Here is a 456,543-nt window from a genome sequence, read left to right as displayed (position 1 = left end):
CCGTGCGCAGGCTGCCGGGCATGCGCTGGCCTGCCTGCAGTCCAATGCCGAGCACGTGCTGGTGGAGCGCATCCACGCCGCGCGCGAGGACGGCACCGCCTACATCCTGATCAACCCGGCCGCCTTCACCCATACCTCGGTGGCGCTGCGCGACGCGCTGCTGGGCGTGGGCTTGCCGTTCGTGGAAATCCATCTGTCCAACCCGCATGCGCGCGAGCCGTTCCGTCACCACAGCTATCTCAGCGACAAGGCCGACGGCGTGATCTGCGGCTTTGGCGCCGACAGCTACCGGCTGGCGCTGGAAGCGGTGATCGCGCGGCTGGAACGCGACGCGACATCCCGCTCACCCACGCCGGCGCCCGCGCCGACGGCCTGACCCCCTTCCGCCGGCAGCCGCCGGCAACCTCCACCGATTCACCTCATGAGGCCCGTATGGATCTCCGCAAAATCAAGAAACTGATCGACCTACTCGAAGAATCCAATCTCGCCGAAATCGAGATCAAGGAAGGCGAAGAAAGCGTGCGCCTGGCGCGCGTGCCCAAGGGCACCACCGTGATGAGCGCGCCGGTGCAGCAGTACGCACCTGCCCCGCCCGCGCAGGCCCCGGCCGCCCCCAGCATGCCGATGCAGTCGCCCACCGAGGCCTCCACCGGCGGCGCCAAGCAGGCTGCCGCCCTGCCGGAAGGCCACGTGCTGCGCGCGCCGATGGTCGGCACCTTCTACACCTCGCCCTCGCCGGACAAGCCGGCCTTCGTCACCGTCGGCCAGCAGGTCAAGGCCGGCGAAACGCTGGCGATCATCGAGGCGATGAAGATGTTCAACCCGATCGAAGCCGACGTTTCCGGCACCATCGTGGCCATCCTCGGCGAGACCGGCCAGCCAGTGGAATTCGATCAGCCGTTGTTTGTGATTGGCTGAGAGCCGGGAATCGGGAGTGGAGAATCGGGAATCGGCAAAGCGGCCTCATGAACGCCTGGAGGCCTGGCGCGATTCCATGGAGCTTGTGGAAATGATCTATCGATTCACCGAGATCTTTCCCGAGCAGGAACGCTACGGTCTGACGGCGCAACTGCGCCGTGCGGCCATCAGCGTCTCGTCGAATATCGCCGAAGGTGCGGCGCGACGTTCAACTCCCGATTACGCGCGGTTTCTCTCGATTGCGCGCGGCTCGCTCTCCGAACTGGATACACAGGTCCAGATCGCTGGACGACTGGGCTATAGCAATACCGAAGACGAAGACATCGTCAGCCAGCAGGTCGACCAGGTCTTCGCCAAGCTCACCGCATTGATGAATGCCTTACGCAGACGTGGAGCCGAACCATGATGCCCGCTTCTACCCATTCCCCATTCTCGACTCCCTATTCCCATGCTCGATAAAGTCGTCATCGCCAACCGAGGTGAAATCGCGCTGCGCATCCTGCGCGCGTGCCACACGCTCGGCATCCGCACGGTCGCGGTGCATTCCACGGTCGACCGCAACCTCAAGCACGTGGCCATGGCCGACGAGTCGGTGTGTATCGGCCCGGCCGCCTCCAGCGACAGTTACCTCAACATCCCGGCGTTGATCGCCGCGGCCGAGGTGACCGATGCGCAGGCCATCCATCCCGGCTACGGCTTCCTGTCGGAAAACGCCGACTTTGCCGAGCGCGTGGAAGAATCCGGCTTCATCTTCATCGGCCCCAAGGCCGACACCATCCGCCTGATGGGCGACAAGGTGGAGGCGATCCGCGCGATGAAGGCCGCCGGCGTGCCGTGCGTGCCCGGTTCGGGCGGCCCGCTGGGCGACGACATCGTCGCCAACACCAAGGTGGCGCGCGAGATCGGCTACCCGGTGATCATCAAGGCCGCCGGTGGCGGCGGTGGGCGCGGCATGCGCGTGGTGCATTCGGAGGCCGCGTTGAAGGCCGCCATCGAAACCACCAAGTCCGAAGCCAAGGCCGCCTTCAGCAACGATCAGGTCTACATGGAGAAGTTCCTGGAAAATCCGCGCCACGTGGAAATCCAGGTGCTGGCCGACGGCCAGGGCGGTGCGATCCATCTGGGCGAACGCGATTGCTCGATGCAGCGCCGCCACCAGAAGGTGGTGGAAGAAGCGCCGGCCCCGGGCATCACCGAAGAACTGCGCAACGAGATCGGCAAGGTCTGCGTGGATGCCTGCATCCGCATCGGCTATCGCGGCGCGGGTACCTTCGAGTTCCTGTTCGAAGACGGGCGTTTCTACTTCATCGAAATGAACACGCGCATCCAGGTGGAGCATCCGGTCACCGAGCGCATCACCGGCATCGACCTGGTCTGCGAGCAGTTGCGTATCGCCGCCGGCCGCAAGCTGACCATCAAGCAGAGCGACATCGTGCTGCGCGGGCATGCGATCGAGTGCCGCATCAATGCCGAGGACCCCGAAACCTTCATGCCCAATCCGGGCCTGATCACCGCGTTCCATCCGCCCGGTGGCCCCGGCGTGCGTGTGGATACGCACATCTACGCCGGCTACAAGGTGCCGCCGAACTACGACTCGATGATCGGCAAGCTGATCGTGCATGGCCCCGATCGCGAGACCGCGATTGCGCGCATGCGCGTGGCGCTGAGCGAGATGGTGGTGGACGGCATCAAGACCAACATCCCGCTGCAGCAGCGCATCATGCGCGACAAGGGCTTTCAGGCCGGTGGGCAGAACATCCACTATCTGGAAAAGCGCCTGGCCGAGCGCAAGAACAAGTCGATCGCGCTGGTCTGATCGCACTGGCCAGTGCACCGCGTAACAAGCCCGGGAAACCGGGCTTGTTGCGTTGTTGCCCGGTGCATCGCGCCGGCAATACCTCACGCAGGCCAGCCGACCTATGCGTAGGAGCGCACCCGGGCGCGACCGCGCTTTATCGGTGAAACCTCGTCGCGCCCAGGTGCGCTCCTACGGGATCCTGGGTGCTACCGGATCCGCGGCGCCGGCTGCTGGCTGCCCGGCACCGGCACGATGCCGCTGGAGGAGGCCGGGTCGACCACGGTCATGGTTTCGGTGGAGCCATCCGGCCACACCACCTGGAAGGTGGAGCCGGCCGGCAATGTCGAAAACGGCATCGCGCTGCTGGCGCGGTACACCGCGGCCACCTGGCTGGCGCCATGCCGTCGCTGCTGTTCGTCGGCGGCGACCGTGGTCGACTTGACCGACAGCGGCTGGTAGCGGTGATCGGCAGTGTCGATCATCACGATGCCCACGGCCGCAGCCGAATACGCCACGAACAGTGCAACCCAGAACCAGAACTTGGCGCCATGCGCCAGGCGACGGTAATTCATGACTGCGCTCCCGGCTCGGAGACCAAGCTATCGACCATCTCATCCACTCTGTCTGCTCCCTGCCGCGGCACCGCGGCATCGAATACGAACGACACGAAATCCTGTGCGCTGTTGCGCGAGCAGATGCCCGCGTTGGCGCAATAACTGGTGACCAGGGTGCTGTCTGCGCTGCAATCCAGCCCCAGCCGGCATGCAGCCACCTGCCAGGCCAGCTCGGCGAACTGATCGCCGGCCACGTAGCCGTCGAGGCTGTCATCGCCGCTGGCGCGCGCCCCCATTGCCGGCGCCAGCGCCAGGTAGGCCTCCGGGTCGCGCGAGGCCAGCACGCGCTGCACCAGCGCGCGCTTGTAGCTGGGCGAGCGCTGCAGCGGCTCGCCCAGCGCCAGCAACGCCGCCTCGGCAGCCAGGTTGCCCGCACGCGCGGCTGCCTGCCGTTGCTGCGCCACCAGCCGCGGGCCCAGGCCATCGCCGGGCGCAAAGCCGGCGCAGCGTTGCGCCACGCGCGTGCGCGCTGCGTGCATCGCCACCACGCCGGGCGTGTGTTGCGCGGCGATCCAGGCGCTGTCGGCGGCGTAACCGGCCGGGCTGGACGCATACGGCGCGCAGTAATCGTAGACGCGGCTCAGGCGCCACCCCGCCTGCGCATTGCCGGCGCGCACCTGCTGCTGCAATTGCTGCGCATAGCGGTACAGGTCCGGCTGCGCGTCCACCGCATCGCGGTAGGGTAGCTGCAGGGCAGTGCCGCGTTCGGCGGGCGCGTGCGCCACCGCTGCCGGCGCGCCGGCACGGGCACTGCTTGCAACCGCCGGCAGCGCGGCGGTGAGCGCATCGCCTGGTTGCGCGCGCACATGCCACCAGGCCGCCGCCGCGAGCGCGACGGGAGCCAGCAACAGCCAGAGATGGCGGGCACGAGCAAGCGGCATGGACAGCGGCAACCCTGCTGCGGAAAGCCCCGCAGCGACGGCGCGGAGTCTAGCACCCGCATCCGCGCACGCTGGCACGCAAGCGGACGCTGCCGATGCAAACGGCGGACGGTGCATTGCATGAGGACGGTGATCTGCGCGGGTGTGGCGTGGGTAGCGCGCAGCGGGCGTTTGGTTGCCGGCGCGCCCGCGTGCTGCGCCGGCAGCGGCCGCCGCCACTGCGCTGCATGCGCTGAGTGCACCGATCAGGCGACGGCATCCGCAGTATCGCGCACGCGATGGGTCTGCCTATCCGGCCCCCGCCGCGCAGGAGTCCGCCGGCATGAATGGTCTACGATGCACGCTTTCGAATTGCCCGACCGCCACGATGCCGTTTCTTGAACTGACCCTGCCCTGCTCCGACGCCACCCAGCCCCGTTACCAGAATGCGCTGGACGACATCGGCGCGCTGGCGGTGACGCTGCTCGACGCCAATGCCGACACCAGCAACGAGCGCGCCATTCTCGAGCCCGGCGTCGGCGAAACGCCGCTGTGGAACACCATGGTGCTGAACGCCCTGTTCGACGGCGACAGCGATGCGCTGGTGCTGCTCGCCGCGTTGGAAGCGTTCGACCCCGGGCTGGACTGGAGCCAGGTGGCGTTCCGCACGGTCGACGACAGCGACTGGGAACGCGCCTGGATGGATCAGTTCAAGCCGATGCAGTTCGGCGCGCGCACCTTCATCGTGCCGTGGAATCACGCGCTGCCCGACGCCGCGCAAGCGCCCGACGCCGCAGTGATCCGTCTGGATCCGGGCCTGGCGTTCGGCTCGGGCACGCACCAGACCACCGCGCTATGCCTGCGCTGGCTGGACAGCCTGGCCGGCAGCGGCGAGCTGCAGGGCCGCAGCGTGCTGGATTTCGGCTGCGGTTCGGGCATTCTCGCCGTCGCCGCGCTGAAGCTGGGCGCGGCCAGCGCGGTGGGCGTGGACAACGACCCGCAGGCGCTGCTGGCCACTGCCGACAATGCCGAGCGCAATGCCTTGCAGGCGCAGCTGGCGGTGTACCTGCCGCAGGATGAGCCGGTGCAGACCTATCCGGTGGTGGTCGCCAACATCCTGGCCTCGGCGCTGGATGCGCTGGCCGACACCTTGTCCGCACGTGTGGCTCCGGGCGGGCGGATTGCGCTGTCGGGCATCCTGCATGGTCAGGAAGAGGAGCTGCTGCAGCGCTACGCGCCCTGGTTCGAGCAACTGCGCTGCGAACGCGACGAAGACTGGATGCGCATCGACGGCGTGCGCCGCCACTGACGCCGCGTCAGGTCAGCGGTGTGGCCGGCCGGCGCGGATCTGCGCGGTGGTCACCGCATCGGCCACGCTGATGGCGCGCAGGCGGGTCACCGCCTGCCAGCCGGCACGCCGCAGCGCCGCGTTGCGCCACGGCCCGGCCTGCCGGGCCAGCTGCACGCGCAGGCCCAGCTCGGCCAGCAGCAACGCCGCCCAGGCCGGCAGCGACCACATCCGCGGGCCCAGGCTGGCCAGGCCGCCGGCCAGCGCCAGCAAACCCACACTGAGCGCCAGTAGTCGCCAGTGCCGCTGGCGCAGCGCCCACCACCGCGGCGCCAGCCCGGCCGACCACTGCGGGCCGTCGGCCACCGCGGTCCACGCGTCCTGGCGCTGCCAGACCTGGTAACACGGCGCGCCCCGAAAGCGGGTGATCGCCGGATCCAGCGGCGAATGTGCCGGCCATGCGGCTGGTGGTGGCGCGGCGGGCGGCGTTGCCGGCGTGGTGGAACTGGCAGATTTGGGAGCGGCTGGCTCGACCATGGATGTCCTCCTTGAGTTCGCTGTGATCCCGTCATCATTGACGCCCGGACAGTATCGCAAACATATCGGCATATGAAAGGCATACGAACTATCCCTGATTGCTGCTAGGGCTATATCTCCCGGCCCGTTCCCCACTCACGGTGCCGTGTGAGCAAGTTGTACGAACGCGTCCGCGAAGCCCGCGCCCTGACCAAGCTGACCCAGGAAGGCCTGGCCGGCGAGCTGGGCGTGACCCGTAGCGCGGTGGCGCAATGGGAGATGGCCGAAGGCACCGCGCCCTCGGTGGACAACCTGATCGGCCTGGCCAGGCGCAGCGGCATGGCGTTCGAATACCTGGCCACCGGCCGCGGCGAGCGCACCTTCGGCCCACCCGTGCCGACGATCGCCGAAGAACCCGCGCAGTACCGCCATCTGGACGAGCAGCAACGCGTGCTGCTGAACCGTTTCGACACGCTGGCGCCGCGCCAGCGCAGCGGCCTGCTCGATCTGTTGCTGGCCGAGAGCAAGACGCGGCGTCGGCGTTGAGTTGGGGAATCGGGAATCGGGAATCGGGAATCGGGAATCGGGGGCAGGCTGCTTGGGGCTTCGTTTGTAAGGCAAGCTCGGAGTGGTAGCTGGCTCAGTCGGAGTTGGATGACGTGGCGCCGGTCGTCGCGTTTGCTTATTGGTTGGAATGCTGCCTTTGCTGGAATGTGGCTTAGGGCTGCGGCCGGTTCGAGCTGCGGCAGGGTGGTCACAGCGGCGCGACGGTTGGCCAGTCAACGGGATGCGTACCCCGCAGTCGATGGAAGCGGCATCTGCGCTTGCGGCTGCGTGCCGCACGCATGACGCGCCCGGGTTCGCCCATTGGCGTGCGCGTGGTTGAATAGGGTTCTTCCCGCTGCACGCCTGCCGATGTCCGAGACTCCGCCACCGCGCCGCCCCCTGGCCACGTTCCTGCGTGCGACGCCGGCTGCCCCGTCGCTGATCCCGACCCCGGTGGTGCCTGCGGCCGAAGCGCCGCTGCACGCGCCGCCGGTGCCGGCCGGCGCACTGGTGCCGGCACCATTGGCCGAGCCGGTGGCCGCCCCGGCGGCGCCGATGGTCCCGCCGCCGTCTGCGCCACCGGCGACTGCGCCGCATGGCGATTCGGTGCCGGTGGACATCCTGCTGCCGACCGCCGATGCCGGCCAGACCGCGGCAGACACCGCCGAGCCAGACCGGCTGGCATGGACCACCGCGACCACGCCCCAGCTGCCCGGCGATCCTGCCGAAGACACAGCGGCCGGTCCCGGCGACATCCCCAGCGCGCTCGCCGGCACTGCCGCTGCACAGCCGACCACTGCACAGCCGCGCGACGTAGCGGCCGCCGGCGTGGCAGGCACAGCCCGGCAGCGTGAGCACGGCACCGCGTCCGCCCCCGCTTCCGACCTGGCCGCCCCGCCAGCACCCGGCAGCGCTCCGGACACGGACGCCGAGCCAGGCGGCAACGACGCGGGCGCTGCCGACGCAGCGGCGCCCGCCCAGTTCCAGCCGCTGCCAGCCCAGGCCGCGCCTGCGTTCGCACGGCGCGGGCTGAGCCGGCCACGGCTGCGCGCCAGCGGCCGCCAGTGGGCGCTGCTGCTCGGGCTGGTCGGCCTGCTGGCCTTGCAGATCGTCATTGCCGACCGTGCGCAGCTGGCCGCCGATGCGCGCTGGCGCCCGCTGGTCAGCGCCGCCTGCACGGTGGCGCGCTGCACCCTGCCGGCCTGGCGCGAGCCGGGCGCACTGACCTTGCTCAATCGCGAGGTGCGCCCGCTGCCCGGGGTGCCGGGCGTGCTGCAGATCCAGGCCAGCTTCCGCAACGAGGCGCGCTGGGCGCAGGCCTGGCCGTGGCTGCAGCTGTCGCTGTCCGACGCCGACGGGCGGGTGATCGGCACGCGCGTGCTGGCGCCGCAGGAGTATCTGGGCCAGCCGCCGGCCGCGCAGGACACGCTCGCGCCGGGCCAGGCGGTGCAGGTGGCGTTTCGCGTGCGCGAACCGGCCGCGAGCACGGCCGCCTTCAGTTTCGACTTCCGCTGAGCGGACCCGACCTGCGCCCACCGCCACACGGGCGTGGCGAGCGGGGAGGTCACGCGCTAGACTCACTCCCCCTCGCCGGCCACGCGTCCCGGCTTCGTGACACTGGGAAACCTCCTTTGAACGCAGCCCCCTCTCGTCCTGACACCAGTCGTGGCGCCCCGAAGTCGCCGCTGCGCGAACATGTGGCCCAGTCCGTCCGCCGTTACCTGCGCGACCTGGACGGCAGCGACGCCGACGACGTGTACGAAATCGTGCTGCGCGAGATGGAGATTCCGTTGTTCGTGGAAGTGCTCAACCACTGCGAAGGCAACCAGAGCCGCGCGGCGGCGATGCTGGGCATTCACCGCGCCACGCTGCGCAAGAAGCTGAAAGAGTACGGGCTGACGTAGGACGGGAATCGGGATTGGGGAATCGTTAGAGCGTTGGGGTGTGCTGCGGGCTGGTAATGCGCTGCGCTGGCACGCTTGGTGATGACGCGGCCGATGCCGATCCTTATTGCGTGTTATGGAATGTTCTGCGTGTTGATGCCCGGTAGGGCTGCCCAAAGTGTTCGCTCGTGATCCCACGCCTTGGCGCAGGACTTCCGTCGCGCCCAGCGTGCCCTGCTCGCGCGCTCTTCATCTGATCGGGCCAACCGCCGGGGATCCGGCGGTTGGCTGCAGTGCTGGATCGGCGATGCCGATTGCCTGGGCGAGTTGCCTGCTCAGTTCGGCAATTGCGTCACCGCTGCTTGATCCGCTGCCGGGGCCGGGCCGCTGCCATGGTCCGGCACGATGGTGGCGAGTGTGTCGAACGGATCGTCGAACTTCTCCACCACGTTCTTGTCGTCATCGATCTGATAGGCGGTGTCGGCCTCGACGCCCTCTTCCCCAGTCTTGGCGATGATGTTGGTGTAGCGCTTGCCGTCCCAGCAGCGGAAGATCAGCACCGAGTCCTCGCCACCGGTCAGGGTGGAGCCCAGGCTGCCGATCAATCTGCTGTTGGCGCCCGCCGTCAGGATGCTGTTCTTTCCGGCGGTCAACTTGCTGCGGTCGCCCGCCATCAGCGTGCAGTCATCGCCGGCGGTGAGCCTGCTGCGGTCCCCGGCGGTGAGGAAGCTATTGCTGCCGGCCAGCAACTTGCTGCGATCACCAGCAATCTGGGTGCTGTCGGCGCCGGCGATCAGCTTGCTGCGGTCACCCGCGGTCTGCACGCTGCCCATGCCGGCGATCAGCGTGCTGCGCGAACCGGCCGTCTGCGAACTCAGCCTACCGGCAATCAACATGCTGCGGTGACCGGCGATCTGGGTACTTTCGTGTCCTGCGATCAGCGAGCTGCCATAGCTGGCGATCTGGTTGCTGCCGTAGCCGGCGGTCAGATAGCTGCGCACGCCGCTGGTCAAGCTGCTGCCATAGCCGGCAATCAGCGAGCTGTCCTGCCCGGCGATTTCGGTGCTGCCGTAGCCTGCGGTCAACGAGCTGTTGTCCTGCGCGGTCAGGGTGCTGCCATAGCCGGCAGTCAGCGTGCTGTCGCCACCGGCGGTCTGGCTGCTGCCGTAACCGGCGATCAGGGTGCTGGAAAACCCGGCGATTTCGGTACTGCCATAGCCGGCGGTGAGCGAGCTGTTTTCCAGCGCGGTCAGCGTGCTGCCGTAACCGGCGGTCAGGGTGCTTTCGTAACCGGCGGTCTGCGTGCTGCCATAGCCGGAAATCAGGGTACTTTCGTAGCCGGCGGTGGAATTGCTGCCGTAACCGGCGGTCAGGATGCTGCCATGGCCGGCGGTTTGCGTACTGCCGTAACCGGTGGTGAGCCAGCTGATTTCCTGCGCGGTCTGGGTGCTGCCGTAGCCGGCGGTCAGGGTGCTTTCGTAACCGGCCGTCTGCGTGCTGCCATAGCCGGCAATCAACGAGCTCTGAAAGCTGGCAGTGGAGGTACTGCCGTAACCGGTGATCAACCAGCTGCTGCTCTGCGCGGTCTGGGTGCTGCCGTAACCGGCGGTCAATGAGCTGTCGTAACCGGCGGTCTGGGTACTGCCATACCCTGCGATCAGCGAGCTGTCCGGGCCGGCCATGGAGGAACTGCCGTAGCCGGCGATCAGCGAACTGCCTTCCTGCGCGGTCTGGGTACTGCCATAGCCAGTGGTGAGAATGCTCTTGTAGCCGGCGGTCTGCGTACTGCCGTAGCCGGCAATCAGCGTACTGTCATGCCCTGCCGTCGAGGTGCTGCCGTAACCGGTGGTGAGCGTGCTGCGTTCCTGCGCGGTTTGCGTGCTGCCGTAGCCGGCGGTGAGGATGCTCTTGAAGCCGGCGGTCTGGGTGCTGCCGTAGCCGGCGATCAACGAGCTGTCCGAGCCCGCGGTGGAAGAACTGCCATAGCCGGCAGTGAGCATGCTGCCCTCTTGCGCGGTCTGGGTGCTGCCATAGCCGGTGGTCAGGATGCTCTTGAAGCCGGCCGTCTGCGTGCTGCCGTAGCCGGCGATCAATGAACTGTCAGAACCGGCGGTGGAGGTGCTGCCGTAGCCGGCAGTGAGGTCACTGCCTTTCCGGGCAGTCTGCGTGCTGCCGTATCCCGCCGTCAGGGAACTGTCGCCACCGGAGGTCTGCGTACTGCCATAACCGGCAATCAGCGTGCTGTCGGCACCGGCTGTCGAGGTACTTCCATAGCCGGTGGTGAGGTCGCTGCCCTTGCGCGCGGTCTGCGTGCTGCCGTAGCCGGCGGTGAGCGAACTGTCACCGCCAGAGGTTTGCGTGCTGCCGTACCCTGCAATCAAGGTGCTGTCGGCGCCGGCCGTGGACGTACTGCCGTAGCCGGTGGTCAGGTCGCTACCGCTGCGCGCGGTCTGCGTACTGCCGTAGCCGGCGGTGAGCGAACTGTCACCGCCAGAGGTTTGCGTGCTGCCGTACCCTGCAATCAAGGTGCTGTCGCCACCGGCCGTGGAGGTACTGCCGTAGCCGGTGGTCAGGTCGCTGCCGCTGCGTGCGGTCTGCGTGCTGCCGTAGCCGGCGGTGAGCGAACTATCGCCGCCCGAGGTCTGCGTACTGCCATAGCCGGCGATCAGCGTGCTGTCGGCGCCGGCGGTGGAGGTGCTGCCGTAGCCAGTGGTCAGGTCGCTGCCGCTGCGTGCGGTCTGCGTGCTGCCGTAGCCAGCGGTGAGTGAGCTGTCACCGCCAGAGGTTTGCGTGCTGCCGTAGCCAGCGATCAGGGTGCTGTCGGCGCCGGCGGTGGAGGTGCTGCCATAGCCGGTGGTCAGGTCGCTGCCGCTGCGCGCCGTTTGCGTGCTGCCGTAGCCGGCAGTGAGCGAACTGTCGCCGCCGGACGTCTGCGTGCTGCCGTAGCCAGCGATCAAGGTGCTGTCGGCGCCGGCGGTGGAGGTGCTGCCATAGCCGGTGGTCAGGTCGCTGCCGCTGCGCGCGGTCTGCGTACTGCCGTAGCCGGCGGTCAGTGAACTGTCACCGCCAGAGGTTTGCGTGCTGCCGTACCCTGCAATCAAGGTGCTGTCGCCACCGGCCGTCGAGGTGCTGCCATAGCCGGCGGTCAGGTCGCTGCCCTTGCGTGCAGTCTGCGTGCTGCCGTAGCCGGCAGTGAGCGAGCTCTCGCCACCGGAGGTCTGGGTGCTGCCATAACCGGCGATCAGCGTGCTGTCCGCGCCGGCAGTTGCGGTGCTGCCGTAGCCGGCGGTCAGATCACTGCCTTTGCGCGCGGTCTGCGTACTGCCGTAGCCGGCCGTGAGCGAGCTGTCGCCGCCGGAGGTCTGGGTACTGCCATAACCGGCGATCAGCGTGCTGTCCGCACCGGCGGTGGAGGTACTGCCGTAACCCGCGGTGAGGTCGCTGCCGGTGCGGGCGGTTTGCGTGCTGCCGTAGCCCGCCGTCAGCGAGCTGTCGTTGCCCGAAGTCTGCGTGCTGCCATAACCGGCAATCAGGGAGCTGTCGGCACCTGCGGTACCGGTGCTGCCGTAGCCGGCGGTGAGGTCACTGCCGTCCTGCGCGGTCTGCGTGCTGCCATAGCCGGCGGTCAGCGAGCTTTCCCCGCCCGAAGTCTGGGTGCTGCCATAACCGGCAATCAACGAGCTGTCGGTGCCCGCAGTGCTGGTGCTGCCGTAGCCGGCGGTGAGGTCACTGCCGTTCTGTGCGGTCTGGGTGCTGCCGTAACCGGCAGTCAGCGAGCTGTCGCCGCCGGAGGTTTGCGTGCTGCCATAGCCGGCGATCAGCGAGCTGTCTGCACCCGCGGTTTCCGTGCTGCCGTAACCTGCAGTCAGATCGCTGCCATGGCGCGCGGTCTGGGTGCTGCCATAGCCGGCCGTCAGTGTGCTGCCCCCGCCTGCGGTCTGGGAACTGCCGTAGCCTGCGACGATGGTGCTGTCGGATCCGGCCACGCCGGTGCTGCCATAGCCGGCGATCAACTCGCTGCCGTTACCCGCGGTTTCGGTACTTCCATAGCCTGCGATCAGCTGGCTCTGATCGGCGCCGGTGAGCGTGCTGCCGTAGGTGGCGATTTCGCGTGTGCGCAGGATAGCAGCTGAAGCTTGTGCGGTTTGTGGATCGATGCCGTGGGTTGCAACCGGCATTGGCGCGGTGGAATGTGCAGCGCTTTCGACGAGCGGTGCGGTGAATTGCGCCTGTGCTGCCTTGGGACTGAAATCCGCGGCAATGACCGGCGTTGCCGGCGGCTCCGGCTGGGGCGGCGCGTGCTGCGCAATGCCCGCGGCAATGCACTGCATGGCACCGGCACGGCTGCCGGCGTAGACCACCTCGGCCCGGGGAAACTTGATCATGCCCTCCTCGCCCAGCCAGATGATGTCGGCGGTATCGACCATGCAGACCACCCAATGCGCATCGGCATGCATGTTCAGATGCGCATTGGTTCCCTGTCCCCACAACAGGCCGGTCAGGCCGTTTTCCTGCTTGATGGTGGGCTGCCAATGCCGGCATTCGACAGTGCCCGACTGCGGCCAGATCAGCCCGCAGTGATCGGACATGTTGTTGGTGCAGGTGCGTAATGCCAGGACTTTTTCGCGATTCATAAGGGTGATCTCATAGGAATGTTCCGAGCAGCTGCGCAAACCGGCATGCATGCCCTGGCCGACGAACGGGTGCGGAGCGTGCCGCCGTGAGGGCGAGACGGATCGGCCCATTGGCAAGGGCAGTACCGGCACTGCGACGGTTGGTCATCGACGAACGCCACAAGGCGCACGCGCGCTGCGGTGTCTTGCTTGAATCGCAGGGTCATGGACGGCCGTGACGGCAAGACGCAGCGGGGAGTGATGGCAAGGCTGGCTCCTGCGCGACAGCCGTTGCAGCAAGTAGCGACGGGGCGCCTCGCCGAAAGCGTCGTTGCTGGTGAACCGGTTGAGTGAATCGATCAGCGAGCACAGATCGTCGGTCAGCCCGGCGCTGGCAACTGTCGCCGCAGCAGAAGACAGGTGCGCATGACCGAAGAACAGGCATGCATTCCACACCCGAAGACAGGTCTTTTTGATCAATCTGCGACCGGCTCCGGATTGTGTTCGTCAGTGCACGACCGGAACCAAAAAGAGTATTGCGCAGCCATCAAATCCCGTCGCGAAAGATTTCCGGACTGACAATGGAACGCCATCGCCGCGCGCAGGCATGCAGCCACGCACCGTGGCAATGCCGTGCGGGGCTTTAAATGAGAACTGCGTTATTACTTGCAAGTGATCCATCGTCGCGTTCAGACGCTGCACCGTTGGCAGTTTCCATCCTGCTGGGAATTGCCCGAAGCGATAACTGCAGTCAGGCAACGTGCGCAGCAACGCGCAGGCATCAGCAACTTTTGCGACTGGCGGCCTGCAGATGCAATCGCCGCCGCAGCATCGAACGCATCGAGCGTTGCGACGCATCACATCACGTTCGAAGCCCTGGCACCCTCTGCCCGCGCCGCGGCGTCCTCGCCATCCCGGGGCTCGGCGCCGCTGCAAGTCTTGCGCCGAGGTGGGTCACATGTACATGCCCGGCCACAGCGGGTGCCGCGGCGGCCACCAGCAACGCCACCGCTGCCGTGAGCGAGCCGGTGGCGCTGATGCCGCCGCGCGACAGCGCGCCCGCCATCAGCCGCAGCAGCGCCTGGCAGCGCCTTTTCGGCGCATGGATCGACGCCATTGCGGGCGCTCGGGTCCATTCAAGCGCCGGCGCGGCCTACAATATGGGCTGCCCCGCTTTGATATCCCCCACCGATGGCCTCTGATCTCCTGCCCGTGCGCCGGGCCCTGCTCTCCGTTTCCGACAAGACCGGCCTGATCGATCTGGCCCGCGCGCTGGCAGCGCGCAACGTCGCGCTGCTGTCCACCGGCGGCACCGCCAAGGCGATCCGCGAGGCGGGCCTGCCGGTCACCGACGTCGCCGAGCTGACCGGTTTCCCGGAGATGATGGACGGCCGCGTCAAGACCCTGCACCCGCTGGTGCACGGCGGCCTGCTCGGCCGCGCCGGCATCGATGAAGCGGTGATGGCCGAACACGGCATCGTGCCGATCGACCTGCTGGTGCTGAACCTGTATCCGTTCGAATCGGTGACCGCCAAGGCCGACTGCACGCTGGCCGATGCGGTGGAAAACATCGATATCGGCGGCCCGGCGATGCTGCGTAGCGCGGCGAAGAACTTCGCCCGCGTGGCGGTGGCCACCGACCCGGCGCAGTACGCCGAGCTGCTGGCCGAACTCGATGCCAACGACGGCCAGCTGTCGGCGGCCAGGCGCTTTGCGCTGTCGGTGGCCGCGTTCAACCGCGTGGCGCAGTACGACGCTGCGATCAGCAATTATCTGTCGGCGGTGGCCGATAGCACTGAAAACGTACCCACGCGCAGCCCGTTCCCGGCGCAGATCAATTCCAACTTCGTCAAGGTGATGGACCTGCGCTACGGCGAGAACCCGCACCAGGCCGGCGCGTTCTACCGCGACCTCTACCCGGTGCCGGGCACGCTGGCCACCTTCCAGCAATTGCAGGGCAAGGAACTGAGCTACAACAACCTGGCCGATGCCGACGCGGCGTGGGAATGCGTGCGCCAGTTCGATGCGCCGGCCTGCGTGATCGTCAAGCACGCCAACCCCTGCGGTGTGGCGGTGGGCGCAGCCTGCGGCGATGCCTACGAGCTGGCCTATGCGACTGACCCGACCAGCGCCTTCGGCGGCATCCTGGCCTTCAACAAGACCCTCGACGCGGCGACCGCCAAGGCCATCCTGGATCGCCAGTTCGTCGAGGTGCTGATCGCGCCGGACTACGAGCCCGGCGCGCTCGATTACGCGACCAAGAAAGCCAACGTGCGCGTGCTCAAGATCCCGCACGGCAACGGCCTCAACAACTACGACACCAAGCGGATCGGCTCGGGCCTGCTGATGCAGTCGTCCGACAACCGCGGCATGTCGCTGGGCGAACTGAGCGTGGTCACCCAGCGCGCGCCCAGCGAGGCCGAACTGGGCGATCTGCTGTTCGCCTGGCGCGTGGCCAAGTACGTCAAGTCCAACGCGATTGTCTACGCCAAGGACCACCGCACCATCGGTGTGGGCGCCGGGCAGATGAGCCGCGTGGTCAGCGCCAAGATCGCCGCGCTCAAGGCCGAGGAAGCCAAGCTCACGGTGGCCGGCTCGGTGATGGCATCGGATGCGTTCTTCCCGTTCCGCGACGGCATCGATGCCGCCGCTGCGGCCGGCATCAAGGCGGTGATCCAGCCCGGTGGCTCGATGCGCGATGGCGAAGTGATCGCCGCCGCCGACGAACACGGTATAGCCATGGTGTTCACCGGCGTGCGGCATTTCAGGCACTGACGTGCCGGGAATGGGGAGTTGGGAATCGGGAATCGGCAAAGCGGTTCCCTGGATGCCACTCCACATCGTACGGCCTGCAGAACCAAAGACTTTGCTACTCCCCATTCCCTATTCCCCATTCCCGGCACTCAAATGAAAATCCTCGTCATCGGCTCCGGCGGCCGTGAACATGCCCTGGCCTGGAAGATCGCGCAGTCCGCGCGCGTGAGCGAGGTGCTGGTGGCACCCGGCAATGCCGGCACTGCGACCGAAGCCAAGTGCCGCAATGTCGCGATCAAGGTCGACGACCTGGATGGCCTGCTGGCGCTGGCGCAGCGCGAAGCTGTGGCGCTCACGGTGGTCGGCCCGGAAGTGCCGCTGGTGCTGGGCGTGGTCGACCGTTTCCACGCCGCCGGCCTACGTATCTTTGGGCCCACCGCCAAGGCCGCGCAGTTGGAGGGCAGCAAGGCCTTCGCCAAGGATTTTCTGGCGCGCCATGGCATCCCCACCGCGTACTACGCGGTGCACACCGAGGTGGATGCCGCGCTGGCCTATGTGCGTGAGAAAGGCGCGCCGATCGTGGTCAAGGCCGACGGCCTGGCCGCCGGCAAGGGCGTGATCGTGGCGATGACGCTGAGCGAGGCCGAAGACGCGGTGCGCGACATGCTCTCGGGCAATGCGTTCGGCGATGCCGGCGCGCGCGTGGTGATCGAGGAATTCCTCGATGGCGAGGAAGCCAGCTTCATCTCGATGGTCGACGGCAGCCACGCCTTGCCGATGGCCACCAGCCAGGACCACAAGCGTGTCGGCGATGGCGACACCGGCCCCAATACCGGCGGCATGGGCGCGTACTCGCCGGCTCCAGTGGTCACGCCGGAAGTGCATGCACGCGTCATGCGCGAGGTGGTCGAGCCGACCGTGCAAGGCATGATCGCCGACGGCGTGCCGTTCACCGGCTTCCTGTACGCCGGGCTGATGATCGATGCGCATGGCGCGCCCAAGGTGATCGAATTCAACGTGCGCTTCGGCGACCCGGAAACCCAGCCGGTGATGCTGCGCCTGCAGTCGGACCTGGTGGATCTGCTGGACGCCGCCATCGACGGCAAGCTCGACAAGACGCAAGCGCAGTGGGACCCGCGTCCATCGCTGGGCGTGGTCATCGCCGCCAAGCCGTATCCCGAAACCCCGATCACCGGCGAGGTCATCAGCGGGCTGGACGCGGTGCCGGCCACCGCCAAGGTCTTCCATGCCGGCACTGCATTGAATGCAAATGGCGAGGTCGTCAGTGCCGGTGGCCGCGTGCTGTGCGTTGCCGCGCTGGGCGACAGCGTGCTGGAAGCGCAGCGCAATGCCTATGCCGGTCTGCAGCCGATCCACTGGGCCAGCGCCTTCCAGCGCAGCGACATCGGCTGGCGTGCGATCGCCCGCGAGCAGGGCGCACAGGCCTGAGCGGCCTGCCTACGGCACTTGCGACAACGCGGCTACTGACAAAGAACTAGCCGCCCTCCACCCCGATGGCGCGTGCCTGCGGCAATAATGCCCGGGCACCTTGCCTTGCAGAGACTGTGGCCACTTCTTCCTTCGAAACCCGCCTGAGCCGCCTGTGGGCCCATGAAAAGGCCAGCTATGGCCTGCGTGTGTTCATCGCGCTGGCAGTAGCAATGGGCGTGTGTTGGCACTGGCAGCAACTCACCGCGGTGCCGGCGCTGTTCCTGGGCGCGATCGCCAGCGCCATCGCCGAGACCGACGACAACTGGCTGGGCCGCATCAAGTCGGTGCTGCTGTCGCTGCTGTGTTTCGCCGCCGCCGCCGCGTCGGTGGTGCTGCTGTTCCCGTATCCGCTGGCGTTCGTGACCGGCATGGCGGTGGCGACCTTCTCGTTGACCCTGCTCGGCGCGCTGGGCGAGCGCTACGCCTCGATCGCGCAGGCCACCGTGGCCTTGTCGATCTACGCCATGATCGGCATGGACCAGCACGGCAGCCACGATCCGTCGATCGCCTGGCACGGCGCGATGCTGCTGCTGATCGGCGCCACCTGGTACGGCGTGCTGTCGATCCTGTGGACCCTGCTGTTCGCCAATCGCCCGGTGCGCGAGCGGCTGTCGCGGCTGTTCTTCGAACTGGGCCGGTATCTCAAGCTCAAGGCCGACCTGTTCGAACCGGTGCGGCAGAGCGACCTGCACGCACGCCGGCTGGCGCTGGCCGAGCAGAACGCCAAGGTGGTCGGCGCGCTCAACGCCGCCAAGACCGCGATCATGAGCCGCTTCGGCCGCTCGGGGCGGCCAGGCGTGCAATCGGGCCTGTATTTCCGCTTGTACTACATGGCGCAGGAATTCCACGAGCGCGCCAGCTCCTCGCACTATCCCTACGAAGCGCTGACCGACGCGTTTTTCCACAGCGACGTGCTGTACCGCTGCCAGCGCCTGCTCGCGCTGCAGGGCAAGGCCTGCGCCGCGTTGGGCGAGGCGATCCGCCTGCGCCACCCGTTCGACTACGGCGACAACAGCCGCCTGGCCACCGAGGACCTGCGGCAATCGCTGGACTATCTGCACGCGCGTGCCGACCCCGCCCTGGCGCGTCTGCTCGGCGCGCTGGAATTGCTGGTGACCAACCTGCAGAGCATCGAACGCAAGCTGTCGGAAGCGGCGCAATCCGATTCCACCAGCGACAACCTCGACACCCGCCTGCGCGACTCCTCGCCGCACACCCTGCGCGAAATGGCTGCGCGTCTGATGCAGCAACTCACACCCGGCTCGGTGCTGTTCCGCCACGGCCTGCGCATGGCCATCGCGCTGGTGGTCGGCTACGCCATCATGCAATCCATCCACGCCGACAACGGCTACTGGATCCTGCTCACGACCGCCTTCGTGTGCCGGCCCAATTACGGCGCCACCCGCCTGCGGCTGGTGCAGCGCATCGCCGGCACCCTGATCGGCCTGGTCGCCACCTGGGCACTGATGCAGCTGTTCCCCGGCACCGAAGTGCAGCTGCTGCTGGCGCTGGCCGCCGCGCTGGTCTTCTTCATCACCCGCACCGATCGCTACATGCTGGCCACCGCCGGCATCACCGTGATGGCGCTGTTCTGCTTCAACCTGCTCGGCGATGGCTTCGTGCTGATCTGGCCACGCCTGATCGACACGCTGATCGGTTGCGCAATCGCCGCGGCCGCCTCGTTCCTGATCCTGCCGGACTGGCAGGGCCGCCGCCTCAACCAGGTGATGGCCACGGTGCTGGCCAGCTGCGCGCGCTACCTGGCCCAGGTGCTGGAGCAATACGCCAGCGGCATGCGCGACGACCTGCCCTACCGCATCGCGCGCCGCGACATGCACAACGCCGATGCCGCGTTGTCGGTGGCGCTGTCCAACATGCTGCGCGAACCTGGCCGCTATCGGCGCAACCTGGATGCAGGCTTCCGCTTCCTGGCGCTGTCCAACACCTTGCTCGGCTATCTGTCTGCGCTCGGCGCGCACCGCGCCGCGCTCGATGGCGAACACGATCCCGCCATTGCGCAGGCCGGCGACTACCTGCAGCGCGCGCTGGGCGAAATCGCCACCGCCTTGCGCGAACGCCAGCCGCTGCCGGCGCACGACGAAAGCCAGGAAATCGCCACCGCCGAAGCGCTGGAGCAGCATGCCGTGCAACTGCCGCCCAAGCAGCGCCTGGTGCGCGACCAGTTGGCACTGACCCTGCGGCTGCTGCCCAAACTGCGTGCCGCTGCCGTGGCGGTCACCACCGCGCCGGCAGAGGGCGCACCGCGCCTGGCGACCAGCAAGGCCTAATGCGTCGTCGGCGGTGCGCATACGCGCCGCACAGCCACTGCCGCATCGATGTGAGCGGCGATGCCGACGCACCGCGATGCGCGCGCGGGCTACTTGATCCGGTGGCCGCGGTGCCGTTCCGGCAACCGCGCCTACTTCCAGTGCTTGCGCGCCACGCTCAGTCCCACCCAGCCCAGTGCCGCCACCGCCAGCACCGCCCCACCGATCACCACACCGTTCCAGCCGGCCTGCGCATACGCCGCCGTGCCCAGCGTGGAACCCACCGCACCGCCGATGAAGTAGCAGGTGATGTAGGCCGAGGTGATGCGATTGCGCGCGTTCGGATTGCGCTGGTAGATCACGCTCTGGTTGGCGATGTGCACCCCTTGCACCGCGATATCCAGCAGCAGCACGCCGACGATCAGCAGCGCGATCGACTGCGGCGCAAACGCCAACAACCCCCACGACAGCAGCAGCATCACCAGCCCGCCCCAACTGACGCGGTCGCCATGGCCGTGGTCGGACCAGTGACCGGAACGGTTGGCCGCCAGCGCGCCGGCCGCACCGATCAGGCCGAACAGCCCGATCACCGCCGTGCCATAGCCATACGCAGGCCCGGACAACAGGAACGCCAGCGTGGTCCAGAACATGCTGAAGCCGGCAAAGATCAGCCCGCCCAGCACCGCACGCGAGCGCAACACCGCATCGTCGCGTAGCAGCGTCAGCACCGAACCCACCAGCTGCGGATACGACAGCTGCGCATTGCCCGGATGCCGCGGCAGCCCGCGCCACAGCAGCCAGGCGGTGACCAGCAACAGGCCCGAGGCGATCCAGTACACCGTATGCCAGCCGCCAACGCCGGCCAGCACCCCGGCCGCGGTGCGCGCCAGCAGGATGCCCAGCAACAGGCCGCTCATCACCGTGCCGATCACCCGCCCGCGCTCGTGCGGGGCGGCCAGGGTCGCGGCAAACGGCACCAGGATCTGCGCCGCCACCGAGCTGGCACCGGTGACGATCGTGCCGGCCAGCAACATGCCGAAACTGTGCGAGGCGGCGCTCACCAGCAGGCCCAGCGCACTGAGCACGAACAGGCCGACGATCAGCCCGCGCCGCTCCAGCCGGTCGCCCAGCGGCACCAGCAACAGCAGCCCCGCCGCGTAGGCCAGCTGCGCAGCGGTCACCACCGCCCCGGCACTGCGCACCTGGATCCCGAACGCCTGCGCCAGCGTCTCCAGCAAGGGCTGGGCGTAGTAGTTGCTTGCCACCGCCAGCCCGGTGGCGGCGGCCATCAGCAGCACCAGTCGGCGCGGCAATGGCGGGTGGGCAATCGGTTCGACGGTCATGGCAGGTGCCTGCTGTAGGAATGGGCGCAGTGTGGGCAGCGACGCGGCATCTTTCCAATGTATTGTTTTCACCGTGTCCATCGCGTTTGGAGATCGCATGCTGACCCTGCGCCAACTGGAGTTCGCCGTGGCCGTGGCCGAGGAAGGCGGCTTTACCGCCGCCGCACGCCGGTGCAACACCGTGCAATCGGCGCTCAGCCACCAGGTCGCCAAGATCGAGGAATCCCTCGGTGCGCGCCTGTTCGAGCGCGGCACCCGCCAGGTGCGGCCCACCGCAGCCGGCGAGGTGTTTCTGCACAACGCCCGCGCCACCTTGCGCGCGGCCGAGCGCCTGCACGAGGAAATGGCCCAGGCCCTGGGCACGGTGCGCGGCCGGCTCACGCTGGGGCAGATCTCCTCGCTCACCACCGTGCAGCTGCCGACGCTGCTGCGCGCCTTTCGCAGCGCGCATGCGCGGGTGGACGTGCACCTGCGCACCGCCATGAGCGAGGCCCTGCTGCACGACCTGGGCGAAGGCCGGCTGGATGTGGCCCTGGTCGGCGTCGGCCCGCAGGTCGCGGTGCCGGAACAGCGGCTGCTGCTGCACGAGGAAGCCCTGGCCTTGATCGTGGCGCCCACCCATCGCTTCGCCACGCGCAAGCGGGTGGCGCTGGCCGAGCTGGACGACGAACCGATGGCCGGGCTGATCGCCGGCGCCGGCGTGCGCGGCATCGTCGATGCGGCCTTCGCGCAGGCCGGCTTGCGGCAGCGCCAGCAGTACGAGGTCACCCATGCCGACCTGATGCGCGAACTGGTCGCCGCCGACCTGGGCGTGGGCATCGTGCCGCAGACCATGGCCACGGCCATGCGCGGGGTGGTGACGGTTGCGCTGAAGGAGCGCTTCGGCTTTCTGACCTATGCGGTGTGGCGGCCCGATCCCACCCCGGCCGCACGGGCCTTCATGGCGCTGCTGCGCGCCCAGGTCGCGCGACGTGCGCCATCGGCACGCGCGCCACGCTGAGCGCGTCTGCATGCACCAGCGCGCCGTGGAAGCCTGCTAGGCTGCGCGCGTTCGCAAAGGAAACTGCATGTCCGGTCACAGTCAGTTCGCCCTGCTCAGGCAGCGCCGCTTCTTGCCGTTCTTCGCCGTGCAGGCGTTGGGCGCGTTCAACGACAACGTCTATCGGCAGGCCATCATCGGCCTGTTGTTCTACCTGGGCATCGATGCGGCGCAGCGCACGCTGTACACCAATCTGGCGCCGGCACTGTTCATCCTGCCGTACTTCCTGTTCTCCGCGCTGGCCGGGCAGATCGCCGAGAAGCTGGAGAAGCAGAAACTCATCGTGATCACCACCACGATGGAGATTGCGATCATGTCGCTGGCAGCGGTGGGGTTTGTCACCGAGAACATGGTGATCCTGCTGGTTGCGCTGTTCTGCACCGGCCTGCAGTCCACGCTGTTCGGGCCGGTGAAATATTCGATCCTGCCCTCGGTGCTGAAACCGGAGGAACTCACCGGCGGCAACGGCCTGGTCGAGATGGGCACCTCGATCTCGATCCTGTGCGGCATGATCTTCGGCGGGCTGATCTTCCAGATCGCCGGCAGCCACGGGCCGATCGCCGCGGCCACCGCGGTGATTGCGATTGCCGTCACCGGCAACCTGGTCGCGCGGCTGGTGCCCAAGGTCGATGCCGGCGCGCCCGAGCTGAAGATCAACTGGAACCCCATCCCCGAATCGCGCGCCATCATGCGCCTGACCCGGCGTACGCCGGCGGTGCGCAACGCCGTGCTCGGGGTGTCGTGGTTCTGGTTCGTCGGCACCGTGCTGACCGCGCAGTTGCCCACCTACGCGCAGGTCAATCTTGGCGGCCAGCAGGATCTGTACGTGTTCGCGCTGGCGCTGTTTTCGATCGGCACCGGTGTCGGCTCGCTGCTGTGCGAGCGGCTGTCAGGACGCACCGTGGAAATCGGCCTGGTGCCGCTGGGCGCGTTCGGCATCAGCGCATTTTTGCTGGACCTGTACTTCGCGCGTCCCGGTGCTGCACCGGCCACCGATCTGTCGATCGGCCAGTTCGTGCAGCAGGCCGGCAGCGTGCGCCTGATCGTGGATCTGGTCGGCATCGGCCTGTTCACCGGTCTGTTCGTGGTGCCGTTGTTTGCGCTGATCCAGAGCCGCACGCCCAAGGCCGAGCTCTCGCGCGTGATCGCCGGGCTCAATATCCAGAATTCGTTGTTCATCGTCACCGCCGCCATCATCGGCATCGCGCTGCAGCTGCCGCAGCTGGTGCTGTTCGGCGTGCGCATCCCGCTGCCGGGCCTGAGCATTCCGCAGGTGTTCCTGGCCCTGGCGCTGGCCAATACGCTGGTGGCGCTGTGGATCTTCACCCTGGTGCCCGAGTTCCTGATGCGCTTTCTCAGCTGGGTGCTGGTGAGCGTGCTGTACCGGCTGCGCACGCGCGACATCGACCGCCACGTGCCCGACGAAGGCGCTGCGTTGCTGGTCTGCAACCACGTCAGCTACATGGACGCGCTGATCCTGTCGGCAGTGATTCCGCGCCCGGTACGCTTTGTCATGTACTACAAGATCTTCCGCATCCCGGTGATGCGCTGGATCTTCCGCACCGCCAAGGCGATCCCGATCGCCGGCGCGCGCGAAGACCCCGCGCTGATGCAGCAGGCCTTCGACCGTATCGATGCCGCGCTGGCCGACGGCGAGCTGGTGTGCATCTTCCCCGAAGGCGCATTGACCCGGGATGGCGAGATCGCACCGTTCAAGTCGGGCGTGGAAAAGATCCTGCAACGCCGCCAGGTGCCGGTGATTCCGATGGCACTGCGTGGCATGTGGTCGAGCATGTGGAGCCGCCGCGACACCCGCCTGGGCCGCATGCGCGTGCCGCGCCGGGTGCGCGCGCATATCGAAGTGGCCGCCGGCCCAGCGGTTCCCGGCGACGCGGCGACCGCCGCGCTGCTCGAACAGCAGGTCCGTGCACTGCGCCAGGATCAGCCGTGACTGCGGCCGCGCGGGCTTTGCGTCCGCCGCGTGCCGCGAGTAGCCTGTGCGCCATTGCACGCATTGCCGCTGCGCTCGCCTAGCGGGCGCGACAAGAAGGACCGGGGGAAGTCGTCGTACGCCACATCACCGTGTCAGACGCGTTCGCCGTGATCGGTGGACGCTGCCTGCGCGGCCCATCGCTGCCTTCCCCACGCGCTGCAACATCTCGCTGTTGTTTACCACCCAAGGAGCTTCACCATGAGTGCCATCCCACCGCCGATCCATCCCTCGCCCAGCGCCGCACCGGGCCCGATTCCCAATCACCTGATCTGGGCGATCGTCTCCACCGTGCTCGGCTTCTGCCTGTGCTGCCCGGCCCTGATCACCGGCATCGTGGCGATCGTGTTCTCCAGCAAGGTCAACGGCCTGCTCAACCAGGGCGACATTGACGGCGCACGTCGCGCCTCCAACACCGCCAAGACCTGGTGCATCGTGACCAGCGTGCTGGCCGTCATCGGCCTGCTGATCAACATCGGCATGGTCGCCACCGGCGGCATGCAGGGCTACATGGACTACATGCAGCAGTTGCAGCACATGCAGTAATGGAACTGCGTCCACGCCACTGGCTTGGACTCGGGGCGGCCACCAGCGTGGCCGCCTTCGGTGTGTCGCTGCTGTATCGCTTCGATCCGAACGCGAGCAACAGCCCGTTCCCGCCCTGCGTCTTCCGTGCCGTGACCGGCTGCTACTGCCCCGGTTGCGGCATGACCCGCGCGTTGTATGCGCTGGTGCACTTCGATCTGCCCGGCGCCTTCGCCATGAACCCGGCCGCCGTGCTCGGCCTGATCACCCTGCCCGGCCTGATCGCCTGGAAAGCCGGCTGGCGCGCGCGCTGGTTCGCACCCGTCGTGGCCGTCATGTCCGAGCCGAAGTTCTGGTTATGGGCGTTGCCGACGTACTGGGTTGCCAGGAATTTGCCTTGGTACCCGTTTACCTTGCTGGCACCGGGTTAGCAGGTCGCGAACAGCCGCGCGATCGAAATCAGGCTGCGCGCCTACCGCACCCAGCCGGCAATCACCAGCAACGCCAGCACCACCATCCACAGCAGCAGCACGCGCCACACCAGGCTCATCGCATCGCGCACTTCCGGCAGGCGGCGCCAGACCGGCACCAGCCCCGAATCGGTGTAGTCGTGCGCTTCTTCGCGCAGTTCGGCGCTGACGCTGGCACGCGCCACCGCACCGAGAAAATGCGGCTCCAGCGACCAGCGGTTGCCATGCGCCTGCCGCCAGGCACGGAACACCGTGTCGAAATTGCCCACCAGCGCCATCGACACCGTGATCAACTGCGCCACCGGCCATTCCAGCGCGGCCAGCAGCCAGCGCGCGCCGGCCAGGTTGCGCGGCGGCAGCAGCGCCGAGAGCGGGCTTTCCACCGCCAGCGCCGTCAGCCGATACAGCACCGCGCCGAACGGCCCCAGCAGCAAAAACCACCACAGCACCGCGAACCAGCGCCGCAGCCCGTTGACCACCACCGCTTCCACCAGCGACGGCGCATCCTCGTGCACGCTGCCGCCGGCGGCCTGCAGCTGCGCGATCGCATCGCGGCGCGCGCCTGGTTCGTCGGCGTCGATCACCGCTTCCACATCGCGGTCCAGATCGCGCGGCCCCCAGGTCCAGGCCAGCACCGCCACGCCGAACAGCAAGGCCCAGAGCCCGCGCCAGACATCGTCCAGCAGCCATTGCAGCAGCACGACCACCAGCAAGGCCGGCAACAGCGCCAGCACCACGCCATAGCGCCCCTGCCACGCACCGCGCCCGGCGGCATGGCTGTCCAGCCGGCGCAGCCACTGGCCGAACCATTCGAAACGCCGCAGCCGCGCCACCTGGGCAGGCGCCAGGTGGCCCAACGCAAGTGCGACGACGACAGCAACCAGGGTGGTGAACATGGGTGGGCCTCCTCAGCCGAGTCTAGCCGAGCCGATGCAGGCGCACCCAATCTGGCTGCGCTGCAGCGCCCGCCACGGCTCAACCATGCGCGCGATGCCAATGCTCGATCAGCGCCCGCGCAATGGAAATGCGCGGCGGCAGCCCGATCTGGCCTTCGCCGGCCAACGCCGCAGTGATCTCGGCATGGCTGACCCAGCGTGCGTCTTCCAGCTCACCGGTGACCTGTGGCACCTCGCTTGCCGCAGCGCGCGCGGTGAAGCCCAGCATCAACGCGCCCGGGAACGGCCACGGTTGCGCGCCCAGATAGCGGCAGTCCTGCACCTGCACGCGGGTTTCCTCGAACACCTCGCGCGCCACGGTCTGCTCCAGCGACTCGCCGGGTTCGACAAAGCCGGCAATCACCGAATAACGCCCCGGCGCCCAGCTTGCCTGCCGCCCCAGCAGCAAGCGCGCGCCATCGCTGACCGCCACGATGATCGCCGGGTCCACGCGTGGGTAATGCTCGGTCTGACATTGCGTGCAATGGGCGATGAAGCCGGCACGGCGGAACGCGATCGCCCCGCCGCAGACGCCGCAGAAGCGCGTGCGCGACTGCCAGTGCAACATCGCACGCGCATAGGCAAAAGCAGTGGATATGTCTGCCGGCCAATCGGCGGCACCCTGGCGCAGGTCGATGCGCTGCGGCGCTTCCACACCGAGCACATCGGATGGCAGGCAGAACCAGCCGACGTCATCGCGCAGCCCAAGAAAGATCGCCCCGTCCGGCCCGTCGCCAAGCGCGGCACCGTCCATCAGCAGCGGCTGGCCATCCGCATCGGCCAGTGCAGTGCCCTTGGCATCGAGCAGCAGCACGCGGCCATGCGGCCACAGACGCGCCAGCGCCGCGGGATCGTCACGCAACAGATCGCCACGATCCAGCGGCGCATGGGTGAAGGCAAAACCGGAGGTTGAAAAAGAAGACTCTGACATCGGCGCAAGCCTGCCGATAATCGGCATCGCCCGCAAGCAGCGCACCATCAATGCAGGCCCGGCCGGCGGCGCGCGTTCAGACGTCGACACCACCTGGCGCCCGCCGGGCAGTCATGAGTGCGTCACATTGCGCGCTACATTGCAGAGCAGGCCACGTGCGATCGACATGGTGTCGCAGCCATCCGGGTCCGAGTCCCGGCATCTTCAGCCCTGTCGCCAGTGACAGCGACAAGGCTCCATCGCAGGGCGAGGCGTCCAGCGCCGATCCTGGACGCGCTGATCATCCAGCGCTGTCAGCGAGACGCCCTCCCGGCCTCAGCGCTGCTTGTCCAGCAGCTGATGCCGAACGGCGACGATGCACGGTTCGTTGGTGGTCAGATGCACGAACGCCGAGTTGTCGTTGGGGTCGCCACTGCCGATGTCGACCAACGCTGCCTGGGTGCTGCCGCGACGTTTGAAAGCGGCAATCGCGGTCACCGCATTCTTCAGCGGGATGGTGGCGTCGTTGGACGAACCGCATAGCAGCGTCGGCGTCTGTGGCGCCCAGTCCAGCAGGTCGTTGCGCGCCAGATCCTTGCGGAACGGATTGCCGGGGTTGCTGGCAAAGTCGCGATAGAACCCGGGCTGGAAGTACGCCTTGAGCTGGTCGATCCCGGGCAGCGTATCGCCCAGGACCAGATCGGTCAGGCCCAGTTTGCCGGGGAACAGCGCCTCGACCCGGGCCGCCCACGGATCCTGAAACACCTGCCCGGCCGCCAGATAGATATTGCGATACGTGTGCTGCATCGCGACGATCGCGTAGCTGCCCAGGATGATGCCGAAGCTGCTTTCGCCAACCGCGTTGCTCCCGCTCCAGCTGTCCACGAAGGTCTGCTCCAGCGCGTAGGGCCCGGAGATCGGCGCGCTGGCAACCAGATGGAACTCCCTGGACAGATGCGCTTCGATCTCCCGCTGGGTTGCCAGTGCGGCATGGCCGCCTTGCGAATAACCCGACAGCATGACCTTGCCGGACAACGGCGTTTTCAAGCGCTGCAGCACGCTGCGTGCCGCGCGCAGGGCATCGATCGTCGCACTGGCCTCGGTCGCACTATGCAGGTAGGGATGGAAGCCGTAGCTGGATTGACCGAGCCCCAGATAATCGCTGCTGACCACCACATAGCCCTGGCTGGCCAGCCTTGTGACCAGCGGGTCGTCGCCCTTGGCGTCACGAATGTCCTTGGCCTGTTCCTCATTGCGGATCGTCGCTGTCGACCGCCCCCAGCCCAGCAACGGATACGGCCCGGTGCAACGCTCGCCACCTGGAATCAGCACCACGCCCGACGCAGTGGCCGGCTCGCCATCGACACCGGCGGTGGCATAGCTGAACTCGGCCACGCGCACGTTGCATCTGGGCTGTTCGGCCTGCGGCTCGGAGGTGAGCAACGCGGCAATCGCATCCCGGGTGTAGCTGGTCAGGAAGTTGCTGCTGAGCAAGCTGCCGCGTGCGGGCGACGCCTGCGCGCTGGGTGCAAGCACTGCGCTGGCGATACCAAGCATGGCCAGCAGGCCCAGCGTCGAACGGGATCTGATCTGCAACATGGTGAGGCTTCTCTCGTGGATGACTGCAATGGGCAGGGGACTGGCGTGTCGAAGGATCGAGATCCGTTGCGCGATCAACGTCCGCGGGCTGGGCAGCGCGGTGACTGCGCCGTGGGGTGGGATCGGCGCGGTGCGTGGCACGCTCGGTCAGCGCAGTGGCGACCGCCCGCGCGCGTCACGCAAGACAAGACGCGATGCATGAATCCAAACCGGCATGTGCTGGCACCAGCGCTGGGCATGCGTGCATGTGTCGCCATCGCCGCACGCGGCCCAGCTCGCGCGCACGAAGCTTGCGCGCGCATGGCGAACCCCGCAGCAGGCGAATGTTCACAGCGCGTTGGACATGTACATCGATAGCGCGTGGCGCTTCGCCGGTGCATCGGCGAGCATCTGCGCAGTGCGTGGATCACATAGATCGGCGTTTTGAAAATCCGCCCGGCTGCGGTGTCGTTGACCCGCAACACGCGTCGCATCAAGAGTCATACAGCGCGCGCAAGCTGCGCACAGCGTGAGGCCGTATCGACACACTCACGCGACTGCCGCTATCACCGCACCATGTCAGACCTGAGAACGTCGCAGGCAGCAGATTGCCCGCGACCCGACCGCAACATCACACACAAACAACCAGGCGGCAGCAACCGCGTCGATTCAGACGCTGAAGCTGCTACCGCACCCACAGGTGGTCTTGGCGTTCGGATTGCGGATCACGAACTGCGCCCCGGTCAGGCTTTCGGTGTAGTCCACTTCGGCGCCCATCAGGTACTGCAGGCTCAGCGGGTCCACCAGCAGCGTCACCCCGTCGGTGGCCACGGCCAGGTCGTCCTCGGCGCGGTTCTCGTCGAATTCAAAGCCGTACTGGAAGCCGGAACAGCCGCCACCCTGGATGTACACACGCAACGCCAGCTCGGCGTTGCCTTCTTCCTGGATCAGCTCGCGCACCTTGCTGGCGGCGGCCACGGAAAAGTTCAGCGGCCGGTCGATGGACTGATAGTCCGGGGCCGGGGCGGCGGTGGGAAGCGAAACGAGCCTGCTCATGGCGCCAGCATGGGGGCCAGGCGGCCCCACTTCAAGCGCTGCTTGCCAAATCTGGCGCCCGCTTCAGCTGCAGGCCACACCCTCAGGCGTCGGCAGTCTCGGCCTGCAAGGCCTTGACCGGCTCGGCGCGGCCGGCCTCCGGCGCCGGCAACGCGGCGGTCGCGCCGGCGGTGGCAGCATGGATCAGGCGGCCGGTGAGCTGCGCGCCGGCGCTCATCTCCACCACCTGGTAATGCACATTGCCCTGCACCCGCGCGTTTGCGGCCAGTTCGACCCGCTCGGCGGCATGCACGTCGCCGGTCAGCTGGCCATTGATGATCACCACCGGCGCGCGCACCTCGCCCTCGATGCTGCCCTGCTCGGCCACCGTCAAGGTGGCGCTGGCGCCGTCTTCGGCAATCACCTTGCCCAGGATGCGGCCTTCCACATACAGCCCGCCGCTGAACATCAGGTCGCCGCGGATGACCACCTGCGGCCCGATCAAGGTGTCGACCACGGTCTGCGCACCACGGTTGGATTTGTTTCCGAACATGAGCTACTCCCCCGCGCCATTCCCGGCGACTTTCCAGTCGAATGTCTGATTGACCGGCGCCCCATCGCCGCTCAGGGAGATTTTGACACGTTGCGGAGTGAAATCCTTCGGCAGGATCACGCTGCCGTCCAATTGCTGGAAATAGCGGAACGAGTACGGCTGCCCGGCCGCATCCGGCTTCTGGTGCAGCTCGTTCCAGCTCACCGTGACCAGCTTGCCGGCACGCACGCCTTCCACCGCAAAGCGCAGCTGGCCCTGGCTGATCGCGCCGCGGTTGAGGTTCTGGGTCAGCACCACGCTGTAGTTCCAGGTGCCGCCGGCCTCGGCGGTGAATTGCACCGAGTGCGCGTTCAGCCCCTTGCGCTGTGCGGTGGAGCCCACCAGGCGCTCGTAGAACGCCACATCCGCGCGCAGCGCGGCGATCTGCTCGTCGCGCTCGGCCAGCGAGGCCTGCACCTCGGTATTGGCGGCGCGGCTGATCTTGTCGGACATCGCCAGGTTGACCTGGCGCTGCTGCAGCTGCGCGATCTGCCGACGCTGCTGGGCCTGGTTGCGCTGCGCCTGCTGCAGCGCCGCCTCGGCCTGGACCAGACGCGGCGCGGCAGTGCGGCTGGCCATCCACCACGCCGCGCCCAGCGACGCCAGCCACACCAGTGCGATCACCAGCCACAACCAGCGGCCGCGGGAACGGCCACCGCCGGAATCACGTTGGACGATCTGAACGCGTGCGGCTGGTCGCATGGGCATCGGGTCCGGACGGGCCGGCGCAGTCATGGGCGGCGTAGTGTGCCAGAGCGCCACTGACCGTCGTGCTGGCGCTGGACCGGCGGTTATCCCAAAGTTCTGCGATAGTTCTGCAATTGTTTGCAGGGATCGACAACGCCATGAGCGAAGCCCATCTGTTCGTGATCGGCATCCTGCTGGCCTGGCTGGCCGGCATCCGTGTCTATCTCACCGTGTTCGGTGTCGGCCTTGCCGGCCTGCTCGGCTGGATCGAGCTGCCGCCCGCCCTGCACCCGGCACAGTCGTGGTGGGTGCTGGGCACCTCCGGTGCACTGGCGGTGGCCGAATTCTTCGCCGACAAGATCCCCGGCGTGGATTCGGGCTGGGACCTGCTGCAGACCTTGGCACGCGTGCCGGCCGGCGCTTTCCTGGCCGCGGCCACGCTGTCGCCGGACGGTGATTTGAGCACCGGCGTGCTGGCCGCCGGCGCCGGCGTGGCGCTGACCAGCCATACCCTCAAGGCCGGCACCCGCGCCTTGCTCAACACCTCGCCGGAACCGGCCAGCAACTGGGTCGCCTCGCTGGCCGAAGACACCATCACCACCACCGCGCTAGCGCTGGCATTGGCGCACCCGTGGCTGGCACTCAGTGTTGCGGTGGGCTCCAGCGTGCTGGCCACGCTGGTGGTGTGGTGGGTCTGGCGACTGCTGTGGCGGGGCATGCGCCGGCTGGTCGCGCCGATGCGTTCCACCACCACGCCGGCTGCACGTCGCTCCCCGCTATCGTGAAGTTCATCGCATAATCATCGCGACTGCAGGGAGTATCGATGGCCGCCCGAGATCCGGTTCCTTTCACCCGTGACGACACCGCCACGCGCAATCGTCCACTGCGCGCCGAAACGCCGCCAGCCGACTATTGGCGCCGCTGGGCCGACAAGGCCGCGGCGGCGTCCACCGTTGCCGAGCCGGTGAGCGCGGCCATCATTCCGGCGCCTGCGCTCGCTGCCGCACCCGCAATGATCGTACCGATGGCGCCAGCGCAGTCCGCTGCTCAAGGCAGCAGCGCGCACGCGACGGCCGCAGCGCCGACATCAACGACTGCCTCAACTTCGCGCGAGGGCGATGACAACGTCGCCGCCGACGCGCCGTATCGCGTGCTGATCGTCGAGGACGACCGCTCGCAGGCGCTGTTTGCGCAGAGCGTGCTGCACGGCGCCGGCATGCATGCACAGGTGGAAATGACCGCCGCCAGCGTGCCGCAGGCGATTCAGGACTACCACCCGGATCTGATCCTGATGGATCTGCACATGCCCGAGCTGGACGGCATCCGCCTGACCACCCTGATCCGCCAGCAGCCGGGCCAGCAATTGCTGCCGATCGTGTTCCTGACCGGCGACCCGGATCCGGAACGTCAGTTCGAAGTGCTCGACAGCGGCGCCGACGATTTCCTGACCAAGCCGATCCGCCCACGCCACCTGATCGCGGCGGTGTCCAACCGCATCCGCCGTGCACGCCAACAGGCGCTGCAGCAGGCCGGCGAACCGGTCAGCGTGCGCAGCAATCCGGAAACCGGCCTGCCGACGCGCGGCCATGTGATGGAACTGCTGGCCGATGCGCTGGCGCGCAAGCAGGCCGGCGGCCTGTTCTTCATCGAAATCGCCAGCGCGCTCGGCCTGCGTGAGCGCTACGGCTATGCCGCCTACGAGCGCCTGATGACCCAGGCCGGGCATCGCCTGGCCAGCGCCGCGCACCCGTATCCACTGGCGCGCTTGAACGACAACAGCTTCCTGCTGCTGGGCGTGGGCATGCCCGAATCCAGCCTGGAACAGTACGCGCTGGAGATCCGCCAGCGGCTGTCGGCGCATGCCTTCCCGGTGCGCGAGGAAGAATCGGTGCACGTGCGCTGCGCCATCGGCGTGGCACCGCTGGGCCTGGGCTTCGACGACACCGGCAGCGCGCTGGAAGCGGTCGAGCGCACCGCGCTGCAGGCACGCCTGCGCAGCGACGGCGTGCAGGCCTATCTGGCCCCCAGCCAGGCCGAACAACAGGAGCAACTGCGCCTGGTTGAAGGCCAGCTCGAACTGGCCTATCAACCGATCGTGGCGGTGGCCGGCGGCGACACCGCGCAGTACCAGGTGCTGCTGCGGCTGCGCCAGGCCGACGGCACGCTGCTGTCGGCCGGCCAGGTGATTCCCGCCGCCGAAGCGGCCGGACGCATCGCCGATCTCGACCAGCAGGTCATGGATCACGCGCTCGGCCTGCTGCATCTGTACCAGCACGCGCACCCGCCGCTGCGGCTGTTCGTGTCGCAGTCGCCGCGCACGCTGGCGCGCGATGCCTTTGCCGACTGGCTGCTCAAGGCGCTGCTCGAGCGCGGCGTGGCCGGGCAATCGTTGATTGTCGACCTGCGCCTGGACGATGCCCTGATCCACGCAGTCACCGTGCAGCAGTTCTGCGCCAAATTGATGCCGGCCGGCGTGCAGTTCTGCCTGAGCCAGTTCGAGCCCGGCGACGAGGCCAACGCGCTGCTAGACCAGTTGCCGCTGAGCTTCGTGCGCATGGCCAACCGCTTCGCCGATGCTCACGGCAACGCGGCAGTCCGCGACGAACTGCGCAGCGTGATCAATATCGCCCATCAGCGCGGCCTGCTGATCATCGGCCAACGCATCGAAGATCCGCAGGCGGCCGCGGCGATGTGGATGAGCGGCGTGGACTTCATCCAGGGCAACCTGGTGCAGACGGTCGGCAAGGAACTGGACTTCGACTTCACGAACGCGGTGCTCTGAGTGACAGCGCGGGCAGGAGGCCTCCGCGCCTGGAGCAGCCTGGCCACGCTGACCGCGCTGGTCGCTGCGCTGGGTGCGGGCCTGCAGTGGTCGGCCATCGACGGGCCGTGGCGCGCAGTGACGGCGCTCTCTGCAGCCCTGGCGGTGGTATTCGGTCTATGCGCTGCCGTTGCCGGCTACCGCAGCGCGCGCGCGCAACACGCCCTGTCGCAACGCCTGGAAGAAGCCGACATTGCCCGTGAACGCCTGCAGCAGGAGCTGCAGCGTCACGGCGAGCTCGAACAGGAACTGTTGCGCGCCAAGCAGGCCGCCGAGGCCGCCACGCTGGCCAAGGGCGAATTCCTGGCCACCATGAGCCACGAGATCCGCACCCCGCTCAACGGCATCATTCCGATGCTGGAACTGATCTCCAGCGGCCAGCTCAGCCTGGACCAGCGCGACATGCTGCAGACCGCCACCGGCAGCTCGCTGCAGCTGCTGCGCATCGTCGACGACATCCTCGACTACTCCAAACTCGAAGCCAACAAGCTCGAACTGGAGATCACCACCTTCAACCTGCGCGAGCTGCTCGACGGCGTCGTGCAGCTATTGCAGCGCACCGCCGAAGGCAAGCAGCTGCGCCTGGGGCTGGATATCGAACCGTCGGTGCGCCTGCTGGTGCGCGGCGACCCGATCCGCCTGCGCCAGGTGCTGGGCAACCTGATCGGCAATGCGATCAAGTTCACCGAGCGCGGCAGCGTCGACATCCAGCTGCGTCGCCTGGGCGAAACCCGCGCCCAGCATCTGCTGCGCTTCCAGGTGCGCGACACCGGCATCGGCATCGCCCCGGATCAGCAGGCACGCCTGTTCCGCTCCTTCGCCCAGGCCGACGCCTCCACCACGCGCCTGTACGGCGGCACCGGCCTGGGACTGGCGATCTGCAAGCGCATCATCGACCTGATGGGCGGCCGCATCGGCGTGGAGTCCGAACCCGGGCGCGGCGCCACGTTCTGGTTCGAAATCCCGCTGCTCAAGGTCATCGGCGACCTGCAGCACAACACCGGCGCCGATGCCGCGCGGGTGATGGTGATCAGTTCCGACACCCGCCTGTCGCAACGCCTCAAGCGCCTGCTCGACAGCTGGGGGGTGTCGCACGTGCTGATGGAAACCACCCAGGAAGCGCTGGAGCGGGTGCGTCGCCACAGCGACAGCGAAGGCTTCCGCTGCGTCATCGCCGACCACGACACGCTGCGCTACAGCGCACGCGCCGTGCATCGCGCACTTGCGCGCCCGGACGACCTCAGCGGCGCGCGCCTGATCTGGCTGTACGGCGACGAGCCGGTGCCGTCCGAGCTGCAGGACAATGCCACCCTGGTGCCGCGCCAGAGCCCGGACGAGACCCTGCGCTCGCTGGTGCTGCCGCCCGAGCCAAGGCCGGCCCACGCGGCCACGCTGGCCGCGGCGATGATTCCCGATCCGATGGCGCCGGCGCTGGCCAACGCGCGCGACGTGCGCATCCTGCTGGTGGAGGACAACCCGGTGAACCTGCTGGTCGCGCAGAAGCTGCTGGCCGTGCTCGGCTTCGACGCCGATACCGCCACCGATGGCGAAGCCGCGCTGAGCAGCATGGAGTCCACCCGCTACGACATGGTCTTCATGGATTGCCAGATGCCGGTGCTGGACGGCTATGCCGCCACCCGCCGCTGGCGCGCGATGGAAACCGAGAGCGGTGGCCGCCCGATCCCGATCGTGGCGATGACCGCCAACGCCATGGCCGGCGATCGCGAACGCTGCCTGGCCGCCGGCATGGACGACTATCTGTCCAAACCGGTTGCCCGCGAGCAGCTCTACGCCTGCCTGCAACGCTGGCTGCCGCGCCAACCGCTGCTGCCTGGCCCGGCCACCGGCAGCCAGGCCACAGGCGACCCCGAAAGCACCAGCAGCGTCGCACAGGCACGTGCCCTGCCGATCCTGGACAACAGCGTGATCGAGGAGCTGTACGAGGTGGCGGGCGCGGACACCATCACCATCCTGCAGCTGTTCCTGGAAGACGCGCCGGGCATCATCGAGCGCCTGGAAACCGCAGCCACCAACCGCGACAGCATGCAGCTGCGCGATCTGGCGCATACGCTCAAATCCTCCAGCGCCAACGTCGGCGCCCAGGCGCTGGCCAATGCCGCGCGCCGGATCGAACTGGCCGCGCGCACCGGCACCATCGAACGCCCCTCGGTGATGGTGGCGCTGGTCATCGCCGAATACGCACGCGCCCGCCTGGCGCTGCTCGGCCAGGTCGCCCGCCTGCAGGCCAAGACCCGCGCCGCCGGCTGACCGCGCAAGCCTGCAGCCGACGACAGAACCGCCAGGCAACACAGTCGAAGACATCCCGAAAAGAAAAATCTCGCCTCACTCGCGCCGGGGCGAGAAGGCAGGGTTTGCGCGCCACTGGCGCGCGTGCCCTAGAGCGCCCGCGTCGCAAACGCGGGCTGGGGCGCGGCTTAGGTCGCGCGCGAAGCCACATGCGGCCAATCACAGCGACAGCGCGACACCCATGCAGCGCCCGCAGCGCCTGCATGCTCCCCAGCAGTGCAGACGCTTACTGACTCAGCCCCTCTTGCGCTGATCCCGGCACACCGCCGACCAGCACCGCACCGAGCGCCTCAGTCGTCCAGCTTGGTCAGCAGGTAATTCGGCTCGCCGATGCGCGCCACCAGATCCAGCTGCGTTTCCAGCCAGTCGACGTGCTCTTCTTCCGACTCCAGGATGTCCACCAGCAGCTGGCGGCTCACGTAATCGTTGACGGTTTCCGCATAGGCCACGGCCTCGCGCAGCACCGCAACCGCCTCGCGCTCCAGCGCAAGATCGCAGCGGAACATCTCGGTGGGGTTCTCGCCGATGCGCAGCTTGCCCAGCGCCTGGAAATTCGGAAGTCCTTCGAGAAACAGGATGCGGTCGGACAGCTTGTCCGCATGCTTCATCTCGTCGATGGATTCCTTGTACTCATGCTCGGCCAGTTCTTTCAGGCCCCAGTTCTTCAGCATCTTGGCGTGCAGAAAGTACTGGTTGATCGCAGTGAGTTCGTTGTAGAGCACCTTGTTGAGGTACTCGATGACCTTGGTATCGCCCTTCATGCGATGTCTCCGAGACAGTGAGCCGGCCGCACTGTAGCGCGTTGCCGCGGCGCATGAAGGAACGCGAATCGTGATCAGTTGCGCGACGCCTGCCCGATCCCGGGTGGGCCGTCATCCGGCCTGTCGCAGGAGCGGAGCTCCCATCGATCATTCGCCGAATGATCGTTGCAGATTGCCGATCGACCATGACTGCAGTCGATCCCGGACCGACCGCGTGACCGGCAGCCAGGAAGGCGACCCATCGATTGCGCCTTAGTGGCGCGAGGGTAAAACGGAAGTGGGACCCAGCAACCCCGGCGACCTGCTTCCAGCAGCTGCTGTCGGCACCGCGCCGAAACGCTCAGGCAGCGCTGGCAAGTCCCAGTATGGGCAGCGGCAGGGCGCGGCTCGCATGGGCCTGGCTCAGCACGTCGCCCGCCATTTCCAGGCATGACCCACAATTCGAACCACAGCCGGTGCGCATGGTCAGCTCGGCCAGGCTGGCGCAGCCATTCTCGGCCGCTTCGCGGATCTGGTGGTCGGTGACCCCATTACAGATGCAGACGTACACGGTATCGGTCGGGTGCTGGCGATCCGGAGAGGACCGGTACCGATTGCACCGCAAACGAGAATAGGTGTCAATTCCAAACGTTAATCATTATTAATCCGCACCGCGCGAGGCCCGCCCCGCTTGCGTGGGCGCTTGCGCGGACTGTCGTGCCCGGCCGCGCTGCTGCCCGGCAACCAGGCCTCCAGCGCGCGCTCGGGCATCACCCCGACCGCCGCCGAGCCCGCGATGGTCTGCGCCAGTGGTGCCAGATGACGCAGCGCGCGCGCATAGACCCCGCGCTTGAACATCACCACATGCTCGACCGGATACCAGAAATCCACCCAGCGCCAGTGATCGAACTCCGGCGTGTCGGTGTGGTCGAGCTTGAGATGGGATTCGTGGCCGATGAACTGCAGCAGGAACCACACCTGCTTCTGGCCAATGCAGACCTGACGCTCGTTGCGCCGTACTGCCCGGCTCGGCAGGCGATAGCGCAGCCACCCAGGGGTGGCACCGAGCAATTCGACATGCTCGGGCAACAACCCGGTTTCTTCGCGCAACTCGCGGTACATGGCTTCTACGGGTGTCTCATCGGTATTCATGCCACCTTGCGGGAACTGCCAGCCGTCCCTGCGCACACGTCGTGCCCAGAACACCTGACCATCCTCTCGCATCAGCACGATGCCGACGTTTGGCCGGAAACCGTCCGGATCGATCACGATGCGGACTCCTGAAAATCTACTGTCACCGACTCTGCCACGGCGACGGCCGGCTCACAAGCTGAAAACGAAATGCTTGACAACACGCGAGCGCTTGGTAAGAATTACCGGCTCCCTAGGCTATGTAGCTCAGCCGGTTAGAGCACAGCACTCATAATGCTGGGGTCGGTGGTTCGAGTCCACCCATAGCCACCAAGGTGTTCATGCGCACACAGGCATGCAATAATCTTGGCCCAACACGTTTTATTGCCCCGTCGCCAAGCGGTAAGGCACCTGACTCTGACTCAGGCATCGGTGGTTCGAATCCATCCGGGGCAGCCAAACACGAAAGGTCCGATCTGACGATCGGGCCTTTTTTGTTGCCCAACTGCTTCTGCCCAGCACAGCGGGAATGGGGCGCGCGCGCAACCCGCCCCGAGGTCGAATAGCGATCGCCGCAGGCGACGCCCCACCCCGCCCTCGTCCGGAAGGGATGCTGCGCCAGCCAGGCGAGGCACCACCCGCAGAACTGGCCACTCGCAAGCAGCACCCCGGCCGCCGCGCGCAGGCGCCGCCACCGCTGCCACTTGCTACGAGATGACCACCCAGCGTTTGCGGAAGCCGCCAGGCCCGGCCAAAGAAACCTGCCTCGCAACCCAGCACATCGCAGGCACCGACTGCAGGCGCCCACTGCGCAGACCCCAAAACGACAAAAGCCCGGCATGGCCGGGCTTTTGAAGCAGGCGCCCCGGCGAACCGGGACGCAACAAACGCGATGGATCAGCGCTTGGAGAACTGGGTCGCGCGACGGGCCTTGTGCAGACCGACCTTCTTACGCTCGACTTCGCGAGCGTCACGGGTCATGAAGCCGGCCTTGCGCAGCTCGGACTTCAGGGTTTCGTCGTACTCGACCAGTGCACGGGCGATGCCCAGACGGATCGCACCGGCCTGACCGGTGGTGCCGCCGCCGGAGGCGGTGACCAGGATGTCGAAGCTTTCGGTGTTCTTGGTGAGTTCCAGCGGCTGACGCACGATCATGCGTGCAGTCTCACGGCCAAAGAACTCGTCCAGCGGACGGTCGTTGACGGTGATGTTGCCGGTACCCTTGCGCAGGAACACGCGAGCGGTGGAGGACTTGCGGCGGCCAGTGCCGTAGTTTTGCGTGATAGCCATGATTAGATATCCAGAACTTGCGGCTGCTGGGCGGCGTGCGGATGCTCGGCACCCGAATAGACCTTGAGCTTGCGGTACATGGTGCGGCCCAGGGGGCCCTTCGGCAGCATGCCCTTGACGGCGATTTCGATCACGCGCTCCGGGTGGCGCTCCAGCGCCTGCTCCAGGCTCTCGGTCTTGAGGTTACCGATGTAGCCGGTGAAGCGGTGATACTTCTTGTCTTTCAGCTTGTTGCCCGTGACCACGATCTTTTCGGCATTGATCACCACGAGGTAATCGCCGGTATCGACGTGCGGGGTATAAACCGGCTTGTGCTTGCCGCGCAGACGGCGGGCCAGTTCGGTGGACAGACGGCCGAGCGTCTTGCCGGCGGCGTCAACGAGATACCAGTCGCGCTGGACGGTCTCGGACTTGGCGGTGAACGTAGTCATGAGAAAACTCTTGAGTGGTCGGGCGGATTGCAGCGGCAATGACCGCTGGAACTTTGCCACGCGTTGTGAAGGCGAAACAGAAGAGGCGGGATTGTACGGGACGATACAAGGCCACGCAAGTCGCCGGCTGGCCGGAGCGCTGGCGGTTGGCAGCGGCTCGGTCCGGGGCCAGAATCGACGCATGACCCAGATCTCCTCTTTCCGACTGCATAGCCCGCTCGACCGGCTGCTGGTCGAAGCCCAGCGCGCGCTGGACACGGTATTCGGCAATCCGCCCGCCGAGCGGCCCAACCCGGCCGCTGACACCCCCGACGTCGCACTGGAACCGGACCAGCGTCGCCACGCCGCCGGCTTGATGCGGATCAACCACGTCGGCGAAGTCTGCGCGCAAGGCCTGTATTTTGGCCAGGCCGCGGTCGCCCGCGATGCCCACACCCAGCACCATCTGCTGGAGGCGGCGCAGGAAGAAACCGACCATCTGGCCTGGTGTGCCGACCGCCTGCACGAGCTGGACAGCCGCCCCAGCCTGTTCAACCCGCTCTGGTACGCCGGCAGCTACGCGCTCGGCGCCCTGGCCGGATTGCGCGGCGACGACTGGAGCCTGGGCTTCGTGGTCGAAACCGAGCGCCAGGTCGAAGCCCATCTGGACGAACACCTGGAAACCCTCCCCGAGGTCGACCAGCGCAGCCGCGCGATCCTGCGCGTGATGAAGATCGACGAAGCCCGCCACGCCGACCAGGCCGAACAGGCCGGCGCGCGCCTCCTCCCGCCCCCGATCCCCAGCGCCATGGCCCTGGCCTCCAAGCTGATGAAAGCGGTGGCGTACCGGCTGTAGCCGGCGGGATTGGGGATTGGGGATTGGGGATTGGGGATTGGCGGCCGGCGGCCGGCGGCCGGCGGCCGGCGGCGCCCAGCAAACCATGCCCACACCTCGCAACACCCCACTGGAGCAGAGCCCCCTTTGTTAAGGGGGCGCGCCGAAGGCGGGGGGATAGGCTGCTACGAAGTGGGGCCCAAGGTTTGCTACGCAAACCTTGGGGGGTCAGGCCCACGCAGTGGGGCTGACCACGCAGGACTGACCACGACTAGCCCACCAGCTTCAGCCCGATCACCCCGGCCACGATCAGGCCGATGCAGGCCAGACGCGACCATGACGCGCTGTCGCCGAACAACGCGATGCCGGCGATGGTCACGCCCAGCGCGCCGATCCCGGTCCAGATCGCGTAACCGGTGCCGACCGGAATGGTCTTCAGTGCCTGGGTCAGGAACCACAGGCTGATGCCCGCCAGACCGATCGTCAGCACGGTCGGCCACAGGCGGGCGAAGCCGTCGCTGTACTTCAGGCCCATGGCAAAACCGATTTCGAACAGGCCGGCCAGCAGCAGATAGATCCAGGGCATCGCATCACTCCTCACTTGAAAAACGCAAAAAAAAAAGCGACCCAGTGTTTGCACACTGGGCCGCCGTCGGCTGTGGAACGCGAGATCATCGCGTGGCGGGCCGTCCCGCCTTGGTTCTTTCGCGCGCCTGCAGGCAGGTCGCGCAACAGCTCGCTCGCTGCGCTTACTCGCTCAGATTGCGTCCGTGGAACAGTTCTTCGATCTCGCGCTTGAGCAGCGTTTCGATCTTCATGCGCTCCTTGAACGAGAGGTTCTTGGCGCGCTCCTCGAACAGGTACTGGTCCAGGTCGAAGTCCTTCAGGTGCATCTTGGTGTGGAAGATGTTTTCCTGATAGACGTTCACGTCGAACATCTCGTAGCGCGACTTCACGTTCTTGGCGAGGAAGTGCTGGATCGAGTTGATCTTGTGGTCGATGTAGTGCTTCTTGCCCTTCACATCGCGGGTGAAGCCACGGACGCGGTAATCCATGATCACGATGTCCGATTCCAGGCTCTCGATCAGGTAGTTCAGCGCCTTCAACGGCGAGATCACGCCGCAGGTGGCGACGTCGATATCGGCGCGGAACGTGGCGATGCCTTCCTGCGGATGCGTCTCGGGGTATGTATGGACAGTGATATGACTTTTGTCCATGTGAGCAACCACGGCATCGGAGATCAGCTCCTTACCAGCCTGCTTCTTGTCGATGACGGGCTCTTCCGAGATCAGGATCGTGACCGATGCGCCCTGCGGATCGTAGTCCTGACGTGCGATATTGAGGATGTTGGCGCCAATGATCTCGGCAACATCGGTCAGGATCTGCGTCAGACGATCGGCGTCGTACTGCTCATCGATATATTCGATGTAGCGCTGACGCTCCTCTTCGGTACGCGCGTAACAGACGTCGTAGATGTTGAAGCTCAACGCCTTGGTGAGGTTGTTGAACCCCTGTAGCCTCAGGCGAGGCAACGGCTTGACCACGTCGGTCTGTCCTTATGGAAGGCGGGAAAGGGAACAATTATGAGCCAAAGATCCCAGCAACGAAATGCCGATGTTAAGAATGGTTTACCTTGCATGACTCATGCCGTTAAGCTTCAGGAATTACACGCGGAACTACCATGAGCCCAGGAAACACGACGGTTGTGACTACGACGGTACGTAACGCTACCCCTTCTCTGGCGCTGGACGCGGGCACGATCGAGCGTTTCCTGGCGCACAGCCATCGCAGGCGCTATCCGACCCGGACCGATGTGTTCCGGCCAGGAGACCCGGCTGGCACCCTCTACTACGTGATCAGTGGCTCGGTGAGCATCATTGCCGAGGAAGATGACGATCGTGAGTTGGTGCTGGGCTACTTCGGTAGCGGCGAGTTCGTCGGCGAGATGGGGTTGTTCATCGAATCCGATACCCGCGAGGTGATCTTGCGCACCCGCACCCAGTGCGAGCTGGCCGAGATCAGCTACGAGCGGCTGCAGCAGCTGTTCCAGACCAGTCTGTCGCCGGATGCGCCCCGCATCCTGTACGCGATTGGCGTTCAGCTGTCCAAGCGGTTGCTCGATACCACAAGGAAAGCCAGCCGCCTGGCGTTCCTGGACGTGACCGACCGCATCGTGCGCACCCTGCACGATCTGTCCAAGGAGCCTGAAGCGATGAGTCACCCGCAGGGCACCCAGCTGCGCGTATCGCGGCAGGAACTGGCACGGCTGGTGGGTTGTTCGCGCGAAATGGCCGGGCGCGTGCTCAAGAAGCTGCAGGCCGACGGCCTGCTGCATGCACGCGGCAAGACCGTCGTGCTCTACGGCACCCGCTAAGCGGCTGTGGTCGCGGCTGGTGCAGCACTGCACCAGCCGCAGCTTGAACCGCATGCCGCACGGTATGCGGACTGATGCAGTCGGGCGCGCTGCGCCGCCGCGTGCTGCGTGCGTGCTGTGCATTACTAGCTGCTTACCCTTCCCTGCTGCTCCGGCGGGCTTGGCCTGACCAGTAAATCTCGGTGAACAGCCGTCGGGTGCGCGCGAATCAAGCCGTGTGTCTGCGCAGTAGCTGCCGAGCCCGAATACCTGCTGTGTCCGCCGGGCTGCGCGCCGCTACCGGCGCCAGGCGCTACAGCGCCTTGCCACCGCGATCGCGACATCCCCAGTTGAGGATCGGCGTGCCGGCCGGCAGCACCTGCCGAAACAGCGCTTCGCGATTGGCCTTCGGATTGACCACCACCGGCGCACGCGCGGCCTTCAACAGCGGCAGATCCGCGGTGCTGTCCGAATAGGCAATGGCGATGTCGGCATAGCCGCGCTCGCGCAGCATGCGCATCTTCTCTTCGTTGTGGCAGTGACGTCGCGCGGTGACCGCACCCAGGCGTGGGCCGACCAGGCTGCCGATCACCGGCACGTCCTGATGGGCGACAAAGCCGAGAATGGCGCGCGCCAGTTCCGGCGGCGCGCCGGTGGCCACCACCACACGGTCGCCGGCAGCGCGGTGGTCGGTGAACACCTTCAGGGCGTGCGGCAACAGACGCTGCCGGATCTGCGCCTCATGCTTGAGCACGTACGCATCGATGAAACGGTTGAACTCGCGCGTGCGGTGCAGGCCGAAGGTGGCGATCCACACATACCCGGACACGCCGCGGCGGCGGGTCGGCAGCATCGCCACCATCGGGCCGAGGATCGGCGAGGCCAACAGCGCCACCAGCAGACGCAAGGGGTTGCGCTTGATCAGCCAGGCGAACAGATGGCTGCCGGAGTCGCCGTCATACAGCGTGTGGTCGAAATCGAAGACCACAAGCGGTGCGTCGTCGCGCGGTACGGGATACGCCTCAGTCATGCGCGAAGAATAGCTGACGCAGCGACTCGCCGGGTTCGGGCGCGCGCATGAAGGTCTCGCCGACCAGAAACGCGTTCACGCCGTGGCTGCGCATCAACTGCACATCGGCCGGAGTGACGATGCCGCTTTCGGTGACCAGGATGCGGTCGCGCGGCACGGCGGCGCGCATGTCCAGCGTGGTCTGCAGCGTCACTTCGAAGGTGCGCAGATTGCGGTTGTTGATGCCCACCAGCGGTACCGGCACCTGCACCGCGCGCTCGAGCTCGTCGATGTCGTGCACTTCCACCAGCACGTCCAGGCCCAGCTGCATGGCCAGGCCGGACAGCTCGGCCAGTTGCCCATCGTCCAGGGCCGAGACGATCAGCAGGATGCAATCGGCGCCGAGCACGCGCGCCTCGTAGACCTGATAGGGGTCGACGGTGAAATCCTTGCGCAGCACCGGCAGCGTGCAGGCCTCGCGCGCCTGGCGCAGATAGGCATCGGCACCCTGGAAGAAGTCCACATCGGTCAGCACCGACAGGCAGCTGGCGCCGCCGAATTCATAACTGACCGCGATGTCGGCCGGATGGAAGTCGGGCCGGATCACGCCCTTGGACGGGCTGGCCTTCTTCACTTCGGCGATCACCGCCGGTTCGCCGGCGGCGATGCTGGCCTGCATGGCAGCAGCGAAACCGCGCGTGAGCGGCAGGTCGGCGCTGCGCGCGATCAGCTCGGCCAGCGGCACGCGCGCACTGCGCTCGGCGATTTCTTCGGCCTTGCGGGCGAGGATGGTGTTGAGGATGTCGCTCATCGTATCGGGTCCTGGCGGGCGGGCATTATCGGTCAAGACGGCCGCAACTGACCGCCACGCGCCAGCGCGCAGCATGCCAGCGGGATTGTGAGGATGCCGATGCCATGCTTGCCGGTGCGGTGGGAAGGGTCAGGCCTGCGGGGCAATCTGCCGGGTGAAGGCGACATAGGCGTCCAGCTTTGCACGCGCCGAGCCATCGGCCAGGACCGCACGCGCACGCACGACGCCGTCGGCGATGCTGTCGGACACGCCTGCCACGTACAGCGCCGCCCCGGCATTGAGCGCAACGATGTCCAGCGCCGGGCCGGGCACATTGTCCAGCACCTGCAGCAGCATCGTGCGCGACTGCGCGGCATCGGCCACCTTGAGGTTGCGGCTGGCCGACATGGCAATGCCGAAATCCTCCGGATGCACTTCGTATTCGCGCACCTGGCCATCGCGCAGCTCGCCGACCAGGGTGCCGGCACCGAGCGAGAGTTCGTCCATGCCATCGCGCCCCCACACCACCAGCGCGCGCTCGGCACCGAGTTCCTGCAGCACGCGCGCCTGGATGCCGACCAGGTCCGGATGGAACACGCCCATCAGGATGTTCGGCGAGCCGGCCGGGTTGGTCAGCGGGCCGAGGATGTTGAAGATGGTGCGCACGCCCATTTCGCGGCGCACCGGCGCCACCACCTTCATGGCCGGATGATGCACCGGCGCATACATGAAGCCGATACCGGTCTGCGCCAGCGAGGCGGCAACCTGCTCGGGCTGCAGCTCGATCGCCGCGCCCAGCGCCTCCAGCGCGTCGGCACTGCCGGACTTGGACGAGACGCTGCGGTTGCCGTGCTTGGCGACCTTGGCACCGCCGGCGGCGGCCACGAACATCGCGCAGGTGGAGATGTTGAAGGTATGCGAGCCATCGCCGCCGGTGCCGACGATGTCGACCATGTGCTGGCGATCACTCACGTCCACGCGACGCGAGAACTCGCGCATCACCGTGGCTGCGCCGGCGATCTCGCCGATGGTTTCCTTCTTGACCCGCAACCCGGTGAGGATGGCGGCGACCATCATGTCCGAGACCTCGCCACGCATGATCTGGCGCATCAACTCGACCATTTCGTCGTGGAAGATTTCGCGGTGTTCGATGGTGCGTTGCAGGGCTTCTTGCGGGGTGATGGGCATGGACGAGGACCGTGGCAAAACGTAAGAAAGATAGGCGACAGCGAGGTGGATCGATCAATCCTGGCGCTGCAGTCGCGCATGGCGGCAATGCCCTGCAGCGACGCGGCGCGCAGCGCTCACTGGCCCGGGCGCCGCATGCGGAAGCGCGCCTGCGCCTGCACTTCGAAATAGTCGGCGGCACCGCCGGCGCGCAGAATCGTCTGCACGGCTGCGGGATCGTAGATGCCGTCCTGCAACGCCGCGTGCGCCAGATGCACGCCGACCACTTCGCCCAGGACCAGCCAGGTTTCGATGGCCTGCCCGGCTGCGCTCTGCAGCGGCAACAGCTGGCTGAGCCGGCATTCGAAACTGACCGGGCTGGCCGCCACGCGCGGGGCACCGATCAGCCGCGACGGCGCCATCTGCAGCTCGGCCAATACGAACTCGTCGACCTCCGCCGGCACCATCGCCGCACTGGCGTTCATCGCCTCGGCCAACGGGCGCGTGGCCAGGTTCCAGCTGAACTCGCCGGTGGCTTCGATATTGCGCAGGCTGTCCTTGCGGCCGATGCTGGCGAAGCCGACGATCGGCGGCACGTAATTGAACGCATTGAAGAAGCTGTAAGGCGCCAGATTGGCGATGCCCTCGGCGCTGCGCGAGCCGATCCAGCCGATCGGCCGCGGACCGACGATGGCGTTGAACGGATCGTGCGGCAGCCCGTGGCCCTGGCCTGGTTCGTAGAAGTGGAAGCTGTCGCTGGCGGTGCTCATCGTGATCCGGATGCAGGTGTGAACGAAGCGAGGCGGGAAACCCGCCGCATGCTATCGCGTAGGTCATTGCAGGCATTACGCGCATGGGTCGCCGGTGCATCGATGGCGCCGAAGACTGCATCGAGACTGACGAAGATTGCGGCGGCCCTTGCGACGTGCGCGCTGCGCATTTCGATCAACGCTGCAGGAAGTTCTTCAGCAAGGCCTGACCGTGCTGGGTCAGGATCGACTCGGGATGGAACTGCACGCCTTCGACCGGAAACTGGCGATGACGCAGGCCCATGATCTCTTCGATCGAGCCATCCGGATTCTCGGTCCAGGCGGTGACTTCCAGCGCGTCGGGCAAGGTGGTCTTGTCCACCACCAGCGAGTGGTAGCGGGTGGCCTCGTAGCTGTCCGGCAGGCCGGCGAACACGCCCTTGCCCTGATGGCGGATCGGCGAGGTCTTGCCATGCATGATGTTGTCGGCGCGGATCACATCGCCGCCATAGACCTGCCCGATGCTTTGATGCCCCAAGCACACGCCCAGGATCGGCGTGGTCTGGCCCAGTTGCTCGATCAGCTGCAGCGAGATACCGGCCTCGTTCGGGGTGCACGGGCCGGGCGAGATCACGATGCGCTCGGGCCTGAGCGCGGCGATCTGATCCACGCTCATCGCGTCGTTGCGCACCACCGTGACCTCGGCGCCCAGCGCCTGCAGGTACTGCACGAGGTTGTAGGTGAAGCTGTCGTAGTTATCGAGCATCAGTAACATTTCAAGCCTATCTCTTTGTTTTTAAAGGGCAAAAGCCCGAAACAATCCGCCGATACCCGCCCTGATCCCTTTCAGCCCGTCTGGATACCCAAGCTGCCGGGGAGCGAGCAACACCGAAGCATATCTTCGCACGGGCTCGCTCAGCGCTCCTGTATCGAATCACCGCGATCAGCGTGCAGATGCGCGATCCATTCTGTCCCTCTCCCCGAACCACCTGCCCGGCCTGCCGGTCGTCGACCGGGCTGTCACCTATATCCCCACCGAGCACATCGACGGCAGCGTCATCCGCAAGCTGCGCACCGGGGATTTCATCGGCATCTATACCCATCTGGCCGGGCAGGATGTCACGCACGTCGGATTCTTCGTCATGACCGACACAGGCCCGGTGTTACGCAACGCCTCCTCCCGCAAGGGAAAACGAAAAGGTCGTCGACTCGCCCTTCATGGAATACGTGGCGAGAACGCCGGGAATCATCGTTTATAGAGCCAAGGAGTAAACGTCACCTCTGCCTCCCTGTCGGCCGCCCACCTGGCCGCGTCGGCTATAGAGGATGCGACGTCCGCACGAAAGCAACAGCCAGCGCGCTGGCATGACGCGACTCAGGCGGCCTGCAGCTGAGCGATCTTCGCTGGACCGCGCGGGGCCGATGCCTGGAAGGGCGCGCGTGTCCGCCATCCACAATGCCGCGTGCTTCTTCATCCCGCATCTCCCGAAGAAACAAGCCTGCCCGCGTGACCGGGTTTGCTCCTGTGCATCGATTGGTACTCAGGCGGCCAGCATCATGGCCGCATCCCGAGCTCGCTGCTTGCGCTGGCTCCTCAATCGAACCACGCTGCATCTCGACAGGGCTCGTCGCTGCGAGCACGACGGGGTGGCCGGGTAGGCGAAGACCCGCGCGACAGCAGACACATTTCATCTGCATGAGAAATGCACTTTTCCGTTATGGAATGATCATTTCGCAGGTGAAGCGCCCCGGGTCTGCAGCTCGATGTCATTTTCGAGTCACTGACGACGATGACGCATGCCACACAAGGTGGCCGTGAATGCCAGGCACGCCTGAGCACTTCGATTGCACGCTGGGAAGTCCGCACTGCAATTCTCCGAACCGTTGATGGCGGCAGCTGCGCCAGACCGTGTCTACATGGCGCACGTCGACCGTGCTGTCGCGCGCGTGGCCCTGCCAACAGCGAGCTGTGCGCTGCAATCGAGGCCGGCACCTCCATGCGCCCATCGAATGAGGTGCCAGCCATCGATGCCTCACGTCAGCAGCCGCGCAAGCCCGGGCGGCAGCACGCCGCCCTTCCCCCACAGCGAGGACATGCCGTGATGAAGACCCCTTCAGCCAGTGCTTCCCAGCCACCACGACCGACCGATACAGACGTCGTGATCGACATAGCGCCGCCACAACAGCACAACGCGGCGCCGACGCCTGCGGCGAACCCCGCATTGTCGCGCCTGGCTCCCAGACCGTCCGGACGGCGCAGCAACCCGGAACGCGGCACAGGATCCGGCAACGCTATCGATAGAAACCAGCACGGCGGTGAGAGCCCGCTGCTGCATGCCGAGAACAGCACCAGCGAGCGCTTCTTCGACACCGTAGACTTCTTGCCAGCAGTGGACCCGTCGTCCATTGACCACGAACACGCTGCACCACCGGATCCGCCGGTGCCCACACCTGCAGCCACCACCACGCCGACACGCAGCGAGCGCTTGGGTGCACTGGCTGCATCGATCAGGACCGGTGCAGTGCGTGGCGCAAGCGCCGTGTTCGGGCCGACTGCCAGCGCGGTGGCGGCGGCAGCGCACGGCATAGTCCCGACCAGTTTCGACGGACAATACCTGGGTGCTGCGCTGGGCCATCTGGTGCACCAGGCCAGTTCGGTGGGACCGACCACGTTCGCACGTGAGTTGCTGGGCGAAGGATTGTTTGCCGCACTCCGCCAGCTTCCGCCCGAAGCGGTGGTCGCCATGCAGGCCGTCTCCGGCACGCTGCAGATGGCGCTGCATACGCTGCGACGCAACCGCGAGAACCGAAATCCGGATGCGGCTGCGCGGGGCTTCCACAATCTCAGTCTCGAACAGTGGGATGCACTGTCCGTCCAAGAACAGGGAAGCAGGAGAGAAGAACAGCAGCATTATTCGAATCTGGTCACCCGGCTCGCGTTGGGCGGCATTCTGAGCAACATCGCCGTGGGTGCGGCAGGCAACGCATCCGGCCAACCGGAGCTGGCTGCCAGGCTGCTGGCCAGCGACCTGAAGATCGCCGCCTATGCCGCAGCCCGCGACACCATCCAGGCCACCTTCAAAATGGTGGGAATGCAAGACCCGGCCCGCTCCAATGGTGGCATCAGCGATCCGCACATCACCAGCGCCGGCAGGTTCTACGGCATGGCCAACTTGCTGGCCAACCTGGCGTCGAACGAGCTGGCATCGCCGGACTTTGCAGCGGCCCGGCAGCGCTGGGCCGGCCTGAACTCGCCTTTCACCAAGGGCGAGGCAACCAGCGTCATCTTGCGTCAATCGGCGATGACGGCGGCCTTGAATGTCGGCCTGGAAACGGCGGACTGGATCAACTTCACCCAGCACGAAGCCGACCAGGCCGGGACCAAGCAGATCTGGGAACCGGAGTGGAAGGGCAAGCGCGAGGATTACGAGAGGGTCATGGATCATTCGGTCGCCCGCACGGCCGCCATCAATTCCAATATCGCGCTTGGTACCGCCATCAACATGATTGGCGCCTGGGTCGGGCTGTCGCCCGCACGCAGCGGCCTGCTCTCCAACACGGTGTCCGGCGTGGCCGCCGGCATGCAGTATAAGACCATCGGCGGCACCTGGCAGGCCGATGGGGCCGTTCGCGCAGCCGAGGCGGCTTGCTCGCAGGCCGGGTAAGCACGGCGATCAAACCACCGCGCTCGCCATCCGGCGGGCGCGGTGTGTATTCACCGCACAGCCTCTGGGCACGCAATGCGGGCAGGCAAGCAACGCAGTGCGCCATCGCTGCGTGCAGCAGCGTTACTCGACGACCACGCCGCGCTTGCTCAGAATCGCGTGGATTGCATGCGCATACTTGTCGCGCTCGGCCGGCGTTTCGGAATGATAGGCACCGACGGCGGCCCAGGTATTTCCGTATTTATTGGTCATCTCGCGCAGCCGCCAGGCGGCGACATACACGCTGACGCACGGCTGCATCAACGCGTCCCTGGAGATGCCGTAGCTGGAAAGACGGCGCAGGTGGATCGAGTTGATCTGCATCTTTCCGTAGTCGACCGTGCCGTTGTTGTTGCGATGGATCGCGTCGGCACGGCCGCGTGATTCCTGCCATGCGATGGCGCGCAACACCCATGGATTGACGTGTTGATAACCGGCTGCTTCTTCGAAGCAGTCTGCGCGTGCGAGTGGCGCGGCGCACAGCAACGCCGCCGCAATCAACAACCGGCGCCGGGAAGCGGCTGCCTGCCTGGGCCGGAGCGCGTAGCAGTGCTCGCCCACGGGCAGGCTTCTGGAGAGTGTGGCCCACTGCTGTGGACGGCGAACACCCGTGCCGTGCACAGCCGGACACGTGGTCGGCGTATCGGTCTCTGTCATGTCTGTCACCTGATCGTCGTTGATTCCAGCAACGCCGCGGAGTGGACAGGCATCCCCGGCTGATCCAAACCCCGCTCGATCGCAACACCATAACGGCACCATGCACGCGCATGCACTTGCTGCACGAAACGTCTATGACCAAAACGAAATCACCCCACGCATCGTTGCAATGCAGCTTTTTTTTGGCGTATTCCGGGTATTTTTCCGCCGCGACGTTCGCAAGCGAAAGCGCGCTTTCGCGTCCTGGCCGATGCATCACCGGCACCTCTTCTACCGTGCGGACGGGGCAATGCAGCGTCCCCGTTGCGACCCTGCCGTGGCAGCTTTCCGGCAACCGCGATGTACCCAGTCAACCACATGAGACGGGAATCACCATGGACTCATCTATCGGAAACTTTTCCAACTTCAGCAGCAACGTGCAGACGATGGGCATCGGCCCCGAGCAAACCCAGGACTCCGGTCAGCGCTCGTCTTCGGCTGGCTCCGAGCAACAGCTGGATCAGTTGCTCGCCATGTTCATCATGATGATGCTTCAGCAGAGCCAGGGCAGCGATGCCAATCAGGAGTGCGGCAACGACCAGCCGCAGAACGGTCAGCAGGACGGCCTGAGTCCGTTGACGCAGATGTTGATGCAGATCGTGATGCAGCTGATGCAGAACCAGGGCGGCGCTGGCGGTGGCAGTTCGGTCAACAGCAGCCTGGGCGGCAACAGCCTGGGTGGCGGTTTCAACGCCAACCTGTCGAGCATCACCGGCCAGGCCTGATCGGCACTGCGTGCAGGCTGCCGGGCCATGCGGCAGCCTGCACGTTGCAACACCATCGACTGCCCCACTGCCTTGCTCAGGGCGAGACGATATGCGGGGTCAGCAGGAACAAGCGCTGCAGCCGTGACCCGCCCTGCTGGCGATGCTTGAACAGGTTACCCACCAGTGGAATCCTGGACAGCCCGGGCACCTTGTTCAGATCGGTCTGATCGGTATCCTGGGCATAGCCGGCGATCAGCAGGCTCTGGCCTTCGTTGACGAATGCCTGCGTGGTGATCTCGCTGGAAGTGATGACGGGAATGCCATCGACGGTATTGGCGCCCAACTGCCCGTCTTCGATACGCACATCCAGGCGCATCTGTCCGTCGGGCGAGCCCGGCACCACACTCGGCAAAACGCGTAGCGACACACCGGCGGACAGGTTGTAGAGGTCCGCGGATGCGTAACCGCTGACACGCACGAAGGCCTGCTGCTTGTGGTCCATCACCGCCTCCACATTGTCCAGCGTCGCCACCTGCGGGGTGGACACGATCTTGGCCTTGTTGGTCTGCTCGAGCGCCGACACACGCGTCATCAGGTAACGCCCGGCGTCTCCCAGAACTGCTGTCAAGGTGCCGCCCAACGGAGCGCTTGCACCTGCCACCGCCGCACCGCTCAAGCTGCCGTCGTAGCCAAGCTGGCCGCCACGGCCGTCGCCGGTCTGCACATCCACACGCCGGCTGTGGAAGCGCCAGTCCACGCCCAGATCCTGCATGGCGCCGTCGCGGATCTCGATGATGGTGGCATCGATCTGCAGCAGCTTGGGGCGGTTGTCGAGCTGCTGGATCAAGCTGCCATAGGCTGCCATGCGCTCCGGGCGGTCGCGGATGAGGATGGCATTGGTGCGCGGGTCGGCTTCGATCACCGGCGCGTCCGATGCCAACTCGCCGCCGCTGCCTGCATCCACCGCCAGTGGCGCGTCGCGTCTGGCCTGGCTCATCTCCGGCCACACACTGGCTGGCGCATTGGCGCCCGTACCCGGCAACGGCGGGCTGACCGGCACCCGATCCGACGGCGAGCCACCGCCGAACCACGACGCAGGCAAGCCGAGAATGCCATTGCCGCCGTTGCTGCCGCCGCCGTTCTGGGCCTGACCGTTGTTGCCGAAGGTATTGGACGAACCGCCGCCGATCGGTTGCACCCGCCCGAAATTGGCACCCGGCCCGGGCAGCACCGCAGTGGGCGCGCCATGCACGCCGTACATGCTGCGCAACAGGCTGGCCATGCCCGGCACCTGGACGTCCTGCCCACCGATGCGGGTGCTGTGATCGGCGGCCTGCGCGTAATGCAGCTGAAACACCTGCACCTCGGTGGCATCGCGTTGGCGCGCGCCCTGCGCGACCTGCCGGGCGATCGCAGCGACGGTATCCACATAACCCGGCGGGCCGGACACCACCGCCACGTGCGCCGCCTCGTCGTAACGGACCGGAAAGCGCGGATCGTCAAGCCGCATGCGTGCAAGCGCATCGCGCAGCGCACTGGTCGATGCAGCACCCAGATTCAAGGTTGCATTCTTGGTTTCGTTGGCGCCCCAGATCCTGAGCACGGCACCGTCGTAATACCAGACGAAGCCGAACGTCGCAGACAGATCGTCGAGGAATTTCTGCGGGCTGGCCTCGAACTTGCCACTGAGCGTGCCGGTCACTTCCGGCGAAATCCAGGTGGTGATGGATTGGCTGGCGGACAGGTCGCGCAGTACCTCCTTGAGATCCTTTTGGTCGGCGACGTATTTGAAGCTGCGCGAATGCCATGGCACCTGCGCCGCAGTGGCGTGCGACGGCAGCAGCGGCAGCAGGCTCAATAGCAACGCGGCGGCCAATGGTGCACGTCGATGGCGGTGAACTGGAGGACAGGCGTATGCCATGGCGTTCCCTCTGCGAGGCAAGTGAAAGAAGTCGATGGGGCGGCACCTGGCAGGCAGGCGTCGTCCGGGATTGCGTGCCGGATGCAGGCGACTGTAGACACGGCGTCAAATAGCAAATCCGGGGTTGGTGCGGTCAGTGTAGGCAGCGCACCGCAGGCGATGTCTCAACAATGATCAATTCGCTGCGCCCCCTTTGCCGCCGATGTTGGCGGCATCGTGCAACTGCTGCTGGAAGTGGATGAAGCTAAGTGCGTCACCGGATTGCGCAATGAACACGCTGGTCAGCAACGCGAGCAGCAGCAGCGCCAGGACCCCACGGATCGGCTGGCTCAGATTGGAAGGCTCCAGCTTGTCGGCAGCGCGGGCCACAAAGCCGATGGCCAGATCCACCAGCACCAGCACCAACATCAGCGGTGCGGACAGTTTGACGATTGCGGCCATCATGCCGTCGGTCTGCTGGATGACGAAGGATTCGGCGACCGCCCCCATGTCCGGCGTGAGCTGACTCAGCGGCCACCAACGAAACGATTCGAACAGCGTACCGAGCAGCATCAGCATGCCGCCCAGCGCGTAGAAGGACACGATCGCCAGCTGCATCAACACCGTGGAGACCGGCGTGCTCTGCTCACCGCTCAGCGGGTTGGTCATCTGCACGTTGTTGTAGCCGGACACATCGTCGATCAGCAGGCCAACGCTCTCGGCAACCCAGAACACCGTTGATGCGGCAAACCCGATCAGCAGGCCGATGAAGGCTTCCTTGAACACCAGCCCGACCAGGCCGGCTGCTTCGATCCTGGCCAGCGCATCGGCCGGCTGTCCGTAGGCGATGAAGGAGCTGAGCACATAGATCACGCCGTTGCGCGCCATCCCTGGAAGACTGTCCTGCGCCGTGGCCGGCAGCACGAAGAACATCACGAACACGCGCACCCCGCACAACGCCAGCAGGGTCAGCAGCGACACGCCCTGGGACGACAGCGCCAGCAGCGCGGTGGCGGTGTCGCTCATCGCCGTACTCCGCGCGCGGCACGATGCAGGCGCAGCCCGACCAGGGCCTCGATCGCGTCTTCCTCTTCGGCCGCGTCGCGTTGTGCCTGCCAGGCACGCTGCGCGCGGGCGGCTTTCTGCGCATACACATCCGCCTGGGCCTGCAGTTTGCTCAGTGCCTGTTGCACTGCTGCGGCCTCGTCGCGTGCGCTCTGCACCGCCTGCGTCGCTGCGACCAATGCCTGCTCTGCAGCGCGGCAGCGCTCTTCCAGCACGGCGCGGAAGCGCTGGTGCTGCAGGATCGCCTCGATGCCGATCGGCTCACCCGCGCCGGCCTTGTCGGCCAGCGTGGCATCGAAGGCGGCCAGACGCGCGGTGCAGGCGCTGGCCTCCTGACTGCAACTGACGCGTTCGCGCTCGCACTGCTCGAGCGCCCGCCTGCAGTCGCTCAGGCGCTCCTGCATCCGCTGGTAACGGCGCGTCTTCAACTGCTGCAACGTCGCCCAGGTGCTGGCACGCTCACGCATCGTCGATCACGCCGGCAAGCTGCTCCAGGGTAGTGTCGTAGTCGCTGAGCTGATCGGTGGGCTGGCTGAGGAAGTCGCGAATCGCGTCGATCCTGGCGATTGCTTCGTCGGCGACCGCATCGCTGCCCTGGCGGTATTCGCCGACCTGCAGCAAGGTCTCCACCTCGTTGTACTTGGCCAGCAGACGCCGCAGCTGGCCGGCGTACCGGCGTTGCTCGGCAGACACGATCTGGCTCATCACCCGGCTCAGGCTTCCCAGCACATCGATGGCCGGGTACTGGTTTCTGGCGGCGATCTCGCGCGACAGAATCAGATGCCCATCCAGGATGCCGCGCACTTCCTCGGCGATCGGATCGCTGCCGGTGTCGTCCTCGGCCAGCACGGTGTAGAAGGCGGTGATCGAGCCGGTCTCGCCCATGCCGGCACGTTCGAGCAGGCGCGGCAACTCGGCGAACACCGACGGCGGGAAGCCGCGCCGGGTGGGCGGCTCGCCGGCGGCCAGGCCGATCTCGCGTTGCGCGCGGGCAAAGCGCGTCAGCGAATCCATCATCAGCAGCACGCGCAGGCCCTGATCGCGAAAATATTCGGCGATGGCGGTGCCGACATAGGCCGCCTTGGCGCGCTCGATGGAAGAGCGGTCGGAGGTGGCGCACACCACCACGCTGCGCGCCAGGCCATCCTGGCCAAGAATCATCTCGATGAACTCACGCACTTCGCGTCCGCGCTCGCCGATCAGCACGATCACGTTGACGTCGCACTGCGTACCGCGCGCGAACATCCCCATCAAGGTGCTCTTGCCGACGCCGGCTGCGGCGAAAATGCCCATGCGCTGGCCTTCGCCCAGCGTCATCAGGCCATCGACGATGCGCACACCGGTCGGTAGCGGCTGTTCGATCAGGCGCCGGCGCATCGGATCCGGCGCCTGTGCCTGGATCTGGACCCAGCCGTCGCCGGCGACCGGCCCCTGGCCGTCCGCCGGCTCACCCAGGCCATCGAGTACGCGCCCCAGCAGCGCCTCCCCGACCGGCACCGCCAAGGGGCGCCCCGATCCGATCACGCGCGTCTCGCGCGACAAGCCCACCAGCTCGCCAAACGGCGCCAGCAAGGCGAGATGGCGGCTGAAGCCCACCACCTCGGCACGTTGCAACAGCGTGCCGTCGCGCTGGCGCAACTCGCATACCTCGCCCAGGCTGACCTGCACCCCGGCGACCTTGAGCATGGTGCCGATCACCTCGACCACCTTGCCGTAGCGACGGCCGAAGGCCAGCGCGGCCAGTTCGCGCTCGAGCGTTGCCTCCAGCACCGGCATCTCAGCAGACATCCGGCACCGCCTGTGGCGCGGCCAGCACGCGGCGGATGACCCGCTGGAGGCTGCGCAGCTGATCGCGCAGATCGGTCTCGAACACGCCGGTATCCCATTCGCACACGCAGGCACCCAAGGCCAGCGTCGCATCGCCGCACAGTTCCACCGGCATGGCCCAGCCTGCGGCCGCGGCGGCCGCATCGAAGGCGCGCCGTGCGTCGTCCAGCGCATCGGGATGCACGCTCACCCGCAGGGCTTTCGCCTCGTCCAGGGCGCCATCCAGCGCCTGTGCGGCGCGCGCGTACAGCGCAGCGGGATCGTGCCCGTGGAGGACCTGTTCGCAAGCGTGTGCGACGATCTCGGCCAGACGCGCGCGGGCGCGCTGCGCGGCGTCCTCGGCCGCGAAGGCATGCCGCACGCCGCGCTCGTTCCACGCGTCGAGCTGACGGCGCAGCCCCGCTGCATAGCCCAGGCGTGCACTGCGCTCGGCCTTGTCCTGGGCATCCTGGAGGATCGTCTCGGCCTGTTGTTGGGCGTCGTCGATCAGCGCCTGCGCATGCGCCTGGGCGTCCGCCAGCGTCTGCGCGCACCGCGCGTGCACCTGTGCAGTCGCTGCGTCCAGTTCCAGCACACAGGCCAATGCCTCGCGGGGGACGACGTCGCCGTCCAGTCCCACCGCCTCCTGCGTGGACCTCAGCCACAGACGCATGGCAGCTCCGGCAGCAAGGTGGGAAGCGCCTGCAGGAAGGCATCGCTGGCGCCATCTGCAGCGACAGGCGCCACGCGGGCAGCGCCCAACGGCAAGGACAGCGCGATCACCTTGGCGATGCAGGGGTCGGGCCAGGCGCCATCGGCCGCCAGGCGACGCCAGCCATCGCCGACCCATGCTGCCGGGTCGGCATCGCGCGGCAACAGCGGCACTGTCATGCCGGTGACTGCGCGATGGCGCACATGCTCAAGCACCGCCGGCCCCACCCACTGCTCGAACCAGGTCAGGCGCTCGCGTTCGATACAGCGGCGCAGCGCCAGTGCGCGCGAAAACACTGCGCGGCTCATCAACACCTTGGCGAGCAGATCCGGCGCGAGCACGACCAACCGATTGGCCAGCGGATCCAGCGCCGAAACCTGCATGCGCGAGCATCCCGACCAGGTCTGGATCACGCGCACACGGCGCTGCTCCGGTGCCCGTTCCCAGCCCAACGCAGCGACCGGACCCAGCCAGTGCGCCACCCGCTCTGCCTCCAGCGATTGCGCCAGCATGGACACGGCCGCCGTCCATCGCTGAAGCCACAGTGCCGCGTTGTCGATGCGTGCCTTGTCCATCCGCCGGCCTCACCCAGCATGTTTTCTGGACAACGCGCGCAGGCGCTGCCAGCCGCCCCAGCGGCGTGCATCGGCGCTCGGCCACCAGTACAGCGCTGCCGCAGCAATCGCCACGCACAGCGCCAGCGCGCATCCGGCCAGCCACGGCCACGGCCATGCGCGCGCAGGCGCCGCCACAGAGAGCTGCGCATCGCTCTCCGCCCCGCCCGGCACCAGCGTGACGCTGACGTTTTCGTAGGTCAGTCCTTCCACGCTGTGCATCACCAGCGTCTTGATGCTGGGTACCAGGCTGGTCAGATCGCTACCGACGCGAAACTTGATGAACACCGCAGCGCTGGAGGGTTTGACCGAGGTGGACAGCGGGTCGTTGTTGGGAAGCACGATCTGCACATCGGCCGCGATCACGCCGTCGATATTCGACAAGGTCTGCGACAGCTGCTGCGACACGCCGTAGATGAAGCGCACGCGTTCTTCGGTGGGTGTGGAGATCAGGCCGTCCTTCTTGAACATCTCGCCGAGATTGGCGTGTCGCTCATGCGGCATGCCATGCGTGCGCAGCACGTTCAATGCGTACGCGACCTGATCGTGCGGCGCGTTGACCGCCCAGGTCTTGCCGTCGTCGGGCGTGAGCTTTTCTGCATCCACACCAGCCGTCAGCAGCACGGCCAGCATGTCGTTGGCGTCGTTCTCGGTCAGCCCGGAATAGAGCTGCTGGTCGCAGCCAGACAGCAGCAGTGCCAGCAGCAACACCAGCAGGTATCTGAGCTTTCGCATGCTATTGGTTCTTGAACAGCGTCTGCACGGCGTTCTTGCCCGACTGTGCCACGCCGACGCTGACATTGAGGTTGAAGCCAACCATCGTCAGCTCGTGCATCAACTTCATTTGTTGCGAAGCCATTTCCTGCAGACCCATGGTCGGCGCCTGCATGCTGAAGGCATCGATATGCTCGGTCATGGTCCGCACGCCATCGTTCTGCACGTCGACCATGCGGCTCATCATGCTCGGCTCGCCCACACGCTGCATGGCTGGCGGCAACGGGCTGGAGGACTGCATCAGCGCCTGGAAGCGGTTGACCAGCGCCTGGTTCGGCGCCGCTGTCGGCGACACCGCCGGCGTGGACAGGCCGGTACTGGCTGTGATTGCTGGGACAGGAGGAATGAGCGTCATGACGTGTTCCGCAGGCTGGGGGGAGTCTGGCTCAGGCGCGCAGATACTGGGCGTTGGGAACTTCCATCGGCGCGGCAGATTCGGCCCCCGCTTCCAGCGGCGCGGGTGCCGGGGTATAGCGTCCTGACAGCGCCTTGACCAGGCCAACGGCGTCGGCATCGGCGTCCTCTTCAATCAGACCGTCTGCAATGCCATGCCAGGACGCGTCGCCCACCGCAAACAAGCAACACGCGTACAGCGCCTTGCACAACGGCTTGGAGCCTGCATCGGCCTCCAGCTCACGCAGCAGGCGCGCGCCCTCCAGATAACTGCCGCGCTTGATCGCAATCCAGGCATCGAAGGTATCCAGCGCCTTCAGCTCTGGCCGCAGTACCCTCACGGCGGCCAGCACCACTGCGGCCTCTTCGAGTTTTTCGTGGGTCAGCCCGACCGTGATCAGTTCGATCAGCCCACTCACGACCGAACCGGGACATTCGATGTTTTCCATACCGCACCTCGTCATTCAATGGCTGTGGACAGCATGCGTGCGTAACGTACGCGTCGGCGCCAACCAAGGCTTTTCAGAAGCGAACATCGGAACACCATCGCGAACAAACACCGCGTGCTTCGTCCAGCCATGCACACGTTCGCCCTGGAAGCGGATCGCCTGGCGATGGCTCGACCAGAATCGGCGCGCAGCAACAGCGGCTGGAGATCGCCATGTCGGATGAGAAGACCGAGAAGCCGACCGAAAAGAAACTGCAGGATGCGCGCAGGGATGGGGAAGTCCCGATCAGCCCGGATGTCACTGCCGCCGCGGTGCTGCTGGCTGCGCTGTTGGTGATGAAGCTGGCAGGCAGCTATTTTGTCGAACACCTGCGTGCATTGATGTCGATCGGTCTCGATTTCAGCGCCAATACGCGCGATGCCACCGCCTTGCAGCGTGCGCTCGGTCGCATCGGCATCCAGGCAGTGCTGCTGACGCTGCCCTTCGTGGCGGCCTGCCTGGCCGCCGGATTGATCGGCACCTTTCTGCAGACCGGGCTCAATGCCTCGCTCAAACCGGTCACGCCCAAGTTCGATTCGCTCAACCCCGTGAACGGCTTCAAGAAAATTTTTTCGTTGAAGAATTTCATCGACCTGATGAAGCTGGGCATCAAGGCCGCGGTGATCGGCGTGGTGCTGTGGTACGGCCTTCGCGCACTGATGCCGACGATCATCGGGCTCGTCTACGAGCCGACGCCCTACATCGCCCAGATCTGCTGGCGTGCGCTGGGCATTCTGTGCGCCCTGGCGGTCCTGGTGTTCGTGCTGGTCGGCGCGGCAGATTGGAGCGTGCAGCATTGGCTGTTCATTCGTGACAAGCGCATGAGCAAGGACGAGCAGAAGCGCGAACACAAGGAGAGCGAAGGCGACCCGGAACTGAAGGGAAAGCGCAAGGAATTCGCCAAGGAACTGGTCTTCGGCGACCCACGCGAGCGCGTTGCCAAGGCCAAGGTGATGGTGGTCAACCCGACCCATTACGCCGTCGCGCTCGCCTACGAACCGGACGGCTTCGGTCTGCCGCAAGTGGTTGCCAAGGGCGTGGACGACGGTGCGCTGGAACTGCGTGCCTATGCGCACAACCAGGGCATTCCGATCGTGGCAAACCCGCCATTGGCGCGTGCGCTGCATCAGGTCGAACTGGGCGAGGCGGTGCCTGAAGCGCTGTTCGAAACGGTGGCGGTGGTGCTGCGCTGGGTCGATGCGCTGGGCCGCGACAACGATGACGGCAGCGGTCCGCTGCCCTGCTAGGAGATGGCATGCGCCTGACACGCTATTTCTCATACACCGGTGAAGTGGCGATCGCCGCCCTGGTGGTGGCGGTCATCGGCCTGATGATCCTGCCGTTGCCCACCCCGCTGATCGACACGCTGCTGGGCATCAATATCACCCTCAGCGTGGTGCTGCTGATGGTCACGATGTATGTCCCCGACTCGATCTCGCTGTCCTCGTTTCCCTCGTTGCTGCTGTTCACCACGCTGCTGCGGCTGTCGTTGAACATCGCATCGACAAAATCGATCCTGCTACATGCCGAGGCCGGCCACATCATCGAGAGCTTCGGCGAGCTGGTGGTCGGCGGCAACCTGGTGGTGGGCCTGGTGGTGTTCCTGATCATCACCACGGTGCAGTTCATCGTGATCGCCAAGGGCTCCGAGCGCGTTGCCGAAGTGGGTGCGCGCTTCACCCTGGACGCGATGCCCGGCAAGCAGATGAGCATCGATGCCGACCTGCGCGGCGGCAACCTCAGCGCGGACGAAGCACGCAGCAAACGCGCGCGGCTGGCCATCGAGAGTCAGCTGCACGGCGGCATGGATGGCGCGATGAAATTCGTCAAGGGCGACGCCATCGCCGGCCTGGTGATCACCATGGTGAACATCCTGGCCGGCATCGTGGTGGGCGTGACCTACCACGCCATGAGCGCAGGCGAGGCGGCCAACCGCTTTGCGATCCTGTCGGTGGGCGATGCGATGGTGTCGCAGATCGCCTCGCTGCTGATCTCGGTGGCGGCCGGCGTGATGATCACCCGCGTCGCCAACGAGAACGAGGCCAGGATCAGCTCGCTCGGGCTCGAGATCGGCCGCCAGCTCACCGGCAATGCGCGCGCCTTGCTGGCGGCGAGCGTGCTGCTCGCCTGCTTTGCGTTCGTTCCGGGATTTCCTGCGCTGCTGTTCCTGCTGCTGGCGGCGGCCGTGGGCGCAGGCGGCTATACGATCTGGCGCAAGCAACGCGATCTCAGCGGCAGCGATCAGCACACGCTGCCATCGACCAGCCGCAAGGGGGCCAAGGGCGATGCGCCGCACATCCGCAAGAGCGCGCCGGATTTTGCCTCACCCCTGTCGATGCGGCTGTCGCCGCAATTGGCTGCGCAGCTCGACCCGGCGCTGCTGGACCAGGCGATCGAGAGCGAGCGCCGGCAACTGGTGGAACTGCTGGGCCTGCCGTTTCCGGGGATCGCGATCTGGCAGAGCGACTCCCTGCAGGACCTGCAGTACGAAGTGCTGATTCACGACGTCCCGGAAACCCGCAACACGTTGAGCGATACCGCGGACCTGCAGAAAGCGCTGGCCCAACAGGCCATCGCACCGCTGCGTGCACGCGCGCATCTGTTCGTCGGCATCCAGGAAACGCAGTGGATGCTGGAACAGGTGAGCGCGGACTATCCCGGGCTGGTGGCAGAGGTCAACAAGGCCATGCCCGCGCAGCGCATCGCCGATGTCTTGCGCCGGCTGCTGGAAGAACGCATCCCGGTGCGCAACATCAAAAGCATCCTGGAGAGCCTGGTGGTGTGGGGACCGAAGGAAAAGGATCTGCTGATGCTGACCGAGTATGTGCGCTGCGATCTCGGCCGCTATCTGGCGCATACGGCCACCGCAGGCACCGGGCAGCTGCCTGCGGTGATGCTCGACCACGCGGTGGAACAGTTGATCCGGCAGTCGATTCGCGCCACGCCGGCAGGCAATTTCCTGGCGCTGCCACCGGAGCAGGCCAATCAGCTGGTCGAGCAGGTGGAACGCATCGTCGAAGATCAGGCGCGGCATCCACTGGCAGTGGTTGCATCGATGGACGTGCGGCGTTATGTCCGCCGCATGATCGAGGCGCGGCTGAACTGGCTGGAGGTGTATTCGTTCCAGGAACTGGGCGCAGAGGTGCAGCTGCAGCCGATTGGCAGAGTGGTGGCCTGATGCGCAAGCCACCGGTTCGCCACGTGCGCATCCTGCCTGTCACCGGTAAACCGCTGCAGCCGCCCGCAGCGCCCACACCGGGGCGTGCGACGCAGCGTGTCAGCTTCATGCAACTGCGCCGACGCCTGGGCAGCTTGCTGCCCGGATTGCCGGACATGGTGTCGCCTGAGGATGGAGACGACGCTGCGCCGCTGCCCGAAGCGGCGGATGCAGCCCGCGACGATCACGACGCCGCGCGGCTGCCAGGCGCTCCAGCCTGTCTGGATGACGGTCATCGTGGACAGATCGCTCGAGGCGAGAACAGCGACGCGCTGGGTCGGCAGATCGCCGCCGAGTGGATCCGCACCCAACGCGCGCAGATGGCTATCCACCACATCGCACTGCGGGTGGCCGAGTTCTGCAATGCCACGCCGGTGCGCGGCGCAGGAATCTGGGAGGCGTGGCTGGAGATCAACCACGACATCCTGCCGCAGACCACGCTGTTGTTGCGGCTTTCGCCAGACCAGCTATCGCTTCGCTTCGACAGCGGCTCGCCCGAGACGCGCGAGGTACTTTGCAATGGAAGAAAGCGTCTGGATACCGCATTGAAGGCCGCGCTCAGCGGCGCGCTTCAGATCAGCATCGAGGTCGTCTAGCGCACACGCAGCAGCACAGCCATAACCAGGGACCCCGCTTTGTCAACCGAGCCGAGCCCGACGTCACCGACACGCGACTTGTCGCAAGCGCTGACCCACGTACCCGCCGCACGCGCGCAGCTTGGCAGGGTGCTGTGCGATGCGCGTGCCGTGCAGCGGTGTGGCTTCACCGCGCAACGTCGTGGCATCCGGGCGGCGGAAGCGGCGCGCCTGCAGCTGCAGTTCGATAGCGGCAGCCTGGAGTTGCGGATCGCCGCACGCGGCGGCCTGGCGCCGCTGTTGAACGAAGCCGACGACGCCCTGCGTGCGGCGATCGCCGGCGTGCTGTTGAACGATTTCCTGCACGCCTTCGCAGCGCTCGGGCTGGGCACTGCCGAGGTCGTCGCGCTCGAGCGTTGTGCGGACGCAGCCGATCGCCTGGAGGTCGGCATCACCCTGGGCGGCATCGACGCGATCGCAGAGACCGCCAGCCCAATGCTGCTTGCCGCGCTGCAAACGGCTGTCGCTGCGCTGGCAACGCCATCGCCGCTGCCGGCCTGGCTGGGCGCACTGCGGCTGAGCACGCGCCTGCGCATCGGCCAGCGCACGGCGACGGCGACGCTGCTGCAAGCGCTGCGCCCGGGCGATGTGCTGCTGCACGCGCTCGCCCCGGCTCCCGTGCGCAACGGCGAGCTGCTCTGGGGCATCCCTGGAGGCGCGGTGTTGCGCGCTCCGGTGGCCCTGAACCTGCAACAGATAATTCTGGAGACCGCTCCCGCCATGCAGCACGATATGCCCGAGCTCGATGCCACATCGTCCACCACCGATGTGGCGGCACTGGAACTGCCTGTCCACCTGGAAGTGGACCAACTTGCACTGTCTGTGTCGGTGCTGTCGGGCCTGCAGCCCGGCCAGATCCTCGAACTGTCGGTGCCGGTGGATCAGGCCGACGTCCGTCTGGTCGTCTACGGCCAGACCATCGGCATCGGCCGGCTGCTGGCGGTGGGCGAACATCTCGGCGTGCAGATCCTCAGCATGTCGGAGACCGCGCATGCAGATGCCTGATGTCGGCTCGCTGCTGCTGGTGGTCATCATGCTGGGCTTGCTGCCCTTCGCAGCGATGGTGGTCACCTCCTACACCAAGATCGTGGTGGTGCTCGGCTTGCTGCGCAATGCCATCGGTGTGCAGCAGGTGCCGCCGAACATGGTCCTCAACGGCGTCGCGTTGCTGGTGTCGTGCTTCGTGATGGCGCCGGTGGGCATGGAGGCGTTCAAGGCCGCGCAGAACTACAGCCCCGGTGCCGACAACAGCCGCGTGGTGGTGCTGCTCGACGCCTGCCGCGAACCGTTCCGGCAGTTCCTGCTCAAGCACACGCGCGAGCGCGAGAAAGCCTTCTTCATTCGTTCGGCGCAGCAGATCTGGCCCAAGGACAAGGCCGACACGCTCAAGCCGGACGATCTTCTCGTCTTGGCACCGGCATTCACGCTCAGCGAGCTGACCGAGGCGTTCCGCATCGGCTTCCTGCTGTATCTGGTCTTCATCGTGATCGATCTGGTAGTGGCCAATGCGTTGATGGCAATGGGTCTGTCGCAGGTGACGCCGACCAACGTGGCCATTCCGTTCAAGCTGCTGTTGTTCGTGGCGCTGGATGGCTGGTCCATGCTGATCCACGGCCTGGTCTTGAGTTATCGGTGACGCCATGGACCATGATGATCTGGTGCGATTCACCTCCGAAGCCTTGTTGCTATGCCTCAAGGTGTCCTTGCCGGTGGTCGGCGTCGCCGCGCTGGCTGGCTTGCTGATCGCCTTCATCCAGGCAGTGATGTCGTTGCAGGATGCCTCGATTTCGTTCGCGCTCAAGCTGGTGGTGGTGGTGGCGGCCATTGCAATCACCGCGCCGTGGGGCGCCTCGGCGATCATGCAGTTCGGCCAGGCGTTAATGCAGGCGGCCTTTCCATGATCCGGCGCATTTCGCCAGGTGCTGTGCCGCCGTCGCTGCCGAGCGCGCCCGGCGCATCGCACCACCATGCCGATGCGCCGGCCGCTGGCGCACAGCCGCTGGCGGACACGCCACATCATGCACCGCGTCTGCGCCCCGCTCCACCGCGCAGGCGGCGACGCGGCATGCGGTCGCTGGATGGCATGGACGACGAGCTCGACGCCACCGAACTGGAAGACGCCGAGGCAGCACGTGTCTCGGCGCTACGCGGCCGGGTCAGCATCGCAATCGCTCAGCCGCAGGAACAGGGGCAAGGCCAGGACGATCAGCATGGCGCCGGCGCTCGCGCACACGCCGGCGATCCGCAGGCAGAGACGTGGCCAAGCGCCTCGCCGGTCCACCGGGACGAGGATGTGCGTGTGGGTGTCCAGGCAGTCATCGATCGCTATGCGGCAACGCGCGCCGCCGACCAGACGCTCAGACGGCAGGCCCTCACCGCTGCGTTCGTGGAGTTGCGTGACATCGGCATTGCCCATCCGGTTGCCGCATCGCTGACCACCATGGTCTGGATGTTGATGCGCGAGCACCTGCAATCCGGCCAGGCGGGCAGCTTTGCCGAAAGCATGGACACCTTGCGCAAACGCTTGGTGGAGATGGTGCACGCGCAACCGGAGCCCACACCAGCACTGCGTAGCTACAACCTGCTGCTGCCGCTGATGCTGATCAGCGCGGGAAGACCGCGCAGACCCGCTGATTGTGCGCGTGGCGTCACGCGTTTGAACACGCTACTGATGGAACACCAAGACTGGGCCGCTCAGGGGATTCGTGCATGACCATGCAACTTCGCATACTGACGGGAATACACGCCGGCGCGCGATTAGATTTGCAGCCAGGCAGCTATACGTTGGGCGCCGATCCCCAGGCCGAGATCCGGATCGAAGACTGGCCTGATTGCCCGCTCATCATCGAGGTGGATGCAGATGGTCAAGTTCGTTATCGCAGCGACACGTTGCCAACGACACCGTTTGTTGCGCTGCATCCAATGCGGTTTGGTCCGTTGGTGCTGTGCATCGGCGAGGCCGCGGCCGCTTGGCCAGATGATGTGGCACTACTGGAGCGGTTGCTGTCTCCAGCCGCAACGCCGGCAACACCTCCGCCACCCAGGTCCAGGCGCACTGCGATGCGCGCAGTGGTGGGCGCCATGCTAGCGCTGGCCGCCGCTGCGCTGCTGCCCTCCCTGCTGCCGGCGTTTCTCTCCGATGCCGCTCCGGCGCGCAGCCAGGACAACCAGCTCAACCAGATCCGGTCCGTGCTGAAACGGCTCGGCTTGCGCGAAGCGCGCGTGGAGCAGGTCGGCCCGCGCGTGCGGGTCGAGGGCCTGGTGGCGAGCAGCGCGGATGCGGCGCGCCTGCGTGCACAACTGCATCGGTATCAACATGCCGTCACGGTCGATGTGGTGGTGGTGGATGAGGTGCTGGCCATCCTGCGCGACACCCTGGCGGACCGCGACCTGAACGTTCGCTACGACGGTCAAGGCGTGTTTTCCATTGCCGGCGACAGCGACAACGCAGAGCGTGCAATCCGGCGGATCGCCGACCTGCGCAGCGATCTGGGCCCGGAGATCCGCAAGCTGCATGTGGACATCACCCAGCAGGACCCGTCGGTAAAACCGCCTTCGAACTACGATGCCGCCCTGTTGGTGGAAGGACTGAATTACGTGGAGACACCGGACGGCACCAAGCACCTGACTTCCCTGCCGCAGCAAGCGGCGCCATGAGAACCGCACCATGTTCGATGCCATGACAGACACGGTCACCCAGGATATGAGCAAGATCTTGCAGACCAAGGCGCTGGATGTCTCCGGCGAGCGACTGCGCAACGTCGAGGCAGCGCTGCATACGACAGCGCAACAGATCCGTGTGCACTGGTCTGCAGCGAGCGATCAGGCCGCGCGCAACGATTTCACTGTCTTGCACGACGGCATCAACGCCGCGCGCGACATCGTCGCGCATGTTGCCGGCATGCCTTGACCATCGATTTCCCTGGTCGCCTCGACCAGGTAAAACGCGCCGGCAGGCGCCCCCGCTTTAATCAACTGCTAAGGAGTCTTCGTATGGCTTTACTTCCCGAAATGAGTTCATTGCACTCGCGCTTCAGCCAGGGCGTTGACGGCTTTACCGGAGGCGTTTCAAATGGAATGTCCGGTGCCGCGGCAACGCATGGGGCGAGCGGGCAGATTGACTCGCTGCTCGGCGACCTCACCGCCTCGGACGAGGATCAAAAGCGCATGAACAACAAGATCACCATGCTCAAGAACGATCTCGACTTCAACGTGGCGCTCAACAAGTTCATCGGCAAGGCCGGCGACAATGCAAAAAGCCTGGTCGGTCAGTAACGGCTTTTGACATGACGCGGGGCCGGTATGCGGCCCTGCGTCAGGTTGCATGACGGATGAGCAGCGCCCGATTCGAAGCGATCGTTCAGCAGATGTGCGAAGCACTGGAGCTGCCGGATGTGCAGGCGGTGCTCAACAGTCGTGTGCTCTGGGTAGACGGGTTTGAAGTCTATCTGCACATGCCTGCAGCCCAGACCGACGATGAAGCACAGCAAGCGCCGGAAGAAGAAGCGCTGTATCTACGCATCTCCTACGGCCTTGCTCCGGCGGGGCGCACCCTGACGGTGTTCCGGCTGTTGCTGGAAGCCAACCTGTCGGTGTACGCACAGGACCAGGCGCAACTGGGATTGAACGATGCCGGCGTGATCGTCCTGATCGTACGCGTGCCGCTGGACGACGACGTCGACGGCGCATGGATCTGCGATCTGCTCGCCCACTACGCCGAGCATGGCCGTTACTGGAACAACAACATCTTCATTGCACACGACGACATGTTCGAAGGAATCGCAACGGGAAACTATCTGTGGCTACGCGCGTAAGGTGCTCGACCTTGCCTGCAGGCTGATGCTTGCCGCGAGACAGGCACGACCCGGCAGCACACTGTCGGAGCCTTGCGTATCCGCTGCGCCGTGTCACCGCCACGCTATCGCGCCGTTATCCCTCTCGCAGGATTTCTTCCGCCCTTCATCTCTCGCAAGGACACTCGCCAATGAACCTCGCCATCCCCTCACACACCACTGCGAGCTTACAGCCGTCCTCGTTCTCGCTATCGCAGCAGCAGGCCCTCACCGCGGTGATCATGAGCATGCTGGCGTACTGCATGCAACGCATGCTCAGCGACATGCTGCATCCACAGGATCAGCCATCCAGCGACGGCCAGCCACCGACCAATCCCACTCCGACACCCTCGCTGCCGCCCTCGGGCCCGCCCGCTTCCACCAACGCCGGCGGGCAGCACGGCAGCGGCAGCAATGGCGGCAATGGCGGCAATGGCGGCAATGGCGGCAACAACAAAGGTAACGGAAGCACCAGCGGGACAGCAGCCGGCAACGGCGCATCGCCCACCAGCCCAGGTCAACCGGTATCGCCACCCAACAGCGGTCAGCCGGTCACGCCCGGCCCCAACGGCACGCAGGCGCCCCTTCCTCCCGGCAAGGTCGTCACCGCGCCGCCCGGCGTCCAGAACAAGCCCATCGTGGTGCACAAGGGCGAGGTGTTCGACGGCAAGAACCAGCTGTACGTCGGCGGCCCTTCCCTGGGCAAAGGCAACCAGGACGAGCATCAGCAACCGCTGTTCGTGGTCGAGGACGGCGGCAGCCTCTGCAACGTCAACATGACCGGCGGCGGCGACGGCGTGCATTTCATGGGCAGCGGCAAGATGGTCAATTGCGTCAACGAAGACGTCAGCGAGGATGCGGTCACCATCGATGGCCAGGGCAACCGCGAGCATGATGCAGGGATTGCCGGCTGCAGCCCGGAGGTCAGCGGCCGGCCGAAGGTCGAGATCATCAATTGCACGTTCAAGAACGCCGCAGACAAGGTCGTGCAGGACAACGGCGCTGCCGACGTGGTGATGTCGGGCGACACCGTCGAGGGTGCCAGCAAGGTCTTCCGCACCAACGGTGGGCATACCGATATCGACACCAATCTTCAGGTCGAGAATTGCGAGTTCAATCAGGTCAAGGAAGCGGTGTTCCGTACCGACGCGCCCGGCGCAACGGTGAAGCTGGCGAACCTGAAGACCGATGCGCCCAATGAGGTGATTGCCCCCAACGCGTCCCAGGCCAACGGCGCGACACGTATCGGCTACAAGGCCTACAGCGGCTGATCGCAGCCTGCAGCGGCGCTACGCGTCGATCCTGCCCGGCAGATGCATGGCGTTGCCGCATCTGCCGGGCATCGGCATTGGGTGGTGTCGAAATGGCCGCATACCGATACACCGACTGTTGACTCCCTGCGCCTGGCGCGTCGATTCACGCACGCGAGCAGGATATGGGGGATCCCGATGCGCACCCTGTCTGGTCAATGGCAACGGGGTACAACTGCAGGCCCATATGGCCGACCGTGCCAGCCGAACCCGCAAACGCCAACCGGTGCTGGCCACCTGGAATGCACGGCGATGCAACGACATCGCCAGTTCCCGCGAGCGCATGGCGCGCAGCAGGACCGACAACAAACGACAGGCGTGACCGTGGTGACGCCTGTCGTTGCTGCATGCCGCGCGATTGGATCAACAGCAGCATCGACCACTCACGGCCGGCCATTTTCCCACTAGCGAAGCGCCTCGCTCTCGTGCAATGCATGCCTGAGCGTCGTCAACCCGGTGTCCAGGGTCTCGGTCAGGTTGTTGCGCGGTACGCCGCTGAACATCGCCGCCTGCCCGGCGTGCAGCTCATCGCGCACGGTGTCGATGGTCGCAATCGAGACGGACTGCGTGTCGATCTCCGTGCGGAGTTTCTCCAGGGCATCATGCAATCTGACCGCCTGCGGCCCCGGTGCAGGCGCAAGCGGCTGCCCCTCCTCCAGGGCGCGCGCAATCTGCGCCTGTGTCGGCGCAAACATCGCGATCGCCTCGCTGATCGGCTCGGCCAATGACTGAAGCGTACGGGCGATGGTGCGTTGATGGCTGGCCGCTCTGACGGCACGCTGCTGATCAAGCCGCGTCGCCTGGGTGGTGTTGGCGCCGTTCTTGGCCTTGAGCGCATTCCAGACCGTATCGTTGAACAAGGTCTGCACCGCCTGTTGTACGACCGTAGCGGTGGAGTTGGCGGCTTCGCCTGCAACGCTGCCGTTTGCATTGCCACCACGCAAGGGCGCGGCGATCAGGCGGCCTGCCCCGAGCGAGGCGAAGTTGGCCAGCAAGTTGCTGAGCATGTGACGGCCCAGCACATCGCGTAGCGCAGTGGTAACCGCGTTGGTGGTGCTCAAGGCTTGCCTGGCCAACGCCAGGCCTTCTTTCCCGGTCTCCAGCAGATAGTTGGGGGGAAAACGCACAGCGTCGGACCATTGCGCCGGCCGACGCGTCTTGTCCGGCAATGCCAGCGAAAACAGATTCAGCCGCTGCTGTCCGCCAAGCAGGTCGGGCACGCGCATCTGGCCGGTACGCGCCACCGCCTTGCCGGTTTCGAGCATCGCCTTCTGCACCACCCCTGCCCCGCCAATGGCGAGTGCGCTCAACCCCAGTTGGCCGGCCGGCGTGCGCGTGCCCGGGTCGTCGGAGATTCGCCGCGCCGCGTTGAATCCCGCGTTGATCGTCGGCTTGAGCAGCAAGGTGTCCAGGGACTTGTCGTCCAGGGTCGATTGCCGCTGGGTGATGCCCTGGCGGAGGTCGTAGGTCTGCGCCTTGAGCTCCGCAAGCGTGGGTGCGTCGCCCTCGCCCGGGCGTGTGAAACGCTTGCCCTCGGCAGTGATCTCCAACAGGGCCGGTGGCGGATCGGGCACCAGGATCTTGGGGTCGATGGCCTGGAACCGCGGCAGGTTGGCAACGCGCGCGCGCCTGTCCATTGCCGGGATCAGCAACGTATCGCTGGTATAGGACATCAGCCCCGCCACCGCGCCGGACAGCGTCGTCGTACTCAGCGTCTCGGATCCGGGCGCACGCGCGCCGTCGTAGGCTGCGCCTGCCGCGAGACCGAACGGGGTGCGCATCGAGCCGATGATGAGGGCCCTGAGACATTCGTAGGCGATCGGCCAGGCCGCCTTTGCACCTGCTGTCTTCATGTCGCCGGCGATCTGGTATCCGGCATCCGGCCCGAACGCCGCGATGCGTTCCTGCACGCGCGCGTCCGCCCACTCCAGATACGCAGCCTGCAGTGCCTCCTGCTCCTTCGAGGGAGCCGCAAATGGCAGGTCAACCAGGCGTGCACGTAGCTGCGCCTTCAACTCCGCCGCTGCCGATGCACTGCGCTGCGCATGGGTCGTTCCAGCGGCAGGTGACTGCGGCTCATCGACAACCGAGGGCGTGGGGCCGGCCTGCGCACTGTGAAACGATGCATCCGTCAGCTCGGAAGAATGCGACGACTGCGAGGACTCCGAACGATGGGATGCGCCATGCGAGGATTCGGCCTGCGTCGTGCCGGCGGTCACGCGAGGCGATAACGGTGCGCGACGACCGCGCAGCACCGGCCCCGAAGACAGGCCTGCGAGCGGCCCGGGCGGCGAGCGCGTCTGTGGCGGGGTCACGGTGTCCACGGCCTGCGTTGGGTATGCGGGCGCAGAAGATGTTGCGCGGCTGCTGGAAGCGGTCCCGATATTGCTGGTGAGTTTCATGAGGCCACCTCGGCCGCGCTACCGGCCTGCGTCACCAGCGCGTCCAGCACCACACGGGCAACCACTTGCCCGCGCTCCAGCGCGGTGGCCACGGCATCGGGCGTGCGCTCGAGCAACAGCGGGCAAACGCACAGCAGGCCAAGGTCCGAGAGCGTGAGCCGCCAGCCGTATTCGGTCAGCAATTGTTCCTGCAGCGCCAGCAGCGTCACCACCTCATCGCCGCCGAGCTCGCGTGCGGCCAACGGCAGGATCACTTCCGGAAACGCCGCCACTTCGCCCTGCTGCATCTGCGTGTGGACACGGCACAGCATGCCCGCAGGCCCAAGGATGGTTTCGCCTCCGCCGAGTCGTTGCGCGAGCTCGCCAGGCAACCCGAGGCAGGCGCCAACGCTGAAGAAAAACGCGGTGTTCGCTGCGTGGCGATTTCCTGATTCCAGCGTCATCTGAAACTCTCCGGGAAAATGCGATGAGTAGCCAATCCACCATTTCGGTGGAGCGCAGTGTCTGGCTGGCCATGCAAAGCCGGGCAAGACGCTGCGAAATCACTCGCGCCGCACACGAAGTTGGTCTGGTGGAAGCCGCGCAATCGAGACCTATGTCATACGCTGCCTATGTATGCGGGAGCGGCAGATGAATCGCTTGAAAGACCGCGGGGAACGCGACGACGCGGATGCTCCGCGCAGCCGTGGGCAAGCGTTTTTTGAGCAAGCGCGAAATTTTGACTGTTTCGCCAGACGCGCAACTACCGCACACGCGGGAGATATTCATTCCGGGCACTTGCTCAAGCCCGGACATTGATGAGTAGGCAATGCATTCCTTCTCCGGCATCCAGGGCGTCGTGCGATCGCCTTGACTACTTTCAGGTTCAATTTTCGCACCAAGCACCATAAGTAGCCTTAATTAATATATTTCACTCACTATTTGATCCTTCTTAAATATTCCAAGCTAGATTTATGATTAACCAATAAGCTCAGAGAACGCGTTCACTGCAGCTTTCTCGGACGCCTCCCAGATCCCCCCCCGCTCGCGCACAAGATGAATTCTTCGCAATCCCCCACCGAGCTGTGCCAGCACCCTTCATACTAAACACCCCCCGTTAATCAAATAGGTTATGATCCGTCGGTATCTGCTGCTCTAAACAAGACTATGTTTCGAATAACTACGCCCAGTCCGACGCACAGGGCGCATCTCCCCGCTCGCCGGTTAACGCAACGGCAATAGCCTCTTCAAATCAGTTGGGCGGGCACTTAGGCGAGCTGGCGGCCTTGAACCGCAGTGCGTCTAGGGTTTCGTCGCTCCGGGGGCCGCGAATTTCTCTTTCACGCGAGCAGATGGCAGTAACCAAAGTCCTGCATCGAGTGAGGGATGAATTCTACCTTCGAAGTTCAAACTTCAAATCATCGAATAAGACCAGGAGTGGACGTGGCGACGTGGAGACACATCGCATAGAAAATGCGCAGAGAGAGATTTTAAGAATGAGGGGGGCAAGCGCTATACGACAGCGATACCGACTTCATCAGTGTCGCAATGGAAGGAAGAGCACATAACTGCGGGGAGCTCTCGTCATTGGCAAAACTTTATCTGGAAGATGAAGGATTTGTGGCACGCACGATTGACTTCAAGGCTGACCATTCTGCTGCAGTCATCGGTGCAGATTTTGGCGGCCTGCCAGCAGACATGACACAATGGGAACCAAGTATTTATATTTGTGATCCCCGGGCCAATATCGCGTGTCGGGGCAGCGATTATCCCGATCAATTTCTTGCCAAGACGGCGAAATGGCAATGACAGGGAAAGTCGATAAAAATCGACAATCGAGGGTTTACCCCCCTAGACCAGCAATGGGTGAATGACATGCTGCAAGGAGGGAAGGCAGCGTGTTGAATTCACGAAGCCGGCCGAGCAATCTCCGCCGCATCTCTAAACCCATAGTTTGAGAAGCCAGTGATGGCCTCCAAAGCTGAAACCCCGACTTTTTAATCAATTTATTTGCGCCGAAGATAGATAAATATCATCTTTCATACACCGCCCGTACGGGCGGTGTATTTATTATTTTAACTATAATACAGCTCAAGCGCGCCACAAGCCCGGCCTGATGCTTCCTGATATTTCGCTGCGTTCTAAAATTTATTTTCTCGACCACGGCCGGCTGCACCAGCTCCTGCAACGGACAAACATCTGATATCCCTTGCGACCGTCTAGACGACGGCCGACAAAGCAACATCGCCACATACGCTCTTGCTTAGAGTACGGCATGAATTGCAGCCGATTCAGAGGCTGACACAGCTGCGACTTCGCGACGGAAAGCAAGCGCTACTAAAGCACGTCGGCGCGAGCTCAGACAGATGCCAACCATCGCCAGTTTAATTTTGCGTTAGCGAATATGCGTGCGGCCGTGCTGATCTTTACGTTCGGCGCTGGGCATACCAGGCCGCCAAACGCATCTATCGGCAAGACCCAGATATTGCTAATGCAGTGGCTTGCCGTGTCCAGGTCTGCTCTTACAAAACGACGTATCTACTTGACTGGAGCTGGTACAGCTTTGGTTCCCAACACACATGCACCTGCGAATTGAGTTGAACGGCCTACTGACGAATTGGGCGATCATGCTGATCGCCCTTCCGCTCACGCAATAAGATGCTGATCAGGAGCGATCATCACCTACGCCGACCGCCCCGTAGATTCCTGAGGTTTTCCTTCATGTCTGCCTCGAAGTTGCCCGCAACTTCCTTCGGGATAATCTGTTTCCCCAGCGGTATTCCGCCCGTGTCCTCCAGCTTCTGGTGGATTTCGCCTTCTTTCTTCTCTTTATCCAATCGCACCTCTTCATAATGCAGGCCCGCCAACACAGGCGCCTTGAGCATGTCGGTCGATCGATTAATGTCGTTGCCTACCAAATATCCTTTAAACCCGTTAATGCGCTCTTGCCCCTTGGTTGCGCCCTTGCCTTCTCCTTTGACTACGCCCTCGCCTGCGCCCTTGGCCGCGCCCTCGGTTGCACCCTTGGCCGCCCCCTCGCCTGCGCCCTTGGTCACCCCTTTGGCTGCGCCCTCGGCGACCCCCTTAGCGACTCCCTTGGCTGCGAGTCTGGCCGAGGGTCCACCGGCGGCACCCACCACCGCCCCGGCCATGTTGATGCCTGCGAGTTCCCACGCCAGTTTCATGTTGCCACCTTGCAGCGCGGTGTCGATCACCTGGGCGGCCTGTGCTTCGCTCTCCAATGCCAGCGCTCCAACATCGGCAATCTCGCCAATGATCGGGATGCCGTTCAACGCACTCAGGCCGACCGAAGCCCAGTCCATGATCTTGCTGTCCCACTTGAGGAACTCATGTAAGCCCTTGCCGATAGTGCCGATGTCTTTTTTCTTCTGCTTGATCTCGGGTTGATCGGCCTTGCCCATCAACATGTCCGCGACAGCCTTCTTCTGTTCGGGCGACGTGGCCGTGTGCGTGGGTGATTTATCGACGGTCTTGTTGGCCGCCGTCATGTGATCGTAGAACTGCTGGAAATCCTTGTTGCTGATCTTGCCCGAGTCGACGACATGGCCACCGCCGAAGAAGCTGTGGGGCTTCTTGTAGCCGGTGATCGAATTATTCAACAAGCCGAACAGCAGCGGGTCGCCCAATAGCTGTTTGGCGGCATCGCGGACGGCAGGGTCGGCTTTGTCGTCCTTGGCGATCGTGTCGAGCTTGTCGCAGGTCACCTCCTTGCCATCGCCGAAGAACGCATCCTGGTGGCTGTGGATGGTGTCCAGCGTTTTCAATTCCGGTGCGGTCAGGTGCATCTGCGATGCGGATTTCTGCAGAAAATCCGGCGTACTCATCGAACCCGCGTCTCCCGCCAGCGCCTTCCACTGGTCGGGATTCTCACGAAAATACTGCGCTGCGGCGATGACCTGCGGCGGGCACTTCTGGGTCTTGCTGTCGCCTTCGACCAGGTGCTTGAAGGCATCTTGGTTCAGATCCTTCGGCAGATAGTCCGAATAGCGATAGAACTCGCGCATCGCGTCGCTTTCGGTCATGACCGTTGGCTGGGTCTTGTCCGGGCTGTCCGAGGCCACATAGTTCTGCGTGTAGCCCTTGGCTTGCTTGTTGGCGTATTCCGCAACCTGCGCGTGGCCGGCCGAGAATTTGCTCAGATCACCGGCCTTGATCTTGCCACCGCACTTGCCATCGCCCTGCGAGCCGATGGCGAAGAACAGCCGCGGATCCTTCTGCAGTTCCGTCAATGCCTGCTTCAAATCCGGCGGCGTCGCCGGATCGTTGATCTTCGCATCCAGGTCAGCCCACGCGACCGGCAGCTTGTCCTTGTGGCGATCGAGCGTGGTGACGATCTCCAGCTCGTTCTGGGTGAGTGTCCCGCCATCCCACGTGACCGAAGAGCCATCCACCGGCGGCGGCAGGTCGCGCCCTTTCATCTTTTCAGGATTGTAGGTCGCGTTCTTGCCACCCAACGCGGTCACCTGCGGGTGACGGTCGGCAAAGTCGTAGAGGTTGGCGGCAATGAGCGTGCCGTTGCACTTGCCCTGGTCATCATGGTGGTGCTTGCCGTGCCCCTGGGATGCCAATGCGAAGAACAGGCCAGGATCCTGCTGCAGGCCTTGCAGCGCTTGTTTCATGTCCGGCGGCGTGGCTGGGTCGTTGATCTTTTCGTCGAGCTTGGCGAACTCGATGGGCATCATGTCGCGATGCTGATTGAGCGTGGAGACGATGTCGAGCTGCGGCTGCGTGAGCGTGCCGCCGTCCCAGGTCACCGTTGAACCTTCTGCGGCAGGCGGCGGTGTCGCTCCCTTGATGTTTTTGGGATTGAACTCGGCATTCTTGCCGCCCAGGTCAGTGACCTGTTGATGGTGGTCGGCGAAATCCCACAAGTCCTCGGCCTTGATCTTGCCGCCGCATTTGCCGTCGCCCTGCGAGCCGAGGGCAAAGAACAGGCGCGGATCTTTCTGCAAGCCTTGCAGCGCGCTCTTCAGATCGGCGGGCGTGGACGGGTCATTGATCGTGTCGTCGAGTTTTGCGAACTCAAGCGGCATCTTGTCCTTGTGCTGATTGAGTGTGGAAACAATCTGGAGCTCCGATGCGGTGAGCGTGCCGCCGTCCCATGTCACCGATGAGCCATCCACCGCAGGCGGTAGTCTGGATCCCTTGATGTCCTTGGCATCGAACGGGGTCGATGGGCTCGGCCAGGACGTGCGTTTCTCGATCGGCTGGCCGGCTTGCACATCGTCCGCTGAAGGCGTGCCCAACCCCGGAACGTCGCTGCCTGATTCACTGATTGGCGTGTTGCCGTAGGTGGCGGCAATCAGATTATAAATCTGCTGCAAAAACAGGTTGTCCATCGCCAGCAATAGATCGGAGTCGTTCATGGCCGAATCGGATCCGGGTGCCTCCGACGACGACGCGTCATCCGTCAGAGGTAGAAACAGACCGGCGGCACTCCCGGTCGAAAGCGTGTTGAGCGACATGTGCGGCCTCGCAGTGACATAGCAGTGACAGAGCAGCTGCATATGAGTACATGCTCATACGGTCACACGGGCATGTCTCATGCGGCGAGCACAAATGGTGCCACTCCTGCTACGCGACGCACGCACCGATGAACTATTTTGGCGAAAAAAGCGCAGGAAACGCACATGGGCGACATCCTCACCCGACATCAGCTCGGGGGGGCCGATCAACGCGACCGGAGCGCGCATGGCGTGATCAGTTCGAGCGAATGCGGATCATCCTGCCCGGAGCGAATGCCAGGCCATGAAGCCAGGTATACATGTCGACCGCGTTCTTCACCAGGGCAGTGGCACCTGCCCGTTGAAGCCGGCTGATGCCCGGCCGCAACCCCGCTCATTCCGATGGAAGCGGGAGCTGCGCCAGCAGTTTGTCCAGCGTGATCGGGTACTCGCGCACACGGATGCCGGTGGCGTTGTAGATGGCATTGGCGATGGCCGGTGCCACACCAGTCAACCCCAATTCGCCGACGCCCTTGGCCTTGAGCGGCGACATGGTGGGGTCGACCTCGTCGATGAAATGCGCTTCCAGATGCGGAATGTCGGCATGCACTGGGACTTCATAGCCGGCCAGATCGTGATTGACGAAAAAGCCCAGCCGGCGATCCACTGCCATCTCTTCCATCAGCGCGGCGCCGACGCCCATCACCATGCCGCCGATGATCTGGCTTCTGGCAGTCTTCGGGTTGAGAATGCGGCCGGCCGCACACACCGCCAGCAGGCGCCGCACGCGGATCTCGCCGGTGTAGCCGTTGACGGCCACTTGCGCAAAATGCGCGCCGAAGGTCTGCTGGGCGTAGCGCTCCTTCAGGCCAGCGAACTCCATCGCATCCTCGACCACGATGTCGTGCTGCGCTGCCGCCTGGCGCAAGGGCACGCGGCGCGTGCCGGCGGTCACCATGCCATCGGCAAACTGCGCCGCGTCCACCGGCATGCCAAGCCGCTGGGCGATCGCCTGGCGCAAGGCGACGCACGCTGCATACACGCCAGCGGTGACCGAGGCCGCGCCCTGCTGACCGCCCGACCCCGGCGTCTCCGGAAAGCTGGAATCGCCCAGGTGGACGACGACCTGATGCAGTGGCACGCCCAGCATCTCCGCAGCGGTCTGCGCCACGATGGTGTAGCTGCCCGTGCCGATGTCGGTCATGTCGGTCTCGATGGTCACCTTGCCGGTGCGATCCAGCCGCGCACGCGCACCCGCCTTGGAAATCGGCGCACCACGCACCGCAGCGGCCATGCCCATGCCGATCAGCCACTGCCCCTCGCGCACGCTTGCCGGCCGCGCCAGCCGTTGGCTCCAACCGAAGCGTTCGGCACCTTCCTGCAGGCAGTCGACGAACGCGCGCGTGGAAAACGGCTTGCCCGGGTTCTCCGGATCCACCTGGGTGTCGTTGAGGATGCGCAGCGCAACCGGATCCAGGGCGAGCCGTTCTGCCAGCTCGTCCATGGCGATTTCCAGCGCCATCAAGCCGGGCGCCTCGCCGGGCGCGCGCATCGCATTGCCTTCGGCAAGGTCGAGTACGGCAAGACGCACCTGGGTCATCCTGTTCGCACCTGCGTACAGCACGCGGGTCGAGAGCGTGGTGGGCTCGGTACGCCCGCCGGGCAGATTGCCGGACCAGCTTTCGTGGCCAATGGCGGTGAGCCGCCCATCGCGTGTGGCGCCCAGCCGGATCCGCTGGATCGTCGCCGGCCGATGGATGGTGCTGTTGAACATCAGCGGGCGTTGCAGCGCCACCTTGACCGGCCTGCCGATCGCCTTGGCAGCGAGTGCGGCCATGACCAGATCCGACTGGACCGTGCCCTTGCCCCCGAAGCCGCCGCCGATATACGGCGAGAGCAAACGAATGTGGTGTTTGGGAATGCCGAGGATCTTGCCCAGATCGCGCCGGCCCCAGTTCATCTGCTGGATCGAGGTGCGGCAGGTGAGCTGATCGCCCTGCCAGCTGGCGATGCTGGCATGTGGCTCCATCATCGCGTGCGCCTGGTCCGGCGTGGTGTAGCGGGCATCGACCTTGACCGGCGCGGCCGCAAAGGCCGCGTCGAAGTCGCCTACCGCGGTTTGCGGTGGACCGCCAAACGGTGCCTGCTGTGCGATCGGCGCGCTGTCCAGCTGTTGCGCCAGATCGTAGCGGCCGGTTTCACGCACATAGTCCACGCGCACCAGCGCAGCGGCCGCACGCGCTTGCTCGAAGGTGTCGGCCACCACCACCGCAACGGGCTGGTGATAATGCTCGACCTCGGGCGCGGCCAGGAAACGTTGTACGTAGAACTCGCCGGTGCCCAGAGCCTGGGTGTTCTTGTAGGTGAGCACATGCAGCACGCCGGCAGCTTTCGCAGCGGCGGTGGTGTCGATGTGCGCAATGCGCCCCTTGGCGATTGCAGCGCCGACGATGTAGCCATACGCCAGCTCCTGCAGGTTGTCGTGCCACTCGTAGGCGTAAGGCGCGCTGCCCGTCACCTTGAGCGGGCCTTCGATACGGTCCACGGGCTTGCCGACGACGGTGAGTTGGTCGATGGGAGTGAGGTCTGCCGGCGTGTCGAACTTCATTGAGCGTATCTCCAGCGCAGCCGTCGAGAGCTGCGTATCGGGCAGTGCAATCGCGTGCTGTCGTTTCCTGCCCAACAGACGGCTCAGTTGCCAATACGGTTGAGGATGCGCACACGAGCACATGGCCAGTTGTTGTACCAAACCCCAGGAGCGCCGACGCTGGCCAGGCCGGGATGCGCTTATGAGAATTTCTCAGCAATCACTTATCGCGTCTGGGCATCAGGGGCAGGACCGCAGACAACCATCGTAGAACGCTGCCACATTACCCGGGCCCTGAGGGAGCATTTCTCAGCGTCTGCCAAACATGTGTTGGCGCTCCTCGTCACTGAGCGGCTTTCCGGCATTCGGGTTGACCTGCTCCTTGAGCGCATAAGCACGTTGCACTGCCGGGCGTGCGGCAATGGCGCCCTGCCAGCGCCGCAGATGCGGAAACGCGTCGTAATCGGGCTTCAGGTCGCCGTAGACCTCGAACCAGGGATAGCTCGCCATGTCGGCAATGCCGTACTCGGCGCCAGCGACGAAGCTGTGCTCTGCCAGGCGCTGGTCGAGCACACGATGCAGTCGACGCACCTCGGCCTTGTAGCGATCGATGGCATAGGGAATGGTCTCCTGCGCATAGACACTGAAGTGCGCCATCTGCCCGCTCATCGGACCAAGGCCGCCCACCTGCCAGAACAACCACTCCAGCGCGACAAGGCGGCCGCGTGTGTCCGCAGGCAGGAACCAGCCGGTCTTCTCGGCAAGATACAGCAGGATCGCACCAGACTCGAAAACGCTCAGTGGCGCACCGCCATCGGCCGGAGCGTGATCGACAATCACCGGCATCTTGTTGTTGGGCGAAATCCGCAGGAACTCAGGCGTGAACTGGTCGCCCTTGCCGATGTTGACCGGCTTGAGCGTGTAGTCCAGACCGGCCTCTTCCAGGAACACGGTGACCTTGTGGCCGTTTGGAGTGGGCCAATAGTAGAGATCTATCATCGTCTGCTCCTAGTGGCGTGGCCATTCAAATGCTGACAAAGCCACGGCGAAATGCGGAGCGCGCCTGTACTTCCGGCGGCAGCTGGCCAGGCCTGCATCGCTACGGGATCAAGGCCTGGCCGGCACACGGGCGAAAAATGCAGCGCGTTGCTGCGCTGCTGCAAGGCTCAAGCTCAGCCGAAGGTCACAACGAGCCGTCCGGTGACATGACCCTGGGCACTCAGGTCATGCGCCGCTGCAAGATCCTGCAGTTGAAATGTCTGCGCGACCGGCAATGTAAAAGCTCCCGCGACACACAGCGCTGCGACCTGCTCCAGCACCTTGGTCGCACTCTCCTTGTCCATCGGCTCAAAGGAGGTCTTCGCCCCGTACTGCGGTGCAGTGAGATCGGAGATCGACACCACCTTCGACGGGCTACCGGTGATCACCACCAACTCCGGAATCATTCCAGAATCGACCACATCGAGCGCGGCATGTACCCCTGCTGGTGCGAGTTCGGCAACACGTTGCGAAAGACCCGGGCCGTAGGTGGTCGGGATCGCTCCCAACGAACGTAGATAGTCATGCTTTGGCTCGCTCGCCGTGCCGATGGTGCGGATACCGGCACCACGCGCGAGCTGGAGTGCGGCAGAACCCACGCCGCCGGCGGCACCGCTGACCAATAACGTCTCCCCGGGCTTGACGCCCACCTGATCGATGATGCGTGCAGCCGTTTCGGCGGCGACCGAGAGGCCAGCTGCTTCCTCGAATGTCAGTGCGTCAGGCTTGGCAGCCCACTCATCCAGGATGGCGTATTCCGCCATCGTAGCGTTGCCTTTGCCAAACACGCTCCTGCCCAGCAGTTCGGCCGGGACGCCGTCGCCAACCGCATCGATCACGCCCGAGGCCTCGCACCCGCTTCCTGCGGGAAACGCAAGCGGCATCATTGCATGCATGTATCCGGCACGCAGTTTCCAGTCGATCGGATTGACTGCGGCCGCCCTGACCCGGATGCGAACCTGACCCGGACCCGGCACCGGCTTATCGATCTCTTCGATCTTGAGGACCTCGGAGCCACCATAGGCGTGGAAACGTACTGCTTTCATGCGAGCATTCCTTGAAGACGTGAGTGAATGAAGTGACACCCCGAAGGGCACCGTGAGCTGAGTGCACCGGTGAACCCCGGGAGCCTGTCGACGCCGCCATTGTTTGCCCGCCCAAACCCAGCGCATAGTCCCGAATACCTGGACATGATGTCTTGCAAATGGAACACCCCTTGGATATCGCAGCCCTCGCAGACTTCAATCTTGTCGTAATCCACGGAGGCTTCGGAAGCGCAAGCCGTGCCAGTGGGCAACCCAAGGCCACCTTGTCTCGTCGAGTACGTTCGCTTGAAGAGAGCCTTGGCGTACGCCTGGTTGAGCGGGGCGGCCACAAGCTACGGCTCACGCCGGAAGGCGAAGTTCTACATGCGAGAACATTCGACCCCTTCGGCGAAATCGCCCAGGTGGTTGAGGAGTTGAAATCAGGCATCGGCCGGCCACGCGGTGTGCTACGCATCAGTGCGCCGCTGCTGTTTTCGCATATCGCCATGGGGCGCATCGGCGCAGCCTTCCTGCGCGCGCATCCGGATGTGCAGCTGGAGGTGACTGCGGAAGACCGCCTGGTCGACCTGGTGGAAGACGGTTACGACATCGTGATTCGCTTCAACCCACCGACGGACGACAAGCTGGTTGGCCGGCGTTTTCTCGATGACCAATTGGTGCTTGTCGCTCCGCCGGACTTGAGCCGCCCTCAAGCCGGCGAAGCGGCTGCTTCCGGTATAGAACTCCAGGTCATCACACGCATTGGCCGCAAGGTCATTCCTGCGTGGAAGGTCGTCGATAAAGACGGGCACCTGTGCACCTATCTCCCCAAGCCGGTGCTCTGGTACTCGACGCCACTCCTGATCAGAAACGCGGTGCTGGCTGGTGCCGGTGCAGCCGTGGTGCCGCGCTCCGCCGTGGCTGAAGACATCGCCAGCGGCAGGGTCGCCGAATGGGGCGTCGTGCAGGCACCGCCGCTCGAAGGCTGGGTGCTGCATGCCTCACGTCGCCTTGTAAGCCCCAAGGTGACCGCGTTCGTCGAGTTTCTGTGCGGACATTTTTCCAAAGACATGCTTTAGCGGCTTCCGGTGTCGACGCATCCTCGCTTAGCGGTCGAACAGACGCTCTGGAATGCCTGCTCGTTGATACGCAAACTGCAGCTGCGACTCAAGTGGAACGAAGCAGTCGCCCTCATGCAACGCATTCCTTCACCCCTCGGTTGTTGAATGCCGCAAGAGGACAGCAGTTGTAGCGAAAGAAGCGCCATGGTAGAAAGCGGCTGTCGAAAGAGTGCTGACCGGATGGTAGCCCGGTCGCCGTTCAAGTGAATGGCAACTCCTCCCGCTTCAGGGTATCCGCGACACCTCAGCCCCGGCATGCCGGTAGCGAAGGTGTGGCCGCTGATGCCTGGTTCATCGTCGACATACCTTCTACATTTCTTTGCGAAGGATCCAAGACGATGAAGCTCACACACAACACTATCCTCATCACTGGCGGCGCGACGGGAATCGGTCTTGCCCTGGCAAGGCACTTTGCCGCCGACGGCGACCAGGTCATCATCTGCGGTCGCACTGCATCCTCTCTTGCGCAGGCAAAGGCTGAAGTCCCCGGCGTGATCACGCGCGTCTGCGATGTGGCAGATCCAACCAGCCGCGACGCACTGACACAGTGGCTGCAGGATGAGCATCCCACCCTCAACGCCATCGTCAACAATGCGGGCATCCAGGTCCATCGCGACTTTACGGCCGACCCCGGGATGGACACCCTCGAGCAAGAGGTGGCTATCAACTTCACTGCGCCAATCCATCTGATAAGCCGTCTGCTGCCTTTGCTGCAACGGCAGCCCAACGCCTACATCTTCAATGTCAGCTCCGGCCTGGCGTTTTCGCCGATGGCCGATGTCCCGGTTTACTGCGCCACCAAGGCCGCAATCCATTCGTTTACGCTCAGTCTGCGGCATCAATTGCGGGACACCAGGGTCCGTGTGATCGAGATCGCGCCCCCTATCGTCGATACGGGTTTGGGTGGCAACAAGCGCAGTGGAGGTGTCTCCAACAACATGATGGTCAGCGCAGAAGAGTTCGTCGATGAAGCATTCGTGCAGCTTGAAGCGGGCAAGGACGAGGTTCTGGTCGGCATCTCCGCTAAGACGCGCGAGTTGGGAGAAGCAATGTTCGACCGCATGAACAGCCGCGCATAGTTCGACCTTGCAACTGACTCCGTGATCGCCGTTGAAGGTTGACGCTTGTGCTGAAAGATTGGCGGTGATCTGGAAACGTTCGACCGTCTGCGTTGAGCAAGCGCGTGGCCTCGCACATGCAAGGCCACGCGCCATGCGCTTGATGCTCCATGCACCATCAACCGGAAAAGCACTCAATCGTTTGCCTTGAGTTGCTTGACCACCACCTCGCCGACCGCGCGTGCCGAGAACGGATTCTGGCCAGTGATAAGGCGACCATCAATGACGATCTTTTCGGGCCAATTGGCCGCTGGCTGGTGCAGCGCGCCGCGTTTCACCAGCGTACTTGCCAACAGATCAAGTGCGAAGCCTGTTGGCTCGCCACTATCGCCACGGATCGAATGGCTGGTGACAAACGCAGCGTATCGACTTGACCGCGTGAGACGTTCTTTCGCCGTCCTTGATTCTTGACTGAGTCCCTGTCAATGACAGCGCAGCAACTGTCAGTGACCGCCCGCCGCAAAGAGAACTTCCCAGTTGACGAAAGGCCCGAACGGGATCACGTCCCAATCAATCAGGCCGACTTTGGCCAGAGGGAACTCGGCAAGCGCGGATTTCGCAGCTGCCACCGAATCCGCCTCAGCGATGATCACGACACCGGGGCGATCCTGTCGGAAGTAGATGTCACGGATGACGCCGTCCTTGTAGTGCTGCCAACTATGCCGGACCTCTTCCATCATATGCGGCTGGTACTTTTCCAGGGTTGCGCCCGGCTGCGGAATATCAAGGCAAAGCAATCTCATGGTCAATGTCCTTGGTTGGGGTAAGACGGTTCAAGTGCTGCAAAAGCGGCGGGTCGTTTCAGCAACACGGCGACCCAGATACTCTGCGGTTCTGAGATCACTGGCAGGCGGAGCCAGCTCTGGAGCTTGGTCGTTGTTGGACTGCGTCATCACACCCAGCCAACTCCCGAGACGATTGAGGTCGTCGACTCCTCCGCTGCTGCTACTGTTCCCCGGCATCAGATCCAGGCCCACCCAGATCATCCCGTGCTGCGCGGCAAACAACGCCATCGAGACAAGCGAATTGAGCTTGTCGCCGTGCTGCGCACCAGAGTTGGTGAAGCCTGCCGCGACCTTGTCGCGCCACTTCATGCCCGTCCATGCCGCCTTGGTCGAGTCTTCAAAGAACTTCTTCAACCTCGCGCTGATCATTCCGTTGTAAGTAGGCGATCCAAAAACGATCGCATCACTTGCTTCAAGCGCTATCCAGTCGATCATCTCATCAGCCACTGCAATCAACCGGACATCGACATCGTCGACCTGCCCGGCGCCGCTTGCCACGGCCTCGGCAACCCGGGTGGTATGGCCAAAACCGCTGTCGTACACGATGGAAATCAGCATCTTCCTGCCTGTCAATTATGTGGATGCGGCAATGCTTCTTCGAACGCAAATGAACGAGTCAAGTACGCGTTACGCATCTGCCGCCGCTGCATTCGAGACGTACCTGCAGGACTATAAAGTAGAAGCCAAGCTGGCATTGGTGGCCATTTTTCCAGGGCATGCATCCGCATTTTCTACAATGGCAACGGCTGAGACCTCGCGTAAGATCCATCGAAGTTTCTGCGGAGCAGCGACGACGTGGGCCGGAGAACAATGCACTCCTGAAGTGAGCCAATCGCCAAGTCACCAAGCGACCCAATGAAGAACGATGCAGTAAGACACGCTTTTTTTCCCATCGCCCGTACGGAGTGGCCAGGGCCTGCCATGGTCATCATTCCTACCTCACCCAGCTTGCTTCGAAAGCTGCGAACACAAGGACCATCACGTGCGAAACAGGTTTGATGGTGTGCAGTTGTTCGTCGAGGTCGTTGAGGCCGGAGGCTTCGCCAAGGCAGGCCAGCGGCTCTCACTCACGCGCTCAGCAGTGGGAAAGGCGATAGCGCGTTTGGAGGACCGGCTCGGCGTTCAGCTCTTTCAGCGAACCACCAGATCACAATGCCTGACCGAAGACGGCCAGCAGTATTACGAACGCTGCCTTCGCGCAATAGAAGAGTTGCGGGTTGGAGAAGTCATGCTGGAGAACGGCCAACGGGAAGTGGCCGGCAAGCTCCGCGTCACCCTGCCCGTCCTGTTCGGCCGGCATTGCGTGGCGCCTATATTACGCTCGTATGCACGGCAGCATCCCAAGCTCGAGCTCGAACTGCACCTGAGTGATCGCAGTGTGGATCTCATTGCAGAGGGCTTCGATCTGGCGGTGCGTAATGGAGTGGTAGCAAACGGCTCGTCGTTGCGCTCTCGCCGCCTGCTAAGTCAACGCAAGGTTCTATGTGTCTCCCAGGACTACCTGGCGGCACATGGGGAGCCGCGCACGCTTGAGGATCTGGCAGACCATGCATTGCTTCCATACTGGCGCAATGGTCATGGCCTTGTCTGGCGTCTTCCAAATGCCCAGGGGCAGCTCGTCGACGTTGCAGTCAGCTCACGCATGCGCCTCAACGATCTGGAGGTGATTGCAGCCGCAGCAACAGAAGGCATGGGGCTGGCGTGGCTCCCCTACTGGCTCGTTCGGGAACGGATGCAACGTGGGGAGCTTGTAGAAATCTGGGGAGATCGGCCAAGCACGGTCATGGAATGCAGCGCGGTGTGGCCAGCCATGCAGTATTTGCCGCTGCGATCGCGCCTGGCAATCGACCTGCTCGCCGCGGAGCTTGAGAAGTGGAAAGAGGAATGAACCGTAGCGCGACCGCAGAGATGCGCGCATCCATGAAAGTCGAACCTGGCGTCTGGGCCATGTACGCGGTTGCAACCAAAGAACAGCCGCGAGCTGGGCTCTTGTTTGACGAGACTCAGTCACACAAGTAGTCGTGAATCTGGCGCCCGAATCATCTTCAGCACTACACAGCACACTTCCGATGAAGACAGATGAATCTTAATCGCGCAGACCTGGCCGACTTTGTCTATTTCCTGACCATTGCGCGGCATCTGAGCTTTAGCCGTGCTGCCACAGAGCTTGGGGTGAGTTCTTCAGCACTGAGCCATGCCATCAAGGGCCTGGAAACGCGTCTGGCAGTGAGGCTGCTTCATCGCACCAGCCGCAGCGTCACGCTGACAGCGGCCGGCGAACAGCTGCTACAGGCGATATCTGGGCCGTTTGGAGCCATCGGCGAGGCCATTGAGCTGCTGAACCAGCACAGGAACTCGCCCGCCGGCCGTATCCGGCTCAATGTCATCAACGATGCAGTGCCGCTCCTGCTCGGTCCGGTGCTGCCGATCTTTGCGGAACGCTATCCCAAGGTGGAAGTGGATATTGTTTCGACCAATCGAATGATCGACATCGTCGAGGGAGGCTTTGATGCCGGGATTCGCTACGGTGGAACCGTCCCGGAAGAAATGATTGCCCAGCGGCTATCGCCGGACATCCGATGGGTGGTCGCCGGGGCGCCCACCTACCTCGCACGCCATGGCATACCGCAGCATCCGCTCGACCTTCACCATCATCGGTGCGTGCGCATCCGGCTGGGCAATGACCGCATCTATCGCTGGGAGCTCGAGAAAGGCAGCGAACTCCTGACTGTCGACGTGCCCGGAACCATGACGATTGACGACACCAGGCTGGCCCTGGCCCTCCTCACCGGCGGAGCAGGATTGGTCTATGCGCCCGAGCCAGTGCTGGCTCCGTTACTTGCCGCGGGCACCGCCCGGCTCGTGCTGGAAGACTGGGCCAGCCCTGGCCCCGGCTTTCATCTTTACTACTCGAGCCGACGGCAACTGCCTACTGGCTTGCGCCTGTTGCTTGATCTGGTCCGCGAGCTCGGTCCGCTCGGCAGCTGAAAACCCGTGCTGTCACCAGCCCGAACGTGACTGCGCCCGGCGTGCGCGACCTACAGTTCGCGTGCCCTGGTGGGCAGGCGCTCCCCCATGCCATGGATGCCCTCCTCGCTGACAACCCGCACGGCAGTGACTCATTGCGCGATCAGGAAGACCGCATAGATGTTTTCGGTGTAGGTGATCGTGCCGGTCAGCAGGCTTTCGCCGAGGCCTTGCACCTTGCCATCTGAACCAGGTGGCGGCGGCGGCGGCGGTGGGGGTGCCGGTGGCGAGGGCGGCGAAACCACGGAGCTGGGCGTTGGCGCTGCAGGCGCCGACCAGGTGCCGGCTTCGACGCCGTAGGCAAAACTGGGCGCCACATCGGAGATGCTGTAGATCCCGGTCAGCCGCACGCCGTAGGCGCTGGCCAGCCCTTGGGCGGATTCCCGCGATTGCGTTGCGGCTTCGCGTTTGAGTTCGGCGCGCAGCTTGGCCGCATCGGCGTATGCACTCTGCATCGACAACACCTGGACATTCTCGTTGGCCTCCAGGCCGCCCAGAAAGGCGCGCACGTCCTTCAGGGACGAGAAGGTGCCGCGGATCTTGCGCTCCACGCGGGTCCCCTGGAACACCGACTTGCCATTTTCGTAGCGCGACTGCGGGGAGATCGACAGCGACGAGGCATAGAGCGAATCCATCAGCACGTGGTTGCGTCGCAGGCCGTCCAACACCGATCGGGCGCGCTCCTCGACGAATTTGCGCGCCAGGTCAGGCTGCAGATCGGTGTTGCTGACCTTGAGATCAACGATGAAACGGTCCAGGTCAACCGTGCGATAAGCCTGGCCTTTCACCAACAAATGCGGCTGTGACGGCAGGCTGTTGACCTGCGCTGTCGCGGCGAGCGGCAGCATCAACAGGCTTGCGAAAATCCAGAGGGCAACTCGCTTCATCGAGTTCTTCCTTGATGAGAGAAGTGGTTATGGATGCATGGCCGAATGACTGAGCGCTGCGAAGTCCGCGCAGAGCCGGTCGACCGACGCGGACTTGGTCGCCCACGAGGTCACGAAGCGGATCACCTGACTGCCATCGGCGCGCACTTCCCAGCGCTCGAAGTCGTAGCCTTGCGCCAGCTGCGCGGCCTGCTGCGCGCTGACGGCGATGAACTGCTGGTTGGTTGGCGAGTCGCTGGTGAACTGCGCGCCAGCGGCCAGCAATCCCGCGCGCAGGCGCTGCGCCATTGCATTGGCGTGCGCGGCCAGCTCGAAGAACAGGCCATCTTCGAACAGAGTGGCAAACTGCGACCCCAGCAGCATGCCCTTGGCCAGCAACGCGCCGCGTTGCTTGCTCAGGTAGCGGAAGTCGGCCTGCAAGGCAGGAGTGACGATGACCAGCGCTTCGCCGAGCAATGCGCCGTTCTTGGTGCCGCCGATGTAGAACGCATCGGTCAACGCAGCAATGGTGGGCAGATCCAGATCGTTGCCGTCGGCGGTCAGCGCGGCGCCCAGGCGTGCGCCATCCAGATACAGCAGCAGATCGTGCGCGCGGCAGAAACGCGACAGCGCCTCGAGCTCGGCACGGCTGTAGATGGTGCCGCTCTCGGTGCTGTTGGAGATGTAGACCAGGCGCGGTTGCACCATGTGCTCGTTGCCGTGCACATCCAGCAATGGCTGGATCAGCGCCGGGGTCAGCTTGTCGTGCAACGCGGGCACGGTCAGCACTTTGTGGCCGGTTGCTTCGATGGCGCCGGTTTCGTGCGTGGCGATGTGCCCCGCTTCCACCGCGATCACCGCCTGATGCGGACGTAGGAACGCCGCGATCGCGGTCAGGTTGGTCTGGGTGCCGCCGACCAGCAGATGCACCTCAGCCTGCGCCTGCGCGACTGCGCGGCGGATCAGCGCAGCCGCACGCGCGGTATGGCGATCGGTGCCGTAGCCGGCGTTCTGCTCGGCACTGGCCTGCGCCAAGGCTTGCAGCAAGCGTGGATGCGCGCCCTCGCTGTAATCGTTGCGGAAGCTGATGCACGCAGCGTTGCCCTGCCCGTCCATCACAGCCCCTTGGCCGCCTGCGCGACCGCACGGAACAGCGCGCGGCCCTTGTTCATGGTCTCCTGCCATTCCAGATCCGGGTCGGAGTCGTAGACCACGCCGCCGCCGGCCTGCACGTACAGATACCCGTCCTGGATCACCGCCGTGCGGATCGCGATGGCGGTGTCGGCATCGCCGTGCCAGCCGATGTAACCGACCGCGCCGGAATAGACGTTGCGCTTGACCGGCTCCAGCTCACGGATGATCTCCAGCGCGCGGATCTTCGGCGCGCCGCTGACGGTGCCGGCCGGGAAGGTCGCACGCAGCACATCGCTGTAGTTCAGGCCGGCCTTGAGTGTGCCGGTGACCTCGCTGACGATGTGCATGACGTGGCTATAGCGCTCAATCACGAACTGCTCGCCCACCTTGACCGTGCCCGGTTCGGCCACGCGGCCGACATCGTTACGACCGAGATCGATCAGCATCACGTGCTCGGCGCGCTCTTTCGGGTCGGCCAGCAGTTCGACTTCCAGCGCCTTGTCCAGCTCGGGCGTGGCACCGCGCGGCCGGGTGCCGGCGATCGGGCGCACGGTGACCACGCCATCGCGCAGGCGCGCCAGGATTTCCGGCGAGGAGCCGACCACCTGCGTGCCGCCCACATCGAGAAAATACATGTACGGCGAGGGATTGAGCGCGCGCAGCGCGCGATACACATCCACCGGACGCGCACGGAACGGCACGCGCAGGCGCTGCGACGGCACCACCTGGAAGATGTCGCCGGCGCGCACGTATTCCTGCGCCTTGCGCACCACTGCGTGATACTCCTCGCGGGTAAACGAGGAGTGGAAGTCCGACTCGTCGATCGCGTCGGAAATCTGCGCCTGCGGATACCCGGCGCCGCCCTGACGCAGCCGGTGCGCCAGTTCGTCCAGGCGCCGGTTGGCGCGCACATAGGCCTGCGGCTGGCGCGGGTCGGCGTGCACGATCAGGTATAGCCGATCCTTGAGGTTGTCGAACACCGCCAGCTCTTCGGACAGCATCAGCAGGATGTCCGGCGTGCCCAGCTCATCGGGTTTGTCGCCGCTGCCCAGGCGCGGTTCGATGTACTGGATGCACTCGAAGCCGAACCAGCCGACCAGGCCGCCGGTGAAGCCGGGCAGGCCGTCGAGCTGCGGTACCGAATGCTCGGCGCGCAAGGCGTCCACTTCGGCCAGCGGGTCGGCGACCTCGCGGGTTTCCAGCACTTCGCCGTGCTCGCCGACTTCCAGCGTATGCCCGCGGAAGCTGTACACGCGCCGCGCCGGCAGGCCGATGATGGAATAGCGCCCGAAGCGTTCGCCACCTTCGACCGATTCGAACAGATAGGTGTAGGGGCCGTCGGCGAGCTTCAGATAGACCGACAGCGGCGTGTCCAGGTCGGACAGCACTTCGCGGACGACGGGGATACGGGTGTGACCTTCAGCGGCCTGGCGCTGGAACTGCTCTGCAGTGATCAAGACGACTTTCCTTCCGGGACTCTGTGGCGGGGCGGACGACGGCAACGGGCCACCATCGCCACCAGCGGCGAGCGGAAGAGAAGGAGCGTGGAGTCGTCAAGCGGGACACGTCACTACTGTAGCGCAACTGCCGCGCCAGGGCAGCAGGCGCGAGGCGAAAGCCGCACAAATTGCGAAGCCGATCCGGCCAGCCTAGCCGCCGTACAACCAGCCCCCGCTCTACCGATTCCCCAATCCCGATTCCCGATTCCCCGCCCTCAAACGCTCCGCAACGGGCACTCCACCGGCAAATGCATCCGCAACCGCGCCGGCACGCATTCGATGCGGAAATGCAGCGAGGTCTCCGGCTCGCCATCCAGGTTCAAGGTCAGCGGCTGATGGGCGACGATCTCCAGCCACGGCAGCCGCGCGCGCACGGCGACACGTTCCAGCGCGGCCTGTTTGCCGCCGGTGACCAGGATGCCGAGAGTGGCGGCCACTTCGCCGTTGAGCGCGGGCACGATGGTGACGTCGAGTAGGCCATCGTCGATCAGGGCCTCCGGGCACAGCGCCTGGCCGCCGCCGGCCTGTCGCCCGTTGCCCAGGCCAAGCGCGATGAACTCGCCTTCCCAGTTGAAATCCGGGCCGCTGAAGCGGGCGCTGATCGGGTCGATGCGGCCCAGCCGCGACATGCCGGTGATCAGATACGCCAGGCCACCGAGCATCTTCTTCAGGCCTTCGTCGGTTTCGACGGTGACCTGGGTGCCGAACCCGCCGCTGGCGACGTTGGCGCACCAGTGCGGGCCGTGTTCGGCGTCGATGCGCAGCAGGTCGATCGGCTCGGCGGGGCGCTCGGCGATCAGCGTCAACGCAGCGAGCGGTTCGATCGGCAGGTTGGCGGCGGTGGCGAAGTCGTTGGCGGTGCCCAGCGGCACCAGGCCCAGCGATGGCAGCGTGGCGGCGTCGGCGGTGTGATGCGCCAGCGCGGCGGCCACTTCGCTCAAGGTGCCGTCGCCCCCGGCCGCGATCACGGTGTGGGCGCCGTCGGCAACCGCTTCGCCGACATAGCGCTCGGCATCGCCGTCTTCCCAGGTGACACGCACCTCGAGCTGGATGCCGCGCTTGCGCAGCGTTCCCACCGCCTCACGCAGGTCCAGATTGTCGGTGGACTTGCCGTTGAGGATCAGACGCCAGTGGGACGCGGCCATGCACGCTGCCAATGCTGTGGGGGTGGTGGACGCAGGCTAGCAGCGGCCCGCTGCGCGCATCGTGAATACGCAATGTCGCCGGGCTGTCATCGGCATGTCACCGAGAACCCGGAGAGTGGAAGGCCATAGCAGGGACGACGGGCGGAGGCAGGATCAGCCTCCAATTTTCTCGAAGGCCGCTCCCATGGGGGCGGCCTTCTCTTTGCGTGCCGCGGCGGCGCGCAGGCCGCGCTCAGGCGCCGGCGGCGAACGCGGCCAGGCGCTCGCCGTCGAGCCGGTAGACGGTCCAGCCGTCCATCGGACGCGCACCGGCCGCCTGATAGAAGTCGATGGCCGGCTGGTTCCAGTTCAGCACCGACCATTCGAAACGCCCGCAGCCACGCTGCACGGCCAACCGGGCCAGGTGCCGCAGCAGTGCCAGGCCGGCGCCCTGCCCGCGCGCCTGCGGGCGCACGAACAGGTCTTCCAGATACAGCCCGTTGCGGCCGAGCCAGGTCGAGTAATTGAAGAAATACACCGCAAATCCCAGCGCCTGGCCGTCCTGCTCGCAGATCAGCGCATGCGCGGTGGCGCCCTCGCCGAACAGGCTGGCGCGCAGGTCCTGCGGGCTGGCCTTGACCGCATCGGGCTCGCGTTCGTACACCGCCAGTGCGGTGATCAGCTCATGCAGCAGCACCACATCGTCGGGCGTGGCGGCGCGGATCTGCAGCACAGGCGCGCTCATCGCACCGCGTCCACCGCCGCGCGCATCTGCGCGATCACCTGCGCATAGTCGGGCGCGTTGAAGATCGCCGAGCCGGCGACGAAGGTGTCGGCACCGGCGGCAGCGATCGCGCCGATGTTATCGGCCTTGACCCCGCCATCGATCTCCAGCCGGATCGGCTTGCCCAGCGCGTCGATCCTGCTGCGGATGGCGCGCAGCTTGTCCAGCGCCGAGGGAATGAACGCCTGCCCGCCGAAGCCGGGATTGACCGACATCACCAGCACCAGGTCCAGCTCGGGCAGCACCCAGTCCAGAATGTCCACCGGGGTGGCCGGGTTGAGCACCAGGCCGGCCTGGCAGCCGTGCGACTTGATCAGCTGGATCGTGCGGTGCACATGGCGGCTGGCTTCGGGATGGAAGCTGATGGTGGTGGCGCCGGCCTCGGCGAAGTCCGGCACGATGCGGTCCACCGGCTCGACCATCAGGTGCACGTCGATCGGCGCGGTGATGCCGTGCTTGCGCAGCGCCTGGCACACCATCGGGCCGATGGTGAGGTTGGGCACGTAATGGTTGTCCATCACGTCGAAGTGCACCCAGTCGGCGCCGGCCTTCAGGACGTTGTTCACTTCCTCGCCCAGACGGGCGAAATCGGCGGACAGGATGGACGGGGCAATCGCCGTCGGTTGCATGGGCAGCTCGTCAAGGAACGGGACACACATTGTCGCAGGCGCGCAAAGCCAGTGCATCCGCAGCGGTCCAGGCTGCGTATGCACCTGAACCGGCGCACCGCGCCTCTTCGCCAAGGACACCGCATGAAGACCACCCCGCTCGCCTCCGCTGCGCTCGTTTTGATGGCCCTCGCCCCGTCCGCCTGGGCCCAGACCGGCCCGGCCGACTGGTCAGGTTTCTCGATCGGCGCCAATGTCGGCGGTGCCGACGTCAGTGGCGTTTCCGGCGGCCGCTTCGGCTTCGACACCAACCTGGACGGCCGCGACGGCGACCAGGTCAGCACCCCGACCGGTGCCGATGCCTTCTCGCCCGGGTTCTGCGGCGGCGCGGCGGCCGGGCGCACTCCGGCCAGCGGCTGCAGCAAGGACAAGGGTGGCGCCGAATACGGTGCGCGGCTGGGCTACGACTGGCAGGCCGGCAACTGGGTCTACGGCGTGGTCGCCGAGTACACCCGCAACGACCTGCGCGACAGCGTCAGCGCCTTCAGCACCACCCCGGCGTTCTACACCTTCACCCGCCAGCTCAACCGCACCGCCGCACTGCGCGGCCGTATCGGTTATGCCTTTGGCGCGCAGGGCGACTTTCTGGCCTATTTCACCGCCGGCGTGGCACGCGGCGAGTTCGACCACAGATTCTCCAGCAGCAACACCGCCAACAGCTTCACCAGCAGCGGCGGCGACAGCGCCGACGGCTACCAGGCCGGCCTGGGCCTGCAGCGCCGCCTGAGCGACAACGTCTCGGTCGGGGTGGAATACCTGTTCACCCGCCTGCAGGACGAAGACACCCGCGTGCGGGTCGGGCCGGGCACTGCGCCGGCGACCAACCCGTTCCTGCGCGTCAACCCGGCCGGCACCGATCTGCGCCGCAGCGATACCGACTTTTCGTCGAATGCGGTGCGCCTGACGGCGACCTATCGCTTCTGAGTGCTTGACGTCCGAGTGACCGCGCCTGACCTGTCATGGGTCGGGCGTTTTTACTGGTGGCGCCAATGCCGGTTCGGGTGCGGACCGCTGTTCCGTCTGGCACTGATACCGAAGCGTCAGGCTGGATCAGCGTTTGCGCAGGCGCTGGATCCGATCGTAGGCCGCATTGATCTGGCTGGCCTTCTTCTCCGCCTGGCGGCGTGCTTCCGGCTCGGCGTTGGCCACCTTGTCGGGGTGGTAGCGCGACATCAGCCGGCGGTAGGCCAGGTCGATCTCGGCGGTGGTGGCGTCCGGCTCCAGTCCCAGCGCTTCGTACGGGTTGTCGGCGCGGCGCTTGAACCAGCCGGCGTCCACCGCATGCCCGATCGCCAGGCCGATCATCAGCCCGAGTACCGGCGCGCCGCGGAACAGCAGGGCGCCGGCCAGTGCGCCGAGCAGTTTTCCGTACCAGGACATGGGCGATCGGGGGCGGGAAGGCGGGCTGGCGATCTTACCCGAACGCCCGCCCGGCCTGGCTGACGCGGCATGCACGCCGGCCGCCGGGGCGGCTCCAATAAATCCAGCGGCGCGCGCCGAAGCGCCGTACACTACGCGGCCCGCTGCCCACCCGCGGGCCCGCCGGGTCCCGGGGACAGCGTCATTGCGACGTCCTTAGGAGTGCCTGTGTCGACCACGCTGTTGCAATCCGATCTGCCCGGCCTGCCGTTGCGTCACCGTGGCAAGGTCCGCGATGTCTTCGACATTCCCCGCGAGCGCCTGCCCGCCGATGCGCCCCCGGGCGACTATCTGCTGATGGTGGCCACCGACCGTCTGTCCGCGTTCGACGTGGTGCTGCCCGACCCGATCCCCGGCAAGGGCGAGATGCTGTGCCAGGTCTCCAACTTCTGGTTCCACAAGACCGACCATCTGATGCCCAACCATCTGGTCGATATCCGCGTGGAGCAGGTGCTGCCCGACGGTGTGGACCCGGCGCTGTACGCCAAGCGCGCAGTGGTCACCCGCAAGCTCAAGCCGGTGCCGGTGGAAGCGATCGCACGCGGCTACCTGATCGGCAGCGGCTGGAAGGATTACCAGCGCACCGGCAAGATCAGCGGCATCGAACTGCCCGACGGCCTGCGCCAGGCCGAGAAACTGCCCGAACCAATCTTTACCCCATCCACCAAGGCCGCCGTGGGCGACCATGACGAAAATATCGACTTCGATGCGATGGTCAAGACGGTGGGCGCAGAGCTTGCCGAGCGCGTGCGCGATGCCACCTTGCGCATTTACCGCTTCGCGGCGGATTTTGCCGCCGAACGCGGCATTCTGCTGGCCGACACCAAGTTCGAATTCGGCACCGATGCCGATGGCCGCCTGTACATCATGGACGAGATGCTGACCCCGGACTCCTCGCGCTACTGGCCGGCCGACCAATACGAACTCGGCACCAGCCCGCCCAGCTACGACAAGCAGTTCGTGCGCGATTATCTGGAAACCCTGGACTGGGGCAAGACCGCACCCGGCCCAAGCCTGCCGGCAGAGGTGATCGAGCGCACGCGTGCGAAATATGCCGAAGCATTGCAGCGGTTGGCGGGCATTTCGGTCGATTGATCTCCAAGGCCCCGCTCCCGGGGCTTTGAGGCTGTATTAAAACAACAATGGCGGGCAGCGCTCTTTATTGAGCGCTGAAGGACGCACCTGACGCGGTCTGTTGCCCAAGGAAGTCGCAATGGCACTCTCTTATTGTTCGTTCCGCAGATTGCCGGCGTTACGCAACGCACTGCTGCCCGGGCTGCTTGCAGTAAGCGCGTGCAGCGCCGGCGAATCGGCACCCCCTGTCGCACCGCCAGTCACATCGACGGCATCGGCGTCTGCATCAGCACATGCGCCGGCTTCTGCTGGCGCTTCCGTCAATGACCGGCCCGCGACGTTGTTACAGGCAAGCGGCGTGCAGTGTGCCGATGCGAATATGGCAAAAGGCTGCACGGCCGGAAATGTCGACGCCGGCGATTTCTACGACGTCGAGCTCTCGCCTGCATGTGGCGATGCGGGCCTGTTTGCTGGCGTGGCGCAGGCAAACGGGGTGGATGCGCTTGATGCGGTGCCGACCACTGGCAGTCGTGCGGTCGCCAGAGCCAGGCTGGCGCAGGGCCAGCTCGTCTGCATTCAAGCGATCGGCCGCGCCGGACAGAATCCGCTTTATTACTACGTCATTGCGATTCCTGCAGACAGCGTCGCCGGATGCAAGAACAACCCGGCATGCGGAACATATGGCGACAGGCCGATCCAACGCTTAAAGAGCGCCACTGGCGAGAGCTGCCATGCCGCCGCGCCGGGCCAGTATGTCGGCGACTGCGCGCAGGGATGGGTGGGTGCGGATGCGCTCGATGTATTTTCAAACGGAATATAGTCAGCCGCGCCACACCGGATAAATCCCCGGCCAAACCATAATCAAATCATCATGATCTTTGCGCAGGCTCGATCGAGATAACCTGCGCTTTGCTGACAACAATCAACGGCGATGGACTCACCCGAACCAGGGACACCGTCAGGCTGCTTGTTCTGCGAGGGTATTGGCCTGCCGCATGCCGGCCAGTTTGCGCAACCCACGACTCCGCGAGCCTTCACATATTGGCAAGCAGCGCGCGTATACCATCCCGCCCGCGTTCCAGTTGCCCCGCAATGATCAGGAGGATCCCTTGGCCCTTTTCCGAACGTCCCTGCACGCTTTCGCACTGAGCCTGGCGCTGGTCGCCTGCAAGCCGCAAGCAGAGCCCGCCGGCGCAGCGACGCCTGCCGCGAATGCAGCACCTGCAGCCTCGGCACCCGCCACTGTTCCGGCAACGCCTGCGCAGGCAACAACCTGCCCCAGCGCCGACTTCTCTGCGTTTCTGAAAAGCTTCAGTGCAGACATTGCAGTACAGGAAAAGGCCACCGCCGATCCGCTGACGATGATCCAGCTCGACCCGGACGCACAGCCCGAGCCCGCCCCGGTCACCCGCACGGTTCCGCTGGCCAAAGTCGAATGGCCCGTCATCCCGAACCTGGAGGCAGCCCGCAACGGCGGCCGCGAGGTCACGATTTCCGAAGAGGCCGATGGCCGCCAGGTACTGGTCCGCACACCGGACACCGGCGATCAGCAGGTCTACCACTTCGCCCAGCGCCCTTGCTGGATGCTGGTCAAGGTGGACGACCAGTCTTTGTAAACGTCGGTGGGCGCTGGAAGCAGGTTCTGCCTGCTTGGCTATCCTCACCTACAACTCAAACCGTCAAAGAGGCGACCTGATGCGACGCTTCATCTCCGTCCTACCTGCGCTCGGCCTGAGCCTGGTGCTTGCCGCATGCGGTGACAAGCCAGGGCCCGCAGCTGCCACCACCAGCGCGCCCAGTACGCAACCTGCCACTACCCAATCCCCGGCTTCGACAGAAGCAGATACACAAGGACGGAACGACATGATCAAGGAATGCTCCGGCGTGCGCCTGCACTTGAGCGCGTTGCCATCCGAGAGCGGCGGTTCCACCAAAACCCACCTGGAAATGGAGCGTGATGGCCAGCGCCAGGAAGTGGCAGCGCCTCCAGAGATGGCGGACTACACCGCAGTGGGCCTGGGTTGCGCGGAAGACGCAAAAGGAAGCACGTATTTTGTCGTCCAGTACGGCGAGCTTCCTTACGGCTGCGAATTTTGCGAATGGTTCTTTTTGTATGACATCAAGGGTCAGTTACTGAATCACGCGACACCACCGCTGCATACACAGGACGGCCAGCAGAGCCCGAATAACGATGAGTACGAACACAAGCTCGAAGAGCTGGGACTGAAGCACCCGGAACTGGTGCCTTTCCAGCCCTGAGCAAAGGATGCCCGTGCACCGATAGCGGTGCACGGCCAACGCAGTACGCAGTACATGGAGCAGCACCCGTTACAAGGAAGAATCTGTCTCATAGAAAGGAACGCACGATATGACCGACACCACGATTTATACCGAAATGCTTCAACCACGCGGCGCTGCATACAGCAGTGACCGGATCAAAGCCTGGAGCCATTACCGCGAGCCCATCGACAGCGGAGATGGCCGATTGCATGGCGAATCGCGTCGCTGGGGCGATGCCAGTCCACAAACCCAATCACGGGTAATCGATAGTCTTATCGATGCCTCGCGGGATGCCGGGCTTTCATCGCGCGAGACCGCTTACGTCCTTGCCATCGCCCGAGTTGAATCAGGCTTCAATCCTGATGCTGCTGCGGGCACAACGTCTGCCTCGGGCCTGGGTCAGTTCATCGACCGCACCGGCGCGCATTACGGCGTCAACGCGTCCAACCGCTTCGACGTGCAAACGCAGTCGCAGGCCTTGGTGCAACATTTCATCGATAACCGCGATCTTGCGCGCAGCCGCGGTGAGGGCGAGGACTACATCTACAAATATCACCACGATGGTCCCAGCAAGGATTATGGCGGCCTTGCTCTGTCGCGGCGCGAGATTGCCCCTCATCTGGACAACTACACCCAGTTTGTCGAACAGCGTCTCGCCCAGACGCAGGGCAATGCCGTGGACCGGCCGGCACCAGCAATGCACCCGGCCGAGCCCAGCCATGGCGCTCGCAGCAATTTCCAGCAAACGATGGAACGCATGCTGCCCGGTCAAGGCAGTACCGACCCGCATATCACCGGTCATTATGGCGAGCACCGCGGCAGCCACGGGCCGCACGGCGGTACCGACTTCAACTACCAGGGTGGCCAGACAGGCCGCAACATGCAGCACCCGACGGTGCATTCGCCGGTCGCCGGAACCGTCACTTTCGCGGGCGGCAACTACGGCACCGTCAAGATTCGCGATGCACAGGGTAACTCGCACGAGATCCTGCACCTGGACGCACTCAAGGTGAAGGAAGGTCAGACGCTGTCCGCCGGCGATGCCATCGGCACAATGGGTGGACGCGGCCCGAACGGTAACAACCAGTACGCGCAGCATGTGCATTACCAGCTGCGCGATGCCAACGGCAAGCTGACCAGTCCGGAGACATTCTGGAATCAGGGCCATCAGCAGGAGTCCGGCGCGCGCCACTCCCAGCCGGCGGCAGCGGGTGGCAATGGCACGCTGCGGCATGGCGAGCAAGGTGGCGATGTCGGCAAGCTGCAGCAGGACCTCAACCGTCTCGGCGTGCGCGATGCGCAGGGCAACCGGCTTGCCGAGGATGGCCGCTTTGGCGATAACACGCGTGAGGCGGTGATTGCGTTCCAGAAGCAGCACGGGCTGCAGCCCGATGGCGTGGTGGGGCGCAACACGCAGGCCGCGTTGTCCGCAAAACCGGCCCAGGCACAGGCAGTGCAGACGCCGGTTGCTGCACCCAAGGGGCCGTCGCTCGACGATGCCTCGCATCCGGACCATGCCTTGCACAACGCGATCCGCAGCAAGCTGCCCAGCATGATCTCCAACGAGACCGCGGCCCACGTCACCCTGCAGGCCAAGCAGAACGGTATCGATTCCGCAGACAAGCTGCAGAACGTCACCGTGCAGGATGGCAAGGCATTTGTCATGGGCACCACGCCGGGCTTCCGTGCGGCGGTGGATCTGAACCAGCCAGCTCCCACGCTGGAGCAGACCAGTGCGCAACTGCTGGCTGGCCAGGCTTCGCAGCAGCGCGCGCAGGATGAGCAGCAGCGGGTTGCGATCGGCGGCCGCTGACGGTTCAACGCCGCAGCAAGAAAAACCGGCCAGATGTCTGGCCGGTTTTTTGTGCCTGTCTGGTTTCGACAGTAGCGCCGAGAGCGTCGCCGCGGCCACGTCTGACTGCACACACCTGCGCGGATTGCCTGTCGTTGCCAGCGGGTTGTGCGCCACTGGAGGTTGGCGCACCCTCCAGATTGTGACAAGACGGCATGCCTACCGCGCTGGCGATGTCGCACACGCAGCGACACTCCTGCTGCTCTGCGATGCCCTCCACACCGCAAAGCGGCGCGGCGCACAGAACGCAACACATCTGTAACTTTTACTACTGTGCTGTCAGGGACTGTGCAAGTTTATCTGCTGGCACCTGTTGCCAGTCGCGATCGGCCGTGATGTGTATCGCCGCCGATCTTTGCATTGCACGTTTTCGGGGAGAGAGTCGTCATGCGAGTTCATGTCCTGGGCGCAGCGATCTGCTGCGCGCTATCGTTGTCTGCTGTCGCCACTGCTGCGGATCTTTCCGCCGATGCCGCGGTAGCGCGCGCGCAATCCTTGTTGGGCAATCACGCTGCGGCGCTGGCCAATCGTGCAACGGCCGATGCGTTTGTCGCGCGCGACAGCATTGTCGATGCCGACGGCAGCGAGCATGTGCGCTTTGATCGCACGTATCAGGGCCTGCCGGTGATCGGCGGCGATGTGGTGGTGCATTCGCGGCGCGGAGTGATGCGTCAGTTGAGCCAGAGCATGGACACCAGCGTGCGCCCGAGCATCGTGCCGGGCATCGATGCGGACACGGCAATACGCGCGGCCGGTACGCAGTTCGATCTGGCACCCGATGCCGCGCCGCGCGCAAGTCTGGCCTTGTATGCGCGCCAGGGCGCACCGCGGCTGGTCTATGAAGTGATCTACAGCGGCATCAAGCCCGATCAGACGCCGACCGAAATGCACTACATCGTCGATGCAGTCAATCAACGCATTCTCGAATCCTGGGACACGGTGCACACCGCCTGCGCGGGTGGCACCAGTGCGGCCGGCACCGGGCGTTCGCTGTATGCAGGCAGCGTGGCGTTGGCGACGACGCGTTGCAGCAGCGGTTACGAGTTGACCGATCTGAGCCGCGGCAGCGGCGCCACCTACAACATGCGCAACAGCACCTCCGGCAACGGCACGCTGGTCACCGATGCCGACAACGCCTGGGGCAGCGGCGCCAACAGCGATACGGTGACCGCGGCGGTGGATGCGCATTACGGCGTGGCGTTGACCTGGGACTATTTCCGCACCACCCATGCGCGCAGCGGCATCGCCAACGACGGTGTCGGTGCGCGCAGCCGCGTGCATTACGGTAGCCGCTACAACAACGCGTTCTGGCAGGACAGCTGCTTCTGCATGACCTTCGGCGATGGCGACGGCAGCACGTTCACGCCGCTGGTGTCGGTGGATGTGGCCGGCCACGAGATGACCCATGGCGTGACCAGCCGCACCGCGCGCCTGGTGTATTCGGGCGAGTCGGGCGGCCTGAACGAAGCCACGTCCGACATCATGGGCGCGATGGTGGAGTACTCCGCCAACAACAGCGCGCAGCCGGGCAATTACCTGATCGGCGAGAAGATCATCCCGGGCAACAGCAGCGGGACGCTGGCCTTGCGCTACATGTTCAAGCCCAGCCTGGATGGCGATTCGCCCGATTGCTACAGCAGCAGCCTGGGCTCGCTCAACGTGCACTACAGCTCGGGCGTGGCCAACCATTTCTACTATCTGCTGGCCGAAGGCGCGGTGGTGCCGAGCGGCTTCGGGTCGGGCACCAGCTGGAACGTGACGCCGGCCGGGCTGGTCTGCAACGGCAATACGGCATTGACGGCGATCGGCCGGGCGGCGGCCAGCCGCATCTGGTACCGCGCGTTGACGGTCTACATGACCTCCTCGACCAACTACGCGGCCGCACGCAGGGCCACGTTGAGCGCGGCCACCGATCTGTACGGCAGCACATCCACACAGTACCGCGCGGTTGCCGCAGCGTGGAGCGCCGTGTCGGTCAACTGATGCACGCCGGCCCCTGCCACGCGCACTGCGCGTGGCAGGGAGCACGACTGCCACAGTGCCATCCGCGCGCGTATGCTTGGGTCATTCCTGGGAGGGAACATGACCGAACGCACCAAGACCGCGCGACCGATCGACCGCTATTTCGCCAACTACGCCGACGATCACCGCAACACCGCCAATCAGCAGATCCACGTGCTGGCGGTGCCGGCGATCCTGTGGTCGGTGGTGGCCCTGCTGTGGTGCATCCCGGTTGGCGGCACCTGGTTCAGCAGCGGCGTGTGGGCGGCGTTGTCGATGTTCGCGGCCTGGTCGTACTACAACCGCCTATCGCGTCCGCTCGGGCTGGGCATGCTGGGGATCTTCTTTTTCTTCGGCTGCCTGTGCCGGTTGCTCGAAGGCAGACTCGGGCTCACCGGGCTGTTCGCCACGGCGCTGACGGTGTTCGTGCTGGCCTGCGTCGCGCAGTTCGTCGGCCACCGGATCGAAGGCCGCAAGCCGAGCTTCCTGACCGACCTGACCTATCTGCTGATCGGGCCGATCTGGGTACTGGCCAAGCTCTATCGTCAATTGGGTTGGCGGTACTGAGCGCGAGTGACTGCAAGAACGCAGCCGGTCGCCGACGTGGTCATGACCTGAAAGCAGCGGATTACGCCCAAGCGCTGCAGCGGCCAACGGTCATGCCGCATCCCCCTGCACAGCAGAGCTAGCGGACCGCACGCCGTGCAGGTCTTCGAAGCACATCCGCCCGGACGAGCCTCACTCGCCGATGCCGAGTTCTTCGGGCAGGGGACGAAAGGCGCGCGGCGCATAACCGAAGTCGCGACGCGCCGGTTCCAGATCGAACACCAAGTCATCGCGCATGCGCTGCAATGCGGCCGCATTGATGCCACGCAGGCGCCCCAGCCGCTGCGCAGCGGTCAGGGCAAGGCCGAACAGTCCGGGCGGGACCTGATACAGCCGCGCCGGTCGCGGCAGCGCCGCCAGCACGCGCTCCACCATCTGCGTATAGGCCAGCACTTCGCCGCCGCCGACGGCATAACTGCGTTGCTGCGTCGCCGGCTGGGTGACCACCGCCAGCGCGGCGCTGGCCAGATCGTCCACATGCACCGGCTGGCGCAACCCGGTCGCGTTGGCCGGCAGCACGAAGGCGCCGGTGCGCTGCGCCAGCCCGGCGATCTGGGTGAGCGTGCGGTCGCGCCCGGCACCGTAGACCAGCGTCGGGCGCAGCACCGTCGCCGCGGCGCCACGCGCCTGGGCTGCGGAAAACAGCGCCTGTTCGGCATTTGCCAGGCGCTGCGCGACATCGCGCTCGGCCGCGTCGATCGAGTGTTCCTTGACCTCCAGACTGGTGGAACCGAACGCCACGATGCGCGGAGCCCGCACCGGATTTTCGGCATACCAGCGGGCGAAATGGTCCAGCGGACCGCAGCTGAAGATCACCTCGAATGCCTCGCCCGCGGCAGCCGGCATGGCCAGATCGCCCTGCCGCCAGATCAGCCCGGTGCGGGCGGCACGTGGCTGGCGCGACCAGGCCGTCACCTGCCAGCCGCGGCCGAGCAGCCGTGTCAGCAGGCGTTCGCCGATCTGACCGCTGCCGCCGAACACCAGGGCGCGCGGCGCAGAAACGGCAGTGGACGGAGCGGGATCGGCAGCTGTCACAGGGCTCGGATGCAGTCTGGGTGATCCCAGCATAGCGAGTGACAGGCAGCGGCGCGACGCCGATCCGGCGGCGATTTGCGCAGGTGCGCGGCCACGGCGTTGACGCTGGCGTCAGTCAACGGTTTGTTAAGCTCTCTGGCCTGCTCGCGAATCTTGTGTTCCCTGCATGCCTTTCTCGCTGGAAATCCTGCTCGCGCTGCCATTTGTGATGGCGGCCGCTACTGCGCTGCTCTGGCGCACCTCCCGTTCGATCACTGCGTGGTCGGCTGCGGCCGCGCCGTTGGGCGGGCTGGTCATCCTGGCGACGCTCACACCGGCCGTGTTGCGCGGTGAGGTGATCGGCAGCCAGTACGCATGGTTGCCACAGATCGGCCTGATGTTCTCGTTGCGGCTCGATGGCCTGGCGTGGATGTTCGCGTTACTGGTGCTGGGCATCGGTGCGCTGGTGGTGATGTATGCGCATTACTACCTGAGTGCACGCGACAGCGCATCGCGCTTTTTCGCCTATCTCATGCTGTTCATGGGCGCGATGCTCGGCATGGTGCTGTCGGGCAACCTGCTGTTGCTGATGGTGTTCTGGGAGCTCACCAGCATCAGCTCGTTCCTGTTGATCGGCTTCTGGTCGCACCGCAAGGACGCGCGCGAAGGCGCGCGCATGGCCTTCGTGCTGACGGCCGGTGGCGGCCTGGCCCTGCTCGGCGGCATCCTGATGATCGGCCGCATCGTCGGCAGTTTTCAGCTGGATGCGGTGCTGGCGGCCGGCGATCTGATTCGCGCCAGTCCGCTGTATCCCTATGCATTGGGGCTGGTGCTGCTGGGCATCTTCACCAAGAGCGCGCAGTTCCCGTTCCACTTCTGGCTGCCGCACGCGATGGCGGCGCCGACGCCGGTATCGGCGTACCTGCACTCGGCCACGATGGTGAAGGCCGGCGTGTTCCTGCTGGCGCGCCTGCATCCTGCCCTGGCCGGCACCGACCTGTTCTTCTACACGGTCACCAGCATCGCTGCGATCACGCTGTTGCTCGGCGCATGGCACGCGATCTTCCAGCACGATCTCAAGGGCGTGCTGGCCTACTCGACCATCTCGCATCTGGGCCTGATCACCATGCTGTTCGGCCTGTCCACGCCGATGGCGGTGGTGGCAGGCGTGTTCCACATCCTCAACCACGCGGTGTTCAAGGCCTCGCTATTCATGGCCGCCGGCATCATCGACCACGAGACCGGCACGCGCGACATGCGCAAGCTGGGAAACCTGCGCCGCCTGATGCCGGTCACCAGCGTGCTGGCGATCACCGCCTCGCTGGCGATGGCCGGCGTTCCGCTGCTCAACGGCTTTTTGTCCAAGGAAATGTTTTTTGCCGTGGCGCTGGAAACCGATGCGCCGCAGACGATGCGGGTATTGGCCAGCATCGCCGCGCTGCTGGCCGGCCTGCTCGGGGTGGCCTACAGCCTGCGCTTCGTGCACGACACCTTCTTCGGCCAGGGCCCACGCGACCTGGACACGACCCCGCACGAGCCGCCGCGCTGGATGCGGATTCCGGTGGATGTGCTGGTGCTGATCTGCGTGGCCGTGGGCATCGTGCCGGCCTGGACCATCGCGCCGGTGCTGCGCGCCGGTGCCAGCGCCATCCTGGGCGAGCGCCTGCCCGACTACAGCCTGGCGCTGTGGCATGGCTGGAACTGGCCGCTGGCGATGAGCATCGCCGGCATGGTGGGCGGCACCCTGTTGTACATGGCGCTGCGCCGCACGCTGGACATGTACGCGATCCAGAACCGCTCGCCCGGCAAGGCGCTGTTCAACTGGAACCTGCGCGCGCTGTTCGCCGGTACCGTGCGCATGACCGATGCGGTCACCAACGGCAACCTGCAACGCATGCTGATGCTGCTGGTGCTGAGCGCTGTCGTGGTGGCGCTGGTGCCGTTCCTGCAGGGCGGCGGATTGCCGGCCTGGCCGGCGCCCACCCCGCTGCCGCTGCTGGGCTGGACGATCTGGCTGCTGATGATCGCCTGCGCCCTGGGCAGCCTGTTCCTGTACAAGCAGCGCCTGCTCGCGGTGCTGGTGCTGGGTGGCACCGGCCTGGCGGTCAGCATGACCTTCGTGTTCCTGTCGGCACCGGATCTTGCGTTGACCCAGTTGCTGGTGGAGATGGTCACGCTGGTGCTGATGCTGCTGGCGATGAATTACCTGCCCGAGCGCTCGCTGCCCGAGCCCGCGCGCCTGCGCAAGCTCCGCGATGCCGGCATCGCCGTCGTCGGTGGTGCCGGGCTTGCCGCATTGGCCTATACCTTGATGACCCAGCCCAGCCACACGGTCGCCGGCGAGCTGCTGCAGCGTGCGCTGCCGGAAGCCTACGGGCGCAACGTGGTCAACGTGATCCTGGTGGATTTCCGCGGCTTCGATACCTTCGGCGAGATCACCGTGTTCGCGATCGCCGGGCTGGTGGTGCACGCGCTGCTGCGGCGCTCCCGGATGGCGCCGGAGCGCAGCATGCCCGGCCCGCCGATCAAGTTGCCGGTGCCGGCCGATCTGGCGCAGATCATGTTCCCGCTGACGCTGACGGTGTCCTTGTTCCTGTTCCTGCGCGGCCATAACGCGCCTGGTGGCGGCTTCATCGCCGGGCTGGTGCTGGCGGTGCCGTTGCTGATGCAGTACGTGATCCAGGGCACCGTGTCGGTGGAATCGCGCTTCGGCTTCGACTACATCCGCCTGATCGGCATCGGCCTGCTGTGCGCGCTGGTTAGCGGTGCCGGTGCACTGGTGTTCGGCATGCCGTTCCTGAGCAGCGGGCATCTGGAGATTCCGTTGCCGCTGCTGGGCGATCTGGAACTGGCCAGCGCGCTGGGCTTCGATGTCGGCGTGTATCTGGTGGTGTTCGGTGCGGCGATGTTGATGCTGTCGATGATGGGCACGATCAAACCCTCGCGCACGCGCAGCTCGCAGCGCGGCGAGATCGACCCTACCCAACGTTCGACACGCACCGCGGAGCAGCATTGATGGAATTGGCAGTGGCAAGCGCGATCGGCGTCCTCACCGCATTGGCGATCTACCTGTTGCTGCGCGCACGCAGCTTCGACGTGATCCTGGGGATGACCTTCCTGTCGTACGCGACCAACCTGCTGATCTTCGCCGGTGGGCGGCTGCGCAGCGGCCAGGCGCCGGTGCTGCGCGAGGGCGTGCCCGCCGACCTGATGCACTACACCGACCCGTTGCCGCAGGCGCTGGTGCTGACCGCGATCGTGATCGCCTTCGCGATGACCGCGGTGAGCCTGGTGCTGGCGATCCGCAGCCGCAGCGACAACGGCAGCGATCATGTGGATGCGCATGAAGACGCCACCACCGGCGTGGACACGCGCGAGGCCCGGCGATGAACCATCTGCTGATCCTGCCGATCCTGATCCCGATGCTGGGCGCGTCGGCGTCGCTGTTCGTCGAACATCGGCGCTATGGGCCGCGCGTGCAGCGCACGGTGGCATGGGCAAGCATGGCCTTGCTGGCCGCATCGGTCATCGCCTTGTTCACTCGCGCCGCCGAAGGCCAGGTGCTGGTGTACCTGCTCGGCGACTGGCCGGCGCGCATCGGCATCGTGCTGATGGGCGACCGCCTGTCGGCGTGGATGCTGTTGACCACCCTGATCCTGGGCGCGGCCTGCCTGCTGCATGCCTGCGCCGGCTGGGACCGGCGCGCGCCGCATTTCCATGCGCTGTTCCAGTTCCAGTTGATGGGCTTGAACGGTGCGTTCCTGACCGGCGACATCTTCAACCTGTTCGTGTTCTTCGAAGTGATGCTGATCGCCTCCTACGGCCTGCTGCTCAGCGGCGGGCGCGGGCTGCAGATGCGTGTGGGCCTGCATTACGTGGTGTTCAACGTGTGCGCGTCGACCCTGTTCCTGATCGCGCTGGGCCTGCTGTTCGGCGTGTTCGGCACCTTGAACATGGCCGAGCTGTCGCAACGCATCGCCGCGTTGCCGGCGCAGGACCTGCCGCTGGCCAAGGCCAGCCTGGGCCTGTTGCTGCTGGTGTTCTGCAGCAAGGCCGCGTTGCTGCCGCTGTACCTGTGGCTGCCGGAGACCTATTCGCGCGCGCCGGCGGCGGTGGCGGCGTTGTTTGCAATCATGACCAAGGTCGGGCTGTACGCGACCCTGCGGGTGTCGGCGCTGTGGTTCGGCGCCGGTGCCGGCGCGCTGCAGGGCTTCGGCCGCCACGCATTGCTGTGGCTGGGCATCGCCACGCTGCTGATGGCCGCGTTCGGGGTGATGGCCGCATCGCGGCTACGGGTGATGGTGTCGTATCTGGTGGTGTTCTCGGCGGCGACGTTGTTCATCGCCTTCTCGCTGGACGATGCCGGCGCGTTGGGTGCGGGCCTGTACTACCTGCCGCATAGCAGCTTCGTGGCCGCGGCGTTGTTCATGGTGTCGGACCTGATCCGGCGTCGCCGTGGCAGCGCCAGCGACCGCAAGGAAGTGGTCGCGCCGCTGCCGCGACGCGGGATCCCCGGCGCGATGTTCATGGTCGCCGCGGTCGCGGTCGCCGGGCTGCCCCCGTTGTCCGGCTTCCTGGCCAAGGCCGCGTTGCTGCAGCACGTGCCCGAAGGCCTGGTCGGGCCAGTGTGGTTCGCCATCCTGGGCAGCAGCCTGCTGGTGGTGATCGGCCTGACGCGTGCCGGCGTGCGCCTGTTCTGGCGCGTGCCCGAAGCGGTGCAGGACGTCCCCGAGCTGCAGCCGCAACGGCGTGCGCGCATGCGCCCGGTGGAGACCGCCGCCACGCTGCTGTTGCTGAGCGGGCTGGTGGCGATGACGGCCGGTGCCGGCCCGTTGATGCGCTACACCGACGCGGCCGGCGTGCAGCTGCGCGACCCCGGCGCCTACGTCGAGCAGGTCCGCGCCACCACGCCGCAACGGAGGCAGCCATGAGTACGCGCATGCCGCTGCGCAGCCGGCTGCTGCCCTCGCCGTCGCTGAGCGTGACGGTCTTCATTTTCTGGCTGTTGCTCAGCGACAGCTTCGGGCCGCAGCAATGGGTGCTGGGCTTGTTGCTGGGCTGGGTGGTGCCGATCTTTGCGGCGCGCCTGGACCGCGAGTTCGCCCGCATCGGCTCGCTGCGTTCGGTGCCGCGCATGTTGCTGGTGGCCGCCGGTGACATCGTGCGCTCCAACATCAAGGTGGCCGGCCAGGTGCTCGGCCCGGAGTCGCGCATCCACCCCGGTTTCATCTGGGTGCCGCTGGATATCGCCAACATCCACGGCATTGCTGCGCTGACCAGCATGATCACGCTCACTCCCGGCACGGTGTCGGCGGCGCTCTCGGACGACCGCAAGTATTTGCTAGTGCACGTGCTGCACCTGGACGACCCGGACGCCTTGATCGCCGAGATCAAGACCCGCTACGAGAAGCCCCTGATGGAGATCTTTCCATGACCGGCCACATGTTCATCGAATCGACCATCGTCATCTGCATGCACGCGGTGGGCCTGGCCATGCTGATGGCGCTGTGGCGCCTGCTGCGCGGCCCGAGCGTGCCCGATCGCATCCTGGCGCTGGATACCCTGTCCATCACCGCCATCGCCGAGCTGATGCTGCTGGGTATGTACCTGGATTCACCGATCTACTTCGAGGCTGCGCTGGTGATCGCGATGCTGGGCTTCGGCAGCACCGTGGTGCTGAGCAAGTTCGTGTTGCGTCGGGACATCGTCGAATGATCGCACTGACCGAATATCTGCTCAGCGCGCTGTTGCTGGTCGGCACCTTCTTCATCCTGATCGGCGCGTTCGGCCTGGTGAAGCTGTCGGACTTTTTCAAGCGCCTGCATGCGCCGACGAAGGCCAGCACACTGGGGGTGGGCTGCGTGCTGCTGGCATCGGTCGGCTATCACCTGTTCCTGGGTGTGGACCCGCAACCGCGCGAGCTGTTGATCACCGTGTTCCTGTTCATCACCGCACCGATCAGCGCCCATCTGATGGCCAAGGCCGCACTGTCGCTGATGATGGAAAACCGCCCGGAAGTGCCCAACCACGGCGAGATGAAGAAGGAAGGCCTGCCCACGCCGCAGACGCAAGGCGATGTGGGCGAAAATGCGGAAACCGCCGAGCAGCACGCCGAGCAGGACAAGGATTCGCACTGAGTTTTGCAGCTGCTTCGAGACGCGCTGCCCGGATGGGCTCGACACGTTGTTCTACGCGCATGCTACCAATCGAATATGCGCGCGCACGCTGCGCTGCCGGAAGCCGCTTGCACCGCCGATGCGGCGCAGCGGCGGCGATGACGGATCAGCCGCAGCCTTCCACGTAATCCACTTGCGGCGGCTGCCCGACCCGCCAACTGGTGACCTTGCCGTCGGCATCGGTCTCGAACACCAATGCGGACCGGGTGGCCGCATCTGCCATGCGCAGGGTGAACGCGCCGGGGACGTATTTGTGCGGCTGTTCGGTCAGACCTGCCGGATACAGCGCGCGCAGCTGCGCCAGCGTCATGCCGACCTTGCCGCCGCCCGGGGCGAGTTCCTTGAGCTCGTTGGTCTGATAACGCACAAGGCGATCGCCTTCGAACATGAAACCGAAGCGGCGTGCATCCTCGGCCCACTGCGGCCGTAGCAGATAGCAGCCGCCGTCTGTCGCCGGTTCGCCGCGCAGGTCGCCGCCCCAGGCAGCGCGCGCCTGCGCTGCGTCCATGCCCAGGCGCAGATCGCCGTACCCATCCAGGCGCGCGAGCGCAGCCGGCTGCTGGCGCAATTGCGGCGGAAACGTGCCGGCCGGCGCAGTAGCTGGCGGAACCTCGCCGGCTGGCTGATCGTTGGCGGCTACCACCGGTGCAGGTGCCGCGTCGGGCGCGGCCGTGGTGGCATCCTCGGCACGGTTGCAGCCGGTCAGCAACAGCAATGCGCCCATCAAGCCGAGCAATCTGGTGGTCATGCATGCATTCCTTACGGGTCCGCCACAGCCTACACAGCCCACATCGCGACCATGTGCAGAACGCGCTGGCGTTGCCTCGTGCCGATGTCATCGGCGCTTCATTGGCGGCGGGCAAGCTGGGCGCCTCGCAGGACCGCCGCCATGACCCCACGCAAGACCGAGCTCGCCCTCACCGCGCTGCAATCGCACCGCAGTCCACTCACCTTGCTGCAGCGACGCGCGCTGATCCTGGCCGACGGCCAGCGCGATCTGGCAACGCTGGCCGTGCTGCTGGGCGGCGACGGCGACGGCGCCGCGCTGGTGCATGCGCTCTGCGCGATGGGCTATCTGGAGTTCGGCACGCAGGCAGGGAGTGCGACACGCACTGCCCAGGCGTCTGATTCCTCACCGGCAGGCGTGCCCGGTACCCACGTGTCGCCGCCAGCGGCACCACCGAGCGAAGAAGACCTGCAGCGCCAGCGCCGTCGCGCGGCCACCAACGCGCGGCTGTACCTGCTCGACATCCTGCAGCTGCAACGTGACCCGGTGGCCGCCGCGCTGCATCGGCAACTGCAGGCCGCACGCGCCGAAGACGCCATCGGCGCTGCCATTGCCGAAACGCTGCGCGCGTTGCCGCAGATCACCTCGGCAAGCTACGCCGAGCGCGTACGTGCCCGGATCGGCGAATTGCTGCCGGATGCGCTGCAGGCGGCTTGAGCGGACAACTGGAACCCTCGATCCGGCACCTGCGCCCCCTGGCTGCCGTAGTGCCTGATCAGCACATTCGCCCAGCTGCCTGAGTTACTGCGCTTCCTCTGAGCCGGGCGACTGGAACGCCGCGCGCAAGCCGGACCAGCACTGCTGGTAGTCGCCCTGCCGATGCGCGGCCTGCAATGCCTGCTGCGTGGGGCGCAGCACCGCGCGCGTTTCGAACATGAAGGCCATGGTGTCGGCGATCACATCCGGACGCGTCAGGTCCGCATGCGAGGCCTTGTCGAAGGTCGCCGCATCCGGGCCGTGCCCGCTCATGCAGTTGTGCAGCGAGGCACCACCGGGCGCGAAGCCGTCGGCCTTGGCATCGTAGACGCCGTGCACCAGCCCCATGAACTCGCTGGCCACATTGCGATGGAACCACGGCGGCCGGAAGGTGTGCTGCGCCACCAGCCAGCGGGGCGGGAAGATCGCAAAATCCATGTTCGCCGTGCCATGCGTGTCGCTGGGCGAGGTCAGCACGGTGAAGATGCTTGGGTCCGGATGGTCGAAGCTGATCGAACCGATGGTGTTGAAGCGGCGCAGATCGTAGCGATACGGCGCGTAGTTGCCATGCCAGGCCACCACGTCCAGCGGCGAGTGGCCGATGTCCGCACGCCATAGATGGCCCTGGAATTTGGCCACCAGCTCAAACGCACCTTCGCGCTGTTCGTAGGCCGCATGCGGCGTTTCGAAGTCGCGCGCATTGGCCAGCCCGTTGGAGCCGATCGGCCCCAGGTCGGGCAGCCGCAGCAATGCGCCGAAGTTTTCGCAGACATAGCCGCGCGCTTCGCCATCGGGCAGCTCGACACGGAAGCGCACACCGCGCGGTATCACCCCGATCTGCTGCGGCTCCAGCTCCAGCACACCGAGCTCGCTGTGGATGCGCAGGCGGCCCAGTTGCGGCACCAGCAACAGCTCGCCGTCGGCATCGTAGAAGAAGCGATCGTGCATCGACGCGTTGGCCGCATACAGATGCACGGCGACACCGGACATCGCCTCCGGCCCGCCATTGCCGGCCATGGTGTAAAGACCGTCGACGAAATCGGTTGGCGTGGACGGCAGCGGCAACGGGCTCCAGCGCAGTTGATCCGGCGGCACCGGGCCGCGACCGAAATCGTTGTGGAATTGCGTCTGCGCGATCAACGAGAACGCGCCATGCACGGCCGCCGGGCGGATGCGGTACAGCCAGCTGCGCCGGTTCTCGCTGCGTGGCGCGGTGAACGCGGTGCCCGACAACTGTTCGGCATACAACCCGTGCGCCACACGCTGCGGCGAGTTCTGCCCCACCGGCAAGGTACCGGCCACCGCCTCGGTCGCAAACGCGTTGCCGAAACCGGTCATGTAGTGCTGGTTGTTATGCATGGCATACGTCCGGATCTTGGCCCTCCCTCCCCGGATGCAGAAGGTTGGGATTGAGTTGAATCAGGCCGCTTTCCTAACGTAGAAGAGCTAAGCCTGGCGGATTAAGCCCCTCTCCCCGCGGGAGAGGGGTTGGGGTGAGGGTACGGCGTAGCGACCATCGTGCAGATCGCTTCGACCACCGCATCCAGCGAAAGCAGCACATCGTTGTTCCAGAACCGCAGCACTTTCCAGCCCTTCGATTGCAGCCAATGCGTCCTTGCCTGATCGCTGGATGTCTGATGCTGCGAACCATCCAGTTCAACAATCAAACTTACTTCCACGCAACAAAAATCTGCGATGTACGGCGGAACTGGATGCTGACGTCTGAACTTGAGGCCGTGTAGCTGATTGCCGCGTAGACATCGCCAAAGCTTGCGTTCTGCGTCTGTCATTTCTGTGCGTAATACGCGTGCATGGGTGCGTGTGACAGTGGGCAATGGCGGTTTGAGTCTCATCGCTCCACCGTACCCTCACCCCAACCCCTCTCCCATCGGGAGAGGGGCTTTGCGCGCTTGCGTTTTCATTGGTCCGTGCTGTCAGGCAACCAGTACGGGGCACCCGACAGTGCAAACGCTCTTGAGCCTTCATCGTAGCGACTGAGGCCGCCTCAACAAATCCCAATCCCCCAATCCCCGCCCTCAAAGCACCCCACGCTTCATCTGGTCGCGCTCGATGCTCTCGAACAGCGCCTGGAAATTGCCCTCGCCGAAGCCCTCGTTGCCCTTGCGCTGGATGATTTCGAAGAAGATCGGGCCGATGCAGTTCTGGGTAAAGATCTGCAGCAGCTTGCGCTGCTTGGTGTCCACGTCGGCATCGATCAGGATCTTGTTGCGGCGCAGGCGTTCGACATCCTCGCCGTGGTCGGGGATGCGCAGGTCCACCACGTCGAAATAGGTGTCGGGCGTGTCCAGGAATGTCACGCCGGCCTCGCGCATCTTTTCCACCGAGCTGTAGATGTCGTCGGTGAAGCAGGCGATGTGCTGGATGCCTTCGCCGTGATAGGCGTCCAGATACTCGTTGATCTGGCTCTTGGGGTCGGAGGATTCGTTGAGCGGGATGCGCACGATGCCGTCCGGGGCGGTCATCGCCTTGGACACCAGGCCGGTCTTGGCGCCCTTGATGTCGAAGTAGCGGATCTCGCGGAAGTTGAACAGGCGCTCGTAATAATCCGACCAGCGCTGCATGTTGCCGAAGTACAGGTTGTGGGTCAGGTGGTCGATGAAGGTCAGCCCGAAGCCGGCCGGGTGCTGGTCGGCGCCTTCGATCGGCTCGTAGTCGGCGTCGTAGATGCTGCCCGCATCGCCGTAGCGGTCGACCAGATACAGCATGCAGTCGCCAATGCCCTTGACCACCGGGGCCGGCACGGCGCGGGTGTCGGCCTTGTCCTGCACCGCTTCGCCGCCGTTGCCCAGCACGGTCTGCAGCACCGTCTCGGCCGGGGTACGGAAGCGGATCGCAAAGCCGCAGGCGCTCGGGCCGTGCGCGGCGGCGAAATCGGCGGCAAACGAATCGGGCTCTTCGTTGAGCAGGAAGTTGACCCCGCCCTGGCGATAGACGGTAATGGCACGGCTGCGGTGGCGCAGCACCGCGCTGAAGCCCATCTTGCGGAAATAGTCGTGCAGCTGCGCCGCCTGCTCGGCGGGCGCGGCGAATTCGACGAATTCGAACCCGTCGATCCCTATCGGATTGTCGAAGGTGGTGACCTGCATGCCCAGGTTCGGGCGGGTTGCGGTACTGCTCGGTTGTGCGCTCATCGTCGTTTCTCCACGCTAGGCCGTCCGCAGGGCTATGCGGGGTGGCAGAAGACCCGCGAGAATGCGCAGGCCACCCAAGGTTTGTAGTTGCAAATGAAACCAAAATCAAGACACAGTGCAACATGAGCGATCTCGACGCCCCCACCCCGCCGCCACATCCTGTGCTGCTCAACCTCGAGCAGTTCCTGCCGTATCGCCTGAGCGTGCTGTCCAACCGCATCAGCAGCAATATCGCCAAGGTCTACGGCGATCGTTACGGCATGGCCATTCCCGAGTGGCGGGTGATCACCATCCTGGCGCTGTATCCGGGTTCCTCGGCCAGCGAGGTCTCCGACCGCACCGCGATGGATAAAGTTGCAGTCAGCCGCGCCGTGGCGCGCCTGCTGGAGCGCGGCTTCATCCGCCGCGAAACCCATGGCGACGACCGCCGCCGCTCGATGCTGGCACTGTCGCCGGCCGGCCGCCAGGTCTACGAGACCGTTGCCCCACTGGTCAACGAGATGGAACAGCGGCTGATGTCGGTGTTCAGTGCCGAGGAGCAGCAGGTCCTGGAAAAGCTGATCGACCGGCTTGCCAAGGACGGGCTGCCGCGCATGGCCGGCAAGGACTGAAAAAAACCCCCGCAGTGCGGTAATGCTGTTCACTTAAGCAATTGAGTTACCGAAAATCTGGTATCAGACCTCTGGTATCGGATTTTTTGTGTCCCTTCAACAGCAGCTGTTCGACCTTGGCGATCTGTTCAACTTCTCCGACCTGAGCACGTTTACGCAGAATATTCCGGTGGAGTGGGTGGCCAGCGCGCTGGAACTGTCTTCCAAGGCCAGCATCCGGCGTCGGCGTCTTCCCAGTGATCAGGTGTTGTGGCTTGTCCTGGGCATGGCGTTGTTCCGTGACGAACCGGTGCACGAGGTCGCACGTCGTTTGAACATCTGCGCACAAGGGCTGGCCTCAGAAGATCTGTTGGCTCGCAGCGGTGTCAGTCAGGCGCGCGCGCGACTGGGCGCCGACCCGGTCCACCACCTGTTTGCAACGACTGGGGCGCAGTGGGGATGCGAACGCTACAAAGGCGATGAATGGCAGGGATTGCAGGTCTTTGCCGTGGATGGCGCGCTGCTGCGGACGCCAGACACTGAAGAACTGCGCGAACATTTTGGTTCCGGTAATACCAGCACGGACCGTCAGACACCATTTCCCATGCTGCGATTGGTTGCACTGATGAACGTACGCTCGCATGTCTTGCTCAATGCCCAGCTCAGTCCGTACCGGCGCAGCGAAATTCGCTTGAGCGAGCCGTTTCTACACTCCATTCCCGACCATTCGGTCACCTTGTTCGACAAAGGATTCTGGAGCGCTGATCTGTTGCTTTCGCTAGCCAACACTGGCACTGCACGCCACTGGCTGACACCAGCACGCAAAGGCCTGGTGGCTGAGGAAATCACGCGTTATGGCACTGATGATCGGTTACTGCGCATGCGTGTCTCGCCGCAGGCCAGAAAACGCAATCCAGCGCTTCCCACGCACTGGGACGTACGTGAAGTGAGCTATCTGCATCAGGGGAAGAGAAAGTCGGTGCTGACCTCGTTGCCTGTCACCACTTACAGCACCAAGTCTGTCGCACTGCTTTACCAGGAGCGATGGGAAATCGAACTGAGTTTGCGCGACATCAAAAGCTCGATGCAGCACAACGCGACGACCTTACGTAGCAAGAAGATCGACTTGGTGTACCAGGAGGTCTGGGGGTTGCTGCTGGCTTACAACATCATTCGACGTGAAGCCGGTCAGGCAGCGGAGGCGTTTGGCAAAACGCCTTCGGACATCCGATTCAAACCGGTTTGCCAGTACATCGCAGTGCAACTCATCGTGATGGCCGCAGCCAATCCAGCTTCCGCCACAGGAAGACGCTTATCCCAGCTTCGCTCAGGCATCGCGAGCCTGTTCCTCGATCACCGTCCAAGGCCTACCCGGCCAAGGACGGTGAAGATCTCGAAGACCCGCTATCCGGTAGATCGGAAGGCTGCTCCGCCTAAGTGAACAGCATTACCGCAGTGCGGGGGTTTTTGCATGCCACGGCAACGACGGATCAGGCCTGCGGCGGCGCCCACTGCTTGAGGAAGTCGAACAGCTTCCGGCGATCGAAGCCCTCGCCCTTGCGCAGGTCCGGGCCGGTCTGGGTGGTCAGCAGCTTGCCGTCGTTGTCCAGCACCAGCAGCGACGGATAGTCATTGAGCTGGGCGAACTGCGACAGGAACGCGGCATTCTCGTTGGCCGCATCGCGATTGACCTTGACCACCACAAAGTGCGCATCGCGGAAGCTGCGCAGCTCCGCATCGCCGCCCATCAGTTCGTCCAGCGCCTTGCACGGCTCGCAGGCCGCATTGCCGACATTGAGCACGATGCGCTTGCCGCCGCGCTTGGCCTCGACCTTGGCGGTCTCCAGATCGGCGGCCGGATCGCGCGAGGGGTCGTACTGCGCATTGAGCGCCGCCGCCGCGGCGATGTCCGCCGCGGTGGGAGTATTGCCCGAGGACACCGGCTGGCTGGGATCGGCGCTGGGCGGCTTCTGCATCGAGGTATCCAGCGGCCGTGGCGCCTCCTGTTGCTCGGTGGGCTGCCCGCAGGCGCTCAACAGACCTGCCAGCAGCAGGCCACAGACAGTGGGTTTGATCGGCATTGCTGTTCTCCTCACTTCACACCATGCATCAGTTTGTTGACCAATGGGGCAATCAGCAACAGCAATACGCCCGCAGCGATCAACGACCAGAACCCAAAAGTGTAGCCCTTCAGTGCAGAGGCCACGGTCATACCGGTCTCGCCGCTGACCGCAGAAGCGAAGATGCCTGACAGGTTGTTGCCAATCGCGGTCGACAGGAACCAGCCACCCATGGCCAAGCCAACGACTTTGGCGGGCGCCAGCTTTGTGGTCATCGACAAACCGATCGGAGACAAGCAAAGCTCACCGACAGTCTGGATGACGTAGACCATGAACAAGGTCCAGAAGGGAATTTTCCCGGCATCGTCCACAAGTGCGGACAACGCGTACATCAGCAGTGCGAAAGCCAATCCGTTGAAAATCAAACCCAGGCCGAACTTGCGCGGGATCGACGGATTGGCCGATTTCAGTGCTACCCAAAGCCAGACAAAGACCGGGCCAAGCACCAGGATGGCCAGCGTGTTGACCGATTGGAACCAACCCACCGGGAACATCCAGCCGCCCAGGTCGCGCTCCACGATGTTCTGGGCGAGGAAGTTGAACGAACTGCCCGCCTGCTCGAAGAACATGAAGAACATTACGTTAAACACAAACACGATCAGCATGGCGATGGCGCGGTCGCGGTGCACTTTGCCTTCGCGAATGCCTTCGAACAGGATCAATCCGCACAGGGCAAGGAACAAGACGGTCAGGATCCAACCAAGGATGCTGGCATCGATCAGCAGCAGGCCATAGGCGAGCGGAATTGCAACAAGTGTCCCTACCAGTACCGCTAGGGTTCGGCCCATGCCTTCTCCACCGACAGGCGGCAAGCCGACCGGCCCGAGTTGACGACGTCCCAACCAGAACCAGACAAGACTGATCAGCATGCCCACGCCTGAGGCGATGAAGACGTACTTGTAGGCAGGCATCGCCTCGGTGCCAAAAATTTTGTCTGCAAGCAAACCGGTCAGAATCGGCGCCAGAAACCCGCCTGCATTGATACCCATGTAGAAGATCGTGAATCCTGAATCCCGACGCGGATCGTTCAGCGGATACAGTTTGCCGACCATGGTCGAGACGTTCGGCTTGAACAGGCCGTTGCCGGCGATGATCGTCGCCAGGCCAATTTTGAATATTTGTTCGTTTGGCACTGCGATCAGGAATAGGCCGACCGACATGACAATTGCACCGATCAACAGCGAGCGCTGATAGCCAATGAGTCGGTCTGCGACGAATCCACCAAACAGCGCCGAGGCATATACCAGTGCCAGATAAGCGCCGTAGAGTCGATTCGCCGGGGCTTCGCCGGCGCCTGAGCCCTCGTAAAACTGGGCCACGATATAGAGCGTCAGCGCCCAACGAATGCCGTAGAACGCGAAGCGTTCCCAGAATTCGGTCATGAACAGCATCCACAGCGGCCGGGGATGACCGAGCAGCGTCGGGAACTCGGGCGGTGCCGGCGGCGGCGGGGTGGCGGCGGAAGTCGGCGCGGTAGCGTCAACGCTCATGGAATGTCCCTTGCGTATTCAGTAATGGCTGGGTGCCCGGAGCGTACCCCGGGAGACGCGCGAGGATCACTTAGACGTCATGTACGCGTCAAATTCGCAGGACTCGCCGGCCTGATGGCGGCCGGTCTGCAGGGATGACGCCCGTGGCGACCCGCTCAGCCCTTTTCAGGCTCACCGCGCGCCACCCACCGGCTCACGACCTTCCACGCCCACCGAGGTGCGCACGTCGAACAGCTCCGGGAAGAACGTCAGCGCCAGCGCCTGCTGCAGAAAGCCCACGCCGCTGGACCCACCGGTGCCGCGCTTGAAGCCGATCACCCGCATCACCGTGCGCATATGGCGGAAGCGCCAGAGCTGGAACTGGGTTTCCACATCGACCAGGTCCTCGCACAGCGAGTACTCGCGCCAGTAGCGGTCGGTGTTTTCGTAGATGCGCTCGAATACCGGGCGCAGGCTGTCGTCGGCCACATGCGCGCAGGTCCAGTCGCGCGCCTGGTATTGCGGCGGAATCGCATGCCCGAAGCGCGCCAGGTAGCGCAGGAACTCCTCGTACAGGCTGGGCGCTTCCAGCACCTCGCGCAGCCGCGCCTGCCCCTGCGGGTCGTACGCGAACACCTGCAGCATCTGCGGGTTCTTGTTGCCGAGCAGGAACTCGATATAGCGGTATTGCAGCGACTGGAAGCCGGACGAGGGGCCCAGCACATCGCGGAATCCCATGTATTCGCTCGGCGTCAGCGTTTCCAGTACCGACCACTGTTCGGTGAGCTGGCGCAGTACCTGCTTGCTGCGCGCCAGCACCTTGCGGCACTGCCAGACCTGGTCGTTCTGCAGGTGCACCATCGCCGCGCGCAGCTCGTGCGCCAGCAGCTTCAGCCACAGCTCGGAGGTCTGGTGCTGGATGATGAACAGCATCTCGTCGTGGTGCGCCGGTTCGGACAGGGGCTGCTGCGCCGACAGCAACTGGTCCAGCCGCAGATAGCCGCCGTAGGTCAGCCGCCCCTCCAGATCGGTGTGGATGCCGGGTTCCAGGTCACGCAGATTCTTGTCGACGGGCATGGCAGTGCAGGTGGATCGGGCCGGTCAGGGTAGCTCAGTGGCGGGGATTGGGGATTGGGGAATCGGGAGTTGCAGCGCGCGACCTTGATGCATGTCGCTGCGTTGCGCTGCGTCGCGTTGCCGTAGCAGCGTCCGGTTTGCCTGGGTGGCCTCCTTACTTGGGACAGCATGGCAATGCCGTGACGTACGCGACCGGTACTTCACACCTGAAAAATCCTGCCGCTTTCGGCCGCGCGGTCGCAGCCGCTGCGCCGGTGTCACCGTATCGTCAACCAAGGTCTGCAAATTCATGCAGAATCGAACGGCGCTGCCGGCCAGGGACGTGGCCGGACCAGGGGAGCGCTTCACGTCTCATGGATCAGGGGACTCTCATCTCATGCATGTGTTGCAGCGTCGTGCAGCCTTACTTCTCTGTGCGCTGGCGGTTGCCGGCCACGCCAATGCCCAGGTCGTCATCAGCCAGGTCTACGGCGGTGGCGGCAACAGCGGTGCCACCTTCCGCAGCGATTTCGTCGAGCTGCACAACATCGGCAGCACCACGGTCAGCCTTGACGGCTGGTCGGTGCAATACGCCTCGGCCGCCGGCAGCAGCTGGCAGGTCACGCCGTTGGCAGGCAGCGTTCCGGCCGGCGGCTACTACCTGGTCAAGCAGGCCGATGGCAGCGGCGGCAGCGTTGCGCTGCCCACGCCCGATGCCACCGGCACCATCGCCATGGGCGGCGGCGCCGGCAAGGTGGCGCTGAGCAACAGCGCTTCCGCGTTGAGCGGCGCCTGCCCCACCGGCAATGCCGATCTGGTCGGCTATGGCAGCACCGCCAGCTGCGCCGAAGGCAATGCGCCCACGCCGGCGCCGAGCAATACGCTGGCATTGCTGCGCGGCGGCGATGGCTGCACCAACACCGACAACAACGCGGCCGATTTCGCCACCGGCGCGCCGGCCCCGCGCAACGCCGCCAGCCCCGCACGGCTGTGCAGCGGCGGCGGCCAGCCGATCGCCACGCTGGCCGATGTCAGCCAGGCCGAAGGCAACAGCGGCAGCCGCAGTTTCGTGTTCACGCTGAGTCTGAGCCAGCCGGCCGGCGCAGGCGGGGTGAGCTTCACCGCGGCCACCGCCGATGGCACGGCCACGGCCGGCAGCGACTATGTCGCCCTGCCCGCCTCCAGCGTCCGCATCGCCGCCGGCGAGCGTAGCGCCAGCATCACCGTGGAGGTGCTGGGCGACACCACGCCCGAGCCCGACGAGACCTTCGCGCTGCAGATCAGCGGCCTCACCGGCGCGTTGCCGGCCACGCTGAGCGCCACCGGCACCATCCTCAACGACGACTTCAGCCTGCTGCCGATCCACGCCATCCAGGGCAAGGGCGCACGCTCGCCGCTGGAAGGCCAGGTGGTCGCCACCTCGGGCATCGTCACTGCCCGTCGCAGCGCCGGCTTCTTCCTGCAGGCACCGGATGCCGAAACCGATGGCGACCCGGCCACCTCCGAAGGCGTCTACGTCTACACCGGCAGCGCACCGCCGGATGCCGCCGCCATCGGCAACCGGGTGCGCGTGCAGGGCACGGTGCTCGAGTACGTGCCCACTGCCGACCCGACCCAGCCGCCGCTGACCGAGATCGGCGGCAGCCTGACCGTGCTGCTGGATTCCACCGGCAACCCGTTGCCGATGCCGGTGGCGTTGAGCGCGAACTTCCCCAACCCGAACGGCGCCTTTGATCAGCTCGAAGCGCTGGAAGGCATGCGCGTCACCGCCGCCAGCCTCACCGTCAATGCGCCCACCGGCGGCAGCGTCAACGAGACCAACGCCACGGCAACCAGCAATGGCGTGTTCCATGCGGTGGTCACCGGCCTGCCGCGCGCCTTTCGCGAGCCTGGCGTGCAGTTGCCCGACCCGCTGCCGGCCGGCTCGCCTGCCGGTGTGCCGCGCTGGAACACCAACCCGGAAGTGATCGCCGTCGGCAGTGCCGGCGTGGGCGCCGAACGGCTGGATTTGGCCTCCGGCTGCGTCGTGCTGGATGTCACCGGCCCGCTGGATTACAGCTTCCGCCGCTACACGCTGTATCCGGAACGCACCCCGCAGGTGAACTGCAACGGTGCCGACCAACCACGCCCGGCACCGGTACCGCAGGCCGACGACGTGGCCGTGGCGACCTACAACATGGAGCGCTTCTTCGACGACCAGAACGACCCGGCGATCGGCGAACCGGTGCTCACTCCGGCCGCGTTCCAGGCCCGCCTCAACAAGGCCTCGCTGGCGATCCGCAACTACCTGCACACGCCCGACATCCTGGGTACAGTGGAGGTGGAAAACATCAGCGTGCTGCAGACCCTGGCTGCGCGCATCAACGCCGATGCCATCGCCTCCGGCCAGCCCAACCCGCAGTACGTGGCCTACCTGCAGGAAGGCAATGACGTCGGCGGCATCGACGTCGGTTTCCTGGTCAAGACCGGTACGGTGTCGGCCGGCATGCCGCGCGTGGAAGTGGTGTCCATCGCCCAGGAAGGCAAGACCACCACCTGGACCGAACCGGGCGGTGGCGTAAGCCTGCTCAACGATCGCCCGCCGCTGGTGCTTACCGCCAGGGTGCATCAGGCCGATGGCCGCGTGCTGCCGCTGACCGCCATCGTGGTGCATCAGCGCTCGCTCAACGGCGCCGAGACCGACGATGCGGCCGGCACCCGCATCCGCGCCAAACGCCAGGCCCAGGCCGAGTACCTGGCGCGTCTGCTGCAGACGCGCCAGCAGCTCGACCCGGCCGAACAGGTGCTGGTGATGGGCGACTTCAACGCCTTCGAGTTCAACGACGGCTATGTGGATGCGATGGGCACCGTCACCGGCAGGCCGGCACCGGATGCGCAGACCGTGGTGAGCGGCGATGGCGCGGACCTGGTCAACCCGGACTACACCGACCTGACCTGGTTCAACACGCCCGACCAGAGCTACTCGTACGCCTTCGACGGCAACGTGCAGTCGCTCGATCACATCCTGGCCAACGAGGCGCTGATGCGCGCACCCGGCATCGCCTCGCTGTCGGTGGGCCACGCACGCATCAATGCCGACTTCCCCGGCACTGCGCGCAACGATGCCAATACGCCCACGCGCTTGTCCGACCACGACCCCACCGTGGTGCTGTTGCGCATGGCGCCCGCGTTGCGTGCCGACCTGGGCGCAACGGTCACTGCGGCACGCGCACAGGTCACCGAAGGCGAGCGCATCGACTTCAGTGTGGATGTGGACAACCGTGGGCCCGACAGCGCGGCGTTTGCCGCAGTGGCACTGGCCTTCGATGCCGCGGTCAGCCCGCGGGTCACCGCGGCACCGGGCTGGAGCTGCCAGGCGCCGGAAACCGCGACGCAGACCGTGGTCACCTGCACCATCGCCTCGCTGGCATCCGGTAACGCACAGCGCTTTGCCGTGCAGGTCGACGCTGGCGCGGAACTGGCAGGGCGCACGCTGACCCTGGCCGCTTCGGTCGCCTCGCAAACGCCCGACCCGCAGCCGGACAACAACACCGACACCGCCGCAGTCAGCGTGCAGCCAGCGCTGCGCAGCGATCTGGCAGTGCGCCTGGAAGGCCCTGCCACGCTGCCGACCACCGCCTTCAACGCCACCTACCGGGTGTTGCTGGACAACCGCGGCAACGCAGCGGCCACCGGGGCAAGCGTGCGGATCGAAGGCAACACGGTGTCGGCGCTGTCACTGCTGGTGCCGCCCAGCGGCTGGCGTTGCACCAAGCAACTGCAGTCATTGCGCAACGCAGTGTTTGTCTGCAGCACCGCCGCCGCAGTGCAGCCGGGCGCGCGGGCCGCGTTCCAGCTGACCGTCGCGGCAAAGCCGATCCCGGCCGAACGCGCGGTGCGGGTGCAGGCCAGCGCCAGCTCGACCTCGCCCGATGCCAACCCGGCCGACAACACGGCGCTGATCGTCACCCCGATCGGTGGAGGCGCCGGCCGCCGCTGATTGCAGTGCAACACGTCGCAGTTCTGTACTGCGACAAAGGGCGCGGCCTGGTCCGCGCCCTTTTTTTTGTGCAAGCCAGCATCATTGTGTGCTGCGGTGCAGGACAGCTTTTTGCTGCGTGGTCCTTAACATCGCAACTCATATCATTTGAAACTTCTTGGTGAAGGTGTCGCCGCAATGAGCGTAGCCGCGCAGTTCGAGATCGAATATCTGCAATACATGGATGCGGACGGCCAGATCGTCCGCGACGACCTGCCGGCCGACGCCGCCAACCCGCAACAGTTGCTCGCGCTGTTCAAGCGCATGCTGTTCGTGCGCACCTTCGACAGCAAGTCGGTCGCGCTGCAGCGCACCGGCAAGTTGGGCACCTATGCGGCCTGCCTCGGCCACGAAGCCACCCATGTGGGCATCGGCGCATCGATGCGCAGCGGCGATGTGTTCGCGCCCAGCTATCGCGAGTACGGCACCATGTTCGAACGCGGCGTGCGCCCGCGCGACGTGCTGCTGTACTGGGGCGGCGACGAACGCGGCAGCGACTATCCGCGCGATGCCGATGCGGCGATCGACTTCCCGATCTGCGTGCCGATCTCCACCCAGTGCCTGCACGCGGCCGGTTCGGCGCTGTCGTTCAAGCTGCAGGGCAAGCCGCAGGTCGCTGTGGCCTGCTGCGGCGATGGCGGCAGCTCCAAGACCGACTTCTACGCCGCGCTCAATTCGGCCGGTGCCTACAAGCTGCCGCTGATCCTGTGCGTGATCAACAACGGCTGGGCGATCTCGGTGCCGCGCTCGGCGCAGACCGGCGCACAGACGCTGGCGCAGAAGGGTCTGGCCGGCGGCCTGCATTGCCTGCAGGTGGACGGCAACGACCTGATCGCAGTGCTCGAGGCGATGCGCCAGGCGCGTGCGCGTGCACTGGCCGGCGACGGCGGCACAGTGATCGAGTTCCTGACCTACCGCCTGTCCGATCACACCACCGCCGACGATGCGCGGCGCTACCGCGGCGAAGAAGAGGTCAAGCAGGGCTGGGCGCGCGAGCCGCTGCTGCGGCTGCGCCGTTATCTCACCGCGCAGGGCCTGTGGGACGAGGCGCAGGAAACCGCCTGGAAGGCCGAATGCGGCGCGCGCGTGGACGAAGAGGTCAACGCCTACCTCAACACGCCGGTACAGCCGGTCGAAGCGATGTTCGATTACCTCTATGGCGACCCGCCGGCCGAGTTGCTGGCCCAGCGCGCCGAGGTGATGGCGCAGGAGGCCCGTCATGGATGAGCTCAACCAGTCACACCTGACTGCGACACAGCAGCAGGCGAGTGCCCCTTACAACGCCGCAGCCACGCGCGGAGAGATCGCCATGAGTTCGCCCATCACCCTGATCGAAGCCATCACCCAGGCGCTGGCCTGGGAGCTGGAACACGACCCCGCGGTGCTGGTGCTGGGCGAGGATGTCGGCGTCAACGGTGGCGTGTTCCGCGCCACCGCCGGCCTGCAGCAGCGCTTCGGCAGCGAGCGGGTGCTGGACACGCCGCTGGATGAAACCACCATCGCCGGCCTGAGCGTCGGCCTGGCCGCGCAGGGCATGAAGCCGGTGGCCGAAGCGCAGTTCGACGGCTTCGTGTATCCCATGGTCGATCACCTGATCTGCCACGCCGCACGCCTGCGCAACCGCACCCGCGGCCGCCTGCACTGCCCGATGGTGCTGCGCGTGCCGTGGGGCGGCGGCATCCGCGCGCCGGAACATCACAGCGAAGCCAACGAGGCCATCTTCACCAACGTGCCCGGCTTGCGTGTGGTGCTGCCGTCCTCGCCGCAGCGCGCCTATGGCCTGTTGCTGGCCGCGATCCGCGACCCGGACCCGGTGATCTACATGGAGCCCAAGCGCATCTACCGCCAGTACAAGGAAGTGGTCGCCAACGACGGCGAGGCGCTGCCGCTGGACGTGTGCTTCGTGCTGCGCGACGGCACCGACGTCACCCTGGTGACCTGGGGCGCGCAGGTCAAGGAAGCGCTGGAAGCGGCCGACAAGCTCGCCGGCGAAGGCATCAGCGCCGAGGTCATCGACGTGGCCACGCTGCGCCCGCTGGACTTCGACACCATTGCCGAATCGGTGGCCAAGACCGGCCGCTGCGTGATCGTGCAGGAAGCCCCGCGTACTGCCGGCTTCGGCGCGGAGATCGCCGCGCAGCTGGCGGAAAAATCGATGTACGACCTGCTTGCGCCGGTCGAACGCGTCACCGGTTACGACACGCATATCCCGCTGTTCCGGCTGGAAATGAAGTACCTGCCGAGCGTGGAGCGCATCGTCACCGCCGCCCGTCGCGCGGTGGCCGCCGGCTGACATGCGCGCCCGTCTGCTCTGCGATTATCGCGCCGCGTACGCCAACCCGATCCGCTTCCACGCCGGCCAGCAAGTGACCGTCGGCGTGCGCGATGAGGAATGGCCGGCCTTTGCCTGGGTCAACACCGGCGACGGCCATGCCGGCTGGGCCCCGGTGGCCTGGCTGCGCCCCCTGGGCGACGGCCAGGCCGAAGCCCTGCGCGACTACGACGCACGCGAACTCGATGCCCACCAGGGCGAGGACGTGTTGCTGCATTACGAACATGGCGGTTGGTGGTGGTCCGAGCGTGCCGATGGCATGCAGGGCTGGCTGCCGGCCGCCGACCTCGAACTCCTCGACGACACCACGCCGCCGCTGCCTGCGGCGCAAGAGAACCTGCCATGAGCGAAGCCAAGAATTTCCACCTGCCCGACCTGGGCGAAGGCCTGCCCGACGCCACCATCGTCGAATGGTTCGTCAAGGAGGGCGACAGCGTGCGCCTGGACGACCCGCTGGTCTCGATGGAGACCGCCAAGGCGGTGGTCGAGGTGCCCTCGCCGTTTTCCGGCACCGTGACCAAACTTGCCGGTGCCGCCGGCGACATCATCGTCACCGGTGCGATGCTGGCGCAGTTCGCGCTGGACGCCTCGCAGCCGCAGCGCGCCGATGGCCAGGACACCGGGCACTCGCACGGCTCTGCACCCACGCACACGCCCAGCACCGGCGACAGCGCGGCCGGCCCGACCGCGCGCGTGGTCGCCTCCGACAACGGCGGCGAGATTGCCGACGCCGATTCCAGTGGCGGGAGCGAGCGTGACGACGCCGGTACCGTGGTCGGTGCGATGCAGAGCTCCAACGCGGTGCAGAGCGAACAGGCGATTGCCGTGGGCGGCGTGCGCGCGATGCCAGCCGTGCGCGCGCTGGCGCGCAAGCTGCGCGTGGACCTGGCCCAGATCCGCGCAAGCGGCCCCGATGGCACGGTGACCATGGCCGATGTGAAGCAGGCCGCCGCGGCCGGCAGCGCGCCGCTGTCTGCGCCGCGTGCGAGTGCCTCGGTGACGCCGATCAATGGCAACAACGCGAATGCAGCCGCGCAACATGCCGCTGCGAACACGCAGGCCGCAAGCACTGCAGCGAGCGATGCGCAACAACGTGCAGCGCTGTCTGCCAGCGGCAAACCCATGCGCACGCAATCACCCAGCGTGATCGCCAAAGGCCAGCCGGAGCAGCTCAAGGGCGTGCGTCGCAACATGGCGCGGGTCATGGCCGATGCGCACAGCAAGGTGGTGCCGACCACGCTCAACGACGATGCCGACATCCACGCTTGGCAGCCCGGCAACGATGTCACCGTGCGGCTGGTGCGCGGCATCGTGCGGGCGTGCCAGGCGGTGCCAGCGCTCAATGCCTGGTTCGACGGCGAGGCACTCAGCCGCACTCTGCACACGCAGGTGGATATCGGCATTGCGGTGGATACCGAAGAAGGCCTGTTCGTGCCCGCGCTGCGCAATGCCGACATGCTGGATGCGCATGGCATCCGCGAAAGCGTCAACCGGCTGCGCCAGCAGGTGGAAAACCGCAGCATCGCCGCCTCCGAACTCAGCGGCTACACCATCTCGCTGTCCAACTTCGGCATGTTCGCCGGCCGCTACGCCACCCCGGTGGTGGTGCCGCCATGCGTGGCCATCGTCGCCGCCGGCCGTGCGCGCTACCAGCTCACCCCGGTGATGGGCGGGGTGGAAACCCACAAGGTGATGCCGCTGTCGCTGACCTTCGACCACCGCGCCGCCACCGGCGGCGAAGCCGCGCGCTTCCTACGCGCACTGCTGGACGATCTGGCGCTGGCCAACTGAGGCACGGATTGCAGGTAGAGCGGCTGATCCTGGCTGCGGGGCCCTTGCCCGCCCACCATCGCGGGACACGCCGCAAGTACGTCCCTGTAGGCTCTTACGCGGCATCCATGCCGCGTAAGGTCCCGCGACGGTGAGCGGGCAAGGACCAGTCTAGATGGTCGGTGTGCATGGTTAAGAGCAGTGCGTGATGCGGCGTGTGGATTACTGCGCATCCGATCAGTTGCCAATGCCAGGTTTGGCTGCGGGGCCCTTGCCCGCCCACCATCGCAGGACACGCCGCAAGTACGTCCGTGTAGGCTCTTACGCGGCATCCATGCCGCGTAAGGTCCCGCGACGGTGAGCGGGCAAGGACCAGTCGAGATGGTCGGTGTGCGCGGTTACAAGCAGGCATGACGCGGCGTCTGGATTGCGGCGCATCCGATCAGTTGCAAACCCCGGGTTTGGCTGCAGGACCCTTGCCCGCGCACCATCGCAGGACACGCCGCAAGTACGTCCCTGTAGGCTCTTACGCGGCATCCATGCCGCGTAAGGTCCCGCGACGGTGGGTGGGCAAGGACCAGTCGCGATGGTCTGTGTGCACGGTCAAGAGCGGTGCGCGATGTGCATCGTTGGAGAACGATGGGTGGGTTCAATGGCTCAGTGGTCGATGCATGTCGAGCAAGCAGCTTTCATTCGACCACCGACCAACTTTCTGGTGCGGTGCCCTCGCCGGTTGCGGGACCCTCGGCGGCATGGATGCCGCCGAGGAGCCTCCACGGACGGATTCACGGCGTGTCCTGCAAGCGGTGAGGGCACCGCGCACTCGACGGACCAGTCTGTTGATTCAAACATCTGATCGCGCCTAAGAATCCATGGGTCGAAGTCTTGACTGCGTTACGCATTGTGCCGCGATGGATTTGGACGATATGGAGAGACGCGCTGCCGAGCGGCGGCGCTGCGCTCTGGTTGCGGCGCCCTGCCCGCCCATCGATGCATTGCCCAGCGGCAACCCCGCATGACGTCCCACCGACCATTGCAGCGCAAATGCCTGGATAATCGACCCATGTCATTTGCCCATCTCTCGCTGTCGCCACAGCTGCAGCCATTCTTCGACACTGCGCTGACTCGCGCCGGTCACCACACGCCCACGCCGATCCAGCAGCAGGCCATCCCGCCGATGTTGCAGGGCCGCGATCTGATCGCGATGGCGCAAACCGGCTCGGGCAAGACGCTGGCCTATGCGCTGCCGCTGCTGCAGCAACGCTGCCTGGCGCCCGACACCGCGCCGCGCGTGCTCGGCGCGCTGGTGCTGGTGCCCACGCGCGAACTGGCCGCGCAGGTCGAAGACACCTTGCGCCAACTGGCCGCGCATCTGCCACGGCGGCTCAAGATCGTGGCGGCCACCGGCGGCAGTTCGATCAATCCGCAGTTGCTCGCCTTGCGCGGTGGTGCCGAGATCGTGGTGGCCACGCCCGGCCGGCTGCTGGATCTGGTCGATCACAACGCGTTGCGCTTGAGCGAGGTCGCCACGCTGGTGCTGGACGAAGCCGATCGCCTGTTGGAGCTGGGCTTCGGCGCCGAGCTCGATCGCATCCTCGCCCTGCTGCCCGCGCAACGCCAAAGCGTGCTGTTTTCGGCCACCTTTCCGCCCGCTATCGTGTCGCTGGCCAAGCGCCGCCTGCGCGACCCGCTGCGCATCACCATTGCCGCCACGCCAGACGCTGCGCCTGCGATTGAACAACGCGCCATCGCGGTCGATGCCGGCCAACGTACGCAGCTGCTGCGCCATCTGCTGCAAGAGCATGGCTGGTCGCATGTACTGGCGTTCGTCGCCAGCCGGCACACCGCTGAAAAAGTCGCCGAAAAACTGACCAAGACCGGCATCAATGCGCAGCCGCTGCACGGCGAGTTGAGTCAGGGCCGCCGCGAGCGCACCTTGAATGCCTTCAAGCAGCGCGAGGTGCAGGTGCTGGTGGCCACCGATCTGGCCGGGCGTGGCATCGATATCGACGCGCTGCCGGCCGTGGTCAATTACGACCTGCCGCGTTCGACCGTGGATTACACCCACCGCATCGGCCGCACCGCACGCGCCGGCGCCAGCGGCGTGGCGATCAGCTTCGTCACGGCAGAGAGCCAGCCGCAATGGCGTTTGATCGAAAAACGCCAGGGCCTGCGCGTACCGACCAGCACGCTTGCCGGGTTCGAGCCGAGCCCCGTGACAGCGGCGCCTGCAACACAGATGCCGAAGACCGGCACGCGCGCTGCGGACGACAACGGCGGCATCAAGGGCAGGCGGCCGAGCAAGAAGGACAAGCAACGCGCCGCAGCGGCGACGCAGGCAGGCAACCCGACTGAAGGCGGTGGGTGACACCTGGCGCGCTGTCGTCACGCCGAGGCGGACGCCATGCGAAGACTCAGTCCTGCTCGAAATCCAGCTCGCCGCCCGGGGCGCTGTCGCCATCGGCACGCGCAGTCCGCTTGCCGGGCTTGCGCAGGATTTCCACGAAGAACTGCTCGCCACCTTCGCTGGTGAGCGCATTGATCGAGCGGATCAGCTCGGCCGGCGGCAACGGCGCAGCACTGGCCTCGTCCACCCCGAAGCGCATGTCGAAGTCCCAATAATCCGCCCCTTCCGGCAAGTCCTTGCGACGCTCGCGGCGGATGTACTTGCGGATATCGTGCTTGCTGGATTCCAGCAGACGGTCGCGGTTCTTGCCTTCGAGGTTGAGCTGGTAGGTCTTGCGCATGGCGACATCGGTTGGGAGCTGGCCGCCTATTGTGAGGCCACACGGCCGTTCTGGGTGAATCGCCGGGCATCCGGTGGCCGGCGGCATGGGCGCAAGCGTTCGCCTGCATCGGCGTGGAGATCGCCACGCGCGCCCTGCGCCAGCATGGATGCACGCCGCCGATGCAGCGCGACGGGCGGCCCATCGATGCAGGCTGGCACAGGCGGGCAGGCCGCCACCGCCTCATGCACGACGACGGCGTGTCGCACACCTCTGCCTGCCACCTGGCTGTCGATGTCAACGTCAAAGGCGTGCTCAACGTGGCCGCAGCGGTGCTGCCGCAGATGATCAAGCAACATTCCGGCCACGTCTTCAATACTTCCTCGATCGCCGGGCGCAAGGTGTTTGGCCAGGGATTTGCGGTGTACTCGGCAAGCAAGTTTGCAGTGACCGCGTTCACCGAAGGCCTGCGGATGGAAGTCGGCAAGAAGCACAACATCCGCGTCACCAGCATTTAACCGGGCATCGTCGCAACCGAGCTTCCGGCACAGACCACCAGCGCGGAATATCAGGCCATGATGGCCGGTTATGCCGGCACGGTTCGCATGCTGGACCCGATGGATATTGCCGACACCATCCTGTTCGCGGCGCAGGCACCGTCCAACGTCAACATCGCCGAAGTCTTCGTGCTTCCGACCGACCAGGTCTGAGTCACCGCCACCGCGTAAACCGCAGGGCACGGACGTACTGTCGTCTGTGCCCTGCACGGCGCCACGGTTCCCGCACGCCGGCCTGCCGGCCGGCTGTCAGTTCCTCGCAGGCCGCGGCAGCGGCACACGCTGGTGAACGAACGCGCGCCAACCCGCGCGACAACGGCGGCTTGGCCGCCACGGCCGAGTGGCATCACGCGTGCTGCGTCGATGCCCGGGTGGTGCCGGAATCGGGCCGGATCTTGAACCAGATCGAATACATCGCCGGCAGGAACACCAGCGTCAGGATCGTGCCGGCCAGGGTGCCGCCGATCAGCGTGTAGGCCAGCGTGCCCCAGAACACCGAATGCGTGAGCGGGATGAACGCCAGGATCGCCGCCAGCGCGGTCAGGATCACCGGGCGCGCACGCTGCACGGTGGCTTCCACCAGCGCATGGAACGGGTCCAGCCCTTCGGCCTCGTTGTGATAGATCTGCCCGATCAGGATCAGCGTGTTGCGCATCAGAATGCCCGACAACGCGATCAGGCCCACCAGCGCATTGATGCCGAACGGTTGCTGGAACAGGATCAGGGTCGGCACCACGCCGATCAGGCCGAGCGGGCTGGTCAGAAACACCATCACCATCGCCGAGATCGAACGCACCTGCAGGATGATGATCAGCAAGGTGGCCGCCAGCATGATCGGGAACAGCGGCAGCATCGCGGTGGTTGCCTTGCCGGATTCCTCGATCGAACCGGCCTCCTTGATCTGGTAACCGCTGGGCAATGTGTCGATGATCGGCTGCAGCTGCCTGGTGATCGCCGCCGAGACATCCGGCGGCTGCAGCTGCTCGTCGACATCGCCGCCCACGGTGATCGTCGGTACCCGATCGCGGCGGCGCATGATCGGCTCTTCCATCCGCACATCCACCTTGCCCACCTGCGACAACGGCACGCGCTGGCCATTGGCACCGGCCAGGGTGAAGTCGGCAATGCGTGCCGGATCGAAGCGCGTGTCGCCGGCCGAGCGCGCCATCACCTGCACGCTGCGGATATCCTCGCGCACCAGCGTGACCGGCACGCCGCTGAGCAGGAATTGCAGTTGCTGCGCCACCGCGGTCGAGGTCAGCCCCACCGCCTGCAGGCGGTCCTGGTCCAGGGTGAAATGCAGCGTGGGCGTGCGCGTGCCCCAGTCGGTGTTGACGGTGCGCAGCATCGGGCTGTCCTGCATGACCTGCTTGACCTGCGCGGCGATGCCACGCACCACCTGCGGGTCCGCCCCGCTGACCCGGTAGGCCACCGGGAACTGCGAGTACGGGCCGAAGGTGAGTTGGGTCACGCGTACGCGCGCTTCGGAGGCCAAGCCTTCGGCAACCGCCTTGCGCATGCGCAGCTTCAGTGCGTCGCGCTCGTGCTGGTTGTCGGTGCGCACCACGATCTTGGCGAACGACGGATCCGGCAACTCCGGGCCCATCGCCAGGAAGAAGCGCGGCGCGCCCTGGCCGATATACGCGGTGACAATCTTCGCTTCGTCTTGTTTGGCCAGCCAGGCTTCCAGCTTGGCCGTGGCCGCGCTGGTCTGGGTGATCGAGCTGCCGTACGGCAGTTGCACTTCGACCAGCACTTCAGGGCGATCGGAGATCGGGAAGAACTGCTTCTTGACGATGCCCATGCCCAGGATCGCAAGCACGAACAGGCCCACCACCGAGCCGGCCACCAGCCACTTGCGCGCGATGACGCGTGCCAGCGCATTGCGGAAGCGGTTGTAGCGCGGCGTGTCGTACATCGCGGCGTGGCCGCCTTCGATCTTCTTCAGATCCGGCAGCATCTTGACGCCCAGATAAGGCGTGAACACCACTGCCACCACCCACGACACAATCAGCGCGATCCCCACGATCCAGAACATGTTGCTGGTGTATTCGCCGGCGGTGGAGGCGGCAAAGCCGTTCGGCATGAAGCCGACCGCGGTCACCAGCGTGCCGGACAGCATCGGCGCGGCGGTATGGCTCCACGCATAGGCCGATGCGGCGACGCCGGCTGTAGCCTTCCTCCATCTTCACCACCATCATCTCGATCGCGATGATGGCGTCGTCCACCAGCAATCCCAGCGCCAGGATCAACGACCCCAGCGTGATGCGGTCGAAGTTCTTGCCGGTGGCCAGCATCACCACGAACACCGCCGCCAGCGTCAGCGGCACCGCGGCCGCCACCACGATACCCACGCGCCAGCCCATGCTGACGAAGCACACCAGCATCACCACCAGCAGTGCGACGAAGAACTTGGTCATGAACTCGCCCACCGACGCGTCGATGTTGACCGCCTGGTCGGTGACCTTGCTCAGGGTCATGCCCAGCGGCAGCTCGGCATTGATTGCGCTCACTTCGCTGTCCAGCGACTTGCCCAGATCCAGCCCGTTCCAGCCATCGCGCATGATGATGCCCAGCAACAACGCCGGCTCGCCGCCGCTGCGGATCATGAAGGTGGACGGATCTTCGTAGCCACGTTTGACCGTGGCGATGTCCGACAGTTTCAGGGTGCGGCCCTGCACCACCAGCGGGGTGTCGCGGATCTTCTGCAGGCTGTCGAGCGCGCCGTCCAGGCGAATGAACACCTGCGGCCCGCGCGTTTCCACCGAACCCGCCGCATTCAAGGCGTTCTGCGCATTGAGCGCGGCAAACACCTCCTGCGGACCGACGCCCAGCGTGGCCAGGCGCTCGTGCGAGAACTCGACAAAGAGGCGCTCGGGCTGTTCTCCGATGATGTTGACCTTCTTGACGCCCGGCACGTGCAACAGGCGCTGGCGCAGGCTTTCCGCATCGCGCGCAAGCAAACGTTGCGGCTCGCCCTTGGCCTTGAGCGCGAACAGCGCGAAGGTGACGTCGGCATATTCGTCGTTGACCATCGGCCCGATCACACCGGCCGGCAGGTTGCCGACTTCGTCGCCCACCTTCTTGCGCGCCTGATAGAACTGCTCCTGCACCTGGCTGGGTGGTGTGCTGTCCAGCAAGGTCAAGGTCGTGAACGCAAGCCCGGGGCGCGTATAGGTTTCGCTGCGGTCGTACCAGCGCAGTTCCTGCAGGCGCTTTTCGAGTTTCTCGGCGACCTGGTCCTGCATTTCATGCGGCGTGGCGCCCGGCCAGGCGGTCACGATGGTCATCACATTGACGGTGAAGGCCGGGTCTTCGGCACGGCCAAGCTTGAGGAAGGCGACCAGGCCAGCCAGCGAAATCAGGACGATCAGGAACAGCGTGATCGAGCGCTCGCGCACCGCCAGCGCGGAAAGATTGAACCCACCTTCGCTCACGGCTGCGCTCCTGCCGCGGCTGCGGCCTTGGCGCCGGTCGTGGAGCCGGCGGCAGGCGCAATCGTGTTGACCACCCGCACCTGCTCGCCGTCGCGCAACAGGTGCGCACCCAGTGCCACGATGCGCTCACCGCGCGCCAGCTTGCCGGCGACCGTGGCGTGGTCGTCGTCCAGGCCCAGCACCGTCACCGGCCGCCAGCGCACCTTGGCCGGATTGCCGGCAATCACCCACACGCCCGGCCCCTTGCCGGCATCGAACAATGCGGCCAGCGGCACCTGCAGCCCGGCCTGCGTGCCGGCGGCCGTGCCATCGGCGATGCGCAGGCTGACGGTGGTGCCCAGCGGCGCATCGCCCAGTGCGCCATCGAGCACGTAACGTGCCTCGAAGGTGCGGGTCAGCCGGTCGGCGCTTTCGGACAGCTGGCGCAAGGTCGCCGGCACGGTGACAGCGGCATTGCCGAACAAGGTGGCCTGCGCCACCGAGCCGACCTGCGGGCGCAGGGTTTCCGGCAACTGGATCACCGCCTCGCGGCGGCCGGCATGCGCCAGCCGCACCACCGGCTGCCCGGCTGCGACGACCTGGCCCGGTTCGACCAGCGTCTCCATCACCACGCCATCGGCATCGGCCAGCAGGTCGGTGTAGCGGTTGGCGTTGCGCGCCACTTCGGCCTGCGCCTGGGCGGCGCCCAGCTGCGCCCTGGCGGTGTCGGCGGCGGCCTTGATCTGGTCGTAGGCCGAAGCCGAGATGGCGCCGGTGCCGCGCAGATCGCGGTAGCGCGCTTCATCCTCACCCGCCTGCTGGGCGCGCGCCTGCGCGGCCGCCACCGCTTCCTGCTGCGCCCGCGCGGCGAGCTTGAGGTCGACCGGGTCGATCCGCAGCAGCGGCTGGCCTCGTTTCACGCGCTGGCCGGCATCGACCAGACGCTCCTGCACCTTACCGGCGACCCGGAACCCCAGGTCGCTCTGCACCCGGGCCGCGACCGTGCCGGAGAAGCTGCGCGCCGCTGCACCGGCGTCTTCGACGATGGCCACACGCACCAGCGGGGCCTCGGTACGCGGGTCGGAAGGGGGCGCCTTGCCGCAGGCGATCAATGCCAGCGGCAGCACACAGAAAGCGGCAGAGTTAACGAGGCGCCGAAGCATGGCAAATCCAGGAGCGAGCTGATGAAGGCTCGCATCCTGAGACTTGTGACTAAATCAGTCAATAGTCACAAACGAATTTAGGGCGATAGACTGCGGAGCACCAGGCTCGACAACAGCACCGGCACCTCGTCGGCCTGCTCCAGGCTGTGCTGCAGCAGCAGCGGGTTCATGTAAGGGCGCAGCACCATGTAAATCGCCTGCGTGGCCTCGTCCAGTGGCGTCTTGCGCTCGAAATCGCCACTTTGCCGGCCCTGCTGCAGCACATCCTGCAGCAGTGTCTGGATGCGCACTTCATAGGCGCGGACCGATTGCCAGCGCTCGGTGGCCGCCGAGGTGGCGATCTCGTACAGCTTGCGATCCTGGAAGAACAGCCGGAGGCTCGCCTCGATCATCACCTTGAAAAGCCTGCGTAATTTCTCCGGCGGCTGCTCCGCCTCGTCGACTGCGGCACGCACCTCGGTCTCGATCTCGCGCAGGCAGTTGCTGCAGATCATCTCGCCGATGGCCTGCTTGGATTCGAAGAACTTGTAGATATAGGCCTTGGAGAACCCGATCGCCTTGGCCAGGTCCGAGACGGCGGTCTTCTCGTAGCCGTAGCGGCTGAAATGCTCGGTGGCCGCAATCACGATCTGATCGCGCACGTCATGGTCGGCCGGGCCGCGGCCCGAAACCGGATAGCTGGGTGTCTTGCTCATGCCACCAGCTTAGCGCCCTGACGCCCGACATACAAAAGTGACCATTTCGTATTATAGTCACAGCTCATTCCTGCCCGCCTGGTCTGCCATGTCCCCGTTCCGTCCTGTTGCCGTGCTTGTCGTTGCCAGCCTTGCCACGGGCTGCGCAGTCGGTCCGACCTACACCCGCCCCGCAGCGCCCCTGCCAGACCGTTATGCGGGCCAGGCGGCGGTCGAAGTGCGCCCGGCAGCGCGACCGGCCGAGCTTTCGACCTGGTGGACCGGCTTCGACGACGCGGACCTGAGCCGCTACGTCACCCAGGCGCTGGCGCAGAACCTGGACCTGGCCCAGGCCACCGCGCGTGTCACCCAGGCCCGCGCCGGCCTGACCGCCGCCACTGCCGCGCTGCTGCCTTCAGGCAACATCAGCGGCAACGCGACCCGCGCCTACCAGTCGCTGGAAACGCCGCTCGGCCAGGTGCTCAACAGCACGCCCAACTTCGACCGCTATGCCAGCACTTACGAAGCCAACCTGGGCGCGAGCTGGGAGCTGGATCTGTTCGGCGGCCTGCGTCGCGGGCGCCAGGCCGCACTGGCCGACTACCAGGCCAGCGAAGCCGGCGCCGCCGCCACCCGCCTGGCGGTGGCGGCGCAGACCGCCGATATCTACATCAGCATCCGCGGCCTGCAGGCACGGCTGGAGGTGGCGCAGCGCCAGGTCGCCACCCAGCAGGGCCTGCTGTCGATGGTGACGCTGTTGCATGGCAAGGGGCTCGCGCCGGAGTTGCAACTGCACCAGGCGCAAGGCGCGCTGGCACAGGCGCAGGCCTCGGTGCCCGGCATCGAAAGCGGCCTGGTCGCGGCGATGAACGCCCTGGACGTGATGCTGGGTGTGCCGCCGGGCACGCACCGCGCGGAACTGGCCGCCACCAAACCGATTCCGCTTGCGCCGCGGATCGCCGAGACGGGCACGCCCGGCGACCTGCTGCGCCGCCGCCCCGATCTGATCGCGGCCGAACGCAGGCTGGCAGCGTCGAACGCACGCATCGGCGTGGCGACGGCCGAGTACTACCCCAAATTCTCGCTCAGCGGACTGCTCGGCAGCGCCACCGCGATCTCCGGCGCCAACCTGTTCACCGGCGATGCCAGCCAGTCCGCCGGCGTGCTGGGCCTGCGCTGGCGGCTGTTCGACTTCGGCCGCATCAATGCGCAGATCGCCCAGGCCAAGGGCCAGGAAGCCGAGCAGCTGGCGGCGTATCGCCTGGCGGTCCTGCGCGCCACCGAGGACGTCGAAAATGCATTCACCGCACTGGTCAAACGCGAACAACAAGCCAGCGTGCTCGCGCAAGGCGTGGACGCACTGGGCAAGGCGCGCACCGCGTCCGCACTGGCCTACGAAAAGGGCGTGGTCAGCCTGATCGAAGTGTTGAATGCCGACGAGCAGTTGCTGCGCGCGTCCGATGCGCAGGTGCGCAGGCGCGCACGGATGCCGCGCGCAGTGCGGTGGCCACTTTCAGGGCACTGGGTGGCGGCTGGCAATCCAGCGCCGCCGACGCGGTTGCGCTGCAGCAGTCGTCACCGCGCTGACGCAAGCACTGACAGAATCGCGACCGGGCAATCACCCGCTGCGGCGATTGCATCGCATCGGTGGGCGCTCATTGCCCACCGAGGTCTAGACCGACCCTATGCATCTGCCCGGTGACAACTCCATGTGCCTTGCACGATGTTGATGCGGATGACGACTGCACATCGCCTTGCATGCCGCGAACGTACGCACCCGGCCAGACCACATCGATGTTGCTGCTGTCGCGTCATCGACGCGATGCCAGCCGCGGGTGAGCGACGCAGCGAAACAGTCTGCACGCGCTGCGCGGTGGCATCGCGCAACGCAGCGGCGCGTCAATGCGCGTGGAAGCGGATGCCTTGGTCGATCGCGCACTGATACGCCAGCAACGGCCCGCGTTGTTGCAGGCTTGGCAGGTCGTACATGTAGGTGGTGAGTCGCACGCGATTGTCCGCGCCCACCTGATAGCGCTGGAACTGCTGGAATGGCTTGCCGTCGCTGCTGGCAGCAATGAACTGGGTATCGGAAAACGCCAACGTGCCATCGGCGGTCAACCGGTACGCATCGATGCGCACACCGCCGCGGCTCTGGCTGGATGCGGTGCCCGCCTCCGCCGTGCAGCGCGACAGATCCACCGACACCGCCACAGCGCGCCCCGCTTCCAGCGCAGCGATCAAGCTGGCCTGGCTACGCAACGATTCAGTGGCAAACGCGGGCACCGCCGCGATGCACAGCGCGGCGGCAACGAGTGACAGACCTGGATGTGGCGGCATGCGGGTTTCCTCGAGAGTGAGTGGCGGTCAAGTGCATTGCAGGACGCGCGGGTGCTGGAGCGGTTACGACAGCTGCAGGCTGCAGTGCGCGCGATGGCGCCGCTGCAGACCGCAGTCGTCACGGGGCAACGCGCTCAATCGGCGTGGAAGCGGATGCCTTGATTGATCGTGCATTGATACGCCAGCACCGGCCCGCGTTGCTGCAGACCCGGCAGGTCGTACATGTAGGTGGTGAAACGCACGCTGCCATCCGGACGCAGCTGGTAGCGCATGAACTGCTGGATCGGCTTGCCGTCGTTGGCCACGGTGAAGTGCGAACCGGAAAACGCGGCCGTGCCGTCCTCGGTGATGCGGTACGCATCGATATGGCGGCCGCCACGGGTCTGCGTGACCGGCGTGCCTTCTTCGGGTGTGCAGCGGCCCAGATCGGTGGTCAGGCTGACGTCGTAACCGGATTCCAGGGCTGCGAGCACTTCCGCACGGGTATTGAGCGATTCACTGGCCCAGGCGGGCAGTGCGCAGGCGCACAGCGTGGCGAGCAAGGCAGCGGGAGCAAGACGGGGCATGGCGAACTCCAGGATGGGGAAAGGAAGTGACCTGGACTGTAATCAGCCCAGGGCCGTCAACATGACCCAGTCCTGTCTGCAGCGGCGCACTGCGCTACGCATCACGCGGCATGATTGCGCTGTTTGGCGCAATCCGCGCGAGATTGCGCCGTGCGGGCTATGCCTGCGCGCGCAGAGGCTGTTTGTTGCGTGATCGGGCGCTTCTATCGCCAGAAAAAGACGAAGGAATGTCGGTAGACGACAGACGACAGACGACAGACGACAGACGACAGACGACACGAGCATTACGCAAACGTCTGATGCACACACAAAAAAATGCTGCTACTGGCGAGCGTCGACCGGAAGTAACTTTTTCAAAAAGGCATCACCCAACCCCGCGGGGCTGCGCACCTACCCTCATCCGGCGCTGGCGCGCCACCTTTTCCCGATGGGAGAAGGGTTCAAGATGCGGGGTGATGAGGCACTCTCTCGATGAGAGAAGGCTCAAACTCGCACTCGTCACAGCTTCAACTTGATACAACCATCAAGAAGCTGCAATGCAAATCCACCCCGCTACAAGCGCGCATTGACCTCGCGCGGCACCTGTTCCGGCTCCGGCTGTAACGCCGGCATCGCACCCAGCAATAGACGTTCTGCCAGGGCACGCGTGGCCACGCGCAACTCCGGCACGGCGGTGATTTCCCAATAGCGCCCGCGCAGCAACGGGCCCACGCAATACAGCCCCGGCACGATCTGCCCGGCACCATCGCGCACGCGCAGTTGTGCATCGGTATCCACGCCCAGGCCCAGCGGATCGGCACGTAATAGCCCAGCCTCGCGCATGCCGGCGATCAGCGGGTCGCTGGTGCGGTCGATATCGGTATCCAGCCCGGTGGCGCGGATCACCGCATCGTAATGATCGGTCTGCGCGTCGGCCGATCCCCGCGGGCGAATCACCGCTTCCACGCCATCGGGCACCCAACGCGCACGCAGCAGGCGCGCTGCGACGATCTGCAGTTGCCCCGATTGCTGCAATTGCGCCAGCTGTTCCGCTGCGCCCGGCGCAACGCGGTGCCGCGCCACCTCCCAATAAGGGCGCAGATGGCGCAGGAAACGCGCACGCTGCGGCAACTCCAGCCGCTGCCACAGCGGTTGCAGATGCGGGCGCAAGGCATCCACCACGCGTCGCCAGTCGTCGACCACTGCACTCAGTTGCCGTACGCCGCGCAGCAGGCCACGCAGGTCGGCATCCTTGAGTGCGCGCTGCAGATGCGGCGGCAACTCCAGCGCCGCGCCCGGCTGGCGCAGATGCGCCTGCGGCGCCAGGCCGCGTCGCGAGATCGCCAGCAGGCGGCCGCGATGCCCACGCGTATGCAGGGTCAATGCCACGTCCACCATGGTCAGCCCGGTGCCGACGATCAGCACGTCGTCGTCCGGCGACAGGCGCGCCAGGGCATCGCCCTGCCACGGCCAGCCGATATAGCGCGGATGCACGCTCAGGCGCGGGCCGATCCCGGCCAACGCCTGCGGCTGCAGTGCGCCCACCGCAAGCACTACCCGATCGCTGTGGAAGGCATCGCCATTGGCCAGGAACACCCGAAAGCCCTTGCGCGCACGCTCCACCGCCACCGCTTCCTGCGACAGCCGCACGATCGACGCCTGCGCGCCACTGACCGCGGTATCCAGCTCGCTGCGCAGATAATCGCCATAGGCAAGGCGCGGCAGGAATTCCAGTCGCCCGCTGTCGCCCAGATGCAGGGTGTCGGCGAAGGCGCCTGGCGCCTGCGCGTCGATGCCCAGGTCCTTGGCGCGCACGTTGAGCAGGTGCTCTGGCCGGGCGGCGCCATAGGCGATGCCGCTGCCGAAGGTATCGGTCACGCCGACCAGGGTGATGCGCACCTGCGCATCGGCCGTCTGCGCCAGTGCACGGACCAGCGCGGTGCCGCAGAAGCCGGCACCGATGACGGTGATATGGGTTTCCATGTGCAACTCCCACTGAATGACCCGCACGTTGTGCCCGCAGCGCGGCGCAAACGTGTAAACAAATGGTTAGCGACGAGCAACCGAAAACGCATGAGCTGATCATGCTTCGTGATGAGGCTTACGTTGCAAGCGGCGTGCGGACCGCATTGCACAAAGATGACAGCGCACGCGACCGCAGCCAGGTGCCGGTGCATGGCTCCCAACCTGGCTCGCAGCGCAGCGCTGCGCAACACGATTTAGGGTGGCTGACAAAACATAGCGAGCAATCGCTCGGGGCGTGTGGACGGCGCGCTCAAAACCTGAGGGTACGTGTAGCACATGGCAATTCCGAGCACCGGCCGCGCGCGCCTGGGGATGAGCGCAATAGATCACCAGCCCGCTACGCGCGGTGGCCGGCGCGTCGTTGGCAGAGGCGGTGGAAGTAGTGGAACGGAGAGCAGACATTGCGATGATGTGTTCAACACTGCAACGGTACCGAGCACCGCGTCATAACCGGGCTGCTCGATAATGTCGGTTTCCGATCGAGTGTCCGCCATGTCCATTTCCGCAGCACCCACGCAAATCTCGCCGCGCAATCAACGCGTGCTGATCGCAGGCGGCAGCCGTGGCATCGGCCTGGCCATTGCCGAAACGTTCGTGCGCAACGGCGCGCAGGTCTCGCTGTGCGCACGCAATGCCGATGGCCTGGCACAGGCCGCCCACGCGTTGGCGCCTCATGGAGCCCCGGTACACACCTTCGCCTGCGACCTGTCGGATGCTGCGCAGATCGAGGCCTACGTGCAAGCCGCAACACAGGCGTTGGGTGGCCTGGATGTGGTGATCAACAACGCCTCCGGTTATGGACACGGCAACGACGATGCGAGCTGGCAAGCCGGCCTGGATGTCGATCTGATGGCGGCCGTGCGTTGTAATCGCGCCGCGCTGCCGCATCTGCGCAATAGCAACGCGGCAGTGATCCTGAATATCAGCTCGATCAATGCGCAACGTCCCACGCCGCGTGCGATCGCCTATTCCACCGCCAAGGCGGCGCTCAATTACTACACCACCACGCTGGCCGCCGAACTCGCACGCGAGCGCATCCGCGTCAACGCGATCGCACCGGGCTCGATCGAGTTTCCCGACGGACTATGGGCCCGCCGCCGCGATGAAGAACCGGAGTTATATGCCCGCATCCGCGACAGCATCCCGTTCGGGGGATTCGGTCACGTGCAGCACATCGCCGATGCGGCGTTGTTTCTTGCATCGCCACAGGCACGCTGGATCACCGGGCAGGTACTGGCGGTAGATGGCGGGCAGTTGTTGGGGGTGTGAACGGGGATTTGTGCTGCCGGGGAGATGCCGATCCGCTGCACGCAAACCTGTAGGAGCGTGCCTGCGCGCGATGAAGCTTTATCGGTAACGCCTCGTCGCGCGCAGGCACGCTCCTACGAACAGCAGGCTACCGGTTCCTTTATCCGCGACACCCCGCGACGACGGGCAGGTGCTGATGGATGGTGGGCAGTCGTTGGGGGTGTGAGCGGGGATTTGTGCTGCCGGGGAGATGCCGATCCGCTGCACGCAAACCTGTAGGAGCGTGCCTGCGCGCGATGAAGCTTTACTGGTAATGCCCCGTCGCGCGCAGGCACGCTCCTACGAACAGCAGGCTACCGGTTCCTTTATCCGCGACCCCCCGCGACGACGGGCAGGTGCTGATGGATGGTGGGCAGTCGTTGGGGGTGTGAGCGGGGATTTGTGCTGCCGGGGAGATGCCGATCCGCTGCACGCAAACCTGTAGGAGCGTGCCTGCGCGCGATGAATCTTTATCGGTAACGCCCCGTCGCGCGCAGGCACGCTCCTACGAACAACAGACAAGCCGTTTCTCCCTCTGCAATGCCCTCGCGACGACGGGCAGGTGCTGATGGATGGTGGGCAGTCGTTGGGGGTGTGAGCGGGGATTTGTGCTGCCGGGGAGATGCCGATCCGCTGCACGCAAACCTGTAGGAGCGTGCCTGCGCGCGATGAATCTTTATCGGTAACGCCCCGTCGCGCGCAGGCACGCTCCTACGAACAACAGACAAGCCGTTTCTCCCTCTGCAATGCCCTCGCGACGACGGGCAGGTGCTGATGGATGGTGGGCAGTCGTTGGGGGTGTGAGCGGGGATTTGTGCTGCCGGGGAGATGCCGATCCGCTGCACGCAAACCTGTAGGAGCGTGCCTGCGCGCGATGAATCTTTATCGGTAACGCCCCGTCGCGCGCAGGCACGCTCCTACGAACAACAGACAAGCCGTTTCTCCCTCTGCAATGCCCTCGCGACGACGGGCAGGTGCTGATGGATGGTGGGCAGTCGTTGGGGGTGTGAGCGGGGATTTGTGCTGCCGGGGAGATGCCGATCCGCTGCACGCAAACCTGTAGGAGCGTGCCTGCGCGCGATGAAGCTACTGGTAATGCCCCGTCGCGCGCAGGCACGCTCCTACGATACGGCGGCGTCTCACCTCTGTTCGACTGCCTCGCGGCGAGGCGACGAGGCAGCGTTAGCCAGCCAACTCCGCAGCCTCGACGCTGTGCTCGCCACGCGCCGGTGCCAGCGCGGCGCTTACCATGGCGGCGGCGATGCGTTCGGCCGGGTTGATGCGGAACCGGCTTGGCAGCAGCGGGCCGAGTGCGCCCAGCACGAGGCTGCCGATATGTTCGCCGGTACGCCGCTGCTCGCGTTCGCCGCCGATCAGGCCCGGGCGCACGAAGGTAAGCGAGGGGAAGCCGACCGCGCGCAGGTCGCGTTCCAGTTCGCCCTTGACGCGGTTATAGAAGATGCGCGACTGCGCATCGGCACCGGCCGCCGAATTCAGCACGAACACCGAGGTGCCCTGCGCGCAGGCCGCGCGTGCCAGCGCCATCGGATAGTCGTGATCGATGCGATAGAACGCCTCGCGCGAGCCGGCCTGTTTCATCGTGCTGCCCAGGGCGCAGATGGCCGCTTCCATGCGCGGCGCGGTCCAGTGCTCCAGGCGCTCGAAATCGATCACCTGGTTGCGCAGTTTGGGATGGATCTGCGGCAACGGCCGGCGCGTGATCGCCACCACGCCGGTACAGCGCGCGTCGGCCAGCAGTTGTTGCAGCACATGTCTGCCGACCAGCCCGGTGGCCCCTGCCAGCAGCACATCCATCAGACCGCCCCTGCCATCAGCGTGCGCCCTCGGAGACGATACGTGCGCTGCTGGCGATGCGATCGCGCTCCACTGCCAGCAAGGTCAACGAGTGCGCCGGCGCCTTCCATTCGCTGCCGCCGGCCACCACGCGGCCGCCATGGCGTGCGGTGTCGACCAGTACGCGCCAATGTTCGTCGTGCATCGCCGGCAGCGTGAACGACACGCTGGTGGAGGCGGCATTGATCAGCATCAGCAAGGTCACGTTGGCGGCGATCTCGCGCAAGCCGGTGGTCGGCGAGCGGCCATCCAGGCGCAGCATCAGCGCGCGTGCTTCCGGATCGTGCCAGCCGGCTTCGTCCATCTCGTGACCGTCCGGCGCCAGCCAGGTGAGATCCTTCAGGCCCAGCGCTTCGTCGAACTTGCCGTCGAAGAAGCGGGCGCGATGCAGCAGCGGATAACGCTGGCGGATGCGGATCAGGCGACGCACGAACGCAGCCTGATCGGCGGCGGCGGCCTTGGTGGCGGCGGTCCAGTCGATCCAGGTCAGTTCGTTGTCCTGGCAATACGCGTTGTTGTTGCCGTTCTGGCTGTGGCCGAACTCGTCGCCGGCCAGCAGCATCGGCGTGCCCTGCGACAGCAGCAACGTGGCCAGCAGGTTGCGCATCTGCTGGCGGCGCAGCTGCTTGATGGCCGGGTCGTTGGTGTCGCCTTCGACCCCGTAATTGGCCGAGATATTGTGGTCGCTGCCGTCCCTGCCCTCTTCGCCGTTGGCGAAGTTGTGCTTGCCTTCGTAGCTGACCAGATCGCGCAGGGTGAAGCCGTCGTGCGCGGTGACGAAGTTGACCGACGCAGTGGGGCGGCGGCCGCTATGGTTGAACAGGTCCGCAGAGCCGGTCAGGCGCGTGGCCAGTTCGGCCAGCTGACCACCGTCGCCACGCCAGAACGCGCGCACGTTGTCGCGGAACTTGTCGTTCCATTCCACCCAGCCCGGCGGGAAGTTGCCGACCTGGTAACCGCCTGGGCCGATATCCCACGGCTCGGCGATCAACTTGGTCTGGCTCAGTACCGGATCCTGGCGCACCGCATCGAGAAAGCTGCCCGATGGATCGAAGCCATAGCGCTCGCGGCCGAGGATGCTGGCCAGGTCGAAGCGGAAGCCGTCGACGTGCATTTCCTGCACCCAGTAGCGCAGCGAGTCCATCACCATGCGCAAGGCGCCGACGTTGGTCAGGTCGAAGGTATTGCCGGTGCCGGTGTCGTTGATGTAGAAGCGGCGATCGTCGGCCAGGCGGTAGTAGCTGGCATTGTCGATGCCCTTGAACGACAGCGTCGGCCCCAGCTCGTTGCCTTCGGCGGTGTGGTTGTAGACCACGTCCAGCAGCACTTCCAGCCCGGCGTGATGCAGGCGCGCCACCATCTGCTTGAACTCGGCCACGGTGCGCGTGGACATGTAGCGCGCCTGCGGCGCGAAGAACCCCAGCGTGTTGTAGCCCCAGTAATTGCGCAGGCCTTTTTCCAGCAGGTATTGGTCGTCGACGAAGGCGTGAACCGGGAGCAGTTCCACCGCGGTGACGCCGAGCGAGCTGATGTGGTCGATCAGCTCGTCGGTCTTGAGGGCCGAGAAGGTGCCGCGGTTTTCCGGCGGCACTGCTGGGTGCAGCATGCTCAGCCCGCGCACGTGCGCTTCGTAGATCACCGTGCGGTTCCACGGCGTCTGCGGCGGGCGATCCTGGCCCCAGGTAAAGGCCGGGTCGATCACCGCCGATTTGGGCATGAACGCGGCGCTGTCGCGACGGTCGAAGCTCAGATCCTTGTCGCGGTGGCCGATGGTATAGCCGAACAGATGCGGCGCCCATTTGAGCTCGCCGACGATCTGCTTGGCATACGGGTCCAGCAACAGCTTGTTGTGGTTGAAGCGGTGCCCGGCCTCGGGCGCATAGGGTCCATGCACGCGGTAGCCGTACAGCTGGCCGGGGCGTGCATCGGGCAGATAGCCGTGCCAGACCTCGTCGGTGTATTCGGGCAGCGCCAGGCGCTCCTGCTCGCGGCCACGCTCGTCGAACAGGCACAGTTCCACCCGTGTGGCGTTGCGCGAGTACAGCGCGAAATTGACCCCCAGGCCATCCCAGGTGGCTCCGAGCGGGTTGGGACGGCCTTCGCGAATGCGCGAGCGCTGAGTGAACTTGCGGGTGGCCATCGGTAACTCCTGAGAACGGTGAACTCAAAACGCTGAGCGAATGCGGGTGCCTGCGTGCCTGAGCACGCTCACCCTGGCACGGCACAGCCTGCAGGGTGAACCACGCAAGGTGACAGAGGCACCGTTACTGGCGTGCAGTCACCGGCGGGCCGGCCTGTTCGGCGGCGCGCTCTTCGGCATCCACCAGCCGCTCGGCCATGGCCCAATGCCGATCTGCGTGGCCGTCCGGGCGGCCTTCGGCCTCCCAGATCTCCTGTGCCAACTGGCGAAGCCGCGCTTGCCGTTCCGTGTCGTTCATTGCTTACGTTCTCTTAGGGGGTCAACAACACTGCCACTGGCGCACGTGCAAACAGCGTGGATATCGCCACGCGGCCGCCTTGCGGCTGCAGCGTGCTGCCATCGAGCACATTACGATACGTGGCGGGCGGCAATGCCAACGACGCCTGACCCCAGGCTGCAGGCGGCACCAGCAGCGGCAGGTCGCCATCGCCCTGGTTGCCGGCACCCAGCCGCGTCACTGCCACCACCAGCGACTGGCCGCGGTACTGGCGGCGGAACGCCAGCACCTGCGCATCGCCGCTGACCGCCACGGTCAAGGGCTGATAATCGCCCTTCGCAAACAGCGACGGATGTTCGGCACGCAGCTGCAACAGCAATGCGGTGAGACGTGCCTTGACCGCGCCATCGCGCCAGCTGCGCAGCAGCGTGTTCCAGTCGCGCGCCCGCTCCAGCCATTGCTGGCGCTGCGCATAGTCGACCGGGCGGCGGTTGTCCGGGTCCACCAGCGACAGATCCCAGCCTTCGGTGCCCTGGTACAGGTCGGGCACGCCCGGCACGGTCAGGCGCAACGTGGTCTGCACCAGCGCGTTGCGCGCACCGGCCGCGGCGATGTGGTTGCTGGCGCGCAGCAGCGCCCGCCGCAGCGGCAACCCGGCGCGGCTGCACAGCACCTGCTCCACGGTGGCCTGCACGGCCTGCTCGTAGGCCGGCGAGCCATCGGTCCAGCTGGTGTGCAGCTTGGCTTCGCGCACCGCCTTGAGCAGCCACTGCGCAATGCGCTCGGCGTACTCGGCCAGCGGCTCGGTCTGGTCGGCGCCCAGGCCGATCGGCCAGGCGGCCACCAGGGTCTGCCAGAGCATCTGCTGGTCGCCACCGGCCAAGGCCGGCGAGTCCAGCGCCTCGGTCAGGGCATCGAACTGGCTGCTCTGCTCGATCCACCAGCGCGGTTGCTCGGAGAGCACCGCCAGCCGCATGCGCAGGTCTTCGCCGCGCTTGTGGTCGTGCGTGGCGGTGGCCAGCAACGCGCGCGGGAAGTGTTTGGCGCGTTCGAGATTCTGCGCGTGGAACTCGGCCGCCTCGTTGGCGAAGTGGGTCGGATGGCTGCCGACCTCGTTGCGCGACAGCAGCACGCCATGCCGGTAGAACGCGGTGTCTTCCACCGACTTGGCATTGAGCGGTGCGGACAACTGCTCCACGCGACGACGCAGGATGCGCCGCAAGGCGACCTGCGCGCGGTCGGCGCCGGCATCGTCGAGCAGCCAGCGCTCGATCGCGTCGACGGCCGCAACGATCGACTCCGGCATGCCCTCGCGCGCACGCGCGGCGGTGGCGCGCAGGCGCTCGGCTTCGCTGCCGGTCACGCCCTTGGCACCGGCGTAGGTGCGGTACACCGGGAACCAGCGCAGCAACACGCACAGGCCGCGCGCCAGCATCTGCGGGCTGAACTCGCGCGTGGGCGGGTCCAGTCGCGCCAGTGCCGACAACGCACCGACGGCGCGATTGAATTCGGTCTGCAGCGGGCCGCGCAGGATCTCGTCGCGTGCGCTGCGCTCTTCCTGTGCGAAGTCGCCACTGCGCCCGCTCACCTTTTGCCAGGCACGCGCCAGCGGCTTGAAGCCGGCCGGGTCATGCAGCACGCCGCCGACCTGGTCCATGAAGTCGTAGCCGGTGGTGCCATCGCAGGGCCAGTCGGCCGGCAAGGCTTCGCCGGGCGCCAGGATCTTTTCCAGATACAACCCCAGCGTGCCGGGCTTGAGGCCACGCGTGCGGCCGGCCGCATCCAGCCGGCTGCGCAGCTTGCGCACATAGCCGGTGGGGTCGGTGAGCCCGTCCACATGGTCGATGCGCAAGCCGTCCAGATGGCCTTCGGCCACCAGCCGCAGCGGCAGCGCATGTACCGCGTCGAACACCGCCGGCAGCTCCACGCGCAACGCCACTAACGAAGTGATATCGAAGAAACGACGGTAGTTGAGCATGTCGTTGCCCACGCGCCACCAGTTCAGGCGGTACGGCTGGCGCTCGATCAGCTTGTGCAGACGGCCATCGCCGCGCTTGGCGCCGTCGTTGTAGTCGCGCAGCCATTGCGCGCGGGCGGCCTTTTCGGGCACTTCCAGCGTCTGCGGGCGGATCGGGTAACGCTGGTCGTAATGCGCCAGTGCCGCGCTGCCGTCGTCCTCCACCACCAGCGTGATCAGGCCTTCGGCCAGTGCGGTGGCATACGGGCGATCCAGCACCGCCAGCCACAACTTGCCGTCGCGCCCGGGCGCGCGCCAATCGATGTCGAACCAGTCGGCATGCTTGGCGCTGCGGCCATTGCGCAGCACATCCCACCACCATGCGTTGTCCGCATGCGTGGCCATGTGGTTGGGCACGATGTCGGCGATCAGGCCCATGCCGTGCTCGCGCGCGGCCTGCGACAGGGCGATCAGCGCGTCTTCGCCGCCGAGCTCGGGATTGACCACGGTCGGGTCGATATTGTCGTAGCCGTGGGTCGAGCCCGGCACCGCAGTGCCGATCGGCGACAGGTACAGATGGCTGATGCCGAGGCCGGCGTAATACGGCACCTGCGCGAGCGCATCGTGCAAGGTGAAGCCGACATGCAGCTGCAGGCGGGCGGTGGCGCGAAGCTCGATCATGGATGCGGTTCCGAAACAGCCGCGACGCGACGCGCCTCGGCAAAGCCCTGCAGCGCCGTACTCTGGCGCGCATGCGGCAAGGGATCGGGCAGGCGTCGACGCCAGTTGGGATGGACCTCGACGGTGCCCGGCAGATTGGGTTGTTCTTCCAGCGCCAGCGCGTCTTCCACCGGCAGCAAGGCCAGGGGCGACACGCTGGTGGCGGTGAAGCGCAGCGCGCCCAGCAGCGGATCGTCCGCAGCGCTGAGGCCGGCGTGTTCGACCGCCGCATCCAGGCGTGCCAGATCCTTGCTGCGCGCGGTGGCGTCATCGCTGGCCTGCGCGGGCTGGATCAGCTCCAGCTTGCGTCGCCAGTCGATATCGCGGCCTTCGCGCCAGCCGGTCAGGGTGGGCAGATCGTGCGTGGTGGTGGTGGCCACCGCATCCGGCCGCCACAGCGCCGGCGAGACGAAGGCGCCGTCGTCGTCGCGGGTGAACATCAGCACATCGATGCCCATCACCCCGCGCCGCGACAGTTCCTCGCGGATGCCCGGCGGCACCACGCCGAGGTCTTCGCCGATCACGATCGCCCGGTGCCGCCACGATTCCAGCGCGAGCAGGTTGAGCAGATCGTGCAGCGGATAGGCCAGATACGCGCCTTCGTTGGAGCTGGCGCCTTCCGGCACTACCCACAACCGCAACAACCCCAGGATATGGTCGATGCGGATGCCGCCGCGGTCGCGCAGCACTGCGCGCAGCAACGCTATATACGGTGCATAGCCGCTACGCCGCAATGCGGTGGGCGAATACGCACCGATGCCCCAGTGCTGGCCGTCGGCATTGAAGGCGTCCGGCGGCGCGCCCAGCACCAGGCCGCGCAGCACGGTGTCGGCGGCCGCCGCGGCTTCGGCGCCATTGGGATCGAAGCCGACGGCCAGGTCGGCGATCAACCCGATCTTCATGCCGCGCTCGTGCGCCTCGCGTTGCGCATCGGACCAGCTGCGCGCCGCCAGCCATTGCGTGAACACGTGCAGCTGCGGATCGCCATCGCCGAAATCCTGCGCGGCAAACCGTGCAAAGCCCTCCAGCGCCTCACCGCCCTCGCTGCGGAAGGCAGCCAGATCGGGGTGATCGGCGGGCACGCGGGTGTAGAGATGGCGCAACAGCTGCCACTTGGCCTGCGCCGAGGCCGGCCAGTCGATCAGGGCGCTATGGTGCAGCGTATCGAAGCGCTCGCGCAGGCCGGGCACCTCGTTGATCGCCTCCAGTGCGAGCTCGCCCAATACGCGCACCGGTGCGGCATGCAGGGGATCGAGAAAACGCCGGTCGCTGGGCGAATACGGGCTGTAACCGCCGGTGACCGGGCGCGCGGCATGCACCGGGCTCAGGGCCAGGGCATCGGCGCCGGCCAGTGCGGCATGCCGCACCCATTCCACCGTGCCCGATGCGTCGCCGATGCCGGCGTCGTCGATGCTGCGTGCCGAATACACCTGCAGCGCCATGCCCCAGGCACGCGGTGCCGGCAGGCCACAGGCATCGGCCACGCTGAAGCAGCGTTGCGGGGCGACCGCAACCTGCTGGGTCAGGCTGCCGATCTGCAGCGTCCAGTAGCCGAAACGCTGCGGCGCACGCACCTGCCCCTGCGCATCGGCATGCGCCGGCTCGCTGGCGCCGCTGTCGTCCAGCCAACGGCCGCTGGCATTGGCGGCAACCGACACCGGCAGCAACCCGGCCACCTGCACGGTCAGCAGCGGCGCCGGCTCGGTGGCGTGCGCCTTGCAACGACGCAGGCTGTCTTCGCGCTGCGCAGCGGTGCCGGCAGGCAGTTCCAGCGCGGTGAGCACCGCATGCAGCGATTGGTCGGACACCTGCCGCGGCTGGTCGCTGGCATCCACCCAGTCCACCATCACCCCGGCCGCGCCGGCCAGCGCATGCAGATCGCTCCTGCTCAGATCACGGGTACTCATGCGCGCGCCTCGTGCCAGGCGATGAAGCCATCGACCGGCAACTGCTGCGCGTCGGCAGCGACGTTTTCGACATGCGCCACGCGGCCACGCAGCGGCGGCATCGGCACCGCCGAGGCACCGACGTTAAAGGCGATATGCCACAGCCCGTCGGGCAGTTCCCAACTGGCGGTCACTGCGCCATCGGCCAGCACGCTGGCGCCCACCGCGCGCGCCTGTGCAAGCCCCGGTACCAGCCACTGGCGGCGCACGCCCAGCAGCGCCTTGAACCAGGCTGTCCACTGCACGCCTTCGCCCTGCGCGGCGTCTTCGATCGGCGAGCGCGAGGCGGCGAACGTGTCGTGGCTGTTAGGATCGGGAATGGTGGCCCGCTGCGCTTCGTCGGCGAATGCGGCGAAATGCGCGAATTCGCGACGGCGCCCTTCGCGCACCGCATCGTCCAGCGGCGGGCCGAAGTCGGTGAAGAACAGGAACGGCTGCGTGGCGCCCCACGGCTCGCCCATGAAGAACAACGGAATCATCGGCGTCAGCGTGGTCAGCGCCAGCGCAGCACGCAGGCGTTGCGGCGATACCAGCACGCTCAGCCGCTCGCCGCGCGCACGGTTGCCGATCTGGTCGTGATTCTGCGCAAAGACCACGAACTTGTGCGGCGGCAGCGCCCCGCTGGGCTCGCCGCGCACATGCCCGCGCGGGTCCGGCTCGCCCTGGTAGGCGAAGCCTTCGCCGAGCACGCGCGCGAGGTGTTCGGTGGGCTTGTCGGCGAAGGCGGCGTAATAGCCTTCCTCTTCGCCGGTCAGCAGCACATGCAGGGCGTTGTGGAAATCGTCGTCCCATTGCGCCGTGTAGCCGCGTTGCAGCTGCGACGCCTGGTTGGCCTCGTTTTCCAGCACCAGATGCACGTGGCGGCCGGCCGGCAGGCTGGCCTGCACGGTCTGCCGCAAGGTATCCAGGAAGGCGTTCGGGGTGATCGCATGCACCGCATCCAGGCGCAGGCCGTCGAAGCCATATTCGTGCAGCCACATCAGCGCATTGTCGAGAAAGTAACGCTGCACCTGCGGCTTGCGGAAATCGATCGCCGCGCCCCACGGCGTGGGCTTGTCCTCGTTGAAGAACGGGGCGGCATAGCTGTGCAGATAATTGCCGTCCGGGCCGAAGTGGTTATAGACCACGTCCAGCAACACCATCAGGCCGTGTCCGTGCGCGGCATCGATCAGCGCCTTCAATTGGTCCGGCGTGCCATAGGCTTCTACCGGTGCATACGGCAGCACGCCGTCGTAGCCCCAGTTGTGCGCGCCCGGAAATGCGCTCAGCGGCATCAGCTCGATCGCGGTGATGCCCATCGCCGCCAGCTGCGGCAGTTGCGCCTGCACACCGGCATAGCCGCCGCAGGTGCCGACGTGCAGTTCGTAGATCACCGCCTCGCCCCACGGCCGTCCCTGCCACTGGGTGTTCTGCCAGGCGTAGCCATCGCTGCGCTGCACGGCGCTGGGGCCGTGCACGCCCTCGGGCTGCCAGCGCGAGGCCGGATCCGGCACCGGTTCGCCGCCATCGACGCTGTACCGATAGCGCGCATCCGCCGCGCATTCGATCACCGCGCTGAAGAAGCCATCCTGCGCGGCCTGCAACGCGACGCGCGCGCCGTCGTCGAAGACCACTTCCACGCTTTTGGCGTCCGGTGCCCAGAGCGCGAAGCGCACCTGTCCCTCACCCGCTGGCCATGCACCCCATGCCGGCGTGGTGTCGTTGCGCTCGTTCATTCTTATTTCTCCGCTTGCAGATAGATCGTGGCCAGCGGCGGTAGGGTCAGGCGCAGGCGTTGTGCGTGCCCGTGCATGCCCATCGGCTCGGTCGCCAGGCGACCGCTGTTGCCGAGGTTGCTGCCACCGTAATGGGCACTGTCGGTATTGAGGATTTCGCGCCAGCCGCCGGCACGCGGCACGCCAGCGCGATAGTCGTGGTGCGGTTGCGGGGTGAGGTTGCTCACCGCCAGCAAGGGTGCGCCGCCATCGGGATCGTGGCGGATGAACGCCAGTACGCTGTTGCGCGCATCGTCGGCCACGCTCCAGTCGAAACCGTCGGCACGATGCGTGCCGCGATACAGCGCCGGTACCCGTCGCAACACGGCGTTGAGATCGCCGACCAGTTGCTGCACGCCGCGATGCGGCGCGCCGTCGAGCAGATGCCAGTCCAGCGATTGATCGTGATTCCAGTCGTTCCACTGGCCAAATTCGGCGCCCATGAACAGCAGCTTGTCGCCCGGGTGCGCCCACATCAGCGCCAGATAGGCGCGCAGGTTGGCAAAGCGCCGCCAGTCGTCGCCGGGCATCTGCCCGAGCAGGCCACCGCTGCCGTGCACCACTTCGTCGTGCGAGAGCGGCAGCACGAAACGCTCGGAGAACGCGTACACCAGGCCGAAGGTGAGCTGGCTATGGTGCTGTGCGCGCTCGGCCGGATCGCGCTGCATGTAGCTCAGCGTGTCGTGCATCCAGCCCATGTTCCATTTGTGGGTGAAGCCCAGTCCGCCCTCGCTGATCGGCGCGGTCACGCCCGGCCAGGCGGTGGACTCTTCGGCGATGCTCAGCACACCGGGAAAGCGCGTGGCGATCTCGCTGTTGAGCTGGCGCAGGAAGGCGACCGCTTCCAGATTCTCGCGGCCGCCATGCGCGTTGGGCACCCACTCGCCTTCGGCACGGCCATAGTCGCGATACAGCATCGAAGCCACTGCATCCACGCGCAGGCCGTCGAGGTGGTAGTGATCGATCCACTCCAGCGCGCTGCCCAGCAGGTAGGCGGTCACTTCGGGCCGGCCGTAGTTGTAGATCAGCGTGTTCCAGTCGCGATGCATGCCTTCGCGCGGGTCGGCATGCTCGTACACCGCGGCGCCGTCGAACTGCGCCAGGCCGTGTGCATCATCGGGAAAGTGTGCGCTGACCCAGTCCAGGATCACGCCGATGCCGGCGCGATGACAGGCGTCGACGAACTGGGCAAAGCCATCCGGGCTGCCGTGGCGCGCAGTCGGTGCGTACAGCCCCAAAGGTTGATAGCCCCAGGAGCCGCCGAACGGATGTTCGGTGATCGGCAGCAACTCGATATGGGTGAAGCCGAGCTGCTGCACATAGGGGATCAGTTGTGCGGCCAGCCCTGGCCAGTCCAGCGGCTGGTTGTGCCCATCGCGCCGCCAGGACGCGGCATGCACTTCATAAATCGACAGCGGCGCCGGCGCGGCACTGGCATCGCGCGCGGCCATCCAGGCGGCATCGGTCCAGGCAAACGCAGCCGCGCCCGGCACCACCGAGGCGGTGGCCGGCGGCAATTCGCTCTGGCGCGCCACCGGGTCGGCCTTGAGCAATACGCGGCCATCGGCAGCGGTGATGGCGTACTTGTAGCGCGTGCCGGCTTCCACACGCGGCAGGAACAGCTCCCAGAACCCGCCGATGCGCGGGCGCATCGGGTGCCGGCGCATGTCCCAGCCATTGAAATCGCCCACCACCGCCACGCGTTGCGCATGCGGCGCCCACACTGCAAAGCGCACCCCGGGCACGTCGTCGCAGTGCAGGTGCTGGGCACCCAGGGCACGGCGCAACGCCTGGCCATCGCCGGCAGCGATCTGCAGCAGGGTGGATTCGTCCAGCGTGGCGGCAAAGGCGTACGGGTCTTCGATCTCCTGCACCACATCCGGCCACACGATGCGCAGCCGATACGGGCCTTCGACCGCCAGCGTGCCCTCGACCACGCCATCGACCGGGCCAGCCTGCATGCGCGCCAGCAACTTGCCGCGTGGATCGATCAGGCCCATCGCCTCGGCACCGGGCGCCAGCACGCGCACCAGCCGGCGGCCGTCTGCCTGGGAATGCGGGCCCAATACCGCGAATGCATCGGCAGGCAGGCCATCGGCCAGCGCCTGCACGCTCTGCACCAGATCCGACATCCCATCCATGGTCACCGCCGTCGCTTCCGTTTCCTGCCCCTGCACGCCCAGCCGTTCGCTCATGACACCGTCGCAAGCGCGGGAGCGGTTGCGGCGGTGCGTTCGTACAGCGAGAGGTATTTCTTGCCCGCCACATCCCAACCACTGGGACGCAGCATCGCCGCGCGGCGCATCGCCGACAGCAGGCTGGGCAAGCGGAAGGTGCGGAATGCGCGCTCCAGGCAGCGGCGCAAGGCCTCGACACTGGCGTGCTGGAACAAAAAGCCGGTGACGCCGTCATCCACGGTGTCGATCAGGCCACCGGTAGCGTGCGCGATCGGCAGGCAGCCGAAGCGCTGTGCATACATCTGGCTCAAGCCGCACGGCTCGAAGCGCGACGGCATCAGCAAGAAGTCGGCGCCGGCGAACATGCGCCGCGCCAGGCCTTCCTCGAAACCGATGAAGGCGCCCACCTGGCCCGGATAGCGCCGGGTCAGCTCGGCGACCTGCTGCTCGATCTCCGGCTCGCCGCCGCCGATCACCGCGATCTGGCCGCCGGCCGCCACGATCTGCGGGGCGACCTCGCAGATCAGGTCCAGGCCCTTCTGGTGCACCAGCCGCGACACCACAGCGAACAGCGGGCCGGTGCTCTCGCGCAGCCCGAAGGCCTTGCGCACCTGCGCGGCGTTGGCCTGACGGCCCTGCCACTGATTGACGCTGAAGTGCGTGTCCAGATATTCGTCGGTACGCGGGTCCCAGCTGGCGTCGATGCCGTTGACGATGCCGGTCAGCGCGCCCTTGGCGGCGCGGCCGGCCAGCAGGCGGTCCAGGCCACAGCCCTGCGCCGGGCCGGTGATCTGCTGGGCATAGCTGACGCTGACCGTGTTGACGTGGTCGGCATGCACGATGCCGCCGCGCAGGAACGACATCTGCCCGTAGAACTCCAGCTCGGCCACACGCTCGGCCGGGATGCCCAGCGCAGCGGCCATCGAATACGGCACCAGGCCCTGGTAGGCCAGGTTATGGATGGTCAACAGGCACGGCGTGGTGCCGCCGGACCAGCGCACATAGGCGGCCGCCAGCGCACACGGCCAGTCGTTGAGGTGCAGCAGGCGCGGCTTCCAGCCCAGTCCGGCATGGCCGGCGGCGATCTGCGCAGCGGCATGCGACAAGGTGGCAAAGCGGATCGCGTTGTCTTCGAATTCCGAGCCGCTGGTGCTCACATAGGGCGAGCCGTCGCGTTCGAACAATTCCTTGGACAGCAGGATGTAGATCGGCAGGCCGTCCGATTGCACGATGCGGCCGATGTCGCAGGCCGGCAGTGCGGCATGCGCCAGCACCCGGCCGACGATCTCCACCTTGCCCGCGCGCGCCAGCACCGCGCGGTAGCCGGGGATCAGCACACGAACGTCGTAGCGATGGCGCAGCGCGCGTGGCAGCGCCGCAGCCACATCGCCCAGACCGCCCGCCTTGATGAAGTCCGCCATCTCCGAAACCACGAACAAGGCGCCGCGGGTATCGGCCGGCGACACCGGCAGACGCTCGTGATGGCGAATGAAGCGGCCACGTGCATCACGCGGTCGCCCGCTCTTCTTCAGAGTGGGGAGCATCGTGCTGCGCTCGAAGCGTGCGGTAGTAGCGTGAAGCGGCATCATGGCAACCATCTAAACGTCCGTCGTAAAGTGGGTGGAGACGGAAAACAGCGAAGCGACAACCATCATCTGCCGATTCAGCCAGACGACCTGCTACGAATGAGGAGCGGGGCCAACGCGCGTACTCCACGTCGTCCTTGAGATGAATCTACACCCCGTGCAAATAAAATATGCGTGAATACGTGCTGACTTTTCTGCGACAGCTACATTCCCTTGCGCATGGTTGCGCATGCCTACTGGCATAAGCGCCGCATTGCAGTGCGATGACATCCCTGCCGTGGTGCGCGGTTGTTGAAACGCACCGAAAGCGGGCGATGACGGCGGCGCCCGCCATCATCCGCCTGACTTGTTCAGGCATGCGCGCAGGTCGCGCATCGCCCACCGCCTGGCATCGGGTGGGCATGCCGGAACTGCGCAGAACTGCCCAGACCGCTTAAGCGCGCCGCCTGCGCGCCGATAACCAGCGATGGCACCACGACTTTCCGAGATCCCGGCGCATGGCAGACCAGCCTGAACTTCCAAGCCGCCCACGTGGCGGGCTGCGCCGCCTGTTGCCCTGGGGCGGCGCGGACAGCGCGCGTCCGGCCGCCGCCCTGCCCAGCGTGATCGGCAGCGAGCGCGGCGGGCACGGCCTGGCCGCGCATCAGCTGGTGCCGGCCAAGAACAAGTCCGGCGCGCACGACCCGGCGGCCGCCACCGCCCTGTTGATGCGGCTGTTCTCGCACGCCGCGCATCCGGAGGCCTTGCTGCTGGCCTTTGCCGAAGGCATCACCAGCCTGCATGGCGAACTCGGCGACATGGGCGTGCGCCTGAGCGCGGCTTATGCGGCCGGCGACTGGCCCGGCTACGGCCGCGCCTTGCGGCAACTGATCGACAAGTACATCCGCACCATCGATACCGGCGACTCGCTGGCCGAAGGACGCACCGAAGCCGAGCAACTGCGCGACCTGCTGCGGCACGCGCTGGGCAATGCCCTGTCCACGCTGCTGCAACGCAGCCCGGAACTGGCCGAGGAAGCGCAGACCCTGGCATCGGCACTGCGCCATTGGCGCCCCGGCCATGAGCTGATCACCCTGGAACAGCGCCTGCGCGAACTGAGTCATCAGATCGGCCTGCGTGCCGAAGATGCCAGCGAGCAGCAGAACCTGCTGCTCGGCCTGTTCGATCTGTTGTTGGAGAACGTCGGCGAACTGCTCGACGATCGCAGCTGGCTGCAGGGGCAGATCTCGGTGGTGCGGCAGTTGATCTCCGGGCCGCTGGATGTCGGCTCGATCGAACAGGCACGCGGCACCTTGCGCGAGGTCATCTACAAGCAGGGCCTGCTCAAGCAAGGCATTGCCGACTCCAAGACCGCGATGCGCGAGATGATGGTGTCCTTCGTCGACCGGCTCGACGGCATGGCCACCAGCACCGGCGAGTACCACGATCGCGTTGCCGGCTATTCGCAGGCGATCGGCGACGCTCGCAGCATTCCCGACCTCAACCGGCTGTTGCAGGACGTGCTGCAGGACACCGCCGGCGTGCAGGCGCAGGCATTGGCCGCGCGCGACGAACTGCTGGCCGCACGCCGCCAGGTCGAGGACGCCGAGCAGCGCATCGCCTCGCTCGAACAGGAACTCAGGGACGTGGCCGGGCTGGTGCGCGAAGATCAGCTGACCGGCGCGCTGAACCGCCGCGGTTTCGAGGAACTGTTCCAGCGCGAGGCCGCACGCACCCAGCGCGGCGGGCAACCGTTGTGCGTGGCGATGCTGGATCTGGACGACTTCCGCCGCCTCAACGAGACCCACGGCCACGCCGGTGGCGACGCCGCGCTGCGCCACACCGTGGACGTGGCCAAGTCGGTGTTGCGCACCACCGATGCCATCGCCCGCTTCGGCGGCGAGGAGTTCGTGCTGCTATTGCCGGACTCCACCATCTTCGAAGCCAGCGCGGCGGTGATCCGCCTGCAGCGCGCACTGGCCCAGCGCTCGTTGCTGCACGAGGACGTGCGCGTGTTCGTCAGCTTCAGCGGCGGCGTGGCACTGCGCCATCTCGACGAGGCCCAGGACGATGTGATCCGCCGTGCCGACCGCGCCATGTACGACGCCAAGGCGGCCGGCAAGAATCGCGTGATCAGCGCGGATTAGCCGCGAACCCGGTCTGCCGCATCGACCGGTTGGACCGGGTTACCGGCGCACGACGCAGAGGCGCCGCAGGTCCTTCGGTTGCCGCCTGGCCCCCACCACGACCAACCGCTTCCTTGCGGCGGCCAGGGGCTCCCAAGCCCGCCGCGGCACGGCGTCAGTGCGCCGCCGGCTTCCCGCGCAGCTTCTGGAACAGCATCACCGCGCCCAGCACGATCGCACCGGCAACCACGCCGACCAGCATGTTGCCCAGTGCATCGACCAGCCAGCCCATGCCGCCAGCCGACTTGGCCAGGTCCTGCACCAGGTGATGCAGCGCCGGAATGTTGTGCACCAGGATGCCGCCGCCGACCAGGAACATCGCCAGCGTGCCGGCCACCGACAGGAACTTCATCAGCCACGGCGCAGCCACCAGGATGCCGCGGCCCAGCGCCGCCAACGCCGCGCCCTTCTTGCTCAGGTACAGGCCCAGGTCGTCCAGCTTGACGATGGCCGCGACCAGGCCGTACACGCCGATGGTCATCGCCAGGGCGATCGCCACCAGCACCGCGACCTGCTGGCCGAACGACACCCCGGCCACCACGCCCAGCGACAGCACGATGATCTCCGCCGACAGGATGAAGTCGGTGCGGATCGCGCCCTTGACCTTGTCCTTTTCCAGCGCCACCACGTCCACGTTCTGATCGGCCAGCGCGCGGGTGCGCTCGGCATGCCGCTGCGCTTCCTCGTCCTGGTTGTGCAGGAACTTGTGCGCCAGCTTCTCCACGCCCTCGAAGCACAGGTAGGCACCGCCGATCATCATCAGCGGCATCACCAGCGGCACGTTGTAGCCGCGCCCGCGCAGCCAGGCTTCCAGCGCGCTGATCGCCAGCGCCGCCGGCACCAGGATCACCTTGTTCATCAGCGAGCCCTTGGCCACTGCCCACACCACTGGCAGCTCGCGGTCGGCGGTGACGCCGGTGACCTGCTGCGCATTGAGCGCCAGGTCGTCGCCGAGGACGCCAGCGGTCTTCTTGGCCGCGACCTTGGTCAGGATGGAAACGTCGTCCAGCAGCGTGGCGATGTCGTCGAGCAGGGTGAACAGGCTGGCACCGGCCATGCGGAGGTCCTTCGTGAGTGGCGGTGGATTCTCGCCGATCCTGCGCCCGTTTGGGGTGATGGCAGGCCGTTGCACGCCGTTGCCGACCGTTGGCGCGCGATGCCGACGCCCGCCGGCCGCACGATCCGGCCATTTCCATCGGCCTCGCCGCACACGACCGCGCAGTAGCCGCTTGCCTGGATTCACCGCCCGACGACCCGCCGCTGGCCACACTCGCGCTCTTGCACGACCGCCGGAGATGGCCTTGAGTCCGAACGACCCGTACCGCACACCGGCCCAGGCCGCGATCCCCGCCGACACCGGCGTGGTGGGCGGCATGAGCCGTCGCACGCAGATCCTGCGCCTGTTGCTGCGGTATCGCGGGTCGGGTGTGTTTGCCGGCATGAACCTGGATCCGGCCGCAATCAACGAGTACGAAGTGCCCGCCGAAGGCACGCCCGACCAGTTCGTCTCCGACCTGGAGGCGCTCGGCCCCACCTTCGTCAAGCTCGGCCAGATGCTGTCCACGCGGCCGGACATCGTGCCGCCGGAGTTCGCCACGGCGCTGGAACGCATGCAGGAGAACACCAGTTCGGTGCCGGTGGAGCGTATCCGCCAGATCATCGAGGAAGAACTCGGTGTGTCGGTCAACAAGGCGTTCTCGTTTTTCGATCCGGTGCCGCTGGGCTGCGCCTCGCTGGCGCAGGTGCACCGCGCCGCCCTGCGCGACGGCACCCCGGTGGCGATCAAGGTGCAAAAGCCCGAAGTCGCCGCCCAGGTACGCTCGGATCTGGACGTGCTCAAGAGCTTTGCCACCGCCGCCGACCGCCTGACCGGTATCGGCCGGCGCGTGCGCTTTGCCGACTGGCTGGGCGAATTCGGCAAGACCCTGCGTGCCGAGCTCAATTACCAGGACGAGGCCGAGACGCTGGTGCGCTTCGGCAAGCATCTCAAGCCGTTTCCACTGTTGTGGATTCCGCAACCGGTGTGGGACCTGAGCAGCCGCAAGGTGCTGACCATGCAGCTGGCCGAAGGCGTGCGCGTGGACAAGATCTCCGGCCTGCGCCGCACCGAGCAGCCGATGGACAAGCTGGCCGCAGAGCTGGTCAAGGGCTACCTGGACCAGATGTTCGTGCATGGCGAAATCCACGCCGACCCGCATCCGGGCAACCTGCGTGTGCTGCAGGACGGGCGCCTGGCGATCTTCGACCTGGGCATGGTCGCGCATGTGCCGCCGCGCCTGCGCGAGCGCTTGCTCAAGCTACTGTTCGCCGCGGTCGACGGCCGCGGCGAAGAGGTCGCCGAAGAGACCATCGCGCTGAGCACGCGCCTGGAGGATTACGACGAAGACCGCTACCAGCGCGAAACCGGGCAGATGATCGCCCGCTACGCCGCGCACGACACCACCTCCGAGGGCCGCGTGGTGCTGGATCTGGTGCGCATCGCCACCGCCAACGGCTTGCGCACGCCGCCGGAGCTGAGCCTGCTCGGCAAGACCTTGTTGAACCTGGAAGGCGTGTGCCGCACGCTGTCGCCGCACCTGGACACGCGCCGCGTCGTCGAGCGCCACCTGCAGCATGTGATGCGCGCGCGCCTGAAAAAATCCCTGTCGGCGGCCAATCTGGCCAGCGAGGCGATGGAACTGCAGCATCTGGTGCGCGAAGGACCGCGCCGCATGTCCGAGATCCTGTCGCTGGCGGCGGAAAACCGCCTGCAGATGCGCGTCACCGGGCTGGAAGAATCGCATCTGATGGAAAGCCTGCAGAAGATCGCCAACCGCGTGGCGGCCGGCATCGTGACTGCGGCGCTGATCATGGCCTCGGCGCAGATGATGCGTATCGAAACCGGCTTGAAGCTGTGGGGCTATCCGGCGATCGCGATGGTGCTGTTCCTGCTCGGCGTCGTGCTGGGCCTGGGCATCGTGCTCAGCGCGCTGCTGTTCGACCGCCGCGTGCGTGCACGCGAAGAACGCGGGCATCGATAGCGCCACACCCCCGCGTAGGAGCGCACCCGGGCGCGACGCGGCTTAACCGGCGTCGCATGCAAAGACCGCCGCGTCAAGCTGTCAACGTGGGTCGGGCGATGTAGCGTTATAGAGACATCGCCTATACGCGAGAACCGCGCCAGATGCGGAGTACAGAAACCGTGGATCCCTCAGCGAGCGCCACCGCGACCAGCTGATCGTCAGCGCGCGCTATCCGCCGCGCTGCGACAAGGGCTCAACTCCAACAAACATTTCAGTCAGCTTCAGCGCGGCATAGTCCGTCATCCGGGTGTCACATTGGGTGTGGCGCACAGGACATGGCGAGCAAGGCGTCCGGTACGCGCTCGCATCATTCCCCCACGGACGCTGCCGCATGCATTGGATGTTGTTGTTTTCGCTGTTGCTCCTGCTTTGGCTATTGGTCGCCTCGCCGCGTCTGGCGTGGCTGAAGGCCGGATTGTTGTCGTTGCTGCTGCTGTTGCTCAGCGCCTGGGGCCTGGTGGATCGCCTCAGCGGCGACGGCATCAACGCCGCCACGCTGTATCACCTGCGCGCGGACATGGACGGTGCCGGCGTCAGCGATTTCTCCGGCTATATCGCCGTGTTTATCGGCATGGTGCTGCTGTCGCTCAGCCCGCTGGTGTTGCTCAGGGTGCGACGTTTCCGTCGCCCGCGTGGCGGCAATGCGGTATTCGGTGGCTTCGTGGTGATGTTGCTGGTGAGCATCGCGGTCAGCCCCTTGTACCGCGACGGCAAACGCCTGTACTACCAGCTGCGCCCGGTGGATTACGCCACCGTGGTACCGGAATATCTGGTGCCGCAGCAGCCCCTGCAGAAGCGCAAGAACATCGTGTGGATCTACGGCGAGAGCCTGGAACGCACCTACTTCGACGAAGACGTGTTTCCCGGCCTGATGCCCAACCTGCGCGCGCTGGCCAGCGAGGCGGTGGACGTGCGCAACCTCACCTCCACCGAGGGCAGCGGCTGGACCATCGCCGGCATGGTCGCCTCGATGTGCGGCGTGCCGCTGACCACCGCGCCCGGCGATGAAAACAGCATGGGCCGCATGGGCCTGTTCCTGCCGGAAGCGCGCTGCCTGGGCGACTATCTCAAGGATCAGGGCTACCGCAATCACTATGTCGGCGGCGCCGATGCCAGCTTTGCCGGCAAGGGCAGTTTTCTGTCCAGCCATGGCTTCGACGTGGTGCACGACGTCAGCTACTTCCGCGACAAGGGCGTGGCGCCGAAACACTTTTCCGCCTGGGGCGTGCATGACGACGTGCTGCTGGACGATGCCTGGGACAGCTTCCAGACGCTGTCGCGCGCTGGCCAGCCATTCATGCTCACCACGCTGACCATGGACACCCACCACCCTGCCGGCCATCTGCCGCTGGCGTGCAAGGGCCAGCACTACGACAGCGCGTTGGGCGACATCGGGCTGCTGCATGCGCTCAAGTGCAGCGACCGGCTGATCGGCGAGCTGGTCGCGCGCATTCGCAATAGCCGCTACGGCAAGAACACCATCATCGTGATCGCCTCCGATCACCTGGCGATGCCCAACGATCTCAGCGACGTCCTGGCCAAGCAGAAGCGCGAAAATCTGCTGCTGTTCCTGGGCAAGGACATCGCCCCGCAGCAAGTGGTCACACGCGCCGGCAGCACGCTGGATTCGGGTGCGACGCTGCTGCAGTTGCTGGAGCCGGGCATGCGCACGCTGGGCTTCGGCCGCTCGCTGCTGGCCAACGATGCGCCCCCCAGCGCCAGCGTTGCGGCCAGCCGCGACAGCGGCAAGGACTACCCGCGCTATCTCGCTTACGCACGCACGCTGTGGACCGGGCGCAGCACCCGCATGCTGCGCATCAACGGCAATGGCGATGTGGTGGTGGGCGTGCAGCAGGTGCGCCCGCCGGTGCTGCTGGAATACGACGACGACACCAACCTCAAAACCGTCTATCTGGAAAACACCTCGCGCCAGTTCGACCGCACCCACACCGAGGGCACGCTGGCCTATGTGGATCGCTGCACGGCGTTCGAGGACGGCTCGGCCGATGGCGATTGGTGCGCGCTGGTGGTCGACCGCCACCAGAGCATGAAGCTGTACCGCGACCCGGACCTGACCCGCGGCATCGCCGTGGATGCGCCGCTGGAGGCCAGCCAGCAAGGTCCGCGCCCACGCGTGCGCCAGCCGATCATGCTCACCCAGGCCGCGCGCAAGACCGAAGCCGGTCGTTACATGCTGGAGCTGTACGCCAAGCGCCGGCCAACGCGTGCATTCTGGGTAGAGGCAGTCTCGTCGGAGCGCAAGGTGGTGCTGGCCCAGCAATGGGTGGTGCCCGATGCGGCCGGTCGCATCCGCATGCCGGTAGGCCTGGAACATGCGGTGGACGATCTGGAAATCCGCGCCTGGCTGGACTACACCGAAGACGTCAGCGTGGACGACCTGGCCCTGGTGAAGCAGACCCAGGTCGCGGATCGCTCCTGAGTCTGGCTTTCATTTTGGTCCTAGGCCGGGCGATTTGGATGAGGCAAAGGCAAAGGCGAAGCTCAAGAGCAAACTCGAAGCGTGCGATCTGTGGCCTGGCTGCGGGCCCTTGCCCGCCCACCATCGCAGGACACGCCGCAAGTACGTCCCTGTAGGCTCTTACGCAGCATCCATGCCGCGTAAGGTCCCGCGACGGTGAGCAGGCAAGGACCTGTCGGGATGGTCGGTGTGCATGGCGCAGGCAGAGCGAGAACTGCGTTGTTCGATCACTGTGCGTGCGAGCAGCCTTGCATCGCAAGTTGAGCATTGGGCAGGTTTTCAAAACGCGACCTGCAACCTTTTTATTCGCCTATCGCAGTGCAAACCGGGCGATACGCTTTCAAAAAAGCAGCCGAGCAACTTTCTGGTGCGGTGTCCTTGCCGGTTGCGGGACCCTTGGCGGCATGAATGCCGCCAAGGAGCCTTATCTGTTCGGATTCTGCCAGTCTGGGTGTCGAGAGCCGACGTGGGCCACCGTTAGAGCCTAGATCATTGCCGATCGTCGTGGAGACAGGTGCCCACGTCGGTTTCTCCCCCGTATCGCCCGAACAGTTGCCAGTGTTGCCACGCGTAGACGTAAGGCTGGGCAGGCGGGGGAGCTCTCGACCCTTTAAGCCTAACGGAGTTCACTCATGAACGGCATCGGGATTGATGTGTGCAAGGCCATGTTGGATGTGGCCGTCCATCGCGGCCCTTTCGAGCGGTTTCACAACACACCCGCGGGCCATCGCAAGCTTCTGTCCTGGCTGGCGACGCAGCAGGCTGGCCAGGTTGTCCTGGAGGCGTCTGGCGGTTACGAACAGCAGATACTGGATGCCCTGTTCGACGCCGGTCACCAAGTCGTGCGGGCCGATGCGTACCGCTGCCAGGCCTTCGCTGCTGCCACCGGTTTGCCGGCAAAAACAGATCGCCTGGATGCGACCAATCTGGCCTGCATGGCGGCCACCCTTGAGCTGCGTGCCTATCAGCCGATGGAGCCTTGGCGGCGAAAGCTGCGCGAGTTCGTGCGTGCGCGACAGCAGCTTGTGGACCTGGCAACAAGCGCGCAAAACCAGTTGGAACAGGGGACGGACACCAGCTTACGCCGCCTGCTGCAGGCCAATATCACGCAGATGAAAAAGCACTGCGTGCGACTGGAAAAACACATCGCCGAACAGGTCCGCCAGCAACCGCAGTTGGAAGCGATGCGTTCGTTTAAAGGCGTCGGAGCGATCCTGCAAGCGGTGATCGCCAGTTATCTGCCGGAGCTGGGCACCCTTGATGGCAAGGCCATTGCCAAGCTGGTCGGCGTCGCTCCCATCGCCCACGATAGCGGCACCACGCGCGGCATCCGCAGGATCGGCGGCGGGCGGATCGAGGTGCGCAACGTGCTGTACATGGCCTGCCTGTCGGCCATCCAGCACGAGCCCCAGATCCGGGAGTTTTATCGGTCGCTGCGGGCACGCGGAAAGCCCGGCAAGGTCGCCGTCGTGGCGGCGATGCGCAAGATGCTGGTCATCCTCAACGCCCGCGCCAGAGATGCGCTAGCCGGACAGGCCCAAGCCATCCCGACCTGAGTGTCAATGCGCTCGATGGGGCCATGGCTGCCGACAGGCGGCCAGCACCACCGTGCCCGGCTTGCGGAGCGGCAGAGCCACTCCAACAACACAGTTGCTCCATGGACGGATTCACGGCGTGTCCCGCAAGCGGTGAGGGCACCGCACGCTCGACCAACCAGCTTTTGACCTAGGCGTTTGACCGTATCTAAACAACGCCAACACCCGAAATCCCGGTTGTTTGGAACAGTTGGACGGTTCGGATAACTCAGTTGTAGCGCGGCAGATCCGAAGCCCCACTGCAGCGCCCCCTCCCGCGCGCTGCATCCACGCGCCGACTCAATCTTCCGATGCAGGCGTGCCATCGGCCGGATCGCGCGCCACCGCGGCACCTGCACGGCTGAAGCGAATTTCCTGCGGCGATTGCAGTGCAATCCCCGCCGTTTCCATCCGCTGCAATAACGCGAAGAACAGCTCGCTGCGCACCCCGTACGAATCGCGCGGGCTGCGCACATAGGCGAACGAATTGAAGTTGACGTGCCCGCCGGCCAGCGAATCGATGAACACCGAGGGGGCCGGATCGGCCAGCACCTTGGTGTGCTCGGCGAACAGGTCCAGCAGCATGTTGCGCACCTTTGCCACGTCGGTTTCCAGCGGCACCGAGAACTGCAGCTGCACCCGCCCCATCGGGTTGGACAGGGTCATGTTGCGCACACTCTTGGTGATCAATTCCGAGTTGGGCACGATCAAGGTGGAGCGGTCGCCGACCTGGATCTCGGTCGCACGCACGCTGATCTTGCGCACGTCGCCCTCCTGATCGCCGATACGCACCCAATCGCCGATCTTCACCGGCCGCTCGGCCAGCAGGATCAGGCCCGACACGAAGTTCTGCGTGATCGCCTGCAGACCGAAACCGATACCCACCGACAGCGCGCTCAACACCAGCGCAAGCCGCTTCAGATCCAGGCCCAATGCAGTCAGGCCCCACACCACCACGATCAGCCAGCCCAGGTAGCGCGCCACCGTGCTGATGGAATTGCGCGCACCGTCATCGAGCTCGGTCTTGGGCAGATAGGTGTTGAGCAGCCACTGCTGCACCACGTGCACCAGCCCCATCCCGAGCAGGAACACGCACAGCGCCCTGAACACATCGCCCGGGGTGATCACCAGTTCCTTGCCGATGGTGATGCCGTGCGCGATGTTCTCCGCCCAGTCGGTGACCACGCTGATGTTGGCGCCATACGGCGTCAGCAGCACCGCGATACCCAGCAGCACCAGCAGCACGCGAGTCGCCGCCGATATCAGCAGCCCGAGCTGCACCAAGCGTCCGCTGCCGATGCTGAGCGCATGCGACAAGGCCCGGCTGAAGCGGCCGTCGGGCTTGAACAGCCAGGTCATCAGATCGTCGGCAAAGACCACCAGCAGGCCGAGCAGGCTGCATACCAGGGTGATCCAGATGATCTGCCGCTCCACGAACAAGGCCAGATTGAGATAGCCGAACAAGGCCGCAATCAGCGCAAAGATCACTGCCAGATGGCCCAGCAGGCGGATCAGCACGATAAAGCCGCCACCACGCGAGACCACCGGCGGCGGCGCATCGCTGTCCGGATCGGCCACCCCGGCATTTGCCGCATGCGCGCGCAAGGACAGGCTCAGCCCGGCCAACGCCGACAGGATCAACCCCGCGTACAGCAACGCGGCCAGCGCATCGGTGGCGGTGGTCAGTGCGGGGCTGCTGCCGGCCACCTCGTTGATCTTCATCGCCATGCCGCTGAACCAGATCACCGCCGCAGTGGCCAGGCAATGCACGCGCAGGCGGTCGACGGTGGCATCGTCCAGCGGGAACAGACGCCAGCTGGGCTGGTGTTTCATCAACAGGCTGGCACTGAGCGAACCGACGAAGGCGGCCACCACGCTGATGGCGACGAATCCGGTCAGCAACTGGTCCAGATCGTCGGGCAGCTCGCCGAGCGCGCGGATGCCCTCGACCAGCACGAATGCCGCAATCCCCAGAGTCAGCGTGCCGACCAGCAGAAACCACAGTGCCAGCCCCGAGCGTCGCAGGCGTCCGCCGGGCGCACGTGAAGCCGCGTAGCGACGCCCCAGGTGGCGCAGGAAGATGCGCAGCGGAAGCGCCAGCAGCAACGCGATGACGGCAGCGGTCATCAGCCCGCCCACGCCGTTGGCGGCGATGCCTGCCTGCACCATCTGCACCGTCTTGTCGGACAAGGCCTGCAGGCGGGCACGATCGTCGGGCCATTGCTGCGCGATCTGTTTCCACAAGGTCGGCGACAACGGCGAGGCGACCCGCGTGGAGAGCTTCACGCTGAAGCGTTGCACGCGCTCGCGTTCGAGCCGGTCGGCCAATTCCTTGGCATTGGAGACCAGCAGCGTGGCCCGGATGAACTCGGCATTGAGCTGATCGCGCTCCTTAGTCAGCGCCTTGCGCTGTTTTGCCAGATCGGCCGGTTCGTTCGGCGCGGCGACACCGAGCCCCTCCAGTCGCCCGTTGAGCTCCTTGAGCGGTTGCTCCAGCGTGCGCACCAGATCCTGCGCCTGCCGCTGCGCGCCGGCGACATCGTCGGTGAGCTTGCCGAGCTGCTCGGTGTCGGCCTTCTCCATGCCCGCGTCGGCCTGGGTCAGCACCTTCTGCATGTTGTCGAGCTGAGTCTGTGCGGTCTCCAGCAGCGTGTCGTCGTCCTGCGCCACGGCGGCGCCCATGCACACCATCCACAACGCGACCAGCAACAGCACACGCTGCAACATGCCGCGACGGGCACCCAGGGCAACTCGGAATTCGGACACAGGCAGAGATCGGACAGGCGCACACCAGCGCGGTGCCGGCATCTTAATCCACTGCTTCCAGCCAGGCGGATCGAAGCTGCCGTGCGGGTTCAGCCCGGCAGAGCTCGCCAGCAGCGGCTGTTACTGCGCGATCGCAGGTTCTTTCGCGATGCGGTGACAGCGCTGCCCGTCGCAGTGGATGCACCGTCCGGCCATCCCGACCTGAGCATGAACGCGGTGCAGCTTGTCACCTCGCGGCAACGGTGCGCTGTCGCAGAATCGAGTCACCGCTACGGCAGACGCAGCGGATGACCGCGAAGGAGAACACTCTATGCAGATTCAGATCCAGACCGACAAGCACGTGCCGCATGACCCCTCAGTCGTGCAGCATGTCGAGAAGACCTGCTCCGCCCAGCTGGCGCATTTCGCCAACGACATCACCCGCGTCGAAGTGCATTTGCGCGATGAAAACGGCCAGCGCGGCGGCGCAGCGGATCGAACCTGCAGCATCGAGGCGCACGTCGCCGGCCTGCCGCCGATCGCGGCCACCAATAGCGCCGAAACCACCGCCTCGGCCGTCACCGGCGCCGCACGCAAGCTGCGCACCGCCATCGAACACGCACGTGGCAAGCAGCACGCCAAGGCCACCGCACCGCCGCCGGAAATGCTCTGATCCGCGCCTGGGCAGGGTGGCGCCAGGCGCCCCCTGCCAACCGCTGCATCGTTGGCACCGCAGCGCAACCACGCATTGATACATCAGCCGGCACCAACCCCTGATCCAGAAACGCCATCGGCCCGCTGCAGTGTCACTGCAGCGGGCCGATGGGTTTTGATCTGGTGCGCCCGGAGGGATTCGAACCCCCGACCAATGGCTTCGGAAGCCACTACTCTATCCGGCTGAGCTACGAGCGCCTGGTCGGGCATTATGCCAGAACCGCCGCCGCGCGCGTGACACCCGCAACGCGGAGCCTGCCGAACGGCCGGACACCGCTGCATTGCCGATGGAACCCCGGTCCGGAGCCCGCGCCAGTGCGGGGCCGCTTGGCGCGACCTCGCGCAGCTGCCCGGAAATTTGGACGATGCCTGGCTTGATCGTCACCCAGCGCATGACCGCAGCCGAGCCGCGCTGCTACCCTTTGCAGCATGAGCAAGCATGGTGTTGAACAGCTGCCGACAGCGCCCGCGCTGACCTGGCCGCAGCGACTGGGGCAGTACTGGACGTTGGTCCGCGGCGATCGTCCGATCGGCAGCCTGTTATTGCTGTGGCCCACCTGGTGGGCGTTGTGGCTGGCCGCCGGTGGCCTGCCGCCGCTGTGGACACTGTTCGTGTTCACCGCCGGGGTCTGGCTGACCCGCTCGGCCGGCTGCGTGATCAACGACTATGCCGACCGCTGGCTGGACCCGCACGTGGAGCGCACCAAGTCGCGCCCGCTGGCCACCGGCGCTGTGTCCGGGCGCGAGGCGCTGTGGGTATTCGTGGTGCTGATGCTGGTGGCATTCGCGCTGGTGCTCACGCTCAACTGGCTGACCGTGGCCCTGAGCGTGCCGGGCGTGTTCCTGGCCGCCAGCTATCCCTATCTCAAGCGCCACACCCACCTGCCCCAGGTCTATCTGGGCATGGCCTTCGGCTGGGGCATCCCGATGGCCTTCGCTGCGGTGCAGGGCAGCGTGCCTTTGCTGGGCTGGCTGCTGTATGCGGCCAACATCCTCTGGGCCACGGCCTACGACACCTGGTATGCGATGGTCGACCGCGAGGACGACATCCGCATGGGCAGCAAGTCCACCGCCATCCTGTTCGGCAGGTTCGACCTGATCGCGCAGGGCCTGCTGTATGCATCGATGTTTGCGGCATTGGCGCTGGTCGGCCTGCGCGCTGGTCTCAGTATCGCGTACTGGGCGGGACTGGGCGTGGCCGCGCTGCTGGTGGCCTACGAGTTCCGCCTCGCCCGCCACCGCGAACGCGGCCCGTGCTTCCGCGCCTTCCTGCACAACAACTGGGTGGGCCTGGCGATCTTCGTCGGCATCGCCGCGGCGCTGGCAGTGCGCTGCTGACGCGCGCACAGGTCAATCGCCTCGGCTTCAGCCCCTCTCCCCGCGGTAGAGGGGGTTAGGGGTGAGGGTACGGGCGAAGCCCAACGCTGCAGCTCGCAACCCGCAGCCCACCAGGCCTCACGGCACCCGCGCGCATACCCACGCATCCACCCGCTGCACACCGGCCCGCTGCAAGGCCTGCGCCGCCGCATGCAGCGTCGCACCGGTGGTCATCACGTCATCCACCAGGGCCACATGCGCGGGCAAGGCGCCACGCGCGACAAAGGCCTGGCGCAGATTGCGCTGACGCTCGGCCGCGTCCAGCTCCGATTGCGGCGCGGTCGCGCGGATCCGGCGCAGCAACGGCAGGCAGGGCAGCCGCAGCGCGCGGCCGAGCGGTCTGGCCAGCTCCAGCGCCTGATCGTAACCACGCTGGCGCAAGCGCTGCCGGTGCAGACTCACCGGCACCAGCGCCTGCGGACGCGGCAGGCCTGCGCAACGCCTGACCATCAACTCGCTGAGCAAACGCCCGGCAGCCAGATCCTGGTGGAACTTGAAACGCCGCAGCAAGCCATCCACCGGCCAGCGATAGGTGAAACACGTATGCACGCGCTGCAACGGTGGCGGATGCTGCAGGCATTGCCCGCATAGCAGCGCGCGATCGCAGGCGTACAGCTGCGTTGCGCAACACAGGCAGGCGTGCCCGTGATCGGGCAATGCGGCGCGACACGACGGGCACAGATCGCAATCGGCGCTGCCGGGTTCCGCGCACACCAGGCACCGGCTTGGCAGCAGCAACCGCAACACCCGGCGCGGCCACCTGTAAACCGAGTTGACCTCTTCGAAGTTGACAGCCTCTTCCATGCTCACCAGACTGCATGGCTTCCAAGCCGCTGACTGTCAGGAAACCCCGATGTCTGTTGTCGTACGCCATGACTGGGATCGCAAAGAGCTGCAGGCGCTGTTCGATCTGCCGTTTCCGGAGCTGCTGCACCGCGCCGCCAGCGTGCATCGCGCCCATTTCGATCCGGCGCAGGTGCAGGTGTCCACATTGCTGTCGGTCAAGACCGGCGGCTGCCCGGAAGACTGCGCGTACTGCCCGCAGGCGCAGCGCTACGACACCGGCGTGACCGCGCAGAAGCTGATGGAGACCGAAGAGGTCGTCGCCAAGGCCCGCCAGGCCAAGGCCGCCGGCGCCTCGCGCTTCTGCATGGGCGCGGCCTGGCGCTCGCCCAAGGAGCGCGACATCCCCAAGGTCGCGGCGATGATCCGCGAGGTCAAGGCGATGGGCCTGGAAACCTGCGCCACGCTCGGCATGCTCGACGCCGGCCAGGCGCGTGCGCTCAAGGACGCCGGGCTGGACTACTACAACCACAATCTGGACACCGCGCCGGATTACTACGACTCGATCATCCACACCCGCCAGTATCAGGATCGCCTGAACACGCTGGAGCACGTGCGCGATGTCGGCCTGAAAACCTGCTGCGGCGGCATCGTCGGCATGGGCGAAACCCGCGAGCACCGCATCGGTCTGCTGCTGGCGTTGGCCACGCTGCCGGCGCATCCGGATTCGGTCCCGATCAACCAGCTGGTCCAGGTCGCCGGCACCCCGCTGCACGGCACCCAGCAACTGGACCCGTTCGAGTTCGTGCGCATGATCGCGGTCGCCCGCATCACGATGCCGCGTTCGATGGTGCGCCTGTCCGCCGGCCGCGAGGCGATGAGCGACGAACTGCAGGCGTTGTGCTTCCTGGCCGGTGCCAACTCGATCTTTTACGGCGAAAAACTGCTCACCACCGGCAACCCGGACACCGAACGCGACCAGGCCCTGTTCCAGCGCCTGGGCCTGCGCCCGATGCAGATCACCGTCGACGCCGCCGAGCACGACCACCCCGGCACCGTGCATGCGGAAATCACCCGCAGCACGGCCTGCGAGCACGCCGCCTAACCGCGAATCGAACGTCCAGCACCGGTCGTCGGTGCCGGCTGGGCGTGCCGGGCGCGGCAGGCTACGCTAACGCCCCCTTCTGCCGTTGAACGCCCCCATGGCCCGCCCCGATCTGCACGAACGGATTTCGTCGCTGCGCACCTTGCGTGTGGCCCAGGAACGGGTGCGGGTGCGGCGGCTGGTGGGCCGTCGCGATGGCGTGCGGCTGGAAGTCGATGGCCGCTGGCTGACCGGTTTCTGCTCCAACGACTATCTGGGCCTGTCGCAGCAGTTCGAAGTGGTCGCCGCGTTGCAGGACGCCGCCGCGCGCGATGGTGCCGGCGCCACCGCCTCGCATCTGATCTGCGGCCACCACACCGCGCACGAAACGCTGGAGCGCGAGATCGCCGACTGGCTCGGCTATCCGTCGGCGCTGCTGTTCGGCAGCGGCTTCATCGCCAACCTGGCGGTGCAGCAGGCCCTGCTCAGCGAGGACGACGATGTCTGCGTGCAGGACCGCCTCAACCACGCCAGCCTGCTTGATGCCACGCGCCTGGCCGGCTGCCGGCTGCGCCGTTATCCGCACCTGGATGTGGAAGGCGCGATGCGTCAGCTCAAGGGCTCGCCCGAGGGCGCTGCGATGCTGGCCAGCGATGGCGTCTTCAGCATGGATGGCGATGTCGCGCCGCTGCGTGCGTTGAGCCTGGTGGCACGCATGCAGCAGGCGCTGTTCTACGTCGACGACGCACATGGCGTGGGCGTGCTCGGCCCGCAGGGGCGCGGCTGCGTTGCCGATGCCGGACTGGGCGTGGCCGAAGTGCCGCTGCAGCTGGTGACCCTGGGCAAGGCGCTCGGCGGCTATGGCGCGGTGGTGGTCGGCGATGCAGCGCTGGTGCGTCATCTGGCCGAAACCGCGCGCCCCTACATCTACACCACCGCGTTGCCACCGGCGCAGGTCGCTGCGACGTTGGCAGCCGTGCGGCTGGCGCGTCGCGACGATTGGCGGCGTGCCAAGCTGGTCGAGTCGATCGGCAGTTTCCGCGATGGCGCACGCCGGCACGGCTTCGAACTGATGGCCTCGGATACGCCGATCCAGCCCTTGCTGTGCGGCGAAGAAGCCACGGTGATGGCGATGTCCGCCGCGCTGGAACAGGCCGGCTTTCTGGTTGGCGCGATTCGCCCGCCCACCGTGCCCGAAGGCAAGGCGCGTCTGCGTGTGACCCTGTCCGCGCTGCATACGCCGCAGCAGGTGCAGGCCTTGATCGAGGCCATCGTGCAGGCGCGCGATGTGGTCGGTCGGCAGCCACTGCGTGCGTTGGCCTGAAGGCGACGATCAAGCCGCTTGCCCAGCAGCCGGGCAGCGCCGCCGGTGCCCGGGATGGCACGGATCGCTCGACTGAAACCGCAGCGCTGCGCGCACAATCCACACCCAGCTGACACCTGATGGATCATTGGCGTTGCCACTGCCGCGATCAGGGTCATGTGCGCACGCAACGGAGCTGCTTCGGATCCCGGGGTCAACGCGCCACGTACAAGCGCCATGCGCCGACTCGGCACGGATCTGCGCGCACCGATTGTCCAATCGGCGACAATCCCCGCATGCATATCGATGTCATCGGCCACGGGCCTGCGCTGGTTCTTCTGCATGGTTGGGCATTGCACGGCGGCGTGTTCGCGCCGCTGGTGGAACGCCTGGCCGCGCACCATCAACTGCATCTGGTGGACCTGCCCGGGCACGGTTTCAGCCGCGAGGACAGCACGCCGCTGGCGCTGCCGGACGTGGTCGCCGGCATCGCCGCGGCCACCCCGCCGGCGGTGTGGGTCGGCTGGTCGCTGGGCGGGCTGTTCGCACTGCATGCCGCAGCCACCCAGCCGAAGGTGCGCGGGCTGGCGATGATCGCGGCCACGCCGCGTTTTGTGCGTGGCCCCGAGTGGCCCGACGCGGTCGAGCGCGAGGTATTCGTGCAATTCGGCCAGGACCTGGCGCGCGATTATCGCGGCACGCTGGAGCGCTTTCTGGCGCTGGACACGCTGGGCTCGGCGCATGCCCGCGCCGAGTTGCGCAGCCTGCGCGAGACGCTGGTGGCGCGCGGCGAACCAGCTGCCGCAACGTTGCAGCAAGGTCTTGGCCTGCTGGAGCGCACCGACCTGCGCCGCGCGCTGCCGCAGCTGACACGCCCCAGCCTGTGGATTGCCGGCCAGCGCGACCGGCTGGTGCCGGCGGCCGGCATGCAGGCGGCCGCGGCGCTGGCTCCGCACGCCCAGGCATTGACCATTGCCGGTGGCGGCCACGCACCGTTTCTTGGCCACGCCGACCAGATCGCCGAGGCGCTGCAACGCTTCGTTGCGTCCGTGCCGTGAACCGATCGTCGATCATGCGCCATCGCTGATCGAGGAAACACGCATGGATCTGGGAATCGCCGGACGCTGGGCATTGGTGTGCGCCGCCAGCAAGGGCCTGGGATTGGGCTGCGCGCGCGCGCTGGCCAGCGAAGGCGTCAACGTGGTGATCGTCGCGCGCGGCCGCGATGCCCTGGAGCAGTCCGCCGATGCGCTGCGCGCACTGCCGGGCGCCGGCGAAGTGCGCAGCGTGGCGGCCGATATCGCCACCCCGCAGGGACGCAGCGATGCCCTCGCCGCCTGCCCGCAGGTGGATATCCTCATCAACAACGCCGGTGGCCCGCCGCCCGGCGATTTTCGCCAGTGGGAACGCGACGACTGGCTGCGCGCACTGGATGCCAACATGCTGGCGCCGATCGAGCTGATCCGCGCCAGCGTCGATGCGATGCGCGCACGGCGCTTCGGCCGCATCGTCAACATCACCTCCAGTGCGGTGAAGGCGCCGATCGACATCCTGGGCCTGTCCAATGGCGCGCGCGCCGGCCTTACCGGCTTCGTCGCCGGGCTGGCGCGCAGCACGGTTGCCGACAACGTCACCATCAACAATCTGCTGCCCGGCCAGTTCGCCACCGACCGCCTGCGCGGCAACTTCGCGGCGATCGCGCAACAGCAAGGCAGCAGCGCCGAAGACGTCGCCGAGCGCAAGCGTGCGGGCATTCCGGCCAAGCGCTTCGGCGAGCCGGACGAATTCGGCGCGGCCTGCGCCTTCCTGTGCAGCGCGCAGGCCGGCTACATCACCGGGCAGAACCTGCTGATCGACGGCGGCAGCTATCCCGGCACGTTCTAGGACGCGTCGGCCACGCCGATGGGTGTGACCAATGCGGTGGCCGACGCGCCCTAGGCGGACGTTGCGGGCCGATGGTTGTGGCAACTGCGGCGGACGTTCCGGTTGCCTCCGGCCACGACGCGCGCGTCGAGACACCTTGCCGGTCCCTTGCGGTCGCCATGCTGTCGCTGGCGGACCGACCGCTTGCACTGCTCCGGGCCGATTGCCGGTCCGCACCCGCGCCACACATCGATTCCCTCCGCCCCGGCCACAGGCGACAATAGCGCCGCTCATGAACAGTACTTTCGACCCCCGCCACGTCCGGCGCGCCTTTGCGCGTGCCGCCAGCAGCTATGCCGCCGCCGCCGCGCTACAGCGCGAAGCCGAAGCGCGCCTGCTCGAATCGCTCGACTACCTGGGCGACCAGGTGCCCAAGGTGGTGCTGGATGTCGGCGCCGGCCCCGGCCATGCCAGCGCCGCGATCAAGAAGCGCTGGCCCAAGGCGCAGGTGATCGCGCTGGACCAGGCCATGCCGATGCTGCGCCAGGCGCGCAAGGCGGCGGGCTGGTGGAAGCCGTTCGCGCAGGTCTGCGCCGATGCGCGCGCCTTGCCGGTGGCCGACGGCAGCGTGGATGTGATCTTCAGCAACCTGTGCCTGCAGTGGGTGGAAGACCTGCCGGCAGTATTCGCCGGTTTCCGCCGCGCGCTGCGGCCGGGCGGCCTGTTGCTGTGCTCCACCTTCGGCCCGGAGACGCTGATCGAATTGCGCGAGGCCTTCGCCCAGGCCGACCCGGCCCCGCATGTCAGCCGCTTCCCGCCGATCGCCCAGTTCGGCGATGCCTTGCTGATGTCCGGCTTCCGCGACCCGGTGCTGGACCGCGACCTGTTCACGCTGACCTACAGCGACCTGCCCGCGCTGATGCGCGAGCTGCGCGCGATGGGCGCCACCAACGCGCTCAGCAATCGCCGCGCCACCCTGACCGGGCGCGGCCGCTTCGCCGCCGCCAGCGCCGCCTACGAGCCCCTGCGGCGGCCGGACGGCACCTTGCCCAGCTCCTGGGAAGTGATCTATGCCCATGCCTGGGCGCCGGCACCGGGCGCGCCCATCCGCGAACAGGGGCATGACGTCGCCAGCGTGCCGGTGGCCTCGATTCCGATCCGCCGCCGCATCGACTAGCGGCGGTGCAGATCGCCGGCAGCACCGCAGCCGCTGCCGGCGAGACACACAGTTTTGCGACCACACCAATGCCGACCTGTCAGGCTCGGTCCCGACACCCGGTAGAATTCAGCAGTCAACGGCCGCAGGTTCCTGTTGCGGCTCACCTTGTTCAATGCCTCAACCAGCGTGGCTCGCACTACGTCGCAAGCGATCGCCAGGTGGCTGCAGACGGCGCGCAGGAACCGCCGTGTACGCGTGATACATGCAGGTTCCGAGCACCGCCAGCGCCCGCCCGGCCGTTTGTCGTTTTGATCGCCGCGCTGATGGTTGCGGCCCCCGCCCCCCAATTGGTCTTCCCAATGTTGAAGTGGCTCATCATCGCGCTGTTCATCGCATCGGCGCTGTACATCCATTACCGCGGTCGCGTGCGGCACCGGCTCAGCCGGCAGCTGCTGGACCATTCCACCTTCATGGCGCCGATCAACACGCTGATGTATCTGTGTTCGCGGGTGCCGACCACACCGTTCATCGATCCCGGCAAGGAATTCCCGGAACTGGCGCCGCTGCGCGCCAACTGGCCGCTGATCCGCGATGAAGCGGTGGCGCTGCAGCAGATGCAGAAGATCCGTGCCGCCGACGGCTATACCGACATCGGCTTCAACTCGTTCTTCCGCCGCGGCTGGAAGCGCTTCTATCTGAAGTGGTACGGCACCGCGCACCCGTCGGCGTCCGAGCTGTGCCCGCAGACCACCGCGCTGCTGAAGTCCATCCCCACGGTCAAGGCCGCGATGTTCGCCGAGTTGCCGCCGGGCAGCGAACTGCGCCCGCACCGCGACCCGTTCGCCGGGTCCATGCGCCTGCACCTGGGCCTGGCCACGCCCAACGACGACCGCTGCTTCATCGACGTCGACGGGCAGCGCCACAGCTGGCGCGATGGCGAATGGACGATGTTCGACGAGACCTACATCCACTACGCGCGCAACGACACCGACCAGGACCGCATCATCCTGTTCTGCGACATCGAGCGCCCGATGCGCTGGCGCTGGGCCGCGGCGGTGAACCGCTTCGTCGGCCGCAGCCTGCTCTCGGCCGGTGCCTCGCCCAACCAGGAAGGCGACAAGACCGGCGGCATCAACCGCGTGTTCCGCTATTTCTATGCCGCGCGCCTGAAGGCCAAGGCGTTGAAGGAACGCAACAACCCGCTGTACCAGACGCTCAAGTGGGGCATCTTCATCCTGGTGGTGGTCGGGATCGTGTTGCTGTAATCCCCGCCCACCCACGTAGGAGCGCACCCGGGCGCGACCAGGCATCGCCGCGCGCTCCTACATAGGCATACGTCCGGCCGCAATACCGCACCAATCACGTAGGAGCGCACCTGGGCGCGACCAGGCATTGCCGATAACGCCTTATCGCGCCCGGGTGCGCTCCTACGCCGTGACAGTCGATGCGCTCAGCGCGACACCTGCGCGATCCATTCCTGCAGGTTGTAGTAGTTGGTGACGCGGGTGATCTTGCCGTCGCGCACATCGAAGAACGCACCGCCCGGGAGCACATAGGTCTGCCCATTGGCTTCCGGCAGGCCTTCGTCGGTGGTGTGGTAGACCCCGTGCACCACGTACTCGGCACCGATCCGGGTGCCATCCTCGTTGGCGGTGATCACGATGTCGCGCAGCTGCTCGCGGTAGCTGTCGTTCATGCGCTGCAGGAAGGCGGCAAATTCCGCCCGGCCGATCTCGCGCGGCCCCTGATTGAGGTCGTGCGCGACATCGTCGGCCAGGAACGCCAGCATGGCGTCCCAATCACCGCGGTTGAATGCATCGTAATAAGCCTGGACCAGGCCGATGGCGTGTTGCCGATTGCGCTCGCTCATGCTCGCACCTGCCGCTGGGAAAGCCGCATCATAGAGCGCCTCTTGCGCTTCAACACGCCTGCCACGCGGTACACCCGGCGTCAGGCACCCTGCACCACCAGATCGCGATGGAAGTAATAGACCTCCTGCAGCAGGAAGCGCCAGCTGGTGTGGAAACTGCGAAAGCGCGTGCTGGGCGTGGAAGAGGCCAGCGCGTCCACCCCCAGCTCCTCGCTCAGCCGCAGCGCACGCGCCATGTGCAACGGGTCGCTGACGATGATCGCCCGATGCATGCCGTGACGATCCATCAGCGCGCGTGCCTGTTGCAGATTCTGCCGGGTGGTGCGCGAAACCGTCTCGATCACGATCGCCTCCGGCGGTACGCCGTGGCGTAGCGCATAGCGCCGCGCCACCTGCGACTCGGCAAAGCGCGCGCCGTTGCCGAACCCGCCGGTGAACAGCAGCCGCGGCGCGTAGCCCCTGGTGTAGAGGTCCAGCGCATGCCGGATGCGCTCTTCGAACACTGGCGAAGGGCGTGCATCGTAGGCAGCCGCGCCCAGCACGATGATCACGTCGGCTGGCGCGGCCTGGTCGCGATCCCCGACCCAGACGATCCAGCCGGCCACGCCCACCAGCCAGATCAGCGTCAGCATGCACAGGCGCCAGCACCAGCCCCATAGACCGATCCCGCGTGACCGCCTGCTCACGCCGCGCCCCACGGCAGCGCGTCCAGATCGACATTGCCGCCGGACAGGATCAGCCCGACCCGCCGCCCCGCAAAGCGCGCCGGGTCGGCCAGCACCGCTGCCAGGGTAATCGCCGAGGACGGCTCCACGACCTGCTTGAGGGCCTGCCAGATCAGCCGCATCGCCTGCACCACCGCCGCATCGTCGACGGTGATCACCTGCGCACCGGCCGCCTGCAACAGCGCGAAATTCGGTGCGCCCAGGGTGCCGCGCAGGCCGTCGCAGAGCGTGTCAGGCACGAAGTCGACCAGGCGCTCGCCGGCCGCCAACGAGCGCGCGGTATCGGCGGCCCCGCTCGGCTCGGCCAGCACCAGCGCGCAGCCCGGCGCCGCTTGCAGCGCCAGCGCGGTGCCTGCCGCCAGCCCGCCGCCTCCGACCGGTGCCACCAGCACGTCCAGCCCGCCGCTCTGCCGCAGCAGCTCCAGCGCGGCGGTGCCCTGCCCGGCGATCACGGCCGGGTCGGTATACGGATGCACCAGCGTCGCGCCGCTGCCGGCCTGGACCTCGGCACACATCTGCTCACGCGCCGCGATGGTGGGCGCGCAACGCCACAGCGTGGCGCCGTGACGGGAAATATTGGCCAGCTTGGCGGCCACCGCGCCTTCGGGCACCACCACATGGCAGCCGATCCCGCGCGTGCGCGCGGCAAGCGCCAGTGCGGCGCCGTGATTGCCGGACGAATGGGTGACCACACCGCGTGCGGCAAGCCCGGCCGGCAATGACCACACCGCGTTGCAGGCACCACGGAACTTGAATGCGCCGCTGCGCTGCAGGTGTTCGGCCTTGAAGAACAGCTGCGCGCCGCAGAGGGCGTCCAGGCTGTGCGCGGTCAGCAGCGGTGTCGGCGCGCACTGCGGCGCGATGCGCGCAGCGGCTTGCAGGACGTCGGAATGGGCAAGAGGGACCGTCTCGATCATGCCTGCAAGATTAACGTATCGTCCCCGCCTTCACGGCTGCAGGCGCACTGCCCGCGCATGCTGGATCGATGAAGAAGCGCCACATTGCGGCACAGTTAAGGACCGATTCAATGCATCGGTTCGAAAGTGGCACCATGGTTGCAGGAGGGCACCATCAATGAAATTCCGTCTGATCTTCGCCGCCGGGCTGTTGGCCCTGGGCGGCTGCGCAACGTACGACTACACCGGCGCTGGGTCGGGCGGTTACTACCGCGGTGCGCCCGCGGTGCAGTATCGCTACCCGCCGGGGTACTCACCCTATTCCTACGGCAGCCCGTACGGCTACCCCTATGGTGCCGGGTCGATCGGGCTGTACGACTACCCGGTGTATCCGGTCTACCGTGGCGGTGGCGGCTATTACTACCGCCAGAATGATCGACGCCCGCAGTACCGGCCGCCGCGTCCGAATGGCTCGTTCTACGGCCCGCGTCCAAACGGCCCCCGCCCCAACGGGCCGCGCCCGCAGCAACCCAATCGCCCACCGGCGACCGGTGCGCCGCCGTCGCGGCCGCCGCCACGCATCGGTGCACCGCCGCGGGTGATCCGTGAGATTCAACGGCAGACCGCACCCCGCAACACACGCCAGCAGATTCCCTGAGTGGCTGACTGCGACGTGGCCCACAAATGGTGATGTTGGGGGCTTGCGTTCAGCCGGCACTTGGTCGCAAGCTAGGTGCTCTGTGTGACCCGCCACGTCATTTTTTGACCTGACTCGCTTCACTGACCGACTTATGTCGATGTCCGACAGGGAAATCTGGATCCCCCCTGTTCCGGCCCTGTCGGATATCGGCGCCTCCAATGCATAAAGCCCCGGCATGCCGGGGCTTTATGTTTTTGTCGTCCGCTCTGCCGTACCTGTGGGTATCCCAACCCGGCAGGCGGGCCTGCGGCCGGCATGGATTCCGGAAAAAAATAAGGGTCGGCAGTCCCCCGACTACCGACCCTTACGCGACCCCGTCGCACGCGTGGCTGGCCCCTGTTCCAATTCCAGCCTTGCGCCCATGTCGCAATGCCACGACGGGTGCAGTAGGGATATCCGCACGGAACATGCCAACTTGAGCACCACTGTTCGATAATGTGCTTGAAATCACACTTTTAGTGATTTCGTGACCTTCCCCGTCCTTCAGCCGATACTTTCGCGGCCGCCAACCTTCTTCTGCTCCTGGTCCACGCCCATGTCCGACTCCTTCTATCGCTACGACGTCATCGTGATCGGCGGCGGCCATGCCGGCACCGAGGCGGCGCTGGCGTCCGCGCGCGCCGGTGCCCGCACCTTGCTGCTGACCCACAACATCGAGACGGTGGGCGCGATGAGCTGCAACCCGGCCATCGGCGGGATCGGCAAGGGCCATCTGGTCAAGGAGATCGACGCGCTGGGCGGGGCGATGGCACGCGCGGCGGATCAGGCCGGCATCCAGTGGCGCACCCTCAATGCCTCCAAGGGGCCGGCGGTGCGCGCCACCCGCTGCCAGGCCGACCGCAACCTCTACCGCAATGCGATCCGCCGCATCGTCGAGACGCAGCCCAACCTGACCGTGTTCCAGGCGGCGGTGGACGATCTGATCATCCACCACGGCGCCGCCGAAGCCGACAGCGTGCGCGGCGTGGTCACCCAGACCGGGCTGCGTTTCGAAGCGCCGGCGGTGGTGCTGACCGCCGGCACCTTCCTGGCCGGCAAGATCCATGTCGGCGAAACCCAGTACGCGGCCGGGCGCATGGGCGACCCGCCGGCCACCACGCTGGCCGCGCGTCTGCGCGAGCGGCCGTTTGCGATCGACCGGCTCAAGACCGGCACCCCGCCGCGCATCGACGGGCGCACGCTCGACTACGGCGTGATGGCCGAACAACCCGGCGACGATCCGCTACCGGTGATGTCGTTCATGGGCCAGCTCGGCGATCACCCGCGCCAGGTCAGCTGCTGGATCACCCAGACCACCGAGCAGACCCACGACATCATCCGCAGCGCGCTGCATCGCTCGCCGCTGTATTCGGGGCAGATCGAAGGCATCGGCCCGCGTTACTGCCCGTCGATCGAAGACAAGGTGGTGCGCTTTGCCGAGAAGACCAGCCACCAGATCTTCGTCGAGCCCGAAGGCCTGGACGTGGCCGAGATCTATCCCAACGGCATCTCCACCTCGCTGCCGTTCGACGTGCAGCTGGCGCTGGTGCGCTCGATTCACGGGTTTGCGCAGGCGCACATCACCCGCCCCGGCTATGCGATCGAATACGACTTCTTCGACCCGCGCGGGCTCAAGGCCTCGCTGGAAACCAAGGCAGTGGGCGGGCTGTTCTTCGCCGGCCAGATCAACGGCACCACCGGCTACGAGGAGGCCGCCGCCCAGGGCCTGCTCGCCGGCCTCAATGCCGCGCGTCATGTGCAGGGATTACCGGCGTGGTCGCCGCGCCGCGACCAGGCCTACCTGGGTGTGCTGGTGGACGATCTGATCACCCACGGCACTACCGAGCCGTATCGCATGTTCACCAGCCGCGCCGAATACCGGCTGCAGCTGCGCGAGGACAATGCCGATGCGCGCCTGACCGGCGTCGGCCGTGCGATGGGCCTGGTCGACGATGCGCGCTGGGCGCGGTTTGCGGCCAAGCAGGAGGCGGTGCAGCGCGAAAGCGCGCGCCTGTCGCTGCTGTGGGCGACCCCGGGCAATGCGCTGGGCCGCGAAGTGGCCCAGACCCTGGGTGTGGCGGTGAGCCGCGAAACCAACGTGCTGGACCTGATCAAGCGCCCCGAACTCAACTACGCCACGCTGATGCGCGTGCCGACCCTGGGGCCGGGCGTGGACGATGCGCAGGTGGCCGAGCAGGTGGAGATCAGCGTCAAGTACGCCGGTTACCTGGATCGCCAACGCGACGACATCGCGCGCCAGCAGCGCCACGAAACCACGCCGATTCCGGAAGGATTCGATTACGCTGGCGTGCGTGGGTTGTCGATCGAAGTGCAGCAGAAACTCGAACGCGTGCGCCCGCAGAACATCGGCCAGGCGCAACGCATTCCCGGCATGACACCAGCGGCGATCTCGCTGCTGCTGGTGCATCTGGAGCGCGCCAGGCGTCAGGTGGCGTAGTTCCCCGGCGTCCCTGGCGCGGTCGGCGTCCACATCAGCAGCGTCTGAGGACGGCTGACAAAAGTGCACGTGCGGCCCCGGCCGGGACATGCGCAGACCGCAGCGACATGGTCGCCGGCGGAATCCATCGACGCATCGACGGTGGCGTAAGGCCCTGATCCTGCAGGCGCCCCGCTGCGCGCATTCCGCCTGCGTTCCCGCTGCGGGATCATGCCGCGCCGCATAATCACACCGCGTTGCCGGCAAAATACGTCACTTTGCTAGTGCTGCCACGCGCTACGCTGCGGCGTCTGATGACATGCTTGGAGGGCAGGCATGTCATCACCGCCCGGTATGGCATGGCAGGCGCCGTCAACCAGGAACCGCGACTCGGCACCGCATGGGCAGCTGGGCAGACGCTCGGGATCGACAGTGCCGCGCCAACCTTCACAACGTTTGAATGGATCGATATCTTGCACGGATCGAAAGCATCGGAAGCTGCGACAGCCTCCCTGGAGTGCGGGTTCGGAATCGCCCGACAATCGCCCTGCCCGCACCCGGTTATCCGGACGGCGATGTGCGGGCGCATCGAATGATCCGCGTCGGTCGGCCTGACGGTCCGGCGCGCCGACCGCCGCCGATGACCAGTGCGCTCCCTGCCCTGCGAAGCGGCGGCGGCTGGCGCGGCCCGCAGGCTCAGGCCGGTGATCACCACCTCGATCACCACCATCATCGGGCTTGTTCCGCTGGCGATCAGCAGCGACATGTATCGTCCACTCACGCTGGTCATCATCTTCGGCCTGATTTCGGCGACTGCGCTCTCGCTGGTGGTGGTGCCGGCGCTGTATCTGCTGCTCACCCGCGACGACGCCGCCGAGGAACCGGTGCTGGACTGACCGCCGAGACTGGCCGCCGTACGCGCGGTGGTCCTGGCAGGACGTGACCCGGAACGGCGCTACTGGTCGTCCTCGGCAGCGGCCTCGCGGCCCTGCTGACGGATGAGGTTTTCCTGGCGTGCGTCCTCGATCGAAGCGCGGACGGCACGCACGTCGGCGCGGCGGGTGTCGAAGGTGAAGCGGCCGCTCAGCACGCTGTCCGGGCGCAGCTCGCCCTTTTCGAACAGCGCCCACATCTCTTCGCCGTAATGGGTGTCCAGCAGCTCCGGGGCGAAGCGGCCAAGGCAGTCGCGCAGGTTGTGCACGTCGCGCAGCAGCATGTCGCGTGCGGCGTTGTTGCCGGCAGCACTGACCACCTGCGGGAAATCGATCAGCACCGGGCCCTCGGGCGAAACCAGCACGTTGTATTCGGACAGGTCGCCATGCACCAGGCCCAGCGACAGCATCTTGACCACATCGCCGATCAGGCGGCTGTGGAAGCTGCGCGCCTGCTCCGGATCCAGCTCCACTTCGCCCAGCCGCGGCGCACTGTGGCCGGCCTCGTCGGTGACCAGGTCCATCAGCAGCACACCGTGGAAATAGCCGCGCGGCCTGGGCACGTGCACGCTGGCGTCCATCAGTTGATAGAGCACTTCGGCTTCGGTGTTCTTCCACGCGGTCTCGGCTTCGCGCCGGCCGAACTTGGTGGCCTTGCCCATCGCGCGCGCCTGGCGGCTGCCACGCACCTTGCGGCCTTCCTGATATTGCACGCGCGCCTGGAAACTGCGTTGCGCCATGTCCTTGTAGACCTTGGCGCACAGGATGTCGGCGCCTGTGCTGACCACGTAGACGGATGCTTCCTTGCCGCTCTTCAGTGGTCGCAACACTTCGTCGATGATGCCGTCGTCGATCAGCGGTTGCAGGCCCTTGGGGGTTTTCATGGACTAAGGAGACCGATCCGAAACAAACCAGCGGCGATTATGCGGCAACCAGGGTGAAGCGCTTACATGTCCAGGCGCAAGCTGCGACCGGGGGCATGTATCGGCGTGAGCGCTTACCATGCACGGACCCGTCCACGCTGCGATCCGATGCCCGAGCCCGCCTCCAGCCGCCGCAAACCCACCACCACCGTGGCCACCGCCGGGAGCGAACGCGGCCTGCCGCATGAGTTGATGCAGCAGATCGCCGCCGCCCAGGGCGACCCGGACTTCATGACCTCGCTGGGCCGCGGGCTGGTGGTGCTGAGCGTGTTCGCCCAGCACGCGCGCGAGGTGACGATATCGCAGATCAGCCTGGAAACCGGCATCTCGCGTGCGGCGGTGCGGCGGGTGCTGCATACCCTGGCCAGGCTGGGCTATGTCGGCGAGCAGGGCCGCGGCTACGTGCTGCTGCCGCGCGTGCTGGGGATCGGCGGTGCGTATGCAGCGTCTTCGTCGATGACCGCGGCGGCGCAGCCGGTGCTGGACGGGCTGCGCGACCAGTTGCACGAATCCTGCTCACTGGGCGTGCTGGACGGCGACGACCTGCTGTACGTGGCGCGCGCCGAGACGGTGCGCATCATGTCGATCGGGCTGCGCCCGGGCACACGCCTGCCGGCCTACTGCACCTCGATGGGCCGCGTCCTGTTGGCCGCCCTGCCCGGCGACACCTTGCAGGCGTACCTGGAGCGCACCACGCTGCGCCCGCGTACCGACCGCACCGTGACCCAGGCTTCTGCACTGCTGGAAGTGCTGGCGCGCACGCGCCGCGAAGGCATGTGCCTGACCGACCAGGAACTGGAAATCGGCCTGCGCTCGATCGCGGTGCCGGTGCGCAACCTGCGCGGCGAGGTGATCGCCGCGCTCAACATCGGCGCCCAGGCCGGGCGCGTGAGCTTGCAGACGATGCAGACGCTGCTGGAGCCGTTGAAGCAGGCGGCGCAGCGGCTGGGTGCGTTGTTGAGTTAGTCGCCAGCGGCGCGCTCAGCGCGGCCGGCGCAGGAAGCTCACCACCGCATCCACCCAGGCGGCATGGGTGTCCTCGACATGCGCCACGTGATCGGCGTGCGGCAGCGTGACCCAGCTGCGGTCTTCGCTGCGCAGACGTGCGTACAGGTGCGCGTTGTCCGCTTGGGTCGCGATGGGATCGTCGACGCCACGCAGCAGCAACACCGGCAGCGTGGTCACCTGCTCGGGCTGGAAGGCGAACTGCTCCATCGCGCGCCAGTCGGTGCGCACCGGGTCGGCCGATACCGCCTGTGCCACATAGGCCGCACGCACGCTAGGCGGTGCGGCGTTGGCGGTGATGAAGTCCTCGCCGGCCGCCGCGGCCGTGGTGCGCGCACGCAATGGCTGCGCCGGCGCCGGAGTGGTGTCGGGCGCTGCGTCGACATCGTCCGGGAAGCCGTACAGCACCAGCGCCGACACCGCCTGCGGATGTTGCTGGGCGATCAGCAACGCCACCCGCGCGCCATTGGAATAACCGAGCAGCGCCGGCGGCGGCAGCTGCGGGTGCTGGTGGGCAACCCAGCTCAGCACCGCATCGACATCGGCCACGGCGCGCGCGGGCGTGTTCCAGCCGCTGCGATCGCGCGCACTGCCGCCATAGCCGCGCAGATCGACCGCGTAGGCGGCATAGCCGGCCTGCGCCAATGCCGCCAGCACCGAGCGCGCATCGCGCGGCTCGTCGGCAACCTGCAGATCGAAATTGGGCAACGCACTCCAGGTGCGCCCATGCACCAGCAGGATCGTGCCGCGCGGCTGCGCGGGGACGCGCGACCACACCGCCAGCTTCTGGCCATCGTCGGTGCGCACCTGCGCCAGCTCGGTCCCGGGCCCGGGATGCGGTTGTGCCTGCAGCCCGGATGCGGTGAGCAACAGCAAAAGCAAACAAACGGTACGCAGCAGCATCGGCAACCTCATGGGAAATGTCCTGTGCGAACGGAAGCGGTGGTCCGTTGCGGTACATGCATCATCCCGTCGTCGATGGGTGATGTCATCAGCGGTGATGTGCCTAAGGGATGGCCAGGGTGCAACGCAGTGCGCGCGCTGGATCGCCACCCTGCCCGGCGTGCCCTGAGTGCAGGCCAGGGACACAGCCAACCTAACCGGTCGCATTGCCCGCCGCATGCCGCGCAAATGCAGCATGCCTGCTGCATTCACGCGTCGCCGTGGCCGTCAGCCTTCGCGCACCGGCTCTTCTTCGCCGGCCTGCTCCTCAAGGATGGGCTTGGCCAGCGCGAAGGCATGGTTGGCGGCAGGCACGCCGCAATAGACTGCGGCCTGCAGCAGGACTTCCTTGATCTGCTCGGGCGTGACGCCGTTGTTGCGCGCGGCGCGCACGTGCAGCTTGAACTCCTCGTCGTGGCCCAACGCCACCATCATCGCCAGGGTCAGCAGCGAGCGGGTGTGCGCGGGCAGGCCGTCGCGGGTCCAGATGGTGCCCCAGGCGTAGCGGGTGATCAGCGTCTGGAACTCGTCGGTGAACTCGGTGCGTGCAGCCAGCGAACGCTCGACATGCGCATCGCCCAGGACGCGTCGGCGCTCGCGCAAGCCTGCCTGGTAACGCTCGTCTTCGTGCATCGGAAATCTCTCCTGCGTGGGAATGGGGAATGGGGAATCGAGAACCGGGAATCGGGTGCTGACGGCTGCTGCAGGTCAGCTTTGGCCGTAGGGCAAGCGCTGACGTATCAGGTGCATTGGTTGCGATTGATGTCGCCGGCGACAGGCAGCTGGCCGTGGTCAGCTGGGCGCAGATGCAACGCATGAGCGGGAATGCCGAGCGTCGTGCATGCCGGATCGGAGGGACGGCTCCACGCGTCCGGCAGCTGCCTGGCCGGGCGGAGGGTCACACCTGGTCGGCCTGCAGAAAGTCCAGCACGCTGTGGTTGAACGCGGCCGGCGACTCCAGGTTGCAGATATGCCGGCCGGGCACCTGTGCGTAGTGGCCGTGCGGGGCGGCGTAGGCGATCTCGCGCAGGTCGGCCGGCGGACAGACCGGGTCGTCGTCGCCGGCCAGTGCGAGCAGTGGCAGTTCCAGCGTGTCCAGCGCGCCGCGGAAGTCGGCGTCGGCCACCGCCTGGCAGCAGGCGATGTAGCCCTGCGGCGATGTCGACACGAAGGCGGCCACGATCATGTCCAGGCGCTGCGCATGGCTGATGGCAAACGGCGGGGTGAACCAGCGCTGCAAGGTCGCATCGACCAGCCCGGGCAGGCCTTCGCTGCGCACCTGCTCGATGCGCGCGTTCCAGCTCTCGCTGCTGCCGATCTTCTGCGCGGTGGCGCACACCACCAGCCGGCGTAGACGCTGCGGCGCATGCAGGCCCAGCCATTGCCCGGTGAGTCCGCCGATCGACAGGCCGCAGAAGTCGCTCTGCGCGATCTGCAACGCATCCCACAGCGCCAGCACGTCCTGGCCCAGGTCGGCAACCCGATACGGGCCGGGCGGCGTGTCCGAATCGCCATGGCCGCGGCGGTCGTAGCGCAGGATGCGGTAATGCGGCGCAAACGCGGCGATCTGCACGTCCCACATGTGCAGGTCGGTGCCCAGCGAGTTGCAGAAGGTCAGCCAGGGGCGACCTCCGGTGCCGTCGAGGCGGTAGTGCAGGCGATGCGTGGGCAACTGGAGATAAGCCATCGGAGCACCGTCAGCGGGATGAAGAAGCGGCCAGCACGCGATCGATCCAGACCGAGGACATGCCGCGCCAGCTGTCCACATCGAACACCGCCTGCAGTTGCGCCTGCGTGAGTACCGCGCTCACCTGCGTGTCGTCGCCGAGCACCTCGCGCAGATGGCGCTGCTGCGCCTGGGCGCGTGCCACCGCCTGTTCGACCAGCGCATGCGCGTGCGGCTTGCCGAGCCGTGGTGCCAGCGCGAACACCGCCGCCTCGGCGTACAACGCGCCGCCATGGCTGTGCAGGTGCGCGCCCATGGCCTCGCGGTCCAGTTGCAGGTCGGCCAGGCAGCCTTGCATCTGCGCCAGGCTGCCGGCGGTCAGGCACACGATCTGCGGCAAGGTCTCCCATTCGGCATGCCATTGGCCGGCGGCGCGCTCATGCGGCTGCGCCATCGCGCTGAACAAGGTCGCCACCAGGCCGGGCACGCGGGTGGCAGCAGCAACCGCAGCGACGCTGGAGACCGGATTGCGCTTGTGCGGCATTGCCGAGGAACCGCCCTTGCCGGCCGCGGCCGGCTCGAACACTTCGCCGACTTCCGACTGCATCAGCAGCACCACGTCGCCGCCGATCTTGCCCAACGTGCCGGCCAGCAGGCCGAACGCACAGCCGACCTCGACGAGGCGATCGCGTGCGGTATGCCACGGCATCGCGGGCAACGGCAGCGCCAGCGTGGTTGCCAGCGCCTGGGCGACATCCAGACCACGCTCCTGCAACGACGCCAGCGTGCCGGCCGCGCCCCCGAACTGCAGCACCAGGCCATCGTGCTGCAGGGCCTGCAGGCGCTGGTGCGCGCGCTGCAGCGCATCCAGCCAGGCGGCGACCTTGAGCCCGAACGTGACCGGCACCGCCTGCTGCAACAAGGTACGTCCGGGCAGGCCGGTGTTGCGTTCGCGCGCGGCCAGCGCAGCCAGCTCGGCGCACAGGCCCTGCAGGCGCGGCAGCAGCAGGTCGAGCGCGGCGCGCAGCTGCAGTACCGTGCCGGTGTCGATGACGTCCTGGCTGGTGGCGCCCCAGTGCACCCAGCGCGCGGCCTGCGCATCGTGGGCGGCCACGCGCGCGGTCAGCGCCTTGACCAGGGGAATGGCGGGGTTGCCGGCAAGTGCGGTGGCCTGGGCCAGCGCGGCCAGATCGTAATGCTGCACGTCGCATGCGGCCGCAATGGCCTGCGCGGCCTCGGCCGGAATCACGCCGCATTGCGCCTGCGCGCGGGCGAGCGCGGATTCGAAGTGCAGCATTGCCTGCACCCACGCCGTGTCATCGAACAACGCGTCGCAGGCAGGCTCGCCAAACAGGGATCCCAACAGGGAAGACGTCGCAGTCATGCATGGCCTCTGGTGGCGTGCCGGCAGCATGGCACCGATGCGCAAGAGTGCCAACTGGCGTGCGCGGTGCCGGGTGGGGTGCACGCGCGGTGGTTAGGGCGGGTCATGTGCGCGTACTGCATGTTCGACCAAGGCGCGCCTCACTGCGGATCACGGCATTGCACGCGGGCACCGCGATCACGATGAATCACCGAGGGCAGCGCGCGCTGGCACCTGCCTGCCCGGCACGCGGCGACAGCTGCGCCGCACCTGCACGCAGGTGCAGGGGTGCTGCTCGCACGGAGACAACCATGCATGGCACCCCGCGCACCGGCGGCGCGATCAATAGTTGAAGAACACCGTTTCCGCATCGCCCTGCATATGGATGTCCCACGCGTAATCGCTGCCACCGCGCGAGTGCGCCAGCAGCGTGCTGCGCCGCTCGACCGGCACCAGGGCCAGGATGGGGTCGCTGCCCAGCTGCGGATCGTCGGCGAAGTACAGCCGCGTCGACACGCCGCGCAACAGCCCGCGCATGAAGACCAGCACGCTCAGATGCGCTGCCTGCAGCTTGCCGTCCGGGCCGGCGACCTGGCCCGGCTTGACGGTGCTGAAGGAAAAACGCCCCTGCGCATCGGTCGGCACGCGGCCCCAGCCATCGAAGCCGGGATCGTGCGCCTGGCAGCGCGTATCGGCGGCATGCGCATAGATGCCGGCCGCATCGGCCTGCCACAGCTCCAGCACTGCGTCGGCCACCGGATTGCCGGCGCCATCGAATACGCAACCGCTGACCTGCACGTGCGTGCCCGCGGCCTGCGCAGGCGCGAGTTGCGCGCGATACAGCGGCTCCAGCCCGAGCCGGTAATACGGGCCAACGGTTTGCGACGGGGTGGTGTGCAGGCTCATCGATTCACTCCCAGACCGTTTGCTTGCGGCCGCGCAACACGATGTCGAAGCGGTAGGCCAGCGCGTATTCGCTCACCGCGTTTTCCCAGTCGAAGCTGGACACCATGCGTTCGCGCGCCTGCGCATCGGCCACGCAGTTGTAGATCGGGTCGTGCGCCAGCAGCGGGTCGCCGGGGAAGTACATCTGGGTGATCAGCCGCTGCCCGATGCCATCGCCATGCAGCGAAAAATGGATATGCGCCGGCCGCCAGGCGTTGTAGTGATTGCGCCACGGATACGCGCCCGGCTTGATGGTCTTGAAGGCGTAGCGGCCGTGGTCGTCGGTGAGCACCTGGCCGGTGCCGCGAAAGTTGGGATCCAGCGGTGCGTCGTGCCGGTCGCCGGCATGTTGATAGCGGCCGGCGGCATTGCATTGCCACACCTCGACCACGCTGTTGCGCACCGGCTTGCCGTTTTCGTCGAGCACGCGGCCGGACACGATGATGCGCTCGCCCAATGGCTCGCCCGCAAAGCCGGCGGTCAGGTCGGCGGCATGCGCGCCCAGGGTGAGCCGATTCAATTGCGGCCCGGTGACTTCCGACAGCGTGGCCGGGATATCGATCGGCGCACGCGTGGGGCCGCGCAATGCGGTGGATGCGTAGGGCAGATGCAGGTAGGCCGGCTGCGTGCCGATCCGCGGCCGGCGATAGCCGAGCAGCGGATCGATCGACGTGTCAGAGCTGGGGTCGCGCATGCGGGATCTCCATCGGTTGCGCTGCGGCAGGATCAAAACGTGGGTGTGCGGTCACGGCAGCGGCGGTTGCAATCGGCGCACTACACGCGCTCGATCGCCAGCGCCACGCCCTGCCCGACCCCGATGCACATGCTGGCCAGCCCAAGCCGCCCGTTGCCCGCCTCCAGTTGCCGCAACAAGGTCAATGCCAGCCGCGCACCGCTCATGCCCAGGGGATGGCCCAGCGCGATGGCGCCGCCATTGGCGTTGACGTGCGCGGCATCGTCGGCCAGGCCGAACGCGCGCGTGCAGGCCAGCACCTGCGCGGCGAAGGCTTCGTTGAGCTCGATCGCATCGAACTGCTCGATGCGCAGGCCCAGGCGTGCCAGCAGACGCTGCGTGGCCGGTACCGGGCCGATGCCCATGTAGGCCGGCTCCACGCCCGCCGAGGCGAAGCCGAGCACGCGTGCCCGCGGGGTCAGCCCATGCGCATGCACGGCCTGCGCAGACGCCAGCAACAGGGCGGCAGCGCCATCGTTCAGACCGGCCGCATTGCCGGCCGTCACCGTGCCGGGCTGGCGGAACACCGGCTTGAGCTTGGCCAGCATCTCGGCGGTGGTGTTCGGGCGCGGATGCTCGTCACGATCGACCGCGCTTGCCTCGCCCCCTTTGCGTGCGGCCACCGGCACCGGAGTGATCTCTGCATCGAAGAAACCGGCTGCCTGTGCGGCGGCGGCGCGTTGCTGGCTGCGCAACGCGAACGCGTCCTGGTCTTCGCGCGCGATGGCATGGCGCTGTGCCACGTTCTCCGCGGTCTCGCCCATCAGCTCCACGCCATAGGCACCCTGCAGGCGCGGATTGATGAACCGCCAGCCCATGGTGGTGTCTTCCAGCTGTTGCGTGCGCGCGAACGCGCTCTCGGCCTTGCCCATGACCCACGGCGCGCGGGTCATCGATTCGACCCCGCCAGCGATCGCCAGGCCCAGCTCGTCGGCGCGAATGCCGCGCGCCACCGTGCCGACCGCATCCAGCCCGGAACCGCACAGGCGATTGAGCGTGCTGCCCGGCACCGAACTGGGCAGCCCCGCCAGCAACAGACTCATGCGCGCGACATTGCGATTGTCCTCGCCGGCCTGATTTGCGCAGCCCAGGTACACGTCGTCGATCAGCGCCGGCTCCAGTTGCGGATTGCGTGCCATCAACGCGGCGATCGGTATCGCGCCCAGGTCGTCGGCGCGCACGCCGGCCAGGGCGCCGCCGTAGCGGCCGATCGGCGTGCGGATGCCATCGATCAGATAGACCTCGCTCATGCCTCGGCTCCGGCTGCCTGCTTGCCATGCGCTGCGTCGGTGCGTGCCTGCAGCGCGCGCAGCGCCTGCAGTTCCGCAGCACTGGGTGGGGTGGTCTGCGCCAGATCGGCGGCGAAGCGGATCGGCCAGCCGGTGGCCGCGCTCACCTGCTCGCGGGTGCTGCCGGGATGCAGCGCGGTGACGGTGAGTTCGCGGGTCACGGGATCGGGCTCCATCACGCACAGGTCGGTGACCACCACGGTGGGGCCGGCGCCGGGCAGGCCGGCGCGCTGCCGCGCATCGCCACCGTCCAGATGCCCGACCGTGGTGATGAAGTCCAGCGCGGGCACGAAGCTGCGTCTGGATTGGCGAATGATGATGAACACCTGTCTGGCGCTGGCCGCGATCTCCGGCGCACCGCCCGCGCCGGGCAGCCGCGTCTTCGGCGCGTCGTACGGGCCGATCACCGTGGTGTTGAGATTGGCATGGCGATCGATCTGCGCCGCGCCCAGAAAGCCCACGTCCACGCGCCCGCCCTGCAGCCAGTAGCGGAAGATTTCCGGGGTGGAGACCACGGTGTCGGCGGTTTCGGCCAGCTCGCCGTCGCCGATCGACAACGGCAGCACCTCCGGGCGCGCGCCGATCGGGCCGGATTCGTAGATCAGGGTGACATCCGGCGCATGCGTCAGCCGCGCCAGGTTGGCGGCGGTGGATGGCAGGCCGATACCGACAAAGCACACCGCGCCATCGGGCAGGCGCCGCGCCGCCGCCACGGTCATCATCTCGTTGGTGCTGTAGTCGCTCATGCGGCCACCTGCAGCAGCGATTGCGCGTACACGCGCTGGAACGCGGCAAAGTCCTCGGTGTCGTGAATGTGCGTCTGGATCCACGTCTGGAAGCGTGCACGGTCGCGCGCGATCGCATCCCAGGCCAGGTAGAAGCGGTTGTCGCGGGCGTAATAACCGTGCGCGTACGATGGCGCCGCACCGCCGGGCACATGACAGACCGCATCGACCACCCAGCGCGGCAGGATGCAGGCGTTGGGCGGCGCATCCAGCGTGTCGACGATCTCTTCCACCGTGACGATCACCTTGCGCGCCGCCAGCGCGGCCTCCTTCTGCACGCCCAGGATGCCCCACAGCAGCACGTTACCGCGGCGGTCGGCCTGCTGCGCATGGATGACGGTGACATCGGGCCTGACCGCTGGCGTGGTGGCCAGCGTCTCGCCGGTGTACGGGCATTGCAGGAACTTGATGCTGTCGTTGACGCGCGGCAGGTCCGAGCCGACATAACCGCGCAGCACCGCAAACGGCAGGCCCGAGGCACCGGCTACGTACGCGTTGGCCATGTCGGCATGGCTGTGTTCGCGGATCTGCAGCGGCTGCGGCCACGCATGTTCGACCGCATCGCGCAGCCGGTGCAGCGAACCGACGCCGGGATTGCCGCCCCACGAGAACCGCAATGCCGATGCACACCCGGCGCCGATCAGCTGATCGTAGATCAGGTCCGGGGTCATGCGCACCAGGTGCAGGTCGCGCTTGCGCTGGCGGATCACCTCGTGGCCGGCCGCATGCGGAATCAGATGGGTGAAGCCTTCCATCGCCACGCAGTCGCCATCGGCGATCAGCTGGGACACCGCTTCTGAAAGGGGGACGATCTGGGCCATTGCTTCGGTCCTGCGCAGCGAGCGTGTGGTCACGTTAGGCGCAGCTGCACGGCCCGGTCAATGCGATTATCGGTGCATCAATTCGATAATCGCACAATTTCGGCGAGCGACCGACGCTCCAACATTGTCTCCGGTGTATACATAACTTCGCTTGCAAGCAGACGCCAGCGCCGGCATGCGCGTCAACTGGTCGCCAGCCGGCGCACCGCTGCCGATCCGCACCCCAGGTTGTATACAAACCCCAGGAGCCACGGTCATGTCCCAGTCCAAGCAGCTGTTTCCCCTCAACGCGTGGTACGCCGTCGCCTGGGACCACGAGATCAAGCACGCGCTGACCCCGCGCAAGGTCTGCAACCTGGATGTGGTGGTCTATCGCACCACTGCCGGGGCGGTGATCGCGCTCGAAGATGCGTGTTGGCATCGCCTGGTGCCGCTGTCGATGGGCAAGCTGCGCGGCGACGATGTGGTGTGCGGTTACCACGGGCTGGTCTACAACAGCCAGGGCCGCTGCGTGCACATGCCCTCGCAGGAGACCATCAATCCCTCCGCGTGCGTGCGCAGTTTTCCGGTGGCCGAGAAGCATCGCTATGTGTGGATCTGGCCGGGCGACCCGGCGCAGGCCGACACCCGCCTGATTCCCGACCTGCACTGGGCGCACGATCCGGCCTGGGCCGGCGATGGCCGCACCATCTATGCCAAGTGCGACTACCGGCTGGTGCTGGACAACCTGATGGACCTGACCCACGAGACCTTCGTGCACGGCTCCAGCATCGGCCAGGACGAGATCGCCGAAGCGCCGTTCGAGGTGATGCATGGCGACCGCTCGGTAGTGGTGTCGCGCTGGATGCGCAACATCGACGCGCCGCCATTCTGGGCCAGCCAGATCGCGCGCCATCTGGATTACCGCGGCAAGGTCGACCGCTGGCAGATCATCCGCTTCGAAGCGCCCGGCACCATTGCCATCGACGTCGGCGTGGCCATCGCCGGCACCGGTGCGCCGGAGGGCGACCGCAGCCAGGGCGTCAACGGATACGTGCTCAATACCATCACGCCGGAAACCGACACCACCTGCCACTACTTCTGGGCGTTCATGCGCAACTACGCGCTGCACGACCAATCGCTGACCACGCTGACCCGTGCAGGCGTCACCGGCGTGTTCGGCGAGGACGAGGCGGTGCTGGAAGCGCAGCAACGCGCCATCGACGCGCATCCGGATCACACCTTCTACAACCTCAACGTCGATGCCGGCGGGATGTGGGCGCGCCGCGTGATCGATCGGCTGATCGCCCAGGAGCAGCGCGCGCAGGAACTGTCGCTGCGCATGGTGGGCTGAGCACCGCATCGGAGGTTTCCATGTCACCCGCCACCCCGTTTCGCAGCAGTGCCGCGCAGACCACGCGCGCACTGCTGTCGCTACGCGAACTGATCCTCGACGGCACCCTGCCGGCCGGAACGCGCCTGTCCGAGCTGGCGGTGGTGCAGCGGCTGGGCATGTCGCGCACGCCCGTACGCGCCGCGCTGCAGCGGCTGTGCGAAGAAGGCCTGGCCAGCGCACTGCCCGGTGGCGGCTATGCGGTGCAGGCCTTCAGCGAACGCGATGTGCACGATGCGATCGAACTGCGCGGCACGCTCGAAGGCCTGGCCGCGCGCATGGCGGCCGAGCGCGGGGCATCGGCCGCGGCGCTGGCCCAGGCACGCCAGTTGCTGGATACGCTCGACCGCATCGTCGGCTCGCCGCTGCACGCCATCGACTTCAGCGCGTACGTGCAGGCCAATGCGCAGTTCCACGCGTTGCTGGTGGCCATGGCCGGCAGCGATGTGCTGGGCCGCGAGCTCACCCGCGTGCTGCAGCTGCCGTTCGCCTCGCCCAATAGCCTGGTCATGGCGCAGACCACCAGCGCCGAGGCGCGGCTGATCCTGACCCTGGCGCAGGACCAGCACCGCGAAGTCCTGGCCGCCATCGAAGACCGCCAGGGCGCGCGCGCCGAAGCGCTGATGCGCGAACACGCACGGCTGGCCCATCGCAATCTGCGCCACGTGCTGCAGACCCCGGCGGCGATCACCCAGGTGCGCGGCGGCGCATTGATCGGCCGCGCCCATCCCGCCACTGCCGGCAGCAGCCGGCCCACCCCTCTGCCTGGAGTTCCCCATGCGTAAAGACACCCAGTGGCACAGCGCCCATGTGGTCAGCATTGCCGACGCCTGCGAGGGCGTGCGCGAAATCGTGCTCGATCCGGGCACCGCGGCGCGCGGCTTCGAAGTCGGCAGCCATCTGGATTTTCGCGTGCAGCTGCATGGCCGCGCCGACGTGCGCTCGTACTCGCTGGTGGGCGAGCCACGTGCCGATGGCCACTACCAGATCGCAGTACGGCAGATGCCCGACAGCCGCGGCGGCTCGCGGCACATGTGGACGCTGCAGCCCGGCGATGTGGTGGAGATCTCCCCGCCCAGCAACAACTTTGCGCTGGACGAGGGCGGCGAGGAGATCCTGCTGATCGCCGGCGGGATCGGCATCACCCCGATCATCGGCATGGCGCAGCGGCTGGCGCGCCGCCATCGCGCGTTCCGCCTGCTGTATGCCGGGCGCACGCGCCGTGCGATGGCCTATGTCGACGAACTGGAAGCGCTGCTGGGCGAGCGCCTGCAGCTGCAATGCGACGACGGCGCCGGCCCGGCGGATCTTGCTGCCGAGCTGGCGCGGCTGTCGCCCAATGCCGAGGTGTACGTGTGCGGCCCGCTCGGCATGCTCGAGGCGGTGCGCCAGCACTGGCACGCCGCCGGGCGTCCGCGCGCGCGGCTGCATTTCGAAACCTTCGGCAACAGCGGGCGGGTGCCGGCGCAGGCGTTCGTGGTCAAGCTGCCCAGGCTTGGCCTGGAAGTGCCGGTGGCCGAGAACGAGTCGATGCTGGATGCGCTGGCCGACGCCGGAGTCGAGCTGATCGCCGAATGCCGGCGCGGCGAATGCGGGCTGTGCGCGGTCGAGGTGCTGGACAGCGCGGCCGATATCGATCACCGCGATGTGTTCTTCAGCGACGAACAGCGCCGCGAGAACCGCAAGCTGTGCGCCTGCGTCTCGCGCGCGGTGGGTGGCAGCATCAGCATCGATACCGGCTACCGCTGCGAGCTGGGCTGAGCGCAGCCATCGACACGCCGGCGCTCGCGCAGCGCGTGTTTGCATCCTCACGCGCATGCGCGATCATCTGCGCATGGAGTCGACTCACTACAGGACGGTCCCGGCGCCGGCACTCAACCCGCGCCAGGAGCAATTGGTGGCATTGGTGCGGCAGCAGGGCTTTGCCGAGGTGGAAGGGCTGGCGACGCGCTTCGAGGTGACGCCGCAGACCATCCGTCGCGATCTGACCCTGCTGTGCGATGCCGGCGTGCTGCGCCGTTATCACGGTGGCGTCAGCATGCCCTCGAGCGTGGAAAACCTGGCCTACACCGCACGCAAGGCGCTGCAGGCGCGCGAGAAACAGCACATCGCCGCGCAGGTCGCCCGCTTCATTCCCGACGATGCCTCGTTGTTCATCAACCTGGGCACTACCAACGAAGAGGTGGCGCGCGCCTTGCTGCAGCACCGCGGCCTGCGCGTAATCACCAACAACCTCAACGTGGCGGTGATGCTCAGCGCCAACCCCAGCTTCGAGGTGATCGTGGCCGGTGGCGTGGTGCGCGGGCGCGACCAGGGCGTGACCGGCGAGGCGACGGTGGAGCTGATCCGGCAGTTCAAGGTGGACTTCGGGGTGATCGGCATTTCCGGCATCGATCTGGACGGCACCCTGCTGGACTTCGACTACCAGGAAGTGCGCGTGGCCCAGGCCATCATCGAGCACTCGCGGCAGGTGCTGCTGGCCGCCGACCACAGCAAGTTCGGCCGCAACGCCATGGTGCGACTGGGCGCGATTGCCCAGGTGCACGACTGGTTCACCGACAGGCCGCCGCCGCAGGAACTGGCCGCCGTGCTGGCCGAGGCCGGCACCCGCGTGCACTTGGCCGAGCCTGGCGACGCCGGCTGAGCGATTGTTCGTTTTTGTGCGTTTGCGGTGCGGCGTACCGATCTGGCCTCCCTAATGATCCGTCCCGGCTATCAAAGTTCCGGCTTTTATAGGCCTAATCACTCTTTCTTCGCCTAGTTCTCAAGCCCGACAGCTCTTCACGTCCCGAAAAGGTTTGATGTTCGAATATGTTCGAACATGACAACTTGGGTTCGCTACTGGCGTACCCGGACGGAGACACCGATGGGCGAGACATACGATCTTCTGGTGATAGGCGGCGGCATCAACGGGGTCGGCATCGCCCGCGATGCGGCCGGGCGTGGCCTGTCGGTGTGCCTGTGCGAACAGGACGATCTGGCCGCGCATACCAGCAGCGCCAGCACCAAGCTCATTCATGGCGGCCTGCGCTATCTGGAGCAGTACGAGTTCGCGCTGGTCGGCAAGGCGCTGGCCGAGCGCGAAGTGTTGCTGCGGCTGGCTCCGCACATCATCTGGCCGCTGCGCTTCCTGCTGCCGCATCAACCGCATCTGCGCCCGGCCTGGATGATCCGAGCCGGGCTGTTCCTGTATGACCATCTCGGCGGCAGCAAGCGCAGTCTGCCGCGCTCGCGTCGGCTGTCGCTGCGCACGCACCCGGTGGGCCAGCCGCTGCAGGAATCGCTGCGCACCGGCTTCGTGTACTCCGATGCCTGGGTGCAGGATGCGCGGCTGGTGGTGCTCAATGCGATGGACGCCGCCAGGCGTGGCGCACAGATCCGCACCCGCACACGCTGCGTCGGTGCCTGGCGCGATGCAGGCTTCTGGTACGCCGAGCTGGAAGACCGCGACGGCCGCCGCCGCACCGTGCACGCGCGTGCGCTGGCCAATGCGGCCGGGCCGTGGGCGGTGTCGTTCCTGGACAAGGTCGCCGCAGTGCCGCACAAGCACGCACTGCGCCTGGTCAAGGGCAGCCACATCGTGGTGCCCAGGTTGTTCGACCACGACCACGCGTACATCTTCCAGCAACCGGATCGGCGCATCGTGTTCGCCATCCCCTACGAGCACGACTTCACCCTGATCGGCACCACCGACGTGGATTACCAGGCCGACCCCGCCGCGCCCAGCATCGATGCGGCCGAAGTGCAGTACCTGTGCGATGCGGTGAACCTGTATTTCCAGCAGCAGATCGCCCCCAGCGATGTGGTGTGGAGCTATAGCGGCGTGCGTCCGCTGCTGGACGACGCCGAGGACAACGCTGCCGAAGTCACCCGCGATTACCAGCTGGAAGTGCTTACCGACGGCGCACCGTTGCTCAACGTGTTCGGCGGCAAGCTCACCACCTATCGCAAGCTGGCCGAAGAAGCGGTCGACCGCCTCACCCAGGCGCTGGGTGCCCGCAAGCCCGCATGGACCGCGCGCGGCGACGTATTGCCCGGCGGCGAACAACGCGATATCGCCAGCCTGCTCGAGCGCGTGCGCAACGCATATCCGTGGCTGCCGGCACCGACTGCGCAGCGGCTGGTGCGCAACTACGGCACCTGTGCGGAGCAGCTGCTGGGCCAGGCGCAGGACATCGCCGCCCTGGGCACGCACTTCGGCGCCGATCTGTACCAGGCCGAGGTGGATTACCTGCGTGCCCACGAATGGGCCGTCACTGCCGACGACATCCTGTGGCGTCGCAGCAAACTCGGCCTGCGCATCGACGCGGCCGGGCGCGCACGCCTGGAGGCGTATTTGCAGACACACTCGGTCCGGCAGGCGGACGGCGTGCCGGCCTGATCGAACCACGTTGCTGGCGAGGACGGGTCGCGCGGCAACGTATCCTGGCGCATTCGCCAGCATCATCCTGAGTCACGTGGAGGGCACCCTGATGAGCATCACCGAAGACCCCTGCGCGCCAATGCGCGCATCGCACCACCCTGCCTGCGTCATCGCCATCGGCACGAGGACGTGCGCATGAGCCGCCAACTCGTGGGTGAGTTGATTTCCGAAGCGGTGGCGATGTTCATCATCATCGCGCTCGGCGATTCGGTCGCGGCAATGTACGTTCTCTACGACCCCAGCCCGTACCAGAACGCCTACTGGGGCGTGTGCATCGCCTGGGGCCTGGCGGTGACGCTGGCGATCTATGTCACCGGCTCGGTGTCCGGCACACATGCCAACCCGGCGGTGACGCTGGCGCTGGCGCTGTTCCGCGGTTTCTCCTGGAAGAAGGTGCTGCCGTACTGGGGCGCGCAGGTGATCGGCGCATTCCTGGGCGCGGCCATCGTCTACCAGTTGTACGGCCCGGTCATCGACCACTACAACCAGGTGCAGCAACTCACCCGCGAAGCCGGTGGCGCCGCCGGGGTGTTCTTCACCGCACCCGGCCTTGCGGTCACGCCGATGCACGCGCTGGTCGACCAGATCATCATCACCGCGTTCCTGATCTTTGGCATCTTCGCCATCACCGAACAATTCAACGAAGCCGCGCCGACCGCCAACTCCGGCGCGCTGATGATCGGCCTGCTGGTGGCGACGCTGGGCGCGTCGATGGGCTATCTGGAAGCCTGGGCGATGAATCCGGCGCGCGATTTCGGCCCGCGTCTGTTCGCCTACCTTGCCGGCTGGGGCGAGGCCGCGTTGCCTGCCAAGGACAACTACTGGTGGATTCCCATTGTCGGCCCATTGATCGGCGGCCCGATCGGCGCGCTCGCCTACCAGTGGCTGATCCTGCCGTTCCTGCCGGCACGCGTGCGCCATCTGCAGGGCGGCAAACCGCTCGATCCGCGCTGATCGCCCTGCTGCACGACTGACAGCACTGCGCCGCCGCCAGACAGGCTGGGTTTTATCGGCCTTTCGCGCAGCAGCGTGCACTGCCCCCTTTCTCGCCGTGCGCCAGCGCCGGCATTGTTCGAGGAATCTCCGATGGAAAAGCAATACGTCCTTGCGATCGATCAGGGCACCACCAGTTCACGGGCGATGTTGTTCGATCGCAACGGCAAGGTGGCCGGCGTGGCGCAGCGCGAGTTCGGCCAGATCTTTCCGCAGCCGGGCTGGGTGGAACACAACCCGCGCGAGATCATGACCAGCGTCTACACCACGATCACCGAGCTGCTCAACAACGCGCAGATCGATGCGCGCTCGATCGCCGGTATCGGCATCACCAACCAGCGCGAGACCGCGGTGGTGTGGGACAAGGCCACCGGCCAGCCGATCTACAACGCCATCGTCTGGCAATCGCGGCAGACCAAGGACATCTGCACGCAGCTCAAGGAGGCCGGGCACGAACAGATGGTGCGCGACAAGACCGGCCTGCTGATCGATGCGTATTTTTCCGGCACCAAGGTCAAATGGATTCTCGACCACGTCGACGGCGCCCGCGAGCGTGCGCGTAACGGCGAGCTGGCCTTCGGCACCATCGATAGCTGGCTGATCTGGAATCTCACCGGCGGCAAGGTGCATGTCACCGACTACACCAATGCCTCGCGCACGCTGATGTACAACATCCACACGCTGGAGTGGGACGCCGAGCTGCTGGCCATGCTCGACGTGCCGAAGGAAATGCTGCCGGAGGTGCGCTCGTCCAGCGAAATCTACGGCATGACCCAGACCCAGTATTTCTACGGCGAGCAGGTGCCGATCGCCGGGATCGCCGGCGACCAGCAGGCCGCATTGTTCGGCCAGGCCTGCTTCGAACCGGGCATGGCCAAGAACACCTATGGCACCGGCTGCTTTGCGCTGATGAATACCGGCGACAAGGCGGTTGCGTCCAAGGCCGGTCTGTTGACCACGATCGCTTGGGGCATCGACGGCAAGGTCGAATACGCGCTGGAAGGCTCGATCTTCGTCGCCGGCTCGGTCGTGCAATGGCTGCGCGACGGCTTGCGCATGCTCGGCAAGGCCAGCGACTCGCAGGCCTATGCCGAACGTGCCGGCGACAACGACGGGGTCTATCTGGTGCCGGCCTTCGTTGGCCTGGGCGCACCGTATTGGCGCAGCGATATCCGCGGCGCGGTGTTCGGGTTGACCCGCGGCACCACCAAGGAACATTTCGTGCGTGCGGCGGTGGAATCGATGGCCTACCAGACCCGCGACGTGTTGACTGCAATGCAGGCCGATTCGGGCATCGAGCTGAAGGAACTGCGCGCCGACGGTGGCGCAATCGCCAACGACTTCATGGCGCAGTTCCAGAGCGACATGCTCAACGTGCCGGTGCTGCGCCCGGAAGTGGCCGAAACCACCGCGCTTGGCGCGGCCTATCTGGCCGGTCTGGCGACCGGGTTCTGGAGCAGCCGCGAAGAGATCGCCAAACAGTGGGCGGTGGATCGCCGCTTCGAGCCGACCATGGCCGACGACAAGCGCGAACAACTCTATGCCGGCTGGCAGCAGGCGGTGGAAGCGACGATGGGCTTCCGCATCAGCTGACCGCTGCGCTCAAAAGACAACGCCCGCGGTCAGGCGGGCGTTGTCGTTTCCGTCAACCACTTGCATGGTTGCTGACGAGCTGCATGGATCACGCATTGCAGGGCTGCACGCTGCAGCCCTGCAATGCAGCAGCGATTACTGGCCGCCGCTATTGGCGCGGCCGGCAATGGTGTCCGGATCCCAATGCTCCTTGATCAGGCCTTTTTCGATGCGGAACATGTCGAACCAGGTGGTGGTGTAGGTGGTGCCCGGTTTGTTCGGATTGGGCAAGGTGCGTACCGACACCAGCGTGACCAGATCGCCGTCGGCAGTGATGGCCACCAACGGCAGCTGCACGCGCGGCTGCACCGGCGTCGGCTTCACGAAGGCGGTCAGGAAGGCAATGAACGCATCGCGGCCATTGGCCACATTCGGGTTGTGCTGAATGTAGTTCTTGTCCATGTACATCGGCGCATACTGCACCTGGCCGGCTTCGAACACGATGCGCCAAAAATCGTAGACCAGCCGCTTGTTGGCGGTTTCATACCAGGTGGAGCCGAGCAGCATCTTCTGGTGGTTGGGATTTTCAGTCACTGCGGTCTGCGCGAACGCAGCCACCGGCGCCACCAGCATGACCAGCAGCAAGGCGCGGGAGAACAGCTTATTCATGGAAGACTCCTTATGTGGAGACGGGCACTGCGCCGGCTGGGATACCAACACGGTGCACCGTTGATTGGGGGACGACGCGCCTTGGCATACAGGGTTTTTCACGCGTCGCCGCCAGCCTAACGGCCGCGTCCGCTCGCCCGCTAGCCGCCCTGGAGTGCACCAGGGCACCTGCGGTATGGGTGGTAATCAGAAGATAACCACGGCAGTGGGTTTCTCGCGCGTGTACGAGGCATCTCGGCGGCGGCCATCGCTACGCTCAATCCGGCAGCTCCACCAACGGCAACCCCGCATAGTTTTCGGCCAGGGTGGCGCGCCCGGCCTCGCTGCCCAGCAGATAATCCAGCTCTGCGGCATGAATGCGTGCGGTGAATGCGTCCTGGTCGTCGAAGGTATGCAGCAAGGTGGTCATCCACCATGAAAACCGTTCGGCCTTCCATACCCGCTGCAGCGCCAGCGCCGAATATTGTTGCAGCACCGTGGTATCGCCACGCGCGTTCCAGCGCTCGAACAATTGCGCCAGCAAGCCGACATCGGCCAGCGCCAGATTCAGGCCCTTGGCGCCGGTGGGCGGCACGATATGCGCCGCATCGCCGGCCAGGAACAGGCGCCCGTACTGCATGGGTTCGGCGACGAAGCTACGCAACGGCGCAATGCTCTTTTCGATCGATGGCCCGGTGAGCAGTTGCGCAGACAAGGCGTCTGGCAGACGCGCACGCAACTCATCCCAGAACGCCTGATCGCTCCATGCCTCTACCCGCGCATCGGCCGGCACCTGCACGTAATAGCGCGAGCGCGTCGGCGAGCGCATCGAACACAAGGCAAAGCCGCGTGGGTGCTGCGCGTAGATCAACTCGTCGTGGACCGGTGGGGTGTCGGCAAGCACACCAAGCCACCCGAACGGGTACACCCGCTCGAACAGGCGCAGTCGCTCCGGCGGGATGCTGGCGCGGCTGATGCCATGGAAGCCGTCGCAGCCGACGATATAGTCGCAGTCGATACGCAGGCGCTGGCCATCGTGGGTGAATTCCACCGCAGGCGCGTCGCTGTCCACTCCGCACAGCGTCACGTCCTGCGCGCTGTAATACGTTGGCGCAGCGCTGCGCGCGCGGGCCTGCATCAGGTCGGCAGTGACCTCGGTCTGGCCGTAGACGGTGACACTGCGTCCGCAACCGCGCAGCAGATCGATGCGCTCCCGCCGGCCATCCAGCGACAGTTCGAAGCCGTGATGTGGCAAGCCTTCGCGTTGCACGCGTGCGCCAACGCCTGCCCGTTGCAGCAGCGCCACACTGCCCTGTTCCAGCACGCCGGCACGGATACGCCCCAGCACATGTTCCGGGGTCTGCCGCTCGATCACCACGGTATCGATACCGGCCCGCAGCAACAGCTCGCCCAGCAACAGGCCGGAGGGGCCAGCGCCGATGATCGCGATCTGGGTTCGCATGCAATGCTCCTGCCTCAGCCGACGGATGCAGGCCAGTGTGGGTAGCCAAGCACATGCTTTGAAGGGATGATTGCGTGCAGTGCTTGGACTTTTCGACGATGCCCACACGCGCACACGCCACTGCCGCAGCTGCTGCGGTTCCCGCCTTCGGCCTGTATGGCGAGCAGCATGCCGACACGCCCGAGCTATTGCATTGGGAGTCGATTGCCGCACGCAGCCGGCTGCATGACTGGCGCATCGCCCCGCACCGGCACGAAGACCTGGCGCAACTGCTGTACGTGCAACGCGGGCCGGCGACGCTGCAGCTGGATGGCCGCAGCCAGCGCTTGCGTGGCGCAAGCGTGATCTGGCTGCCACCGCTATGCGTGCATGGCTTCAAATTCGATCCACAGGTGCGCGGCCACATCATCACCGTGTGCATGCCATTGGTACGCAATGCCTTGAGTGCCGCGCCGCTGTTGCAGCGTGCACTGACCGTCCCGCAGGTCCTGCATGCACACCATGCACGCGGATTGCTCGATGTGCTGTTCGCCAGCATTGCCGACGATCACGCATACCGACGCATCGGCCACGAGGCCGCATTGCACGCCGCCGCAGCGCAGCTGTTGATCTGGACCGCCCGCACGGCGCTGGAGCACGCACAGGATGCGGCTGCGGTGAGCCCGTACGCCGACCCGGCACTGCGCCATCTGCGTGGTTATCAGGCCTTGATAGACCAGCACTACCGCGCGCACTGGCCGATCTCCCGTTATGCCGAGCAGCTGGGTCTGACTCCGGGCCATCTCAACGCGTTATGCCAGCGACTGGCTGGCGCCTCGGCACTGCAGTTACTGCAGCGCCGGATCATGCTCGAAGCACGCCGCAGCCTGCGCTACACCAGTCTGAGCGTGCAGCAGATCGCCGCCAGCCTTGGATTTTTCGACGCTGCATACTTCAGCCGCTACTTCGCACGCCATGCCGGCTGCTCGCCGACGCAATTCCGCGCTGGCGAATAGGAGTGGCTGACAAAAATTCCTGAAGTGCGAGATCTCGATCGTCTTGAAGGGTGATTGAAAGGTGTGGATGCGTTGGTTGCAGAGCGGCCGGTCTGGAGATTGGCTGCAGGGCCCTTGCCCGCCCACCCTCGCAGGACACGCCGCAAGTACATCCTTGTAGGCTCTTACGCGGCATCCATGCCGCGTAAGGTCCCGCGACGATGGGCGGGCAAGGACCAATTGGGATGGTCGGTCTTTTGCAGCAGTTGCCTACGCATTAGCTCAATCGTAGCGCGGTGGATCTGCGGCTTTGTTGCAGGGCCCTTGCCCGACACGCCGCAAGTACATCCCTGTAGGCTCTTACGCGCCATCCATGCCGCGTAAGGTCCTGCGACGGTGAGCGGGCAAGGACCAGTTGAGATGGTCGGTGGGCAAGGTTAAGAGCGGTGCGCTTGGACACCGCAGATAGATCAGCCCCAAAGCGGCTGATCCACGGCTCGCCTGCAGCCCCGCTGCCCGGTCGGTTGCGCCGCGCCGGTCAGAACGGGTACTGCGGCACTTCGTTCTTGATCGTCAGCCATTGCCAGTGGGTGTACTGCTCCCAATCGGCCGGTCCGCCGAAACTGGTGCCGTTGCCCGACGCGCCGGTCCCGCCGAAGGGATTGATGACTTCATCGGCCACGGTCTGATCGTTGATGTGCAACAGGCCGGTGTGCAGCTTGTCGCCCAGGCGCATCGCGCGCGACACCGACGCCGACAGGATGCCCGCAGCCAGACCGTACTCGCCATGGTTGGCAAGTTCCGCGGCTTCGTCGTCGGTGTCGAACACGGTGATGTTGATCACCGGGCCAAAGACTTCTTCGTCGAATGCACGCATGCCCGGACGCACGTTGGACAGCACCGTCGGTGCATAGAACAGGCCTTGGTTGCTGGCGCCGGCCTCCACCACCGCGCCGGCGGCGACGCTGTCGTCCACGATATCGATCACGCGCTGCAGCTGGCGCTGGTCGATGATCGGGCCCAGTGCCACGGTGCCGCTGACCGGATCGCCGACCGGCAGATGCCTGGCTTTTTCGGCCAGCCGCTGGGTGAATGCATCGGCGATCCCGCGCTGGACCAGCACGCGGCCGGTGGCCATGCAGATCTGTCCCTGATGCATGTAGGCGCCGAATGCCACTGCAGAGGCGGCCTTGTCCAGATCGGCGTCGTCGAGCACGATCACCGCGTTGTTGCCGCCCAACTCCAGCGACACCTTCTTCAAATGCCGGCCAGCAATCTCGCCGATGCGCCGCCCGGCCGCGGTGGAACCTGTGAAGGCAATCATCGGGACATCCGGCGATTCGACCAGCGCCTGCCCGATGGCGGCATCGCCATGCAGTACATGCAGCAGTCCCTTCGGCAGGCCCGCTTCTTCCAGCACCTGGGCGATGACCACGCCACCGGTGTATGGCGTGCGCGGGTCGGGTTTGAGCACCACCGCATTGCCCATCGCCAGTGCCGGGGCGACCGAGCGCAGCGACAGGATCAGCGGAAAATTGAACGGGGAAATCACTGCGATCACGCCCAGCGGCAGATGCCGCGCCAGACTGAGCTGGCCGGCGCCCGTCGGCAGCACCTGGCCGACCGCCTGCAGCGGCAGTGCCGCAGACTGCTGGTAGATCACCACCGACTCATTCACTTCGCGCTGGGCCTTGGGCAGGATGCCGCCGGTTTCGCGCGCGATCAGCAGCGCCGCTTCGGCACTGCGCGCTTCCATCAGCTGCGCGGCACGGTGAAACACCGCAGCGCGCTCGCGCGGCGCAGTGGCTGCCCAGGCACGTTGCGCTTTCTTGGCCAGCGCCACGGCAGCGGCGACATCGGCCAGGTCGGCCTTGCCGACCTCGTGCAGCAGCGTGCCGGTGGCCGGTTCGATGATCTGCACGGTGCCGCCGTTGCCGGGCACCCAGTCGCCATTGAAGATGCAGCCATGCCACGCCGGAGCGGCGCTTGCGGCAATGGCGGTATTGGGGAGAGCGTTCATGGTCTAGCCTCCTGCTGAGGGGGTGGTGTTACAGAGTGGTGGACGCCAGCCCGCCATCGACCGGCAGGGTGATGCCGTTGATCCAGCGCGCCGCATCGGAGGCGAGAAACACGATGGCCTCCGCCACCTCGTCGGCATACGCCGGCCGCGTCATGCGCTTGGCATCTTCCTTGACGCGCTCCTCGCCGAGCATGGTGACGAAATCGCCAAGAATCGGCGTAAACACCGGCCCCGGCGAGACGTTGTTGACGCGCACGCCGTGCTCGGCGAACCAGGGCCGCGACTGCAGCAGGGTCCACACGATCAGCGCTTCCTTGAAGTACTGGTAGCAGGTGTCGTGCGCCACCGGATGCGCCTGCAGCCATGCATGACCAGACGCAAAGCTGTCGGTGGCGGCCAGTTGCTTGTGCAGTTCCAGGCGCTGCGGCCACTCGGCACCCAGGATGGAGGCCACATTGATGATGGAACCGCCGGGCGTCATGCGCGGCAGCAGCGCCTGGCTCAAATGGCGCAGGCCCAGATAGTTGACGCGCGCCACCACCTCCAACGGCGCGGTACCGGGAACCCCAGCCACATTGGCCAGCGCATCGACACGCGCCGGCAAGGCCTGCACCAGCGCATCGATGGATGCCGGATCGCCAAGATCGGCCTGGTGGAACCCGTGCAGCGACATCTGCACCGGCGTGCGATCGACGCCGATCACCGTGGCGCCATGGAAACGGGCCAGACGCGCGACTTCGGCACCGATGCCCGATGCCACGCCGGTGACCACGATCGTCTTGTTCTGCAAATTCATTGCCACTCTCCGAAGAGGCCGGCCGTGCCGGCGCTAGAACACATGGACGTACTGCAGGTTGACGTTGTTGCCGGAGGCAGCGTTCTTGACCTCCACCGGCAGATACAGGTTGGCAAACAGCATGTTGTTGGCATCCATCCGCCACACGCCGCCGGGGCCGGCATAGAACACGCTCTGGCGGGTGTCGGCCACGCGCTGCCCATTGGTTCGGTTGTCGCGGAACTGGGTGAGGTAATAGGCATTCACGCCAAGTCGGATGTCGGGTACCACTTCCCAGGAGGTGGCGAAGTTGATCCAGCCCGCGTCGCCGGCCTGGCCGTTGCGGAACTCGAAGCCCGGCGGCAGGTTCGGGCGCCGCTCGCTGCGAAAGTTGTAGATGTAGTTGATGCGTGCACTGACTTCCCAGTTGGGCGTCGGGAACACCGTGAACGCATATTGCGGCACCAGCGACCAGTAGCCGGCGCCCTGATTGAGGTCGCGGTCGCGGTCGAACTTGCCGATTGGCGCGATCGCATCGATTTCGAAGCGCTGCGAAAACACCGGCCTGCCATTGCGGATCACCGGCAGCATCTGCAGATACGGGCCGAAGGTCAGGTCGCCCACGCCGGCGCCGTTGTCGCGCAAGCTGGCAATGCTGTTGCGCCCGAACGAGGCATCCAGGTTGATCAGCGGCAGCAGCGTGTTGATGCCCACTGCGCCGCCGAAGAGCTTGTACGGGGTGACATAGGCGACCTGGGTCAGCAGCAGCGTGGAATCGATGCGTGGGCGGTCGAACACCGGCACGTCGTCGCCGCGGGAATCCTTGATCGCGTCCAGTGAACTCTGGCGCAGATAGGTGATCACCGCCCAGCCGGGCGTGGTGCGGGTGAAGCCGTCCAGATAGCTGGTGCCGCCGGTATTGATGCCGTTGGTCAGCGTCGTACTCTGCGGCAGGTTCTGTGCGCCGGCCGTGCCGGCAGCAAGCAGCGACAGCATGCCAAACGCTGCGCGGCGCAGTGCCGACGCGCGGGAAGACAACCCAGACAAGACCGATCGATAGCTCACTGCGAACATCTCCAGCATTGGGAGGGACAGCGGGAACTGCGGCGGGACAACGGTCAGGCAGGCGCGATCGACACGCCGGCAACGGCGCGTGCGCAGGTCAACAGGAAAGCTGGCCGTGCGCCTGCACGGCAGCGGCGGATTACGCGGTGTCCAGACGATCCAGCCGGTCGAGTGCGCGCAGCAACGGCGCCTCGCTGCTGCCAAGCACCACGCTGAGCTGCTGTTCCATGCGCAGCACTTCGGCCTCTGCAGCGCTCAGCAGGGTCACGCCGGCGCTGGTCAGCGACAGATGCTGCATGCGTCGGTCCTGGCGTCCCCGCACCTGCCGCAGCAGGCGGCGCTTGACCAGGCGTGCCACCACGATCGCCAGGTTGGGCGCCGACACGTGCAGCACGTCGCCGATCTGGCGCTGGTTGATGCCCGGGTTGCCACCCACCAGCATCAGCAGCGAGAAGTCGACCGGCTTGAGGTCGAACGCAGCCACGCAGTCCTGAAACATCCGCCGCACCAGCAACTCGGTGCGGGTGATGCGGTAGCCCAGCAGCCGCAGCAGGCGTGCCTGATCCACCGTGGTGACGGCATCCGGCAGCGGTACGGCAGTGGCAGTGACGGACATGACGGTTCTCGCAGCGAAGACGACAGGCGGACCGGTGCGCGCAACGCTCACCGCCCGCAACGCCGATCCGCGGCGTGAGCTGCATTGTAGACGCGCGCAGGCATGCCGATGTAGGCGTGGCCGCCAACCGCGTGGCACCGCCATGCAGGCAGGTCGCCACAGGCTGGTGCCAGTCCAGCGCCAGCACTTGGCGGCCGCATGCGGCGGCACACAGGTGTGGGAAGCGACGGTCATCCAGGCACGGCTGCGACATGGGATCCGGGGTCGGCAAGTGATTGCGTTCCGGAATAGTTATGGATCATAACTACATTGCCAAGCTGCAGCGCAGCATGGTCGCGCTCGCCAGGTTGACCAGGCGGGCCGATGGACTTGGCAGGCATGGTGGCAACCGCCTGTGACCGGCACGCCGGGCACAGGTGCGCGCGGCATGCCGGGCCTGGCAGCGTTGGTGGCAATCACGACGGCAAGGCTGCGGCCTTCGCCAGACGACGCCTGCGGACCCAGCCCACTCGCCCGGCGCATCTCCGCGCCAGGTAGGCCGCGTGCACGCGCGCGGCCTGTGGCCAGCGGATTACGGGTTACGGCAACCAGAGCTTCTCGAGATCGCGGAAGCCCCAGTCCGAGGGGCTTTCCATCTGCGCGATGCGGTCCTGGCAGTCCGGGCGCGACAGGTCGATGTCCTGCACCAGCACATGGCTGCGCAGCTTGGCCGAATAGAACACGCGCACCTTGGGCTTGAGCAGCGCATCGGGGGTCTGCTCGATGACCACCGCCAGTTTCTGCGACTCCAGCCGCACCAACGAGCCGACCGGATAAATCCCCAGCCGGCGCACGAAGGCCTGAAACACCACCGGGTCGAAGTGCCCCTGCCACGACGCCATGCGCTTGAGCGATTCGGCCGGATCCCAGCCGCGCTTGTAGGGGCGGTCCGAGCTGATGGCGTCGTACACATCGCACACCGCGCCCATCCGCGACATCAGCGCGATGTTCTCGCCCGCCAAGCGGTTCGGGTAGCCGCTGCCGTCCATCTTCTCGTGGTGGTGCAACGCGATCTCCAGCACCACCGCGTTCTGCACCCCGCCGGCCAGCAGCAGGCGATGACCGTCCAGCGGGTGCTGGCGCATGATCGCCATCTCTTCGTCGGTGAGCTTGCCGGGCTTGTTGAGGATGTCCAGCGGCGTCACCGCCTTGCCCATGTCGTGCAGCAGGCCGCCCATGGCCGCCTCGACCACCTGCCCTTCGGGCAGACCGAGCTGGCGCGCCAGCCCGCTCATCAGGCCGGCCACCGCCATCGAATGCAGATAGGTGTAGTCGTCGGCGGTCTTGAGCCTTGCCACGCTGATCAAGGCCTGCGGATGCCGCAGGACCGAATCGTTGATGGCTTCCACCAGCGGCATCGCCGCCTCGGTGTCGACGGTGCGGCCAAGCCGCACATCGCGGAACATCGCCTCGACCGTATCGCGGCCGTCTTCGAAGATCTTGCGTGCGCGCACCACTTCGGACTCGATGCCGACCTGCGCGGTGACGCTATTGGTCCGCGCGGTACGCGTGGTGGCGGCCGGTTCGGACGGCTCAGGCGCCGGTGGCGCCGGTGGCGCCGGTGGCGGCGGTACCGACGGCTCGGGCTCCTGATCGGGTGCACCCGTTTCCAGATCCAGGCCACGCGCGGTGTCGATCACCAGTTGCTCGATCCGGCTGCTGTGGATCTTGTCCACATCCTCCGAATCGACCAGGAACGAGGTCTTCCAGAACGGATGGTGCACCCACGCGCCCAGCAGCTTGTAGACGTACATGCCGGGGCGGAGTTGATCTGAGTCGATGGTTCTGAGCATGCCGGCGCTGATCTGCAAATGGTCCGCGGAAGAGCCCGCCACGACGATGGAGGGGTCTGTCGGGTTATCGGCAATACGCAGGATTTCTTTGGACCGGTCGGCCTCGCCAGCGCGGCGTGGCGACCGTTGCCTGAGCCGTTCAACGCGCCGGCGGGCATATGCCCGGCCCCGCGCCGCCCCAGGCAGCGGCGGCATGCTGCAGGCCATCCACGGCACGCTGGCGGTCAGCCGCCACAGGCGCGTACACGCGGCCAGCGCTGAAGATCGCGCCGTGACCTGGCGCGCGATCGGACCGGGCAGCCATCAGGTTCAGCGGCTCCGGATGGCGAAGCTCCATGCCACACCCGTGGTGCGGGCATGGCACGCGAATTTCGTGGCAGCGGGTTCGAACGGCGCAGGATGCGCACGACTGCAAACTTCGCTGAGCAGTGCCGCAGCTGGATCCATTCGGGGCTGCAGCGAAAGTGCAGGCGCATCCCATGCGTTCGCCGGCGGCTGTTTCAACATGCCGGGCCGCTGCGTCATGTCCGGCTATAGCCGGACAGTTTCGCTGCGCGCCAGCGCTTCCCGCATGCCGACGTCGCCCCGCTATCATGCCGGCAGTGCCCGCACCGGGCGGCGCCGACATGCCGGAGATCATCGTGACCCCGATTCGCTCGTTCCTGGACCACACCCCGCAACTGGGCGCACGCGTCTATGTCGATCCTGCCTGCACCATCATCGGCAAGGTGAGCCTGGGCGATGACGTATCGGTGTGGCCGGGCACGGTGATTCGCGGCGACGTCAATCATGTGCAGATCGGCGCACGCACCAACGTGCAGGACGGCACCATCATCCACGTCAGTCACCATAGCCCGTTCAACAAGGCCGGCTATCCGACGCTGATCGGTGCCGACGTCACGGTCGGCCACGGCACCATCCTGCATGCCTGCACCATCGAAGACCTGTGCCTGATCGGCATGGGCGCCTGCGTGCTCGACGGCGCCACCGTCAAGCGCTACGGTTTTGTCGGTGCCGGCGCGGTGGTCGGCCCAGGCAAGATCGTCGGCGAAGGCGAACTGTGGCTGGGCAATCCCGCGCGCCTGGCCCGCACCCTCAGCGACAAGGAAATCGAGAGCCTGCATTACTCCGCGCAGCATTATGTGCGGCTCAAGGATCAGTATCTGGGCGGCGCCAGCGCCGGTTGAATCCTGGTCCCCGCCCTGCGGCTGCAGGCCCGCATCCCCCGCGACGCGGGCGCTGCACCGCCTTCGAGCTGGATGTGCCTGCTGCAGACGCCCGTTGCCTGACGCAGCCGACGAGCCGACGCGCAGAGAGGTGACGGCAGCGACACGCAGCAGGCCGCACCGCCCTGGCTGTCCGGGATGCAGCGCAGCCGCAGCCAGCCGCGGTTTGCATGGCGGCGGGGCTGCATGGCGGCAAGGACGCCGGGACCTGGCGCGGCTCACGGCCGCGTGGCGTGCTCCAGTGCCGTCAACGTGGCCAGCGCCTGGGCGCGCGAAGCGCCGCACATGTCCTCGGACGGACGCAGGCTGGCGCACACTGCCGGCCGCGTCGGCAAGCCGAACAGGCGACACCGGCCCTGGCCATCGAGCTGCACGCAGGGCACGCCCGCCGGCTTGCCCTGCGGCATGCCGGGGATCGCCGAACTGATCGACGGGGCAATACAACAGGCCGCGCAGCCGGCGCGGCACGGGACGTCCATGCGCATGCCATCAGTGTAAACCGCCGCGTCCTCCGGGCCGCGGTGGCGCCGGAGTTAGCGCGGTGGCGGCACGTAGCCGGACAGGCGCACGTCGAAGAAGGCCTGCACCGCAGCGAGATTGCTCTTGGCCTGGATGTCCGCGCCCACGTCGTAGCTCATGCCCAGCACGTCGTCATCCGGCCAGCCGGGGCCGAAGCACCACTGCGTGCTGGGGATATTGTTGGCCTGCAGATGGGCCAGCATGCGCGTGGTGGCGACCTCCGCGCTGCGGTTGCCGGCCGGGTAGCCGTGCTCGCCGAGATAACCGCGCTTGCCGGCATCCCGCAGGGCGTCGATGAAGGGCGTCACCATCGTGATGCCGGTATCGGGCTGGATCGCTTCGTTGCGCCCGCCCGGTCCGACCCAGTTGCCGCCGCCAGCCCCGTTGTTGTCCAGATAGTTGTGCGCTTCGTAGACGATGCGGTTATAGGGATCGGGGATGTCGAACAGGCCCATCGAATCCTCCTGCCAGAGCCGGGCACTGGCATAGCCGTTGCCGCACACGAACACGAAGTGGTCGCGGTCGCGATCGATGATGGTCTTGCAGCACGCGGTGGCGGTGTTCTGCCAGTGCGCCGCCATCGACAGCACGCTGCCGTCGGCGGCGCGTTCGTCGCCCTGATAGGGCTCGTTCATCACGCCCCAGCCGAACACCGCCGGGTGCTGTCGGAACCGGCTGACGATGCGTGCCCACAGGTCGGGCAGGCCGGACGCGTTGTAGAGCGTGCACCCCGGCGTGCCGATCACGCGGTATTCGTACAACTTGAGCAGCCCGTCGCGGCGATCGAAATAGCCCTGGTAGCCGAAGTTGCGCAGCGGATAGGTGTCGGCCCAGACCGCGGCGGCCGCCGGGTCGTCGATGCGGTTGCCGCGCGCATCCACAAGCGTTCCGCTGGCGTCGCGCCGATAGCCCGACTTGACGGCCACCCGCTGCGGCAGGCGCATGTAGTCATGCAGCTCAACGATGGCGCGCTTGCCGCGGGCGGCGATGTGGTCCAGCGCATCCTGGACCTGGCTGCAGTAGGTCTCGTTCAAGGCCAGCCCCTGCCCCCGCGTGAAGCGCGCGGCGGTGGTCGGCAGCCGGAACAGCGGGCAGGCCCCGGCGGCGGCCACGTGCTGTGCGGCAATGGCGCGATAGTGGGTGCCGATCTCGGCATTCTCCACATAGCTGTTGGAGGCCAGGCCCGACAGGTTCAGGCCCGCGAACGGCAGGGTGGCGCTCTGCGCAGCCGCGCGGCCGCCCCACCCGAGGCCGGCCAGTGCCACCGCGCCGGCTGCGCCCTGCAGCACGCGACGGCGGGTGATGCCGGCTGTTGCTGCCGGCGTCTGGTCGATGAGATGTGGGGCTGCCGCTGCCGTGCGGCGTGGGTGTGGATGGTCGGACATGGGCGCCTCCTGCGGTGCCGTTGGTGGAGATCCTTGGCGCTGGTGCTCCCCTCTGCCGCACCGGTCTGACGGCGATGGTGCCGGTGTGGCAGCGGCGCAATCTGCGCTCCGGTTTGCACTCCGGGCACTGCATGCAACACCGCATACGTTTACATCGCATTACAGGCCAAGCCGACCAGCGGGCGCCGCGTGCGGGAGGCGCGTGTTCGCGCGCCGTGCCGGCGAACGCTCCGGCGCCGCCTGTGCGATGCGCGCGGCCCGCGCCCTCCCCCACCGCCACGGCGTGCCCTGGCCCGCGTGCTACCGTGCCAGATCACCGGAGCGCGCCGCGACCGTTGCAGCAGCAACAGTCACGACGCGGTCTAATTGCCAGCCACCGCTCGCCAATCAGCCGTCGAATTCGCCATGCCCGAGTACCGCTCCAAGACCTCCACCCACGGCCGCAACATGGCCGGTGCCCGCGCACTGTGGCGCGCCACCGGCATGAAGGATGGGGACTTCCACAAGCCCATCATCGCCATCGCCAACTCGTTCACGCAGTTCGTGCCCGGGCACGTGCATCTGAAGGATCTCGGCCAGCTGGTCGCGCGCGAGATCGAACGCGTCGGCGGCGTGGCCAAGGAGTTCGACACCATCGCCGTGGACGACGGCATCGCCATGGGTCACGACGGCATGCTGTATTCGCTGCCCAGCCGCGAGATCATCGCCGACTCGGTCGAATACATGGTCAACGCGCATTGCGCCGACGCGCTGGTGTGCATTTCCAATTGCGACAAGATTACCCCCGGCATGTTGATGGCCGCGCTGCGGCTCAACATCCCCACCGTGTTCGTCTCCGGCGGCCCGATGGAAGCCGGCAAGACCAAGCTGGCCGAACACAAGCTCGATCTGATCGACGCGATGGTGATCGCCGCCGACGACAGCGCCTCCGACGAAAAGGTGGCCGAGTTCGAACGCAGCGCCTGCCCCACCTGCGGCTCGTGCTCGGGCATGTTCACCGCCAACTCGATGAACTGCCTGACCGAAGCGCTGGGCCTGTCGCTGCCGGGCAACGGCACCGTGGTGGCCACGCATGCCGACCGCGAGCAATTGTTTTTGCGCGCCGGGCGCGTGGCGGTGGAGCTGTGCCACCGCTGGTATGGCGGCGAAGATGCCACCGCCTTGCCGCGCGGCATCGCCACCTTCGAAGCCTTCGAAAACGCGATGACGCTGGATATCGCCATGGGCGGCTCGACCAACACCATCCTGCATCTGCTCGCCGCCGCGCAGGAAGGCGACGTGCCATTCGGCATGCGCGATATCGACCGCCTGTCCAAGCGCGTGCCGCAGCTGTGCAAGGTCGCCCCAAACACGCCCAAGTACCACATCGAAGACGTGCACCGCGCCGGCGGCATCATGGCCATCCTCGGCGAGCTGGCGCGTGGCGGCCTGCTGCATACCAACGCGGCCACGGTGCACGCACGCACGCTGGCCGATGCCATCGCGCAATGGGATGTCACCCAGACCGACGCAGAGACCGTGCACACGTTCTACAAGGCCGGCCCGGCCGGCATCCCCACGCAGATTGCCTTCAGCCAGGCAACACGCTGGGACACGTTGGACACCGATCGCAGCGAAGGCTGCATCCGCGATGTCGCGCATGCGTTCTCGCAGGAGGGCGGCCTGGCCGTGCTGTACGGCAATATCGCCCGCGACGGCTGCGTGGTGAAGACCGCAGGCGTGGACGAATCCATCCACGTGTTCGAAGGCAATGTGCGCGTCTTTGAGAGCCAGGATTCGGCAGTGAAGGGCATCCTGGCCGACGAAGTGAAAGCCGGCGATATCGTGGTGATCCGCTACGAAGGCCCCAAGGGCGGCCCCGGCATGCAGGAAATGCTCTACCCCACCAGCTATCTCAAATCCAAGGGCCTGGGCAAGCAATGCGCCCTGCTCACCGACGGCCGCTTCTCCGGCGGCACCTCGGGCCTGTCGATCGGCCACGCCTCGCCGGAAGCCGCCGCAGGCGGCGCGATCGGCCTGGTGCGCGACGGCGACAAGATCCTGATCGACATCCCCAACCGCTCGATCAATCTGCTGATCTCGGACGAGGAACTTGCTCTTCGTCGCGCAGAGCAAGATGCCAGGGGCTGGAAGCCGGTGGAGGTGCGCCCGCGCAAGGTCACCACCGCGTTGAAGGCGTATGCGTTGCTGGCGACCAGTGCGGACAAGGGTGCGGTGCGGGACAAGGCGATGCTGGACGGCTGAGGCGTTGCCATGAAGACCGCGGATTCTTAGCGGTCTTCATCGACTCCCGGCATAGGACTGTGGAAGGCACTTCAGCCCCAACTCCTGACCGCAACCGCCACAGCGGGTTGGCTTTTCCTGGCGGCAACATCATCCACCGCCGATGCCCAGCCCATCCAGCGAGCTGCGCACCGCCGAAGCCCCGCGCCCGAGCACATGCGTGTAGATCTACGTGGTTGCCACGCCGTTGTGACCCAACAGCTCCTGCACGGTGCGCGCGACCTCCTCGGCCGAGAGCACCACCGGAATGGGCCGCGCCCGCTTGGCGCGCCGCAATTTCTCCATCCAGGGCAACTCAACGCACAAACCTCGCGATACAGGAACAGCAGCGCCGTCAGTGCCTGATTCTGCGTTCCGGCCGACGCCTGGCCCCGCGTCGTCAGTTCAGTGAGGAACGCCTCGACCTCTGCCCGCCCCATCTGTACTGGATGCCGTTTGCCGTTGGCCGTTGGCCAGAATGAAGCGTCGGATCCAGCCCACAGATGCCTGCTCGCAGCTGTACTGACGAAGCCGCAGCCCAGCACGGACCTGATCCAACAGCTTCGGAGTCAGAGGCGTCATTACGCCTGCATCGCCACGGGTGTAACTCATACGCCTACTCAAACGTCGGCTAACGCAACCAGCATCGACGCAAAGACTGCCTGTTGCCGTCCGGCAAGTCATTGTTACGGAATAAGAATTCCCCCTTTCCAGACCCCCCGCCTTAGTCGATACTTGGCGCAACACCGCGCTTAGGCGGTCCAATAGTAGTTAGACCCTATGGCAAGAACCTCATGGCGCACACTAAAGGTGGGCGATCTCATATCCATTCCAGTGGATGAAAGCCGTATTGCCATTGGTCACGTAATTGACGAAGGACAGGAGCTTTATCTCTGCGTGTATCAGCCGCTGTTCGGCGCCCACGAGGGAGCTCCTGACCTATTTGGAGTCGAGATCGCTCTCATTGCAAGGACGGGGGACGAACTCCTGTGGCACGGCCGATGGAAAGTAATTGGTCGCCAAGAACTACCAACCAATATCCCGCGACCGTACCATGTAGTTGGCACTCCAGACGGGTTGAGGTTGCGGACTTTCGACGGCAAAGATGTTAGAGCAGCCAATGAACAGGATCTGATCGCCTACGGCTACCATTTCTCCGTCTCTAACATCAAATTTTCCAAGGTAATGCGCCACATTCATGGCATAGAGCCATACCCTGACGACTACTCCAAGGTGACCTACGGAGTTTCGATTAAGAGATCCTCGCTCACATGACTGCTGGCAAAGGGTCTAACAATTCATTCAAGCCGAACCCGCGTCAGGTTCGCTAACTTCGGGTCGTTCTGGGTACTATCGGCTTCGGTGCCATCCAGTACGGGTCGGCTTAATTCAGGCGTTAGGCTGCACAACACATGCGCACATCTCGTCTTTACCGTTCCGTCAACACTCGGACTCATGGCGTGAAACACGGCATAGGTGGAGAGTTTCGGCACAGTCGGAACTCGCAGAAGTCGACTAGCAGCGAAGTGGCGCGCGAATCGATGAACGGTCGGCTAAAGCACGGACGTGACTACACGCCACTCTTTCGCTTTCTACTGTCAAAGGTTGGTGAGCCTTGGGGTCAAATATACGCAGAAGCCAAGTCACGGCTAGACACAACTGATCCGATATTTTGGCTTGTCGCACGATATGAAGAACAGCGGGAGGAGTTCGTACGCGTTGGCGAGAGTAGCTATTTCAGCGGACTATACATTGATGAAGACGGCGTTCTACAACTGGTAAACTCAAACCTGAGATCCAAAGACATGACACCATTCTGCGTGTGTTGCACGCACACACTGAACGGCCTTCGGTTCGATACACCAGATTAGAGAAGCACTTGGGCGCAGCCGTTCCAGGAGCAGCCTAACAATTCATTCAAGCCGACGCCGCTTCGCGACGCGGCAAGAACTCAGCAAGCAGACACTCTTGAAGCTTTCGGTGGTGTCGATTGATAACGCCACGGCGCTAGTTGAAGAGGCAGAAACGTTGCTAAGTGCCGAGCATTTCGCACGCGCCTACTTCCTTGCTGTTGCGGCCATCGAGGAAGTCGGCAAGTCCGCATTAGCGTTCGGAGCTGCAGGTCGAAACCTGGCGGATCGGCAAGTGCTCAAGAAGACTTGGAACAACCTTCTAGATCACAAGTCAAAGATCATCGCCGCCTTTGGGCCATCGCTGACCCTGACGCAGCGAGAAAATATGAAGGAGGCGCTTGATACGTCCCTTGAACTTATGGGCAGCCTGCGCCGCGGCCGAGAGCCCTCGATGTATACGGACGTTCTCGCGGATGGCTCGATCCAAAATCCAAAAGACTTGGTGCGCCCTGTCGCCGCACGTGACGCGGTACGCCTCGCCCAACATTGTCTGGCGCGAGCTAAACAGTATCAGGCTAACAATGAGCCAGCGTCCATTACGGCGGCCAGCGACTTCTTCTATACCCTATCCAGCAGCAAGATTCAGGAAATCATGGGTCAAGAAGATTTTTCGCCGTTCTATCTTGAGCGCATCAACGACGGCAACATCAGCCTAGAGGAAGCAATCTATGCCTTCGTCTCCCGGCCTGTCGCCTAACAATTCGTCCAAGCCGACGCTGCTTCGCGGCGCGGCTTAATTCAGGTGTTAGGCCGTGGTGGAGCAAATGCGTTGGTGGTTGCCGCTTCGGTGAGTTCGCGGGCGTGCATGCGGTTGGCTCCGCGACGTCCACCCAATTTTGAGTAGCACCTCAGTTTGGAGTCCAATTCCCTACCCCAAGGAGATTGGACGTGAAGAAGCGTTTTACCGAAGAGCAGATCATCGGCTTCCTGCGCGAAGCCGAAGGCGGCGTGGCGATCAAGGATCTGTGCCGGCGCCATGGCTTCAGCGAGGCCTCGTACTATCTGTGGCGTAGCAAGTTCGGCGGCATGAGCGTGCCCGATGCCAAGCGGCTCAAGGACCTTGAGGCCGAGAACGCGCGGCTGAAGAAGTTGCTGGCCGAGCAGTTGTTCGAGAACGACCTGATCAAGGATGCGTTGCGAAAAAAGTGGTGAGCGCACCGGCGCGTCGTATGCTGGTGCGCGAGTGGATCGGGCGTGGTGCCAGCGAGCGTCGTGCGCTGGCAGTGATCGGCATGAGCGCCAGCGCGCTGCGCTATTGCCCACGCCAAGACCGCAACGGCGAACTGCGCGAGCGCATTCTTGCGCTGGCGCATCGCCATCGTCGCTATGGCGTGGGGATGATCTATCTCAAACTGCGACAGGAAGGGCGCATCGTGAACTACAAACGCGTGGAGCGGTTGTACCGCGAACAGCAGCTACAGGTCCGACGGCGCAAGCGCAAAAAAGTGCCAATAGGCGAGCGTCAGCCGCTGCTGCGGCCAGCGCAGGCCAACCAGGTGTGGTCGATGGACTTCGTGTTCGACCGCTCCGCCGAAGGCCGAGTGATCAAGTGTCTGGTGATCGTGGACGACGCAACGCACGAAGCGGTCGCCATCGAGGTGGAGCGCGCGATCTCTGGGCACGGGGTTGCGCGCGTCCTGGATCGGTTGGCACACAGTCGCGGCCTGCCGCAGGTGATCCGCACCGACAACGGCAAGGAGTTTTGCGGTAAGGCAATGGTCGCCTGGGCGCATGCCCGTGGCGTGCAGTTGCGGCTGATCCAACCAGGCAAACCGAACCAGAACGCCTACGTCGAATCCTTCAACGGCCGGCTACGCGATGAATGCCTCAACGAGCACTGGTTCCCGACGTTGCTGCACGCGCGCACTGAGATCGAACGCTGGCGACGCGAATACAACGAGGACCGACCCAAAAAAGCAATCGGCGGCATGACCCCGGCTGCTTATGCCCAACATCTGGCCAACACCGATATCATTACCCCCGGACTCTAAACCAAGCCGCTACTCAGGGCGGGGGGATGTCGATCCCGCCGGGTTTCTATCGACGCTCAGCCAGTAGATACGTCGCAATCGATCTTGAGTCTTTCTCTCCAAAGCTTGTGGCAAAGACCTGGTTCAATCAAGAGGACGTGGCTTACTACCTCACCAACTTATCTCCAGGAAAGCGCTTTCGCATCCTAGATTTTAAGGATTGTCGCGAGTTGCTCTACGCTGGTGGCCGATTTTCCCGTGGCGATGAGTTCTAATAATTCATTCAACCAAAGCCGCTTCGCGAACCTACTTAGTCCAGACGTTAGGCCGCTCTGCCCATGCGCGCACATTCGAAATCAACAACGACGTCAGTTGGCTATCGCGCGCTTCGGCTATTCGCTGCGCTACTCGTGTTCTTCGGTATTTCCGTCACGCTCACCTGGTGGCATCACACCAGGACTCTCTCGCGCTGTGCCACTTCGGCCTCCATCGCGAGAGACCCGGTCGCATGTCATGCTGGCTTTTGGCTATTCGGCATATCCTGGGCCGGGCTTGCCACCTTTTTGTTTACGCTCTTTGGCGTCTGCTTGTTCCTTTCATGGGGATGGTCCCTGACTCGCCGCGAGCGGAGCTAAAGCCTTAAAATTTGTCCAATCGCCCAGCGATCCGATCTACTACTCAAGCACACCGCCAAGGAAAGCATGTTCTCCATCTTCAAGAAGAAAGCCGCTCCGTTATTGATCGTTCGCGCCGATGGGCGAGAGTTGTGCCGCGTTACCGAGAGCGATGTCCCGTGTGAGCTCAAGCCTTCCGCATGGTTGAAGGCCAATAGCGTCCTGGAGTTTGCCGACTCGGCGGGAGAGGTGCATCGGCATGAACTTGGTGCTGCGACGGGGTGGTTCCACTTTTCCGTTCGCGTGCATCCCAACCTCGGGTGCCAGGCAGACTGTGTCATTTCGCAGACCAAGCAGCTCGATCCAGATGCGTTTGCGAATGGCCAAGCATCCGGGATCAGGTTTCAGCCGTTCTTTCTGCCGGGCGCCAGCGTCAGCAGTTCCGCGCTTGCAGGCAAGGGGTTGTTTGCCAGGGGGCTGCACTTCAATGGAATTGTCACCAGTGGCAATGTGGTGCTTTCCTGTGAGTGCGACCACTGCAAGCGTTCGTTCCTGATCCGCTCCTATCACGCGGGTTTTAGCAACGCGGGATACTTCTACTCGGGGTCCGGCAAGTACACCATCACCGTCGATAGCCATCTGCCTGGCAGCCCTGCAGCGCTGTCCGAGCCGGATGCCGAAGCGCTTGCTGCGCTGGAAGACGCATTACCGTTGGCGCCGGATGGGTCCAGCTACGCCTACCTCAATCCCTTCCGCTGCCCGCATTGTTCCGAGCCTTACATCGATTTTGAGGCGAACCCGGGGTTGAGGGCGAGCGAGTACTACGGGAATTACTCCGAGGGTTCGATGCTGTTGCGATACGCGCCGCCCGATGTTGAGCATTCTTCCTGATGACTCCATTGTTGCGTTGCCGCTGGTCTGTCCGAGCTCGCAAAGCAACGCTTTTATAACGAGCCCGAATGCGCTTGAACAGGCATGCATTGCCGTCTCATGGGCTGAAAATCAGCCTTGTTTGTTGGCGTGATGTCACGCTTCCGCTACGCAGCGCGGAGTTCCCGTGTTGCAACGCGAGCCCAAGACATTAGAATCAGTACGCGTGGTGCGCGTTAGTTCCCGCCTGCGCAATGTAATCGTCAGGTGGATCGGTTCAACTATCAACGAAGGAATGCTCATGTTGAAACCAGCAGATACCAAGCTCTATTCCAAATTGGTCGGCATCAGCATTGGCATCGGCGCAGCCGTGGGGGCTGCCCTCGGAGCAGCAATGGGCAACCTGCCGCAAGGCCTCGGCCTGGGGCTGTCGCTTGGCTCCGTGTTCGGCATTGCCTGGGCGCGTCGGCGTGGTGCCATCTGACGCCGGCTTGAGGTGACGCGCGCATGTCGCTCGCCGACTGCGCTGTGCTGCCGGAGCCGACGTTGATACCGCCTGGTAACCGCTGTGAAATGCAGCCATGGCAGCGGATCCGCAGCTGTGTGGTACCGCTCCTCGATGGCGGTCGTCAAGCCACTGCCATGCGCTACCATTGGGTCGATGAACGTTAGATCGTGTCTTGCAGTGTTCTTGCTCGGTGCCTGTGCATCGGTCTCAGCCCAAGGGGTCTCGCCCGCTACCACGCGCGAGGTCGATCAGCTTTTCAAGGTTCTTGCGCAATCCAACTGCGAGTTTTCGCGCAATGGGTCGTGGTACGCGGCGCCCAAAGCCAGTGAACACTTGCAGCGCAAGTACGACTACTTGCAGAAGAAGGGGCTGGTGAGGTCTACCGAATCCTTCATCGAGCTTGCTGCCACCAAGAGCAGCATGTCGGGCACGCCGTATCAGGTGCGTTGCGGCAACACTGCGCCGGTATCCAGCCAATCCTGGTTCACTGGCAAACTGCGGGAGCTGCGCAAGTAATCGGCAGGCATCGGCACCACAGCATCTGCCTTGCAGCGTTGCCTGATGCAGGCGCTGGCAACTGCCGCTGAACAGCTTTTGTGGACCGGCCGGCCGAAAGCGGTGGTTGCACTATCGGCCCTGGAAAACCCGGCCTCAGCTCCGGCGATCAGGCAAGATCACGCGTGGTGCTATCGCGCGCCAAAGATAGGCTGATGTAAATCAGGCAACGCGCAGCCTCTGCACTGCCTCAGCGCTGCCATCGCGCGCCTCCGCCACAAACGCACTCACTGCATCTTCCAGCTGCGCGGCATGGTCGCCCATGGCGCGTGCGGCGGCGCTGGCGTCCTGCATGCGGGTGACGCCGTCGCGCATGTCGGCGTCTACGCCGGCGAGGGTGTGATGCACCTGCGCGATGCTGCCGGCTTCCTGTTGCGAGGCGACGGCGATCCTGCTGAGCGTGCTGCTGACTTGGCCGATGGTGGCGACGATGTGCTGCATGCCTTCGCCGGCGTGGCGTACCTGCTGCACGCCGGCCTGCATATGCGTGACCGACTCGCCGATCAGCGTCTTGATCTGGCTGGCGGCGGCGGACGAGCGCAATGCCAGCGCGCGCACTTCACCGGCGACCACGGCGAAGCCGCGGCCTTCTTCGCCGGCGCGTGCGGCTTCGACGGCGGCATTCAGGGCCAGGATATTGGTCTGGAAGGCGATGCCGTCGATGACCGACGCCCACGCACTGGCGACGTCGTTGGCTTGCGCGTGGGGCGTGGTCCAGGCCACGGCGATCCAGCCGCACCACAGCGCGAGCAGGGCAGCGCCCAGGGTGCGTCGCGTTGAGGCGGACAGGGTGCCGAAGACGGGCATGGCGCAGCGGATTCGCGAGATAAGGTGAGCCCCTTATCGGGTGCCGGTGCGTACGCTTGAGCCGGCTTGCGATTGAAATTAGCGATGGCAGCAATAGCGCGCGGCAGGCCCTTTAAGCCGCAAGGGTTTGCGGGCGACACGCGTCATGCTTGCGCTGGCAGACGTTTATCCGGCGCGGGATTTTGTGAGTACGCGTTCACAGATCAACGGCGGGCCCGCCACGTGCGTGGCAGGCCGTGGTGGCTGTGATGTCGTCACTCTGGAGTCGGGTCCAGGTGCCAGGGCGTGCCCTCGACAGCAGCGATGCATGGCGGGCCCGCCACTGAACCGCCTACGCTTCCGGGCCCGAGTATCGATGCCTCAACAAAGCACACTTGGCGGACGCGGAATCCATCCACCGCTGCGTTTAGTGCGCGCGCCTAGGCGATCCACCAACGCGCCGAGGCGCCCACCCGGAAGTCAGCGCCGTCAGCTCGCTTGCCGATGCTGCAGGGCGGCGCTTACGCCATCGCTTCGTCGGCATCCAGCGCGACCGCTGGCTGCTGGGCATGATCGAAGCGTTCGCGTGCGGAGCGGATGGCCGCATGGTTCTCGCCTGCCCAGTTGAGCAGCTGCGAGATCGGCCCGAGCAGCGCGACGCCGAGCTTGGACAAGGCATATTCCACGCTGGGCGGCTTGGTCGCGTAGACCTTGCGGGTGATCATGCCGTTGCGCTCGAGGTTGCGCAGGGTCTGGGTCAGCATGCGCTTGGAGATGTCCGGCACGGCGCGCTGGACGGCGCTGAAGCGGGAGGGGCCGGGGATCAGCGTCAGCAGGATCAGCATGGTCCATTTGTCGCCGATCTGATCGAGCACGTCGCGCACCGGGCACTTGGTGGCGTCGAACGGCATGCCTTGCAGGGACGGCGGCGGCGGAAACAGAGCAATCGCGTTCACTGGGATATCTCACGGTAACCAGGGGGTGGAAAACTGCCTCCTTGCGGAGGTTCGAACGGCCCTGACAATAGGTGCGCGGACCAAGAGTCTAGATAGTAGACCACACCTCTTATCAATACCTGCTGGAGTTCACCATGGCACACACCTCTCCCCTGATCCTCGTCACCGGCGCCAGCGGGCAGCTGGGCGCATTGGTGGTCGACGCACTGCTGGCGCGTGTCCCGGCCGCTCGGATCGTAGCAACGGCCCGCGATACTGCGTCACTCACGCAGTTCGCAAAACGCGACATCACCGTGCGTCGCGCCGACTACGCGGACCCGCAGAGCCTGGATCAGGCCTTCGCGGGCGTGGACCGGGTGCTGCTGGTGTCGTCCAATGCGGTGGGCGAACGCGTGCCGCAGCACCGCAACGTGATCGAAGCCGCCAAGCGGGCCGGCGTGGAGTTGCTGGCCTATACGAGCGTGCTGCATGCCGATACCAGCACGCTGTCGCTGGCACCCGAGCATGTGGCCACCGAGGCGCTGCTGCGCGAGAGCGGCGTGCCGCACGTGCTGCTGCGCAATGGCTGGTACACCGAGAACTACACCGGCTCGCTCGCGGCCGAGGTGGCGCATGGCGCGGTGATCGGCAGCGCCGGCGAGGGCAGGATCAGTGCGGCCACGCGCGCCGACTATGCCGAGGCCGCCGCAGCGGTGCTGGCCGCCGACACGGCGCAGGCCGGCAAGGTCTACGAGCTGGCCGGCGATACCGCCTTCACGATGGCCGAGTATGCCGCCGAGGTGGCGCAGCAGTCGGGCAAGCCGGTGGTCTATCACGACCTGCCCGAAGCCGACTACGCGGCGGCCTTGGTGCAGATCGGCCTGCCGGCCGCATTCGCACAGGTGCTGGCACAGTGCTCGGCCTCCTCGCGCGGCGGCAGCCTGTTCGACGACAGCCACACGCTGAGCCAGCTGATCGGCCGCCCGACCACCCCGCTGCGCGATGCGGTGGCGGCGGCCTTGCACGCGACGCCGGCTGGCTGAGCCGAGCCCTGGCACGGTGCTGCTCGACAGCCCACAGCAGCATCGGCGCGGCGCTACGCCACGCGGTGCGTGATCCGGCAAAGGCGGGCGATGACCCGCCTTTGCCATGTTTCTGAGTCATCGTCCCTTGCCCACGCGTTGGCGACGACGACAGCACGCCATGGCCGTGCCAAGCACGCGCTTCGGCCTTTGCGTCGGCAGCTGCTCCTGGCGGCACCATCTGCCCAAGGCAGCGCAGGCCCGATGGCCGGCGGCAGCAACCAAAGCGTCACATCGGCGCCTGGTGCCCACGCGTGCACCGCTGGGCCCGCCTTCTGCACGTCGCACAACTGACACGCGCCAGACACGCAGCTGACACAGCGTTGCGCTGTGCGGGGCCGCCGATGTCGCCAAACTGACATCAAATCTAAATATAACTGCACGCATTGCCGCACCGTCAGGACGACCGGGCGCCTGGTGGGCGTGCCGGCGCCTTGTTCGCCGCCCGCCGGGCAGCGCCGGCCTGACGCTGCCGCCGACCCGTTTCCCTTGCACGAGCCGGACCAATGAAAAAACGCAATCTCGCCACCGTCCTGTGCGCCCTCAGCGCGACCGCCAGCGGCAGCACGCTGGCCGCCGAGCTGGAGCTGTACGTCGACCGCAAGACCAAGCAGATCTTCGCCGAGCCGGCCCCGGGCCGCGACAAGCTGGGCAAGTTCGTGCAGGTGGACGAGAACGGCAAGCTGCCGGCGTCGGCGATGCCGGCCGCACCGGCCTTGCCGCCCGCCCCTGCGGCACCGGCGCCTGCCGACACCGCCATCGCCCAGGCCGCACCTGCACCCGTACCGACTGCGGCACCGGCCAAGGCTGGCGAGGCCGGCAAGAAGTGGTACGACAAGCTGAGCCTGCGCGGCTACACGCAGATCCGCTACAACCAGGGCATCGGCGGCGACGCGCAGGATCTGCGCGCACCCGGCGACCGCTTTATCGGCAACGACCAGAGCCTGGGCATCCGGCGTGCGCGCCTGGTGCTGAGCGGCGATCTCAACGAGCACGTGTCGCTGTACTTCCAGCCGGATTTTGCGAGCACGCCGACCGGTTCGACCACCTCCAACTTCGCGCAGCTGCGCGATGCATATGCCGACATCTACTTCGACAAGAAGCGCGAGTACCGCGTGCGCGTGGGCCAGTCGAAGATGCCGTACGGCTGGGAGAACCTGCAATCCAGTCAGAACCGTCTCACCCTGGACCGCGCCGACGCGCTCAACTCCGGCCTGCGCGACGAACGCGATATCGGTGCGGTGTTCTACTACAGCCCCACCGTGGCCAAGGGCCGCTTCCAGGACCTGGTCAAGTCGGGCTTGAAGGGCTCGGGCGACTACGGCGTGATCGGTGCCGGCGTGTACAACGGCCAGGGCGCCAACCGCGCCGAGCGCAACGACAGCATGCATGCGGTGGTGCACGCCACCTACCCGTTCAAGTTCGCCAACGGCCAGTACCTGGAAGTGGGTGCCGACGCCTACAGCGGCCGCTTCGTGCCGACCGCGGCGGCAGTCAACATCGGTGGCCGCAGCTTCACCCCGGCCATCACCGACCCGAACGGCTACACCGACCAACGCGTGGCCGCGCACATCATCTACTACCCGCAGCCGTTCGGCCTGCAGGCCGAGTGGACGGTTGGCCGCGGCCCGGAGCTGGATGTCGCACAGCGGCGCATCCGCACCCGTTCGCTGAGCGGCGGTTACGTGCAGGCGATGTACAAGCACGATGGCAGCTACGGTACCTTGCTGCCGTACCTGAAGTGGCAGACCTACCGCGGCGGCTCCAAGTTCGACACCAATGCGCCGCGCATGCGCCTGGACGAAGTGGAAGCCGGCGTCGAGTGGCAGCCGATGGATGCGCTGGAACTGGTGTTCGCCTATTCGAAGATGAAGCGCACCGACGTCACCACCGCGCCGTATCCGGTGGTGGAAGGCGACTTGCTGCGGCTGCAGTTGCAGGTCAATTACTGATCCCTGCACCGTGATGGAAGACCAACAAGCCCCCGCATGCGGGTAATGCTGTTCACTTAGGCGGAGCAGCCTTCCGATCTACCGGATAGCGGGTCTTCGAGATCTTCACCGTCCTTGGCCGGGTAGGCCTTGGACGGTGATCGAGGAACAGGCTCGCGATGCCTGAGCGAAGCTGGGATAAGCGTCTTCCTGTGGCGGAAGCTGGATTGGCTGCGGCCATCACGATGAGTTGCACTGCGATGTACTGGCAAACCGGTTTGAATCGGATGTCCGAAGGCGTTTTGCCAAACGCCTCCGCTGCCTGACCGGCTTCACGTCGAATGATGTTGTAAGCCAGCAGCAACCCCCAGACCTCCTGGTACACCAAGTCGATCTTCTTGCTACGTAAGGTCGTCGCGTTGTGCTGCATCGAGCTTTTGATGTCGCGCAAACTCAGTTCGATTTCCCATCGCTCCTGGTAAAGCAGTGCGACAGACTTGGTGCTGTAAGTGGTGACAGGCAACGAGGTCAGCACCGACTTTCTCTTCCCCTGATGCAGATAGCTCACTTCACGTACGTCCCAGTGCGTGGGAAGCGCTGGATTGCGTTTTCTGGCCTGCGGCGAGACACGCATGCGCAGTAACCGATCATCAGTGCCATAACGCGTGATTTCCTCAGCCACCAGGCCTTTGCGTGCTGGTGTCAGCCAGTGGCGTGCAGTGCCAGTGTTGGCTAGCGAAAGCAACAGATCAGCGCTCCAGAATCCTTTGTCGAACAAGGTGACCGAATGGTCGGGAATGGAGTGTAGAAACGGCTCGCTCAAGCGAATTTCGCTGCGCCGGTACGGACTGAGCTGGGCATTGAGCAAGACATGCGAGCGTACGTTCATCAGTGCAACCAATCGCAGCATGGGAAATGGTGTCTGACGGTCCGTGCTGGTATTACCGGAACCAAAATGTTCGCGCAGTTCTTCAGTGTCTGGCGTCCGCAGCAGCGCGCCATCCACGGCAAAGACCTGCAATCCCTGCCATTCATCGCCTTTGTAGCGTTCGCATCCCCACTGCGCCCCAGTCGTTGCAAACAGGTGGTGGACCGGGTCGGCGCCCAGTCGCGCGCGCGCCTGACTGACACCGCTGCGAGCCAACAGATCTTCTGAGGCCAGCCCTTGTGCGCAGATGTTCAAACGACGTGCGACCTCGTGCACCGGTTCGTCACGGAACAACGCCATGCCCAGGACAAGCCACAACACCTGATCACTGGGAAGACGCCGACGCCGGATGCTGGCCTTGGAAGACAGTTCCAGCGCGCTGGCCACCCACTCCACCGGAATATTCTGCGTAAACGTGCTCAGGTCGGAGAAGTTGAACAGATCGCCAAGGTCGAACAGCTGCTGTTGAAGGGACACAAAAAATCCGATACCAGAGGTCTGATACCAGATTTTCGGTAACTCAATTGCTTAAGTGAACAGCATTACCCGCATGCGGGGGCTTGTTAGTGATTGCGTCGCTAGCCTTGGTGGCCGCTTGCGTCGGCAGGATGGCGCTAGCCGCGGCCCTGTTGCTTCGGCCGCCGACCCAGCACCGGCACCGGCGCGCTAGCGGGCTGCCAGTTCTGCGCGAATGATGTCTGCGCCTGCACTCAGGGCCTTGAGCTTGCCTCTTGCAACATCCCGGGCCAGAGGCGCCATCCCGCAGTTGGTGGACGGGTAGAGCTTGTCGGCATCGACAAAGCGCAGCGCTTTGCGCAGCGTAGCGGCCACTTCTTCCGGCGTTTCGATCGTATTGCTCGCCACGTCGATGGCCCCGACCATCACCTTCTTGCCGCGCACCAGTTCGATCAGGTCAATCGGCACATGCGAGTTGTGGCACTCCAGCGAGATGATGTCGAGCGTGGATGTCTGCAGCTTGGGAAACGACTCTTCGTACTGACGCCACTCCGACCCCAGGGTCTGCTTCCAGTCGGTATTGGCCTTGATGCCGTAGCCGTAGCAGATGTGGACGGCGGTCTCGCACTTGAGCCCTTCGACCGCACGCTCGAGGGTGGCAACACCCCAGTCGTTGACCTCGTCGAAGAAGACATTGAAGGCCGGCTCGTCGAACTGGATGATGTCCACGCCGGCCGCTTCAAGCTCCCTGGCTTCCTGGTTGAGGATGACGGCAAATTCCCACGCCAGCTTTTCGCGGCTTTTGTAGTGCGCGTCAAAGAGGGTGTCGATCATCGTCATCGGGCCAGGCAGCGCCCATTTGATCGGCTGGCGGGTCTGCTGGCGCAGGAACCTGGCATCGTCGACGAACACCGGCCTGAGGCGGCTCACCGCGCCAACGACGGTGGGGACGCTGGCGTCGTAGCGATTGCGGATCCTGACGGTTTCGCGCTTTTCGAAATCCACGCCGCTGAGGTGTTCGATGAAGGTGGTGACGAAATGCTGGCGGGTCTGCTCGCCGTCGCTGACGATGTCGATGCCGGCGTGCTGCTGTTCCTGCAGCGACAGGCGCAATGCATCCTGCTTGCCTTCGATCAGTTCCTCGTCCTGCAGCTTCCAGGGAGACCAGAGTTTCTCCGGCTGCGCGAGCCAGGACGGCTTGGGCAGGCTGCCGGCGGTGGAGGTAGGGAGCAGCTTTTTCATGATGAGTGGTGTCTTGCGTTCTTGTTGATCAGACAGCGTGGTGGGAAACCCACTGCGCGAGAATCTTGCCGTAGGGCCTGATGAAGTGCTCTTCGGTGAATTTGCCCTGCGTCACCGCGAGCTGGCTGCGCTCTTCCCGGTCGTAGACGATCTGGGTAGAGGAGTAATCCTGGTGCTTCAGGCTCGGCTGGTAGATGGCCCCCGCAGCGGAATTGGCGTTGTAGATCTCCGGGCGGTAAATCTTCTGGAACGTCTCCATGGTGCTGATGGTGCCGATCAGCTCGAGATTGGTGTAGTCGTTGAGCAGGTCGCCGAAGAAGTAAAAAGCCAACGGGGCGACACTGTTGGGAGGCATGAAATAGCGCACCTGCAGGCCCATCTTCTCGAAGTAGCGATCGGTCAGGGAAAACTCGTCCTGCCTGTATTCGATGCCGAGCACGGGGTGCCGGTTGCCGGTTCGGTGATAGACCCTGCTGCTGGAGACGCTGATGCAGATGACCGGCGGCTTGGCAAAACGCGCTGTGTAGGCGTCCGAGTCCACGAAGTGCTTGAACAGCTTTCCGTGCAGGCTGCCGAAATCGTTCGGGATGCTGAAGCCGGACGCGTCCTGATTGTGCGCCGGCAGCAGCACGCTGAAATCGTAGTCGCGCACGTAGGAGGAAAAATTGTTCCCTGCGATGCCATCGATGCGCGCGCCGCTCGTCTTGTCGAGGATGCTGGGCTTCAATATCTCGATCAGCGGGAATGCATCGCCGCTTTCGTTCTCGCCGATGTTCATCTCGACAGAGATGATGTCCAGCTCCACCGCGTAGCGATCGCGGGTGGGGTTATCCCAATGCGCCAGGTCGTTGCAGCGGTTGTTGATCATCGCAAGCGTGTTGCGCAGGTTTTCCTGCCGACGCTGCCCCCTGGCCAGGTTGGCAAAGTTCGTCGTGTTGCGCGTATTGGCCGCGGGACGGTAGTCCTCGTCAAACCGCTGACGTTTGATGCTGAAGGTGAATTCTTGAGTCATTGCAAGCTGACGCCTTGTTTCCGAAATTGATTACGAGCGCAGGTCTCGGCGCAGGGGTGGATCCCTGCTGGATGGATGCCGGGACTTTGGATCTGCGGACAGTTGCCAACCGAACCTGTAGCCGGCGCGCAGTGTTGACCCGCCGAGCAACCGTGACCGGGTGGCCTCAGGCCGCGGCCACGTTTTCTGCGGCGATGGCACCTGCCTGCCGCGTCAATGCGATCAGCGGCAGTGCCCGCTGCACCGCCAGCCTGGCCCGCTCGGCCAGGGCTTCGTTGTGCACGCGGTAGTCCAGGAAGTCGCGGTCGGTGGCGTAGACGCCCAGCGGCAAGGTGCGTGCCTGGAAGAAGCTGAAAAGTGGCCGCAACTGGTGGTCGATCACCAGCGCATGGCGCTCGCTGCCGCCGGTGGCCGCCAACAAGACCGGGGTGTCGATCAAGGCATCCTGATGGATGAAGTCGAAGAAGTGCTTGAACAACCCGGTGTAGGAGCCGCGATAGACCGGCGTGGTCACCACCACCACGTCTGCCTGCTCCACGGCGGCAAGCTCCTGCTCCACCGTTGCCGGCAGCTGCGAGCGCCAGACCGCGCCGGCGAACTGCGGCGCCAACGCTCCGAGTTCGACTAGATGTTGCTCGCACGGCACGGCAGCGGCGATCAGCGCCAGCAGGTGTTCGGCCAGGGCGACGGCCTTGGAGGGGCGCTGCAGCCCGCCGGAGACCGCGACGACGCGGAGGGGGTGTGGCACGTTGACAGTCATGCGGGTTGACCTGAAACGACGAACCCCGATGCTAGGGCTCGCATTCAATGAAGTAAAATGGTGTTATTTCAACAATCCATGAATTCGGATCATCTGAATGCTTGAGCGCATCCATCTCACCATCGTCCAGCAGGTCGAGCAGCAGGGCTCGCTGACCGCCGCTGCCGGCGTGCTGAACCTGACCCAGTCGGCGCTGAGCCACAGCATGAAGAAGCTGGAGCAACAGCTAGGCACCGACGTGTGGCTACGCGAGGGACGCAACCTGCGCCTGACCCAGGCTGGCCAGTACCTGCTGGCGGTGGCGAACCGGGTACTGCCGCAGCTGGACCTGGCCGAGGAGCGCCTGGGCCAGTTCGCGCAGGGCGAACGCGGCGCGCTGCGCATCGGCATGGAATGCCATCCCTGCTACCAGTGGCTGCTCAAGCTGGTGGCGCCCTATCTGGCCACCTGGCCGGATGTAGATGTGGACGTCAAGCAGAAGTTCCAGTTCGGCGGTATCGGCGCGCTGTTCGGCTACGAGATCGATCTGCTGGTCACGCCCGACCCGCTGTACAAGCCCGGGCTGCGGTTCGAGCCGGTGTTCGACTACGAGCAGGTGCTGGTCGTGGCCAAGGGCCATGCGCTGGCGTCGGCCGCCTACGTCAAGCCCCAGCAGCTCACACGCGAGGTGCTCATCAGCTATCCGGTGGACCTCGAGCGCCTGGACATCTACAGCCAGTTCCTGCTGCCGGCCGGTGTCACGCCCAGGCGCCACAAGGCCATCGAAACCACCGATATCATGATGCAGATGGTGGCCAGTGGCCGCGGCGTGGCCGCCATGCCACGCTGGCTGGTGGAGGAATACGCCGCCAGGATGGACGTGGTGCCGGTGCGGCTGGGTGCGCGCGGCATCCCCAAGCAGATCTTCCTGGGCGCACGTGAGGCCGATATCGCCGTCGACTACCTGCGCGCCTTCATCGAACTGGCCCGCCAACCTGCCAATGGCACCGCCACGACATCCGGAGCCCACTGATGGATACCACCGCAACCCGCGCGCCACTCCCACTGCCTGCCGGCCACGACAAGGTGTTGCTGCATTCCTGCTGCGCGCCGTGTTCCGGCGAGGTGATGGAGGCCATGCTGGCGTCCGGCGTCGACTACACCATCTTCTTCTACAACCCCAACATTCATCCGCGCAAGGAGTACGAGCTGCGCAAGGACGAGAACATCCGCTTTGCCGAGCAGTGCGGCGTGCCCTTCGTCGATGCCGACTACGATCGGGACAACTGGTTCGCGCGGGCCCGCGGGATGGAGAACGAACCCGAACGCGGCGTGCGTTGCACCATGTGCTTCGACATGCGCTTTGAACGCACCGCGCTGTATGCGCACGAGCACGGCTTTCCGGTGATCACCAGCTCCCTGGGCATCTCGCGCTGGAAGAACATGCAGCAGATCAACGACTGCGGCGTACGCGCAGCGGCCAGGTATCCCGGCCTGATGTACTGGGAATACAACTGGCGCAAGGGCGGCGGTTCCTCGCGCATGGTCGAGATCAGCAAGCGCGAGAACTTCTACCAGCAGGAATACTGCGGCTGCGTCTACTCGCTGCGCGACACCAATCGGCACCGCGTGGAAAGCGGGCGCGGTCGCATACAACTGGGCGTGAAATTCTACGGCGATGCGGAACAGGACGATTGAGTGCCGGCCGGGCCATGACGCCGCCGGGACTTCAACGTTCTCCCTGGCCCCTGCCCGCTCGATCGGGGCTGACGCAGCGGCGCAGCCACTCACCACCACAGGACGGCAACACCCTTGATCGATCCGGACACGCCCAGCCTCGCCAGCACCATCACCGAGGCCTATTCGCTGGAGGTCAGCGCAAAGCACATTGCCGGGCTGGCTGCAGCGGCGCCCCGGATCATGCGTGGCGCAACCATTGCCATCCCCTACCTGCCCAACCAGGACGACGATGCGCGGCTGGCCGCGGCACGGATGGTGCGCACACTGGGCTTTCAGCCGATGCCGCACCTGTCCGCGCGCCGTATCGCCTCGCGCGAGCAGCTGCATGCCTTTGTCAGCCGCGCCGTCGATGACGCCGGCGTCGAGCGCTGTTTGGTGATTGCGGGCGATCCGCCTGCTCCACTCGGACCGTTTCCGGACAGCTTGTCGCTGCTCGATACCGGGGTCTTTGAGCGCTCCGGCATCCGGACCATCGCCGTGGCGGGGCATCCGGAAGGGCATCCGAGCATGCCTGCAGCCGATCGATGGGAGGTGCTGCAACGCAAGTGTCGCAGCATCGCCGAGCGCGGCATGGCGCCGCTGATCGTCACCCAGTTCGCGTTCGATGCCGACATCGTGCTGAGGTGGTTGCAGGCGCTGCGCGCGCACGGCATTGCATATCCCGTGCGTGTGGGCGTACCCGGTCCTGCCGGCGTGGCGGTGCTCGCACGCTATGCCGCCAGCTGCGGTGTCAGCGCATGCGCATCGATGCTGTCAAAGTACGGCATCTCGCTCGGCAAGCTGTTGGGCACCGCAGGGCCGGATCGTTTTGTGGAACGGCTGGCCACTGGCCTGACTGATGCGCACGGCGAGGTCCGCATGCACTTCTATCCGTTTGGCGGCATCGCACAGACTGTCGCGTGGGTGGAGCAGTACCGCTCCCGCTCCGCGCGCGTTTAGGCGGACTGAGGCGCGCCGAATTCGGCGCTGCAGATCGACCGCAGACCTGTGCGTTGTAGCAAGCAATGCGTTGCAGGCCTCGCCATGTTCAAGACCCAGATCACAGTCTGTACTTTTTAGTTCTGGCGGTTTGTTTACTGTGCGTGAGGTGCTGCAGCGCACAGCAGACCTGTCACAAGCGCGCGGTATAACCATCGGCGAATCGCGGCGAGGGGGCGCTGCATCCGATGCCGTTGCCATGCGCGGCGGCATCGCTTCTGCAACGTTCAAGGAGAGATGTCGCCATGCCGAAGCCGTCGCTGTTGTCCTTGCTGTGCACCTTGTCGCTGGTCTCCACGCCGCTTGCCGCGGCCGAGCTGCAGCCCAAACAACTGGCTGGCCCACCGGAGGAGTTCGCGCAGATGCGCGCACCCGATCCGGCCGAGTCGGCGATCCTGTCCAAGAGCGCCTTGCTGCCGGTGGAGTTGACGCCGGCCGGCAAGTCCGCACGCTGGCAAGGCACATTGCCGATGGAAAACGGCCATCTGCGTTTCATGGTGCTGGCCGGCGATCAGCCGTGGGAGGCGGCGGTGACTGCACCACGTGTTGCCGGCGCACGTGCCGCTGCTGTTACACCGCAAATGCAGGCACAACGCACACTGCTGGGCAGCGCCGAGAGCGGCACCAGCGGCATGCGTTACGCGGTGGAATCCGCGCAGAACGGCAACTGGGCGCTGACGCTGCAATCGTCGACGCCGGTGGCGCAACGCGGGTATGTGCTGATGGAGGGCGATGCGCGTACGCAGCTGGCCTCGTACCCGCGCCATCGTCGGCAGCAGGTCGGCCAGTCGCTGACGCTCAACTCGTTGCTCAGCGGCAACGATGCAGCCGGCGCGAGCTTGCTGACCGCGCAGGCGGGGCAGATCGAGACAGCGAGCCTGCGTGTGATCGACCCGCAAGGCGGCATCCGCACGCTGCCGATGGCCGATGACGGACAGCATGACGATGGCGCTGCCGGCGATGGCGTGTATGGCGGCACGTTCCAACCGACAGCCGAAGGTACCTGGATCGCACAGGTGATCGTGCGCGGTCGCGACCAGGCCGGGCAGCCGTTCGTGCGCACCAGCGAGCATGTGTTGCCGGTGCTGGATACCTCCCTGCGTCTGCTCGGCAACGCGCTCAGCGCACGCGCTGCCGACGGCACCCGGCTCAACATTGCCTTGCCGGTCGCCGCGCGCGGCAAGGCACCATCGCATTACCGCGTGTTTGGCCAGGTCTGGGGCACCGATGCCAAGGGCAAGGACGTGCCGGTGGCGTGGATCGGCGGCATGCTGACGCCGCAGCAAGGCCAGCTGCCGCTGAGCCTGGACGAACGCTGGGTCGCGCGTGCCGGTGCGCGTGCGCCGTTTACGCTGCGCGGGCTGCGCATCGAAGACCCGGACCATTACATCCCGCTGGTACAGGCCGACACGCTGCCGTTGCAGCTGCCCACGTTGCGCCGCGCCAGCATTGCGCGCTCTGCCGCCGCGATCGACGAGAGCATGCGCATGGGGCCGCGTCCGACGACGCTGGCCCGCGCCAGTGCGATGGCGCAGCCGCAGGCCGCGGGGTCGCAACTGGTGCTGGTGCACGGCTATTGCTCCAACGGCGTGTGGCCGCAGGCGCAGTTCACCAATGCGTCCTCGTTCCTTGATGCCAAACAGAACCGCAGCAACGACCAGTTCGCACAGCGGTTGGCGCAGTTCGCCAGTCAGTGGTCCTCGTTCGCGACGGTGGCGCACAGCCAGGGCGGCATGGCCGCGCTGCATCTGTATACCTACTACTGGAGCGGGCTGGATAACGCTACAGGTGGGCGGGTGATGCAGTCGGTCGGCACGCCGTACCAGGGCACCAATCTGTCCGGCATTCTAGCGGCGGTGGGCTCGTGGTTCGGCGTGGGTTGCGGCACCAATACCGACATGACCTACGACGGCGCCAAAGCCTGGTTGGCCGGTATTCCGGCCGATGCGCGCGCCAAGGTCAACTACTACACGACCTCGTTCGCCAAGACCAACTGGTACACCAACGACTACTGCAACGCGGCCTCGGACCTGGTACTGAACGACCCGGAAGACGGCACCGTAGAGCAGGTCAACGCGCAGCTGCCGGGCGGTGTGAATCGCGGCCACACCTCCGGGCAATGCCACACCACCGGCATGCGCGACCCCGCGCAGTATCTGGATGCCAGCCGCAATGCAGTGATGAACGCCAACGCGGCGAAGTGATGCGGTTCTAGCAATGTGCAATGCGATGGCCGGCGTCTGCGTCGGCCATCGCAGCATGCGTAGGAACACGTAGCGTGTTGGCGGCCAACACAACTCCTACGTTCACCGAATCTTGATTGCCTTGAGAGGTGATTCAACGGTGTGGGTACGTTGGTTCTTAGAGCGAATGATCTTCGGGTTTGTCGACGTAGACGTTCTGGTTCGGCTTGCGCGGTTGGATCAGTCGTAACTGCACGCCACGCCCAGGCGACCATAGCCCTGCCGCAAAATTCCTTGCCGTTGTCAGTGCAGATCACCTTCGGCAAACCGCGACTGTGTGCCAACCGATCCAGCACGCGAGTTACCCGTGCCTGGGGATCCCGCGCTCCACGTCGATGGCGAGCGCTTCATGTGTCGCGTCGCCCACGATCACCAGACACTTGATCACCCGCCCGTTCGGCAGTGCGGTCGAACACGAAGTCCATTGACCACACCTGGTTGGCTGCGCTGGCCGCAATAGCGGCTGATGCTCGCCCACCGGCACTTTCTCGCGCTTGCGGCGGCGGATTTGCAGCTACTGCTCGCGGTACAGCTGCTCTACACGCTCGTAGTTCACGATGCGCACTTCCTGTCGCAGCTCGAGATAGATCATCCCTACGCCACAGCGGCGATGACGATGCGCCAGCGCAACAATGCGATCGCGCAGTTCGCCATTGCGGTCTTCGCGCGGGCAATAGCGCAATGCACTGGCGCTCATACCGATTGCTGCCATGGCAAAGTTGGCCATGGCCGCATAGCTCCACTTTTGGCCACTGCTATAAATGGGGGATTACCGAACGGTTCGCGCCAAAAGCTAGCCAGCTCGCAAAAAGGTAGTCAGCTTGAATTATGCGACTCTGACCAAGCTTCATGCCCTAGCATGCACTCGACAGAAGCTCCCTGGACACGCAACTTGCGTCCAAGTGACTTTTTGTCATATAGATAAGGCAACGAACCGCACAAGGAGGTGGCCACGTGACCAATCTGATCGCAGCACGCATCCGGAAAGCGCGAAATGATCGAGGGCTATCCCAAACAGAGCTTTCGAAGTTGCTAGGTGTTAATCGAGCAACGATTGGTCATTGGGAGAGGGATGATGGCTTTACCCCCAATCTCCAACATCTGCACTCACTCAGTCTGGCTTTGGACGTCACCATCGACTGGTTGACAGGTGGAGAGCAAAATGCCTTGTCAGCTCTTGCGACCAGTAGCTCGAGGGCGACACTGGAGAGCCAAATGCTAGCTCTTTCCAAGCACCTTCCCGTTTCTTTTCTGGCAAGCGTCGTGGCGCTTTTGGAAAAGGCCGAGTTTTACCTCTGAGATGAAGTGCGCCATGCTGTTCAGGGCGCTGCTGTGCGCTGCGCAGCAAAAGGTTTGATTGACCCTTTCAACTGGCTTTACATCAGGTGGCGGGTGATACGCCCAGGGTTTCCTAGACATCTCATGGCCATGGAAAATGGTCGATTCGGAGGTGTCTATGAGCAGCAAGCGGTATACGGATGAGTTCAAGATCGAGGCGGTCCGGCAAGTGACTGATCGTGGGTTCAAGGTGGCAGAAGTCGCCGAGCGGCTGGGTGTCACCACGCACAGCCTGTACGCCTGGCTGCGCACGTTCGGCAAGCCTGGCGTAGTGCAGCGCGCCGAGGTGGACCAGAGCGCCGAGGTTCGGCGGCTAAAGGCAGAGTTGCGTCGAGTGACCGAGGAGCGCGACATCCTAAAAAAGGCCGCCGCGTACTTTGCCAAGGGGTAAAGGCAAAGTACGCCTTCATGCAAGCCCACTGCGGGGAATTCAGGGTGTGTGTGATGTGCCGGGTGTTGCGGGTCAACCGGGCGGGTTATTACGCCTGGTTACGCTCGCCCGACAGTGAGCGCGCCAAGGAAGATGATCGCTTGCTTGGACTAATCAAGCACCACTGGCTGGCCAGCGGCAGTGTTTATGGGCATCGCAAGATCACCACGGATCTGCGCGATCTAGGTGAGCGTTGTAGTCGCCATCGGGTGCATCGGCTGATGCGCACCGAGGGACTGCGTGCCCAGGTGGGCTATGGTCGCAAACCGCGCTTCCATGGAGGGATGCAGTGCAAGGCGGCTGCCAACCTGCTTGACCGACAGTTCGACGTGACGGAGCCGGACACGGCCTGGGCGAGTGATTTCACCTTCATCCGCACGCATGAAGGCTGGATGTATTTGGCTGTTGTGATCGATCTGTTTTCCAGGCAGGTCGTCGGCTGGGCGATGCGCGATCGGGCCGACACCGAGTTGGTCGTGCAGGCCTTGTTGTCTGCGGTGTGGCGGCGCAAACCCAACGCTGGTTGCTTGGTTCATTCGGACCAAGGGTCTGTCTACACCAGCGATGACTGGCGCAGTTTCCTGGCGTCCCATGGCTTGGTGTGCAGCATGAGTCGGCGTGGCAACTGCCACGACAACGCACCCGTGGAGAGCTTCTTCGGCCTGCTCAAACGCGAGCGGATCAGGCGGCGGACCTATCCCACCAAGGACGCCGCTCGCGCCGAGGTATTCGACTACATCGAGATGTTCTACAACCCCAACCGCCGCCACGGTTCAACTGGCGACTTGTCCCCTGTAGAGTTTGAACGGCGCTACGCGCAACGAGGGTCTTGAGTGTCTACGGAACCCTGGGCGTATCAGAAGCCTTCGCCATCTTGGACGAACTGCTTCTAAGAGAAAAACTCGCCAAGGAGGCTGAGACACCGGAAGCGCGGGAGTTCTATCTTCGGTCGTTGATCGACGACATGGCCCTTCAACTCTTTACCTCAGCAGAAGAAGCACAGCTTGAGCGTGACATCTATGACGGGTTCGCTACGAACACCCTGAAAAGCGCTGCCGATCTCTCGAAGGTGACTATGCGCGTGCTAAGCAGATATGAGCAGCGAACTCAGCTCCATCCTGAATTGGCTAATACTTGGGCGACAAAGCGCCTGTTCTATCAAGATCCGATGTATCTGACGAACTACCTGTACGCAGGGTTGGTCGCCGTCAAGCTCTTCGAGCTAAGCCAGCTGAACGACCCAACGTTTCAGGTGCGTTATCGATCACTCGAAGAGCAGGGTTTTGGTCAAGATCCCCTTGCGTCGTTAGAAGCGACACTCGGTGGCAAGATCAGTTGGAGGCGCTTGGTGGACGAGGACGTAGCCTTCTTTGATGCGCAAGTGACTCATCTCACGCGATTGCGCTGAGGATGGATTGGCGGACCGGAACACCAAGGCCGTGCCGGCGCCGAGTATCCCAGGGAGGATCGTTCATTCCGTCTGTATCGCGCAAATCGTGCAGCGGCAGGGCACGGAAAACGCGGCATTTTGTTAGGGCTTGGGGATAAGATCGTCGTGGCGTCATGCCGGGATGTTCCGTTACGACAGCTCCAGCTTCTTGGCCAAAGCCCAGACCTTCTGCGGCTTGACGTGATCTCGGCGCGCGGCTACCTCCGAGGCCATCCGGTGACCAGGCGATGTGGTGTAAGTACCGCGCCTGCAGCTACACGCTGGAAGTGTCACGCGAGCGGAACTAAGCGCTACACCTAAGACTTCCTTAGCCTTGGCTAGCAGTCGCATGACCCTACCTGACGAGCGCACTCGCAACCTGCTGCAAGCCGGAGCGTTTCTCAAGGAACTCGCCGGCAACCAAGCCGCGCCCAAGTCCGTGCGCCAGGAGGCTATCGGCTGTTGCATCATTACCCGACACTCTGTGATGTCGAAGCCATCGCCCAACATGAAGAACAGTTGCGGGACCTCACCCGGTCGGCGTTTGTGCGACCTTATCTGATGTCGCAGTTCGAGCAGGACTTGTTCCGCAGTTACCCCAGAGGTCCTGATCGGATTTGAGCGACGGCACACGTTCTGGTGGGCAAGACGCCTCCCCGCCCTGAGTAGCGACCGAGTTTAGAGCCTGGGGGTGATGATATCGGTGTTGGCTAGGTATTGGGCATAAGCAGCCGATGTCATGCCGCAGAGTGCGTTCTTGGGTCGGTCGCCGCGTAAGATCCCGCGACGGTGAGCGGCAAGGACCAGTCGGGATGGTCGGTGCATGAGTGCGAGCAGCAAGCTACGCGCTGCCCGATGAGGTGCGGTTTGATCAACTTCTTTTGATCGGGCACTGTCACTGCCATTGAGGATCTGGCGGATGCGCTTGCGCTCGCGCATCGATGCAGGGCTACTGTTGCGCCAGCGGTTGCGGTTGCGCATCGGCGCCGCCGCCGAGCACCTTGTACAAGGTCACCCGGTTGCTTGCTTCGGTCAGCCGCAGGCTGATCAAGGTCTGTTGTGCGCTGTAGAGCGAACGCTGCGCGTCCAGTGCCACCAGATAACTGTCCACGCCATTGCGGTAGCGCGCATCCGACAGGGTAAAACCGCGTTGTGCCGCATCCACCAGGGCGCGCTGCGCGTCCATGCGTTCGTCCAGCTGGGTGCGCTCGGCCAGCGCGTCGGCCACTTCGCTGAAGGCGGTCTGGATCGCCAGTTCGTATTGGGCGATGGTGATGTCCTTCTGCAGCTTGGCCACATCCAGTTCGGCCTTCAAGGCGCCGGCGCGGAAGATCGGCAGGCTCACGCTGGGCGTGAACGACCAGGTGTGGTCGCCATCGAACAGGCTGGACAAGGCATCGCTGCCGCGCCCGACATTGCCGGTCAGCGAGATGGTGGGGAAAAACGCCGCACGCGCTGCGCCGATGTCGGCGTTGGCGGCCTTGAGCGTGTGCTCGGCCGACACTACGTCCGGGCGCTGCAACAGCACGCGCGATTCCAGCTGCGCCGGCAACGGTGCCAATGCCACGCCACTCTCGATCGCATCGGCAGCCGGCAACAACGCCGCCGGTACCGACGTGCCAACGACCAGGTTCAGCGCATTGCGCGACTGCGCCAACTGGGTGGTGAAGCTGGCCACATCGGCGCGCGCGCTTTCCACGCTGGTCTGGATCTGCGCCAGATCCAGCCCGGAGACGATGCCGTTGTCGTGCTGCAATTCGGTCAGGCGCAGCGTCTTGCGCTGGCTCTCCAGGGTCTGCTGGGCAAGTGCCAGCCGCTGCTGATCGGCGGCCACGGTGAGCCAGTCGCTGGCCACTTCGGCCACCAGGCTCAGGCGGGTGCTGCGCTGGGTCTGCTCGCTGGCCAGATAGGTCTCCAGCGCTTCGTTCTTGAGGCTGCGGATGCGCCCGAACAGGTCCAGCTCCCAGCTGCTGATGCCCACCTGCCCGGTGGCGCTGCGGATGATCTGCGGCGCGCCGGTGAAACTGGTCGCGGCCGCGGCACGTTGCGCCGTGTGCGAGACGGTGGCGTCCACCGCGGGAAACAGGTCCGCACGCTGGATGCGGTACTGTGCACGTGCCTGCTCGATATTGAGCACGGCCACACGCAGGTCACGGTTGTTGTCCAGCGCCAGTACGACCACCTTTTGCAGGCGCGCATCGACCAGCACCTGCCGCCAGTCCAGCCCAGCCGCAGCGGTAGTGCGGCCATCGGCACTGTCGCCATGGAGCGGGCTGCCGGTGTCGCCGACCACACCGGGCACCGGTGCATCCGGGCGCGCATATTGCGGCGCCATGCTGACGCAGCCGCTCAATGCGATGGCACAGGCCACCGCCAGGCTGAGGGATGTCGTGCGCATCATGGCGTTACCTCGGAGGTGGAAACGACGGGGGAGTGCGCGACAGCCTTGCCGGGAAACAGGCTGCGCACCATCACGTAGAACAACGGCACGAAGAAGATGCCCAGTACGGTGGAGGCCAGCGTGCCGCCGAGCACGCCGGTGCCCAGCGAATGGCGTCCGCCGGAGCCTGCGCCGCTGCTGATCACCATCGGCAGCACGCCGAGCATGAAGGCCAGCGAGGTCATCAGGATCGGGCGCAGGCGCATGCGTGCGGCGTGCAGGGTGGCCTCGATCAAGGGCTGGCCTTTCTCTTCCAGCTCCTTGGCGAACTCCACGATCAGGATGCCGTTCTTGGCGGCCAGGCCCATCGTTGCCAGCAGGCCGACCTGGAAGTAGATGTCGTTGGACAGCCCGCGCATCCAGGTCGCCAGCAGCGCGCCGACGATGCCCACCGGCACCGCCAGCATCACCGAGATCGGGATCGACCAGCTCTCGTACAACGCGGCCAGGCACAGGAACACGAACACCAGCGATACCGCATACAACATCCAGGTCTGGGTGCCGGCGGCCTGTTCCTGATACGACATGCCCGACCAGGCGTAGCCCACGCCCTTGCCCATGCCGTCCACTTCACCGGCGACCGCGGTCATCGCATCGCCCGAACTGATGCCGGATGCAGCGCTGCCGGTGATCTCCATCGATTCGCTGCCGTTGAAGCGGGTCAACACCTGCGGCGCATACGCCCAGGCGCTGCTGGCGAACGCCGAGAACGGCACCATGGCGGCGTCGCTGTTGCGCACGTACCAGCGGTCGATATCGCCGGGCAGCATGCGTGCGGACGCTTCGCCCTGCACGTACACGCGCTTGACCCGGTTGTTGTTGAGGAAGTCGTTGACGTAACGCCCGCCCATCACGGTGGAGAGCGTGGTGTTGATGTCGGCTGCGGCCACGCCCAGCGCGCCGGCCTTGGCATCGTCGATCTGCACGCGGTAGGTCGGCGCATCGTCCAGGCCGTTGAAGCGCACCGCCGTCAGGTTCTGATTGCCGTTGGCCAGCTGCAGCAATTGCTTGCGTGCTTCCACCAGCGCCTCGTGGCCGTTGCCGGCGGCATCCTGCAACTGCAGGGTGAAACCGGAACTGGTGCCCAGCCCGTTGATGGCCGGCGGCGTCAACGCAAACACCTGCGCGTCGGGCAGCGTCATCATCATCGCGCCGGTGATGCGCTGGGCCACCTCCTGCGCCGAGCCCTCGCGGTCGGCCCAGTCCTTGAGGCGGATAAAGCCCATGCCCGAGTTCTGGCTGCTGCCGGCCAGGCTGAAGCCGGAGATGGTCATGATGCCCTGCACTTCCGGTTGCTTGAGGATGAACGCGGTGGCCTGGTCGATCGACTGCTGGGTGCGTTGCTGGGTGGCGCCGGCCGGCGCGCTGAACATCACCATCAGCATGCCCTGGTCTTCCTCGGGCAGGAACGCGCTGGGCAACCGCCAGAACAGCAGACCAAGCACCACCAGCAACAGCGCGTAGACCAGCGAGCCGAGCTTGCGATGGCTGACGATGCGCTCCACACCGCGCCCGTAGCGTTCGGTGCCGCGATCGAAGCGGGTGTTGAACCAGGTGAAGAATTTGCCCAGCACGCCCTTGCGCGAGACATGGCCGCCCTTGTCGATGGGCTTGAGCAAGGTGGCGCACAGCGCCGGACTCAGGGTCAGCGCGACCACCAGCGACAGGATCATCGCCGCGGCAATGGTCACCGAGAACTGCCGATAGATCTCGCCGGTGGCGCCGCCGAAGAAGGCCATCGGCAGAAACACCGCGGTGAGCACCAGCGCGATGCCGACCAGGGCGCCGGTGATCTGGCCCATCGAGGTGTGCGTGGCCTCGCGCGGCGACATGCCCTGCTCGGCCATCAGCCGCTCGACGTTTTCCACCACCACGATGGCATCGTCCACCAGCAGGCCGATCGCCAGCACCATCGCAAACATGGTCAGCGTGTTGATCGAAAAGCCCAGCAGCGACAACACCCCGAAGGTGCCCATCAGCACCACCGGCACCGCGATCACCGGTACCAGCGTGGCACGCCAGTTCTGCAGGAACAGGTACATCACCACGACCACCAGCACGATCGCTTCGATCAGGGTCTTGACCACTTCCTCGATGGAGATACGCACGAACGGCGTGGTGTCGTAGGCGACCTCGTACTTCAGGCCAGCCGGAAAATACGGCTTGAGCGCATCCAGCTTGGCTTCCACCAGCTTGGCCGCGTCCAGCGCATTGGCGCCGGTCGCCAGCTGCAGGCCCATGCCCGAGGCGGCCTTGCCGTTGAACTTGGAACTGGAGCCGTAGGATTCCGAGCCCAGCTCCACCCGCGCGACATCGCGCAGGTACACGGTGGCGCCGCCGGCGTCGGACTTGAGCACGATGTTCTCGAACTGCGCCGGTGTGCGCAGCTTGCTGCGCGAGGTCACCGTGGCATTCAACTGCTGGCCCTGCAGCGCCGGCAATGCACCCAGCGCGCCCGACGAGACATCGGCGTTCTGCGCGGCGATCGCGCTGCTGACATCCGAGGGCATCAATGCGTAGGTGTGCAGTTTCTCCGGATCCAGCCACACCCGCATCGCGTACTCGGCACCGAACACGTTGACGCTGCCGATGCCGTTGAGGCGGCTGATCGGGTCCTGCAACGAGGACACCATGTAGTCGCCGATGTCGGTGCTGTCCATGCTGCCGTCTTCGGAAGTGAAGGCCAGCACCATGAACATGCTGCCGCTGGCCGACTTGGTGACGGTCACGCCGTTGGTCTTGACCTCGTCGGGCAGCAGCGCCTCGCCTTGCGACACCTTGTTCTGCACCTGCACCTGCGCGGTATCCGGGTCGGTGCCGGACTCGAAGGTCAGCGTGAGTTGCGCAGTGCCCGCCGAGCTGCTGCTGGAGGACATGTAGAGCAGATTGTCCAGGCCTGTCATCTGCTGTTCGAGGATCTGGGTGACCGAGTTCTGCACGGTCTCTGCGGAGGCGCCGGTATAGGTCGCACTGACCGTCACCGAGGGCGGTGCGATGTCCGGGTATTGCTCCAGCGGCAGCGAGAAGATCGAGATCGCGCCGGCCAGCGTGATGACGATGGCGATGACCCACGCAAAGATGGGGCGGTCGATGAAGAAACGAGCCATGGGAGTTCCTCAGTCGGCCTTGGGCGTGGCGCTGGCCGGCGCTGCAGGCGTCGACGTGGCCGCACGCGCAGCGGCAGCGGGTGCGCCCGGTGCGACTGCAGCAGCTGCATTCGGCGCTGCCGCTGGGGTAGCTGTGGTGGCGCTCACCTCGTGCGCCTTCACCGGCATGCCGACCTGGATCTTCTGCAGGCCCTGCACGATCACGCTCTCGCCCGCAGACAGGCCTTCGCTGACCACCCAGCGATCGCCTACCGCATCGCCGGTCTTGAGCACGCGCTGCGCCACCTTGCCATCGGCGCCGACCACCATCGCCACCGCCTCGCCCTTGCTGTTGCGGGTGACGGCCTGTTGCGGCACCAGGATCGCCTGCTCGTTGACCGCCATCGACAGCACCGCCTTGACGTACATGCCGGGCAGCAGCAGATGGTCAGGGTTCGGAATCACCGCACGCAGTTTCACCGTGCCGGTGGTGGCATCCACCGCGGTATCCACCACTTCCAGCGTGCCGGTGCGCGCGTAGGCAGTGCCGTCTTCCAGCAACAGTTTGACCTCGGCCTTGCCATCGACGGCCTTGAGCTGGCCGGCATCGAGCTTGCGCCGCAGCTGCAGCAGCTGCGCGCTGGACTGGCTGACATCCACATAGATCGGATCGAGCTGATTGATGGTGGTGAGCACATCGGTCTGGTCGGCGGTGACCAGCGCACCCGGGGTGAAGCTCGAAGTGCCGATACGGCCGCTGATCGGCGCGGTGATGCGGGTGAAATCCAGATTGAGCTTTGCGGTCTGCAACGCCGCCCTGGCCGCGGTGACTGCGGCTTCGTTCTGGCGCAAGGTGGCGGTGGCGTCGTCGCCGTCCTGCTGGCTGACCGCATCCAGCTTGACCAGCGTCTGATACCGCTGCGCCTTGGGCCTGGCCGACAGCACCGCCGCTTCGGCCTGCGCCAGCTCGCCTTGCGCGGACGCGTACGCGGCCTGGAACGGCGCCGGCTCGATCTGGTACAGCACCTGCCCGGCCTGCACCTGCTCGCCTTCGGTAAACAGCCGCTTGCGCAGGATGCCGCCCACTTGCGGGCGCACCTGCGCGCTTTGATAGGCCACGGTGCGCCCGGGCAGCGTCTGGTCCAGCGCCAGGCGCTGCACGTCCACGCGTTGCACGCCCACTTCCACTTGCCGCTGCTGCGGCGCTTGCGCAGGCGAACACGCCGCCAGCGCGACGGAGATCATGGCGGCCAGCAGCCACTGACGCGGCACCACGGCAGAACGGAAGGAAGCAACGCAACGCATACGGCGCACTCGGGAGTGATCGGAGGATGCGCACGCTACGCTGCGAATATGGAGCAAATTTGAAGATTTGCATCGGCAGACAGCAGGCGCTTGCTTTCGGGGTTTAATGAAGTCCCAATACGGTTGTGCACGACACGCACTGCATCGGCAGCTGCAGTCGCCGCTGCTGCAACCTGCCATGCCTGCAGCAAGCGCACCTGCGTGCCTGACCTCATTCGCAACAAGGTTGTCCCAGCCTCGATGAAACTCGGAATCACCGCCAAACTCTTCCTCGCCATCCTCACCGCCTGCATTGCAGTGCTGCTGATCAATGGCCTGGCCGGGCAGCTGTTGCTCAGGAAGCAGTTTCTCGACTATCTCAGCGAGCAGGGCATCGAGCGGATGCTGGAAGTATTGCCGCGCGTGCAGGCCGACTACGCCAAGCACGGCGACTGGAACTTCATCCGCGACAATCCCGATGCCTGGTTCGTGCTGATGCGCCCGGAGCTGCCGCAGAACCTGCCGCCACGCGCACCACCGATCTCCGATCAGACCGGCGCGGTGTTTCGTTTCGCGCTGCTGGATCGCGACTACCGGGTGATCATCGGCAACCCCGACGTCAGCCGCACCGACACGCTGCGCCCAGTGGTGGTGAACGGGCAGACGGTGGGCTGGATGGGCATGCTGCCCTTCGAGAAGGTGCTGACCGCCAACGACGCGCGCTTCTACCAGGCCCAGCAACGTCTGTGGTGGACTGTCGGCGCGGCGTCCATCGTGGTGGCCGCGCTGTTCGGCTGGCTGCTGTCGCGCACCTTGCTGCGGCGCGTGCGCAGCCTGACCGCGGCAATCCATCGCCTGGCGGCCGGCGACTACGGCACGCGACTGGAGGCGCGTATGCGCGATGAGCTCGACCAGCTCGCGCGCGACTTCAACCAGTTGGCGCAGGCACTGGACAACAACGAACGCGCGCGTCGCGATTTCATGGCCGATGTCTCGCACGAGTTGCGCACGCCGCTGGCGGTGCTGCGCGCCGAGCTGGAAGCGCTGCAGGACGGCATCCGGCCGATGACGCGCGAATCGCTGACCTCGTTGCACCAGGAAGTCGGCCAGCTCGGCAAGCTGATCGAGGATCTCTACGACCTGTCGCTCACCGATGTCGGCGCGCTGGCCTACCGGCGCGCGCCGATCGATCTGAGCGTGGTGCTGCAGTCCACGTTGGCCGGCATGCACACGCGCATTGCCGCAGCCGGGCTTACGCTGCAGGCCCACGGCATCACTGCGCCGCTGCATGTCGACGGCGACGAGCGTCGGCTGCAGCAGCTGCTGTCCAACCTGCTGGAAAATGCCTTGCGCTACACCGATGCCGGCGGCCAGTTGCGGGTGCAGTGCGCACGGCGCGCGCACCTGGTGGAGATCGTGATCGAAGACAGCGCGCCCGGCGTGCCGGCAGACAAGCTCGATCGCCTGTTCGAGCGCTTCTATCGCGTGGAAGGCTCGCGCAATCGCGCCAGCGGCGGCAGCGGGCTGGGCCTGGCGATCTGCCGCAATATCGTCGGCGCGCACGACGGCGAGATCCACGCCACCGCTTCGCCCCTGGGCGGCCTGCGCGTGACGCTGCGGCTGCCGACCCTGGAGGCCTGATGGACGACACCGCCACCACCGCAGCACCGCACGCGCACGTGCTGATCGTCGAAGACGAACCGCGCCTGGCCGCGGTGCTGGGCGAGTATCTGCATGCGGCCGGCTATTCGCATCATTGGGTGGCCGATGGTGCGCAGGCGATTGCCGCGTTTCGCGCGCAGTCGCCGGATCTGGTCCTGCTGGACCTGATGCTGCCCAATCGCGATGGCATGGAGATCTGCCGCGAGCTGCGCAGCCTCGGCGCGGTGCCGGTGATCATGGTGACGGCGCGCGCCGAAGAGATCGACCGCCTGCTCGGGCTGGAGATCGGTGCCGACGACTACATCTGCAAGCCGTTCAGCCCGCGCGAGGTGATTGCACGGGTGCGTGCGGTGCTGCGCCGCCACCGGCACGATCCCAACGCGGTGCCCACGCATGGATTGCTGATCGATGAGGCCGCCTGCCGCGCCAGCGTGGCCGGGCGCGACCTGGACCTGACCCAGGTCGAATTCCGCCTGCTGCGCACGCTGTGCGCAGCGCCGGGGCGCGTCTATTCGCGCGAACAGTTGATGGACCACGTGTATGTGGACCACCGCATCGTCACCGATCGCACTGTGGACAGCCACATCAAGAACCTGCGCCGCAAGCTGGCCGAGGTGGGCGGCGAAGAATGGGTGCGCTCGGTGTACGGCGTGGGCTATCGCTTCGAGTATCTAGCCACCGAAGCGTAATCAATATCCTCCCCTCGTAGGAGCGTGCCTGCGCGCAACGCACTCCCGACACTCCAGCAACCACAGGCGCGATCCCCAACACTCACACCTTCAACCAACGCGTCGACATCGCCACGCCCACCATCAGCACCGCAACAGCGAGCAAGGCGCCGACCAGGCCGATGCCATGCGCGGCGAAACCGATCAGCGCCGGCCCGGCCAGGATGCCGGCATAGCCCAGTGTGGTGACCGCAGTGATGGCAATGCTTTCCGGCATGCGCGTCTGGTTGCCGGCCAACGAGAACAGGGCCGGCACGATATTGGCGCAGCCCAGGCCGACCAATACGTAACCGGCCAACGAGGCCTGCCATGGGCTCACCAGCGTGAGCACGCAGAAGCCCGCGCTGGCCAGCAGCGCGCCCACCACGATCGAGCGGATGCGCCCCAGGCGCTCCACCACCGCATCGCCCAGCAGGCGCGTCACCGTCATGGTCAATGCAAACACCACATAGCCCACGCCGGCGGTGCTCGGGGCGACCTGGTGCACATCGGCCAGGAACACCGAGCTCCAGTCCAGAATGGTGCCTTCGGCCAGGAAGACCACAAACGCCAGGATGCCGATGAACAACACGATGCCCCTGGGCAGCGCGAGCAACGGCCCCTGTTGCGCCACGCGCTCGGTCCGCCAGTGGCGTACCGCCAGCGCGGCGACAAGCAGCATGGCGATCACTCCGGCAACTGCCGCGCTCGACGGGGAGAGCTGCGCCGACAGCAGCAAGGTCATCGCGCCGGCACCGACGAAACCGCCGATGCTGAAAAACGCATGGAATCCCGACATCATCGCGCGCCCGGCATCGCGCTCGACCACCACCGCCTGCATGTTCATCGCGCAATCCATGGCGCCCACGCCGGCGCCGAACACGAACAGCACCGCGCCCAGCAACCACGGATCGGCGACCACCGCCAGCAACGGCAGGCTGAGGCAGATCAGCGCCGACGTCACCGCCATGACCGCACGGAAACCGAAGCGCGCCGAGACGGCGCCGGCCAGCGGCATCGCCAGGAACGAGCCTGCTCCCAGGCACAGCAGGATCAGGCCAAGCGCGCCATCGTCCACGCCGGTCCTGGCCTTGGCGAATGGCACCAGCACCGCCCAGACCGCGGCAGCAAAGCCGGGAATGAAGAACGCCGCGCGGGTGGCGTGCTGTTGCGCGCGAGCGCTGGAGCCGGGGATTAGCGACATGCAAACAATTCCAGAAGGAAGCGGCAAGGAGAGTGCAACGGTGGCACCAGTCCCGCGCGCTCGCTGGCCGGACCTGGCCCGACCACGACTCCATTGCGCGTGCTGCAACCGTCCGTGGGGATATGCAACGGTGCTAGCGAAACACCACCGTGCGATGGCCATTGAGCACGATGCGGTGCTCGACATGGCGACGCACCGCACGCGCAAGCACCAGCGATTCGGTATCGCTGCCCAGCCGCACCAGATCGCGCGGCGTCATCGCGTGATCCACGCGCGCCACGTCCTGTTCGATGATCGGGCCTTCGTCCAGATCTTCGGTGACGTAATGCGCAGTGGCACCGATGATCTTGACCCCGCGTGCGTGCGCCTGGTGATACGGCTGCGCGCCCTTGAAGCTGGGCAGGAAGCTGTGATGGATATTGATCGCCCGCCCCGCCAATGCGCGGCACAACGCGGGCGAAAGAATCTGCATGTAGCGCGCCAGCACCACCAGATCGATCTGCAGCGCCTCGACCAGCGCAAGCAACTGCGCTTCCTGCGCGGCGCGCGTGTCGGCGCTCACCGGCAGATGGTGGAAGGCGATGCCATAGGAGGCGGCCAGCGGCGCGAAGTCGGCGTGGTTGGACACCACCGCCGCGATATCCACCGGCAATTGCCGGCTATGCATGCGGAACAGCAGATCGTTGAGGCAATGCCCCTGCTTGCTCACCAGCACCAGCAGCCGCGCGCGGCGGCGCGCATCGTGCAGCTGCCAGTCCATCTGGAATTCATCGGCCAGCTGCGCAAAGCGGCGTTCCAGCCCGGCAATGTCGGTGCCCGGCGGTTTGTCGAAGTGCACGCGCAGGAAGAAGCGGCCACTTTCGTCGTCGCCGAACTGCTGTGCGTCGAGGATGTTGCAGGCCAGATCGAACAGCAGCCCGGTCACGCGATAGACGATGCCGGTGCGGTCGGGGCAGGACAGGGTGAGGATGTAGTCGGAGCGCATCGGCACAATGATAGCCAATGCGCCCGGCTGCGGGCGCAGTGCTTGCGCCCGTAACTTTCCGCTGCGACTCAGCGCGGCGGCAGGCGCAGCATCAGCCGCCGATTGATCTCGTCCAGTTGCGCCATCGATGCCTCCACCGAGGTCTCCATCGCTTCCTGGGTGGTGATGTGCGCACGCAGATGCGCCGGGTCGGCCAGCTCGCCACGCACCAGAAACACGTTCTCGCCCACCTCGCCGACATGCCGGCTGAGCACCACGTAATCCACCTGGTCGAAGCCATGTTGCTTGGCCAGCGGCAGCAGGCGCGCGGCCATGCGGACACTGGCCTCGTCGGTGGGTTTGTTCAACTCGGCATCGAGCGCGGCCACCGCTTCGCGGATCTGCGCGAACAGATAGTGGTCCGGATGCTCGGGGTGGTCCGGGCCCACCGGGCCCTGGTCGACGACCGGTACGGCGGTCATCGTGTACCACCGGCGCAGGTCAGTGCGCGCGGTGTGCGCTCGATCGAACCGAGCGTGATATGCAGGTGTCGCATCGCATCCTCCCTGGAGCGGCGGCTGTCACGAGCCGGCATTTTAGAAGGTCTGCTGCATGTTGAGGTGAGCAAGAGGTGGACCGTGTTGCTATGAAGCGAAGCGGCCTGAGAGTGGGGAGCAGATGGAGCCGACGGCGTGCGAAATCTGCTGCACGTGGCGTCGCCTCGCCCCCTCACCCCAACCCCTGCTCCGCGCCCCGGCCCGCGCCAGCCGCGCGGGCACTCCGAGGCACGCGCGCCAGTGACGCGCAAGCCGTGCCGCCCCGCCGGGACGGGAGAGCGGCTAGCTCCGCTTTGCGGAGGCGGCGATCAGGCCTGCCCGGCCCGCCGCGCCGATACCTCTGCCAGCACCGCCCAGTCGGCGTTGCCGTCGCCATGCGCGATGGCCTCGTCCAGCCCGGCGCGCAACAACTCGCCCAGCGGCATCGGTACCTGCTTGTCGGCGCCGGCCTGGATCGCCAGATCCACATCCTTGCGGCCCAGGGTGGCGGTGAAGCCGGCGGGCAGGTATTCGCGCTGCATGATCAGGCGGCCGTAGCCCTGGTACGCGGGCGCGGCGAACAAGGTGCTGGTGAGCATGCCCAGGAACTGGGTGGCGTCCACGCCGTGGCCGCGTGCCAGCGTGCTGGCTTCGGCCATGGCGCCGATCGCGCTGGCCAGGCAGAAGTTGACCGCCAGCTTGACCGCATTGGCCTGCTCGGGGGTGTGGCCGATCTCCCAGGTGCGTTGACCGAGCACATCGAACATTGGCTGCACGCGCGCCAGCGCCGCCTCGTCGCCGGCGGCCAGAATGTTGAGCTTGCCGGCTTCGGCCACATCGACCCGGCCGAGTACCGGTGCGGCCACGTAGGCCACGCCGCGCTCGGCATGCAGGGCGGTCAGCTCGTGCGCCAGTGCCACCGAGATGGTGGCCATGTTGACGTGCACGCTGCCGGCCGGCAGCGCGTCCAGCACGCCTTGCTCCAGCACGGTGGCACGCACCGCGTTGTCGTCGGCCAGCATCGAAAACAGCAACGGGCCGTGCGCGGCGTCGCGCGGTGCATCCACCACCGTGGCACCTGTATCGCGCAGCGACTGCGCGCGCTCCGGCGAGCGATTCCACACACGCAGTTCGAAACCGCCGCGCAGCAGGTTGTGCGCCATCGGCAGGCCCATCGTCCCCAAGCCCAGAAATCCTATCGGCATGCGTTGTCCTTGTTCGTTATGACGTCTATCGGATGGATCAGCTGGCGAATACGCCACGCGCATCGCGTGGCTCGCAGCGCAGGTATTGCGGCGAGGGCGTGACCGATGCGCCCAGTGCGGCAGCGGCATGCCACGGCCAGCGCGGGTCGTACAGGATGCCGCGCGCCAGCGCGATCGCGTCGGCCTGGCCGTCCTGCAGGATCGCCTCGGCCTGCGCCGGCTCGGTGATCAGGCCCACACCGATCACCGGCGTGCTGACCTGCGCCTTGATCTGCTGCGCAAACGGGATCTGATAGCCCGCCTGCACCGGAATCTGCTGGCGCGGATCCAGCCCGCCGCTGGAGACATGGATGTAGTGCGCACCGCGCGCATCCAGCGCCTTGGACAAGGCGATGCTCTGCTCGAGATCCCAGCCGCCCTCCACCCAATCGGTGGCAGAGATGCGCACGCCGATGGCGAGCTTGTCCGACACCGCCGCGCGCACTGCGTCGAAGATGCGCAGCGTCAGCCGCATGCGGTTTTCCAGCGAACCGCCATACGCATCGCTGCGCTGATTGCTCAGCGGCGACAGGAACTGATGCATCAGATAGCCATGCGCGGCATGCAGCTCGATCAGCGCCAGGCCCAGGCGTTCGGCGCGCCGTGCTGCATCGACAAAGGCCTGCACCACCGCATCGATGCCGGCCTGGTCCAGTGCCTGCGGCAACGGCTGACCGTCACGGAACGCCAGCGCCGATGCGGACACGGTCTGCCAGCCATGCGCGTGATCCGGCGCGATGGCCTCGCCGCCGTTCCACGGCAGATCGGTGGAGGCCTTGCGCCCGGCGTGCGCCAGTTGGATGCCGATCGGCATCGGCGACCACCGCCGCACCGAGTCCAGCACCTCGCCCAGCGCCTGCTCGGTGGCATCGTCGTACAAGCCGAGGTCGGCGTAGGAGATGCGCCCCTGCGGCTGCACCGCGGCCGCTTCCAGGATCAGCAGGCCGGCACCGGATTGCGACAAGGTGCCCAGATGGATGCGGTGCCAATCGCTGGCGCGGCCGTCCTGTGCGGAGTACTGGCACATCGGGGCGATGACGATCCGGTTGGCGAGCGCAAGCGGACCGAAGCGGATGGGGGAGAACAGCTGGCTCAAGGGGGCATCCACAGATGACACGGGGATGCCCATTGCACTGCGCCACGCGCGTGGGCACAACCGCTGCGATGGATCACTGCGTCATGCCGAACGCGCACTGGCGTCGTTGACGCTGCGTGCACGCAGTGGATCGAACGGGGTGTGCAGGAACGCCAGCGCCTGCGCGCACGACTGTTCGACCTTCAGGCTGAGCAGCTCGTCCGCGCGGGTGCGCCCGAAGTTGAGCGCGGCGATCGGCAGGCCGTTGCGTGCAGCGGTCTGCACGAAACGAAAACCCGAATACACCATCAGCGACGAGCCCACCACCAGCACCGCATCGGCCGCCTGCAGATGCGCAAATGCGCGCTCCACGCGCTCGCGCGGCACGTTCTCGCCAAAGAACACCACATCCGGCTTCAGCACACCGCCGCACACCGGGCACGGCGGCACCACAAAACTGTCGAAGGCCACATCGTCCAGGTCCGCATCGCCATCGGGCGCCTGTGCCGCGTCCAGGTCGGCCCAGCCGGGGTTGGCGTGCTCGAGCAGCAGCTGGAATTCGGTACGGGGCATGCGCCGCTCGCAACCCATGCAGCGCACCACATCGAGCCGGCCATGCAGATCGATCACCGCCTCACTGCCGGCGGCCTGATGCAGGCGGTCCACGTTTTGCGTCAGCAGCAGTTCCAGCTGGCCGCGCGCTTCCAGTGTGGCCAATGCGTGATGGGTGGCATTGGGTTGCGCCAGCCCGAAGCGCGGCCAGCCGACCAGGCTGCGCGCCCAATACCGCTGCCGCGTGGACAGCTCGCCCATGAAGGCCTGGAACGTCACCGGTTGCGGACGCTTCCAGCCGCCTTGCAGATCGCGGTAATCGGGAATGCCCGAATCGGTGCTGCAACCGGCGCCGGTGAGCACGAACAGGCGGCGATGGCGTTGCACGAAATCGCTGAGCATCGAATCGGACATGCATGTACCACCTTGACCTTGGCAACGCGGCGGATCATCGCATGCATGCCGGCATCGCACTGCGTGCTGCGGACTGGACCGCATTGAAAGCGCCCGGGAAACTGGCTACTGTCGGGCTGCCGCGCAAACGAAACCGTGTCGCGCGCGGCGCAGCATGCGCACCACCTGCGCGACGCACCGCACCGGGACTCCGACATTCATCTGTTCTTCGCATTGTGAGCAACGCCCGCCGCCCGGACGCTCCGCCGCCTGTCGCGTATGCGCCCTTGCGCGTGGCGTTGCTGGAAGACGACGACGTGCTGCGCGAGCGGGTGTTGTTGCCAGGATTGCAACGCCACGGTTTCGAAGTGATTGCGTTACGCACCATCCGGGCATTGCTTGCGCTATTGCGCAGCGCAAGCGTGGAGTTAATCGTGCTCGACATTGGCCTGCCCGATGGCGACGGTTTTGGCTTGACCCGGCAGTTGCAGGCGATGCGCCCGGCATTGGGCATCGTGATCCTGAGCGGGCGCGGCGATCAACCCGACCGGCTACGCGGGCTGAGCCAGGGCGCCGATGCGTACCTGGTCAAGCCGGTGGAGATCGAGATGCTGGCTGCCACGCTGTTCAGCGTGGCGCGGCGTCTGCCGCGAGGGGCGGCAGACGCACCGAGCGTACCCGCGACTGCCGCGCCCGATGCCTGGCAGCTGCAGGACGACGGCTGGTGCCTGTTCGCGCCAGATGGCAGCGCCGTGCCGTTGACCGGCTCGGAACGATTGGTGCTGCAGTGCCTGTGGCAGTCGTCCGGGCGGCTGGTGAGCCGCAGCGCGCTGCTGACCGCGCTGGGCGGCAGCCTGGGCATCGAGATCGATCCGCACCGGCTGGATGCATTGCTGCATCGGCTGCGCCACAAGGTGCTGGAGCGCAGCGGCACCGCATTGCCGCTGACCTCCGTGCGCGGCGCCGGCTACCTGCTCATGCCGCAGGTGCGGGCACCAACGGCAGGCTCATGACGAACTGCGTGCCTGCGCCCGGCACACTGTCCACACTCAGCAAGCCGCCGGCCTGCAGCACAAGTTCGTGCGCCACTGCCAGGCCCAGACCGGTGCCCTTGCCGACCGGCTTGGTGGTGAAGAACGGCTCGAATACCTGCGCCAATACCTCGGCCGGCATGCCGTGGCCGGTATCGACCAAGGCAATGCGGACCATCGTGTGCTGCCGCGACACCCGTACGCTGAAATTGCCGCCATCGGGCATCGCATCACGTGCATTGGCGGCGAAGTTGAGCATGACCAGGTCGAACTGGCTGCGGTCCAGACAGACCGGCACCGGCGCTGCGCAGGTGTCCACCTGCAGTCGCACGTGCGCGCCGAGCAGGTGCGCCAGCATGGGGGCGATCGCCTGCACCGCCTGCGCCGCATCGAAGTGCGTTGGCACTGCCAGATCGCGTCGGCTGAAGCTGAGCAGCTTGCCGCTGATGGTGCTGCCGCGCTGCGCGGCCAGGGCAATGCCTTCCAGCGCCTCGGCCATCGCCACGGCATCGCGCGGCGGGTCGAAGTCCAGTTCGTGCAGGCGATGGCGCTGCTCGGCGTATCCCAGGATCGCGCCGAGGATGTTGTTGAAGTCGTGCGACACGCCACTGGCCAGCTGGCCCACCGATTCGATTTTCTGCAGATGCAGCACGCGCTGCTGCGCCTGCTCGCGCTCGCGGATTTCCACCTGTAGGCGCGCCGCGGTACGCCGCGCACGGTGCAGGCTTTCGCGCAGCGCCGCCACGCTGCGATCCAGCACCAGGGTGACCATCAGATAGCTCATCGCCAGCGACGGCAGATTCTGGAACGGGCTGCGCCCGTCCTGCGGATTGCGTCCCCACGGGCTGGCCATGCCCAGCAGAAACACCAGGGCGATGCACGCATAGACGCTCCACAGCGCGCGCCGCCCGATCACCAATGCCGCCAGGGTCAGCAGCAGCAGCGGGAACGGGTCGAAGGCCTGCAATTGATAACCGAATGCCACATTGGCGATTACCGCCGAGCACAGCACCACCGTGATGAACATGCCGATCGCCGGTTTCACTGCGCCCTGGCGGATGCGCCAGATGCCGTACCAGGCCGCGAGGGCGATCGCCGCGTCGGTGCCCAGGTCCACCGCCAACTGCACGGTCGTCATCTGCAGTCTGGCGTTGAGCAGGATGTACAGCTTGTTGAGCGGGATCTCCAGGCCCAGATACAACAGCAACAGTTGCAGCGCAGGTGCATTGCGGCGATCCACCGGGTCGCGTACCGGCACCCGGCGCAACCAAACCGCTGCGCTACGCCAGCAGCGTTGCAGCCAACTCAGTGACCGCATTTGTGAAAGGCATCGCACCGGCACTGGCATGGCGGTGAGTCTAGCGTGAAACGGGCGTGAGTCTTCGCGCATTGATCGGCGAAAACCCGGCTGACTTAATCGCGGGTAAATTCCCCACCGCCGTCACCGACGGCACCAGCCCAGGTGTTTCGCATGTCTACGCTCCGTCCGTTACCGGCACCATGTCTGTCCGGCGCCGCCCCCATCGTTGCGCAATTGTCTTACAGCCTGTTGACCGCCGGCCTGTTGCTGGCGCTGGCCAGTTCGGCGGCGTTTGCGCAGACGACGCCGACCGCCGCAACAGCGGCAGTGTCCGCAGCGCCGACCGATGCCAGCACCGTGAGCGAACCGGTCGAATCGAATGACGCCACTGACCCCAACGACAATGTGACGCCGCTGTCCGCGCAGGCGGCCGAGTATTACTTCCAGGCCGAAGGGCTCAACGATGGCAGCGACAGCGCCGTGGCCGCCGGAACGCGCGCAGTGGCGGTCGGTCCGCGTGCGGACGCCAGCGGCGGTTGGGCGGTGGCCGTCGGCCATCACAGCACCGCCTCGGCGGACGCGGCCATCGCCATGGGCGACGGTGCGCTGGCAAGCGGTACCTCGTCGATCGCGATCGGCGGCAGTTTCTTCGGCAGCGGCTTCGGCGATGCGCAGGGCGCCACCAGCACCGGCTTCGGCTCGCTGGCGGTGGGCACCTTTGCCCAATCCAGCGGAGCTTCCGCCGCCGCGCTTGGCTGGGCCTCCAGTGCCGGCGGCGACAGTGCCGTGGCGGTCGGGGCTTCGGCCGATGCCAATGCCCAATACGCCACCGCGCTGGGCAGCTCCTCGCGCGCCGAGGCCGAGCAATCGCTGGCCGCCGGTTACGCCGCCACCGCCAGCGGCGTCGGTGCAATCAGCCAGGGCGGTTTCAGCACCGCGTCCGGCTTCTTCGGCATCGCCATCGGTTACGGCGCCGGCGCTACCGGCGATGGCGGGATCGCCATCGGCGATGCTGCGTCGGCGGCCGGCCAGCAGAGCGTGGCCATCGGCGCCAGCAATGCCAACATCCCCGCGCAGGCCAATGGCATCGGCAGCACCACCGTTGGCGCGGGCGCCTGGTCGCTGGCCGACTACGGCACCGCGTTGGGCTTCGACAGCCATGCCGATGCCGAACTGAGTATCGCCATCGGTGCCCACGCCATCGCCACCAGCCTGAGTAGCGTGTCGATCGGCGACAGCGCGTTTGCCGACGGCGACTACGCGCTGGCGCTGGGCTCGATCGCCAGCGCCAACGGCAGCGGTGCGGTCGCACTGGGCAGCGGCGCCACCGCGTTGGGTGAAAACACACTGGCTGTGGGCTTCAACGCCTCGGCGCCGGCATCCAACAGTGTTGCGCTGGGTGCGGGTTCCTCGGCCGAGCGCGCCGACAGCGTGGCGTTCGGCAGTGAAGGCGCCGAGCGTCAGTTGACCCATGTGGCGGCCGGCACCGCTGCCACCGATGCGGTCAACGTTTCGCAACTGCAGAGCATCGCCACTGCGCTTGGCGCCGGCTCGGTACTCGACAACGGCGTCCTGGTCGGCGGCACGTATCTGATTCAGGGCACCAGCTACGCCAGCGTCGGTGCGGCGATGACCGCCCTGGATCAGGCACTGAACGGCCTGGACAGCGGCGGCGCCAACAGCGGCACGGTCGCGGTGGGCGGCAGCGGCAGCGATGCGCAGATCGGCGCCGGTACCAACGCGGTGGCGATCGGCTCCAATGCGGTTGCCAATGGGGAAAACGGCATGGCCGTGGGCACCAGCGCACTGGCCTACGGCCCCAACGACACCGCGCTGGGCGCCAATGCCCGCGTCAATGCCGACGGCAGCACCGCCGTTGGCGCCAATACCAGCATCGCCGCCACCGCCACCAATGCGGTGGCGGTGGGCGAAAGTGCCAGCGTCGGCGCCGCCTCCGGCACCGCGATCGGCCAGGGTGCGGCGGTGAGCGCCGACAACGCCGTGGCGCTGGGCCGCAATGCGGTGGCCAACCGCGCCAACACGGTATCGGTGGGCAGTGCCGGTGCAGAGCGCCAGGTGGTCAATGTCGCCGCCGGCACGGCCGCCACCGACGCGGTCAACCTGCAACAGCTGCAGGCCGGCGACGCAGCGTCGGTGGCCACGGCCAACGCCTATACCGACAACCGCATCGACAGCTGGGACACCAACCTCGCCTCGTTGCGCAGCGACACCGACCGCCGCTTCCACAGCCTGGACCAGCGCATCGATCGCATGGGCGCGATCAGCGGTGCCTACGCGGGGATGGCAATGAACACCGCTGGCCTGTCCGGTGCCAACCGGGTGGGCGTCGGCGTCGGCTCGCAGGGCGGCGAAAGCGCGCTGGCGGTCGGTTATCAGCGTGCGCTGGGCAATCGCGCCAGCGTGTCCATCGGCGGAGCCTTCGCCGGCAACGAGAAGAGCGTGTCGGCCGGCGCCGGCTTCAGCTGGTAAGCCGCCTGCCCCCCTCGCCCGCCTGCTCCCCCCGCGTTTCTTCCAGAGACTTCTTCATGTCGAACCGTATCCCGCTCCTCGCACCGGCGCTGCTGTCCCTGTCGCTGGGCCTTGCGCTTCCCGCCGCCCACGCGCAATCGGCCTCCACGCCATTGTCGGTACTCTCCAGCGGCAGCCAATCGCGCTTTTACGATGGCCTGATCGTCACCTACCGCAACGGCAGCACCGAACGCCGCGATCCCCATGCTGCAGCCGCCAGACTGAGTATGGTCATGGCCGCGCCGGCCACCCGTACGCAGTGGTCCAGCCATTACCGCCAGAGCGCGCCCAGTTTGCAGCGGGTACGTCGGCTTGCCATCGGCGCCGATCTGGTGCGCCCCAACCGCCGCCTCAGCGATGCCCAGCTCGACAGCGTGATGCAGGCGCTGAAAGCCGATCCGTCGGTGGCGCACGTGGAACCGAACCTGCTGCTGCAGCCGATCCGCAGCACCGCCATGGCCACCGTTGCCGCAATCGCCACGCCGCCGAACGATCCGGGCTTCGAGGTGCAATGGCACCTGCGCGCGCCGGATGGTCATCTGGAAACGCTCGCACCGGACACCGCCAGCTACGCCAACCGCGGCGGCATCGATCTGCTGCCGGCCTGGCAGTACGGCGATGGCAGCGGCGTGGTGGTGGCGGTGATCGACACCGGCATCACCCAGCACCCGGATCTGGACCTGTCGCTGGCCGATGCCGGTTACGACTTCATCAGCAACGCCTTCATTTCCGGCCGTGCCAGCGATGGCCGCGTCGCCGGCGGCTGGGATACCGGCGACTGGACCAGCGACGACAAGTATCTGGAGAGCAACGGCGGTTGCGCACCGCCGGGGCAGCAGAGCGACAGCTCCTGGCACGGCACCCACGTGGCCGGCACCATCGCAATGCTGACCAACAACGCCCTGGGCATGGTGGGCATCGCGCCCCAGGCCAGGATCCTGCCGGTGCGCGCACTGGGTCATTGCGGCGGAACCACCGCCGATATCGCCGACGCCATCGTCTGGGCTTCCGGCGGCAGTGTGGCAGGCGTGCCGGACAATCCCAATCCGGCCGAAGTGATCAACATGAGCCTGGGCGGCCCTGGCATCTGCAGCAACGACACCATCACCGCGCAGGCGATCGCGGCCGCCATCGCGCGTGGCACCACCGTGGTGGTGGCCGCCGGCAACGACGGCATCGATGCCGGCGGCTCCACGCCGGCCAGTTGCCCCGGCGTGATCAACGTGGCGGCCACCGGCATCACCGGCAAGCGGGCGTTCTACTCCAGCTACGGCAACAGCGTGACCCTGGCCGGCCCGGGCGGCGGCGTGTACCCGGACGACGGCTCCAGCGGCACCGCCGTGCGCGCCGGGCTGATCTGGTCCAGCCTCAATCGCGGCACCCACGCGCCGGGCGAGCCTTCCTATGCCGGCTACTCCGGCACGTCGATGGCGGCACCGCACGTGGCCGGTGTCGCGGCATTGGCCATCAGCGCAGCGGTCGCCAACAACCAGCCGGTCCCGACACCGGCCAGGCTGCGCGAGATCCTGACCCAGACCTCGATCCCGTTCCCGGTCAAGCCAACGCTGCGCATCGGCGCCGGCATTCTCAATGCCAATGCCGCGGTCGCCCGCGCGGCCGGCGTCACCAGCGGTGGTGGCGAGCAACAGGCGGTGTTGCTCAGCCGCGGCGCGACCATCAGCGCCGTGAGCGCCACCGCTGGCGAAGGCCCGCTGTATCGCCTGGATGTGCCGGTCAATGCGCGCAATCTGCAGATCCGCACGCTCTCCGGCCGTGGTCAGGTCAAATTGTATGTGCGCACCACACGCGCACCCGGTGCCGACGGCAGCAATGCCGACTACAGCTCCACGCGACCTGGCACTACCCAGAGCGTCCAGCTGGCATTGCCGGCTACCGACAGCTACTTCATCCGCGTGGTCGGCGGCACCGGCGGTTACAGCAACCTGAGCATCATGGCGAACTACGCACTGTAGGCAGCGATGCTTGGTGTCGTTGTGTCGTTAGTCGCTTTGTCGTGTCGTACCAGATGCGACATGCGGCATGCTTTGCACAGCGGCGCGCCTGGATGCGGCGGTTTGCGGCACCCAGGCGCGCCGGCCCGATCGAGCGCCAACTGGCCGAGTTGGAGCGACGTGCGCGCTGCTGGCAACGTGGCGCGAGGGGCGGCGGAGACGACGCCTGCGCCCTCCCCTGCAATGCGGCGCAAGCACCGCAATCACGCTGCTCAGCCCGCATCGCCGCGCTCGCTCGGCGTGGTTTTGGCAGGCGGCGCGGCCACTCATCCCAGGCGACTCACACCTCTCACGCCTTTCTACCGCTCGCACCGCAGGCGCTGCCGTCGGCAACCTGCGCGAACCGGACTTTACGAATCCCGAATCCCGAATTCGCCAACCTGCCTGCCGAGCAGACGCGCATGCAACGCGCGGGGGTGTCCACGTCGGCCACGGTCACTACCCGATGATCGCGTCGGCCGCTCTGCATCACTCGCCGCGTGCAGGATGCGGCGCAAAGCGCCCGTACGGCCGCGTGTCGTCGGCGCGCTGGCGCAGCACGTAGGCCGCGGCGAAGGCGAGCGCCAGCAAGGTCAGGCACATGCCGACCAGCGCGCCCCAGCCACCGTGTTGCCAGAACCAGCCGCCAAGCGCGCCGATCACGCTGGAGCCGGCGTAATACGCCAGCAGATACAGCGATGCGGCGTGACTGCGGTGCGCACCGCCGAGCCGGCTCACCCACGCGCTGGCCGCCGAATGCGCAATGAAGAAGCCGATCGTCAGCAACACGATGCCGGCCACCACCAGCGCCAGCACATGCGCCAGGGTCAGCGCCACGCCGAGGATGCACAGCACGATGCCGGTGGTGACCACCGGGCCGCGCCCGAAGCGATCCGACGCCGCACCGGCCACCGACGAACTGACGATGCCGAACACATAGGCGCTGAAGATCATGCCGATCTGGCTCTGGCTCAGGCCGAATTCCGGCCCGCCCAGCCGGAAGCCGGCGTAGTTGTAGAGGCAGACGAACACGCCCATCAACAGGAACGGCAGCGCGAACAGGAACGGCAGGTTGCGGTCGCGCAGATGCCCGGCCCAGGCGCGCAGATGGAAGCGCAGGTTGATGCCGTGCCGGCGCACGAAGTTGCGCGACGGCGGCAGCAACCAGAAGAACGCCAGCGCGCACAGCAAGTCGAACACGCTCAACGCCGCCAGTGCGGTGCGCCAGTCGTAGTGGTCGGTCAGCACGCTCATCACGATGCGCCCGCTCATGCCGCCGAAGGCATTGCCGGCCACATACAGGCCGGTGGCCGCGCCCATCTTGTTGGCCGGCAGTTCCTCGCCCAGATACACCATCGCCACCGCCGGCACCCCGCCCAGCGCGATACCGGACAAGGTGCGCACCAGCACCAGCGCGCCCCAGTGCGGCAGGAAGGCGGCGACCAGGTTGAGCACCGCGGCCAGCGCGATCGACACAAACATCAGCCCGCGCCGGCCCAGGTTCTCCGACACTGCGCCGGCACAGAAGATCGCCAGGGCCAGCGCGCCGGTGGCCAGCGACAACGGCAGCGAGGCGGTGGCCGCGTCCACGCCAAAAGCGCGTGCAAACTCCGGCAGCACTGGCTGCACGCTGTACAGCAGCGAGAAGGTGGCAAAGCCGGCCAGGAACAGGGCCAGGCGGATGCGGCCGCTGGCGGGCGCACCGGCGGCGGCGTTGTCGGCAAGGCCAGCGGTAGCGCCCGGCAGGCTGCCGGTGCGGCGATCAGGAGAGGACACAGGCGCAGCATCGAGACGTGGGACGGCGAGTATTCGCCTGCGCTGACCCCCTGTCCAATATATGATCGTGGCAGTTGCCATATGCAGAACAGATAGCATGGAACTTCGCCACCTGCGCTACTTCCTGGCTGTCGCCGAGGAGGGCAACTTCACCCGCGCCGCAGCGCGGGTCGGCATCGGCCAGCCGCCGTTGAGCCAGCAGATCCAGGCGCTGGAGCGCGATCTGGGCACGCCGCTGTTCCGGCGCACCCACAGCGGCGCCGAGCTGACCCCGGCCGGCGAGGCCTTCCTGGTCGAGGTGCGCCGCGTGCTCGCCGATGTGGAGCGCGCCGCGGAAACCGCACGGCGGGTGGCGCGCGGCGAATCCGGCCGGCTGCGGCTGGGCTTCACCGCCTCGGCCGCGTTCAACCCGGTGGTGCCGCACCTGATCCGCGACTTTCGCCGGCAATGGCCGCAGGTCGAGCTGTTGCTGGAAGAGACCAACACCGCCGGGCTGCTGCTGGCCCTGGCCGATGGCCGCCTGGACGCGGCCTTCGTGCGCTACGGCCTGAGCACGCCGCCCGACCTGCAACTGCTGCGCTTTGCCGACGAACCGATGAAGATCGCCGTGCCCACCGCGCATCGGCTGGCCGCCCGCAACAGCGCGCCACTGGCGGCGCTGGCGGGCGAACCGTTCATCCTGTTCCCGCGCAGCTTCGGGTCCAGCCTGTACGACGAGATCCTCGCCGCCTGCCGGCAATCCGGCGTGACCTTGCGCATCACCCAGGAGGCGCCGCAGATGTCGTCCATCGTCAACCTGGTCGCCGCCGAGCTGGGCGTGTCGGTGGTGCCCGCCTCCACCGCGCAGCTGCAGCTGCCCGGCGTGCGCTATCTGGATATCGAAGGCCAGATGCCGCTGGCCCGGCTGGCCCTGGCAGTCGCGCCCGGCGCCCTGGACACCGCGCCGCTGGTCCAGCATCTGTGGGCACTGGCGGAAGTGCTGTGAGCCCGGCTGATCTCGAGCCGACAACACCACGGTTGTTGTAGGAGCGCACCCGTGCGCGATGTGGCTCTACCGGTAACGCCCTCGCGCACAGGTGCGCTCCTACCTGCCAACAGAAGGCCAGATGCCACTGGCCAGGCTGGCCCTGGCGGAAGTGCTGTGAGCCAGGGTGATCTTGAGCCGACAGCACCACGGTTGTTGTAGGAGCGCACTTGTGCGCGATGTGGCTCTCCCGGTAACGCCCTCGCGCACAAGTGCGCTCCTACACCTGCCCAGGCGGAAAGATGTTGGATTGGGTTGCCTGCCACCAGCGATGGCGCTGGTTCTCTTGGGCCGAGATCTGATCCACACACCCTCAGCCACACCCGAAGCCATTGATCCTGTGGAAGCACGCATGCCCGCAATGCTGCTTGCCTGGCGACATCATCGCGGCCAGGGCCTTCGCTGCAGACAGCATGCACGTTGCCGACGCGCGCACTTGCCCTGCCGAATCCGGGCACACCATCCAGGCACACCGCTTGACCTCAACCGCGATTGAGGTCGTTCAATGCCTGCACCTTCCATCACCTGCGCCCGCCATGCATCTTCGCCATCTGTTGCTGCCCTGCCTGGACCCCGACCTCAGCCTGCGCTTCTATCGCGAGGTACTGCAGCTGCCGCAGCACGGCAACAGCATTCGCATCGGCTGGAGCAGCCTGGAGTGCGTGCAGGCGCAGCAGCCGGTGGGTAGCGTGCATCTGGCGTTCAACGTGGCGCCGTCGCGCTTCGACGCCGCTGCGCAGTGGATCAGCGAGCGCAGCAAGCTGCTTGCCGATCCACATGGCCGCCGGCAGTTTCAACTGGATGGCGTATGGCAGTCGCGATCGGTGTATTTCGCCGGCCCCGACGGCGCGGTACTCGAGTTGATCGCGCGTCGGGCGGTGCAGGACGTAGCCACCGGCGACGGTGCGTTCCACGGCGACGAGTTGCTGTGCGTGAGCGAGATCGGCTTACCCAGCAACGATGTCGCGGTGGTGACCAGCAGCGTCGCCCATCACTTCGGCGTGCGGCCGTTTGCGCCGGCGCTCGAAGGTTTTGCCGCGCTGGGCGACGATGATGGCCTGTTGATCGTGGTCGATCAGGCGCGGCGCTGGTTTCCGCAGCAGCGGCAGTTGCCGTGGGCAAGCGGCGTGCGGGTCAGCGTGGATGCACCGCAACCGGGGCTGCGCTTGCGCGATGCGCAGGGCTGGGAGTTGCTGGCGGCGTGATCGCCCACGCCGCGCAGGTCATGCCGCCGCTGCAGGCGCGGGCAGACGGAAGAACGCCCGCGCCGCCGCGGTGCTGTTGGCCGCGGTCAGCGCCACCTCCTCGCCACGATCGCGTGCGAGTTCTTCGACGATATGCGACAGGAACATCGGCTCGTTGCGGCGGTCCTTGGGCATCGGCTTGAGCGTGCGCGGCAGCAGGTACGGCGCGTCGGTTTCGATCATCAAGCGGTTGGCCGGGATGTTGCGTACCAGCTCGCGCAGATGCAGGCCGCGGCGCTCGTCGCACAGCCAGCCGGTGATGCCGATGTAGTAATCGCGGTCCAGGTAGTCGAACAGTTCTTCGCGGGTGCCGGTGAAGCAATGCACCACCGCCGGGCCGAGCCGGCCATCGAAGCTGCGCATGATCGACAGGAAATCGTCGTGCGCCTCGCGCTGATGCAGGAACAGCGGTTTGCCGTTGTCGGCAGCCAGTTGCAGCTGGCGCTCGAAGGCCTTGTGCTGGGCCGGACGCGGGGCGAAATCGCGGAAATAATCCAGCCCGCATTCGCCCACCGCCACCACCTGCGGGTGCGCCTGCAGCGTGCGCATTTCGGCCTCGCATTCGGCGGTGAACTCCACTGCGTGGTGCGGGTGCACGCCGGCGGTGGCGTAGAGGAATCCGGGATGCTGCTGGGCCAGCTGCAAGGCCAGCGGCGAATGCTCGCGGCTGGCACCGGTGATCACCAATTGCGCAACGCCTGCGTCGCGTGCGCGTTGCAGCACGGCGTCGCGGTCGCGGTCAAAGGAGTCGTGGGTAAGGTTGGCGCCGATATCGATCAACTGCATATTGCGGTGTCGTGTGGGGAGAGCCGGGCAAGTGTAACGAGTGGGGGTTGTGTGCGCTTCGCGTCCCTTCCCCCGCCGGGAGAAGCTGGCGCGCAGCGCCGGATGCGGGTGCGAGCGGAGCCTCGCATGACCCACCACCCAATGTGGCGTCGCCCCGTCCCCCAACCCAACCCCTCTCCCGCAGGGAGGGGCTGTGCTCCCTTCTTCCAGGAGAGAAAGGGGTTCAACCCACCACCGGCACCACCATCGCATCGATCTTCGCCGCCAGCGCCTGGATCGTCAGCAGCGCCGAGCGCGACAGCTGCCGCTGCGGGGCCACGCACAGTGCCAGCGTCATCGGCTTGGTCAGGTGGCGGCGGAACGGCACGAACGCCAGACGTCCATCGGCCACATCCGGCGCGGCATCCAGCCACGACATCAGGCCCACGCCGGCACCGGCGCGCACCAACCCGCGCAGGGTGCGCACATCGTTGCAGTGGGTCAGCCGCTTCACGTCGATATGCTGGCGCTGGTACAGCACCTTGGCATGCTCGCCGACGATCAGCGGAGCGGCCGGCAGCAGCAGGCGGTGTTCCAGCGTTTCGCTCAGCTGCAGCTCGGTGCGGGTGCTGAGCGGGTGGCCGACCGGCATCGCAATCCCCAGCGGGATGTCGGCAAAGGCGCGCACCTCCAGGTCCACGCTGCTCACCGGGTCCAGCAGCAGGCCGATGTCCACATCGGCCGAGGTCACCATTTCCATCACCCGCTGGTTGCGCGCGGTGGACAGGTTGAAGGTGATGCCGGGGTACTCCTGCACCAGCGCCGCCACCGCTTCCGGCACCACGCCCTCGCTGAGCGCATCGATCATGGCGATCTCCACATGCCCGCGGCGCAGCCCCTTGAGCTCGTCGAAGCGCTCCAGCGTGCGGGCGTAGGCCTTCTCCCAGCCGCGCACGTCCACCAGCAGCAGCTCGCCGGCGGCGGTCAGCCGCAGCCGGCCCGGCAGGCGTTCGAACAGCTGCGCACCCAGCTCTTCCTCGGCCTTGAGGATCTGCCGGTCAATCGCCGAGGCCGACACGTGCAGCACGTCGGAGGCCTTGCGGATGCTGCCGCAGCGGGCCACTTCGATGAAGTAACGGGTGAAGCGGGAAAAGGTCAGCATGCGGCGGGGCTCGGTTGGCGTTGCATTTTTTGCAATGGCTTGGCTGAAAATCGATGTTTGATAACACACCCCCGGCTTCCTAGAGTCAATCCGGCACCGCTCCCGCCCTACGCCAGAGACTGGACCCATGGATGTCGCCGTCCCCGCCCTGCCGCTGCACTGCACCTTCGAGGCCGCCGACTGGCAGCGCCTGGCCCAGCACTGGCACGCGGTGGCGCTGAGCAGCGAGGTCGGGCAGGCGCCGTTCAAGGCCACCCTGCTGGACGAGCCGCTGTTGCTGTACCGGCTGGGCGAGGAACTGGTGGCCGCGCGCGATGTCTGCCCGCACCGCGGCGTGCCGCTGAGCATGGGCACCGCCGATGGCGGCGGCGTGGTCTGCGCCTACCACGGGCTGCGCTTCGGCTCGGGCGGGCGCTGCAACCACATCCCCGCCAGCCCCAGCCAGAACATCCCGGCCAAGATGCGCCTGCACACCTACGCGGTGGCCGAGCGCTACGGGTTGATCTGGGTGTGCCTGGCCAAACCGGCCGGCGTCAGCGCGGCCGAGGTGCAGATTCCACCGATGCCTGGCTGGGACGAGGACGGCTTCCAGCAGATCGTCTGCCCGGCCTTCGACATCGGCGGCAGTGCCGCGCGCCAGCTGGAGGGCTTCATTGACGTGGCGCATTTCGCCTTCGTGCACACCGCCACCTTTGCCCAGCCGGACAAGCGCGAGGTGCCGGCCTACACCACCACCGAGACGCCGACCGGCTTCAATGCCGACTACCTGAGCTCGGTGGCCAACTATTCGGTGGACATGCCGCTGCCGGACGTGGACCCGGATTTCCAGTGGCTGCGCCATTTCGAGGTGCATCTGCCGTTCACCGCCACCCTCACCATCCACTTCCCGGTGCCGGGCAAGCGGCTGGTAATCATGAACGCGGCCAGCCCGGTGTCCAAGCACAGGACGCGCCTGCTGGTGCCGATCGCGCGCAACTTCGACACCCATCTGCCGGTGGAGGACGTGCACGCCTTCAACCTGCGCGTGTTCGAGGAAGACCGCGCCATGGTCGAAGCGCAGCGCCCCGAATACCTGCCGCTGGACCCGCTGTTGGAAGTGCATATCCCGGCCGACCGCAGCTCGATCGCCTATCGCCGTGGCCTGCGCAGCAAGGGCTATAGCGACTTCTTCCTGCGCTGACCGCCAAGGAGCACGCCATGCAGTTGCACGAGGTCCGCGTTGCCGAGGTCTTCGACCAGGGCCATCGCCAGCGCGCGATCCGGCTGGAGCCGGTCGGCGCGGAATTGCCGGCCTTCGAGGCCGGCGCGCATGTGGACCTGCATCTGCCCGACGGCATGATCCGCCAGTACTCGATCGCCAGCGCGCCGCATGTGCGCGACCACTACCTGCTGTGCGTGAAGCTGGCCGACGCCTCGCGCGGCGGCTCGCGGCATCTGTGCGAGCAGCTGAGCACCGGCGACCGCCTGCGCATCTCCACACCACGCAACCTGTTTCCGCTGCATCCGGGCGAGCGCCACGTGCTGCTGGCCGCCGGCATCGGCATCACCCCGCTGCTGTCGATGGCCGAAGCGCTGGAAGCGCGCGGCGAACCCTTCGTGCTGCACTATTACGCCCGCCGGCACGCCGACGTGGCGTTCGGGCAGCGGCTGCAGCAGGGCTTCGCGCATGGCCAGGTGCAGGTGCATCTGAGCGATGGCGGCGAAAGCCCGCGCGTGCATGTGCCCGAAGAATTGGGCCAGGCGCGTGCGCGCGACCAGCTGTACCTGTGCGGGCCGGCCGCCTTCATGGACCACTTCACGCTGCTTGCCAGGGCGCACGGCTGGACGGCGGAGCAGCTGCACCGCGAACACTTCGCCGCCGCCGAGCCCGGCATCGCCCACGATGCCGACAGCGCCTTCGAAGTGGAGCTGGCCGCCAGCGGCCGCGTGGTGCAGGTGCCGGCCGACTGCAGCATCGCCAGCGCCCTGCTGGACGCCGGCATCGAGGTACCGCTGTCCTGCGAGCAGGGCATGTGCGGCGCCTGCCTGACCGGCGTCCTGGCCGGCACCCCCGATCACCGCGACAGTGTGCTCAGCGACAGCGAACGCGCGCAGAACCGGCAGATCACGCTGTGCTGTTCGCGTAGCCGCTCGTCGCGGCTGGTGCTGGATCTTTGAGGCGGCCTGTGCGCGGCAGATGCCTGTGCAGCGCTGCTGCGAGTGCGGCTATTCAACCATGCCGATGGTCCTGCCGATGCGATCGCTAGGCACTGCAGATGACGATGCGTTGTGCTGCCGATCGTCATGACCTGCACGCAGCCGCAGCACATCACCCGTACATCGCGTGCCCGCTGCCGGAAACGGCCTGGTCGCTGCAGCGCGCCTGTCTGCGCTGCGCTGGTGTGCAGCAGTAGGCCCGGCATGCCGATGTGCAGGACGCTGCGGGAGATTCGCAAGCGACGAAGCAGCGCTTGTCGATCCGCAGGCATTGATGGTGGCGCGGTGCCTCATGTAGCACCAAGGAGCCTTGCAACCTCACCCAGGCGTCCGCCCACCAATACGAGCTTCAGCACCAGCAAAAAACCACTCCAGTGCTGGCCGTGCACCACGCATGCAGGGCATGCTTCGCATCTACCGGCGTGATTGCGCCATTGCCGTTCTTTTCGAGCTTTCCATCGCATGTCCATCGTTCATCGCAGTCTGATTGTGGCGTTATGCCTGCTGTTGCCCACCGCCGCACCGGCACGCAGCCAAGCCACCCCTGCACAGCAACGCGAGCAGCAGGTGGCGCAGCTGCTGCGCACCGCCGCCGATCAGCCTGCGCAGCTGCGTGCCTGGCTGCAGGCGATGCCCAAGGGCGGCGACCTGCATAACCATCTGTCCGGTTCGGTGTATGCCGAGGACTACCTGCAGTGGGCCAGCGAGGATGGCGCCTGCGTGCAGCTGGACGACCTGAGCCTGCGCGCGCCGCCGTGTGGCAACGGCCAGGAGCCGGCACGCGGCCTGGCAACACGCAATGCCGCGCTGTATGGACGGGTGGTGGATGCCTTGTCGATGCGCAAGTTCCTGCCCAGCCCGTCGCAACCCACCGGACACAATCAGTTCTTCGGCACCTTCGGCAAGTTCGACGCGGTGGTGCGCGCGCGCGTTGCCGACACCGTGGCCGCAGTGTTGGAACAGGCCGCACGCGACCGCGTGCCCTATGTGGAAATCATCGCCAACCCACCGCAGATGGATGAGGCGGCCAGACAGATGCAGTCCTTGCCCTGGAAGGGCGACGACGACGCAGCCAACCTGCGCGCCTTGCAGGATTCCTTGCCGCCGCTGGTACAGGACGCACAACGCGCGCTTGCCGACACCGATGCCCAGGTGCGCCGCGTGCTGCACTGCGACCAGTCCGATGCACGTCCCGGCTGCCAGGTCACCTACCGCTACGTGCCTTACGTGCTGCGCGTGTTGCCGCAGCCGATGGTGTTCGGGCAGATGGCGCTGGCGCATGCGCTGATCGCCGCCGGCGGCAGCCGCGCGGTGGCGTTGAACATCGTCGCGCCCGAAGACAACCCGGTGGCGCTGGCCGATTACGCGCGGCACATGGCGATGTTCCGCTTCTTTGCCGCGCGCTACCCCGACGTGCCGCTGTCCCTGCACGCCGGCGAGCTGGCTCTGGGCCTGGTGCCGCCGGCGCAACTGCGCTCGCATATCCGCCAGGCGGTGGACGCCGGTGCGCGCCGCATCGGTCATGGCGTGGACCTGCCTTATGAAGACGACGCCGACGGCCTGCTGCAGCGCATGCGCCGCCAGCAGGTTGCGGTGGAGATCAACCTCACCAGCAACGATGTGATCCTCGGCGTCAAAGGCGCGGCACATCCGCTGGCGATGTATCTGCGCGCCGGCGTGCCGGTGGTGCTGTCCACCGACGATGCCGGCGTCTCCCGCGCGGACATGACTCACGAATATCAACGCGCGATGCAGGAACAGGGCATCGATTACCCGACGCTCAAACAGCTCGCCCGCAACGGTCTCACCTATAGCTTCCTGCCGGGCACCAGCCTGTGGGATGCCGACGGTAACGCTGCGCAGGCCTGCGCCACTGCGTTGCAGCGCGAAACCGATGATGCTGCCTGTCGCGCATTCCGCCAGGGCAGCGAGAAGGCCCGGCTGCAATGGCAGCTGGAAACCGACCTGGCCCAGTACGAGCGCACGTTGTTGAATGTAGGAGCGCGCCAGAGCGCGAACGGGCTTTACCGGTAACGCCCCGTCGCGCGCAGGCACGCTCCTACAAACGCCCTCGATCCATCGCCGCTGCAATGCCTTCAACCTTCCACGACAAAAACGCAATGACCGACCCGCACGCCACCACATCCAGACGCCGCGTCATTCTCGAAGACGACATCGACGGCTTCACACCCGCGCAGCTGCTGCTGTTGCAGTCGCCCGAGGTCGAGGTGCTGGGCATCAGCGCCGTCAGCGGCAACATCTGGCGCGACGAAGTGCTGGCGCATAGCTGCCGTCTGCTGGAATTGGCCGGTCACCCCGACATCCCCGTGCTGCCCGGCCCGGTGCATCCGCTGCTCAACAGCGAACTGGCCACCGAGCGTTGGGAAGCGCTCTACGGCAAGCTGGTCTGGAAAGGTGCCTGGACCAGGCATTGGGTGGATGGCGACACCGTGCAAAGCGCGCCGCGTTATCACGCGCACGACGTGGTGCCCGACCTGCCGTTGGGCAATCCCAGCGTGGTGCGCGCGTCCGACGAGCCGGCCGCGTTGTTCATGCTGCGCATGGTGCGCCAGTATCCGGGCGAGGTGAGCATCATTGCCACCGGCCCGTTGACCAATCTGGCGCTTGCGCAATCGCTGGATCCGGCCTTCGCCACGCTGGCGCGCGAGCTGGTCTACATGGGCGGCAGCCTCAACCCGCGCCAGCAACGCAACAGCATCAGCGCGCAGCAGTTCGCACGCGAGTTCGTCAACTCGCCACGCCGCGAATTCAATATCCGCTGGGATCCGGAAGCGGCCAGCATCGTCATGCGCGCCCCCTGGCGCAAGATCACCATGGTGCCGGTGGATCCATCGACCGCGACCGAACTCACGCCCGACCTGCTCGCGCGCATGAGCGCGGCCGATACCCGCATCGGCCATGCCTTGCGCCGCCGCGAACCGGGCTTTCCGATGTGGGACGAGCTGGCCACCGCGGTATGGCTGCGGCCCGAACTGGCGACACGGACCGAGAGGCTCTACGTCGATACCAACACCGCCTTCGATGCCGGCTACGGCGACATCCTGTCGTGGGCACCCGGTTATCAACCGGGCCTGGGCGAGCAGGCGCAGACCGTGGTGCACGCGGTGGATATCGAAGCGTTCGAACAGCTGCTGGTAGACCATCTCACCGCGCAGCAACCACCAGCAGTCGGCCTGCCGCTCCCCCTTGTCCCCTCGGGAGAAGCTGCCCGAGGCGCGGATGAGGCCGCGGCATCCCAATCCCGACTCCCAACGAGCGAATCCCCGCTTCCAACCAGGTGACCCCATGCAACTCCCAGCGCAGTGGCAGGCCGGCATCGATCGCAATACCGAGGTCCTGCGTGGCCACGCGCAGCTGCTCGCCAGCTTCAACGCGCCGCGCCCCGCCGCACCGGACACCACCACGCCGCGCGGGCTGATCGCCTCCATCGTCAGCACCACGCGCAGCCAGCCCAGCCTGGCTGCACGCCTTGCCACGCAGACGCTCACGCGCATCAACCAGGCCAACGACAGCCTGCGCGCGATCACCCGCCTGCTGCCCGCACGCGCCGCCGCCGATGCCGCGCGCGTGCAGGCCGCGCTGGCCGGCGGCAGCGACGGCGGTGCGTTGGCCGGCGTGCCGTTCGTGGTCAAGGATCTGTTCGACGTCGCTGGCCAGGTCACCACCGCTGGCGCCGTCATGCGCGCGCAGTGCGCGCCCGCCAGCCGCGATGCGGCCGTGGTGCAACGGCTGAGCGACGCCGGCGCGGTGCTGGTCGGCACCGCCAACATGGACGAATTCGCCTACGGCTTCGCCACCGTCAACGCGCACTACGGCACCACCGCCAACCCGCACGATCACCGTCATCTGGCCGGTGGCTCGTCGGGCGGCTCGGCCGCCGCGGTGGCCGCCGGGCTGGTGCCGTTCGCGCTGGGCTCGGACACCAACGGCTCCATCCGCGTCCCGGCCGCGCTATGCGGCGTGTATGGCCTGCGCCCCACGCACGGCGCGTTGCCGCTGGATGGCGTGTTCGGCTTCGTCGATGCGCTGGATGTGGTCGGCCCGTTCGCCAGCTCCATCGCCGACCTGCGCCGCGTCCATGAAGTCATGCTCGGTCAGCCGCTGGCTTCGTGCAATGCCGGCAGTTTGCGCATCGCCCGGCTGGGCGGCTGGTTCCAGCGCAATCTCGATCCCGAACTGGATGCCGGCCTTAGCGCATTGCTCACCGCCTGCAACAGCAGCACCCTCATCGAATTACCCGAAGCAGAACGCGCCCGCGCCGCCGCCTTCGTGCTCACCGCCGCCGAGGGCGGCCACCGCCATCGCGCCGGCCTGAGCACGCAGGCCGAGCGGTTCGACCCGGCCACCCGCGACCGCCTGCTCGCCGGCCTGCAGCTGCCCGCCAGCGCGGTGGCCGATGCGCACCGCTTCGCGCAGTGGTTCGGCGCCGCCATGCAACGGCTCTGGGACGAGGTGGATGTGTTGATCGCGCCGGCCACACCCTGCGTGGCACCGCGCATCGACCAGGACACCATCCAGATCGACGGCCTACCGGTGTCCGCACGCGCCAACCTGGGGATCTTCACCCAGCCGCTCGGCCTGGCCGCCTGCCCGGTGCTGGCCGCGCCGTTGCCGCGCCCCGGTCGCCTGCCGTTGGGCGTGCAGCTGATTGCCGCACCCGGCCGCGAAGACCGCCTGTTCGCGCTAGCCGCGCAACTCGAACGCGACGGACTGCTGGCCTTCAGCCCACCGGCGGAGACGCGCTGATGCTGCACACCTTGCGCGCACGCCGCGGCATGGTCGTGGCCCCGCATCATCTGGCCGCACAGGCCGGGCGCGATGTGCTGCGCGACGGCGGCAATGCCATTGAAGCCGCCGTCGCCACCGCCGCCTGCCTGGCCGTGGTCTACCCGCACATGACCGGTATCGGTGGCGACGGCTTCTGGCTGATCCACGACCCCGACGGCCGCGTGCACGCCATCGACGCCTGCGGCCGTGCCGCACAGGCTGCAACACTGGAGTTCTATCGCGGCCACAGCAGCATTCCGTGGCGCGGCCCGGGCGCGGCCAATACCGTCGCCGGCACCGTCTCCGGCTGGGCGCTCGCGCTGCAGCACGCAGGCGGCAGCCTGTCGCTGCAGCGCTTGTTGCAGGACGCCATCCACCACGCCAGCGCCGGCGTGCCGGTGACGTTGGGCGGCGCGCACATCGCCACCAGCAAGGGTGCCGAACTGCGCGTGCAACCCGGTGCCTACGCGGACATCTTCGAACCACGCGGCACGCCGCTGCACGAAGGCGCACTGCTGCATCAAACGCAGCTCGCACACACCCTGCAACGGCTGGCCGACCAGGGCCTGGACAGTTTCTATCGCGGCGCACTGGCCGACGATATCGCCGCCGACCTGCAGGCGCTCGGCAGCCCGCTACGCGCGCACGATCTTGCTAGCCACCGTGCCGACGCCAGCGTACCGCTCTCGGTCGCCATTCGTGGTGCGCGCCTCTACAACCACGCACCGCCCACGCAAGGCCTGGCCTCGCTGCTGATCCTTGCCCTGTTCGATCGCCTGCAGGTCGAACAGCCCGACAGCTATGCGCACCTCCACGGCCTGATCGAAGCCAGCAAACAGGCCTTCCTGATCCGCGACGCACACCTCGGCGACCCCGACTGGATGACGCTGGACGCACAGGCGCTGCTCGATGACAGTGCCGCACTGGATGCGCTCGCCGCACGCATCGACATGCACAGCGCACTGCGCTGGCCGCAGCCCTCGCAGGCCGGCGACACCGTCTGGCTCGGCGCCATCGACGCGCACGGCCGCGCGGTCAGCTGCATCCAGTCCACCTATTTCGAATTCGGCTCCGGCCTGGTGCTGCCGCGCACCGGCATCACCTGGCAAAACCGCGGCTGCAGTTTCCGCCTCGCCCCCGACGGCTGGAACGCACTCGCCCCGGGCCGTAAACCCTTCCACACCCTCAACCCGGCGCTGGCCACCTTCGACGACGGCCGCGTCATGGCCTACGGCACCATGGGTGGCGAAGGCCAACCACAGACCCAGGCGGCGATCTTCTCCCGCTACGCGCGTTTCGGCGTGCCGCTGCAACAGGCCATCACCGCACCACGCTGGTTATTGGGACGCACCTGGGGCGAAGAGAGCACGTCACTCAAGCTGGAAGACCGCTTCGATCCGGCGCTGGTGCAGGCACTGCGCGATGCCGGGCATGCGGTGGACTTGTTGCCCGCCTACAGCTCGGTGATGGGACACGCAGGCGCGCTGGTGCGCGAGGTGGATGGCGTGATCAGCGGGGCAAGCGATCCGCGATCCGATGGTGCGGTGGCTGGGTGGTGATGGTTGGGGCGTGGTGATGCTTGCTGCGCCTGCGTGGTGACGGACGGACATCGCTGGCAACCAATCAAGCGATCAGCTCATAGCGTCCGCTTGCACTCCAGCACCGGCTAGCACTTAGGACCGAGACTCCAGCCAGTCGCAAGCCGACAAGGTGAACATGTCATAGACTCTGGGCATGCTCTCCAAGGCGACGATGGCGGACTCAACCACGCCGATCACTGGACAGGACGTACCTGCTTTCTTGGGCATGCATGGCGATGGGTAGCTACTTCGCCGCGCTTATTTCGACAGACGCATCAACCCTTCCACCAAGGAGAGCCACATGACAGAGCAAGAAGACAACCAACCCAGCCTGGAAGACGTCAAGCTGGCGTTCGACGGCCAGAGCCTGGACTGGTATCTGCAGAAGCTGGTCGCAACCGTCAACAGCTCAAACGTGCAGTTCGGCATCACGCTGTTTGTCGAGGGCATCATCGTGTCCGGCCAGCTGGTCAGCGGCAAGCAGTACTTCGAGGCGTTTGCGCAGGAATTCTCTGCCGCCTACCCCGGCGATGCCGAGGAAAAAGAGGACATCCGTCGTGCGTTTGCCAGCCACGCCAGCATCTACGACACCGAGGAAGATGCGCAAAGCAGCCGGCCGCCGCAGTTCATTCACCTGATCGACTCGCGTTGCTTCTCGCCCGGCGGCCAGCCCCTGCCCAGCAACCGTGGCGTGCTCTGGCGCGGCAAGGTCAATGCCGTGTCCGGCTTCACCCTTGGCTTGCTTTCATCGGAGTAACAAGCCGGTACCGGCCGATGCGCTGTGAGGTGCTCTCATCTCACAGCATGCATCAGGTGCCAATCCCCCCATCGAGTGCGAGACGTGTCAAAACCGGCAGACCCGGTTGCGTCCCTCGTGCTTGGCGCGATAGAGCGCCTGGTCCGCACGCAGGATGACCGACTCGAAGCTCGGGTCGGCCGGCACCATTTCGGCCGCACCCAGGCTCAGGGTGACGGTGAGTTGCTGCTGATCGACATCGAATGGAACGCTCTCGATCAGCACGCGCAGGCGCTCGGCGAATAGTTCAGCTTCATCGATGCCGGTGTCGGGTAGAACGATCAAAAACTCTTCCCCGCCCCAGCGCACCGCCCTGTCGCGGTTGCGCAGGCTGCTCTTGAGCCGCTCTGCCAGTGCAATCAGCACGGTGTCGCCGGCATCGTGCCCCAGCGTGTCGTTGATGTCCTTGAAATGGTCGATATCACCGATCACCACGCTGCATGACGCACCCTGGGACAACCGCAGGTGCAGTTGTTCCAACAGCTGACGGCCGCCGCGCCGGTTGGACAGATCGGTCAGCGGATCGCTCTCGGCCAGGCGCTGGAAACCGAGGTTGGCGCGCTCACCCGCCATGGCGATGTAACCAAAATAGACCAGGATGCTGCTGACTTGATCAAAGATCATCGGCACCTGCCCGCTGTGGCTGACGTCGGCCGGAATCAGGCCGAAGGGGATCAGCAACGCCGGCAAGAGCAGCACGAGGAAGTAGCAGGCGAACCCAAACCCGACCACGTACTGAGAGATCAATCGGCGGTCAGGCGCGTTGACGATCTCAACCAGCACCATGCCCGCCGAGAAGGCAGCACTGAGGAAGATGATAGGCAGCGCAAACCGGTTGGGGACACCCACGGCAAGGGCCACGACGTAGGCTATCGCCGGCACCGAGGTCAGTAGGATAAGCAGGAGCACAGGCAGTGCTCGCCCGTAAAACAGGCGCACGCCGCTCCAGGACCCGACCAGACTCAAAAGGAACAGTGTGTAGATGATCAACGCCGGCAAGGGCGGGAGCACCACGCTGGCGTGATAGTTGATAATGATCAGCGAGGCCAGGGTGGAAGCCAGCAACGCCGCAGTCCAATGGTGCAAATAACGTGCTCTGGGCTGGCCCAGCAAGGTGACAAGGAAGATCACCAGAAAGGCGGCACGGCCCAGCGCGCTGCTGAAATAGAGGGTTTTGATGTCGAGCATGAACGATCGCCTTACTCTTCGAAACGCGGGTGACACGCCAGGCGCAATACTCGCTTCAGTGTCCGAACCCAGTTCATGCGTCAAAACCGGTATCCGATTCCGGCCCCGACCACCAAGGTGTCGAGTTTGACGGTGGCGTTGAAACCGTGCCCGCGGAATTGATAAGTGGGGCTGAGCAGGTAGCGCACACTGCCACTGAGAAACCAGCGATCAGTCACGCGGTAATCCACCCCCAGACTGGCGATGCCGCTGGTGATGTCTGAAACCTTGAAATCCGGGATGCCTGCTGCGGGTTCGACATCGCCTGACCAAGCGTAGTTGAGGCCCAACCCCAGATAGGGCTTGAGCTTGGCAGACGGGCGCAAGTGATACTGGAGCACCAGCGAGACGGCTCTCGTATGGATGCGGCCTACGTCGAAATCGCCGATAAGCGACTGCCTCACCCGGTAGACGCGGACGAACGGCCCGCCTTGTCCTTCCACTGCCCAGTGGTCGGTTATGAAATAGCTCAGGTCTGCACCTGGAACGAGCTTGTCGGGCGTATTGACCTTGCCGCCGATGGAGGGGATCGTCGAGTCGATGTGCGCCACCGTGACATCGAGCGCCATCACCCGAACCAGCACATCGCCGCGCGCAGGCGCTGCCGCAGCTTGCTCCCCGGCGGCAAGACTTGGCGACATCGACAGCACCACCGCGCCAAGTAAGAAGCCGAGCCGAGAGATTCGCACCCATGGTCGCATCATGACCATCGACTGACTTCATTCTGCAAGGGTCGGGATGCCCCATTGATACAGCGGCAAGCGTCGCTAAAACTTTTCATGACCATCGACTGACTTCATTCTGCAAGGGTCGGGATGCCCCATTGATACAGCGGCAAGCGTCGCTAAAACTTTAGTAATGAACGATGAAACAACGCTGCACCCTATGCGCAGGCCCGATCGGTGCGGGAGACCTACAGCTGCAGCAGGCTTGCCCATGCGCACACACAACCGACCGATCACCCTGCTTGCGCCGGCCACGCGCGCCTGTCATTCACCCCGGATATCGAGCGGCGGTGGGGTCGAGTGAGAGGCGCGAAAGCAACCTCGACTGGCATCAAGCCACTTCAGCTGTGACGTCGGTGATCACTCCGGGTGACAGGACACATGCCGAGCGCGCGACAAAGCAACTGCCGAGTCGGCCAGCTGCACCATCGGTGAGGACAGGTCTGAGCGTTGGCGGCGTCACACGCTGCAGCTCCCGGCGCGTGCCATGCGATTACGAAGACATGCCAAGCGCGCGTCCCAGAAAATCGCGGATGTACTGTGCAATCTCGACCGCATGCGTCTCCAGCGCGAAGTGTCCGGCATCCAGCAGATGCACTTCGGCGTTCGGCAGATCCTTGCGATAGGCCTGCGCACCCGGCGGGATGAAGGCGGGATCGTGCCTGCCCCATACCGCCAGCAGTGGCGGCTGATGGGTGCGGAAATACGCGTGGAAGCTGGGATAGGCCGCCACATTGCTGCGGTAGTCGAGAATCATATCCAGCTGGATCTCTTCGGCGCCCGGGCGGGCCATGTACGCGATATCCAGGGTGTAGCCATCGGGCGACAGCCTGCTCGGGTCGGCACCGGTCGCGTACTGCCAGTCGCGAATGGTCTGCGGCGACAGCGAGTCACGGCAGGCGTCGCGGTTGGCTGCAGTCGGCTCACGCCAGTACGCCTGCCACGGGCCCCACTGGTCGCTGAAACCCTCCAGATAGGCGTTGCCGTTCTGGCTGATGATGGCGCTCACCTTGTGCGGGTTTGCCGCAGCCAGGCGAAAGCCCACCGGCGCGCCGTAATCGAACACGTACACGCTGTAGCTGGCCAGTCCCAATGCCTCGGTGAAGCCTTCGATGACTTTGTACAGATTGTCGAACGTGTAGTCGAACTGCCCGCGCGGTGGCGCCTTGGTGTTGCCGAAGCCGGGCAGATCAGGCGCGATCAGGCGGTACTGGCTTGCCAGCAGCGGCATCAGATCGCGGAACATATGGCTGGCACTGGGGAAGCCGTGCAGCAGCAACAGCACCGGCGCATCCTTGCGCCCGGCCTGGCGATAGAACACCTCGATATCGCCGACCTGTTGCGTGTGGAAGCTGACGCGGAATGCTTCATCGTTCGGCATGGTGTCCTCTTTGAGTGCAATCGTGGTGCTGGAAAGGTCGGCGGCGTCGAGCGCACCGGCGCTCAGTGCGAATGCGGTGCCTATGCACGACGCCCGCAGCAGGTTGCGACGACCGATATCTGTGCTGGCGTGAGCGATGTTGTCCGCGCTGGGCGCATCGGAATGCTTCATGGAAATCCCGGATCGACGAAGTGGCGGCCATGCTAGGTGCGCAGGCAGATGCCGGGAACCACCAGGGAGGTCAATTCACCATTGCCGTTGCTGCAATGCTGCGCGCAGGTGCGCAACCGCGTGCGATCGCCAAGTCGTGGTGTGTCGCGCGAGGTGCATCGGCAGGCTGTTAGGCTGCTGGCACATCCATCTCTGAGACGCACGTGGACCGCATTCAGGAAATGACGCTGTTTGCCGCATTGGCAGGGCAGGCAAACTTTGCCGGCGTTGCGCGGCGTCTTGGCATTTCCACCGCAACGGTCACCCGCACCGTCGCGCAGCTGGAAAGCCGCCTGGGCGTGCTGCTGGTCATGCGCAGCACGCGCAAGATGCGGCTTACCGTGGCCGGGCAGCAGTACGCCATCGACTGCCGGCGCCTGCTTGCCGATTTGGAGGATGTCGAAAACAGGGCGGCCGGCTTGCACGCACTTCCCAGCGGCTTGCTGACGGTGACGGCGCCGCAGATGTTCGGCGCATTGCATGTCACCCCGGTGGTGACGCGCTTTCTCAGCGAATATCCGTCGATGACTGCGCGCGCCATCCTGGTCGACCGCGTGCTGCCGCTACTGGACGAAGGCATCGATGTCGCCGTGCGCATTGGCGCCCTGCCGGACTCATCGCTGACCGCGATCCCGGTCGGCAGCGTGCGTCGCATGGTCTGCGCCTCGCCCGGCTATCTGGCAGCACACGGTACTCCGCAGCAGCCGGACGATCTGCCGCAGCACGCCACCATCTCCACCGCACCGTCCGAGCACCCACCCAAGTGGCCGTTCCGCATCGATGGGTGCGAGCATCTGGTCGATGTCGCCTCGCGGCTGAGCGTGACCTCGTTCAATGCCGCCATCACCGCCGCAGTACAGGGTTGGGGACTAACGCAGGTGCCGGCTTACCAGATACGCGAACACCTTCAGAGCGGCAAGCTCACCTGCATCCTCGACACGTTCGAAATCGCACCGGAGCCGGTGCACGTGGTCTACGTGGAAGGCCGTCGCAGCTCATCCAAGGTACGCACGTTTGTCGACTACTGTGTGGATGCCCTGCGCCAGGATCTGGATTTTCATCACCATCCCTCACGGCTGTAAACGATCGCCACGCCCTGCAACCAGTGACGCGGCCAGCAGCAACACGCTGGCACCGACAAAGGTGGCACCGATCGACACATGATCCAGCAGCACGCCGCCTGCGGCCCCGCCCAGCATGATGGAGAGCTGGATTGCGGCAACCATCAGGCCGCCGCCGCTTTCCGGTGCGTCCTTGACGCAGCGGCTCAACCAGGTGGACCAGGCCACCGGCATCGCCGAGTTGAGCGTGCCCCAGGCAATCATCGCCACGGCCACGGCCCACACCAAGTGACCGGCCAGCAGCATGCTGATGGTCGCCACACCCAGCGCGACCGGCAGCACGCTGAGCAGGGTGAACAAGCGCTTCGGCACCAACGCGGTGGCGGCATAGGTACCGACGAATCCGGCCAGGCCCAGGCCGAGCAGCAGCAACGACAGTTGCGACACATCGACCTGCGCAACGGTTTCCAGAAACGGGCGGAAGTAGGTGAACGCAGAAAACGCACCGGCAAATCCGAGCATCACCGCGAGCATGGCGCGTGCCACATAGCGACGCTTCAACAAGGTGACGATGCCACCCAGCGAAGTTGTGCCTTGCGCAGGCATCGATGGCAGGCTGCGCCATTGCCAGAGGATGGTCAGCGCCACCAACGGCAACATGCCCCAGAACACCCCGCGCCAGCCGATGGTGGCGCCCAGATAGCTGCCCAATGGCGCGGCGAATGCAGCAGCGACTGCGTTACCGATAAATATGATGCCCAAGGCCTTGGGCACCGCATGCTCGGGCATGATGCGCATCACCGTGGCAGTGGACAATGCCCAGAAGCCGCCGATGGTGATGCCGAGCAACGCGCGCGCCACCATCAACATGCCGAAGCTGTGCGCATTGGCGATCAACAGCAGCGACAACAGCATCACCCCGGTCAGGGCGATCAACACATGGCGCCGGTTGAAGCGCGACGACAGCGGTGCGATCAGCAGGCTGGCGACCACCGCGAACAGGCCGGAGATCGAGATCGCCTGGCCGGCCATGCCGGCACTGGCGTGCAGATCGGCGGCGATCGGCGTGAGCAGGCTGACCGGCATGAACTCGGAGGCGATCAGCAGCGCAACGCAGAGCGACATCGAGCCGACCGCGCTCCAGGTCTGGCGGGTTGCGACGGCTGCGGCGCGCGAGGATGGATCGGTAGCGAGCGAACTGGCTTGCATGTGGGGCCTTTGTGCGAAGTGGGATGCGAGACGAACGCCACGACGCAAGCGCGCTGACGCCGCGCTCGATAGCGAACCTGGTGTTCGGAAGGGATGCGCCGCAGGCAGCGATGCACTGCATCGACCTGCCACCGCAGCGACGCACGACGGGCGCAATGCAGCAACGGATGCTGCGGCTCGGGCGTGCGCGTGTCTGGATGTGCTGCAGCTTACGCAGGCAGTGGGCAGCGATAAAGATGGTGGATGCGCACGGGCTTATGAAGCCCGCTCATCAACCACTTGCCTGCGTCGAGCGCCTCTCCCTGGCGCGGACCCTCAACCCTTGTAACGCAGCGCATCCACGACGAGGTTGAAGGCGGACGAGGAATGGCGACGGCTGGGATAGAACGCGTGCAAGCCCGGCCAGGTCGGCGACCAGTCCTTCATCACCCAGCGCAGCCGTCCGGCCTTGATATGCGGGCGCGCCAGGTCCTCCTGCACGAACGCGATGCCGAAGCCATCCACCGCCGCGTCCAGCGCTTCGTAGGTGCCGTTGAAGGTCAGCTGGCCATCCACGCGCACGATGACTTCGCGGCCGTCCTTTTCCAGCTCCCAGGCGTAGATGCCACCGGCGGTCTTCATGCGCAGGTTGATGCAGCTGTGCGCGGTGAGATCCTGCGGCGTCTTGGGGATGGGCCGACGCGCGAAATAGGACGGCGCGGCGACGATGGCCATGCGCATGTCCGGCGCGATACGCGCGGCGATCATGTCCTTTTCGACTTGGTCGCCCAGCCGTACGCCCAGGTCGTAACGGTCGGCGACGATGTCGGTCAGGCCGTTGTCGACCACGATCTCGACCTTGATCTCTGGGTAGTCGCGCAGCAGCCTGGACAGCTTGGGCCACAGGATCGCGCGCGCAGCGTAGTCGGTGGCGGTGATGCGCACGGTGCCTGCGGGTGTGTCGCGCATTTCGCCGAGCGCAGACAGCGCCTCTTCGATTTCGGCAAAGCGCGGCGCCACCGTCTGGATCAGCCGCTCGCCGGCTTCGGTGGGCGCCACGCTGCGTGTGGTGCGGGTCAGCAGGCGCAGACCCAGCGTCGCTTCCAGCCCGCGAATGGTATGACTCAGCGCCGACTGCGAAACGCCCAGCTTGGCGGCGGCGCGGGTAAAGCTGCCCTCGCGAACGATGGCGATCAGCGCCAGCAGGTCCTTGAAGTTGTCGCGCGCCATTGGTGAATCTCTTTCATGGAATCCGCATGACTGTAGCAGCCGGTGGAAAAGGAATTCCAAAGCCCCTCTCCTGCGGGAGAGGGGCTGGGGTGAGGGTACGGCTGCTCAGCTACCTTGATGCTGCCGCACCCGCATCCGCCCTGCTGGAACCTGCTCCCGGCGGGAGAAGGAACAAAACGGGCCACAAGCCGCCCGTCGCATTTTTTGCAACGCCCAGCCCTAAAAAAACTGCTTTGGGGTGACGGGGGCGGTTCGTATAGTCGATTCGACGGCCGCCGCTTGCCGCGCAAGCACCTGATGCCATTGCTGCGAGGCGATCAACGTCGGCGATATCCGCCCCCCTTTCCACACCGCCTGCGGAGGCTCCATGCATCAGTCCCTGTCGCATCGCGGTCCTGGCAGCTGCGTTAAAACAACACCCCTGCACGGCACCCCATGCTGAGCGCGCAACGCAGCTCACCCGTCCAAAGCTCGGGCGCGCGCGCGGTCGACCGCTGCGACGCCCTGGGTGTTCCGCCCTACAGCGACACACCCGGCGGGCTGTTCCGCGCCTGGCTCAGCCCAGCGCATCGCGCCGCCGTCGCACAGGTGGGCGAATGGATGCGCCAGGCCGGCATGCAGGTGCGTCTGGACGCAGCGGCCAACCTGATCGGGCGTTACGAAGGCGCGCATGCCGACGCACCGGCGCTGCTGATCGGCAGCCACCTGGACAGCGTGCGCGATGCCGGGCGTTATGACGGCCCGCTCGGCATCCTGCTCGGCATCGAATGCGTCGCCGCGCTGCATGCCCAGGGCCGGCGCCTGCCGTTCGCGATCGAGGTGATCGCCTTCGGCGACGAGGAAGGGTCGCGCTTTCCTGCCTCGATGTTCTGCAGCCGCGCAGTCGCCGGCACGCTCGACCCCGCCACGCTGGCGGTCACCGACGCGGCCGGCACCGACGTGGCCAGCGCGTTGGCCGAGTGGGGCCTGGACATCGCGCACATACAACACGCCGCACGTGCGCCCGGCAGCCTGCTGGCCTATCTGGAAACCCACATCGAACAAGGCCCGGTGCTGGAAGCCGAAGGCCTGCCGCTCGGCATCGTCACCGCGATCGCCGCGCAGCGGCGCTTTGCCCTGCGCTTCGACGGCCGCGCCGGCCACGCCGGCACCACCACCATGGCCTTGCGTCGCGATGCATTGAGCGCCGCTGCCGAGGCCTTGCTGGCCATCGAAGGGATTGCACGCGCCGGCAGCGACGACCTGGTCGCCACGGTCGGCAAGCTGCAGGTCGCACCCGGTGCCACCAACGTGGTGCCCGGCCGGGTGGACTGCACGCTGGACGTGCGCGCCGGCGACGATGCAACGCGCGATGCGGCAGTGTTGGAGATCGAACGCGCCCTGGCCCGTATCAGCAAAACCCGCAACATCGCCATCGCCATCGACCCGTTGCAGACGCTGGCCGCCAGCCCCTGCGCACCGGCATTGATGACCCGTCTGCAACACGCAGTCGCCGCACAAGGCGTCGCGCCGCGCCAGTTGGTGTCCGGCGCCGGCCACGATGCGATGGTGATGGCCGCGCTCTGCCCCACCGCGATGCTGTTCGTGCGCTGCGCCGGCGGCATCAGCCATCATCCGGACGAACACGTGGCCCCGGCCGATGCCGAACTCGCACTGGCGGTCATGCGCCACTTCATCGAACACCTGGGAGATCCTCTTGTCACCTGATCTGCGTCACCTGCACACCTTCGGCGAGCTCGATCCCCCGCAACGGCTGTTGATGGGCCCGGGCCCGGTCAATGCGCATCCGCGCGTGCTGCGTGCGATGGCCGCCGATCTGCTCGGCCAGTTCGATCCGGAAATGACCACCTACATGAACGAGGTGATGGCGCTGTACCGGCCGCTGTTCGGTACCGAGAATCGCTGGACGTTTCTGGTCGACGGCACCGCGCGCGCCGGCATCGAAGCGGCGCTGGTGTCGCTGGTCAGCCCGGGCGACCGCGTGCTGGTGATCAACTTCGGCCGCTTCGGCCTGCTGCTTACCGAGATCCTGGGCCGGCTCGGTGCCGATGTGCACACCGTGGATGCGCCCTGGGGCGAAGTGGTGCCGCTTGCTGCAATCGCCGAGGCGATCGAACGCGTGGCACCCAAATTGGTCGCTACCGTGCACGGCGACACCTCCACCACCATGGCCCAGCCGCTGGATGGCCTCGGCGCGCTGTGCCGCGCGGCCGGCGCGCTGAGTTACGTGGATGCCACCGCCACCATCGGCGGCATGCCCATCGCCAGCGATCGCTGGGACGTGGACGTGGTCACCGGCGGCCTGCAGAAATGCCTGGGCGGGCCGTCCGGCTCGGCGCCGATCACCGTCTCCGACGCGGCGGCCGAGGCGATCTTCGCGCGTCGCCATGTCGAGCGCGGCATCGTACGCGAGGACATCGTCAACGGCAGCGGGCCGCGCATCGCCTCGAATTATTTCGATCTGGCGATGATCATGGATTACTGGTCGGACAAACGCCTCAACCACCACACCGAAGCCACCACCATGTTGTACGGCGCGCGCGAATGCGCACGCGTGGCGCTGCAGGAAGGCCTGGACGCCCGCTTCGCCCGCCACGCTGCCGCCGGGCGTGCGGTGAGTGCCGGCATCCGCGCGCTGGGGCTGGAGGTGTTCGGCGATGATGCGCACCGCATGACCAATGTCACCGGCGTGGTGATTCCGCACGGCATCGACAGCGATGCGGTGCGCCGGCGCATGCGCGAGGATTTCGAGATCGAGATCGGCACCGCGTTCGGGCCGCTGCAGGGCAGGATCTGGCGCATCGGCGCGATGGGCTACAACGCGATGAAACACAAGGTGCTGATCACCCTGGCCGCACTGGAAGCGGTGCTGCGCGCCGAAGGCTACGCCTGCACACCAGGGCTGGCGGTGGAAGCCGCACTGGCGGCCTGGCACGCGGAGCCGCAGGCATGAACACGGCGCGCGACCTGGTCGGCTATGGCGCCACCCCGCCTGCAGCGCAGTGGCCCGGTGGCGCGCGCATCGCGGTGCAGTTCGTCATCAATTACGAAGAGGGCGCGGAAAACTGCGTGCTCAACGGCGATGCCGGCTCGGAAGCCTTCCTGTCGGAGATGGTCGGCACGCAAGCGCAGCCCGGTGCGCGTGCCATGGCGATGGAGAGCCTGTACGAATACGGCAGCCGTGCCGGCTTCTGGCGGCTGCATCGGTTGTTCACTGCGCGCAATGTGCCGGTGACCGTATTCGGCGTGGCGCACGCGCTGGCCTCCAATCCCGAAGCGGTCGCCGCGATGCAGGCCGCCGACTGGGAGATCGCCAGCCACGGCCTGCGCTGGATCGATTACCAGCATGTGGATGAAGCCACCGAGCGTGCGCATATCGCCGAAGCCATCGCCGTGCACACCCGCGCCGCCGGCAGCCGCCCACTGGGCTGGTACCAGGGCCGCACCAGCCCCAACACCGCGCGGCTGGTCGCCGAGGAAGGCGGCTTTGTCTACGACGCCGACAGCTACGCCGACGATGTGCCGTACTACGACCACCGGCACGGCCGTGCGCAGTTGATCGTGCCGTACACACTGGACGCCAACGACATGAAATTCGTCGCCTACAACGGCTTTGCCGATGGTGAGCCGTTCTTCCGCTATCTGCGCGATGGCTTCGAGCAACTGCGCAGCGAAGGCGGGCGCATGCTGTCGGTCGGCCTGCATGGGCGCATCGTCGGCAAGCCGGCGCGCGCGGCGGCCCTGGCACGTTTCGTCGATCATGTGCTGGCCAGCGGCGATGCCTGGATTGCGCGCCGCATCGATATTGCGCGGCATTGGCTGCAGGTCCATCCCGCATGAGCATCGACACCGCCGACATCGACCTGCCCGAGGTGATCGCGCAAGTGACCGCCGCCTTCCATGCCTACGAACAGGCCCTGATGGACGACGACATCGCCGCAATGGATGCGCTGTTCCACCCGGCACCCGGCACGGTGCGCTACGGCGTGGGCGAGGTGCTGTACGGCATCGAGGCGATCCGCGCCTTCCGCATCGGCCGCGGCGGCTCGCCGCAACGCCGGCTTGTGCATGTGCAGGTGCATGGCTTCGGCCACGACTTCGCCACCACGCACGCAGAATTCATCCGCGACGGCAGCAGCGCGCGCGGGCGCCAGAGCCAGAGCTGGGTGCGTTTTGCCGACGGCTGGAAAGTGGTGGCCGCGCATGTCTCGCTGCAGGGGACGCATGCATGAGCGTGATCGACGACAGTGTGCTGGACGATGCCGCCTTCGTGGCGCGCTATCGCGAGCTGTTCGAGCATTCGCCGTGGGTGGTCGAACGCGCTGCGCGGCGGCGCCCGTTCGCCGATGTGTACCGCGGGCTGATGCAGGTGGTGTTCGACGCGTCGCAGGAAGACCAGGTTGCGTTGATCCGCGCGCATCCGGAGCTGGCGGGCAAGGCGGCGATCGACCGCACGCTCACCGCCGCGTCGGCCGCCGAGCAGGCCTCGGCCGGATTGGACCGGCTCAGCGAAGCCGAATTCAAGCGCTTCCACGCGCTCAATCAGGCCTATCGCCATCGCTTCGGATTTCCGTTCGTGATCTGCGTACGGCTGCACGACAAGGCCGGCATCCTCGCCGCGCTGGAACGCCGGCTGGATGCCTCGCGCAGCGAAGAACTGTCCACCGCCCTCGCCGAGATCGGCAAGATCGTGCAACTGCGCCTGGAGGCACTGCCATGAGCCTGGCCCAACTCGAACGCGAGCTCCACCACGACCTGCAACGCCTGGCCCACGGCGGCGATGCCTGGGTACAGCCGCGCGTGCATCCGGCCGGGCACGTGTACGACGTGGTCATCGTCGGCGCCGGCCAGAGCGGCCTGGGCGCGGCTTTCGCACTGCAGCGCGAGCGCGTGCACAACCTGCTGGTCATCGATGAGAACCCAGCCGGGCAGGAAGGCCCGTGGGTGACCTACGCGCGCATGCAGACCTTGCGCACGCCCAAGCAGATCACCTCGATCGACCTGGGCGTGCCGTCGCTGACCTTCCGCGCCTGGTGGGAAGCACAACACGGCGGCGCCGGCTGGGACGCGCTGGACAAGATCCCGCGCGGCAGCTGGATGGACTACCTGCGCTGGTACCGCGCGGTGCTGCGCCTGCCGGTGCGCAATGCCACGCGGCTGGCGCGGGTGGAGCCGGACGTGGCGCCAGGCATCCACCGCCTGCATCTGGCGATGGGCGCGCCGCTGCTGACGCGCAAGCTGATCCTGGCCACCGGTATCCAGGGCGGCGGCCAGTGGATGGTGCCGGACTGGATCAGCCGCGCCCTGCCCGCACAGCGCTACGCGCATACCTCCGGCCACATCGACTTCACCGCGCTGGCCGGCAAGCGCGTGGGCATCCTGGGCGGTGGCGCCTCCGCGTTCGACAACGCCTGTTTCGCGCTGGATCAAGGCGTCGCCAGTGCCGAGGTGTTCGTGCGCCGCAGCGCATTGCCGCGCATCAATCCATTCCGCCACATGGAACAGGCCGGCATCATTCCGCGCTTTCTGACGCTGCCGGATGCGGACAAGTACCGGATGATGGCCAGCTTCTTCGCACACAACCAGCCGCCGACCAACGACACCTTCCAGCGCGCCTGCGCGCATGCCGGCTTCGCGCTGCACCTGGGCGCGCCATGGCTGGAGGTGGCCGAGCGCGATGGCGAGGTGGTGGTGCGCACGCCGCAGGGCGAGCACCGCTTCGATTTTCTGGCCGTTGCCACCGGCCTGGTCACCGACCCGCAACTGCGCCCGGAACTGGCCGCGCTGTCCGGGCGCATCGCCTGCTGGGGCGACCGCTACCAGCCGCCTCCGGGCCAAGCCAATCCGGTGCTGGATGCGCACCCCTACCTGGGCCCGGGCTTCGAACTGCTGCCGCGCACGCCCGACGATGCCGCGCTGCTGCACGGCTTGTTCGCATTCAACTATTCGGCGCTGATCAACCACGGCCCGTCGGCGGCGGCGCTGTCCGGGCTCAAGGTCGCGCTGCCGCGGCTGGCCCGCGCGGTGGCCGACCAGCTGTTCCTGGACGACCGCCAGGCCATCGTCGACAGCTATCTGGCTTACGACCAGCCCGAGTTCGTCGGCCAATGGCCGCAACCGACCCAGGCGGTGGCATGAGCACGCTCTCCACCCACGTGCTGGATACGGCCACCGGCCGCCCCGCCGCCGGCATCGCCTTGCGCCTGTTCGCCGGCGCCACGCTGCACTTCGACGGGGTCACCAACCAGGACGGGCGCTGCCCCGAACTGGCCGCACTCACGTTGCAACCCGGCCGCTACCGGCTGGAATTCGAGGTGGCCGGCTATTGGCGTGCGGCCGGCACCGCACTGCCCGACCCGCCCTTCCTGGAACAGGTGCCGATCGCGTTCGGCATCGCCGACGACGGCCATTACCACGTGCCGCTGCTGCTCTCGCCGTACGGATATTCCACCTATCGCGGCAGCTGAGCGGCCGCCGGTTCGGCAACGGATCGGCGGGGCACACGCCGCGTTCCGCGTCGGCCCCGTAGAATGGCGTCTTTCCGGCGACAGGCCGGGGCCCCGGAATTGTCATGATCCACAACGATGTACTGCGCAGCATCCGCTACATGCTCGACCTCAGCGACGACAAGGTGGTGGAGATCACCCACCTGGCCGACCCGGAGTTCGCGCTCGACAAGCCGCAGGTACAGGCCTGGCTGAAAAAGGAAGACGAGCCCGGTTTCGAGCCCTGCACCGACGCAATGCTGGCGCGCTTCCTCGATGGCCTGGTGCTGCGTTTCCGCGGCCGCGACGAGAGCCAGCCGGTGCGCCCGCTGGAAACCCGCGTCGGCAACAACCTGGTGCTGAAAAAACTGCGCGTGGCCTTCGAGCTGAAAGACGTGGACATGCACGCCATCTTCGCCAGCGCCGGCTTCCCGCTGTCCAAGCCGGAACTGTCCGCGCTGTTCCGCCAGCCCGGCCACAAGAATTTTCGCCCCTGCGGCGACCAGTTGCTGCGCGCCTTCCTCAAGGGCCTGACCGCGCGGATGCGCGAAGCGGGTTGATGACCAGATACTGAGGTCGGACTGGTTTGGCCTGGCTTGGTCGTCCGACGACGCTGCGACTTGAATTCGCAGGTTTTTAGCGCAGTTTTCGTGTGTCTCGAAGTGACTGGATGGTGTCGGTGGATCGATCGTGGAGCGGTCGATCTGCGGCTTGGTTGCAGGGCCCTTGCCCGCCCACCGTCGCAGGACACGCCGCAAGTACGTCCATGTAGGCTCTTACGCGGCATCCATGCCGCGTAAGGTCCCGCGACGGTGGACGGGCAAGGACCAAGCGAGATGGTCGGTGTGCTTGGTGCAAGCAATGCACGATGTGCGTTGTTCGGATTGTGGGAGTCCAGTTAGCCCCTCAATCGAATTCGAGCAACAGGCAAGCCTTGAACGAAGCGATCTCAAACTTCTCGGCACCCCAAAGCAAACACAGGTTTTGACCGGGCCACCGACCACCACTCTGGTGCGGCGTCCCCGCCGCTTGCGGGACCCTTGGCGGCATGAATGCCGCCAAGGAGCCTACACGGACGGATGCATGACGTGTCCCGCAAGTGGTGAGGGCACCGCGCCCTCGACGCACCGGGTTTTTGATTCAAGCATCTGCACCTAGGCCGCTACAACGCCTCACGCAATCAAGCCGCAGCCGCCAGGCTTGGCCGGCGTGCGTCCAGGCGGAACACCGATACCGCTTCGCTCAGTTCCACCGCCTGCTCTTCCATTGCACGTGCCGCCGCGGAGGCTTCTTCCACCAGTGCGGCATTGCGCTGGGTGGTTTCGTCCATGTCGTTGACGGTGCGAGCGACCTGCTCGATGCCGGAGGATTGTTCGCGCGATGCGGCGGAAATCTCCGCAATCAACGTGGTCACCTGCTGCACCGACTGCACGATCTGCTGCATCGTCTGCCCGGCCTGATCCACGCGCGCGCTGCCGCGCTCCACGCTGTCCACCGAGGCGTCGATCAGGTGCTTGACCTCCTTGGCCGCGCCGGCCGAACGCTGCGCCAGCGCGCGCACTTCCGAGGCGACCACGGCAAAGCCGCGGCCCTGTTCGCCGGCACGCGCCGCTTCCACTGCCGCGTTCAGCGCCAGGATGTTGGTCTGGAAGGCGATGCCGTCGATGACGCTGATGATCTCGGCGATCTTCTTGGACGACACCTCGATCTCGCCCATGGTGTCGACCACGCTGGCCACCATCTCGCCGCCACGGCCGGCGATCTCCGCGGCCGCCTGCGCGCCGCGGCTGGCCTGCTGCGCGGTGTCGGCGTTCTGGCGCACGGTGGAGGTGAGTTCTTCCATCGAGGTGGCGGTTTCTTCCAGGTTGGCAGCCTGCTGTTCGGTGCGCTGGGCCAGGTCGTTGTTGCCGGCGGCAATCTCTGCCGAGGCGGTGCGAATGGTCTGCGCGGCCACGGTGATGTCGCCCACGATGTCGGTCAGGCGCTGCACGGTGGCATTGGCATCGTCGCGCATGCGTGCGAACACGCCTTGCTGGTTGCCGTGCATGCGCGCGGTCAGGTCGCCATCGGCGATCGCCTTGAGCAGCTGCGACAGCTCGGCCAGATTCTGGTCCACGTTCTGCATCAGGCCGTTGACGCCGTTGACCATGGCGCGGAATTCGAACTGGTAGGCCTCGGCATTGCCGCGCGTGGCGAAGTCGCCGGCCGCAGCCGCGTCGACCAGGCCACGGATTTCGCCATTGATCGCCGCCAGGTTGCGCTTGGTGGTGTCCATCGCCTCGGTGATCTGCGCTTTCTCGCCAGGCAGGCGCGGCATGTCCACCGACATGTCGCCGACCGCGTAATGCTGCATCACCTGCAGCATGTCGCCGATCAGACCGACCTGCGCGCCGATCAAGCCATTGGTGTCGTCGACCATGCGGCCGTATGCGCCCGGGAAGGCCTGCGCGTCCATGCGGTAACTCATCTGCCCGGCTTCGTGGCGCTGTGCCATGTCGGCCTGCGCGGTGGAGACGTCGGTGAGCGTGTTGACCACCTGGCCCATGGCCTGGCCGAGCAGACCGATTTCATCGCGCGTGCTGACCGCTGCACGCGCCGACAGATCGCCGGCCGCCACCTGGCGTGCCGCACGTGCGACGTTTTCGATCGGGCGCACGATCGAGCGACGGATCCACCAGCCCAGCACTGCCACCAGGCACAGCGCCGCGGCGATCGTGGCCACCGCCGACAACACCAGCTTGTGCTGCGCCGATTGCGAACTGGCCAGCACCGCCGCATCGGCCAGGGTCTTGCTGCGCTTCACCAGTTCTTCGAGGGTGTGGCTGGGCGCGCGGTCCTGGCCCTTGACCAGCTGGTCGCCCACCTGGGTGTCGTAGCCGGCCTCGGCAAACTTGCCCAGCGCCGCTTCGTAATTGCGCTGCAGACCCAGATGCGCCTTGGCAAAGTCCTGCGCCAGCGTGCGCGCCTGCGGGTCCTGGGTTGCCTTGGCCAGCGCCTCGGTGCTGGCCTGCACCTTCCTGCCCTGCTCGCGGAAGGCGCTCAGATGCTTGTCCAGCAGCGCCGGATCGCGCCCGCGGATCAGCACGTTCTTCCATTCCTGCACCTGCAGGCGGAAATCGCGGGTGATCTCTTCGCTGCTGGAAGCCTGCGCCACCTCCGGCGGCACCTTGCCGGACAGACTCAGCCACGCCGTACCCAGACCGCCCAGGGCACACAGCAGGATGACCGACAGACCCAGCGCGAGCGCGCCGAGCAGCTTGCTTTGCAGGCTGACGAATTTCGGGGTGACAGCAGACATGGTGCATCCAGATCGTGGATTACATCGGTTGTCGACATGTGTCTTACCGATCTGAAGCAGCGCCGGCCGCCGGAATCATCGCTTGAATGCCCGAAGAGGTGAGCACTTCCGGATTCCCCGACAGGCTTCACCCGACGGCCCGACCGTCGCGCCATCTGTGACGTGCCCGTATCCTTCCCGCGCATGACCGAGCCTGCCTTTCCGATCTCCCCCCTGCTGCCGCAGCTGTGCGACAGCCTGGCCGCCCATCCGCGGCTGGTGCTGGAAGCCCCGCCCGGCGCCGGCAAGACCACCCAGGTACCGCTGGCCTTGCTGGACGCGCCGTGGCTGGCCGGTCGCAAGATCGTGATGCTCGAACCGCGGCGCGTGGCCGCCCGCAGCGCCGCCATGTTCATGGCGCGCCAGTTGGGCGAGCCGGTCGGCGAGACGGTGGGCTACCGCATCCGCTTCGAGAACAAGACCTCCGCGCGTACCCGCATCGAGGTCGTCACCGAGGGCATCCTGACCCGGCTGATCCAGGACGACCCGATGCTGGAGCACATCGGTGCGCTGCTGTTCGACGAGTTCCACGAGCGCCACCTGGCCGGCGACCTCGGCCTGGCGCTGGCGCTGGACGTGCAGGCGCAGGTGCGCGAGGACCTGCGCATCGTGGCGATGTCGGCCACGCTGGATGGCGAGCGCCTGGCCGGCTTTCTCGACGCACCGCGCCTGAGCAGCGCCGGGCGCAGTTTCCCGGTGGAGATCGCGCATTTTCCCGCGCGCCGCGACGAAGCGCTGGAGCCGCAGACCCGGCGCGCGGTGGAACACGCCTTGGCCACACATCCGGGCGATGTGCTGGTGTTCCTGCCCGGCCAACGCGAGATCGCACGCGTGCACGGCGCGCTGCAGGACGTGCTGGACCCGGCCGTGCAGGTGCTGCCGCTGCATGGCGAGCTGTCGGTGGAAGCGCAAAGCCGGGTGCTGCAGCCCGACCCGTCAGGGCACCGCCGCGTGGTGCTGGCGACCAACGTCGCCGAGTCTTCGGTGACCCTGCCCGGCGTGCGCGTGGTCATCGACAGCGGGCTGGCGCGCGAGCCGCATTACGATCCCAACAGCGGTTTCTCGCGGCTGGACATCGCCACCATTGCGCAGGCCTCGGCCGACCAGCGTGCCGGCCGCGCCGGGCGTGTGGCCAGTGGCTGGGCATACCGGCTATGGCCGCAATCGCAACGGCTGGAACCCCAGCGGCGCGCCGAGATCACCCACGTGGAGCTGGCCGGTCTGGCGCTGGAACTGGCGGCCTGGGGCAGCGCCGCACTGCGTTTCGTCGATGCCCCGCCGGCCGGCGCGCTGGCTGCCGCGCACGAGTTGCTGCAGCGACTGGGCGCGCTCACCGACGGCGGCGGCATCACCGCGCTGGGTCGGCGCATGCTCGCGCTGGGTACGCATCCGCGCCTGGCCGCGATGCTGGCGCAGGCCGGCGATGCGGCCCGCGTGGCGCTGGCCTGCGACCTGGCCGCCTTGCTGGAAGCGCGCGACCCGCTGCGTCAGGGCGGCGATGGACTGGCCGCGCGCTGGCGCGCACTGGCCGCCTTCCGGCAAGGCCGCAGCGCGCACGATGCCAACCGCGGCGGCCTGGCCGCGATCGACAGCGCCGCCAAGCAATGGCGACGCCGGCTGCGCTGCGACAGCGCCCCGCCCGCCAGCGTGGAAGCGCATGCACTCGGCGACCTGCTCTCGCACGCCTTCCCCGACCGCATTGCCGCGCGCCATACCAACGACCCGCTGCGCTACCTGCTTGCCAACGGCCGCAGCGCGCGCCTGTTCGACCACAGCGACCTGCGCGGCGAACCCTGGCTGGTCGCCAGCGAACTGCGTTACGAAGCCAAGGACGCGTTATTGCTACGCGCCGCGCCGGTGGACGAAGGCTATCTGCGCCACAGCGTGCCGGAGCGCTTCGTGCAGCAGGATCTGGTGCAGTGGGATGCGGACAAGCGCGCCCTGGTGGCGCGCCGGCAATCCAGCTTCGACCGCATCGTGCTCGACAGCCGCCCGGCCGGCCGCGTCGATCCGGCGCAGGCCGCCGACGCATTGACCGAGGCAGTGCGTCAATTGGGCCTGGATGCCTTGCCCTGGACCGACGGCCTGCGCCAATGGCGCGCACGCCTGCAGTCGTTACGCGCCTGGATGCCCGAGCTTGCGCTGCCCGACCTGTCAGACACCGCGTTGCTGGAGACACTGGACACTTGGCTGCGCCCGGCCTTCGCCGGCAAGACCCGCCTGGATGCGCTGGACGAGGCCACACTGGGCGAAGCGCTCAAGGCCGCCCTGCCGTGGGACCGCCGCCAGCTGATCGATCGCCACGCGCCCACCCGCATCGGCGTGCCCTCGGGCATGGAACGGCAGATCGTCTACGCCCTCGACCACGCCGAGCAGCCGTTGCCGCCGGTGCTGGCGGTCAAGTTGCAGGAACTGTTCGGCCTGGCCGACACCCCGCGCGTCGCCGACGGTCGCATCCCGCTGACCCTGCATCTGCTCTCGCCAGGTGGGCGCCCGTTGCAGGTCACGCAGGATTTGAAAAGCTTCTGGGTCACCACATACCCGGATGTCAGGAAGGAGATGAAGGGACGGTATCCCAGACATCCGTGGCCGGAAGATCCATGGTCCGCAACTGCAACCCATCGGGCAAAACCGCGCGGCACCTGATATGAGCCCCTCTCCCCTCGGGAGAGGGGTTGGGGTTAGGGTACGGGGAGAAGCCCATGCGCTGCTCAAGCGCACGTGGCTTCGGCCGTACCCTCATCCGCCCCTGTGGGGTACCTTCTCCCGGCCTGAGAAGGGAGTCGACGTCGACACCGGCCAGGGCAGGCTTCTGTCGCACCCAGGTAACTACCGAAGCCAGGTAAGCACCGATCGCAGCGTCGCCTAACCTCATTACTTAACCGCAACCCAAACAAGCCCTGCCACCGCTAACACCGTCTATACGCAGCAGCCCACACACTGCGGCCCACGTACTCAGAAAGGAAACGCCTCCAATGAGCAAGCTGACTGTGATCACCGAACGCGCCCTGGAGCGTGCCCTGGAACTGGCTGGCAATGCTGGCGACCACCTGCGTCACGCCGCATCCAATGCTGGCGATCAGGCCCGTCATGCAGGCAGCAGTCTGCGTCATTTCGGTCCGGGCGCCAGCGAATGGCTGAAGACCGGTGCTGCCCTGGGTGCCGTGCGCACCGGCGGCAAGGTCGTCAGCAAAGTGGTCAAGCGCAACCCGGCCGTCACCGTGGCCGCTGCGGTCGCCGGCCTGGGTCTGATCGGTTATGCCGTGTATCGCAAGCGCCAGCGTGACCAGCAGGTGCTTGGCGGCAACGTCCACCGTCTGGACCGCGAACACGCCAGCAATGCCAGCGCACGTCGCGCCGCCTACCAGCGTCGCGGTGCAGTGACCCCGAGCGACGGCATCGAATAAGCCGTCGTTCCAGGCACAAACATGACGCCACGGCCCTGCGCCGTGGCGTTTTTGTTTTTGGACCACGATCGATGCCACCGTTAAATCGCCAAGTCATCGACACCCACTCGGGTGGTCGAAGAATGCGGCACTACACGTGCAGGTCCGCGGCGATTAACGATCGCGTGTGATCGCGCTGCTTGCCCCTAGTCGCGCCCTTGTCATTACCGCGCTTGCCCTGACCCGCGCTGCATTGCCGCATTGCAAGGTGGATCGGCCCCGCAGACACGCAACCGCTGCGTCTGAGCTCGCGTTACCAATCCCGCTGCTCATGCCGCATGAGCGGTTCTGGAAGCAGCGCCGTCCAAGATGCATCGAGCTCAGCGCCGCATGCGGTGCAGCGACCGCTGTACCGGATGCATCAGGCGCCGCGTCGCGTCCTGCCCGGGCGCGCGCCATGCATTTGTTCGATGCGCCACTGGCCCGGCGCCAGCGCATCCAGGGTCCAGTCGCCGATCGCCACGCGGATCAGACGCAAGGTCGGAAGACCCACCGAGGCAGTCATGCGCCGCACCTGCCGATTACGGCCTTCGGTGATCTGCAGCTCCAGCCAGGCATCGGGCACGGTCTTGCGCACGCGCACCGGCGGATCGCGCGGCCACAGCTGCGGTGCCGGATCGAGCCTGCGCACTTCGGCCGGGCGGGTCGGGCCGTCGTTGAGCAGCACGCCATCGCGCAAGGCCTGCAGTTGCGCAGGTTCCGGGTCGCCTTCCACCTGCACCCAGTAAGTCTTGGGTTGCTTGTGGCGCGGGTCGGTCAAGCGATGCGCCAGTGCACCATCGTCGGTCAGCAGCAACAGGCCTTCGCTGTCGTGATCCAGGCGACCGGCTGCATAGACGTCGGCTGGCAGGCCGAATTCGGCCAGCGTGCGCTTGGGCGGCTGCGAGCGGTCGCTGAATTGCGACAGCACGCCATAGGGTTTGTTCAACAACACCAACATGCCAATCCTGTTGCGCAAGGCCGTTGCAGGCCACGCGCGTGGCGCGTGGGTCGTGCACCGGGTTGAAGAGGTCGCGCTACCGGCGGCAGGTGGTGCGCTGCTGCCCGCAACCGCGTTGCACGCTGACGCCGCCGGCATCGCTACGCGGGGCGGTTCTGCATCAATGGCCTGCCGCATGCAAACCAGCGCAGCGTTGGTCCAACTGGCCATCGTTGCGCTGTCCGCGCCGTCCTTATGGTCGTGCAGCCAATTGCGCAGTCATCGCATGCCGCGCGCCATGACAGCATCGACGCACTGCGGCAGGCAGCCAAAGACCCGCATGCCGACGCGCGGTGCGTCGGCATGCAGGCCGCGTCTCACTGCTTGACGAACTTCAAGGTCATGCGGTCGCTCTCGCCGATCGCCTTGTACTTGGCATCGTCGGCCTTGTCGTGGTTGTTGCTCGGCGGCAGGGTCCACACGCCACCGGCATAGTCCTTGGTGTCGCGCGGATTGGCGTTGACCTCGCTCTTGCCGGCGAGCTTGAACCCGGCCGCTTCGGCCATCGCGATCAACTGCGCCTGGCCGACATAGCCGCTCTTGTCGTCGGCCGGCACGTCGGCCTTGGCACGGTGCTCGACCACGCCGAGCACGCCGCCGGGCTTGAGCACCTTGTAGAAGCCGGCAAACATCGCCTCGGCATTGCCGGCCATGCGCCAGTTGTGCACGTTGCGGAAGGTCAGCACCAAGATCGGCCGAGTTGTCCACGCCGAACGAAGGCGCCTTGGGAACATAAGAGACGAACGACGGTTTGCCGTACACCTCCGGCTTGGCAGCAAACTTCTTCTCCAGTTCGTCGCGCCCACGTTGTGCCGAATCGCGGCCGCGCCCCTCCGGCACCGCCGCCGGGTCGACCACCGCGGCAACATACTTGCCCTTGTCGCGCAGGTACGGCGCCAGGATTTCCGAGTACCAGCCGCCGCCTGGCGTGATTTCGATGACGGTCTGGGTCGGCTTGATGCCGAAGAACGCCAGCGTCTGGCCGGGATGACGATAGACATCGCGCTGCACGTAGACGCGATCGCGCCAGTTGCCGTCGATGGCTTTTTGCAGCGCCGCATCGGGCGCCGGCAAGCTGGCGCTATCGGCCGGTTTAATTGCCATTGCCAGTGGCGCGCTCATCGCCACTGCCATCCCCACCACACATGCACACACCAGCTTGTTGCGGATCATCGCAGCGCCCTTTGCGGGAAAAAGTAGCGCGAGCCTAGCATGCGGCCCGAAGCCTGCCATGTGCACGGATCCGTGCGCCGCATGACGCGCCGCACCAGGCGCTGCAGGCCACATGTTCAGACGACGTGAGTCGATGAGGGCGATCTGCGGAACGCTGAATCCACGCAGGTGTCACACGCAACATCGGCACGCATGACTATCCTGTCGGCAGTTCGAATCAGGAGCAACCGTGATGACCCACTCCCGCGCGCTAGGCCGCTCCGGCCTGCAGGTTCAACCGATCGTGTTCGGTGGCAATGTGTTTGGTTGGAGCGCCGACGAGGCGACCTCGTTCGCGTTGCTCGATGCCTTCGTCGATGCCGGCTTCAACCTGATCGACACCGCCGATGCCTACTCCGGCTGGGTGCCGGGCAATCGCGGTGGCGAGTCGGAAACCATCATCGGGCGCTGGCTTGCACGCAGCGGCAAGCGCGACAAGGTGCTTATCGCCACCAAGGTGGCCAAATGGAGCGAGCAGCCAGGCCTGTCGCCGGAGAACATCGCCGCCGCGGTGGAAGATTCGCTCACCCGCCTGCAGACCGATGTGATCGATCTGTACCAGGCGCACGAAGACGACGAGTCGATTCCGCTGGAAGCCACGCTGGCCGCGTTCGGCCGCTTGATCGAACAGGGCAAGGTGCGCGCGATCGGCGCGTCCAACTACAGCGCCGCACGCCTGCGCGATGCCCTGGATATTTCCGAGCAGTACAAGCTGCCGCGTTACGAAAGCCTGCAACCGGAATACAACCTCTACGATCGCGCCGGCTATGAGGCCGAGCTGGAGCCGCTGGTGCGCGAACGCGAGCTCGGCGTGATCAGCTACTACTCGCTGGCCAGCGGCTTTTTGACCGGCAAGTACCGCAGCGCCAACGACGCCAGCAAGAGCAGCGCACGCGGCGCCTCGGTGGTCAAGCAATACGTCAATCCGCGCGGTCTGCGCATCCTGCAGGCACTGGACGATCTGGCGGTCACCCACAGCGCGACGCCGGCCCAGATCGCATTGGCCTGGTTGATCGCACGCCCGGGCCTGACTGCACCGATCGTCAGTGCCACCAGCGTGGCCCAGTTGCACGATGTGCTGGCCGCCGCGCAGCTGTCGCTGAGCGCCGATCAGATTGCACAGCTCGATGCCGCAAGCGCCCCCGAGCCGGCCGACGCGGCCTGACGCATCGGCTTGCAGCACGCACGCAGTCAACCACGCGCGTCTTTCCGCGCGCAGCCGCCATCGCGGCTGCGCTCCCCCGGTCGCGTACGCGCGGCCCTTTCCGCAAGGAATCCCCCATGACATCGATCACCAATCGCCGCATCGTGCTGGCCTCGCGCCCGCACGGAGAGCCGAGCGCCGACAATTTCCGTATTGAAGAAGTCGCCTTGCCGCCCACCGGGCACGAGCAGATCCTGGTGCGCAACCGCTTCCTGTCGCTGGACCCGTACATGCGCGGGCGCATGGACGAAGGCCCGTCCTATGCCGCACCGGTGGAGATCGACGCGGTGATGGAAGGCGGCACCGTCGGCGAAGTGCTCGAATCGCACCATACCGGCTATCAGCCTGGCGACCTGCTGGTGCTGCCCGGCGGCTGGCAGAGCCATAGCCTGCTCACGCCCACCACGCCGCTGCGCAAGCTGCCCAAGGACGATGCCCTGCCGCTCAGCACCGCGCTCGGCGTGTACGGCATGCCCGGCTTCACCGCCTATGCCGGCCTGCACGAAATCGGCAAGCCGCAGGCCGGCGAGACCCTGGTCGTGGCGGCAGCCAGCGGGCCGGTCGGCGCCACCGTGGCCCAGCTGGCGCGTCTGCAGGGCTTGCGCGTGGTGGCCATCGCCGGTGGCGAGGAAAAGGTGCGGTACCTGCGCGAGGTATTGCGCGTTGATGTGGCACTGGACCACCGCGCCGACGACTTTGCCGAGCAACTGCGCGCTGCCACGCCGGACGGGATCGACATCTATTTCGAGAACGTCGGCGGCAAGGTCTTCGACGCGGTACTGCCGCAATTGAACGACTTCGCGCGCATCCCGGTATGTGGCGTGATCGCCACCTACAACAGTCGCGGCCAGGCCTCGCCGGGGCCGGATCGGCTGCCGGAGTTCATGGGCCAGGTGCTGCGCAAGCGGCTGACCGTGCGCGGTTTCATCCAGCACGACTTCATCCGCCTGATGCCCGCCTTCCTGCGTGAGATGGGCCAGTGGCTGCGCGAGGGCCAGATCCAGTACCGCGAGCACGTCCTGCACGGCCTGGACAGCGCCCCACAGGGCCTGATCAGCCTGCTGCGCGGCGAAAACTTCGGCAAGGCGGTCGTCGCCCTCGACTAGCTCGACTCGCAGCGCCGAATACGCTCCCCGCTTTTACGATTCCCCATTCCCCATTCCCAATTACCAAAGGAACACAATGACAGTCCCCGCATTCGGCCTCGGTACCTTCCGTCTCAAGGACCAGGTCGTCATCGACTCGGTGCGCAACGCGCTGGAGTTGGGTTACCGCGCCATCGATACCGCACAGATCTACGACAACGAACAGCAGGTCGGCCAGGCCATTGCCGCATCCGGGCTGCCGCGCGACCAGCTGTATCTGACCACCAAGATCTGGGTCGACAAGTTCGAGCGCAGCGCCTTGCTGCCCAGCCTGCAGGAAAGCCTGCGCAAACTGGGCACCGACGATGTCGATCTGACCCTGATCCACTGGCCCTCGCCAAAGGATCAGGTGCCGATGCGCGAGTATCTGGAAGCCTTGAACGAGGCCCGTCAGCAGGGCCTGACGCGTGCGATCGGTGTATCCAACTTCACCATCGCGCTGACCAGGCAGGCCATCGAGATCCTGGGCGCCGATGCCATCGCCACCAATCAGATCGAGGTGCATCCGTACCTGCAGAACCGCAGCCTGATCGCGTTCCTGCGTGAGCAAGGCATCCATGTCACCTCGTACATGACGCTGGCGGTGGGCGAGGTGCTGAAGGACCCGGTGATCCAGGCGATCGCCGCACGCCACGACGCCACCCCGGCGCAGGTCACCCTGGCCTGGGCACTGCAGCAGGGGTATTCGGTGATTCCGTCCTCGACCAAGCGGGACAATCTGGAGAGCAATCTCAAGGCGCAGACGCTGCGGCTGAGCGAGCAGGACATGGCCGAAATCGCCGCACTGGACCGCGGGCAGCGGCTGGCCAACCCGAAGGCCATCGCACCCGACTGGGATTGAGGTCCCGGCTGCCACGGGTCGGCACTGTCCGGCCCGTGGCGCAATCACCGCGACGACCGCTCGTCGTCGCGTGCTGGTTGCACGCGGCAGGCGCTGCTACGGTGCCGGACACAGGGGGTAGTCTCGGCAACGGAGTCCTACCCATGCACAGCGCATCCGTCTTGACCCGCCGCAGCGTCGATCTCGACACGGAGATCGCCTACTGGCGCGATGTCCACGCCGAAGGCCATCTGGGTGGTTACGCCTTCGCCGATTACGCCCGGCTACTCACGCTTGGCTACGACATCTATCTGTCCTATCCGCGCGCGACCGAGGCGCAGCTGTATCGCGTGCTGCAGGACGGCTATTACCACTATCAACCGCTGCTGTCGGTGCCCTGGGACCAGGCGCGCTGGATCGTGCGGCATGCGTGGCGGCATTTGGAAGAGGCTGCCGTCCGGCATTGAAGCAAGCATGCTGACGTGAAGCGACCGTTCGGAAGCCGGCGCAACGCTTGCGGCCGCGCAGCGCTGTCAGCTCACTGTCCCAGCGCCATCGCCTGGCGGTCGATGCGGTGCTTGTCGGCCAGTGCCTGCATGCCCTGCAGGGTGGCGGCGATCAGGCTGGCATAGCGCAGCCGCCACAGCGTGGCGCGGTCGTTGTCGTCGTGCGTATTGCCCAGGCCGTCGAGCACCTGCGGCAGACGACGATCGGCCAACGCGGAGGGGGCCAGATAAGGCTTCTCGGGTGCGATCACATCCACCGGCGCGCGCCAGTCGTTGGCAACCTGCTGGGAAATACCCGCCAGGTGCGAGAGCTGGTGCATGCCGATCAGCGTCTCGTGCAGCATCTCGCGGCACGCCCACTGCCACAGCGCCACCTTCTCCGATGGGTCCTTGGCAATCTCGGTGAGTGCCAGATCAACCTTTTCGATGCGTGAGTCGAGCATTGCTGAGCTCCGATGCTGCTGTGCAACATAATTCACACCATACACCGTGAGAATCAAGTGAGCCAAACGTTTGCAGGATGTCGGCGCACCGATGCTCGACCCGGTTCACGCTTTGCATGTCGAGGCCAAGACGCCGCTACGGCACCCTGACTTCCTGCCCATGGCCAGGCGTGCAGCCGCGCGCCATGCTGCCGCATCACCACTCCCGGGCATTCGCCATGCGCATCCGCACCGTCCTGGCCCCGCTCCTGCTGCTGGCGGCCTGTAGCGCACAGGCCGCAACCGCCAGGCCGCAGGTGTCCGCACAGCAATGCGACGTCAGCACCTCCTACGACGTGTTGGCGGACAGCGGCGGCATCTGGCTGCGTCGCAAGCAAGGCGTGCCGCGCGAGATTTTCTTCCACGGTGGCGAACTCAACATCGATCGCCAACCGCAAGCGGTCAGCGCTGCCGACGCGCAACGCCTGCGCGAACTTGAGCAGGGTGCCCGCGCACTGATGCCGGCCGTGACCGCCATTGCCCGCTCGGTGGTCGACATCAGCTTCGACGCACTGGCCGGCGTGGTGCAGATGCTGACCGACAGCACGCGCCAGGAGCGCAAGGTGGAGCGACTGCGCGACACCGCACTCGCGCAGGTCGATGCCACGCTGGGGCGTGGGCGCTGGGAGCAGGCACTGTTCGACGAACGTTTCGAAGCCAGTGTCGAACGCGCTGCCGACGACCTGGCCGGCAGCCTGACCCGCAGCGTGATGTGGACGGTAATGACCGGACGCGCTGCGCAGCTGGAGCGACGCGGCGAGCAACTGGATGCGCGCATGGAGCAGCAGATGCAGGTACGCAGCCAGGCGCTGGAAGCACAGGCACAGACGCTGTGCACGCAGGCGCAGGCCCTGTATGGGGTGCAGCAGGCGCTGGAATATCGCTTCCAGGGCCAGCCGCTGCAGATGCTGGAACTCCACACGCATCAGCAGAAAGACGACGCCGATGTGCCGGTATCCAACAGCGTTGTGGCGACGGCCGCGCGGTGACGGCGCCGATGCAGCGCAGGCGAACTTGCACGCTTTACGGCAGTCCAACGAGTCGCTTCGGCCGGATGGCTGCCGCGACTGCGTACGACACCCATGCATGCATGAATGCAGGCATTGCGTAGCAGCCGATGGCGCACTGATCACCTTTCCAAGACCGCTGGTTCAGAGCCCCTCATCGCGCACTGGTTGATGCCATCTCGCCGCATGGGATCGCACGGCGGCAGGCCTGGCTGTGTCGGCTCGGTCGTCGCCGTATCAGGCGAGCAGCCATTGCCGCAGTGCATCCGACACCGCCTGCGGCTGTTCCAGCGGCGACAGATGGCCACACGCAGGCACTTGCACCAAGCGCGCCTGCACTGCGAGTGCGGCCATTTCCTCGTGCAATGCCGGCGGGGTGATCGCATCGTCCTTGCCGCACAGCACCAGCAGCGGGCCGGCATAGGCGCGCAGCAGCGCGCGGCCGTCTTCCCGCTCCAGCCGGTTCTGCCGCAGGAACACCTCCACGCCCAGTCGCTGGGTCATGCCACGCACCCGCTCCAGCAAGGCCTCGTCCTGCCAGCGCGAGGGATGCACATAGTGCCGCAGCAGCCGTTCGCCAAATCCGTGGAAGGCACTGGCGCCACGCACGCTCGCTTCCTGCGCGCGCCGTTGCGCCGCACGCTCGGGCGAATCGGCACGTGCGGAGGTATCCAGCAAGGCCAGCCGCTCCACGCGCTCCGGCGCGATACGCAGGATTTCCTGCGCGACGTAGCCACCCAAGGAAAATCCCGCCAGTGCAAAACGCGGCGGCATCTGCGCCAGCAGCTGTGTCGCCAGCGCGCGCATGCTCTCGCCCTGGGTGATGTCGCCAACCACGCAGTCGGCAAGCTCGGCCAGGGCCACGCGCTGTGCCTGCCACAACTGCGCATCGTTGAGCAGACCGGGGAGCAGCAACAAGGTGGGACGCGTTGCGCTCATGCGCAGCAAAGTCCGATCGGGGTCGCAGAAGCAGGCACTGTCATCGCAACAGTGTGCCGCGCGGTGACGCGCATCGCCAGCGCGTGCATGTGCGCCTCGACGCGGGTGCATCGACTCGTTGGCGTGTCTTGCGTCCACACCAGGTCGCGCTGACACAGCGACGCCGGCTGCCTGTGTTCTTCAGGGCAGCGCTCCTGCTGCTGCAACAAAAAAAACGGCCCGACGCAGGCGCCGGGCCGTTGTTGACTCCACCACGTGTGACGCGTGGTGGTGCTGGCGTGGATCAGGCCAGGGTCAGGGTGACGTCGATGTTGCCGCGGGTCGCGTTGGAGTACGGGCAGACCTGGTGGGCCTTGTCGACCAGCGCCTGCAGTTCGGCCTGGTCCATGCCCGGCACTGCGATGCGCAGTTCCACGGCAATGCCGAAGCCGCCCGGAATCTGGCCGATGCCGACGCTGCTGTCGATGCTCACTTCGCCCGGCAGCTTGAGCTTGTCCTGCGCCGCGACAGCCTTCATCGCGCCGATGAAGCAGGCTGCGTAGCCGGCAGCGAACAGCTGCTCCGGGTTGGTACCGTCGCCGCCGGCGCCGCCCAGCTCGCGCGGGGTGGACAGCTTGGCATCCAGCGCCTTGTCGGAAGACACGGCGCGGCCTTCGCGACCACCGGTGGCAGTGGCGTGGGCGGTGTAGAGGACTTTTTCAGGTGAGGCCATGGTGGTTCTCCAGAATGAGCGCTGTCAGCGCGTGATGTAGCTGAGTAGTTGACGATTAAATCGTGTACGACATGTTAGAAAGTGTGGGTGATGCAAAACCCGCTCACCCCGTGCCGAGGTTTGAGCGCAGCGTTTCAAGCTGCTGCTTGAATCGACGCAATTCGTCCAACGAACACGCCGAGGCGCACAACACCTGCTCCGGCACCGCCCCGGCCTTGGCGCGCAGTGCGCGGCCGGTATCGGTCAGCGCAATGATCACCTGACGCTCGTCGCTGGCGGCGCGCGTGCGGGTGACCAGCCTGGCAGCCTGCAGCCGCTTGAGCAGCGGGGTCAGCGTGGCCGAGTCCAGGTACAGGCGCTCGCCGATTTCCGACACGCTGCGGCCATCGGTTTCCCACAGCACCAGCAGCACCAGATATTGCGGATAGGTCAGGTCCAGCGTCTTCAGCAGCCCGCGGTAGAGCTTGTGCATCGCCAGGTTGGCCGAATACAGCGCAAAGCACAGCTGGTTGTCGAGCTGCAGCAGCGCGTTGGTCCGGGCGTCAGTGGCTGTGGCGGTGTCCATGGCCGCAAATTACATAGCGCACGATTTAATTGCAAGCGATTTATTGATCTGTTGTGCAACCAGGCACCACCGCCAAACTGGCCCAGGCCGCCGTCCTGATCGGTCACAACGATCTTGTGCAATCCGGGGCCGGGCCGCGTCTGCATGTCTAGGCCCGATGTGCGGTCGCCAGATACTCGGCGCTCTGCATCTCGATCAGGCGCGAGGCGGTGCGCTCGAAGGCGCCGGCCAGGCGCTGGCCGCTATACAACGCGGGCGGGGCGTCCTGTGCGGTGCAGACCAGGTTGACGTGGCGGTCGTACAGCTCGTCGATCAGATTGACGAAGCGACGTGCGGCGTCCTCGTTCATGCGATCGAAGTGCGGGATGCCGCCCAGCAACACGGTGGTGAATTCGCGCGCGATCTCGATGTAATCGCCCGGGCCACGCGGGCCCTCGCACAGCGCGGCGAAATCGAACCAGGCGATGCTCTTGCCGCGCGCGCGCACGGCAATCTTGCGCGCCTCGATTTCGATGTTGCCACTGCGCGGCTCGGAATTTCCGCTCAGCTCGCCCCAGCGCTGCGTCAGCCACGCATCGGCCTGCGCATCCAGGGGCGCGCGATACACCGGTGAGCGCGTCAGCGCGCGCATGCGGTAATCCTCGGTGCCTTCGGCATAGAGTTCCACGCAGAATTTCTGCAGCAGACCGATCGCCGGCATGAAGCTGTCGCGCTGCAGGCCATTGGCGTAGAGGTTTTCCGGTGCGGTGTTGGAGGTGGTCACCAGGGTCACGCCTTCGGCGAACAGGCGTTCCAGCAGACGCGCCAGCAACATCGCATCGCCGATGTCGGTGACGAAGAATTCGTCCAGCACCAGCACGCGCAAATTTTCGCGCCACTGCTGCGCGATCTTGGCCAACGGATCGCTTTGCCCGGCATGCTCGCGCAGTTGCTCGTGCACCCCGCGCATGAAGCGATGGAAGTGCGTGCGGTACTTCTGCTTGATCGGCAACCCGTCGTAGAACAGGTCGACCAGGAAGGTCTTGCCGCGCCCCACTCCACCCCAGAAATACAGGCCGCGCACCGGCTCGGGCTTTTTCCAGAACGCCGACAGCCGATCCAGCCAGCCGTCCTGCGCGCTGTCCACCAATGCCTCGTGGATACGATCCAGCTCGGCCAGGGCCGCTTGCTGCGCGGGGTCGGCGCGCCAGTCGCCGCGTTGTACGCCGGCGGCGTAGCGCTGCGACGGGGTCATCTCACTCATCGTGTTCTCCGCGGGCCGGCTGCTGCCTTGCCCGCTCAACGGCGCATCGCCGGCCGATACGCATGGGCCCTGCCGCGGTCAGACGGCCGCCGGCAACCAGCGCCGGACACCATGCTGGATCGCACCGCGCAGGTCGATCAATTTGCGGTGGAAGAAGTGGCTGGTGTCGGGCATGCGTACCAGCTCGGGCTGCTGCTCCAGGGTCTCCAGCCAGTCATACACCGCCTGCGGGTCGACGATTTCGTCGGCATCGCCCTGCACCACCAGCCACTGTGCCGGCGGCTGCATGTCGCTGAAATCCCAGCGCCCGGCCGGCGGCGCGATCGAGATCAGCACCTGCGGTTCGAGCGAGCCGGCGGCGCGCAGCGATACATACGCCCCGAAGCTGAAACCGGCCAGCCACAGCGTGTCGCCCGGGCGCTGGCTGCGCACCCATGCGGCGACCGCACGCAGATCGTCCTGCTCGCCTTCGCCATGATCGAACGCACCGGCCGAGTTGCCGACACTGCGGAAATTGAAGCGCACCACGGTGATCCCCAACTCGCGCAGCGCGCGCGCAGCCATGGTGACGACCTTGTTGTGCATGCTGCCGCCCTCGGTGGAGAGCGGGTGGCAGACGATGGCGGTGACCGGTTGCACGGCAACGTCCGGCTCGGGAAGATCGACCGCGACATCGAGCGGGCCGACCCGCCCATCCAACGTCAGTGCAGCCGATTCGGTGGGGAATAAGGGATTGGACATACCGTCATAATAGCCGCCCCGCCGGCCGCGTTCATCGCCCTGCCTGCACACTTCGTTGCGTTGCCCATGCATTTTCTGCTGTTTGCCGTCGTTTGCAGTGTCCTGGTGTCGGTGGTTCTCAAGTTGCTGCCGCGCTATCGCCTGGACGCTGCGCAGGCGATCACCTGGAACTACGCCACCGCCGCGCTGCTGGCGTGGCTGACCCTGCATCCGTCACTGGACACGCTGCGCGCGCCGACCACGCCCTGGCTGGCACTGTTTGCATTGGCGGTGGCGCTGCCGTCGATCTTCATGCTGCTGGCACGCGCGGTCGCCACCGCAGGCATCGTCCGTACCGATATTGCCCAACGCCTGTCGCTCCTGCTCTCGCTGGCGGCGGCGTTCACGCTCTTTGGTGAACCGGTCAATGGCTGGAAGCTGGCGGGACTGGGTCTGGGTCTGCTGGCCATCGTCTGCATCCTGCAACGGCCACGTCAGGCCGCCGGTGCGGATTCAGCGCCGGCCTCGATCGGCTGGCCATGGCTGGCAGGCGTGTGGCTGGGCTTTGCCCTGATCGATCTGTTGCTCAAGCACATCGCACAGGCCGGTACGCCGTCGCTGACGTCGTTGACGCTGTGCTTTGCGCTGGCAGGTGTGCTGATGCTTGGCCTGCAAGTCGTTCGCCGGGGCGGTGTCGCGCGCCTGAGCTTTCGCAACCTGCTCGCCGGCGTGCTCCTGGGCGCGCTCAATTTCGGCAACATCCTGTGTTACGTGCGCGCCCATCAGCTGCTGCCGCATAGCCCGGCCACCGTCTTTGCCAGCATGAACCTGGGCGTGGTCATCCTGGGAGCACTCGTCGGCAAGCTGGCATTTGGCGAGCGCATCGGCCGACGCGGCTGGGTGGGGCTGTTGCTGGCGGCGCCGGCAATCGCAGCGATCGCCTGGGGCATGCGCTCGGGCTGATGGCGGCATTCGGCCGGCGCGACGCCGGTTCGCAACTCGCCTTGAGGGGGATGCAGCGCTGGCTATCATGCGTGCAGACGACCCACGGGAGTGTGTGATGCGCCTGAGTCAGTTGTTTAACAGCCGTCATCGCGTCGCCCCGGAACCGCACGGCGCCAATCCGACCAAGACGACGCCGTTGATTCCAGGTGCGTCACCGCAGCACCCGCTCTCTCAGGCTCCCAAGTCAACAACAGCAAAGGGCGCGTCGAAATCCCATCGCGGCATGCTCGCCTCGGCGCGTAAATCGCTGGCATCGTTACGCAAGCAGTTGCCGTTGACGTGCATGGGCTCTTCTCCAACGCTTGAAACAGTGGAAAGCCCAACTGCGCACACGGCAGCCGTGACGCCCGGTCGCACGCAACAACAGCACGGGACGCAGGCCCGCGTCGATCAGCGTTGGCAGCCACCGGTGCCCAACGCAACGGATCGTGAGCGGGTGCAGCGACCGCAACCGCAACCGCAACAGACCCCGCCCACAAGACAGTCGATGTCGGTTCCGCCCAAGCCAGCGCGTGCGCAGCAACTGCACGGGCAGCAACGTCCCGTCGATCCGAGAATGCAACCGCCCGTTCCCGAAAGAATGCGCCGTGACGAGGGCCAGCCGCCGCAGCACGCCAAGCCGGCATCGCCCCCGGTGCCGATCACGCCCGCGCAATCGTCACCGCCCTCCCCGCGTCCCCAGCCCGGACGGCAGCCCTCGTTACGCCGCCTGGATCTGCAACTGGAAGAGATCACCAGGCAGTGCAGCGCTATTCAGAAGCAGCTGTTCATGGAGGACCGCGAGGCAACTCCGCAGGAGCAACACCTGCTCAAGACACGGGCGGCCTTGATCGCGTGGCGTAACGAGGTCCGCGATAGTCAGCTCGAGGCACTGCTGGTCGCACTGGCACCGATGGAAGACATCTGCGCACCGCGCACCACGAGCAGCGGCCTGGCCATGGTGCAGATGGACGCCATGCAGCACAACCGGCGCGAAGTGCTCAAGGCACGGCGTAAATCCGTCGACAGAGCCGCCCTGGCCAGAAACTACGCACGCGCGCAGCGGCGCCTGGAGTCATTGAAGCAAGGCGACGCACCCAAGGACCAGATACGGCGCCTGCAACGCATGATGCAGGGCTACCAGAACATGCTTGCGTTGGAACAGATCGTCAGAAGCACGGACGACCAGCTGGAAAGGTTGGGAGCACCGCGCCTGATGTCCGGCATCCCCACCACCGCCGAACAGCGTCGACAGTCTTTCGAAAAAGAAAGAGATTCCCATCAAGAGGCAATCGACAACGGCTACTACTGAAGATCCTGGCCGCGCAGCTTGCGCGTGCACGCCGCGCGCAGCCACAGGTAGGGCATGCGACGCCGCCCAGTGCGGCGCATCCGCACGCCGCACTGAAGGATACAAGCCTGCTTCCGATTGCATCCGGTACCAGGCGAACGGATGTCGACAGCGTGATGCAATCCACCATCAACGCTGCCAGTGCGGAAACGGATCGTCCAGCAGTTGCCATTGCGCCGGGCCCTGGCGCAGTTCGTGATCGCTGAGCAGGCAGGCATCCAGCGCAGCGCGCGTGCGCGGCGCATCCATGTCCACGCCGATCACCGCCAGCTCCTGGCGACGGTCGCCCCATAGCGGGTGCCACAGCCGCTGCATCGCGGCGTATTCGCTGGCATCGCCAACCTCGTGCAGTTGCGGCAGCGGCGCGGTCCAGCATTGCGTCTGCTGACGCTGCCAGCCGATATCGGTATACGGCAATGGCGTGATGCTGGTCTGCAGCGGCTCGCCGATGGCGTGCGCATCCACGCGATGGCGTGCGGCAAACCAGAAGCCCGCTGCGTTGGTCTGGGTCGCGCCACCCACGCTGGACAATTCGCCGACCCAATCCATGCGGCTGGCCAGCCAGAAAAATCCCTTGCTGCGTATCACCTGCGGCAGCCCGCCTTGCACCATGCGCGCAAAACGCTGCGGGTGAAACGGCCGGCGGGCGCGATAGACGAAGCTGCTGATGCCGTATTCCTCGGTCTCCGGCGTGTGCTGGCCGCGCAGTTCCTGCATCCAGCCCGGCGCCAGCTGCGCACGGGTGAAGTCGAAGCGGCCGGTGTCGAGCACCTGGCGCAGCGGCACCTCGCCATGCACCGCGTCCACGATCGCCGCCTCGCGGTTGAGCGCACGCAGCACCGCGCGCAGGCGTTGCAGCTGCTGTGCATCGATCTGATCGCACTTGCTGATCACCAGCACGTCGGCGAATTCCACCTGTTCGCCCAGCAACTGCACCAGCCCGCGGCTATCGTCCGGGCCGGCCTGCTGGCCGAGTTCGGCCAGCGTGGCGGCCGAGCCGAAGTCCTGCAGGAAGCGGCTGCCGTCCACCACCGTCACCATGGTGTCGAGACGGGCGATATCGGCCAGGCTGAAGCCGTCGGTATCGCGCACCGCGAAGGTGGCCGCCACCGGCATCGGCTCGGCGATGCCGGTCGATTCGATCAGCAAATAGTCGTAGCGCTTCTGTTCGGCCAGCTTGCGTACCTCCTGCAGCAGATCGTCGCGCAGCGTGCAGCAGATGCAGCCGTTGCTGAATTCCACCAGCGTCTCTTCGGTGCGCCGCAAAGCCGCGCCGCCCTCGCGCAGCAGCTGCGCGTCGATGTTGACCTCGCTCATGTCGTTGACGATCACCGCCACGCGCAGGCCATCGCGGTTATGCAGGATGCGGTTGAGCAGGGTGGTCTTGCCGGCGCCGAGAAAGCCGGACAACACGGTGACGGGCAGGCGTGAATCGCGCTTGGGGGACAGGGACATCCTGAGGGCCTGGCTGGAATGGAAGTGTTACTATATAACACCAGCTCGACAGAACACCCCCGATGCGCGTTACCGCTTCCGTGCTGGACAACTCGGCCATCGCCTTATCCAGCCTGTGCCTGCTGCACTGTCTGGCGCTGCCATTGCTGGCCGCTGCACTGCCGCTGCTGGGTGCCTGGAGCCGGGCCGAATGGGTGCATGTGGTGTTCGCCACGGCTGCCGTGCCGCTGAGCGGCTACGCGCTGTGGAGCAGCCATCGCCGGCATGCGCTGCCCGCGCCGGTGTGGGGGCTGGCGGTCTTCGGCCTGGCCGGCCTGGTGCTGGGCGCCAGCGGGGTTGCCGGCGGCAGTTGGGAAACCCCGATCACGGTGACCGGCAGCCTGCTGCTGGCCAGCACGCACCTGCTCAACCTGCGGCTGCGCCGCCGCGCCGGGACGTGCGCCAGCTAGCGCGTTATAGCGAAAAACCCAGCAGCACCGGGTCGTGATCGGAACTGCGCCACGGGCCGGGCAGGTTGCGCTTGGCATAGCCAGCATCGTCCATGACATCGGCATTGATATGCCATTCCACCGCGCCGCGCAGTTGCCTGGCCATCGCCGGGCTGAGCAGGGCGTGGTCCAGCCGCCCGCTCATGCCATCGTAGACGTAGCTGTAGGGCTGCTTCACGCCGGCCACCGCAAAGGCATCCTGCCAGCCGCTGGCGCGAAGGCTGCGCATCGGCGTTTCCATCGCGTAGGCGTTGAAATCGCCCAGCAATACGGCCAGCTTGGTCTGCGCGCCGGTGGGGTCGGTCTGCAGCCACTGGTGCAGGCGCTTGGCCGATTCGGTGCGGGTGGCGTTCCAGCAGGCCTGGCCGTCGCGCTGGTCGGCATCGGCGCCGCTGGCGCTGCCGCAGCCCTTGGACTTGAAGTGATTGGCGACCACCACGAAGGTTGCCCCGCGGGTGCTGCGAAACGCCTGCGCCAGCGGCACCCGGCTGTGGCTGTCGAATGGCCCGCCGGTCAGCGTGGCCGGCTTGCCGACCGGCGTGACCTGCGAACTGCGGTAAACAATGCCGACCCGGATCGCGTCATCGCCCGGGCCGCTGCCGGTGTCGACGAACTGCCAGTCCTTGTCCTTGTCGGCCGCGTTGAGCGCGGCGACCAGTTGCGCCACCGCTGCATCGGCGCCATTGCCGTCGTTTTCCAGCTCCATCAACGCGGCCACATCGGCGTGCAACGGCACAATGGTGGACACCAGCTTGGTGAGCTGCGCCTGGAACTGCTCCTGCGTGCGCGCACCGCGCTTGGTCGGAAAGCCGCCGCCGCGGCCATTGCCGTTGAAGAAGTTCTCCAGATTGAACGAGGCGATACGCAGGTCACCGCCAACCTGCGGCGCCACCGCGGTCGGCATGGCCGGCAGCGTCAACGGACTCAGCACCTGGATGCGGTAGTTGCCGTCGTAGCGCTGGTCGACGATGCCGTCGACCGACTTGAGCAGGCTGCCACTGCGCAGCACCGGATCGACCGGCAGATAGGCCACCGTCTTGGGGCTGCGGCCATTGCGCGCGTCGTCCAGCAATACCTGGCGACGGGCGTTGTCGGCCTGCACCTGCGCGAAGGCTGGGGTGCCGGCGGCGGCCACTTCGCTGGGCTGCCACAAGCGCCCGCCGAACGCGGCGATCAACTCGCCATAGGTGTCCAGACGATCGCTGCCGTTGAGCGTCAGCGCAGCGATGCGTACGTGCTCGCCTTCCAGCGCCTCCCAGTTGGCCGGCGGCCCGCTGAGCATGCGCACCGGCACCGGCTGGCCGCTGGCGAGGCGCTCGATGCTGCTGGCATCCACCGTGGTCAGGCTCGCCTCGCCGCCGGCCGACACCTCGCGCACGGTGCCAACGATGCGCACGCGGTCGCCCACCGCCACCTCGGCATTGCCGGCACCGGTGACGAACAGGCCATGCGAGCGCCGCGGCTCGAAGCCGGGCTGCTGCACGAACAGCCCGGCCAGGCCGGTACGCGTATCGGCGGTGACGATGCCCTCCACGTCGACCACACGGCCGTCGTAGGGGCTACGGGTGTCTTCGCCCTGCACGTCGGCGATCGACAGACGTTGCGGCGCGCCCTCGGCGGCACTGCCCAGCAGTGCCGCCAACAGACCGATCACACCGAGCACAACCAGCGAGCAACGCGACATCGACACACTCCAGAAAGACGTAGACCACATGCAAGCGCCGCCCCGAAGGCGGCGCGCGCGAGAACCGCGACAGGCTAGCAAAACGTTGCGAGTGGCGACCAGCTGCTGCGTGGGTTGAGTGGTCGATCTGCAGGTGCCGGCAGTTGCGGGCATCCCCCGAAGCACTTGCGCTGGCGTGGGTGACCAAGGCTGACGTTGTCGTGCAAGCACGTCGTGCAGCGAGCTCAAACGCTCGCGCAGTGGCTGCCGCGCTACAAAAGCAAAGCGTGCTCCAGCGCGCAGGCCTTGCGATTGACCAGTCGACGCACCCGTGCACGGCAGGCGCTGCAACTTGGCCGCACCCCGACCGCTTGTGTCAGTCGCTTGTTGCGAACGCTTGCTACTGCTTCAGGCGCTTACTTCAGATTGCTCAGCATCCAGTCGACCGTGGCCCGCACCTGTTCTTCGGTCAACGCCGGGTTGCCGCCCTTGGGCGGCATGATGCCGCCATCCGGGCCGGTGTAGCCCTCGATCGCGTGCTTGTACAAGGTGTCCTTGCCCTGGGCGATGCGCGCGTCCCAATGCGCATGGTCCAGCGTCGGCGCCTTGCCCACGCCGGTGGTGTGGCAGGCGGTGCACAGGTTGTCGAAGATGGTCTTGCCATCGGTGCTGCCGCCGTAGGCAGACTGCGAGGCGGCCTTGGCCAGCGCTGCCGCCTGGGCTGCGGCCTGTGCGGACGCGCCGGTGGTGCCGGCATAGACCGCGCCGGCCGGGGCGATGCGTTGCTGCACGCGTTTGGTCGCAGTGGGCGAGACTTCGTCGGGAATGGCGCGTTGCAAATAGGCTGCCAGGGCAATCAGGCCCAGGGTGATCACTACCAGTAGTCCGATCACCATCGAGAATTTCTTCAGGAACTCGAGGTCGTAATTCCGCACGCGCTCACCCCTGGCTGTTGGTCGAAGACCTCTGCTAGCGCCGGAGTATAGAGCACAGTTCGCGCCCGTCTGGCCACTGTGCATGACAGTGATTGCAGCGGTGTGCGCTGCGCCCTGGCGCGCTATGGGTCTTGCAGGCACGCCGGTCTGCGCAGCCCGATGAATTGCCGCAATGCCGCATGGGACGTTGGTCTCGCTTGAGGGAATTGCGTATCATTCCCATCAATCCACGGTGACGCGGTTCTCGCCTCGCCCGGTCCCGCTTACGAGGAGTCGCCGCGATGAAGTCCTTCCTGCTGTCCTGCCTGGCCTTGGCCAGCATCAGTCTGTCAGCCCAGGCCCACGAGATCTGGATCGAGCGCGACGGCAGCGGCCCGGTGCGCATCTACTTCGGTGAGCCGGCGCAGGAGGCCCTGGATCACGGCGAAGACGAGATCAAGCGTGTGGTCAAGCCGACCGTGTTCGGCAGCGCCGGCAAGGCCGGTGCCCTGCAGCGCGGCAGCGAGTTCCTCACCGCGCCGTTGTCCGGCACCGGCGATGCCTGGCTGAGCGACGACAGCGTGTTCGAGCCGTGGAAGGGCGAGGCCGGCGGCTTCGAGACCGTGAGCTACTACGCACGTGCCGGGCGCGCCACGCCCTCGGCCAAGCTCGATTTCGAACTGGTGCCCACCGCCGCCGACAGCAACACGCTGACCGTGCTCTATCGCAACAAGCCGCTGCCCAAGGTCGAGGTGACGGTGATCGACCCGCAGAAGTGGCAGAAGACGCTGACCTCCGACGCCAAGGGCCAGGTGACCCTGCCCAAGCTGCGCGCCGGCCGGCACATCCTGGTCGCCACCAACAAGGAGCCGGTGCAGCGTGAGATCGCCGGCAAGCAGGTGTCGATGATCCATCACATCAGCACGTTGACCTTCCTGGCCGAGTAAGTCGGCCACACGCCTGGCTGATCCGATGTCCACCGCACCGTCCCTGCCGCTTCCCTGGTTCAGGCGCCCCTGGCTGGGCGTGCTTGGGCGCACGCTGGCGGCGATGTTTGGCGGCTATGCACTCGCCAGCGCCACCAATCTGCTGCTGGCGCTGGTCCTGCCGATGCCACGCAGCGAGGCGGTGTTGACCAGCATGCTGGTCGGCATCGTGGTGTGCGCCTGCGCGCCGCTATGGGCTTTCGCCACCGCCAGTGTGTGGCGCGCCTGGGCCGGCATCGCGGTGCCGGCGGCGCTGATGTTCGCACTGGCCGCATGGCTGCAACGGGGCGTGGCATGAAGCAGGGATTCCGCCAGTCGATGGCATGGCTGCATACCTGGACCGGTCTACTGGTCGGCTGGGTGCTGCTGTTGATCTTCATGGGCGGCACGGCGAGTTATTACCGCGACGAAATCAGCCGCTGGATGCGCCCGGAATTGCCCACCACCACGGTGAGCAACGCAACCGCGCTGCGCAGTGCCGAGCAGTATCTGCAGACGCATGCAGCCGATGCGCAGAGCTGGAACATCACCTTGCCGGACACGCGCAATCCGGTGGTCAGCATGTACTGGCAAAACCCTGCGCCAGCCGATGGCAAACCGGCCAGCCGCCGGGAGATGTACGGCAACGCCATCATCGACCCAGCCACCGGCAAGGAGATTGCCGCACGCGACACCCTGGGCGGCGAATTCTTCTACCGGCTGCATTTCGATCTGCATTATCTGCCGGTGATGTGGTCGCGCTATATCGTCGGTTTCTGCGCGATGTTCATGCTGGTGGCGATCATCAGCGGCGTGATTACGCACAAGAAGATCTTCAAGGATTTCTTCACCTTTCGCCCGGGCAAGGGCCTGCGCTCGTGGCTGGATTTCCACAATGTCAGCGCGGTGACCGCGTTGCCGTACCACGCGATGATCACCTACACCGGCATCGTGACCTTGATGTTCATGTACCTGCCGTGGGGCATCAAGGCGCAGTACCCCGACAACGAAATGCGTTTCTACGAAGAGTCCGCTAACCGGGTCGCCGATACGCGAGGCGCCTCCGGCACGCCGGCGCGCATGCTGCCGCTGGAACACTTCGTGGCGCGTGCGCGCAGCGACTGGCGCGGCGGTGAGGTGGGCAATGTGGCGGTGTCGCTTCCCAACGACGCGCATGCGGCGGTCGGCGTCACCCAGCGCGCTGGCAATCTCTCCACCGATGCGCCATCCATCCTGTTCGATGCAATCAATGGGCAGCGCCTGCAGCGCAGCGGGCCGCCGGGCGGTGCCAGCCAGACGCGTGGGGTGATGGTGGGCCTGCATATCGCCCACTTCGCCGGGCCATGGATGCGCGCGCTGTTCTTCGGTTCCGGCTTGCTCGGTTGCCTGATGGTGGCCAGCGGCGTGGTGATGTGGGCAGTGAAGGAACGCCCCAAACATCTGAAGGCCGGGCGCATCGGCTTCGGGCTGCGGTTGGTGGATGCGCTCAACATCGGCACGGTCGCCGGCCTGCCGATCGCCTTTGCCAGTTTCTTCTGGGCCAACCGCTTGTTGCCGGTGAGCCTGGAGGCGCGCGCGGCAATGGAGGCCAATCTGTTCTTCGCCGCATGGGCCACTGCATTGCTGGCCGCATTCGTGTGGCCACGGCGCGCGATGTGGAGCTGGCAGCTGTATCTGGGTGCGGGCTTGTTCGCGTTGGTGCCGGTGGTCAATGCGATCACCACCGATGTGCATCTGGGCGTGACCTTGCCGGCCGGGCAATGGACGCTGGCCGGGGTCGATCTGGTCTGCCTGTTCCTTGGCGTGTCTCTGGGAATGGCGGGGTGGCGCTTGCAACACTGGAAGGCACCGCAACCGGCGTCGGCACGACGCGCGCGCGCCACTGCCGCCGCGCCTGCGCAAGGCAGTGTGCCGATGCAGGAAAGCGCATGAGCGTGTGGCTGTTGCTGGCGCTGAATTTTTCCGGATTCGCCGCGCTGTGCCTGGCGATGGACAAGCATCAGCAGGACGTACGTGGCCGCACGCTGGGTGCCGCGCGTTCGCGGCAACTGCGCGTGCTGGGTTGGCTGCTGTTGCTGCTCACCTTCGGCCTGGCGGTACGCGCGCAAGGCTGGGGCATCGGTCCGGTGTTGTGGCTGGGCACATTGACCGGCGCTGCCGCGTTGCTGTCGCTGGGGCTGCTGCCGTATCGGCGTGGATTGATTCTGCCGACGGCTGTGGCCGCGCCGGTGCTGGCGGGTGCGCTGCAGCTGTTGGTGGGTTGAAGGACGTCGTTACGCCTCAATCGGCGGATCGCCCCAGCTGCGCCCGTCGCGCGGCAGGCGGCCATCGTCGAACACATGCAGCACGTGTTCGGGCTGCAGCATGTCCACAAACAGCACCACGTTGATGCCCTGCGGCAAGGCCATGCTGGGAAAGATCACGCCGGGGATCTCCGCCTCGCGCAGCATGTCGCCGAGCACCCAGCTCACCGGTTCGATCTTGTTGACCAGGGCCTTGCGCCAGTCCTCGGTCCAATCGGCCCAGAGCGGATCCCAGCTGGCATCGAGCAGGCGCAGATCGGCCAACGCCGGCAGGTCGGCGGCGTAACTGACCAGGGTCAATGGCGGCAGGAACAGCGCGGCCTGCGCGTATTCGGCAGCAGCGGTTTCCAGCTGCAGCGACAGATACAGCGCCGGCTGCCCGAAACGATTGAAGCGCCCGCCCGAGCGCGCCGCACCGGCGCCGCTCAGCGGTTCGGCGGCCCAGCGCGGAGTGAAGGCGCGATACAGCGTGCAGCGCGCCGGGGCGCTCAGCTTCAACCGGCGGCCCCCGAGGCCACGGTGCGCAGATAGGTCAGCGCATCGTCGGTACGGCCCTGTTTGACCACTTCCAGCAAGGTGGCGAATTCGAACGCGGGGATCGGGGTGTTCTTGAGGTGGAACACCACCTGGCGTTCGTCCGGCTGGACCTGCGTCATCGCCACCAGCAGGCGCGACAGGTTGCGTAGCAAGTCCTGCACGCGCGGGCTTTCCGGATGCACCCGCAGGCTGTTGCGATGCACGCCGGCCAGCTCGGCCAGCTCCTGCTGCGACAGATCCAGCAGGCCGGCCATGGCCGTGGGCGACAGGATGGTGCGATCGGGCACGCGCAGGCGTTCGGTCAGGGCCAGGGGATTGAGAACGGCGACCATCGCACGACTCCAGCAGGACGAGTGCACATTATATGCACAGTAAGAAGAATTCATACAGCCCAGTTAGGCGCTCAGTCAGTGCACTGTCAGCCCGTCGGCTGGTGCGCTCCCACCGCGCGCAGGCAGAACCCGCAGATCGCCTCGACCAGTTGCTCGCCCTGCTGCGGGTCGCCACGCCTGGGGGCGATCGGCCCCACCAGCGCCTCGGTGAAGGCGCCGACGATGCAGGCCGCCGCCGCGTCCAGCGACTGCTGCGGGAACTCGCCGGCCGCCACGCCTTCAGCAAGCAGCTGGCGGAACACTTCGCCGAACAAGCGTCGGCCACGGATGCGCTCGGCATCCACTTCGCTTTCCACCGGCTCGGCGATGAAGGCATATGCCAACGCGGGGCCGGCCAGCGCGCGCCGCACGAAGGTCGCGATCGCATTGCGCAGGCGCTCAGCAGCGCTGGCCTGGGTAGTGGCGATGGCGCGCAGGATGGTCATCTCGCGCTGTATTGCCGCGTTGAGAACTTCCACGAAGAGCTCTGCCTTGGACGGGAAGTGGCGGTAAATCTGCCCGGTCGACACGCCGGCGGCAGCGGCGACGGCGGTCACCGGGGCATTGCGATAGCCGCCTTCGGCAATCAGGGCGCGGGCCGCATGCAGGATGCGTTCGCGATTGCCGGCCAGGCGTTCTTCCATCAGGGCGGAGCGTCGATAAGCCATGGTGTGATTCTGGGTTCAATAGTTGAATTTTAGTTCACTTTTTCATTGCGGACCGCTAGGCTGCTTACAAACGCCGTGCGGCCTGCCCGCTCCCACCCGGCACATCCCGATCCCTGCGGAGTCGCTCCATGCACGTGCCGTCCCTGAATTTTGCGCTTGGCGAAGACATCGATCTGCTGCGCGAAAGCGTGGCGGCCTTCGCCAGCCACCATATTGCCCCGCTCGCCGCTACGGCCGACCAGGACAATGTCTTCCCTGCCCAGCTGTGGCGCCTGTTCGGTGAGCAAGGCCTGCTCGGGCTGACCGTGGAAGAAGAGTACGGCGGCAGCGGCATGGGCTACCTGGCGCATGTGGTGGCGATGGAAGAGATCTCGCGGGCCGGCGGGGCCATCGGCCTGTCGTACGGCGCGCATTCCAACCTGTGCCTCAACCAGCTGCGCAAGAACGCAACACCGGAACAGAAGCAGCGTTACCTGCCCAGACTGTGCACCGGCGAGCATGTCGGCGCGCTGGCGATGAGCGAGGCCGGCTCCGGCTCGGATGTGGTGTCGATGAAGCTGCGTGCCGATGCGCGCGGCGATCGCTATGTGCTCAACGGCAGCAAGATGTGGATCACCAACGGCCCGGACGCCGATGTGCTGGTGGTGTACGCCAAGACCGACCCGGATGCCGGCGCACGCGGCATCACCGCCTTCATCGTCGAGAAGGGCATGCCGGGATTCTCCACTGCGCAGAAACTCGACAAGCTGGGCATGCGCGGCTCCAACACCTGCGAGCTGGTGTTCACCGATTGCGAAGTGCCGGCCGAGAACGTGCTGGGCACGCTCAACGGCGGCGTGCGCGTGCTGATGTCCGGGCTGGATTTCGAACGTGTGGTGCTGGCCGGCGGCCCGTTGGGCTTGATGGCCGCGGCGATGGACGTGGTGCTGCCGTACGTGCACGAGCGCAAGCAGTTCGGCGCGCCGATCGGCACCTTCCAGTTGATGCAGGCCAAGCTGGCCGACATGTACGTGGGGCTCAACGCCTGCCGCGCGTACGTCTATGCGGTGGCGCGCGCCTGCGATGCCGGGCTGACCACGCGCCAGGATGCGGCCGGCGCGATTCTCTACGCGGCCGAAAAAGCCACCTGGCTCACCGGCCAGGCGATCCAGGTGCTGGGCGGCAACGGCTACATCAACGACTACCCCACCGGGCGCCTGTGGCGCGATGCCAAGCTGTACGAAATCGGCGCGGGTACCTCGGAGATCCGACGCATGTTGATCGGCCGCGAGCTGTTCGAACGCACCGCCTGACGGAGCCACCATGAGCGCGATCACCAGCCAGCTGCAGGTCAGCGGCGAGAGCTTCCAACAAAACGCTGCAGCGATGCGCACCGTGGTCGAGGATCTGCGCCGCACGCTGGCGCAGACCGCGCTGGGCGGCAGTGAGGCTGCGCGTGCCAAGCACAGCGCACGCGGCAAGCTGCTGGTACGCGAGCGCATCGATGCCTTGCTGGATCCGGGCAGCGCCTTGCTGGAAATCGCGCCGTTGGCCGCGCACGGCATGTACGACAATCAGGTGCCATGCGCCGGTGTGGTGGCCGGCATCGGACGCGTGTCCGGGGTGGAATGCGTGATCGTGGCCAACGATGCCACCGTCAAGGGCGGCACCTATTACCCGATGACGGTGAAGAAGCATCTGCGCGCGCAGGAAATCGCGCAGCAGAACCGCTTGCCGTGCATCTACCTGGTCGATTCCGGCGGCGCGTTCCTGCCGCTGCAGGATGAAGTGTTTCCCGACCGCGATCACTTCGGGCGCATCTTCTACAACCAGGCCAACCTCTCGGCCAACGGCATCCCGCAGATCGCCTGCGTCATGGGCTCGTGCACCGCCGGCGGTGCCTACGTGCCGGCGATGAGCGATGAAACGGTGATCGTGCGCGAGCAGGGCACGATCTTTCTCGGTGGCCCACCCCTGGTCAAGGCGGCCACCGGCGAAGAGGTCAGTGCCGAAGAACTCGGCGGTGCGGATGTGCATACGCGCATCTCCGGCGTGGCCGACCACTTTGCCGACAACGACCTGCAGGCCCTGGCACGCGTGCGCGCCATCATCGCGCAGCTCAACTGGCGCAAGCCGGCTGCATCGCTGGCGCTGCAGGCACCGCTGCCGCCGCGTTACGCCGCCGACGAACTATATGGCGTGATTCCCGCCGATACGCGCAAGCCCTTCGATGTGCGCGAGGTGATCGCCCGCATCGTCGACGACTCGCAGCTGGACGAATTCAAGCCGCGCTACGGCAGCACCCTGGTCACCGGCTTTGCGCATGTGCATGGCTATCCGGTGGGCATCATCGCCAACAACGGCATCCTGTTTTCCGAGTCCGCGCTCAAGGGCGCGCACTTCATCGAGCTGTGCACGCAACGTGGCATTCCGCTGGTGTTCCTGCAGAACATCACCGGCTTCATGGTCGGGCGCAAGTACGAACATGGCGGCATCGCCAAGGACGGTGCCAAGCTGGTGATGGCGGTGGCCTGCGCCAAGGTGCCCAAGTTCACCGTGGTGGTCGGCGGCTCGTTCGGTGCCGGTAACTACGGCATGTGCGGCCGCGCCTACTCGCCGAACTTCCTGTGGATGTGGCCGAATGCGCGCATCGGCGTGATGGGCGGCGAGCAGGCTGCCAGCGTCTTGGCCACGGTGCGCCGCGACGGTATCGAAGCCAAGGGTGGCGCCTGGTCGGACGAAGAGGAAGCTGCGTTCAAGGCGCCGATCCGTGCGCAGTTCGAGCAGCAGGGGCATCCGTATTACGCCAGCGCACGCCTGTGGGACGACGGCATCATCGACCCGGCCGATACCCGTCGCGTGCTGGGGCTGGGACTGTCGGCCGCATTGAATGCACCAATCGAGACGACACGCTTTGGCGTGTTCCGGATGTGAGGTGGTGATGTCAGCTTGCAGGTGCTGCTCTTGGCTGTCTGGCGGTGCATCCGCACCTGCGAGCAAAGTGTTGCGTGTCGTCTGGAGCATTGCATGAGGGCGCACGCGTTTCCTGCGTCGAGCAGCGCATCGCGCTGGGGCGCAGCGGCGTCAGCAGCCATCGCACGGCGTGTCGCGCAATCCATGCAACCGTCTTTCCATCGCAGTGCCCGCCAGCATGGCGGCGTGCAGAGAACTTCGTCATGACCCAGCGCGAACTCACCACCGCAGCAAGACCGCCCTATTTCGACAAGATCCTGATCGCCAATCGCGGCGAGATCGCGTGCCGGGTCATCGCCACCTGCCGCAAGCTCGGCATCGCGACCGTGGCGGTGTATTCGGATGCCGACCGCGATGCGCGGCATGTGCGGCTGGCCGATGAAGCGATCCATCTCGGCGCCGCACCAGCGCAGCAGAGCTATCTGCGTGGCGATGCGATCCTGGAGGCGGCACGCGCAAGCGGTGCGCAGGCGATCCATCCCGGCTATGGCTTCCTGTCGGAAAACGCGGCGTTTGCCGATGCCTGCGCGCAGGCCGGCATCGTGTTCATCGGCCCACCGGCGGCCGCCATCCGCGCGATGGGTGACAAGAGTGCGGCCAAGGCGCTGATGCAACGCGCCGGCGTGCCGCTGACGCCGGGCTACCACGGCGATGAACAGGCGCCGGCCTTCCTGCGTGCGCAGGCCGATGCGATCGGCTATCCGGTGCTGATCAAGGCCAGCGCCGGCGGTGGCGGCAAGGGCATGCGCCGGGTGGATGCCAGCGCGGCCTTCGAAGAGGCCTTGGCCAGCTGCCAGCGCGAGGCGCAATCGGCCTTCGGCAATGCGCGGGTGCTGGTGGAAAAGTACGTCGAGCGCCCGCGCCATATCGAGATTCAGGTATTTGGCGATACCCGGGGCGAGGTCGTCCATCTGTTCGAGCGCGATTGTTCGGTGCAACGCCGGCATCAGAAAGTGCTGGAGGAAGCACCTGCTCCCGGCATGAGCGAACAACGCCGCGCCGCAATGGGCAAGGCCGCCGTGGATGCCGCGCGCGCCGTGGGTTATGTCGGCGCCGGCACGGTGGAATTCATCGCCGGCCCGGATGGTGATTTCTATTTCATGGAAATGAACACCCGCCTGCAGGTCGAGCACCCGGTGACCGAGTTGATCACCGGCACCGATCTGGTCGAGTGGCAATTGCATGTCGCCGCGGGCGAGCCGTTGCCGCTGCGTCAGCAGGACCTGCGCATCCATGGCCACGCGCTGGAAGCGCGCCTGTACGCCGAAGATGCCGAACGCGGCTTTCTGCCGTCGACCGGCACGTTGCGGCAGCTGCAGTTTCCCGCACCCGGCGCGCATGTGCGGATCGATGCCGGCGTGGAGCAGGGCGACTGCATCAGCCCCTACTACGACCCCATGATCGCCAAGCTGATCGTATGGGATGTGGATCGCCCTGCCGTACTGGCACGCATGCGCGAGGCGCTGGCGCAATTCCATGCGGTGGGCGTCACCACCAACAGCGCGTTCCTTGCGCGCCTGATCGGCACGGTGTCGTTTGCGTCTGCCGATCTGGATACCGCGCTGATCGAACGCGAGCAGGCCGTGTTGTTTGCCGAGGCAGTCAGTCCGGCCAACGCCTGGTGGTGCCTGGCGGCGGCGTTGATCGCCGCAACATTGCCGAAGGCGGCCGCCGATCCAGCCGATCCGTTTTCACCATGGCAGCACACCGATGGGTGGCGCATCGGCGCGCATGCGGCGCACACCCTGACGCTGGAGGCCGCAGGCGAACGCCGCCAGTTTGGCGTGCGTCCGCTTGCCGATGGCTGGCAGGTCACGGCTGCGGGCGACACACGCACACTGCGCTACCACCTGCAGGACGATGCACTGCGCGTGGAAATGGATGGCCGGCAATGGCGCATGCAGGTCCTGCGCGATGGCGATACCCTGACATTGCGCGATGCCACGCAGCGCGCGACATTCCGCCACCATGATGCGCTGCTCGAAGCCGATCAGCCGGCGCACGACACTGGTGGCCTGACCGCACCGATGCCGGGCCGCATCGTGTCGCTGGTCGTCCCGGTGGGGCAGTCCGTCACTCGCGGGCAGGCCCTGGTGGTGCTCGAAGCGATGAAGATGGAGCACACCTTGCATGCACCCAGCGACGGCACCGTAGCGGCGTACCTGGTGGCCGAAGGCGAGCTGGTCGCCGAGGGTGCCGCGCTGGTGGAATTTGTGTCCGCGTCTGCGTAGCGGCACCTGCCGGCGTGACCAACGGCACGTCCGCAACGGCCGGCCTTGGCCCTAGCGTGGGGAAAGCGGCTGGAGTGGCCGCGCCCCAGACCGGAGACGTCCATGCAACGCCTGCGTCTTGTTTCCAGCATGCTGCTCGCGCTGTCTGCCTGCAGCGACAACGCCGCGCCCACCACCGACAAGGCTGCCACGCCGGCCCCGGCCGCTGCGCAAGCGCCTGCGGCGCCACCCGAACTGATCACCCGCGATGCGCTGTTCGGCAACCCGGAACGGGCGAACGTGAGCATCAGCCCGGACGGCAAATACCTCAGCTGGGTCGCGCCGCTGGAGGGCGTGCTCAATGTCTGGGTCGCCCCGGTGGATGCACCGGATCAGGCGCGCGCGATCACCAAGGACACCGCACGCGGCATCCGCACTTATTTCTGGACCTATCAACCCAACACGCTGCTGTACCTGCGCGACAACGGCGGCGACGAAGACTTCCATCTGTTCTCGGTGAATCTGAGCGATGGCAGCAGCAAGGACCTCACCCCGTTCAAGAAGACCAGCGCCGAGGTGTATCGCGTCAGCGCGCAGCACCCCGAGTCGATCATGGTCGGCATGAACGACCGCGATCCCAAATGGCATGACCTGTATCGGGTGGACCTGGCCTCGGGCAAGCGCAGCCTGGTGCAGCAGAACACCGACAGCCTGGATTCCTACCTGCTCGACGGCAACTACCAGCTGCGCTACGCCACGCGCGCCACCGACGATGCCGGCAGAGAGCTGCTGGTGCCGGACGGCAAGCGCTGGAAGAGCGTGGACCGCATCCCGTTCGAGGATGTCAGCAACACCTCGCCCGACGGGCTGACCGACGACGGCAAGACGCTATACATGCAGGACTCGCGCAATCGCGACACCGCGGCGCTGTATGCCATCGACACCGCCAGCAATGCGCGCACGCTGCTGTTCGAAAACCCGCGCACCGATGTCGGCGCCACCTTGAACGACCCCAGGACCGGCGTGGTGCAGGCCGTGTCCACCGACTATCTGCGCGAGGAATGGAAGGCGCTGGACACCGGCATTGCCGCCGACCTGCAAAAGCTCAAGTCACTCGGCAGCGGTGATGCCAGCGTTGCCGCACGCACGCTCGACGATCGCATCTGGATCGTGGGGTATTCGGCGGCAGAGACACCGCTGAGCTACTACCGTTACGACCGTGCAGACGGCGGCAAGCTGACCAAATTGTTCTCCGCCCGCCCCGCGCTCGACGGCAAACCGCTGGTCCCGATGTGGCCGCAGGAACTGACCGCGCGCGACGGCCTCAAGCTGGTCAGCTATCTCACCCTGCCCGCCGAGGCCGACGCCAATCACGATGGCAAGGCCGACAAGCCGGTACCGCTGGTGCTGTTCGTGCATGGTGGCCCGTGGGCGCGCGACAGCTACGGCTACGGGCCGTATGAGCAGTGGCTGGCCAATCGCGGCTATGCGGTGCTGGCGGTGAATTTCCGTGGCTCCACCGGCTTCGGCAAGGCCTTCACCAATGCCGGCAACGGCGAGTGGGCCGGCAAGATGCACGACGACCTGCTCGACGCCGTGCAGTGGGCGGTCAAGCAAGGCGTGACCAGGCCCGAGGACGTGGCGATCATGGGCGGCAGCTACGGCGGCTACGCCATGCTGGTCGGCCTGACCTTCACCCCGGACGCGTTCAAATGCGGCGTGGACATCGTCGGCCCGGCCAATCTCAACACTTTGCTCGGCACCGTGCCGCCGTACTGGGCCAGCTTCTACAAGCAGCTGACCAAACGCATGGGCGACTCGCCCACCGAGGCCGGCAAGCAGTGGCTGCCCGAGCGCTCCCCGCTCAGCCCTGTCGACAAGATCAGCAAGCCGCGACTGATCGGCCAGGGCGCCAACGACCCGCGCGTCAAACAGGCCGAGAGCGGCCAGATCGTCAACGCGATGAAGGCCAAGAACATTCCGGTCACCTACGTGCTGTTCCCGGACGAAGGCCACGGCTTCCGCCGCCCGGAAAACAGCACGGCCTTCAACGCGGTGACCGAGGGTTTCCTGGACCAATGCCTGGGCGGCCGCGTGCAACCGATCGGCAACGACCTGACCGGCTCCAGCATCACGTGCCGGAAGGCGCCGACAAGGTGAACGGTCTACGCGATGCGTTGAAGACCCATGCGCAGGCGATTCGGCGGTAACGCTATTTGCGAAGTGCTTGCTTTGGATCTACGTCAGCGCTCGCCTACAACGAAGAGCGCTGACGGTTGGACCGAGGTGCTTCAACGAACCGGTACGCTTGATTCCCCTCGCCAAGCGATCCAGATCGAGAGATGTGTGATGGTCTCTCGCTAATGGGGTCCGATGTCCTTGCCCGCCGCTGGGTCACGACCAGACGACCACACTGCGCCACCGGGATCCAGCTCGGTATTGTTCATCTCCTCGCCACGCCAACCGAATCCGCAGATGGCCAGTGGGCCGTCCTGGAGGCCGTCCAGGCCAAGCGCCTGTTCGATATCCACCTCGTTGATTGCCGAGGTGACGAACGCTCCCAGCCCAAGGTCGGTTGCGCTCAGATAAAGCGTCTGCGCGATATGGCCGACATCCAGAATCATCGCGCGGTAGGCCTTGGCATGGTTCCGATACTTCCAGAAACTGCGTAGAAACCGCGGTACCAGGATCACCAGCACCGGCGCATCGGCAAACCAGTGCTGCCCGGACACAGTACGACGCGCAAAGTCCACCAGCGGCTGCGGTGGCGACTGCAATGGCTGCAATGCATGATCGACAGGGCGATAGTGATAGAGACCGCTCGTCATTCCCTCGACACGTTGGACCAGCAGATAGGTTTCGGTGGGATGGAGACTGCCCCCCGACGGTACAGGCTTCTTCAAGAATGCGGTGTCGTGCCCCACTTCGATGCGCGCGCTTGCCATGACGCTGCGCTCAAGCATCTGGCCGAGCAAGATGGGTGACAGCAGACGCTGCGTATCGAAATTGCGACAGGTGACGCGACGCGACAGCAGCTCATCGAATGTGCCCGGGGTTGATCGCGGCAAGGCAATGCGCGCCTCCACGCCGCCCTTGCCTCGGTCTACGATCTCTGCCGGGGGTGCGCCCAGCCGGCCTACCATGCCTTCTACAGTTGTCAGGCCATGCGCTTCCATGGTGGCCACGCTGTCTTCGCCGCTCCAGCGCGCCGATCGGTGCCATAACGCGGCCAATGGCCACCAGCGCTGCTGCTGCACGCACTCGTCGTTGCGGCGGTGCTGAACATGTTGTGGTTGGTCGCTGATCACAAGACCTTGCTCGATTAGACGCTCCGCCCAGATTGGCCACGGATGCACCTGATCGATGGAATGCCAGCGCGAGGAACTCAACTCGCCCAGCCATTCGCGCTCGTCCTTTGAAACCTCCACGTCTGCATCAAGATGAGGCGCGAGCGCCAACCAGCGTGTGCGGCGACGCAGGCCATCGCCACCGGCAAGCAATCGTGCAAGATCAAACACCGAATCGTCGCGCAGTTCAAAAAACAACGTGGTACAGCGACGAATTTGCATAGGAACATCTCAAGGACGCATGAGTACGGTCGATATTGTGTCAGGTCCCACGTCATACGACAGCACACTCCCTTACTCTCCAGGTAAGCCACACCATGACCGACGCAGCCAATAACACCCATCTTCCGTTTGATGCATCCACAGCCGACAAGCTGCTGGAGCTACTGGCAACCGACGACGACTTCCGCGACTGCTTTCAATGCAATCCGGCGCAGGCGCTTGCCCAGATCGGTGCACCTGGCGTGAGTGCGGACAACGCCGTCCCCAGCGTGGGAGAGGCTTATTACTGCATGAACACCAGTCAGCTCGCATCCAAGCAGGACATTGCAGCGGCTCGTGCCGAGCTGCAAAGCTACCTGACCGAAAAGGCCAATCACACCGTGATCTTCGCCTTCGAGTCGGACAGCATGCGTTCCACCCTGCTGCGTAAATAAGCGGGCAGATTCGGTAGAGGCCAGGCGCGCGCAAACGCCTGCGCCTGTTCGCGCGCCTCCTGGCTACGGCCGAGTGCGTGCAGCGATTCGGCCATCCAGAGCTGGGCCAGACGCGCATCGGCAACATTGAGCGGCTGCAGCGTTTGCGACGCATTTGCTTCGATGTAAGCACGCCCGCGATGGAGAAGCAGCCAACGTGCCTGCTGCAACGCCTCAGCATGCCGACCGCTCTCGTGCAGTAGCGTGTAGAGCGTTACGCGTGTCTGAAAAAGATCACCATCGCTGACCGGCAGGCGTGCGATGGCTGCCGCACGGTCGCCCGACAGCGCCAGCTGCTGGGCTTCGACAATGGCGCGCAGGTCGGCAAGCACCGGCGTTTCATGCACAAGCGCCGGCTTGATCGCCGCAAGCGCGCGGGCGGTGAGGCTGTCATCGCCGCTCCGCTGCGCCTGGCTTGCGAGGATCAATACCATCGCGGCATTGTCCTGCAGGTTTACCGTTGCCGACCCGTCGTCAATGACAGCCGACACCAGCCGATCGAACGTCGGCTTGAGCGCTGCCGCCGTCGCCAGGGACGGATCGACCAACGCATCGCTCGTCACCGCAATGACCGAGAATTGGCGATGGTTGAAATCGTCGCCTTGCTTGCTGCGCGTCAGACCCTGCGCGATCGCTGCGCGCGCAGCGCTCCAGTCGGCCTGATCGATTGCGATGCTGGTGCGATCGATCAATGGCACCACATCGTCGTTGGCGTAGCCTTTCTCGACGATCCTGTCGAGCGTTTGCTTCGCTTCGACATGGCGGTTCAGCACCGCCAGCGCGTTCGCCTGGCGCCGCAGCGGGCCGGCACGATCGGCATCACCGGGAATGGAAAAACGCTGCAGCGCCGCTTCGGCCTTTCCCTGTGCCAGCAAAATGCGGCCAACCCGATCGGTCGCGATCGCGCGCAGCGGGTCCTGCGGAACATCGGCCGCCTGCGCGTACGGCAACGCGTCGGCAAAACGATTGGCAACGAACAAGTGCCACGATGCGTTCGCGGTGCCGGCAAAATTGTCCGGGTAGAGCGAGGCCAGCGTTCTCCACAGCGTCAATGCCTTGTCGGGTGCTAGCAGCTCTGCCGCCCATGCATCCATGTACAACTGATCACGCTCAGGCAAACGTTGGCGGAAACGAATTGCCTTCTCCAGATATGGAAGCGCACCACGGCGATCGGAGACCGCCACCTTGATGCGTGCCGCCCCCAGATACGCGAGCGCAAATTCCGGATCGATGGCCACCGCGCGCTCGAACAGTTCCAACCCTTCTTTCCATTGGCCTTTCGCCGTCGCGTCGACCCCCAGGGCATAAGCCCGCAGCGCATCCAGGCTGGACGTGGTCACGGCGGGTAACGGCACGGAATTCTTGTCGATCGAGGCCACCACCTCACCCAGGCCCTGCCTGAGCTTGCGGGTCACCTGATCCACCGAGGACAGTGCCGATGGCAAGCCATCGCCTTGTACAAACTCCGAGTAGACCGTGGTCTGGGTCCGCGGATCCACCAACTCAACGCTGAAACGAAGCTTGCCGCCAATCTCCGCGACAGTCGGCAGCAGCACAGCGCTTGCACCATCGCGCAGCGCCACTTCCGAGGCGATCGCGCGATCGACGATTACGCGATCAGGATCGCGCTTCATCCGCGCCATGGTGTCGCGCACTTTCATCTCACTCAGGACATTGACGTAGCGCGACTGCTCCAGGCTGATGCGCAGCGCCTGGTCGAGCGAACTGTCGAGCAACGTATTGCCGGTGAGATTACGTAAATCTCCGACCACCACCCACCCACGTTCGGAGAACGCAATGGCTGGCTCGGAACGGGTGAAAAACCACGCCGACACGCACACGGCGACGACCAAGGCAGTTTCTGCCAACAGTGCCGCCGGCCGCCGCCACAGCGGAATATCCCGCCATGCCTTCGGCGAATGTTTCGGCGCGCGCAATGGCGTGACATCGATCTCGCCAACCTCATAGATCTCCATCGGCGTGGGCACGCCCTTGAAGCGCCAGCGGCCGTGGGATTTCCACAGGATGCGTTCGCCGCGGTCGCCCAGTTCGCGTGCGGCGCGGTGGGTCAACGACTCGGCCACCGCCGACAACAGGATCTGCCCGGGCCGCGCCATCGACATCAGGCGTGCGGCGGTGGGCTTGGCCAGGCCTTCGACTTCCAGCGGCTTGGCACCGATGCTGACCGCTTCGTCGCTGTTGCGCCAGGTCAGCACCTCGCCGACGTGCAGGCCCTGGCGTGCGCATAGCGTCAGCGCGCGCGCATCGCCCATCGCTTTCAAGCCGCGGGCGTAATCCAGTGCAAAACCCAGGCCGTCGATGGGACGATCGAACAACAGCAGCAATCCGTCCGAGCGGTCGATCAGCCGGCCACGCCATTGCTGCTGCAGTTTGACCACCAGCCGGTCGTGCTCGCGAAACAGCGCGGCGGCGGCGTTGTCACCGATGCGCTCGACCAGCGCGGTCGAGTCGCACAGGTCGGTCAGCAGCAAGGTGCGCAAGCGCGGCGCCTGGATCGCTTCCGACGACGCATCCTTGCGTGCGTGGGTGCGGGCGCTCATTGCTCAGCGATTGTCCGACGTGGCTGCGTTGCCGGGTGGCTGCGTGCTGCCCGACCCCAGCGCTTCATGCATGCACAGCACATTGCCGCCTTGCCGCTTTGCTTCGTACAGCGCGCTGTCGGCCAGCGTGTACCAATCGTTCCATGCCGCGTCGGCATCGATCATGCACAGGCCCAGGCTCACCGAGCAGCCCTGCTCGCTCTGGCCGTTCCACAGCCGCGCTTCCACTGCGCGCACGATGCATTCGCCGATGTGGTGCAGCAGCTCCCGGGTGCCCTGCGCGACCAGCACGCAGAATTCGTCGCCGCCGAGCCGGCAAGCGAGGTCACCGTCGGCGATCACCGAACGCAGCGCGTGGGCGACGTTCTGCAGCACGCGGTCGCCAGCGAGATGGCCGAATTCGTCGTTGATGCGCTTGAAGCGGTCGCAATCGATCAGGATCAGACCCACCCCGGGCACGCGACCGGCACGCCGGCATTCCTGCAGATGCAGGGCGAGCCCGCGGCGGTTGTGCAGGCCGGTGAGTTCGTCGGTGCGGCTGAGTTCTTCGGTGTGGTTGAGCTGGTGCGAGGTAACGTAGAGGTTGTCCAGCGCCGCTTCCAGGTCGTGGTTGCGCCGGCGCAGCTGGCGGATCAGCAGCTGCTCGTTGTTGACCACCCGCACGATGGAGCGGCGCAAAAAATGCGCCACCATCGACGGGTCGTGATCGACCAGGCGCTGGAAGTCCTCGTGCGCCAGTTCGATCAAACGGGTGTCGGTGGATGCACTGGCGCCGGCACTGCGCGCATGGTCGCCGATCAACAGGCCAAGTTCGCCGAAGAATTCGCCCGGGCCCAGGTGCTTGAGCATCAGGTCTTCGCCGAAATCCAGATCGATCTGGCCACTGACCACAATGAACATCTGCGTGCCCACTGCACCGCGCTCGAACAGCGCCTGGCCGGCGGCCAATTCGCGGGCACGGCCAAAGCGGGCGAAAAACGCCAGCTCTTCGGCAGTCATGAGCGCATGCAGCCCGTCCGACAGCGTCTTTGCAACGCTCCCCGTCGGCTCTACTGCGCCGGCAGTGTTATGGCACGTCATCCAAATCCCTTAGACCGACCTGCAGCGCCGGCCTGCCTCAGCATCGTACAGGAGCGTCTTGTTCAGCACCAGGTCACACTCCCTCTCATGAGCTTGAGACGAAATGACGGGTATGGGCAAAAAAATCGGGCTCGGTTTCCCGAGCCCTTCTCCCCTGCACCCGGCAGAGCCCGCCATCGTCTTCGACAGGCCATCACGACGCCGGCGTCGTTCTGCGGTGCTGGCGGGGCTTGGCGGTGGGCGAAGCCCGCTGCTCCGTTTCACCCGTCGGCCAGCCGGCACGCGGTCGCGGCGCCTGCGCGCTGGGTTACGCGGCCTTTTCGCCGTGAAACTGCTCTTCCTCGGTCGAGCCACGCAGCGCGGTGGTGGACGACTGGCCCTGCTGGATCGCCTGCGTCACCGCGTCGAAATAGCCGGTGCCCACCTCGCGCTGATGCTTGACTGCGGTAAAGCCCATCTCGGCCGCCGCGAACTCGGCCTGCTGCAACTCGACGAAGGCGCTCATCTGGCGGCGTGCGTAGCCGTGCGCCAGGTTGAACATGCCGTAGTTCAAGGCATGGAAGCCGGCCAGGGTGATGAACTGGAATTTATAGCCGTAGCTCGCCAACTCGGTCTGGAATCTGGCGATGGTGGCGTCGTCCAGGTTCTTCTTCCAGTTGAAGCTCGGCGAGCAGTTGTAGGCCAGCAATTTGCCGGGGAATCTGGCATGGATGGCTTGCGCAAAGGCGCGCGCAAATTCCAGATCCGGCTTGCCGGTCTCGCACCAGATCAGATCGGCGTACGGCGCATAGGCCAGCCCGCGGCTGATGGCCTGATCCAGCCCGTTGCGGGTCTTGAAGAAGCCTTCGACGGTGCGCTGCCCGGTGGTGAACGGCTGGTCGTTGGCATCCACATCGCTGGTGATCAGATCGGCCGCCTCGGCATCGGTGCGCGCGATCAGCAGCGTGGGCACACCCAGCACATCGGCCGCCAGTCGCGCGGCATTCAACTTTTCGATTGCCTCGCGGGTAGGCACCAGCACCTTGCCGCCCATGTGGCCGCATTTCTTCACCGATGCCAGTTGATCCTCGAAGTGCACCCCGGCCGCGCCGGCTTCGATCATCGCCTTCATCAGCTCGAAGGCGTTGAGCACGCCGCCGAAGCCGGCTTCGGCATCGGCCACGATCGGCTGCAGGAAGTCGATGTCATCATTGCCCTCGGCGTGATGCAGTTGATCGGCCCGCAACAAGGTGTTGTTGATGCGCTTGACCACCGCCGGCACCGAGTCGGCCGGATACAGCGACTGGTCCGGGTACATCTGCCCGGCCAGGTTCGCATCGGCGGCGACCTGCCAGCCGGACAGGTAGATTGCCTTCAAACCGGCCTTGACCTGCTGCATCGCCTGGTTGCCGGTCAATGCACCCAATGCATTGACGAAGGGCGTGGCGTGCAACGCGTTCCACAACTTGTCCGCGCCCAGCCGTGCCAGCGAATGCTCGACATGCACGGTGCCGCGCAAGCGCACCACATCGGCGGCGGTGTAGTTGCGGGTGATGCCGGCCCAGCGCGGGTTGCTGGCCCAATCGTGCTGGATCTGTTCGGCGGTCTGCAGTGTGCTGCTCATGGTGCGTTCTCCTGGCAGGAATACGACGGATGCAACGAGAAAGGACGGTGCGTCACGGCGCGCGTGAGGCATGGCAAGGCCGTCGGTGCGCGCATCGGCGCAACGGGCGGTGTGGTGCATTACGTGGACGGATTGCAGCGACAGCGCGCTTACGCCGGCGTGTCGCTGCCGCGTTGGCTCACTCGATCAGGCGGTATGCCGGCACGGTGAGGAAGTCGGCCAGCGCATCGGCACGGCTGAGTGTGTCCAGCAGTGCAATGGCGTCGTCGATGCGCGCGGCGCCCGGCAGTGCATCGGTCGCGCCCAGGCGTGCCGGCAGCGCACGCAACGTGGCCTGCAACAGGGGCTGATCGATCGCGGTGCCGTCGTCCAGGTGCTGGCCGTGATGCAACCACTGCCACAGCTGCGCACGGCTGATCTCGGCAGTGGCGGCGTCTTCCATCAGGTTGTGGATGGGCACGCATCCATTGCCGTCCAGCCAGGCGGCCAGATAACGCACGCAGACTTCGACATTGCCCTCGAACCCGGCGCGGGTGACGGTGCCCGGCGAAGGCGCGATCAGCATGTCGCGCGTCACCTGCACGTCGTTGCGCAAGACATGCTGCTGATGTGCGGTGGGCATGTGTTCGTCGAAAATCTTCATCGCCACCGGGATCAGGGCCGGATGCGCCACCCAGGTGCCATCGTGGCCGGCGCTGACTTCGCGCAGCTTGTCGGCACGCACGCGCGCCATCGCCTGCTCGTTGGCGGCCTCGTCGTGATTGATCGGAATCTGCGCGGCCATGCCGCCCATCGCATGCGCGCCGCGGCGATGGCAGGTCTTGATCAGCAGTTCCGAATACGCCTTGAGGAAGGGCTGGCTCATGGTGACCTGGCCACGTTCGGGCAACACGCGGTCGCGATGCGCGCGGAAGGTTTTCAGATACGAAAAGATGTAGTCCCAACGCCCGCAATTGAGCCCGACGATGCGCTCGCGCAGCGCATGCAGGATCTCGTCCATCTCGAACACCGCCGGCAGCGTTTCGATCAGCACGGTCACCTTGATCTGCCCATGCGGCAGGCCGAGCATCGCTTCGATATGCGCCAGCGCGGTTTCCCACAGCGCGGCTTCTTCCATGCTCTGCAACTTTGGCAGATACAGATACGGGCCACGGTCCTTGGCCAGCAGGGCGCGGCCGTTATGGAAGGCGAACACCGCCGCGTCGAACAGTCCGCCGGCCAGCGGCTGGCCATCGATGAGCACGTGCTTCTCATCCAGATGCCAGCCGCGCGGGCGCACGATCAACACCGCCCGTTCGGCCTCCGGGCGCAACGCGTAGTGCTTGCCGTTGGGCGCATCGAAGCTGAGATCGCCGCGCACCGCAGCGGCCAACGTGCGCTGCCCGGCCAGCAGATTGCGCCAGGTCGGCGCGGTGGAATCCTCGAAGTCGGCCATGAACACCTTGGCGCCGGAGTTCAGCGCGTTGATGACCATCTTCGGATCGGTGGGGCCGGTGATCTCCACCCGGCGGTCCTGCAGCGCCGACGGCAGCGCGGCGACGCGCCACTCGCCATCGCGGATGGCGCGGGTGTCTGGGCGGAAGTCCGGCAACTGACCGGCATCGTAGTCGGCCTGGCGCGTGCGCCGCTGTGCCAGACGCTGCTGGCGACCGGGCTCGATCGCGCGATGCAGCGACACCAGCAAGGCCAGCGCGGCGGCAGGAAGGAGTTCCACCTGACCTGCGACCTGCGTGGTCAGCGACAGACCGGGAGTGGCGCGTTCGGTAGGACGTGGGGCAAAAGCGGTAGAAGACATGTCGGGAGTCCTTCTGCATCCGGACTTGCACCGTGCGCCGAACGCGAATATTTGACAAAGCAGTTTTATCAATGCTGTAAATAAGCCAGGCTTATAATGCATGCCGGAACGCACTGAAATGGCGCCAACTCCTCGATTTTCATACAAATCCGATCGACTCAAACCGCTGCGCGCGTTCTGTCAGACGGTGCGTTTGGGTTCTGTCTCACGAGCGGCTGAGGCGCTGTATGTAAGCCAGCCGGCAGTGACCCTGCAGCTGCAGGCGCTGGAACGCGACCTGGGCGTGGTCCTGTTCGAGCGGTCGGGGCGACGCATGGCGCCCAGCCGCGAGGGCCAGCTGCTCTACGACATGGCGCTGCCGCTGGTGGAGAGCCTGGACGGGCTGGAGACGAGCTTCCGCGAGAAGGTGCGCGGGCTGGATGCGGGCGAGCTCAATATCGCCGCCAACAGTTCCACCATCCTGTACCTGCTGCCGCGCATCGTGGCGAACTTCCGCGCGCGTCACCCGGATGTGCGCCTGACCCTGCACAACGCCATCAGCGCCGACGGCACCGACCTGCTGCGCGAAGACGCAGTGGACCTGGCGATCGGCTCGATGCTGGACGTGCCGGCCGACCTCAACTACGCGCCGGTGTATCGCTTCGAACAGCTGCTGATCACCCCGCCCGATCATCCGTTGGCCAGCAAGTCCACCGTCACGTTGCAGGATCTGTCGCCGTATCCGCTGATCCTGCCGCCGCGCCGGCAGGTCACCTATCGGCTGGTCGATCTGATCTTCCAGCAGGCACGCGTGCCCTACACCGTGGCGTTGGAAGTGGGCGGCTGGGAAGTGATCAAGCAATACGTGGCGATGGACATGGGCATCTCCATCGTCACCGCGATCTGCGTTACCGAGGCCGATCGCGACAAACTTGCCACCCGCTCGCTGAAGGATTACTTCCCCACCCGCAGTTATGGCGTGGTGGTGCGCAAGGGCAAATATCTCTCGCCGCAGGCACGCGCATTTATCGAGCTGATCCAGCCGGATCTGTTTACCCCGCGCGGGTATGACGAAAGTGGCGATTCGGAGCGGTGAGCTTCCTGCCTGCTCGTGCGCGTGAGTCCCAGTAGCCCCCGAGCGTGCTCGCCGGGCACTGCGCATGAGATCGCCATGCGTTCTCCATCGGCGATGCCGTGCGCGGCGTGCGGGTCGCCATCCAAAGGCGTCGCTCGATCAAGCCGTGCAAGCGACACGGGGTCGCCCCGACGATCGGCGCCGCATCATCTCGGCTCGATGCGACTGCACGGCGGTTGGTGTCATAGACTAATAACGGCCAACAAAACGCGGCGAGCGGTCGTCAGGTGGGGGCCGACGACGCGCTCAGAGCCGGAGTGTACGAGTGGGACATGCGATTCCGAACACCGGCCGCGCCCGCCTGACGGCGGCGCCGTCGTTTTGATAGCCGCTCTCAGCCGATGCTGTGGGTACTGCATGTCATCAACAGCTGGTCAGTCCGGGGAACCATTGGCCAGATGCGCAGCCGTCCCGTACTGCGGGGCGAGCCGACTCAACCAACGCGAAGGGCTGACGCAATGAATCCGACAATGGTGTTGCTGGTGCAGTTGGCGGTGATCCTGGGCGCGGCGCGTGCGTGCGGCGCGCTGTTGCAACGCTTCGGGCAGCCGCCGGTGATCGGCGAGATGGCCGCCGGCCTGCTGCTGGGGCCGATCGCATTCGGCGCGTGGCTGCCGGAGTTGCATGGCGTGTTGTTCGCCTCCAGCAGCTTGCCGCCGCTGTCGGGACTGGCCAACATCGGCGTGGTGCTTTTCATGTTCATCGTCGGCGTGGAGTTGCGCGCGCCGGAGGGCACCGCCGCGCAGGTGCGCTCGTCGGTGCTGGTGGGGCTGTCCGGTATCGTGCTGCCGTTGCTGCTGGGGCTGGTTGCCGCGCCCTGGTTGTTTACGCGCTTTGCACCGCAGGGCATCGGCTTCTGGCCATTCGCCTTGTTCATTGCCGCGGCGATGTCGGTGACCGCGTTTCCGGTACTGGCGCGCATCCTCAAGGACCGCAACATGACCCGCACCCCCGCCGGCCGCCTGGCCCTGGGCGCGGCGGTGATCGACGATGCCACGGTGTGGATGTTCCTGGCGATCGTGCTCACCCTGACCGGCGGCAACACCCATGGCGGTGTTGCGTTCACTGCGACCGGTGCAGTGGTGTTGATTGCGGTGGTGTTCGGCGTGTTGAAGCCGGTGTATGCACGTGTGCACACGCCGCGCGCAAGCGATGGAGACTATCCGTCGACTGCGCTGGTGTGGGTGCTGATCGGTGTGCTGGCCTGCGCCGCGGTGGCCGAATGGATCGGCCTGCATGCGATCTTCGGCGCATTCCTGTTCGGTATCTGCGTGCCGCGCGATGACCGCCTGCTGGTACACCTGGCCGGGCGCATCGAACCCCTGGCGATCACCTTGCTGATGCCGGTGCTGTTTGCGGTCGCCGGCCAGGCCACCAGCCCGGGCGTGTTCGTCGGCGCAGGCGCCGCCGGCTTTGCGCTGGTGGTCGGCGTGGCGGTGACCGGCAAGCTGGTCGGCTGCACCTTGGGCGCGCGCCTGAGCGGGCACGATTGGCGCGATAGCCTGAGCGTGGGTTCGCTGATGAACGCACGTGGCCTGATGGAACTGGTGGTGATCAAGATCGGCCTGGACAGCGGTGTGATCGGGCCGGATCTGTTCACCCTGTTGTTCGGCATGACGCTGGTGACCACGGTGATGGCCTCGCCGATGGTGGCCTGGTTCCAACGCGGCCGGCCGGCCCTCACTGCCAGCGGGCTGGGTGCGGGTCGGTCGCCGCATTGACGAGGCAGCACAGGTCATCTGCGTGCGGCCTCGATGGACGCGTCTGCATCGGCCTGCGATGTCCAAGGTATCAGTCGGCGCCACGCACCCTCACCGCTGCGGTCGCCGAGCAGCACCGCATCCACTTCTTGGCACAACGCACTGATGTCCGACCTTTCCGAGTCCTGTTATGCCGAAAGCCCGGCACCGCCGGCATTACGCACGCAGCTGCAGTGCAGTTGGCGCTTTCGCCAGGGCACGGCCACGATGGACCCCGTGCTGGTATTGCCCGATGGCAGCGTGGATCTGATCTGGGATGGCACGCTGCTCCTGGTTGCCGGGCCCGATCGCACGGCCGCCATGGCAGCGCTGGCACCGGGCAGCGCGCTGGCCGGGGTGCGCCTGGCGGCGGGTGCGGCGGCCGGCCTGTTGAAGCTCCCGCTGCACGCCATCGCCGGCCAACGGGTCGCACTGGAATCGCTGTGGGGCGTGCGAGGCCGCACCTGGCAATACCGCCTGGAAGACGGCGCCGACCCGCTGCACACCTTGCAGGCGCTCTGCCGACAGCACGGCACATCGCAAGACCGGCAGATGGCGTGGCTGTTCGATCGATTGACCGCCGGCAACCCTGCGCGGCTGAGCGACTTGACCCAGGTGATGGGTCTGAGCGAACGCTCGCTGCGCCGCCGCTGCCAGGATGCCTTCGGCTATGGCAGCAAGACACTGGAGCGGGTGCTGCGTCTGCAGCGCTTCTTGCGTATCGCCGGCCAGCACCGCAGCCTGACCGACGCCGCGCTGCATGCCGGTTACGGCGATGCGCCGCATCTGGTACGCGATGCGCGCCAGCTCACCGGCCTGAGCCCGCGCGTGCTGGTACAGCGCCACGCACGCTGAGTTGGCCGTTTTCGCCAAGCCAGGCGCGCGCGCCGATTGCATGCTGTGCCTCCACTTCCGCAGGACGCCACGCCATGATCGACAACGCGCCGCAGCACCGCATCGATTACCTCGAATTCGCCGTTGACTCGATCGCCATCGCCAAGGCGTTTTACGGGCAAGCCTTCGACTGGACGTTTCAGGATTACGGCCCGGATTACTGCGAATTCCGCGACGGCCGCCTGACCGGCGGCTTCTTCCACGGCCCCGCCCAGCCCGGTGGTGCGCTGGTGGTGCTGGCCTCCGACGACCTCGCCCATAGCCAGGCACGCATCGAAGCGGCGGGCGGGCAGATCACGCAACCGGTCTTCGCGTTTCCCGGCGGGCGACGTTTTCATTTCACCGATCCGCATGGCTATGCGCTGGCGGTGTGGTCGAAGGACTGAGCACCCAGCACGCGCAGGCTGCAACGGCATGGGTTGCGCAGGCAGCGCGGTGCAGAACGTCTCGGTTGCAGCTGCAGTGCTGCGGCAGACATGCACCTGGCACGCGCATGGCGTGCCATCACTCGCGCCCGTACCGACCCAGGAACATCGCCACCGCCGATTCGGCCACCTGGGTGCGTTGCTGCGGCGACAACGGCGGCTGGCCCATGGCGATCTGCGGCCAGAACGCGAAACCCTTGATCAGTGCCTGCAGTTGCTGCGCACCGACGTCCGGCTCCACGCCCGCCAGCCGGCCGTCGGCCAGTGCGGCGCGCACCCAGGTGGTGGTGCCTTCTTCCTTGCTGCCCAACTGCGCGATCAGCGCGCGCGCGCGCTCGGGCGAATGGATGCCTTCGGCGATGGCGACACGCGACAGGTCGATAAATGCCGGATCGTCGAACAGGTGCAGCTTCTGCTGCAGCAGCTGGATCAGCTGCGCGCGCAGCGGCTGGTCGGGCCGGTAGACCAGATTCACCGCATCGGCGCTGCGTTGCCACAGCCCGCGCAGGATCTCGCCGAACAGCGCGTCCTTGCTGGGGAAATGGTTGTAGACGGTACGCTTGGACACGCCCGCGGTGGCGGCCACGCGGTCCATGCTGGTGGCCTCGAAGCCATGCTGGCGGAACTGGGCAATGGCCGCCTCGACGATGGCGTGGCGCTTGCGGTCGGTCAGCCGCAGCGGCGCAGCCAGGGGAATTGATGCAGTCAACATCGGGCCATTTTACACCGGACAGTTTACTTTTCGCGGAATAAAACTACACTGCCCAGTGTAATTTACTCCTGCTGTCATTCCCTGCCTCGGTCGGACTTTCCATGGCTACCTCTCGCCTTTCCCCTTATGCCGATTCGCCGCAGTTTCGCGGTGGCCGGTTCCGCAATGCATTGCCGCTGCCGACCACCGTGCTCAGCCTGAGCAAGCAGATCGGTCTGATGTGGACGTTCCTCTTCGACAAGCCCAGCACCACGGTGCCGTCCGCACCGCTGCCGGTCCAGCCGCTGACACGCGAGCAGCTGCTTGCCGCGCCCGATCGCAGCCTGTATCGCCTGGGCCATTCCACCGTGCTGATGAAGCTGGCCGGTGGCCTGTGGCTGACCGACCCGGTGTTCTCCAGGCGCGCCTCGCCGGTGCCGTTCGCCGGGCCCAAGCGCTTTCATGCGCCGCCGATCGCGCTGGACGAGCTGCCGCCGCTGGCCGGGGTGATCCTCTCTCACAACCATTACGACCATCTCGACCGCGCCAGCATCCGTGCCCTGGCCGACCGCGTCGGCGTGTTCGTCGCGCCCCTGGGCGTGGGCGATTTGCTGGTGCGCTGGGGCGTGGACCCGACCAAGGTGCGTCAGCTGGACTGGTGGGACACGATCACCGTCGATGGCCTGCGACTCACCGCCACCCCGTCGCAGCATTTTTCCGGACGCGGCTTGTTCGATAGCGGGCGGTCGCTGTGGTGTTCCTGGGCGATCCAGGACCGCGAGTTGCGCGTGTTCTTCAGCGGCGACGGCGGTTACGGCCCGCACTTCAAGACCATCGGCCAACAGCTCGGGCCGTTCGACGTGGCGCTGATCGAAAACGGCGCCTACGACCAGCAATGGCCGCATGTGCACATGCAGCCGGAGCAGAGCCTGCAGGCCTACCTGGACATTGGCGGGCAGACCCTGCTGCCGATCCACAACGGCACCTTCGACCTGGCCATGCATGCGTGGCAGGAACCGCTGGACCGGATCGTGGCATTGGCCGACAGCGCCGGCGTTGCACTGGCGACGCCGCGCATGGGCGAGCGGGTGGATCTGAATGCGCCCGGCAATCGCCTGCGCTGGTGGCGGCAGGATGCTGCCACGCAGGCGTCCGATGGCTTGGTGGCGACGCGCTAGCCCGATACATGGCGGCGCCGGCGCATGCGCGGCGGCGTTCGCGTTGCCCAGCGTCATTGCCATCGCAGCAAAGTGCGCGATAACCGCCGGGAAAACCCTGCTTTGCTTCGCTAGCGTAGGGCGCTAACGCCGTCGCTCCTGCTGGCGTGTAAGCGCAGACCACGCATCACAGGCGTTGCCACTCCAGCCCTTGGCCGCGCCGGTAATACACCGCCACCGCCTTGCCGTAGACGGCCGGCGCATCGACCAATCCGAAGTAACGTCCATCCAGGCTGTTGCCGCGGTGATCGCCCAGCATCAGCAGCTTGCCGGGCGGCACAGTCAGCCCGACGATGTTCGGGCCGCCGCCATTGCCGAGATTCAACTGCGCCAGGTGCGCCCCAAAGCGTTCGGCATCGCCGTCCTCCGCTCCCAGCGGCTTGTCGTTGATCTGCAGATGGCCGTCGATCAACTCGACCCGGTCGCCTGCCACCGCCACCACACGCTTGATCAGGCGTGTGCCATCGCGCGGCGAATCGAACACCACCACCTCGCCACGCTGCGGTCGATCGCCATCGACGAGGATGCGGTTGCTCAACGGCAGTCGCCAGCCGTAGGCATGCATGTCCACCACCACGCGATCGCCCGGCTCCAGGGTGGGCTGCATCGAGCCGCTCGGCACCTGGTAGTGATTGGCGAACGAGGAACGCGCCGCGGTCATCAGCACCAGCAGCACCAACAACGGCAGCAGTTCCCTGCGCGACCAGTGCGCGGCGCGTTGCAGACGTGAGGCCGTCGGAGGGACTTGGCTCATGAGGCACCTGTTGGTTTGAAGGGCGACGGGCGATACCCGATGAAGATGCGCCTACGCGCCGGGCGGGCGGAAGTGACGAAAGGCATGGCACCAGCTGGGTCGTTACTTCGGATGCTGCCTGGATGGCTGCCCTGCTGTCGCCAGTGCCGCTGCCGGGTGGCGGTTCAAAGGCAACAGTAAAGCACCACCGCCAAGGGCAGTCGCAACACCATCACCTGACCCACCATCAAAAAAAAAACGGGATGACGCGAGGCCATCCCGTTTCGATTGCTGAGTGCGGCGATTACACGTGCATGCGCCAGCGACGCAGGCGCGTCACCCAGTCACTCACTCCGTCAGGCCGCGATTTTCCAGCAGCGCCTTGACGCTGGGATCCTTGCCGCGGAAATCGCGATACAACGTGGCCAGATCGACGGTGTTGCCGCGCGACAGGATCTTGGCGCGGAAGATGTCACCGTTCTTGCGGTTCAAACCGCCGTTTTCCTTGAACCATTCGAACGCGTCGTCGTCGAGCACTTCCGACCAGAAATACGCGTAGTACCCGGCCGAATAACCGCCGCCCCAGATGTGGTCGAAATAGCTGCTGCGATAACGCGGCGGCACTTCGGCCAGGTCCACCTTGAAGCGCTTCAGGGCGTCGGCTTCGAACTTGCTCACGTCCTGCAGCGGCGCGTCGGCCGGCTGGGTGTGCCAGGCCAGATCGAGCAACGCGGCCGACAGGTACTCGGTGGTGGCGTAGCCGCTGTTGAAGGTCTTGGCCTTCTTGATCTTCTCCACCAGCTCGGCCGGCATCGCCGCGCCGGTCTGGTAGTGCTTGGCGTAATTGGCGAAGACCTTGGGATCGGAGGCCCAGTGCTCGTTGAACTGCGAGGGGAACTCGACAAAGTCGCGCGAGGTGCTGGTGCCGGCGATCGAGGGGTACTTCACCTTGGAGAACATGCCGTGCAGCGCGTGGCCGAACTCATGGAACAGCGTGGTGACGTCGTCGAAGCTCAGCAGCGCCGGCTGGCCGGCGGCCGGCTTGGTGAAGTTGCAGACGTTGTAGACCACCGGCTTGGCGCCGGTGAGACCGTCCTGCTCGACGAACACGTCCATCCAGGCGCCGCCGGACTTGCTGTCGCGCTTGAAGTAGTCGGTGTAGAACAGCGCCATCGAGGTGCCGTCCGCGTCGAACACTTCATACACCTTCATGTCCGCGTGATAGGTCGGGATGTCGGTGCGCTGCTTGAAGGTGATGCCGTACAACTGCGTGGCCGCGTAGAAGACGCCGTTCTGCAGCACGTTGTCCAGCTCGAAATACGGCTTGATCTGCGCTTCGTCTAGGTCGTACTTGGCCTTGCGCACCTGCTCGGCGTAGAAGTCCCAATCGGAGGCGGCGAGTTTAAAACCACCCTTCTGTGCATCGATCACCTTCTGCATCTCGGCCACTTCGCGGCGCGCCTTGGCGGTGGCGGCCGGCACGGTGTCGGTCAGTAGCTTGAGCGCGGCGTCCGGGGTCTTGGCCATCTGGTCGCCCAGGCTGTAGGCGGCGTAGTTGTCGAAGCCGAGCAGCTTGGCCTTTTGTGCGCGCAGCTGTGCCAGGCGCTGGATGGTCTGGCGGGTGTCGTTGGCATCGCCCTTTTCCGCGCGCGTTTCCGAGGCCTTGAGCACGTCGGCGCGCAGCTGGCGGTCCTTCAGCGAGGCCAGCACCGGCTGCTGGGTGGTGTTCTGCAGGGTCAATAGATACTTGCCGTCGAGCTTACGCGCCTTGGCCGCATCGGCGGCGGCGGCGATGTCGCCCTCGCTCAGGCCGTCGAGCCTGGCCTTGTCGTCCACCACCACCGCACCGGCGGCCGAGGCGGCCACCAGACGGGTATGGAACTGGGTGGAGAGCGTGGTTTCTTCGATATTGAGCTTGCGCAGGCTGGCCTTGTCAGCCTCCGACAGCTGCGCACCGGCGCGTACCAGCTCTTCGTAGTCGCGCTCGACCAGACGCTTCTGCTCCGGCTCCAGGTTCAGCGTGTCGCGCTGGTCGTAGATCGTCTTGACGCGTGCGAACAGCTTCGGGTCGAGATTGATCTCGTCCTGGTGCGCGGCCAGCTTGGGCGCGATCTCTTCCTGGATCTTCTGGCGTGCATCGCTGGTATCGGCCTGCACCAACCCGAAGAAGATGCGCGACACGCGCGTGAGCGTTTCGCCGCTGCGCTCCATCGCCTCGATGGTATTGTCGAAGCTGGGCGGCTCGGGGTTGTCGGCGATCTTGCGGATGTCGGCCAGGTGCAGGCGCATGCCTTCTTCGAAGGCCGGCAGGTAATCGGCGTCCTTGATCTTGTCGAACGGCGGCGCCTGGAACGGCAGCGTGCTGGCGGTCAGCAGCGGGTTCGGCGCGGCATCCGCGGCCGGGGTGGTGGCGGTCTTTTCGGGCACGGTGGTGGACTCCTTACCGGACGAATCTTTTCCAGAACAAGCAGCCAGTGCCAGGGTGATGGCAGCGGCCAGAACGACGGTACGCGACATGGCGTGTGATTCCTGAGTGGGTAGCGCAGCCGGTCACGCTAGCGGGTTTGCGCAGCGTCGGCATGTGCCGTTGGATTGGGAAGATGGGTGCGATTGGGGATGCGCGCGCTACAGCGTCTCGTCCTTGAAGATCGCCACGTGCGGGGTGCCGTCGGCGCCGATCCAGCCGCGGTACATGCCTTCGGTATTGAACGGGAATGCGGCGTTGCCCTGCGCATCCAGCGCGATGGCACCGCCGTCGCCACCGGCCTTGGGAATCTCCTGGTCGATCACCGTGTCCGCGGCCTGTTGCAGCGACTGCCCGGCGTATTTCATGCGTGCGCAGATGTCGTAGGCGGCCACCGCACGGATGTAGAACTCGCCCCAGCCGGTGCCGGACACCGCGCACTGGCTGTTGGCGTAGGTGCCGGCGCCGATGATCGGCGCATCGCCGACGCGGCCATAGCGCTTGTTGGTCATGCCACCGGTGGAGGTGCCGGCGGCCAGGTGTCCCGCGCGATCCAGCGCCAGCGCGCCCACGGTGCCGAAATGCTTGGCGGTTTCCAGGTCCAGTTCGGCCTGCGCCTGACGGTCGCCGGCTTCGGCCTTGAGGGCTTTCTGCAGCTGCTGCCAGCGCTTGTCGGTACGGAAATAACCCGGGTCGACCAACGTGACGCCCTGCTCGCGCGCGAATTGTTCGGCGCCGTCACCGACCAGCATCACGTGCTTGGAATGGTCCATGACGCTGCGCGCCAGCTGGATCGGGTTCCTGACCGTGTGCACGCCGGCAATCGCCCCGGCCTTGCCGGTGGCGCCGTCCATGATCGCGGCATCCAGTTCGTTCTTGCCGTCATGGGTGAACACCGCCCCGCGCCCGGCGTTGAACTGCGGCGCATCCTCCAGCACGGTGATGGTGGCCGCCACCGCATCCACCGCACTGCCGCCACCTTGCAGCACCGCGTGCCCGGCACGCAGCGCGCGTTGCATCGCCTCGCGCGCATGCGTCTGTTCCTCGCTGGAAAGGCTGGATTTTTCTACCCCGGCGCCGCCATGGATCACCAGCATCGGCGTGGCCGCCAGCACCGGGCCGGCAGCAAGCAGGAGGGAGAGCGACAAACACAGTGCGCGTGCGGACAAGCCCATCATGGTGTTTCCTCGTTGGAGGCAGCGAGGTGCCGGGGCGGCGCCGGTCATGAATGCAGGCGACCGGCAGTGACAAAACCTTTCAAGCCCGCGGCCGCATCCTCACAGCGTATCGCGATGCTTGCCGCGCCACGGCCGGTACCAGGTGCGGATGGCGGCGATATCGGCGGCCATGTCGGTACCGGTCCAGAACGGCTCGCCGATGCCCACGGTCTTGCTGGGGTAGTCGAAATACACCGGCAGGATCGGCACCTTGGAATCGGAGGCAATCTTCCAGAAGCCGGCCTTCCAGTGCTCCACCCGCTTGCGGGTGCCCTCGGGGGTGATCACGTACCACATCTGTTCGGAATTGCGGATCAGCCGTACCGCCTGGCCGATGGTGCCCTGCGGCGAGCTGCGGTCCAGCGGGATGGCGCCGAGCTTGCGCAGCAGCGGACCCAGCGGCCACCAGAACAGCTGCGCCTTGCCCAGCACGCGCACGTCGAAGCCCAGCGCGAACTTGGCCGCAAAGCCCAGGAAGCCGTCCCAGTTGGACGAATGCGGGGCGACGATCATCACCAGCTTGGGTTCGTCGGGCAGCCGCCCGAGCAGGCGCCAGCCGGTCAGACGCAGTGCCGTGCGCCCCAGCCAGCGGCCGAAGCGGCCGTGCGCACGTGGCATTCTGGGTGGAGAGGGCTGCAGCAGGATGTTGGCCTGTGTTACCGGCGGCAACGACGGGGCGGTGTGACTCACGCTTACTCCCAGTGGGACGCAGAGCGTCCACGCTTGATATGGCTGCGCTCACGCTTGGCATCCAGCCGCCGCAGCTTGGCACCATGACTCGGTTTGGTGGCGACCCGGCGCTTGGGCACCGACAGGCAGGCACTGATGATCTCGACCAGCCGCTCGCGCGCATCCTCGCGATTGCGGTCCTGGGTGCGGAAGCGCTGCGCGTCGATCACCAGCACGCCATCGGCGGTCATGCGCCGGTCGCGCCGCGACAGCAGCCGCGCGCGCAGGGGTTCAGGCAACGACGGCGACCCGGCCACGTCGAACCGCAGCTCCACCGCGGTGGAGACCTTGTTGACGTTCTGCCCGCCCGCGCCGCTGGCGCGCACGAAGCGCTCGACGATCTCGCTGGGCGGGAGCGTCAGGCTGGGGGTGATGTGGATCGGGTCGCTGGCCATCGGGCCGATTGTATCGGCACCGGCATGGACGCGCGCGCGAACGCCGGCTTCCCGTATGCTGCGGCAGGTTCCCCGACTGTGCAGGATGCTCCGATGACACCGCCCCGTTCCGTTGCCGCCGCCCGCGCCTTCGCGCGCCGCCTGATCGTGCTGGCCGCGCTGGCGCTGGCCACGCCTGCCGCGTTTGCGCAGGCGCCCAGCGATGCCGACATCAACCGCCTGCTGGCCGCCTCACGCGCGCAGACCATGCTGGACACGATGCTGCCGCAGATCGAGGGGATGCAGCAGCAACAGTTCGCCCAGCTCACCGCCCAGCGCCAGCTCGACGCCGACCAGCAGGCGCAGCTGCAGCGCATCCAGGAGCGCACCCGCCAGACCGTACGCAAGGCGCTGTCGTGGTCGGAACTGCGGCCGATGTATGTGGATATCTACAAGCGTTCGTTCTCGCGCGAGGACGTGCTGGCCATGGCCGAGTTCTACGAGAGCTCGGCCGGCCAGAGCCTGCTGGACAAGACCCCGGCACTGACCCAGAACCTGATGGGCGCGATCCAGCAGAAGATGCTGCCGCTGTTTGCCGACCTGCAGAAGGATCTGGAGAAGATCGTCAATGAGCCGGCAGCGGCACCGCAGAAACCCTGAAGGGCGGGGATGCGGGAATCGGGGATCGGGATTGAGGAATCGGAACAGCGTGCCTGCTGCGGCGGTTGCTGCTTGCGACGGTGGCGTTGATGGCGTTGACGATGATTGCGCCAACCCGCTTCTCCCACTCGCTGAGGGAGCGCTTGGCCCCTCTCCTGCGGGACAGGGGTTGGCGTGAGGGTACGGTTGTGCGGATTTCCAGCAGATCGTGTGGGCTTGTTGACCGTTAGCCGCGCGCACCGCATCAAGCCGTCTGCACCACTCCCAGCGCGGCCATCTCCCACCCGAGCAACGCGCAGGCCTTGGAAAATTCCACATCCAGTGGTGCAGTGACGCTGATGCGCCGCCCATCGGCCGGATGCGGAAACCCCAACCGCTCGGCGTGCAGCAGCATGCGGTGGATGCCGAGCATGCGGAAGCTGCGGTTGTGCCGGCCATCGCCATGGCTGGTGTCGCCGAGCATGTGGTGCGACAGGTGTTTCATGTGCCGGCGGATCTGCCGGAACCGCCCGGTCTGCGGCTGGCAACGCAGCAACGCATAGCGCGAGGTGGCGAAGCCGGTGGACGGGATCTCCAGCTCGCCGGTGGCCAGGCGCTGGAAGTGCGTCACCGCCGGCTTCTTGACCGGCTTGCCGGGGCCGCCGTCCAGATCGTGGTCGACGATGAAGCGCTCTTCGGCCGGCCAGCCGCGGCACACGGTCAGATAGTCCTTCTCCAATTCGCCGGCCATCAGGGCCTTGCCCAGCGCGCTGGCGGCCTCGCGGTCGAACGCCAGCAGCAGGCAGCCGCTGGTCGCGCGGTCGAGCCGGTGCACCAGAAAGATCGGCCGGCCCAGCTGTTCGCGCAGGCGGTCGGCCAGAAAGTCGTCCTCCCCGCGCGCCAGCTTGCTGTCGTGGACCATCAGCCCGGCGGGTTTGTCGACGACGGCCAGGAGCTCGTCCTGGTAGAGAATCTGCAAATGCTTGGGGGATGTGCTCACCGGCGGATTATCCGCATCGTCGACACCGCATGCCACTGCGTCGCCACGCCGTATGGCGCATGCCGATCACGCGCCTTGATGCCTGAGGGCGTGGCAGCTCGGCGACGCACGCTCAGGCCGCGCCGCACACCGCCAGCAATTCGCCCTTGCCCACCGGCACCACGCTGCAGGTGACTGCCGGATCGTCAGCCAGCAGCGCGGTGAACGCCGCCAGTTCGTCGGCATGCGACAGCGCATTGTCGACCACCAGCAGGCCACCGCCGCGCAGCACGCGGCGCAGTGCCGGCCACCAGCGCGCATACTCGCCGCGCGCCGAATCCAGAAAAACCAGATCGATGCTGGCGCTGGCCGCCTGAGTCAGCCACGCACCACCGTCGTCATGCACCACATCCACCGACGCCGCCAGGCCGCTGCGCGCAAGCGTGGCCTGCGCCAGGGCCACCTTGTCGGCCGCAAGCTCCACCGTGGTGACGTGCCCACCGATTGCGGCGGCCGCTTCGGCCAGCCACAGCGTCGAATAACCGTTGGAGGTGCCGATTTCCAGCACGCGCCGCGCGGCGGTGGCACGTACCAGCACGGCCAGGAATTGCCCGGTGTCGGGCGTGATATTGAGCATGCGCCGGCCACGCGCCCGCTGCTGCGCATCGTTGTCGCTACCGAACCGTACCAGTTCGTCCTTCAGTGCCTGCAGATCGATCATCACCACCTCGCTCAGTACGGCGTGCCGTCCTTGTGCCGATAGGACCACTGCCCGTCTGCAGCGGTGACCAACATCAGATCGTCGTCCGGATAAGTGACGCAATCGCCGGCGCTGCGGTCGCCCACTTCCAGATACGTCACCGCCGCTTCGCTGCGATTGATAAGGCAATGCGCATCGCCGTCGCCCGCACGGAATCCGGCGCACATGCCCGGTTGCAGCAGCTGCTCGCCGGCATTGGTCACCAGGCTCGGCGTGCCGCTGACGATGTAGACGAACTCGTCCTGCAACGAATGCCCGTGCCGCAACGCCGAGCGCGCGCCCGGCGCCAAGGTGGTCAAATTGACGCCGAAGTTGCGCAACCCGAACAGCGCACCCAGCGCGCGTTTCTGACGTCCGTCCATCTGCGCAGCGAACGCCGGCGGATAGCTGGAATTTTGCGTGTGCGGCGGCGCATTGAGCGCGACGATCGGTGCGCCGGGTATGACTGCGTGGAATGCCTGGGGCATGGCGGCGCCTTAACGCCGCAGCCAGGCGACCAGCAGGGCCACCGAGCCGGCGCCGCCGCTGACCCAGCTCCACACCGGCACCGTGCCCAGGTACCAGCCATTCGGGTGCAGGCCATACAGCACGGCAGCCACCACCAGCAGGCCGCTGCCGGTGATGGCAGTGACCACGCGCGTCTGCAGCTTGCGCAGGCTCAGGTCCAGCGCGCGCAGCTCGGCCGAGCGGATGTCGAGCTGGTGGCGGCCTTCCACCTGCTGCTTCAACCAGCTGTGCACCAGGCGCGGCATGTCCGGCGCATGGGTCATGATTTCCGGCAGGCGCTTGCGCAACTCGCCGAGCACGCGGCGTGGGCTGTAACGCTCGCGCAGGATGCGTTCGAGCACCGGCCGCGCCACCGCCCAGATGTCCAGCCTGGGGTCGAGCTGGCGGCCGACGCCTTCGATGTTGAGCAAGGTCTTCTGCAACAGGATCAGCTGCGGCTGCAGCGTCAGTTCGTAGCGCTGCGCGACGCGGAACAGCTTGATCAGCACTTCGGCCAGCGAAATCTCCGACAACGGGCGGGTGAAGTACGGCTCGCACACCGAGCGCGCGGCCGCTTCCAGTTCGTCGATGCGCACGTTGTCGGGCATCCAGCCCGCCTCCACGTGCAGCTCGGCCATGCGGCGGTAATCCTTGTGGAAGATCGCCATAAAGTTCTCGGCCAGGTAGTACTGATCTTCCTGCGAGAGCTGGCCCATGATGCCGAAATCCAGCGCGATGAAACGCGGATTGAGCCGGCGCTCCGGATCACTGTCGACCCAGATGTTGCCGGCATGCGCATCGGCATGGAAGAAGTTGTCGCGGAACACCTGCGTGTAGAACACCCGCACGCCTTTGGCCGCCAGCGCCTTGCGGTCGATACCGGCCGCATCGAGCTTGGCGATGTCGTCGGACGGAATGCCGTACACGCGCTCCAGCGTGAGTGCACGCTCGGCGGTGTGCGACCAGATCACCTCGGGCACGTACAGATCGTCCGAGCCTTCCCAGAACCGGCGCAGCACGCTGGCGTTGGCGCCTTCGCGCTGCAGGTCGAGTTCGGCCGACAGGGTGCCTTCGATCTCGGCCACCACTTCGCGGGGCCGGATCTTGTCCGCGCGCGGGTGGGTGCGTTCGACCAGCGTGGCCAGCGACTGCAGCAACGCGATATCGGCATCGATCTGGCGCTCGATATCCGGGCGCAGCACCTTGACCACCACCTCGCGGCGCACGCCGTTGGCATCCGGCGGCAAGGTGGCCGCGTGCACCTGCGCGATCGAAGCCGAGGCCAGCGGCACGGTATCGAATGCGGCAAACGCCACGCTCACCGGCAGGCCCAGCGCGCGCTCGACGATCAGCCGCGCCGCTTCGCCGTCGAAGGGCTTGACGCGGTCCTGCAGCAGGGTCAGTTCATCGGCCACGTCGGCCGGAATCAGGTCGCGCCGGGTCGACAGGATCTGCCCGAACTTGACGAAGATCGGCCCCAGTTCCTGCAACGCCAGCCGCAGCCGCGCACCGCGCGATTGCGCGGCGATCTCGGCACTGGCGCGCGGCACGAACGGCTTGGCCAGGCGCAGCCAGCGCTCGGCCGGCGTGTCCTGCAACAGGTCGTCCAGGCGATAGCGCAGGATCACCCGGCCGATGCGGCTGGCCCGCAGCAGCGCCTTCATGCCGCACCTCCGGCCGCGCGCAGGCGCGCCACGCGTGCGGCCAGCCGCTCGACGTCGTCGCGCAGTTCGTCGACATCGTCATGAAAGGCGTCCAGTTCGGCACGCGGCACCACGTCGCGCGATTCCTCGGTTACGAATTCGGCCGCGCTATGCGCCAGATCCACCGCGCTGCGCCGGGCCTGCTGCAGCGCTGCACGCACCGCATTGGCGATCTGCACGCCGAGGATCTCGCCGAACACCGCCACGAACGGCAGTTGCCAATCCGGATCGAAGCGGCCGGCCAGTTGCTGCAGCTGGCGCGCCAGCTCGGCATCGCCGGAGACCTTGAGCCGCCCGGCCGGTGCGCCGCTGCGGCGCGCGTTGGCCAGGAACGGCAGCTGGCCGAGCAAACCGGCCAGGCTGCTGCGCACGGCCAGGTCCGGCTCCTGCGCCTGGTCCACCGGGCCGACCAGCAAGCGGCGCTCGTGCACGCGGATCTGCAGGGCCAGCGCAGGCGCCTCCAGGGTCAGTGCGATGCGTTGGCCTTCCAGTGGCAGCAGGGCGTCGCGGGTATCGGGGTCCAGTGCCAGCGCGCGGTTGAGCGCGGCTTGCAGGGCCTGGCCGGCGAGCGGCTTGAGTGAGTTGAACAGGGATCCGGGCATGGGCGCATTCTACCGTCCCCGCATGTCGCCACTGCTTGACGGTGGTGTGGCAAGTGCAAGCCGGAGGCCGGGGTGGCGATCATGGCAGGGCGCCTTGTGGCCAGGCCGCGTGCGTCGATCATGCAGGACTTCCTTCGGCACGCCTGCCGCGGGCATGCTGGCGACCTCATCACACAGGTGGCAGGAGCAGGCAATGCGCAAGATCCGGGTCGGTCTCATCTTCGGCGGCAAATCGGCCGAACACGAGGTCTCGCTGCAATCGGCGCGCAACATTCTCGATGCGCTCGATCCGCAGCGCTTCGAGCCGGTGCTGATCGGCATCGACAAGCAGGGCCAGTGGCACGTCAACGACCCCGACAGCTTCCTGCTCAATGCCGACGACCCGGCCCGCATCGCCCTGCATCGCAGCGGTCGCGGCGTGGCCCTGCTGCCGGGCGCGCAGCAACAACAGCTGCGCCCGACCCAGCCGGAGCAGGCGCTGGCGCAGATCGATGTGGTGTTTCCGATCGTGCATGGCACGCTCGGCGAAGACGGCTCGCTGCAAGGGCTGCTGCGCATGGCCAATCTGCCCTTCGTCGGCTCCGGTGTGCTCGGCTCGGCGCTGGCGATGGACAAGGACCTGACCAAGCGCGTGCTGCGCGATGCTGGGCTTGAGGTGGCGCCGTTCGCCTGCTTCAACCGCCACACCGCCGCACATGCCGACGTGGATGCGTTGATCGCGCAGTTGGGTTTGCCGTTGTTCGTCAAACCGGCCAACCAGGGTTCGTCGGTCGGTGTCAGCCAGGTGCGCAGTGCCGATGCGTTTGCCGACGCGCTCGCACTGGCGCTGGCATACGACCACAAGGTGCTGGTGGAAGCGGCAATCGCCGGGCGCGAGATCGAATGCGCCGTGCTGGGCAATGCCACCCCGCAGGCCAGCGTGTGCGGCGAAGTGGTGGTGCACGACGCGTTTTACTCCTACCAGACCAAGTACATCAGCGAACACGGAGCCGACATCGTGATCCCGGCCGACATCGATGCGCAGACGCAGCAGCGCATCCAGCAGATTGCGGTGCAGGCCTACCAGGCGCTGGACTGCGCCGGCATGGCGCGTGTGGACGTGTTCCTGTGCGCCGATGGCCGCATCGTGATCAATGAGGTCAACACATTGCCGGGCTTCACCCGGATCAGCATGTACCCCAAGCTTTGGCAGGCAAGCGGGCTGGACTACCGCAGCTTGATCACCCAGCTGATCGAGCTGGCACTGCAACGGCATGCTGACGATCAGCTGCTGCGCAGCGCGGTCGAACCAGGCGCATGAGCCAGGCCCTTGTGCGCGCCGTGCAACCGCACGACCACCGCGCACTGCTTGCGCTCAACAATGCGCATGCCACCGAGCTGTCGCTGCTGGATGCCGAAGGACTGGCTGCATTGCTGCAACTGGGGTGGCACGCACGCCTCGTCGCGCCGGCGGATGGCCTGCTGATCGCGCTGGATCAAGGCGCGGCCTCCGCCAACCCGAACTTTGCATGGATGGCGCAGCGCTTCGCGCGCTTTGTCTACATCGACCGCATCGTGATCGCCGCGCATGCGCAGCGGCGCGGGCTTGCCAGGCAGCTGTATGACGAGCTCATCCACGCTGCACGTGCAGCGGGGCAACCGCGCCTGGTCTGCGAGGTCAACCTGCTTCCACCTAACCCGGCATCGCTGGCACTGCATCTGCAGCAGGGTTTCCAGCCGGTCGGCGATGCGCTGCTGGGCAACGGCAAGCACGTGCAATATCTCGAAAAACTGCTTTAAAACAAAAGTGATTCAACGATAGAGCGTCCATAACGCACATGGCCCGCCTCCTTGCGGAAGCGGGCCATGCGAGCGTCGACCGGCAGCGCCGCTGCCGTGACGTATCGCAGCTAGGCGTTATACCTTGCCGCGACGGAACATCGAGATCACAGCCAGGATCAGGAACACCACGAACAGGATCCAGGCGATGTTGGTCGCCGCACCGGCGATACCGCTGAAGCCCAGCACGGCGGCAATGATGGCGATGACGAAGAAGATGATGGCGTAATGCAGCATGGCAAGGATTCCAGAAGTTGTCGTGCCGAATCGGCGCAGACGTATCCTGAAGATGCGGCGGTCTTTATCGAGTGATGGCGATGTCGTTGGAAGATGAGGATCGCAGCCGTTGCAGCCCTTCTTCGATGCTGACCTGCGGCACATAGCCGAAGTCGCGACGCGCCGGCTCCATGCTGTACCAGTGCGGCGTGCACAGCTGTTCCACCAGAAAACGCGTCAACGGCACTTCGCCAGGCAGACGCAACAGTGGCCACATGGTCTCGCAGATTGCACCGATTCTGTACGCGGTCTTGAACGACAACGAACGCGTCACCGCGGGTGCATCCACCGCAGCCAGCAGGCGATTGAGCAACTCGCGCATCGGCAAGGGCTCGCCGTTGGAGATGAAATACGCCTTGCCCGCACACGCAGCACCTGCAGCGAGATGCGCAAACGCATCGAAATGCGCCTGCGCGGCGTTATCGATGTAGGTGCTGTCCACCAGGTTGCTGCCATCGCCGACCATGCGCAAGCGGCCGGCGCGCGCACGCGCGGCCAGGCGCGGCAACAGATGATTGTCGCCCGGGCCCCAGATCAGGCGTGGACGCAAGGCCACCGTCGCCAGTTGCGCATCGTTGGCCGCCAGCACCGCGCGCTCGGCGATCGCCTTGGTCGCCGCGTACGCCGCGCGCAGATCTTCGCCATAGGGCACTTCGTCGGCACCCAGGCCTTCCACCGGATTGGTGGCGCGATGGGTCACGCTGGGCGTGGAGGTATAGATCAGGCGCGGCACACCATTGGCCCGACACGCGTCGAGCACGTTCTGCGTGCCCACTACATTGGCTTGGTGATAGCTGTCATAGCTGCCCCACGCACCGGCCTTGGCCGCGTTGTGGAAGACCGCATCAATGCCGGCGAAGGCATGCCGAACCGCCTGCGGATCGGCCAGGTCGCCACGGATCTGGCCCACGCCCAAACTCTGCAGCACCGGATAATCGCCGCGCTGGAAACTCACCACCTCGTGCCCACGCGCGATCAAGCCGCGGCACAACGCCTGGCCAAGAAAGCCACCACCACCGGTTACCAGGATGCGCACGCATCACCTCCATCGCAAGGACGCACACGATAACGGGCGCGGCCGGAATTGGCGATGCGGCCAGCTGCGTGCACGATACGCATCGACAGGTCAGCCACGTTGCTGCGCCGCCCAGATCGCCAGCGTTTCGCGGCCGATCTTGGCGTTGTGGCGAATATCCACCGGAAATCCGGAATGGCGCAGGAAACGCGTGATTCCAGCCGTGTGCGGGTGCGCAGCGCCCAGCGCGCGCAATGCGGTTTCCACTTGCGCAAATGCCGATGCCGCCACGCCAGGCTGCAATTCCACGCACAGCACCGGCTGTTGCTGTCCGGGTGCGCCGACACCGACCAAGGCGGTGCGCCGCACTTGCGGATGCACGTTGAAGACCGGCTCCACCTGCTCGGTGTAGAGCGGGCCGGTGGCGGTTTCCACGCGGTGGGTCTTGCGCCCGCAGAACCACAAGCGTCCTTCGGCATCGAAGTAGCCCACATCGCCCATGCGATGCACGATGCGTTCGCTGCCGTCCGCATTGCGCTCGCGGATCTTGGCGATCCGCGTGGCCGCGTCGCGGTTGAAGTAGGTGTCGGTGGTGGTGGGGCCAGCGACGGTGATTTCGCCCACCTCGCCCACCGCCAGCACGCGCGCGCCGCTCCACTCGGGAATGGCCGCATCGTCGATGGCGATGATGCGCACCTCGTTCGGCGCGACGACCTGGCCGACGCAAGTGCCGGCACCGGCCTCGGTGGCCGCGCGGGTGGCATCCAGCGTACGCCCTTCGATGGCTGCCACCGGCAGGCATTCGGTGGCGCCATACGGCGTCCAGAATTGCGCATCTTCCGGCAACAGCGCGCGGATCTTGGCCACCACGTCCGGCGGCACCGGCGCACCGGCCGAGGTGGCCAGGCGCACGTTTGGCAAGGGCTGGCCGTAGTCGGCCAATACGCGCATCAATGCCGGCGAGCCGAACAACTGCGTGACTCCGAAGCGGTCGATCGCATCGTGCAGCTTGCGCGGATCGGCAGTGGCCGGGCGGGTCGGATCCATGTCCGGAATCACCGAGGTCAGCCCCAGTGCCGGATCGAACAGGGCAAACGGCGGGAACGTCGGCAGATCCACGCCACCGGGCTGCATGCCAAAGGCATTGCGCAGCAATTCGATCTGGCCGACGAAATGCCGGTGGCGGTACACCACGCCCTTGGGCACGCCGGTCGAGCCGCTGGTGAACAGGATGGCGGCCACATCGTCCGGCCCGGTGTTGGCCAGCTGACTGCCGGCGCCGGCGCCATCGCGCTCCACGCGCGCCAGTGTCACCCCGCCCCAGCCGTAACGGCCACCGACGCTGACGATCTGCTTTGCAGAGCGCGCCCACCGCAGCAGACGACGCGCCAGCTGCGCAAGCGGAATGCCGATAAACGCCTGCGGCTGCGCTTCGTCCAGGCATTGCTTGAGCGCACGCTTGTCGATGCCCGGATCCACCAGCACCGGCACCGCACCGGCCTTGAACAAGGCAAACATCAGCAGGAAGAATTCCGGCGAAGGACGCACCATCACCACCGCGCGCGCACCGCGTCCGATGCCGTGCAGGGCCAGTCCGGCAGCGATCGCATCGCTGCGCGCGTCCAGCTCGGCATAGCTCAAAGTCACATCGTAGGCGGCAAACCCGTTGGCGGCGCGGCGGCCCGGGCAACGGATGGCGATCTGCTCGGGGCGCTCGCGCGCGAGTTCCGGCAGGGTGGCGGCGATATTGCAGAGAGTCGTCGTAGTCATTGCCGCATTATCACCCATGCGCCGACGGTGCCGGCCGCTTGATCGCGCTCAAAGCGCCTGCGCTGGTGCGTGCTCCCATCGCAGCGATGGCTGACGCGGTGATTGCGCGTCGTCTGGCCGCAACGATGCAGCGCAGTGCTAGCGTGAAATGCCCCGCCCTGCGCGAGGCGCCCCGCGGTGCACACACGCGCTGCGTCGAGCGATGCAGATGAACCGCTAACCGGCGCGCAGCCGTGCCACTTGTATCGCAGCGTGGTTCGGTCAGAATGCCGCGCTCACCACGTTGTTTCGCCGCGCAAGGCCCGGCATTCCATGGCACATCCCTGCCTTACCTGCGGCGCCTGCTGCGCCTACTTCCGCGTCAGTTTCCACTGGAGCGAGGCCGATCCCGCATTGGGCGGCAGGGTACCGATCGAGCTGACCGATGCGCTGCGCACGCACGAGCGCGTCATGCGCGGCACCTCGCAATCGCAGCCGCGCTGCATCGCGCTTGACGCGGACATCGGCCGCTACAGCCGCTGCAGCATCCACGATCGCCGGCCCTCCGCCTGCGCCGCCGTGCCGGCCTCGCTGGAATTCGGCCAGCGCAGCGCGCAATGCGACAAATCCCGGCTGGCGCACGGCCTGCACGCGCTGACTGAAGCCGACTGGCTGGGCGTGGACCAGGCCCAACGCAATCCGCTGCCGCCGTTGTAACGGCCACCGCTGCGAGTGACTACGCCATCCGCTCGCAACGTCCAACAGAACAACGGCATGGCCGGTCCCATCCACTAGTACATCCGCGGTCTGCACACCGCAGGCACTCATCGAGCGAGCGCCTGCGCGGCGATGCCAGCAGCGCTTACAGCGGATTGCGCTCCAGAAACGCACGGATCGCCGGCACCAGCACTTCATGCTTGTCTTCCAGCACGTAGTGATTGGCATCGTCAAACGCGGTGACCTCGGCATTGGGTAACGCCTTGCGGAAGCCGGCCAGGAAGTGCTTGTCGAAGCAGATATCGCGCAGGCCCCAGGCGATGAACGCCGGGCGATCGGCGAACGACGGCAATGCCTGCGCCGAGCGCTCCAGCAGTGACCAGGCCTGGTCGGCGGGCGACAGCGGAATATCCTGCATGAAGCGGATGGTGGAGATGCGGTTGCGCCAATTGTCGTAGGGCGCCACATAGGCGCGACGCACCTCCGCCGGCATCCGCCGCGACACGCCGAACCAGGACGCGCCGGAGGAAAACGCATTGAACGTGCGGATGAACCACTCGCCCGGCCCCCAATGCCGACCCATCGCGATCTGCCACGGCATCGGTTTTTCCGGCGGCAACGGGAACGCAGCGGTGTTGGTGATCACCAGCCGCTTGACCTGCGCATGATGTGACAACGCCCAGCCGAACCCGATCATGCCGCCCCAGTCGTGCACCGCCAGCGTGACCGGGCCGGTGATGCCCAGATGCCGCAACAGCGTGTCCAGATCATCCACGCGCGACTGCAGCGTGTAGTCGTAACGCGGCTGCGCGTCGGGCGCATCTTCCGGCTTGTCGGACAGCCCCATGCCGATATGGTCCGGCACGATGCAGCGGTAACGATCCGACAGGCCACTGACCAGGTGCCGCCACAGATAGCTCCACGACGGATTGCCGTGCAGCATCACGACCACCTCGCCATCGCGCGGACCTTCGTCCAGATACGACATCGCAATGCCGGGACGCACCTCAAGGCGCTGGGGAGTGAAGGGATAGCCGGGGTAGTTCATGGATCTCTCTATTTGCTAAAGCTTGGACTGGGTGTGTCTGGCAAGTCGCCAGCTACATCGCCACGACAGTATCGAAAATACGCTGGATGTCTCTGCATCGTCGGCAACAGCCGTGCGCAAACGCATCGCTCACAGCGGCTGCGCTCCTTCGCTGAGGATGTCGAGATAGGCGTGATAGGCAAAAATACGATGCCGCTGCTGGCCGGTGAGTTCGTTGACGATTTCCAGCTCCTGCAGGGTGCGTACTGCGGCACGGATGGTGGGCGCACTCAACGACAGGGCGGGCGCCACCTGCGGCACCGCCAATACCACGCGCCGCGCGAACTGCTCAAACACCAGGCCGACGTTACCTGCTCGCTGGCCCAAAGCCGCAATGCGGGCCCGATCACGTGCCAACAGTGCCAGCAGGCGCTGCGCGGTGTCGACGGCTTGTTGCGCGGTCTCTGCCACACCATCCAGAAAGAAACCCAGCCATCCTTCCCAGTCACCGTTGAGTCGCACTGCATTGAGGCGATCGTAGTAATCGGCACGACGGCGCTTGAAATACAGGCTCAGATACAGGCTGGGCTCCCGCAGCACGCCTTCGCTGCACAGGATCAAGGTAATCAACAGCCGTCCCAGGCGCCCATTGCCATCGCTGAAAGGATGGATGGTTTCGAACTGCACGTGGGCAAGCGCCGCCTTCACCAACGGCGGCATCTGCCCCTGCGGCGCATGCAGAAACTGTTCGAGTGCCGACAGCGCGTCGGGCAATGCATCTGGCGGTGGCGGAACAAAGTGCGCAAGTGCAGGCGAGGCCCCGCCTACCCACACCTGACTCCGGCGGAATTCACCTGGCTGCTTGCCGGCTCCACGCCCGCCCTGCAGCAATAGCGCATGCATCTCGCGGATCAAACGCAGCGACAGCGGGAAATCGTCCTCGCGCAGGCGCCGCAAACCATGGTTGAGGGCCGCGACATAGTTGGACACTTCTTCGACATCGTCGACAGGCACGCCCGGTGCCGCATCCATCTCGAACAGCAACAGGTCCGAGAGCGATGACTGGGTTCCTTCGATCTGGGACGACAGCAAGGCTTCCTTGCGGATGTACTGATAAAGAAACAGTTCCGGGTCGGGCAGCATCAGCGTGATGCCGTCCAGTCGCCCTAGTGCCTGGTCGGCGCGCTCTTTGCGCGCCACCAGTTCGGCCTGTGCGAAATCCAGCGCCGGCACTGGCGGCAACGGATCAGGGACGAACGCCTGGTAACGGCTCCCTGCGAGAGCGCCAGCAACATAGTGTCCAGTGATGCGCTGAGCCATCGTCTTTCCTTACAGACCGCAAGTGTTCCTGCAAGGAAACCTAGATACCACTTTTTTACCTAAGCAGTGATATTGCCCGGCTCGCGGCAGCACCTGCCGGGCAACAACAGCACGTCACCAGACCACTTCCGCCATCGAGCAGTTCAAGCCAGAACCAATCCCCATCAACGCGATGCGGTCGCCCTTCTTCAAACGGCCGAGTTCCTTGAGCTTGCTCAGCACGATCGGTACCGAAGCCGGGCCGATGTTGCCGTGTTCGCCGAAGATGGTCATGACCTTGGCCGGGTCGATGCCGAATGACTTCACGAACGAAGCGGTATGCGGGCGGCTGACCTGGTGGATGACGAACTGGTCCAGCTCGTCCACCGCCCAGCCCATTGCCTGCTTGGCGGCCAGGAAGGTCTTCTGCGCCAGCTTGATGCCTTCGATCAGCAACAGGCGGGTGTCGGTGACCATGCGGTCCAGGTTGCCACGGCACAGCTTGTTCCATTCGGTGGCCGAGCGGGTCACGCCACCCTTGTAGCGCGGGGCGTCGGGCACCAGCTCGGTGCGCGCCATCACCATCGCTGCGGCACCGCAGCCCAGGGTCAGCGCGGCGAGTTCATTGCGGAACTCTTCTTCGGTGACGTCGGGCGAGGTCATGCGCTCGAGGGTCTTCTCGTACACCAGGTTGGCGGTTTCGCCATCGACGACCAGCGCATAGTCGATCTCGCCGCGCTCAAGCATGCGGGCGGCGATGTCCATGCCGTTGATGAAGGCAAGGCAGGCGTTGGCGACGTCAAAGGTGACGCAATGGTCGCCGACCCCGAGGTTGCCGGACACGATGGAGGCGGTGGACGGCTCCAGGTAGTCTCGGCTCACCGAGGTGTTGACCAGCAGGCCGATCTTCTCGATGCCGATGCCGGCGTCGAGCAGTGCCTTGCGCGCAGCCTGGGTGGCAGCGTCCGAGGCCTGGACATCCTGGTCCCACAAGCGCCGTGCATGGATACCGGCAACGTCGCCCAACACGTCGGTCCTAATGCCGAGACGGTCGTAGGTCGGTTGCAGGCGCTCGTTGATTTCCTTGGAAGTCAGCGTGTGCGGCGCATCAATATGCGCCAGTCCCGCGATGGAGACATTCTGGAAGAGCATCGAAGTAGCGCCATGGCGTCAGGCGAGGGGGCGCTAGTCTAGCCGCTGGCTGGTTTTACCGCATCTTTACAATTGCAGCGGCCGCGCCCCAGCCCAACGGTTCAGCGCGGTGGGCAGCGGAAGGCGTTGAAGCGCTGGCTGCCGTCGGCCGGCTGACCCTGCGCCTGGACCGTATTGGCATTGGCGCCCGGCGCCTCGTTGCGTGCCAGCGTTTCCAGTTCTTCCTGCACCCGCAGTGGGTTGCGGTTGTAGAAGCCGACCTTGCTCTTGACCGATACCACCACCTCGCCCTGCTGCTGACAGCCAGCTGGCACAGGGCCTGCGGGCAACACCTGCACACCTTTGCCGCTTTGCTCGATCGGCACCCAGGTGCAGGCAGTGGCAGTGGTGGCAACCAGAACAGACAGCATCAGCACGCGCATAAGTCTTAGACACCTGAGGACGAAGCCGGATTGTGCCGCAGTTGCCGGGCGGCGATCGGCGTGCGCTGCATGCCCGCACGCCGCGCATTCAGCGCGCTGAACACCAAGCAGATCGTCGTGTCCTCTTGCTTCGGCCGGTGTCCGGCGCCCGCAACCGCGTCCGGGTGTCCGGACGCGGACACCGCTACGGCGCAAAAATCCCTTTAAAAACAATCCACTGCAACTGGCACGCGGTTTGCTGCATGGCATGGGCAAGCAGCGGGCAGCGACCTCGATCAATGAAAATGACTGCCAGCTGAATAAATAATACTGCGCCAAGAAAGTTATTGCACTTACCGAAACGGTGTACTACCTTACTACCACACCACTGATCACCCACACCAAGAGACCTCGCCATGAAGACCCAGACCCTGCGCATCGCCCTCTCCGCCGCCCTGTTTGCCGGTACCGCCCTGGCCGGTTTCGCCCAGGCCGCCAGCCTGACCACGCTGGACACCGTGCAGGTCCGCCCGTCTGCAGAACAGATCGCCCAGCAGGCGCTGGAGCGCAGCAGCGACATCCCTACCCTGGCCGCCGTGCAGGTGCGTCCGTCCGCCGAGCAGCTGGCCGCCCTCGCCGCCGAGCAGGCCGGCCCGCGCATCCTCACCCTCGCTGCGGTGCAGGTGCGTCCGTCCGCCGACCAGCGCGCCGACCTGGTGACCCGCAACGCCGCTGCCAGCGCGCAGAGCACCTCCGGCCAGGCTGCTGCTGCCATCGGCGCGCTGATGGGCCAGGTCATCGTCAACTTGCCGGTGCCGCAGCTGCAGCCGTCGCCGGTCGAACTGGAAGCGCTGGTCAACGCCGCCATCCGCCTTTGAGCACGCGCGCAGCTACACTGCGCGCATGTCAGCCCCTGTCCTCGATGTCATCCTGTTTCAGCCGGAAATTCCGCCCAATACGGGCAATGTGATTCGCCTGTGCGCCAACACCGGCGCGCGTCTGCACCTGATCGAGCCGCTCGGCTTCGACCTCAGCGACAAGCAGCTCAAACGCGCCGGCCTGGACTATCACGAATACGCAAGCCTGCAGGTGCATGCCGACCTGCCCAGCGCCCTGGCCGCGATCGCGCCCAAGCGCGTGTTTGCACTGAGTACGCGCAGCACCGTGCGTTACGACACACCGCAATTTGCCGATGGCGATGCCTTCCTGTTTGGCCCGGAGACACGCGGCTTACCCGCCGACGTGCTGGAGTCGATCCCGCCACAGCACCGGCTGCGCCTGCCGATGCGCCCGGACAACCGCAGCCTCAATCTGTCCAACACCGTTGCGGTGATGGTGTTCGAAGCCTGGCGTCAGTGGGACTTCAGCGGCGGCCGATAACCGTGGCGATGCAGACGGCTGGCTGACTGCGGCACCGTCCGCCCCGATCCCGGCGCGCTGCATGGTTCCCGTACCGGTCTGTCACTCAAAGCGTGCTCCGCGCGTATGCCAGTCGCGGGCGTTGCCGTTTGCGTGCTGCTCCGCGCCGCTGCGATGACCTCATTGCATCGCCTGGGCATCGGTCGCTGCCTGCAGCATGCCGCGGCAGCCTGCCCAGAGCGCCACCGCCAGCAAGGCGATGGCGCCCAGCGCCAGAAACGCGATGCGATAGCCGAAGGCGTGCGCCAGCCAGCCGCCCAAGGCCGGGCTCAGCGCCGCGCCCACACCTTGCACCGTCATCACCGCGCCCTGGCCGACATTGACGCGCCCGGTGCCCTGCAGCAATCGGGCCACCAGTGCCGGCACCACCACGGCCTGCAGGCCGGCGCCGAGTCCGTCGAGGATCTGCACCGGAAACACGCCCCAGCCATGGATCAGCGACGCCGCCACCAATGCACGCAGCGGCAAGGCCATGAAGGCCACCAGCAGCACCCACCAATGTCCGTGCACGCGGATCCAGCGCATCGCCAACAACGCCACCACCACCATCGTGGCCTGCGCGACCACGATGGTGGTCGCCGTCAGCGCGTTGGCATCGCCCGCATGCGCGGCCACGATGGCCATGCCGTAGAGCGGCAGCATCGCCGCATTGCCCAGGTGGAACAGCCCCAGGGTGATGGCCAGCAAGGCCAGTGGCCGGCAGGTCAACAACACCCGCCAGCCGCTGAGGGTGTCCGCGCCGTCGGCGTGGCCCAGGCCGCGCGCGGCACGATGGTCGATGGCCGCAACTGGAATCATCAGCACCGCCGCGATCGCCAGCACACCGAACGCGGCGGTGAGCACGAACACCGCCGCAAACCCGTAGCGCCAGCCCAGCCAGCCGGCCAGCACCGCGGCCAGCATGTTGCCGGCGTGGTTGGCGACCTGATTGCGCGCCAGTTGATGATCGAATCCGCGCGCGTGCACCAGTCCCAAGGTGATGCCGGTGAGTGCCGGGCCGATGCCGGCTGCCGCCAACGCCGAGACGATCTGCGCGGTGACCACACCGGAGGAGGTCGGATGCAGCCAGATCAGCGCCGTGGCCAACAGGATCGCCAGGCAGCCCACCACCACCACGGCGCGCTTGCGCCGGGTGCTATCGACCAGTGCACCGGCCGGGGTGGTGGCGAGCATGCCGGCGATGCCACCCACGCTCATCACCGTGCCGATCGCCGCCACCGACCAGCCCCTGGATTGCAGGAATACGCTGAGAAATGGCCCCAGCCCGTCCTGCACATCGGCCACGCTGAAATGCAGCGCCTCCAGTGCGCGGCTGCCACGGGGACGCGGTGTGCTCATGCGCATCGGCGCTCTCCACGAAACGATGAAAGGCGACTGCGCGCGCCGGCCTGCATGCACGACCCGATTGCGGTTGCACGGCGCCAGCACGGCAGTCGCATTGCAGGCTGCTAGTGCTTCGGCTTCGGCTTCGGCTTATGCGCACCCGGACCATGCGGATGCTCGATCTGCTTCAGCGACGCGGCCTTGGCGCCCAAGGCATGCGCGTGGACCAGCACCCCGTGCGGGGTCGTCCTGGTATCGCCTTCGGCCACCAGCGTCTTGCCAACCACCAGCTGCTTGGCGAAGTCAGCCCCGGCATGCGGTGGGAACCGCACCGTGACCTCGTCGTCCAGCAACACGCCATGCACCTGCCCGTGCGGGCCGTGCAGCAGGCGCGCGATGGTGCCGCTGTGCTGGGTGAGCTGCGGCTTGGGCGGCTTGCCGGCGGGTGGTTTGGGCTTGGGCTTGGCGTGCGGCCCGTGCGGGCCCTCATCGACGATGCGCTTGCCGCCTTCCGGATCGATCGCCAGGGCCACCAGCATGTCCACATCGCGCGGCTTAAGGCCACGCACACTCAAGGTGCTGCCGGGCTTGAGCGCCTTGAGCAAGGCGGCGGACAGGTGCGGCGGCGTGTGCACCTCGGTGCCGTCGGTCAGCAGTAGGCCGTCGATATCGGCCTTGGGATTGAGCAGAAAGCGCGCCAGCGTGCCGCGGGTTTCGGGAAGGAAATCAGGGTCGACCCAATGCATGAAAAACTCCAGAGAAGTGAGAACCGGCCGATGCCGGCAAGCCGCGCCCGTCGCCACGCATGCGGCGTGGTGAACAGGCGCGTAGAGGGGAACGCGACAGGTAAGCGCCGCCGCGTGGGCGGCGGCGCCCTGGATCAACGCGGCGCCGGAGCCGGCGCTGGCGGTGCGGCCGGCGGGACAGGCGGTGCCGGTGGTGCGGGCGGCACCGGGCCGTCGGGGCGCGGCGGGCTGAACAATGCACGCTGCGAGGCGCGATCGCGGCCCAGTTGGGTGGCTTCGATGGCGCGGCCATTGGCGGTGGCAACCCCGAAGCCGCTCACGCTCAATGGCGCGCCTGCCCGCAGCAGATCACCGAACTGCAGCGCCAGATGCGGCGGCATCCGCACCAGCGTGCCATCGCTCAGCAACGCGCCATTGGTCTCGCCACCCGGGCCGTAGACCAAGCGCTCGATGCGTCCTTCCGCCTGCAACGGCGTCAACGCGGCAGGTGCTGGCGGCGCCGGCGGCATGGCGCCCGCTGGCGGCTGGTCGACCACTTCGCGCCCACCACGATTGGAGCGGATGCTGCTGGCGCGCAGCACCGGCAGGCTGCCCAGGCGGTAGCCCTGCACGCTCACCGTATCGCCACGGCGCACCGCAGCCTGCAACTGTGCGGACAGATGCGGTGCAAATGCCACCTGGGTGCCATCGCGCAACCACAGGCCGTCGACCTCGCCATTGGGATTGAGCATGAAGCGCTCGACCGTGCCGGTGATGCGCACCGGGGTGGCGGCCAACGGCGCAGGCGGTGCGGGTGGCACCGGCGGGGCCGGCGGTGGCGTGCCGACCGGCGCACGCGGCGCCGCCGGTGCTGCCGGCGGTGTGGGAGCCTGCGCGACAGCGGTTGCCACGCTGCAGGCCAGTGCGAAAGCAAGTGCGGTCTGACGAATCATGCGATGTCTCCAACGCGGCAGGAGCGCCGCTCGCCCTGGAGATAAAGCAGCAATCGTGCCAACAGGGAATCCGTTGTTTTACAAGGGTTTTGTGTCTGCACGCGCGCGGACAATCGTCTGCGTTTCATCCATCACTGTCCGCTTTGCAGACACTTTGCAGCTGGTTGCGTGTCACCCCTGCAAGGCAAGAACGTGCCTAGCATCCTCGACGGTAGCGTGCGCGTGCCGATGTCCGGGCTGGATTTCGAACGCGTGGTGCTGCGCTTTCCGGCTGCGCCGTTTGCTGGTGGAAGGCCGTAGCCAATGCTGCGAGTGGCAGCGGCGACATGCAACCAACAGGTGCGCATGACAACAGGTGCACGTGCTGCTGCGCGCGTATAGCGTCATGACCGAAGCGGCAGCCTGCAACCATCGCGTCCGGTCTGATCGCTGCAACTACTGCAGGCCGTACTCATCGAGCTTGCGGTACAGCAGCTGGCGATGAATGCCGAGCCGGCGCGCGGCTTCGGCGCGGTTGCCGCCACTGTGCGCCAAGGCGTCCTGGATCATCTGCTTTTCCAGCCGCGCCACCGCCTCGGGCAAGCTGCCTTCCAATGGCGCTGCAGTCGTGGGTTGCTCGGCACCGTACTCGAGCGCGTCGTCCAGGTCCGCGGCAACGATGCTGTGGCCGCGCACCAGCAGCTGGCTGCGTTGCATGACGTTACGCAGCTCGCGCACGTTACCGGGCCACGGGTAGGCCAGCAGCCGCGCTTGCGCGTCCGCCGACAGCGTACGCGCCACGCCTTCGCCGCTGCGCAGAAAATACTGCGCAAGCAGCACGATGTCCTGCCCGCGTTCGCGCAGCGGCGGCAGTTCGATCGGCACCACATTCAGGCGATAGCGCAGATCGCTGCGAAACTGTCCTGCCGCCACCCATGCCGCCAGATCGCGATGCGTGGCCGCCAGCACGCGCACATCCACCTTCTGCGCGCCGCGCCCGCCCAGCGGTGTCACTTCGCCTTCCTGCAGGAAGCGCAACAACTTGGCCTGCATCGGCAACGGCATGTCGCCGATCTCGTCCAGGAACAACGTGCCGCCATCGGCTTCGCGAATCAGGCCGATGCGGTCGCTGGTCGCCCCGGAAAAGGCGCCCTTGCGATGGCCGAACAATTCGCTTTCCATCAACTCCAACGGGATCGCCGCGCAGTTGACTGCCACGAACGCCGCATTTGCGCGTGCGCTGGCGCGATGCAGCGCGCGCGCGACCAGCTCCTTGCCGGTACCGGTTTCGCCGGTGATCAACACCGGCAGATCGGAGGCCGCTGCCAGCCCGATGCGTTTATGCACGGTACGCATCGCCGGACTGTGGCCGACCAGGCCGTCGTCGTCGTCGGGTGGTCCGCTCGCTGCGGCATCGGCGTCGGCATCGGCGCGACTTGCCAATGCACGCTCCACCACCTCGACGATATCCGCACGCCCCACCGGCTTGACCAGGTGATCGAACGCACCCAGCGTCATCGCTTCGATGGTGTTGCCGCTGGAGGCGTACGCGGTGAGCATCACCAGCGGCACCTGGCGCGCGCGGGGGTCGTCCGCACGCGCACGCAGCACCTGGATGCCGTCCATGCCGGGCATGCGGAAGTCCACAAACGCCAGCTCGATGCCGCCCTCGTTCAGGCGCAGCAAACCATCGGCGCCGTTGTCGACCGCGATCACCGTATGGCCGAGCGAGCGCAGCGTTGCCTGCAAGGTGGCCAGAAACGCTGCATCGTCGTCGATGATCAGGATGCGCGCCATGGCAGCTCCAGAATGAAATGGGTCATACCGTCGGCGTGTGCATAACGCACCTGCCCGCCATGTGCACGGGCGATCTCGCGCACCAGCGCAAGCCCTAGGCCATTGCCGTCGGCGCGACCGCTGACGAACGGCTCGAACAATTGCGAAGCGATGGCATCGGCGATGGCCGCGCCACGATTGCTCACCCGTAGCTGCAGCAACCCATCGCTGGCGCTGGCCTCCAGCGTCACCGCGCTGCCTGCATCGGCGTGCTGGAGCGCGTTGCGCAGCAGATTGTGGACGGCACGGCCGAGCTGCTGCGGATCGAGCATCCACTGCAGCGGCGCGTCCGGGACGCGCAGCTGTGGGGCCGGCGCGCCCGGCGGCAGCATGGCAGGATCGAGCAAGCTCGCCAGCCATTCCTGCACCACCACCGTCTCCAGCTGCAGCCGGATCGGCTGCACCATGCCGAGCAGACTTTCGACCACCCCATCCAGGCGACGGATCTGCCCCAACATCAGCTCACCGTGCGCGGCATCGTCCGGCGTGCCTTGGCGCGTGGCGATTTCGTTCTCCACCGCCAGGCGCATTGTGGCGATGGGGTTGCGAATCTCATGCGCCACCGTGGCGGTCAGGCGCCCGAGTGCGGCCAGCCGCTCGTGCCTTGCCAGCTCGTCGGCCAGCCGCCGCGTCTGCGCCAAGGCCTGCGCATTGCGCTGTGCGTAATCGCTGACCGCAGCGCCCAGCCGGTCCAGCTCGGGTGCGCCGGTGACCGGAATCTGCGGAAGTTCGGTATCGGCGGCCAGCGCCTGCTGGATGCGCTGCAGGCGCTGACTCCAGCGCCGCACCACCACGCCCAGGGCAATCGCCGACATTGCCACCATGGCGAAGATCAGCAGCATGCCGATCGCCAGTGGCCGCCAGGCATCGGAGGTGCTCGCTGGCACCCGCGACATGGTCCAAGCGGCGGTGCCCGCGGCCAGCGGGCAGGCACTGATCAACACCACTTCGCGGCTGCCGTCGCGACGAAAATCCACGGCCTTGTCGCCCACCGCACTCTGCCGCGCGGTACTGACGATCGTGGTCCACTCGGCGGCCGGGATATCGGTCTTGTGATCGCTGCCGTCGTAGGTGGGATAGGCGTAGGCAACGAATCCCTTGTCGAGGTTCCACACCCCGCCCTCCACACCGGGCGCATCGGCCAGTACCAGTTGCACCACCACCGCGGCCAACCCGGCGCCGTTGTCGCCGCTGCGCGCCGCCTCGCTCGCGCCGGCGTAGCGCTGCACGATGCGTGCGCATTGCGCGGTCAATTGCTGGCGCGCATCGTCCAGTCGCACGCCTTCGGTCTGTCGGTACAGGCCATACAACATCGTGGCCACGCCCACGCAGGCAGCCAGGATCACCACCCAGATCAGCAGCAACTGGCGTAACAACGAACGAGGCATGCGAGGGTCCGGTAAAGACGTGCAGTTTCAGAACGCGGTAACTGTGTCAGCGCATGTTGGTCTTGACCAGATCGATCACCTCGTCGCCACGTCCGCTCATCACTGCCTTGAGCAGATACAGGCCCATGCCCTTGGCCTGTTCCAGCTTGATTGCCGGCGGCACCGCCAGTTCCTGCGTGGCGATGCGCACATCCACCAGTGCCGGACCGAAATGCGCGAAAGCCTGCCGCAACGCCCGCTCCAGTTGCGCGGATTCATCGACCCGGATGCCCAGGATGCCCATCGCATTGCTCATCGCTGCGAAGTCCGGATTGCGCAACTCGGTGCCGGTATCCAGATAGCCGGCGGCCTTCATCTCCATCGCCACGAATCCCAGCGAGGCATTGTTGAACACCACGATCTTCACCGGCAGGCGCAGCTGCGCCAGCGAGATGAAATCGCCCATCAGCATCGCAAAACCGCCATCGCCGGACAGCGCAATCACCTGGCGGCCCGGATACGCCGACTGTGCACCCAGCGCTTGCGGCATCGCATTGGCCATCGAACCGTGGTTGAACGAACCGAGCAAGCGGCGTTGTCCGTTCATGCGCAGGTAGCGCGCGGCCCACACCGTCGGCGTGCCGACATCGCAGGTGAATACCGCATCCTGGTCGGCGATCTGGCTGATCATGCGCGCCACGAATTGCGGATGCAGCGGCTCGCCTGGATCGGCCGGCACCGCCAGATCGTCCAGTCCCTCGCGCGCCTTGCGATAGTGCGCCAGCGCCTTGTCCAGGAAGTCGCGTTTCTCGCGTCGCTGCAGCTGCGGCAGCAAGGCGGCGATGGTTTCGCCGACATCCGCTGCGATGCCCAGCTGCAACGGCGTGCGCCGTCCCAGCGCGCTCGGGTCGCGGTCCACCTGCACGATGGTCGCGTCCTTCGGATAGAACTGCCGATACGGGAAATCCGTGCCCAGCATGATCAAGGTGTCGCAGTTGAGCATCGCGTGGTAGCCGGAGCTGAAACCGATCAGGCCGGTCATGCCGACATCGAACGGGTTCTCCCACTCCACATGTTCCTTGCCGCGCAAGGCATGCACGATCGGCGCGCCCAGAGTGTCGGCCAATGCCACCACCGCATCGTGTGCGCCCGCGCAACCGCTGCCGCACAACAGCGTGATCGCTTCGCTCTGTTGCAGCAGCTCGGCCAACTGCTGCACATCTTCGGGAGCCGGCAGTACGCGCGGTTGGCGCAGTTGCGGCCACGCCGTGGGGATGTGTTTGTCCACTTCCAGCAGTGCGATATCGCCGGGGATCACCACCACCGCTACGCCTTGCTGCAGGATGGCCGCACGCATCGCGCGGTGCAGCACTTCCGGCAGCTGCGCCGGATTGGTCACCAACTCCACAAAGTGACTGCACTCGCGGAACAGTTCCTGCGGATGCGTCTCCTGAAAATAGTTCAGCCCGATCTCGGACGAGGGAATATGCGCGGCGATCGCCAGCACCGGCTGGCGGCTGCGATGACAATCGAACAGCCCGTTGATCAGGTGCAGGTTGCCCGGCCCGCAGCTACCCGCACACACCGCCAGCTTGCCGGTCACCGCCGCCTCGGCGCCGGCAGCAAACGCGGCCACCTCTTCGTGGCGCACGTGCATCCATTCGATCGTCTGCATCTCGCGCAAGGCGTCGGTCAGACCGTTGAGGCTGTCGCCGGTCAACCCCCAAATCCGCTCCACCCCCGCGCTCTGCAGCGTCTCGGCCAGAAACCGCGCCAACGTCTTTTTCTTCGCCACGATGCAGCTCCACGCTATCTTTGAGTGGGTAGCTTGGCAGCGGGAATGTATGCCTGGCGTCTAGTTGCGTCCCGCGCTACGTCTTCCACGCCCACCTAGCAGATGAATGGCCTGGCTGGAGAGTGACCGAGCTGTCACTACTCACCCGCCAGTATCGATATCCTCTCTCCCCGGTACCTCACAGGCGCACACAGAAACTGAGGGCTACAAAAAGTCACCTTTCTGAAAGCTTCCCCGGCCCAGGTGTGTGCGTAGGATCTCGAGACCCTGCGAGTGCAACTGGGAGATCCTACCCTTGGTCACACCCAACTCACCTGCGATCTGGACGAAAGGCTTGTGCAGGTAGTAGTAAGACATGAAGATTTCCCGCGTACGCGGAGCCAGCTGCAGCATTGCCTGCCCTAGAATATGCCGTGACTGCTCTTCTACGAGACCCTGTCCCGGCCACGCATCGGTTGCGTGCTCGACCAGATGCTGGGTGGCGATCTGCAGAATCGTGCCGATGAAGTCATCGAGCCTGCCGATATCATCGGCGACGATATCAATCCGATCCTCTAACCGAATGGAACGCCTGTGCTGGCGCACACCATTGAATACCGCGCCACGCACGCGGCGTTTAGCGTAGAGCGTGAAAGGAATTGTGCGTGCCGGGTCATAGCGGGCCATCGCTTCCAGCATGCCGACATGCGCATTTTGCAGGTGATCCAGCCAATCGAGGTCACGACGACCGATGCGTCGATAGACGTCGGCCGCCACCATTCTTGCCCACGGCGAATACTCCGTTACCAGAAAGTCTCTGGCCTGCAGGTCGTGGTCGGCCTTGAATCGCCTCCAAAGCTCGGCAACAAGTGCCTCCCTGTCCATCGCAGGTCAGGACCAGATGCTGCCCAGCAGCGTCCTGGAGACGAGCACCCACCCATCGATCAAGATAAACAACAGCAACTTGAGCGGAAGACTGACGGTTGCCGGCGGCAGCATGATGATGCCCAGTGCCATCAACACCGCCGAGACCACAAGGTCGATCATCAGAAACGGAAGGAAAATGACAAATCCCATCTGAAAGGCGGTCTTGAGCTCGCTCAGAATGAAGGCGGCAGCAAGATGGGTGAAGCGGATTTCTTCGACCGTCCTCGGCGGGGCAACGCGCGCCATTTCACTGACTGCCAGCAAATCGGATTCACGCGTCTGACGCACCATGAAGTCCCGTAACGCGGGCGTTGCACGCGACACTGCTTCCGTCGCAGTGATCTGATCTGCGAGATAAGGTGAGAGCGCGTCGCGCTGGACTTTGTCCAGCACCGGCCCCATCGAAAACAGCGTCAACAGCATCGCCAACGTAATCAATACGCTGTTGGGTGGCGTCTGCGGGATGCCCAGCGCGTGCCGGAGCAAGGCCAGCACAACGATGATGCGGGTAAAGCATGTCATTCCGATCAGGATCACAGGGATGAACGAGAGCATCGTCATCAGCACGAAAACGCGTAGCGTCGACGAAAACTCTTGTTTTCCCGCAGCGTTCAATGCTTCGCTCAACGGATCTGCACAGGCAGTGAAGGTCGCAAAGACCAGGCCCACTCCGACCAATCCAGCCAAGAGGCTGGGACCAGCGTGCTTGCGCGTCACGTGGAGGCTCCTGTTTCCGAACCCAGGCGTTGAATGCTGACCTGCCCTTTGGATTCGGCGACCACGACCTTCTCGCCGTCGATCTCCAGCAGGTGCACGACCGTGGAGCGACTTAGCCGGTATTCAGCGCGTTTTACGATGGCGCCAGCGGCAACAGACAGCTGTGTTGCGCCCAGCCACCGTGCGATCAGGCCCTTTTTCTTAAGCCATAGCAGGACAGCGACGAACACCGCCAACAGCACGGCGGTCCAAATGAGCGTGGCGCTGAGCGTCGCTGCGCTCAACACCGTATCGCTACGGTAGGGGATGGCGGACGGCATGTCTGTGCTCAAAGCAGTTCTTGAATCCGCACACCCAATTTGTCACCGACTGCCATCAACTCTCCTGTGGCGACCGCCTTGCCGTTGAGCATGAGAGTAACCAACGCTTCGCATGACTCTTCCAGCGAGACAACATCGCTTCTCTTGAGTGCCATGATCTCGTCAACGCTCATTTCTACCTGCCCGACATGCGCCACCAGCTTCGCTTTGACGTGACCGAAGACCGAAAGATCGCGCGTCACGGTGGTTGTTTCCATTTTCATCGGTCGTTTCCTTGATTTGATATGTCTTTCAGTGCAGTTCAAGCGCACGCTGCCCGCCCGCAAGGACCAAGCGCGCAGCAGCCAGGACGTGCGTCCCATTCATGAGCTGAAGCGGGGCATAGGCATCACTTTCGACGACCAGCACCTCTCCCACGCGCAACGAGGAAAACTCGCCAAGCTCCATCTCGCCCATGAACAGCTCGGCATGCAATGCAACTGGTTGATTGCGCAATGCCGCGCTGCGAGTGGTCAACACAGGCAGCTCCGCCACATCGGCGCCATTGCTTTCCGCAGCGCACCACACCGCATCCGCGACCAAATCGACCTCGAATTCGCCCCATCGTGCAGTGGCGTGCAATGCGCCATGCCGTAGCAGGAACCGGAGCGGATCGACGGGGTGGGCGGGTGTGGAACGTTCGAGGGTAGGCCTGCCAGCCAGGGTAGCCACAAGAGCTTGCAGCGCCTGCTCACCCACCCTTCCACATAGCTGCTCGTCGGCAGCGCCTGAAAGTTCCATCAACCGTGCGCCAAGTGCTGAGGGCGTCCCATTGCACAGGCGCATGCCGAACAGGCCGCCAGCGCTGGTCGTTACGATCGGCATTTGCGGGACGTCCGCAACGTCTTCGGCGGATGCCGTGACCGCTACCCTGTCCCCTTCATCGCTCTGTCCATGAGCAACCGACCAGTCCGTGAGCCATACACCGAAACGCACCTGCAACAGCTCATAAAGCGCCTGTGCGCTAGAAGGGAGTATCCATCCGAGACGTTTCATCTATCATCCGCCCCGTGTGCTGTTGTAGAGCTGCTCGATCATCTCGTTACTTACCGTCATTACACGCGAGCTCGCTTGGTAGCCGCGCTGGATGATCAACATGTCGGCAAACTCTTGGGTAAGATCAATGTTTGACATCTCCAGGCTACCGCCCTGGATATTTCCAAACACGCTGGAACCAGCACGCCCCAGTTCACTGCGCTGGCCGTCTACGCCCGACAGCATGCGTCCGCCGGATAGCTCCAGGTTGCTCTCACTCTGGAACGCAGCCAACGCGAGTTGCGCGCCCTGGCGTTTTTCCGTCGAGCTGTAAGTGACCTGCAAGACGCCCTTGCTGTCGAACGCCAGCGCATTGATACCGAGCACGGGGCTACCGTCTTCCACCGTGGCGGTCAGACTATCGGTTAGCCCGGAAAGGCTGGTCGTCCCCGTAAAGGTACCTGGTGTACCGAAGCCAAGTGCAACCTTTTGGCTGCTGGAGCCCGCCGAAAGAGTGACCTCGATATTGCCCGAGCCTGTTTCCAGCATGCCGCTGGTGCTGAAGCGTAGATCGCCGCTGCCAACCTGCGCGCCCGATTCGTCGGTCACGGTGACACGGTAGGTGCGGCCCGATCCAACCGATGCCACCGGCGCACTGGTGGTGACCTTGAGGGTGTGGACCGTGCCTGTCGCGTCATAGACCTTGATGTCGCTGACGGAACTGCCGGTGGATGTAGGCGACAGGTTGCCGCTCAATCGCACACTTGTCGTAGGCTTGGCATCCAGGGTCCGCAAGCCGTCCAGGTTCAACTGCGACAGTTGACCGGTGCTGCTGATCGACATCACGTCATAGCGGCTGACGCTATCCACCAAAACACCGCGATCATCGATAATGAATTGGCCAGCGCGGGTGTAATGCAACCCTCCGCTGGAGTCGCGCAGGACGAAATAGCCGGAACCATCAACCGCAACGTCTGTCGCATTGCCGGTCTGGCGCAGATCGCCTGCCGTGGTGCGTAAGCCGGCACCGACGATCCGCGTGCCATGTTCTCCAGCCAGATTCTCAAAGAATGAGTCGCTGCCGCGGAAACCAGGAGTGTTCATGTTGGCAACGTTGTTACTCACCGTATCCAGGCTCTTTGAAAAACTGAAAAGGCCGGAAAGCGAGTTGTAGAGCGCTTGAAACATGCGTAATTCCTTATTGCTGGACCAGCGTGATCTGCGGAAGCCGGATGCCTGTCAGGACACCGGCACTGGTCTCGACCGTCAACAGAGGACCGGAGGCGCTGAACTCGATTGCCTTGACCACCCCGGTGGCGGTGTTGCCGCTTGCCTGGGTGACCTCTATGCGGCGACTCAAAAGGCTCAAGCTCTGGCTGGTGGCATTCATGCTCAACATCCCTTCGGAGTTGAGACTAAGCTGACGCGACTGCTCAAGATTGCTGAATTGCGCAAGCTGCGCCAGGAACTCGCGGTTATCCACCGGCTCCAGTGGATCCTGAAACTGCAACTGCGACAGAAACAGCTTAATGAAGCCATCCTGGTCGATGGTGTTGTTCGACTGTGCACTTGCACTGCCGTTATTCACGATCGAGCCGATTGAATCAATCGCCATTGTTGACCCCTTGAGCATTGGAAGAGCGCTGCCAAACGAGCGCGCCATTGAGCATGATCCGGTCAGGTCGACTTTGTCCGGAGTGCAACAACGCATCCAGCAGGGCCGGTATCTGTGCGGCGGAAAGTTGGTAGTCGCGCACCCACCAGGTGGTGCGACCTTCTGCGTCTAAAATTTGTTTCATTGCGCGTGTCATCCACTCGGCCAACGCACCGGGGCTGGTCGTTGAGGACATGTAGGACGAGTGCGTAGCATCGGTTTCGGCGCGCTCTGTCAACGTGACCGGCAAGCCTGCACCGGCCACGTGTACTCCCGACGCAAAATACGGGCGATACGCCACATCCTGCAGGCTCATTGCACTGAGGCCAGATCCAACACTTGCTGACATCACGACATTGCCATTGAGCGCATCGCCATTCGGCGCCCCCGCTTCATGACCACGACCACGATGATCCACATACGACATCAGATACGTTGACGTTGCCATCCATTCGAACACGATGGAGTCGACTACCAGCGCCTGGTCGGCAACTTGAGCCACCTGCGTGGCCGACATAATCCCGGCCTGCATCGTCTGCCCGGGAGTCGTGGCAGATGCATCGCCTGGTAAGTAATCGGATGTCAGCCAGCGTTCGAATCCCGCCGCATCTTTCGATGGACGTTCTTCGTGCAGCTCGCTCTGAGGCTTTGGCGGAACCGTAGCAGGTGAAGGTATTGCCGATTCAATTGCCACCGGATGCTCTCCTTGCGAGCCAGAGTTCTGCGCAGGTGTCCGCTTCGGCGCGTTCCTGCAACCGCAGCGTCTGTTCGGCAAAGCGTCGATGGCGTTCGTCGACAGAGCGCTCCTCTGCCAGGGCGGCACAATGCACGGTACGCGCTGTGCCCACACGGGCATCGCAAGCGTCCTCATCGAGTAACGCCTGCGCCTGCTCCGCATGCACGACGGCTTCGACCTCCAGTGCTGCTTGATAGGTTTGTAGCTGTAGCAGGCCGTTTTCTGCCCGTTGTTTCCAGCAGGCGACAGCATGAACACGCTGCTGACATGCCTCCAGGTGGGTTTGTGCCTTCCGGCTTTCAAGCAACGTGCTTTGCAAAACCAGCGACGCCTTACGTGTTTGCAGGTCGCGCACGCGTACCAGCACCGTCAGCCGTTGCAATTGTCGACGCGCGTGGTCGTCAGACATGGGCATTTTCCGTCGGCAGCGCATGCAGCAATGCGTTCAAGGCTTCAAGCCGCGTCATCGGAACGAGCTGTGCCTGCTTGAGGACCGCTTCCAGCTGCGGCCAGGCGTCCAGGGCCTGATCCAACACAGGGTTGGCACCGGGCTGATATGCACCAAGTTCCACTAGGTCACGCGAATCTTCCAGGATGGCAAGCACACGACGCACACGCATCGCGAGCTCTACGTCCTCACGCGTGGCGAGCTGGGTGAGCAAACGACTTACACTGGCCAATACATTGATTGCCGGATAGTGGCCTTTAGAGGCCAGCGTGCGATCCAACACGATGTGCCCGTCCAGAATGGCGCGCATATGATCGGTAATGGGCTCGTTGAAGTCGTCGCCCTCCACCAGCACGCTGTAGATTGCGGTAATCGCACCGTGCTCGAAGTTTCCGCAGCGTTCGGCAATCCGCGGCAGCCACGAGAAGACCGACGGCGTATAACCACGAAAGGTCGGCGGCTCGCCGCTGGCCAGGCCGATCTCGCGATGCGCCATGGCAAACCGGGTCATCGAGTCCACCACCAACAAGACAGACTTGCCCTGGTCCCTGAAAAACTCTGCAACGGCGTGCGCGGCGTGGACGGCATGGGTGCGCACCAGTGCCGGCTGATCGGCAGTGGCAGCCATGACTACGCAGCGCTTCATCACTTCCGGACCGAGTGTATGACGCACGAAATCGCCGACTTCGCGACCACGCTCACCGATCAGTGCTAACACGATCACGTCGGCCTTGACATGGCGGACAAACATACCCAGCAAGGTGCTCTTGCCCACACCGCTGCCTGCGAAGATACCGATGCGCTGCCCTTTTCCCAGCGTCAACAAGCTATCCACTACGTGGATGCCTGTCTCGAAAACCTGGGTGATATCACGCCGTTCCAGTGGGTTGGGTGGCACTGCATGCAATGGGTAGTGTTGCTCAGTTGCGCACGGCCCCAGCGTATCCAGAGGACGACTGAAGGCATCAATCACGCGCCCAAGCAAGGCATTGCCAACCGGAACATTCAATGACCTTGTCGTGGTTTCCACTCTTGCACCGGGCGCGAGGCCGGCAATGTCTCCATACGGCATTAGCAGCAGCTTGCCGTCCCGAAGTCCTACCACCTGCGCGTCCACGCGACGTCCCTCTGCGGATACCATCACTTCACAGAGATCTCCGACGCGTGCGTCGGGCCCATCGGCCTCGATCACCAGGCCATTGAATGCACAAACACGGCCATACCGACGCACGTAGCATGCCGATTGGATGGCTGTCGTCAGATGCTGGGCAAGGCTCATGAGCGCGTCACGGACGAGTAAGTGGATAGGCCGTGCAACAACGCGGCTTGTAACGCCGAAAGCCGGACGTCGAGCCCGAACTCGGTTCTGCCTGCGCGTGTTTCCAGCGTGCACTGGCCTGGCCGTAGTGCAAGATCGCAGTGAATCGGCAAGGTCGGGACATTGGAGCAAAGCGACAAGTCATGCTCTGATACGTGTAGTGCTACCGCCTGATGGCCCGCGTCCCGCAGTGCACGCTGGCACAGCTCCATCAGTAGCGGACCATCTGCATAAGCGGCGCCGATGACCTGGGTTACCGCGAGGAAGGCCACTTCCACGGCTACTTCATGACTTCGTCGCGCCTGTTCGTCGATGGCTTGCTCCAGGCCGGCGATCAGATTCTGCAGCTGCACACGCACCCGCTCGGTCGCCTCATGCGCGGCGTTAGCCTTGGCCTGCAGGGAGGCCGTCACTTTTTCCAACTCACGCTGTGCCAGCGAAGCGGCTTCCTCATGAGCGCGTGCAAGGCCGTCCTGATATCCCTTCGCACGCGCATCTTCCATCACGGATTGCTCTTGCGAAGCGGAAGGCGTCGCGTCGTCAGCGCCACGTGTTATAGGCGCATACCAGGGACGGCAGTCGGACGACACGACCAGACGCTTCATGGCACTACCCGCCTTGCCGGGTGCGCAGCTGCTGCCTGGGCGTGCGCAGCATTACGCACAGCAGCGGCCAGCGCTGGTGGGAGTGGCCGGGACGCTGCGAGTTCTGCGCGAACCGTCTTGGCCAGCGCAGGCTCGAGCGCTGCAAGGATGAACGACGCGTCCGCCGAGGCCGTTGCCATGACCACGCGGCTCAGAGTCGCTGCACCAAGCGTATGCGACAGTTGCACGATATCTTCCAGACCCGGTCCGCCGTCAGCATCTCCGATGGTCTGACCCGGTCCGCGCAGCGCCGGCTCGACCAGGGTTGGCTCGTCCCATCCGTGACGACAGACCAATGCAATCTGCGCACGCAGTTCCGTGGCCATGGCAGCCGGCAAGGACGCCAGCAACCGCCGACGTTCGCCAGACCGCATGACGCTGGCCAGCAACGCAGACTTGCGCATGACTTCAGACGCGCTCATGCGCAGGCCCCATCAGCCACGCCCGAATTTGTTGCGCTGCCTGTTCGCTCTGCTCTCGGCTCAAGCGCTTGCTGCGTGATCGCGTGACCGCTTTTCCTATCAGCACCCCGACAAACAGGCTAAGCACAACGGCGACCACGAGCCAGATCATCGGGGCTGCCTGCCAAGCCGAGGTAACGCCACGAGCACCAACAGCCGGGCGATCGGTATTGCGTGCTGCCAATGCCGGCTGACCTAGAGGTTGGCTGGGTGTCGCGGTGGATCCAACGCTAATTTCAACAACATCGCCACGCGCCGCATCTCCACCGATGGCTGCCATCACCAAACGTTGCAGGTGCTGTTGTTCGATATCGCTCAACGGTTGGCGCAAGGCAATCGCAACGCTGACACGCTCTACCCGTCCGGTGGCCCTGGTGATTTCCTGCTTCTCGGTGCCGTGTGCGTACTCGACCTGCTCGTTCAAGACCGCACCACTACCTCCCTCGGGTACACGATCGGAACTGGAGCTACGCCGCACCACCGTCCCATGGTCCTGGCCAGGCGCCACCAGGGTGCGTTCACTGACGGTGCGCACTTTGTCGAAGTTCAGTGCGACATTGACCGAGATCGATGCCCCTGCCGTGGACGGTTGCGCCTCCAGAATCTTGCGGATATCACGCTCGTAATCGGCTCCCAGTTGCCGTGCCAGGTCGCCCTGTGCACCGCCGGCGGCTTCGTTGACGCCTCCTGCCAGCTGCAAGCCGGTCGGCCCGACCACCACCACCGCGTCCGGCATTAGCCCGTCCACGGCCGAGGCAACAAGATCGCGAATTCCGCTGACCTGCTTGGCAGTCAGCGTTGCACCGGGCACCAGCGAGACTGCCACCGATGCCTTGGACTGACTGTCTTCGGCCAGGAATACACCTGGGCGACGAATCGACAAGTGCACGCGCACCGCCTCAACACCAGGAATCGTGGCGATGGTGCGCTCGATTTCACCCTGCAGCGCACGCTGATAGTTGATGCGCTGAGCAAACTCGGTAACACCGAACTCATTGGTATCGAACAACTCGAATCCAACGTGCCCCCCTTTCGGAACCCCGGCAGACACCAGACGCATCCGCAAGGGATGCACCTGACCCTGTTCCACCAGGATGCCGCTCCCGTCCGCGGTGTAGCTGTGTGGAATCTTCCATTCGTCCAGGGCAGCCGAGACCTCGGCGGCATCGGCTTGTTTCAACTCACCGAAGAGCAGTGCCTGTCGCGGCGCCAAGGCCCACCAGATCGCGGCAGCCGTCAGCAGCAGCAAGACGCCCACGGCGAGGAATAGGCCAAGCTTGCGCATCGGTGCCAATGTCGAATAAGTCGTTTTGAAAGAGGAAAGCACGTCAGTGTCCTTACAGTTGCATCCGCGAGAGTTCCTGATACCCCTCGACCAGCTTGTTACGCACCTCGGACAACAACGTGAGGTGCATACGTGCCTCCTCCAGTGAAATCATCAGATCGTGCGGCGCGACCTCCTGACCTGCGGCCATCGCACGCAGCTGCTGGTCCGCAGTCTGGATGGCGCTATCCGCACCGGAGATGCCACGTGCGACCACATCCCCGAAATTCACGCCGTCGGTTGCAACCATCGGCGCACCAAGTGCCTCCATCTGCGCGGGTCCAATCGCTCCAATCGCTGCGATCGTCATCACTTGGCTCCAATCTCGAAAGCACGCAATACCATGCTGCGCAGCACGTTGAACGAGCGTACATTTGCCTCGTAACCCCGGCTGGCCGTCATCAGACTTGTCATTTCGCTCACCATGTCCACCGCCGGGTAATGCACCTGCCCTTGCGCATCGGCCATCGGATTCTTCGGGTCCAGAACCGTGCGCGTTCCAAGACTGCGCGCCGCATCCATGCCGTCACCCAGGCCCACTGTCTCGGCGAACGAAGCGGAGGCCGATGCAGTCAGCTGGCGGGGATCGATCGGCTGATTGGCGACTGCGATATGCCGCCCAGCCAGGTCCATACGTAGCCGTTCGTTCTGCATGCCCGCACGGCTTGCATCTAGGATTGCGTCGATACTCATGCGCCGCTCCGTCCAGTCACTGCCAGACGCATCAAGCCGAAATGCCGGCTCAGCGATTCGGTCAGTGCCTGATAGTTGAGCCCCGCTGATACCGACTCGGCAACCAGGTCGTCCAGACTGGCGCGTTCACGGTCATAGCGCTGGTCCACGATCGCCAGCGTGGGTGAATCCGGATTGCGCAGCAGTGCTGCAACATCGTCTGGGCTTGCGCCAGCCGCCCCATTCAAGACGCGATCGGTGCGACTCTGATCAATGACAAACACCGGCGCGTCGGGGCTCGAGGCGTTGGCGATATTCCAGCTGGTGACTTCGGCCTTGAGCTTATTGAGGCTCAAGGCCATGCGCACAGCGTCGACGGTGAGATCTTGTGACATGGGTAACCTACTGGATGATCAGGTCGCCATCCAAGGCGCCTGCGGATTTGACGGACTGCAAGACCGCAATGACGTCGCGCGTGGTCAGTTTGGCGGTACGTAACGCGGAAATCAGATCGGCCACTGTGGCGCCTTCTGCGACCGACACCAGCGGAGCGATCGGCTCTTCGGTGGTGATGGTGCTCTCCGGTACCAATACGCTACGCACCCCTGCGCCTGGACGCACCAGCAGCCCATCCGGCTGTGACACGCTGTAACGCGTGGAAATCTCCACACGTAAGTCACCGTGAGAAATGCTCACCTGACCCAAACGGATATTGCTACCGGCCACCACAGTGCCGGTCCGCTCATTGATGATCACGCGTGCTGGCCGCTCGCGCATCGCCCGTACATTCTCGATCTGCGAGATGCGAGCCACACGACTGGGGTTGTCCCGGTAGCGCACGACGACCTTGCCGGCGTGCTCGGCTTCTGCGGTGACGCCAGGCAAACTGGCGCTCACCGCCTGCGCGATGCGGTTGGCAGTGGTGAAGTCGGCTTCGTCCAGCAGGATGCTCAAGGTTCCCGGCTCACCGGCAACGTCCAGTGCGGCTGCCCGCTCGACGGTGGCGCCGGAAGGAATCCAACCCACAGTCGGGTGATTCTTCTGTACCGATGCGGTGATCGCCTCGAACTGATACCCCCCGACCGAAATCGCCCCTTGTGCGATCGCATAGACCTTGCCATCGGGCCCGCTCAGCGGCGCCAGCATCAAGGTACCCCCGGTGAGGCTGCGCGCATCGCCTGCCGAGGCGACCTGCACATCGAGTGGCTGACCAGGTTCGGCGAATGCCGGAAGTTTAGCCGTCACCAATACTGCCGCGACATTACGGCTGGACAGATCACCCAGTTCGACGCTGACACCGAAATTGCGCAGCGTATTGCCGACCGATTGCACGGTCGCGCGGTTGCGCGCCGAATCACCGGTACCGGAAAGACCGAACACCAATCCGTAACCGGTCAGCGGATTTTCACGCACACCCGCGATGCGCGCGATGTCCTTGATCCTGACATCGGAGACCGGGGCGGCATGCGCAGATGCAGCCGACAGCGCTAGCAAGAGCACCAGCAAACGCAGGTTCATAGCACCCTCAGCCACTTGAGCAGCCGGTAGGCCACACTCTGACGTTGCGACTCGGCAACGACGCCCTTGCCGTTGAACTCCACACGCGCATTGGCGAGCCGATGCGACCAGACGGTGTTATCGGCGAGGATGTCATCCGGCCGCACTATGCCGCTCAGCGTGATGCGCTGATCTTCCTTGTTGATCAACAGCGACTGCTCGCCTTCGACCACCAGCGATCCATCGCTCAGCACATCCTTGACCTGTACGGACAATTGCGTGCGCAACTCACCCACTCGTGAAGTTTCCGCGCTGCCCTTGGCGGCACCTGACAAACCGGCGTCGAAGCTACCGCGGTAGGCATTATTGCCTGCGGTGCCACTCAGGCGAACATCCGAACCGGCGTCAGTGGCTGCGCCGGAGCGTGCCCTGGCAGCTTCGAGCACGTTCACCGTCAACACGTCGCCCACGCGGTAAGCGCGTCGGTCGGCAGCGATGCCGCGATACGTATTCGAATTGATGAGGCTTTCCTGCGCGAAGGCACATTGGCTCGCCGTCGCCGACAGCAGCGCAGCGAGCATGAGCGTGTCTCTAGTGTTCAATGGATACCTCACCACTGGCAACCACACGTGCCTGCACCGGCGTGCGCGCGCCCTGTGGCAAAACGGCAATTGCCTCGCCTGGTTGCCCGTCGGCCACCGCAGTTGCCGGCAAGCGCAGTTCGACCGCACCATGGCGAATGCGCAAGGTCACCGGATCACGTCGCGCGATCGCAGGCGCGGCGGCAAAGTCATGCGCCTGCACCAGATCGCCTGCGCGCACTGCGTGCTTCAAGCGTGCCGCCGCTGGTGCCTCGCCTGACGCTGCCACTTCGTCGGCGGCAAGCACGCCGGCCACGTCCATACGTTTAGCTACTACAACAACCTGCTCACCAGGCGTGCCACTGGCAAATGCACGTGCATAGGTCGGCCGCTCCAGCCACCACTGCACGGTGAACCACACCATCCTGGTCTGTGTCGGCACACCGTCGACCAGCACTTCGACCGGCACACCTACACGCTTGCGCGGCCAGGCTCCGCCGATCCGTCCGGCTTGCAGCCTCATCTGCGTGGTTGCGGCCATCTCCGTCTCCAATTGCGAGTCCGGCAGCGCAGAGGCGGTCAGGACCAACTCACCGGGAAGCATGCCGGACACAGCCTCCAGCGACGCACGCGCCGTCGCGATCAGTCGATCGGACGAGATGTTGCTGGCCTGCGCACTCGCGCAAGACATCAACCACAGCAGTGCAAGCATCCTGGTCATCAGCGGCGCAGGTTGTTGATGGTTTCGAGGATCTGATCCGATGCCTGCAGCACGCGCGCATTGAGCTGATACGCTCGTTGCGCCAGCACCAACCCGGTCATCTCATCGATCATGTCGACGTTGGCTGCTTCCAGATAACCCTGCTGCAGTTTTCCCGCGCCGTTGCTGCCCGCAACCAGCGGAATCGCTTCGCCGGAGCGGTCCGCTGCCTGGAACACGTTTTCCCCGCGTGACTCCAACCCCTCGGTCGACACGAAGCTGACCAGGTCGATGCTACCCAATACCGCTCGCTCCTCGCTGCCATCGAGCCTGGCGCTCACCTCGCCTGCCGAGGAGATCAGTACATCCGCAGCGCCTTGCGGCATCTGAATTCCCGCCGACAGGCGCATGCCGTTGGAAATGGCCAGATAGCCTTCGGTATCGACGTGGAAGCGACCCGAGCGCGTGTAGAACCGCTCGCCGTTGGCATTCTCGATTTCGAAGAAACCATCCCCGTCGATGGCAATATCCAGGGGATTACGCGTGGGCTGCAGCGCACCGGCACCGAATTCCACCGAGGTAGAACTCACGCGAATGCCGCCGCCATGCACGTTGCTTGCCTGGCCGACTCCCTGGCCGGGCAGCGGCGTATTGGCGATCTCGGCAAAGTTGACGCGTCCGCGCTTGAAGCCGGGCGTCTGCATGTTGGCGACGTTGTTGGAGATCACGTCGATCTGCTGCTGCTGACCGCGCAGGCCGGTGGATGAGATGTAGAGAGCGTCGATCATGAGGGCAGTCCTGTCAGTTGTCGCCAATACGGTTGATGCCCGTATCCATCGCTCGGTCATAGAGTGAAATCACGCGCTGTACCGATTCGGCATGGCGCGAGAGTTCGATGAGCTGCAGCGTTTCGGCAGCCGCATCGACGTTGGATTGTTCGACGCTGCCTTGCTGCACGGTTCCTTTCCATGGCGCAGTCACGCCGTCATAGCGATAACCGCCATCGCTGGGAATCAGGCGCGCCGGTTCGGCCACGTCAACGATGCGCAAATGCGCCAACAGCGCATCTCCGTCCCAGATACCGCCCTGATCGTCGACACGGATATCGGACTGCGGCAGGGTCAAGGCCCCTGCATCGGTCAGCACCGCAGCCCCCTCACGGGTCTGCAAGCTGCCGTCGGCGCCACGCACGAAACTACCCAGGCGCAGCAACCGCTGCTGTCCGTCCTGCTGTGTCACAAAGAAGCCATTGCCGCGCAGCGCAAGGTCCAGCCCACGCCCCGTTTCCCGCAGGGCGCCATCGCCACGCTGCACCGTCATTGCCGCAGCGCCAGTGGCCGCAGCGAAGTCTCCACGTGCGCGTATGCCCTGGTAGCCGGGCGTGTTCAGGTTCGCCACGTTCTGGCTGACCGCAGTCAACGCTTCGATATCCGCATTCAAACTACGACTGATCGCCTGGATGGTGTCGTTCACGCTGCAACCTGCAAGGGTGTGCCCACTGCCGCAAACGAGCGGACCAGGGCGGTGGAAGGGACTTCATTGAGTGCCAGCACGGCGACGTGCGGCAGCGAGCGTTGAATCAACGCACGTAGCGGCCTGCGCAACGGCGAGGGACACAACAGCACCGGCAGGCGGTTCTGTCCCATCATCGCCTCGGCCTGTTTGGCGAGCTGCCGAATGAAGCCGTCAAGCTGCGCCATGTCGGTGAACAATGCGCTGCGGCCTTCGCCGCTGCGCTGTTGGCCCATCAAGGTCCGTTCGATTCCCGGCTCCAGCGTCAACACATGCAGCTCGCCGCGTGCGTCCTGAAAGCGCTGGCAAATGGTGGCGCCCAGACGCTCACGCACCCGCTCGACCAATTCGTCAGGCTGCTTCTGATTGCGCCCGGCATCCAGGAGCACTTCTACGATGGCCTCCAGATTACGGATACTTACCTGCTCTCGAAGCAACAGTTGCAGCGTCTTCTGTACATCGGAATACGTCAGTACGTTGGGAACCAACTCGGCGACCAGTGGCGCGCGGTGCTCGTCCAGGCGCGACAGCAGGCGTTCGGTCTCGCTGCGGCTCAGCAGGTCAGGCCCATGTCGCTTGACCAGCTCATTGAGATGCGTCACCAGCACCGTGTCGGGTTCGACCAGCGTGTAGCCGCCGGCACGAGCCGCCTGACGGGTCTCAGGTGTGATCCATTGCGCGGGCAGACCATATGCGGGATCGCGCGTTTCCAGTCCTTCCAACTTGACGCGCGTACCGCCTGGATTGATCGCAAGCAAGCGATCCGGATGGATCTCACCCTGGCCGACACGGTTGCCTTCGACCAGCAGTTCATACTGGTTGCGCTCCAGTTCTGGACGCAGGCTGCTTTGCACTTTCGGGATGACAAATCCCAGTTCGCCGGCAACCTGCTTGCGCAAGTTAACGATGCGCAGCGCAAAATCCCCGGCAGGTCCCAACAACAGCTCGTGTAATGCGGCGCCCATGCGGATTTCGATCGGCTCCACCCGCATGGCCTGCTGCAGTTCTTCCTGTGCGGACGGGCCTTGCGACGCATCCTCGACAACCACGTCCGCGTTGGGATCGCGTTTGATCAGGCTGTATCGGATCAGCACCGCGACGCCGATCAGCGCCGCGATCACCGGCAGTTTGGGAAAGCCAGGCAATGTCAGCATCAACAGCAACGCGGCGGCAACCACCGCCAGCGCACGCGGATTGGAGAGAATCTGGCGCGGAATCTCAGCACCAAGGCGCGCGTCGGCCGCAGCACGGGTAATGATGATGCCGGTCGCCACCGCGATCACCAGCGACGGAATCTGGGTCACGATGCCATCGCCGACGGTCAGCAACGTAAAACGCTGCACCGCTTCGGTCCAAGGCATCCCCATCTGCGCGATACCGATCGCCAGACCACCGATGATGTTGATCAATACGATGACGATGCCGGCGATCGCATCGCCCTTGACGAACTTGGTGGCACCGTCCATCGCGCCGTAGAAGTTGGCTTCCTTCTCGATCTGCTTACGCCGCCGGCGAGCCTCGTGCTCGTCGATCAACCCCATGTTCATGTCGGCGTCGATGCTCATCTGCTTGCCAGGCATGCTGTCCAGGGTAAAGCGCGCGGCCACTTCAGCCACACGTTGCGCGCCGGTGGTGACTACCACGTACTGCACCACCACCAGAATCAGGAACACCACGATACCGACCACGTAATTGCCGCGGATCACGAACGTACCGATCGCACCAATCACCCGGCCTGCATCGGCACCATCCAGGATCAGGCGGGTTGCCGACACGTTCAACGCCAGCCGGAACATCGTCGCGATCAGCAACAGGGTCGGAAAGGTCGAAAAGTTCAGCGGCGATTCGGTAAAGAACGTCACCAGCAATATCAACAATGCCAGGCTGATATTGATGATCAGCAGCAGGTCCAGCAGCGCCGAAGGCACCGGTACGAACAGCACCATCAAGATACCGACCACCAGCCCTACCAAGGCCAGGTCTCGCTTGTCCTGCAGGAAGGCGGCCAGGATGCCCTTCATGCGGCAGCACTGCCGCGGCGATTGGCATATAGGGTGCGGTAGACCGGCGCCAAGGCATCGAACAAGTCTTCGGGAACCGGTGCATCGATCGCACAGTCGCGATACAGCGCACGCGCCAATGCTGGCATGCGCACTACCGGCACGCCGGCGCGCTGTGCAGCACGACGCACACGGGCGGCCAACAAACCGCGTCCCTTGCTCAGCACGATCGGCGCACGCATGCTGCGCGGTCGGTATTGCACGGCCACGGCGTAATGGGTGGGATTGGTCAGAATGACATCGGCATCGGCCACGCGCGGCAGCGAGCGCACCGTCTTGAGCAACTCACGGATCTGACGGCGCTGCTTGGATTTCACTTCCGGGTCGCCATCGCGCCGCTTGGCATCGTCACGGACTTCGCGCCGGCTCATGCGCATCTTCTTGCCGTGGTCCTTGCGCATGAATGCAAGGTCCGCCACCGCGACGATCAGCAGCACCAGCAGGACATAGACCGATGTAGTCCAGAAACCTGAGCGCAGTTGCTCGACCAGCAGCGCCGGTGACGACAACGCAATTTTCCCGACAAAGGACGCCGCATGGCCAACCGCAATATAGGCAAGCAGTCCTAGTAAGGAGAGCTTGAGGACCAACTTCCCGAGCTCCCATAGGCCGCGCATCGAGAACAACCGCTTGATCGCATTCATGGGATGCATGCGCTGCAGGCTTGGCGCGAGCGCATGGGTGCTAAAGATCGGGCCGGTCTGGCCGAGATTGGCCACCACCGCGACCACCAGTAACGCAAGGATCAGCGGCGTCATCGCCTGCAACAAGCCGCTGTAGGTATCGATCAACCAGGCCACCAGATCCGCACCGATGCGTGGTTGCACACCTGCCAACTGCATGGTGTTGCGCGTGGCGCTGGCAAGTGCCACAGCGATGTCGCGTCCGGTCAACATCGTGACCACCACAAAGATCCCCAGCATCAGCACGGCGGTCAGATCGGGGGTCTTGGCGACTTCACCTTTGCGACGCGCCTCTTCCAGCCGGGATTGGGTTGGCTGCTCAGTCTTGTCCTGGTCGGCGTCTGCCATCAGGGCGCTCCCAGCATCTGCGGTGCCTGATCCAAGGCATTGCCGAACAGCCGGCCGATCAGGCCTGGCGCATAGGCCAACGTCAATGCCAGCAAGCCCAGTGCAACGGCGACCTTGAGCGGCAGCGCCAGAAAGTACACATTGGCCTGCGGCATCGAACGCGACGCGTAGCCCACCGCGACATCGACGAAGAACAGGCCAAGCACAACCGGCATCACCACCATCAACGCACCCACAAAGCTGCTTCCAAGCAATGCGAAGAACGCTTCTGCGCTGATGGGATGGCTCATGCGACCAAGCGGCAGCACCGTGGTGCTTGCAACCAAGCCCTTGAACAGCAGAACGTGCAAGTCGAGCGAGAAGAACAACACAGTGGCCGCCAGCATCAACGCATGGCCAAGCAGCGATTCCTGCGTATCGGCGCTTGCCGGGTTCAGCAGGGCGCCGGCGCCCAGTCCTGCCTGCATGTCCAACAGCCAGCCACTGGTGTGCAACGCGGCATTGGGAATCATGAAGGCCAGACCGAAGATCCCGCCGATCATCAGCTCGCCAATCGCTGCCAGCAGCAGCGACATCGGTTGGCCGATGGCCGGCGGAGAGGCATAGCCGTCGGGCAGGGCCAACAGCGTCAACCATGCGAAAGCCAGCATCGTGGTGATGCGCACCAGCATCGGTGCCCATGCCAGCGGCGATAGCCCGGGCAACACCATCACCGGCAAGTAGCGCAGCGATGCGTAGCCGAACAACAGAGCCAAGCCGCTCAGCACTTCCATCGTCAGAGCCCGGCCGCAAAATCGAACATGCGCTTGGCCAGCTCTACTGCAGTCAGCAGCATCCAGCTTCCCAGCACCATGGTCACCGCACCCACCGCGATCAACTTGGGGATGAAGGTCAGCGTCATTTCCTGGATCTGGGTGACGACCTGCAGCACCGAGATCACCAACCCGACCACCAACGTGATCAGCAAAATCGGCGCGGAGATCTTGGCCGAGGCCAGCAAGGTCTCGGCCAGCAAATGCATGGCGGTGTCGGCGTCCACAAGCGGGCCTTCAATGCGCTGCTGCAGCGTTGGACGACAACCGGGCACGCAGGCGTCGCGCCATCTCTGGCGGCGTTTGCGCGCCAAGCGCGTGAGCACCTGCCAGTGCACCCTCGCGCATCAAGGCCGCAAATACAGCCTCCGATTGCGCCTGCTCGCCATTGTCTGCAAGCAACAAAGACTGCGCGTAGCGACCGCTGATGCTGCCGGGATCGAGCTTTAGCGCGCGCCGCAGATGCGCTTCGCCTTCTTCGCGCTGCCCATCCAGCAATGCCACCACTGCCAGGCCACCGTGCGATTCGGCAAAGTTGCGATCCAACGCGTATGCACGCCGGTAGCAAGCATCGGCTGCCAATCGCTCGCCATCCAGCAGATGCAGCCAACCCAATGCATGCCAGGTACCGATGTGGTCCGGCATGGCCTGTGTTGCCTGCGTCAGCAATACCTTGGCTGGCGCCAAGGCGCCCTGCAACATCTGCGCCTGGCCCAAGCCAGACAGTGCCCGGCCCGACATGGGAAAGCGCTTCAGCGCACGCTCGAAATGTATCCCTGCCGCGGCGCCGTCCTGCGCGTACAGCGCTAGCGCACCGGCGGTCAGTAGCGCTTCGTGCTGATCCGGAAAGAGCGCAAGACAACGATGTGCCTGTTCTACGGCACGCGTTGTGTCGCCTGAATCCAGTGCGCACAGCGCACTCAAACCCAATGCGGTTGGATGCTGTGGAGTGAACGCCAATGCGGCGGCAAGCGCCTTGTCGGCGGCTGCGTAATCGGAGCGCATCAACGCGATACGAGCGGAAAGCACAGCGAACTCCGCGTTATCGCCGTGACGTGCGCGCGCCTTTTGCAGCGTGGCAGCGGAGCCGTCCAGATTCTGTTGGCACAGCTGCGCAAAAGCGATGTCATGGTCCAGGGCAGGCGCAGCATGGCGTTCAGCCAGTGGCTGCAAGCGCGCTTCAGCTTCCACATAGCGGCCAGCCAACAGGTCCAGTCGCGCTGCGCGGAATTGCACGCCTGCGAGCGATGCTGTATCGGCCGGCAATGCGGCAATCACATCTTCTGCGCGTGCAGATTGACCCGTTTCGATCAATGCATCGCACAGCTGACAGGCAAGTTCCGGATTGGCCGGGTCTTTTGCCCAGTAGGCAGAGAGTTTATCGACAGACGGCATCGCCACATCCATGAGACGCAGACCACCATGCCAGGCCAGACGACCTAGAGAACGATGGGTAAAACCTTGGTTCGTTTTGGACCCGCCGTTGCAGCGCTCGTGCGTGGCTATCGATCCTGATAGTCACTCTCCCCCGAAGCGAGCCCGTCGTATCCCCCTGTGATGACGATGTGAACTTTACGTCCTCCCCCGGGAGGTGTGTCAAGCGCTGGCATAGATTGCAATGAAAGATTTTTGCGAGGCAATCGTCACACTTTCAAAGACGGAGCCTATTGATCAGTTCGCTTCCGCCCGGGCCAAACGCCGCTGCCAGCCCTTCAAACCCCTGCTTCCCCGGCATCAAACGCATTGGCCGTATCGACATGGTCGGTAGCTGCCTTGGCGTCCAGCACATCCCGCCCCCGCATAGACCGCCGGTCATCGACCTTGTCACCCGGCGTGTTCTCGCGCACCGACAGCAGCTTGCCCCAGGCATCGTAGGTGCTGGTGCTGTTGCTGGTTTTGAAGTCCTTATGCGTGCTGGTGCCGATGACCTGCTGGGTGAGGTAGGTTTCCGCACCCTGGTAGGTGTAGCGGTAGGTGTGGGTATACCCTTCTGGCGTGGTCATGCCACTGCCTTGCTCGTTGCGTACCAGCGAATAGCGGTAGCCGCGCAGGCGGCCGGCGGCGTCGTAACCGGTGGCCGGCGTGCCGTCCTGGTAGTTGACCACGCTGAGCAGCTGCAGCCCTTCCAGCCCGTCGTCGGGCATCGGCAGCGGGTTGCCGTCCTCGTCCACCGGCTGATACACCCCGCCCATCGGGATGCCGTAGGCGGTCTGGCTGATCAGCCGGCCGTCGGCGTCGTAGCTGCTGACATCGATGCGCTTGGCAGAGCCGTCATCGGCGTACTGGCGACGCTCCAGCAAACGCCCGGAGGCGTCGTAGCGGCTGGTCTCCAGCAAACGGGTGACGTTGTCGGGCAAGATTGCTGGACACGTACATCCAGCACTGGTCATTATCGAAAATAACAAACTTTAATTAACTACGCGGCAATTTCCCTCCACATTACATAATCCGGGAACGGAGACTTCCGAAGAAAACAGCAAAAAACCTCTGCAACTTCCTCAGAAGAAAACCATTCATCAGATCGCATAATTAATTCACCCCCTCCAAAGGCCAGTATGGTCCCATCAGGAAATACTTTGCTTTTAATAGATTTGTACCCTCTATATTGTTTATTTAATACCCCGTCCATCCTCTCTAACATACAAGTCACCCCACCACCTGCAACCTGCACGTACTCACCATCTTCATTGTCTAAAGATGCAAATGATTGCGGCCCGTAACTCCTTAATTTTCTTATTGCTAACTTTACCTTTGCTTCATCAGGTTCACTTATCTTATCTCCACCCTCTATTTCGAATATCATTTATTAACCTCCAGAAGGAAGATATACAGTATACGATCCCACCAATTTTTCTCCAGCTATACGACCTCTTCCTTGAGCGCCAAAATTATTTACATACTTATCAACAAACCTCTGATACGGCGTTGGGGTCGCCCCTCCACTTTTAATCTCCAATCCAAATAGTGAACCATCTGCATTACGAGTTACAACGTCATACTTTCTTATGCCTACGGGTGTTACCACCTCCATCTCAGTGCCGACAACTTTGACACCATTTGTTTGTAAGAAATTAGCAAATGAGACCGCATTAATGGTACCAGGCGCGGGAGCCCCCCTCACACTGACAAACTTCCCATCAGGGGTACGGAAACTTCCATCTGGATAAGATCTCCCAAACCTGACCCCCACGCTGCCAGCCTGCGATCGCCCAAGCCCACTGGCACCAATGTCATCAATCATCACGCCATAGTTGCCGTATCGGTTCATGGCCTTGCCGACCAGCAAGCCGCCGGCAAACTCTCCACCCAAATTCGCGAGAGGACGGTAATCGTTGTCCACTACGGCTGCGCCGGCACCGTTGCCAATCGCGGTGCCCAGACCAACGGTGGCGGCGTACAGCGGATTGTGATCCAGCGCGAACTGGTCCCACGTCTGGCCTGAGCGTTCGTAGTCACGCGACATGCCGCTGTTCATCTCAGGCAGCCAATAGTCGCCCTCTTCTCTAAAGAGGTTTGTGGTCACTGCTGCTGCAGCCAACACCATGTCGCCCACCCGCAGCGGTGTATCGGCAACTTCGCGCCCAACCCCTACAAATGCATTGCCGACGCCCTCAACAAAGGAACTTGCAACTTCCCATCCGCTGATGCTGTTGGGCTCGACCGGAATGGCCTCCCGATTGACCGCCATCGGCGCCACCGGCTGTGCAGTCGCAGGCGCCATGCGTGCGGCGTTGATCGCACCGATATCCAGCGCGTTGCTGCGTTGGAATGCTCCTACGTCAATGGCATTGCTACGGCGACGGTCGGCACGGATGTTCTCCACCGTCTGTGCACCGACCGCACGCATCAACGCTTGGTCATGCAGTTCTTGATCGCTTGCGCGGATCTGGATGCTAGATATGTTGCTGCGCGTGGCTCTGACCTCGACAGTGTCCAGCGTCAGCTCACCATTACGGTCTCTAACATATCTGCCAGGTGCTCCACCTCCGTTGTTGGATGCAGTTGCGGTGTCAGGATCAAACAAACTTGTGCTGGAGCTCTGTGTCAACGAGTTGACCAGTACATTGCTGAAAGCATCGACTGCCAGATCGATGTAATCGATAGACCCTCTGCGCAAGGAAGCACTGACCACGCCCCCGGTGATACCGGCCACGGTTGCTTGTCCATACTTCATCGTGTCCACACCAATGGACCGCGCAATCGTCGGCGCCAGTTGCTGCGTGATACCCGCAGTCACCGCGCTAGCTGCCACGCTGCGCCAACTGAAGCTCGCCTCGTTACCCACCAATCGATTCGCAAGGTAGTTACTGACATTGCCGACTGCTGCCGTGCTCATCGCACCGACGACGGGGCCCACACTCGCGGACACGGCGGTGCTGAAGCCGGCAGTTGCCGCGCTCGCGATGGAACTTGCCGCCACATTGCGCCAACTGAAACTCGTCTGGCCCATCGCGCTGCCAACGCCCTGACTGGCGATTGATCCTGCTGCACCCGCAACAGCGTAGGTAGCAGCTGAGGCAGCAACTGCACCTGCAGTACTGGATGCCGCGCTGAACGCCGCAGCGAAGTAGCCGCTCGTCGCTCCTGCAGTGAAGTACGTCACCACCACGGCCACAACCACCATGATGATCATCCCCAACGTGCCGCACCCCGCTTCCCATCCACGGCCGCGAGCAGCATCGTTATCGCTGTGGTCAATCCCGCAGCCGGGTTTAGCAGCCCGAACTCTCCGAGGCGCACCGGCGCCCATCGATCGATGACAGGCGTTTTTTTATGTCTGTTGTTTTGTGCGATGGGCACATGCTTGCCAGTTTTATGGCGGGCGGTGCGCGGAGGCCGCAAGGCCTGCCGGCCCTCGGACCGGTCTGCTAACCGCGCATCGTCCGTCACCTGCGTTTAGCAGCGCGGTGACGGACTCCATCCTATCCGAGGAGTCCAGCATGACGCGCTCAAGATCCGCTCGTTCAAGCGTTAACGCATCACCATCGTCTGTCGACCGACAGACCGAGACTGACAACGTCCAATCCAAACGCAGCGACGCACGAGAGGATGTTTTCTTCCGTCGTCTGGCCGAGGCACGAGGTGCGGAAGGCAGCAATGGCATTCACTGGTCAGACCTTCCGATGAGCTTTGGCCTCGCCCTGCATTGCGCTCATCTGGACCACTGCGTGCTCGGCCTGCACGGGCTGCTGGAAGTGTTACATGCGAGCGAGGGAGCCCACCAAGGTGGACAGCCTGGGTTGGATGGTGATCTGACTGATCGGCTGTTCTATGCATCGCGTGCGCTTGCTGCATCCGCAAAAATTGCTATTCATGCAATCCAGGACCGGATTGCGTATACGGCCGATTGATGGCGGCTATTAAAATCTATCCAAGCGCCACCAACCCCAAACTAATTACCAAATTAATTTGGTCGTCGAATAAACAACTCTCCTACACGCCACCATTAAAGTGGAAATTTATGTTGTCTCAGTTCTTCATAAAATCCTCCCGAAAAATCGGGCGGATTTTTATAAAAAATAAAAAATTTAAATCAATAGTTTCTTTTAAATATCAAATCTTGGAAATCCTGCACCAAATGAGCACCTCTATATTCGTCACCATTTTTGTATGCAGTTAACGCCAGATCAAGCAACGACGCCAAGTCCTTGCGCTTCTTTTCATCCGCCATTTCTGGCTCAATAAAATCGATACCTCGACGAAGCTCATCAAAAGCTCTATCCAAGTTTAGCTGTTCCTCCGGAGGAAGAAAGTCCAAAATCTGAAATTTATCTGGGGCGCGCAAGACAACAACGCCGATAAAGTCGTAAAGCGAATCGATATTTTCAACCCAAGCCATTTAAATTTCCTCAAGGCCAAAAGCTATAACTACCACCAACTTCCTGGGGGCGCACAATAGTTATCCTATCCCCACCAGAGTAATTACTGAAACGCACAATTTGTCTGTCAGTAGCGTACTTCATACCAACTGTTGCATCAAGAATTAATCCAGAGCTCGGAATTCTAATGTCTGGCCGAGCATACAAGCCGGAGCCCGCAGGATCACGCAGCCAACGATTCATTTGCACAAAACCATTCGCCCCTTCAGGTATACCTTCTGACTTGATCCACATTCTATAGTAAGCAGCACTTTCACGATCAACAAAATCACCTATCCGAGTGTTTGGGTTACCGCGCAACAGTCCTTGTGCCTCCCTGGCACTTGCTAGTGAGTACGCATCATCAACGAAACCTTGGTACTTCCGGAAGCTTGCTTGCCCAAACTCTTCTGCTGTGATGTAACCAGAGTTGCCGATTCGCGGGCCGATGAAATCAGTCTCAACCAAAGTAGATTTGGTCGAGACAGACAGCGAAGTATTTGTAGGAGACGACGGAATTCTCGACGGCACAGGTGACTCGACACCCTGCTTGGCGACCTGAATCCCAGCAAGATCCCACATCGACTGGGTCAGCTCTGCATTGCGCACCGCAGCTGCATTTGCATTGGACTGATCCGCGCCAAATCCACGTGCAGTCAAGCTTGCAATTGCAGCACTCGGATTGTTCGCACTCGCCTCCTGCGCGGCGAGGAACTGGTTCCATTCCGCTTGCTTTTGCAGGGCAATCGTAGAATCACTTACCTCGCCCAGACGTCGACCCATGCTATCGAACTGGTTCATCTGGGGAACCAACCCATTCTCCAGCGCCGCTAGTTGGCGTCCGTAAATCGGCTCAGCTCTTCCCAGATACTGTTGAGATTGGCTGATGTAATCAGTTAACCCTGCAGGTGGCGCACTCCATCCAGCGACTTGCCCGCCGCGCCCGGCACGCTGCATATCATTCCATTGCTGACCAGCAGGATTCCAGCTGTAGAAATACCAGCCATGAGGCGAGTACTTGTCAGGAACCGCGTACACCGTATCCATTGTGGGGATTGCTTGAGACTCTTGAGTCCCTGCAACGTTGATCGCATTGCTGCGGACGTCCCCACTCCCTGAAGCCAACGGCCAGAATTCCTCGGGCAATGCCATTCCAACCCCGCCGCCACCGCCATTAGATGCAAGCAAGTAAGTCGGCTCATCGGAGAACGCTTGTGTGTTCTGCGACCTGGTTGCCAATGCTGCCTGACCACGCTGCATCAGCGCGCCATTGACTGCATTACCGAATGCATCGACGAACACGTCCTGATAGTCGATAGCGCCGCCCACGATTCCTTGACGCACATGCGCGCTCACGATGCCACCAGTGATGCCGGAGACGATTGCCTGCCCATTCTGTGTTGAATCGACACCGATGGACCGGGCTACCGTGGGCGCCAATTGCTGCGTGATGCCCGCCGCAACCGCACTGGCGGCGACGCTCTTCCAGCTGAAACTGGCCTCGTTGCCAACGAGCTTGTTGGCAGCGTAGTTACTCACGTTGCCGACTGCTGCCGTTGCCATCGCACCTACCAGGGGACTGGCAACACCGCTCATCATTGAGCTAAATCCTGCAGTTGCTGCAGCCGCCACTGTGCTGGCCGCCACATTGCGCCAGCTGAAACTGGCCACGCCCATCGCGCTACCAACTGCCTGGCTTGCCACGCTGCCCGCAAATGCGCCGGCTGTTGCCCCAACAAACAACGCCGTGCCCCCAAGGCCACCTGACAGCACTGCAGCACCCGTCGCCATTGCGCCGGTTGTTGCGGCAGCACTAGTTGCCGCAACGGCAGCGGTTGTCGTGGCAGCGGCAGCGGTAGTTGTTCCTGCAGTACTTGCAGCGGCAGCAACGGCCGATCCCGCCGCACCGGCCGTATAAATCGTCACCACGATGGCCACCACCACCATGATGATCATCCCCAACGTGCCGCACCCCGCTTCCGGCGGCTTGGGGATGTATGGCAGCGATGGCGTCGTCGAGCCGATCGCCTCGCTGGCGTTGAACGGCTTGAACGTCGTGGCGTCGTTGGTGTTGGCCTTGACGTCCGGCACGTTCAACGTCGCACCGGCCACCAGGCCGCTGTCGTCGTCGATGGCGTTGGCTTCGGCCAGCACGTACCACAGGTTGCTGTTGCCGTAGAGGCGTTGCGCCAGGCCGCGCAGCGTGTCGCCGGCCTGCACGGTCACCTTGTAGGTGCCCACATCGGTACTGGCATAGGCGTTCATCTGCCCCAGCACGTCGGTCTTGCCATCGTAGCGGCCGGCGGCTACGTACTGGCCGTTGGCGAACGCGTACTGCTCGGTGCGCAGGCGCTCGGCATCGTCCTGCTCGAACACACCGTTCTTGAACGTGCCCTCGGTGCGGCGCAGGATGTTGCCCTCCGCATCCATCGTGAAATACCGCAGCCGGTCGTCGACCTTGCCGCCCGGCGTGTTCTCGCGCACCGACAGCAGCTTGCCCCAGGCATCGTAGGTGCTGGTGCTGTTGCTGGTCTTGAAGTCGCGGTGCGTGCTGGTGCCGACCACCTGTTGGGTGAGGTAGGTCTCTGCACCCTGGTAGGTGTAGCGGTAGGTGTGGGTGTAGCCCTCCGGCGTGGTCATGCCACTGCCTTGCTCGTTACGCACCAGCGAGTAGCGGTAGCCGCGCAGGCGACCGGCGGCGTCGTAACCAGTGGCCGGCGTGCCGTCCTGGTAGTTGACCACGCTGAGCAGCTGCAGCCCTTCCAGGCCGTCGTCGGGCATCGGCAGCGGGTTGCCTTCCTCGTCCACAGGCTGATACACCCCGCCCATCGGGATGCCGTAGGCGGTCTGGCTGATCAGCCGGCCATCGGCATCGTAACTGCTGACATCGATACGCTTGGCCGAGCCGTCATCGGCGTACTGGCGACGCTCCAGCAGGCGCCCGGAAGCGTCGTAGCGGCTGGTCTCCAGCAAACGGGTGACGTTGTCGGGCAGGGTCTGCACGATGCGCACCACCCGGCCCTGGTCGTCGTAGAACAACTGCTGGCGCTTGAGCACCCCGTTGTCGTAGGACTGGCGCAAGGTGACGTTGCCGTCCTTGTCGTAGCTCTGCAGCGAGCTGGTGTCGTCGTTGGCGATGACGATCCTGCCGGCCTGCAGCACGCCGTTGCTGACCGTGACGCGGTTTTCCTTGTCGTAGTCGAACCAGTACGCCTTGTCGACCGGCAGCTCCTTGATACCGGGTTCGACCGGTGTATAGGTCCACTGGAAGTCGTCCACCCACAACGGGTTGCCGCCGGCGCCCTTGAGCGCGCTGGCACCGATGGTCATGAAGGCCGCACCCGGCGGCACCGTGGCGGTGACCGAGGACTTGTGCCAGGCACCGCCGGAGCCGCTGTCCACGACGTTGCCCGAGGACCACGACGAGCCCAGGCCACCGGGCAACATGTTGCCGTCGGCGTCGTACCACACGATCAGCACTTGCGCAGAGGCATCGCCGGCATCGGAGGCACCTTGTTGCACCATTACGCTAGCAGTGACGCTCTTGCCCGGCACAACGGGCACGCGCTCCTGGTTGGTGATGCTCTTGGGGCCGCTGTTGGAACCGTTGAACTGCGCGCTGAAGGTGCCGGTATAGGCATCGCCGTTCGGGCCTTCCCGACCGATCGTCCAGCCTTCGCCCAGGTCCCAGTTGGTGCTGCCCTGCTCCATGCCGGCGTTGATTGGGGCCGGGTTGGGGATGGGGCCGATGGTGAATTGGAAATCGTCCAAGCGCATCGCAGCGCCTGGACCTCTACGGGCGCTGCCAGCGATCGACATTGCCACCGCACCAGGCGGCACGACGGTGGTCACCGACGACTGCTTGTAGTCTCTGCTGCCACTAGTGACCAGATTGCCGCCTGCCCACGACTGGCCTTCTCCACCGGGCAACATGCTGCCGTCGGCGCCGTACCAGATGATCAGCACCCGCGCCGTGGCATCGCCTGCCTGTGCCGTGCCTTGCTGCACCATGACACTTGCCGTGATCGTCTGGCCGACAGTCACTGCCACACGCTTGTTGTTGGTGATGCTTTGTGGCCCCTTGTTGGAACCAGTGAATCGCGCACTCCATGTGCCAGTGTTGGCATCACCGCCAGCACCATTCTGGGTGATGGCCCAACCTTCCCCCATGGTCCAGCTACGACTGCCTTCTTCGAAACTCGCATTGGAGGGCTGCTCGCCCGCCGGGTTGAAGGCGCTGCCCATTTCGACCAGGCGGCGGTTGCCAACGGCGTCGTACGAATAACGCACATCGAGCAGACGGCGCTGCGCCACCAGATCGTCCTGGGTCACACGCTCGATGCGGTTGTGCGCGTCGTAGCTGGTGCGCGTGGAGACATGCAACAACTGGTTGTTGGCGTCGTAGCTGGTGGTTTCTTCCAGCGTGCGGTTGCCGTTGGCGTCGTATTCGTAACGGGTAGCATTGACCCTTCGCGCACCGGTGGCGGGGTCGCGAGAGGTGCTTGGCTCTTCGACACGTGCAACAAGACCGTCGGCGTTGTAGAAGTAGCTGCGTTTGCTCTCCACCAATGGTGGCATCGGCGGCTCTGGCTCGCCCGGATCTTCAGGAATTTCGGGGTCTTGCTCCATTTGCGCAGATGCATTGGCTGCGCGTTGCAATCCGAACTGCATGTTGCTGATCGACACAGACAGCAGCTGGCCCGAGCTCCAGTCGTAGGTGTAGTCGTAATCCAGACCACTCAGATCGTTATGGTCGATGACACGATTGAATGCATCGTACTTCCAGGTCTTCTCATCAAAGTAGACCTGCTCGCCATCACGATCGAACCTCCAGTCCCAGCCCTCTGCAGTACTCTCGCTATTGACCCGCGCCAGCGCCAGCGCATTGCGCTCCCTGATCTTGTTCCCGCGCAGATCGTAGGCGTACTCCATCACCACGCCGGTAGCACTCTCCGAACGGATCATCCGGCCCTGGCTATCATAGGACGCCTTGGTCACCTTGCCGTTGCCGTCGATGCTGACCAGACGATTGCCGTCCTGGTCCAGCACATAGCGCTCCATCTCCTGCCAACTGCGTTGCCCATCGGCCTTGTTGCCGTTGTCGGCCCACACCGCGACCACCCGACCTGCAGCATCCACCTGCTTGAGGGTCAGGGTGCCGTCCGCATCGGACGACAGGGTCTGGCGGCCCAGCGCGTCGTAGCGATAACGCGTAATGCCGCCCGTGGCATCTTCTTCACTCGTCATTCGGCCACGGACGTCGTAGGTATAGCGACGACCATTGCCGTTGGCGTCGCGCGTGCCGACCAACTGCCCCATCGCGTCGTAGAACCAGCGCATCACGGGACGCTCATAGGTCGTTACGCCGGTAGCCGAAACCACCTTCACTTCCGGTGCCGTCTGCGAGATCAGCTGGTTGGCGTCGTTGTACGCAAACGAAGTCTCATTGCCGTTGGCATCCCTGACCCAGGTCTGGTTGCCCCAGCGGTCGTAGGCGTGCTGCGTGACCACATTTGGAGATAACTCTCCGTTGCCCTCACCTAGCCGCGTGCGCGTGCGGACACGGCCAAGGCGGTCTAGCTGGAGCGAGGTTTCTACATAGCGGCCGCCCTGCGACTGCCAGCTGGAATCGCCAACATAATGCGACTCGGAGATCTGACGATTGCCGGCATCGTAGGTGAAACGACGATCGACACCATCAGCATTTGTCCAGATGACATTGCCGTGCTCGTCGTATTCATAACCAATTGTTTGATCTACCTCGGCACCGGCCGAATGGGTGTCCTTGACCGTGATCTCACCGAACGCGTTGTACTCCACGCGTTCGCTAGCCTCCACGACCTCGTCAATACTCTCGCCACCTACGAAACTCTCGCGGAATGACTGCTTGCTGAGCTGGCGGCCGGTGTTGTCGTAGCTATAACGCGTACTAAGCCAGGCCCATTCGCCCAGCTGTTCCGCCGCTTGCCAGGTGTAGCTGAACTTGCCGCTCTCTGATTGCGAGAATGACGCATAGCTAACCTTGCGACGCTCTTCCAGCACGCGGTCGGCCGCATCGAAGGTGCGCGTCAGCTCGTTACCGAGTACATCGCGCTGCCAGACATTGCGTCCCTGCCAGTCGTAACGGAAGGTTTGGGTGACCCAACCGGCACCCTCGGCACCGCTGGATTGCTCGACCAGATTGCCGAATGCGTCGTAGCGCATGGTCGTGGTGGGAACGACTGTCTGATACAGCTTGGTATCGTCGATTCCGGAGAAATCGCCGCTCGCCAGCAAGCCCGTTGCAGCGGCGCTTACCACAGCACGATCGCCTTCACGTGTGGCCACCACGCGACCGAGCGCGTCGTAAGCCATGTTGACGGTCTGGTTACTGATGCGCGATTGGGTCAGCCGACCTTCGGCGTCGTAGGTATAACTATTGGTGAGCGGGCCGACACTTGCGGCGCCAAATCTATCCTGTGCGCGGCGCGTCACCGTCTCGGACGTCTTGCGTCCCAAGGCGTCGTAGACATAAGGGCACCTCGAACAACCTCGATTCTGCCGTTTGAGATGTTCGGTAAGGCGACAGGCCCCCCTCGCACCTGCCGGTCGAAGGGGCGCGAAGAGCCGACCCATGGCATTTCAAACCCGGATTGCGGCCTGTCAGCCGCCGTTTCCGCTCACGCCGGCACGATCCCCTGGCTCTGCAGCCGCGCCAGCCTCATCAGGTTGTGTGCGGCAACCTTCAGGCCGATCACCACCTGGGCTCGCGCCAGGCCAATCGTGCGCAGGCATTTGCCTCCCTGTTGGGCGAGTCGGGCAAACGGATGCTCGCCGAACGCCCGATCCTTGGCGATGCGATGGTTCCGACGCTGCTGGGCCAGGCTCAGCGGCTTGTCCGTCTGCCCCTTGTGCTGGATGTCCGCGCGGTAGCCTTGTCGCCTGAGTTCGGTTTCCCGAGCCTGGCTGGCATAGGCGCTGTCGGCCCGTACCGTGCGCCCGGTGTTGACTGGATCGAGCAGCGTCTCGAAGTGCCGGCTGTCGTGCACGTTGGCCGCACTCACCTCGTGCCGCCGGATGAACCCCCAGCGCCGATCCGTGTTGGCGTGCAGCTTGTAGCCGTAATGGGCCTTGCCGTGCTTGAGCGTCCAGCGCGCCTGCACGTCCTTCTGCCGCCGCTTGGCATCGCTCCAGTCCTGCACAGCCTCGCCTCGCTTGATCCGGGCGTTCTCCTCGCGCGTATTGCGCTGGATCGGCGCGCTGACGATGCTCGCATCAATGATCTGTCCACCCCGGGCAATGAACCCGGCCCGCTGCAACTGGCCGCTCACCGCCGCGCTGATGTCGCCGATCAGATCGTTCTTCTTGAGCCGCTCACGCCACACCCAGATCGTCTTGGCGTCAGGCACCTTGCCGCTGTGTTCCAACCCCAGGAAGCGCTGGAAGCTGCGACGGTCCAGCACCTGGTACTCCAGCGCCTCGTCGGACAGGTTGTACAACTGCTGCAACAGCAGCAGCCGGATCATCAGCTCCGTCGGCCACGCCGGGCGACCGCCCTTGGCACCCGTGCCCAGGCGAAGGTGGCCATCGATCACCGCCGCGATCGCGACGAAATCGATGTGCCGCGACAGCAGCTCCAGCGGATCGCTCAACTGCTGGCGCTTGGCTTCGCGCTCGGCCCCGGCAAACAGACTGATCATCGGCTCTTACCCTGGATGGCGGTGGAACTATGATGCCAAGGATCGGGGGTTTTTAGAGCTGCCCATAAGTCGTGCTGCGATCTCTATCCGAGAGCTCGACGTTACGCAGATCTTCGGGGTCGGCTTCGACGATCGGGTTGGCATATTCGGTCCGCTTGGCAAGTTGACCAGTCGCCGTGTACTCGTAGGTGGTGACGTAGCCTTCCGGATCCGTCCTCATCACTTCACGGCCATTGTCGTCGTAGACGTGGTACGTAATCGCATACGTGCCGTACCCGAGATCGCCGTAATTGCCCCAGGTATCACGTTCGAGAAGGACAGCTTCCTTTTTCAAATCTCCGAAAGCATCGTAATAGAACGTAGTGCGTGACGTCGCATTCCAATTCAGATCCTCCTCGACAGGCTCCTGACCCCAGAAGGTGGCCTGCATATCGCCGGACGCTCTTGTCAGTGTTGGCTGTACAACAGGCATCGTGCCGACGCTTGATTTACGGCCGGCGCGATCATAGAACGTGTAAATCGTGCGGTCGCTGCTTGAACTCATCCAGTGCAGATAACGGCCAATGGATTCCGGATTTGGGTCAGCCATATCGGTCGATATGTCTGCCTTGTAGGCATGACGCGTGAGCCGCGATTGGTCTCCGAACGCGTTGTATCCGTAGCTAATGACATAGCCTTCCGAATCTACATCGTAGGCCAGCCTTCCCTGCGTATCGTAGGACTTATAGCTGTACTTGCCACGCACATCCTTCTGCATGACCGCATTGCCGAAGGCATCATAGGTAATCTCGACGGTGGCACTCTCGCCGGACGCCACCACTTCACCCTTGGCATTCAAACGGCCTGCATCCGGGAAGATAGTGCGGATCTGATGGCCGCGGTTGTCGTATTCGTAGCGCGTGACACGCGGGCGGCCACCATCGGCATCCTCGATCATCGAGGTGACATTGCCCGACCATCGTAGGTGTACCGCGTGGCGAGGCTACGCTGCACGCTGGTCACGGTTCCGGATGCGTCAGCCGTGGCGACTGTGACCGAGGGGCTGAATTGGGCAGTCTTGTTGCCGGCAGCGTCGTATGTGTAGTTCCATACCGCACCATTGCGATCCTGGTGACGAATCACGCGTCCTGCACCGTCGTAACCGAAGAACTCGACCTTGCCCAAGCGATCTGCCTGAGAGATCACACGGCCAGCAGCATCGTAACGGAACGATCCGCCCTGATAGTTGGTGGCGTCGGCAACGCTCGCTTCAACCTCTGCCAATGTTGCCGGCGCGATAGCCGCCAACGTCGCGTAGCTGCGCTTGTCGATCACGCGCCCCATCGCATCGTATTTTTGCTCGGTGACCGCGCCACCGGCATCGATCGCAAAACGCTGCCTGCCTGCAGCGTCGTAGTAATAGTCTCGACGGCGGATCAGGTTCTCCCTGGTTTCATACGGACCAAGCTCTGCCAGCTCTCCTTCCAATCGCTGCCCGACATCGATCCAGGAATTTCCCAAGATCGGCTTACCGCCGTCGCCCGGAGCCTGGATGCCCAGACCATAAACAATTTCAGACGACAGCTCACCTGTCGCGGTATACGCATACGACTTTACCGAAAGCTTTCCATTGTCTCGATAACCAAAGCGATACTCGCTGATTGTCTGAAGCTCGTAAATGACCCGGCCAGCTCCGTCGCGGATGTAGCCCACCTCGCGATAGCCATAATCTTGGTTGTTCGCTAGGTCGAGCTTCGACTCCGTGTAGTCTCCGCTTGTATCATCCGCCTCATATTCACCGAGATCGAGCCGCTCGCGCACGCTTTTACTGATGCCTTGGCTCGTGTATTGATCAAGGTCTATTCTCTGGGAATAGTCTCTACGTCCGGAGAGCAGCCCGGATTGATTATAGAAAAATTCCGTAACCGCGCCAGAACCGTCCACGGTCGCCGCGATGGCTCCGCTGGCGTAGTACGCTTTCCACTCGACGGCATCGCGCCCGTCCAGCTCCACCTCAAGGCTGTCTATGTTCGATTCACCGCTTTCGAGCGCCAGTCTCTTGGTGCTATCGATAGCGATTGGCCAAATATGCCGGGTCGTTTTGACCTGGCGCCCCTTGGCATCGTAGATGTACGAGGTAGTCGCACCTGCGCCATCGACGTTGAACGCAACTTGGCCATCTGCGTTGAACACCATGTATTGCTGCTGGTCCAGCACATCGTTAAGTACAACCAGCGCCTGTATCTGTGCGCTTGTCGCCTGCAGCGTCGTGCTGCTCAACGCGATCGGCGCAACATACGTCCGGGTTGCCACGATGCGGCCCGCCACATCGTAGCGGCTCTCGGTGACAGCGCCGACGCCATCGATCTGGAATCGCAACCGATTGGCTTCGTCGTAGGTGTAGCGCGTCAGACTGCCGCTAGCGTCCTGACGTGCGACAAGATTGCTGTTGGCATCGTAGGTATAGGTCGTCGTCAACGCGAGCTTAGTCGGGTCGACCACCTCTCTGACGCGCCTGCCGGCGGCGTCGTAGGTATACAGAGTGGTCCGCGCCGCGGTCGTGCCTGCGGCCTCGACGATGGAGATCTGCCGGCCGAGTTCGTCCCACGCGTAGGTGGTCTTGATCGCAAGCCCGCCCGGATCAACTATCGATTCCAGCAATTGACCTGAAAGGTCGTAGCGGAAATCGATGACCGTTCCCCTGGCATCCACCACGCGCAGCTGGCGCCCGAGCGCATCGTATGTGTAACGGGTGGAAGGACTACTCGCCAACACCTCAAAAGAACCGGTTTCCGGATTGAAACCCCAATTCGGCCGGATGCTTGCGATCTGCCTGCCGGCATCGTCGTAGACGTAATTGAAAACTTGCCCGGTTTCATCGCTGGAGATGAGTCGCCCGGCATCGTCATACTGGCGGTTCTTGTTGACCACGCCGTCTCTCCACGACACCAGCCTGCCGTTTGCGTCGTATTCGTAACTCGCCGGCTTGGCTCCTTCCACTTGCAGCAGCTCACCGAATTTGGTGTAACGCGATCGAGTCACCACACCCAATGCAGAGGCGGTCTGCACTTCCAGCTCCGTATCGTCGTAGCTGAAACGTGCGGTGTTTCCGGTTGCGTCGGTGATTTCCAGCGCGCGCGCGAATGCGTCGTAACGGGTGGTCGTGGTCTCGTCGCGCCCTTCCACACGGCGCGAGGTTTGAATGAGCCGTCCATTGTTGTCGTAGGCAAACGTGCTGACGCCCCCGCGCGCATCGGTCTGGCTGACCGCGCGCCCGAAAGCATCGTAGCGAACGCTTTGCGTCAGATTGAGCCGTCGCGTCCCTGCGTCCTGCACGGTCTGCAACTGCAGGCCACGACGATCGTAGCTGTAGGTCGTGACCATACCACGCGACGTGCCGGCGGCACGCTCCACTCGTTCGAGCTGGCCAAATATGTTATAGGCCTGCAGCGTACGAACGCCGAGCGTGTCGGTGGCAGTAATGACCTGACCGTTTGCGTTGTAGGTAAATTGCTGGCGTGCGTCGTTTGCGGCAGTGAAAGACAGGGTACTGAGCGCGTCTTGCAGGCTCTGACGGCTGTTGGGCACCGCCAGTTGCAGACGTCCGACGTAACGAATCTGCTCGGTCTGATCACCAAAAGCGTTGTAACGCCACTCGGTGATTTCAGCCTGCGCATTCTTGACGCCTTCCGCACTGGACATGCCTTGCGCGCTGTAGCGTAGGCGTCCCTCTCCATCATGGATGAACCAGGTCGCCACCCCATTGGGGTTGGTGCTGCGAATCATGCGCCCCAGTGCGTCGTACTCGTAATGCGTGGCGTAGCGGGCGATCAATTCCTGGCGTTCCTGATCGGACTGCGCCTGGAATAATTTTTCCGAGCCGACACCATCGAGCTCGGTGATCAACTCCCCGAATGCATTGTAGAAACGGTTGTTTTCCCGCGTATTGACTGTTTCCCAGCCCCATTCGTCTGTACGCCGGTCTTCACTGACAGTGTGTGCCAGACGACCCGCCGCGTCGTACGTGTAACGCGTCACCAGGCCACTCCTGGAAATCTCTGTTTCCAGCTGACCCAGTCCATTGAACTGCCGGCGCTGCTGCCGGTAGACGGATTCGTCGGCCACCGCAGCAACCTGCTGGCGAATGCTCGCCCAGTCGCCTTCTCGCGCCGATTCAGCAACTCGCTTGTAGTACGACAAGGTGGCACGGCTGTTGCCATCTTCGTCGAACACGTATTCGGTGACGTAGCCTTCCGGATCGAGCTGGCCGACCAGATTGCCGCGCCGGTCGTAAAACAGCCGCGTGGTCTGGTCGGCGCCTGCAACAGCTGGACGCAGCTGCTGCAGCGTACCGGCTGCCCGCAGGGTGGACGTGGTTGCGGTGGCGTAGGCCGTGGTACGGATCAGCCGCCCGGCCTTGTCGTAACCGCGTTCGACCAGAAAGCCTTCTGCATCCAACGTCGCCGTCAGCAGGCCCGAAGCATCGTAGAAGTTGCGCGTGACCCGCGCGGTGGCCCCCGTCCCGATACTGGCGGTAACCAGGCGTCCCGCGCCATCGTAGGTGTAGCGGGTGACCAAACCCACTGCACTGGTTTCGGTGAGCACGCGGCCAGCGTCGTCGTAGCTGCGACGGGTCACGCGGTCGTTGGCGCTGTCGAGCTGCAGCCCGATCTGCGACACCAGCGTCGGAACCACGGCGCCGTCGACCAGCCAGCTGGAAGTCGTGACGCGATTGGCATACGCCGTGGTGGCGACCACCCGGTCCGCGCCATCGTAGCTGTAGCCGATGACGGTGCCGGTGGCGTCCACCTGAGCCGCCAGCCGGCCCTTTTCGTCGTAGAACTGATAGACACGCCCGCCCAGCGCATCTTCGGATGCGCGCAACAGGCCGGCGGTGTCATAAATGTAGCGTTGCGTGCGCGCGGCGCCGTTAGCAGACGGATCTTCCAACGTCGTCGTCGTCGTTCGCCCTGCGCTGTCGCGCACCTGGATCTGTGTCGCCCCGGCCGTCTGTGCGATGGCGATGCGTCCCACGCTGTCCAGATATTGATATGTGGTCGTGCGCGTTGGCGGCGGAATGGGCGGGTCGACGGGCGGATCGACCGGATCTGTCGGATCTGTCGGATCTGTCGGATCTGCTGGATCCGTTGGATCAACAGGCACTACCGGAGCAGGAGATCCAATGCCAGTCCCGGGACTCTGCACGGTACCCAACAGGCGACCCATGCCATCGTAGGAGTAATCCACGATCTCGCTCAGCACCGGCGCTTCGACGGTGCCGCGCACGGTGGCCTTGCGCAACAGCAATCCCTGGCCGTCGTAGGTCGACAATGTTGTGAGCGTGGCTTGATCGCGCACACCCGCACCGTTGGCGTCCACTTGCGCGAAGGCAACCGTCAGTGCCAGACGCCCATTCGGGTCGTAGCTGTATTCGACCAGCGAGGTGTCTGCCAGCAATGGCGCAGCCCAGGCCTGCAACGCCGCCTCGGTGTAGGTCGTGCCGGCGTAGCTTGCATTGGCAAAACTGCGCGTACTTGCCAGCTGGCCGATCCCTGTGCCGCTGCTCGCATAGGCCAATGCGCTCACGCGGCCTTCGGCATCGACGACATAGCGCAGTCGATCCTGGCTGTCGTAGACGTAACGCGTGCGTAGCGCCCCTGCGACCGGCGGCTCTGCGGTGCTGAAATTGGTGGTCCCGGCGAGATAGCGGGTTTCGGAAAGCAGCTGGTTCTGCGCAGAGTAGGCGCGAATGGTGACCTCGCCAGCTCTATTGGTCTCGCGCAGCAGGTTGCCGCTGGCGTCGTAGATGTAAGTCACCTGGGTGAGCACGGCACTGCCGCGTGCCTGCCTGGTCGAGAGCAGGTTACCTGCCGCGTCGTAGGTGTAGCTGGTGACGTCGCGTTGGCCGCTCACCGGCGGGGCGAGGACTTCCAGCAGTTGGCCGGAAGCGTCGAAGCGATAGCTCCAGGTACGCCCTGCAGCATCGGTGATGTCGGTCTGACGCTGATCGCTGGCGTAGGCCAGGGTGTACGCCTGCGCTTGCGCGCCTTCGCCATACGCAACGCTGGCCAGACGTCCATCGCTTTGATAGCTGTAACGGGTGACCACGCCATCGCTCTGGCGCACCGAGGCGATCCTAAGGCTGGTCGCATCGACATAGCTGTACTCGGTACGGAACAGGAGGCCATCGTTGGCCGCACGGTCCGCCGTGTTCCAGACGTTGTCGCTGTCGTCCTGCGGCGTCAGATCCGTTACCACGGCAGTCAGCCGCCCCTGGGCGTCGTACTCGTACGCGATCTGGTGCTGGATCACGCCGGTCTGGCGCGTGCCCACCGATGCAAGCCGGCCTTGCGCATCGTAAGAGAAGACGAGCGCATCGCTGCCGCTGGTGCCGTCGGCCTGCACGACCGCACCGATGCGGCCATCCACGTTGTACACCACATCGAAGGCTGCGGAGGCGCCTCCATCGGTGGTTCCAGCGATGATGCGCAGCAGCCGCCCCTGCGCGAGCGCATCGGCATGATCGGCGAAGATTTCCTGACGGCGTGTACTGCCCTCGGTCAGGGTCCAGGTCTTGGACTCGGCATCCCAGGAGAGCGTGTCGTGCGCACCGGCGCCTGCGGTGGACACGTACTTGCGTGTGGTCGTGTCGTATTGGAACTCGGTGGTGCTGCCGTCGCCTTGTTGCAGGCGTGCGCGCGAACCGGAGGTATTGAGCGTGCCGACCAGGCCGACCTTGCGCTCGAATCCGGTCAGCCAGCCATCGGCACCGACGTCGGAGAGCTGCCCCAGGCTGTTGTAGGTGCGGTTCAACCCGACCGACAGACCACGGAAGTTCAAGTGCTCGTCGGCGGCCTGCAACACCAGATTGCCTTGGGCCACGTTGACGTATTGCCGGTCGCGTCCTTGACCCAGCGAGGCGGTACCACCGGTCGTCGCCCCGAGGGCAGCCAGGGAGCTATCGAACAGTCCCAGTCCATTGCCCGTAAACACTGCCACCATGCCCCTGCTCCTCTGGATTGTCGTGGTCGGCGTTTTGCCGCCGTTACCTCCCTACAATCCCGGGTCGCAGAAATTAGTTTAGGGCTGACGTTACGGGCTCCCGACGACGCATGAAGTTGCGCCGATACGCGCCGCCCAGCGCTCGAAGGACGCCACCACCGCATCGAACGAAACTGCCCCCATCCCATCGGCTTCAATGCATAAGCTGCTGTCCCAATAGGGGCCGGCTTCGCTGAGCCGGGTGCGTCCATGCAGCCCGATGACAGGGATGTCCATTGCATCGCAGAAGTACAGCGGGCCGCTGTCCACCGTCACCACCAGACTGGCGCGTCGCAATAACGCCGGCCAATTGTCCGGCGTATCCATGCCGACCAGATTGACGTGCGCATCGCCGGCGACGTACTCGGCCAGCGCCTGCGACTGTGGCGGGCCGAATACCGCAACCGGAAATCCTCTATCAGCCGCATGCTGCGCAAATGCGCGCCAGCGATCGGGCTCCCACCGCTTTGGAGCAAAGTCGGCCCAGGGGCTCAACACGACCCATGGCCCTCCCGGCAACAGGTGCGATACCCATGGTCCATCGTCGGTCGGGATGTCCATTCTGACCGCCCGTGCATCCTGCGACAGGCTTTGCAGCCAGACATCGGTGGGATGCATGTTCGGGCGCCAGTGCGGCCTGAGCACACGCCCACCCTCGATGTAGAAGCGAAAGTGGATTGGCAATCGTCGTAGCGGCCGGTAATAGTTCGGCCGCAGGCCTACCACCGCTACCGGGCCATGCTGGAGCGCAGCGCCAATCGCCGGAAGCGCCATCACCAGATCGCCGGTATGCGCGCCCTCCATCGGAAACACGATGCCATCCGGCGACCAGGCAGCAGGGATCGAGCTGTAAGCCGCATAGTTGCCCATGTCCCGCTACGCCTTGCGCTGCAATGAACGCACCAGGCCGGCAAAGGCATGCCCCTCAGGATCGGCCGCATCGAGCTGTGCTTCGATCCGTCGCATGATCGACGTCCACTCGGAATGCTCACGGAATGTCTGTCCGAATTCCCAAAGCAGCACTTGTCGAATCAATAGCGGTCGTGTGCGACGTACCGCCGGCAGATCATCACTGGACACATTGCGAACGATCTCCACCAACTGACGCTCCAGCTGTGCAGTCGACTTTGCCTGTTTAGCCGCAGACGCGGCTTCGGCCCGACGTGTGGTTGATGCCGCTTGAGCGATGCCGCCACGCCCCCGCACCGTCTCGCCACGGATCGCTGCGATCAAGACAGCAGTCGGAGAAAGCCGGCCCAGTTCCATCGGTCAGTTATAGCGGCTGTAGTTCGACAGCAGCATCGACGCGCCGGGTAACGCTTCGGCGGTGTCGGCCTGCATCGTCTCTGCTGTCTGTTGACCTTCGGACAGCATGCGCGCGAGTCGCTGCATATCTACCTGCAGCGCTGCGAGAGGCTGCGGCTGAGCCAACCCCATCTGCAGCTGCGAAATGGCAAGTTCGATGTGATCGTTCGCGATGGAGATCAGGGCACTGGCGTAAGCGCCGATTGCACCATCCACTGATTCGGACAACGGCATCAACATCTGGACCGCTTCACTGTTGCGTGCGGTAACCAGTAAAAGTTGGCCCATCTGGAAACGCGCCATCACCAGCCCCGGCGCCAACCGCAATGCCCTGGTGAATTCCTGCTCGGCCACACCCAACTCTCCAAGCTGCGCTTGCTGCGCTCCGAGCAAGTAGTGAGCCTGTGCACACGCCGGGTCTTGCTCGAGGAGCGCGCCAAGTAGCGCAAGCGACTCTGCATCCTGCCCATCCAGCATGGCTTGCGTTGCCCGTGCAAGAAGTTGATCTGTGCTCTGTGTCATATATTCTTGGACTCGCAATAAGGGCATTTCGTTTGTCTATCCCTTTCCAACGCAGATAGTTTAGGCGCCAAACGTACGCTTGCGATGGATAACAACGATCACACTTGCGGTTTGACCAACGCCCATTCGAGTCTGCACACGAAAAGCGCAGCTGAACGGGGCGCGATGATTCATGGACCAGTCAGTCCAAAATTCATGTCGCGTTCCATCGAATAACGGAGAATTTACATCTCGGCAGCGAACGGCATCCGCCTCAGCGCCGGCCCAAACCATAAGTACAGGTATCGATCATGAAGAATTCCCTGCTGGCCCTCGGCCTTCTCGCAGCCCTGCCGTTTGCGGCCTCCGCTGCTGAAAACCTCTCCTACAACTTCGTCGAAGGTGACTACGTGCGCACCCCGACCGAAGGCCGCGACGCTGATGGTTGGGGCGTGAAGGCGTCCTACGCCGTCGCTCCGAACTTCCACGTGTTCGGCGATTACAGCAAGCAGAACGCTGACGACAACGACAACGTGTTCGAAAGCTCCAACTCCGACTTCCAGCAGTGGGGCGTCGGCGTGGGTTACAACCAGGAAATCGCCACCAGCACCGACTTCGTTGCTCGCGTTGCCTACCGCAAGCTGGACCTGGACACCCCGAACATCAGCTTCGACGGTTACAGCGTTGAAGCCGGCCTGCGTAACGCCTTCGGCGAGCACTTCGAAGTCTACGCCCTGGCTGGCTACGAAGACTTCTCCAAGAAGCGCGGCATCGACATCGGCGACAACTTCTACGGCCGCCTCGGCGCCCAGGTCAAGTTGAACCAGAACTGGGGCATCAACGGCGACATCCGTATGGATGGCGACGGCAACAAGGAATGGTCGGTCGGCCCGCGCTTCAGCTGGTAAGCCGCACGTTTGACTGCAACGCGACTCTCTCTCCCGCGTTGCATTGGAAGCCCGGTCCCCCGACCGGGCTTCTTTCTTTTGGGCGATCGGCTGGCGATGCGCACATCGCGCTATAGCGGCATGTGCGCAATGCGGCTGCTGTAGAAGCCCCGTGCATCGCGCTCAAGCGGCTACAGCTTGCCGCCAACCTTTGCGATCGACACCAACAAAAAGCCCGGCAATGCCGGGCTTTTTGTTGTTTCTGCGCAGCGCGTCAACGCGCGATGCCGCGATCAGGTGAACAAGGTCTGCGGGTACTCGGGCTTGCGCTCGCGTGCCAGCAACTCCTTCAGGCCTGCTTCCGGGGTGATCTCGCCATGCAATACCGCACGCACGGCGTTGGAGATCGGCAGCTCGATGCCGTGATGCTCGGCCTGACGCATGACTTCGTCGGCGGTCTGCACCGATTCCACCACCTGGCCGATCTCGCGGATCGCATCGTTCAGGCTCTGTCCGCGTCCCAGGGCCAGCCCCAGCCGTCGGTTGCGCGACAGGTCGCCGGTGCAGGTCAGCACCAGATCGCCCAGACCCGCCAGACCCATCAACGTCTCCGGCCGTGCACCGATCGCCGCCGCCAGGCGCAGCATCTCGTTCAAGCCGCGCGTGATCAGACCGGCACGGGCGTTGAGGCCCAGCTGCATGCCATCAGCCACGCCGGTGGCCACCGCCAGCACGTTCTTCATTGCGCCACCGAGCTCGGCGCCCACCATGTCATCGCCGGTGTAGGCGCGGAAGGTCGGGCCATGCATCGCATCGGCCACGACCTGCGCAAACGCCGCATCGTCGCCGTGCACGGTGATGGCGGTCGGCAGGCCGAGCGTGACTTCCTTGGCGAAGGACGGCCCGGTCACCACGGCCAGCGGAACGCCGGGACCGAGGATGTCGCGCGCCACTTCGTGCAGGAACCGCCCGGAACCGGGCTCGAAGCCCTTGGTCGCCCACGCAACGCCGGCACCGGCCGGACGCAACGGTGCGATCAACCGGATCGTCTCGGTGAATGCATGCGAGGGCACCACGACCAGGATCCAGCCGGCATCGGCAATGGCCAGTTGCAGGTCGGTTGTCGCGCGCAGGCTCTCGGGCAGTGCAATCCCCGGCAGATAACGCGCGTTTTCGTGGGTGCGGTCGATGGTATCCACCATCGCCGCATCGCGTCCCCAGAGCACGGTCGGGTGACCGTGCCTGGCGAGCAGCGCGGCCAGGGCCGTGCCCCAGGAGCCGGCGCCGAGAACCGCGATCTTCTGCGTCGAATCGCTCATCGGCGCACGCAAGGCTTAGGCGTTGCCAGCCGGCTCGGAATCGGCCAGCGAGGTGCCTTCGCCCTGCGAACGCTGGCGCAGGGTTTCTGCGTACAGCGCTTCAAAGTTGATCGGCTGCAGGTAGAACGGCGGGAAGCCGCCGGCCTGGATCAGGTCGCTGACCAGGGTACGCACATACGGGAACAGGATGTTCGGGCACTGGGTGCCGAGCAGCACGTCGATCGCCTGCGGCTCCAGGCCGACCAGGCCGAACACGCCGGCCTGCTGCACTTCGGCCACGTAGGCGGTCTTGCCACCGGCGGTGCAGGTCAGGGTCACGGCCAGCACCACTTCGAAGGCGTTGTCGTTGAGGCGCTGCACCTTCTGGTTGAGGTTCAGCTGCAGCTCGGGCTGGTTGGCGTCATTGAAGACGGACGGCGCGTTCGGCGATTCGAAGGAAACGTCCTTGACGTAAATCTTCTCGATGGTGAAAGCGGGGCCAGCAGCGGCGTCGGCCGGCGCAACCGCGCCGTTGATGATTTCGTCGGACATTCCTAACTCCAGAAACGGTTCGGTGGATGCAGCGTTGAATGATGCAGACGTGAAAGTGCGAGTCTCTCACGCCAGCAATGGGGACTTGCCCGGCGCCTCACAAGGTGCGGTCAGGCGCGGCCCTTGACCAGCGGCAGTTCGGCCATCTGCCAGGCGGCCACGCCGCCATCGAGCCAGTAGACCTGCTCGAAACCGGCTTTCTTCAGCGTCTTGGCCGCGCCTGCGGAGGCATTGCCGTTGCGGCACACCACCACCACGGGCGAGGACTTGGCGTTGGCGAGCAGCTTGCCGGCCGGGTCGAACTTGGCCAGCGCCACGTTGCGGCTGCCGGCGATGTGGCCTTTTTCGAAATCGGCGGTCGGCGACAGGTCGATCACCAATGCGTTCTCGCTGTTGATCAAACGGGTCAGCTCGGCCGGCTTGAGTGCGCGATACCCACGGAACAGGCGGGCGACCTCGGTGACGATCAGGGCGATGGTCAGGCCCACCAGGGCCAGCGACAACATGGGGTTGCGGCCGACAAAGGCCTGCAGCTCTTCGAAATTCACGGGGTCAGGGTCAGTCAAGCGGGCGGGAATTGTCGCACAGCTGGCGCGCGCGACGGCCAGGCACCGGTGGCACGGGCTACTGGCCCTGCCACAGATCGGGCAGGCCGCTGGCCAGCCACCAGCGTTTGCGCTCGGCATCCCAGCGCCACAGCTCGATGCTGCGCACCAGCCGCTCGGCCTGGGTATTGCGGTTGATCACCCGCAACTCGACCTCGCGGCGCAGGTCGCCGTTGCCGTCCTCGCCCACCCGCAGCTCGCGGTAGCCGGAGATCTGCACCTGTTCGTAGCGCGAGCGTTCCAGATCGCTGAGCGGATGCGCCTGGGCGTAGGTCGGCTCGACAAAGCCCTGCGCGGCATCGAAATCGCTCCAGCGCACCGCGGCGGTGTAGGCGGCCTGGGTGGTTTCCAGCGCGCGTGCCTGGGCACGGCTGCCGGCAGACGCCCCCCCGCTGACCATCGCCAGCCCGAGCAACAGCATTGCCCCGATCACTGCACGCATGCGCATTCCCCCAAGTCCAGCGCGCATCCTACCGTTTTGGAAACGCCACGAAGCGCCCGCTCAAGGTGGCCGCCGCCGCACCGGATCCCAGCGCGATCTGCGCACGCATGCCGATGCGCGCCTTGCCGCGCTGCCGGAAGGTCGCCAGGAATGCCTCCCAGCTGCCGAGTTCGGACGGCTCGGCATTGGCTACCAGGTCCTCGTAGACCGGGGCGACGTAGCGCAGCTGGCTGTCGGCCACGTAGACATCGGCGCTGTGCCCGGCCAGTTGCAGTTGCAGCGTCAGCCAGCCCCAGCTGGCCAGCGTCATCAACGAGGCCAGGCTGCCGCCGAATGCATTGGCCTTGTCGTTGACGTTGGCCTGCAGCGGCGCACGCAAACGCAAGGCGCCGTCATGCAAGCCGTCGACGGCAATGCCCATCGACAGGACCGGCGGCATGGCGATGAACTGTTGCTGCAGCGACTGCAGGGCGGATGCGAGCGTGCACGAAGGAGTCATCGGCGAAGGCTGGAAGACGGCGAAGGGCGGCATCATGCCGCAATGTTCCGCGAGCGTCTTGTGCACTGGAATGACATGCGGTACCGCATGGTGAACGCGTACGGCATCGCGTCGCCGCATGCCTGGGTCTCGCCCGGCTCAGGGCGCGAACACGACCTTGCGATAGCCCTGCGCCACCCGCAGCAACGCGGTGGCCTTGGCCTTCCAATGCGCGCTGCGCTGCCTCTGCGCGTGCGTCAACGGCGCATCGATGGTGCTGGTGAACACGATCTGCTCCGGAGCGGCGTGGAAGAACTTGTCCTGGATGCAGGCCGCCGGCGCCAGCTGATAGGTGGACAGCTGCTGTGCGACCGGCGATTCGTTCCAGCCGAACAGGAAAATGTCGGCCATCGTGTGCCAGCGCGCGTCGGCCGCCAGCAGCAGGCGCGCCGCATCGCGGCTGAGGATCAGCGCACCGGCGCAGACCGGCCAGCAGTGTTGGTGGGTCGAGGGACGCACCAGGCGCAGCTGCCGGCCACCGACTTCGGCGACCTTGGCATCGAGCTTGATGCGGTTGTAGGACGGTTCCAGCCGCACGATGCTGTTGCCGCCGGGCAGCCACTCGCTGCTGCGCAGCAGCGCCGGCAGCGCGTCGGACAGATGCATGTCGTCTTCGAAGATGGCGGTGTAGGCGTCGTCGGAGTCGGCTGCGATGCGCCACGCGGCCTGATGGCTCAGGAAGCACCCGATGTTGGAGGCCGTCCACTTGCGCGGGCCGGTGCTGAAGGCATCCCCGGAGCCTTCCAGCGGCCGCTCGCGTGCGAAGTCGGCAATCTGCGCAGGCGTCAGGGTGGCGCCATCGACCGCGGGAATCCGCTCGAACGGCAGGCCTTGCGCCCGGAACTGCGTCGACATCGCCTGCAGGCGCTCGCCGCTGCGCTGCATGTTGATGAGGTAGGACTTGATCACGGCGCCACTCCAGCTCGATTGTCGTGGCGGATCGTGGGCGGAAGCGGTCATCGGCACGGACCCGGGGACGAGGTTCTGGCCGCAGAAACGCAGGCATCGCGTCGAGCAGGCACGCAAAGGCCAGACAGCGCGCGAGGATCGAATCGCCGTCAGCGCCATCGCAGCGCGCGACACCCGCCCCCGATAACGCACGGCTCTCGCATAATCACTGGATGACACCTCCCGCCCCAGCTGCCGCCGCCTGGACCTTGATCTCGCTCCGGCCCAGCGGTGAACACGCGCCATTACGGCGGGCCGCCGCGCGACACGGCGGACGGCTGCTGGCGCTGTCGCCGTGGCGGCTGCAGACCAACGACACCGCACAGGCACTGGCCGCATTGCGGCAGGCCTTGCAAGCGCCGATCGCGGTGTTCACCAGCCCGGCCGCGGTGCACGCTGCGCATCGCCTGGCACCACTGCAGCGGCCGGCGCAGGCGCAATGGGTGAGCGTGGGAGACGGCACTGCGCGCGCGCTGCAGGCCTGTGGCATCGACACGGTGATACGCCCGGCACGCATGGACAGCGAGGGCCTGCTCGCGCTGCCGCTGTTACGGCAGCCGCTGCAGGCCGTGGGGCTGATCACCGCCCCGGGTGGGCGCGGCATGCTGGCGCCGGCCCTGGAGCAGCGTGGCGCCCGCATCCTGCGCGCCGATGTCTATCAGCGCGTGGCGCTGCGCCTGCGCGCATCGGCAGTCCGCGCGCTGGCGGATGCGCTTCCTGCTAGCGTGTTGGCGCTGAGCAGCGCCGAAGCGCTGACGCTGGTGCTGCAGCAGTTGCCCGGACCGCTGGTCGACACCTTGCGGCAACGGCCAGTGGTGACCTCCAGCGAGCGCATGCTGCAATCCGCACACCTCGCCGGCTTCCGTCATGTGGTGCGCGCCGCAGGCCCCTTGCCCGAGCAGTTGGCCGCTGCTGCCGCGGCGATCGTGACGCCATTGCGACCTTGCTGAACTCCAAACGCAAGCACCGCTTGCGAGTGTCTGCCGCTGCACGCCATGCTGTGCCGGATGACTGCAGCACCTGCACCCGTCGTGACCGCGCGAGGATGGACGAATGACCGAAATGCCCGCTACCACGCGACGCTTTCCCCTGGCATGGCTGCTGCTCGTCGTCGCGCTGGTCGCCGTGGGCGTGGCGCTGCTCCTCGGCTGGCGCGCATGGCAGGACTATCAAGGCGCGCAGCTGCAGGCGGCCGAGGCGCAGCAGCAGCGCTGGGACGGCACGCAGCAGATGCTGGAGACGCTGCGCCGCGACCAACGCCTGGCCAACGAACGCCTGGCGGACGCGGCAGCCACCAACCGCGTGCTGCGCGACGAGATGCTTGGTCTGAGCCAGCGCAGTGCCTTGCTCGAAGACACCGTACAAAGGCTCGCCGACACCAATCGCCACGGTGCGCAGGCGCTGCGGCTCGATGAGGTGGAGCTGATGCTGCGGCTTGGCCAGCAGCGGCTGAGCATTGCCGGCGACGCCGACGGTGCCCGCCGCGCCTACGCACTGGCCAATGCCGCACTCAATGGCATCGACGATCCCGGCTATCTCAATCTGCGCCAGGCGCTGGTGCAGGAACGCGACGCACTGGATCGCCTCGGTGCCGGTCCGCAGGCGCAGGCCGGTCAAGCCCTGGATCAGTTGGCCGGCGACCTGCTGCGCCTGCCCGAACAGACCGCAAAAGACAGCGAAGCGGCGCAGCCGTGGTGGCAGAAAGCACTCGCACCGCTGGTGGACATCCGTCCCAGCCGTGGCGATGCGCTGCTGACCGGCGGCGACCGCCACGCCGCGCGCGACGCCTTGCAGATCGAAGTCAGCCTGGCCCGCGCTGCGGCCGAGCGCGGCGATGTCGCCGGCTTTGTGCAATCGCTGCGGCGCGTGGACACCTGGACCAGCCGGCTGTGGCCGGATTCGCCACAACGTCGCCAGGCACGCACGCGCCTGCGCACGCTGCAACAAGCGCCACTGCGTCCGCGCCTGCCGGAACTGGGCACCACCCTGCTGCAACTGCAGGCCATGCGTGAAGGGAGATCCATCCAATGAAAGTGTTGCGTACCGTCTTGATCCTGTTGGTTGCCGTGGCGCTGGGCGTGCTCGGTGCGCAATGGCTGTCGCATCAGACCAGTTACGACCTGGGCAATGTGGTGGTCAGCGTCGGCGGCAACGACTATCGCGCCGCCATGCCGCAGGCGCTGCTGATTCTGGTCATCGCGCTGTTGGTGCTGTGGCTGGTTTGGACGCTGGTCAGCCTGCCGTTCCGGGTCTGGGGCAAGTACCGCCGCAAGAAGGGCCGCGCCCGCCTGATCGAAGGCCTGCGCGCAGCCGATCACGGCCAATGGCAGCGTGCCGAGCGCCTGTTGGTCAACGCCAGCGAGGATGCGGAGGTCAGCGGCATCGCCCTGGCCAGCGCAGTGCGGGTTGCCGATGCACGCGGAGACGAGGTGGCGGCCAACGCGCTGGCCCAGCAATTGGCCGAATGCGACCCCACCGCGCATGCGTTGCTGCAGGGCGAGCGGCATCTGGCGCGGCAACGCCCGGTCGAGGCGATCAATGCGCTCGATCATGCCAACGCGCAACCGCTGCCGGCGCGCGGCCTGCTGCTGCGCACGCACGCCCTGGCGCAGATCGGCCGCGCCGACGAGGCCTATGGTCAGCTGGGCGCATTGCGTCAGCAGGCGGTGCTGGCACCGGAGGCCTACAGTGCACTGGAAGCCACGCTGGCCGAGCAGACGCTGTTGCAGGCCGGCGATGCCAATGCCCTGGCCGAACGCTGGGAAGCGCTGCCCAAACCGCTGCGTACCTATCCCGCGGTGGTGGGTGCCTATGCACAGCGCGCGGCAGTGCTGCACTGGGACGATGCGGCGGTGCATAGCCTGGAGCAGGCGCTGGATACGCAGTGGGACGAATCGCTGGTGCGCCTGTATGGCGTGCTGCCGCTGGAAAAATACGATTCGCGCCGCGCCAGTGCACAGCGTTGGCTGACCCAATACCCGGACAGCCCGGGCCTGTTGCTGACCCTGGCGCGTCTGGCACGCCACCAGCAGCAGTGGTCGCAGGCCGAAGAGTTCCTGCATCGCGCAGTGGCCAATGGCGCGGGCAGCGAGGCCTGGGAAGAACTCGGCCACGGCTTCGCCGCCGCCGGGGATCTGCTGTCGGCGCAGCATTGCTACGCCAACGCCCTGCGCGCCGCACGCGGCGAGCCGGTGCACGAGGGCTTGCCACAGCAGTCGCTGCGCGGACCGATCGTCTCGGCGTATGCCACGCCGCCGGCCGACCCGCTCGCACCGGACGATCGCGTGCTCTGATCTTAGGTCTGACCGCTATTGCGGCGATGCGTGGATTCACCAGGAGCCCCGGCATGTCCGGGGCTTTTGTTTTTCTAGATCCGGGGAAAAGCGCCACCGGCAACATTTGCCGGCCTGTCATCACATCTGCAGGGATGGCAACGCACGCACGTGACGAAGCTATCTGCAAACGCAGCGGCGCAGATCACCAATCGCGCGATTCCCGGGGCGGCGCCGGCAATGCGCGCAAAAACGCGTCACAGGCACCGAGATAACGTGCCTGCTCGTGATCGACCGATTGCGCCGACAACACGCGCGAACCGCGTCTGCCGATCAACAGCATAACCGCCATCACACCGGCACCGGTCAGCCAGCCGGTCGCGCCACCGATCCACAGCACCCCGACCAACAACGGCACGATCGACGCCATCGCGATGGCGACACAACGCACGCGGCGGCGCTCATGCCAAGCGCACAGGCTCAGCACGTGCGCACTGCGCTTGCGCAGCACGATGGCCAGGATCAGATACGGCAGCACCCCCATCAGCAGCGCCAGATAGATCGCCGGGTGATGCCAATGGAAGATGTAGCGACGCGGCGAGATGTCCGCCGGCGCATTGCACTTGACGCAACGCGGCGGCAGATCGGCGCCCGGCGTGCACACCAGCACATCGCCCTCGCGCCACGCGGCGCCGTGCGTCGGAGGCAGATAAAGCGTAGGGGGCTCGCGTGAATCAACGTTCGACATCCATGCGTCCTTGCAGGTTGGGGATTCGGGATTGGGAATTGGGAATTCGTAAAATCAGGAGTCCGCAGCTGCTTTGCGAATCCTCAATTCCGAATGCCCAACCCCACGCTGCGCAGCAGCGTCAGCGCTCGACGATAGCCACCACGCCCATGCCGCCAGCGGTGCAGATCGAAATCAACGCGCGGCCGCCGCCGCGTTCTTCCAGTTGCTTGGCAGCCGTTGCCACCACGCGTGCGCCAGTGGCGGCGAAGGGGTGGCCGGTGGCCAGCGACGAACCCAGCGGGTTGATCTTGTCCGGGTCGATATGCCCGAGCGGCGCTTCCAGCCCCAGGCGATTGCGGCAGTAATCCTCGCTTTCCCAGGCGCGCAGCGTGCACAGCACCTGCGCGGCAAAGGCCTCGTGGATTTCGTAGATGTCGAAGTCCTGCAGGGTCAGGCCCTGACGCGCCAGCATCTGCGGCACCGCGATGGTCGGCGCCATCAACAGGCCTTCGCCATGCACGAAATCCACCGCCGCCACCTGCGCATCGCGCAGATAGGCCATCGGAGTGTGGCCATGCGCCAGCGCCCAGGCTTCGCTGGACAGCAGCACCGCGGCCGCGCCATCGGTGAGCGGGGTGGAATTGGCCGCGGTCAGCGTACCGCGGCCGGAGGTCTTGTCGAAGGCCGGACGCAGCGTGGCCAGCTTTTCCAGCGAGGTGTCGGCGCGCAGGATGTTGTCGCGCGAGACGCCGCGGAACGGCGCGATCAGCGTGTCGAAGAAGCCGCGCTCATAGGCAGCGGCCAGCTTGTGGTGCGAGGACACTGCCCATTCGTCCTGCGAATCACGCGAGATGTTCCATTCCTTGGCCATGTCCTCGCAGTGGTCGCCCATGCTCTTGCCGGTGCGCGGCTCGGCCACGCCGGGGAATTCAGGCTTGAGCTCGCTCAGCTTGAAGCCGCGCAGCAGGGCCTTGAGCTTGTCACCGGTGGCCTTAGCGCGGTTGGCGGCCATCAGCCGCGCGCGCAGCTTCTTGCCGTAGACGATCGGCACTTCGGAGGTGGTGTCCGAGCCGCCGCCGATGCCCGAATCGATCTGGCCCAGCGCGATCTTGTTGGCGATGGTGATCACCGAATCCAGGCTGGTGCCGCAGGCACGCTGCAGGGTGATGCCCGGCGTCAGCGGCGACAACCCGGACGACAACGCCGCCTCGCGCGCCAGGTTCCAGTCCGAGGAGTGCTTGATCACCGCCCCCATCGCCACTTCGCCCAGTTGCTGCCCGTGCAGCCCGAAGCGCTCGACCAGCGCGCCCAGCGTGCGCACCGACATGCCCAGGTTGCCCACGTCCGCGTAAGCGGTGTTCTGACGACAGAACGGGATACGAACGCCGCCCAGAATGGCGACGGGACGGGCTGCGGGCATCGGTTGACCTGGCATGGAGGACTCGGGGACATGGCCTGCACAGGGCCGGCAGGCATAATGGCCGCAGTGTAGCTTCGACCCCGTGATGGGCCAACCGCGAATCATGAGCAAGACCGAACACGGCGTGACCGCCATGGGTGTGATGGCGCTGGAATTGACGGGCGGCACCGCCCCCGAGCGCGGCGCCCTGGCGCCCGAGCAGGCCGGCATGCTGGCCGAACGCATCGGCCGCGACCTGGCACAGTGGATCCCCGAAGTCCGCGAGCTCGAGCTCAGCGTGGCAATGGCGCACTTCGACCCGGCCGAAGTGCTGCGGCCGGGCTGGCCGCTGCATCGCCGGCTGGACGAGCTGCATGCGCGCGCCCCCGGGCGCGACCAGGGCCCGCGCGTGCTGGCGTTCGGCGCCGATGCGCAGGGCGAGATCCCCCTGCCCTTCCAGGCCGACCCGCAGCTGACCGGTGGCGGCCTGCGCGTGCTGCCGTTCCTGCTCTCCGGCGATCCGCAGATCGTGACGACGGTGGCCGATGCGATGGAAGACGTGCTGCTGGCCCAGGGCATGGCGCAGGCCGATACCGCGCTGCTGGCGCAGGAAAGCTTCGGCGCACGCATCGAACATGCGCGGTATCTCACCGCGAACGATCTGGCCGCAATGATTTCGATGCAGTACGACAACCAGGGCCTGGCCCCGTTGTGGCCGCTGATCGAAGCCGCCCTGCTGGCGCCGCAGTCCGAAGAGTGGCTGGAACAGCCGCCTGAGCCGGTGCTGCGCTACGTCGATGGCGAAGTGCGCATCGCGCTGTTCGACCCGGCCGGATGGTGCGATTACTACGCGCACGACCGCGACAATTGCGAGCGCCTGCGCGGGGTATACGAGCAGTATCTGTCGCGTCAGCGGCAGATGGCCGCAGTGCTGGAAGCGCATGGCCTGCCCGTGCTGTACGTGCACGTGGAACCGGGCCAGGATCCGCGCCAGGCATTGGCCGCGTGAGCCAGGCGCCGGCTTCCACGGCGCCGGCGTTGCAGGGCGTCTTGGAAACCGGCGTGTATGTGGCAGATCTGGAACGCGCCTGCGCGTTCTATGCCCGCGTGCTGGGACTGGCAGCCATGTACCGCGACGCGCGCATGGCCGCGTATGCAATCGCCCCCGGGCAGGTGCTGCTGCTGTTCCTGCAAGGCAGCACCGCCACCACCGTCACGCTGCCGGGCGGCACGATTCCGCCGCACGATGGCAGCGGGCGGGCACATTACGCACTGGCCATCGCCGCCGATGCGTTGGCCGGATGGGAGGCACATCTGCAGGCCTGCGATGTGCCCATCGAAGGCCGCACCCAGTGGCCGGGCGGCGGGCAGAGCCTGTACTTCCGCGATCCGGATGCGCATCTGCTGGAGCTGGCAACGCCGGGGCTGTGGCCGAATTATTGAGTCGCTGATGACGCGGTGCGCACGGCGCCCGGCACTTCGATGCGTGCGAACAGGAAGCATTGAGCATGCCGCAGCGCATGACCGGATCGCTCCCACCGCAGCACAGGAACAACAACGCCGCGGTGATCGATCACCGCGGCGTTTGGCCTGGCCGCTGACTTGCCCTGCTTACCTGGCTGCAGCCGGCGCGTTGTCGGTGGTGATCACGCCGCAGGCCAGACGGCCGCCGGCGTTGCCGGTGGGCTGGGTCTTGTAGTCGTCCGCATCGGCATGCACGATCACCGCGTGGCCGGCGATATCGAACTGGTCGGCCTTGCCGAGATTGACGTTGCTCGACACCGGGCCGTCGATGCTGGCATTGCCCTGCGCATCGGCCTTGATGTTGGGCATGTCGCCGCCGTGGTGCGGGTCGGCACTGACGGCGCCGTGATCGGATTGGGCCGGATTGAAGTGGCCGCCGGCGCTGCTGCCGTCCGGTGCGCTGCAATCGCCCTTCTCGTGGATATGGAAGCCGTGTTCGCTGCCGGGCTTGAGGCCACTGAGCTGGCCGGTGACACGCAGCGCGCCGTCGACGATCTTGAAGCTCACCGTGCCTTTGACATCGCTGCCCTTGGTCGGCTTGAGCTCGGCGGTTGCGGTGGTGGTGGCCGCCGCTTCGGTGACCATGGACGCGGCGTGCTCGCCGCCATGCGCCGCTTCGGCCGCTGCACCGGCCTGCGGTGCGGGTGCAGGGTCGGCCGGTGCGGGTTCGTCGCGCTTGCACGCGGTCAGCGCCAGCGCGGTGGCCAGGAACAACGTCGTTGGAAGAATGCGCATGAAAAAACTCCTGTAGAAAGGCCGCAGCTGCAGCCAGGGGTGCCCCGACTCAGGGCTGCGAAGGGGGTGTGCGCCACTGGGTGACGCGGATGACGCCGCAGGCCAGGCGTGCGCCGGCATTGCCGCTGGGTTGGCTGCGGTAATCGTCGGCATCGGCATGCACGACCAGCGACTTGCCGACCACGTCGGTGGGTGCGGCATCGCCGAGGGTGATACCGGCAACGATCATGTCCAGATGCGCGACACCTTCGGCATCGGCACGCAGGTTGTCCATGTCGCCGGCGTGGTGGGGAGTGTTGCCGGCACGTCCATGCGCCGCACCGGTCGGATTGAAATGCGCACCGGCACTGCTGGCGTCGGCGGCGCTGCAATCGCCGCGTTCGTGCACATGGAAACCGGCCACGCCGCCCGGACGCAGACCACCGACCGTGCCGGTGATGCGAATGCCTTGCAGCGCAGGGACCAGCACCACCCGACCACTGACCAGGCTGCCCGACGCCGATGCCAGCGCCGCTTCGGCCTGCTGGACCGGACGCACGGGTACCACGCGCGCCGCCGGGGGCGGTGGTGGCGGAGGCGGTGGCGTGCTGCTGCAGGCGGCAAGCGCCAGCGCGGTGAGGGCAACGATCGTGGACGACCGGTAACGCATCGAGCTGTTCTCCTGATCAGGCTGGAAACCTATGCGGGCGCATGTTCACATGTCATGAAATGCGCCGCTGGCAGTACAGGAGTTTACGGGGGTTGGTGTGGATGCTCGGGTTGTTGGAGGTGCGGGTCGATGGAATGCGGGTTGTTGGGATGGTGTGCGAGGCGCCAAGTACAAGTGTCGTGAGCTGCTTGGACGATGGCGTCGGCACGTTAGAACTGCGATGGCGTCATCGAGAGCAAGGATGCGGCGGCGTGCCACTCAGCAACGCTTGCCGCGGGCAATGTCGGGCAGCCTCAGCTCGATCAAGGCATCGTTGGAATAGATGCGCGTGCAGCAGCGCTTCCATCGCCAAAGGGACCCTCACCCCAACCCCTCTCCCATGGGAGAGGGGCTTAGACTCAGATCAGCGGCGTTTGCGGCCCGGACCGAGTTTGCGGGTGACGGTGTTGCGGCCCAGACCCAATCGGGCGGCGGCTTCGGCACGGCGGCCCTGGGTGAGTTGCAGGGCGGCTTCGAGCAGGGTCTTGTCCAGGCGTTCGCGGGCTTCGGCGTGCAGGCCCTGGGCGCCTTCGCTCAGGCGTTGCGCGGCCCAGCTGGAGAGCATCTCGTCCCATTGCCCGTCGCCGCGGCCGGCACGCTGGCGGCGGCCGCCGCGCGCCAGTGCCGATTCCACGTCGACCACGTCGATGATGTCGGCAGTGGCCAGGGCCGCCAGGCGCCAGCAGACGTTTTCCAGCTCGCGCACGTTGCCGGGCCAATCGTATTGGCGGAGTTGTTCCAGCGCGGCCGAGGACAGCCGCTTGGGCAGCATGTCGAGCTTGCGCCCGGCCATGGCCAGGAAATTCTCGGCCAGCTGCGCGATATCGCCGCGGCGCTCGCGCAACGGCGGCAATTGCAGGCGCACCACGTCCAGGCGATGCAACAGGTCGGCACGGAAGCGGCCTTGTTCGACCAGCGCCTCCAGGTCCTGGTGGGTGGCGGCGATCACGCGCACATCGACGCGGATCAACTCGCGCCCGCCGACGCGGAAGAATTCGTTCTCGGCCAGCACGCGCAGCAGGCGGGTCTGCAGCGGCAGCGGCATGTCGCCGATTTCGTCCAGGAACAGCGTGCCGCCGTCGGCCTGTTCGAAGCGGCCGATATGGCGTTTGGTGGCGCCGGTGAAGGCGCCGGTTTCGTGGCCGAACAATTCGCTTTCCAGCAGTTCCGCGGGAATGGCGGCGGTGTTGAGCGCGACGAAGGGCTTGCGCGCGCGCGGCGATTCGTTATGCAGCGCGCGCGCCACCAGTTCCTTGCCGGTGCCGGTCTCGCCATTGATCAGCACCGACAGCGGTGCCTGCGCCAGCCGGCCGATCGCGCGGAACAGCGCCTGCATCGCCGGGGTGTCGCCGATCAGCGAGGCCGAGCCTTCTGCCAACGGTGTCCCGATGATCTCCTCGACGCCGGCATCGGCATCCGGTAGCGCGCGTGCGGCCAAGGCCACCGCATCGTCCAGATCGAAGGGCTTGGACAGGAACTCGTGCGCCCCGCCGCGGAAGGCGCCGGCGGTACTGGCGACATCGGTGTAGGCCGACATCACGATCACCGGCAGTTGCGGGTGCCTGGACTTGAGCTTGTCGAGCAGGCTCAGGCCGTCTTCGCCGGGCATGCGCACGTCGGTGAACAGCAGATCCGGGGTGGGCCGCATGGCCAGTGCCTGCAGTGCGGCGGCGGCACTTTCGAAGCCATCCACGGCGTAGCCGGCATCGCGCAAGGCGGTGGACAGCACGAAGCGGACCGAACGGTCGTCGTCGACCACCCAGATGTGGTGGGATGCGGCGGCGGCCTCAGCCATGCAGATGCTCCTTGTCGTGATCGCCGGCCAGCTCGGGCAGCAGCAGGGTGAAAACGGTATGCCCCGGCCGCGAGCGGTAGGTCAGCGTGCCGTGGTGTTCGCGCGAGACCTGCTGGGCCAGCGCCAGGCCCAGGCCGCTGCCCTCGGCGCGGCCGCTGACCAGCGGCAGGAACAGGTGCTCGGCCAGTTCCTCCGGCACGCCGCCGCCGTCGTCGATGATCTCCAGCCGCAGCGACATCGCATGCACGCGGTCACGGATGCGCTGGCCGTGCTCGACGCGGGTGCGCAGGGTCACCCGCGTGGCGCCGGCCTGGAACGCATTGCGCACCAGATTCCACACCGCCTGGGTCAGGCGGTCGCCATCGCCGAGGATGTCGGGAATGCTGGGGTCGTAATCGCGCTGCACCTGCACCGACCAGCCGCCCTCGGCCTCGGCCAGGCGCAGCACACGCTCAAGCACGACGTGGATGTTGAGGCGGTCGTGCGGGCGCGCCGGCGTGGGCGAGAGCAGGCGTTCGAGCAAGGTATTGAGGCGTTCGATCTCGGTGCCGATCAACTCGATCAGCTCGCGCTCGTCCTCGTCGCGCCCGGCCGAGCGCCGCGCCAGCAACTGCGCCGCGCCCTTGAGCCCGGCCAACGGATTGCGCAGTTCGTGCGCCAGGCCCTTGAGCGCGGCGCTCAGGGCATTGGGCAGCGCATGGGTGGGATCCAGCGCGGGGAATTCGTCGACCGGATGGGTTTCCAGCAGCCAGCCGCCGTCGTCCAGCCGCGACAGCCAGCCTTCGGCAAAGCGCGGCGCGTCATTGGGCAGGCCCAATGCCAGCCGATGCAGGCGCAGCACGTCGCGCTCGTCGTTGAGCAGGAAACGGGCCAGCGCATCGCCCTGCACTTCCAGCGCGGCCAGCGGTTGATCGACCAGGCGCCGCGCACTGACCCCGAGCCAGCGCGCGAAGGCCGGATTGACGCCCAGCACGCGACCCTCGCGGTCGGCCCAGGCCACCGGTGTGCCCAGGCTGTCCAGCGACGGGAGGATGGACGACATCAGCATTGCACCAATTTAGTGCAAGCACGATCGACCTGCGCATATGGCGCGCAGAACGAAACATGCAGGCAAGGCATCGGGGCCGGACGGCAGCAGGTCGCACCGATCCAGCGGGCATCCGCGCCGACAGTCACAGGCGTGGGGCTGGTCATGCAGGCACCTCGGCAGTTGGTCCGCGCCCAGTGGGGCAACGGGGAAAACGGACCCGGCACGGCTGTCCCGGCCGGGTCGTTGCGCCACCCGCGGCAGCGTGGCCGCGGGTGTGCATGCTCAGGACTCGTATGCCGCTTCGCCGTGCGAGGTGATATCCAGGCCCTCGCGCTCGGCTTCTTCGGTGACGCGCAGGCCGAACACCAGCTTGGCGACCAGGAAGCCCACCACCGACACCACGCCGATCCACACCAGGGTGATGCCCACGCCCAGCGCCTGGATGCCGACCTGATGCACGATGTCGTAATCGCCGCCCTTCTGGCCGCCCAGCGAGGCCGCCGAGAACACGCCGGTCAGGATGGCGCCGATGATGCCGCCCAGGCCATGCACGCCGAACACGTCCAGGCTGTCGTCGGCGCCCAGCAGGCGCTTCAGGCCGGTGACACCCCACACGCACAGCACGCCGGCGGCCAGGCCGATGACGATCGCACCGAACGGACCCACCGTGCCGCAGGCCGGGGTGATGCCGACCAGGCCGGCGACCATGCCCGAAGCCACGCCCAGCGCGGACGACTTGCCCTTGATGATCTTCTCGGTCAGCGACCAGCCCAGGATGGCAGCAGCAGTGGCCAGCAAGGTGTTGAGGAAGGCCAGCGCCGCACCGGCATTGGCTTCCAGGTTGGAGCCGGCGTTGAAACCGAACCAGCCCACCCACAGTAGCGAGGCACCGACGAAGGTCAGGGTCACGTTGTGCGGCTTGATCGCCTCGCGGCCCAGGCCGGCGCGCTTGCCGACGAAGTAGGCGCCGACCAGGCCGGCGATACCGGCATTGATGTGCACCACGGTGCCGCCGGCAAAATCCAGCGCACCCAGGCCGAACAGGTATCCGCCGGTGGCCCAGACCATGTGCGCCAGCGGCAGGTAGCCGAAGGTGAACCAGATCACCGAGAACAGCAGCACCGCGGCGAACTTGGCGCGTTCGGCAAAGGCGCCGACGATCAGCGCACCGGTGATGCCGGCAAAGGTCGCCTGGAACGCCACGAACACGTATTCCGGCAGGCTCACACCCTTGGTGAAGGTGGCCGCCAGCGTCTCGATGGTCACGCCCTTGAGCAGCGCCTTGTCCAGGTTGCCGATCCACGGGCCTTCGCCGGAGAACGCCAGGCTGTAGCCGTACACCACCCACAGGATGGTCAGCAGCGAGAACACCACCGCGACCTGGATCAGCACCGACAGCACGTTCTTGGCGCGCACCATGCCGCCGTAGAACAACGCCAGGCCCGGCACCACCATCAGCAGCACCAGCAGCGTGGAGGTCAGCATCCAGGCGACATCGCCCTTCTCCACCACCGGCGCAGCCTCGGCGGCGGCCACCGGTGCGGCGGGCGGCTGCGCCGACGGCAGCGGTTCGGTGGTGACCGGCTCGGTCGGCAGCGGGGTGACCTGCGGGGTGGACTGCGCGTGCGCGCTGCCCATGCCGCCCACCACCAGCGCGCTGAACAGCATCAGCATGCAGACACTGTAGAACCGGGCTTTCCACCCGGCAAAAAGGGCTGTCTTCATAAGAACTCCGGGGGTGGGGGACTCAGAGCGCATCGGCGCCGATCTCGCCGGTGCGGATGCGCACGACTTGCTCGATCGCGGTCACGAAGATCTTGCCGTCGCCGATCTTGCCGGTGCCGGCAGCGTTCTGGATCGCCTCGACCACTGCGTCCAGCCGGTCGTCGGTCACCACCGTCTCGATCTTGATCTTGGGCAGGAAATCGACGACGTACTCGGCGCCGCGGTACAGCTCGGTGTGGCCTTTCTGGCGCCCGAAACCCTTGACCTCGGTCACGGTGATGCCCGACACGCCTGCTGCGGACAGGGCCTCGCGGACCTCGTCGAGCTTGAACGGCCGGATGATGGCGGTGATCAATTTCATGCGCATACCCCGAATGGTGGAAAAGACCGGCCGGCATTGCGCCGCCCGGCGGTGTCATTCACCTGGATGCCAACCCCGGCATCCGCGCGTTCGCGATTACGCAGACCTCGGCCGATGCAGATACATCCGCCCCGTGGGAGAGGTCAGGCCCGCGCGTCGCGAACTGTGTGCTCTCTCAATACCCCTTCGCTCCCCGGCCGGTGCCGTGGAGCGATCAAACATGTGCGGCGATGGCGGAGGTGGGAGGGGGGGCCTCCGCCATCACCGCGGTGGAACTCAGTTGCCGTAGTACAGCTGGTACTCCAACGGGTGGGTCGCAGCACGGAACTTGGTGACTTCCTGCATCTTCAGCGCGATGTAGCCGTCGATGAAGTCGTCGCTCATCACACCGCCGGCCTTGAGGAACTCGCGGTCCTTGTCCAGCGCTTCCAGCGCCTGATCCAGGCTGGAGCAGACCTGCGGGATCAGCTTCTCTTCTTCCGGCGGCAGGTCGTACAGGTCCTTGTCGCTCGGCGCGCCCGGGTCGATCTGGTTCTTGATGCCGTCCAGGCCGGCCATCATCAGCGCGGTGAAGGTCAGGTAGCCGGACTGCAACGGATCGGGGAAGCGCATTTCGATGCGACGCGCCTTCGGGTTGGTGACCCACGGAATGCGGCACGAGGCCGAGCGGTTGCGGGCCGAATAGGCCAGCATCACCGGCGCCTCGAAGCCCGGGACCAGGCGCTTGTAGCTGTTGGTGCCGGAGTTGGAGAAGGCGTTGATCGCACGTGCGTGCTTGAAGATGCCGCCGATGTACCACAGCGCCATCTGCGACAGGCCGCCGTAGCCGTCGCCGGAGAACAGGTTGACGCCGCCCTTGGTCAGCGACTGGTGCACGTGCATGCCCGAGCCGTTGTCGCCCACGATGGGCTTGGGCATGAAGGTCGCGGTCTTGCCGTTGCGGTAGGCGACGTTCTTGATGATGTACTTCATCGTCAGCAGTTCGTCGGCCTTCTGCACCAGCGAGCTGAACTTGGTGCCGATCTCGCACTGGCCGGCGGTGGCCACTTCGTGGTGGTGCACCTCGGTCTCGATGCCGACCTGTTCCAGCGTCTTGATCATTTCCGCGCGCAGGTCGTGCAGCGTGTCGGTCGGCGGGACCGGGAAGTAGCCGCCCTTCACGCCCGGACGGTAGCCGCTGTTGCCGCCGTCGTACTTGGCGCCGGTGTTCCAGGCAGCCTCTTCCGAGCCGACCTGGAAGAAGGTGTGGCCCATGTCGTTGGCAAAACGCACCGAATCGAAGATGAAGAATTCCGGCTCCGGGCCGAAGAACGCCTGGTCGGCGGTACCGGAGGACTTCAGGTAAGCCTCGGCACGCTTGGCGATGCCGCGCGGGTCGCGCTCATAGCTCTGCATGGTGGCCGGATCAAGGATGTCGCAGGTCAGCACGATGGTCGGATCGGCGAAGAACGGATCCAGATACGCAGTGCCGGCGTCCGGGAGCAGAACCATGTCCGACTCGTTGATGCCCTTCCAACCCGCGATCGAGCTGCCGTCGAACATCTTGCCTTCTTCGAACAGCGCCGGCTCGATGATGTTGGCCGGGAAGGTGATGTGCTGCTGTACACCACGCATATCGACGAAGCGCAGGTCGACAAACTCGACCTTGTTGTCCTTGATCAGCTTTTCAACATTTTCCACGGACATCGGAAGAAACCTCTGCAGGAGTTAAGTGGCTCGTGAGCGGAACTACAGCAGGGACCATGCCAAGCGCCGGATCTTCACAAGTCCTTGATTTTGCTTGCATCGCTTGAGGCCGCTCACGTCTAGCTAGCACCTTTTAGGTGCTAAGCAATCGCATGGTGCACCGATATGGCGCATGCCGCAATGCACTATCCTGGCGCCTCCCCCATCCCCTCTCCAGTCCGATGTCCGATCTGATTTCCGCCCTGCTGTTGGGCATTCTCGAAGGCCTCACCGAATTCCTGCCGATCTCCAGCACCGGCCACCTGCTGATCGCCGAACAATGGCTCGGACGCCGTTCTGACTTCTTCAATATCGTCATCCAGGCCGGCGCGATCCTGGCGATCTGCCTGGCGCTGCGGCAGAAGCTGTGGACCCTGGCCACCGGCCTGGGTCAGCGCGACAACCGCGACTACGTGCTCAAGATCGGCGTGGCCTTCCTGGTTACCGCGGTAGTCGGGCTGATCGTGCGCAAGGCCGGCTGGCAGCTGCCGGAAACCGTGCATCCGGTGGCCTGGGCGCTGCTGATCGGCGGGCTATGGATGCTGGTGGCCGAGCACTTTGCCGGCAAATTGCCCGAGCGCGACGTGGTGACCTGGAAAGTGGCCATCGCGGTCGGTCTGGCGCAGGTGGTGGCCGGTGTGTTCCCCGGCACCTCGCGCTCGGCCTCGGCGATCTTCCTGGCCATGCTGCTGGGCCTGAGCAAGCGCTCGGCGGCGGCGGATTTCGTGTTCATGGTGGGCATCCCGACCATGTTCGCGGCCAGCGGGTATGCCCTGCTGGAGATGTACAAGGAAGGTGGCTTCGGCAGCGAGAACTGGGCCGATGTGGCAGTGGCCTTCGTGGCGGCGACCATCACCGGCTTTGTGGTGGTGAAGTGGCTGCTGGGCTACATCAAGAAGCACCGCTTCACCGTGTTTGCGGTCTACCGCATCGTGCTGGGCGCGGCCCTGCTGCTGTGGCTGCCGGCGCTGGCCTGAGACGGCCACGCGGTCGCGTGTCGTGCCAGCTAAGCCGGCGCGGCATGCGAGGCACATGGCCGGGCAGTGACTTGCGTCATTGCCCCGGCCGCGCGGTGGCGGTATCACTGACATATCGATCACCGGGAGCCGCCGCATGCGTGCCGTGTTGTTTGCCCCTGCACTGCTGGCAGCGGGCGTGACGGCCTGCGGGTCGAGCACTCCGCCGCAGGCACCCGGATCCAGCGCCGACGCCGCTGCCGCCGAGCCGGCCACGACCAGCTCAATCGCCGCCGACAACGCGCCACTGCAGGCCGCGTTGCGGGCGCAACACTGGCAGCTGCAGCAGGCCAGCGATGCGCACGGCACCGCCTTGGGTAGCCTGTTCGTCGCTGGCACACCGCCCTTGCAGCTGGATTTCAGCGATCACCGCATCCAGGTCAGCCAGACCTGCAACGCATTGGGCGCCGACTACAGCGTGGCGCAGGCGCATTTGCAGATCGGCCGGGTGGTGTCGAGCAAACGCCTGTGCGCGCAACCGCGGCGGATGGCCCAGGAGCGCGCCGCCAGCGAGTTGCTGTCCGGCCGCTTCGCGGTGGCGCTGAACACCGCGCAGACCTCGCCACAGCTGACCCTGACCCGCAGCGACGGCACCCGGCTGGTGTTCGGCGGTGTCGCCACGGCCGACACACGCTACGGTGGCCCCAGCCAGACGCTGCTGATCGAAGTGGCGGCCGACACCGTGGCATGTGGGTCCGACCCGGCGCGCCAATGCCTGCAACTGCGCGAGCAGGATGCGGCAGGGCAGCCTGTCACCCAGACCTGGCAAGTCTTCGAGGGCAAGATCGAAGGCTTCGAGCACGAAGCCGGCATCCGCACCCTGCTGCGGGTCACCCGCTACCCGGCCGCCGCAGGCACGGACGGCGCGCCGGTGTACGTGCTCGAGCAGATGATCGAAGCCAACGGTTGACCCGGTGTGGCGGCGATCGTGCGATTGACGCCGCACGCACCAGGTCACCATGGGCCACAACCGGCCCCGCGCCCACTGACCGGCGGCGCAGAACCATTCGTTGCCGTCAGCGCAGCGCCGGATTCAGCGTGTAGGTGCCGTGCAACGCCGCCTCGGCCAGCACGTGGCCCTGGATCGCCGACAGCACATCGGCCGCGGTGAAGGTCTCGGGCAGGCTGAGCTGCGCCACGTCCAGCGCAAACACGCGGAAGAAATAACGGTGCACCCGCAGGTCGTTGAACGGCGGGTACGGGCCGTCGTAGCCCAGATAATTGCCGGCCATGTCGGCATTGCCGGCGAACCATTCGGTATACGAATTCAGGCCCTGGCGCGCACCGGCCGGGCCGGCCGGCTGCTGCTTGCCCTTGGGGACGAAGCCATCGCTGCAGCTGCCTGCGGCGATCTCATGCACGTCGGCGGGGATATCGGCCATGGCCCAATGCACAAAATCGGTGCGTGGCTGATCGACCGGAATCTGCACATCGTCGCGGCCCACGGTTTCCGGCACGGTCGGCACATCCGGGTCCAGGCACAGCAGCGCGAACGAGCGTGTGCCGCCAGGCACCTCGCTCCAGGCCAGATGCGGGTTGCGGTTGGGCGCAAAGCCCTCGGGCGTTCCGGCGGCAAATTCCACCGCGATGGGCTTGCCGTTTTCGATGCTGTTGCTGGTCAGGCGCATGCAGGAGTCTCCGGGGCAATGAGGCCGACCAGGGTGCCTGGGTCCGCGCCGCAGAGGAAGCCATCGCCATGGAACCCTCTGGTGCGCCCGACCGGGTTTATCGCGGCCGGTTCACCACGCCGGCGAACGCCGCGGCCACGTGATCGTGCATCGGCAACGTGGACACTGCAGCGCCCGCGTGCGCGTAGCAGGGAGCGCCATATTCAGCCGGCCAATCCGCACCGAGCGTAGGAGCGGACCCGGCCGCGACGGGGGCGGTATCGGTAAAGCCACCTCATTCGGTGGCGACGCATCGTCAGTGCCGCGTCCATCGGTAACGCCTCGTCGCGGCCGGGGCCGCTCCTACGAGGTGGTGCGGGCTGCGCCGCCGAAGGACGCCCCGGGCGCCGGCCGCGCCCACCGGGCAGTGAGCGCCATATTCGTTCGCCGGCCAATCTGCCCCGACTGTTGTAGGAGCGGACCTGGCCGCGACGGGGCGTTATCGGTAAAGCCACATCATTCGGTGGCGACGCATCGTCGGTGGCCGCGTCCATCGGTAACGCCTCGTCGCGGCCGGGGCCGCTCCTACAGGGAAGTGCGGGCTGCGCTGCCGAAGGCATGCCGCACGGGCGTCGGCCGCGCCCACCGGGCAGTGAGCGCAGCCGTGCTGAGCGGCGCTCAGTCCTGCGGGTAGCCGAAGCGCACCGCGATCAGCGTGAGCAGATCGAATTGCGCGCCCAGTACGTTGCGGTAGTTGCGCCAGCGACCCGTGGCCAGGCGGGCCGGGCCGCGCGGTTCGACCAACGGAAAGCGCAGGCCGAACGCCTGTTCCAGCGCGGTGGAAATGCCTTGCGGGTCGCTCTCGATGCCGTCCAGGCGGATGATCCGGTGCGGATACAGATCGCGCTCGTGCAGCACCGCGAGCTGTTCCAGCGCGGTCAACAGCCAGTCGGCGGCCTGTTGCGGCGATTGCACGGCCAGCGGAGCCGGCGCGCCGGCCGACAGCCAGTCCAGCAGCATGTCGCGCGGGTCGCGCAGCGCGATCGCCAGCCGGCCTTCGGGCAGGTGCGGGCGCAGCGCGGTCAGCAAGGTGTTGTCCCACCACAGCAGCCAGTCGATGACGTTGCCGTCGTCGATACCGCGCCGCGGTAGTTGCGCCTTCCAGCCTTCCACCAGCGCCATCGGCGCCAGCTCGCCGGACGCCAGCTGCTCGACAGTGCGGTAACTCTGCAGCGCATCGGACGGCGGCGTGCTGCCATAACGGTCGTCGCGCACCAACGGGGTGGCCGCGCCCATCACCGCGACCAGGCGTTCGACATGCGAGCCGGGTGTGCCCCATACGAACAGCGGCCGTGCCGTCACCGTCTCGGGAATGGTCCCCAGCTCCGGCCATTGCATCGGATGCTTGGCGGCCAGCGGTGGCAACGGCAGGCGGTGCTGGGCCTGTTCGCGCTGGAACTGCATCCAGGTCGCCACGGCGGCGTCGGGCTGGCCGGCGCGGTCCTGCACATTGCCCAGCCACGGCCGCAGCACGGTCTGCTGGGGCTCGGGCAGCGAGTCGATCAGCGATTGCACGCAGGCGATCGCCGCCGGCGGGTCGCGCTCCAGCAGCGCCTCGACGATGCGCTGCTCGCCGCTGATGCGGCCCGGCTCCACCGCCACGATCTGGCGCGCCACCATCTCCGCCTGTTCGGCATGGCCCTGCATGTCGTGCACGCGCATCAGCGCTTCCAGTGCCGGCAGATGCTCGGGCATGGCCAGCAGCCAGCGCTCGATCACCGCCTGCGCCTGCGGCCCGCCGACCGGCTCCACCGCCAGCCGCGCCAGCCACAGGTCGTGCGCATTGGCCGAGGTGGCCAGCGCCGCGTCCAGGGTGTCGCGCGCATCGTCCACGGCGCCCAGCCGCTCCCAGGCGGTCAGCAAGGCATGCAAGGTGCGGCGGTCGGCCGGCCAGTGCGCCAGCGCCAGGCGCAGGTGCGCGGCGGCCTGGTCGGGGCGGCCGGCCTGCAATTCCATCTCGCCGGCGAGCCGGCGCATGGCCGGGAGATCGCCGCCGGGCTGGGCGAACACGCCCTGCATCGCGGCCAGCGCGTCGTCCAGGCGGCCCTGGCGCTGGGCCAGTTGGGCGATGAAGGCGCGTAGCGCGGTGCCGGGCGGATTGAGCTCGACCACGCGCTCGAAGGCGCGCTCGGCAAACGCAAAATGCTCCTTCTGCAGATACGCAAAGCCCAGCGCGAACATCACCCTCGGGTCGTCGGGCAGTTGCTCGGCGGCGCGGGTCAGCAGCGACAGCGCGCGATCGCCCTGGCCGCGGCGCAGTTCCACCACGCCATCGACGGCCAGCAACTGCGGGTGCTCGGGCGCCAAACGCGCGGCAGTGCGGCTCAGCCGCTGCGCCTCATCCAGATCGCCGCGCGCCACCGCCAGATGCGCCTGCATCACGTAAGCGTTGAACTGGTTGGGGTCGAGCGCGGTGGTGCGCGACAACGCGTCGTCCGCTGCCGACAGCTCGCGCATCGCCAGCAGCAGGCCGGCGCGCAGCAGATGCAGATCGGCATCTTCCGGCGTCAGCGTCAGCGCGGTTTCGATGCTGGCCAGCGCCAGCGCCGGTTGACCCTGCTGCTGCAGGGCCAGGCCCAGCCAGCGATGCGTGGCGGCGTTTTCGGGAGCGCTGAGGACCCACTCGCGGGCCAGCGCCACCGCATCGTCGGCCGCATTGCGGCGCAGGGCTTGGAGAATGGCGTCTTGCATGGCGGAGGGCGTGTCCAGGACAAACGCCTATTGTAACGATGCGCGGGGTGGCGCCGACCTACGCCTGCGCCGCCAGCCGCTCGGCCACCCAGCGTTCGGCGAAACCATCGCCGCGGGCATTTTCCAGAAAGCCGCAGTGGCCGCCCCAGCGCGCGATTTCCAGCTGCGCATGCGCCGGCAGCTGCCAGGCGGCGAAATCCTCGAACGGAATGACCGGGTCGTCTTCGGCCATCAGGATGTCCACCGGCACCTGCAGGCCGGCCAGGCGCTCGCCGGCGATCGAATAACTGTCGAAATACGCTTCCAGCGAGCCATGCCCGGTGTGCTGCTCGGCCAGCCAGGCCATCAACCCGCGCATGTCCAGCGCCAGCGTGGCGTCGTCGTAGCCGTGCTGATCGGGGAACAGCTTGCGCTTGCGCAGCAGCGACTCGCGCCATTTGCGGCGGAAATACCAATCGTAGAACTGCGGGCCCTTCTCCAGCTGCAGCATCGTCGCCGCCGGATCCAGCAACGGGCACACCGCCGCCACGCGCGCCAGCGGCAGCCCGGCCGCCGGTGCCCGCAGCGCCAGCCGCAATGCGAAATTGCCGCCCAGCGAATAGCCCGCCGCCAGCAGCTGCGGCGCGGGAAACCGCCGCCACAGATCGCCCGCCGCATTGACCACTTCCTCGATGCGATCGGAGTGGAACAGGTCCACGTTGAGGTGGTGCGTGCCGCCGTGGTCGCGGAAATTCAGCCGGAACACCTGATAGCCCAGGCCGAGCAGGCGCGCGGCTGTCAGTCGCATGTAATTGGAGTCAGCGCTGCCTTCCCAGCCGTGCAGCAGCAGCACCGTGCCGCGCACCGGTGCATCGCCGGGTGGGATGCTCATCCAGCCCTGCAGGCGCACGCCGTCGCCGCCGTCGAGAATGTGTTCGCTGGTGACCGCGCCGCTGGCGGCCAGCAACTGGCGGCTACGGAGCCGGCGCAAGGCGCTGCTGCCCAGCACCGATTGCACATGCGGATTGCGCAGCCAGCGCGGCGGCAGATAGTCGGAGGCGTTCATGCGCTCATCGGGCCAGACAAGGGGGTGCAGGCCGCAGGGGTGATGAGCGCTTGCATCGTCGGCTCAGGACTCCATTGCCGCAATGATGCGTTGCCGCGAGGTATCGGCCAGGCGGCGGCGTCCTTCGATATCCAGCGCGCGGATCGGCTCGAGAAAATGCACCTCGGCCAGCCGCGACGGCTCACCGAGCAGACGCACGATATTGGCGAAGAAACTCTCGCGCTCGCCGAACGCCACCACTGCCTGCGCATTGCCGCGCTCGCCGTAGCGCAGTGCCACCGGCTGCACCGGCACGCCGGCCTCGACCGCGGCCTGGAAGATGCGTGCGTGGAACGGGCCGACTTCGGTACCGCCACGGGTGCGGCCTTCGGGGAACACGCCCACCGGCTTGCCGCTGCGCAGGCGCAGCAGCATTTCCTGCAGCACCCCGCCCAGCGATTCGGTATTGCCGCGCTGATGGAAGATGGTCTGGCCCTTGGTCGCCAGCCAGCCGACCAGTGGCCAGCCGGCGATCTCGCGCTTGGCCACAAAGCCCATGACGCGCTGGCTGTGCAGCATCGAGATGTCGACCCAGCTGACGTGGTTGGCCACGAACAGGGTCGCGCCCGGCAGCGGGGTGCCGAAGCGCCGCAGGCGGAAGCCGAAGATGCGCATCAGGTTGCCCTGCCACCAACGGATCATCAGCTCGTCCAGGGTGTCGTCGCGCCCGGTACGGATGCGCGCCAGCGGCGGCGCCACCACGCACAGCATGGTGATCGGCAGGCAGATGCTCAGATGCATCAGCAACAACGGCACCCGATACAGGTACCGGAACCAACGCAGCACGCTGCCAGCGTCGCGCGTGGCGTCCAGGGATGACTCGCTCATTGACGGAACGGGACCGGTACCAGGGGAAGGAAGCGCAACTATTGTGACAGCAGCGTGGCCTGCGCGCAGTGCCCGCAGCGGGTGGCGCTGTTCCACCCATGCACTTGCACGGCGTGCTCAGCCATTGCTGCGCGGGACCACGGCCAGGGTCAGCCGCGAGACGCAGACGCGCTTGCCGGCCGGATTTTCGATGGTGATGTCCCAGACCTGGGTGCTGCGCCCCACATGCACCGCGCGCGCGGTGCCGGTGACCAGGCCATCGGTGGCGGCGCGCAGGTGATTGGCATTGATCTCCAGCCCGACGCACATCTGCGCGGTCATATCCACGCACAGGTTGCCGGCGCTACTGCCCAGGGTTTCGGCCAGCACCACCGACGCACCACCGTGCAGCAGGCCATACGGCTGCTTGGTGCGCGCATCCACCGGCATGGTGGCGCTCAACCAGTCGTCGCCGGCGGCGGTGAACACGATGCCCAGATGTTCGATCAGGGTGTCACGGCTGGAGGCGTTGAGGGCGGCCAGGTCGACGGGTTCGCGGAAGGTCATAGGCTGGGATTGGGGATTGGGGGAATCGGGAATCGGGAATCGGGAATCGGGAATCGGGACAGCATCTGCGGCGCTGGGGTCTGATGCAACTGCCTTTGGCTGGCGCTGCACGCCAGGCCGCGATGGTGACTTCGGCGGATGGCGGTGTGTGGCGCGCCGCCCATCTACTGCAGCGCACCGCGCTATTGCAGCGGTGCGGCACTCCACGATGCACCGGCTGCCTCGAGACGTCTCGATGCCGGCCCGGGTCGACACGCCGCTGCGATCAGAGGATCGGCACCAATCCTGCACCGAAGGCGGTCAGCATCCGCACCAGCAGCCACTTCGGGCCGACGTTGACCTCGGGGAAATCGCCTACCGCCACATAGCACTGCCGGAACTGCGGGTCCTGGCGCTTGAGCGGGAACGGGCAACCCGGCCCCGGCTGGAACTCGTAATTGGTGGCGTAGCGCCAGGGCCAGAAATCCAGCACCGGCAAGGCTTCGGACACCTTGCCCACGCTGTAGTTCAATCCGCTCAGCACCGGCGGCTTTTCGCGCGGGGCCACGGTCCAGGCGTTTTCCGGGGCCATGTCGCGCTCGATGCTGGCCGCCAGCGCCTGCGCAAAGCGCGCATCGTCGATCACCACCGCCGCTTCGGTGTTGTAGTTCTCGCTGCGCGGATCGAAGTTGTGCGTGCCGATCACGCCGATGCGGCGGTCCACCACCAACGACTTGGCATGCAGGCCCATGCGCGCACCGGCACGGGTCACCGGCAGCGGCTTGTTGACCGCGCGCGTGCCCAGGAACGAGGGCCGTGTCTCGGTGCGCAGCACGCGCCGATCGACCTCGCTGCCGCCGGGCGCACGGCCTGCGCCACCCCCGCTGCCGCGGATCGCAGTGCCGGCCGTGCCACCGCCACCGCCACCACTGCCACGCATGGCGTTGCCGGCCGCACTGCCGCCGATCACCCGGTTGACCCGACCATCGTCTTCGGCCGGCTCGGCCGCCGCGGGGTTGAGCGGATCGGGCACCAGGTTGGCGTACTCCACCGGCGCGTTCAGCGGGAACGGCTTGAATTCGTAGACGTTGAAGCCCAGCTCGCGCATGTTGCGGCGTTTGAACTTGTACGACAGCGCATACACGATCGGGTTGTCGGTGGCGGCCAGGCTATTGGTCGACACCACGATCCGCGGCGGTTGCGGGCGCTGGCGCAATGCGCGGAAGATCGCCTGCGCCTCGTCGGACAGCACCAGATACGGCGTCTGCAGCAGCACTTCCTGCTGCGCGCCGGCAATCAGGCCGTCCAGCTCGGGCGCGGTGGACACCGCCTTGGCGGCGTGCTCCTTGCGGTGCTTCTGCGGCAGATCGGCCACATACAGCACGCGCTGCACCGGCATGGCCGGGGTCACGAACGCATCGCGCACGAACTGCGGATCGCGCGCCTCCTGATCGACCCGCTCCACCCGATCGGGGCGGCGGAACGTGGCCGGCGGCATCTTGGGCGCGCCCTGCTCCAGCAGCAGGCGCCCGACATCGTTCAGACGTTCGGCCGGCACGCTGCGGCGCGCACGCCAGAACGCATCGAAATTGGCCGCCATCGCGCGCACTTCCGGCCCGGCCAGGATCACGTCGCGGTCGCGGAAGTTGTACTCGCTGTCCCAGTCGTAATAGTCGTCCTGGTAATTGCGCCCGCCGACCACGCCGAGCACGTCGTCCACCACCAGCAGCTTGTTGTGCATGCGCTGGTTGAAGCGGCGGAAACAGCACACCACGCTGCCGGCATAATCGAAGTAATTGAGTTTGACCTTGCCGAAGGTCGGGTTGTAGATGCGCAGCTGCAGGTTTTCATGGGTGCTGGCCAGCGCACCGAGAATCTGCAGATCGGCGATCGCCGAGAGCTGATCGATCAGGATGCGCACCTTGACCCCGCGCTGCGCCGCATCGGTCAACGCATCCAGCACCATCCGCGCGCTGTCGTCCTTGTCGAAGATGTAGGTCTGCAGGTCGATGCTGCGGGTGGCGCTGCGGATCAGGTTGAGCCGCGCCACCAGCGATTCTTCGCCGTGATCGACGATGGTGGCGTAATGCCGCGGCGCGGCCGGCGTGGAGGCGGTGATCGCCTCGCCGCCCAGCGCGCGCAGCGGCGAGAGCTGGGCGCAACGATTGGCCTGCGTGCAGCTGACCACGGTGCTGCGGGCAGCGGCCGCCACCCCGGCGGCACGGTTGCGTTCGATTTGCGACAGGCCGGCGCATCCGGTGCCGAGCAACAGCGTTGCCAGCACAAGCACCCTCAACAGGAACCTCACGGGCGCCGCGCCTCCTGCAACCGCCCACGCAGAATGAACGTCACCCTGTCACCCAGGGCCATCTGCCACGCATTCATTCCGTAACGTCCACGCAGGACCGTACCTCGACTGATTACATCGCAATCATAGCCCGGCCGCGCGCATTCAGCCGGCACCACGTGCAGGGTCTCGACGTGGGTGATTCCGCGAATGGTCAGGTTGCCGGTGATGTCGCCGCCCTTCTTCACCACCTCCGCGGTATAGGGAAACGACTCGAATTCCACCACCGGATACTGCGCGACGTCGAAAAAATCCTCGCCGCGCATCCACGCCGTGTAGCGGTCCTTGCCCGGAATTTCCACCTGCGTGGCATCCAGACGGAAGCGCACCTGCTGGCGCCCGTCGGGCAATTCCGCCAATTCACCCCGAAAGCGCGGGAAGAACCCCTCGATCTTCATGCCGAAGCGCGTCCTGATCTCGAACCCGAAGCGCGATTGCACTGGATCGATGGAATGCAGCTTCTGCTGCGCCATGCAGGGAAGAGCGACCCAGAGCGCGAGCCAGGCAAACCAGCGCAGCGACGATGACACGGATCAAGGCCACCAGAAGGCGGTCAGGCGGGCGATGCCCGGTTCGATGGCCGCATCCAGCGGCAGTGCCAGCAGGGCGATCGCGGCGGTCGGCATGCCGCGGTAGTCGCCGGTCTGGCCGCTGTGCATCAAGGCGGCCAGCCGTTCCAGGCCCGGGTTGTGGCCGACCAGCAGCAGGCGCTCGGCATCGCGGTGTTCGTCCACCAGGCTGGCCAGGGTGCCCGGCGTGGCGTCGTAGATCCGCTCGTCCAGGCGTTGTTCGATGTAGCCGGTGAGTTCCAGCACCGCTTCCAGCGTCTCGCGCGCACGTCGCGCCGGCGAGCACAGCACGCGGTCGGGCACCAGGCGCTGCTCGCGCAGCCAGCGGCCGGCAGATTCGGCCTCGGCGATGCCGTGCGGAGACAACGGGCGATCCAGATCGGCCTGGCCGGTATCGGCCGGCTCGGCGTGGGCGTGTCGCAGCAGTATCAGTTCGCGCATGAAAACACTCCGGTCTAGGACTTCTTGAGCCACTTGAACAGCGGCTCCCAGTCCTGTTGATGGTCGCGCACCTGCGCCGAGCGGTAATCGAACAGGCTGCGCCCCAACCCGGCCATCACCACATAGGCCTGGGTGTCGCGCAGCTGGGTTACCAGGGGATAGGGCCAGGCGCCAATCATCTCGGCAGCTTGCTGCGAGGTCTGGGTCCAGGGACGGGCGCGGTTGAGCACCAGGCCCACCGGCAATTTGCGCTGATGCACGCGCGGCACCTTGGCCAGCGTGTTGAGGAATCCGACCACCGCTTCGATATCCAGCGCCGAGGACAATACCGGCACCACGATGGCATCGACGTGGTCGAGGAAGCCGCTCAGGTCATCGGCCATCGCACCGGCCGGGGCATCGATGACCAGCTGGTCGGTGCCATCGGGCACCGCGGCCTGCCAGTTGCGCCGGCGGGTGGCGTCGATCGGCAACACCGCACTTTCCAGGCTGGCGCGACGCTGCGCCCAGCGCGTGGACGAGCCTTGCGGATCGGCGTCCGCCAGCACGGTGCGCTGGCCCTGCAAGGCCGCATGCGCGGCCAGATTGGTGGCGATCGTGGTCTTGCCGACGCCGCCTTTGGAGCCGGCCACCAGGACTGTCTTCATGCACGCCTCGCTTCCGGGAGCAAGCCGGCAGCGTACACCGCGACGAAGTGAGGAAGTAGTCGAAAGGCGTTAAACGTCCACCGGTGATCGCTCTCGCACTGCAGCATCGTCCGCTGGCGGATGGCCGCCGTGACATGCGCCGGCCAAGCGGCTCAGCGGGTCTGGTGGCCCGGTGCGCCCGGCTGCCAACCCGCTGGCGGCTGCACTGCAAGGCCTTGACGCTGTAACCGCGCACGCAACGCCGGCACTTCGCCCTGCGTCAGGACGGCCTCCAACTTGTCGGACATGCCATCGACGGTGGACGCGCGGGGCTGCTCCTGCTGCTGCAGCCACTGCAGTTCCCGCACCCGCGCCTGCCAGCGCGTGGCATCGGCGCCGCTGCTCAGTGCCGCCATGCCTCTGCTGCCGATCATGGCGGTGGCCAAGGTGGACTCGTCATTGGCCACGTTGTTCAGCACCGCCATGCACTCGTCGCGTAACGCGGGCGTGGCAACGGTGGGGCTGCAGCGCCGCATCAGATCGCCCAGCGCCGGAAGTGCATGTGCAGACCAGGCACCCATCACGAACATCGCCGCCATGCCCGCGCCCGTGGAGGGCATGCCTTGCGCGTCGAGTTGCGCGCGCAAGCTGACCGAGGCCAGCGATGGCCATTGCACGCCGTCGTAGCTGGCATGCAGAGCCTTGCCGAGTGCCAGCGCACCGCTGTCGAAATGATCGGACTGCACGGCCGCCTGCCAGGCGCGCTCGGCAGCCGCCTGGTCGCCGCGGCGCTGCGCAGCCGTATAGGCACGCAGATGCACACTGGAGTTGCCGGCATCGGCCTGCTCCAGGAAAGCCAGCGCAGCGCCTGGGTCACAGCGCAACGCAGGTGCGCAACCGGCGGCTTCCATGCGCGCCACCAACGGGTCGCGCGGCCGCGCGTCCAGGGCACGCTGCAGCCAGACCCGCTGGATGGGGGCATAGCCTCCGTCTGCGGCCGACGCCGCGTCGTCCTCGGCATCGACCCACAACAGACCGGCCAGATACAGCTGCCTGGGCTCGCCGCTGGACGCCATGCTGCGCACGCGTGCCTGCATGGTCTGGCCGACCTGGCGTGCCCATTGATCCACCAGCGGATCGTTGGCCGCAGCCGCTGTGCTCGCAGGCGCTGCCGCCATGGCCGAATGTGCCGCGCAGACGCTGCCAAGCCATAGCAGCGCCGTGGTGATCAAGCGATATCCGTGCATGTATTGCTCCTGTCCATGTGGGCGCGCAGTGTTGCGGGCCAGCATTTCATACGGACCAGGCCCTATCAAGCCACCAGGCGTGCCAACAGCCAGGCCCATGCAGGCAGGGTCAGCAGCGACAGCAGGATGCTGTAGCCGACCATCGCTGCGGCCAGGCGCGGCGCCAGCCGATGCGTGATGGCCAGCGCGGCGGCGGTGATCATGGTGGGCATGGCCGATTCGAGCACGTTGGTCTGCAGCATCGCGCCATGCAGGCCGAGCGCCAACGACAGCGGCAACGCCAGGATCGGCATCACTGCCAACTTGAAGGCCAGGCCCACCGCCAAGGGTTTGAGTTCGTCCGCAGGCAGGCGCAACTGCAGCGAGAAGCCCACCGCCAGCATCACCAGCGGCAGCATCGCGTCGGCCAGGCTCTTCAAGCCCGCGCCGATCCAGGTCGGCGGCTGTTCCGGCATCACGGTCAATGCAAACAGCAATGCCCATAGCGGCGGGAAGCGCAGCACGCGCAACAGGATCAGCTTCGCGGTCGGCGGAGTGTCGCCGCTGTAGCGGGCCAGCACATACAGCCCGAACGTCGATAACAGCACGAAGGTGCCGAACTGGTCGTAGACCACCGCATACGGCAGGGCGTGATCGCCGATCAACGCGCGCACCATCGGAAAGCCGATGAAGCTGGAGTTGGTGAACACCACGCACATCAGCAGCGCGGCGTATTCCTCGCGCTTGAACCGGAACAGGCGGCTGCAGCCCCACAGCAGCGGCACGATGATTGCGGTCAGCAGCCACGGGGTGGCGATCACCCCACCCAGCGAGGCATCCAGGTGCAACCGCGGCACATAGGTCAGCACCGAGGCTGGCAGGCAGATGTACAGCACGATGCGATTGAGTACATCGGCGCTGTTGTCCGGCAGCACCCGCAAGCGCGCGAACAGCAGGCCCAGCCCCAACATCGCCAGAATCAACGCAAATGCATCCACTGCCATGGCGTGGTCAGGTCCGTGGGAAAGCAGCAATCAGCATCGCATAGTGAGCGTCGTGCCTGGATCGGCGTCCGTCTGGATCGGCGAGCGTGCCCACGCGTGGCGCAGATCGTTCGCTCAACGCCTGGCGACAGGCATGCCGAGGCTTGCCGCTTCTAGGATCCGGCCCATCACTATCGAACAACGCGAATCACGCACTGCTCTTAACCATGTGCACCGACCATCTCGACTGGTCCTTGCCTGCCTACCGTCGCGGGACCTTACGCGGCATGGATGCCGCGTAAGAGCCTACAGGGACGTACTTGCGGCGTGTCCCGCGATGGTGGGCGGGCAAGGGCCCTGCAGCAAAGCCGCAGATCAACCGCTCTACGATTGAGCTATCGCACGGGCGACTGCTTCAAAAGACCGACCATCTCGACAGGTCCTTGCCCGCCCACCGTCGCGGGACCTTACGCGGCATGGATGTCGCGTAAGAGCCTACATGGACGTACTTGCGGCGTGTCCTGCGATGGTGGGCGGGCAAGGGCCCTGCAGCCAAGCCGCAGATCATCCGCTCTACAACTGATCCATCAGCGTTGACCAATCCTTCGAAGCACGACACCCGAAGCAATCGACTTGGAGCGGTGGCTGCGTTGCCCGCTGGCGCCGGCCGCAAAACGGCGTGCGACGTGATGCACAGCGACGCGCTGCGGGGCTTTCTGCAGCGCGCCGCCGCCGAGTTACGGAAACGCCGGCGGGTTGGCCTGCCATGCCGCAAAGACATCGGCCAGGCTGGCGCGTTCGGCCTCGCGCCAATCCGGCAGCAGGGTGGCGTAGCTGGCGGTGCTGCTCCAGCGATCCGGCCAGGTGCGCACTGCAGCGGCATACCACTCGACCGCTTCCTGCTTACGCCCGGTGCGCCATAGCGCCAGCGCCGCAGTGGTCGGCAACCAGGCCGGCGCGGCCGGACGGCCGTTGGCCAGGCTGGCCCACTGCTGCAAGGCCTTGTCGGGCTGGTCGGCGCGCAACAGATCCCAGCCGTAGTTCCAGGTGATGGCGCGGTATTGCTGGCTGCCGTTGGAGACCAGCCCCAGGGCACCCTGGTAGAGCTCGTCGCCCAACTGCGTGCGTCCACCGGCATAGGCCAGCGAGGCGAGCTGCGCGCGCGGCTCGGCCGCGCGGGCGTCACGCTGCACCATCGCCGCCAGGCGGTCGACCACCGCATCGCCCTGCCCCTGCACCGCGACCACGGCCTTGGTGGTGCCGCGATCTTCGTCGAAATAGAACTCCTTGGGCTTGGGCAGGTTCTGCGCCTGCGCCATCGACCACACGCCCCCGAGCAGGGCCAACATCGCGGCCCATGCGTATTTCCTTTTCACTGGCTTTATCCCCTGACAGCAAACGATCCTTCCCGTCCCCATCGTAACCGCAGCGCGACGGCTGTGCATCCGCATGCAACGGGCGCGTGAAGAGCGACTGTTACACTTTGCACCGCCGTTTTGGAATCCGTCGGGCGGGTCATTGGTTTCAGATGACACGCACCGGGTCCCAGCCACCCTTTCCGGGCACGCCATGACCAGTACTGCTGCACTCTCTTCTCCCGACTCTGCCAATACGCCGGAGCTCGGCCAGGTGGATGCGGATTACACGCTGGAGCACAAGTACACGCGTGCCGATGGGCGCATCTACTTGTCCGGTGTGCAGGCGCTGGTGCGGCTGCCGTTGATGCAACGCCTGCGCGATGACGCCGCCGGCCTTGCGACTGCCGGCTTCATCAGCGGCTATCGCGGCAGCCCGCTGGGCGGTTTCGACCTGGAGCTGTGGCGTGCGCGCAAGCATCTGGACGCGGCCAGGGTGACCTTCACCCCCGGCCTCAACGAAGACCTGGCCGCCACCATGGTCTGGGGCACCCAGCAGACCAACCTGTTCCCCGGTGCCAAGGTGCAGGGCGTCTACGGCATGTGGTACGGCAAGGGCCCAGGCGTGGACCGCAGCGGCGATGTGTTCAAGCATGGCAACGCCGCCGGCACCTCGCCGTATGGCGGCGTGCTGGCACTGGCCGCCGACGACCATGCCTGCCGCAGCTCCACCCTGCCGCACGGCTCGGAAGAAGAATTCGTCAGCGCGATGATGCCGATCCTCAACCCGGCCGGGGTGCAGGACATCCTGGACATGGGCCTGCTCGGTTGGGCGATGAGCCGCTATACCGGGCGCTGGGTCGGCTTCAAGACCATTGCCGAGACGGTGGAGTCGTCGGCCTCGGTGGATGTGGATCCGTTCGCACGCAGCATCGTGCTGCCGGAGGATTTTGCGCTGCCGCCGGGCGGCCTGAGCATCCGCTGGCCGGACCCGCCGGTGGATCAGGAAATGCGCCTGCACCGCTATGCGATCGCCGCCGCACAGGCATTTGCACGCGCCAACCAGATCGACAAGCTGGTGCTGGATTCGCCGCATGCGCGGCTGGGCATCGTCACCACCGGCAAGAGCTATCTGGACGTGCTGCAGGCGCTGGAATACCTGGGCCTGGATGCGCAGGCCTGCGCGCAGATCGGCATCCGCGTGTACAAGGTCGGCATGACCTGGCCACTGGAGCCGGTGGGCATCAGCGCGTTCGCGCGCGGGCTCGACGACATCGTGGTGGTGGAAGAGAAAAAGGCCTTCATCGAGCGCCAGATGAAGGAGCTGTTCTACAACTGGCCGGCCAGCGCCGGTGCGCGGCCGAGCATCGTCGGCAAGTACGACGAGCAAGGCGAATGGATCCTGCCGTCCACCGGCGAGTTGACTCCGGCCACGATCGCGGCGGTGATCGGCAAGCGCATCCAGCGCTTTGCACTGCCGTCCAGCGCGATGACCGAGTCGATCGAACAGCGGCTGCGCTGGATGGACAGCAAGGAGGCCGAAATGGCCTTGCCGCGCGCGCTGTTCCCGCGCGTGCCGCATTACTGCTCCGGCTGCCCGCACAACACCTCCACCGCGGTGCCGGAAGGCTCGCGTGCGCTGGGCGGCATCGGTTGCCATTACATGGTGACCTGGATGAACCGCTCCACCGACACCTTCACCCATATGGGCGGGGAAGGCGTGACCTGGTCGGGGCAGGCGCCGTTCACCGAAACGCCGCACGTGTTCCAGAACCTGGGCGACGGCACCTATTTCCACAGCGGCTCGCTGGCGATCCGGCAATCGGTCGCCAGCGGCGTCAACATCACCTACAAGATCCTCTACAACGATGCGGTGGCGATGACCGGCGGCCAGCCGGTGGACGGCACGCTCACCGTGCCGGACATCGCGCAGCAGCTGCGCGCCGAAGGCATCCACACCATCGCGGTGGTCAGCGACGACATCGGCAAATGGACGCGCCGGCGCGAGCGCTTCCCCAGCGAGGTGACGTTCCACGATCGCAGCGAACTGGATGCGGTGCAGCAGCAGTTGCGCACGATCAAGGGCGTATCGATCCTGATCTACGACCAGACCTGCGCCACCGAAAAGCGCCGCCGCCGCAAGCGCGGCAAGCTGGTCGACCCGCCCAAGCGCGTCATGATCAATTCGCTGGTGTGCGAAGGCTGCGGCGATTGCGGCGAAAAGAGTTTCTGCGTGTCGGTGTTGCCCAAGGAGACCGAATTCGGCCGCAAGCGGCAGATCGATCAATCCAATTGCAACAAGGATTATTCCTGCGTGTCGGGCTTTTGCCCGAGCTTTGTCACCGTGCATGGCGGTGCGCCGCGCAAGGGCAAACAGCGCGATGCCAGCGCCCTGCTGGGCAACCTGCCCGCGCCGCCGCAACGCACCACGCTGCAACAGCCCTGGAACATCCTGATCACCGGCGTCGGCGGTACCGGCGTGGTGACCATCGGCGCATTGCTCGGCATGGCCGGGCACCTGGAAGGCAAGGGCGCCACGGTGCTGGACCAGACCGGCCTGGCGCAGAAGGGCGGCGCGGTGACCACGCATATCCGCATCGCGCGCCGACCGGCCGATATCCACGCGGTGCGCATCGCGGCCGGCGAAGCGGATCTGGTGCTGGGCTGCGACATGGTGGTGGTCAACGATTATTGGGCCCTGTCCAAGGTGCGCGACGGCCGCACCCAGGTGGTGCTCAACACCTACGAAGCGATGCCGGGCAACTTCACCACCCAGCCGGATCTGCAGTTCCCCGCCGCCGAGATCATTGCCGGCGTGCGCACCGCATTGGGCGGCCAGGAGCCGCTGTTGCTGGATGCCACGCAACTGGCCACCGCACTGCTGGGCGATGCGATCGCCAGCAACCTGTTCGTGCTTGGCTATGCCTGGCAACACGGGCTGGTGCCGTTGTCGCACGCCGCGCTGATGCGCGCGATCGAGCTCAATGGCGCGGCGGTGGCGATGAACCAGCAGGCGTTTGCGTGGGGGCGCCTGGCCGCGATCGATCTGCCGGCGGTGCAGCAGGCAGCGGGGTTGGGCAAGGGTGGCGAGCGTGCGCATGCACAGGGCGATACGCCGCCAGCGCGCGCACCGGGCAGCTGGGAAGAACACGATCTTGGCGGGCAGACCGCACCGCATGCGCTGGCGCAGAGCGACGGCAACACGCTGCATGGCGATGTCGATGCGCCTACGCATCCGCTCGACGACGAGCAGCTGGCGCAGTCGCTGGACGAAGCCATCGCGCGGCGCGTTGCGTTTCTGACCGACTACCAGGATGCCGCCTACGCACAGCGCTATCGCAGCCTGGTCGAGCGCGTGCGCACGCACGAAGCGCAACAGGCGCCCGGCAGCAGCGCGTTGAGCGAGGCGGTGGCGCGTTACTTCTTCAAGCTGATGGCCTACAAGGACGAATACGAGGTGGCGCGGCTGTATACGCGTGGCGACTTCCAGCGCCGGCTGCAGCAGCAGTTCGACGGCGACTACACGCTGCGCTTCCACCTGGCACCGCCGCTGTTGGCCAGGAAGGATGCGCACGGCCACGCGATCAAGCGCGAATACGGGCCGTGGATGTTCACTGCCTTCAAGCTGCTGGCGCGACTGAAGTTCCTGCGCGGCGGCAAGCTGGATGTGTTCGGCTACAGCGCCGAACGGCGTGGCGAGCGTCAGCTGATTGCCGATTACGTGGCGACAGTGGACACGCTGCTGCAACGGCTGGATGCCGACAACGTCGGCCTGGCCGCGCAGATCGCCAGCATTCCCGAGCACATCCGCGGCTATGGGCATATCAAGCACGCGCATCTGGAAGAAGCCAAGGCACGCGAAGCGGCGCTGCTGGTGCAGTGGCGCAATCCCAAGGCCCTGCATGTGGTGCAGGCGGCGTAGGTCTGGCTGAGCGGCGTTGCAGCGTTAAAGCGTTGCGCGCTGATGATGGGGCGTTGCCGGTAGTGCGGCAGTGACGGGCTGATGTGTCGTGGCACAGATGCCGCGCAACGACCGCTGCGGCGGCGACTGATCGCGCTGCCGCATGACGGCGATCAGTGCCGGATGGGGCGATGGGCTGCCGGCGTCACGATCGGCTCGCAAAGGCACTCCTGCCGCGCACGCGAGCGGCGCTGCGCACGCAGCGCCCCACCCGTCATTCGAAATGCCGGCCGCGCCTCAGGCGAACCGGCCCACGCACAGTTCGCACATCGACCACTTCGCCACGTTGGGTGATCTGCACCACGTCGCTGCCGGCCAGATCAGCGGCAACGCTGCGGATCTGCGGCATCAGCGCGCGCCAGCGCGCTTCGTCCCCGCTGAGCGCGCGGGCGACCTCGGACGGGCAGATCGATTGCTCCGGCAGCCGGCGCGCCAGCAGCGCGCGGATGGTCGCGACGATCTGCGCGTCGTCGATCCGTTGCACGCCAGACGCCAGAACTCAGAGCGGGCGCAACACGCGCAGGCCGAACCAGTCCTTGGCATCGTTCCAGCCGTGAGTGACTTTCAGCCCCGCAGCGGCGGCAAGTTCGGCAAAGCGTGCGTCGGTGTACTTGTAGCTGTATTCGACCTGCATCGCCTCGCCTTCGGCGAACTCGAATGCCTTGCCGCCCACCTGCACGCGCTGGGCGCGCTGGCTGATCAGGAAGGTTTCGATGCGGCCGCGCTCGCGCGCATACACCGCGTGGTGGCGGAAGCCGTCCAGATCGAAGTCGCTGCCGATCTCGCGGTTGAGCCGCGCCAGCAGGTTCAAGGTGAACTCGGCAGTGACGCCGGCCGCATCGTTGTAGGCGGCCTCGATCAGGCCGGCATCCTTGTCCAGATCGATGCCAATCAGGGCGCACCCGTCGCTGCCCATGGTCTGGCGCATCGCATCGAGCAACTCGATGGCGGCATCATCGGTGAAATTGCCCAGCGTCGAACCGGGGAAGAACACCAGATGCCGGCGCGCCGGGCGCTGCGCCTGCGGCAGCTGCAGCGGCTTGG

The 456,543-nt window shown here is 65.7% G+C and carries 405 protein-coding genes, 3 tRNA genes, 3 other RNA genes and 6 pseudogenes (2 of these 417 cut by a window edge); 177 read left to right on the top strand and 240 right to left on the bottom strand.

Annotated elements, in window-relative coordinates:
• The 4 genes from aroQ to accC all read left to right on the top strand — a co-directional run.
• Positions 1–376 carry the 3' portion of a type II 3-dehydroquinate dehydratase gene (gene aroQ, locus XARJCFBP2528_RS08895; RefSeq protein WP_016903368.1) on the top strand. It extends 110 nt beyond the left edge of the window, so only the last 376 of its 486 coding nucleotides appear in the window; its start codon lies beyond the left edge, outside the window; the stop codon is at positions 374–376.
• Positions 377–432: 56 nt separating this feature from the next.
• Positions 433–918, top strand: coding sequence for an acetyl-CoA carboxylase biotin carboxyl carrier protein (accB, locus tag XARJCFBP2528_RS08890; protein ID WP_016903367.1), 486 nt, complete (start codon positions 433–435; stop codon positions 916–918).
• 76 nt (positions 919–994) lie between these two features.
• Positions 995–1,324, top strand: coding sequence for a four helix bundle protein (locus tag XARJCFBP2528_RS08885; RefSeq protein ID WP_026064536.1), 330 nt, complete (start codon positions 995–997; stop codon positions 1,322–1,324).
• 42 nt (positions 1,325–1,366) lie between these two features.
• Positions 1,367–2,734: an acetyl-CoA carboxylase biotin carboxylase subunit gene (gene accC / locus XARJCFBP2528_RS08880; protein ID WP_016903366.1), complete on the top strand. Its 1,368-nt coding sequence runs from the start codon at positions 1,367–1,369 to the stop codon at positions 2,732–2,734.
• Positions 2,735–2,922: 188 nt separating this feature from the next.
• On the opposite strand, the gene XARJCFBP2528_RS08875 is transcribed toward accC, so the two are convergent.
• Both XARJCFBP2528_RS08875 and XARJCFBP2528_RS08870 read right to left on the bottom strand, forming a co-directional pair.
• The gene (locus XARJCFBP2528_RS08875) at positions 2,923–3,288 is read right to left on the bottom strand and encodes a hypothetical protein (protein WP_016903365.1); all 366 of its coding nucleotides are present in this window, start codon (positions 3,286–3,288) and stop codon (positions 2,923–2,925) included.
• The gene (locus XARJCFBP2528_RS08870; RefSeq protein WP_026064535.1) at positions 3,285–4,211 is read right to left on the bottom strand and encodes a hypothetical protein; all 927 of its coding nucleotides are present in this window, start codon (positions 4,209–4,211) and stop codon (positions 3,285–3,287) included. The genes XARJCFBP2528_RS08875 and XARJCFBP2528_RS08870 overlap by 4 nt, the downstream gene beginning before the upstream one ends.
• Before the next feature lie 367 nt (positions 4,212–4,578).
• Between XARJCFBP2528_RS08870 and prmA the strand changes: the two genes are divergently transcribed.
• The gene (prmA, locus tag XARJCFBP2528_RS08865) at positions 4,579–5,499 is read left to right on the top strand and encodes a 50S ribosomal protein L11 methyltransferase (RefSeq protein ID WP_016903363.1); all 921 of its coding nucleotides are present in this window, start codon (positions 4,579–4,581) and stop codon (positions 5,497–5,499) included.
• A gap of 12 nt (positions 5,500–5,511) precedes the next feature.
• Here the strand turns inward: prmA and XARJCFBP2528_RS08860 are convergent, their stop codons facing one another.
• On the bottom strand, positions 5,512–6,015 hold the full coding sequence (locus XARJCFBP2528_RS08860; protein WP_016903362.1) for a hypothetical protein: 504 nt from the start codon (positions 6,013–6,015) through the stop codon (positions 5,512–5,514).
• Between the two features lie 147 nt (positions 6,016–6,162).
• On the opposite strand from XARJCFBP2528_RS08860, the gene XARJCFBP2528_RS08855 reads away from it, so the two are divergent.
• The 3 genes from XARJCFBP2528_RS08855 (at position 6,163) to fis (ending at position 8,444) form a co-directional block, all read left to right on the top strand.
• Complete coding sequence (locus tag XARJCFBP2528_RS08855) at positions 6,163–6,540, top strand: helix-turn-helix domain-containing protein (RefSeq protein ID WP_016903361.1); 378 nt, start codon at positions 6,163–6,165, stop codon at positions 6,538–6,540.
• A 369-nt stretch (positions 6,541–6,909) separates the two neighbouring features.
• Complete coding sequence (locus XARJCFBP2528_RS22300) at positions 6,910–8,055, top strand: DUF3426 domain-containing protein (protein WP_016903360.1); 1,146 nt, start codon at positions 6,910–6,912, stop codon at positions 8,053–8,055.
• 116 nt (positions 8,056–8,171) lie between these two features.
• Complete coding sequence (fis, locus tag XARJCFBP2528_RS08845; RefSeq protein ID WP_002804983.1) at positions 8,172–8,444, top strand: DNA-binding transcriptional regulator Fis; 273 nt, start codon at positions 8,172–8,174, stop codon at positions 8,442–8,444.
• Between the two features lie 314 nt (positions 8,445–8,758).
• On the opposite strand, the gene XARJCFBP2528_RS08840 is transcribed toward fis, so the two are convergent.
• The 3 genes from XARJCFBP2528_RS08840 to XARJCFBP2528_RS23345 form a co-directional block, all read right to left on the bottom strand.
• Complete coding sequence (locus XARJCFBP2528_RS08840; RefSeq protein WP_047124587.1) at positions 8,759–13,057, bottom strand: beta strand repeat-containing protein; 4,299 nt, start codon at positions 13,055–13,057, stop codon at positions 8,759–8,761.
• Between the two features lie 144 nt (positions 13,058–13,201).
• The gene (locus XARJCFBP2528_RS23350) at positions 13,202–13,516 is read right to left on the bottom strand and encodes a hypothetical protein (protein WP_144422072.1); all 315 of its coding nucleotides are present in this window, start codon (positions 13,514–13,516) and stop codon (positions 13,202–13,204) included.
• 382 nt (positions 13,517–13,898) lie between these two features.
• Positions 13,899–14,153, bottom strand: a complete 255-nt coding sequence (locus XARJCFBP2528_RS23345; RefSeq protein ID WP_144422071.1) for a hypothetical protein — start codon at positions 14,151–14,153, stop codon at positions 13,899–13,901.
• Between the two features lie 74 nt (positions 14,154–14,227).
• On the opposite strand from XARJCFBP2528_RS23345, the gene purH reads away from it, so the two are divergent.
• The 3 genes from purH (at position 14,228) to yccS (ending at position 19,569) form a co-directional block, all read left to right on the top strand.
• Positions 14,228–15,811 carry a bifunctional phosphoribosylaminoimidazolecarboxamide formyltransferase/IMP cyclohydrolase gene (gene purH / locus XARJCFBP2528_RS08830; protein ID WP_016904525.1) on the top strand — a complete coding sequence of 528 codons (1,584 nt, stop codon included), beginning with the start codon at positions 14,228–14,230 and terminating at the stop codon, positions 15,809–15,811.
• Positions 15,812–15,943: 132 nt separating this feature from the next.
• Positions 15,944–17,239 (top strand): phosphoribosylamine--glycine ligase, encoded by a 1,296-nt coding sequence (gene purD, locus XARJCFBP2528_RS08825; protein WP_016904526.1) that lies wholly within the window; start codon positions 15,944–15,946, stop codon positions 17,237–17,239.
• A 116-nt stretch (positions 17,240–17,355) separates the two neighbouring features.
• Positions 17,356–19,569 carry a YccS family putative transporter gene (gene yccS, locus XARJCFBP2528_RS08820; protein ID WP_016904527.1) on the top strand — a complete coding sequence of 738 codons (2,214 nt, stop codon included), beginning with the start codon at positions 17,356–17,358 and terminating at the stop codon, positions 19,567–19,569.
• Between the two features lie 131 nt (positions 19,570–19,700).
• On the opposite strand, the gene XARJCFBP2528_RS08815 is transcribed toward yccS, so the two are convergent.
• Complete coding sequence (locus XARJCFBP2528_RS08815; protein ID WP_016904528.1) at positions 19,701–20,891, bottom strand: MFS transporter; 1,191 nt, start codon at positions 20,889–20,891, stop codon at positions 19,701–19,703.
• A 97-nt stretch (positions 20,892–20,988) separates the two neighbouring features.
• Here XARJCFBP2528_RS08815 and XARJCFBP2528_RS08810 point away from each other — a divergent pair, with 97 nt between their 5' ends.
• The 4 genes from XARJCFBP2528_RS08810 to XARJCFBP2528_RS08795 all read left to right on the top strand — a co-directional run bounded on the left by XARJCFBP2528_RS08810 (position 20,989) and on the right by XARJCFBP2528_RS08795 (position 24,876).
• Positions 20,989–21,891, top strand: a complete 903-nt coding sequence (locus XARJCFBP2528_RS08810; RefSeq protein ID WP_047124586.1) for a LysR family transcriptional regulator — start codon at positions 20,989–20,991, stop codon at positions 21,889–21,891.
• A gap of 67 nt (positions 21,892–21,958) precedes the next feature.
• Positions 21,959–23,881 (top strand): MFS transporter, encoded by a 1,923-nt coding sequence (locus tag XARJCFBP2528_RS08805; protein ID WP_016902409.1) that lies wholly within the window; start codon positions 21,959–21,961, stop codon positions 23,879–23,881.
• Positions 23,882–24,121: 240 nt separating this feature from the next.
• Positions 24,122–24,466, top strand: coding sequence for a CD225/dispanin family protein (locus tag XARJCFBP2528_RS08800; RefSeq protein ID WP_016902410.1), 345 nt, complete (start codon positions 24,122–24,124; stop codon positions 24,464–24,466).
• Positions 24,466–24,876: a DUF2752 domain-containing protein gene (locus XARJCFBP2528_RS08795; protein ID WP_016902411.1), complete on the top strand. Its 411-nt coding sequence runs from the start codon at positions 24,466–24,468 to the stop codon at positions 24,874–24,876. The genes XARJCFBP2528_RS08800 and XARJCFBP2528_RS08795 overlap by 1 nt, the downstream gene beginning before the upstream one ends.
• Positions 24,877–24,917: 41 nt before the next feature.
• Here the strand turns inward: XARJCFBP2528_RS08795 and XARJCFBP2528_RS08790 are convergent, their stop codons facing one another.
• From XARJCFBP2528_RS08790 to XARJCFBP2528_RS08765, 6 genes are all read right to left on the bottom strand, one after another.
• Positions 24,918–25,811 carry a membrane protein gene (locus XARJCFBP2528_RS08790; protein WP_016902412.1) on the bottom strand — a complete coding sequence of 298 codons (894 nt, stop codon included), beginning with the start codon at positions 25,809–25,811 and terminating at the stop codon, positions 24,918–24,920.
• 79 nt (positions 25,812–25,890) lie between these two features.
• The gene (gene nudC / locus XARJCFBP2528_RS08785; RefSeq protein ID WP_016902413.1) at positions 25,891–26,781 is read right to left on the bottom strand and encodes an NAD(+) diphosphatase; all 891 of its coding nucleotides are present in this window, start codon (positions 26,779–26,781) and stop codon (positions 25,891–25,893) included.
• A 315-nt stretch (positions 26,782–27,096) separates the two neighbouring features.
• Complete coding sequence (locus XARJCFBP2528_RS08780; RefSeq protein ID WP_016902414.1) at positions 27,097–28,359, bottom strand: lipase family protein; 1,263 nt, start codon at positions 28,357–28,359, stop codon at positions 27,097–27,099.
• A gap of 648 nt (positions 28,360–29,007) precedes the next feature.
• Entirely contained in the window at positions 29,008–29,394 is a 387-nt protein-coding gene (erpA, locus tag XARJCFBP2528_RS08775) for an iron-sulfur cluster insertion protein ErpA (protein WP_016902415.1), read from the bottom strand.
• An 82-nt stretch (positions 29,395–29,476) separates the two neighbouring features.
• A complete protein-coding gene (locus XARJCFBP2528_RS08770) occupies positions 29,477–29,926 on the bottom strand; it encodes a bactofilin family protein (protein WP_016902416.1) in 450 nt (149 codons plus the stop codon).
• A gap of 3 nt (positions 29,927–29,929) precedes the next feature.
• Positions 29,930–30,667 (bottom strand): DUF6776 family protein, encoded by a 738-nt coding sequence (locus XARJCFBP2528_RS08765; protein WP_087962299.1) that lies wholly within the window; start codon positions 30,665–30,667, stop codon positions 29,930–29,932.
• Between the two features lie 143 nt (positions 30,668–30,810).
• Here XARJCFBP2528_RS08765 and XARJCFBP2528_RS08760 point away from each other — a divergent pair, with 143 nt between their 5' ends.
• From XARJCFBP2528_RS08760 to XARJCFBP2528_RS08750, 3 genes are read left to right on the top strand one after another with little or no spacing between them, the layout of a single operon-like run.
• Positions 30,811–31,437 (top strand): DUF4126 domain-containing protein, encoded by a 627-nt coding sequence (locus XARJCFBP2528_RS08760; protein ID WP_024938188.1) that lies wholly within the window; start codon positions 30,811–30,813, stop codon positions 31,435–31,437.
• A 38-nt stretch (positions 31,438–31,475) separates the two neighbouring features.
• On the top strand, positions 31,476–33,434 hold the full coding sequence (locus tag XARJCFBP2528_RS08755) for an EAL domain-containing protein (protein ID WP_047124585.1): 1,959 nt from the start codon (positions 31,476–31,478) through the stop codon (positions 33,432–33,434).
• A 39-nt stretch (positions 33,435–33,473) separates the two neighbouring features.
• Entirely contained in the window at positions 33,474–35,741 is a 2,268-nt protein-coding gene (locus XARJCFBP2528_RS08750) for an ATP-binding protein (RefSeq protein ID WP_026064301.1), read from the top strand.
• A 329-nt stretch (positions 35,742–36,070) separates the two neighbouring features.
• On the opposite strand, the gene bfr is transcribed toward XARJCFBP2528_RS08750, so the two are convergent.
• From bfr to XARJCFBP2528_RS08735, 3 genes are all read right to left on the bottom strand, one after another.
• Positions 36,071–36,541 carry a bacterioferritin gene (bfr, locus tag XARJCFBP2528_RS08745; protein ID WP_016902421.1) on the bottom strand — a complete coding sequence of 157 codons (471 nt, stop codon included), beginning with the start codon at positions 36,539–36,541 and terminating at the stop codon, positions 36,071–36,073.
• A 340-nt stretch (positions 36,542–36,881) separates the two neighbouring features.
• On the bottom strand, positions 36,882–37,091 hold the full coding sequence (locus tag XARJCFBP2528_RS08740) for a (2Fe-2S)-binding protein (RefSeq protein WP_026064302.1): 210 nt from the start codon (positions 37,089–37,091) through the stop codon (positions 36,882–36,884).
• An 80-nt stretch (positions 37,092–37,171) separates the two neighbouring features.
• A complete protein-coding gene (locus XARJCFBP2528_RS08735; protein WP_016902422.1) occupies positions 37,172–37,789 on the bottom strand; it encodes an RNA pyrophosphohydrolase in 618 nt (205 codons plus the stop codon).
• Between the two features lie 118 nt (positions 37,790–37,907).
• Between XARJCFBP2528_RS08735 and XARJCFBP2528_RS08730 the strand changes: the two genes are divergently transcribed.
• Positions 37,908–37,984: transfer RNA gene (locus XARJCFBP2528_RS08730), tRNA-Met, on the top strand.
• Between the two features lie 52 nt (positions 37,985–38,036).
• Positions 38,037–38,110, top strand: a tRNA-Gln gene (locus tag XARJCFBP2528_RS08725).
• A 438-nt stretch (positions 38,111–38,548) separates the two neighbouring features.
• Here XARJCFBP2528_RS08725 and rpsI read toward each other — a convergent pair.
• Both rpsI and rplM read right to left on the bottom strand, forming a co-directional pair.
• Positions 38,549–38,941 carry a 30S ribosomal protein S9 gene (gene rpsI / locus XARJCFBP2528_RS08720; protein ID WP_016902423.1) on the bottom strand — a complete coding sequence of 131 codons (393 nt, stop codon included), beginning with the start codon at positions 38,939–38,941 and terminating at the stop codon, positions 38,549–38,551.
• Between the two features lie 2 nt (positions 38,942–38,943).
• Positions 38,944–39,372, bottom strand: a complete 429-nt coding sequence (gene rplM / locus XARJCFBP2528_RS08715; RefSeq protein WP_016902424.1) for a 50S ribosomal protein L13 — start codon at positions 39,370–39,372, stop codon at positions 38,944–38,946.
• 181 nt (positions 39,373–39,553) lie between these two features.
• On the opposite strand from rplM, the gene coq7 reads away from it, so the two are divergent.
• On the top strand, positions 39,554–40,207 hold the full coding sequence (coq7, locus tag XARJCFBP2528_RS08710) for a 2-polyprenyl-3-methyl-6-methoxy-1,4-benzoquinone monooxygenase (RefSeq protein WP_016902425.1): 654 nt from the start codon (positions 39,554–39,556) through the stop codon (positions 40,205–40,207).
• A gap of 250 nt (positions 40,208–40,457) precedes the next feature.
• On the opposite strand, the gene XARJCFBP2528_RS08705 is transcribed toward coq7, so the two are convergent.
• On the bottom strand, positions 40,458–40,772 hold the full coding sequence (locus XARJCFBP2528_RS08705; RefSeq protein WP_016902426.1) for a DMT family transporter: 315 nt from the start codon (positions 40,770–40,772) through the stop codon (positions 40,458–40,460).
• Positions 40,773–40,935: 163 nt separating this feature from the next.
• Positions 40,936–41,730: an adenosylmethionine decarboxylase gene (gene speD / locus XARJCFBP2528_RS08700; RefSeq protein ID WP_005990692.1), complete on the bottom strand. Its 795-nt coding sequence runs from the start codon at positions 41,728–41,730 to the stop codon at positions 40,936–40,938.
• 137 nt (positions 41,731–41,867) lie between these two features.
• Here speD and crp point away from each other — a divergent pair, with 137 nt between their 5' ends.
• Positions 41,868–42,560, top strand: coding sequence for a cAMP-activated global transcriptional regulator CRP (gene crp, locus XARJCFBP2528_RS08695; RefSeq protein WP_024938194.1), 693 nt, complete (start codon positions 41,868–41,870; stop codon positions 42,558–42,560).
• Between the two features lie 292 nt (positions 42,561–42,852).
• Here crp and XARJCFBP2528_RS08690 read toward each other — a convergent pair whose 3' ends face one another.
• The 5 genes from XARJCFBP2528_RS08690 to XARJCFBP2528_RS08670 all read right to left on the bottom strand — a co-directional run bounded on the left by XARJCFBP2528_RS08690 (position 42,853) and on the right by XARJCFBP2528_RS08670 (position 47,029).
• Positions 42,853–43,569 carry a haloacid dehalogenase-like hydrolase gene (locus tag XARJCFBP2528_RS08690; protein ID WP_016902427.1) on the bottom strand — a complete coding sequence of 239 codons (717 nt, stop codon included), beginning with the start codon at positions 43,567–43,569 and terminating at the stop codon, positions 42,853–42,855.
• Positions 43,562–44,434 (bottom strand): indole-3-glycerol phosphate synthase TrpC, encoded by an 873-nt coding sequence (gene trpC, locus XARJCFBP2528_RS08685; RefSeq protein ID WP_026064303.1) that lies wholly within the window; start codon positions 44,432–44,434, stop codon positions 43,562–43,564. Before trpC ends, XARJCFBP2528_RS08690 begins: the two co-directional genes overlap by 8 nt.
• 54 nt (positions 44,435–44,488) lie before the next feature.
• Entirely contained in the window at positions 44,489–45,526 is a 1,038-nt protein-coding gene (gene trpD, locus XARJCFBP2528_RS08680) for an anthranilate phosphoribosyltransferase (RefSeq protein ID WP_016902429.1), read from the bottom strand.
• Between the two features lie 116 nt (positions 45,527–45,642).
• The gene (locus XARJCFBP2528_RS08675) at positions 45,643–46,275 is read right to left on the bottom strand and encodes a flavin reductase family protein (RefSeq protein ID WP_016902430.1); all 633 of its coding nucleotides are present in this window, start codon (positions 46,273–46,275) and stop codon (positions 45,643–45,645) included.
• A 175-nt stretch (positions 46,276–46,450) separates the two neighbouring features.
• Entirely contained in the window at positions 46,451–47,029 is a 579-nt protein-coding gene (locus XARJCFBP2528_RS08670; protein ID WP_016902431.1) for an anthranilate synthase component II, read from the bottom strand.
• Positions 47,030–47,081: 52 nt separating this feature from the next.
• Between XARJCFBP2528_RS08670 and XARJCFBP2528_RS24345 the strand changes: the two genes are divergently transcribed.
• Both XARJCFBP2528_RS24345 and XARJCFBP2528_RS23695 read left to right on the top strand, forming a co-directional pair.
• Positions 47,082–47,513, top strand: coding sequence for an N-acetylmuramoyl-L-alanine amidase-like domain-containing protein (locus XARJCFBP2528_RS24345; RefSeq protein ID WP_343122744.1), 432 nt, complete (start codon positions 47,082–47,084; stop codon positions 47,511–47,513).
• 1,305 nt (positions 47,514–48,818) lie between these two features.
• Positions 48,819–49,919 carry a hypothetical protein gene (locus XARJCFBP2528_RS23695; protein ID WP_239684999.1) on the top strand — a complete coding sequence of 367 codons (1,101 nt, stop codon included), beginning with the start codon at positions 48,819–48,821 and terminating at the stop codon, positions 49,917–49,919.
• Between the two features lie 123 nt (positions 49,920–50,042).
• Here the strand turns inward: XARJCFBP2528_RS23695 and XARJCFBP2528_RS08650 are convergent, their stop codons facing one another.
• Positions 50,043–50,615: a lytic transglycosylase domain-containing protein gene (locus tag XARJCFBP2528_RS08650; RefSeq protein WP_223571188.1), complete on the bottom strand. Its 573-nt coding sequence runs from the start codon at positions 50,613–50,615 to the stop codon at positions 50,043–50,045.
• Positions 50,616–50,749: 134 nt separating this feature from the next.
• Here XARJCFBP2528_RS08650 and xopA point away from each other — a divergent pair, with 134 nt between their 5' ends.
• On the top strand, positions 50,750–51,379 hold the full coding sequence (gene xopA, locus XARJCFBP2528_RS24120) for a XopA/Hpa1 family type III secretion system protein (RefSeq protein ID WP_224096812.1): 630 nt from the start codon (positions 50,750–50,752) through the stop codon (positions 51,377–51,379).
• Between the two features lie 76 nt (positions 51,380–51,455).
• Here xopA and sctC read toward each other — a convergent pair whose 3' ends face one another.
• The 9 genes from sctC to XARJCFBP2528_RS08600 all read right to left on the bottom strand — a co-directional run bounded on the left by sctC (position 51,456) and on the right by XARJCFBP2528_RS08600 (position 59,074).
• Positions 51,456–53,282, bottom strand: coding sequence for a type III secretion system outer membrane ring subunit SctC (gene sctC, locus XARJCFBP2528_RS08640; RefSeq protein ID WP_026064306.1), 1,827 nt, complete (start codon positions 53,280–53,282; stop codon positions 51,456–51,458).
• Between the two features lie 174 nt (positions 53,283–53,456).
• Positions 53,457–54,287: a type III secretion system export apparatus subunit SctT gene (gene sctT / locus XARJCFBP2528_RS08635; RefSeq protein ID WP_016902436.1), complete on the bottom strand. Its 831-nt coding sequence runs from the start codon at positions 54,285–54,287 to the stop codon at positions 53,457–53,459.
• On the bottom strand, positions 54,284–54,793 hold the full coding sequence (locus XARJCFBP2528_RS08630) for a type III secretion protein HrpB7 (protein ID WP_016902437.1): 510 nt from the start codon (positions 54,791–54,793) through the stop codon (positions 54,284–54,286). The genes sctT and XARJCFBP2528_RS08630 overlap by 4 nt, the downstream gene beginning before the upstream one ends.
• Positions 54,786–56,114, bottom strand: a complete 1,329-nt coding sequence (gene sctN / locus XARJCFBP2528_RS08625) for a type III secretion system ATPase SctN (protein WP_026064307.1) — start codon at positions 56,112–56,114, stop codon at positions 54,786–54,788. The genes XARJCFBP2528_RS08630 and sctN overlap by 8 nt, the downstream gene beginning before the upstream one ends.
• Positions 56,104–56,805 (bottom strand): type III secretion system stator protein SctL, encoded by a 702-nt coding sequence (gene sctL, locus XARJCFBP2528_RS08620; protein WP_016902439.1) that lies wholly within the window; start codon positions 56,803–56,805, stop codon positions 56,104–56,106. Before sctL ends, sctN begins: the two co-directional genes overlap by 11 nt.
• Positions 56,790–57,419 (bottom strand): type III secretion protein HrpB4, encoded by a 630-nt coding sequence (locus tag XARJCFBP2528_RS08615; protein ID WP_016902440.1) that lies wholly within the window; start codon positions 57,417–57,419, stop codon positions 56,790–56,792. Before XARJCFBP2528_RS08615 ends, sctL begins: the two co-directional genes overlap by 16 nt.
• Before the next feature lie 9 nt (positions 57,420–57,428).
• Positions 57,429–58,193, bottom strand: coding sequence for a type III secretion system inner membrane ring lipoprotein SctJ (gene sctJ / locus XARJCFBP2528_RS08610; RefSeq protein WP_006451031.1), 765 nt, complete (start codon positions 58,191–58,193; stop codon positions 57,429–57,431).
• A 1-nt stretch (position 58,194) separates the two neighbouring features.
• A complete protein-coding gene (locus tag XARJCFBP2528_RS08605) occupies positions 58,195–58,587 on the bottom strand; it encodes a type III secretion protein HrpB2 (protein ID WP_026064308.1) in 393 nt (130 codons plus the stop codon).
• 31 nt (positions 58,588–58,618) lie between these two features.
• A complete protein-coding gene (locus XARJCFBP2528_RS08600) occupies positions 58,619–59,074 on the bottom strand; it encodes an HrpB1 family type III secretion system apparatus protein (protein ID WP_026064309.1) in 456 nt (151 codons plus the stop codon).
• A 212-nt stretch (positions 59,075–59,286) separates the two neighbouring features.
• Here XARJCFBP2528_RS08600 and sctU point away from each other — a divergent pair, with 212 nt between their 5' ends.
• From sctU to XARJCFBP2528_RS24270, 13 genes are all read left to right on the top strand, one after another.
• Positions 59,287–60,360 carry a type III secretion system export apparatus subunit SctU gene (gene sctU / locus XARJCFBP2528_RS08595; RefSeq protein ID WP_047124584.1) on the top strand — a complete coding sequence of 358 codons (1,074 nt, stop codon included), beginning with the start codon at positions 59,287–59,289 and terminating at the stop codon, positions 60,358–60,360.
• Between the two features lie 8 nt (positions 60,361–60,368).
• On the top strand, positions 60,369–62,291 hold the full coding sequence (locus XARJCFBP2528_RS08590) for an FHIPEP family type III secretion protein (protein WP_016901418.1): 1,923 nt from the start codon (positions 60,369–60,371) through the stop codon (positions 62,289–62,291).
• On the top strand, positions 62,291–62,926 hold the full coding sequence (sctP, locus tag XARJCFBP2528_RS08585) for a type III secretion system protein SctP (protein ID WP_016901417.1): 636 nt from the start codon (positions 62,291–62,293) through the stop codon (positions 62,924–62,926). Before XARJCFBP2528_RS08590 ends, sctP begins: the two co-directional genes overlap by 1 nt.
• Before the next feature lie 90 nt (positions 62,927–63,016).
• The gene (sctQ, locus tag XARJCFBP2528_RS08580) at positions 63,017–63,970 is read left to right on the top strand and encodes a type III secretion system cytoplasmic ring protein SctQ (RefSeq protein ID WP_080591315.1); all 954 of its coding nucleotides are present in this window, start codon (positions 63,017–63,019) and stop codon (positions 63,968–63,970) included.
• Entirely contained in the window at positions 63,957–64,601 is a 645-nt protein-coding gene (sctR, locus tag XARJCFBP2528_RS08575; protein ID WP_006451038.1) for a type III secretion system export apparatus subunit SctR, read from the top strand. Before sctQ ends, sctR begins: the two co-directional genes overlap by 14 nt.
• 4 nt (positions 64,602–64,605) lie before the next feature.
• Positions 64,606–64,866, top strand: coding sequence for a type III secretion system export apparatus subunit SctS (gene sctS / locus XARJCFBP2528_RS08570; protein ID WP_016901415.1), 261 nt, complete (start codon positions 64,606–64,608; stop codon positions 64,864–64,866).
• Positions 64,863–65,678, top strand: a complete 816-nt coding sequence (locus XARJCFBP2528_RS08565; protein ID WP_016901414.1) for a hypothetical protein — start codon at positions 64,863–64,865, stop codon at positions 65,676–65,678. The genes sctS and XARJCFBP2528_RS08565 overlap by 4 nt, the downstream gene beginning before the upstream one ends.
• Positions 65,675–66,622 carry an HrpD5 family protein gene (gene hrpD5, locus XARJCFBP2528_RS08560; RefSeq protein WP_026064088.1) on the top strand — a complete coding sequence of 316 codons (948 nt, stop codon included), beginning with the start codon at positions 65,675–65,677 and terminating at the stop codon, positions 66,620–66,622. Before XARJCFBP2528_RS08565 ends, hrpD5 begins: the two co-directional genes overlap by 4 nt.
• A gap of 10 nt (positions 66,623–66,632) precedes the next feature.
• Complete coding sequence (gene hrpD6, locus XARJCFBP2528_RS08555) at positions 66,633–66,875, top strand: Hrp regulator HrpD6 (RefSeq protein WP_016901411.1); 243 nt, start codon at positions 66,633–66,635, stop codon at positions 66,873–66,875.
• Between the two features lie 83 nt (positions 66,876–66,958).
• A complete protein-coding gene (gene hrpE / locus XARJCFBP2528_RS22285) occupies positions 66,959–67,240 on the top strand; it encodes an HrpE family protein (RefSeq protein ID WP_080591312.1) in 282 nt (93 codons plus the stop codon).
• Positions 67,241–67,296: 56 nt separating this feature from the next.
• Positions 67,297–67,779: a CesT family type III secretion system chaperone gene (locus XARJCFBP2528_RS08545; protein ID WP_016901409.1), complete on the top strand. Its 483-nt coding sequence runs from the start codon at positions 67,297–67,299 to the stop codon at positions 67,777–67,779.
• A 170-nt stretch (positions 67,780–67,949) separates the two neighbouring features.
• Positions 67,950–69,068, top strand: coding sequence for a pectate lyase (locus XARJCFBP2528_RS08540; RefSeq protein ID WP_016901407.1), 1,119 nt, complete (start codon positions 67,950–67,952; stop codon positions 69,066–69,068).
• A gap of 226 nt (positions 69,069–69,294) precedes the next feature.
• Positions 69,295–69,429 (top strand): hypothetical protein, encoded by a 135-nt coding sequence (locus XARJCFBP2528_RS24270; RefSeq protein WP_016901406.1) that lies wholly within the window; start codon positions 69,295–69,297, stop codon positions 69,427–69,429.
• Positions 69,430–69,511: 82 nt separating this feature from the next.
• Here XARJCFBP2528_RS24270 and xopF1 read toward each other — a convergent pair whose 3' ends face one another.
• Together xopF1 and hap3 are read right to left on the bottom strand one after the other, a co-directional pair.
• On the bottom strand, positions 69,512–71,509 hold the full coding sequence (xopF1, locus tag XARJCFBP2528_RS23690; protein ID WP_026064085.1) for a type III secretion system effector XopF1: 1,998 nt from the start codon (positions 71,507–71,509) through the stop codon (positions 69,512–69,514).
• Positions 71,506–71,952 carry an Hpa3 family type III secretion system protein gene (gene hap3, locus XARJCFBP2528_RS08530; protein WP_080591310.1) on the bottom strand — a complete coding sequence of 149 codons (447 nt, stop codon included), beginning with the start codon at positions 71,950–71,952 and terminating at the stop codon, positions 71,506–71,508. Before hap3 ends, xopF1 begins: the two co-directional genes overlap by 4 nt.
• Positions 71,953–73,075: 1,123 nt before the next feature.
• On the opposite strand from hap3, the gene XARJCFBP2528_RS23320 reads away from it, so the two are divergent.
• Entirely contained in the window at positions 73,076–73,297 is a 222-nt protein-coding gene (locus XARJCFBP2528_RS23320) for a hypothetical protein (protein ID WP_144422070.1), read from the top strand.
• Positions 73,298–74,166: 869 nt separating this feature from the next.
• On the opposite strand, the gene XARJCFBP2528_RS08525 is transcribed toward XARJCFBP2528_RS23320, so the two are convergent.
• The 4 genes from XARJCFBP2528_RS08525 to XARJCFBP2528_RS08510 form a co-directional block, all read right to left on the bottom strand.
• Complete coding sequence (locus XARJCFBP2528_RS08525; RefSeq protein ID WP_026064084.1) at positions 74,167–76,974, bottom strand: HrpF/NolX family T3SS translocon protein; 2,808 nt, start codon at positions 76,972–76,974, stop codon at positions 74,167–74,169.
• Between the two features lie 373 nt (positions 76,975–77,347).
• Positions 77,348–79,561: an aldehyde oxidoreductase molybdenum-binding subunit PaoC gene (paoC, locus tag XARJCFBP2528_RS08520; RefSeq protein WP_016901396.1), complete on the bottom strand. Its 2,214-nt coding sequence runs from the start codon at positions 79,559–79,561 to the stop codon at positions 77,348–77,350.
• A gap of 288 nt (positions 79,562–79,849) precedes the next feature.
• Entirely contained in the window at positions 79,850–80,539 is a 690-nt protein-coding gene (locus XARJCFBP2528_RS08515; RefSeq protein WP_026064083.1) for a glutathione S-transferase N-terminal domain-containing protein, read from the bottom strand.
• A 173-nt stretch (positions 80,540–80,712) separates the two neighbouring features.
• The gene (locus XARJCFBP2528_RS08510; RefSeq protein WP_016901391.1) at positions 80,713–81,624 is read right to left on the bottom strand and encodes an NADP-dependent oxidoreductase; all 912 of its coding nucleotides are present in this window, start codon (positions 81,622–81,624) and stop codon (positions 80,713–80,715) included.
• A gap of 170 nt (positions 81,625–81,794) precedes the next feature.
• Between XARJCFBP2528_RS08510 and XARJCFBP2528_RS08505 the strand changes: the two genes are divergently transcribed.
• Both XARJCFBP2528_RS08505 and XARJCFBP2528_RS08500 read left to right on the top strand, forming a co-directional pair.
• Positions 81,795–82,682 (top strand): LysR family transcriptional regulator, encoded by an 888-nt coding sequence (locus tag XARJCFBP2528_RS08505; protein WP_026064082.1) that lies wholly within the window; start codon positions 81,795–81,797, stop codon positions 82,680–82,682.
• A 380-nt stretch (positions 82,683–83,062) separates the two neighbouring features.
• On the top strand, positions 83,063–83,803 hold the full coding sequence (locus XARJCFBP2528_RS08500) for an SDR family oxidoreductase (protein WP_026064081.1): 741 nt from the start codon (positions 83,063–83,065) through the stop codon (positions 83,801–83,803).
• A 173-nt stretch (positions 83,804–83,976) separates the two neighbouring features.
• Here the strand turns inward: XARJCFBP2528_RS08500 and XARJCFBP2528_RS22280 are convergent, their stop codons facing one another.
• From XARJCFBP2528_RS22280 to XARJCFBP2528_RS08490, 3 genes are all read right to left on the bottom strand, one after another.
• The gene (locus tag XARJCFBP2528_RS22280; protein WP_016901385.1) at positions 83,977–84,135 is read right to left on the bottom strand and encodes a type 1 glutamine amidotransferase family protein; all 159 of its coding nucleotides are present in this window, start codon (positions 84,133–84,135) and stop codon (positions 83,977–83,979) included.
• A 150-nt stretch (positions 84,136–84,285) separates the two neighbouring features.
• Positions 84,286–84,585 carry a YciI family protein gene (locus XARJCFBP2528_RS08495; RefSeq protein WP_026064080.1) on the bottom strand — a complete coding sequence of 100 codons (300 nt, stop codon included), beginning with the start codon at positions 84,583–84,585 and terminating at the stop codon, positions 84,286–84,288.
• A 30-nt stretch (positions 84,586–84,615) separates the two neighbouring features.
• A complete protein-coding gene (locus XARJCFBP2528_RS08490; RefSeq protein WP_016901383.1) occupies positions 84,616–85,185 on the bottom strand; it encodes a flavodoxin family protein in 570 nt (189 codons plus the stop codon).
• Here XARJCFBP2528_RS08490 and XARJCFBP2528_RS23315 point away from each other — a divergent pair.
• The 3 genes from XARJCFBP2528_RS23315 (at position 85,172) to XARJCFBP2528_RS08480 (ending at position 87,615) form a co-directional block, all read left to right on the top strand.
• Positions 85,172–85,486: a hypothetical protein gene (locus XARJCFBP2528_RS23315; protein WP_155410709.1), complete on the top strand. Its 315-nt coding sequence runs from the start codon at positions 85,172–85,174 to the stop codon at positions 85,484–85,486. The genes XARJCFBP2528_RS08490 and XARJCFBP2528_RS23315 overlap by 14 nt on opposite strands.
• A gap of 144 nt (positions 85,487–85,630) precedes the next feature.
• Entirely contained in the window at positions 85,631–86,515 is an 885-nt protein-coding gene (locus tag XARJCFBP2528_RS08485) for a LysR family transcriptional regulator (RefSeq protein ID WP_230673737.1), read from the top strand.
• Between the two features lie 191 nt (positions 86,516–86,706).
• Positions 86,707–87,615 (top strand): LysR family transcriptional regulator, encoded by a 909-nt coding sequence (locus tag XARJCFBP2528_RS08480; protein ID WP_016901380.1) that lies wholly within the window; start codon positions 86,707–86,709, stop codon positions 87,613–87,615.
• Between the two features lie 131 nt (positions 87,616–87,746).
• Here XARJCFBP2528_RS08480 and XARJCFBP2528_RS08475 read toward each other — a convergent pair whose 3' ends face one another.
• The 6 genes from XARJCFBP2528_RS08475 to rpe form a co-directional block, all read right to left on the bottom strand.
• Positions 87,747–88,541: an SIMPL domain-containing protein gene (locus tag XARJCFBP2528_RS08475; RefSeq protein WP_026064079.1), complete on the bottom strand. Its 795-nt coding sequence runs from the start codon at positions 88,539–88,541 to the stop codon at positions 87,747–87,749.
• A 27-nt stretch (positions 88,542–88,568) separates the two neighbouring features.
• The gene (locus XARJCFBP2528_RS08470) at positions 88,569–89,636 is read right to left on the bottom strand and encodes a threonine aldolase family protein (RefSeq protein ID WP_016901374.1); all 1,068 of its coding nucleotides are present in this window, start codon (positions 89,634–89,636) and stop codon (positions 88,569–88,571) included.
• The gene (gene trpE, locus XARJCFBP2528_RS08465) at positions 89,636–91,111 is read right to left on the bottom strand and encodes an anthranilate synthase component I (protein ID WP_016901372.1); all 1,476 of its coding nucleotides are present in this window, start codon (positions 91,109–91,111) and stop codon (positions 89,636–89,638) included. The genes XARJCFBP2528_RS08470 and trpE overlap by 1 nt, the downstream gene beginning before the upstream one ends.
• A 257-nt stretch (positions 91,112–91,368) precedes the next feature.
• A complete protein-coding gene (gene yegS, locus XARJCFBP2528_RS08460) occupies positions 91,369–92,298 on the bottom strand; it encodes a lipid kinase YegS (RefSeq protein WP_016901369.1) in 930 nt (309 codons plus the stop codon).
• A gap of 232 nt (positions 92,299–92,530) precedes the next feature.
• Positions 92,531–93,022: a GNAT family N-acetyltransferase gene (locus XARJCFBP2528_RS08455; protein ID WP_016901366.1), complete on the bottom strand. Its 492-nt coding sequence runs from the start codon at positions 93,020–93,022 to the stop codon at positions 92,531–92,533.
• Complete coding sequence (gene rpe / locus XARJCFBP2528_RS08450) at positions 93,019–93,690, bottom strand: ribulose-phosphate 3-epimerase (RefSeq protein ID WP_016901363.1); 672 nt, start codon at positions 93,688–93,690, stop codon at positions 93,019–93,021. The genes XARJCFBP2528_RS08455 and rpe overlap by 4 nt, the downstream gene beginning before the upstream one ends.
• A 123-nt stretch (positions 93,691–93,813) precedes the next feature.
• Here rpe and XARJCFBP2528_RS08445 point away from each other — a divergent pair, with 123 nt between their 5' ends.
• Positions 93,814–94,653, top strand: a complete 840-nt coding sequence (locus tag XARJCFBP2528_RS08445) for an outer membrane protein (protein ID WP_016901360.1) — start codon at positions 93,814–93,816, stop codon at positions 94,651–94,653.
• Between the two features lie 126 nt (positions 94,654–94,779).
• Here the strand turns inward: XARJCFBP2528_RS08445 and XARJCFBP2528_RS08440 are convergent, their stop codons facing one another.
• Positions 94,780–95,109: a J domain-containing protein gene (locus tag XARJCFBP2528_RS08440; RefSeq protein ID WP_016901358.1), complete on the bottom strand. Its 330-nt coding sequence runs from the start codon at positions 95,107–95,109 to the stop codon at positions 94,780–94,782.
• A gap of 207 nt (positions 95,110–95,316) precedes the next feature.
• Between XARJCFBP2528_RS08440 and XARJCFBP2528_RS08435 the strand changes: the two genes are divergently transcribed.
• The 7 genes from XARJCFBP2528_RS08435 to XARJCFBP2528_RS08405 all read left to right on the top strand — a co-directional run bounded on the left by XARJCFBP2528_RS08435 (position 95,317) and on the right by XARJCFBP2528_RS08405 (position 102,922).
• On the top strand, positions 95,317–96,243 hold the full coding sequence (locus XARJCFBP2528_RS08435) for a phosphoribosylaminoimidazolesuccinocarboxamide synthase (protein ID WP_016901356.1): 927 nt from the start codon (positions 95,317–95,319) through the stop codon (positions 96,241–96,243).
• A 118-nt stretch (positions 96,244–96,361) separates the two neighbouring features.
• Complete coding sequence (locus XARJCFBP2528_RS23685; protein WP_162200820.1) at positions 96,362–97,042, top strand: hypothetical protein; 681 nt, start codon at positions 96,362–96,364, stop codon at positions 97,040–97,042.
• A gap of 289 nt (positions 97,043–97,331) precedes the next feature.
• Positions 97,332–97,838, top strand: coding sequence for a hypothetical protein (locus XARJCFBP2528_RS22270; protein WP_080591314.1), 507 nt, complete (start codon positions 97,332–97,334; stop codon positions 97,836–97,838).
• Positions 97,839–97,872: 34 nt separating this feature from the next.
• Positions 97,873–98,481 carry an LptM family lipoprotein gene (locus tag XARJCFBP2528_RS08420; protein ID WP_230673740.1) on the top strand — a complete coding sequence of 203 codons (609 nt, stop codon included), beginning with the start codon at positions 97,873–97,875 and terminating at the stop codon, positions 98,479–98,481.
• A gap of 109 nt (positions 98,482–98,590) precedes the next feature.
• Positions 98,591–100,315, top strand: coding sequence for a peptidoglycan-binding protein (locus XARJCFBP2528_RS24115; RefSeq protein ID WP_016901345.1), 1,725 nt, complete (start codon positions 98,591–98,593; stop codon positions 100,313–100,315).
• A 426-nt stretch (positions 100,316–100,741) separates the two neighbouring features.
• Positions 100,742–102,337, top strand: coding sequence for a M4 family metallopeptidase (locus XARJCFBP2528_RS08410; RefSeq protein WP_026064076.1), 1,596 nt, complete (start codon positions 100,742–100,744; stop codon positions 102,335–102,337).
• A gap of 99 nt (positions 102,338–102,436) precedes the next feature.
• Entirely contained in the window at positions 102,437–102,922 is a 486-nt protein-coding gene (locus XARJCFBP2528_RS08405; protein WP_016901341.1) for an Mpo1 family 2-hydroxy fatty acid dioxygenase, read from the top strand.
• Positions 102,923–103,093: 171 nt separating this feature from the next.
• On the opposite strand, the gene XARJCFBP2528_RS08400 is transcribed toward XARJCFBP2528_RS08405, so the two are convergent.
• On the bottom strand, positions 103,094–103,996 hold the full coding sequence (locus XARJCFBP2528_RS08400; RefSeq protein WP_026064075.1) for an NAD-dependent epimerase/dehydratase family protein: 903 nt from the start codon (positions 103,994–103,996) through the stop codon (positions 103,094–103,096).
• A 166-nt stretch (positions 103,997–104,162) separates the two neighbouring features.
• On the opposite strand from XARJCFBP2528_RS08400, the gene XARJCFBP2528_RS08395 reads away from it, so the two are divergent.
• The 6 genes from XARJCFBP2528_RS08395 to XARJCFBP2528_RS08370 are packed head-to-tail and all read left to right on the top strand — an operon-like array spanning position 104,163 to position 110,112.
• Complete coding sequence (locus tag XARJCFBP2528_RS08395) at positions 104,163–106,991, top strand: monovalent cation/H+ antiporter subunit A (RefSeq protein ID WP_047124582.1); 2,829 nt, start codon at positions 104,163–104,165, stop codon at positions 106,989–106,991.
• The gene (locus tag XARJCFBP2528_RS08390; protein WP_016901335.1) at positions 106,991–107,365 is read left to right on the top strand and encodes a Na+/H+ antiporter subunit C; all 375 of its coding nucleotides are present in this window, start codon (positions 106,991–106,993) and stop codon (positions 107,363–107,365) included. The genes XARJCFBP2528_RS08395 and XARJCFBP2528_RS08390 overlap by 1 nt, the downstream gene beginning before the upstream one ends.
• Positions 107,362–108,906 (top strand): monovalent cation/H+ antiporter subunit D, encoded by a 1,545-nt coding sequence (locus XARJCFBP2528_RS08385; protein WP_016901333.1) that lies wholly within the window; start codon positions 107,362–107,364, stop codon positions 108,904–108,906. The genes XARJCFBP2528_RS08390 and XARJCFBP2528_RS08385 overlap by 4 nt, the downstream gene beginning before the upstream one ends.
• A complete protein-coding gene (locus XARJCFBP2528_RS08380; RefSeq protein ID WP_016901331.1) occupies positions 108,903–109,409 on the top strand; it encodes a Na+/H+ antiporter subunit E in 507 nt (168 codons plus the stop codon). Before XARJCFBP2528_RS08385 ends, XARJCFBP2528_RS08380 begins: the two co-directional genes overlap by 4 nt.
• Complete coding sequence (locus XARJCFBP2528_RS08375; protein ID WP_016901330.1) at positions 109,406–109,690, top strand: K+/H+ antiporter subunit F; 285 nt, start codon at positions 109,406–109,408, stop codon at positions 109,688–109,690. The genes XARJCFBP2528_RS08380 and XARJCFBP2528_RS08375 overlap by 4 nt, the downstream gene beginning before the upstream one ends.
• Positions 109,687–110,112, top strand: a complete 426-nt coding sequence (locus XARJCFBP2528_RS08370; protein ID WP_016901328.1) for a Na+/H+ antiporter subunit G — start codon at positions 109,687–109,689, stop codon at positions 110,110–110,112. The genes XARJCFBP2528_RS08375 and XARJCFBP2528_RS08370 overlap by 4 nt, the downstream gene beginning before the upstream one ends.
• Before the next feature lie 145 nt (positions 110,113–110,257).
• Here the strand turns inward: XARJCFBP2528_RS08370 and XARJCFBP2528_RS08365 are convergent, their stop codons facing one another.
• Complete coding sequence (locus XARJCFBP2528_RS08365; RefSeq protein WP_026064074.1) at positions 110,258–110,875, bottom strand: hypothetical protein; 618 nt, start codon at positions 110,873–110,875, stop codon at positions 110,258–110,260.
• 165 nt (positions 110,876–111,040) lie between these two features.
• On the opposite strand from XARJCFBP2528_RS08365, the gene XARJCFBP2528_RS08360 reads away from it, so the two are divergent.
• Positions 111,041–111,595 carry a hypothetical protein gene (locus XARJCFBP2528_RS08360; protein ID WP_016901324.1) on the top strand — a complete coding sequence of 185 codons (555 nt, stop codon included), beginning with the start codon at positions 111,041–111,043 and terminating at the stop codon, positions 111,593–111,595.
• Between the two features lie 84 nt (positions 111,596–111,679).
• Here XARJCFBP2528_RS08360 and hmgA read toward each other — a convergent pair whose 3' ends face one another.
• The 3 genes from hmgA to hppD all read right to left on the bottom strand — a co-directional run bounded on the left by hmgA (position 111,680) and on the right by hppD (position 114,786).
• On the bottom strand, positions 111,680–112,993 hold the full coding sequence (gene hmgA, locus XARJCFBP2528_RS08355) for a homogentisate 1,2-dioxygenase (RefSeq protein WP_047124581.1): 1,314 nt from the start codon (positions 112,991–112,993) through the stop codon (positions 111,680–111,682).
• A 101-nt stretch (positions 112,994–113,094) separates the two neighbouring features.
• Positions 113,095–113,424 carry an endonuclease domain-containing protein gene (locus XARJCFBP2528_RS08350; protein WP_230582035.1) on the bottom strand — a complete coding sequence of 110 codons (330 nt, stop codon included), beginning with the start codon at positions 113,422–113,424 and terminating at the stop codon, positions 113,095–113,097.
• Between the two features lie 246 nt (positions 113,425–113,670).
• Positions 113,671–114,786, bottom strand: coding sequence for a 4-hydroxyphenylpyruvate dioxygenase (hppD, locus tag XARJCFBP2528_RS08345; RefSeq protein WP_016905081.1), 1,116 nt, complete (start codon positions 114,784–114,786; stop codon positions 113,671–113,673).
• Positions 114,787–114,908: 122 nt separating this feature from the next.
• On the opposite strand from hppD, the gene XARJCFBP2528_RS08340 reads away from it, so the two are divergent.
• Entirely contained in the window at positions 114,909–115,397 is a 489-nt protein-coding gene (locus XARJCFBP2528_RS08340; RefSeq protein ID WP_016905082.1) for a MarR family winged helix-turn-helix transcriptional regulator, read from the top strand.
• 88 nt (positions 115,398–115,485) lie between these two features.
• The gene (locus XARJCFBP2528_RS08335) at positions 115,486–116,817 is read left to right on the top strand and encodes an IS4 family transposase (RefSeq protein ID WP_016905121.1); all 1,332 of its coding nucleotides are present in this window, start codon (positions 115,486–115,488) and stop codon (positions 116,815–116,817) included.
• Positions 116,818–116,866: 49 nt separating this feature from the next.
• Here the strand turns inward: XARJCFBP2528_RS08335 and XARJCFBP2528_RS08330 are convergent, their stop codons facing one another.
• The 3 genes from XARJCFBP2528_RS08330 to XARJCFBP2528_RS08320 form a co-directional block, all read right to left on the bottom strand.
• The gene (locus XARJCFBP2528_RS08330) at positions 116,867–117,457 is read right to left on the bottom strand and encodes a thioredoxin family protein (protein WP_016901644.1); all 591 of its coding nucleotides are present in this window, start codon (positions 117,455–117,457) and stop codon (positions 116,867–116,869) included.
• Positions 117,458–117,468: 11 nt separating this feature from the next.
• The gene (locus XARJCFBP2528_RS08325; protein ID WP_016901645.1) at positions 117,469–118,986 is read right to left on the bottom strand and encodes a peptide MFS transporter; all 1,518 of its coding nucleotides are present in this window, start codon (positions 118,984–118,986) and stop codon (positions 117,469–117,471) included.
• 171 nt (positions 118,987–119,157) lie between these two features.
• Positions 119,158–120,042: a tryptophan 2,3-dioxygenase gene (locus XARJCFBP2528_RS08320; RefSeq protein WP_016901646.1), complete on the bottom strand. Its 885-nt coding sequence runs from the start codon at positions 120,040–120,042 to the stop codon at positions 119,158–119,160.
• A gap of 376 nt (positions 120,043–120,418) precedes the next feature.
• On the opposite strand from XARJCFBP2528_RS08320, the gene XARJCFBP2528_RS08315 reads away from it, so the two are divergent.
• From XARJCFBP2528_RS08315 to XARJCFBP2528_RS08290, 6 genes are all read left to right on the top strand, one after another.
• Complete coding sequence (locus XARJCFBP2528_RS08315; RefSeq protein ID WP_047124580.1) at positions 120,419–124,000, top strand: lamin tail domain-containing protein; 3,582 nt, start codon at positions 120,419–120,421, stop codon at positions 123,998–124,000.
• Between the two features lie 177 nt (positions 124,001–124,177).
• On the top strand, positions 124,178–125,266 hold the full coding sequence (gene pdhA / locus XARJCFBP2528_RS08310; RefSeq protein WP_016901647.1) for a pyruvate dehydrogenase (acetyl-transferring) E1 component subunit alpha: 1,089 nt from the start codon (positions 124,178–124,180) through the stop codon (positions 125,264–125,266).
• Entirely contained in the window at positions 125,259–126,332 is a 1,074-nt protein-coding gene (locus tag XARJCFBP2528_RS08305; protein ID WP_026064136.1) for an alpha-ketoacid dehydrogenase subunit beta, read from the top strand. Before pdhA ends, XARJCFBP2528_RS08305 begins: the two co-directional genes overlap by 8 nt.
• Position 126,333: 1 nt before the next feature.
• Entirely contained in the window at positions 126,334–126,717 is a 384-nt protein-coding gene (locus XARJCFBP2528_RS08300) for an SH3 domain-containing protein (protein ID WP_047124579.1), read from the top strand.
• The gene (locus tag XARJCFBP2528_RS08295; protein WP_016901650.1) at positions 126,714–128,162 is read left to right on the top strand and encodes a dihydrolipoamide acetyltransferase family protein; all 1,449 of its coding nucleotides are present in this window, start codon (positions 126,714–126,716) and stop codon (positions 128,160–128,162) included. Before XARJCFBP2528_RS08300 ends, XARJCFBP2528_RS08295 begins: the two co-directional genes overlap by 4 nt.
• Positions 128,163–129,204: 1,042 nt before the next feature.
• Positions 129,205–130,509 carry a DEAD/DEAH box helicase gene (locus tag XARJCFBP2528_RS08290; protein ID WP_016901651.1) on the top strand — a complete coding sequence of 435 codons (1,305 nt, stop codon included), beginning with the start codon at positions 129,205–129,207 and terminating at the stop codon, positions 130,507–130,509.
• 46 nt (positions 130,510–130,555) lie between these two features.
• On the opposite strand, the gene XARJCFBP2528_RS08285 is transcribed toward XARJCFBP2528_RS08290, so the two are convergent.
• Positions 130,556–130,888, bottom strand: a complete 333-nt coding sequence (locus XARJCFBP2528_RS08285) for a DUF6172 family protein (protein WP_016901652.1) — start codon at positions 130,886–130,888, stop codon at positions 130,556–130,558.
• A gap of 239 nt (positions 130,889–131,127) precedes the next feature.
• Here XARJCFBP2528_RS08285 and XARJCFBP2528_RS23960 point away from each other — a divergent pair, with 239 nt between their 5' ends.
• Together XARJCFBP2528_RS23960 and XARJCFBP2528_RS24265 are read left to right on the top strand one after the other, a co-directional pair.
• On the top strand, positions 131,128–131,385 hold the full coding sequence (locus tag XARJCFBP2528_RS23960; protein ID WP_198430329.1) for an SDR family oxidoreductase: 258 nt from the start codon (positions 131,128–131,130) through the stop codon (positions 131,383–131,385).
• Between the two features lie 57 nt (positions 131,386–131,442).
• Positions 131,443–131,577, top strand: a complete 135-nt coding sequence (locus XARJCFBP2528_RS24265; protein WP_016901654.1) for a hypothetical protein — start codon at positions 131,443–131,445, stop codon at positions 131,575–131,577.
• 193 nt (positions 131,578–131,770) lie between these two features.
• Here the strand turns inward: XARJCFBP2528_RS24265 and XARJCFBP2528_RS08275 are convergent.
• The 3 genes and pseudogenes from XARJCFBP2528_RS08275 to XARJCFBP2528_RS08265 form a co-directional block, all read right to left on the bottom strand.
• Positions 131,771–134,861 (bottom strand): annotated as a pseudogene (locus XARJCFBP2528_RS08275) (efflux RND transporter permease subunit).
• Positions 134,858–136,003 carry an efflux RND transporter periplasmic adaptor subunit gene (locus XARJCFBP2528_RS08270; RefSeq protein WP_026064137.1) on the bottom strand — a complete coding sequence of 382 codons (1,146 nt, stop codon included), beginning with the start codon at positions 136,001–136,003 and terminating at the stop codon, positions 134,858–134,860. The pseudogene XARJCFBP2528_RS08275 and the gene XARJCFBP2528_RS08270 overlap by 4 nt, the downstream one beginning before the upstream one ends.
• 77 nt (positions 136,004–136,080) lie before the next feature.
• A complete protein-coding gene (locus XARJCFBP2528_RS08265) occupies positions 136,081–136,698 on the bottom strand; it encodes a TetR/AcrR family transcriptional regulator (RefSeq protein WP_016901656.1) in 618 nt (205 codons plus the stop codon).
• 88 nt (positions 136,699–136,786) lie between these two features.
• Here XARJCFBP2528_RS08265 and XARJCFBP2528_RS08260 point away from each other — a divergent pair.
• Positions 136,787–138,264: pseudogene (locus tag XARJCFBP2528_RS08260) on the top strand (efflux transporter outer membrane subunit).
• Positions 138,265–138,576: 312 nt separating this feature from the next.
• Here XARJCFBP2528_RS08260 and XARJCFBP2528_RS08255 read toward each other — a convergent pair.
• The 4 genes from XARJCFBP2528_RS08255 to XARJCFBP2528_RS22255 form a co-directional block, all read right to left on the bottom strand.
• On the bottom strand, positions 138,577–139,014 hold the full coding sequence (locus XARJCFBP2528_RS08255) for a VirK family protein (protein ID WP_016901657.1): 438 nt from the start codon (positions 139,012–139,014) through the stop codon (positions 138,577–138,579).
• 134 nt (positions 139,015–139,148) lie between these two features.
• A complete protein-coding gene (locus XARJCFBP2528_RS08250; RefSeq protein ID WP_024938233.1) occupies positions 139,149–139,580 on the bottom strand; it encodes a VirK family protein in 432 nt (143 codons plus the stop codon).
• Between the two features lie 552 nt (positions 139,581–140,132).
• Complete coding sequence (locus XARJCFBP2528_RS08245) at positions 140,133–141,542, bottom strand: FAD/NAD(P)-binding protein (protein WP_016901659.1); 1,410 nt, start codon at positions 141,540–141,542, stop codon at positions 140,133–140,135.
• A gap of 243 nt (positions 141,543–141,785) precedes the next feature.
• Positions 141,786–141,862: non-coding RNA, sX9 sRNA (locus XARJCFBP2528_RS22255), on the bottom strand.
• A gap of 214 nt (positions 141,863–142,076) precedes the next feature.
• On the opposite strand from XARJCFBP2528_RS22255, the gene XARJCFBP2528_RS08240 reads away from it, so the two are divergent.
• On the top strand, positions 142,077–142,853 hold the full coding sequence (locus XARJCFBP2528_RS08240) for an SDR family NAD(P)-dependent oxidoreductase (RefSeq protein ID WP_039811743.1): 777 nt from the start codon (positions 142,077–142,079) through the stop codon (positions 142,851–142,853).
• Between the two features lie 1,200 nt (positions 142,854–144,053).
• On the opposite strand, the gene XARJCFBP2528_RS08235 is transcribed toward XARJCFBP2528_RS08240, so the two are convergent.
• The 8 genes from XARJCFBP2528_RS08235 to glgA all read right to left on the bottom strand — a co-directional run bounded on the left by XARJCFBP2528_RS08235 (position 144,054) and on the right by glgA (position 157,294).
• Positions 144,054–144,686, bottom strand: coding sequence for an NAD(P)H-binding protein (locus XARJCFBP2528_RS08235; RefSeq protein WP_016901661.1), 633 nt, complete (start codon positions 144,684–144,686; stop codon positions 144,054–144,056).
• Positions 144,687–144,702: 16 nt separating this feature from the next.
• Complete coding sequence (gene glgX, locus XARJCFBP2528_RS08230; protein WP_016901662.1) at positions 144,703–146,865, bottom strand: glycogen debranching protein GlgX; 2,163 nt, start codon at positions 146,863–146,865, stop codon at positions 144,703–144,705.
• A gap of 124 nt (positions 146,866–146,989) precedes the next feature.
• Positions 146,990–147,163 carry a DUF2934 domain-containing protein gene (locus tag XARJCFBP2528_RS08225; protein ID WP_005993048.1) on the bottom strand — a complete coding sequence of 58 codons (174 nt, stop codon included), beginning with the start codon at positions 147,161–147,163 and terminating at the stop codon, positions 146,990–146,992.
• Positions 147,164–147,176: 13 nt separating this feature from the next.
• On the bottom strand, positions 147,177–149,780 hold the full coding sequence (gene treY / locus XARJCFBP2528_RS08220) for a malto-oligosyltrehalose synthase (RefSeq protein ID WP_039811753.1): 2,604 nt from the start codon (positions 149,778–149,780) through the stop codon (positions 147,177–147,179).
• Positions 149,777–151,726 (bottom strand): 4-alpha-glucanotransferase, encoded by a 1,950-nt coding sequence (locus tag XARJCFBP2528_RS08215; RefSeq protein WP_016901664.1) that lies wholly within the window; start codon positions 151,724–151,726, stop codon positions 149,777–149,779. Before XARJCFBP2528_RS08215 ends, treY begins: the two co-directional genes overlap by 4 nt.
• Complete coding sequence (gene treZ / locus XARJCFBP2528_RS08210; RefSeq protein WP_016901665.1) at positions 151,723–153,480, bottom strand: malto-oligosyltrehalose trehalohydrolase; 1,758 nt, start codon at positions 153,478–153,480, stop codon at positions 151,723–151,725. Before treZ ends, XARJCFBP2528_RS08215 begins: the two co-directional genes overlap by 4 nt.
• A 2-nt stretch (positions 153,481–153,482) precedes the next feature.
• Positions 153,483–155,714: a 1,4-alpha-glucan branching enzyme gene (locus XARJCFBP2528_RS08205; RefSeq protein ID WP_016901666.1), complete on the bottom strand. Its 2,232-nt coding sequence runs from the start codon at positions 155,712–155,714 to the stop codon at positions 153,483–153,485.
• Positions 155,711–157,294, bottom strand: coding sequence for a glycogen synthase GlgA (gene glgA, locus XARJCFBP2528_RS08200; RefSeq protein ID WP_026064138.1), 1,584 nt, complete (start codon positions 157,292–157,294; stop codon positions 155,711–155,713). Before glgA ends, XARJCFBP2528_RS08205 begins: the two co-directional genes overlap by 4 nt.
• A 485-nt stretch (positions 157,295–157,779) precedes the next feature.
• On the opposite strand from glgA, the gene XARJCFBP2528_RS08195 reads away from it, so the two are divergent.
• Positions 157,780–159,408, top strand: coding sequence for a GGDEF domain-containing protein (locus XARJCFBP2528_RS08195; RefSeq protein WP_026064139.1), 1,629 nt, complete (start codon positions 157,780–157,782; stop codon positions 159,406–159,408).
• Positions 159,409–159,562: 154 nt separating this feature from the next.
• Here the strand turns inward: XARJCFBP2528_RS08195 and XARJCFBP2528_RS08190 are convergent, their stop codons facing one another.
• The gene (locus XARJCFBP2528_RS08190) at positions 159,563–160,504 is read right to left on the bottom strand and encodes a DUF808 domain-containing protein (RefSeq protein WP_016901675.1); all 942 of its coding nucleotides are present in this window, start codon (positions 160,502–160,504) and stop codon (positions 159,563–159,565) included.
• 238 nt (positions 160,505–160,742) lie between these two features.
• Here XARJCFBP2528_RS08190 and XARJCFBP2528_RS08185 point away from each other — a divergent pair, with 238 nt between their 5' ends.
• The 3 genes from XARJCFBP2528_RS08185 (at position 160,743) to XARJCFBP2528_RS08175 (ending at position 166,544) form a co-directional block, all read left to right on the top strand.
• Positions 160,743–162,467 (top strand): ABC1 kinase family protein, encoded by a 1,725-nt coding sequence (locus tag XARJCFBP2528_RS08185; RefSeq protein ID WP_016901676.1) that lies wholly within the window; start codon positions 160,743–160,745, stop codon positions 162,465–162,467.
• A 373-nt stretch (positions 162,468–162,840) separates the two neighbouring features.
• A complete protein-coding gene (locus XARJCFBP2528_RS08180; RefSeq protein WP_016901677.1) occupies positions 162,841–164,949 on the top strand; it encodes a phosphoglycerol transferase I in 2,109 nt (702 codons plus the stop codon).
• A 671-nt stretch (positions 164,950–165,620) separates the two neighbouring features.
• Positions 165,621–166,544: an IS110 family RNA-guided transposase gene (locus XARJCFBP2528_RS08175; RefSeq protein WP_016905123.1), complete on the top strand. Its 924-nt coding sequence runs from the start codon at positions 165,621–165,623 to the stop codon at positions 166,542–166,544.
• 318 nt (positions 166,545–166,862) lie between these two features.
• Here the strand turns inward: XARJCFBP2528_RS08175 and XARJCFBP2528_RS08170 are convergent, their stop codons facing one another.
• Positions 166,863–169,286, bottom strand: a complete 2,424-nt coding sequence (locus XARJCFBP2528_RS08170) for a DUF3772 domain-containing protein (RefSeq protein ID WP_026064497.1) — start codon at positions 169,284–169,286, stop codon at positions 166,863–166,865.
• Between the two features lie 352 nt (positions 169,287–169,638).
• On the opposite strand from XARJCFBP2528_RS08170, the gene XARJCFBP2528_RS08165 reads away from it, so the two are divergent.
• Positions 169,639–169,980: an HPF/RaiA family ribosome-associated protein gene (locus tag XARJCFBP2528_RS08165; RefSeq protein ID WP_016903259.1), complete on the top strand. Its 342-nt coding sequence runs from the start codon at positions 169,639–169,641 to the stop codon at positions 169,978–169,980.
• 162 nt (positions 169,981–170,142) lie between these two features.
• On the opposite strand, the gene XARJCFBP2528_RS08160 is transcribed toward XARJCFBP2528_RS08165, so the two are convergent.
• Positions 170,143–170,219 (bottom strand) — tRNA-Arg (locus XARJCFBP2528_RS08160).
• A 231-nt stretch (positions 170,220–170,450) separates the two neighbouring features.
• On the opposite strand from XARJCFBP2528_RS08160, the gene ubiA reads away from it, so the two are divergent.
• Entirely contained in the window at positions 170,451–171,359 is a 909-nt protein-coding gene (gene ubiA, locus XARJCFBP2528_RS08155) for a 4-hydroxybenzoate octaprenyltransferase (RefSeq protein WP_016903258.1), read from the top strand.
• Between the two features lie 117 nt (positions 171,360–171,476).
• Here ubiA and XARJCFBP2528_RS08150 read toward each other — a convergent pair whose 3' ends face one another.
• The gene (locus XARJCFBP2528_RS08150) at positions 171,477–172,202 is read right to left on the bottom strand and encodes a ComF family protein (RefSeq protein WP_172641786.1); all 726 of its coding nucleotides are present in this window, start codon (positions 172,200–172,202) and stop codon (positions 171,477–171,479) included.
• A gap of 49 nt (positions 172,203–172,251) precedes the next feature.
• On the opposite strand from XARJCFBP2528_RS08150, the gene bioB reads away from it, so the two are divergent.
• The 5 genes from bioB (at position 172,252) to bioC (ending at position 177,608) form a co-directional block, all read left to right on the top strand.
• Positions 172,252–173,286 (top strand): biotin synthase BioB, encoded by a 1,035-nt coding sequence (bioB, locus tag XARJCFBP2528_RS08145; protein ID WP_047124578.1) that lies wholly within the window; start codon positions 172,252–172,254, stop codon positions 173,284–173,286.
• 97 nt (positions 173,287–173,383) lie between these two features.
• Positions 173,384–174,589 (top strand): 8-amino-7-oxononanoate synthase, encoded by a 1,206-nt coding sequence (gene bioF, locus XARJCFBP2528_RS08140; protein WP_047124577.1) that lies wholly within the window; start codon positions 173,384–173,386, stop codon positions 174,587–174,589.
• A 275-nt stretch (positions 174,590–174,864) separates the two neighbouring features.
• The gene (gene bioH, locus XARJCFBP2528_RS08135) at positions 174,865–175,626 is read left to right on the top strand and encodes a pimeloyl-ACP methyl ester esterase BioH (protein ID WP_047124576.1); all 762 of its coding nucleotides are present in this window, start codon (positions 174,865–174,867) and stop codon (positions 175,624–175,626) included.
• Between the two features lie 43 nt (positions 175,627–175,669).
• On the top strand, positions 175,670–176,452 hold the full coding sequence (locus XARJCFBP2528_RS08130) for an SDR family oxidoreductase (RefSeq protein WP_047124685.1): 783 nt from the start codon (positions 175,670–175,672) through the stop codon (positions 176,450–176,452).
• Positions 176,453–176,723: 271 nt separating this feature from the next.
• Positions 176,724–177,608, top strand: a complete 885-nt coding sequence (gene bioC, locus XARJCFBP2528_RS08125) for a malonyl-ACP O-methyltransferase BioC (RefSeq protein ID WP_047124575.1) — start codon at positions 176,724–176,726, stop codon at positions 177,606–177,608.
• Positions 177,609–177,778: 170 nt separating this feature from the next.
• On the opposite strand, the gene XARJCFBP2528_RS22245 is transcribed toward bioC, so the two are convergent.
• A non-coding RNA gene (locus tag XARJCFBP2528_RS22245) (sX9 sRNA) lies at positions 177,779–177,854 on the bottom strand.
• Between the two features lie 95 nt (positions 177,855–177,949).
• Here XARJCFBP2528_RS22245 and lpxO point away from each other — a divergent pair.
• Positions 177,950–178,855 carry a lipid A hydroxylase LpxO gene (gene lpxO / locus XARJCFBP2528_RS08120; RefSeq protein WP_016903250.1) on the top strand — a complete coding sequence of 302 codons (906 nt, stop codon included), beginning with the start codon at positions 177,950–177,952 and terminating at the stop codon, positions 178,853–178,855.
• Positions 178,856–179,040: 185 nt separating this feature from the next.
• Here lpxO and XARJCFBP2528_RS08115 read toward each other — a convergent pair whose 3' ends face one another.
• The 3 genes from XARJCFBP2528_RS08115 to XARJCFBP2528_RS08105 all read right to left on the bottom strand — a co-directional run bounded on the left by XARJCFBP2528_RS08115 (position 179,041) and on the right by XARJCFBP2528_RS08105 (position 181,102).
• A complete protein-coding gene (locus XARJCFBP2528_RS08115; RefSeq protein ID WP_047124574.1) occupies positions 179,041–179,460 on the bottom strand; it encodes a nuclear transport factor 2 family protein in 420 nt (139 codons plus the stop codon).
• Between the two features lie 80 nt (positions 179,461–179,540).
• Positions 179,541–180,158 carry a YdcF family protein gene (locus XARJCFBP2528_RS08110; RefSeq protein WP_047124573.1) on the bottom strand — a complete coding sequence of 206 codons (618 nt, stop codon included), beginning with the start codon at positions 180,156–180,158 and terminating at the stop codon, positions 179,541–179,543.
• The gene (locus tag XARJCFBP2528_RS08105; protein ID WP_047124572.1) at positions 180,143–181,102 is read right to left on the bottom strand and encodes a pyridoxal-phosphate dependent enzyme; all 960 of its coding nucleotides are present in this window, start codon (positions 181,100–181,102) and stop codon (positions 180,143–180,145) included. Before XARJCFBP2528_RS08105 ends, XARJCFBP2528_RS08110 begins: the two co-directional genes overlap by 16 nt.
• Positions 181,103–181,259: 157 nt before the next feature.
• Here XARJCFBP2528_RS08105 and XARJCFBP2528_RS08100 point away from each other — a divergent pair, with 157 nt between their 5' ends.
• Complete coding sequence (locus XARJCFBP2528_RS08100; protein WP_047124571.1) at positions 181,260–181,739, top strand: hypothetical protein; 480 nt, start codon at positions 181,260–181,262, stop codon at positions 181,737–181,739.
• A gap of 577 nt (positions 181,740–182,316) precedes the next feature.
• Complete coding sequence (gene mnmG, locus XARJCFBP2528_RS08095; protein WP_047124570.1) at positions 182,317–184,218, top strand: tRNA uridine-5-carboxymethylaminomethyl(34) synthesis enzyme MnmG; 1,902 nt, start codon at positions 182,317–182,319, stop codon at positions 184,216–184,218.
• Between the two features lie 226 nt (positions 184,219–184,444).
• On the opposite strand, the gene XARJCFBP2528_RS23680 is transcribed toward mnmG, so the two are convergent.
• Positions 184,445–184,963 carry a hypothetical protein gene (locus XARJCFBP2528_RS23680; protein WP_162200817.1) on the bottom strand — a complete coding sequence of 173 codons (519 nt, stop codon included), beginning with the start codon at positions 184,961–184,963 and terminating at the stop codon, positions 184,445–184,447.
• Between XARJCFBP2528_RS23680 and XARJCFBP2528_RS08085 the strand changes: the two genes are divergently transcribed.
• Positions 184,845–185,093, top strand: a complete 249-nt coding sequence (locus XARJCFBP2528_RS08085) for an efflux RND transporter permease subunit (RefSeq protein ID WP_026064494.1) — start codon at positions 184,845–184,847, stop codon at positions 185,091–185,093. The genes XARJCFBP2528_RS23680 and XARJCFBP2528_RS08085 overlap by 119 nt on opposite strands.
• 59 nt (positions 185,094–185,152) lie before the next feature.
• Here XARJCFBP2528_RS08085 and XARJCFBP2528_RS08080 read toward each other — a convergent pair whose 3' ends face one another.
• The gene (locus XARJCFBP2528_RS08080) at positions 185,153–186,013 is read right to left on the bottom strand and encodes a PA4780 family RIO1-like protein kinase (RefSeq protein ID WP_016903242.1); all 861 of its coding nucleotides are present in this window, start codon (positions 186,011–186,013) and stop codon (positions 185,153–185,155) included.
• A gap of 147 nt (positions 186,014–186,160) precedes the next feature.
• Here XARJCFBP2528_RS08080 and XARJCFBP2528_RS08075 point away from each other — a divergent pair, with 147 nt between their 5' ends.
• Positions 186,161–187,018 (top strand): IclR family transcriptional regulator domain-containing protein, encoded by an 858-nt coding sequence (locus tag XARJCFBP2528_RS08075; RefSeq protein ID WP_016903241.1) that lies wholly within the window; start codon positions 186,161–186,163, stop codon positions 187,016–187,018.
• A gap of 15 nt (positions 187,019–187,033) precedes the next feature.
• Here XARJCFBP2528_RS08075 and XARJCFBP2528_RS08070 read toward each other — a convergent pair whose 3' ends face one another.
• From XARJCFBP2528_RS08070 to XARJCFBP2528_RS08030, 9 genes are all read right to left on the bottom strand, one after another.
• Positions 187,034–187,960 (bottom strand): alpha/beta hydrolase, encoded by a 927-nt coding sequence (locus tag XARJCFBP2528_RS08070; RefSeq protein ID WP_016903240.1) that lies wholly within the window; start codon positions 187,958–187,960, stop codon positions 187,034–187,036.
• A gap of 267 nt (positions 187,961–188,227) precedes the next feature.
• Positions 188,228–188,632 carry a 4-carboxymuconolactone decarboxylase gene (gene pcaC, locus XARJCFBP2528_RS08065; protein ID WP_016903239.1) on the bottom strand — a complete coding sequence of 135 codons (405 nt, stop codon included), beginning with the start codon at positions 188,630–188,632 and terminating at the stop codon, positions 188,228–188,230.
• A gap of 265 nt (positions 188,633–188,897) precedes the next feature.
• Positions 188,898–189,686 carry a 3-oxoadipate enol-lactonase gene (gene pcaD, locus XARJCFBP2528_RS08060; RefSeq protein WP_016903238.1) on the bottom strand — a complete coding sequence of 263 codons (789 nt, stop codon included), beginning with the start codon at positions 189,684–189,686 and terminating at the stop codon, positions 188,898–188,900.
• A 10-nt stretch (positions 189,687–189,696) separates the two neighbouring features.
• The gene (locus XARJCFBP2528_RS08055) at positions 189,697–191,049 is read right to left on the bottom strand and encodes a 3-carboxy-cis,cis-muconate cycloisomerase (protein WP_039816640.1); all 1,353 of its coding nucleotides are present in this window, start codon (positions 191,047–191,049) and stop codon (positions 189,697–189,699) included.
• 321 nt (positions 191,050–191,370) lie between these two features.
• A complete protein-coding gene (pcaG, locus tag XARJCFBP2528_RS08050) occupies positions 191,371–191,934 on the bottom strand; it encodes a protocatechuate 3,4-dioxygenase subunit alpha (RefSeq protein WP_016904726.1) in 564 nt (187 codons plus the stop codon).
• 4 nt (positions 191,935–191,938) lie between these two features.
• On the bottom strand, positions 191,939–192,667 hold the full coding sequence (pcaH, locus tag XARJCFBP2528_RS08045; RefSeq protein ID WP_016904725.1) for a protocatechuate 3,4-dioxygenase subunit beta: 729 nt from the start codon (positions 192,665–192,667) through the stop codon (positions 191,939–191,941).
• An 80-nt stretch (positions 192,668–192,747) separates the two neighbouring features.
• The gene (gene pcaF, locus XARJCFBP2528_RS08040) at positions 192,748–193,956 is read right to left on the bottom strand and encodes a 3-oxoadipyl-CoA thiolase (protein ID WP_016904724.1); all 1,209 of its coding nucleotides are present in this window, start codon (positions 193,954–193,956) and stop codon (positions 192,748–192,750) included.
• On the bottom strand, positions 193,953–194,741 hold the full coding sequence (locus XARJCFBP2528_RS08035) for a CoA-transferase subunit beta (RefSeq protein WP_016904723.1): 789 nt from the start codon (positions 194,739–194,741) through the stop codon (positions 193,953–193,955). Before XARJCFBP2528_RS08035 ends, pcaF begins: the two co-directional genes overlap by 4 nt.
• On the bottom strand, positions 194,738–195,601 hold the full coding sequence (locus XARJCFBP2528_RS08030) for a CoA transferase subunit A (RefSeq protein ID WP_039511202.1): 864 nt from the start codon (positions 195,599–195,601) through the stop codon (positions 194,738–194,740). The genes XARJCFBP2528_RS08035 and XARJCFBP2528_RS08030 overlap by 4 nt, the downstream gene beginning before the upstream one ends.
• Before the next feature lie 256 nt (positions 195,602–195,857).
• On the opposite strand from XARJCFBP2528_RS08030, the gene XARJCFBP2528_RS08025 reads away from it, so the two are divergent.
• From XARJCFBP2528_RS08025 to glpK, 7 genes are all read left to right on the top strand, one after another.
• Positions 195,858–196,934, top strand: a complete 1,077-nt coding sequence (locus tag XARJCFBP2528_RS08025) for an aromatic ring-hydroxylating dioxygenase subunit alpha (protein WP_016904721.1) — start codon at positions 195,858–195,860, stop codon at positions 196,932–196,934.
• 20 nt (positions 196,935–196,954) lie between these two features.
• A complete protein-coding gene (locus XARJCFBP2528_RS08020) occupies positions 196,955–197,758 on the top strand; it encodes a GntR family transcriptional regulator (RefSeq protein ID WP_016904720.1) in 804 nt (267 codons plus the stop codon).
• The gene (locus XARJCFBP2528_RS08015) at positions 197,751–198,734 is read left to right on the top strand and encodes a PDR/VanB family oxidoreductase (RefSeq protein ID WP_047124569.1); all 984 of its coding nucleotides are present in this window, start codon (positions 197,751–197,753) and stop codon (positions 198,732–198,734) included. The genes XARJCFBP2528_RS08020 and XARJCFBP2528_RS08015 overlap by 8 nt, the downstream gene beginning before the upstream one ends.
• A gap of 55 nt (positions 198,735–198,789) precedes the next feature.
• Positions 198,790–199,617 (top strand): DeoR/GlpR family DNA-binding transcription regulator, encoded by an 828-nt coding sequence (locus XARJCFBP2528_RS08010; protein WP_016904930.1) that lies wholly within the window; start codon positions 198,790–198,792, stop codon positions 199,615–199,617.
• A gap of 222 nt (positions 199,618–199,839) precedes the next feature.
• A complete protein-coding gene (gene glpD / locus XARJCFBP2528_RS08005; protein WP_016904931.1) occupies positions 199,840–201,354 on the top strand; it encodes a glycerol-3-phosphate dehydrogenase in 1,515 nt (504 codons plus the stop codon).
• Between the two features lie 177 nt (positions 201,355–201,531).
• Entirely contained in the window at positions 201,532–202,350 is an 819-nt protein-coding gene (locus XARJCFBP2528_RS08000; protein WP_016904933.1) for an MIP/aquaporin family protein, read from the top strand.
• A gap of 132 nt (positions 202,351–202,482) precedes the next feature.
• Complete coding sequence (glpK, locus tag XARJCFBP2528_RS07995; protein ID WP_039517354.1) at positions 202,483–203,982, top strand: glycerol kinase GlpK; 1,500 nt, start codon at positions 202,483–202,485, stop codon at positions 203,980–203,982.
• A 135-nt stretch (positions 203,983–204,117) separates the two neighbouring features.
• On the opposite strand, the gene XARJCFBP2528_RS07990 is transcribed toward glpK, so the two are convergent.
• Positions 204,118–204,630: a nuclear transport factor 2 family protein gene (locus XARJCFBP2528_RS07990; protein ID WP_016903479.1), complete on the bottom strand. Its 513-nt coding sequence runs from the start codon at positions 204,628–204,630 to the stop codon at positions 204,118–204,120.
• Between the two features lie 256 nt (positions 204,631–204,886).
• A complete protein-coding gene (gene pobA, locus XARJCFBP2528_RS07985; RefSeq protein WP_016903480.1) occupies positions 204,887–206,071 on the bottom strand; it encodes a 4-hydroxybenzoate 3-monooxygenase in 1,185 nt (394 codons plus the stop codon).
• Between the two features lie 98 nt (positions 206,072–206,169).
• Here pobA and XARJCFBP2528_RS07980 point away from each other — a divergent pair, with 98 nt between their 5' ends.
• On the top strand, positions 206,170–207,066 hold the full coding sequence (locus tag XARJCFBP2528_RS07980; protein WP_016903481.1) for a helix-turn-helix domain-containing protein: 897 nt from the start codon (positions 206,170–206,172) through the stop codon (positions 207,064–207,066).
• Between the two features lie 517 nt (positions 207,067–207,583).
• On the opposite strand, the gene XARJCFBP2528_RS07975 is transcribed toward XARJCFBP2528_RS07980, so the two are convergent.
• The 5 genes from XARJCFBP2528_RS07975 to XARJCFBP2528_RS07955 all read right to left on the bottom strand — a co-directional run bounded on the left by XARJCFBP2528_RS07975 (position 207,584) and on the right by XARJCFBP2528_RS07955 (position 213,353).
• The gene (locus XARJCFBP2528_RS07975) at positions 207,584–209,065 is read right to left on the bottom strand and encodes a benzaldehyde dehydrogenase (protein ID WP_016903482.1); all 1,482 of its coding nucleotides are present in this window, start codon (positions 209,063–209,065) and stop codon (positions 207,584–207,586) included.
• Between the two features lie 28 nt (positions 209,066–209,093).
• Positions 209,094–209,861: a coniferyl-alcohol dehydrogenase gene (locus XARJCFBP2528_RS07970; RefSeq protein ID WP_016903483.1), complete on the bottom strand. Its 768-nt coding sequence runs from the start codon at positions 209,859–209,861 to the stop codon at positions 209,094–209,096.
• Positions 209,862–209,894: 33 nt separating this feature from the next.
• Positions 209,895–210,923, bottom strand: coding sequence for a SphA family protein (locus XARJCFBP2528_RS07965; protein ID WP_026064574.1), 1,029 nt, complete (start codon positions 210,921–210,923; stop codon positions 209,895–209,897).
• 121 nt (positions 210,924–211,044) lie between these two features.
• Positions 211,045–211,521, bottom strand: a complete 477-nt coding sequence (locus tag XARJCFBP2528_RS07960; RefSeq protein ID WP_016903485.1) for a MarR family winged helix-turn-helix transcriptional regulator — start codon at positions 211,519–211,521, stop codon at positions 211,045–211,047.
• Between the two features lie 578 nt (positions 211,522–212,099).
• Positions 212,100–213,353, bottom strand: coding sequence for a cyclic di-GMP phosphodiesterase (locus tag XARJCFBP2528_RS07955; protein ID WP_047124684.1), 1,254 nt, complete (start codon positions 213,351–213,353; stop codon positions 212,100–212,102).
• Between the two features lie 641 nt (positions 213,354–213,994).
• On the opposite strand from XARJCFBP2528_RS07955, the gene XARJCFBP2528_RS07945 reads away from it, so the two are divergent.
• On the top strand, positions 213,995–214,540 hold the full coding sequence (locus XARJCFBP2528_RS07945; RefSeq protein WP_026064577.1) for a gamma carbonic anhydrase family protein: 546 nt from the start codon (positions 213,995–213,997) through the stop codon (positions 214,538–214,540).
• A 257-nt stretch (positions 214,541–214,797) separates the two neighbouring features.
• Here XARJCFBP2528_RS07945 and XARJCFBP2528_RS07940 read toward each other — a convergent pair whose 3' ends face one another.
• Positions 214,798–215,058: a YkgJ family cysteine cluster protein gene (locus XARJCFBP2528_RS07940; protein ID WP_374057752.1), complete on the bottom strand. Its 261-nt coding sequence runs from the start codon at positions 215,056–215,058 to the stop codon at positions 214,798–214,800.
• 54 nt (positions 215,059–215,112) lie between these two features.
• Positions 215,113–216,483, bottom strand: a complete 1,371-nt coding sequence (locus XARJCFBP2528_RS07935) for a glycoside hydrolase family 5 protein (RefSeq protein ID WP_026064578.1) — start codon at positions 216,481–216,483, stop codon at positions 215,113–215,115.
• Positions 216,484–216,888: 405 nt separating this feature from the next.
• Between XARJCFBP2528_RS07935 and ilvD the strand changes: the two genes are divergently transcribed.
• A complete protein-coding gene (gene ilvD, locus XARJCFBP2528_RS07930) occupies positions 216,889–218,727 on the top strand; it encodes a dihydroxy-acid dehydratase (protein WP_016903493.1) in 1,839 nt (612 codons plus the stop codon).
• Positions 218,728–218,958: 231 nt separating this feature from the next.
• Here ilvD and XARJCFBP2528_RS23310 read toward each other — a convergent pair.
• Positions 218,959–219,327: pseudogene (locus tag XARJCFBP2528_RS23310) on the bottom strand (phage integrase N-terminal SAM-like domain-containing protein); the annotation flags it as partial.
• Positions 219,328–219,555: 228 nt separating this feature from the next.
• Here XARJCFBP2528_RS23310 and XARJCFBP2528_RS07920 point away from each other — a divergent pair.
• The 6 genes from XARJCFBP2528_RS07920 to XARJCFBP2528_RS07890 all read left to right on the top strand — a co-directional run bounded on the left by XARJCFBP2528_RS07920 (position 219,556) and on the right by XARJCFBP2528_RS07890 (position 225,136).
• Positions 219,556–220,020, top strand: coding sequence for a hypothetical protein (locus XARJCFBP2528_RS07920; RefSeq protein WP_144424298.1), 465 nt, complete (start codon positions 219,556–219,558; stop codon positions 220,018–220,020).
• Between the two features lie 693 nt (positions 220,021–220,713).
• Positions 220,714–221,355 carry an AbiV family abortive infection protein gene (locus XARJCFBP2528_RS07915; RefSeq protein WP_248802050.1) on the top strand — a complete coding sequence of 214 codons (642 nt, stop codon included), beginning with the start codon at positions 220,714–220,716 and terminating at the stop codon, positions 221,353–221,355.
• Positions 221,356–221,546: 191 nt separating this feature from the next.
• A protein-coding gene (locus XARJCFBP2528_RS07905) for an IS3-like element IS1403 family transposase (RefSeq protein ID WP_155410708.1) occupies positions 221,547–222,649 on the top strand; the annotation gives its coding sequence in 2 pieces (ribosomal slippage) (positions 221,547–221,805 and positions 221,805–222,649; 1,104 coding nt in all).
• 680 nt (positions 222,650–223,329) lie between these two features.
• A complete protein-coding gene (locus XARJCFBP2528_RS07900) occupies positions 223,330–224,133 on the top strand; it encodes a hypothetical protein (protein ID WP_016904504.1) in 804 nt (267 codons plus the stop codon).
• Between the two features lie 166 nt (positions 224,134–224,299).
• A complete protein-coding gene (locus tag XARJCFBP2528_RS24110) occupies positions 224,300–224,596 on the top strand; it encodes a glycine zipper domain-containing protein (protein WP_232621145.1) in 297 nt (98 codons plus the stop codon).
• A gap of 201 nt (positions 224,597–224,797) precedes the next feature.
• Positions 224,798–225,136 carry a YfeK family protein gene (locus XARJCFBP2528_RS07890; RefSeq protein WP_231103910.1) on the top strand — a complete coding sequence of 113 codons (339 nt, stop codon included), beginning with the start codon at positions 224,798–224,800 and terminating at the stop codon, positions 225,134–225,136.
• Positions 225,137–225,337: 201 nt separating this feature from the next.
• Here the strand turns inward: XARJCFBP2528_RS07890 and XARJCFBP2528_RS21630 are convergent, their stop codons facing one another.
• Positions 225,338–225,982: a methyl-accepting chemotaxis protein gene (locus XARJCFBP2528_RS21630; protein WP_052767993.1), complete on the bottom strand. Its 645-nt coding sequence runs from the start codon at positions 225,980–225,982 to the stop codon at positions 225,338–225,340.
• 500 nt (positions 225,983–226,482) lie between these two features.
• Positions 226,483–226,917, bottom strand: a complete 435-nt coding sequence (locus XARJCFBP2528_RS07880; protein WP_016904509.1) for a winged helix-turn-helix transcriptional regulator — start codon at positions 226,915–226,917, stop codon at positions 226,483–226,485.
• Positions 226,918–227,051: 134 nt separating this feature from the next.
• On the opposite strand from XARJCFBP2528_RS07880, the gene XARJCFBP2528_RS07875 reads away from it, so the two are divergent.
• Both XARJCFBP2528_RS07875 and XARJCFBP2528_RS07870 read left to right on the top strand, forming a co-directional pair.
• A complete protein-coding gene (locus XARJCFBP2528_RS07875; protein ID WP_016904510.1) occupies positions 227,052–227,939 on the top strand; it encodes an SDR family oxidoreductase in 888 nt (295 codons plus the stop codon).
• 545 nt (positions 227,940–228,484) lie between these two features.
• On the top strand, positions 228,485–229,930 hold the full coding sequence (locus XARJCFBP2528_RS07870) for an OprO/OprP family phosphate-selective porin (RefSeq protein WP_016904511.1): 1,446 nt from the start codon (positions 228,485–228,487) through the stop codon (positions 229,928–229,930).
• 52 nt (positions 229,931–229,982) lie between these two features.
• Here the strand turns inward: XARJCFBP2528_RS07870 and XARJCFBP2528_RS07865 are convergent, their stop codons facing one another.
• The 4 genes from XARJCFBP2528_RS07865 to msuE all read right to left on the bottom strand — a co-directional run bounded on the left by XARJCFBP2528_RS07865 (position 229,983) and on the right by msuE (position 234,307).
• The gene (locus XARJCFBP2528_RS07865) at positions 229,983–231,314 is read right to left on the bottom strand and encodes an IS4 family transposase (RefSeq protein ID WP_016905121.1); all 1,332 of its coding nucleotides are present in this window, start codon (positions 231,312–231,314) and stop codon (positions 229,983–229,985) included.
• A 189-nt stretch (positions 231,315–231,503) separates the two neighbouring features.
• A complete protein-coding gene (locus XARJCFBP2528_RS07860; protein WP_016904545.1) occupies positions 231,504–232,535 on the bottom strand; it encodes a methionine synthase in 1,032 nt (343 codons plus the stop codon).
• A gap of 28 nt (positions 232,536–232,563) precedes the next feature.
• Positions 232,564–233,547 (bottom strand): DUF1852 domain-containing protein, encoded by a 984-nt coding sequence (locus tag XARJCFBP2528_RS07855; protein ID WP_016904546.1) that lies wholly within the window; start codon positions 233,545–233,547, stop codon positions 232,564–232,566.
• Positions 233,548–233,713: 166 nt separating this feature from the next.
• Complete coding sequence (gene msuE / locus XARJCFBP2528_RS07850; protein ID WP_016904547.1) at positions 233,714–234,307, bottom strand: FMN reductase; 594 nt, start codon at positions 234,305–234,307, stop codon at positions 233,714–233,716.
• 97 nt (positions 234,308–234,404) lie between these two features.
• On the opposite strand from msuE, the gene XARJCFBP2528_RS07845 reads away from it, so the two are divergent.
• From XARJCFBP2528_RS07845 to XARJCFBP2528_RS07830, 4 genes are all read left to right on the top strand, one after another.
• Positions 234,405–235,319 (top strand): LysR family transcriptional regulator, encoded by a 915-nt coding sequence (locus tag XARJCFBP2528_RS07845; RefSeq protein ID WP_039513234.1) that lies wholly within the window; start codon positions 234,405–234,407, stop codon positions 235,317–235,319.
• Positions 235,319–235,984, top strand: a complete 666-nt coding sequence (locus tag XARJCFBP2528_RS07840; RefSeq protein ID WP_016904549.1) for an epoxyqueuosine reductase QueH — start codon at positions 235,319–235,321, stop codon at positions 235,982–235,984. Before XARJCFBP2528_RS07845 ends, XARJCFBP2528_RS07840 begins: the two co-directional genes overlap by 1 nt.
• Before the next feature lie 114 nt (positions 235,985–236,098).
• Positions 236,099–236,965, top strand: coding sequence for a methylenetetrahydrofolate reductase (locus XARJCFBP2528_RS07835; RefSeq protein WP_016904550.1), 867 nt, complete (start codon positions 236,099–236,101; stop codon positions 236,963–236,965).
• A 284-nt stretch (positions 236,966–237,249) separates the two neighbouring features.
• Positions 237,250–239,208 (top strand): choice-of-anchor X domain-containing protein, encoded by a 1,959-nt coding sequence (locus XARJCFBP2528_RS07830; RefSeq protein ID WP_016904551.1) that lies wholly within the window; start codon positions 237,250–237,252, stop codon positions 239,206–239,208.
• Between the two features lie 181 nt (positions 239,209–239,389).
• Here XARJCFBP2528_RS07830 and XARJCFBP2528_RS07825 read toward each other — a convergent pair.
• Positions 239,390–239,962: pseudogene (locus XARJCFBP2528_RS07825) on the bottom strand (DDE-type integrase/transposase/recombinase); the annotation flags it as partial.
• 239 nt (positions 239,963–240,201) lie between these two features.
• Here XARJCFBP2528_RS07825 and XARJCFBP2528_RS22215 point away from each other — a divergent pair.
• The 4 genes from XARJCFBP2528_RS22215 (at position 240,202) to XARJCFBP2528_RS24420 (ending at position 243,006) form a co-directional block, all read left to right on the top strand.
• Positions 240,202–240,546 carry a helix-turn-helix domain-containing protein gene (locus XARJCFBP2528_RS22215; RefSeq protein ID WP_026064830.1) on the top strand — a complete coding sequence of 115 codons (345 nt, stop codon included), beginning with the start codon at positions 240,202–240,204 and terminating at the stop codon, positions 240,544–240,546.
• Positions 240,547–240,703: 157 nt separating this feature from the next.
• Positions 240,704–241,848 (top strand): IS3 family transposase gene (locus XARJCFBP2528_RS07810; protein WP_102596353.1). Its coding sequence is split into 2 segments (ribosomal slippage): positions 240,704–240,941 and positions 240,941–241,848, totalling 1,146 coding nucleotides; the frame shifts between segments, so codons are not numbered across the junction.
• The gene (locus XARJCFBP2528_RS07805; protein ID WP_047124565.1) at positions 241,845–242,423 is read left to right on the top strand and encodes a gluzincin family metallopeptidase; all 579 of its coding nucleotides are present in this window, start codon (positions 241,845–241,847) and stop codon (positions 242,421–242,423) included. Before XARJCFBP2528_RS07810 ends, XARJCFBP2528_RS07805 begins: the two co-directional genes overlap by 4 nt.
• 370 nt (positions 242,424–242,793) lie before the next feature.
• Positions 242,794–243,006, top strand: coding sequence for a BPSL0761 family protein (locus XARJCFBP2528_RS24420; protein ID WP_289882732.1), 213 nt, complete (start codon positions 242,794–242,796; stop codon positions 243,004–243,006).
• 387 nt (positions 243,007–243,393) lie between these two features.
• Here XARJCFBP2528_RS24420 and XARJCFBP2528_RS07800 read toward each other — a convergent pair whose 3' ends face one another.
• Genes XARJCFBP2528_RS07800 through XARJCFBP2528_RS07790 form a run of 3 tightly spaced genes read right to left on the bottom strand, consistent with a single transcriptional unit; the run spans position 243,394 to position 249,275 of the window.
• Positions 243,394–244,842, bottom strand: coding sequence for an efflux transporter outer membrane subunit (locus XARJCFBP2528_RS07800; protein WP_026064097.1), 1,449 nt, complete (start codon positions 244,840–244,842; stop codon positions 243,394–243,396).
• The gene (locus XARJCFBP2528_RS07795; RefSeq protein ID WP_047124564.1) at positions 244,842–247,991 is read right to left on the bottom strand and encodes an efflux RND transporter permease subunit; all 3,150 of its coding nucleotides are present in this window, start codon (positions 247,989–247,991) and stop codon (positions 244,842–244,844) included. Before XARJCFBP2528_RS07795 ends, XARJCFBP2528_RS07800 begins: the two co-directional genes overlap by 1 nt.
• Before the next feature lie 9 nt (positions 247,992–248,000).
• Positions 248,001–249,275 (bottom strand): efflux RND transporter periplasmic adaptor subunit, encoded by a 1,275-nt coding sequence (locus tag XARJCFBP2528_RS07790; protein ID WP_047124563.1) that lies wholly within the window; start codon positions 249,273–249,275, stop codon positions 248,001–248,003.
• A 240-nt stretch (positions 249,276–249,515) separates the two neighbouring features.
• On the opposite strand from XARJCFBP2528_RS07790, the gene baeS reads away from it, so the two are divergent.
• Positions 249,516–250,895 carry a sensor histidine kinase efflux regulator BaeS gene (gene baeS, locus XARJCFBP2528_RS07785; protein WP_016901481.1) on the top strand — a complete coding sequence of 460 codons (1,380 nt, stop codon included), beginning with the start codon at positions 249,516–249,518 and terminating at the stop codon, positions 250,893–250,895.
• On the top strand, positions 250,895–251,605 hold the full coding sequence (locus XARJCFBP2528_RS07780; RefSeq protein ID WP_047124562.1) for a response regulator: 711 nt from the start codon (positions 250,895–250,897) through the stop codon (positions 251,603–251,605). The genes baeS and XARJCFBP2528_RS07780 overlap by 1 nt, the downstream gene beginning before the upstream one ends.
• Positions 251,606–251,687: 82 nt before the next feature.
• On the opposite strand, the gene XARJCFBP2528_RS07775 is transcribed toward XARJCFBP2528_RS07780, so the two are convergent.
• From XARJCFBP2528_RS07775 to XARJCFBP2528_RS07750, 6 genes are all read right to left on the bottom strand, one after another.
• Positions 251,688–252,827, bottom strand: coding sequence for an MFS transporter (locus XARJCFBP2528_RS07775; protein WP_039813943.1), 1,140 nt, complete (start codon positions 252,825–252,827; stop codon positions 251,688–251,690).
• A 133-nt stretch (positions 252,828–252,960) separates the two neighbouring features.
• On the bottom strand, positions 252,961–253,812 hold the full coding sequence (purU, locus tag XARJCFBP2528_RS07770) for a formyltetrahydrofolate deformylase (RefSeq protein WP_016901474.1): 852 nt from the start codon (positions 253,810–253,812) through the stop codon (positions 252,961–252,963).
• 68 nt (positions 253,813–253,880) lie between these two features.
• Complete coding sequence (locus XARJCFBP2528_RS07765) at positions 253,881–254,273, bottom strand: XVIPCD domain-containing protein (RefSeq protein WP_016901471.1); 393 nt, start codon at positions 254,271–254,273, stop codon at positions 253,881–253,883.
• A gap of 383 nt (positions 254,274–254,656) precedes the next feature.
• A complete protein-coding gene (locus tag XARJCFBP2528_RS07760) occupies positions 254,657–255,532 on the bottom strand; it encodes an NAD(P)-dependent oxidoreductase (RefSeq protein WP_026064096.1) in 876 nt (291 codons plus the stop codon).
• Positions 255,533–255,569: 37 nt separating this feature from the next.
• Positions 255,570–256,688, bottom strand: coding sequence for an NADH:flavin oxidoreductase/NADH oxidase (locus tag XARJCFBP2528_RS07755; RefSeq protein ID WP_026064095.1), 1,119 nt, complete (start codon positions 256,686–256,688; stop codon positions 255,570–255,572).
• A gap of 60 nt (positions 256,689–256,748) precedes the next feature.
• Entirely contained in the window at positions 256,749–257,612 is an 864-nt protein-coding gene (locus tag XARJCFBP2528_RS07750; protein WP_016901465.1) for an NAD-dependent protein deacetylase, read from the bottom strand.
• 215 nt (positions 257,613–257,827) lie between these two features.
• Here XARJCFBP2528_RS07750 and XARJCFBP2528_RS07745 point away from each other — a divergent pair, with 215 nt between their 5' ends.
• Entirely contained in the window at positions 257,828–258,604 is a 777-nt protein-coding gene (locus XARJCFBP2528_RS07745; RefSeq protein WP_016901462.1) for a response regulator transcription factor, read from the top strand.
• Here the strand turns inward: XARJCFBP2528_RS07745 and XARJCFBP2528_RS07740 are convergent.
• Positions 258,567–259,880, bottom strand: coding sequence for a sensor histidine kinase (locus XARJCFBP2528_RS07740; protein WP_230673752.1), 1,314 nt, complete (start codon positions 259,878–259,880; stop codon positions 258,567–258,569). The genes XARJCFBP2528_RS07745 and XARJCFBP2528_RS07740 overlap by 38 nt on opposite strands.
• 213 nt (positions 259,881–260,093) lie before the next feature.
• On the opposite strand from XARJCFBP2528_RS07740, the gene XARJCFBP2528_RS07735 reads away from it, so the two are divergent.
• Complete coding sequence (locus XARJCFBP2528_RS07735; protein WP_026064094.1) at positions 260,094–262,412, top strand: YadA family autotransporter adhesin; 2,319 nt, start codon at positions 260,094–260,096, stop codon at positions 262,410–262,412.
• A 56-nt stretch (positions 262,413–262,468) separates the two neighbouring features.
• The gene (locus tag XARJCFBP2528_RS07730) at positions 262,469–264,424 is read left to right on the top strand and encodes a S8 family serine peptidase (protein ID WP_016901454.1); all 1,956 of its coding nucleotides are present in this window, start codon (positions 262,469–262,471) and stop codon (positions 264,422–264,424) included.
• 507 nt (positions 264,425–264,931) lie between these two features.
• On the opposite strand, the gene XARJCFBP2528_RS07725 is transcribed toward XARJCFBP2528_RS07730, so the two are convergent.
• Positions 264,932–266,218, bottom strand: coding sequence for an MFS transporter (locus tag XARJCFBP2528_RS07725; RefSeq protein WP_016901452.1), 1,287 nt, complete (start codon positions 266,216–266,218; stop codon positions 264,932–264,934).
• A 97-nt stretch (positions 266,219–266,315) separates the two neighbouring features.
• Here XARJCFBP2528_RS07725 and XARJCFBP2528_RS07720 point away from each other — a divergent pair, with 97 nt between their 5' ends.
• Positions 266,316–267,203: a LysR family transcriptional regulator gene (locus tag XARJCFBP2528_RS07720; protein ID WP_016901450.1), complete on the top strand. Its 888-nt coding sequence runs from the start codon at positions 266,316–266,318 to the stop codon at positions 267,201–267,203.
• Positions 267,204–267,778: 575 nt separating this feature from the next.
• A complete protein-coding gene (locus XARJCFBP2528_RS07715) occupies positions 267,779–268,447 on the top strand; it encodes a VOC family protein (RefSeq protein ID WP_016901447.1) in 669 nt (222 codons plus the stop codon).
• Positions 268,448–268,465: 18 nt separating this feature from the next.
• Here the strand turns inward: XARJCFBP2528_RS07715 and XARJCFBP2528_RS07710 are convergent, their stop codons facing one another.
• Both XARJCFBP2528_RS07710 and XARJCFBP2528_RS07705 read right to left on the bottom strand, forming a co-directional pair.
• Positions 268,466–269,272, bottom strand: coding sequence for a TatD family hydrolase (locus tag XARJCFBP2528_RS07710; protein WP_016901445.1), 807 nt, complete (start codon positions 269,270–269,272; stop codon positions 268,466–268,468).
• A gap of 223 nt (positions 269,273–269,495) precedes the next feature.
• A complete protein-coding gene (locus XARJCFBP2528_RS07705) occupies positions 269,496–270,413 on the bottom strand; it encodes a LysR family transcriptional regulator (protein WP_016901444.1) in 918 nt (305 codons plus the stop codon).
• Between the two features lie 127 nt (positions 270,414–270,540).
• Here XARJCFBP2528_RS07705 and XARJCFBP2528_RS07700 point away from each other — a divergent pair, with 127 nt between their 5' ends.
• The 7 genes from XARJCFBP2528_RS07700 to gvpU all read left to right on the top strand — a co-directional run bounded on the left by XARJCFBP2528_RS07700 (position 270,541) and on the right by gvpU (position 279,734).
• A complete protein-coding gene (locus XARJCFBP2528_RS07700; protein ID WP_016901443.1) occupies positions 270,541–271,593 on the top strand; it encodes an aromatic ring-hydroxylating oxygenase subunit alpha in 1,053 nt (350 codons plus the stop codon).
• Between the two features lie 17 nt (positions 271,594–271,610).
• Positions 271,611–272,570, top strand: coding sequence for a PDR/VanB family oxidoreductase (locus XARJCFBP2528_RS07695; RefSeq protein ID WP_016901442.1), 960 nt, complete (start codon positions 271,611–271,613; stop codon positions 272,568–272,570).
• 501 nt (positions 272,571–273,071) lie between these two features.
• Positions 273,072–274,643: an adenosine deaminase family protein gene (locus XARJCFBP2528_RS07690; protein WP_016901440.1), complete on the top strand. Its 1,572-nt coding sequence runs from the start codon at positions 273,072–273,074 to the stop codon at positions 274,641–274,643.
• Positions 274,644–274,729: 86 nt separating this feature from the next.
• Entirely contained in the window at positions 274,730–275,911 is a 1,182-nt protein-coding gene (locus tag XARJCFBP2528_RS07685; protein ID WP_016901439.1) for a nucleoside hydrolase, read from the top strand.
• 4 nt (positions 275,912–275,915) lie between these two features.
• Positions 275,916–277,376: an AtzE family amidohydrolase gene (locus XARJCFBP2528_RS07680; RefSeq protein ID WP_016901438.1), complete on the top strand. Its 1,461-nt coding sequence runs from the start codon at positions 275,916–275,918 to the stop codon at positions 277,374–277,376.
• Positions 277,376–278,956: a gamma-glutamyltransferase family protein gene (locus XARJCFBP2528_RS07675; RefSeq protein ID WP_016901437.1), complete on the top strand. Its 1,581-nt coding sequence runs from the start codon at positions 277,376–277,378 to the stop codon at positions 278,954–278,956. The genes XARJCFBP2528_RS07680 and XARJCFBP2528_RS07675 overlap by 1 nt, the downstream gene beginning before the upstream one ends.
• 322 nt (positions 278,957–279,278) lie before the next feature.
• The gene (gene gvpU, locus XARJCFBP2528_RS07670; protein WP_016901435.1) at positions 279,279–279,734 is read left to right on the top strand and encodes a gas vesicle accessory protein GvpU; all 456 of its coding nucleotides are present in this window, start codon (positions 279,279–279,281) and stop codon (positions 279,732–279,734) included.
• An 87-nt stretch (positions 279,735–279,821) separates the two neighbouring features.
• Here gvpU and XARJCFBP2528_RS07665 read toward each other — a convergent pair whose 3' ends face one another.
• The 3 genes from XARJCFBP2528_RS07665 to XARJCFBP2528_RS07655 form a co-directional block, all read right to left on the bottom strand.
• Complete coding sequence (locus XARJCFBP2528_RS07665) at positions 279,822–280,961, bottom strand: GGDEF domain-containing protein (RefSeq protein ID WP_016901434.1); 1,140 nt, start codon at positions 280,959–280,961, stop codon at positions 279,822–279,824.
• A gap of 80 nt (positions 280,962–281,041) precedes the next feature.
• Positions 281,042–281,710: an OmpW/AlkL family protein gene (locus XARJCFBP2528_RS21625; protein WP_016901433.1), complete on the bottom strand. Its 669-nt coding sequence runs from the start codon at positions 281,708–281,710 to the stop codon at positions 281,042–281,044.
• 508 nt (positions 281,711–282,218) lie between these two features.
• Entirely contained in the window at positions 282,219–283,106 is an 888-nt protein-coding gene (locus XARJCFBP2528_RS07655; RefSeq protein WP_026064093.1) for an alpha/beta fold hydrolase, read from the bottom strand.
• A 392-nt stretch (positions 283,107–283,498) separates the two neighbouring features.
• On the opposite strand from XARJCFBP2528_RS07655, the gene XARJCFBP2528_RS07650 reads away from it, so the two are divergent.
• The gene (locus XARJCFBP2528_RS07650) at positions 283,499–284,398 is read left to right on the top strand and encodes a LysR family transcriptional regulator (RefSeq protein ID WP_016901431.1); all 900 of its coding nucleotides are present in this window, start codon (positions 283,499–283,501) and stop codon (positions 284,396–284,398) included.
• Here the strand turns inward: XARJCFBP2528_RS07650 and XARJCFBP2528_RS07645 are convergent.
• Positions 284,387–285,586: an MFS transporter gene (locus XARJCFBP2528_RS07645; protein WP_016901430.1), complete on the bottom strand. Its 1,200-nt coding sequence runs from the start codon at positions 285,584–285,586 to the stop codon at positions 284,387–284,389. The genes XARJCFBP2528_RS07650 and XARJCFBP2528_RS07645 overlap by 12 nt on opposite strands.
• 315 nt (positions 285,587–285,901) lie before the next feature.
• Complete coding sequence (locus XARJCFBP2528_RS07640; protein WP_024939822.1) at positions 285,902–286,795, bottom strand: LysR family transcriptional regulator; 894 nt, start codon at positions 286,793–286,795, stop codon at positions 285,902–285,904.
• 435 nt (positions 286,796–287,230) lie between these two features.
• Here XARJCFBP2528_RS07640 and XARJCFBP2528_RS07635 point away from each other — a divergent pair, with 435 nt between their 5' ends.
• From XARJCFBP2528_RS07635 to XARJCFBP2528_RS07600, 8 genes are all read left to right on the top strand, one after another.
• Complete coding sequence (locus XARJCFBP2528_RS07635; protein ID WP_016901428.1) at positions 287,231–288,502, top strand: allantoate amidohydrolase; 1,272 nt, start codon at positions 287,231–287,233, stop codon at positions 288,500–288,502.
• Positions 288,492–289,748 carry a pyridoxal-phosphate-dependent aminotransferase family protein gene (locus XARJCFBP2528_RS07630; RefSeq protein WP_016901427.1) on the top strand — a complete coding sequence of 419 codons (1,257 nt, stop codon included), beginning with the start codon at positions 288,492–288,494 and terminating at the stop codon, positions 289,746–289,748. Before XARJCFBP2528_RS07635 ends, XARJCFBP2528_RS07630 begins: the two co-directional genes overlap by 11 nt.
• Entirely contained in the window at positions 289,745–290,635 is an 891-nt protein-coding gene (puuE, locus tag XARJCFBP2528_RS07625) for an allantoinase PuuE (RefSeq protein ID WP_016901426.1), read from the top strand. Before XARJCFBP2528_RS07630 ends, puuE begins: the two co-directional genes overlap by 4 nt.
• On the top strand, positions 290,632–291,027 hold the full coding sequence (hpxZ, locus tag XARJCFBP2528_RS07620) for an oxalurate catabolism protein HpxZ (RefSeq protein ID WP_016901425.1): 396 nt from the start codon (positions 290,632–290,634) through the stop codon (positions 291,025–291,027). Before puuE ends, hpxZ begins: the two co-directional genes overlap by 4 nt.
• A complete protein-coding gene (uraD, locus tag XARJCFBP2528_RS07615; protein ID WP_016901424.1) occupies positions 291,024–291,515 on the top strand; it encodes a 2-oxo-4-hydroxy-4-carboxy-5-ureidoimidazoline decarboxylase in 492 nt (163 codons plus the stop codon). Before hpxZ ends, uraD begins: the two co-directional genes overlap by 4 nt.
• Complete coding sequence (hpyO, locus tag XARJCFBP2528_RS07610; protein WP_016901423.1) at positions 291,512–292,933, top strand: FAD-dependent urate hydroxylase HpyO; 1,422 nt, start codon at positions 291,512–291,514, stop codon at positions 292,931–292,933. Before uraD ends, hpyO begins: the two co-directional genes overlap by 4 nt.
• Complete coding sequence (gene uraH, locus XARJCFBP2528_RS07605; RefSeq protein WP_016901422.1) at positions 292,903–293,262, top strand: hydroxyisourate hydrolase; 360 nt, start codon at positions 292,903–292,905, stop codon at positions 293,260–293,262. The genes hpyO and uraH overlap by 31 nt, the downstream gene beginning before the upstream one ends.
• 104 nt (positions 293,263–293,366) lie before the next feature.
• The gene (locus XARJCFBP2528_RS07600) at positions 293,367–293,840 is read left to right on the top strand and encodes a YehS family protein (protein ID WP_016901421.1); all 474 of its coding nucleotides are present in this window, start codon (positions 293,367–293,369) and stop codon (positions 293,838–293,840) included.
• 620 nt (positions 293,841–294,460) lie between these two features.
• On the opposite strand, the gene XARJCFBP2528_RS07595 is transcribed toward XARJCFBP2528_RS07600, so the two are convergent.
• The gene (locus XARJCFBP2528_RS07595) at positions 294,461–296,578 is read right to left on the bottom strand and encodes a methyl-accepting chemotaxis protein (protein ID WP_047124560.1); all 2,118 of its coding nucleotides are present in this window, start codon (positions 296,576–296,578) and stop codon (positions 294,461–294,463) included.
• Positions 296,579–296,761: 183 nt separating this feature from the next.
• Between XARJCFBP2528_RS07595 and hrpB the strand changes: the two genes are divergently transcribed.
• Entirely contained in the window at positions 296,762–299,263 is a 2,502-nt protein-coding gene (hrpB, locus tag XARJCFBP2528_RS07590; RefSeq protein ID WP_047124559.1) for an ATP-dependent helicase HrpB, read from the top strand.
• A gap of 329 nt (positions 299,264–299,592) precedes the next feature.
• Positions 299,593–300,024: a hypothetical protein gene (locus XARJCFBP2528_RS07585; RefSeq protein WP_016903604.1), complete on the top strand. Its 432-nt coding sequence runs from the start codon at positions 299,593–299,595 to the stop codon at positions 300,022–300,024.
• 400 nt (positions 300,025–300,424) lie between these two features.
• On the opposite strand, the gene XARJCFBP2528_RS07580 is transcribed toward XARJCFBP2528_RS07585, so the two are convergent.
• Both XARJCFBP2528_RS07580 and XARJCFBP2528_RS07575 read right to left on the bottom strand, forming a co-directional pair.
• Positions 300,425–301,003 carry a pseudouridine synthase gene (locus XARJCFBP2528_RS07580; RefSeq protein ID WP_016903605.1) on the bottom strand — a complete coding sequence of 193 codons (579 nt, stop codon included), beginning with the start codon at positions 301,001–301,003 and terminating at the stop codon, positions 300,425–300,427.
• Positions 301,004–301,359: 356 nt separating this feature from the next.
• A pseudogene (locus tag XARJCFBP2528_RS07575) lies at positions 301,360–302,215 on the bottom strand (class I SAM-dependent methyltransferase).
• A 232-nt stretch (positions 302,216–302,447) separates the two neighbouring features.
• On the opposite strand from XARJCFBP2528_RS07575, the gene XARJCFBP2528_RS07570 reads away from it, so the two are divergent.
• The 4 genes from XARJCFBP2528_RS07570 to XARJCFBP2528_RS07555 all read left to right on the top strand — a co-directional run bounded on the left by XARJCFBP2528_RS07570 (position 302,448) and on the right by XARJCFBP2528_RS07555 (position 305,890).
• The gene (locus tag XARJCFBP2528_RS07570; RefSeq protein ID WP_047124558.1) at positions 302,448–303,419 is read left to right on the top strand and encodes an aldo/keto reductase; all 972 of its coding nucleotides are present in this window, start codon (positions 302,448–302,450) and stop codon (positions 303,417–303,419) included.
• A 116-nt stretch (positions 303,420–303,535) separates the two neighbouring features.
• Positions 303,536–304,564, top strand: coding sequence for an NADP-dependent oxidoreductase (locus XARJCFBP2528_RS07565; RefSeq protein ID WP_047124557.1), 1,029 nt, complete (start codon positions 303,536–303,538; stop codon positions 304,562–304,564).
• Positions 304,565–304,640: 76 nt separating this feature from the next.
• Positions 304,641–305,444 (top strand): 2,5-didehydrogluconate reductase DkgB, encoded by an 804-nt coding sequence (gene dkgB, locus XARJCFBP2528_RS07560; RefSeq protein ID WP_016903609.1) that lies wholly within the window; start codon positions 304,641–304,643, stop codon positions 305,442–305,444.
• A 143-nt stretch (positions 305,445–305,587) separates the two neighbouring features.
• Entirely contained in the window at positions 305,588–305,890 is a 303-nt protein-coding gene (locus tag XARJCFBP2528_RS07555; protein WP_026064604.1) for a hypothetical protein, read from the top strand.
• A 71-nt stretch (positions 305,891–305,961) separates the two neighbouring features.
• On the opposite strand, the gene XARJCFBP2528_RS07550 is transcribed toward XARJCFBP2528_RS07555, so the two are convergent.
• Positions 305,962–306,372, bottom strand: a complete 411-nt coding sequence (locus XARJCFBP2528_RS07550; RefSeq protein WP_047124556.1) for a hypothetical protein — start codon at positions 306,370–306,372, stop codon at positions 305,962–305,964.
• Between the two features lie 218 nt (positions 306,373–306,590).
• Between XARJCFBP2528_RS07550 and XARJCFBP2528_RS07545 the strand changes: the two genes are divergently transcribed.
• Positions 306,591–307,400 carry a DUF2884 family protein gene (locus XARJCFBP2528_RS07545; RefSeq protein WP_047124680.1) on the top strand — a complete coding sequence of 270 codons (810 nt, stop codon included), beginning with the start codon at positions 306,591–306,593 and terminating at the stop codon, positions 307,398–307,400.
• Positions 307,401–307,655: 255 nt separating this feature from the next.
• On the opposite strand, the gene XARJCFBP2528_RS07540 is transcribed toward XARJCFBP2528_RS07545, so the two are convergent.
• The 5 genes from XARJCFBP2528_RS07540 to XARJCFBP2528_RS07520 form a co-directional block, all read right to left on the bottom strand.
• Positions 307,656–308,357, bottom strand: coding sequence for an alpha/beta fold hydrolase (locus XARJCFBP2528_RS07540; RefSeq protein ID WP_016903613.1), 702 nt, complete (start codon positions 308,355–308,357; stop codon positions 307,656–307,658).
• Between the two features lie 283 nt (positions 308,358–308,640).
• Positions 308,641–309,069, bottom strand: a complete 429-nt coding sequence (locus XARJCFBP2528_RS07535; RefSeq protein WP_039515670.1) for an organic hydroperoxide resistance protein — start codon at positions 309,067–309,069, stop codon at positions 308,641–308,643.
• Positions 309,070–309,172: 103 nt separating this feature from the next.
• Positions 309,173–309,634 (bottom strand): MarR family winged helix-turn-helix transcriptional regulator, encoded by a 462-nt coding sequence (locus XARJCFBP2528_RS07530; RefSeq protein WP_016903615.1) that lies wholly within the window; start codon positions 309,632–309,634, stop codon positions 309,173–309,175.
• A 148-nt stretch (positions 309,635–309,782) separates the two neighbouring features.
• Positions 309,783–310,877, bottom strand: a complete 1,095-nt coding sequence (gene zapE / locus XARJCFBP2528_RS07525; protein ID WP_026064606.1) for a cell division protein ZapE — start codon at positions 310,875–310,877, stop codon at positions 309,783–309,785.
• A gap of 78 nt (positions 310,878–310,955) precedes the next feature.
• A complete protein-coding gene (locus tag XARJCFBP2528_RS07520) occupies positions 310,956–311,618 on the bottom strand; it encodes an alpha/beta hydrolase (protein ID WP_047124679.1) in 663 nt (220 codons plus the stop codon).
• 66 nt (positions 311,619–311,684) lie between these two features.
• On the opposite strand from XARJCFBP2528_RS07520, the gene XARJCFBP2528_RS07515 reads away from it, so the two are divergent.
• Positions 311,685–312,560: an EamA family transporter gene (locus XARJCFBP2528_RS07515; protein WP_016903619.1), complete on the top strand. Its 876-nt coding sequence runs from the start codon at positions 311,685–311,687 to the stop codon at positions 312,558–312,560.
• 97 nt (positions 312,561–312,657) lie between these two features.
• Complete coding sequence (xopR, locus tag XARJCFBP2528_RS24105) at positions 312,658–313,893, top strand: type III secretion system effector protein XopR (RefSeq protein ID WP_102596564.1); 1,236 nt, start codon at positions 312,658–312,660, stop codon at positions 313,891–313,893.
• Positions 313,894–314,061: 168 nt separating this feature from the next.
• Here the strand turns inward: xopR and XARJCFBP2528_RS07505 are convergent, their stop codons facing one another.
• Positions 314,062–315,387, bottom strand: a complete 1,326-nt coding sequence (locus XARJCFBP2528_RS07505; RefSeq protein ID WP_039515665.1) for a GTP-binding protein — start codon at positions 315,385–315,387, stop codon at positions 314,062–314,064.
• A 62-nt stretch (positions 315,388–315,449) separates the two neighbouring features.
• On the opposite strand from XARJCFBP2528_RS07505, the gene XARJCFBP2528_RS07500 reads away from it, so the two are divergent.
• Positions 315,450–315,836, top strand: a complete 387-nt coding sequence (locus XARJCFBP2528_RS07500; RefSeq protein WP_047124554.1) for a MerC domain-containing protein — start codon at positions 315,450–315,452, stop codon at positions 315,834–315,836.
• Between the two features lie 4 nt (positions 315,837–315,840).
• Here XARJCFBP2528_RS07500 and XARJCFBP2528_RS07495 read toward each other — a convergent pair whose 3' ends face one another.
• Both XARJCFBP2528_RS07495 and XARJCFBP2528_RS07490 read right to left on the bottom strand, forming a co-directional pair.
• On the bottom strand, positions 315,841–317,559 hold the full coding sequence (locus XARJCFBP2528_RS07495; RefSeq protein WP_047124553.1) for an ExeM/NucH family extracellular endonuclease: 1,719 nt from the start codon (positions 317,557–317,559) through the stop codon (positions 315,841–315,843).
• Positions 317,560–317,954: 395 nt separating this feature from the next.
• Complete coding sequence (locus XARJCFBP2528_RS07490) at positions 317,955–318,473, bottom strand: c-type cytochrome (RefSeq protein WP_047124552.1); 519 nt, start codon at positions 318,471–318,473, stop codon at positions 317,955–317,957.
• Positions 318,474–318,754: 281 nt separating this feature from the next.
• Between XARJCFBP2528_RS07490 and XARJCFBP2528_RS07485 the strand changes: the two genes are divergently transcribed.
• Genes XARJCFBP2528_RS07485 through XARJCFBP2528_RS07470 form a run of 4 tightly spaced genes read left to right on the top strand, consistent with a single transcriptional unit; the run spans position 318,755 to position 321,681 of the window.
• The gene (locus XARJCFBP2528_RS07485; RefSeq protein ID WP_047124551.1) at positions 318,755–319,399 is read left to right on the top strand and encodes a DUF4198 domain-containing protein; all 645 of its coding nucleotides are present in this window, start codon (positions 318,755–318,757) and stop codon (positions 319,397–319,399) included.
• Between the two features lie 25 nt (positions 319,400–319,424).
• The gene (locus XARJCFBP2528_RS07480) at positions 319,425–319,736 is read left to right on the top strand and encodes a DUF3649 domain-containing protein (protein ID WP_024939006.1); all 312 of its coding nucleotides are present in this window, start codon (positions 319,425–319,427) and stop codon (positions 319,734–319,736) included.
• Positions 319,733–321,349: a PepSY-associated TM helix domain-containing protein gene (locus tag XARJCFBP2528_RS07475; protein WP_047124550.1), complete on the top strand. Its 1,617-nt coding sequence runs from the start codon at positions 319,733–319,735 to the stop codon at positions 321,347–321,349. The genes XARJCFBP2528_RS07480 and XARJCFBP2528_RS07475 overlap by 4 nt, the downstream gene beginning before the upstream one ends.
• Positions 321,346–321,681 (top strand): DUF3325 domain-containing protein, encoded by a 336-nt coding sequence (locus tag XARJCFBP2528_RS07470; protein ID WP_047124549.1) that lies wholly within the window; start codon positions 321,346–321,348, stop codon positions 321,679–321,681. The genes XARJCFBP2528_RS07475 and XARJCFBP2528_RS07470 overlap by 4 nt, the downstream gene beginning before the upstream one ends.
• Positions 321,682–321,690: 9 nt before the next feature.
• Here the strand turns inward: XARJCFBP2528_RS07470 and XARJCFBP2528_RS07465 are convergent, their stop codons facing one another.
• The 3 genes from XARJCFBP2528_RS07465 to XARJCFBP2528_RS07455 all read right to left on the bottom strand — a co-directional run bounded on the left by XARJCFBP2528_RS07465 (position 321,691) and on the right by XARJCFBP2528_RS07455 (position 323,296).
• The gene (locus XARJCFBP2528_RS07465; protein WP_047124548.1) at positions 321,691–322,218 is read right to left on the bottom strand and encodes an RES family NAD+ phosphorylase; all 528 of its coding nucleotides are present in this window, start codon (positions 322,216–322,218) and stop codon (positions 321,691–321,693) included.
• On the bottom strand, positions 322,215–322,589 hold the full coding sequence (locus XARJCFBP2528_RS07460; RefSeq protein WP_047124547.1) for a hypothetical protein: 375 nt from the start codon (positions 322,587–322,589) through the stop codon (positions 322,215–322,217). The genes XARJCFBP2528_RS07465 and XARJCFBP2528_RS07460 overlap by 4 nt, the downstream gene beginning before the upstream one ends.
• Positions 322,590–322,675: 86 nt before the next feature.
• Entirely contained in the window at positions 322,676–323,296 is a 621-nt protein-coding gene (locus XARJCFBP2528_RS07455) for a TetR/AcrR family transcriptional regulator (protein ID WP_047124546.1), read from the bottom strand.
• 128 nt (positions 323,297–323,424) lie between these two features.
• Here XARJCFBP2528_RS07455 and XARJCFBP2528_RS07450 point away from each other — a divergent pair, with 128 nt between their 5' ends.
• From XARJCFBP2528_RS07450 to XARJCFBP2528_RS07435, 4 genes and pseudogenes are all read left to right on the top strand, one after another.
• Positions 323,425–324,588: an isovaleryl-CoA dehydrogenase gene (locus XARJCFBP2528_RS07450; RefSeq protein ID WP_016902048.1), complete on the top strand. Its 1,164-nt coding sequence runs from the start codon at positions 323,425–323,427 to the stop codon at positions 324,586–324,588.
• 10 nt (positions 324,589–324,598) lie between these two features.
• The gene (locus XARJCFBP2528_RS07445; protein WP_016902047.1) at positions 324,599–326,209 is read left to right on the top strand and encodes a carboxyl transferase domain-containing protein; all 1,611 of its coding nucleotides are present in this window, start codon (positions 324,599–324,601) and stop codon (positions 326,207–326,209) included.
• A gap of 242 nt (positions 326,210–326,451) precedes the next feature.
• Positions 326,452–328,479 carry an acetyl/propionyl/methylcrotonyl-CoA carboxylase subunit alpha gene (locus tag XARJCFBP2528_RS07440; protein ID WP_047124545.1) on the top strand — a complete coding sequence of 676 codons (2,028 nt, stop codon included), beginning with the start codon at positions 326,452–326,454 and terminating at the stop codon, positions 328,477–328,479.
• Positions 328,480–328,581: 102 nt separating this feature from the next.
• Positions 328,582–330,668, top strand: a pseudogene (locus tag XARJCFBP2528_RS07435) (S9 family peptidase).
• A gap of 150 nt (positions 330,669–330,818) precedes the next feature.
• Here the strand turns inward: XARJCFBP2528_RS07435 and XARJCFBP2528_RS07430 are convergent.
• Complete coding sequence (locus XARJCFBP2528_RS07430) at positions 330,819–332,027, bottom strand: putative peptide maturation dehydrogenase (protein WP_026064210.1); 1,209 nt, start codon at positions 332,025–332,027, stop codon at positions 330,819–330,821.
• A 95-nt stretch (positions 332,028–332,122) separates the two neighbouring features.
• Here XARJCFBP2528_RS07430 and XARJCFBP2528_RS07425 point away from each other — a divergent pair, with 95 nt between their 5' ends.
• Entirely contained in the window at positions 332,123–332,461 is a 339-nt protein-coding gene (locus XARJCFBP2528_RS07425; RefSeq protein ID WP_016902044.1) for an NHLP-related RiPP peptide, read from the top strand.
• Here XARJCFBP2528_RS07425 and XARJCFBP2528_RS07420 read toward each other — a convergent pair.
• From XARJCFBP2528_RS07420 to aceB, 4 genes are all read right to left on the bottom strand, one after another.
• Positions 332,401–335,061: a putative peptide modification system cyclase gene (locus tag XARJCFBP2528_RS07420; protein WP_016902043.1), complete on the bottom strand. Its 2,661-nt coding sequence runs from the start codon at positions 335,059–335,061 to the stop codon at positions 332,401–332,403. The two genes, XARJCFBP2528_RS07425 and XARJCFBP2528_RS07420, sit on opposite strands and share 61 nt — an antisense overlap.
• 3 nt (positions 335,062–335,064) lie before the next feature.
• Positions 335,065–336,141 carry a GGDEF domain-containing protein gene (locus XARJCFBP2528_RS07415; RefSeq protein WP_026064209.1) on the bottom strand — a complete coding sequence of 359 codons (1,077 nt, stop codon included), beginning with the start codon at positions 336,139–336,141 and terminating at the stop codon, positions 335,065–335,067.
• A gap of 307 nt (positions 336,142–336,448) precedes the next feature.
• Positions 336,449–337,744: an isocitrate lyase gene (aceA, locus tag XARJCFBP2528_RS07410; protein WP_016902041.1), complete on the bottom strand. Its 1,296-nt coding sequence runs from the start codon at positions 337,742–337,744 to the stop codon at positions 336,449–336,451.
• A 178-nt stretch (positions 337,745–337,922) separates the two neighbouring features.
• On the bottom strand, positions 337,923–339,539 hold the full coding sequence (gene aceB, locus XARJCFBP2528_RS07405; protein ID WP_026064208.1) for a malate synthase A: 1,617 nt from the start codon (positions 339,537–339,539) through the stop codon (positions 337,923–337,925).
• Between the two features lie 118 nt (positions 339,540–339,657).
• Between aceB and XARJCFBP2528_RS07400 the strand changes: the two genes are divergently transcribed.
• Positions 339,658–340,614: a LysR family transcriptional regulator gene (locus XARJCFBP2528_RS07400; RefSeq protein WP_026064207.1), complete on the top strand. Its 957-nt coding sequence runs from the start codon at positions 339,658–339,660 to the stop codon at positions 340,612–340,614.
• Between the two features lie 236 nt (positions 340,615–340,850).
• On the opposite strand, the gene XARJCFBP2528_RS22205 is transcribed toward XARJCFBP2528_RS07400, so the two are convergent.
• Positions 340,851–340,927: non-coding RNA, sX9 sRNA (locus tag XARJCFBP2528_RS22205), on the bottom strand.
• A gap of 184 nt (positions 340,928–341,111) precedes the next feature.
• On the opposite strand from XARJCFBP2528_RS22205, the gene XARJCFBP2528_RS07395 reads away from it, so the two are divergent.
• The 3 genes from XARJCFBP2528_RS07395 to XARJCFBP2528_RS07385 all read left to right on the top strand — a co-directional run bounded on the left by XARJCFBP2528_RS07395 (position 341,112) and on the right by XARJCFBP2528_RS07385 (position 343,672).
• Positions 341,112–342,374, top strand: coding sequence for a cation:proton antiporter (locus XARJCFBP2528_RS07395; protein WP_026064206.1), 1,263 nt, complete (start codon positions 341,112–341,114; stop codon positions 342,372–342,374).
• 144 nt (positions 342,375–342,518) lie between these two features.
• The gene (locus tag XARJCFBP2528_RS07390; RefSeq protein ID WP_016902036.1) at positions 342,519–343,247 is read left to right on the top strand and encodes a helix-turn-helix domain-containing protein; all 729 of its coding nucleotides are present in this window, start codon (positions 342,519–342,521) and stop codon (positions 343,245–343,247) included.
• 74 nt (positions 343,248–343,321) lie between these two features.
• Complete coding sequence (locus XARJCFBP2528_RS07385) at positions 343,322–343,672, top strand: VOC family protein (protein WP_016902032.1); 351 nt, start codon at positions 343,322–343,324, stop codon at positions 343,670–343,672.
• 118 nt (positions 343,673–343,790) lie between these two features.
• On the opposite strand, the gene XARJCFBP2528_RS07380 is transcribed toward XARJCFBP2528_RS07385, so the two are convergent.
• A complete protein-coding gene (locus tag XARJCFBP2528_RS07380) occupies positions 343,791–344,423 on the bottom strand; it encodes a TetR/AcrR family transcriptional regulator (RefSeq protein ID WP_016902030.1) in 633 nt (210 codons plus the stop codon).
• Between the two features lie 101 nt (positions 344,424–344,524).
• Between XARJCFBP2528_RS07380 and XARJCFBP2528_RS07375 the strand changes: the two genes are divergently transcribed.
• Positions 344,525–345,580: an MBL fold metallo-hydrolase gene (locus XARJCFBP2528_RS07375; RefSeq protein ID WP_026064204.1), complete on the top strand. Its 1,056-nt coding sequence runs from the start codon at positions 344,525–344,527 to the stop codon at positions 345,578–345,580.
• A gap of 166 nt (positions 345,581–345,746) precedes the next feature.
• Here XARJCFBP2528_RS07375 and lepB read toward each other — a convergent pair whose 3' ends face one another.
• The 5 genes from lepB to arfB form a co-directional block, all read right to left on the bottom strand.
• A complete protein-coding gene (gene lepB / locus XARJCFBP2528_RS07370) occupies positions 345,747–346,373 on the bottom strand; it encodes a signal peptidase I (RefSeq protein ID WP_016902025.1) in 627 nt (208 codons plus the stop codon).
• Positions 346,374–346,700: 327 nt separating this feature from the next.
• Positions 346,701–348,869 (bottom strand): peptidyl-dipeptidase Dcp, encoded by a 2,169-nt coding sequence (dcp, locus tag XARJCFBP2528_RS07365; protein ID WP_016902023.1) that lies wholly within the window; start codon positions 348,867–348,869, stop codon positions 346,701–346,703.
• A gap of 108 nt (positions 348,870–348,977) precedes the next feature.
• Positions 348,978–349,994: an isoaspartyl peptidase/L-asparaginase family protein gene (locus tag XARJCFBP2528_RS07360; protein WP_047124544.1), complete on the bottom strand. Its 1,017-nt coding sequence runs from the start codon at positions 349,992–349,994 to the stop codon at positions 348,978–348,980.
• A 99-nt stretch (positions 349,995–350,093) separates the two neighbouring features.
• Positions 350,094–350,723, bottom strand: coding sequence for a lysophosphatidylcholine acyltransferase (locus XARJCFBP2528_RS07355; RefSeq protein WP_026064203.1), 630 nt, complete (start codon positions 350,721–350,723; stop codon positions 350,094–350,096).
• A gap of 2 nt (positions 350,724–350,725) precedes the next feature.
• Complete coding sequence (gene arfB, locus XARJCFBP2528_RS07350) at positions 350,726–351,157, bottom strand: alternative ribosome rescue aminoacyl-tRNA hydrolase ArfB (RefSeq protein ID WP_016902021.1); 432 nt, start codon at positions 351,155–351,157, stop codon at positions 350,726–350,728.
• A 93-nt stretch (positions 351,158–351,250) separates the two neighbouring features.
• On the opposite strand from arfB, the gene XARJCFBP2528_RS07345 reads away from it, so the two are divergent.
• Positions 351,251–351,796: a DUF2059 domain-containing protein gene (locus XARJCFBP2528_RS07345; protein ID WP_026064202.1), complete on the top strand. Its 546-nt coding sequence runs from the start codon at positions 351,251–351,253 to the stop codon at positions 351,794–351,796.
• A 244-nt stretch (positions 351,797–352,040) separates the two neighbouring features.
• Here XARJCFBP2528_RS07345 and XARJCFBP2528_RS07340 read toward each other — a convergent pair whose 3' ends face one another.
• From XARJCFBP2528_RS07340 to XARJCFBP2528_RS07320, 5 genes are all read right to left on the bottom strand, one after another.
• Positions 352,041–352,811, bottom strand: coding sequence for a pseudouridine synthase (locus XARJCFBP2528_RS07340; RefSeq protein ID WP_026064201.1), 771 nt, complete (start codon positions 352,809–352,811; stop codon positions 352,041–352,043).
• A 76-nt stretch (positions 352,812–352,887) separates the two neighbouring features.
• The gene (locus tag XARJCFBP2528_RS07335; protein WP_026064200.1) at positions 352,888–353,475 is read right to left on the bottom strand and encodes an O-methyltransferase; all 588 of its coding nucleotides are present in this window, start codon (positions 353,473–353,475) and stop codon (positions 352,888–352,890) included.
• 11 nt (positions 353,476–353,486) lie between these two features.
• Positions 353,487–353,981, bottom strand: a complete 495-nt coding sequence (locus tag XARJCFBP2528_RS07330) for a cupin domain-containing protein (RefSeq protein ID WP_016902017.1) — start codon at positions 353,979–353,981, stop codon at positions 353,487–353,489.
• Between the two features lie 9 nt (positions 353,982–353,990).
• On the bottom strand, positions 353,991–355,664 hold the full coding sequence (ubiB, locus tag XARJCFBP2528_RS07325) for a ubiquinone biosynthesis regulatory protein kinase UbiB (protein WP_039814160.1): 1,674 nt from the start codon (positions 355,662–355,664) through the stop codon (positions 353,991–353,993).
• Positions 355,661–356,305, bottom strand: coding sequence for a ubiquinone biosynthesis accessory factor UbiJ (locus tag XARJCFBP2528_RS07320; RefSeq protein ID WP_046345336.1), 645 nt, complete (start codon positions 356,303–356,305; stop codon positions 355,661–355,663). The genes ubiB and XARJCFBP2528_RS07320 overlap by 4 nt, the downstream gene beginning before the upstream one ends.
• Positions 356,306–356,498: 193 nt before the next feature.
• Here XARJCFBP2528_RS07320 and ddlA point away from each other — a divergent pair, with 193 nt between their 5' ends.
• The gene (gene ddlA / locus XARJCFBP2528_RS07315) at positions 356,499–357,605 is read left to right on the top strand and encodes a D-alanine--D-alanine ligase (protein WP_016904001.1); all 1,107 of its coding nucleotides are present in this window, start codon (positions 356,499–356,501) and stop codon (positions 357,603–357,605) included.
• A complete protein-coding gene (locus XARJCFBP2528_RS07310) occupies positions 357,602–358,084 on the top strand; it encodes a GNAT family N-acetyltransferase (RefSeq protein ID WP_016904000.1) in 483 nt (160 codons plus the stop codon). The genes ddlA and XARJCFBP2528_RS07310 overlap by 4 nt, the downstream gene beginning before the upstream one ends.
• A 117-nt stretch (positions 358,085–358,201) precedes the next feature.
• Here XARJCFBP2528_RS07310 and XARJCFBP2528_RS07305 read toward each other — a convergent pair whose 3' ends face one another.
• The 3 genes from XARJCFBP2528_RS07305 to oleC all read right to left on the bottom strand — a co-directional run bounded on the left by XARJCFBP2528_RS07305 (position 358,202) and on the right by oleC (position 361,184).
• The gene (locus tag XARJCFBP2528_RS07305; protein ID WP_003468167.1) at positions 358,202–358,360 is read right to left on the bottom strand and encodes a DUF1328 domain-containing protein; all 159 of its coding nucleotides are present in this window, start codon (positions 358,358–358,360) and stop codon (positions 358,202–358,204) included.
• Positions 358,361–358,424: 64 nt separating this feature from the next.
• Complete coding sequence (gene oleD / locus XARJCFBP2528_RS07300; RefSeq protein WP_026064697.1) at positions 358,425–359,435, bottom strand: 2-alkyl-3-oxoalkanoate reductase; 1,011 nt, start codon at positions 359,433–359,435, stop codon at positions 358,425–358,427.
• Between the two features lie 90 nt (positions 359,436–359,525).
• Positions 359,526–361,184: an olefin beta-lactone synthetase gene (oleC, locus tag XARJCFBP2528_RS07295; RefSeq protein WP_016903998.1), complete on the bottom strand. Its 1,659-nt coding sequence runs from the start codon at positions 361,182–361,184 to the stop codon at positions 359,526–359,528.
• Positions 361,185–361,496: 312 nt separating this feature from the next.
• Here oleC and XARJCFBP2528_RS07290 point away from each other — a divergent pair, with 312 nt between their 5' ends.
• Positions 361,497–361,880: a YkgJ family cysteine cluster protein gene (locus XARJCFBP2528_RS07290; RefSeq protein WP_016903997.1), complete on the top strand. Its 384-nt coding sequence runs from the start codon at positions 361,497–361,499 to the stop codon at positions 361,878–361,880.
• A gap of 145 nt (positions 361,881–362,025) precedes the next feature.
• On the opposite strand, the gene XARJCFBP2528_RS07285 is transcribed toward XARJCFBP2528_RS07290, so the two are convergent.
• The 4 genes from XARJCFBP2528_RS07285 to XARJCFBP2528_RS07270 form a co-directional block, all read right to left on the bottom strand.
• The gene (locus tag XARJCFBP2528_RS07285) at positions 362,026–362,928 is read right to left on the bottom strand and encodes an alpha/beta fold hydrolase (RefSeq protein ID WP_026064696.1); all 903 of its coding nucleotides are present in this window, start codon (positions 362,926–362,928) and stop codon (positions 362,026–362,028) included.
• A 129-nt stretch (positions 362,929–363,057) separates the two neighbouring features.
• Positions 363,058–364,227 (bottom strand): Fic family protein, encoded by a 1,170-nt coding sequence (locus tag XARJCFBP2528_RS07280; RefSeq protein WP_024939042.1) that lies wholly within the window; start codon positions 364,225–364,227, stop codon positions 363,058–363,060.
• 114 nt (positions 364,228–364,341) lie between these two features.
• Positions 364,342–365,358 carry a 3-oxoacyl-ACP synthase III gene (locus XARJCFBP2528_RS07275; RefSeq protein WP_016903994.1) on the bottom strand — a complete coding sequence of 339 codons (1,017 nt, stop codon included), beginning with the start codon at positions 365,356–365,358 and terminating at the stop codon, positions 364,342–364,344.
• Positions 365,359–365,459: 101 nt separating this feature from the next.
• Positions 365,460–365,780: a DUF4156 domain-containing protein gene (locus tag XARJCFBP2528_RS07270; protein WP_016903993.1), complete on the bottom strand. Its 321-nt coding sequence runs from the start codon at positions 365,778–365,780 to the stop codon at positions 365,460–365,462.
• 395 nt (positions 365,781–366,175) lie between these two features.
• Between XARJCFBP2528_RS07270 and XARJCFBP2528_RS07265 the strand changes: the two genes are divergently transcribed.
• Positions 366,176–366,637, top strand: coding sequence for an XAC0231 family protein (locus tag XARJCFBP2528_RS07265; RefSeq protein ID WP_016903992.1), 462 nt, complete (start codon positions 366,176–366,178; stop codon positions 366,635–366,637).
• Between the two features lie 25 nt (positions 366,638–366,662).
• A complete protein-coding gene (locus tag XARJCFBP2528_RS07260; RefSeq protein WP_016903991.1) occupies positions 366,663–367,139 on the top strand; it encodes a tRNA (cytidine(34)-2'-O)-methyltransferase in 477 nt (158 codons plus the stop codon).
• A 159-nt stretch (positions 367,140–367,298) separates the two neighbouring features.
• Here the strand turns inward: XARJCFBP2528_RS07260 and XARJCFBP2528_RS07255 are convergent, their stop codons facing one another.
• The 3 genes from XARJCFBP2528_RS07255 to XARJCFBP2528_RS07245 all read right to left on the bottom strand — a co-directional run bounded on the left by XARJCFBP2528_RS07255 (position 367,299) and on the right by XARJCFBP2528_RS07245 (position 370,179).
• Positions 367,299–368,522, bottom strand: coding sequence for an MFS transporter (locus XARJCFBP2528_RS07255; protein ID WP_016903990.1), 1,224 nt, complete (start codon positions 368,520–368,522; stop codon positions 367,299–367,301).
• A gap of 104 nt (positions 368,523–368,626) precedes the next feature.
• The gene (locus XARJCFBP2528_RS07250) at positions 368,627–369,247 is read right to left on the bottom strand and encodes a hypothetical protein (RefSeq protein ID WP_016903989.1); all 621 of its coding nucleotides are present in this window, start codon (positions 369,245–369,247) and stop codon (positions 368,627–368,629) included.
• 134 nt (positions 369,248–369,381) lie between these two features.
• Positions 369,382–370,179 carry a hypothetical protein gene (locus XARJCFBP2528_RS07245; RefSeq protein ID WP_047124543.1) on the bottom strand — a complete coding sequence of 266 codons (798 nt, stop codon included), beginning with the start codon at positions 370,177–370,179 and terminating at the stop codon, positions 369,382–369,384.
• Positions 370,180–370,347: 168 nt separating this feature from the next.
• On the opposite strand from XARJCFBP2528_RS07245, the gene XARJCFBP2528_RS24260 reads away from it, so the two are divergent.
• On the top strand, positions 370,348–370,479 hold the full coding sequence (locus tag XARJCFBP2528_RS24260; RefSeq protein ID WP_257998724.1) for a hypothetical protein: 132 nt from the start codon (positions 370,348–370,350) through the stop codon (positions 370,477–370,479).
• Positions 370,480–370,614: 135 nt separating this feature from the next.
• Here the strand turns inward: XARJCFBP2528_RS24260 and XARJCFBP2528_RS07240 are convergent, their stop codons facing one another.
• From XARJCFBP2528_RS07240 to XARJCFBP2528_RS07090, 32 genes are all read right to left on the bottom strand, one after another.
• A complete protein-coding gene (locus XARJCFBP2528_RS07240; protein ID WP_016903027.1) occupies positions 370,615–371,955 on the bottom strand; it encodes a sigma-54-dependent transcriptional regulator in 1,341 nt (446 codons plus the stop codon).
• On the bottom strand, positions 371,940–373,382 hold the full coding sequence (locus XARJCFBP2528_RS07235; protein WP_026064447.1) for a sensor histidine kinase: 1,443 nt from the start codon (positions 373,380–373,382) through the stop codon (positions 371,940–371,942). Before XARJCFBP2528_RS07235 ends, XARJCFBP2528_RS07240 begins: the two co-directional genes overlap by 16 nt.
• A 46-nt stretch (positions 373,383–373,428) precedes the next feature.
• Positions 373,429–375,138, bottom strand: coding sequence for a ubiquinone-dependent pyruvate dehydrogenase (gene poxB / locus XARJCFBP2528_RS07230; protein WP_016903029.1), 1,710 nt, complete (start codon positions 375,136–375,138; stop codon positions 373,429–373,431).
• A 222-nt stretch (positions 375,139–375,360) separates the two neighbouring features.
• On the bottom strand, positions 375,361–376,020 hold the full coding sequence (locus XARJCFBP2528_RS07225; protein ID WP_016903030.1) for a sigma-70 family RNA polymerase sigma factor: 660 nt from the start codon (positions 376,018–376,020) through the stop codon (positions 375,361–375,363).
• A gap of 6 nt (positions 376,021–376,026) precedes the next feature.
• On the bottom strand, positions 376,027–376,779 hold the full coding sequence (gene fliP / locus XARJCFBP2528_RS07220) for a flagellar type III secretion system pore protein FliP (RefSeq protein ID WP_016903031.1): 753 nt from the start codon (positions 376,777–376,779) through the stop codon (positions 376,027–376,029).
• The gene (locus XARJCFBP2528_RS07215; RefSeq protein ID WP_016903032.1) at positions 376,776–377,099 is read right to left on the bottom strand and encodes a hypothetical protein; all 324 of its coding nucleotides are present in this window, start codon (positions 377,097–377,099) and stop codon (positions 376,776–376,778) included. Before XARJCFBP2528_RS07215 ends, fliP begins: the two co-directional genes overlap by 4 nt.
• Positions 377,100–377,107: 8 nt before the next feature.
• The gene (locus XARJCFBP2528_RS07210) at positions 377,108–377,362 is read right to left on the bottom strand and encodes a FliM/FliN family flagellar motor switch protein (RefSeq protein WP_016903033.1); all 255 of its coding nucleotides are present in this window, start codon (positions 377,360–377,362) and stop codon (positions 377,108–377,110) included.
• A 28-nt stretch (positions 377,363–377,390) separates the two neighbouring features.
• Complete coding sequence (locus XARJCFBP2528_RS07205; protein ID WP_016903034.1) at positions 377,391–378,134, bottom strand: FliM/FliN family flagellar motor C-terminal domain-containing protein; 744 nt, start codon at positions 378,132–378,134, stop codon at positions 377,391–377,393.
• A 3-nt stretch (positions 378,135–378,137) separates the two neighbouring features.
• The gene (locus XARJCFBP2528_RS07200) at positions 378,138–379,301 is read right to left on the bottom strand and encodes a flagellar hook-basal body complex protein (RefSeq protein ID WP_016903035.1); all 1,164 of its coding nucleotides are present in this window, start codon (positions 379,299–379,301) and stop codon (positions 378,138–378,140) included.
• A gap of 10 nt (positions 379,302–379,311) precedes the next feature.
• Complete coding sequence (locus tag XARJCFBP2528_RS07195) at positions 379,312–379,728, bottom strand: flagellar hook assembly protein FlgD (protein ID WP_016903036.1); 417 nt, start codon at positions 379,726–379,728, stop codon at positions 379,312–379,314.
• A complete protein-coding gene (locus tag XARJCFBP2528_RS07190; RefSeq protein WP_100224778.1) occupies positions 379,718–380,461 on the bottom strand; it encodes a hypothetical protein in 744 nt (247 codons plus the stop codon). Before XARJCFBP2528_RS07190 ends, XARJCFBP2528_RS07195 begins: the two co-directional genes overlap by 11 nt.
• Positions 380,451–380,912 (bottom strand): hypothetical protein, encoded by a 462-nt coding sequence (locus tag XARJCFBP2528_RS07185; RefSeq protein WP_039530193.1) that lies wholly within the window; start codon positions 380,910–380,912, stop codon positions 380,451–380,453. The genes XARJCFBP2528_RS07190 and XARJCFBP2528_RS07185 overlap by 11 nt, the downstream gene beginning before the upstream one ends.
• Positions 380,905–382,230 (bottom strand): FliI/YscN family ATPase, encoded by a 1,326-nt coding sequence (locus XARJCFBP2528_RS07180; RefSeq protein WP_047124541.1) that lies wholly within the window; start codon positions 382,228–382,230, stop codon positions 380,905–380,907. Before XARJCFBP2528_RS07180 ends, XARJCFBP2528_RS07185 begins: the two co-directional genes overlap by 8 nt.
• The gene (locus XARJCFBP2528_RS07175) at positions 382,227–382,874 is read right to left on the bottom strand and encodes a FliH/SctL family protein (RefSeq protein WP_039529087.1); all 648 of its coding nucleotides are present in this window, start codon (positions 382,872–382,874) and stop codon (positions 382,227–382,229) included. Before XARJCFBP2528_RS07175 ends, XARJCFBP2528_RS07180 begins: the two co-directional genes overlap by 4 nt.
• Complete coding sequence (locus XARJCFBP2528_RS07170; RefSeq protein ID WP_053054986.1) at positions 382,871–383,335, bottom strand: hypothetical protein; 465 nt, start codon at positions 383,333–383,335, stop codon at positions 382,871–382,873. Before XARJCFBP2528_RS07170 ends, XARJCFBP2528_RS07175 begins: the two co-directional genes overlap by 4 nt.
• Positions 383,322–384,701 (bottom strand): flagellar basal-body MS-ring/collar protein FliF, encoded by a 1,380-nt coding sequence (fliF, locus tag XARJCFBP2528_RS07165; protein ID WP_230583972.1) that lies wholly within the window; start codon positions 384,699–384,701, stop codon positions 383,322–383,324. The genes XARJCFBP2528_RS07170 and fliF overlap by 14 nt, the downstream gene beginning before the upstream one ends.
• A gap of 10 nt (positions 384,702–384,711) precedes the next feature.
• Positions 384,712–385,008: a flagellar hook-basal body complex protein FliE gene (gene fliE / locus XARJCFBP2528_RS07160; RefSeq protein WP_016903043.1), complete on the bottom strand. Its 297-nt coding sequence runs from the start codon at positions 385,006–385,008 to the stop codon at positions 384,712–384,714.
• Entirely contained in the window at positions 385,008–385,391 is a 384-nt protein-coding gene (locus tag XARJCFBP2528_RS07155) for a flagellar basal body rod protein FlgC (protein WP_026064452.1), read from the bottom strand. Before XARJCFBP2528_RS07155 ends, fliE begins: the two co-directional genes overlap by 1 nt.
• The gene (locus XARJCFBP2528_RS07150) at positions 385,388–385,732 is read right to left on the bottom strand and encodes a hypothetical protein (RefSeq protein WP_232618373.1); all 345 of its coding nucleotides are present in this window, start codon (positions 385,730–385,732) and stop codon (positions 385,388–385,390) included. Before XARJCFBP2528_RS07150 ends, XARJCFBP2528_RS07155 begins: the two co-directional genes overlap by 4 nt.
• A 40-nt stretch (positions 385,733–385,772) precedes the next feature.
• Complete coding sequence (locus XARJCFBP2528_RS07145; protein ID WP_016903046.1) at positions 385,773–386,888, bottom strand: flagellar basal body P-ring protein FlgI; 1,116 nt, start codon at positions 386,886–386,888, stop codon at positions 385,773–385,775.
• Positions 386,885–387,448, bottom strand: coding sequence for a flagellar basal body L-ring protein FlgH (locus XARJCFBP2528_RS07140; RefSeq protein WP_016903047.1), 564 nt, complete (start codon positions 387,446–387,448; stop codon positions 386,885–386,887). The genes XARJCFBP2528_RS07145 and XARJCFBP2528_RS07140 overlap by 4 nt, the downstream gene beginning before the upstream one ends.
• Before the next feature lie 10 nt (positions 387,449–387,458).
• The gene (locus XARJCFBP2528_RS07135; RefSeq protein WP_244860111.1) at positions 387,459–387,989 is read right to left on the bottom strand and encodes a flagella basal body P-ring formation protein FlgA; all 531 of its coding nucleotides are present in this window, start codon (positions 387,987–387,989) and stop codon (positions 387,459–387,461) included.
• 179 nt (positions 387,990–388,168) lie between these two features.
• Positions 388,169–388,996 (bottom strand): flagellar hook-basal body protein, encoded by an 828-nt coding sequence (locus XARJCFBP2528_RS07130; protein WP_232618374.1) that lies wholly within the window; start codon positions 388,994–388,996, stop codon positions 388,169–388,171.
• Positions 388,950–389,621, bottom strand: a complete 672-nt coding sequence (locus XARJCFBP2528_RS07125) for a flagellar basal body rod C-terminal domain-containing protein (RefSeq protein WP_016903050.1) — start codon at positions 389,619–389,621, stop codon at positions 388,950–388,952. Before XARJCFBP2528_RS07125 ends, XARJCFBP2528_RS07130 begins: the two co-directional genes overlap by 47 nt.
• Positions 389,618–391,681: a flagellar biosynthesis protein FlhA gene (locus XARJCFBP2528_RS07120; protein WP_016903051.1), complete on the bottom strand. Its 2,064-nt coding sequence runs from the start codon at positions 391,679–391,681 to the stop codon at positions 389,618–389,620. The genes XARJCFBP2528_RS07125 and XARJCFBP2528_RS07120 overlap by 4 nt, the downstream gene beginning before the upstream one ends.
• Positions 391,678–392,751: an EscU/YscU/HrcU family type III secretion system export apparatus switch protein gene (locus XARJCFBP2528_RS07115; protein ID WP_016903052.1), complete on the bottom strand. Its 1,074-nt coding sequence runs from the start codon at positions 392,749–392,751 to the stop codon at positions 391,678–391,680. Before XARJCFBP2528_RS07115 ends, XARJCFBP2528_RS07120 begins: the two co-directional genes overlap by 4 nt.
• Positions 392,751–393,506, bottom strand: coding sequence for a flagellar biosynthetic protein FliR (locus XARJCFBP2528_RS07110; protein WP_228890776.1), 756 nt, complete (start codon positions 393,504–393,506; stop codon positions 392,751–392,753). Before XARJCFBP2528_RS07110 ends, XARJCFBP2528_RS07115 begins: the two co-directional genes overlap by 1 nt.
• Before the next feature lie 20 nt (positions 393,507–393,526).
• A complete protein-coding gene (locus tag XARJCFBP2528_RS07105) occupies positions 393,527–393,772 on the bottom strand; it encodes a flagellar biosynthetic protein FliQ (protein WP_039530202.1) in 246 nt (81 codons plus the stop codon).
• 28 nt (positions 393,773–393,800) lie between these two features.
• On the bottom strand, positions 393,801–394,958 hold the full coding sequence (locus tag XARJCFBP2528_RS07100) for a tetratricopeptide repeat protein (protein ID WP_232618376.1): 1,158 nt from the start codon (positions 394,956–394,958) through the stop codon (positions 393,801–393,803).
• 317 nt (positions 394,959–395,275) lie between these two features.
• Complete coding sequence (locus XARJCFBP2528_RS07095; protein WP_016903056.1) at positions 395,276–395,920, bottom strand: hypothetical protein; 645 nt, start codon at positions 395,918–395,920, stop codon at positions 395,276–395,278.
• A 59-nt stretch (positions 395,921–395,979) separates the two neighbouring features.
• The gene (locus tag XARJCFBP2528_RS22200) at positions 395,980–396,366 is read right to left on the bottom strand and encodes a hypothetical protein (protein WP_080591346.1); all 387 of its coding nucleotides are present in this window, start codon (positions 396,364–396,366) and stop codon (positions 395,980–395,982) included.
• A gap of 3 nt (positions 396,367–396,369) precedes the next feature.
• Positions 396,370–398,196 carry a hypothetical protein gene (locus XARJCFBP2528_RS07090; protein WP_047124540.1) on the bottom strand — a complete coding sequence of 609 codons (1,827 nt, stop codon included), beginning with the start codon at positions 398,194–398,196 and terminating at the stop codon, positions 396,370–396,372.
• A 433-nt stretch (positions 398,197–398,629) separates the two neighbouring features.
• Between XARJCFBP2528_RS07090 and XARJCFBP2528_RS22195 the strand changes: the two genes are divergently transcribed.
• Positions 398,630–398,914, top strand: coding sequence for a hypothetical protein (locus tag XARJCFBP2528_RS22195; RefSeq protein ID WP_026064932.1), 285 nt, complete (start codon positions 398,630–398,632; stop codon positions 398,912–398,914).
• Between the two features lie 182 nt (positions 398,915–399,096).
• Here XARJCFBP2528_RS22195 and XARJCFBP2528_RS07085 read toward each other — a convergent pair whose 3' ends face one another.
• The 8 genes from XARJCFBP2528_RS07085 to XARJCFBP2528_RS07050 form a co-directional block, all read right to left on the bottom strand.
• Positions 399,097–399,402: a hypothetical protein gene (locus XARJCFBP2528_RS07085; protein ID WP_016904997.1), complete on the bottom strand. Its 306-nt coding sequence runs from the start codon at positions 399,400–399,402 to the stop codon at positions 399,097–399,099.
• A gap of 10 nt (positions 399,403–399,412) precedes the next feature.
• Entirely contained in the window at positions 399,413–405,919 is a 6,507-nt protein-coding gene (locus XARJCFBP2528_RS22190) for a LysM peptidoglycan-binding domain-containing protein (protein ID WP_162200819.1), read from the bottom strand.
• Between the two features lie 161 nt (positions 405,920–406,080).
• Entirely contained in the window at positions 406,081–407,100 is a 1,020-nt protein-coding gene (locus tag XARJCFBP2528_RS07070; RefSeq protein ID WP_047124271.1) for an IS5 family transposase, read from the bottom strand.
• A gap of 52 nt (positions 407,101–407,152) precedes the next feature.
• Positions 407,153–408,037: an RHS repeat domain-containing protein gene (locus XARJCFBP2528_RS24100; protein ID WP_230673945.1), complete on the bottom strand. Its 885-nt coding sequence runs from the start codon at positions 408,035–408,037 to the stop codon at positions 407,153–407,155.
• On the bottom strand, positions 408,034–414,081 hold the full coding sequence (locus XARJCFBP2528_RS07065) for a hypothetical protein (RefSeq protein WP_248802049.1): 6,048 nt from the start codon (positions 414,079–414,081) through the stop codon (positions 408,034–408,036). Before XARJCFBP2528_RS07065 ends, XARJCFBP2528_RS24100 begins: the two co-directional genes overlap by 4 nt.
• Before the next feature lie 90 nt (positions 414,082–414,171).
• Positions 414,172–414,990, bottom strand: coding sequence for a glycosyltransferase family 9 protein (locus XARJCFBP2528_RS07060; RefSeq protein ID WP_047124539.1), 819 nt, complete (start codon positions 414,988–414,990; stop codon positions 414,172–414,174).
• Between the two features lie 6 nt (positions 414,991–414,996).
• Positions 414,997–415,353 (bottom strand): hypothetical protein, encoded by a 357-nt coding sequence (locus XARJCFBP2528_RS07055; protein ID WP_228888317.1) that lies wholly within the window; start codon positions 415,351–415,353, stop codon positions 414,997–414,999.
• 36 nt (positions 415,354–415,389) lie between these two features.
• Positions 415,390–415,947: a tetratricopeptide repeat protein gene (locus tag XARJCFBP2528_RS07050; RefSeq protein ID WP_039529133.1), complete on the bottom strand. Its 558-nt coding sequence runs from the start codon at positions 415,945–415,947 to the stop codon at positions 415,390–415,392.
• A gap of 290 nt (positions 415,948–416,237) precedes the next feature.
• On the opposite strand from XARJCFBP2528_RS07050, the gene XARJCFBP2528_RS07045 reads away from it, so the two are divergent.
• Positions 416,238–416,834, top strand: coding sequence for an OmpO family porin (locus tag XARJCFBP2528_RS07045; RefSeq protein ID WP_016904049.1), 597 nt, complete (start codon positions 416,238–416,240; stop codon positions 416,832–416,834).
• A gap of 272 nt (positions 416,835–417,106) precedes the next feature.
• Here XARJCFBP2528_RS07045 and XARJCFBP2528_RS07040 read toward each other — a convergent pair whose 3' ends face one another.
• From XARJCFBP2528_RS07040 to XARJCFBP2528_RS07015, 6 genes are all read right to left on the bottom strand, one after another.
• Positions 417,107–418,132 (bottom strand): NAD(P)H-dependent glycerol-3-phosphate dehydrogenase, encoded by a 1,026-nt coding sequence (locus XARJCFBP2528_RS07040; protein ID WP_026064544.1) that lies wholly within the window; start codon positions 418,130–418,132, stop codon positions 417,107–417,109.
• Positions 418,133–418,147: 15 nt separating this feature from the next.
• Positions 418,148–418,663 carry a protein-export chaperone SecB gene (gene secB, locus XARJCFBP2528_RS07035; protein WP_016903394.1) on the bottom strand — a complete coding sequence of 172 codons (516 nt, stop codon included), beginning with the start codon at positions 418,661–418,663 and terminating at the stop codon, positions 418,148–418,150.
• Positions 418,664–418,773: 110 nt separating this feature from the next.
• Positions 418,774–419,211: a rhodanese-like domain-containing protein gene (locus tag XARJCFBP2528_RS07030; protein ID WP_016903395.1), complete on the bottom strand. Its 438-nt coding sequence runs from the start codon at positions 419,209–419,211 to the stop codon at positions 418,774–418,776.
• Positions 419,212–419,287: 76 nt separating this feature from the next.
• Entirely contained in the window at positions 419,288–419,710 is a 423-nt protein-coding gene (locus XARJCFBP2528_RS07025) for a hypothetical protein (protein WP_026064545.1), read from the bottom strand.
• A gap of 28 nt (positions 419,711–419,738) precedes the next feature.
• Complete coding sequence (locus XARJCFBP2528_RS07020; RefSeq protein ID WP_026064546.1) at positions 419,739–420,209, bottom strand: YiiD C-terminal domain-containing protein; 471 nt, start codon at positions 420,207–420,209, stop codon at positions 419,739–419,741.
• 138 nt (positions 420,210–420,347) lie between these two features.
• Positions 420,348–421,157, bottom strand: coding sequence for a glycosyltransferase family 25 protein (locus XARJCFBP2528_RS07015; RefSeq protein WP_016903398.1), 810 nt, complete (start codon positions 421,155–421,157; stop codon positions 420,348–420,350).
• Between the two features lie 137 nt (positions 421,158–421,294).
• On the opposite strand from XARJCFBP2528_RS07015, the gene XARJCFBP2528_RS07010 reads away from it, so the two are divergent.
• The 3 genes from XARJCFBP2528_RS07010 to XARJCFBP2528_RS07000 all read left to right on the top strand — a co-directional run bounded on the left by XARJCFBP2528_RS07010 (position 421,295) and on the right by XARJCFBP2528_RS07000 (position 424,489).
• Positions 421,295–422,146, top strand: coding sequence for a uroporphyrinogen-III synthase (locus XARJCFBP2528_RS07010; protein ID WP_282955776.1), 852 nt, complete (start codon positions 421,295–421,297; stop codon positions 422,144–422,146).
• Positions 422,147–422,249: 103 nt separating this feature from the next.
• Positions 422,250–423,227 (top strand): uroporphyrinogen-III C-methyltransferase, encoded by a 978-nt coding sequence (locus XARJCFBP2528_RS07005; RefSeq protein WP_047124537.1) that lies wholly within the window; start codon positions 422,250–422,252, stop codon positions 423,225–423,227.
• The gene (locus XARJCFBP2528_RS07000; RefSeq protein WP_047124536.1) at positions 423,224–424,489 is read left to right on the top strand and encodes a heme biosynthesis protein HemY; all 1,266 of its coding nucleotides are present in this window, start codon (positions 423,224–423,226) and stop codon (positions 424,487–424,489) included. Before XARJCFBP2528_RS07005 ends, XARJCFBP2528_RS07000 begins: the two co-directional genes overlap by 4 nt.
• Before the next feature lie 184 nt (positions 424,490–424,673).
• Here the strand turns inward: XARJCFBP2528_RS07000 and XARJCFBP2528_RS06995 are convergent, their stop codons facing one another.
• Positions 424,674–425,216, bottom strand: coding sequence for a hypothetical protein (locus XARJCFBP2528_RS06995; protein WP_026064547.1), 543 nt, complete (start codon positions 425,214–425,216; stop codon positions 424,674–424,676).
• 121 nt (positions 425,217–425,337) lie between these two features.
• Entirely contained in the window at positions 425,338–426,633 is a 1,296-nt protein-coding gene (locus tag XARJCFBP2528_RS06990) for an acetyl-CoA C-acetyltransferase (protein ID WP_026064548.1), read from the bottom strand.
• An 88-nt stretch (positions 426,634–426,721) separates the two neighbouring features.
• Between XARJCFBP2528_RS06990 and XARJCFBP2528_RS06985 the strand changes: the two genes are divergently transcribed.
• Together XARJCFBP2528_RS06985 and XARJCFBP2528_RS06980 are read left to right on the top strand one after the other, a co-directional pair.
• Positions 426,722–427,606: a hypothetical protein gene (locus XARJCFBP2528_RS06985; RefSeq protein ID WP_047124535.1), complete on the top strand. Its 885-nt coding sequence runs from the start codon at positions 426,722–426,724 to the stop codon at positions 427,604–427,606.
• Positions 427,603–428,040 (top strand): VOC family protein, encoded by a 438-nt coding sequence (locus XARJCFBP2528_RS06980; protein ID WP_047124534.1) that lies wholly within the window; start codon positions 427,603–427,605, stop codon positions 428,038–428,040. Before XARJCFBP2528_RS06985 ends, XARJCFBP2528_RS06980 begins: the two co-directional genes overlap by 4 nt.
• A gap of 168 nt (positions 428,041–428,208) precedes the next feature.
• Here XARJCFBP2528_RS06980 and XARJCFBP2528_RS06975 read toward each other — a convergent pair whose 3' ends face one another.
• From XARJCFBP2528_RS06975 to glnA, 7 genes are all read right to left on the bottom strand, one after another.
• Positions 428,209–428,856, bottom strand: coding sequence for a superoxide dismutase family protein (locus XARJCFBP2528_RS06975; RefSeq protein ID WP_047124533.1), 648 nt, complete (start codon positions 428,854–428,856; stop codon positions 428,209–428,211).
• A 49-nt stretch (positions 428,857–428,905) separates the two neighbouring features.
• Positions 428,906–429,505: a superoxide dismutase family protein gene (locus XARJCFBP2528_RS06970; protein WP_039516513.1), complete on the bottom strand. Its 600-nt coding sequence runs from the start codon at positions 429,503–429,505 to the stop codon at positions 428,906–428,908.
• 403 nt (positions 429,506–429,908) lie between these two features.
• Entirely contained in the window at positions 429,909–431,339 is a 1,431-nt protein-coding gene (gene ntrC / locus XARJCFBP2528_RS06965) for a nitrogen regulation protein NR(I) (RefSeq protein WP_016903408.1), read from the bottom strand.
• On the bottom strand, positions 431,332–432,387 hold the full coding sequence (locus tag XARJCFBP2528_RS06960; RefSeq protein WP_016903409.1) for a two-component system sensor histidine kinase NtrB: 1,056 nt from the start codon (positions 432,385–432,387) through the stop codon (positions 431,332–431,334). The genes ntrC and XARJCFBP2528_RS06960 overlap by 8 nt, the downstream gene beginning before the upstream one ends.
• A gap of 264 nt (positions 432,388–432,651) precedes the next feature.
• Positions 432,652–434,094, bottom strand: a complete 1,443-nt coding sequence (locus tag XARJCFBP2528_RS06955; RefSeq protein ID WP_024940499.1) for an ammonium transporter — start codon at positions 434,092–434,094, stop codon at positions 432,652–432,654.
• 22 nt (positions 434,095–434,116) lie between these two features.
• Positions 434,117–434,455, bottom strand: coding sequence for a P-II family nitrogen regulator (locus XARJCFBP2528_RS06950; protein ID WP_002808480.1), 339 nt, complete (start codon positions 434,453–434,455; stop codon positions 434,117–434,119).
• A 276-nt stretch (positions 434,456–434,731) separates the two neighbouring features.
• The gene (gene glnA / locus XARJCFBP2528_RS06945) at positions 434,732–436,141 is read right to left on the bottom strand and encodes a type I glutamate--ammonia ligase (RefSeq protein ID WP_016903411.1); all 1,410 of its coding nucleotides are present in this window, start codon (positions 436,139–436,141) and stop codon (positions 434,732–434,734) included.
• Positions 436,142–436,362: 221 nt separating this feature from the next.
• Here glnA and XARJCFBP2528_RS06940 point away from each other — a divergent pair, with 221 nt between their 5' ends.
• On the top strand, positions 436,363–437,157 hold the full coding sequence (locus XARJCFBP2528_RS06940; RefSeq protein ID WP_047124532.1) for an undecaprenyl-diphosphate phosphatase: 795 nt from the start codon (positions 436,363–436,365) through the stop codon (positions 437,155–437,157).
• Between the two features lie 136 nt (positions 437,158–437,293).
• Positions 437,294–438,106, top strand: a complete 813-nt coding sequence (locus tag XARJCFBP2528_RS06935) for an META domain-containing protein (protein ID WP_047124531.1) — start codon at positions 437,294–437,296, stop codon at positions 438,104–438,106.
• 106 nt (positions 438,107–438,212) lie between these two features.
• On the opposite strand, the gene XARJCFBP2528_RS06930 is transcribed toward XARJCFBP2528_RS06935, so the two are convergent.
• The 12 genes from XARJCFBP2528_RS06930 to XARJCFBP2528_RS06875 form a co-directional block, all read right to left on the bottom strand.
• On the bottom strand, positions 438,213–438,824 hold the full coding sequence (locus XARJCFBP2528_RS06930) for a YbhB/YbcL family Raf kinase inhibitor-like protein (protein ID WP_047124530.1): 612 nt from the start codon (positions 438,822–438,824) through the stop codon (positions 438,213–438,215).
• A gap of 657 nt (positions 438,825–439,481) precedes the next feature.
• The gene (locus XARJCFBP2528_RS06925) at positions 439,482–441,554 is read right to left on the bottom strand and encodes a tetratricopeptide repeat protein (protein WP_016904228.1); all 2,073 of its coding nucleotides are present in this window, start codon (positions 441,552–441,554) and stop codon (positions 439,482–439,484) included.
• Between the two features lie 58 nt (positions 441,555–441,612).
• Positions 441,613–442,599 (bottom strand): YheT family hydrolase, encoded by a 987-nt coding sequence (locus tag XARJCFBP2528_RS06920; protein WP_016904229.1) that lies wholly within the window; start codon positions 442,597–442,599, stop codon positions 441,613–441,615.
• A 63-nt stretch (positions 442,600–442,662) separates the two neighbouring features.
• A complete protein-coding gene (locus XARJCFBP2528_RS06915) occupies positions 442,663–443,562 on the bottom strand; it encodes a lysophospholipid acyltransferase family protein (RefSeq protein WP_026064750.1) in 900 nt (299 codons plus the stop codon).
• Positions 443,563–443,583: 21 nt separating this feature from the next.
• Positions 443,584–444,012, bottom strand: coding sequence for a hotdog fold thioesterase (locus tag XARJCFBP2528_RS06910; RefSeq protein ID WP_016904231.1), 429 nt, complete (start codon positions 444,010–444,012; stop codon positions 443,584–443,586).
• Positions 444,013–444,277: 265 nt separating this feature from the next.
• The gene (locus XARJCFBP2528_RS06905) at positions 444,278–446,299 is read right to left on the bottom strand and encodes a phospholipase D family protein (RefSeq protein ID WP_026064751.1); all 2,022 of its coding nucleotides are present in this window, start codon (positions 446,297–446,299) and stop codon (positions 444,278–444,280) included.
• Positions 446,296–446,868 (bottom strand): YceI family protein, encoded by a 573-nt coding sequence (locus XARJCFBP2528_RS06900; protein WP_026064752.1) that lies wholly within the window; start codon positions 446,866–446,868, stop codon positions 446,296–446,298. The genes XARJCFBP2528_RS06905 and XARJCFBP2528_RS06900 overlap by 4 nt, the downstream gene beginning before the upstream one ends.
• Before the next feature lie 3 nt (positions 446,869–446,871).
• Positions 446,872–447,348 carry a SixA phosphatase family protein gene (locus tag XARJCFBP2528_RS06895; RefSeq protein WP_016904234.1) on the bottom strand — a complete coding sequence of 159 codons (477 nt, stop codon included), beginning with the start codon at positions 447,346–447,348 and terminating at the stop codon, positions 446,872–446,874.
• Between the two features lie 14 nt (positions 447,349–447,362).
• The gene (locus XARJCFBP2528_RS06890) at positions 447,363–447,995 is read right to left on the bottom strand and encodes a ParA family protein (protein ID WP_016904235.1); all 633 of its coding nucleotides are present in this window, start codon (positions 447,993–447,995) and stop codon (positions 447,363–447,365) included.
• Positions 447,996–448,147: 152 nt separating this feature from the next.
• Complete coding sequence (locus XARJCFBP2528_RS06885) at positions 448,148–449,221, bottom strand: hypothetical protein (RefSeq protein WP_026064753.1); 1,074 nt, start codon at positions 449,219–449,221, stop codon at positions 448,148–448,150.
• Between the two features lie 65 nt (positions 449,222–449,286).
• Positions 449,287–450,204: an AEC family transporter gene (locus tag XARJCFBP2528_RS06880; protein ID WP_016904237.1), complete on the bottom strand. Its 918-nt coding sequence runs from the start codon at positions 450,202–450,204 to the stop codon at positions 449,287–449,289.
• Positions 450,205–450,920: 716 nt separating this feature from the next.
• On the bottom strand, positions 450,921–451,559 hold the full coding sequence (locus XARJCFBP2528_RS06875; protein WP_026064055.1) for a tetratricopeptide repeat protein: 639 nt from the start codon (positions 451,557–451,559) through the stop codon (positions 450,921–450,923).
• 193 nt (positions 451,560–451,752) lie between these two features.
• Here XARJCFBP2528_RS06875 and XARJCFBP2528_RS06870 point away from each other — a divergent pair, with 193 nt between their 5' ends.
• Complete coding sequence (locus XARJCFBP2528_RS06870; RefSeq protein ID WP_047124529.1) at positions 451,753–455,460, top strand: indolepyruvate ferredoxin oxidoreductase family protein; 3,708 nt, start codon at positions 451,753–451,755, stop codon at positions 455,458–455,460.
• Positions 455,461–455,713: 253 nt separating this feature from the next.
• On the opposite strand, the gene XARJCFBP2528_RS06865 is transcribed toward XARJCFBP2528_RS06870, so the two are convergent.
• Together XARJCFBP2528_RS06865 and egtD are read right to left on the bottom strand one after the other, a co-directional pair.
• Positions 455,714–455,983: a DUF3253 domain-containing protein gene (locus XARJCFBP2528_RS06865; RefSeq protein WP_016901211.1), complete on the bottom strand. Its 270-nt coding sequence runs from the start codon at positions 455,981–455,983 to the stop codon at positions 455,714–455,716.
• 15 nt (positions 455,984–455,998) lie between these two features.
• A protein-coding gene (egtD, locus tag XARJCFBP2528_RS06860; protein WP_016901212.1) for an L-histidine N(alpha)-methyltransferase crosses the window boundary here: on the bottom strand, positions 455,999–456,543 show its 3' portion. It continues 442 nt past the right edge of the window; 545 of the gene's 987 nt are visible here — the last part of the coding sequence; its start codon lies beyond the right edge, outside the window; its stop codon occupies positions 455,999–456,001.

The sequence above is a fragment of the Xanthomonas arboricola pv. juglandis genome (genome assembly GCF_001013475.1).
GTDB classification, from domain to species: domain Bacteria; phylum Pseudomonadota; class Gammaproteobacteria; order Xanthomonadales; family Xanthomonadaceae; genus Xanthomonas; species Xanthomonas arboricola.
Note: the sequence above shows the minus strand (reverse complement) of the source record. Positions and strands in the feature narration are given on the sequence as shown.

Coding starts and splice junctions, on each gene's coding strand:
- accB (WP_016903367.1), top strand. CDS start 433: ATGGATCTCCGCAAAATCAAGAAACTGATCGACCTACTCGAAGAATCC.
- XARJCFBP2528_RS08885 (WP_026064536.1), top strand. CDS start 995: ATGGAGCTTGTGGAAATGATCTATCGATTCACCGAGATCTTTCCCGAG.
- accC (WP_016903366.1), top strand. CDS start 1,367: ATGCTCGATAAAGTCGTCATCGCCAACCGAGGTGAAATCGCGCTGCGC.
- XARJCFBP2528_RS08875 (WP_016903365.1), bottom strand. CDS start 3,288: ATGAATTACCGTCGCCTGGCGCATGGCGCCAAGTTCTGGTTCTGGGTT.
- XARJCFBP2528_RS08870 (WP_026064535.1), bottom strand. CDS start 4,211: ATGCCGCTTGCTCGTGCCCGCCATCTCTGGCTGTTGCTGGCTCCCGTC.
- prmA (WP_016903363.1), top strand. CDS start 4,579: ATGCCGTTTCTTGAACTGACCCTGCCCTGCTCCGACGCCACCCAGCCC.
- XARJCFBP2528_RS08860 (WP_016903362.1), bottom strand. CDS start 6,015: ATGGTCGAGCCAGCCGCTCCCAAATCTGCCAGTTCCACCACGCCGGCA.
- XARJCFBP2528_RS22300 (WP_016903360.1), top strand. CDS start 6,910: ATGTCCGAGACTCCGCCACCGCGCCGCCCCCTGGCCACGTTCCTGCGT.
- XARJCFBP2528_RS08840 (WP_047124587.1), bottom strand. CDS start 13,057: ATGAATCGCGAAAAAGTCCTGGCATTACGCACCTGCACCAACAACATG.
- XARJCFBP2528_RS23345 (WP_144422071.1), bottom strand. CDS start 14,153: ATGGCGTCGATCCATGCGCCGAAAAGGCGCTGCCAGGCGCTGCTGCGG.
- purH (WP_016904525.1), top strand. CDS start 14,228: ATGGCCTCTGATCTCCTGCCCGTGCGCCGGGCCCTGCTCTCCGTTTCC.
- purD (WP_016904526.1), top strand. CDS start 15,944: ATGAAAATCCTCGTCATCGGCTCCGGCGGCCGTGAACATGCCCTGGCC.
- XARJCFBP2528_RS08815 (WP_016904528.1), bottom strand. CDS start 20,891: ATGACCGTCGAACCGATTGCCCACCCGCCATTGCCGCGCCGACTGGTG.
- XARJCFBP2528_RS08810 (WP_047124586.1), top strand. CDS start 20,989: ATGCTGACCCTGCGCCAACTGGAGTTCGCCGTGGCCGTGGCCGAGGAA.
- XARJCFBP2528_RS08805 (WP_016902409.1), top strand. CDS start 21,959: ATGTCCGGTCACAGTCAGTTCGCCCTGCTCAGGCAGCGCCGCTTCTTG.
- XARJCFBP2528_RS08800 (WP_016902410.1), top strand. CDS start 24,122: ATGAGTGCCATCCCACCGCCGATCCATCCCTCGCCCAGCGCCGCACCG.
- XARJCFBP2528_RS08795 (WP_016902411.1), top strand. CDS start 24,466: ATGGAACTGCGTCCACGCCACTGGCTTGGACTCGGGGCGGCCACCAGC.
- XARJCFBP2528_RS08790 (WP_016902412.1), bottom strand. CDS start 25,811: ATGTTCACCACCCTGGTTGCTGTCGTCGTCGCACTTGCGTTGGGCCAC.
- nudC (WP_016902413.1), bottom strand. CDS start 26,781: ATGTCAGAGTCTTCTTTTTCAACCTCCGGTTTTGCCTTCACCCATGCG.
- XARJCFBP2528_RS08780 (WP_016902414.1), bottom strand. CDS start 28,359: ATGTTGCAGATCAGATCCCGTTCGACGCTGGGCCTGCTGGCCATGCTT.
- erpA (WP_016902415.1), bottom strand. CDS start 29,394: ATGAGCAGGCTCGTTTCGCTTCCCACCGCCGCCCCGGCCCCGGACTAT.
- XARJCFBP2528_RS08770 (WP_016902416.1), bottom strand. CDS start 29,926: ATGTTCGGAAACAAATCCAACCGTGGTGCGCAGACCGTGGTCGACACC.
- XARJCFBP2528_RS08765 (WP_087962299.1), bottom strand. CDS start 30,667: ATGCGACCAGCCGCACGCGTTCAGATCGTCCAACGTGATTCCGGCGGT.
- XARJCFBP2528_RS08760 (WP_024938188.1), top strand. CDS start 30,811: ATGAGCGAAGCCCATCTGTTCGTGATCGGCATCCTGCTGGCCTGGCTG.
- XARJCFBP2528_RS08755 (WP_047124585.1), top strand. CDS start 31,476: ATGGCCGCCCGAGATCCGGTTCCTTTCACCCGTGACGACACCGCCACG.
- bfr (WP_016902421.1), bottom strand. CDS start 36,541: ATGAAGGGCGATACCAAGGTCATCGAGTACCTCAACAAGGTGCTCTAC.
- rpsI (WP_016902423.1), bottom strand. CDS start 38,941: ATGGCTATCACGCAAAACTACGGCACTGGCCGCCGCAAGTCCTCCACC.
- rplM (WP_016902424.1), bottom strand. CDS start 39,372: ATGACTACGTTCACCGCCAAGTCCGAGACCGTCCAGCGCGACTGGTAT.
- coq7 (WP_016902425.1), top strand. CDS start 39,554: ATGACCCAGATCTCCTCTTTCCGACTGCATAGCCCGCTCGACCGGCTG.
- XARJCFBP2528_RS08705 (WP_016902426.1), bottom strand. CDS start 40,772: ATGCCCTGGATCTATCTGCTGCTGGCCGGCCTGTTCGAAATCGGTTTT.
- crp (WP_024938194.1), top strand. CDS start 41,868: ATGAGCCCAGGAAACACGACGGTTGTGACTACGACGGTACGTAACGCT.
- XARJCFBP2528_RS08690 (WP_016902427.1), bottom strand. CDS start 43,569: ATGACTGAGGCGTATCCCGTACCGCGCGACGACGCACCGCTTGTGGTC.
- trpC (WP_026064303.1), bottom strand. CDS start 44,434: ATGCTGCGCGCTGGCGCGTGGCGGTCAGTTGCGGCCGTCTTGACCGAT.
- trpD (WP_016902429.1), bottom strand. CDS start 45,526: ATGCCCATCACCCCGCAAGAAGCCCTGCAACGCACCATCGAACACCGC.
- XARJCFBP2528_RS08675 (WP_016902430.1), bottom strand. CDS start 46,275: ATGAGCACCGCCAGCGACAGCTTCCACTTCTACGAACCAGGCCAGGGC.
- XARJCFBP2528_RS08670 (WP_016902431.1), bottom strand. CDS start 47,029: ATGTTACTGATGCTCGATAACTACGACAGCTTCACCTACAACCTCGTG.
- XARJCFBP2528_RS08650 (WP_223571188.1), bottom strand. CDS start 50,615: ATGACAGAGACCGATACGCCGACCACGTGTCCGGCTGTGCACGGCACG.
- xopA (WP_224096812.1), top strand. CDS start 50,750: ATGACCAAAACGAAATCACCCCACGCATCGTTGCAATGCAGCTTTTTT.
- sctC (WP_026064306.1), bottom strand. CDS start 53,282: ATGGCATACGCCTGTCCTCCAGTTCACCGCCATCGACGTGCACCATTG.
- sctT (WP_016902436.1), bottom strand. CDS start 54,287: ATGAGCGACACCGCCACCGCGCTGCTGGCGCTGTCGTCCCAGGGCGTG.
- XARJCFBP2528_RS08630 (WP_016902437.1), bottom strand. CDS start 54,793: ATGCGTGAGCGTGCCAGCACCTGGGCGACGTTGCAGCAGTTGAAGACG.
- sctN (WP_026064307.1), bottom strand. CDS start 56,114: ATGTCTGCTGAGATGCCGGTGCTGGAGGCAACGCTCGAGCGCGAACTG.
- sctL (WP_016902439.1), bottom strand. CDS start 56,805: ATGCGTCTGTGGCTGAGGTCCACGCAGGAGGCGGTGGGACTGGACGGC.
- XARJCFBP2528_RS08615 (WP_016902440.1), bottom strand. CDS start 57,419: ATGGACAAGGCACGCATCGACAACGCGGCACTGTGGCTTCAGCGATGG.
- sctJ (WP_006451031.1), bottom strand. CDS start 58,193: ATGCGAAAGCTCAGATACCTGCTGGTGTTGCTGCTGGCACTGCTGCTG.
- XARJCFBP2528_RS08605 (WP_026064308.1), bottom strand. CDS start 58,587: ATGACGCTCATTCCTCCTGTCCCAGCAATCACAGCCAGTACCGGCCTG.
- XARJCFBP2528_RS08600 (WP_026064309.1), bottom strand. CDS start 59,074: ATGGAAAACATCGAATGTCCCGGTTCGGTCGTGAGTGGGCTGATCGAA.
- sctU (WP_047124584.1), top strand. CDS start 59,287: ATGTCGGATGAGAAGACCGAGAAGCCGACCGAAAAGAAACTGCAGGAT.
- XARJCFBP2528_RS08590 (WP_016901418.1), top strand. CDS start 60,369: ATGCGCCTGACACGCTATTTCTCATACACCGGTGAAGTGGCGATCGCC.
- sctP (WP_016901417.1), top strand. CDS start 62,291: ATGCGCAAGCCACCGGTTCGCCACGTGCGCATCCTGCCTGTCACCGGT.
- sctR (WP_006451038.1), top strand. CDS start 63,957: ATGCAGATGCCTGATGTCGGCTCGCTGCTGCTGGTGGTCATCATGCTG.
- sctS (WP_016901415.1), top strand. CDS start 64,606: ATGGACCATGATGATCTGGTGCGATTCACCTCCGAAGCCTTGTTGCTA.
- XARJCFBP2528_RS08565 (WP_016901414.1), top strand. CDS start 64,863: ATGATCCGGCGCATTTCGCCAGGTGCTGTGCCGCCGTCGCTGCCGAGC.
- hrpD5 (WP_026064088.1), top strand. CDS start 65,675: ATGACCATGCAACTTCGCATACTGACGGGAATACACGCCGGCGCGCGA.
- hrpD6 (WP_016901411.1), top strand. CDS start 66,633: ATGTTCGATGCCATGACAGACACGGTCACCCAGGATATGAGCAAGATC.
- hrpE (WP_080591312.1), top strand. CDS start 66,959: ATGGCTTTACTTCCCGAAATGAGTTCATTGCACTCGCGCTTCAGCCAG.
- XARJCFBP2528_RS08545 (WP_016901409.1), top strand. CDS start 67,297: ATGAGCAGCGCCCGATTCGAAGCGATCGTTCAGCAGATGTGCGAAGCA.
- XARJCFBP2528_RS08540 (WP_016901407.1), top strand. CDS start 67,950: ATGAACCTCGCCATCCCCTCACACACCACTGCGAGCTTACAGCCGTCC.
- XARJCFBP2528_RS24270 (WP_016901406.1), top strand. CDS start 69,295: ATGGCCGACCGTGCCAGCCGAACCCGCAAACGCCAACCGGTGCTGGCC.
- xopF1 (WP_026064085.1), bottom strand. CDS start 71,509: ATGAAACTCACCAGCAATATCGGGACCGCTTCCAGCAGCCGCGCAACA.
- hap3 (WP_080591310.1), bottom strand. CDS start 71,952: ATGACGCTGGAATCAGGAAATCGCCACGCAGCGAACACCGCGTTTTTC.
- XARJCFBP2528_RS08525 (WP_026064084.1), bottom strand. CDS start 76,974: ATGTCGCTCAACACGCTTTCGACCGGGAGTGCCGCCGGTCTGTTTCTA.
- paoC (WP_016901396.1), bottom strand. CDS start 79,561: ATGAAGTTCGACACGCCGGCAGACCTCACTCCCATCGACCAACTCACC.
- XARJCFBP2528_RS08515 (WP_026064083.1), bottom strand. CDS start 80,539: ATGATAGATCTCTACTATTGGCCCACTCCAAACGGCCACAAGGTCACC.
- XARJCFBP2528_RS08510 (WP_016901391.1), bottom strand. CDS start 81,624: ATGAAAGCAGTACGTTTCCACGCCTATGGTGGCTCCGAGGTCCTCAAG.
- XARJCFBP2528_RS08500 (WP_026064081.1), top strand. CDS start 83,063: ATGAAGCTCACACACAACACTATCCTCATCACTGGCGGCGCGACGGGA.
- XARJCFBP2528_RS08495 (WP_026064080.1), bottom strand. CDS start 84,585: ATGAGATTGCTTTGCCTTGATATTCCGCAGCCGGGCGCAACCCTGGAA.
- XARJCFBP2528_RS23315 (WP_155410709.1), top strand. CDS start 85,172: ATGGAAATCAGCATCTTCCTGCCTGTCAATTATGTGGATGCGGCAATG.
- XARJCFBP2528_RS08490 (WP_016901383.1), bottom strand. CDS start 85,185: ATGCTGATTTCCATCGTGTACGACAGCGGTTTTGGCCATACCACCCGG.
- XARJCFBP2528_RS08480 (WP_016901380.1), top strand. CDS start 86,707: ATGAATCTTAATCGCGCAGACCTGGCCGACTTTGTCTATTTCCTGACC.
- XARJCFBP2528_RS08475 (WP_026064079.1), bottom strand. CDS start 88,541: ATGAAGCGAGTTGCCCTCTGGATTTTCGCAAGCCTGTTGATGCTGCCG.
- XARJCFBP2528_RS08470 (WP_016901374.1), bottom strand. CDS start 89,636: ATGGACGGGCAGGGCAACGCTGCGTGCATCAGCTTCCGCAACGATTAC.
- yegS (WP_016901369.1), bottom strand. CDS start 92,298: ATGGCCGCGTCCCACTGGCGTCTGATCCTCAACGGCAAGTCCACCGAC.
- XARJCFBP2528_RS08455 (WP_016901366.1), bottom strand. CDS start 93,022: ATGAGCGCGCCTGTGCTGCAGATCCGCGCCGCCACGCCCGACGATGTG.
- rpe (WP_016901363.1), bottom strand. CDS start 93,690: ATGCAACCGACGGCGATTGCCCCGTCCATCCTGTCCGCCGATTTCGCC.
- XARJCFBP2528_RS08445 (WP_016901360.1), top strand. CDS start 93,814: ATGAAGACCACCCCGCTCGCCTCCGCTGCGCTCGTTTTGATGGCCCTC.
- XARJCFBP2528_RS08440 (WP_016901358.1), bottom strand. CDS start 95,109: ATGTCCTGGTACGGAAAACTGCTCGGCGCACTGGCCGGCGCCCTGCTG.
- XARJCFBP2528_RS23685 (WP_162200820.1), top strand. CDS start 96,362: ATGGCACTCTCTTATTGTTCGTTCCGCAGATTGCCGGCGTTACGCAAC.
- XARJCFBP2528_RS24115 (WP_016901345.1), top strand. CDS start 98,591: ATGACCGACACCACGATTTATACCGAAATGCTTCAACCACGCGGCGCT.
- XARJCFBP2528_RS08410 (WP_026064076.1), top strand. CDS start 100,742: ATGCGAGTTCATGTCCTGGGCGCAGCGATCTGCTGCGCGCTATCGTTG.
- XARJCFBP2528_RS08405 (WP_016901341.1), top strand. CDS start 102,437: ATGACCGAACGCACCAAGACCGCGCGACCGATCGACCGCTATTTCGCC.
- XARJCFBP2528_RS08395 (WP_047124582.1), top strand. CDS start 104,163: ATGCCTTTCTCGCTGGAAATCCTGCTCGCGCTGCCATTTGTGATGGCG.
- XARJCFBP2528_RS08390 (WP_016901335.1), top strand. CDS start 106,991: ATGGAATTGGCAGTGGCAAGCGCGATCGGCGTCCTCACCGCATTGGCG.
- XARJCFBP2528_RS08385 (WP_016901333.1), top strand. CDS start 107,362: ATGAACCATCTGCTGATCCTGCCGATCCTGATCCCGATGCTGGGCGCG.
- XARJCFBP2528_RS08380 (WP_016901331.1), top strand. CDS start 108,903: ATGAGTACGCGCATGCCGCTGCGCAGCCGGCTGCTGCCCTCGCCGTCG.
- XARJCFBP2528_RS08375 (WP_016901330.1), top strand. CDS start 109,406: ATGACCGGCCACATGTTCATCGAATCGACCATCGTCATCTGCATGCAC.
- XARJCFBP2528_RS08370 (WP_016901328.1), top strand. CDS start 109,687: ATGATCGCACTGACCGAATATCTGCTCAGCGCGCTGTTGCTGGTCGGC.
- XARJCFBP2528_RS08365 (WP_026064074.1), bottom strand. CDS start 110,875: ATGGGCGCATTGCTGTTGCTGACCGGCTGCAACCGTGCCGAGGATGCC.
- XARJCFBP2528_RS08360 (WP_016901324.1), top strand. CDS start 111,041: ATGACCCCACGCAAGACCGAGCTCGCCCTCACCGCGCTGCAATCGCAC.
- hmgA (WP_047124581.1), bottom strand. CDS start 112,993: ATGCATAACAACCAGCACTACATGACCGGTTTCGGCAACGCGTTTGCG.
- XARJCFBP2528_RS08350 (WP_230582035.1), bottom strand. CDS start 113,424: ATGACAGACGCAGAACGCAAGCTTTGGCGATGTCTACGCGGCAATCAG.
- hppD (WP_016905081.1), bottom strand. CDS start 114,786: ATGAGCGCACAACCGAGCAGTACCGCAACCCGCCCGAACCTGGGCATG.
- XARJCFBP2528_RS08340 (WP_016905082.1), top strand. CDS start 114,909: ATGAGCGATCTCGACGCCCCCACCCCGCCGCCACATCCTGTGCTGCTC.
- XARJCFBP2528_RS08330 (WP_016901644.1), bottom strand. CDS start 117,457: ATGCCGATCAAACCCACTGTCTGTGGCCTGCTGCTGGCAGGTCTGTTG.
- XARJCFBP2528_RS08325 (WP_016901645.1), bottom strand. CDS start 118,986: ATGAGCGTTGACGCTACCGCGCCGACTTCCGCCGCCACCCCGCCGCCG.
- XARJCFBP2528_RS08320 (WP_016901646.1), bottom strand. CDS start 120,042: ATGCCCGTCGACAAGAATCTGCGTGACCTGGAACCCGGCATCCACACC.
- XARJCFBP2528_RS08315 (WP_047124580.1), top strand. CDS start 120,419: ATGCATGTGTTGCAGCGTCGTGCAGCCTTACTTCTCTGTGCGCTGGCG.
- pdhA (WP_016901647.1), top strand. CDS start 124,178: ATGAGCGTAGCCGCGCAGTTCGAGATCGAATATCTGCAATACATGGAT.
- XARJCFBP2528_RS08305 (WP_026064136.1), top strand. CDS start 125,259: ATGGATGAGCTCAACCAGTCACACCTGACTGCGACACAGCAGCAGGCG.
- XARJCFBP2528_RS08300 (WP_047124579.1), top strand. CDS start 126,334: ATGCGCGCCCGTCTGCTCTGCGATTATCGCGCCGCGTACGCCAACCCG.
- XARJCFBP2528_RS08295 (WP_016901650.1), top strand. CDS start 126,714: ATGAGCGAAGCCAAGAATTTCCACCTGCCCGACCTGGGCGAAGGCCTG.
- XARJCFBP2528_RS08290 (WP_016901651.1), top strand. CDS start 129,205: ATGTCATTTGCCCATCTCTCGCTGTCGCCACAGCTGCAGCCATTCTTC.
- XARJCFBP2528_RS08285 (WP_016901652.1), bottom strand. CDS start 130,888: ATGCGCAAGACCTACCAGCTCAACCTCGAAGGCAAGAACCGCGACCGT.
- XARJCFBP2528_RS24265 (WP_016901654.1), top strand. CDS start 131,443: ATGATGGCCGGTTATGCCGGCACGGTTCGCATGCTGGACCCGATGGAT.
- XARJCFBP2528_RS08270 (WP_026064137.1), bottom strand. CDS start 136,003: ATGCTTCGGCGCCTCGTTAACTCTGCCGCTTTCTGTGTGCTGCCGCTG.
- XARJCFBP2528_RS08265 (WP_016901656.1), bottom strand. CDS start 136,698: ATGAGCAAGACACCCAGCTATCCGGTTTCGGGCCGCGGCCCGGCCGAC.
- XARJCFBP2528_RS08255 (WP_016901657.1), bottom strand. CDS start 139,014: ATGCCGCCACATCCAGGTCTGTCACTCGTTGCCGCCGCGCTGTGCATC.
- XARJCFBP2528_RS08250 (WP_024938233.1), bottom strand. CDS start 139,580: ATGCCCCGTCTTGCTCCCGCTGCCTTGCTCGCCACGCTGTGCGCCTGC.
- XARJCFBP2528_RS08245 (WP_016901659.1), bottom strand. CDS start 141,542: ATGGAAACCCATATCACCGTCATCGGTGCCGGCTTCTGCGGCACCGCG.
- XARJCFBP2528_RS08240 (WP_039811743.1), top strand. CDS start 142,077: ATGTCCATTTCCGCAGCACCCACGCAAATCTCGCCGCGCAATCAACGC.
- XARJCFBP2528_RS08235 (WP_016901661.1), bottom strand. CDS start 144,686: ATGGATGTGCTGCTGGCAGGGGCCACCGGGCTGGTCGGCAGACATGTG.
- glgX (WP_016901662.1), bottom strand. CDS start 146,865: ATGGCCACCCGCAAGTTCACTCAGCGCTCGCGCATTCGCGAAGGCCGT.
- XARJCFBP2528_RS08225 (WP_005993048.1), bottom strand. CDS start 147,163: ATGAACGACACGGAACGGCAAGCGCGGCTTCGCCAGTTGGCACAGGAG.
- treY (WP_039811753.1), bottom strand. CDS start 149,780: ATGATCGAGCTTCGCGCCACCGCCCGCCTGCAGCTGCATGTCGGCTTC.
- XARJCFBP2528_RS08215 (WP_016901664.1), bottom strand. CDS start 151,726: ATGAGTACCCGTGATCTGAGCAGGAGCGATCTGCATGCGCTGGCCGGC.
- treZ (WP_016901665.1), bottom strand. CDS start 153,480: ATGAACGAGCGCAACGACACCACGCCGGCATGGGGTGCATGGCCAGCG.
- XARJCFBP2528_RS08205 (WP_016901666.1), bottom strand. CDS start 155,714: ATGAGCGAACGGCTGGGCGTGCAGGGGCAGGAAACGGAAGCGACGGCG.
- glgA (WP_026064138.1), bottom strand. CDS start 157,294: ATGGTTGCCATGATGCCGCTTCACGCTACTACCGCACGCTTCGAGCGC.
- XARJCFBP2528_RS08195 (WP_026064139.1), top strand. CDS start 157,780: ATGGCAGACCAGCCTGAACTTCCAAGCCGCCCACGTGGCGGGCTGCGC.
- XARJCFBP2528_RS08190 (WP_016901675.1), bottom strand. CDS start 160,504: ATGGCCGGTGCCAGCCTGTTCACCCTGCTCGACGACATCGCCACGCTG.
- XARJCFBP2528_RS08185 (WP_016901676.1), top strand. CDS start 160,743: ATGGCCTTGAGTCCGAACGACCCGTACCGCACACCGGCCCAGGCCGCG.
- XARJCFBP2528_RS08180 (WP_016901677.1), top strand. CDS start 162,841: ATGCATTGGATGTTGTTGTTTTCGCTGTTGCTCCTGCTTTGGCTATTG.
- XARJCFBP2528_RS08175 (WP_016905123.1), top strand. CDS start 165,621: ATGAACGGCATCGGGATTGATGTGTGCAAGGCCATGTTGGATGTGGCC.
- XARJCFBP2528_RS08165 (WP_016903259.1), top strand. CDS start 169,639: ATGCAGATTCAGATCCAGACCGACAAGCACGTGCCGCATGACCCCTCA.
- ubiA (WP_016903258.1), top strand. CDS start 170,451: ATGAGCAAGCATGGTGTTGAACAGCTGCCGACAGCGCCCGCGCTGACC.
- XARJCFBP2528_RS08150 (WP_172641786.1), bottom strand. CDS start 172,202: ATGGAAGAGGCTGTCAACTTCGAAGAGGTCAACTCGGTTTACAGGTGG.
- bioB (WP_047124578.1), top strand. CDS start 172,252: ATGTCTGTTGTCGTACGCCATGACTGGGATCGCAAAGAGCTGCAGGCG.
- bioF (WP_047124577.1), top strand. CDS start 173,384: ATGGCCCGCCCCGATCTGCACGAACGGATTTCGTCGCTGCGCACCTTG.
- bioH (WP_047124576.1), top strand. CDS start 174,865: ATGCATATCGATGTCATCGGCCACGGGCCTGCGCTGGTTCTTCTGCAT.
- XARJCFBP2528_RS08130 (WP_047124685.1), top strand. CDS start 175,670: ATGGATCTGGGAATCGCCGGACGCTGGGCATTGGTGTGCGCCGCCAGC.
- bioC (WP_047124575.1), top strand. CDS start 176,724: ATGAACAGTACTTTCGACCCCCGCCACGTCCGGCGCGCCTTTGCGCGT.
- lpxO (WP_016903250.1), top strand. CDS start 177,950: ATGTTGAAGTGGCTCATCATCGCGCTGTTCATCGCATCGGCGCTGTAC.
- XARJCFBP2528_RS08115 (WP_047124574.1), bottom strand. CDS start 179,460: ATGAGCGAGCGCAATCGGCAACACGCCATCGGCCTGGTCCAGGCTTAT.
- XARJCFBP2528_RS08105 (WP_047124572.1), bottom strand. CDS start 181,102: ATGATCGAGACGGTCCCTCTTGCCCATTCCGACGTCCTGCAAGCCGCT.
- XARJCFBP2528_RS08100 (WP_047124571.1), top strand. CDS start 181,260: ATGAAATTCCGTCTGATCTTCGCCGCCGGGCTGTTGGCCCTGGGCGGC.
- mnmG (WP_047124570.1), top strand. CDS start 182,317: ATGTCCGACTCCTTCTATCGCTACGACGTCATCGTGATCGGCGGCGGC.
- XARJCFBP2528_RS23680 (WP_162200817.1), bottom strand. CDS start 184,963: ATGTCGCTGCTGATCGCCAGCGGAACAAGCCCGATGATGGTGGTGATC.
- XARJCFBP2528_RS08080 (WP_016903242.1), bottom strand. CDS start 186,013: ATGAAAACCCCCAAGGGCCTGCAACCGCTGATCGACGACGGCATCATC.
- XARJCFBP2528_RS08075 (WP_016903241.1), top strand. CDS start 186,161: ATGCCCGAGCCCGCCTCCAGCCGCCGCAAACCCACCACCACCGTGGCC.
- XARJCFBP2528_RS08070 (WP_016903240.1), bottom strand. CDS start 187,960: ATGCTGCTGCGTACCGTTTGTTTGCTTTTGCTGTTGCTCACCGCATCC.
- pcaC (WP_016903239.1), bottom strand. CDS start 188,632: ATGCACGAAGACGAGCGTTACCAGGCAGGCTTGCGCGAGCGCCGACGC.
- pcaD (WP_016903238.1), bottom strand. CDS start 189,686: ATGGCTTATCTCCAGTTGCCCACGCATCGCCTGCACTACCGCCTCGAC.
- XARJCFBP2528_RS08055 (WP_039816640.1), bottom strand. CDS start 191,049: ATGACTGCGACGTCTTCCCTGTTGGGATCCCTGTTTGGCGAGCCTGCC.
- pcaG (WP_016904726.1), bottom strand. CDS start 191,934: ATGAGCCTGCACACCACCCCGTCGCAAACCGTTGGCCCGTATTACCGG.
- pcaH (WP_016904725.1), bottom strand. CDS start 192,667: ATGCGCGACCCCAGCTCTGACACGTCGATCGATCCGCTGCTCGGCTAT.
- pcaF (WP_016904724.1), bottom strand. CDS start 193,956: ATGAGCGAGGTCTATCTGATCGATGGCATCCGCACGCCGATCGGCCGC.
- XARJCFBP2528_RS08035 (WP_016904723.1), bottom strand. CDS start 194,741: ATGAGCGACTACAGCACCAACGAGATGATGACCGTGGCGGCGGCGCGG.
- XARJCFBP2528_RS08030 (WP_039511202.1), bottom strand. CDS start 195,601: ATGGCCCAGATCGTCCCCCTTTCAGAAGCGGTGTCCCAGCTGATCGCC.
- XARJCFBP2528_RS08025 (WP_016904721.1), top strand. CDS start 195,858: ATGTCCCAGTCCAAGCAGCTGTTTCCCCTCAACGCGTGGTACGCCGTC.
- XARJCFBP2528_RS08020 (WP_016904720.1), top strand. CDS start 196,955: ATGTCACCCGCCACCCCGTTTCGCAGCAGTGCCGCGCAGACCACGCGC.
- XARJCFBP2528_RS08015 (WP_047124569.1), top strand. CDS start 197,751: ATGCGTAAAGACACCCAGTGGCACAGCGCCCATGTGGTCAGCATTGCC.
- XARJCFBP2528_RS08010 (WP_016904930.1), top strand. CDS start 198,790: ATGCGCGATCATCTGCGCATGGAGTCGACTCACTACAGGACGGTCCCG.
- glpD (WP_016904931.1), top strand. CDS start 199,840: ATGGGCGAGACATACGATCTTCTGGTGATAGGCGGCGGCATCAACGGG.
- XARJCFBP2528_RS08000 (WP_016904933.1), top strand. CDS start 201,532: ATGAGCCGCCAACTCGTGGGTGAGTTGATTTCCGAAGCGGTGGCGATG.
- glpK (WP_039517354.1), top strand. CDS start 202,483: ATGGAAAAGCAATACGTCCTTGCGATCGATCAGGGCACCACCAGTTCA.
- XARJCFBP2528_RS07990 (WP_016903479.1), bottom strand. CDS start 204,630: ATGAATAAGCTGTTCTCCCGCGCCTTGCTGCTGGTCATGCTGGTGGCG.
- pobA (WP_016903480.1), bottom strand. CDS start 206,071: ATGCGAACCCAGATCGCGATCATCGGCGCTGGCCCCTCCGGCCTGTTG.
- XARJCFBP2528_RS07980 (WP_016903481.1), top strand. CDS start 206,170: ATGCCCACACGCGCACACGCCACTGCCGCAGCTGCTGCGGTTCCCGCC.
- XARJCFBP2528_RS07975 (WP_016903482.1), bottom strand. CDS start 209,065: ATGAACGCTCTCCCCAATACCGCCATTGCCGCAAGCGCCGCTCCGGCG.
- XARJCFBP2528_RS07970 (WP_016903483.1), bottom strand. CDS start 209,861: ATGAATTTGCAGAACAAGACGATCGTGGTCACCGGCGTGGCATCGGGC.
- XARJCFBP2528_RS07965 (WP_026064574.1), bottom strand. CDS start 210,923: ATGCTGGAGATGTTCGCAGTGAGCTATCGATCGGTCTTGTCTGGGTTG.
- XARJCFBP2528_RS07960 (WP_016903485.1), bottom strand. CDS start 211,521: ATGTCCGTCACTGCCACTGCCGTACCGCTGCCGGATGCCGTCACCACG.
- XARJCFBP2528_RS07955 (WP_047124684.1), bottom strand. CDS start 213,353: ATGCTCAGAACCATCGACTCAGATCAACTCCGCCCCGGCATGTACGTC.
- XARJCFBP2528_RS07940 (WP_374057752.1), bottom strand. CDS start 215,058: ATGGACGTCCCGTGCCGCGCCGGCTGCGCGGCCTGTTGTATTGCCCCG.
- XARJCFBP2528_RS07935 (WP_026064578.1), bottom strand. CDS start 216,483: ATGTCCGACCATCCACACCCACGCCGCACGGCAGCGGCAGCCCCACAT.
- ilvD (WP_016903493.1), top strand. CDS start 216,889: ATGCCCGAGTACCGCTCCAAGACCTCCACCCACGGCCGCAACATGGCC.
- XARJCFBP2528_RS07900 (WP_016904504.1), top strand. CDS start 223,330: ATGTTCTCCATCTTCAAGAAGAAAGCCGCTCCGTTATTGATCGTTCGC.
- XARJCFBP2528_RS21630 (WP_052767993.1), bottom strand. CDS start 225,982: ATGCCCGTCTTCGGCACCCTGTCCGCCTCAACGCGACGCACCCTGGGC.
- XARJCFBP2528_RS07875 (WP_016904510.1), top strand. CDS start 227,052: ATGGCACACACCTCTCCCCTGATCCTCGTCACCGGCGCCAGCGGGCAG.
- XARJCFBP2528_RS07870 (WP_016904511.1), top strand. CDS start 228,485: ATGAAAAAACGCAATCTCGCCACCGTCCTGTGCGCCCTCAGCGCGACC.
- XARJCFBP2528_RS07860 (WP_016904545.1), bottom strand. CDS start 232,535: ATGAAAAAGCTGCTCCCTACCTCCACCGCCGGCAGCCTGCCCAAGCCG.
- XARJCFBP2528_RS07855 (WP_016904546.1), bottom strand. CDS start 233,547: ATGACTCAAGAATTCACCTTCAGCATCAAACGTCAGCGGTTTGACGAG.
- msuE (WP_016904547.1), bottom strand. CDS start 234,307: ATGACTGTCAACGTGCCACACCCCCTCCGCGTCGTCGCGGTCTCCGGC.
- XARJCFBP2528_RS07845 (WP_039513234.1), top strand. CDS start 234,405: ATGCTTGAGCGCATCCATCTCACCATCGTCCAGCAGGTCGAGCAGCAG.
- XARJCFBP2528_RS07840 (WP_016904549.1), top strand. CDS start 235,319: ATGGATACCACCGCAACCCGCGCGCCACTCCCACTGCCTGCCGGCCAC.
- XARJCFBP2528_RS07830 (WP_016904551.1), top strand. CDS start 237,250: ATGCCGAAGCCGTCGCTGTTGTCCTTGCTGTGCACCTTGTCGCTGGTC.
- XARJCFBP2528_RS24420 (WP_289882732.1), top strand. CDS start 242,794: ATGACCCTACCTGACGAGCGCACTCGCAACCTGCTGCAAGCCGGAGCG.
- XARJCFBP2528_RS07800 (WP_026064097.1), bottom strand. CDS start 244,842: ATGCGCACGACATCCCTCAGCCTGGCGGTGGCCTGTGCCATCGCATTG.
- XARJCFBP2528_RS07795 (WP_047124564.1), bottom strand. CDS start 247,991: ATGGCTCGTTTCTTCATCGACCGCCCCATCTTTGCGTGGGTCATCGCC.
- XARJCFBP2528_RS07790 (WP_047124563.1), bottom strand. CDS start 249,275: ATGCGTTGCGTTGCTTCCTTCCGTTCTGCCGTGGTGCCGCGTCAGTGG.
- baeS (WP_016901481.1), top strand. CDS start 249,516: ATGAAACTCGGAATCACCGCCAAACTCTTCCTCGCCATCCTCACCGCC.
- XARJCFBP2528_RS07780 (WP_047124562.1), top strand. CDS start 250,895: ATGGACGACACCGCCACCACCGCAGCACCGCACGCGCACGTGCTGATC.
- XARJCFBP2528_RS07775 (WP_039813943.1), bottom strand. CDS start 252,827: ATGTCGCTAATCCCCGGCTCCAGCGCTCGCGCGCAACAGCACGCCACC.
- purU (WP_016901474.1), bottom strand. CDS start 253,812: ATGCGCTCCGACTACATCCTCACCCTGTCCTGCCCCGACCGCACCGGC.
- XARJCFBP2528_RS07765 (WP_016901471.1), bottom strand. CDS start 254,273: ATGACCGCCGTACCGGTCGTCGACCAGGGCCCGGTGGGCCCGGACCAC.
- XARJCFBP2528_RS07760 (WP_026064096.1), bottom strand. CDS start 255,532: ATGCCGATAGGATTTCTGGGCTTGGGGACGATGGGCCTGCCGATGGCG.
- XARJCFBP2528_RS07750 (WP_016901465.1), bottom strand. CDS start 257,612: ATGTCCGATTCGATGCTCAGCGATTTCGTGCAACGCCATCGCCGCCTG.
- XARJCFBP2528_RS07735 (WP_026064094.1), top strand. CDS start 260,094: ATGTCTACGCTCCGTCCGTTACCGGCACCATGTCTGTCCGGCGCCGCC.
- XARJCFBP2528_RS07730 (WP_016901454.1), top strand. CDS start 262,469: ATGTCGAACCGTATCCCGCTCCTCGCACCGGCGCTGCTGTCCCTGTCG.
- XARJCFBP2528_RS07720 (WP_016901450.1), top strand. CDS start 266,316: ATGGAACTTCGCCACCTGCGCTACTTCCTGGCTGTCGCCGAGGAGGGC.
- XARJCFBP2528_RS07715 (WP_016901447.1), top strand. CDS start 267,779: ATGCATCTTCGCCATCTGTTGCTGCCCTGCCTGGACCCCGACCTCAGC.
- XARJCFBP2528_RS07710 (WP_016901445.1), bottom strand. CDS start 269,272: ATGCAGTTGATCGATATCGGCGCCAACCTTACCCACGACTCCTTTGAC.
- XARJCFBP2528_RS07705 (WP_016901444.1), bottom strand. CDS start 270,413: ATGCTGACCTTTTCCCGCTTCACCCGTTACTTCATCGAAGTGGCCCGC.
- XARJCFBP2528_RS07700 (WP_016901443.1), top strand. CDS start 270,541: ATGGATGTCGCCGTCCCCGCCCTGCCGCTGCACTGCACCTTCGAGGCC.
- XARJCFBP2528_RS07695 (WP_016901442.1), top strand. CDS start 271,611: ATGCAGTTGCACGAGGTCCGCGTTGCCGAGGTCTTCGACCAGGGCCAT.
- XARJCFBP2528_RS07690 (WP_016901440.1), top strand. CDS start 273,072: ATGTCCATCGTTCATCGCAGTCTGATTGTGGCGTTATGCCTGCTGTTG.
- XARJCFBP2528_RS07685 (WP_016901439.1), top strand. CDS start 274,730: ATGACCGACCCGCACGCCACCACATCCAGACGCCGCGTCATTCTCGAA.
- XARJCFBP2528_RS07680 (WP_016901438.1), top strand. CDS start 275,916: ATGCAACTCCCAGCGCAGTGGCAGGCCGGCATCGATCGCAATACCGAG.
- XARJCFBP2528_RS07675 (WP_016901437.1), top strand. CDS start 277,376: ATGCTGCACACCTTGCGCGCACGCCGCGGCATGGTCGTGGCCCCGCAT.
- gvpU (WP_016901435.1), top strand. CDS start 279,279: ATGACAGAGCAAGAAGACAACCAACCCAGCCTGGAAGACGTCAAGCTG.
- XARJCFBP2528_RS07665 (WP_016901434.1), bottom strand. CDS start 280,961: ATGCTCGACATCAAAACCCTCTATTTCAGCAGCGCGCTGGGCCGTGCC.
- XARJCFBP2528_RS21625 (WP_016901433.1), bottom strand. CDS start 281,710: ATGGTCATGATGCGACCATGGGTGCGAATCTCTCGGCTCGGCTTCTTA.
- XARJCFBP2528_RS07655 (WP_026064093.1), bottom strand. CDS start 283,106: ATGCCGAACGATGAAGCATTCCGCGTCAGCTTCCACACGCAACAGGTC.
- XARJCFBP2528_RS07650 (WP_016901431.1), top strand. CDS start 283,499: ATGACGCTGTTTGCCGCATTGGCAGGGCAGGCAAACTTTGCCGGCGTT.
- XARJCFBP2528_RS07645 (WP_016901430.1), bottom strand. CDS start 285,586: ATGCAAGCCAGTTCGCTCGCTACCGATCCATCCTCGCGCGCCGCAGCC.
- XARJCFBP2528_RS07640 (WP_024939822.1), bottom strand. CDS start 286,795: ATGGCGCGCGACAACTTCAAGGACCTGCTGGCGCTGATCGCCATCGTT.
- XARJCFBP2528_RS07635 (WP_016901428.1), top strand. CDS start 287,231: ATGCTGAGCGCGCAACGCAGCTCACCCGTCCAAAGCTCGGGCGCGCGC.
- puuE (WP_016901426.1), top strand. CDS start 289,745: ATGAACACGGCGCGCGACCTGGTCGGCTATGGCGCCACCCCGCCTGCA.
- hpxZ (WP_016901425.1), top strand. CDS start 290,632: ATGAGCATCGACACCGCCGACATCGACCTGCCCGAGGTGATCGCGCAA.
- uraD (WP_016901424.1), top strand. CDS start 291,024: ATGAGCGTGATCGACGACAGTGTGCTGGACGATGCCGCCTTCGTGGCG.
- hpyO (WP_016901423.1), top strand. CDS start 291,512: ATGAGCCTGGCCCAACTCGAACGCGAGCTCCACCACGACCTGCAACGC.
- uraH (WP_016901422.1), top strand. CDS start 292,903: ATGGCCGCAACCGACCCAGGCGGTGGCATGAGCACGCTCTCCACCCAC.
- XARJCFBP2528_RS07600 (WP_016901421.1), top strand. CDS start 293,367: ATGATCCACAACGATGTACTGCGCAGCATCCGCTACATGCTCGACCTC.
- XARJCFBP2528_RS07595 (WP_047124560.1), bottom strand. CDS start 296,578: ATGTCTGCTGTCACCCCGAAATTCGTCAGCCTGCAAAGCAAGCTGCTC.
- hrpB (WP_047124559.1), top strand. CDS start 296,762: ATGACCGAGCCTGCCTTTCCGATCTCCCCCCTGCTGCCGCAGCTGTGC.
- XARJCFBP2528_RS07585 (WP_016903604.1), top strand. CDS start 299,593: ATGAGCAAGCTGACTGTGATCACCGAACGCGCCCTGGAGCGTGCCCTG.
- XARJCFBP2528_RS07580 (WP_016903605.1), bottom strand. CDS start 301,003: ATGTTGGTGTTGTTGAACAAACCCTATGGCGTGCTGTCGCAATTCAGC.
- XARJCFBP2528_RS07570 (WP_047124558.1), top strand. CDS start 302,448: ATGACCCACTCCCGCGCGCTAGGCCGCTCCGGCCTGCAGGTTCAACCG.
- XARJCFBP2528_RS07565 (WP_047124557.1), top strand. CDS start 303,536: ATGACATCGATCACCAATCGCCGCATCGTGCTGGCCTCGCGCCCGCAC.
- dkgB (WP_016903609.1), top strand. CDS start 304,641: ATGACAGTCCCCGCATTCGGCCTCGGTACCTTCCGTCTCAAGGACCAG.
- XARJCFBP2528_RS07555 (WP_026064604.1), top strand. CDS start 305,588: ATGCACAGCGCATCCGTCTTGACCCGCCGCAGCGTCGATCTCGACACG.
- XARJCFBP2528_RS07550 (WP_047124556.1), bottom strand. CDS start 306,372: ATGCTCGACTCACGCATCGAAAAGGTTGATCTGGCACTCACCGAGATT.
- XARJCFBP2528_RS07545 (WP_047124680.1), top strand. CDS start 306,591: ATGCGCATCCGCACCGTCCTGGCCCCGCTCCTGCTGCTGGCGGCCTGT.
- XARJCFBP2528_RS07540 (WP_016903613.1), bottom strand. CDS start 308,357: ATGAGCGCAACGCGTCCCACCTTGTTGCTGCTCCCCGGTCTGCTCAAC.
- XARJCFBP2528_RS07535 (WP_039515670.1), bottom strand. CDS start 309,069: ATGGCCTCACCTGAAAAAGTCCTCTACACCGCCCACGCCACTGCCACC.
- XARJCFBP2528_RS07530 (WP_016903615.1), bottom strand. CDS start 309,634: ATGGACACCGCCACAGCCACTGACGCCCGGACCAACGCGCTGCTGCAG.
- zapE (WP_026064606.1), bottom strand. CDS start 310,877: ATGAGTGAGATGACCCCGTCGCAGCGCTACGCCGCCGGCGTACAACGC.
- XARJCFBP2528_RS07520 (WP_047124679.1), bottom strand. CDS start 311,618: ATGTCCAATCCCTTATTCCCCACCGAATCGGCTGCACTGACGTTGGAT.
- XARJCFBP2528_RS07515 (WP_016903619.1), top strand. CDS start 311,685: ATGCATTTTCTGCTGTTTGCCGTCGTTTGCAGTGTCCTGGTGTCGGTG.
- xopR (WP_102596564.1), top strand. CDS start 312,658: ATGCGCCTGAGTCAGTTGTTTAACAGCCGTCATCGCGTCGCCCCGGAA.
- XARJCFBP2528_RS07505 (WP_039515665.1), bottom strand. CDS start 315,387: ATGTCCCTGTCCCCCAAGCGCGATTCACGCCTGCCCGTCACCGTGTTG.
- XARJCFBP2528_RS07500 (WP_047124554.1), top strand. CDS start 315,450: ATGCGCGTTACCGCTTCCGTGCTGGACAACTCGGCCATCGCCTTATCC.
- XARJCFBP2528_RS07495 (WP_047124553.1), bottom strand. CDS start 317,559: ATGTCGCGTTGCTCGCTGGTTGTGCTCGGTGTGATCGGTCTGTTGGCG.
- XARJCFBP2528_RS07485 (WP_047124551.1), top strand. CDS start 318,755: ATGAAGTCCTTCCTGCTGTCCTGCCTGGCCTTGGCCAGCATCAGTCTG.
- XARJCFBP2528_RS07480 (WP_024939006.1), top strand. CDS start 319,425: ATGTCCACCGCACCGTCCCTGCCGCTTCCCTGGTTCAGGCGCCCCTGG.
- XARJCFBP2528_RS07475 (WP_047124550.1), top strand. CDS start 319,733: ATGAAGCAGGGATTCCGCCAGTCGATGGCATGGCTGCATACCTGGACC.
- XARJCFBP2528_RS07470 (WP_047124549.1), top strand. CDS start 321,346: ATGAGCGTGTGGCTGTTGCTGGCGCTGAATTTTTCCGGATTCGCCGCG.
- XARJCFBP2528_RS07460 (WP_047124547.1), bottom strand. CDS start 322,589: ATGGTCGCCGTTCTCAATCCCCTGGCCCTGACCGAACGCCTGCGCGTG.
- XARJCFBP2528_RS07455 (WP_047124546.1), bottom strand. CDS start 323,296: ATGGCTTATCGACGCTCCGCCCTGATGGAAGAACGCCTGGCCGGCAAT.
- XARJCFBP2528_RS07450 (WP_016902048.1), top strand. CDS start 323,425: ATGCACGTGCCGTCCCTGAATTTTGCGCTTGGCGAAGACATCGATCTG.
- XARJCFBP2528_RS07445 (WP_016902047.1), top strand. CDS start 324,599: ATGAGCGCGATCACCAGCCAGCTGCAGGTCAGCGGCGAGAGCTTCCAA.
- XARJCFBP2528_RS07440 (WP_047124545.1), top strand. CDS start 326,452: ATGACCCAGCGCGAACTCACCACCGCAGCAAGACCGCCCTATTTCGAC.
- XARJCFBP2528_RS07430 (WP_026064210.1), bottom strand. CDS start 332,027: ATGCAAATTCGTCGCTGTACCACGTTGTTTTTTGAACTGCGCGACGAT.
- XARJCFBP2528_RS07425 (WP_016902044.1), top strand. CDS start 332,123: ATGACCGACGCAGCCAATAACACCCATCTTCCGTTTGATGCATCCACA.
- XARJCFBP2528_RS07420 (WP_016902043.1), bottom strand. CDS start 335,061: ATGAGCGCCCGCACCCACGCACGCAAGGATGCGTCGTCGGAAGCGATC.
- XARJCFBP2528_RS07415 (WP_026064209.1), bottom strand. CDS start 336,141: ATGACGTGCCATAACACTGCCGGCGCAGTAGAGCCGACGGGGAGCGTT.
- aceA (WP_016902041.1), bottom strand. CDS start 337,744: ATGAGCAGCACACTGCAGACCGCCGAACAGATCCAGCACGATTGGGCC.
- aceB (WP_026064208.1), bottom strand. CDS start 339,539: ATGTCTTCTACCGCTTTTGCCCCACGTCCTACCGAACGCGCCACTCCC.
- XARJCFBP2528_RS07400 (WP_026064207.1), top strand. CDS start 339,658: ATGGCGCCAACTCCTCGATTTTCATACAAATCCGATCGACTCAAACCG.
- XARJCFBP2528_RS07395 (WP_026064206.1), top strand. CDS start 341,112: ATGAATCCGACAATGGTGTTGCTGGTGCAGTTGGCGGTGATCCTGGGC.
- XARJCFBP2528_RS07390 (WP_016902036.1), top strand. CDS start 342,519: ATGTCCGACCTTTCCGAGTCCTGTTATGCCGAAAGCCCGGCACCGCCG.
- XARJCFBP2528_RS07385 (WP_016902032.1), top strand. CDS start 343,322: ATGATCGACAACGCGCCGCAGCACCGCATCGATTACCTCGAATTCGCC.
- XARJCFBP2528_RS07380 (WP_016902030.1), bottom strand. CDS start 344,423: ATGTTGACTGCATCAATTCCCCTGGCTGCGCCGCTGCGGCTGACCGAC.
- XARJCFBP2528_RS07375 (WP_026064204.1), top strand. CDS start 344,525: ATGGCTACCTCTCGCCTTTCCCCTTATGCCGATTCGCCGCAGTTTCGC.
- lepB (WP_016902025.1), bottom strand. CDS start 346,373: ATGAGCCAAGTCCCTCCGACGGCCTCACGTCTGCAACGCGCCGCGCAC.
- dcp (WP_016902023.1), bottom strand. CDS start 348,869: ATGTCGCGTACCGTCGTTCTGGCCGCTGCCATCACCCTGGCACTGGCT.
- XARJCFBP2528_RS07360 (WP_047124544.1), bottom strand. CDS start 349,994: ATGATGGGCTTGTCCGCACGCGCACTGTGTTTGTCGCTCTCCCTCCTG.
- arfB (WP_016902021.1), bottom strand. CDS start 351,157: ATGGCCAGCGACCCGATCCACATCACCCCCAGCCTGACGCTCCCGCCC.
- XARJCFBP2528_RS07345 (WP_026064202.1), top strand. CDS start 351,251: ATGACACCGCCCCGTTCCGTTGCCGCCGCCCGCGCCTTCGCGCGCCGC.
- XARJCFBP2528_RS07335 (WP_026064200.1), bottom strand. CDS start 353,475: ATGATCGATCTGCAGGCACTGAAGGACGAACTGGTACGGTTCGGTAGC.
- XARJCFBP2528_RS07330 (WP_016902017.1), bottom strand. CDS start 353,981: ATGCCCCAGGCATTCCACGCAGTCATACCCGGCGCACCGATCGTCGCG.
- ubiB (WP_039814160.1), bottom strand. CDS start 355,664: ATGAAGGCGCTGCTGCGGGCCAGCCGCATCGGCCGGGTGATCCTGCGC.
- XARJCFBP2528_RS07320 (WP_046345336.1), bottom strand. CDS start 356,305: ATGCCCGGATCCCTGTTCAACTCACTCAAGCCGCTCGCCGGCCAGGCC.
- ddlA (WP_016904001.1), top strand. CDS start 356,499: ATGCGCAAGATCCGGGTCGGTCTCATCTTCGGCGGCAAATCGGCCGAA.
- XARJCFBP2528_RS07310 (WP_016904000.1), top strand. CDS start 357,602: ATGAGCCAGGCCCTTGTGCGCGCCGTGCAACCGCACGACCACCGCGCA.
- XARJCFBP2528_RS07305 (WP_003468167.1), bottom strand. CDS start 358,360: ATGCTGCATTACGCCATCATCTTCTTCGTCATCGCCATCATTGCCGCC.
- oleC (WP_016903998.1), bottom strand. CDS start 361,184: ATGACTACGACGACTCTCTGCAATATCGCCGCCACCCTGCCGGAACTC.
- XARJCFBP2528_RS07290 (WP_016903997.1), top strand. CDS start 361,497: ATGGCACATCCCTGCCTTACCTGCGGCGCCTGCTGCGCCTACTTCCGC.
- XARJCFBP2528_RS07285 (WP_026064696.1), bottom strand. CDS start 362,928: ATGAACTACCCCGGCTATCCCTTCACTCCCCAGCGCCTTGAGGTGCGT.
- XARJCFBP2528_RS07280 (WP_024939042.1), bottom strand. CDS start 364,227: ATGGCTCAGCGCATCACTGGACACTATGTTGCTGGCGCTCTCGCAGGG.
- XARJCFBP2528_RS07275 (WP_016903994.1), bottom strand. CDS start 365,358: ATGCTCTTCCAGAATGTCTCCATCGCGGGACTGGCGCATATTGATGCG.
- XARJCFBP2528_RS07270 (WP_016903993.1), bottom strand. CDS start 365,780: ATGCGCGTGCTGATGCTGTCTGTTCTGGTTGCCACCACTGCCACTGCC.
- XARJCFBP2528_RS07265 (WP_016903992.1), top strand. CDS start 366,176: ATGAAGACCCAGACCCTGCGCATCGCCCTCTCCGCCGCCCTGTTTGCC.
- XARJCFBP2528_RS07260 (WP_016903991.1), top strand. CDS start 366,663: ATGTCAGCCCCTGTCCTCGATGTCATCCTGTTTCAGCCGGAAATTCCG.
- XARJCFBP2528_RS07255 (WP_016903990.1), bottom strand. CDS start 368,522: ATGCGCATGAGCACACCGCGTCCCCGTGGCAGCCGCGCACTGGAGGCG.
- XARJCFBP2528_RS07250 (WP_016903989.1), bottom strand. CDS start 369,247: ATGCATTGGGTCGACCCTGATTTCCTTCCCGAAACCCGCGGCACGCTG.
- XARJCFBP2528_RS07245 (WP_047124543.1), bottom strand. CDS start 370,179: ATGATTCGTCAGACCGCACTTGCTTTCGCACTGGCCTGCAGCGTGGCA.
- XARJCFBP2528_RS07240 (WP_016903027.1), bottom strand. CDS start 371,955: ATGGCGCGCATCCTGATCATCGACGACGATGCAGCGTTTCTGGCCACC.
- XARJCFBP2528_RS07235 (WP_026064447.1), bottom strand. CDS start 373,382: ATGCCTCGTTCGTTGTTACGCCAGTTGCTGCTGATCTGGGTGGTGATC.
- XARJCFBP2528_RS07225 (WP_016903030.1), bottom strand. CDS start 376,020: ATGGACAGGGAGGCACTTGTTGCCGAGCTTTGGAGGCGATTCAAGGCC.
- XARJCFBP2528_RS07215 (WP_016903032.1), bottom strand. CDS start 377,099: ATGCCGTCCGCCATCCCCTACCGTAGCGATACGGTGTTGAGCGCAGCG.
- XARJCFBP2528_RS07210 (WP_016903033.1), bottom strand. CDS start 377,362: ATGAAAATGGAAACAACCACCGTGACGCGCGATCTTTCGGTCTTCGGT.
- XARJCFBP2528_RS07205 (WP_016903034.1), bottom strand. CDS start 378,134: ATGAAACGTCTCGGATGGATACTCCCTTCTAGCGCACAGGCGCTTTAT.
- XARJCFBP2528_RS07200 (WP_016903035.1), bottom strand. CDS start 379,301: ATGTTTCAAGCGCTCTACAACTCGCTTTCCGGCCTTTTCAGTTTTTCA.
- XARJCFBP2528_RS07195 (WP_016903036.1), bottom strand. CDS start 379,728: ATGGCGATTGATTCAATCGGCTCGATCGTGAATAACGGCAGTGCAAGT.
- XARJCFBP2528_RS07185 (WP_039530193.1), bottom strand. CDS start 380,912: ATGTCTGACGACCACGCGCGTCGACAATTGCAACGGCTGACGGTGCTG.
- XARJCFBP2528_RS07180 (WP_047124541.1), bottom strand. CDS start 382,230: ATGAGCCTTGCCCAGCATCTGACGACAGCCATCCAATCGGCATGCTAC.
- XARJCFBP2528_RS07175 (WP_039529087.1), bottom strand. CDS start 382,874: ATGAAGCGTCTGGTCGTGTCGTCCGACTGCCGTCCCTGGTATGCGCCT.
- XARJCFBP2528_RS07170 (WP_053054986.1), bottom strand. CDS start 383,335: ATGAGCGCGTCTGAAGTCATGCGCAAGTCTGCGTTGCTGGCCAGCGTC.
- fliE (WP_016903043.1), bottom strand. CDS start 385,008: ATGACGATCGCAGCGATTGGAGCGATTGGACCCGCGCAGATGGAGGCA.
- XARJCFBP2528_RS07155 (WP_026064452.1), bottom strand. CDS start 385,391: ATGAGTATCGACGCAATCCTAGATGCAAGCCGTGCGGGCATGCAGAAC.
- XARJCFBP2528_RS07150 (WP_232618373.1), bottom strand. CDS start 385,732: ATGGCCTTGAGCCTCAATAAGCTCAAGGCCGAAGTCACCAGCTGGAAT.
- XARJCFBP2528_RS07145 (WP_016903046.1), bottom strand. CDS start 386,888: ATGAACCTGCGTTTGCTGGTGCTCTTGCTAGCGCTGTCGGCTGCATCT.
- XARJCFBP2528_RS07140 (WP_016903047.1), bottom strand. CDS start 387,448: ATGCTCGCTGCGCTGCTGTCGGCGACGGCGAGCCAATGTGCCTTCGCG.
- XARJCFBP2528_RS07135 (WP_244860111.1), bottom strand. CDS start 387,989: ATGGCCGCAACCACGCAGATGAGGCTGCAAGCCGGACGGATCGGCGGA.
- XARJCFBP2528_RS07130 (WP_232618374.1), bottom strand. CDS start 388,996: ATGACCGAGCGATGGATACGGGCATCAACCGTATTGGCGACAACTGAC.
- XARJCFBP2528_RS07120 (WP_016903051.1), bottom strand. CDS start 391,681: ATGAAGGGCATCCTGGCCGCCTTCCTGCAGGACAAGCGAGACCTGGCC.
- XARJCFBP2528_RS07115 (WP_016903052.1), bottom strand. CDS start 392,751: ATGGCAGACGCCGACCAGGACAAGACTGAGCAGCCAACCCAATCCCGG.
- XARJCFBP2528_RS07105 (WP_039530202.1), bottom strand. CDS start 393,772: ATGCATTTGCTGGCCGAGACCTTGCTGGCCTCGGCCAAGATCTCCGCG.
- XARJCFBP2528_RS07100 (WP_232618376.1), bottom strand. CDS start 394,958: ATGCCGTCTGTCGATAAACTCTCTGCCTACTGGGCAAAAGACCCGGCC.
- XARJCFBP2528_RS22200 (WP_080591346.1), bottom strand. CDS start 396,366: ATGATATTCGAAATAGAGGGTGGAGATAAGATAAGTGAACCTGATGAA.
- XARJCFBP2528_RS07090 (WP_047124540.1), bottom strand. CDS start 398,196: ATGATCATCATGGTGGTTGTGGCCGTGGTGGTGACGTACTTCACTGCA.
- XARJCFBP2528_RS07085 (WP_016904997.1), bottom strand. CDS start 399,402: ATGGCTTGGGTTGAAAATATCGATTCGCTTTACGACTTTATCGGCGTT.
- XARJCFBP2528_RS07070 (WP_047124271.1), bottom strand. CDS start 407,100: ATGATCAGTCTGTTTGCCGGGGCCGAGCGCGAAGCCAAGCGCCAGCAG.
- XARJCFBP2528_RS24100 (WP_230673945.1), bottom strand. CDS start 408,037: ATGATCGAGGATGCCGATGGTGGCCGCCCGCGTGTCACGCGCTACGAA.
- XARJCFBP2528_RS07065 (WP_248802049.1), bottom strand. CDS start 414,081: ATGGTGGCAGTGTTTACGGGCAATGGACTGGGACTGTTCGATAGCTCC.
- XARJCFBP2528_RS07060 (WP_047124539.1), bottom strand. CDS start 414,990: ATGGGCAACTATGCGGCTTACAGCTCGATCCCTGCTGCCTGGTCGCCG.
- XARJCFBP2528_RS07050 (WP_039529133.1), bottom strand. CDS start 415,947: ATGACACAGAGCACAGATCAACTTCTTGCACGGGCAACGCAAGCCATG.
- XARJCFBP2528_RS07045 (WP_016904049.1), top strand. CDS start 416,238: ATGAAGAATTCCCTGCTGGCCCTCGGCCTTCTCGCAGCCCTGCCGTTT.
- XARJCFBP2528_RS07040 (WP_026064544.1), bottom strand. CDS start 418,132: ATGAGCGATTCGACGCAGAAGATCGCGGTTCTCGGCGCCGGCTCCTGG.
- secB (WP_016903394.1), bottom strand. CDS start 418,663: ATGTCCGACGAAATCATCAACGGCGCGGTTGCGCCGGCCGACGCCGCT.
- XARJCFBP2528_RS07025 (WP_026064545.1), bottom strand. CDS start 419,710: ATGCGTGCAGTGATCGGGGCAATGCTGTTGCTCGGGCTGGCGATGGTC.
- XARJCFBP2528_RS07020 (WP_026064546.1), bottom strand. CDS start 420,209: ATGACTCCTTCGTGCACGCTCGCATCCGCCCTGCAGTCGCTGCAGCAA.
- XARJCFBP2528_RS07005 (WP_047124537.1), top strand. CDS start 422,250: ATGACCGAAATGCCCGCTACCACGCGACGCTTTCCCCTGGCATGGCTG.
- XARJCFBP2528_RS07000 (WP_047124536.1), top strand. CDS start 423,224: ATGAAAGTGTTGCGTACCGTCTTGATCCTGTTGGTTGCCGTGGCGCTG.
- XARJCFBP2528_RS06995 (WP_026064547.1), bottom strand. CDS start 425,216: ATGTCGAACGTTGATTCACGCGAGCCCCCTACGCTTTATCTGCCTCCG.
- XARJCFBP2528_RS06990 (WP_026064548.1), bottom strand. CDS start 426,633: ATGCCAGGTCAACCGATGCCCGCAGCCCGTCCCGTCGCCATTCTGGGC.
- XARJCFBP2528_RS06985 (WP_047124535.1), top strand. CDS start 426,722: ATGAGCAAGACCGAACACGGCGTGACCGCCATGGGTGTGATGGCGCTG.
- XARJCFBP2528_RS06975 (WP_047124533.1), bottom strand. CDS start 428,856: ATGCGCATTCTTCCAACGACGTTGTTCCTGGCCACCGCGCTGGCGCTG.
- XARJCFBP2528_RS06970 (WP_039516513.1), bottom strand. CDS start 429,505: ATGCGTTACCGGTCGTCCACGATCGTTGCCCTCACCGCGCTGGCGCTT.
- ntrC (WP_016903408.1), bottom strand. CDS start 431,339: ATGGCTGAGGCCGCCGCCGCATCCCACCACATCTGGGTGGTCGACGAC.
- XARJCFBP2528_RS06960 (WP_016903409.1), bottom strand. CDS start 432,387: ATGCTGATGTCGTCCATCCTCCCGTCGCTGGACAGCCTGGGCACACCG.
- XARJCFBP2528_RS06955 (WP_024940499.1), bottom strand. CDS start 434,094: ATGAAGACAGCCCTTTTTGCCGGGTGGAAAGCCCGGTTCTACAGTGTC.
- XARJCFBP2528_RS06950 (WP_002808480.1), bottom strand. CDS start 434,455: ATGAAATTGATCACCGCCATCATCCGGCCGTTCAAGCTCGACGAGGTC.
- glnA (WP_016903411.1), bottom strand. CDS start 436,141: ATGTCCGTGGAAAATGTTGAAAAGCTGATCAAGGACAACAAGGTCGAG.
- XARJCFBP2528_RS06940 (WP_047124532.1), top strand. CDS start 436,363: ATGTCCGATCTGATTTCCGCCCTGCTGTTGGGCATTCTCGAAGGCCTC.
- XARJCFBP2528_RS06935 (WP_047124531.1), top strand. CDS start 437,294: ATGCGTGCCGTGTTGTTTGCCCCTGCACTGCTGGCAGCGGGCGTGACG.
- XARJCFBP2528_RS06930 (WP_047124530.1), bottom strand. CDS start 438,824: ATGCGCCTGACCAGCAACAGCATCGAAAACGGCAAGCCCATCGCGGTG.
- XARJCFBP2528_RS06925 (WP_016904228.1), bottom strand. CDS start 441,554: ATGCAAGACGCCATTCTCCAAGCCCTGCGCCGCAATGCGGCCGACGAT.
- XARJCFBP2528_RS06920 (WP_016904229.1), bottom strand. CDS start 442,599: ATGAACGCCTCCGACTATCTGCCGCCGCGCTGGCTGCGCAATCCGCAT.
- XARJCFBP2528_RS06910 (WP_016904231.1), bottom strand. CDS start 444,012: ATGACCTTCCGCGAACCCGTCGACCTGGCCGCCCTCAACGCCTCCAGC.
- XARJCFBP2528_RS06895 (WP_016904234.1), bottom strand. CDS start 447,348: ATGCGCGAACTGATACTGCTGCGACACGCCCACGCCGAGCCGGCCGAT.
- XARJCFBP2528_RS06890 (WP_016904235.1), bottom strand. CDS start 447,995: ATGAAGACAGTCCTGGTGGCCGGCTCCAAAGGCGGCGTCGGCAAGACC.
- XARJCFBP2528_RS06885 (WP_026064753.1), bottom strand. CDS start 449,221: ATGCACGGATATCGCTTGATCACCACGGCGCTGCTATGGCTTGGCAGC.
- XARJCFBP2528_RS06880 (WP_016904237.1), bottom strand. CDS start 450,204: ATGGCAGTGGATGCATTTGCGTTGATTCTGGCGATGTTGGGGCTGGGC.
- XARJCFBP2528_RS06870 (WP_047124529.1), top strand. CDS start 451,753: ATGACCAGTACTGCTGCACTCTCTTCTCCCGACTCTGCCAATACGCCG.